General features: G+C 33.7%; 306 protein-coding genes, 1 tRNA gene, 1 other RNA gene and 1 riboswitch (1 of these 309 running past the window's edge). Of the genes, 169 read left to right on the top strand and 139 right to left on the bottom strand.

Going from position 1 to position 326,553, the window contains the following annotated elements:
• Nucleotides 1-411, bottom strand: partial view of a LytTR family DNA-binding domain-containing protein gene (locus tag AAC069_RS08135; RefSeq protein ID WP_339919979.1) — the 5' portion only. 285 nt of this gene lie to the left of the window's left edge; the window shows 411 of its 696 coding nt (coding positions 1-411); the start codon lies at nt 409-411; the stop codon falls past the left edge of the window.
• Nucleotides 412-577: 166 nt separating this feature from the next.
• Between AAC069_RS08135 and rpsF the strand changes: the two genes are divergently transcribed.
• The 7 genes from rpsF to AAC069_RS08170 all read left to right on the top strand — a co-directional run bounded on the left by rpsF (nt 578) and on the right by AAC069_RS08170 (nt 8,357).
• On the top strand, nt 578-919 hold the full coding sequence (gene rpsF / locus AAC069_RS08140) for a 30S ribosomal protein S6 (protein WP_091089796.1): 342 nt from the start codon (nt 578-580) through the stop codon (nt 917-919).
• 2 nt (nt 920-921) lie between these two features.
• Nucleotides 922-1,218, top strand: coding sequence for a 30S ribosomal protein S18 (rpsR, locus tag AAC069_RS08145; protein ID WP_066077030.1), 297 nt, complete (start codon nt 922-924; stop codon nt 1,216-1,218).
• A gap of 65 nt (nt 1,219-1,283) precedes the next feature.
• Nucleotides 1,284-1,721, top strand: coding sequence for a 50S ribosomal protein L9 (rplI, locus tag AAC069_RS08150; protein ID WP_339919980.1), 438 nt, complete (start codon nt 1,284-1,286; stop codon nt 1,719-1,721).
• Between the two features lie 100 nt (nt 1,722-1,821).
• The gene (locus tag AAC069_RS08155; protein ID WP_339919981.1) at nt 1,822-4,974 is read left to right on the top strand and encodes a carboxypeptidase regulatory-like domain-containing protein; all 3,153 of its coding nucleotides are present in this window, start codon (nt 1,822-1,824) and stop codon (nt 4,972-4,974) included.
• A 126-nt stretch (nt 4,975-5,100) separates the two neighbouring features.
• Nucleotides 5,101-5,574 carry a DUF6495 family protein gene (locus tag AAC069_RS08160; RefSeq protein ID WP_339919982.1) on the top strand — a complete coding sequence of 158 codons (474 nt, stop codon included), beginning with the start codon at nt 5,101-5,103 and terminating at the stop codon, nt 5,572-5,574.
• Nucleotides 5,575-5,650: 76 nt separating this feature from the next.
• The gene (gene ligA, locus AAC069_RS08165; RefSeq protein WP_339919983.1) at nt 5,651-7,654 is read left to right on the top strand and encodes an NAD-dependent DNA ligase LigA; all 2,004 of its coding nucleotides are present in this window, start codon (nt 5,651-5,653) and stop codon (nt 7,652-7,654) included.
• A complete protein-coding gene (locus AAC069_RS08170) occupies nt 7,644-8,357 on the top strand; it encodes a hypothetical protein (RefSeq protein WP_339919984.1) in 714 nt (237 codons plus the stop codon). The genes ligA and AAC069_RS08170 overlap by 11 nt, the downstream gene beginning before the upstream one ends.
• On the opposite strand, the gene AAC069_RS08175 is transcribed toward AAC069_RS08170, so the two are convergent.
• Complete coding sequence (locus AAC069_RS08175; protein WP_339919985.1) at nt 8,343-9,254, bottom strand: metallophosphatase; 912 nt, start codon at nt 9,252-9,254, stop codon at nt 8,343-8,345. The genes AAC069_RS08170 and AAC069_RS08175 overlap by 15 nt on opposite strands.
• A 120-nt stretch (nt 9,255-9,374) precedes the next feature.
• On the bottom strand, nt 9,375-10,154 hold the full coding sequence (locus AAC069_RS08180; RefSeq protein WP_339919986.1) for a 5'-nucleotidase: 780 nt from the start codon (nt 10,152-10,154) through the stop codon (nt 9,375-9,377).
• A 47-nt stretch (nt 10,155-10,201) separates the two neighbouring features.
• Here AAC069_RS08180 and AAC069_RS08185 point away from each other — a divergent pair, with 47 nt between their 5' ends.
• The 13 genes from AAC069_RS08185 (at nt 10,202) to AAC069_RS08245 (ending at nt 22,975) form a co-directional block, all read left to right on the top strand.
• Nucleotides 10,202-10,720, top strand: coding sequence for a hypothetical protein (locus AAC069_RS08185; RefSeq protein WP_339919987.1), 519 nt, complete (start codon nt 10,202-10,204; stop codon nt 10,718-10,720).
• A 6-nt stretch (nt 10,721-10,726) separates the two neighbouring features.
• Nucleotides 10,727-11,608, top strand: coding sequence for a 4-hydroxy-tetrahydrodipicolinate synthase (gene dapA, locus AAC069_RS08190; RefSeq protein ID WP_091089829.1), 882 nt, complete (start codon nt 10,727-10,729; stop codon nt 11,606-11,608).
• A gap of 137 nt (nt 11,609-11,745) precedes the next feature.
• Nucleotides 11,746-12,540, top strand: coding sequence for an outer membrane protein assembly factor BamD (gene bamD, locus AAC069_RS08195; protein ID WP_339919988.1), 795 nt, complete (start codon nt 11,746-11,748; stop codon nt 12,538-12,540).
• 8 nt (nt 12,541-12,548) lie between these two features.
• On the top strand, nt 12,549-12,866 hold the full coding sequence (locus AAC069_RS08200; RefSeq protein ID WP_026709525.1) for a DNA-directed RNA polymerase subunit omega: 318 nt from the start codon (nt 12,549-12,551) through the stop codon (nt 12,864-12,866).
• 7 nt (nt 12,867-12,873) lie between these two features.
• On the top strand, nt 12,874-14,085 hold the full coding sequence (coaBC, locus tag AAC069_RS08205; RefSeq protein ID WP_339919989.1) for a bifunctional phosphopantothenoylcysteine decarboxylase/phosphopantothenate--cysteine ligase CoaBC: 1,212 nt from the start codon (nt 12,874-12,876) through the stop codon (nt 14,083-14,085).
• Nucleotides 14,078-14,962, top strand: a complete 885-nt coding sequence (locus AAC069_RS08210; protein WP_339919990.1) for a DUF4835 family protein — start codon at nt 14,078-14,080, stop codon at nt 14,960-14,962. Before coaBC ends, AAC069_RS08210 begins: the two co-directional genes overlap by 8 nt.
• Nucleotides 14,963-15,016: 54 nt before the next feature.
• Entirely contained in the window at nt 15,017-16,669 is a 1,653-nt protein-coding gene (gene recN / locus AAC069_RS08215) for a DNA repair protein RecN (protein WP_339919991.1), read from the top strand.
• A 92-nt stretch (nt 16,670-16,761) separates the two neighbouring features.
• Complete coding sequence (fabV, locus tag AAC069_RS08220) at nt 16,762-17,952, top strand: enoyl-ACP reductase FabV (protein WP_339919992.1); 1,191 nt, start codon at nt 16,762-16,764, stop codon at nt 17,950-17,952.
• A 112-nt stretch (nt 17,953-18,064) separates the two neighbouring features.
• Complete coding sequence (locus AAC069_RS08225; protein ID WP_339919993.1) at nt 18,065-18,871, top strand: SDR family oxidoreductase; 807 nt, start codon at nt 18,065-18,067, stop codon at nt 18,869-18,871.
• Between the two features lie 124 nt (nt 18,872-18,995).
• Nucleotides 18,996-19,994, top strand: a complete 999-nt coding sequence (locus AAC069_RS08230; RefSeq protein WP_339919994.1) for a glycosyltransferase — start codon at nt 18,996-18,998, stop codon at nt 19,992-19,994.
• Nucleotides 19,995-19,996: 2 nt separating this feature from the next.
• The gene (coaE, locus tag AAC069_RS08235; RefSeq protein ID WP_339919995.1) at nt 19,997-20,593 is read left to right on the top strand and encodes a dephospho-CoA kinase; all 597 of its coding nucleotides are present in this window, start codon (nt 19,997-19,999) and stop codon (nt 20,591-20,593) included.
• Nucleotides 20,594-20,652: 59 nt separating this feature from the next.
• Nucleotides 20,653-22,236 carry a HAMP domain-containing sensor histidine kinase gene (locus AAC069_RS08240; RefSeq protein ID WP_339919996.1) on the top strand — a complete coding sequence of 528 codons (1,584 nt, stop codon included), beginning with the start codon at nt 20,653-20,655 and terminating at the stop codon, nt 22,234-22,236.
• 22 nt (nt 22,237-22,258) lie between these two features.
• The gene (locus tag AAC069_RS08245; protein WP_091089862.1) at nt 22,259-22,975 is read left to right on the top strand and encodes a response regulator transcription factor; all 717 of its coding nucleotides are present in this window, start codon (nt 22,259-22,261) and stop codon (nt 22,973-22,975) included.
• A 154-nt stretch (nt 22,976-23,129) separates the two neighbouring features.
• On the opposite strand, the gene AAC069_RS08250 is transcribed toward AAC069_RS08245, so the two are convergent.
• The 8 genes from AAC069_RS08250 to AAC069_RS08285 all read right to left on the bottom strand — a co-directional run bounded on the left by AAC069_RS08250 (nt 23,130) and on the right by AAC069_RS08285 (nt 31,202).
• Complete coding sequence (locus AAC069_RS08250) at nt 23,130-23,870, bottom strand: acyl-ACP thioesterase domain-containing protein (RefSeq protein WP_339919997.1); 741 nt, start codon at nt 23,868-23,870, stop codon at nt 23,130-23,132.
• Nucleotides 23,871-23,938: 68 nt separating this feature from the next.
• Nucleotides 23,939-24,856 carry a tRNA (adenosine(37)-N6)-dimethylallyltransferase MiaA gene (gene miaA, locus AAC069_RS08255; RefSeq protein WP_339919998.1) on the bottom strand — a complete coding sequence of 306 codons (918 nt, stop codon included), beginning with the start codon at nt 24,854-24,856 and terminating at the stop codon, nt 23,939-23,941.
• A gap of 155 nt (nt 24,857-25,011) precedes the next feature.
• Nucleotides 25,012-25,848, bottom strand: a complete 837-nt coding sequence (locus tag AAC069_RS08260; protein ID WP_339919999.1) for an ion transporter — start codon at nt 25,846-25,848, stop codon at nt 25,012-25,014.
• A gap of 28 nt (nt 25,849-25,876) precedes the next feature.
• A complete protein-coding gene (locus AAC069_RS08265; protein WP_339920000.1) occupies nt 25,877-27,238 on the bottom strand; it encodes an exonuclease domain-containing protein in 1,362 nt (453 codons plus the stop codon).
• Between the two features lie 70 nt (nt 27,239-27,308).
• On the bottom strand, nt 27,309-27,971 hold the full coding sequence (locus AAC069_RS08270; protein ID WP_339920001.1) for a YggS family pyridoxal phosphate-dependent enzyme: 663 nt from the start codon (nt 27,969-27,971) through the stop codon (nt 27,309-27,311).
• Nucleotides 27,972-28,007: 36 nt separating this feature from the next.
• Nucleotides 28,008-29,228 carry a DUF1015 domain-containing protein gene (locus tag AAC069_RS08275; RefSeq protein ID WP_339920002.1) on the bottom strand — a complete coding sequence of 407 codons (1,221 nt, stop codon included), beginning with the start codon at nt 29,226-29,228 and terminating at the stop codon, nt 28,008-28,010.
• Nucleotides 29,229-29,290: 62 nt separating this feature from the next.
• Nucleotides 29,291-30,178 (bottom strand): 3-hydroxybutyryl-CoA dehydrogenase, encoded by an 888-nt coding sequence (locus tag AAC069_RS08280; protein WP_339920003.1) that lies wholly within the window; start codon nt 30,176-30,178, stop codon nt 29,291-29,293.
• 58 nt (nt 30,179-30,236) lie between these two features.
• Nucleotides 30,237-31,202 carry a Gfo/Idh/MocA family oxidoreductase gene (locus tag AAC069_RS08285; RefSeq protein WP_339920004.1) on the bottom strand — a complete coding sequence of 322 codons (966 nt, stop codon included), beginning with the start codon at nt 31,200-31,202 and terminating at the stop codon, nt 30,237-30,239.
• Nucleotides 31,203-31,345: 143 nt separating this feature from the next.
• Between AAC069_RS08285 and AAC069_RS08290 the strand changes: the two genes are divergently transcribed.
• Complete coding sequence (locus AAC069_RS08290) at nt 31,346-31,987, top strand: protein-L-isoaspartate(D-aspartate) O-methyltransferase (RefSeq protein ID WP_339920005.1); 642 nt, start codon at nt 31,346-31,348, stop codon at nt 31,985-31,987.
• Nucleotides 31,988-32,175: 188 nt separating this feature from the next.
• On the opposite strand, the gene AAC069_RS08295 is transcribed toward AAC069_RS08290, so the two are convergent.
• Nucleotides 32,176-33,225, bottom strand: coding sequence for a Fic family protein (locus AAC069_RS08295; protein WP_339920006.1), 1,050 nt, complete (start codon nt 33,223-33,225; stop codon nt 32,176-32,178).
• An 84-nt stretch (nt 33,226-33,309) separates the two neighbouring features.
• Nucleotides 33,310-33,762 carry an SsrA-binding protein SmpB gene (gene smpB / locus AAC069_RS08300; RefSeq protein WP_091089906.1) on the bottom strand — a complete coding sequence of 151 codons (453 nt, stop codon included), beginning with the start codon at nt 33,760-33,762 and terminating at the stop codon, nt 33,310-33,312.
• 70 nt (nt 33,763-33,832) lie between these two features.
• Between smpB and AAC069_RS08305 the strand changes: the two genes are divergently transcribed.
• Nucleotides 33,833-34,063 carry a VF530 family protein gene (locus AAC069_RS08305; RefSeq protein ID WP_339920007.1) on the top strand — a complete coding sequence of 77 codons (231 nt, stop codon included), beginning with the start codon at nt 33,833-33,835 and terminating at the stop codon, nt 34,061-34,063.
• Nucleotides 34,064-34,071: 8 nt separating this feature from the next.
• Here the strand turns inward: AAC069_RS08305 and AAC069_RS08310 are convergent, their stop codons facing one another.
• The 3 genes from AAC069_RS08310 to AAC069_RS08320 all read right to left on the bottom strand — a co-directional run bounded on the left by AAC069_RS08310 (nt 34,072) and on the right by AAC069_RS08320 (nt 36,166).
• Nucleotides 34,072-34,623, bottom strand: coding sequence for a DUF3575 domain-containing protein (locus AAC069_RS08310; protein WP_339920008.1), 552 nt, complete (start codon nt 34,621-34,623; stop codon nt 34,072-34,074).
• Between the two features lie 112 nt (nt 34,624-34,735).
• The gene (locus AAC069_RS08315; protein ID WP_339920009.1) at nt 34,736-35,293 is read right to left on the bottom strand and encodes a GNAT family N-acetyltransferase; all 558 of its coding nucleotides are present in this window, start codon (nt 35,291-35,293) and stop codon (nt 34,736-34,738) included.
• Nucleotides 35,294-35,314: 21 nt separating this feature from the next.
• Nucleotides 35,315-36,166, bottom strand: a complete 852-nt coding sequence (locus AAC069_RS08320; RefSeq protein WP_339920010.1) for an aldose 1-epimerase family protein — start codon at nt 36,164-36,166, stop codon at nt 35,315-35,317.
• A 185-nt stretch (nt 36,167-36,351) separates the two neighbouring features.
• Here AAC069_RS08320 and AAC069_RS08325 point away from each other — a divergent pair, with 185 nt between their 5' ends.
• Complete coding sequence (locus AAC069_RS08325; RefSeq protein ID WP_339920011.1) at nt 36,352-38,619, top strand: M1 family metallopeptidase; 2,268 nt, start codon at nt 36,352-36,354, stop codon at nt 38,617-38,619.
• 77 nt (nt 38,620-38,696) lie between these two features.
• Here the strand turns inward: AAC069_RS08325 and AAC069_RS08330 are convergent, their stop codons facing one another.
• The 3 genes from AAC069_RS08330 to AAC069_RS08340 form a co-directional block, all read right to left on the bottom strand.
• Nucleotides 38,697-39,737 (bottom strand): agmatine deiminase family protein, encoded by a 1,041-nt coding sequence (locus tag AAC069_RS08330; protein ID WP_339920012.1) that lies wholly within the window; start codon nt 39,735-39,737, stop codon nt 38,697-38,699.
• Between the two features lie 2 nt (nt 39,738-39,739).
• A complete protein-coding gene (locus AAC069_RS08335) occupies nt 39,740-40,627 on the bottom strand; it encodes a carbon-nitrogen hydrolase (RefSeq protein WP_339920013.1) in 888 nt (295 codons plus the stop codon).
• 151 nt (nt 40,628-40,778) lie between these two features.
• Nucleotides 40,779-41,711 (bottom strand): NAD-dependent epimerase/dehydratase family protein, encoded by a 933-nt coding sequence (locus AAC069_RS08340; RefSeq protein WP_339920014.1) that lies wholly within the window; start codon nt 41,709-41,711, stop codon nt 40,779-40,781.
• Between the two features lie 189 nt (nt 41,712-41,900).
• Between AAC069_RS08340 and AAC069_RS08345 the strand changes: the two genes are divergently transcribed.
• A complete protein-coding gene (locus AAC069_RS08345; protein ID WP_339920015.1) occupies nt 41,901-42,620 on the top strand; it encodes a hypothetical protein in 720 nt (239 codons plus the stop codon).
• 106 nt (nt 42,621-42,726) lie between these two features.
• On the opposite strand, the gene AAC069_RS08350 is transcribed toward AAC069_RS08345, so the two are convergent.
• From AAC069_RS08350 to AAC069_RS08380, 7 genes are all read right to left on the bottom strand, one after another.
• Complete coding sequence (locus AAC069_RS08350; protein ID WP_339920016.1) at nt 42,727-43,128, bottom strand: response regulator; 402 nt, start codon at nt 43,126-43,128, stop codon at nt 42,727-42,729.
• Between the two features lie 7 nt (nt 43,129-43,135).
• Entirely contained in the window at nt 43,136-45,142 is a 2,007-nt protein-coding gene (locus tag AAC069_RS08355; protein WP_339920017.1) for an ATP-binding protein, read from the bottom strand.
• Nucleotides 45,143-45,644: 502 nt separating this feature from the next.
• Nucleotides 45,645-45,980: a DoxX family protein gene (locus AAC069_RS08360; RefSeq protein WP_339920018.1), complete on the bottom strand. Its 336-nt coding sequence runs from the start codon at nt 45,978-45,980 to the stop codon at nt 45,645-45,647.
• Nucleotides 45,980-46,327 (bottom strand): DoxX family protein, encoded by a 348-nt coding sequence (locus tag AAC069_RS08365; protein WP_339920019.1) that lies wholly within the window; start codon nt 46,325-46,327, stop codon nt 45,980-45,982. The genes AAC069_RS08360 and AAC069_RS08365 overlap by 1 nt, the downstream gene beginning before the upstream one ends.
• A 567-nt stretch (nt 46,328-46,894) precedes the next feature.
• Complete coding sequence (locus AAC069_RS08370; RefSeq protein ID WP_339920020.1) at nt 46,895-47,383, bottom strand: Gmad2 immunoglobulin-like domain-containing protein; 489 nt, start codon at nt 47,381-47,383, stop codon at nt 46,895-46,897.
• Nucleotides 47,384-47,392: 9 nt separating this feature from the next.
• Nucleotides 47,393-48,190, bottom strand: a complete 798-nt coding sequence (locus tag AAC069_RS08375; protein ID WP_339920021.1) for a DUF1853 family protein — start codon at nt 48,188-48,190, stop codon at nt 47,393-47,395.
• A 479-nt stretch (nt 48,191-48,669) separates the two neighbouring features.
• The gene (locus tag AAC069_RS08380) at nt 48,670-49,077 is read right to left on the bottom strand and encodes a nuclear transport factor 2 family protein (protein WP_339920022.1); all 408 of its coding nucleotides are present in this window, start codon (nt 49,075-49,077) and stop codon (nt 48,670-48,672) included.
• A gap of 358 nt (nt 49,078-49,435) precedes the next feature.
• Between AAC069_RS08380 and AAC069_RS08385 the strand changes: the two genes are divergently transcribed.
• Nucleotides 49,436-49,738: a hypothetical protein gene (locus AAC069_RS08385; protein WP_339920023.1), complete on the top strand. Its 303-nt coding sequence runs from the start codon at nt 49,436-49,438 to the stop codon at nt 49,736-49,738.
• A gap of 234 nt (nt 49,739-49,972) precedes the next feature.
• On the opposite strand, the gene AAC069_RS08390 is transcribed toward AAC069_RS08385, so the two are convergent.
• The 3 genes from AAC069_RS08390 to clpB all read right to left on the bottom strand — a co-directional run bounded on the left by AAC069_RS08390 (nt 49,973) and on the right by clpB (nt 54,213).
• Entirely contained in the window at nt 49,973-50,482 is a 510-nt protein-coding gene (locus AAC069_RS08390) for a hypothetical protein (protein ID WP_339920024.1), read from the bottom strand.
• Between the two features lie 259 nt (nt 50,483-50,741).
• The gene (locus AAC069_RS08395; protein ID WP_339920025.1) at nt 50,742-51,284 is read right to left on the bottom strand and encodes a hypothetical protein; all 543 of its coding nucleotides are present in this window, start codon (nt 51,282-51,284) and stop codon (nt 50,742-50,744) included.
• A gap of 322 nt (nt 51,285-51,606) precedes the next feature.
• Nucleotides 51,607-54,213, bottom strand: coding sequence for an ATP-dependent chaperone ClpB (gene clpB, locus AAC069_RS08400; protein WP_339920026.1), 2,607 nt, complete (start codon nt 54,211-54,213; stop codon nt 51,607-51,609).
• A 144-nt stretch (nt 54,214-54,357) separates the two neighbouring features.
• On the opposite strand from clpB, the gene ytxJ reads away from it, so the two are divergent.
• Complete coding sequence (gene ytxJ, locus AAC069_RS08405; RefSeq protein WP_339920027.1) at nt 54,358-54,750, top strand: bacillithiol system redox-active protein YtxJ; 393 nt, start codon at nt 54,358-54,360, stop codon at nt 54,748-54,750.
• Nucleotides 54,751-54,819: 69 nt separating this feature from the next.
• Here ytxJ and AAC069_RS08410 read toward each other — a convergent pair whose 3' ends face one another.
• The 17 genes from AAC069_RS08410 to AAC069_RS08490 all read right to left on the bottom strand — a co-directional run bounded on the left by AAC069_RS08410 (nt 54,820) and on the right by AAC069_RS08490 (nt 73,473).
• On the bottom strand, nt 54,820-55,980 hold the full coding sequence (locus AAC069_RS08410; protein WP_339920028.1) for a hypothetical protein: 1,161 nt from the start codon (nt 55,978-55,980) through the stop codon (nt 54,820-54,822).
• Nucleotides 55,964-56,962 carry a DUF2157 domain-containing protein gene (locus AAC069_RS08415; protein WP_339920029.1) on the bottom strand — a complete coding sequence of 333 codons (999 nt, stop codon included), beginning with the start codon at nt 56,960-56,962 and terminating at the stop codon, nt 55,964-55,966. Before AAC069_RS08415 ends, AAC069_RS08410 begins: the two co-directional genes overlap by 17 nt.
• A 144-nt stretch (nt 56,963-57,106) precedes the next feature.
• The gene (gene argH, locus AAC069_RS08420) at nt 57,107-58,387 is read right to left on the bottom strand and encodes an argininosuccinate lyase (protein ID WP_339920030.1); all 1,281 of its coding nucleotides are present in this window, start codon (nt 58,385-58,387) and stop codon (nt 57,107-57,109) included.
• A 163-nt stretch (nt 58,388-58,550) separates the two neighbouring features.
• The gene (locus AAC069_RS08425) at nt 58,551-59,621 is read right to left on the bottom strand and encodes a M20 family metallo-hydrolase (RefSeq protein WP_339920031.1); all 1,071 of its coding nucleotides are present in this window, start codon (nt 59,619-59,621) and stop codon (nt 58,551-58,553) included.
• Nucleotides 59,622-59,700: 79 nt separating this feature from the next.
• On the bottom strand, nt 59,701-60,486 hold the full coding sequence (argB, locus tag AAC069_RS08430; RefSeq protein WP_339920032.1) for an acetylglutamate kinase: 786 nt from the start codon (nt 60,484-60,486) through the stop codon (nt 59,701-59,703).
• Nucleotides 60,476-61,423, bottom strand: coding sequence for an N-acetylornithine carbamoyltransferase (locus tag AAC069_RS08435; protein ID WP_339920033.1), 948 nt, complete (start codon nt 61,421-61,423; stop codon nt 60,476-60,478). Before AAC069_RS08435 ends, argB begins: the two co-directional genes overlap by 11 nt.
• A gap of 112 nt (nt 61,424-61,535) precedes the next feature.
• Entirely contained in the window at nt 61,536-61,919 is a 384-nt protein-coding gene (locus tag AAC069_RS08440; protein WP_339920034.1) for a GxxExxY protein, read from the bottom strand.
• A gap of 65 nt (nt 61,920-61,984) precedes the next feature.
• On the bottom strand, nt 61,985-62,746 hold the full coding sequence (gene proB / locus AAC069_RS08445; RefSeq protein ID WP_339920035.1) for a glutamate 5-kinase: 762 nt from the start codon (nt 62,744-62,746) through the stop codon (nt 61,985-61,987).
• A gap of 209 nt (nt 62,747-62,955) precedes the next feature.
• Complete coding sequence (locus tag AAC069_RS08450; protein ID WP_339920036.1) at nt 62,956-64,152, bottom strand: glutamate-5-semialdehyde dehydrogenase; 1,197 nt, start codon at nt 64,150-64,152, stop codon at nt 62,956-62,958.
• A 5-nt stretch (nt 64,153-64,157) separates the two neighbouring features.
• Nucleotides 64,158-65,294, bottom strand: a complete 1,137-nt coding sequence (locus tag AAC069_RS08455) for an aminotransferase class III-fold pyridoxal phosphate-dependent enzyme (RefSeq protein ID WP_339920037.1) — start codon at nt 65,292-65,294, stop codon at nt 64,158-64,160.
• 77 nt (nt 65,295-65,371) lie between these two features.
• Entirely contained in the window at nt 65,372-66,349 is a 978-nt protein-coding gene (gene argC / locus AAC069_RS08460; RefSeq protein WP_339920038.1) for an N-acetyl-gamma-glutamyl-phosphate reductase, read from the bottom strand.
• Entirely contained in the window at nt 66,342-67,535 is a 1,194-nt protein-coding gene (locus AAC069_RS08465) for an argininosuccinate synthase domain-containing protein (protein WP_339920039.1), read from the bottom strand. The genes argC and AAC069_RS08465 overlap by 8 nt, the downstream gene beginning before the upstream one ends.
• Before the next feature lie 138 nt (nt 67,536-67,673).
• Nucleotides 67,674-68,291 carry a GNAT family N-acetyltransferase gene (locus tag AAC069_RS08470; protein WP_339920040.1) on the bottom strand — a complete coding sequence of 206 codons (618 nt, stop codon included), beginning with the start codon at nt 68,289-68,291 and terminating at the stop codon, nt 67,674-67,676.
• Nucleotides 68,292-68,748: 457 nt separating this feature from the next.
• Nucleotides 68,749-69,933, bottom strand: coding sequence for a hypothetical protein (locus AAC069_RS08475; protein ID WP_339920041.1), 1,185 nt, complete (start codon nt 69,931-69,933; stop codon nt 68,749-68,751).
• Between the two features lie 147 nt (nt 69,934-70,080).
• A complete protein-coding gene (locus tag AAC069_RS08480) occupies nt 70,081-71,550 on the bottom strand; it encodes an MFS transporter (protein WP_339920042.1) in 1,470 nt (489 codons plus the stop codon).
• A gap of 179 nt (nt 71,551-71,729) precedes the next feature.
• Nucleotides 71,730-72,431: a LytTR family DNA-binding domain-containing protein gene (locus AAC069_RS08485; RefSeq protein WP_339920043.1), complete on the bottom strand. Its 702-nt coding sequence runs from the start codon at nt 72,429-72,431 to the stop codon at nt 71,730-71,732.
• Nucleotides 72,421-73,473: a histidine kinase gene (locus tag AAC069_RS08490; protein ID WP_339920044.1), complete on the bottom strand. Its 1,053-nt coding sequence runs from the start codon at nt 73,471-73,473 to the stop codon at nt 72,421-72,423. Before AAC069_RS08490 ends, AAC069_RS08485 begins: the two co-directional genes overlap by 11 nt.
• A 272-nt stretch (nt 73,474-73,745) precedes the next feature.
• Between AAC069_RS08490 and AAC069_RS08495 the strand changes: the two genes are divergently transcribed.
• From AAC069_RS08495 to AAC069_RS08515, 5 genes are all read left to right on the top strand, one after another.
• Nucleotides 73,746-76,775, top strand: a complete 3,030-nt coding sequence (locus AAC069_RS08495) for a SusC/RagA family TonB-linked outer membrane protein (protein WP_339920045.1) — start codon at nt 73,746-73,748, stop codon at nt 76,773-76,775.
• Between the two features lie 10 nt (nt 76,776-76,785).
• Nucleotides 76,786-78,369, top strand: a complete 1,584-nt coding sequence (locus tag AAC069_RS08500) for a RagB/SusD family nutrient uptake outer membrane protein (RefSeq protein ID WP_339920046.1) — start codon at nt 76,786-76,788, stop codon at nt 78,367-78,369.
• Nucleotides 78,370-78,464: 95 nt separating this feature from the next.
• Nucleotides 78,465-80,402 (top strand): glucosamine-6-phosphate deaminase, encoded by a 1,938-nt coding sequence (gene nagB / locus AAC069_RS08505; RefSeq protein ID WP_339920047.1) that lies wholly within the window; start codon nt 78,465-78,467, stop codon nt 80,400-80,402.
• An 18-nt stretch (nt 80,403-80,420) separates the two neighbouring features.
• Entirely contained in the window at nt 80,421-81,548 is a 1,128-nt protein-coding gene (locus AAC069_RS08510) for a heparan-alpha-glucosaminide N-acetyltransferase domain-containing protein (protein ID WP_339920048.1), read from the top strand.
• 116 nt (nt 81,549-81,664) lie between these two features.
• On the top strand, nt 81,665-83,695 hold the full coding sequence (locus tag AAC069_RS08515; RefSeq protein ID WP_339920049.1) for a family 20 glycosylhydrolase: 2,031 nt from the start codon (nt 81,665-81,667) through the stop codon (nt 83,693-83,695).
• A 24-nt stretch (nt 83,696-83,719) separates the two neighbouring features.
• Here AAC069_RS08515 and AAC069_RS08520 read toward each other — a convergent pair whose 3' ends face one another.
• Nucleotides 83,720-84,661, bottom strand: coding sequence for a WG repeat-containing protein (locus tag AAC069_RS08520; RefSeq protein ID WP_339920050.1), 942 nt, complete (start codon nt 84,659-84,661; stop codon nt 83,720-83,722).
• A 266-nt stretch (nt 84,662-84,927) separates the two neighbouring features.
• On the opposite strand from AAC069_RS08520, the gene AAC069_RS08525 reads away from it, so the two are divergent.
• The gene (locus AAC069_RS08525) at nt 84,928-86,547 is read left to right on the top strand and encodes an ATP-binding cassette domain-containing protein (RefSeq protein ID WP_339920051.1); all 1,620 of its coding nucleotides are present in this window, start codon (nt 84,928-84,930) and stop codon (nt 86,545-86,547) included.
• A gap of 69 nt (nt 86,548-86,616) precedes the next feature.
• On the opposite strand, the gene AAC069_RS08530 is transcribed toward AAC069_RS08525, so the two are convergent.
• On the bottom strand, nt 86,617-86,790 hold the full coding sequence (locus tag AAC069_RS08530; RefSeq protein WP_339920052.1) for a hypothetical protein: 174 nt from the start codon (nt 86,788-86,790) through the stop codon (nt 86,617-86,619).
• Nucleotides 86,791-86,998: 208 nt separating this feature from the next.
• On the opposite strand from AAC069_RS08530, the gene pyrR reads away from it, so the two are divergent.
• The 11 genes from pyrR (at nt 86,999) to AAC069_RS08585 (ending at nt 96,187) form a co-directional block, all read left to right on the top strand.
• Nucleotides 86,999-87,538, top strand: a complete 540-nt coding sequence (gene pyrR, locus AAC069_RS08535; protein ID WP_091090040.1) for a bifunctional pyr operon transcriptional regulator/uracil phosphoribosyltransferase PyrR — start codon at nt 86,999-87,001, stop codon at nt 87,536-87,538.
• A gap of 60 nt (nt 87,539-87,598) precedes the next feature.
• Entirely contained in the window at nt 87,599-88,525 is a 927-nt protein-coding gene (locus AAC069_RS08540; RefSeq protein ID WP_339920053.1) for an aspartate carbamoyltransferase catalytic subunit, read from the top strand.
• Between the two features lie 53 nt (nt 88,526-88,578).
• Complete coding sequence (locus AAC069_RS08545; protein ID WP_339920054.1) at nt 88,579-88,911, top strand: ribonuclease Z; 333 nt, start codon at nt 88,579-88,581, stop codon at nt 88,909-88,911.
• Between the two features lie 58 nt (nt 88,912-88,969).
• The gene (locus tag AAC069_RS08550; RefSeq protein ID WP_339920055.1) at nt 88,970-89,875 is read left to right on the top strand and encodes a ribonuclease Z; all 906 of its coding nucleotides are present in this window, start codon (nt 88,970-88,972) and stop codon (nt 89,873-89,875) included.
• A 69-nt stretch (nt 89,876-89,944) separates the two neighbouring features.
• Nucleotides 89,945-90,589 carry a pyridoxamine 5'-phosphate oxidase gene (gene pdxH, locus AAC069_RS08555; RefSeq protein ID WP_339920056.1) on the top strand — a complete coding sequence of 215 codons (645 nt, stop codon included), beginning with the start codon at nt 89,945-89,947 and terminating at the stop codon, nt 90,587-90,589.
• Between the two features lie 171 nt (nt 90,590-90,760).
• Nucleotides 90,761-91,303, top strand: a complete 543-nt coding sequence (locus AAC069_RS08560; RefSeq protein WP_339920057.1) for a CAP domain-containing protein — start codon at nt 90,761-90,763, stop codon at nt 91,301-91,303.
• 497 nt (nt 91,304-91,800) lie between these two features.
• A complete protein-coding gene (locus AAC069_RS08565; RefSeq protein WP_339920058.1) occupies nt 91,801-92,304 on the top strand; it encodes a CAP domain-containing protein in 504 nt (167 codons plus the stop codon).
• A gap of 493 nt (nt 92,305-92,797) precedes the next feature.
• A complete protein-coding gene (locus AAC069_RS08570; RefSeq protein ID WP_339920059.1) occupies nt 92,798-93,346 on the top strand; it encodes a DUF1697 domain-containing protein in 549 nt (182 codons plus the stop codon).
• A 215-nt stretch (nt 93,347-93,561) separates the two neighbouring features.
• Nucleotides 93,562-95,046, top strand: a complete 1,485-nt coding sequence (locus AAC069_RS08575) for an aminopeptidase P N-terminal domain-containing protein (RefSeq protein ID WP_339920060.1) — start codon at nt 93,562-93,564, stop codon at nt 95,044-95,046.
• A 221-nt stretch (nt 95,047-95,267) separates the two neighbouring features.
• The gene (locus tag AAC069_RS08580) at nt 95,268-95,726 is read left to right on the top strand and encodes an SRPBCC domain-containing protein (protein ID WP_339920061.1); all 459 of its coding nucleotides are present in this window, start codon (nt 95,268-95,270) and stop codon (nt 95,724-95,726) included.
• Complete coding sequence (locus AAC069_RS08585) at nt 95,714-96,187, top strand: VOC family protein (RefSeq protein ID WP_339920062.1); 474 nt, start codon at nt 95,714-95,716, stop codon at nt 96,185-96,187. Before AAC069_RS08580 ends, AAC069_RS08585 begins: the two co-directional genes overlap by 13 nt.
• A 79-nt stretch (nt 96,188-96,266) precedes the next feature.
• Here AAC069_RS08585 and AAC069_RS08590 read toward each other — a convergent pair whose 3' ends face one another.
• Nucleotides 96,267-97,001: a diphthine--ammonia ligase gene (locus AAC069_RS08590; protein WP_339920063.1), complete on the bottom strand. Its 735-nt coding sequence runs from the start codon at nt 96,999-97,001 to the stop codon at nt 96,267-96,269.
• 102 nt (nt 97,002-97,103) lie between these two features.
• Here AAC069_RS08590 and AAC069_RS08595 point away from each other — a divergent pair, with 102 nt between their 5' ends.
• On the top strand, nt 97,104-99,176 hold the full coding sequence (locus tag AAC069_RS08595) for a M1 family metallopeptidase (RefSeq protein WP_339920064.1): 2,073 nt from the start codon (nt 97,104-97,106) through the stop codon (nt 99,174-99,176).
• A 72-nt stretch (nt 99,177-99,248) separates the two neighbouring features.
• On the top strand, nt 99,249-100,148 hold the full coding sequence (locus tag AAC069_RS08600) for a patatin-like phospholipase family protein (protein WP_339920065.1): 900 nt from the start codon (nt 99,249-99,251) through the stop codon (nt 100,146-100,148).
• Nucleotides 100,149-100,151: 3 nt separating this feature from the next.
• On the opposite strand, the gene AAC069_RS08605 is transcribed toward AAC069_RS08600, so the two are convergent.
• Nucleotides 100,152-100,673 (bottom strand): hypothetical protein, encoded by a 522-nt coding sequence (locus tag AAC069_RS08605; protein WP_339920066.1) that lies wholly within the window; start codon nt 100,671-100,673, stop codon nt 100,152-100,154.
• Between the two features lie 138 nt (nt 100,674-100,811).
• Between AAC069_RS08605 and AAC069_RS08610 the strand changes: the two genes are divergently transcribed.
• The 3 genes from AAC069_RS08610 (at nt 100,812) to AAC069_RS08620 (ending at nt 104,791) form a co-directional block, all read left to right on the top strand.
• Nucleotides 100,812-101,579 (top strand): TSUP family transporter, encoded by a 768-nt coding sequence (locus tag AAC069_RS08610; RefSeq protein WP_339920067.1) that lies wholly within the window; start codon nt 100,812-100,814, stop codon nt 101,577-101,579.
• 180 nt (nt 101,580-101,759) lie between these two features.
• Complete coding sequence (locus AAC069_RS08615) at nt 101,760-104,093, top strand: UvrD-helicase domain-containing protein (RefSeq protein WP_339920068.1); 2,334 nt, start codon at nt 101,760-101,762, stop codon at nt 104,091-104,093.
• Nucleotides 104,094-104,170: 77 nt separating this feature from the next.
• Nucleotides 104,171-104,791 (top strand): L-threonylcarbamoyladenylate synthase, encoded by a 621-nt coding sequence (locus AAC069_RS08620; protein WP_091088391.1) that lies wholly within the window; start codon nt 104,171-104,173, stop codon nt 104,789-104,791.
• Between the two features lie 251 nt (nt 104,792-105,042).
• On the opposite strand, the gene AAC069_RS08625 is transcribed toward AAC069_RS08620, so the two are convergent.
• The 3 genes from AAC069_RS08625 to AAC069_RS08635 all read right to left on the bottom strand — a co-directional run bounded on the left by AAC069_RS08625 (nt 105,043) and on the right by AAC069_RS08635 (nt 107,390).
• Entirely contained in the window at nt 105,043-105,876 is an 834-nt protein-coding gene (locus AAC069_RS08625; protein WP_339920069.1) for an OmpA family protein, read from the bottom strand.
• A 71-nt stretch (nt 105,877-105,947) separates the two neighbouring features.
• Nucleotides 105,948-106,934: a glycosyltransferase family 2 protein gene (locus AAC069_RS08630; protein WP_339920070.1), complete on the bottom strand. Its 987-nt coding sequence runs from the start codon at nt 106,932-106,934 to the stop codon at nt 105,948-105,950.
• 9 nt (nt 106,935-106,943) lie between these two features.
• Nucleotides 106,944-107,390 (bottom strand): type I restriction enzyme HsdR N-terminal domain-containing protein, encoded by a 447-nt coding sequence (locus AAC069_RS08635; protein ID WP_339920071.1) that lies wholly within the window; start codon nt 107,388-107,390, stop codon nt 106,944-106,946.
• Between the two features lie 95 nt (nt 107,391-107,485).
• Between AAC069_RS08635 and holA the strand changes: the two genes are divergently transcribed.
• Genes holA through ettA form a run of 3 tightly spaced genes read left to right on the top strand, consistent with a single transcriptional unit; the run spans nt 107,486 to nt 110,457 of the window.
• A complete protein-coding gene (gene holA / locus AAC069_RS08640; protein WP_339920072.1) occupies nt 107,486-108,490 on the top strand; it encodes a DNA polymerase III subunit delta in 1,005 nt (334 codons plus the stop codon).
• A gap of 45 nt (nt 108,491-108,535) precedes the next feature.
• Complete coding sequence (locus AAC069_RS08645; protein WP_339920073.1) at nt 108,536-108,718, top strand: CAL67264 family membrane protein; 183 nt, start codon at nt 108,536-108,538, stop codon at nt 108,716-108,718.
• 44 nt (nt 108,719-108,762) lie between these two features.
• Nucleotides 108,763-110,457, top strand: coding sequence for an energy-dependent translational throttle protein EttA (gene ettA, locus AAC069_RS08650; protein ID WP_339920074.1), 1,695 nt, complete (start codon nt 108,763-108,765; stop codon nt 110,455-110,457).
• A gap of 238 nt (nt 110,458-110,695) precedes the next feature.
• On the opposite strand, the gene AAC069_RS08655 is transcribed toward ettA, so the two are convergent.
• The 4 genes from AAC069_RS08655 to AAC069_RS08670 form a co-directional block, all read right to left on the bottom strand.
• Nucleotides 110,696-110,824, bottom strand: a complete 129-nt coding sequence (locus tag AAC069_RS08655; RefSeq protein WP_339920075.1) for a hypothetical protein — start codon at nt 110,822-110,824, stop codon at nt 110,696-110,698.
• A gap of 75 nt (nt 110,825-110,899) precedes the next feature.
• Nucleotides 110,900-111,316 (bottom strand): thiol-disulfide oxidoreductase DCC family protein, encoded by a 417-nt coding sequence (locus tag AAC069_RS08660; RefSeq protein WP_339920076.1) that lies wholly within the window; start codon nt 111,314-111,316, stop codon nt 110,900-110,902.
• A gap of 383 nt (nt 111,317-111,699) precedes the next feature.
• On the bottom strand, nt 111,700-112,005 hold the full coding sequence (locus tag AAC069_RS08665; RefSeq protein WP_339920077.1) for a GIY-YIG nuclease family protein: 306 nt from the start codon (nt 112,003-112,005) through the stop codon (nt 111,700-111,702).
• 219 nt (nt 112,006-112,224) lie between these two features.
• Nucleotides 112,225-114,393 (bottom strand): DNA mismatch repair protein MutS, encoded by a 2,169-nt coding sequence (locus AAC069_RS08670; RefSeq protein ID WP_339920078.1) that lies wholly within the window; start codon nt 114,391-114,393, stop codon nt 112,225-112,227.
• Between the two features lie 218 nt (nt 114,394-114,611).
• Here AAC069_RS08670 and AAC069_RS08675 point away from each other — a divergent pair, with 218 nt between their 5' ends.
• Complete coding sequence (locus AAC069_RS08675) at nt 114,612-115,304, top strand: uracil-DNA glycosylase (protein ID WP_339920079.1); 693 nt, start codon at nt 114,612-114,614, stop codon at nt 115,302-115,304.
• Nucleotides 115,305-115,610: 306 nt separating this feature from the next.
• Here AAC069_RS08675 and AAC069_RS08680 read toward each other — a convergent pair whose 3' ends face one another.
• From AAC069_RS08680 to AAC069_RS08700, 5 genes are all read right to left on the bottom strand, one after another.
• Nucleotides 115,611-115,985 carry a DUF4258 domain-containing protein gene (locus AAC069_RS08680; RefSeq protein WP_339920080.1) on the bottom strand — a complete coding sequence of 125 codons (375 nt, stop codon included), beginning with the start codon at nt 115,983-115,985 and terminating at the stop codon, nt 115,611-115,613.
• Nucleotides 115,986-116,021: 36 nt separating this feature from the next.
• Nucleotides 116,022-117,221 carry an alanine dehydrogenase gene (locus AAC069_RS08685; RefSeq protein ID WP_339920081.1) on the bottom strand — a complete coding sequence of 400 codons (1,200 nt, stop codon included), beginning with the start codon at nt 117,219-117,221 and terminating at the stop codon, nt 116,022-116,024.
• An 87-nt stretch (nt 117,222-117,308) separates the two neighbouring features.
• Nucleotides 117,309-117,788: a GNAT family N-acetyltransferase gene (locus AAC069_RS08690; RefSeq protein WP_339920082.1), complete on the bottom strand. Its 480-nt coding sequence runs from the start codon at nt 117,786-117,788 to the stop codon at nt 117,309-117,311.
• A gap of 13 nt (nt 117,789-117,801) precedes the next feature.
• The gene (gene tsaE / locus AAC069_RS08695; RefSeq protein WP_339920083.1) at nt 117,802-118,209 is read right to left on the bottom strand and encodes a tRNA (adenosine(37)-N6)-threonylcarbamoyltransferase complex ATPase subunit type 1 TsaE; all 408 of its coding nucleotides are present in this window, start codon (nt 118,207-118,209) and stop codon (nt 117,802-117,804) included.
• A 125-nt stretch (nt 118,210-118,334) separates the two neighbouring features.
• Entirely contained in the window at nt 118,335-119,888 is a 1,554-nt protein-coding gene (locus tag AAC069_RS08700; RefSeq protein WP_339920084.1) for a bifunctional response regulator/alkaline phosphatase family protein, read from the bottom strand.
• 797 nt (nt 119,889-120,685) lie between these two features.
• Here AAC069_RS08700 and AAC069_RS08705 point away from each other — a divergent pair.
• Together AAC069_RS08705 and AAC069_RS08710 are read left to right on the top strand one after the other, a co-directional pair.
• Nucleotides 120,686-121,120: a CBS domain-containing protein gene (locus AAC069_RS08705; protein ID WP_339920085.1), complete on the top strand. Its 435-nt coding sequence runs from the start codon at nt 120,686-120,688 to the stop codon at nt 121,118-121,120.
• 36 nt (nt 121,121-121,156) lie between these two features.
• The gene (locus AAC069_RS08710) at nt 121,157-121,342 is read left to right on the top strand and encodes a membrane or secreted protein (protein ID WP_339920086.1); all 186 of its coding nucleotides are present in this window, start codon (nt 121,157-121,159) and stop codon (nt 121,340-121,342) included.
• Here AAC069_RS08710 and AAC069_RS08715 read toward each other — a convergent pair.
• The 7 genes from AAC069_RS08715 to AAC069_RS08745 all read right to left on the bottom strand — a co-directional run bounded on the left by AAC069_RS08715 (nt 121,339) and on the right by AAC069_RS08745 (nt 128,490).
• Nucleotides 121,339-122,346: an FAD:protein FMN transferase gene (locus tag AAC069_RS08715; protein WP_339920087.1), complete on the bottom strand. Its 1,008-nt coding sequence runs from the start codon at nt 122,344-122,346 to the stop codon at nt 121,339-121,341. The genes AAC069_RS08710 and AAC069_RS08715 overlap by 4 nt on opposite strands.
• Before the next feature lie 10 nt (nt 122,347-122,356).
• Nucleotides 122,357-123,622 carry an NADH:ubiquinone reductase (Na(+)-transporting) subunit F gene (gene nqrF, locus AAC069_RS08720; protein ID WP_339920088.1) on the bottom strand — a complete coding sequence of 422 codons (1,266 nt, stop codon included), beginning with the start codon at nt 123,620-123,622 and terminating at the stop codon, nt 122,357-122,359.
• Nucleotides 123,623-123,641: 19 nt separating this feature from the next.
• Nucleotides 123,642-124,256, bottom strand: a complete 615-nt coding sequence (nqrE, locus tag AAC069_RS08725; protein WP_339920089.1) for an NADH:ubiquinone reductase (Na(+)-transporting) subunit E — start codon at nt 124,254-124,256, stop codon at nt 123,642-123,644.
• 32 nt (nt 124,257-124,288) lie between these two features.
• Nucleotides 124,289-124,969 (bottom strand): NADH:ubiquinone reductase (Na(+)-transporting) subunit D, encoded by a 681-nt coding sequence (locus AAC069_RS08730; protein WP_339920090.1) that lies wholly within the window; start codon nt 124,967-124,969, stop codon nt 124,289-124,291.
• Nucleotides 124,970-124,980: 11 nt separating this feature from the next.
• Nucleotides 124,981-125,712 carry an NADH:ubiquinone reductase (Na(+)-transporting) subunit C gene (gene nqrC / locus AAC069_RS08735; protein WP_339920091.1) on the bottom strand — a complete coding sequence of 244 codons (732 nt, stop codon included), beginning with the start codon at nt 125,710-125,712 and terminating at the stop codon, nt 124,981-124,983.
• A complete protein-coding gene (locus tag AAC069_RS08740; protein ID WP_339920092.1) occupies nt 125,705-126,886 on the bottom strand; it encodes an NADH:ubiquinone reductase (Na(+)-transporting) subunit B in 1,182 nt (393 codons plus the stop codon). The genes nqrC and AAC069_RS08740 overlap by 8 nt, the downstream gene beginning before the upstream one ends.
• 248 nt (nt 126,887-127,134) lie before the next feature.
• On the bottom strand, nt 127,135-128,490 hold the full coding sequence (locus tag AAC069_RS08745) for a Na(+)-translocating NADH-quinone reductase subunit A (RefSeq protein ID WP_339920093.1): 1,356 nt from the start codon (nt 128,488-128,490) through the stop codon (nt 127,135-127,137).
• A gap of 751 nt (nt 128,491-129,241) precedes the next feature.
• Here AAC069_RS08745 and AAC069_RS08750 point away from each other — a divergent pair.
• From AAC069_RS08750 to AAC069_RS08805, 12 genes are all read left to right on the top strand, one after another.
• Nucleotides 129,242-131,317 (top strand): hypothetical protein, encoded by a 2,076-nt coding sequence (locus AAC069_RS08750; protein WP_339920094.1) that lies wholly within the window; start codon nt 129,242-129,244, stop codon nt 131,315-131,317.
• 220 nt (nt 131,318-131,537) lie between these two features.
• Nucleotides 131,538-132,602: a serine hydrolase domain-containing protein gene (locus AAC069_RS08755; RefSeq protein WP_339920095.1), complete on the top strand. Its 1,065-nt coding sequence runs from the start codon at nt 131,538-131,540 to the stop codon at nt 132,600-132,602.
• A 150-nt stretch (nt 132,603-132,752) separates the two neighbouring features.
• Nucleotides 132,753-133,385: a hypothetical protein gene (locus AAC069_RS08760; protein ID WP_339920096.1), complete on the top strand. Its 633-nt coding sequence runs from the start codon at nt 132,753-132,755 to the stop codon at nt 133,383-133,385.
• Nucleotides 133,386-133,751: 366 nt separating this feature from the next.
• Complete coding sequence (locus AAC069_RS08765) at nt 133,752-135,269, top strand: serine hydrolase (RefSeq protein WP_339920097.1); 1,518 nt, start codon at nt 133,752-133,754, stop codon at nt 135,267-135,269.
• A gap of 125 nt (nt 135,270-135,394) precedes the next feature.
• Complete coding sequence (locus AAC069_RS08770) at nt 135,395-136,111, top strand: hypothetical protein (protein ID WP_339920098.1); 717 nt, start codon at nt 135,395-135,397, stop codon at nt 136,109-136,111.
• A 218-nt stretch (nt 136,112-136,329) separates the two neighbouring features.
• Nucleotides 136,330-136,503, top strand: a complete 174-nt coding sequence (locus AAC069_RS08775) for a hypothetical protein (RefSeq protein WP_339920099.1) — start codon at nt 136,330-136,332, stop codon at nt 136,501-136,503.
• A 26-nt stretch (nt 136,504-136,529) separates the two neighbouring features.
• A complete protein-coding gene (locus AAC069_RS08780) occupies nt 136,530-136,739 on the top strand; it encodes a hypothetical protein (RefSeq protein WP_339920100.1) in 210 nt (69 codons plus the stop codon).
• A gap of 332 nt (nt 136,740-137,071) precedes the next feature.
• Nucleotides 137,072-137,581, top strand: coding sequence for a GNAT family N-acetyltransferase (locus AAC069_RS08785; protein WP_339920101.1), 510 nt, complete (start codon nt 137,072-137,074; stop codon nt 137,579-137,581).
• A gap of 147 nt (nt 137,582-137,728) precedes the next feature.
• Nucleotides 137,729-138,925: a dipeptidase gene (locus AAC069_RS08790; RefSeq protein ID WP_339920102.1), complete on the top strand. Its 1,197-nt coding sequence runs from the start codon at nt 137,729-137,731 to the stop codon at nt 138,923-138,925.
• Nucleotides 138,926-139,171: 246 nt separating this feature from the next.
• Entirely contained in the window at nt 139,172-139,681 is a 510-nt protein-coding gene (locus tag AAC069_RS08795; RefSeq protein ID WP_339920103.1) for a GyrI-like domain-containing protein, read from the top strand.
• 16 nt (nt 139,682-139,697) lie between these two features.
• On the top strand, nt 139,698-140,849 hold the full coding sequence (gene chrA / locus AAC069_RS08800) for a chromate efflux transporter (RefSeq protein WP_339920104.1): 1,152 nt from the start codon (nt 139,698-139,700) through the stop codon (nt 140,847-140,849).
• 157 nt (nt 140,850-141,006) lie between these two features.
• Nucleotides 141,007-141,363 carry a DUF3088 family protein gene (locus tag AAC069_RS08805; RefSeq protein WP_339920105.1) on the top strand — a complete coding sequence of 119 codons (357 nt, stop codon included), beginning with the start codon at nt 141,007-141,009 and terminating at the stop codon, nt 141,361-141,363.
• A gap of 209 nt (nt 141,364-141,572) precedes the next feature.
• Here AAC069_RS08805 and AAC069_RS08810 read toward each other — a convergent pair whose 3' ends face one another.
• From AAC069_RS08810 to AAC069_RS08825, 4 genes are read right to left on the bottom strand one after another with little or no spacing between them, the layout of a single operon-like run.
• On the bottom strand, nt 141,573-142,973 hold the full coding sequence (locus AAC069_RS08810) for an efflux transporter outer membrane subunit (RefSeq protein ID WP_339920106.1): 1,401 nt from the start codon (nt 142,971-142,973) through the stop codon (nt 141,573-141,575).
• Complete coding sequence (locus tag AAC069_RS08815; protein ID WP_339920107.1) at nt 142,963-146,133, bottom strand: efflux RND transporter permease subunit; 3,171 nt, start codon at nt 146,131-146,133, stop codon at nt 142,963-142,965. The genes AAC069_RS08810 and AAC069_RS08815 overlap by 11 nt, the downstream gene beginning before the upstream one ends.
• Before the next feature lie 8 nt (nt 146,134-146,141).
• A complete protein-coding gene (locus tag AAC069_RS08820) occupies nt 146,142-147,278 on the bottom strand; it encodes an efflux RND transporter periplasmic adaptor subunit (RefSeq protein ID WP_339920108.1) in 1,137 nt (378 codons plus the stop codon).
• Nucleotides 147,279-147,296: 18 nt separating this feature from the next.
• Nucleotides 147,297-147,794 carry a helix-turn-helix domain-containing protein gene (locus tag AAC069_RS08825; protein WP_339920109.1) on the bottom strand — a complete coding sequence of 166 codons (498 nt, stop codon included), beginning with the start codon at nt 147,792-147,794 and terminating at the stop codon, nt 147,297-147,299.
• Nucleotides 147,795-147,995: 201 nt separating this feature from the next.
• Here AAC069_RS08825 and AAC069_RS08830 point away from each other — a divergent pair, with 201 nt between their 5' ends.
• The 14 genes from AAC069_RS08830 (at nt 147,996) to AAC069_RS08895 (ending at nt 162,790) form a co-directional block, all read left to right on the top strand.
• On the top strand, nt 147,996-149,237 hold the full coding sequence (locus AAC069_RS08830) for an HD domain-containing protein (RefSeq protein WP_339920110.1): 1,242 nt from the start codon (nt 147,996-147,998) through the stop codon (nt 149,235-149,237).
• Between the two features lie 27 nt (nt 149,238-149,264).
• Entirely contained in the window at nt 149,265-150,308 is a 1,044-nt protein-coding gene (lpxD, locus tag AAC069_RS08835; RefSeq protein ID WP_339920111.1) for a UDP-3-O-(3-hydroxymyristoyl)glucosamine N-acyltransferase, read from the top strand.
• Nucleotides 150,301-151,689 carry a bifunctional UDP-3-O-[3-hydroxymyristoyl] N-acetylglucosamine deacetylase/3-hydroxyacyl-ACP dehydratase gene (locus AAC069_RS08840; protein WP_339920112.1) on the top strand — a complete coding sequence of 463 codons (1,389 nt, stop codon included), beginning with the start codon at nt 150,301-150,303 and terminating at the stop codon, nt 151,687-151,689. Before lpxD ends, AAC069_RS08840 begins: the two co-directional genes overlap by 8 nt.
• 78 nt (nt 151,690-151,767) lie before the next feature.
• Nucleotides 151,768-152,553, top strand: a complete 786-nt coding sequence (gene lpxA / locus AAC069_RS08845) for an acyl-ACP--UDP-N-acetylglucosamine O-acyltransferase (RefSeq protein WP_091088254.1) — start codon at nt 151,768-151,770, stop codon at nt 152,551-152,553.
• 100 nt (nt 152,554-152,653) lie between these two features.
• Nucleotides 152,654-153,220 (top strand): elongation factor P, encoded by a 567-nt coding sequence (gene efp / locus AAC069_RS08850; RefSeq protein ID WP_074723243.1) that lies wholly within the window; start codon nt 152,654-152,656, stop codon nt 153,218-153,220.
• A 76-nt stretch (nt 153,221-153,296) separates the two neighbouring features.
• Nucleotides 153,297-154,226 (top strand): UDP-3-O-(3-hydroxymyristoyl)glucosamine N-acyltransferase, encoded by a 930-nt coding sequence (locus AAC069_RS08855; protein ID WP_339920113.1) that lies wholly within the window; start codon nt 153,297-153,299, stop codon nt 154,224-154,226.
• 1 nt (nt 154,227) lies between these two features.
• Nucleotides 154,228-154,590: a nuclear transport factor 2 family protein gene (locus AAC069_RS08860; RefSeq protein ID WP_339920114.1), complete on the top strand. Its 363-nt coding sequence runs from the start codon at nt 154,228-154,230 to the stop codon at nt 154,588-154,590.
• Nucleotides 154,591-154,676: 86 nt separating this feature from the next.
• Nucleotides 154,677-155,549, top strand: a complete 873-nt coding sequence (gene sucD / locus AAC069_RS08865; protein WP_091088246.1) for a succinate--CoA ligase subunit alpha — start codon at nt 154,677-154,679, stop codon at nt 155,547-155,549.
• Nucleotides 155,550-155,764: 215 nt separating this feature from the next.
• Nucleotides 155,765-156,187 carry a hypothetical protein gene (locus AAC069_RS08870; protein ID WP_339920115.1) on the top strand — a complete coding sequence of 141 codons (423 nt, stop codon included), beginning with the start codon at nt 155,765-155,767 and terminating at the stop codon, nt 156,185-156,187.
• Between the two features lie 109 nt (nt 156,188-156,296).
• Nucleotides 156,297-156,392, top strand: a riboswitch (SAM-I-IV-variant riboswitch).
• Between the two features lie 57 nt (nt 156,393-156,449).
• A complete protein-coding gene (locus AAC069_RS08875) occupies nt 156,450-157,772 on the top strand; it encodes a Na+/H+ antiporter NhaC family protein (RefSeq protein WP_339920116.1) in 1,323 nt (440 codons plus the stop codon).
• A 186-nt stretch (nt 157,773-157,958) separates the two neighbouring features.
• Nucleotides 157,959-158,705: a 3-oxoacyl-[acyl-carrier-protein] reductase gene (gene fabG / locus AAC069_RS08880; RefSeq protein ID WP_339920117.1), complete on the top strand. Its 747-nt coding sequence runs from the start codon at nt 157,959-157,961 to the stop codon at nt 158,703-158,705.
• A gap of 78 nt (nt 158,706-158,783) precedes the next feature.
• The gene (locus AAC069_RS08885; protein ID WP_339920118.1) at nt 158,784-160,811 is read left to right on the top strand and encodes a hypothetical protein; all 2,028 of its coding nucleotides are present in this window, start codon (nt 158,784-158,786) and stop codon (nt 160,809-160,811) included.
• 32 nt (nt 160,812-160,843) lie between these two features.
• On the top strand, nt 160,844-161,740 hold the full coding sequence (locus AAC069_RS08890; RefSeq protein ID WP_339920119.1) for a LysR family transcriptional regulator: 897 nt from the start codon (nt 160,844-160,846) through the stop codon (nt 161,738-161,740).
• A 75-nt stretch (nt 161,741-161,815) separates the two neighbouring features.
• Nucleotides 161,816-162,790, top strand: coding sequence for a putative sulfate exporter family transporter (locus AAC069_RS08895; protein WP_339920120.1), 975 nt, complete (start codon nt 161,816-161,818; stop codon nt 162,788-162,790).
• Here AAC069_RS08895 and AAC069_RS08900 read toward each other — a convergent pair.
• Entirely contained in the window at nt 162,783-163,523 is a 741-nt protein-coding gene (locus tag AAC069_RS08900) for a YoaK family protein (RefSeq protein WP_339920121.1), read from the bottom strand. The genes AAC069_RS08895 and AAC069_RS08900 overlap by 8 nt on opposite strands.
• Nucleotides 163,524-163,622: 99 nt before the next feature.
• Between AAC069_RS08900 and AAC069_RS08905 the strand changes: the two genes are divergently transcribed.
• Nucleotides 163,623-164,627: a zinc dependent phospholipase C family protein gene (locus AAC069_RS08905; protein WP_339920122.1), complete on the top strand. Its 1,005-nt coding sequence runs from the start codon at nt 163,623-163,625 to the stop codon at nt 164,625-164,627.
• Between the two features lie 192 nt (nt 164,628-164,819).
• Here AAC069_RS08905 and AAC069_RS08910 read toward each other — a convergent pair whose 3' ends face one another.
• The gene (locus AAC069_RS08910; protein WP_339920123.1) at nt 164,820-166,916 is read right to left on the bottom strand and encodes a sulfatase-like hydrolase/transferase; all 2,097 of its coding nucleotides are present in this window, start codon (nt 166,914-166,916) and stop codon (nt 164,820-164,822) included.
• 213 nt (nt 166,917-167,129) lie between these two features.
• Here AAC069_RS08910 and AAC069_RS08915 point away from each other — a divergent pair, with 213 nt between their 5' ends.
• The 24 genes from AAC069_RS08915 to AAC069_RS09030 all read left to right on the top strand — a co-directional run bounded on the left by AAC069_RS08915 (nt 167,130) and on the right by AAC069_RS09030 (nt 194,048).
• On the top strand, nt 167,130-167,573 hold the full coding sequence (locus AAC069_RS08915) for a thioredoxin family protein (protein ID WP_339920124.1): 444 nt from the start codon (nt 167,130-167,132) through the stop codon (nt 167,571-167,573).
• Nucleotides 167,573-168,565 carry an FAD:protein FMN transferase gene (locus AAC069_RS08920; protein ID WP_339920125.1) on the top strand — a complete coding sequence of 331 codons (993 nt, stop codon included), beginning with the start codon at nt 167,573-167,575 and terminating at the stop codon, nt 168,563-168,565. Before AAC069_RS08915 ends, AAC069_RS08920 begins: the two co-directional genes overlap by 1 nt.
• Nucleotides 168,558-168,767 carry a DUF4266 domain-containing protein gene (locus AAC069_RS08925; protein WP_074723254.1) on the top strand — a complete coding sequence of 70 codons (210 nt, stop codon included), beginning with the start codon at nt 168,558-168,560 and terminating at the stop codon, nt 168,765-168,767. The genes AAC069_RS08920 and AAC069_RS08925 overlap by 8 nt, the downstream gene beginning before the upstream one ends.
• A gap of 9 nt (nt 168,768-168,776) precedes the next feature.
• Nucleotides 168,777-170,219, top strand: coding sequence for a DUF3570 domain-containing protein (locus AAC069_RS08930; RefSeq protein WP_339920126.1), 1,443 nt, complete (start codon nt 168,777-168,779; stop codon nt 170,217-170,219).
• Between the two features lie 11 nt (nt 170,220-170,230).
• Nucleotides 170,231-170,893, top strand: a complete 663-nt coding sequence (locus AAC069_RS08935) for a response regulator transcription factor (RefSeq protein WP_339920127.1) — start codon at nt 170,231-170,233, stop codon at nt 170,891-170,893.
• Nucleotides 170,894-170,899: 6 nt separating this feature from the next.
• Complete coding sequence (locus tag AAC069_RS08940) at nt 170,900-172,294, top strand: HAMP domain-containing sensor histidine kinase (protein ID WP_339920128.1); 1,395 nt, start codon at nt 170,900-170,902, stop codon at nt 172,292-172,294.
• A 58-nt stretch (nt 172,295-172,352) separates the two neighbouring features.
• Nucleotides 172,353-176,687, top strand: a complete 4,335-nt coding sequence (locus AAC069_RS08945; protein WP_339920129.1) for a CusA/CzcA family heavy metal efflux RND transporter — start codon at nt 172,353-172,355, stop codon at nt 176,685-176,687.
• A 10-nt stretch (nt 176,688-176,697) separates the two neighbouring features.
• On the top strand, nt 176,698-177,816 hold the full coding sequence (locus AAC069_RS08950; RefSeq protein ID WP_339920130.1) for an efflux RND transporter periplasmic adaptor subunit: 1,119 nt from the start codon (nt 176,698-176,700) through the stop codon (nt 177,814-177,816).
• Between the two features lie 9 nt (nt 177,817-177,825).
• Complete coding sequence (locus tag AAC069_RS08955) at nt 177,826-178,944, top strand: VIT1/CCC1 transporter family protein (RefSeq protein WP_339920131.1); 1,119 nt, start codon at nt 177,826-177,828, stop codon at nt 178,942-178,944.
• A gap of 68 nt (nt 178,945-179,012) precedes the next feature.
• On the top strand, nt 179,013-179,516 hold the full coding sequence (locus AAC069_RS08960) for a hypothetical protein (RefSeq protein WP_339920132.1): 504 nt from the start codon (nt 179,013-179,015) through the stop codon (nt 179,514-179,516).
• Nucleotides 179,517-179,790: 274 nt separating this feature from the next.
• Entirely contained in the window at nt 179,791-180,648 is an 858-nt protein-coding gene (hisG, locus tag AAC069_RS08965) for an ATP phosphoribosyltransferase (RefSeq protein WP_339920133.1), read from the top strand.
• A gap of 85 nt (nt 180,649-180,733) precedes the next feature.
• Nucleotides 180,734-182,026 (top strand): histidinol dehydrogenase, encoded by a 1,293-nt coding sequence (hisD, locus tag AAC069_RS08970; RefSeq protein WP_339920134.1) that lies wholly within the window; start codon nt 180,734-180,736, stop codon nt 182,024-182,026.
• On the top strand, nt 182,016-183,065 hold the full coding sequence (hisC, locus tag AAC069_RS08975) for a histidinol-phosphate transaminase (RefSeq protein ID WP_339920135.1): 1,050 nt from the start codon (nt 182,016-182,018) through the stop codon (nt 183,063-183,065). The genes hisD and hisC overlap by 11 nt, the downstream gene beginning before the upstream one ends.
• 156 nt (nt 183,066-183,221) lie before the next feature.
• The gene (gene hisB / locus AAC069_RS08980; RefSeq protein ID WP_339920136.1) at nt 183,222-184,358 is read left to right on the top strand and encodes a bifunctional histidinol-phosphatase/imidazoleglycerol-phosphate dehydratase HisB; all 1,137 of its coding nucleotides are present in this window, start codon (nt 183,222-183,224) and stop codon (nt 184,356-184,358) included.
• 76 nt (nt 184,359-184,434) lie between these two features.
• Entirely contained in the window at nt 184,435-185,016 is a 582-nt protein-coding gene (gene hisH / locus AAC069_RS08985; protein WP_339920137.1) for an imidazole glycerol phosphate synthase subunit HisH, read from the top strand.
• 14 nt (nt 185,017-185,030) lie between these two features.
• Complete coding sequence (gene hisA, locus AAC069_RS08990; RefSeq protein ID WP_339920138.1) at nt 185,031-185,762, top strand: 1-(5-phosphoribosyl)-5-[(5-phosphoribosylamino)methylideneamino]imidazole-4-carboxamide isomerase; 732 nt, start codon at nt 185,031-185,033, stop codon at nt 185,760-185,762.
• A gap of 50 nt (nt 185,763-185,812) precedes the next feature.
• A complete protein-coding gene (locus tag AAC069_RS08995; protein ID WP_339920139.1) occupies nt 185,813-186,172 on the top strand; it encodes a four helix bundle protein in 360 nt (119 codons plus the stop codon).
• 33 nt (nt 186,173-186,205) lie between these two features.
• Nucleotides 186,206-186,961, top strand: a complete 756-nt coding sequence (gene hisF / locus AAC069_RS09000; RefSeq protein WP_339920140.1) for an imidazole glycerol phosphate synthase subunit HisF — start codon at nt 186,206-186,208, stop codon at nt 186,959-186,961.
• A 103-nt stretch (nt 186,962-187,064) separates the two neighbouring features.
• Nucleotides 187,065-187,664 (top strand): bifunctional phosphoribosyl-AMP cyclohydrolase/phosphoribosyl-ATP diphosphatase HisIE, encoded by a 600-nt coding sequence (gene hisIE / locus AAC069_RS09005; protein ID WP_339920141.1) that lies wholly within the window; start codon nt 187,065-187,067, stop codon nt 187,662-187,664.
• 136 nt (nt 187,665-187,800) lie between these two features.
• Nucleotides 187,801-188,937: an alpha/beta hydrolase-fold protein gene (locus AAC069_RS09010; RefSeq protein WP_339920142.1), complete on the top strand. Its 1,137-nt coding sequence runs from the start codon at nt 187,801-187,803 to the stop codon at nt 188,935-188,937.
• Nucleotides 188,938-190,368 carry a leucyl aminopeptidase family protein gene (locus AAC069_RS09015; protein WP_339920143.1) on the top strand — a complete coding sequence of 477 codons (1,431 nt, stop codon included), beginning with the start codon at nt 188,938-188,940 and terminating at the stop codon, nt 190,366-190,368. It abuts the gene before it with no gap.
• A 4-nt stretch (nt 190,369-190,372) separates the two neighbouring features.
• Nucleotides 190,373-191,587, top strand: a complete 1,215-nt coding sequence (locus AAC069_RS09020; protein ID WP_339920144.1) for an ATP-grasp domain-containing protein — start codon at nt 190,373-190,375, stop codon at nt 191,585-191,587.
• A gap of 51 nt (nt 191,588-191,638) precedes the next feature.
• Nucleotides 191,639-193,294, top strand: a complete 1,656-nt coding sequence (locus tag AAC069_RS09025; RefSeq protein WP_339920145.1) for a M1 family metallopeptidase — start codon at nt 191,639-191,641, stop codon at nt 193,292-193,294.
• Nucleotides 193,295-193,352: 58 nt separating this feature from the next.
• Nucleotides 193,353-194,048: a DUF4240 domain-containing protein gene (locus AAC069_RS09030; protein WP_339920146.1), complete on the top strand. Its 696-nt coding sequence runs from the start codon at nt 193,353-193,355 to the stop codon at nt 194,046-194,048.
• 46 nt (nt 194,049-194,094) lie between these two features.
• On the opposite strand, the gene AAC069_RS09035 is transcribed toward AAC069_RS09030, so the two are convergent.
• The 15 genes from AAC069_RS09035 to AAC069_RS09105 all read right to left on the bottom strand — a co-directional run bounded on the left by AAC069_RS09035 (nt 194,095) and on the right by AAC069_RS09105 (nt 209,066).
• The gene (locus AAC069_RS09035; protein WP_339920147.1) at nt 194,095-194,970 is read right to left on the bottom strand and encodes a sugar phosphate isomerase/epimerase; all 876 of its coding nucleotides are present in this window, start codon (nt 194,968-194,970) and stop codon (nt 194,095-194,097) included.
• Nucleotides 194,971-194,991: 21 nt separating this feature from the next.
• Nucleotides 194,992-195,885, bottom strand: coding sequence for a TIM barrel protein (locus tag AAC069_RS09040; protein ID WP_339920148.1), 894 nt, complete (start codon nt 195,883-195,885; stop codon nt 194,992-194,994).
• 10 nt (nt 195,886-195,895) lie between these two features.
• Entirely contained in the window at nt 195,896-197,131 is a 1,236-nt protein-coding gene (locus tag AAC069_RS09045; RefSeq protein ID WP_339920149.1) for a nucleoside permease, read from the bottom strand.
• Nucleotides 197,132-197,182: 51 nt separating this feature from the next.
• A complete protein-coding gene (locus AAC069_RS09050; protein ID WP_339920150.1) occupies nt 197,183-197,866 on the bottom strand; it encodes a DUF1080 domain-containing protein in 684 nt (227 codons plus the stop codon).
• Nucleotides 197,867-197,929: 63 nt separating this feature from the next.
• Nucleotides 197,930-198,304 carry a c-type cytochrome gene (locus AAC069_RS09055; protein ID WP_339920151.1) on the bottom strand — a complete coding sequence of 125 codons (375 nt, stop codon included), beginning with the start codon at nt 198,302-198,304 and terminating at the stop codon, nt 197,930-197,932.
• 19 nt (nt 198,305-198,323) lie between these two features.
• A complete protein-coding gene (locus AAC069_RS09060; protein ID WP_339920152.1) occupies nt 198,324-199,376 on the bottom strand; it encodes a sugar phosphate isomerase/epimerase in 1,053 nt (350 codons plus the stop codon).
• Between the two features lie 11 nt (nt 199,377-199,387).
• On the bottom strand, nt 199,388-200,542 hold the full coding sequence (locus AAC069_RS09065; protein ID WP_339920153.1) for a Gfo/Idh/MocA family oxidoreductase: 1,155 nt from the start codon (nt 200,540-200,542) through the stop codon (nt 199,388-199,390).
• 14 nt (nt 200,543-200,556) lie between these two features.
• On the bottom strand, nt 200,557-202,260 hold the full coding sequence (locus AAC069_RS09070; RefSeq protein ID WP_339920154.1) for a GMC family oxidoreductase: 1,704 nt from the start codon (nt 202,258-202,260) through the stop codon (nt 200,557-200,559).
• A gap of 54 nt (nt 202,261-202,314) precedes the next feature.
• A complete protein-coding gene (locus AAC069_RS09075) occupies nt 202,315-202,875 on the bottom strand; it encodes a gluconate 2-dehydrogenase subunit 3 family protein (RefSeq protein ID WP_339920155.1) in 561 nt (186 codons plus the stop codon).
• A gap of 501 nt (nt 202,876-203,376) precedes the next feature.
• Nucleotides 203,377-204,567, bottom strand: coding sequence for a hypothetical protein (locus AAC069_RS09080; protein WP_339920156.1), 1,191 nt, complete (start codon nt 204,565-204,567; stop codon nt 203,377-203,379).
• 15 nt (nt 204,568-204,582) lie between these two features.
• A complete protein-coding gene (locus AAC069_RS09085; RefSeq protein ID WP_091088153.1) occupies nt 204,583-205,413 on the bottom strand; it encodes a homoserine O-succinyltransferase in 831 nt (276 codons plus the stop codon).
• Between the two features lie 45 nt (nt 205,414-205,458).
• Complete coding sequence (locus AAC069_RS09090) at nt 205,459-206,565, bottom strand: carboxylate-amine ligase (protein WP_339920157.1); 1,107 nt, start codon at nt 206,563-206,565, stop codon at nt 205,459-205,461.
• Nucleotides 206,566-206,705: 140 nt separating this feature from the next.
• Nucleotides 206,706-207,653: a hypothetical protein gene (locus AAC069_RS09095; protein WP_339920158.1), complete on the bottom strand. Its 948-nt coding sequence runs from the start codon at nt 207,651-207,653 to the stop codon at nt 206,706-206,708.
• A 56-nt stretch (nt 207,654-207,709) separates the two neighbouring features.
• Nucleotides 207,710-208,423, bottom strand: coding sequence for an alpha/beta fold hydrolase (locus AAC069_RS09100; protein WP_339920159.1), 714 nt, complete (start codon nt 208,421-208,423; stop codon nt 207,710-207,712).
• 226 nt (nt 208,424-208,649) lie between these two features.
• Nucleotides 208,650-209,066 carry a glyoxalase gene (locus AAC069_RS09105; protein WP_339920160.1) on the bottom strand — a complete coding sequence of 139 codons (417 nt, stop codon included), beginning with the start codon at nt 209,064-209,066 and terminating at the stop codon, nt 208,650-208,652.
• A 69-nt stretch (nt 209,067-209,135) separates the two neighbouring features.
• Here AAC069_RS09105 and AAC069_RS09110 point away from each other — a divergent pair, with 69 nt between their 5' ends.
• On the top strand, nt 209,136-209,519 hold the full coding sequence (locus AAC069_RS09110; RefSeq protein WP_339920161.1) for a hotdog domain-containing protein: 384 nt from the start codon (nt 209,136-209,138) through the stop codon (nt 209,517-209,519).
• Nucleotides 209,520-209,525: 6 nt separating this feature from the next.
• Here AAC069_RS09110 and AAC069_RS09115 read toward each other — a convergent pair whose 3' ends face one another.
• The 4 genes from AAC069_RS09115 to AAC069_RS09130 form a co-directional block, all read right to left on the bottom strand.
• Nucleotides 209,526-209,918 carry an ACT domain-containing protein gene (locus AAC069_RS09115; protein ID WP_339920162.1) on the bottom strand — a complete coding sequence of 131 codons (393 nt, stop codon included), beginning with the start codon at nt 209,916-209,918 and terminating at the stop codon, nt 209,526-209,528.
• 172 nt (nt 209,919-210,090) lie between these two features.
• Complete coding sequence (locus AAC069_RS09120; protein WP_339920163.1) at nt 210,091-210,642, bottom strand: GNAT family N-acetyltransferase; 552 nt, start codon at nt 210,640-210,642, stop codon at nt 210,091-210,093.
• A 30-nt stretch (nt 210,643-210,672) separates the two neighbouring features.
• Nucleotides 210,673-211,929 (bottom strand): mechanosensitive ion channel domain-containing protein, encoded by a 1,257-nt coding sequence (locus AAC069_RS09125; protein WP_339920164.1) that lies wholly within the window; start codon nt 211,927-211,929, stop codon nt 210,673-210,675.
• On the bottom strand, nt 211,922-212,206 hold the full coding sequence (locus AAC069_RS09130; RefSeq protein ID WP_339920165.1) for a DUF3817 domain-containing protein: 285 nt from the start codon (nt 212,204-212,206) through the stop codon (nt 211,922-211,924). The genes AAC069_RS09125 and AAC069_RS09130 overlap by 8 nt, the downstream gene beginning before the upstream one ends.
• A 102-nt stretch (nt 212,207-212,308) precedes the next feature.
• Here AAC069_RS09130 and AAC069_RS09135 point away from each other — a divergent pair, with 102 nt between their 5' ends.
• The 11 genes from AAC069_RS09135 to AAC069_RS09185 all read left to right on the top strand — a co-directional run bounded on the left by AAC069_RS09135 (nt 212,309) and on the right by AAC069_RS09185 (nt 222,644).
• Nucleotides 212,309-212,839, top strand: a complete 531-nt coding sequence (locus tag AAC069_RS09135; RefSeq protein ID WP_339920166.1) for a DUF6155 family protein — start codon at nt 212,309-212,311, stop codon at nt 212,837-212,839.
• A gap of 108 nt (nt 212,840-212,947) precedes the next feature.
• Entirely contained in the window at nt 212,948-214,492 is a 1,545-nt protein-coding gene (locus AAC069_RS09140) for a DEAD/DEAH box helicase (RefSeq protein ID WP_339920167.1), read from the top strand.
• 134 nt (nt 214,493-214,626) lie between these two features.
• Nucleotides 214,627-215,964 (top strand): DEAD/DEAH box helicase, encoded by a 1,338-nt coding sequence (locus AAC069_RS09145; protein WP_339920168.1) that lies wholly within the window; start codon nt 214,627-214,629, stop codon nt 215,962-215,964.
• Nucleotides 215,965-216,167: 203 nt separating this feature from the next.
• Nucleotides 216,168-217,016 carry a carboxypeptidase-like regulatory domain-containing protein gene (locus AAC069_RS09150; RefSeq protein ID WP_339920169.1) on the top strand — a complete coding sequence of 283 codons (849 nt, stop codon included), beginning with the start codon at nt 216,168-216,170 and terminating at the stop codon, nt 217,014-217,016.
• 247 nt (nt 217,017-217,263) lie between these two features.
• Nucleotides 217,264-217,464: a hypothetical protein gene (locus tag AAC069_RS09155; RefSeq protein ID WP_339920170.1), complete on the top strand. Its 201-nt coding sequence runs from the start codon at nt 217,264-217,266 to the stop codon at nt 217,462-217,464.
• A gap of 26 nt (nt 217,465-217,490) precedes the next feature.
• Nucleotides 217,491-217,694: a hypothetical protein gene (locus tag AAC069_RS09160; protein WP_339920171.1), complete on the top strand. Its 204-nt coding sequence runs from the start codon at nt 217,491-217,493 to the stop codon at nt 217,692-217,694.
• A 138-nt stretch (nt 217,695-217,832) separates the two neighbouring features.
• Nucleotides 217,833-218,405, top strand: a complete 573-nt coding sequence (locus tag AAC069_RS09165; protein WP_339920172.1) for a hypothetical protein — start codon at nt 217,833-217,835, stop codon at nt 218,403-218,405.
• Between the two features lie 210 nt (nt 218,406-218,615).
• Nucleotides 218,616-219,227, top strand: a complete 612-nt coding sequence (locus tag AAC069_RS09170) for a hypothetical protein (protein WP_339920173.1) — start codon at nt 218,616-218,618, stop codon at nt 219,225-219,227.
• A gap of 355 nt (nt 219,228-219,582) precedes the next feature.
• Nucleotides 219,583-220,560: a D-cysteine desulfhydrase family protein gene (locus tag AAC069_RS09175; protein ID WP_339920174.1), complete on the top strand. Its 978-nt coding sequence runs from the start codon at nt 219,583-219,585 to the stop codon at nt 220,558-220,560.
• Nucleotides 220,561-220,691: 131 nt separating this feature from the next.
• Nucleotides 220,692-221,261 (top strand): hypothetical protein, encoded by a 570-nt coding sequence (locus AAC069_RS09180; RefSeq protein WP_339920175.1) that lies wholly within the window; start codon nt 220,692-220,694, stop codon nt 221,259-221,261.
• A 108-nt stretch (nt 221,262-221,369) separates the two neighbouring features.
• Nucleotides 221,370-222,644, top strand: coding sequence for an NAD(P)/FAD-dependent oxidoreductase (locus AAC069_RS09185; RefSeq protein WP_339920176.1), 1,275 nt, complete (start codon nt 221,370-221,372; stop codon nt 222,642-222,644).
• A 362-nt stretch (nt 222,645-223,006) separates the two neighbouring features.
• On the opposite strand, the gene AAC069_RS09190 is transcribed toward AAC069_RS09185, so the two are convergent.
• A complete protein-coding gene (locus AAC069_RS09190) occupies nt 223,007-224,218 on the bottom strand; it encodes a multidrug effflux MFS transporter (protein ID WP_339920177.1) in 1,212 nt (403 codons plus the stop codon).
• 479 nt (nt 224,219-224,697) lie between these two features.
• Here AAC069_RS09190 and AAC069_RS09195 point away from each other — a divergent pair, with 479 nt between their 5' ends.
• The 6 genes from AAC069_RS09195 to AAC069_RS09220 all read left to right on the top strand — a co-directional run bounded on the left by AAC069_RS09195 (nt 224,698) and on the right by AAC069_RS09220 (nt 229,742).
• The gene (locus tag AAC069_RS09195; protein WP_339920178.1) at nt 224,698-225,504 is read left to right on the top strand and encodes a hypothetical protein; all 807 of its coding nucleotides are present in this window, start codon (nt 224,698-224,700) and stop codon (nt 225,502-225,504) included.
• A gap of 154 nt (nt 225,505-225,658) precedes the next feature.
• The gene (locus AAC069_RS09200) at nt 225,659-226,558 is read left to right on the top strand and encodes a hypothetical protein (RefSeq protein WP_339920179.1); all 900 of its coding nucleotides are present in this window, start codon (nt 225,659-225,661) and stop codon (nt 226,556-226,558) included.
• 169 nt (nt 226,559-226,727) lie between these two features.
• Nucleotides 226,728-227,693, top strand: a complete 966-nt coding sequence (locus tag AAC069_RS09205) for a hypothetical protein (RefSeq protein WP_339920180.1) — start codon at nt 226,728-226,730, stop codon at nt 227,691-227,693.
• A 345-nt stretch (nt 227,694-228,038) separates the two neighbouring features.
• Nucleotides 228,039-228,296: a hypothetical protein gene (locus tag AAC069_RS09210; protein ID WP_339920181.1), complete on the top strand. Its 258-nt coding sequence runs from the start codon at nt 228,039-228,041 to the stop codon at nt 228,294-228,296.
• A 181-nt stretch (nt 228,297-228,477) separates the two neighbouring features.
• Nucleotides 228,478-229,011 (top strand): hypothetical protein, encoded by a 534-nt coding sequence (locus AAC069_RS09215; RefSeq protein ID WP_339920182.1) that lies wholly within the window; start codon nt 228,478-228,480, stop codon nt 229,009-229,011.
• Between the two features lie 176 nt (nt 229,012-229,187).
• Nucleotides 229,188-229,742 (top strand): hypothetical protein, encoded by a 555-nt coding sequence (locus AAC069_RS09220; RefSeq protein WP_339920183.1) that lies wholly within the window; start codon nt 229,188-229,190, stop codon nt 229,740-229,742.
• A gap of 212 nt (nt 229,743-229,954) precedes the next feature.
• Here the strand turns inward: AAC069_RS09220 and AAC069_RS09225 are convergent, their stop codons facing one another.
• Entirely contained in the window at nt 229,955-230,674 is a 720-nt protein-coding gene (locus tag AAC069_RS09225; RefSeq protein WP_339920184.1) for a sulfite exporter TauE/SafE family protein, read from the bottom strand.
• Nucleotides 230,675-230,778: 104 nt separating this feature from the next.
• Here AAC069_RS09225 and AAC069_RS09230 point away from each other — a divergent pair, with 104 nt between their 5' ends.
• Nucleotides 230,779-231,201, top strand: a complete 423-nt coding sequence (locus AAC069_RS09230; protein WP_339920185.1) for an Lrp/AsnC family transcriptional regulator — start codon at nt 230,779-230,781, stop codon at nt 231,199-231,201.
• A gap of 146 nt (nt 231,202-231,347) precedes the next feature.
• On the opposite strand, the gene AAC069_RS09235 is transcribed toward AAC069_RS09230, so the two are convergent.
• Nucleotides 231,348-231,779, bottom strand: a complete 432-nt coding sequence (locus AAC069_RS09235) for a peptidylprolyl isomerase (RefSeq protein WP_339920186.1) — start codon at nt 231,777-231,779, stop codon at nt 231,348-231,350.
• A gap of 633 nt (nt 231,780-232,412) precedes the next feature.
• Between AAC069_RS09235 and AAC069_RS09240 the strand changes: the two genes are divergently transcribed.
• The 9 genes from AAC069_RS09240 (at nt 232,413) to AAC069_RS09280 (ending at nt 243,232) form a co-directional block, all read left to right on the top strand.
• Nucleotides 232,413-233,780, top strand: coding sequence for an NAD-dependent succinate-semialdehyde dehydrogenase (locus tag AAC069_RS09240; RefSeq protein WP_339920187.1), 1,368 nt, complete (start codon nt 232,413-232,415; stop codon nt 233,778-233,780).
• A 331-nt stretch (nt 233,781-234,111) separates the two neighbouring features.
• Complete coding sequence (locus tag AAC069_RS09245) at nt 234,112-234,786, top strand: NAD(P)H-dependent oxidoreductase (protein WP_339920188.1); 675 nt, start codon at nt 234,112-234,114, stop codon at nt 234,784-234,786.
• Between the two features lie 354 nt (nt 234,787-235,140).
• Entirely contained in the window at nt 235,141-236,235 is a 1,095-nt protein-coding gene (locus AAC069_RS09250; RefSeq protein ID WP_339920189.1) for an alkene reductase, read from the top strand.
• A 48-nt stretch (nt 236,236-236,283) separates the two neighbouring features.
• Nucleotides 236,284-237,339 (top strand): NAD(P)-dependent alcohol dehydrogenase, encoded by a 1,056-nt coding sequence (locus AAC069_RS09255; protein WP_339920190.1) that lies wholly within the window; start codon nt 236,284-236,286, stop codon nt 237,337-237,339.
• 739 nt (nt 237,340-238,078) lie between these two features.
• The gene (locus AAC069_RS09260; RefSeq protein ID WP_339920191.1) at nt 238,079-239,518 is read left to right on the top strand and encodes a circularly permuted type 2 ATP-grasp protein; all 1,440 of its coding nucleotides are present in this window, start codon (nt 238,079-238,081) and stop codon (nt 239,516-239,518) included.
• Between the two features lie 13 nt (nt 239,519-239,531).
• Nucleotides 239,532-240,497 (top strand): alpha-E domain-containing protein, encoded by a 966-nt coding sequence (locus AAC069_RS09265; RefSeq protein WP_091087950.1) that lies wholly within the window; start codon nt 239,532-239,534, stop codon nt 240,495-240,497.
• Nucleotides 240,498-240,654: 157 nt separating this feature from the next.
• Entirely contained in the window at nt 240,655-241,500 is an 846-nt protein-coding gene (locus AAC069_RS09270; protein WP_339920192.1) for a transglutaminase family protein, read from the top strand.
• 201 nt (nt 241,501-241,701) lie between these two features.
• The gene (locus AAC069_RS09275; protein ID WP_339920193.1) at nt 241,702-242,757 is read left to right on the top strand and encodes a putative zinc-binding peptidase; all 1,056 of its coding nucleotides are present in this window, start codon (nt 241,702-241,704) and stop codon (nt 242,755-242,757) included.
• A gap of 34 nt (nt 242,758-242,791) precedes the next feature.
• On the top strand, nt 242,792-243,232 hold the full coding sequence (locus AAC069_RS09280; RefSeq protein WP_339920194.1) for a redoxin domain-containing protein: 441 nt from the start codon (nt 242,792-242,794) through the stop codon (nt 243,230-243,232).
• Between the two features lie 133 nt (nt 243,233-243,365).
• Here the strand turns inward: AAC069_RS09280 and AAC069_RS09285 are convergent, their stop codons facing one another.
• On the bottom strand, nt 243,366-244,316 hold the full coding sequence (locus AAC069_RS09285) for a sterol desaturase family protein (RefSeq protein WP_339920195.1): 951 nt from the start codon (nt 244,314-244,316) through the stop codon (nt 243,366-243,368).
• 780 nt (nt 244,317-245,096) lie between these two features.
• On the opposite strand from AAC069_RS09285, the gene AAC069_RS09290 reads away from it, so the two are divergent.
• Together AAC069_RS09290 and AAC069_RS09295 are read left to right on the top strand one after the other, a co-directional pair.
• Nucleotides 245,097-246,113, top strand: coding sequence for a homoserine dehydrogenase (locus AAC069_RS09290; protein WP_339920196.1), 1,017 nt, complete (start codon nt 245,097-245,099; stop codon nt 246,111-246,113).
• Between the two features lie 10 nt (nt 246,114-246,123).
• Nucleotides 246,124-247,527: an aldehyde dehydrogenase family protein gene (locus AAC069_RS09295; RefSeq protein ID WP_339920197.1), complete on the top strand. Its 1,404-nt coding sequence runs from the start codon at nt 246,124-246,126 to the stop codon at nt 247,525-247,527.
• 72 nt (nt 247,528-247,599) lie between these two features.
• On the opposite strand, the gene AAC069_RS09300 is transcribed toward AAC069_RS09295, so the two are convergent.
• Nucleotides 247,600-248,124: an Lrp/AsnC family transcriptional regulator gene (locus tag AAC069_RS09300; protein ID WP_339920198.1), complete on the bottom strand. Its 525-nt coding sequence runs from the start codon at nt 248,122-248,124 to the stop codon at nt 247,600-247,602.
• Here AAC069_RS09300 and AAC069_RS09305 point away from each other — a divergent pair.
• Both AAC069_RS09305 and AAC069_RS09310 read left to right on the top strand, forming a co-directional pair.
• Nucleotides 248,116-248,820 (top strand): homoserine dehydrogenase, encoded by a 705-nt coding sequence (locus AAC069_RS09305; protein WP_339920265.1) that lies wholly within the window; start codon nt 248,116-248,118, stop codon nt 248,818-248,820. The genes AAC069_RS09300 and AAC069_RS09305 overlap by 9 nt on opposite strands.
• 10 nt (nt 248,821-248,830) lie before the next feature.
• Nucleotides 248,831-250,234 carry an aldehyde dehydrogenase family protein gene (locus AAC069_RS09310; RefSeq protein ID WP_339920197.1) on the top strand — a complete coding sequence of 468 codons (1,404 nt, stop codon included), beginning with the start codon at nt 248,831-248,833 and terminating at the stop codon, nt 250,232-250,234.
• A 72-nt stretch (nt 250,235-250,306) separates the two neighbouring features.
• On the opposite strand, the gene AAC069_RS09315 is transcribed toward AAC069_RS09310, so the two are convergent.
• Nucleotides 250,307-250,804, bottom strand: coding sequence for an Lrp/AsnC family transcriptional regulator (locus tag AAC069_RS09315; RefSeq protein WP_339920199.1), 498 nt, complete (start codon nt 250,802-250,804; stop codon nt 250,307-250,309).
• Nucleotides 250,805-251,205: 401 nt separating this feature from the next.
• On the opposite strand from AAC069_RS09315, the gene AAC069_RS09320 reads away from it, so the two are divergent.
• Together AAC069_RS09320 and AAC069_RS09325 are read left to right on the top strand one after the other, a co-directional pair.
• Nucleotides 251,206-253,122, top strand: a complete 1,917-nt coding sequence (locus tag AAC069_RS09320; RefSeq protein ID WP_339920200.1) for a DUF294 nucleotidyltransferase-like domain-containing protein — start codon at nt 251,206-251,208, stop codon at nt 253,120-253,122.
• A gap of 2 nt (nt 253,123-253,124) precedes the next feature.
• Nucleotides 253,125-253,721, top strand: a complete 597-nt coding sequence (locus AAC069_RS09325; RefSeq protein ID WP_339920201.1) for a 3'-5' exonuclease — start codon at nt 253,125-253,127, stop codon at nt 253,719-253,721.
• A gap of 88 nt (nt 253,722-253,809) precedes the next feature.
• Here AAC069_RS09325 and AAC069_RS09330 read toward each other — a convergent pair whose 3' ends face one another.
• From AAC069_RS09330 to AAC069_RS09360, 7 genes are all read right to left on the bottom strand, one after another.
• Nucleotides 253,810-254,298 carry a 4'-phosphopantetheinyl transferase superfamily protein gene (locus AAC069_RS09330; protein WP_339920202.1) on the bottom strand — a complete coding sequence of 163 codons (489 nt, stop codon included), beginning with the start codon at nt 254,296-254,298 and terminating at the stop codon, nt 253,810-253,812.
• Nucleotides 254,295-254,552: an acyl carrier protein gene (locus AAC069_RS09335; RefSeq protein ID WP_339920203.1), complete on the bottom strand. Its 258-nt coding sequence runs from the start codon at nt 254,550-254,552 to the stop codon at nt 254,295-254,297. The genes AAC069_RS09330 and AAC069_RS09335 overlap by 4 nt, the downstream gene beginning before the upstream one ends.
• Before the next feature lie 10 nt (nt 254,553-254,562).
• Nucleotides 254,563-255,837: a beta-ketoacyl-[acyl-carrier-protein] synthase family protein gene (locus AAC069_RS09340; protein WP_339920204.1), complete on the bottom strand. Its 1,275-nt coding sequence runs from the start codon at nt 255,835-255,837 to the stop codon at nt 254,563-254,565.
• 135 nt (nt 255,838-255,972) lie between these two features.
• Complete coding sequence (locus tag AAC069_RS09345; protein ID WP_339920266.1) at nt 255,973-256,401, bottom strand: 3-hydroxyacyl-ACP dehydratase FabZ family protein; 429 nt, start codon at nt 256,399-256,401, stop codon at nt 255,973-255,975.
• A gap of 20 nt (nt 256,402-256,421) precedes the next feature.
• Complete coding sequence (locus AAC069_RS09350; protein ID WP_339920205.1) at nt 256,422-257,474, bottom strand: type III polyketide synthase; 1,053 nt, start codon at nt 257,472-257,474, stop codon at nt 256,422-256,424.
• Nucleotides 257,471-258,184 (bottom strand): methyltransferase domain-containing protein, encoded by a 714-nt coding sequence (locus AAC069_RS09355; RefSeq protein ID WP_339920206.1) that lies wholly within the window; start codon nt 258,182-258,184, stop codon nt 257,471-257,473. Before AAC069_RS09355 ends, AAC069_RS09350 begins: the two co-directional genes overlap by 4 nt.
• Nucleotides 258,185-259,297 carry an NAD(P)/FAD-dependent oxidoreductase gene (locus AAC069_RS09360; RefSeq protein ID WP_339920207.1) on the bottom strand — a complete coding sequence of 371 codons (1,113 nt, stop codon included), beginning with the start codon at nt 259,295-259,297 and terminating at the stop codon, nt 258,185-258,187.
• Between the two features lie 104 nt (nt 259,298-259,401).
• Here AAC069_RS09360 and AAC069_RS09365 point away from each other — a divergent pair, with 104 nt between their 5' ends.
• Complete coding sequence (locus AAC069_RS09365) at nt 259,402-260,124, top strand: hypothetical protein (RefSeq protein ID WP_339920208.1); 723 nt, start codon at nt 259,402-259,404, stop codon at nt 260,122-260,124.
• A gap of 5 nt (nt 260,125-260,129) precedes the next feature.
• On the opposite strand, the gene acs is transcribed toward AAC069_RS09365, so the two are convergent.
• The 7 genes from acs to AAC069_RS09400 all read right to left on the bottom strand — a co-directional run bounded on the left by acs (nt 260,130) and on the right by AAC069_RS09400 (nt 270,364).
• Complete coding sequence (gene acs, locus AAC069_RS09370; RefSeq protein ID WP_339920209.1) at nt 260,130-262,037, bottom strand: acetate--CoA ligase; 1,908 nt, start codon at nt 262,035-262,037, stop codon at nt 260,130-260,132.
• Between the two features lie 530 nt (nt 262,038-262,567).
• Nucleotides 262,568-264,037 (bottom strand): ketol-acid reductoisomerase, encoded by a 1,470-nt coding sequence (gene ilvC / locus AAC069_RS09375; RefSeq protein WP_339920210.1) that lies wholly within the window; start codon nt 264,035-264,037, stop codon nt 262,568-262,570.
• A gap of 10 nt (nt 264,038-264,047) precedes the next feature.
• Nucleotides 264,048-264,575, bottom strand: a complete 528-nt coding sequence (ilvN, locus tag AAC069_RS09380) for an acetolactate synthase small subunit (RefSeq protein ID WP_091087892.1) — start codon at nt 264,573-264,575, stop codon at nt 264,048-264,050.
• A 4-nt stretch (nt 264,576-264,579) separates the two neighbouring features.
• Nucleotides 264,580-266,274 carry a biosynthetic-type acetolactate synthase large subunit gene (gene ilvB / locus AAC069_RS09385; protein ID WP_339920211.1) on the bottom strand — a complete coding sequence of 565 codons (1,695 nt, stop codon included), beginning with the start codon at nt 266,272-266,274 and terminating at the stop codon, nt 264,580-264,582.
• A gap of 40 nt (nt 266,275-266,314) precedes the next feature.
• Nucleotides 266,315-267,988 (bottom strand): dihydroxy-acid dehydratase, encoded by a 1,674-nt coding sequence (gene ilvD, locus AAC069_RS09390; protein WP_339920212.1) that lies wholly within the window; start codon nt 267,986-267,988, stop codon nt 266,315-266,317.
• 69 nt (nt 267,989-268,057) lie between these two features.
• Entirely contained in the window at nt 268,058-269,176 is a 1,119-nt protein-coding gene (gene leuB, locus AAC069_RS09395) for a 3-isopropylmalate dehydrogenase (RefSeq protein ID WP_339920213.1), read from the bottom strand.
• A 12-nt stretch (nt 269,177-269,188) separates the two neighbouring features.
• Nucleotides 269,189-270,364, bottom strand: coding sequence for a 2-isopropylmalate synthase (locus AAC069_RS09400; protein WP_339920214.1), 1,176 nt, complete (start codon nt 270,362-270,364; stop codon nt 269,189-269,191).
• A gap of 154 nt (nt 270,365-270,518) precedes the next feature.
• Between AAC069_RS09400 and AAC069_RS09405 the strand changes: the two genes are divergently transcribed.
• Complete coding sequence (locus AAC069_RS09405) at nt 270,519-272,063, top strand: hypothetical protein (protein WP_339920215.1); 1,545 nt, start codon at nt 270,519-270,521, stop codon at nt 272,061-272,063.
• Between the two features lie 86 nt (nt 272,064-272,149).
• Here AAC069_RS09405 and AAC069_RS09410 read toward each other — a convergent pair whose 3' ends face one another.
• From AAC069_RS09410 to AAC069_RS09425, 4 genes are all read right to left on the bottom strand, one after another.
• Nucleotides 272,150-272,374 carry a hypothetical protein gene (locus AAC069_RS09410; protein WP_339920216.1) on the bottom strand — a complete coding sequence of 75 codons (225 nt, stop codon included), beginning with the start codon at nt 272,372-272,374 and terminating at the stop codon, nt 272,150-272,152.
• A 528-nt stretch (nt 272,375-272,902) separates the two neighbouring features.
• Complete coding sequence (locus AAC069_RS09415; RefSeq protein ID WP_339920217.1) at nt 272,903-273,529, bottom strand: hypothetical protein; 627 nt, start codon at nt 273,527-273,529, stop codon at nt 272,903-272,905.
• Between the two features lie 171 nt (nt 273,530-273,700).
• Nucleotides 273,701-275,449 (bottom strand): DUF885 domain-containing protein, encoded by a 1,749-nt coding sequence (locus AAC069_RS09420; RefSeq protein WP_339920218.1) that lies wholly within the window; start codon nt 275,447-275,449, stop codon nt 273,701-273,703.
• A 68-nt stretch (nt 275,450-275,517) separates the two neighbouring features.
• Complete coding sequence (locus AAC069_RS09425) at nt 275,518-277,494, bottom strand: dehydrogenase E1 component subunit alpha/beta (RefSeq protein ID WP_339920219.1); 1,977 nt, start codon at nt 277,492-277,494, stop codon at nt 275,518-275,520.
• 173 nt (nt 277,495-277,667) lie between these two features.
• Here AAC069_RS09425 and AAC069_RS09430 point away from each other — a divergent pair, with 173 nt between their 5' ends.
• The 7 genes from AAC069_RS09430 to AAC069_RS09460 all read left to right on the top strand — a co-directional run bounded on the left by AAC069_RS09430 (nt 277,668) and on the right by AAC069_RS09460 (nt 283,213).
• Nucleotides 277,668-278,618, top strand: a complete 951-nt coding sequence (locus AAC069_RS09430; RefSeq protein ID WP_339920220.1) for a 2-oxoglutarate and iron-dependent oxygenase domain-containing protein — start codon at nt 277,668-277,670, stop codon at nt 278,616-278,618.
• Between the two features lie 194 nt (nt 278,619-278,812).
• Nucleotides 278,813-279,196, top strand: coding sequence for a GxxExxY protein (locus tag AAC069_RS09435; protein ID WP_339920221.1), 384 nt, complete (start codon nt 278,813-278,815; stop codon nt 279,194-279,196).
• 238 nt (nt 279,197-279,434) lie between these two features.
• Nucleotides 279,435-279,764, top strand: coding sequence for a translation initiation factor (locus tag AAC069_RS09440; protein WP_339920222.1), 330 nt, complete (start codon nt 279,435-279,437; stop codon nt 279,762-279,764).
• 122 nt (nt 279,765-279,886) lie between these two features.
• Nucleotides 279,887-280,756, top strand: coding sequence for a nucleoside phosphorylase (locus AAC069_RS09445; protein ID WP_339920223.1), 870 nt, complete (start codon nt 279,887-279,889; stop codon nt 280,754-280,756).
• A 120-nt stretch (nt 280,757-280,876) separates the two neighbouring features.
• The gene (locus AAC069_RS09450) at nt 280,877-281,410 is read left to right on the top strand and encodes a GNAT family N-acetyltransferase (RefSeq protein ID WP_339920224.1); all 534 of its coding nucleotides are present in this window, start codon (nt 280,877-280,879) and stop codon (nt 281,408-281,410) included.
• Nucleotides 281,407-282,258, top strand: coding sequence for a substrate-binding domain-containing protein (locus tag AAC069_RS09455; protein WP_339920225.1), 852 nt, complete (start codon nt 281,407-281,409; stop codon nt 282,256-282,258). The genes AAC069_RS09450 and AAC069_RS09455 overlap by 4 nt, the downstream gene beginning before the upstream one ends.
• A 22-nt stretch (nt 282,259-282,280) precedes the next feature.
• The gene (locus tag AAC069_RS09460; protein WP_339920226.1) at nt 282,281-283,213 is read left to right on the top strand and encodes a transglutaminase; all 933 of its coding nucleotides are present in this window, start codon (nt 282,281-282,283) and stop codon (nt 283,211-283,213) included.
• 7 nt (nt 283,214-283,220) lie between these two features.
• Here the strand turns inward: AAC069_RS09460 and AAC069_RS09465 are convergent, their stop codons facing one another.
• Nucleotides 283,221-284,222: an LLM class flavin-dependent oxidoreductase gene (locus AAC069_RS09465; protein WP_339920227.1), complete on the bottom strand. Its 1,002-nt coding sequence runs from the start codon at nt 284,220-284,222 to the stop codon at nt 283,221-283,223.
• Nucleotides 284,223-284,418: 196 nt separating this feature from the next.
• On the opposite strand from AAC069_RS09465, the gene AAC069_RS09470 reads away from it, so the two are divergent.
• Nucleotides 284,419-286,677, top strand: coding sequence for an acyl-CoA dehydrogenase (locus AAC069_RS09470; protein ID WP_339920267.1), 2,259 nt, complete (start codon nt 284,419-284,421; stop codon nt 286,675-286,677).
• Nucleotides 286,678-286,744: 67 nt separating this feature from the next.
• Here the strand turns inward: AAC069_RS09470 and AAC069_RS09475 are convergent, their stop codons facing one another.
• From AAC069_RS09475 to AAC069_RS09490, 4 genes are all read right to left on the bottom strand, one after another.
• Nucleotides 286,745-287,662 carry a bestrophin family ion channel gene (locus AAC069_RS09475; RefSeq protein ID WP_339920228.1) on the bottom strand — a complete coding sequence of 306 codons (918 nt, stop codon included), beginning with the start codon at nt 287,660-287,662 and terminating at the stop codon, nt 286,745-286,747.
• A gap of 240 nt (nt 287,663-287,902) precedes the next feature.
• The gene (locus AAC069_RS09480) at nt 287,903-288,478 is read right to left on the bottom strand and encodes a Crp/Fnr family transcriptional regulator (protein ID WP_339920229.1); all 576 of its coding nucleotides are present in this window, start codon (nt 288,476-288,478) and stop codon (nt 287,903-287,905) included.
• Nucleotides 288,479-289,141, bottom strand: a complete 663-nt coding sequence (ribB, locus tag AAC069_RS09485) for a 3,4-dihydroxy-2-butanone-4-phosphate synthase (RefSeq protein ID WP_339920268.1) — start codon at nt 289,139-289,141, stop codon at nt 288,479-288,481. It abuts the gene before it with no gap.
• A gap of 187 nt (nt 289,142-289,328) precedes the next feature.
• Nucleotides 289,329-289,403, bottom strand: a tRNA-Val gene (locus AAC069_RS09490).
• Between the two features lie 215 nt (nt 289,404-289,618).
• Here AAC069_RS09490 and AAC069_RS09495 point away from each other — a divergent pair.
• Both AAC069_RS09495 and AAC069_RS09500 read left to right on the top strand, forming a co-directional pair.
• Nucleotides 289,619-291,406, top strand: coding sequence for an ABC transporter transmembrane domain-containing protein (locus tag AAC069_RS09495; RefSeq protein ID WP_339920230.1), 1,788 nt, complete (start codon nt 289,619-289,621; stop codon nt 291,404-291,406).
• Between the two features lie 14 nt (nt 291,407-291,420).
• On the top strand, nt 291,421-292,740 hold the full coding sequence (locus tag AAC069_RS09500) for a hypothetical protein (RefSeq protein ID WP_339920231.1): 1,320 nt from the start codon (nt 291,421-291,423) through the stop codon (nt 292,738-292,740).
• A 79-nt stretch (nt 292,741-292,819) separates the two neighbouring features.
• Here AAC069_RS09500 and AAC069_RS09505 read toward each other — a convergent pair whose 3' ends face one another.
• Complete coding sequence (locus AAC069_RS09505; protein WP_339920232.1) at nt 292,820-293,983, bottom strand: proline dehydrogenase family protein; 1,164 nt, start codon at nt 293,981-293,983, stop codon at nt 292,820-292,822.
• 92 nt (nt 293,984-294,075) lie between these two features.
• Here AAC069_RS09505 and aroB point away from each other — a divergent pair, with 92 nt between their 5' ends.
• The 6 genes from aroB to AAC069_RS09535 all read left to right on the top strand — a co-directional run bounded on the left by aroB (nt 294,076) and on the right by AAC069_RS09535 (nt 301,030).
• Nucleotides 294,076-295,143, top strand: coding sequence for a 3-dehydroquinate synthase (aroB, locus tag AAC069_RS09510; RefSeq protein WP_339920233.1), 1,068 nt, complete (start codon nt 294,076-294,078; stop codon nt 295,141-295,143).
• A gap of 291 nt (nt 295,144-295,434) precedes the next feature.
• Nucleotides 295,435-296,835, top strand: coding sequence for an arginine decarboxylase (locus AAC069_RS09515; protein WP_091087812.1), 1,401 nt, complete (start codon nt 295,435-295,437; stop codon nt 296,833-296,835).
• Between the two features lie 92 nt (nt 296,836-296,927).
• Nucleotides 296,928-297,899: a deoxyhypusine synthase family protein gene (locus AAC069_RS09520; protein WP_339920234.1), complete on the top strand. Its 972-nt coding sequence runs from the start codon at nt 296,928-296,930 to the stop codon at nt 297,897-297,899.
• Between the two features lie 9 nt (nt 297,900-297,908).
• Nucleotides 297,909-298,310 carry a DNA primase gene (locus AAC069_RS09525; protein WP_339920235.1) on the top strand — a complete coding sequence of 134 codons (402 nt, stop codon included), beginning with the start codon at nt 297,909-297,911 and terminating at the stop codon, nt 298,308-298,310.
• A 119-nt stretch (nt 298,311-298,429) separates the two neighbouring features.
• A complete protein-coding gene (gene recQ / locus AAC069_RS09530; RefSeq protein WP_339920236.1) occupies nt 298,430-300,544 on the top strand; it encodes a DNA helicase RecQ in 2,115 nt (704 codons plus the stop codon).
• Nucleotides 300,545-300,553: 9 nt separating this feature from the next.
• Nucleotides 300,554-301,030 (top strand): DNA-deoxyinosine glycosylase, encoded by a 477-nt coding sequence (locus AAC069_RS09535; protein WP_339920237.1) that lies wholly within the window; start codon nt 300,554-300,556, stop codon nt 301,028-301,030.
• Between the two features lies 1 nt (nt 301,031).
• Here AAC069_RS09535 and AAC069_RS09540 read toward each other — a convergent pair whose 3' ends face one another.
• The 4 genes from AAC069_RS09540 to AAC069_RS09555 form a co-directional block, all read right to left on the bottom strand.
• Nucleotides 301,032-301,547, bottom strand: a complete 516-nt coding sequence (locus tag AAC069_RS09540) for a DinB family protein (RefSeq protein ID WP_339920238.1) — start codon at nt 301,545-301,547, stop codon at nt 301,032-301,034.
• A gap of 12 nt (nt 301,548-301,559) precedes the next feature.
• Complete coding sequence (locus tag AAC069_RS09545) at nt 301,560-304,145, bottom strand: phosphoenolpyruvate carboxylase (protein ID WP_339920239.1); 2,586 nt, start codon at nt 304,143-304,145, stop codon at nt 301,560-301,562.
• Between the two features lie 99 nt (nt 304,146-304,244).
• The gene (locus AAC069_RS09550; protein WP_007139244.1) at nt 304,245-304,724 is read right to left on the bottom strand and encodes a winged helix-turn-helix transcriptional regulator; all 480 of its coding nucleotides are present in this window, start codon (nt 304,722-304,724) and stop codon (nt 304,245-304,247) included.
• Nucleotides 304,725-304,802: 78 nt separating this feature from the next.
• On the bottom strand, nt 304,803-305,957 hold the full coding sequence (locus tag AAC069_RS09555) for a M14 metallopeptidase family protein (RefSeq protein ID WP_339920240.1): 1,155 nt from the start codon (nt 305,955-305,957) through the stop codon (nt 304,803-304,805).
• Nucleotides 305,958-306,268: 311 nt separating this feature from the next.
• Between AAC069_RS09555 and AAC069_RS09560 the strand changes: the two genes are divergently transcribed.
• A complete protein-coding gene (locus AAC069_RS09560; protein ID WP_339920241.1) occupies nt 306,269-306,745 on the top strand; it encodes a helix-turn-helix transcriptional regulator in 477 nt (158 codons plus the stop codon).
• Nucleotides 306,746-306,811: 66 nt separating this feature from the next.
• On the opposite strand, the gene AAC069_RS09565 is transcribed toward AAC069_RS09560, so the two are convergent.
• Nucleotides 306,812-307,363 carry a 1-acyl-sn-glycerol-3-phosphate acyltransferase gene (locus tag AAC069_RS09565; protein WP_339920242.1) on the bottom strand — a complete coding sequence of 184 codons (552 nt, stop codon included), beginning with the start codon at nt 307,361-307,363 and terminating at the stop codon, nt 306,812-306,814.
• Nucleotides 307,364-307,425: 62 nt separating this feature from the next.
• On the opposite strand from AAC069_RS09565, the gene AAC069_RS09570 reads away from it, so the two are divergent.
• Nucleotides 307,426-308,091, top strand: a complete 666-nt coding sequence (locus AAC069_RS09570; RefSeq protein WP_339920243.1) for a fused MFS/spermidine synthase — start codon at nt 307,426-307,428, stop codon at nt 308,089-308,091.
• Between the two features lie 85 nt (nt 308,092-308,176).
• On the top strand, nt 308,177-308,887 hold the full coding sequence (locus AAC069_RS09575; protein WP_339920244.1) for a potassium channel family protein: 711 nt from the start codon (nt 308,177-308,179) through the stop codon (nt 308,885-308,887).
• A 1-nt stretch (nt 308,888) separates the two neighbouring features.
• On the opposite strand, the gene kdsB is transcribed toward AAC069_RS09575, so the two are convergent.
• The 3 genes from kdsB to AAC069_RS09590 are packed head-to-tail and all read right to left on the bottom strand — an operon-like array spanning nt 308,889 to nt 312,204.
• Nucleotides 308,889-309,614: a 3-deoxy-manno-octulosonate cytidylyltransferase gene (gene kdsB, locus AAC069_RS09580; protein ID WP_339920245.1), complete on the bottom strand. Its 726-nt coding sequence runs from the start codon at nt 309,612-309,614 to the stop codon at nt 308,889-308,891.
• Between the two features lie 42 nt (nt 309,615-309,656).
• The gene (locus tag AAC069_RS09585; RefSeq protein ID WP_339920246.1) at nt 309,657-310,736 is read right to left on the bottom strand and encodes an acyltransferase; all 1,080 of its coding nucleotides are present in this window, start codon (nt 310,734-310,736) and stop codon (nt 309,657-309,659) included.
• A 46-nt stretch (nt 310,737-310,782) separates the two neighbouring features.
• Nucleotides 310,783-312,204, bottom strand: coding sequence for an AAA family ATPase (locus AAC069_RS09590; protein WP_339920247.1), 1,422 nt, complete (start codon nt 312,202-312,204; stop codon nt 310,783-310,785).
• A gap of 235 nt (nt 312,205-312,439) precedes the next feature.
• On the opposite strand from AAC069_RS09590, the gene AAC069_RS09595 reads away from it, so the two are divergent.
• Nucleotides 312,440-313,261 carry a DUF3822 family protein gene (locus AAC069_RS09595; protein WP_339920269.1) on the top strand — a complete coding sequence of 274 codons (822 nt, stop codon included), beginning with the start codon at nt 312,440-312,442 and terminating at the stop codon, nt 313,259-313,261.
• Nucleotides 313,258-313,851, top strand: coding sequence for an RsmD family RNA methyltransferase (locus AAC069_RS09600; protein ID WP_339920248.1), 594 nt, complete (start codon nt 313,258-313,260; stop codon nt 313,849-313,851). The genes AAC069_RS09595 and AAC069_RS09600 overlap by 4 nt, the downstream gene beginning before the upstream one ends.
• Nucleotides 313,852-313,960: 109 nt before the next feature.
• Here AAC069_RS09600 and AAC069_RS09605 read toward each other — a convergent pair whose 3' ends face one another.
• Together AAC069_RS09605 and rnpB are read right to left on the bottom strand one after the other, a co-directional pair.
• On the bottom strand, nt 313,961-314,893 hold the full coding sequence (locus AAC069_RS09605; protein ID WP_339920249.1) for a 2-dehydropantoate 2-reductase: 933 nt from the start codon (nt 314,891-314,893) through the stop codon (nt 313,961-313,963).
• A gap of 128 nt (nt 314,894-315,021) precedes the next feature.
• Nucleotides 315,022-315,347, bottom strand: an RNA gene (rnpB, locus tag AAC069_RS09610) — RNase P RNA component class A.
• A 115-nt stretch (nt 315,348-315,462) separates the two neighbouring features.
• Here rnpB and AAC069_RS09615 point away from each other — a divergent pair.
• The 6 genes from AAC069_RS09615 (at nt 315,463) to AAC069_RS09640 (ending at nt 319,562) form a co-directional block, all read left to right on the top strand.
• A complete protein-coding gene (locus AAC069_RS09615) occupies nt 315,463-315,774 on the top strand; it encodes a hypothetical protein (RefSeq protein WP_339920250.1) in 312 nt (103 codons plus the stop codon).
• 70 nt (nt 315,775-315,844) lie between these two features.
• Nucleotides 315,845-316,144: a hypothetical protein gene (locus AAC069_RS09620; protein ID WP_339920251.1), complete on the top strand. Its 300-nt coding sequence runs from the start codon at nt 315,845-315,847 to the stop codon at nt 316,142-316,144.
• 80 nt (nt 316,145-316,224) lie between these two features.
• Nucleotides 316,225-316,521 carry a hypothetical protein gene (locus AAC069_RS09625; protein ID WP_339920252.1) on the top strand — a complete coding sequence of 99 codons (297 nt, stop codon included), beginning with the start codon at nt 316,225-316,227 and terminating at the stop codon, nt 316,519-316,521.
• A 98-nt stretch (nt 316,522-316,619) separates the two neighbouring features.
• Nucleotides 316,620-317,705, top strand: coding sequence for an SAM-dependent methyltransferase (locus AAC069_RS09630; RefSeq protein ID WP_339920253.1), 1,086 nt, complete (start codon nt 316,620-316,622; stop codon nt 317,703-317,705).
• Between the two features lie 130 nt (nt 317,706-317,835).
• Nucleotides 317,836-318,921, top strand: a complete 1,086-nt coding sequence (gene dnaX / locus AAC069_RS09635; RefSeq protein WP_339920254.1) for a DNA polymerase III subunit gamma/tau — start codon at nt 317,836-317,838, stop codon at nt 318,919-318,921.
• A gap of 107 nt (nt 318,922-319,028) precedes the next feature.
• On the top strand, nt 319,029-319,562 hold the full coding sequence (locus AAC069_RS09640) for a DNA polymerase III subunit gamma/tau (RefSeq protein ID WP_339920255.1): 534 nt from the start codon (nt 319,029-319,031) through the stop codon (nt 319,560-319,562).
• Nucleotides 319,563-319,591: 29 nt separating this feature from the next.
• On the opposite strand, the gene AAC069_RS09645 is transcribed toward AAC069_RS09640, so the two are convergent.
• The 5 genes from AAC069_RS09645 to AAC069_RS09665 all read right to left on the bottom strand — a co-directional run bounded on the left by AAC069_RS09645 (nt 319,592) and on the right by AAC069_RS09665 (nt 325,113).
• Complete coding sequence (locus AAC069_RS09645; RefSeq protein ID WP_339920256.1) at nt 319,592-320,176, bottom strand: TMEM175 family protein; 585 nt, start codon at nt 320,174-320,176, stop codon at nt 319,592-319,594.
• A gap of 91 nt (nt 320,177-320,267) precedes the next feature.
• On the bottom strand, nt 320,268-321,158 hold the full coding sequence (locus tag AAC069_RS09650; RefSeq protein WP_339920257.1) for an exopolyphosphatase: 891 nt from the start codon (nt 321,156-321,158) through the stop codon (nt 320,268-320,270).
• Between the two features lie 55 nt (nt 321,159-321,213).
• Nucleotides 321,214-323,283 carry a polyphosphate kinase 1 gene (ppk1, locus tag AAC069_RS09655; protein WP_339920258.1) on the bottom strand — a complete coding sequence of 690 codons (2,070 nt, stop codon included), beginning with the start codon at nt 323,281-323,283 and terminating at the stop codon, nt 321,214-321,216.
• Nucleotides 323,284-323,288: 5 nt separating this feature from the next.
• Nucleotides 323,289-323,774 carry a phosphoglycerate mutase family protein gene (locus AAC069_RS09660; RefSeq protein ID WP_339920259.1) on the bottom strand — a complete coding sequence of 162 codons (486 nt, stop codon included), beginning with the start codon at nt 323,772-323,774 and terminating at the stop codon, nt 323,289-323,291.
• Between the two features lie 1,204 nt (nt 323,775-324,978).
• Nucleotides 324,979-325,113, bottom strand: coding sequence for a hypothetical protein (locus tag AAC069_RS09665; RefSeq protein WP_339920260.1), 135 nt, complete (start codon nt 325,111-325,113; stop codon nt 324,979-324,981).
• A gap of 170 nt (nt 325,114-325,283) precedes the next feature.
• Here AAC069_RS09665 and AAC069_RS09670 point away from each other — a divergent pair.
• Nucleotides 325,284-326,553 (top strand): InlB B-repeat-containing protein (locus tag AAC069_RS09670; protein WP_339920261.1); only part of this gene is annotated, 1,270 nt, incomplete at its 3' end.

Consider the following 326,553-nt stretch of genomic DNA (forward strand, 5'->3'; position numbering starts at 1 on the left):
GTTGCTTTTTATGAAGATATGCTCTCCTTCTTCTTCCTTATTATCATTTCTAAGTAAATGTAAATCCATTGCCCTAATAACAGATGCATTAAATCGGTCTAATGCAATCGGTTTTTGAAGGTAATCCGTCGCGTCATAATCAAATGCTTTCATCGCATACTCTGCTTTGGAAGTAATAAAAATAATTTGAGGTTTAGTTTTTAATCCATCCAAAAAATCGAAGCCACTGATTACTGGCATTTCAATATCAAGAAATATTAAGTCCACATTGTGAATAGACATGCAACTTCTTGCTTCAATAGCATTTGAAAAGTCACCTATCAAATGTAGGCTTGGATGATTATTTACTAATTTGGAAATGATCATTCGTTGAATCGAGCTATCATCTACAACAACACAGTTTAATTTCATAATATTTAGTGTTTATGATTTGGAGTAGTAAATATATTCTTTTTTTTAATGTAATTTAGTTCAAGCATCATTTTTTTTGTTGTTCATCGATTAAATTGAAATTAATGTTGAATATTGAAAAATAAAAGCTATTTTTGCACCCAAATTAACAAATAAATAAATATTTATGAATCATTATGAAACTGTTTTCATTTTAAATCCCGTTTTATCTGATGTTCAGGTAAAGGAAACAGTAAGCAAATTTGAAGATTTTCTTACTACTAGAGGAGCCGAAATGGTATCGAAAGAAGACTGGGGCCTTAAAAAAATGGCTTACGAAATTCAAAACAAAAAAAGTGGTTTTTATCACTTATTCGAATTCAAAGTATCAGGAGAAGTTCTAATTGCTTTTGAAACAGAATTTAGACGTGACGAAAGAGTTATGCGTTTCTTAACTGTAAGTTTAGACAAACACGCTATTTCTTGGGCTGAAAGAAGAAGAACAAAATTAAAATCTACAAAAGCTTAATCATGGCAACATTACAACAATCTGCTTCAGGAAAAAAAGACGGGGATATCAGATATCTTACGCCTTTAAACATAGAAACTAACAAACAAAAGAAATACTGTCGTTTCAAAAAATCTGGTATCAAGTATATCGATTATAAAGATGCTGATTTCTTATTGAAATTCGTAAATGAACAAGGGAAAATTCTTCCACGTCGTTTAACTGGAACTTCATTGAAATACCAAAGAAAAGTGTCTGTAGCTGTAAAGCGTGCACGTCATTTAGCTTTAATGCCATATGTGGCTGATTTACTAAAATAATATTTAAACTCAGTTGTTGGTTTTCTGAAACATGAAACCTAACTTCTATAATAAAGGACAACAACATGGAACTTATTTTAAAACAAGATGTTCAAAATGTAGGATTTAAAGATGATGTAGTAACTGTGAAAAATGGTTACGGTCGTAACTTTTTAATTCCACAAGGATTTGCACATTTAGCAACTTCTTCTGCAAAGAAGGTATTAGCTGAAAACCTAAAACAAAGAGCACATAAAGAGGCTAAAGTTGTAAGCGATGCGCAAGCAATTGCTGAAGCTTTAAAAGCTATCGAAATTAAAATTACTGCAAAAGCAGGTGGAGAAAAATTATTCGGTTCAATCACGAATATTGACATCGCTGATGTTTTAGCAAAAGGTGGTCAAGTAATTGATAGAAAATTCATCACTAGCGGTATCGTTAAACGTACTGGTAAATATACGGCAAGCGTTCGTTTACATAGAGATGTAATTATTGAATTACCTTATGAAATTATAGCAGAATAATTCTATTTTGTTAACGTTTTGTTAAAGAAAAGTAAAAATCACTCCTCGGAGTGATTTTTTTTTGTCTATTTTTGCCGAATATAAACACATACTTAACAAGATGAAAAAAATTATTACTTTATTGTTCTTTGTTTTTGGACTACATGCAATGATAGCTCAAAGTACAACTTCCAGTATAAAAGGAACCGTAAAAAGTTCAGACACGGAGCTACTTCCAGGTGCCTCCATTTTAGCAATTCATACCCCAACAGGAACTAAGTATTCTGCATTGTCAAATGCAGAAGGTAGGTTTAGTATGTTAAATATGAGGGTTGGAGGACCATACAAAGTTGTGGTTACTTTTATTGGATTTCAAACTCAGGAAATCAACGATGTATTCCTTGAATTAGGTAAACCTTTTAGTTTAGACGTTATGTTGAAAGACGAAAGTCAACAATTAAACGAAGTTAAAATTACAGGTACTAAAAACAAGGTTTTTGCAGGTGGTAGAACCGGTGCAGAAACTACCATTGGTAGAAAAGAATTAACTTCTTTACCATCTATTTCAAGATCAGCTGAAGACTTTACACGTTTAGAGCCTTCTGCAAGTGGAGGATCTTTTGGAGGTAGAAATGATCAATATAACAATTACTCTTTGAATGGTGCCGTTTTTAATAATCCTTTCGGATTAGATGCTGCTACTCCAGGAGGACAAACCGGTTCTCAACCAATTTCTCTTGATGCAATTGAGCAAATTCAAGTTGCGACTGCACCATATGACGTAACACTATCTGGATTTACAGGAGCTTCTGTAAACGCAGTTACAAAATCAGGTACTAATGAATTTCATGGTACAGCTTATGCTTTTTTCAGAAATCAAGATCTAACGGGTAGTAAGGTTAGAGGAGAGAAAATATTTGTACCAGCATTAGAGCAAACTCAAGCAGGTGTTAGTATTGGAGGTCCAATTGTGAAAAACAAATTATTCTTTTTTGCTAATTATGAAATTGATAAAAGAAGTGACTCAGGTTCAAATTTTGTTGCAAACGACGGGAATGGAACAACAGACGTAAATGAATCTAGAGTTTTAGCTACTGACTTAATGCATGTTTCGACTGAATTAGGTAAGTTAGGTTACAATACAGGTGCTTACCAAGGGTTTACACATAATTCTGATTCTAATAAAGGAATTGTTAAATTCGACTGGAACATAAATGACAATCATAAATTGGCTGTTATTTATAATTTTCTTGATGCCTCTAAAGATAAGCTTGCGCACCCTACAGCAATCCTTCGTAGAGGACCGGATGCCACTACTTTACAATTTGCAAATTCAGGATACCAAATCAACAATAAAATTAGTTCGTTCTTAGTAGAATTGAACTCAAAATTTAGTGAAGTAGTAACTAATAAATTACAAGCTGGTTATACTCATTTTGATGATTATAGAAAACCATTTTCTTCACCAGCTCCGGTAATAAGTATTACAAAAGATGGTTCTCCTTATATTATTGCAGGACATGAGCCGTTCTCTATTAATAATAAACTAGATCAAAAAGTAATTCAAATTACTGATAATTTGAATATTGTAAAAGGTAATCACACATATACAGCAGGTTTTTCATTCGAAAAATTCATGTTTAAAAACTCATTCAATCTTAAAGGTTATGGTTTTGACGTGTTTGGTACTACTGACTTAGCTGGATTTGATACTAATATTGCTAGTGGTTATTATGCTCAAGCAATTGCAGATGCACAAAATACATTCAATACTAAAAATGCTTTAGCTGACGGTGTAAACGGAGGTTGGAACCTGGCAGAATTAAATGTTGGTCAGGTAGCATTATATGTTCAGGATGAATGGAATATAAATGATAACTTTAAATTAATCTATGGATTAAGAGCTGATAAACCATTGTATTTTAATACTTCAGACTTAGCACAAAAGTTTATCGATACTGAAAATTCAGAAGGATATTTGCCAAATATTGATTATTACAATCCTAAAGATGGTAGTGTGGTTCGTTTTGATTCTACAAAAATGCCAAACAACGACATACTTTGGTCACCTAGAGCCGGTTTTAACTGGGATATTACAGGAGACAAAACTAAACAACTTCGTGGAGGAACTGGTATTTTCACAGGAAGACTTCCTTTTGTTTGGATTGGAAATCAAGTAGGTGGTTCAGATCCTTTTTTCTACCAAGTAGTTAATCCGGACTTTAAATTTCCACAGGTTTGGAGAACGAGTTTAGGATACGATCATAAATTCGAGAATAATTATATCGTGACCGTTGATGCGTCATACAATAAAGATATAAATGGAGTTCAAGTTCAAAATTGGGGTTTAAAAAAACCAACAAGCCAATTAGTTGGTGCTGATAATAGAGCAATTTATGGTGCTAATGACCAAGGTACTTGGACTGATTATGGTTTTCCTGTTCCTACAAATGGTTATGTATTGACTAACACAAATAAAGGAAGCGCATTTAATACTTCGATTAAAATACAAAAGAATTTTGATAATGGTTTGTTTGCTAGTTTAGGGTATAACTATTTAAAATCATTAGATGTAAATTCTATTGAAGCTGAAATTGCTGGTGATGCTTTTGCTTTTAATCCTGCTTTAGGAAATGTAAATGATGCTACTTTATCTAATTCTAAATATGGTGATAAAAATCGTTTCATTGGTGTAGCTTCAAAAAAATGGAGATATGGTAATGACAAATGGTCTACTACTATTTCTACTTTCTTCGAGTATGCACAAGGAGGTCGTTTCAACTATACTTATGGTGGAGATATTAATAATGATGGTGCAAGTGGAAATGATTTAATTTACATACCTACCACTGCTGAGATTAGTACTATGATTTTTTCTGGTGCTGGACAAGGGGCGGCATTTGATAAATTCATTAGTCAAGATGATTACATGAGCGGAAGAAGAGGTCAGTATGTAGAACGTTATGGTGCTTTAGCTCCATGGAGAGGAAAATGGGATGTTAAATTTATACAAGATTATAACTTTAAAGTTTCAGGAGATAAGACGAATACAATTCAATTTAGTGTTGATGTATTAAACATAGGAAATCTTCTTAATTCTGATTGGGGATTAGTTCAGAACCCTACAAGTGTACAGCCTATTGGAGTTTCTGTTGATCAAACAACAAAAATACCGACCTATACTTTTAGTGGTACTCAAACTAAAACGTTCAATTACGATGCTAGTTTATTGTCAAGATGGCAAGCACAGTTTGGACTTAGATATATATTCTAAGCTCATTTAATAAATAAATTTAGAAAAGCCTTCTTGAAAAAGAAGGCTTTTCTGTTTTTAAATTTTAAATTTGCCACCGAATTAAAATAGTAAATGCTTTGCGCCTTTATAGCAAAAATAAATTTCATGAAATATACAAGATTAACTAAAGAACAATTTGAAGAATTAAATCAAGAATTCAGCACTTTTTTAGCAACTCAAACAATTGACAAAGCGGAATGGGATACAATCAAAGCGGATAAACCGGAGGTTGCTGAACAGGAACTAGACGTTTTTTCTGACTTAGTTTGGGAAGGAGTTTTGACACGAGCTGAATATTTAGAGCATTTTTCAAAAAACCATATTTTTCTTTTTCAGAGTTTCGACACGCATGTACGGTCTATTGTTTTAAAATCATTAGTTCCTGAAGTAGATTTTTTAACTAAAGAAGGATTGCAATGGCTTAGTGATAATATGTTTACCGAGACAATCGAAATGAAAGTAGGTAAAAAGGAGTTTACTGAAGAGCGTAATACTTCTATTTTTGCATTGATACAGCAGGGTGCTTTTTTAAGTGATGGGCAGTTATATAAGCAAATAAATTCAATTATAGAATCATAATTATTCTTGATATTTCCTTTAAATTGGCTATTTTAGTACACGATTTTCAAATACTAAAATAGCCAATATTTTTTCTATGGATGTTCAAAATACGATTCAAAAATTAAGGGACGAATTAGACCAATACAATTATAATTATTATGTGTTGGACACGCCAACCATTTCTGACTATGATTTTGATATAAAACTAAAACAGCTTCAAGATTTAGAGAATAAACATCCTGAATATTTTGATGAAAATTCACCTAGTCAACGAGTAGGAGGAGCGATCACCAAAAATTTTAAAACGGTCCCTCATGAATACAGAATGTACTCTTTGGATAATTCTTATTCTAAGGAGGATTTAATCGAGTGGGAAAAGCGCGTGCAAAAAGTGTTAGGCGAAGTTCCACTAGAATATACCTGCGAATTAAAATATGACGGAGCATCAATTAGCATCACTTATGAGAACGGAAAGCTTACAAGAGCCGTTACTAGAGGAGATGGGTTTCAAGGGGATGACGTTACTAATAATATCAAAACTATAAAATCAATTCCGCTACAGCTAAAAGGTGATTTTCCCGATAAATTTGATGTACGAGGAGAGATTATATTGCCTTTTGCCGGATTCGAAAAAATGAATCAGGATTTAATAGAAATTGGAGAAACTCCTTATTCTAACCCAAGAAATACTGCCTCTGGAAGTTTAAAGCTACAAGACAGTGCTGAAGTTGCCAAAAGACCATTAGATTGCCTTTTGTATTTTTTAATTGGAAACAACCTTCCTTTTGCGACACAGTATGATGGCTTAGAAGCAGCTAGAAAATGGGGGTTTAAAGTTCCCAAAGAAGCGAAGCTCGCTCTTAGTTTAGAAGAAGTTTTTAAGTACATTGATTTTTGGGATATACATAGACACGAGTTGCCTTATGAGACAGACGGGGTAGTGGTAAAAGTAAATCGCTTTCAATATCAGGATGAACTAGGCTATACTGCTAAATCTCCACGTTGGGCAATGGCTTACAAGTTCAAATCTGAACAGGTTTCAACCAGATTAAATTCCATTTCTTATCAGGTAGGAAGAACGGGTGCGATTACACCTGTTGCAAATTTGGAACCGGTACAGTTAGCTGGTACAATTGTTAAACGTGCTTCCCTTTACAATGCTGACCAAATCGAAAAACTAGATATTCGATTGGGAGATATTGTATTTGTTGAAAAAGGAGGAGAGATTATCCCTAAAATTATAGCGGTCGATTTAAGCAAGCGTTCTGAAAATTCAGAACCAACAAAATACATTACACATTGTCCAGAATGCCACACGGAGTTAATTAAAAATGAAGGAGAAGTAAATCACTACTGCCCTAATTTTTATGGTTGTCCACCGCAAATTATTGGACGCATCCAACATTTTATTTCGAGAAAGGCAATGGATATTGAAGGACTCGGAGGTGAAACTGTAGCATTGTTATTTAATAATGGTTTGGTGCATAATTATGCTGATTTGTATCAATTGACCGTAGAAGAAATTCTTCCATTGGAACGTATGGCACAAAAGTCAGCCGATAATCTGGTTAAGGGAGTGGAGAATTCAAAAAGCATCCCATTTGAACGTGTTTTATATGCGCTAGGAATCCGATATGTCGGCGAGACAGTAGCTAAGAAATTAGCGAAGCATTATAAAAATATTGATGCGTTGAGTCAGGCAACGTTAATGGATTTGGTTTTAGTTGATGAAATTGGTGAGAAAATAGCTAAAAGTGTCCTGGAATTTTTTGAAAATGAAGAAAATAGAATCATCATTGACAGATTGAAGAATTTCGGAATCCAATTTGAAATTATTGAAAACATAAACCCTAATGCAACTGACAAGCTTGGTGGGAAAGTATTTGTGGTATCCGGTGTTTTCCAACAGTTCTCTAGAGACGAATTGAAAAAAGCAATTGAAGAAAATGGAGGGAAAGTAGGTAGTTCTATTTCTGCCAAAACAAATTATGTAGTAGCTGGTGATAATATGGGACCTGCCAAATTGGAAAAAGCCAACAAACTTAATATTCCAATTCTATCTGAAGATGACTTTATGATTCTGATAAATGAAAATTAATATAGGAAAAATAAAGGTCCGAGGTTTCGATAAGGATATTGAAAAAGTGTTAATTATACTCTATTTCTTTACTGGAATAATTGAGATCACTTTCCAGATGTACATGGACATTTATTTTCAATATTTTATAAAACCAGTAGAGTTTTTACTATTATTAGCATTGTATAGTTATACTTCTTCTCTAAAAAACCCGCTCTATTTTATTAATCTTTTATTTCTACTAATTGGAAGAATGTTTTTTATATCAAATGAAATAGGAGTAGTGCGTTATGCTTTAATTTTTGTTTTTTTTCACCGTATCATTGAGATATATTATGTTGCTAAGTTAACCCGTATTAATGATTATATTCCACCCACCTTAGCTTCGATACCTTTCCTGTTTTATTTTTTGTATTTGGTGTCAATTCCTGATAATGTAATGGTACAAAGTTATATTAGTTTAATTATTCAGATTGTCTTAATTGCAGCACTGAGCGGAATTGTACTATCAAACTATTTATCAGCTAATAATAAAAAAGACGTCTGGTTGCTTATTTTTGGAATTATGTCATTAACCCAGACTTTCGTCGTCTTTATTGAAAAATTTTATTTATCAGATTTAAAATTAATAAGTTTAAGACCATTGGCTTTATTTCTAAATAGTATAGTTTGTTTTTCTTTTTATAAGTTTGTTATAAATAATGAGCGGTTAAACAACGATTGATTTTCCTTCAGATGCTTTTCTTTTATTCGAATCGAAATAAAAGTCAATTCGGCCTAGGTTGATTCCATAACAGCCTACTTGATTGACTAAAACGTCATTTCCTGATCTGTTTTTCACAATTGTTGGCTTATCTAGAAAAGTATGTGTGTGTCCACCTATTATCAAATCGATATCTTCTGTAAGGGCAGCAAGTTTCAAATCACAAATTTTATTAGGCTCATTTTTATAATTATAACCAAGATGTGAAAGACAAACAACTAAGTCGCATTTTTGTTCCTTTTTTAAAATCCGAACCATTTCTTGAGCTGTTTCAACAGGATTGTTATAAACAGTTTCTTGATACATTTTTTTGTCAACTAAACCGTCAAGTTCAATCCCAATTCCAAAAACGCCAACCTTAATTCCATTTTTATTGAAAACTTTATACGGTTTAACTAAGCCGTCCATCATGGTGTTTTTGAAATCATAATTCGCAGATAAGAATTCAAATTTAGCATGAGGCATTTGTGCATATAAACCCTCGATACCATTATCAAAATCATGATTTCCTATGGTAGAGGCATCATATTGCATCATACTCATCAGTTTAAATTCTAGTTCACCTCCATAATAATTAAAATAAGGTGTGCCTTGAAAAATATCACCAGCATCGAGCAGTAAAACATTGGTATCCTCTTTTCTAATGTTTTCAATCAGTGACGCCCTTCTGGCCACGCCGCCCATATTCGTATTGCGAGGGTCATCAGCAGGAAAAGGATCAATATGACTGTGCACATCATTAGTATGAAGAATAGTTATTTTTGTTACTTCGACCGTTTTGAAACTACTTAATGATAAACCTAAGCCCAACATTGCTGTACTTGCGGCAGTTTTTTCTATAAAATCTCTTCTTTTCATCTGTTTGATTTTGGAGCTATTTCCCGCTTTCTGTTACAATCTTTTTATTTTTAAAGATAAAATAAAAAGGATTTTCACTTCAATCGGGGCTAAAGTCTATTGGAATTAATAATTTTCAAATTACTCAATCGTAATTCGATTGTCTTGAGTTGATCTAATCGTATCTGTTTCTTTAAAATAATCAATCAAGATGTTTCTCAATTTGTAATTGAGATCATAAGTAGCAGTTCCTTTTTTGAAGAAATTCATGCTATCTCCACCGTTAGCAAGATAATCATTGGTCCCAACATAATATACTTTGTCTTTTTCAACCGTTTTACCTTGTACTAAAATATTTTTTGGAAGTTTGTTTTTATCAATAGTAAAGGTCAATCCAGCAAGAGGATGTGGTTGTTTTTCGGTCAAAAAATAGTCTACCATTTCTAGTATTTGCTCTCCTTTTAAGGCTATTACAACCATTGTGTTTTCAAATGGCATGATTTGAAACGCCGTTCTTGTAGTTACACTACCTAATGGCAGTATCGCTCTAATCCCTCCATTGTTGAGCAAACAAATATCGATTGTTTTGTTTTCACGAGTTTTAAAAACTATATTTCCTCGTTTTAAAGTAACATCTGCCATAAGATTACCAATAGTACTTTGGTAATTAATTGCTTTTTTGTCTAAAGTAATAGGGCAATACGATAAAACGCTATCTAAGTCTTTATTGATATGTTCTCTGAACGGTTTAATAAAGTTTTCTATTTCAGTTACTTGATTTTCTTTTTCGGTAATTGGAATTTGTTTCCCTTCAATTTTGGTCAGATGGACAACTTTGTCGCTGCAAGAAAGAAATAAAAAAAATGTTAAGAATATAACAAAAAGTTTGAAAACATCGTTATACTTTTTTAGATTTACCATTTGTTATGGGACTTAATTAATTAATTTTGTAAAACAGTAAAAATAGAATGTTTTTAAATTATATAAAAGAATTTTCTGTAAAAAAAATATTAAAAAACAGTTTGCAAAATGTTAAAGGCAAGTCGGTTTCTGGAATAATCAAAACAGTTGGCGTAGTTATAGATCAACGTCATTTTTCAGAAACAAAAGCTTTTATAAACGAGTTAATTGCTAATGGTATTTTAGAAGAAAATATAGAGGTTATTGTTTATCGAGAGGCATCAAAAAAAAGCACAAACAATGTACGAGCTACCTTTAGTTCAAAACATTTAAAGTGGAATGCAGAAATAGATAATCCCGCTGTTAATGATTTTATAAACAAGGAATTTGATTTGTTAATTAGTTATTATGATGTTGAAAAGACAATTTTACTAATTGTGACTCATAATTCTAAGGCTCATTTTAAAGTTGGTTTTTCAGCTATTGATAAAAGATTAAACAATTTGATGATCAATACCAATGGTGAGAATTACAAGGTTTTTACTCATGAATTATTTAGGTACTTAAAAATATTAAACAAAATATAATTTAACATGCAAGCATTAATAGGAACTGGTGTTGCTCTTGTGACCCCATTTAAAGCAGATTTCTCAGTTGATACGGAAGCATTGTGCAGAATCGTAAACTTTTCTATAGATGGAGGGATTGAATATCTTGTAATTCTGGGAACAACAGCAGAGAACGCCACACTATCTCAAGACGAAAAGGAGTTGGTTATCAAAACAGTGGTTGACTGTAATAAAGGACGATTGCCTTTAGTGTTAGGAGTAGGAGGAAACGATACTAGAAGGATTGTTGAAGAATTAAAGACCAGAGATTTTTCTGATTTTATTGCTATACTTTCAGTTTCTCCATTTTACAATAAACCAACTCAAGAAGGAATATACCAACATTTTAAAGCTATTTCTGAAGCTTCGCCAATACCTGTGATTATTTATAATGTTCCGGGAAGAACATCAAGTAATATGTTGCCAAAAACTGTATTGCGTTTAGCTAATGATTTTGAAAACATCGTTGCTGTAAAAGAAGCAGCAGGTGATATCGTTCAGGCGATGCAAATATTGAAAGATAAACCGAAAGACTTTTTAGTAATTTCTGGAGATGATATGATCGCTTTACCAATGGTTTTAGCGGGCGGTGCAGGTGTTATTTCTGTAATTGGGCAAGGTTTTCCGAAAGAATTTTCTGAAATGATTCGATTAGGATTGAATCGTAAGGTAGATGACGCATTTAAATTACAGTACATCCTGTCTGATTGTATTGATATGATTTTTGAACAGGGTAATCCTGCTGGAATCAAACAAGTGTTTGAGGCACTGGGAATAGCAGATAGTTTTGTGCGCTTACCGCTAGTTCAGGTTGATGAATCTTTATCGCAAAGAATAGCTCAATTTGTTAAAAATACGGTTAAATAAGTACGAAAAGTGTCGCTTATTTTTAAGCAAAGAAATATTTTGTAGTAGCTAAATTAATAACTAAATTTGCCACCGAAACTTCGGTATGATTTTTTGTGGGTTATGCGTGGCCCATAAGTCAAATAAAATAAATAAAAATGAAAAAAATTATATCTCTATTGCTTCTTGTTGTTCTTTTTACTTCATGTAATGAATATCAAAAAGCATTGAAAAACGATGATGTAGCCGCGAAATTTGAAATGGGTACTAAATTATATGAAGCTGGGAAATACACAAAAGCGATACGCCTTTTTGAACAAATTGCGCCAGCTTACAGAGGAAAACCTCAGGCTGAAAAGTTGTTTTACATGTTTGCACAGTCGTATTATAAAACAAAACAGTATTATTTAGCTGGTTATCAGTTTGAAAGTTTCGTTTCAGGGTATCCTAAGAGTGAAAAAGTACAGGAAGCTGCTTATTTAGGACCAAAAAGCTACTCGATGTTATCACCGGTGTACAGCTTAGATCAAACGGACACTTTTAAAGCGATAGATAAATTACAGAACTTCATCGATACCTATCCTAATTCGGAGTATTTAGGTGAGGCGAATGAAACAGTAAGGGTTTTACGTGAAAAAATAGAGAAAAAGGTATACGAAAATGCCAAAGGATACAATACAATCTCAGATTTTAAATCAGCAATTGTAGCTTTAGATAATTTTATCGTTGATTATCCTGGGACACCATATAAAGAAGATGCATTGTTTTATAAGTTTGATTCTGCGTACCAACTTGGAATTAATAGTGTTGAAACTAAAATGGAAGAACGTTTGAATATTGCGAAAACAGCATATTCAAGTTTGATTAAATTTGATGCAGAAACAAAATATAAAGAAAAAGCGAACTTAATGTTAGCTCGAATTGAACAAGATTTACAAAAATTTACTAAATAAATAAAGTCATGGATTTAAAAAAGACGAATGCTCCAGTAAATACAATAACATACAATAAAACTGTTATTGAAGAACCTACTGGAAACGTGTATGAAGCGATAACCATTATGGCTAAAAGAGCAAATCAAATCAATTCTGAAATTAAAAAAGAATTGACTGAGAAATTGGAAGAGTTTGCTACATATAATGATAGTCTTGAAGAAGTTTTTGAAAACAAAGAACAAATTGAGGTTTCAAAATTCTATGAAAAATTGCCAAAGCCACACGCTTTAGCTGTTCAAGAATGGTTAGACGGTAAAATTTACCACAGAGATTCAAATAAATAAAAGTACAATGTCAGTTTTAAGCGGAAAGAAAGTTTTACTAGGAATTTCTGGTGGAATTGCCGCCTATAAAACAGCGTCTTTAGTACGACTTTTCATAAAAGCAGGTGCACATGTCCAAGTGATAATGACACCTGCTTCTAAGGATTTTGTAACTCCTCTTACATTATCCACCCTGTCTAAAAACCCAGTGCATTCCACTTTCTTCAATCAAGACGATGAGAACGAAAAATGGAATAATCATGTTGAGTTAGGGCTGTGGGCTGATATAATGGTTGTCGCTCCGGCGACTGCAAATACCTTGTCAAAGATGGCAAACGGTACTTGCGACAACCTTCTAATTGCTACTTATCTATCTGCAAAGTGTCCTGTTTTTTTTGCCCCTGCAATGGATTTAGACATGTACAAGCACCCATCTACAATTGCTAGTTTTAAGTCATTACACGAATTTGGAAATACTATAATTCCTGCTGAAAGTGGTGAATTAGCAAGTGGTCTTTCAGGTGAAGGAAGAATGGCAGAACCCGAGAATATTATTCGGTTTCTGGAAGCTGATTTAGAAAGTAAATTACCTCTCAAAGGAAAAAAAATACTTATAACTGCTGGTCCAACATATGAGGCAATAGACCCGGTACGTTTTATAGGGAATCATTCTTCCGGTAAAATGGGATTTGATATTGCTAAAAGTGCGGCTAATTTAGGTGCTTCAGTGATTTTAGTTGCAGGACCTACAAATTTTACAGTAAGTCATTCGCTAATTCAAGTGGTTAACGTCGTTTCTGCTCAGGAGATGTATGAAGCATGTCATCAATATTTTGACGAGGTAGACGTTGCGATTGCTGCCGCTGCAGTAGCGGATTATAAGCCTAAAAATGTGGCTACCCAAAAAATTAAAAAAGCCGCTGATAATTTTGTGATTGAACTCGAAAAAACAAAAGACATATTAGCTTCATTGGGAAATATAAAGAAAAATCAGTTTTTAATTGGGTTTGCTTTAGAAACAGAAAATGAAATTGAAAATGCAAAGGGTAAAATCCAGAAAAAAAACTTAGATTTGATTGTTTTAAATTCTTTACAAGATCAAGGAGCAGGTTTTGGAAAACCAACCAATAAAGTTACCTTTATCGATAAGAATTTTAATATTGAACCGATGGAACTGAAATCGAAAGAAGCCGTTGCCGACGATATATTAAATAAAGTAATAGCAAATTTTTATGAATAAGATATTTACCTTTTTCTTACTACTATCAGTTGGGCTGCTTCAAGCACAGCAGTTAAATTGTACTGTAACGGTAAATTCAGATAAGTTAGGGAATGCTAATCTACAGGTTTTTAAAACCTTGGAAACATCCCTGAATGAATTTGTGAATAAAACAGATTGGACGGGGCAGACATTAAAGCAAAACGAAAAAATTAATTGTTCGATGTTTGTTACTATTTTATCAAACAATTCCGATCAGTTTACCGCAACCTTACAAGTACAATCATCAAGACCAATATTTAATTCTTCTTATTCGTCACCAATTCTAAACTATAATGATAAGGATTTTAGTTTCAGATACACTGAATTTGAGAATTTACTTTTCAATCCTTCAGTATTTGAGTCTAATTTGGTTTCTGTAATTTCTTTTTATAGCTATATTATATTAGGCATGGATCAGGATACTTTTTTGCTCGAATCGGGAAATCCTAATTTTGAAATAGCACAAAATATTGCAAACGTTGCGCAACAAAGTAGTTATAAAGGATGGAGTCAGATTGATGGGAATCAAAACCGATATTTCCTTATCAATGATATGTTATCTGGATCATTTTCAGCAGTACGCAAAACGGCATTGGATTATCATTCCGGTTTAGATCTAATGTCAAAAGATTTGAAAGCGGCAAAAGAGAAGATAAAAGTATCGTTAATCGATTTAGGCAAACTAAACAGCTCTAAACCTAATGCGTTTTTGACACGTGTATTCTTCGATGCAAAATCAGATGAAGTTCTTTCCATTTTTTCAGGAGGGCCCAGTATCAGCATATCGGATTTAATTGAGAGTTTAAATAAAACTTCTCCTTTGAACTCTAGTAAATGGGAAATGATCAACTACTAAATTTATTAGTTATTTTTCATAATAAATTTAAATCTTCAATAAAACACACCGTAAATGATAACCACTCTATCGATAAAAAACTATGCTTTAATAGAAAAATTAAGTATTGATTTTTCAAAAGGATTTTCAATTATTACTGGAGAAACAGGTGCTGGTAAATCAATTATTTTGGGGGCTCTTGGTTTGGTTTTAGGAAAAAGAGCCGATTTGACTTCTTTAAAGAATAAAGAAGAAAAATGTATTATTGAAGCCCATTTTGAAATATCAAAATACAATTTGTCTCCTTTTTTCGAAAGTAATGAATTAGATTATGAAGAGGATACAATTGTAAGACGTGAAATTTTGCCTTCTGGAAAATCTAGAGCTTTTATCAATGATAGTCCAGTAAATTTGCAAGTATTGCAAGAGTTGAGTTTGTTTTTGATAGACATTCATTCGCAACAGCAAACAAGAGAATTGTCTGACGAGAATGTTCAGTTTGATATTATTGATGCTATAGCTGACAATTCAGAAAATATTCAACAATATCAGTCTCTTCTTAAAAGTTATAAAGGAGATAAAACAAAGTTAAATACTCTTATAAAAAAGCAAGGAGAATCGTTAAAAGAGCAGGAGTACCATAGTTTTTTATTAAATGAACTGGTGGAAGCAAATTTAAAATCTGGAGAACAAGAGGTGCTTGAAGATGAGTTTGAAAAGTTAAATAATGTAGAGATTATAAAAGAATCACTTGATAAATCTTTGGCTGTTGCCAATGAAGAGCAAATTGGAGTGTTGTATAATTTAAAAGAGATTAAAGTTTCTTTGCAAAAAATAGCTTCTTTCTCTACAGATTATAATTTACTCTTAGAAAGAATTTCAAGCGTAGCAATTGAGTTTGATGATATTTCAGATGAACTGAGCAGGTGTTCAGATAAATTAGTGAACGATCCAGTGCAGTTGGATTTTATTGGGCAAAAATTACAGCTTATTTATAATTTGCAAAAGAAACATCAGGTTTCTAGTATTGATGAGTTGTTGGAAATTCAAACTGAATTAGAAAATTCAGTTTTTGAGTTGGGGAATTTAGAAGCAGAAATAGAAAAACTTACGCAAACCATTCAAGAAAAAGCAGAATTGTTAGATAGTCAGGCAACAACTATTCATGATAAGCGACTAGAAGCAATTCCTGTTTTATCTCAAAAATTGATTGTTATTCTAGACACTTTAGGAATGCCTAACGTTCGGTTTGATATTCAAGTAAAACAGTCGGTAACGTATTATGCTAATGGTAAAGATGAAATTCAATTTTTATTTTCGGCCAATAAAGGAACTGATTTCGGAATACTGAAAAAAGTGGCTTCTGGTGGTGAAATGTCCAGAATAATGCTTGCCGTAAAAGCGATATTAGCGCAATATTCTAAACTTCCTACATTAATTTTTGATGAAATTGATACCGGTGTTTCTGGAGAAATTGCTATTAAAATGGGTGAGATAATGAAAGAAATGAGTAAGACCATGCAAATTTTTGCCATTACTCATTTACCGCAAATTGCAGCTAAAGGGAATGCCCATTTCAAGGTTTCAAAATCAACGGTAGGAGAGGACACACAGTCTGAATTGAAACTGTTGACTGAGGAAGAACGCATCATTGAAATTGCCCAAATGTTATCTGGAGCAGTTGTTTCAGATTCGGCTCTAAATCATGCGAAAGCCTTGCTGAACTAGTTTTTTGGGTTATATTTGTTCTATTTAGTAAGAAAAATAAAAATTATTAAAAATAAATTGAAATAGTAAATCAACGATTAAACGATATAAAAATGATTATAGAACCAAGAATGAGAGGATTTATTTGTTTGACAGCGCACCCTGATGGATGTGCACAAAACATAAAAAATCAAATTGAATATGTAAAATCAAAAGGAGCTATCAACGGTGCTAAAAAAGTATTAGTAATTGGTGCTTCGACAGGTTTTGGATTAGCTTCAAGAATTTCTAGTGCTTTTGGATCAGATGCAGCAACTATTGGTGTGTTTTTTGAAAAACCACCCACAGCTGGGAGAACAGCTTCTCCAGGTTGGTACAACTCTGCAGCTTTCGAAAAAGAAGCGCATAAAGCAGGTTTGTATGCAAAAAGTATAAACGGAGATGCTTTTTCAAACGAAGTTAAAAAACAAACATTAGACCTAATAAAAGCTGATTTAGGACAAGTAGATTTAATTATCTATAGCTTAGCGTCTCCAGTTCGTATGCATCCTACTACAGGTGTTTTACATCGTTCTGTATTGAAACCGATAGGTGGTACTTTTACCAATAAAACCGTAGATTTTCACTCTGGAAAAGTGTCAGAGATTTCAATTGAACCATCTAGTGGTGATGATATTGAAAATACAGTTGCTGTAATGGGAGGTGAAGACTGGAAAATGTGGATCGATGCCTTAAAAGCAGAAAACTTGTTGGCTCCAGGAGCGACAACTGTTGCTTATTCTTACATAGGGCCATCATTAACTGAAGCAGTTTATAGAAAAGGAACAATTGGTCGTGCTAAGGATGATTTAGAAGCTACTGCATTTACTATCACTGACAGCCTTGCTGACATTGATGGAAAAGCTTATGTTTCTGTAAACAAAGCCTTAGTAACACAAGCAAGTTCAGCTATACCGGTTATTCCTTTGTATATTTCGTTATTGTACAAAATAATGAAAGAAGAAGGTATTCATGAAGGTTGTATTGAACAAATTCAACGTTTGTACGCTGATAGATTGTTCTCAGGAAAAGAAATACCTACGGATGAAAAAGGAAGAATTCGTGTTGACGATTGGGAAATGCGTCCTGATGTTCAAGCAAAAATAGCCAAATTATGGCAAGAAGCTACTACTGAAAATTTAGCTGAACTAGGAGATTTAGAAGGATACAGAAGTGACTTTCATAACCTTTTCGGATTTGGATTTGATGGTGTAGATTATAAAGCAGAAGCAGATGAAATGGTTGGTGTTGAGAGTATTGCATAATACAAATTAACAGCAGTGAATTTTAGAAAACACTTTAATTTCATATTGGTTTATCCTTTTGAAATTAAGGTGTTTTTTCATTTTAAATCAAACACTTTAAATAGTAATCAGCATGTATAATTTATTAAAAGGAAAAAGAGGAATCATTTTCGGTGCTTTGGATGAAAACTCTATAGCTTGGAAAACAGCGGAAAGAGTTCATGAAGAGGGTGGTGTTTTTGTTCTTTCGAATGCTCCACCTTCAATACGTATGGGTTCTATTATCCAACTTGCTCAAAAAACTGGTTCGCAAGTCATAGCAGCAGATGCTACATCGGTGGCTGATTTAGAGAGTTTAGTGGATCAGGCAATTGAAATCCTTGGCGGTAAAATAGATTTTGTTTTACACTCTATCGGAATGTCTGTCAATGTTAGAAAAGGAAATCATTATACGAATCAGAATTACGAGTATACAGAAAAGGGATGGAACGTTTCTGCTGTTTCTTTTCACAAAGTAATGCAGGTATTGTATAAAAAAGACGCTATGAACGAATGGGGAAGTATTGTTGCCTTGTCTTATATGGCAGCGCAACGTGTTTTTCCGGATTACAATGATATGGCCGACAATAAAGCGTACTTGGAATCGATTGCACGTAGTTTTGGGTATTTCTTCGGAAGAGATAAAAAAGTGCGAGTAAATACTATTTCCCAATCACCAACTGCGACGAAGGCAGGTCAAGGTGTGAAGGGATTTGGTGGTTTTATCGCATTTGCTGATAAAATGGCGCCTTTAGGAAATGCAAGTGCTTTAGATTGTGCTAATTATACAGTTTCTATGTTTTCAGATTTAACAAAAATGGTCACGCTTCAAAACCTTTTACACGATGGAGGATTCTCTAATGTGGGAGTGAGTCAGGAAGTAATGGAAATGTTTGAATAACGAGAAATGGCCTACTTAAATTTTATACAAAACCATCAATTAGTAGTTGATGGTTTTTTTATTGAGATAGTATATCTTTGTTAAAAATTAGCACTAATTGTATAATTAATTCCCCTTCAAGAATATGTTTTTTTCTTTAATTATTCCCGTTTACAATAGACCAGAAGAAGTTGATGAACTATTAGAAAGTTTATCAAAATCAAATTATAATGAAGATTTTGAAGTTGTAATTATAGAGGATGGTTCTTCTGTAAAATGCGAAGATATAGTTCGGAAGTATGATAGTAAATTAACTATTTCCTATTATTACAAAGATAATTCGGGTCCTGGAGATTCTAGAAACTATGGAATGAAAAAAGCCAAAGGTGATTATTTTATCATTTTTGATTCTGATTGTATTATTCCTGCGGAATATCTTACTGAGGTGGATAAAGCTTTAAAGCAAAATTACGTGGATTGCTTTGGTGGTCCTGATCGCGCTCTTGATAGTTTTTCAGATATACAAAAGGCAATCAATTTTGCAATGACTTCTTTTCTGACTACGGGAGGAATAAGAGGAGGTTCGGAAAAAATAGATAAATTCCAACCAAGAAGTTTTAATATGGGATTATCCAGAACAGCGTTTGAAGCCTCTAATGGCTTTGGAAACATCCATCCTGGTGAAGATCCGGACTTGTCAATCCGATTATGGAATTTAGGTTTTGAAACCAAACTCTTTCTAAATGCGTATGTATATCATAAGAGGAGGATTGATTGGGATAAGTTTTCTGTTCAAGTAAATAAATTTGGTAAAGCCAGACCAATACTTAACAGTTGGTATCCTAAATACAATAAGCTTACGTTCTTTTTTCCGTCCGTTTTTATTATAGGATTTGTAGTAGCGGTAGTATCGTTGATTTTCAATTTTGACTTATTGCTTAAGTTGTATTTCATTTATTTTTTGGTACTGTTTTTGGTTTCAACGTATCAAAACAAAAGTATTAAAATTGGGTACTTATCGGTAGTAGCTGTATGGAAGCAGTTTTATGGTTACGGAATTGGCTTTATAGAATCATTTATAAAAGTTATTATTCTAAAAAAGAAGCCGCAGAATGTTTTTCCTGAATTATTTTTTAAAGTATAATTATGACCAAAATTATAGGATTAACGGGCGGTATAGGTAGCGGGAAAACTACGATTGCAAATCATTTTCAATCTAGAGGGATTCCCGTTTATATAGCAGATGACGAAGCAAGGAAAATAATGCAAACGGCCGAAGTTATACATGCGATTAAAAAAACATTTGGTGAGACACTTTTTGACGGAATTGTTCTTAAAAGAGATAAGCTAGCTGAAATAGTGTTTAATGATCCAGAAAAACTGCAACAACTCAATGGAATTGTTCATCCTGCGGTTAAGCGACATTTTAAACTATGGCTTTTGGACCATAAAGAGTTTCCAATTGTAATTTACGAAGCAGCTATTTTATTCGAAAGTGGCAATTATAAAGATTTCGATTTAATAATAACGGTCACTGCGCCATTAGAATCGAGAATTCAAAGGGTAATTGAACGAGATAAGACAACACGCGAGCAGGTTTTGGGAAGAATAAATTCACAATGGACTGATGAACAGCGTGTTTCGAAAAGTGATTTTGTCATTGAAAACATCGATGTCGAAATTGCTAGAAGAAAAACAGATGAAATTCTTAAAATTTTGAAGATTAAACAAAACGAGTGTTAGATGTTAATCTTTGGTTAATATATTATCATTCATACTGTTAAAATGTTAATTTTGCTCCGATGAATAAACTATTTTTTAGATTACTGGTTTTGTTGATGAGCTTATCCTTAATAGGAATTATTTTAGTTCAGGTATATTGGTTTAATAGCTCATTTAAAAACAATGACGAACAATTTAAATTTCATGTAAAACAGGTTATCGGTAATGTTGCTGATAAACTTCAAAAACAAGAAGCATATAGTTTTTATGATAAATACAATCGTATAAAAGATAGTACTGGTAAAACGCCAAAAAAAGAAGATTTAACGGAGTTTTATTACGTACAGAGAAATACAAAGACAAATAAAACTATTGTGTATTCTAATAGTATTATTTCTGAAGATTACGATATTTCATCATCATTATTTAATAAGAAATTCAATAATGATAAATTTAAGAATTTCAGCTCAAAACGAGTTACCGAAGTTTATAATAGCAAGGGAGTTGATAAATCAGATTTGCAGCAGAATTTGCTTCCTGATGTTACCATTGAAAAATCGGGTAATCTTGATGTATTAGATAAAGTACAATTTGAAATCTCTTATAAAGATATTGCGGCAGCAATGCCTTTAGAAGAAAGAGTTTCAAAAGAAACACTGAAAAAATTAATAAAAAAGGAATTAGAAGAATATGGCGTAATTACAAAATTTGAATTCGGAATTTACAGCAATGGTATTGCAACAAACGTAAAGTCACCAGATTTTAAATATGATAAAGAACTGACTTATTCTATACCAGTATATACTGATAATGAGGGAAATGAAAAATACAAGTTATTAGTTAGTTTTCCACACAAGAAGAAGTTCTTGTTGTCTGAGTTGATTAGTATAACGGTATTGTCGATTATTTTTACGTTAATTATTATTGTGGCCTATACAAGTGCATTAAACCAATTGATACGCCAACGTCAAATTTCTGAAATCAAAACAGATTTCATAAATAATATGACACATGAGTTTAAAACACCTATCGCTACTATAAATCTGGCTTTGGATGCTATTAAAAACCCAAAAATAATTGATGACAAGGAAAAGGTTTTCAAATACCTGCAGATGATTCGGGATGAGAATAAACGAATGCATGCCCAAGTCGAAAACGTGTTACGAATTTCTAAGCTCGAGAAAAAAGAGCTTGATATCGAGAAAGAATCGAGTAATGTTGAAGAAGTAATTATTGACGCGATCGAACATGTTAACTTAATTCTAGAAGATAGAGAAGGACAGATTACTACTCATTTTGAAGCTTCGAGAACTACAGTTTTGATGAATGATGTACATTTTACAAATGTGATTGTAAATGTTCTTGAAAATGCGATTAAATATTCTCCTGATGTACCAGATATTGATGTGTATACAGAAAATATTAAAGATATGATCCTTATTAAAGTACAGGATAAAGGTTTAGGAATGAGTAAAGTGGCTCAAAAAAGAGTTTTTGAAAAGTTCTATAGAGAACACACTGGAAATATACATAATGTTAAAGGTCATGGTTTAGGTTTAGCCTACGTTAAAAGGATTGTAGAAGATCACAACGGTCAGGTATATGTTGAAAGTGAGAAGGGTAAAGGGAGTACCTTCATAATAAAATTACCCCTAATAAATTAAAATACCTCAAATAATATATAATATGGAAAATATTAATAAAAAAATACTTTTAGTAGAAGACGACCTTAATTTTGGTGCGGTACTTAAAGATTATTTAATGTTAAACGACTTTGATGTCACTCTTGCCAAAAATGGTATGGAAGGATTTGAAAAGTTCAAGAAAGATACTTATGATTTATGTATTCTGGATGTTATGATGCCTTATAAAGATGGGTATACATTAGCGAAAGAAATAAGAGAGAAAAATAGCGAAGTGCCTATTATTTTCCTTACTGCAAAATCGATGAAAGAAGATGTTTTAAAAGGATACAAAGCGGGAGCTGATGATTATTTGAATAAGCCTTTTGATTCAGAAGTGTTATTGATGAAAATCAAAGCGATCATTCAAAGAAAATCTTCTGATACAAAAACAGAACAAGTTCAACATGAATTCAATATTGGAAAATTCCACCTTAATTCTAAATTGAGATTCTTAACGTTTAACAACGAAGAGCCTATTAAATTATCTCCAAAAGAGAATGAACTATTGAAAATGTTGATTCTTCATGAAAATGATTTGATGCCAAGAGAATTGGCCTTGACAAAAATATGGAGAGATGATAACTATTTTACCTCTCGTAGTATGGATGTGTACATCGCTAAATTAAGAAAGTATCTTAAGTTAGATGAAGATGTTGAAATCCTGAACATTCACGGTGAAGGGTTTAGATTAGTTGTTAAAAACAAAGTAGAAAAATAAAATATAGAAGGCTTCGAGAAATCGGAGCCTTTTTTTTTTTTGGAGCTTTTTCCAGCTATCCGCTACAATCTTTTTGCCATCCCGAAGTGTCGGGATTAGCATAAAAGGATTTCCACTTCTATCTGGGCTAGGGCTTTGTATAGATAAGATGTTTTTATTTCCAATTCAATTGTAAAGCAAAGCAGGTTTTATCTTCTTTTGTTATACTAAATGTAGTGGATTCTTCAGAGAGGTTTTCATGAATTACAACGTTGTCATTTAAGGATAGTTCTTTCATGAAATTCATTTCAAAACTATTCAGTTTTTGATTTAGAATCAATTTTTCGTCCACATGGTCTAGGCACCATTCTAGGTATTTTACATTGTTTACGTGATTGACAATATCCAAATCAGACAAGTAGACCACTTTTTCAAAAACAACTTCCTTCTCAGGGTTAACCGTTATTTTTGAAAAACCTTCTTGTGTTGGTTTTCTCTCCGGATATAGTTCGAAATGCTTATAAGGTAGAGCCAATGCTTCGGGACGGCGTTTTTTAGTGTTAAATACAGCCCAAAAAGTTTCTGAGCCAACGATTTTAATGCCGTTTACATGCATTTCTAATGCACGTACTGAACGGGAATTTTCTAGGGTGTTTATCCATGTTTTTACCGTTACGACATCTCTCCATTTAGGTAATGCGCTAATTTCAACACGCATTCTGCTTAACACCCATGCTTGATCAAATTCCTGCATGTCTGAAAAACTGATGCCGCCCATATCTGAATGTGCCGCAGCGGTCAATTGCAATATATTACATAAGTCGGTGTATTTTAAAAAGCCATTAGGCATGCATTGTGTGAAATTGATTTCCCAATCCTTACTTAAAACAGAAGTGAAATTTGGAGCTATTGGCATGAAGATACTATTTTTGATTAGCGATTTTAGAATACTATATGCATTCTACTATTTCTAAAGTGTAAATTTTATTGTACGGAATTGATATAATTAATAACAGTCTCATAAGGGGTTTCAAAATCGAACCATTTTGTGTTTTGATCTCTTTTAAACCAAGTGAGCTGACGCTTAGCAAAACGTCTTGTGTTTTTCTTAATTTCCTCGATTGCAAATTCTAAGCTAAAATCCCCATCAAAGTAGCTGAACAATTCTCTGTATCCTACAGTTTGTAGGGCATTCAACTCTTTGTTTGCATATAGACTTTTGGCTTCTGCCATTAAACCTTCGTTCATCATGATGTTCACGCGCTGGTTTATTCGATTGTACATTACGCTTCTTTCCGCTTCAAGGCCGATGAGAATAGGAGTGAAGCGGCGTTCATTATTTTTCTGGTTTAGAAAGGAGGAATACGGTTGTCCTGCGCCAATACATACTTCTACAAAACGCATCATGCGTTGCGGATTTTGCAGGGTTTGCGGATTCTCTTTTGTAATTGTTTCAAAATATTCGAAATCAAGCGCTTTTAGTTGCTCTTGTAAATAGACAATACCGAGTTTTTCATACTGTGCATTAACGGCTTCACGTACTAAAGGATCTATTTCTGGGAAGCTGTCAAATCCTTTTAAAACAGCATTTACATATAAACCAGAGCCACCTACGAGTATCGCATAATCGTTTGTCAAAAATAATTCATCGATTTTTTTAATCGCGTCTTTCTCAAAATCACCAACGGTATAGTTCTCAAATATGGATTTATTTTGGATAAAATGATGCGGAGCGGCATTTAATTCAGTTGTAGAAGGAACCGCAGTGCCTATCGTCATTTCCTTGAAAAATTGACGGCTGTCACAGGAAACAATTTCGCATTTAAAATGATTAGCCAGAATAATACTTAAGGCTGTTTTTCCTATGGCTGTGGGCCCGACAATGGTGATGAGATGTTTCATATTTATTTTTAGCCCAGATAGCAACGTAAACCCCGGATGACTGCAAGTTAGTATTTCTTGACGTAAAAGAGCGCCTTTAGAAGCTCCTTTTATGTCTTAGAAATACAACTTACTGGAGGAGGAGTTGTAGTGTATAGCTGGAATTGCTTCATAGATTAAATGGTGTCAAAGGAATGTCCGCAATGAGGGCAAAAGTTAGCATTGTCTGGATAATCTTCGGTACCGCATTCCGTACATGGTTTTTTATGGATAGAGACTTTATCATGAGTTCTTTTGGCAATTTCGGCAGTTACAATACCAGTAGGTACTGCAATGATACCGTATCCCAAAATCATAACAAAAGAGGCAATAAATTGTCCTAATGGTGTTTCAGGAGAGATGTCTCCATAGCCAACGGTAGTCAATGTTACAATTGTCCAATAAATACTAGCCGGAATACTAGTGAAACCGCTTTCCTTGCCTTCTACGAGGTACATTATCGACCCAATGATTATGGTACTGATCAGGACAAAGTAAATAAAAACTATTATTTTGCCCTTACTGGCCTTGATGGCTTGGTTTAGCTGTAGTGATTGACTTGTAAACTGAGGATGGTTTAATATTTTGAATAATCTGAGTAGTCTCAGCGACCGCACGACCGCCAGGATACTAGTTCCCATAAAGAAAATGGACAAATACATGGGTAGAATTGCAAGTAAATCAATAATACCGTAGAAACTGGACATGTATTTCCAGGGCTTGTTGATTGAAATGATTCTGAAAATATATTCGATGGTAAACAATACGGTGATAATCCACTCGAGAAGTACGAGGTAGGAATGGTATTTTAAATCAAATTCAGTAACGGTTTCCATCATTACTAAAAGGACGCTCAATAAAATTAGGCCAAGGAGGATTAGGTCAAACAACCGACCCGCTTTTGTTCCTGTCCCGTAGATTATTACATTTGCTTTTTGTCTAAAACGCTGGTGTTTTGACTTTAATTCAGGCATAAGCAGTGCGGCTTTTTAAGGTTTTATCTTAGAAATTTATGATCTTAAATCCTTTGTTTTTTCTAATATGTCCCTGAATGATATTACGGGTATCACGGTTACTTTGCATTGGAATAATGATGTTCTTAAGGATTTCGATCTTCGTGATTTGATAATTCAAATCATAAAAAGTATAGCCTTTGTAAACCCCATTTTCAACTAACACCGCACTACGTTCATTGATCGTTCTTCCTTTTTCAACGATTACCATGCTCTTGTTTTCAAAGGAGCTTTGGGCGATGAAATTAGTTACTCTTTCATTATACTCGACGACAGGAATACTGCCTATGCAAGCTCCGTCACATTCATTAATTGTTTGTTCGTAACAACATGTTTTAGAAGCATATAACCCAGTTAATTTCTGGCATAACTTGAAGTCTGACGTTATTAGAGATAAGGCATGTTTACCTTCTTGTATATTGACATAAGAAAGGATTTCTTTCTTTCTGCCATCGGCTTTTTCAAGCTTCAAGTTTAAGTATCCGTTAGTATCTTTCTCAGAATAGATAGACCACGAATAATTGCTCTTTCTTGACATCCTGTTGTAAATGGGCCTGTTAATTTTTATTTCTTCTGTCTCCTTTAGAAGGGCTATTAATTCACTGCCGGTTTCTTCAAAAGTTACTGTAAACACTTCGGCTTGAATTTTTTTTGCACTTCTCGTTATTCCGGTAAAATGCTGGTTTACTCTTTTTTTAATATTCTTACTTTTTCCAATAAATATAATTTTACCTTCCTTGTTGTGAATGTAATAGACACCTGTTCTTGAAGGTACACTTTCAACGATTTCAAGTAAGTTTGGAGCAATTCCTTTTTGAACTGCCGCTTTAATGAGATCTGTGATAATAGTTTTTTCTAAATCTTTATCAAGTAACATTTTGAATAGTTTGACTGTTGCCAAAGCATCACCACTTGCACGATGTCTGTCGGCCATTGGAATTCCAAGAGCTCGAACTAATTTCCCTAAACTGTGTGAAAGTTGTTCCGGCATTAATTTCTTAGATAACTCCACTGTGCAGAGTGTCTTTGTATTGAAATCGTAGCCAAGACGTCGAAATTCTGTTTGTAGAATTCGGTAGTCAAAATCAGCATTGTGGGCCACAAGTACACAATCATTTGTCATTTCTATAATGCGCTTTGCTACTTCAAAAAACTTTGGAGCCGTTTGTAACATGGCATTATTGATACCAGTTAGTTTTACTACAAAAGGTTGAATTGGAATTTCAGGATTGACTAAACTAATGAATTGATCGACGATTTCATGACCATCAAATTTGTAAATGGCGATCTCGGTAATTCCTTCTTCATTGAATTGTCCTCCAGTGGTTTCTATGTCTAGTATTGCGTACAAAATAAGTATTCAGTGTTCAGTTTTTAGTAATCAGTTTTTTAGTAGATGTTTTGAAATCTGAAATCAAAAATCAATTTCTTCCTCCAAAGATACTACTTCCTATTCGAACCATCGTGCTTCCACATTCGATGGCCAGTTTATAGTCTCCTGACATTCCCATTGACAAGGTAGTCATTTGGCAGTTTTCAGTTTGCTGTGATTGCAATTTATCAAAAATTGATTTCAAATGCATGAATTCTTTTTTGACTTGGTCTTTTTTTTCGGTAAATGTAGCCATTCCCATTAATCCTGTAATTCGTATGTTTTTCATTTCTTTAAACTCGCTTGAAGCTAGGAGGGAATCTAGTTCTTCGTCGTCAAGACCAAATTTCGTTTCCTCCTCAGCAATATGCATTTGTAATAAGCAATCAATAATACGGTTGTTTTTTAAAGCTTGCTTATTAATTTCTTTTAGTAACTTAAAACTGTCCACGCCATGGATCAAGCTGACGAACGGAGCCATAAATTTGACTTTATTTGTCTGAACGTGACCAATCATATGCCACTGAATATCTTTTGGCATTTGCTCCCATTTAGACTCCATTTCCTGGATTTTGTTTTCACCAAAAATGCGTTGACCTGCATCATAGGCTTCCATCAAATCTGGAATAGGTTTAGTCTTGGAAACCGCAACCAAAGTTACTTGTTCTGGTAAAGTATTTTTTATAGAAAGTAAATTTTCAGCTATTGACATTGTAAGATTTTTAATTTATAGATTTTTTGATTGAACTTAAAGTTCATAAATGACTATTCCGCTTCTAAACTTTGGTTCGATGTAGGTGCTTTTTGGAGGCATAATTAAATCAGCATCTGCTAAAGCTTTAATTTCATTAATATTAGACGGAAAAAGAATAAATCCAACTTCAAATTCACCTTCATCTATGATTTTTTTTAATTCTAGAATCGATTGCTTTCCAGAAACATATTCGATACGTTCATCATCGCGTAAATCCTTTATCGCCAAAAGAGGTAAAAGTACTGTTTCATATAATATCTGGGTATCCAGACTTTCTAAAGCTGTTTTAAAAACAATTTTTTCCTTTCTTAATATTAAACTATAGAACTCATTGTCAAGATACATCCCAAATTGGTGCTTCTCAGTAGGTTGAAACGGTTGCTGTTTTAGATTCTCAACGCTGAAATTCTTTGTCAGTTCTTTGATAAAAGTTTCTTTTTCAAAACCATTTAAATCTTTAACTAATCTATTGAATTCGTATACCTTGACATTATTCTCAGAAATTAAATAACTTAGTAAATAATCCTTAGCGATATTCTCTGAATTCTCATTTTCTTCCGACAATAATGCTGCGGCTGCTGAACGGTGGTGCCCATCAGCTATATAAAGCTTGTCTATTTTTTCAAAAATATTTTGAATCCAATTAATCTCTAATGCGTCATCAATTTTCCATAAATAATTAACTTCCTTTTTAGTACTGGAAAATTCAAAATCAGCTAATTTTTGGGTTCTGTTAAAGATCCAATTTTCTAAGGTTTTATTATCGGGATAGGTCATTAAAACGGGTTCTGAATTGAACTCTGAAAATTTCATATAATCTTTAAGTAGCTGCACTCTAAAAACAATAGTTTCCTCGTGCTTTTTTATCTTATTGTTATGATAATCATCTATGCTAGTCCCAACAATAATTCCTGTAAACGAATGTTTATTAGTTATTATTTTATGAATGTAAAGCGCTGACTTTTTGTCTTTGACTAAAATTTTTTCTGTCTTGAAATCTTGGTACTTTTGATTTACTTGGCGGTATCTTTTTTCAAAGGATACTGTTTCCTGATTCGTATATGCAGGTTTTAAAACATGCAAAAATGAAAGGGGATTAAAATCCAATTGTGCGGCTAATTCAGCAGTGACGTATTCTTCGTAAGAACGACAACTTACAAGGCAAACTTTATCGCGAGTAGGGCGTACCGCTTTAAAAGGAATTATTTTAGCCATTATTTATAGTGTTAAGCTACAGTCGCAATATTCAGTAGAAATTGCGACTGCCAACTTTGACTTTATACGAATTGTTTAGAAATTCTCTCTGCTTTTTTGCTCTCTGAGTAATCGTAGAATCCTTCTCCAGATTTCACTCCTAATTTTCCTGCACGAACCATGTTTACTAATAGTGGGCAAGGTGCGTATTTTGGGTTTTTGAAGCCGTCATACATCACGTTTAGAATTGCTAGACAGACATCAAGTCCAATGAAATCCGCTAATTGCAATGGTCCCATAGGGTGACCCATTCCGAGTTTCATAACAGTATCGATCTCATATACCCCAGCTACTTTATTGTACAGCGTTTCGATAGCCTCGTTAATCATAGGCATCAAAATTCTATTAGCGACAAAGCCAGGATAGTCATTTACTTCAACTGGTGTTTTTCCTAATTTTTCTGATAATGTCATTATCGTTTTAGTTACTTCATCACTGGTGTTGTACCCGCGAATGATTTCAACCAATTTCATGATAGGCACCGGATTCATAAAGTGCATTCCGATAACTCGTTCTGGATGTGAAACTACTGCTCCAATTTGAGTAATAGAAATAGAAGATGTATTTGTGGCTAATATGGTATCAGGTGAACAAGCCTCGTTTAATTGCTTGAAAATATTAAGTTTCAAATCTACATTTTCGGTTGCGGCTTCTACCACTAAATCAACACCTACAACTCCATCTTTGATATCAGTATAGGTAATTATATTTGTGATTGTTTTTGCTTTATCTTCAGCGGTAATGACTCCTTTTGAAATCATTCTATCTAAATTGGCTGCAATTGTAGCCATTCCTTTATCTAAAGATTTTTCAGAAACATCTATTAATTTTACTGTAAAACCACTTTGCGCAAAGGTATGGGCTATTCCATTACCCATTGTTCCTGCTCCGATTACTGCTATTATTTTCATTTATTGTATATTTAATTCTAAAGTTTTCTCGTTTAACTTTTAAATTTTTATTGTTGTTCTATTTCTTAAAACAATCGATAATTTGGTAGGCAACTCGTAGTGCTTCCGTTGCTTGTTCTAAAGTCACAACAGGAGTCGAATTGGTATTTATCGCATCTGCAAATGTTTCCAGTTCCTCAAGAATGGCATTGTTTTGTTCCACCTCAGGGTTTGAGAAATAAATTTGCTTTTTTACGCCTTCTGCATTTTGCAAAATCATATCAAAGTCACCAGGAGTTTCCGGTGCATCTTTCATTTTAACGACTTCACATTTTTTCTCCAGAAAATCAACAGATATATAAGCGTCCTTTTGAAAGAAACGGGTTTTTCGCATGTTTTTCATCGAAATTCTACTAGCAGTCAAATTAGCAACACAGCCATTTTCGAATTCGATTCTGGCATTTGCAATATCTGGAGTATCACTAATTACAGAAACACCACTGGCGCTAATATTTTTAACTTTAGATTTTACCACACTTAAAATGACATCAATGTCATGTATCATCAAATCTAAAACTACAGGAACATCTGTACCACGAGGATTGAATTCAGCCAATCGATGAGTTTCTATAAACATGGGCTTATCAATCATGTTTTTAGTTGCGATAAATGCAGGATTAAATCGTTCCACATGTCCCACTTGTCCCTTAACATTATATTCATTGGCCAAAGCAATAATTTCTTCTGCTTCTTCAACGGTATTTGAAATGGGTTTTTCGATAAAAACGTGTTTGCCTGATTTGATAGCAACCTTAGCACATTTATAATGGGAAAGGGTTGGGGTTACAATGTCTATTACATCTACCGCGTGAATAAGAGTAGCAATTGTACTAAAATGTTTGTACCCAAATTCCTTAGAAATTTTCTCTGCATTTTCTTGATTTGGATCATAGAACCCAACTAATTCATATTTTTCAGACTGTTGTAATAAACGTAAATGTATTTTTCCTAGGTGACCTGCGCCTAATACTCCAATTTTCAGCATAATGATGTTGTTTCCACAAAAATAGGAATTAAATGATTAATCCGTTAAGTATAAACGACAATTATTTGTGGATTTAAAAAATATAATTTGATAATTATAATTAGAATTTGTTTTCTATTTTTACCAAAATAAAATAATAAACTTTGAAAGATACAGCCAAACATCAAGGACTTCGAAATCAATTAGTAAGCGTTTTGCAGCAAAAAGGGATCACCGATGTAAATGTATTGGATGCGATAAAAAAGATACCACGACACCTGTTTTTGAATTCTAGCTTTGAAAATTACGCCTATCAAGACAAGGCTTTTCCTATTGGCGCTGGTCAAACTATATCACAACCCTATACTGTAGCTTTTCAGTCTCAATTGTTAGAAATAAAAAAAGAGCATAAAGTTTTAGAGATAGGAACTGGATCAGGATATCAAACTGCGGTTTTATGCCTGATGGGTGCGAAGGTATACAGTGTAGAGCGACAAAATGAATTGTTCAAACAAACCTCCAGTTTGTTACCGAAATTAGGAATACGTCCAAAACATCTCTCTTTTGGAGATGGTTATAAAGGCTTACCAAGTTATGCTCCTTTTGATAGTATTATCGTTACTGCAGGGGCACCATTTATACCACAACCGCTTATGGCACAATTAAAAATAGGAGGTAGGCTTGTAATTCCGTTAGGTGATGAAGTACAAATTATGACTTTGTTGATTCGAGTAAACGAAACACAATTTGAGAAACATGAACTGGGAGAATTTAAATTCGTTCCTTTATTAGAAGATAAAAATTAAATAACTAACGATGGACTTTAAGTCCATCGTTTTGGTTTAACATCCTAAAGTTTAATTCTACTTCGATAAATTCTTAACACGGATTATACAGATTCTCACAGATTAAACCTTGCTAATTATTTTAATCTGGTGCAAGAAGTCTTTTAAAACTTCAAGGATAAAACTAAAAGACACAGTTTAAACTATTTTTATTGCTTAACAGTTCGTGTTAAATTTTCTAAACTTTCCTTTTCAATTTGAGCTATAAACAGTACAAAACTATCTTTATTTTCTTTTGTTATCGCTGCTTTTAGAGTTTGGTAGTATAAATTTCGATTGTCGCTGTCAGCCTTAATATTTGCTATGGGGTAGCCATGTTGCAACAGAATATAGTTCATAATCAGTCGTGATACTTTTCCATTTCCATTTATAAAAGGATGGGTCGCGACCAGGCGCTCTTTTACAGTGGCAGCCAATATTACAGGATGTATGCTATTTTTATTCTGTTCATACCAATTAAAGAGCTCTTCTATTTCTTGCGGAATAGCCGCTGGTTCACAAGGACTAAAACTTTTATCTTTTATTGTAATAGCTACAGAGCGATAGTGGCCAGCTTCCTTCGGTAGAATTCCCCTTAAAATGATAGTATGTAAGGAAGTAACCTCTGGTTCACCAAGAGTCGCATTGTTTTTAATCCTGTTTTGGATAAATTCAATTGCTTCCTGATGATTAATTGCTTCCAGATGTTCTCGCATACTTTTGCCAGAAATTGTTTGACCTTCATTAATAACCAAATCGGTTTCTGCCATCGTAAGTGTATTTCCTTCTATCCAATTGCTGCCAAAGGTATATTCTACCTTTAGAGCTTGTGTTATGGAATTAGCTTCAGTTAGAGAGAAAGTTTTTAGTTTCGCTTTACAAAGATCTATTTCATCTAAAAGTTGCTGAAGGATTGCCGAAACTTTTTTAACGGATGGGCTACTATTCAATTTAATTTCTTCCTCTGCTGCTCGTAACGCTTTTAAAGCAAATTCATTTTGTCCAATTTCATGGATGATCTTCTCTTTCAGCCAAGAAACCATTATAGTTTCGAAATCAATTTCAAGAAGTGTAGCCAATTTTATGACTTGTTCTTTGGTTGGTTTCCTGCTTCCGCTTTCGAATTTACTTATTAAGGCTTGATCGATCCCTAAAAGTTGAGCTACTTCTCTTGTTTTTAAGCTTTTTAATTCGCGGGCGTCTTTGAGTAGTGTTTTCATTTTCACGTCAGGATTTAAGTAGTCTTGACAAATTTAGTCATCGTTTTAGGTAATAAAAAAGGGAAATTGAATTCCCTTTTTTTATTAAAATTCTTTCTTGATTCGGGCTAAATCACGTTTAGTATCTTGTTCTTTTAGAGATTCCCGTTTGTCATAGGTTTTTTTACCTCGACAAAGTCCGATCTCTAATTTGGCTAATCCTTTTTCGTTCGTAAATAACTTTAACGGTACTATGGTTAATCCTTTTGCCTGGACACTTCGTGCTAAACTTTTTAATTCTCTTTTGTTCAACAACAATTTTCGCTCGCTACGTGCTTTGTGATTGAATTGGTTTCCAAAAGTATATTCTTCAATATAGGTGTTTATGGCAAAAAGTTCGGTACCACTAAACTCGCAAAAGCTTTCAGTAATATTAGCCTTTCCTAAGCGGATTGATTTGATTTCAGTTCCCGCCAAAACAATACCCGCAGTAAATTTCTCGATTATTTCATAATCGTATCGGGCTCTTTTATTTAGTATGTTGATTGATTTTAGCATAGAAGTACAAATGTAGGAACAAATCAATGAATCGGCACTATTTTTTATAAAATTGATTTAAATTTGCAATATGGAAAAGCAAAATTCAAAAGATCCGCTTCACGGAATAACACTAAAATCAATATTGGAAAAACTCGTGGATCATTACGGATTTGATACTTTGGGCGAATTGGTAAAAATTAAATGTTTTAATGATAATCCAAGCGTGAAATCTAGTCTTACTTTCTTAAGAAAGACAGATTGGGCAAGAAAACAAGTAGAAGAACTGTATATTAAATCGTTATCTAAATTGGATAAATAGAGTGTAGTTTAATCGATGCGATACGAGACCATAACACCACCTCGATACGGTAACCATTCTCCGCTTTTATTCCAATTCTTAGCGGTTTCATAACGTTCTCCAGTACTTAGATAATATCCATGGTAAAATCCTTGTTGATTTCCTCCACCTAAAAAGCAGTCCAACATAAAACGATCATTTATTTTTTTCTGATAGCCAATTGTTGCCCCTATAACATAGCCAAATCCCTTTTCATATTTATCAGTATTTAAATAGTTCCATTTTTGGAAATTAAATACAGTTCCTCCTATATGAGCTCCTGCATAAAAGCCATTGTATTTTTCTTTAAAATGATAGCGGTATTCTGGAATAACGATATAGAATTGTTGAGGCTTACCATCGATTGATTTCCATGGAGAACCTAGTATATCCAATTGAAAAGTTGATTTTTTGCCAATACTGGTTTCTATCCCTACATTAGGAATGGTTAACAAGGTGGTTAATGCATTTACTTTTACGTAGGTTTGACTATGCAATTGAAATGAAAGCAAAACAACAAATAAAAAAAGAAGTTTTTTCATGATATAAAGTGTACTGATCAACATAGAAGTGAAATTATTGTCAGTTTTAAATGCAAATATAAAATAATATAGCAAAGATTTGTAATCCAAATGTTATATAAAATTTAAATATTTAGTGCTGTAATTTGTTTAATCTTGAATAAATAACAGTATCTAAAAAGCGTCCTTCATAAAATTCATTCTCTTTTAAATGCGCCTCTTTTATAAAGTTATTTTTCTCTAAAACTTTCGCTGAACCATGATTTTCTGGAGCTATAATGGCTTCAATCGAATGTAATTTCATTATCTCAAATCCATATTTGGTAACTTCTTTTATGGCTTCAGTAATAATACCTTTTCCACTGTATTCAGGAAGCAGCATATATCCAATTTCGGCACGAAAATGTTCTGGTTTTATTCTGTAATGACCAATAATTCCTATTAGTTTTGGACCATTTTTATATGTAATCGCCCAATTAATACCTTCGTTACTTTCAATTTTAGCATCAATCATTGCAATGTGTTCCAAAGCATCTTCAGTCGTTTTCAGCAATGGTCTCGGGATGTATTTCATCGTTTCGACGTTAGAGCGTAATTCAAGTATGGACTCGACATCATCTTTATCCACACGCCTTAAAATCAATCGTTCAGTTTCTAAATTTGGAAATGGAGTAAAGTTTATAGACAACATATTTTTGTTCTGTTTAGTGAATTAGAGGATTTCAATACTAAATTCTGCATCAAAAATCTGATCTGCTTCAATTATTTGAATACCTTCTTTTTCCGCAAGATTCCCAATACTTTCAACTGAATCCGAATAACCAAACCAAGGTTCGATACAAAGAAACGGCGCATTCATTTTTGTCCATATTCCCAAATGAGGGAAACTTGGATAACACACTCTGATTAATGGAATATTATTTTTTAAAATTGTTAAATATTTCGATTGTAATGATTTAAAGATTAGAGCATCGTTTTCGAATAATTCATACTTTAAGGGAACCAAATTATTAGGAGAACTAAGCACTTTAGTCTCATTAGAAATTAAATCATTTTGCAATAAGTTATATTCTAAGGGTTCGTCTTTTTCGAATTGTAAACTATATTCCTCAAAATCTCCAGGTAAAGCGAAAGCAGGATGTGCTCCTATAGAAAAGGGCATTTGAGTCTTACTTTTGTTTATGACTTTGTACCCAATAGATAGGCTATTGTCGCTTAATGTATAGTTAATTTGGAGTTCGAAATCAAAAGGATATTTATTTTTGGTATCTTCTGACGCTTGAATCGAAAAAGTGGCACTATTAGCTGCTTTATCAATAAGTTCAAAGACCATATCTCTGGCAAAACCATGTCTTGATAAATGATATGTTGCATCCTTATAATTAAAGGCATTATTTTTTAATGTACCTACTATCGGAAATAAAATAGGGGAGTGCTTACCCCAAAAATCGGGGTTGCCTTCCCAAATATATTCTATGGAGAGTTTGTTTTTCAGTGAACATAATTCTGCGCCTAGGTGATTAATTCGTGCAGTTAAATTGGAGTTTGTTATTGTTGTTATCAAAATGAAAGTCTTATTTCGGATTAAATTTCTAATGGATGTAAATATATTTCTTAATTTTTATTTTAGATAGTGAAAACCGACTTATTACATTTTTTGTAAAATTTTCTTAATTTTTGATTAAAGCGTTGAATTTAATATAGTGGTATGATTATTTTTTATTAATTTGCTTACAAATAGTGAAAAACATGAAAAACATTCGGTTCAAGGTCATTCTCCAAATGGCTCTGTTATTAGGGATTTCATCCCTATCGGCACAAGAGGTTCCTGCAACTACAGCAAATGCCTCAAAATCTAATTACAACTACCATGATGCTTTTGCACCATTTTTTTATACAAAAAACGGTACATCAACACGTTCCGCTAGTGGTCAACCAGGCGCAGAATATTGGCAGAACAGAGCTGATTACGTTCTTACAGCAAAATTAAATGCACAAAATAATGAGATTATTGGTACAGATGTAATTACCTATACGAACAATAGTCCTGATGCGATGTCATTTATATGGATGAATGTAGATCAAAATTTATTTAAAGCAGATTCACGTGGAAATGCAGTTGTCCCTTTAACTGGTAGCCGCAATGGATCGCAAGGTGAAGTTTTTGACGGAGGTCATAAAATCAAATCCGTGAAGATTGTTAGCACTACGAATGGAAAATCTACTGAAGTAGACGCTAAATATGTAATTACCGATACTAGAATGCAAGTTTTCCTTCCGCAAGTGCTAAAAGCGAAAGGCGGTTCTGTAAAAGTTAAAATCGATTTTTCTTATATTTCTCCAATGGAAGGTTCAGACCGAACTGGAGTTTTGGAAACTAAAAACGGGAAAATCTTTACCATTGCACAGTGGTATCCACGTATGTGTGTGTATGATGACGTAAGAGGTTGGAATACGAATCCCTATTTAGGAGCGTCGGAATTTTATTTGGAATATGGAGACTTTGATATAAACATTACTGCTCCTGCTAATCATATTGTTGTTTCTTCAGGGGAGTTAGTAAATCCTACTGCCGTTTATAGTACTGTCGAGCAAAGTAGATTGGCTCAAGCCAAACAAAGCGATAAAACTGTTTTCATTCGTACAGAAGAAGAAGTGGCTGCTTTAGCAAATAGTACCTCTACGGCTACTAAAACATGGCATTATAAACTTAAAAACGCCAGAGATTTATCTTGGGCTTCTTCAGCGGCATTTATTTTAGATGGTGCTAAAATCAATTTACCAAGCGGTAAAAAATCTTTGGCCTTATCAGCTTATCCAGTTGAAAGTGCAGGAAATGATGCTTGGGGACGTTCAACAGAATTTACTAAGGCTTCTATCGAAAATTATTCTAAAAGATGGTTTGAGTATTCTTATCCAGCAGCGACGAATGTTGCGGGTAATGAAGGCGGAATGGAATATCCAGGAATTGTGTTTTGTGGATGGGAATCTAAAGGAGAAGATTTATGGGGAGTTACGGATCATGAGTTTGGTCATAACTGGTTTCCAATGATTGTAGGTTCAAACGAACGTTTATTCGCTTGGATGGATGAAGGATTCAATACTTTCATTAATTCATTAGCTTCAGTAGATTTCAATAATGGAGAATATAAATCAGAACCAATTGATTTACACCGCAGAGCAGAAGTTTTGACAGGTGTTGATTTAGAAACGATTATGAGTTCTCCTGATAATATGAAAGAAGCTAATATCGGTGTTTTAGCTTATTATAAACCAAGTTCAGGATTAGTTATTTTACGTGAACAAGTTTTAGGAGCAGAACGTTTTGATTTGGCTTTTAGGACTTATGTAGAACGCTGGGCTTTCAAACACCCTACGCCAGATGATTTCTTCAGAACAATGGAGAATGTTGCAGGTGAAGACTTGAGTTGGTTCTGGAGAGGTTGGTTTCAATACAACTGGCGTTTTGACCAAGGTATAAATGCAATTAAATATGTAAAAAATGATCCAAAGCAAGGGGTCGTAATTACTGTTGAGAATTTCGAAAAAATGCCAATGCCTATTATTTTGGACATAAAAGCAAAAAGTGGAAAAGTAGAAAGAGTAAAATTGCCAGTTGAAATTTGGCAAAGAAATACAGCGTGGTCATTCAAGCATGATTCTACAGAGGAAATTGAAAGTATCACTTTAGATCCAGATCATGTTTTTCCAGATAGTAATGAAGCCAATAATGTTTGGACCGCTGGAAAAGGGGTTCTCGAAAAAGATGTGATTTTAGATGGATATTTAGGAACTTATTCGAATACAAAATCACCAATGAAAATTACTTTTTCAGAAAAGAACAGTGTTCTTAATGCTGAGATTACGAACTACCCTAAGTTTTCAGTGGAACCAATAGGGAAGGACTTATTTGAATCTAAAAGAGCGGGACTAAAATTCCAATTTAATGAGAGTCAAACTGGTTTTGATATGATTATTGGTGAGACTCAAAAAATACCGTTTACAAAAGAGAAGTAATCTATAATACAAAGTATAGTAAACCAAAACACCAGCAAGATTGCTGGTGTTTTTTTATATATAAATATTTAAATTGTTTAGGCTGGGATTTGCTGACTTAAACAATGTAAAGTTCCAAAACCCCAGATTAAATCAATAGCGCTAATTCCGATAACTTCTCTATCAGGGAAACATTCTGCTAAAATATTTAGTGCTACGCGATCATTGACATCGTTAAAAGTCGGAACCAACACGCATTTATTTAGTATTAGAAAGTTAGCATAACTTGCCGGTAATCTTAAATCTTCAAAGTCAATTCGTTTAGGCATTGGTAAAGCCACAACAATAGGAGCTTTTCCATTCTCTAATGTAGCATTTTGCAAACGTTTCAGGTTGTCTTGTAATGGCGCATAATTAGCGTCGTTTCGGTCTGTTTCAACGATTGTTACAATCGTATCCTCATTGATAAAACGACATAAATCATCTATATGTCCGTGGGTATCGTCGCCTTCGACTCCGTTGCCCAACCAAATCACATTCGTGATTCCGAGGTATTCCTTAAAAACAGCTTCGTAATCTGCTTTAGTAAAACCAGGGTTTCTTACTTGAATATCAGGATGCATTAAGCATTCTTCTGAGGTCAGTAAAGTTCCACGTCCATTGCTATCAATTGCTCCACCTTCTACAATTACCGGTTTTCCTTTATACATCACTTGTGTAAGCGGAATATCCAGAAAATTAGCCACTGTAGCGGGAATATGTTTGTCTAATTGATAGTTTTTATATTTTGCCCAACCATTAAAGTTGAAATTTAATGCTTCTCTAGCGTCTCCATTTTTGATTACAATAGGGCCAGAGTCGCGCATCCAACTTCTGTTTGTTTTTTGGATAATAAATGAGATATTATCGATATTAACCCTTGCCATTTCTAGCATTTCGGTTACTTTTTCTTTCTGTTTGTCGTCAATGACTACTAAAAATACCGTTTCGTATGTCGCTACTTTTTTGATAAATTCAACAAATGCCCATTGAATGGCTTCATATTTTCCAGGCCAGTCTTTTCCGTTATGAGGAAAGCAAAGTAATATACCTTGTTGGTTTTCCCATTCTGCAGGAAATCTTCTATTGTTTGTCGTCATAATTAGTCGATTGCTCTTTTAGTGATATCTCCAAAAGCATCAATTCGTCTGTCTCTAAAGAACGGCCAGTTTTGACGCACATTTTCTTGCAAGTCTAAATCAACTTCGGCAATTAGAATTTCTTCTTTATCGTGTGAGGCTTGCGCCAAAATTTCGCCTTGTGGTCCCGCAATGAACGAAGCGCCCCAAAATTCAATTCCAGCTGTATCTGGTAAATATTGCTCTAAACCTATTCTGTTAGCCGCAGCAACGTAGACACCATTTGCAACTGCATGACCTTTCATGACATTCATCCAAGCGCCATATTGGTTTTCACCGTATTGCTCTTTCTCTCCTGGATGCCATCCTATGGCTGTAGGGTAAAACAAGACCTCTGAGCCACTTAAAGCGGTCAATCGAGCTGCTTCTGGATACCATTGATCCCAACAAATAAGTGTTCCAATTTTTCCTTTTTGTGTAGGAATGGTTTTGAAACCTAAATCGCCAGGAGTGAAATAGAATTTTTCATAAAAATGCGGGTCATCTGGAATGTGCATTTTGCGGTATAAACCTGCTTCTGAACCATCAGTATCAATAATGTAGGCGCTATTGTGGTAGATTCCAGCCATCCTTTTTTCGAAAAACGGAACAATGATTACCACGCCTAATTCTTTTGCCAAAGCACTAAAAGCAATAAACGAGGTGCTGTAAAGCGGTTCTGCCAATGCAAAATTATCAACATCTTCACTCTGACAGAAATAATGACTGCTGTATAATTCTGGTAGTGAGATTACCTCAGCACCTTGATTGGCGGCATCACGAACCCAACTTAAACATTTTTTAAGGTTGTTTTCGGCAACATCGTTAAGGTTTAATTGAATAACCGCTATTTTATATTTTTTATTTGGCATCGTATAAATTTTAGACTGCAAAAATAGTGAATTTTATAAAGAGTAGAAAATGGGGAGAATGGAAAATTTTCGGATAATTTATTCGCGTTTATCTATTACTAAAATTGAAACAAAAAAGTATCCAGAACCTATTGCATCTAACGGTTCCAGTTTACTTTATGCTGTAATCGTTGAGGATTATTTTAATTCCCTCTGAATAAGTGGTTGTTTTAAACTCTGGAAATCTAGTTTTGAATTTTGAGGACTCAAAGATATTATCGATCGCATAACGAGGTAGTAGTTCTTGTGTTTCTTTAAGGTTATGGTTAAATAAGGACCCTATTTTAAGTACAATCCTAGGTAATACTTTGTATTTTACTTCTCGTCCTAATTGGCGCTCGATTTCTGCAATAAATTGCTTGTAGGTTAGTCTATTGTCGTCACAGGGTAAGTGCCAAGTTTGGCCATAAACATCGGCTGTATTACCAATTAACGCCATGGCTTTACTAGCATCTGGGGTGAAGATTAATGTTCGTACCACTGTGTCTTTTAAGAATACCTTAGGTTCTTTGCCTTTTTTAAGATTTTCGAAAATAAGGCTATTAGTAAGACCTTTGGTTTTACCTGGACCATAGAATTCAGGTGCTCTGCAAATCACGGCTTCAATTTCTTTAGTAGCAATGGCTTTTAATAAAAGTTCAGCGGCCATTTTTTTGCCTATTCCTTTTTTTCCGTCAGAACTTAAAGGCGTTTCTTCGGTTTGAATTTTGCTGTCTTGAGGATAGGCGTAGGTATTGTCAAAATAAACGAGTTTACAGCGGTTCTTTTTACAAGCGACAATTACATTTTGCATTACAATTACCCAATCTCTAAGCCATATTTCAGAATCGTAAGGAAGTCCAACTGTCAGGTATGCAATCTCCGTGTTTTCAAGTGCTTTTAAAACACTTTCTGGATCGAGTAGATCTGCTTTAAAAAGAAAATCGTCTGGATGCACTTTTTGAGGATTGCGTCCTACTAATTTAATTTGGTCTGTATAGTTTTTCCGTAATTCACGAGCCAATTCTTCACCTATTATTCCGTTTGCTCCTAATATTGTTTGCATTTTATATTTTTTTCATGTCACTTGTTTGTACGAATGCTAAGGTAAGCATAATAGATGCGGTATATTTCAGTATTTGAAGCAACAATAGGTAATAATAATGAAGATATAAGTTTATATAATCAGTCTTGAATTCAAATGAGAAGGAAAAGCGACTATTTTTGTTACTTAGAATCAATCAAATAAATGATTATGAAAATTATTTTTAAAGCAGGGCTAATTCTTATTACGCTAATTTTCGCTAGCACATCAGTATTGGCGCAGTCCAAGGATAAAAAAGCCGAGGCAATCGTAAAAGAAATGCTGATTGCGATGGGCGGAGCAAATAATTACAATAATACTCATTTTATCCAATGGGATTTTGTGAATAGAAAACTCTCATGGGATAAATGGACGGGTAATGTTCGCGTAGAGAATCCAACAGCAAATCAAGTAATTTTAGTAAATATCAATACTTTAAAAGGAAAGGTTTATGAGAATGGAGTTTTATTAGCAGACGAGACTAAAGCCAACGGTTTACTTGAAAAAGCGAAGAACTGGTGGATAAATGATTCGTATTGGTTAGTAATGCCGTGGAAATTACAAGACCCCGGAGTAACCCTTGCTTATGTCAAAACAGACAAATTGCCAAACGGTAAAACGGCAGATATTTTACAACTCACCTTTAGTGCTGTAGGCGTAACTCCTGAAAATAAATACTGGTTGTATGTCGATAAAGAAAATCACTTAATACAGCAATGGGCGTACTATAAAAACTTTAATGATGCCGAACCAAAGTTCATGAAGCCTTGGAATAACTATCAAAAAGCGGGTAATATCTTGCTTTCTTTTGATAGACCTAATGAAGATGTTGGACCTAAAAATGTAGTAGTAAAAAGTACTTTTGACTCTGCTATTTTTACAGAGCTATAATAGCAAGTAATTAATTTGCTTTTTCTATTGTAAAAAACCAGTCATTAAGACTGGTTTTTTATTGGTAAAGAATATAGTCTTTGACTATTTTTATGACAAGACGGGGTTATTTTATTAGATCCAAAATTTTAGTATATAACAATTTTTCATCCAGCGGTTTTGAAATATAGTCGTTCATACCTACTGATTTACATTTTTCTACATCAACGGTGGTCACATCGGCTGTTAGTGCAATGATTGGGGTTTGCAAATTCATTTTATTACGGATATATTCTGTTGCTTCAAATCCATTCATTATTGGCATTTGCAGGTCCATTAGAATAATATCATAGTCGTTGGTTTCTAGTTTTTCAATAGCTATTTTCCCGTTGTCTGCCATATCCCATGCAAATTTAAAATCATCCAATATTGTTCTTAGCAATAACTGATTTAGTTTTACATCTTCAACCACCAATACTTTTATATCTTTAATTTCATTGTCTAATTCTATCTCTCTTTCTTCTTCCACATAGCTATCAGAATCTGGTTGTTTTTTTTTGAAAACTTAAAGTGAAACTAAAAGTGGAACCTTCATCAACTTTACTTTTTACTGAAATTGCTCCTCCTTGTTTTTCTACTAATTGTTTAACAATAGCTAGTCCTAAACCGGTACCGCCATATAAACTTGAAGTGATCGTGTGCGCTTGTTCAAAGTTTTCAAAAATGGATGCAATTTTAGTTGCAGGAATCCCAATTCCTGAATCGGTCACCTTTATTTCAACTGTTACATTTTCTTCCGCTTCGCTCAGTAAACTAACGCTTACATTGATTGTCCCTTTTGCAGTAAATTTTATTGCATTGCCCAAAAGGTTAATCATAATTTGATGCAAACGAACCGAGTCACCCAGTAGGATTTCTGGAATTCTGGAGTCATATTCCTTAACTAATTCTAAATTTTTTTCCTGGATTTTTGTTTCAAACAAATGAAGAATTGTGGTTATTGACTGTGACATTTTAAAAGGCGCGTTTATAAATATCATTTTCCCAGCATCTACTTTTGCTAAATCGAGGATATCGTCAATAAGAACGATTAACGTATCGCCACTTGATTTTATCGCTTGTAAATAATCTTTTTGCTTTTCATTCAAATCGGTTTTTATCAACACTTTTGTAAAACCGATAATGGCATTCATTGGAGTACGGATTTCATGACTCATGTTTGATAAAAATTGCTGTTTTGCCATAACAGCATGATCAGCTACTTTTTTGTCAGCTTCAGCTTTCCTTTTTGCTTCTATCAATTCTGCATCAATCCTCTTTTGTTCTGAAATATCAATGGTTATACCAGTAAACGTATGAGCAATACCAAATTTATCATAATGATACAACCCGGTTGATTTTATGAAAACGAGAGCTCCATCATTTGCACGAGTAATCCGGTAATCAACCTCATAAATGCCTGGAAAAACCTTTGCTTGCTCTACTTTTTGTAAAGCCATTTCTCTATCTTCTGGCAAAATCACCGCATACCAGTGTTCATAAGTTAAGTCTTCACGATTTTCGTCATATCCCCACATTTTTTTATGCACGTTAGACCATTCCAACTTCGACGAAAGAAGGTCTAACGACCAAATGCCAACTTTGGCAGAATCAGTTGCTAATTTTAAATGGCTTGCAATTTTCTTTATTTCCTCATTGTTTGTCTCAATTTGTTTTTTTGCAAGCACCTGTTCGGTTACTTCGGTTGCGAGCACGGTAATGCCTATAATGGTATCGCCCAGATCGCGGTAGGGCTGATACACAAAATTAAAATAAGCATGTACTGGTACTCCGTTGCGAACAAGAATGGCTTTGGTTTCGTATCCTTCGAAAGCCACTCCGGTAGTGTATACATCTAAAAGCAATTGTGGAAAAGCCTGATTTTTTAATTCCGGTACTCCCTCCAGCAAAGGTTTATCAAGGATATCATTTCCTTTTCCTAGCACATTAAGCATTTGCTCATTGGCAAAAGTGACTAACATGTCAGGTCCTGTAAAGATAGCGACTGCCATAAGGGATTGTGAAAGTATATTGCTGAAACGCTTTTCACTTTCTTCAATTTGTTTTCGGGCAATTACAGTTTCGGTTACTTCAGTTCCGATTAATATGATTCCGTAAATTTTATTATCCAAATCACGCATAGGCTTATATAGCATATTGAAATAAGCCGTATCCGGTTTTCCTGTGCGTTTAACTTCAACGGGGATTTCACTGGCAATAAAAGGTTCACCAGTAGTATAAATATCGTTGAGTATCTTTGTTAAGCTATCTTCTAATTCAGGAGCTACATCAAAAAGAGGCTTGTTGATTACTTCATCGTATGACTTTTTCCAAACACTGAGCGCTATTTTATTAATGGTTTGAATAATAAAAGTAGGACCATAATAGGTAACAATAAGAACAGGCGCCTGCGAAATGAGGTTTTGAAATTTAGCTTCAGCTGAATCCATTAAAATCGGATCGGGGGGAGCTGATTTGCTTTTGTCATTTTTTGAATTTCCCATTATTTTTGACGGTTTATTTTTTTCCTCAATGGTGCAGGTTGGCTGTTTTGTTTTTTTGTGGATTTGAAGCTACAAAGTTCAACGTTCTCACTTTGCTCATAGAATACAAACAACTTGTATCTATGCGCTAAGCCGTAAAGCATATCGCGGTTGTCTGGGGGGACTTGGAGTACGTTATAGGTTTATTTCACAATTCAAATATATACTATTTTTTTATAAGTAATAGATGCTAGGGCTAGATGGGAAATATGTTCCGCAAAGTGGCTAAGAGAAAAGCCAGAGATTCAGTAAGATTAATAAATAATTTCTACAAACCATTTGATTTCATCATTCCGATAGCTATCGCACTAACTTCTAAAATAGCATTGGCATCTAGTCAAGAGATATTTCCTCAGTTTATTTGATATTTACTTTATCATTGACAATAAGCTTTGAGTATGCGGGAATTTAATTTACAAAAGCCAAGTGGACAAGCATAACAGAATCGTTGATCAAATAAACTTTACATTGATATGTAAAAGATATATAGATTTAAACCAAAATAAAATAAGGCAGGTGATGAAGCTAATAGACCGTCTTTAATTTTTAGCCTGACTATTACTCCAAAAAACATTAATAAGGCTAAGCCTCCAGAGGATATTAGTAAAATAGAATTGTATAGTAAGCCAACTAGTAAACCTATAGCTCCCACAATTTCTAAAATTGCCGTAAGTGCACCAAATTTACTCAACCCAAAGCGGATAAATTCACTTTTCATATTTGGAGTTGTAAAGTAAGCTACACCATAACCTAAAAAAGAGAGACTCGAAAAAATTATTAAAACTTCTAGTAAACTCATTAGGCAATTAGATTAAGGGTTGCAGCAGCAATATAAAGACTTAGTAGCAAAAGAAACAATGAGGGTATACGTTTTTGCCAAGGGTTATTTACTTTGAAGTGAAAATACTGTGCACTCAACATCAGGAAAGCCATCAATAGTGACGGAATTAAAACCAGAGAAGGATACCAAATTCCAGCTACAAGCAATGTTGCTAATACTATTTTAGTGGCTCCAACAATCGTACGCGTCAAATCGCTCAGACCATATTGTTTAAATTCTTTCACGATATTTTCGAAACGAAATACCCATACAATAACAACAGAAATAGCAACAATTAGTTGCGTAATCACTGATAAATTCATCATTTTAGTTCCTTTAAATTTCCTTACTAATTTGGCTTTTCAGGTTCTGCCCCGTTATTTTGAGTGATTTCTGGTCTTCACTTTTTAATCTCTAATATGATTAACTTTTATACTCGATTAAGTATTAAATATTCGCTCGTTTATTCCTACCGGCGCGTCGTCTATGAGTTGTGGTCACATTTGATGGTACCGTGGCTACAATTATTCTACTAAGATAAAAATTCTTACGAAAAATGATTATTAATTTTGTAAATTCTTCTTAATTTCACAAAATCTACGTGTTAAATTAGCACAAAATGGTATTGCAAGTAAGTAGAGTACGTAAAACAGATTATTACTATTTTCTATATATAACTTAGTAGAGCGAAGTAGAAAAAATATTTCGAAAAGAAACACAGGGAAAAGGTAGAGATTAGCGCAGATTTTAAATAATTTCTACAAACCAGGTCATTACGAGGAATGAAGTAACCACAGTATCATCGTCTACAGCAACAATATCTAACTGTATCAGTAAATTAGAAGCAATGATAATCGTTTGTGAGTGATGATACTTGCGCCAGTATTGACAAGTTACTTTAGTGGTATTGGTAATTCATAATTTCGGCTACCATCTTTTGCGCTCTCTTCAAACAGAATAAGAGTTAAAGTTGACGACTCCTCTTTTTTCTCAATATCAATTGTGAAATCAAAGTTGCCCCATTCTGGTGCACCAGCATCGGTCGTTGTGAAACCAGTTTTCAATTCATTATGGCCGTCCTCAATCACCCAATTTATGTTTGCTTCCCACACTTGAGCTTGTCCTTTTACGTGGAATTTATTTCCATCTACTTTTTCTACAGTTACTTGGCGAAAATGTTGATTTGACAATGCCGTTACTACTTGTTTTTGGGGTTCGACGGACTTTGTTACTTGAACGGTATCAATAGAAGTCGAGTTCTCATTATTGTTAGTATCGTCACTTTTTTTGTTGTTGCATGCAAATACAAGCACGGCTAATAACAAGATTGTTGATTTTATTTTCATTGTTTTCTTATATAAGATGTTTCTCTTTTTTCTCATCAAATTAATTTACCACCAAACTATAAAAAATTCTAAATACGAATCTTTGTGTTTTTGCCAACATAGTGGAGCTTGTTTTTCTCCAATACAAGTCTTTATGTGCTTTTCTATACCATTAAAGTCTGTCCAAATTTCGTTTTCAGATGGATCCATTCCCCATTCCTTTTTTGAAGGTATATAATAGTTTTTTCCAGGATTATCAAGGCTAACAAATGTTTTAAGATTCAAATAGTACCCTTTTATAGCTTTTTCATAAATAGGGCTAAAACTGCCCTTGTATTCATAAGGAATAAACAAGAAAACTAGTAAACATAGCGCTTGCGAAACTTCGTCGATTGCTATTGTATCAAACGTTGATTTAGTGCAATTATCGTATAGTAAAGGAAATTGTTTTGTTTTTAATTTTTCTAATTTTTCTTTCAAAGAATCATTCCTGTTTGGTCCAATCCAGTTATTTATTGGTTCCGAAGAAATACTTGGGTCGAATAGATAAAATTTATAAGCTAACTCCATGTGGATTAACTGCTTTGTACCTTCATCTTTAATGATAAAATCAATTTCACCTATAGTTTTCGTATCTTCAATGATCTGAGTATTTTCATATAGCACTTTGTAGTTGGTAGAGGACTTAATTAATTCAGAAACAATTTTTTCTACTAAATGACCTAATCTTAAATTAGTTGGCAATTGAAATTCTAGATCCCTTACTAGGTTTAATGCTGATAAATCAAAAGTCTGTAAACCAGTAATAGAAAAGTCTAGACTATTGGCTTTTACTATTGATGCTATCCTTGACTTCGTTTTCATTTTCTAGTAGGTATTAATGTATTTTGTTTACGCAAAGATACAGCACAGCGATTTGGAAAGAATCACAAAGAATTTCTACAGAGTTCATCATTTATTCGAAGGTGAAATCAATTTATAATGGAGGCAGCAATTCTTGTGTAACGAAGAGAAACAAGGGAAATACTGAGATTTTCAAAAGGTTAATCAAGCATTTCAAAAAACCAGATCATTATGAGGAACGAAGCAATCATACTAAGTATGTTTTTACGTAAACTTTTGGAATTATTATTCAAAAGAGTAGTAGAACTAATCTTCGTTAGCACAGAAAGGCTTTTTGCGCTAACGATCGTGTGTGAAAATCCGTTTGGTCGGGTAAATTATTCGACTAATAGTATTAGGAGGCAACATTACTAATTCAGTTACACTTTTCCGATTTTTACCACCGGGGAAGAACCAAAATCATTATCTGTTTTTGGTCGCCAAATAATGTGTTATTAAAATTACTTTTCAGCGTCTGCTAATTTCTTAGTGTCTATATATTGCTGAAAGGACATAATTTTACCGTCGTCATTGAGTATCCATAAATGTGCTGCTTGAGCATCATAGGTCTTTCCTGTAGTTATTACTTTAGCATCATACCGTAAGGTTGCTAAAACCTTATTGTCACTCATGTTGTGAAGTTGTATATCTTTCAAATTAAAATACTCGTGGTTAGCACCAAGACGTACAAAAACACCATTTAAGATAGCATCTGGACCAATATATGGATTGCCATCTGCAAGAGAATTGCTTTCGGCTTCGTTCCATACAATATCAGGATGCATAGACCCGAGAACCGTTGGCATATCTCCCGTTGCGAAAGCTTTGTACACATTGTCAATAACCTGAACGTTCTGTTTGTTTTCCATGATTTTTGATTTTAATTCATTTAGGTATTTTTAATTCATATTTTAAGTCATTCTAAAATCGTTAGTATTTGTTCTAAAGACTCCACAAGTTCAAGTGAAATAATTTTACTTTCCCTCCGTTTTTTAATAAAACACAATATAATTCTGTCAAAAAAATGCTGCTGTATTTTATTCAAATATAACACATATTTTTAAGGTAAAAGCAAGATAATGAGGTGGTTATTAAAGATTTGTTAAATTACTAATAACAAAAGTTAACGAGATGCAAAATGTAATTATATTTGTTAAACTATCGTCAATTAAATGTTGATAGTGTATCAAGGCAATAGGACTATTTAATAACTCAAATTAAATAATTATGACTATAGATTTTGAAATTATCGAGAAAGAAAAGATAGAAACTTTAAAGTTTCCACATTCTGAAGTATTAGAAGACGATAGTGCTATTAAAGAAAGAAAAAACGCATTAGAGAGAGCACTTTCTTTAGGAAATTTAGAACATTCAAAAATTCAAATTTACTTTGAAGATGGAGTGTCAAAAAAAATGGTAGAAACTACAGTTTGGGCAGTAACAGATGAAAGTGTAGTTTTAAAGAAAGGAGTTGGAATCCCAATTAATAGAATTTTAAAGATAGAGCTTCTACAAATCGGTCTCTACTAAGGATTTCTTTTTGGTTTTTCTGTTCTGACGATGGAGAAATCTACCTGTCATCTGCACAATAATTCTTGTTTCGTAAAGAGGCAATGAGGAAGCACAGAGATTCACAAAGGTTTATAAAGAATTCCCGCAAACCTTGTCATTGCGCGGAACAAAGTAATCACACTAAGTATTTTGAACTTAAACTTTTTGAATTAGAATCAAAATAATAGCAGTCTTAATCTTTGTAGGCACGGATTACAAATCCGCGCTATCGGGTTGTGATTTCTTTTCGATTTCGAATTTCAATTCTGCAATTTCACTTTCGCTTTTTTCGCCAAGAATATTTGCTAAATTATCTAACTCTATTTTTTCGTTAAGATAATAGTTTATTAATTCATCTCTTATTTTTTGAATATCATTTGAGTTGTATAGTTCATAATTACACATTTTCAATTCGCCAGAATAAAGTTTTAGCTTTATAAAATTTGCGACTCCGTTTGACCTAGGACTATTAAAGTTACCTCTCACAGAAGCAACTATTTTACCATAATAATCGTCATTTGAAATCTCAATATTTTTAATCTTTTCAATTTCAAATACTTTATTTCCAATTTCAATTGAGTTCATTTCAAAAGTTAGAAATCCATCAATTTTGCCTTTCAAAGGTTCAGTTTTAGGAATTCCGATAACGCCTAAAATTATTCCGCAAATAACAGTGATAAGCATCATTCCAAGAAGAGTATTATTGAGAAAGTTTTTTTCCAAAATTCCACTTCCATTTTTTATTACTAAAATGAGCGTACAAGTGAATATAATTGGATAAATAACTCTATTGTTACTCCAATAAAATTGCGATGACTTCTTAAAAATTGAAAATCGTTTCATTTAATTCGGTTATAGCATTACCGCTAACGTTATGCCACTTTGAGATGGCTGGAAGTTCGTAACCGCTCAATTTTCGGTTAAACGAAAACTTGATGCGAAACGGTAATTCCACTAAATTCCAGCTAGCTCAAAATGGCTGTTAGTGGCTGGCTTGATTAATTCTGTTTAATAAAGTTAAATAATGTTTTTTATTTCTTCCCATAGAAACAACTGAACTTTTCGCATTTGGATTGCAAATACTATTAAAATAAATTCTGTTTTCGGCAAAAATAATAGTTATTAATTCTCCCCAACTACCAGAAAAAAAGCCTGGATAGGTCGTAGCCGTATAATAATTTTCTGTGTTTTTATTTTTTATCCATTTTCTTTGTTCTTCAATTTCGGTTATAATCTTTTTAATTTCAAATACGTTTAAGCTTGTATAAATAACTTTAAATTTTAATCTCCTTTTTTGTGAAAAATAAAAGAGTATAGATATTAAAATTGGAATAATAATAAACCATAATTGATTTTCAGAAAAATCCCTCTTAGTTCCATTAAGTACGTCTTTTACCGATAAAAATATAATTGTTATAGGAATGATAAGGATTCCAATAACAATTCCATAGTGAGTTGTTTTCTGCCAAAAGTTTAATTTTAGTTCCCGTTTTTCTTTAGAAATTTGAATTTCTCTTTTCGTCATTTTAGATTTCTGATTTTCTTTTTTTTTTTTAAGATTGCCACTAACTTGCATATAACATCAAATATATACATCTTTTTTGGTGTTTTTTTTTCTTATAATTACTCTTTTTGGTATTGAAGTGCAATAAATTTAATAGTTAGCCCTGATAGCAAAGGCATCCTTTATATCCTCGTTCTTAAAACGAGGATATAAAGATAAAGTGGATAGCAGGAGGGATGGTGTTTTTAGAATAACTATTTCTGCTCCTGAAAATCAGCATAAAAAAAACACCGGCCTTTCGACTGGTGTTTTAATACTACAAAAAAATATAACAAATAATCAATTATTCTACTAACTCTGTTTGGTTTCTAAAAACCAATTCCCCGTTGAAAGCGTCGAGCAGTATGATACTGTCTGTAGCGATTTTTCCAGCTAGAATTTCTTTAGAGAGGCTGTTTAATACGTCTCTTTGTATCACACGTTTCACTGGTCTGGCACCAAACTGTGGATCATAACCTTTCTCGGCCAGATACGCTATAGCTTCAGGGGTTGCATCCATGGTGATTCCTTGCAGTGCGAGCATTTTGGTCACACTTTTAAGTTGTAAACTAACAATTTTAGTGATGTTAGCACTAGTCAATGGCGTAAACATTACGATTTCATCGATACGATTAATAAATTCTGGACGTACCGTTTGTTTCAATAAACTGAGCACTTCGGTTTTTGCGACCTCTGTGGCTTCTTCCATGCTGCCTTTTAGATTTTCAAATTTCTCCTGAATAATCTGGCTTCCCATATTAGAAGTCATGATGATAATGGTGTTTTTAAAATCGGCGAGACGTCCTTTATTGTCGGTTAATCGACCTTCGTCTAATACTTGTAACAAGATGTTAAACGTATCGGGATGTGCTTTTTCTATCTCATCTAATAATATTACAGAATACGGTTTTCTACGCACCGCCTCCGTTAACTGACCGCCTTCATCATAGCCTACATATCCAGGAGGTGCTCCCACTAAACGGCTCACGCTATGGCGTTCCTGGTATTCACTCATGTCGATACGGGTCATGGCATTTTCATCATCAAAGAGGTATTCTGCCAATGCTTTTGCTAATTCGGTTTTACCAACACCAGTTGTTCCAAGGAATAAAAAGGTTCCCACGGGTTTTTTCATGTCTTGTAATCCGGCGCGGCTTCTACGCACAGCATCACTTACGGCCTCAATCGCTTCTTCCTGACCTACGACACGCTGGTGCAATTCAGCTTCCAGATGCAATAGTTTTTCGCGTTCGCCTTGCAGCATTTTCATAACTGGTATTCCAGTCCATTTAGCTACTACTTCGGCAATATCTTCGCGGGTTACTTCTTCTTTTATCAGGGAGCTTCCGCCAGCTTGGTTTTCAACTAGTTCCTTATGTAAAACATCCAGACGCTCTTGGGCTTCTTTGATTTTACCGTAACGAATTTCGGCTACTTTACCATAATCGCCCTCACGTTCTGCTCTTTCAGCTTCGTATTTATAATCTTCGATTTCTGTTTTTATTCCTTGAATACTATCGACAACATCTTTCTCTGATTTCCATTTCGCATAAATTTCGTTTCGCTCTTCTTTAAGATTGGCTAAATCCATTCCTAAAATTTTGAGTTTACTTTCGTCTTTTTCTCTTTTTATGGCTTCGATTTCAATTTCGAGTTGCATCACTTTTCGATCCAAAACATCGAGTTCTTCGGGTTTTGAATTGATTTCCATACGTATTTTTGAAGCGGCCTCGTCCATTAAATCAATAGCCTTATCCGGAAGAAAACGATTGGTAATATAGCGTTGTGATAATTCGACTGCAGCGATAATCGCCTCATCTTTTATCTGTACTTTGTGGTGTGTTTCATATTTTTCCTTGATACCACGCAGGATTGAAATAGCACTCTCAGTATCTGGTTCTTCGATAATTATTTTCTGAAAACGTCTTTCGAGCGCTTTGTCTTTTTCGAAATATTTTTGATATTCATCCAATGTGGTTGCCCCAATAGCACGCAGTTCTCCACGAGCCAAGGCAGGTTTCAGGATATTTGCTGCATCCATCGCACCTTCACCACCACCAGCGCCTACAAGTGTATGAATTTCATCAATGAATAAAACAATATCGCCTTCGGCAGCGGTTACTTCTTTGACCACTGATTTTAGACGTTCTTCAAATTCTCCTTTGTATTTGGCTCCAGCAATTAAGGCTCCCATATCTAGTGAGAATACGATTTTGTCTTTCAGATTATCTGGAACATCACCGTCAACAATACGGTGTGCTAAACCTTCAGCAATTGCGGTTTTACCTACACCGGGTTCTCCCACAAGCATTGGGTTGTTTTTTGTACGACGCGTTAATATTTGGAGTACTCTTCTAATCTCTTCGTCCCGACCAATTACTGGATCTAATTTCCCTGCTTTGGCTAGTTCGTTTAGGTTTTTAGCGTATTTATTTAAAGAATTATACGTTTCTTCGGCAGAGGCGGAAGTCACTCTTTCTCCTTTTCGCAATTCGTCTATAGCGGCTTTCAGTCCTTTTTCGGTTGCACCTTGATCTTTTAATATTTGAGCAACCTTACTTTTAGAATTAAAAATAGCCAAAATCAAATGTTCGATTGAAACGAATTCGTCGTTCATTTTTTTTGCAATAGCTTCTGCCTCGTTTAAGGTAGAATTTGCCGTTCTAGAAAGCATTACTTCGCCTCCAGTTACTTTGGGGAAACTTTGTATGGTGCTGTCTAAAATTTGGATAAATAGCGGCACATTTACATTTAGTTTTTTTAAAATGAAAGGAGTCACATTTTCGTCCACTTCAAGCATGGATTTGAATAAATGTTCGTTTTCTATTTGTTGTTGGCCAAAACCTTCAGCTAGCTGCTGTGAATGCTGGATGGCTTCCTGTGATTTTATAGTAAATTTATTTATGTTCATGATTTTATAATTTTAGAGTTATTATGGTAACTTTGCAACTTGATAATCAATTTATATTCCATTACAATAGTACAGACAATATGGCGTAAAGAATATGATTTTTATCATATAACCAAGTCAAAATGACTTAATTACAGACAAAATATGAGTTTTTTAAAAAATATCTTTGGTGGCTCTTCGGAGAATGAAAATGAATCGGCACCTAAAATGAACTGGAATGCTTTAACTGATTTGGAGCAGCTAAATGAGATTGTTTCACTTTCTAATGAAAAACCAGTGGTTATTTTCAAACACAGCACTCGATGCAGTATTAGTAGAATGGCTTTGAAACAATTTGAAAATGAGTTTGATCTCACAGATAAAGTTACACCTTATTTTTTAGATTTAATAGCGCATCGCGATATTTCTAACGACATAGCGTCACGATTTGGAGTGATGCATCAATCACCACAATTATTGTTGATTAAGGGAGGGAAATCGATTTATGATGTTTCCCACAGCGATATTGATGCTGAAGCTTTGAAGGGGAAAGTATAGTTTATTTAGCTAGAAAAAAATACCGCAAATTCGCAAATTATTATTTGTTGGGTTTGCGGTTTATTGTTTTTAAAAAGTCCCACTTGAACCGCCACCACTAAAATCACCACCACCAAATTCTATATTTGACTCGGTTGTAGTTTCTGGTTTTAAGCCTAGTTGGGAAGCAATTAGTATTTCGGCATTCAAAAAAGCATTTGTTTTTGTTAAACGATCAGGCTTAAATGTGATTCCAGTTTCTTTGTTTTTGAATTTTTTTATAGCAAAATAAGTAAAAGCAAAGAGGAGTACACCGCCAAGGGTTAATGCAATTTCAATAGGTAAAACAGCATAATAAAATCGGATGGTATAAATAGAAAAACCAAGTGCTAAGAACCCAATCCAAAGCATTATTCTATCTTTTTTTAAAATCGAATAAACTAAATAAAATAGGGGCACTGCAAAGGTAAAACCATAAAAGAATGGTGCGAACGGAATATCACTATTTGGAGCAATGGCTGCACCAAGTAATGCAACTGAAAGTTCTCGTACTACCAGATAATTTCCAGAAAGATAAAAGAGTATTAGGCTGAAACTATTTGCTAAAGAAATTCCTTTGTAATAAAATGGGTTTGTTGTTTTTGGTACGATTGTTTTACTAATAAAATAGATTGCTACAGCAAATAACATCATTACAAAAGGTAAAACGGTTTTTCCGATGCTACCCAATTCAAACATCGCGTATGTTAGCGTGGCTGTTAGTGCTAAACAAAATAATAGCGCCATGGAGAGATGTAAATAACGGAGATAGCTAATTAATGCGGTAAGTGTTATAATAGACGCAATTACTATTTCGTTTCCATCTGTTAAAAGTCCTATGGCTACAGCCAAAGTTAATTGGGATCCTACTATAAAGGCATCATCTAATCCATGACCATAAAATTTTAGACGTGTCATGACTTCTGCTCCCGCAAAACCAACGGCCGCATATAGAAATACAATAACTTTAAAATTTTCACCTATTGCATTTTCGCCAATTAAAGTTAAGAAACCACAAATAGAGGAATATAAAAAACTTCCCAATACGAAAAAAGCCAGTCTGATTAATAGGTTGTTACTACTTTTTGGGATTGTTAGTTGTTTAGAAATCCCTTTATATTGTTCGCTATCTATGAAGCTAGCTTCTTTTAAAGAATGTGCTTCTTCGACTAGAGTTAAATTCTCTAATTCCACTTTATCGTATACTATCATCGCTACTATTTTTATTGAATTTTTTAATAAGGCGAATAAAAGAGATTATAGAAATTATGAAATAAAAGGGTACAAAAAAGAAGAAAGAAATTAAAAACTCATCAATATTTAGAAGCTCAATGCCTTTAAATAAAATAATATTAACCCCAATATATGCATATACGATAGTGAAAACAAAAAGAGAAACAGATTTGACTTTATAACTGGACGTATAAAAATAATACAAGGCAGCAGCTAAAATAACTGCGAATATTAACCAGTATGGTTCAAATAAATTATTGACACAGGAAATACTAATAAGGTGTAATCCAAAAGTTAAATACACTAAAGTAAAATGTTTTTTTAATCCAATCTGATTACTGTAAATCGACCAAAGAACAAGTACAATTCCTAAGGCAATCGCCGAATAGCTTAAAGTATTTGTTTCGTAGAAATCATTATTAAGCAATGCTTGTGGACTAACCGATAAACCAATGTATGCAGCCAACCCAGTGATTGCAATGGATAAGATGCTTTTGTTGTCAAAATAATAGGCGCAAAAGAGTCCGATTACTGTGGGAATTAAAGTAGCTAATCCATAATGAGTACCAAAAGCGGTGTATTGAAATTGCAAATAGCCTATAAAAATACAAGTCAAGAGAATAGCTGCAAGAATGAGGTAATCATATATTGGGTTTTCAAAATTAGTTTCGCCTTTTTGAAATCCAGTGCTATTTTTAAAACTAAAATAATAACAAATGATGGCTACCACTAATAATAATGATAAGACAGCAATATGACCAATAGTATCAATGTTTTGATAAATCAATATTCCAATTCCTGTCGTAAAAGACAAAACAGAAAGGTATAGAAACAGTTTCAACTCGGTATTTAGTGAAAAAATTTCCAAACTTCGATAGGCTTTAACTTGTTTGAATTGGGCATCCGTTATTAATTTTTTCTCAAAAAGGGCTTGAGTTGCTTGTTCTTCAAAGGGATTCATATTTATGATTTAAATTGGCTACTATTCAAATATATGTATTCTTTGTTGATTTTCTATACGACTATTTTTTGTACACTATAATTTCAAAAAAAAATCCATTCAGTTAAGAATGGATTTTTAAAGTAGTCAGGTATGGAGCAGTTTTTAAAAAGCCAATTTCATCTTTTCTTTTATCTCTGCCAAACATAAATTATTTATACTTCCTTCATGAGTATGTTTGGTCTCTTTTGGGGATTCATAAGTTCCATTCTCTAATTGTTCCGCTACGGCTTTGTATGCGTCTCTAAACGGCATTCCTGCAACAACCATTTCGTTTAAAGTATCTACTGTAAACAAGTAGTTGTATTTTTTATCGGCTAGAATATTGTCTTTTACTTTGATGTCCTTTATCGAGAAAATAGCAATATCTAAACAAGCTTGTAAGTTTTGAATGGCCGGAAACAATCCTTCTTTCAATAATTGTAAATCTCTGTGGTATCCACTTGGAAGGTTATTAGTAATTAAAGTGATTTCGTATGGTAAAGCTTGAATCTTATTGCATTTTCCACGAATTAATTCAAAAACATCAGGATTTTTCTTGTGTGGCATAATACTAGAACCTGTTGTCAAGTGCGCAGGTAAACCTATAAAATCAAAATTCTGACTCATATAGACACAGACATCCATGGAGAACTTCGCCAAAGTTGCAGCAACGCTACTCATAGCAAAAGCCAAAGTTTTTTCTGATTTTCCACGACTCATTTGTGCGGCAACCGAATTGTATTTTAAGGTTTCGAACCCCAATTCTTTTGTAGTGAATGTTCGGTTGATAGGGAACGAGCTCCCGTATCCTGCAGCAGAACCTAACGGATTTTGATCTACCACTTTCAAAGCAGCATTCAACATCGTGATATCATCAATTAACGTTTCTGCATAAGCAGAAAACCACATTCCGAATGAAGATGGCATAGCGATTTGTAAATGCGTGTAGCCAGGTAAAAGTACATTTTGATACTTCTCTGCGGATTCCATTAGTAAATCAAAAAGCGATTTGACTTGGTCTTTTAGGTCAATAACAACGTCTTTTAAATACAGGTTGACATCGACTAGAACTTGGTCGTTACGAGATCGCGCAGTGTGTATTTTTTTACCCGCATCTCCCAATTTGACGGTCAGTAAGTATTCAATTTTGGAGTGTACATCTTCAAATGAATCTTCGATTATAAAGTTTCCTTCAGCAACATCAATAATGATTTCGTTTAAAGCAGCTACTAAAAAATCAGTTTCAGTAGTGGTTAATAAGCCTATGCTTGCTAACATTTTAGCGTGAGCAATAGAGCCCAAAGCATCATATTTAGCTAGAACCAAATCCAATTCTCTGTCGTTACCAACGGTGAATTGTTCGATTTGTTTATCAGTAGGTATTCCTTTTTCCCAAAGTTTCATAATTTTTTTGTTTCAGGTTTAAAGTTTCAAGTTGTTGGTTTGAAACTAAAATAGTTTGTTTATTTCATTTCCAGATTTTCTAGCCCCGATAGTAGCGGCATCCTCTTGTGGCGGTTTTTGCCACAAGAGATATAGCGTATAGCGGGAATAGCTCCTAATTATTTTATTGCTTTAAAAAATCTCCCAGTATTTTAATATACAATTGGATCCCTTCTTTAATTTCGTTTACATATAAAAATTCATCTGCTGAGTGCGACCGCAGCGTATCTCCAGGGCCTAATTTTAATGATTTACAGCTCAAAACCGATTGGTCAGAAAGTGTAGGAGAACCATAAGTCGTGCGTCCTAAAGCAATTCCGGCTTGCACTAATCCGTGCGATTCTGGGATAGACGAGGAGCTTAAATTCATAGAGCGTGGTGTAACCTCTGCATTCACATTGTCTTTTACGATTTGTAAAATTTCGTGATTAGTATAGCAGTCGTTGACACGGATATCGATAACCAAATCACATTCTGACGGAACGACGTTGTGTTGTTTTCCGGCATTGATTTGGGTAACGGTCATTTTTACAGGACCTAATTGCTCTGATATTTTATCGAAAGTATAGTTTTTAAACCATTCCATAACTGGAATCGTTTTGTAAATTGCATTATCGTCATTTTGATGTGCGGCGTGACTTGGCGTTCCTTTTACCTTAACATCTAAGACCAATAACCCTTTTTCGGCTATAGCCAATTGCATTAGGGTAGGTTCGCCCACGATAGCACATTCTAATTCTGGTAAATGTTGTAGAACACTATTTAAGCCTTTTTTACCGCTACTTTCTTCTTCGGCAGAGCCAACAATTACAATGTTGTAAGGTAAATTTTCTTTGGCATAAAAATGGACAAAAGTAGCTAACAAAGAAACCAAACAACCACCAGCATCATTACTACCTAAGCCAAATAATTTACCGTCTTTTACAAAAGCATTAAATGGATCGTTTGTGTAGGCTTGGTTGGGTCTTACAGTGTCATGATGCGAATTTAAAAGTAAGGTAGGTTTAGCAGTATCAAAATGCTTATTGTATGCCCAAACATTATTGTTTTCTCTTTTGAAAGGGATATTGTTTGAATTGAACCAGTTTTCAATCAGTACAGCCGTCTTATCTTCTTCGCTTGAAAAAGAAGGAGTCTCAATTAGCGCTTCTAAAAGGGAAATTGCTTCTTGTGTAAGGATTTCGATGTTTTTCATTTATGTTGTTTTTTAAACACGGATTTCACTAATTAGCACTGATTAATTTGTGTTCATTTGTGAAATTTGTGTTTAGCATTTATAGTTGTATTGTTGTGCAAATAGCATCGTTGTTTTGTAACATACGATGGTGGCCAATTCGTATCTTTTGAACTCCTTTGGACAAGCTATTAAAGCAATTATCTAGTTTTGGAATCATCCCAGAATGAATGGCTTTTTCTTCTTTTAATTTCGAATATAACTCGGTATTCATATTTGCAATTACAGAGGAATCATCTTCTGAATCGAATAAAACGCCTGGTTTCTCGAAACAATAGTTCAAAGTTACTTCATAGACTTCTGATAAGGCAATGGCTAGTTCGCTGGCAATAGTATCAGCATTTGTATTTAATAACTGCCCGTTTTTATCGTGGGTAATGGCACAAAATACAGGGACGATTCCGCTAGAAAGCAAAGTTTCTAATAGTGGAGTATTCACCGATTTTACATCGCCTACAAAGCCGTAATCGATTGTGGGATGATTTCTTTTGTCTGACTGGATTAAATTTCCATCCGCTCCAGAAAAGCCCATCGCATTGGTATTTTGTCCTTGTAATTGAGCTACAATATTTTTATTGATATGACCGGCATAAATCATCACAACAACATCAAGCATAGGCGCATCAGTAATACGGCGGCCGTCAATCATTTGCGGAACTAAACCAATACTTTGTGCCATTTTTGTCGCTGACTTTCCACCACCATGAACAAGTACTTTATAGCCTTCAATTTTGGAGAAATCAGTAAGAAACTGTTTTAGCTCTTTCGAATCATCAATGATGTTTCCCCCAATTTTTATTACGGTAACGGATTTTTTATTGTCCATTTTTTAATATTTTTTGCAATACTAATTGTACTGCATAGGTTCTATTGTTAGCCTGTTCGATCACAATTGAATTTTCACTATCAATTACTTCATCTGTGACAATTACATTACGTCTAACGGGTAAACAGTGCATGAACTTGGCATTGTTTGTCAGTTTCATTTTAGCGGATGTTACTGTCCAGTTTGGGTCACTATTAGTGATTTTTCCGTAGTCACTATAACTGCTCCAGTTTTTAGTATAGATAAAATCGGCATTTTCAAATGCTTTATTCTGATCGTATTCAATCTTCGAATCTTTGGTGATTTCTGGATTCAATTCGTAGCCTTCAGGATGGGTAATTACAAAATCGGCGTCTTGCAACTGCATCATTTCCACAAATGAATTGGCTACAGCCTGAGGTAAAGCTTTAGGATGTGGCGCCCAGGATAAAACGACCTTTGGTCTGTGTTCTGTTTTGAACTCTTCCATGGTAATTGCATCAGCAAGGGATTGCAAAGGGTGTCCCGTTGCACCTTCCATATTAACGATAGGTACGGTGGCATATTTTAAAAATCCAGCCATTACAGTTTCGGCATTGTCTTTTTCCTTGTCGACCAATCCAGCAAAAGCTCTAATAGCGATGATATCACAATATTGAGATACTACTTCCGCAGCTTCCTTAATATGTTCTGAAGCACCTTGATTCATGACAGCTCCATCTTCAAATTCCAGTGTCCAACCTTCATTGGTAAAATTCATAACCATGACGTTCATTCCTAAATTTAAAGCCGCCTTTTGAGTACTCAAACGGGTTCTTAAACTTGGATTAAAAAACAACATCCCTAGGGTTTTGTTCTTTCCTAGTTTTTTATTTTTAAGAGGTTTGCTCTTAATTTTAATTGCCGATTTCACCCATTTAGAGAGAGAGTCGATATCTTTTATTGAAGTGTAATTCATAATAGGTTTTATTAGACACTGATTAAACGGATTCGCTATCGCGAAGACACGGATAAGAGCGGATTTTTTTAAATGCTTTATGTTTTTCTTTTGCGCTGCTCAAGGCGCGGATTTATTTTTTTCTATTGTTTTCAAATATTTTTCTTTTAAACTCTGGTTTTTTGCCAAAATTGAGAAGCAAACCTACTTCGCAATCTGTGCTTCTTAAGTAATTCAAAATTTGGTTTTCAAAGTCTTTAACAATATAATCGACTGCTTTTAATTCAAGAATAATTAAGTTCTCTACTATTAAATCAGCATAATATTCGCCAACTTCAGCTCCTTTGTAGTAAACTTTGATTTTCTTTTGAACTTCAACTTGATATCCTTTATTTTTCAATTCTAAATACATCGAATTTTGATACACTTTTTCCAAAAATCCATATCCTAATTCGTTATAAACTTCGTAGAAAGTTTTAATAATAGCATCTGTTAATCTTTGATGTAGTAATTCCATATTTTAAAATCTGTTTTTATCAGCGTTTTCGCTTCAGCGAATCGGTATTATCTGCGTCCCAACTTTTAAATTATTTTAGTAAAAGGTATTTTGTTTTGTAAAGCATTCAAAATGAAATTGTCATTTAAACCATTTACAACCCAAGTCTCGATATTGGCTGCTTTAGCAATTGCTGCCGCTTCGATTTTAGATTGCATACCACCAGTCCCTTGAGATGATTTATCGTCACCAACCTCTTTGTTAAGAACTTGTAGGTCTGTAACTAAAGTAATGGTTTTAGGTGAGGTATCATGGATAGACGATTTTGTGTATATTCCATTTGTATTGGTAGCGATGATTAATATATCTACTTTTAGTAAAACAGCCGCTAAGGCTGCTAATTTATCATTGTCACCAAATCGAATTTCATCAGTTGCAACGGTATCATTTTCATTGATAATTGGAATATAATTGTTCTCGACTAATACATTGATTGTATTTACGATATTGACTTTTGATTGGTCTTTTTCAAAGTCGGAATAGGAGAGTAGACACTGCGAAGTAAGCAATCCTAAATCACTAAAGTTTTCGTGAAAAATCCGCATTAAATGTGGTTGCCCAATGGAGGCCAACGCTTGTTTAACCACTATTTCTTTGCCTTTACTTTCCAATTTTACAAACTGTTTAGCAGCAGCGATAGCACCTGAACTTACAATAATAAACTCGTATTCCTCGTTTAGAGCGGCTATTTGCATTCCGATATCCTCAATCTTTCCTCTCGAAATATGATTGGTTTCTCTGGTAAGTGTATTTGTACCTATTTTTAGTAATATTCTCTTTTTAGCCATTGTATTTAACCACAGAGGGTTTTTTATGTGTTTACTTTTAACCGCAAAGGGCACAAAGTTTTTTTATTTTTAATCTTTATAAACGCGAAGGGCTTAAATTTAATTTCTCAACGAAACTTTGATAAACGCAAGATTCGCTATGCGTTGTGTGACTATTTTATAATCTTTATTTTCTGTATTTAATTTTAAAGATCTTCAATCAAAAATCATTACCTAATTTGTCCGTCTCCGTAAATATACCATTTATTAGTAACCAGGTGTTGCAGTCCTATTGGACCTCTTTGGTGTAATTTGTCTGTACTGATAGCAAGTTCACCACCAAGACCCAATTGACCACCATCAGTAAACCGAGTGGATGCATTATGATATACCGCTGCCGTATCCACGTTTTCCATGAATTCTTGTGCAACAGCATCGTTCTGAGTGATGATGGAAGCCGAATGGCCTCCACAGTATTTGTTTATTTTTTCGATTGCTTCTTGATCAGAATTGGTACTTCCAATCACGATCTTGTAATCTAAGAACTCCTCATACCAAATCAAATCAGATTCAATTTGTTTTACACCAGTTGCTTTTGCAACAGCATCATCTCCTAGTACTATAACATTAAATAGTTGAAGCTCTCTAATAATTTGCTTGGCAAAAATTTCCCAATTTGGTAAATTTGTATCAATAAGTACTTTGTCCAAAGCATTACAAACAGATATATTAGATGTTTTTCCGTTGACGATAATGGCTATAGCTTTCTCAATATTCGCTTCGGCATTTACATATACAAAATTATTTCCTCTACCGCTTACAATTACTGGGCAAGTAGCGTGTTTCTTAACAAAGTTAATTAGGTTTTCACCACCACGAGGGACGATTAAATCGACTTTTTGTGTTGGTTTTTCTAGAAAAGCTTGCGTTTCTATTCGGTCATAATTCAGATATTCAACCCAAGAAGTAGCTACATCATTATCTTTTAAGGCTTGATGCCAAAGGCTCACAATTTTTAAATTCGACAGTAAAGACTCTTTTCCGCCTTTTAGTAAAATTTTATTTCCTGATTTGAATGCAATTCCGCCCGCTTCAACAGTAACATCCGGTCTTGATTCATAAATGATTAAAATAGTTCCAAAAGTAGCCGTTTTATTGCTGATTTTCAAACCGTTTTCATGCGTAAAATTGAAACGAACTCGCCCCACAGGATCTTCTTGACTGGCCAATTGTTGTAGGGAAAGAATCATTCCGTCAATCTTAGTATCATCAACTAGCAAACGTTTCTCCATAGCCAAATCATCACCGGAATAGTTGGCAAGATCTTGCTGGTTTGTGGCTTTTATAACTGTTCTTTCTTGTTCGAGAAGCGCAGCCATTCGACTTAAAACGGCATTTCTTTTATCTATTGGTAAAATTTGGCTCATGATTATTATTTTAGTTCCACTAATGATTCTTGCAAAGCCACAATAAAAGTATCAATTGCAGCTGTCGTAATTGTTAAAGGAGGAAGGATTCTTAATAAGTTCTTATTATTAGCTCCACCGGTGAAAATGTGTTTTTCAATAATCATTTTCTTTCTCAAAGCGCTTACGTCAAAATCAAATTCGACGCCTAACATCAATCCTCTTCCTTTTACTTTGATGATTTCGGGAATCACTTTTATGGCTTGCATGAAATATGCTTCTACTTTTTTTGCGTTTTCCATCAAACTCTGACTTTCCATTACCTCTAAAACAGCAATACTTGCGGCACAAGCCAAATGACTTCCACCAAAAGTAGTTCCTAGTAAACCATAGCTCGCTTCAAAATGAGGAGCAATTAGAATTCCACCGATTGGAAAGCCGTTACCCATTCCTTTTGCCATGCATATAATATCAGGTTTGATGTCATGAAATTGATGTGCAAAGAACTTCCCGCTTCTTCCAAAACCTGATTGTACTTCATCCAAAATTAAAACAACATCATTCGCCTTGCATACTTTTTCTAAGGCTTGAAAAAACTCGGTCGTTCCTTGGTCTAATCCACCTACACCTTGAATAGGTTCAATGATTACACAAGCGACATCGCCTTTTATCAATTCGGCTTCCACTAAATCTATTTCGTTCAATGGCAGGAAAGTAACTATTTGTTGTGCGTTAATAGGTGCTACAATTTTTTTATTATCAGTTGTTGCTACAGCTGCAGAAGTACGCCCATGAAAAGCATTGTGAAAAGAGACAACTCTGGATTTATTGGTATGAAAAGAAGCCATTTTTAAAGCATTTTCATTGGCCTCAGCCCCAGAACTGCATAAAAACAAGCTGTAATCTGTATAACCTGAAAGTTTTCCTAGTTTATCTGCCAGCTCCACTTGCAACGGATTTTGAATTGCATTCGAATAGAAACTCAAATTATCCAGTTGGGCTTTTACTTTGGCTACATAATATGGTTGTGTGTGACCTATAGAAATCACTCCGTGACCAGAGTATAAATCTAAATATTCGATTCCTTTATCATCTGTAATGATACAATCTAATGCTTTTACTGGAGTGATAGGATATAATGGGTAAACGTCAAATAAGTTCATTGTGTGTATGTTTAAAAGTTTAAGGTTTAAAGTTTCAAGTTCGTATTAACCTGAAACTTTAAACTTGAAACAAATTTTTAGAATCCGCTCGGCTTCAGGTGCAATCCTGTAGATTCCTCTAATCCAAACATTAAATTCATGTTTTGGACGGCTTGACCTGATGCGCCTTTTACTAAATTATCAATTATTGAAGTAATTAGTACCCGGTTTCCTTTTTTCATTAAGCTAATGATGCACTTATTTGTTTGCACTACTTGTTTCATGTTGATGTTCGTAGTGGTAACGGTTACGAAAGGTTGGTCTTTATAAAAAGCTTCGTATTTAGCAACCAAATCTTCTAAACTTTCTTCTACAGTAGTATACAGAGTTGCAAAAATTCCTCTTGCAAAATCTCCTCTGTTCGGTACAAAAATCAATTCGTTTGTATAATCAGCTTGTAATTGGTTCACACTTTGGTTAATCTCACCTAAATGCTGATGATCAAATGCTTTGTAATGCGACATATTATTTGATCTCCAACTAAAATGTGTAGTTTCTGACGGGCTAACGCCTGCGCCGGTACTTCCTGTTGTAGCATTGATATGTACATCGTTATTTAATAGCCCGTCAGCTGCAAGCGGTAGTAAAGCCAACTGGATTGCAGTAGCAAAACAACCTGGATTTGCGATATAGTTGGCGTTTTTAATATTGGCTTTATTCAGTTCAGGTAAACCGTAAACAAATGATTTTCTTTCAAATTGGTTGTCTTTCGTCAATCTGAAATCATTTCCTAAATCGATGATTTTAGTATGGCTGGCAAATTGATTTTGTTCTAAAAACTGAATCGATTTTCCATGACCTAAACACAAGAAAACGACGTTGACGTTCGGGTTTACAGTATCAGTAAAATTCATTTCAATATCTCCCATTAAATCATGGTGCGCCACTGATAAAGGTTTACCGGCATTTGTAGTGCTGTAAACAAAATCAAGCTTTGCGTTAGGGTGAAACATCAAAATTCTGATTAATTCTCCTGCGGTATATCCTGAGCCTCCTATAATTCCAACATTAATCATAATTCAAGTCGTTTACAGATGAAAATATGTTTTGGGCATTTCCTAGTATCTTGATAAACCCTTTCGCATCATCAGATGTCCAAGCATTGTTCATTTCGCCGTATTGTCCAAAACCGGTGTTCATCAAATCATTATCTGATTCAATTCCGTCAAGCGTAAAGTGATATGGTTTTAAAGAAACGATAACTTTCCCGTTTACTGTTTTCTGAGTGTCTTCAAGGAAAGCCTCGATGTTTCTCATTACAGGATCAAGAAATTGTCCTTCATGAAATAACATTCCGTACCAGTTTCCTAGTTGTTCTTTCCAGTATTGTTGCCATTTACCAAGAGTATGTTTCTCTAATAGATGATGTGCTTTTATAATAATTAATGGAGCAGCAGCTTCAAAACCAACTCTTCCTTTAATTCCGATAATCGTATCACCTACGTGCGTATCTCTACCAATAGCAAAGGCATTTGCTAATTTTTCAAGAATAACAATATTATCAATAGGTGATTTTTTTATATTGTTAATCTCCACCAATTCTCCTTTTTCAAAGGTTAAAGTCACTTTCTCTTCGCCTTCTTTTTGTAACTGTGAAGGGTAAGCATCATTAGGAAGTGGCTGATCTGACGTTAATGTTTCTTTCCCTCCAACACTTGTTCCCCAAAGTCCTTTGTTGATAGAATATTGTGCTTTTTCCCAAGAATAATGCACTCCGTTTTTTGATAAATAATCCACTTCCTCTTGTCTTGATAATTTCAAGTCTCTGATAGGGGTAATGATTTCAATTTCGGGCGCGATTGTTTGAAAAATTAAATCAAAACGGATTTGGTCATTCCCAGCGCCAGTACTTCCGTGAGCAATTGCAGTTGCACCAACTGATTTTGCATATTTTATAGCTTCAATAGCTTGAAAAACACGTTCGGCACTTACGGATAAAGGGTAGGTGTTATTTTTTAAAACATTACCAAAAATTAAGTACTTAATGGCTTTGTCATAATATCTGTCTACAATGGTTAGGTTAGCGTGTTTTGCACTTCCTAATTCGTAGGCTCTTTCTTCAATTGCTTTTAATTCGGCGTCATCAAAACCTCCAGTATTGATTAATACGGTGTGAACTTCATATCCTTTTTCGTTTTTTAAATACTTAAGGCAATATGAGGTATCTAAACCTCCACTATATGCTAATACAACTTTTTTCATTTCGATTTTATTTTTTTCCAACTCCCTCTCCATAGGAATGGGAGTTGGGGTAGGTGAAAAGTATTATTAATTATTTTATTCTTCTCGTTACTTTTTCTCTTTTGGCTCTCTCCCTTTCGGGGAGGGCTGGGGAGGGGATTAGTCTTCTAAAAAAAGGGCTTGTTTAATTTTTTTCAATCGGTTCCAAATCCGGACATTAAAAGGGTGTTTTGGTGGAACTTTAGCTTTTTCCTTAGGGTCATAAAGCATTCCAGTACACAAACACATTTTGTTCTCCTTACTTTTTAGGATTTCATAATTAGTACAAGTTTGACATCCTTTCCAAAAACTTGGGTCAGTCGTCAATTCAGAAAAAGGAACAGGCTTGTATCCTAGTTCAGAATTGATTTTCATTACGGCAAGACCCGTTGTGATTCCGAATACTTTAGCATTTGGATATTTTTCCAAAGAGTAATCAAATACCTTTGACTTAATTTTCTTTGCTAAACCTAAATTTCTGTAATCTGGATGTACGATTAACCCTGAATGTGCGACATAGTTGCTATCTTGCCAACTTTCGATATAACAAAAGCCAGCAAAAGTACCATTGTCTAAAGCGATGACTGCATCCTTATTTTCCATTTTTTTCAGGATATATTCAGGAGTTCTTTTTGCAATTCCGGTTCCTCTTAATAAGGCAGATGATTCTATAGTATCACAGATAATTTGTGCGTACTTGAAATGCTCTTCTTGGGCTATAACAATAGAAATATTCATTACAAGAGTTGAATTTTTGAGTTAAAAAATGATATGTACGTAGGTTTTAAAATACATTTTTTGTTTCCATGAATAAAAAAACAAAAATACGAAATTATAGTCCAATAAGTTGAATAACAATAGAGTACTGTAAAAGGTATACTGATTTTGGAAAATACTATTCCAATGGAAAATAAATGTGATTTCAAAACGGCAAAATAATAAATGAATAAAAATATTTACAAAACAACTTTGGAAACTATACTAATAGCGTCCGTACTTCGGGTGAAGCAGTAGGTTTGATTGTCCGTGAGATTGGATTAATATTTAAATTTGTATTATTCATTACTGCAAAAGTACACTATTTTCTATTACTTGATACTAACTTTATGCTTTCTAACAAAATTTCAATGCTTTGTTGTATTTCAAAAAAACCTCCTTGAGAAATAAGGTTCTCAAGGAGGTTTTTTTCAATCGTTTAATTTCTAAATGGATTTCTGCTGATTATATCTTTTATTTTTAATTTTAAATCTTCGGCGGTATCATAAACCATTTGCTCATTAGTTGGAAAAAGCAACCTACTGTTATCAAAATAAGGATAGTAATTATCGTCTGATGCTCGCCTGTCCCCTTTGTATTTGGAGTAAATATTTTCAAAAACATTTTCAGCAGTCAAAGGAAATGATTGTAAAAGACGGTTATTTTGGTAATTTACATAATCTACAATAGCTGTAATTTGGCAAGATTTGAATTGTCTGAATTCATAAATCCGAACCGTGACATCTCTAAAATTATCCACCATGATTACTTTACCATCTTTATCTAAGACCTCTTTTCCATTATCGTCTAAAAGTTTTCTGGAGCCATCCTTGATTTTACGTTCTTTTACGAATTCCGTCTGATTGATTTGCTCTGGTGAAATATATATTTGATTGAAACGAATAAGCATACCGTAATCATAATTAATGCCTTTTTGTTTGTAGGTGTGGTACACTGTCCATTTGTCGTTCAGACCATACGTACTGAAGTCTAATAGTTCGTTTTGTAAACGAGCAGGGATAATCATATTGGTTTGGTTTATTGTTTCTACCATTACGTAATCAGAGCCCTTGAATAATGCGTTGTCCATAAGACTCAAAACATCTTTATAATTAGGGTTTATCTGATTCAAATATTGTAAATCATCATACGCTTTACGGTAATTCATTTTATTGTCTGTTAATAACAACCTTTTGGAATTAGCATATAAATAGGAGGAAAGGGCATTTTTGCTGTCTATGATTTGGTCGTTATATTTGTCAAAGGGGAATATAGCATTTCGGCCTTCTCTAATTAATCGTAAAGGGAGTATTGGTTTTATTTTTTCCTGACGCTCGTTGAGTTGGAGATAGGTATTATACATTTTTTCTAATTGGGCAGGATTAGCGTCTTTGGCCAATAAATTTATAGCATTCAAATCGCGCTCTTTCGCTTTAGCAAAAGCTTCTTCTAGTAAATAGATGTAATCCTGTTTTCCTTTTTTGTCTTTATTGGTACGTAAGTTAGAAACTGCTTTATTTATAGCCGCGTCATAGTTACCGGAGCTTAATAAGTTCTGCGTGCTCTTCACACCACAGGAAGCAAGAACGATTGTGAGAGAAAGTAGGAGTAAAGCTTTTTTCATATTTAATAATTTTAAACAAATATATTTTATATAAGTTATGATTTCAAAATTGATGCCATAAAAAAACCATCAAAGTTGATTTGATGGTTTAATTAATTTGAATTAAAAGCCTTTTATATTAAGGTAATTTGTGGGTAAAAAATGAGATTAATGTCCTCCTCCTTCGCTTTCAATGTGAGTGATACCTTGTCTTTTTAAGATTTTAGGACAGTAGTAACCATAAAATCCTAAATAAGCAAAACCAAGTAGTGGTACAATGTAAGAGAAGTGCGTCCATGAAATACCAAATATTCCATTAGGACTAGTAAGATCTATATCGCAAATACTTCCTTGAACCAAAGGGATAACCCCTCCTCCAAGAATCATCATGATTAAGAAAGAAGATGCTTTTCCAGTGTTTTTACCCAATCCAGCTATAGCTAAATCAAAAATAGATGGCCACATGATCGATAAGAATAAACCTCCTGAGATAAAGAAAAATTTAGCAATTTCAGTATCTGTACAAACTAATCCTGCAAGCATCATTAGTAAACCCGATATTCCAAAAAGCATTAGTGTTTTTCCAGCATTTTTACCACCTACAAAACTTACTGCAATAAATAGTAAGATCCAGATTGGGTAAATGTAAAATGAAGAAACGTCATGTTGAGCAAAAACATTAGCGCCAATAATAACTCCAAAGGCTAATGCGGGTACGATGAACTTAAGAGCTGTATTTACAAGGTTTGAAGTGTTAAAAACATTTACACCACCGTTCCAGCGACCAATCATTAAACTTCCCCAATACAAGGCGATAAACGGAGATATAGCATCCTCTAAGATTCGGCCAAATTCTACTGTATGTAATAAAGCGGGCAAGTTACTGATTATAGTTACCTCTGTTCCAACGTAAATAAAAATGGCTAACATTCCTAAATATAACTGTGGGTAGTCTAGAATTCTAAATGAATCAGTACTGTCTGTAATAACAGCTTTTTCAACTTTGGCTGGGTTTTCAATTTTAGAAAAATTCATAAAAATGGCAACCACAATAAAAGCAACTCCTAAAATTATAAATGGAAGCTTTATGTCTTCTAAAGAAAGTGATGTTTTTTTATCTTGTCCCATACCGAATAATGCAATACCTAGTAAAATTGCACCAATTGTAGTTCCAAAAGAATTTACTCCACCGGCTAATGTCAAACGATGCGCACCAGTTGCCGGGCTTCCCATTTTAATAGCTAAAGGATTAGCTACAATTTGCTGAATTGAAAAACCTAGTCCTACTGTAAACAAAGCGGTAAGAAAGAAAGGAAAGCTTTCCATTGTTGCTGCAGGAACGAATAAAAATGAGCCAAATGCGGAGAGTAGTAAACCCGCAGAAAGTGTTTTTTTGTATCCAAATTTCTGTAAAACATCAACTTTTAGTGATATTAAGAAGAAAATAATTGATCCCACAAAGTACGCTACATAGAAGGCCCAAGCTACTAGTTGAGATTGAACTTGTGATAAGGTAAACACTTTTTTAAATACGGGAATCAATATATCATTGGCAGACCCAACAAAACCCCAAAAGAAGAAGACGATTACTAATGAAATAAATTGGCCCCATTTAGTTTGTAAATTTTCTGAACTCATAATTTTAAGGTTGGTTTTTTAAGATTAGATTTTATAGAACGGCAGTAAATGTATTTGTTAAGTAAATTAAAAAAAAATATATTCGAATAAAAATTATTAGAATTACAGAATAATCAATAATTGTTAAAGAAAGTGTTTTTTTTAAGATGTTTTTATTGAAATATTCTATTTTGGTTGTATTATTCTAAAATTTTATTTTTCACATCTTTACTGTAATTACGGCCTATAGGTAAGGTATAGGAATGTATTTGGATTCTATTGCCTTCTATAGATTTAACTTTTGTTAATGCAATCGTATATGACTTGTGTATTCTAACAAATTGCTCGGCAGGTAACTCTTCTGATAATGAGGTCAAAGACTTATGAGTAATATAGGTTTTATCTTGGGTAACTACTTTTATATATTCTTTCATTCCTTCGATAAATAATATTTCATCAATAATGATTTTAACCATTTTTTTATCGACTTTAATAAAAATGTGAGATTCAATTTTGTTAGTGTCGATCTTAACATTGTTTCGAATGTTAAAATCGGCTTCGATTTTATGGATACTTTTTATAAAGCGTGGCAATGGGATGGGCTTTACTAAATAATCTAAAACATCTAAGTCGTAGCTTTCGGCCGCAAATTCTCTAAAGGCAGTTGTGATTACTATTTTAGTTTTATTCTCAAGTAATCGTATAAGTTCAAACCCAGTCATCATGGGCATATTAATATCTAGGAAAACAGCATCGACGTTATTGTTATTAATAAATTCAAGTGCTTCAAGCGCATTATTAAAGGTACCTGTGACTTCAAAATTCACAAAATTGCTAAAGTAATTTTGTAAAATCTTTATCGCTAATGGCTCGTCATCTATCAAAACACATTTAATTTTCATTATCAATTGGTATTTGTAGTTGAATGATATAGTAATTCAGCTTTATTTTCTGCTCTAGGATATAGTCGCTTTCGAAAAGTAGATTAAGTCGCTTTCTAATATTTGCTAATCCAATTCCTTTTTTTTCTTTTACTTTTTGCGAAAGTACAAAGTTATTTAGTATTTCGAAATCTAATTTAGAACCATTAATCGTTTTACAATTAATCTGTATTTTTAGGTTATCATTATTAATCCCTCCATGTTTAAAAGCATTTTCTATCAGCGAAATAAAAAGCAATGGAGGCACTTTAACGTCCTCGATATTTGACTCTATATTTATTCTTACTTCTACATTATTAAAACGGAGTTTTTCTATTTCTATATAATTTTGTATATAATCAAACTCTTTTATTAAAGGAACTAATGTAGTTTCTTCAATATCATATAATACATATTCCATCAATTTTGAAAGCTTAATTATCACATCAGGAACCTTGTCTGATGACTCTAATGATAAAGCATATAAATTGTTTAGGGTATTAAAGAAAAAATGAGGCTGAATTTGATTTTTTAAATATTTCAACTTCAATTTAGATTGATCTTCCATTATAGCCCGATTTCGTTCTCTCTCCTTTAACCATATTAATGTTAGGTATAATGATGAAGCTATTGCCAGTACATATAATTCTCCTATACATACAGCTACAATGTGATTGATATCAAAAGGTTTGTATTCTCTATTGGCTTCTGGCCATATATCTTTAGAAATAAGATAAAAAGTCAATTCCGTTTTCAATAAATAAACAATCATCAAACTGATCAATAATCCGATGACATACTTAAAATATTTAGAGGTCAAGACATAACGAGGAATAAGAAAGAATAAATTAAAATAAACCAAAGGGATGTGTAGTGAAAACTCTAAAATATTAGACTTAAATGAATAGTTGTAATCATTAAAATAGGCTCCCCAACGAAGAAAATTCATCAAAAAAAACAAACCCCAAAACCAAAGATGATTTTCAAGCTTAATGTCAAATTTTAATTCCTCAATTTTTTTCAATTTTTCACAAGATATAGTTTTTAAATACTACTATTACAATACTAATGTTTTACAATTCTAAGTATTATTCTCAATAAAAACAATATTATTTTGAATAAAATTCTATTTTCGAGAAAAAAACATAAACATACTGAAATATCTGAAAATTTAAAAAACACATTGTAGTTGAAATAATGTCGTTCGTTGAAGAAATGATACTGTTGGTTTATTTTATTTTTTTTTGAAAACTCTTGCTTCTAAATTTACGTCATAACTAATTAAAACCAATAAAAATGAAACAAATTATTCCAATCTTTATGATTCTTTTCACTGTTCAAGTTTCGCTTGCGCAAATGAAAACGATCAAAGGTTCAGTAACAGATGCAATTGGCTCTCCTATACCTGGAGTCAATATTAATGTTAATGGAGAAAACACCTCAACAAGTACTGACTTTGACGGTAACTTCTCTCTTCAAGTTGCAAAAAGCAAAACATTAACTTTTTCTTATTTAGGTTTAGAGACAAAACTTGTGGTGGTTGGAGAATCAAGTATAATTAATGTACAGATGAAAGAGGAGGCCAGCAATTCATTAAATGAAGTAGTCGTTACTTCATTAGGTATTAAGAAAACAAGAAAATCACTTACGTATTCGGCACAGGAATTAAAAGGTGAAGAACTAGTAAGAGTGAAAGACGCTAACATTATCAACACTATTGCAGGTAAAATTGCAGGTGTTGCAGTAACAAAAAGTGCTGGTGGGGCAGGAGGATCGACAAAAGTTGTGATTAGAGGTAATTCATCAGTTAGTAATAACCAACCATTATATGTAATCGATGGTATTCCTTTATTTAACGGTTCATCAGGTCAGCCAAATGATTCTTTTGGTAGTAAAGATGGTGGGAATCGTGATGGTGGTGATGTAGTTTCATTGATTAATCCAGATGATTATGAAGGGATGACTGTTCTAAAAGGTGCCGCAGCTTCAGTATTGTATGGTAGTCAAGGTGCTAACGGAGTGATTTTACTTTCCTCTAAAAAAGTTAAAGAAGGAAGTTCTTCATTAAAAGTATCCTCTGTGACAACATTTGAATCTGCGGCTTTCTTGCCAAAATTTCAAAATGAATATATCGCTGTTCCAGGTGGAGAAGAAACTTGGGGAGCAAAACAAAGTTCTAATGATCATGTAAAAGATTTTTTTAATACAGGAAATACTCAAATTACATCATTGGCATTTTCTACGGCATCGGCAGGATCGTCAACAGCAGTATCGTATGCAAATACGAGTGGATCAGGAATTATACCAGAAAATAGTATCAAGAAAAATAATTTTGGAATTCGTCAAACGGGTACGTTTTTCAAAGAAAAATTAAATGTTTCTGCAAATGCAAATTATACCACTCAAACGATAATTAACAAACCAGTAAGCGGATTGTATTTTAATCCTTTGACAGGAGTTTACTTGATGCCTAGAGGAAATGATTTTAATGATCTGAAAAACAATTTCGAAGTTTTTGACCCATCAAGAAATTTAATGGCGCAAAATTGGGTAACTAATAGAGATATATTACAAAATCCGTATTGGGCAATTAACAGAAATAAATCAGTAGATTCGAATACTTTTTTTAATGGCTCTCTTGCTTTAGATTATAAAATAAATAACTGGTTAAGTGTTGCTTCAAGATACAGTTTCAATCGTATTGATAGTAAATACGATAAAAAGGTCTACGCAACTACCCAAGGAACTCTTTCACATACAAATGGTAGATACATTAACATTAATTCTGTAAGTACACAGCGTTATGGTGATTTGATTGCTACAATCAATACGCAAATTAATGAAGATTTTAGTTTTAATGCTATCGTTGGTACAAGTATTAATAATACCATCGGTAATGATGCTACAACATTAGACTCGGGAATTGGTGGTGGCTTAAAAATTGCTAACTGGTTTACTTTAGGAAATTTTGTAAATAACGTTGGGAACATTCAAACATTAGGTTCGTCAAGAGAAGTACAATCTGTTTTTGCAGCAACAACTTTTGGATATAAAGACATGTTATTTTTAGATCTAGCAGCTAGAAATGACTGGTCTTCAACATTGGTTAATACTGATAAATCAGGATTTTTCTACCCATCTGTCGGGGTAACAGCATTAATCAGTGAAATGACAACTTTACCAGATTTTATTAATTATGGAAAAGTGAGAGCGACTTATGCTCAAGTAGGAAGTGATGTATTTGCCTTTGCAACTTCTCCTACTAATTCGTACGATGCTGATGGTTTTCATAAGCCACTGGTAGGACCTAGACCAGGTGCTTCATTAAAGCCTGAATTAAAATCAGAATTTGAAATTGGTACGGAATGGAAGATGTTTAATAACAAGCTTGGATTTGAAATTTCGTATTACAACTCGGAAACTAAAAACCAATACTTAGTGGTGCCAGCTCCTCCTACAAATCCTTATGGTTATTTAAACTACGGTTTTAACGCAGGAAGTATTGCTAATAAAGGAATCGAAATTGTTTTATCTGGAAAAGTAATTGAAGGAGATAAATTTTCATGGAATACTGCTGTAAATTATTCGAAAAACACCAACATAGTTAAGGAGATTCCAAGTGAATTAGGTGGTAAGGTTATTTTGACTCAAGCTGGAGTTAACAATTACAGATATATTTTGCAAGAAGGACAGCCTTTTGGAGTTATTGAAGGAGTAAACATAAAGAAAGATGCCCAAGGAAGAGTACTTCTGAATGCAGATGGAACGATTCAAAAAACTGGTTTTGAGATTGTTGGAAATTCAAATCCAGACTTTATGTTAGGTTTCTCAAACACATTCAAGCTGGGTGCTTTTACTGCAAATGTACTTATTGATGGAAGATTTGGTGGTGATGTAATGAGCTTAACTGAAGCTATTAATGATGAATTTGGGGTTTCAAAATCTACTGGTGATGCTAGAAATGCTGGCGGTGTAGCAATCAACGCGGTATATCCTGATGGTTCAGCTTATGTAGGTAAATATCCTGCGGAGAGTTATTATAAACAAACAGGAGGAAGAGCAGGCGCGACGGGTGAATATGTATATAACTCTACTAATGTGACGGTTAGAGAAGTTTCAGTAGGATATGCTTTTGATGTAAAAAAACTATCTTTTTTACAATCGGCTTCAGTATCATTAATAGCTAGAAACTTAGGATTCCTTTATAAAGTTGCGCCATTTGACCCAAATATTGCATTAAGTACAGGTGAAGGACTACAAGGACTTGATGTATATGGAATGCCGTCTACAAGAAGCATTGGTTTGAATTTAAACATAACTTTCTAATAAAAAAATCATGATAATAAATAATATAAAAAGAACCGCAATCTGTTTTTCTTTTCTAGCTGTCGTCGGTTGTACTGATAATTTTGAAGAAATAAATAATAACCCTTACGGAATTAGCCAGCAGTTATTAGAACAAGATTTTAATAATATTAAAGGATTATTTGGACCAATGTTTAATAATATTTTAGTGCTTACACCAGAATGGAAATACCAAGTTCAACAAGGGTTACAAGCGGATATTTGGTCAGGGTACATGGCAACACCTACTCCGTTTAGAGGAGGAACTAACAATACAACTTATGATTTAGTTGATGGCTGGAATGGATTTGCTTGGGGAGCGGCTTATGGAGATGTAATGTCTAATGCCTACTCAATTGAGCAACAAGCAAAAGGAAAATACGATCAGTTTTATGCCTTATCACTTATTTTAAAAGTGGAAGGAATGCATAGAGTAACTGATACCTACGGGCCTATAGTATATTCTAAATTTGGAACACTAGATCCGGTTATCGGCTATGATTCACAAGAGGAAGTTTATGATTTAATGTTTAAGGAGTTAGATTTTGCAGTGGCAGAGTTAACAAAAAGAGTGGATGCAAATGAAGTGTCAACATTTGCAACCACAGACATCACTTCTTATAAAGGGGATTACAAGCAGTGGGTAAAATTTGCCAACTCGTTACGCCTCAGACTAGCAATGCGTATTGTTAAAAAAAATCCTGGATTAGCTAAAACAGAAGCTGAAAAAGCAATCGCTCAAAAATTTGGCGTATTGACTACTAATGCTGATGTTTTTAAAGTGGTTTCACCTACATTCAATAATCCTATCGCAACGATAAGTAATGCTTGGGGAGATATTCGCATGTCAGCAGATATGGAATCAATTATGGGTGGATATGCTGATCCAAGACTAGCAGTGTTTTTTAGTACTTCCTCGCAGTTTACAGGTCAATTTAAAGGAGTTCGTACAGGAATCGAAATTGCCGCAAAAGCAGATCATGTTGATTTTTCAGCAGTAGGACCAATCGTGAATTCAAAAAATATTGTTTTAATGACTACTGCCGAGGTGTATTTGCTAAGAGCAGAAGGCGTATTAAGAGGTTGGAATATGGGTGGTGGAACTGCTCAAAGTTTCTATGAAGCAGGAATTACCTCTTCTTTTGAACAACATGCTGTATCAGGAGCTGCAACTTATATTGCTGATAATGTAAAAACAGCGAAAGCATATGTAGATCCAAATTTTCCAGTTAATAATGCAGCTGCTTTAAATATAGTTACTGTTGCGTGGAATGCTATTGCAACAAACGAAGTGAAATTACAAAAAATAATTACTCAAAAATGGATTGCTGGATTTCCAGAAGGACAAGAAGCTTGGTCTGACTATAGAAGAACAGGATATCCAAAATTATTACCTGTCCTTAAAAACACAAGTGGAGGTGTGATTTCATCACAATTGGGGGTACGAAGAGTAAATTTTGTACAATCTGAAAAAGATGGAAACCCCGGTGGAGTAGCCACTGGCGTTACTAAATTAGGTGGAGCCGATAATGGAGGAACTAGAATTTGGTGGGATACTACTGCTTCTAATTTCTAATACTTACAACTATATCACTATGGTACGAGTATAAAATTTTACTCGTACCATTTTAAAAAATTATATCTTTATAACAACGTCCTAAAATATATAAAATGAAAAGTGCTCTAGAAATTAAACCTGATATTAGCTATAAAAGTGCAGGTAAATTTGAAGAAACAAGATTTGAAAAAATTCATAACGAAATTTTCAAAAATTCAGCTGAAGCTTCTATTATCGTCGCGCAAGAAATAGCGCAATTAATTAGAATGAAACAGAAAGAAAATAAACCTTGTGTTCTTGGGTTAGCTACTGGTTCATCTCCGATTAAGGTATATGAGGAATTAGTCAGGATGCATAAAGAAGAAGGACTTAGCTTTAGCAACGTTATTTCCTTTAATTTGGATGAATATTATCCAATGACTAAGGAAAATAACCAAAGTTATCACTATTTCATGCATCAGCATCTGTTTAATCATATTGATATCAAACCGGAAAATATAAACGTTCCAGATGGTACCGTTGCGATAAATGAGCTTAATCAATACTGCATTGATTATGAAATGAACATAAAAAAAGCAGGCGGACTTGATTTTCAATTATTAGGAATAGGACGTACGGGTCATGTTGGTTTTAATGAGCCAGGATCTCATATTAATTCTGGAACTAGGATTATCACCTTAGATCATATCACTAAAGTGGATGCTTCCTCTGATTTTAACGGACTTGATAATGTTCCAAAACGTGCAATAACGATGGGAGTATCAACAATTCTGAGATCCAAAAGAATTGTATTAATGGCTTGGGGCCAAAATAAAGCGGACATCATCAAAAGAACTATTCAAGGAGATATTAGTTCAGAGGTTCCTGCTACTTTTTTACAAAATCACACTAATACCACTTTCGTTTTAGACCAATCTGCTGCTTCCGAATTAACTAGGTTTAAAACACCATGGTTAGTAGGAGAATGTATTTGGACCCAAGAATTGAAGAGTAAAGCAATTGTTTGGCTTTGCCAAAAAACAAAGCAAGCTATTCTAAAATTAACCGACAGAGATTATAATAATAATGGAATGTCAGACCTTTTAGCGCAGGAAGGTTCCGCCTATGATTTGAATATCAATATGTTTAATGTGTTACAGCATACCATTACGGGATGGCCTGGTGGAAAACCTAATACAGATGATTCTCATAGACCTGAAAGAGCAAATCCTGCTAAAAAGCGAGTCATTCTTTTTAGCCCTCATCCAGATGATGATGTGATTTCGATGGGAGGTACTTTTTCGAAATTAATTAAACAAGGACACGACGTACATGTTGTCTATCAAACATCAGGTAATATTGCTGTTACTGATGACGAAGCGTTAAAATTTGCCGAGGTTTGTAATGACTTTGTAGGAGATGATGCTACTAAAATTAATTTTAGTGCCGTTATCGATTTCTTGAATAATAAATCAGAAAATCAAAGTGACTCTTTAGAAGTTCGAAAATTAAAAGGCTTAATACGTCGACGTGAATCCTATGCAGCAACAAGATATATAGGTCTTAAGGACGAGAATAGCCACTTTCTAGATATGCCATTTTATGAAACTGGTCAGGTAAAGAAAAAACCTATAAGTGCTGAAGATATAGCTATTGTAGCTGATATAATAGCAAAAATAAAGCCCCATCAAGTTTTTGCTGCAGGTGATTTGGCTGATCCTCATGGAACACACGAGGTTTGCCTAAACGCAATTTTCGCAGCTATGAAACAGTTAAAACCAAAACCGTATATGAATGATTGTTGGTTGTGGCTATACCGTGGCGCTTGGCATGAGTGGGATTTACACGAGATTGATATGGCTGTACCATTGAGTCCAGATGAAGTTTTATTAAAAAAACACGCGATTTTGTATCATCAATCCCAAAAAGACAGAGTCATGTTTCAAGGAAATGATTCCAGAGAGTTTTGGGTACGAGCTGAAGATCGTAATAAAAATACGGCTAAATTATATGACGATTTAGGGTTGCCAGAATATGAAGCTATAGAAGCGTTTAAAAGATTTGATTATTAAAAAATAAATAGTTTTAAAATGATAATAACCCCAAATCGGTTTACTGCTTTAGACGTATTTCGAGGAATAACTGTTTGTTTGATGATAATAGTGAATTCGCCAGGAGATTATAATACAACTTTTGCTCCGTTACTTCATGCACAGTGGAATGGTTTTACGCCAACCGATTTGGTTTTTCCCTCCTTTTTATTTGCAGTAGGAAACTCAATTAGTTTTGTTTTACCCAAATGGAGAAATTTAAGCCAACTTAGTGTACTAGCAAAAATCTTAAAGAGAACAACTATTATTTTTTTGCTAGGCTTTCTCATGTACTGGTTTCCGTTTGTAAAATTTAACCAGTCAAATGAATTACTATTAGCACCATTTGATGAAACCAGGATTTTTGGAGTTTTACAGCGCATTGCGCTCTGTTATGGTATTGCTTCACTATTGATATATTATTGTAAAACAAAAACAGTTTTTATAATTTCTATAATTCTATTGTTGTTGTATTGGTTTCTTTTACTCAATTTTGGAGATGTAAACGATCCTTTTGGTATGCAAACTAATTTTGGGTTTATAGTTGATAAATGGTTGGTAGGAGAAAATCACCTTTATAATGGTGAGGGCGTAGCATTCGATCCAGAAGGACTTTTAGGGACAATACCCGCAGTAAGCAATGTAATTGGAGGTTATTTAGCAGGTAAGTTTATTCAAGAAAAAGGAAAAACTCATGAGATGTTATTAAAATTAATGCTTGTTGGTAGTTGCTTACTTGTAATCTCTTATTTCTGGAATTTAACTTTTCCCGTAAATAAAAAACTGTGGACAAGTTCATTTGTTACTTTAACAGTAGGTATTGACTTAATTATTTTAGCTTTCATCATTTATGTAATTGATTTTTTGAATAAAACAAAATGGACAAATTTTTTCATAGTCTTTGGAAGAAACCCCTTAGTGATTTATATCTTGTCTGAATTAATCCTAATAACTTTGATGGTTCTTAAAGTAAATGACAGAACTACTGCGTTTAAATGGATTTATTATAATTTCTTTGCTGGTGTTGGAGATTATATTGGTTCTTTTCTATTCGCAATAACGGTTATGTTATTTTGTTGGGTTACGGGTTATATCTTAGATAAGAAAAAGATTTATATAAAGGTCTAATCGTATGTTTCCCAATAAGTAATGATAAAAAAATCAAACAAATAAATTTTAGAAGTGTTGAGTCATTAAATCTAATTCTAAAAAAAACATTTATTTTTATTAAATAATAATATAATATGAAACAAAAAATCACATTATTTCTATTGCTAGTTGTTTTGACAGCTAATGCTCAAATAAAAACGGAGCAACTAAACCTTATGCCATGGCCTCAAAATATAAATTTGAGTGACGGTGCTTTTACTTTAACCAAGAAGTTCAAAGTCAATATTACAGGAAACCCAAACGATAGAGTTTTTAAAGGAGTATCAAAGTTTTTACGCCGATTAGATGGCAGAACTGGATTGTTTTTAGAACAAGATTTTGTAACGAAAACTAATGAATATTCGGAAGCTGAATTACAAATAAATTGTTTACGCCCTGGAAAAGTAGGTTTAAATGAGGATGAGAGTTATCAGCTTTCTATTCTGTCTAACAAAGTTATAATTAATGCAACAACTGATTTGGGAGCGTTGCATGGTCTAGAGACCTTGTTACAATTAATGCAGAATAATGGTACTTCATTTTATTTTCCGGCAGCAGTGATTACAGATTCACCAAGGTTTACTTGGAGAGGATTAATGATTGATGCTGCAAGACATTTTCAACCAATTGATGTTATCAAGAGAAATCTTGACGCGATGGCTTCGATGAAAATGAATGTCTTTCATTGGCATTTAGTTGATGATCAAGGTTGGAGAATTGAAATTAAAAAACATCCAAAGTTGACCGAGTTGGCTTCAGATGGAGATTATTATACACAAGAAGAAATAAAAGGCATCGTTAAATATGCTGATGAACGTGGTATTATGGTGGTACCTGAAATAGATATTCCTGGCCATGCTTCCGCTTTACTTTCAGTCTATCCTGAAATAGGAAGTAAAAAAAGTGAAAGTATGCCTTATTCTGTTGGGCGTAGATCCGGAATTTATGATTCGGCACTTGACCCTACAAATCCGAAAACATATCAACTACTAAGTGAAATTTTTGATGAAGTGTGTCCTTTGTTTCCAAGTGATTACTTTCACATTGGCGGAGATGAAAACAACGGTAAAGAATGGAATGCAAATCCTGTAATCCAGGAATTTAAGAGTAAAAATAAAATAGGAAGCAATCATGATTTGCAGACTTATTTCAATATGAAATTAGTGCCAATGCTAAAAAAGCACAACAAACAATTGATGGGCTGGGAGGAAATATTGACAAATGATATGTCCAAAGAAGCTATAATCCATGCTTGGCGAGGAGTAAACGAAGGACTTTCGCCGGGAGGAGCTCTTGTAAAAGCGGCAAAAGGTGGCTATAAAACCGTATTGTCTAATGGGTATTATATCGATCTAATGCTTAGTGTAGACGGTCATTATTTGAATGATCCGATGCCAAAAAACATTGTTTTATCTAAGGAAGAAAAAGATAGAATATTGGGAGGCGAAGCAGCTATGTGGAGCGAACTTGTAACTCCTTTAAATATCGACTCTAGAATCTGGCCACGAACAGCTGCAATAGCGGAGAGATTATGGTCAAATGATACTATTACAGACTTAAATAGCATGCATAGAAGGTTAAAAGTCATTTCTTCCAGACTTGAAGAAGTAGGAGTAACGCATATTAGAAATAAAGAAGTGATTTTGAGAAATATTACTAATTATCAAGATACGAAGGCGTTAAATGATTTTACTAATATTTGTGAACCATTAAAAAATTACAAACGAAATGGTGGTGGAAAAAAGTATTTTATGTATTCTCCACTAACTCTGTTTGCTGATGCATGTACAGCCGATGCTTCTGACGCTTATGATTTTAATACGGCAGTAAATAAATATTTAGAAAATAAAAGTCCTGAAAATCAAATTGTGGTAACGAGTTTTTTTAGAAAATGGATAGCCATGAATAATGATTTAACTGCATTAAGTGCTAACGCTCCATTAATTCAGCCTGTTTTACCTATGTCTAATAATTTAAGTGCGATTTCAAAGCAGCTTTTGTTAATGATTGAAGAAAAACAAAATGTTGATAAAAAAGGATTGAATGAGTTAGTAGAACAATTAACTATTCGGAATTCTGCCGATGTAGAGTTAGCCATTTATTCGAGTTTAAAAAAGCTACTTTAATTTGTATTTTTTATTCTTTATTCTTTATTTCAAATTATTAAGGTTCTGTTTAATCCAAGTGTCAACGGATATTTTTCGTTCTACATATTCAGAATAGTCCTTATAATTTACTAGATCAATGTATAAAACGTAATAATTTTTTCCGTCGGCAGATACTTTAAAATTTTTAAAATCATCATAATTTTCATCTGCACCATTTAGATCAGAATTACACAATTCAAATGTTTTGATTCTGTAGAAGTTATCATATTCTGTTGGCTTATGAAAAATTTCAAAATATAGAGTTTTCTCATTACAATTCAATCCATTAATTTGTGTGATTTGGTCTTTTCTTTTTTCGAAGAAATCAAGAATCTGTTTTTCCTTATCATTATACTGAAATTGATAAGGAATAAATTGATGGTCTTTTGTTTCAAAATCTTTAGGATGATTTCTTTTATCAGTTGGTATTATTTCAAGTCCATTTTTACTCACAAATCCCCATGTTCCACCTACTAATGGTGCATGTTCTTCGTCTTTAGAGGTGTCAAAATAGCAACCATTACAAAATAACGCAAAGCCGAAGTTTATAGGAGATATCCAATCGTATTTAGCTAGTGTTACCTTATTACCTTTATCACTATATAATCCACTTTTATCGTTTTCACGATAACGTATATAACCTTCTTGAAAACCATCAGGACCTTCAGAAGTTATAAATGTTTGAAATAAAAATTCACCTTTCCTATCATAGTATCCGAATAGGTTGTCTTTAAAATCTATATTAAAGATTTCCGATTTTATTTCGCGATTATCCCAGTAGATTCCTGAATTCCATGACGGCTTTGGACTAATTATTATTTTTCCGTTTTCATTTTTAACTCCTAGTAAACTATCTTTCTCCATATAGAAAAATAATTTTTCTGTTTGCGCAGAGGCCAGCTGCCAGCTTAAAATTAATAAGAAAACAAAATATTTATTCATCATAAATCGATTTAAGAATTTAGTTTGATACGTTTTTCTTTTTACTATTTGCTACTAATATGATAATTCATTGTATCCAAAGCTAATGATTTCATTTTAAGATTTTAAAATTAAATTTTCTAGTTTCGAATAAGAAATAACAAATCAAAATTAACTTTTTAAAAGTTTAAGTAGAATATAAAATAAACCAAGTATCAACTACATTGGTATTTAGCATATATCTTAGTATTTTTTTGTACTTTTGCACAAAATTTTATAAAAAAATATACATGCTAACAATTAATAATTTATCAGTTCAGTTTGGCAAACGAATTTTGTTTGACGAAGTAAATACCACCTTTACACATGGTAATATTTATGGAGTTATCGGAGCTAATGGAGCTGGGAAATCTACATTTCTTAAAATAATTTCAGGTGAAATGGACCCTACATCAGGACATGTCCATTTAGAGCCAGGGAAACGTATGTCGGTTTTAAGTCAAAACCACAATATGTTTGATGAACATACCGTATTGGAAACCGTAATTATGGGGAACAAGACATTATATGCCATCAAAAAAGAAATGGACGAGCTCTATTTAGATTATAATGATAAAAATGCAGATAGAATAGGAGAATTGCAAGTGCAGTTTGAAGAAATGAGTGGTTGGAATGCAGATTCTGATGCCGCTTCAATGCTGTCAAATCTAGGTATTGGCGAAGAGCATCATTTTACATTGATGGGAGATCTGGAGGGAAAAATTAAAGTTCGTGTCCTTTTGTCACAAGCTCTTTTTGGAAACCCGGATTTACTGATCATGGATGAACCTACCAATGATCTGGATTTTGAAACAATTGCCTGGTTAGAAAATTTCTTGGCAAACTACGAGAATACAGTAATTGTTGTGTCGCATGACCGTCACTTTTTAGACTCCGTTTGTACACATATTTCTGATATTGATTATAGTAAAATAAATCATTATTCAGGGAATTATACTTTTTGGTATGAATCAAGCCAATTAGCTGCAAAACAACGTGCACAACAAAACAAAAAGGCTGAGGAAAAGAAACAAGAATTAGAAGAATTTATTCGTCGTTTTTCTGCGAATGTAGCCAAGTCGAAACAAGCTACTTCCCGTAAAAAAATGATCAGTAAATTAAATATTTCTGAGATAAAACCTTCAAGTCGTCGTTATCCAGCGATCATTTTTGACCAAGAGCGTGAAGCAGGAGATCAAATTTTAAATATTCAAGGTTTAAGCGCTTCAATTGATGGTGAGGTATTGTTTAAAAATGTTGATTTGAACATGGCTAAAGGAGATAAAATTGTTTTATTCTCTAAAGATTCTCGCGCAACAACGGCTTTCTACGAAATATTAAACGGAAACCAAAAAGCTGATTCAGGTACTTTTGATTGGGGTGTTACCACTAACCAAGCGTATTTACCAGTAGAAAATCATTCTTTTTTTGAAAATGATTTGTCACTTGTAGATTGGTTGCGTCAATGGGTAAAAACAGAAGAAGAACGTGACGAGGTAAATATTCGTAGTTTCCTTGGTAAAATGATTTTCTCAGGAGAAGAGGCATTGAAAACCTGCAGAGTATTATCAGGAGGAGAAAAAGTACGTTGTATGATGTCCAGAATGATGATGGAAAGAGCCAATATATTGATGATAGATGAGCCAACAAATCACTTGGATTTAGAGTCAATTCAAGCATTTAATAATTCATTGAAAAACTTTAAAGGATCTGTAATTTTTACTACTCATGATCATGAGTTTGCTCAAACTGTGGGTAACAGAGTAGTGGAATTAACTCCAAATGGAGCTATAGACAGCTATATGACTTTTGATGACTATTTAGATGATGAAAAAGTTCAGGAATTGAGAACTAAGATGTACACTAAATAAGAGATATAAAATTATTTTAAAAAACTCCTGTAGCAAATGTTACAGGAGTTTTTTTATACTATAATTTGGTTATTTTTTACCAAATAATTTACTTACGATAAAGAGGATTACTGCTAGGATTGCGATTACTATAAAAATACCCACACCCATTCCTGCTTTAAAAATTCCTTCGACTACTGAACATCCTGTTAGGGACAATACTACCGTCAACAACAGCAATACTCTAATTATTTTATTTTGCATAATTTCTACTATTTAGTTCTGAACTTGATTTATTAGGTTTGATAAAATTAAGGAGATAAGTCAAAACAACTTTTATATAATTCTATATATTTGTTATACTATTTTTATAAAAATTCATTTGTGTAAATGAATTTTTAATCTCGAATTATAAATATTAAATCCTAAATTGGAATTCGTATATTTGCGGAACCAAACACAACACTTTACTATGACTCAAAAAGTATTGCTCAATTCCAAAGAAGTCAATATCATCCTGCACCGTTTGGCTTGTCAGCTAATTGAAAAACACCTCGACTTTAAAGATACTATTCTGATAGGGATTCAGCCTAGAGGAACCTTTCTTGCTGAGCGACTTAAAAATATTTTGGAAAATGAATATAATACGCCCGAAATAAAATTAGGGCTCTTAGATATTACGTTCTTTAGAGATGATTTTCGAAGAACGGATAAACCATTGGAGGCAAATGAAACTAAAATTAATTTTATTGTCGAAAACAAGAAAGTAATCTTTATTGATGATGTTTTGTTTACAGGCCGAAGTATTCGATCTGCCCTGACTGCTATTCAATCTTTTGGAAGGCCTTCAGAAATAGAACTACTTGTTTTAATTGATAGACGTTTCAGTCGTAATTTACCAATACAGCCTGATTATAGAGGCCGACAGGTAGATGCCATTAACAATGAAAAAGTGAAGGTAGAATGGAGTGAAAATAACGGTGAAGACGCAGTGTATTTAGTGACTAATTAGAGGATTTAGTTGAAATAGTAAGGAATCTAATTTTATAAAAACAATAATAATCGTAAAAGAATGAAAGAATTAAGCGTAGATCATTTATTAGGTATTAAATATATTAACAAGAGTGATATTGACCTTATTTTTGAAACAGCCGATCATTTTAAAGAAGTCATTAATCGTCCTATTAAGAAAGTACCTTCTTTACGAGATATTACCATTGCCAATATATTTTTTGAAAATAGTACCCGAACAAAACTCTCCTTTGAACTCGCACAAAAAAGGCTATCTGCTGATGTTATTAGTTTTTCAGCAGCTCAATCTTCTGTGAAAAAGGGAGAAACTCTAATCGATACCGTAAATAATATTCTTTCGATGAAAGTAGATATGGTTGTGATGCGTCATGCTAACCCTGGAGCAGCTTACTTTCTGTCTAAAAATGTAAAAGCAAGTATTATAAATGCCGGTGACGGTGCACATGAACATCCTACACAAGGATTACTAGATAGTTATTCAATTAGAGAAAAACTGGGTGAAGTGGGAGGTAAGAAAGTTGTTATAGTGGGCGATGTGTTGCACTCGAGAGTAGCATTATCCAATATATACGCTTTGCAAATGCAAGGAGCCGAAGTTAAGGTTTGCGGACCCAAAACGCTAATTCCAAAATATATTGAATCACTTGGGGTAACTGTAGAACCTAATTTGCGTAAAGCGCTAGAATGGTGTGATGTTGCTAATATGTTGCGGGTGCAAAATGAACGTATGGATGTGAATTATTTTCCATCAACAAGAGAGTATGCACAACAATATGGAGTTGATAAAACATTATTAGATTCTTTAAATAAGGAAATTGTAATTATGCATCCGGGACCTATAAACAGAGGAGTAGAGATTACTTCTGAAGTTGCAGATTCCAATCAATCCGTTATTTTGAATCAAGTTGAAAATGGTGTAGCAATAAGGATGGCGGTAATCTATCTTTTGGCTTCAAAAATTCAGTAATATTAAAAAAAGATAGTAACTTAGCTATATAGTAATTCTGAAAACCCAGCACAATGAAAGTAGATCAAAAAGGCCACACAATTACAATTAAAGACACTCAAGATGATTTCACTTCATTTTTAATGAAAGTTACTCATCAATATAAAACCTACGAAAAACATAATATTATAATAGATCTTTTACATGATAAAGACTTAACTGTAAATGATATTAAATTATTTTTGCCGTTGTCGAAGCAACATAAAAAAGCAAAAAAATCTTTTATAGTTGTTGTTTCTGATTTGGATTATAATGCTGTTCCGGATAAATTAACTGTAGTTCCATCTTTGCTGGAAGCACATGATATTATCGAAATGGAAGAGATTGAAAGAGATTTGGGTTTTTAAAAATATTTATTTCTTAATGGATAACTTATCCTAATGTCTCTAATCGAAACGCATAATTTTGAAACTAACAATTCTAGGCTGTTATGCAGCAACTCCCCGTACGTTTACCAATCCTACTTCGCAAATTTTAGAAATTAAGAACAGACTATTTCTAATCGATTGTGGAGAAGGTACACAAGTGCAATTGCGTAAAAATAAAATCCGATTTTCTAAAATCAACCATATTTTTATATCGCATTTGCACGGTGATCACTTTTTTGGATTGATAGGTTTGGTGTCTACGTTTACATTACTAAATAGAAATACAGATTTACATATCTATGGTCCAAAGGGAATTAAAGAAATTATAAAATTACAACTTCGATTAGCCAATTCTTGGACTAATTATGGGTTATATTTTCATGAATTAGAATCAAATGAAAGTGAAATTATTTTCGAAGATGATAAAGTGATTGTGAAAACAATACCGCTACAACATCGTATTTATACCAATGGTTTTTTATTCGAAGAAAAAATGGATACAAGAAAACTCAATACGGATGCTGTTCAGAATTATGAAATTGACAAATGCTATTATCAAAATATTAAAAATGGCAAAGACATCACCTTCGATGATGGAAGGGTAATCGAAAATGAGAAACTGACATTCGATCCAACACCGCCAAAGAGTTATGCTTTTTGTTCAGATACAGCTTATAACGAGGCTATTATTCCAATAATAAATGGGGTGGATGTATTGTATCACGAATCAACATTTTTAGAATCAGAAGAAACACTGGCAGGAAAAACAATGCATTCCACGGCAAAAGAAGCGGCTACAATCGCGTTGAAAGCAAATGTGAAGCAATTAGTTTTAGGACACTATTCTACACGTTATGAGAATATTAGTCTTTTTAAAGAAGAAGCTGAGACCATTTTTCCTGAAGTGCTATTAGCTGACGATGGACGAAGTTTTGATTTTTAAATAAAGTTTTTGCTTTTAGTTTTTAGAAATGGGCAATGTAATAATAGAATAATCTTAAAATAATACGAAATGCAAGATTTAAGTAATTATAGGAAGTCATATGAAAAGAGCGAGTTATTAGAATCATCCATTCCGGAAGATCCAATTAACCTTTTCAATCGATGGTTTTACGAAACAGAGGATTTTGGAGGAAACGAAGAAGTAAATGCAATGACAGTAGCTACAATTGGTTTGGATGGATTTCCCAAATCGAGAGTTGTGCTATTAAAGAAATTTACAGAAGAAGGATTTATATTTTATACCAATTATAATTCAGAGAAAGGCAAGGCTATTGAGGCGAATCCTCAAATATGTCTTTCTTTTTTTTGGCATAGTATGGAGCGTCAGGTAATTATAAAAGGGATAGCCCAAAGGACATCAGAAGTTATTTCGGATAATTATTTTGATTCAAGACCAGAAGGAAGTAAGTTAGGTGCCATAGTTTCTAATCAAAGCGAGGTTGTTCCTTCTCGTACTTATCTTGAGGAAAATTTAAAACAATTAGAAGTAGATTTTGAGAGCATGGTAATTCCAAGACCAAAGCATTGGGGTGGTTTTTTAGTTGTTCCAGTTGAAGTTGAATTCTGGCAAGGCAGACCAAATCGCCTACACGACCGAATTCGATACACTAGTCAAGAAGATTTATCTTGGAAAATAGAGCGTCTCTCTCCTTAGTGTAAGAAAAAGAGTTGGTTAATTGTTAATTTAGTGTAGATTGTCGATTTTATTTGGTGGTTTGTCGGTAAAAAAAGTAGTTTTGGAACCTAATAAAAAACAAAAAATTAACAAATCTATACATCAGTTCGTCTTAGTAACTGATTTGTAATTAACCTACTACAAAGATTAATGAAATTAAAATCCCTGTTCGCATTATTACTAGTATTAGTAATATGTACTATGAATTCGTGCTCTGCTGATCCTTATGAAACTCTTACAAAATCAGATGCTTCCACGGCATTAGAAAAAAAAGCAGTTAAAGAAAACCCCACAACTGATTTATATAACTATTCTTATACTAGTTCCGAAATCCAACTTATGGATTTAGTAAATGCTTATAGAGTGAGTATTGGCTTAAGTTCATTAACAAAAAGTAATTACGTTTCCTTAAAGGCAGAAGAACACAATAATTATATGATAAGTACTAACACGCTTAGTCATGATAATTTTAATGCGCGATTTGATGATATCATGAAAACTGTTGGAGCTATAGCAGTGGGCGAGAATGTAGCTGATGTATATAGTACACCGCAAGCGGCTCTAAATGCCTGGTTGAATAGCCCTGCTCACAAAAAAAATATAATTGGCAGTTTCACCCACTTTGGAATTTCAATAAGAGAAAACTCTGTGACTGGCAAAAAATACTATACTAACATATTTGCAAAAATATAATATGGTTATATTTTTAAAAAAGAGGCTGCAATTTACCAAATTGCAGCCTCTTTTTTTGTTTAAGCTAATTATTGATTATACTTTTTGAATCAAATTCGATATTTCATTCAGGTGTTGCTTTAAGTTAAAAGGCATTCACATAAATAGGAATCGTTCCTATATTCTACTAATTATTTTGGAAATTTTGTTGGTTTAAATACGATACGATAGAAGCTATCTTATCATATTTAATTTATTAATGAATAATTTGCATTTTATTTTAATATTAAATGAAAGTTTAATGCGGTTTAATGTCTTTTATGGTTCTATACTTTTAACTTTTAATTGCCATAAAAGTAAGTTAAATATGATGTTTTAAATTAAAATATGTATTTCATCGATTATTTTAGTCTGTTTAACGGAATTGTATGTATGTTTGAGAAGAATTAGAACACATACTAAATACAACATTAAAGAAGTTTGCCCCACAATCTACTTTAAACTTAAACTACTGAATTATGAAAAGAAATTTACTTAAAGCAATACTTTTAACAGCAGTTATTTTTACTTTAAATTCATGTTCTTCAGATGCTTCTGAAGCATCTACAGTAGAAGCAAAATCACAAGTTGTTGTAAACTATACGTATACTGCTAGCGAATTAGAAACAATGAAACTGATCAATGACTATAGAGTAAGTGTTGGTCTTAGCGCATTAGAACCAATTAATTTTATCTCTGTTAAATCAGAAGGACACGATAATTATATGATCTCTAATAATGTGGTAAATCACGATGGTTTTGTAGATCGTTCTGAAAATATAATAAAAGCACTAGGAGCTAAAACAGTAGGAGAGAATATAGCTTATAATTATAATACTCCTCAAGCAGCCATCAATGCTTGGTTGAATAGCCCAGGTCACAAAGAAAATATAGTTGGTAATTTTACTCACTTTGGAATTTCAATAAGAGAAAATCCTGTAACTGGTAAAAAATATTACACTAACATTTTCGCAAAAATATAATTGGATTATTTTTTTTAAATTAGAGGTTGTCTTCCCCAAGTCGCAGCCTCTTTTTTTATTTTAGGAAACTTAAGTGTTGTGTTTTTTTCTCTTTAAAGATTCAGTTAAGCTATTATTATCTTCTATGTATCTTCGTTATATCTTTTTAATGAAGTACCTTCAATACCTTATCTACTATATTTTAAATAGCGTTACTCTAAAATGAATCAAAAAGTATGACTGTATAGTATCTCAATATATTATGTAGTTCCAGTCTTTTTCTTGACCTTTAAAGAAAAAGTAAAGTATAATCCCTTTTTGTATTCTAGTTTGAAAGCGGAAATATGGTTTTAGACCGTACATAATTACTTGATGTCTCAAAACTAAATCACGTTACTACACTTCTTTACTTGGATTTACTCATTTGCAGGACTTTCCTCATTATTTATAAAATAAGAAATTGTGTAAATTGGGATAAACACAATACCTTTGGAACATTCAAAATAAATATAAAATGACAACCCATCTCGCACTGCTCCGTGGAATTAATGTTTCTGGTCACAACATGATAAAAATGGACGCACTAAAAACAACATTGGAAAACATTGGTTTTACAAAAGTGGAAACTTATATCCAATCAGGGAATGTTTTTATAACCACAGAAGAAGAAAATGCAGCTAAAGTTGGTTTTATCATCAAGCAGGAAATTTTTAAAGTTTTTGGTGGTGACGTGCCAGTAATCATTCTTAATGCGGCAGATCTTAAAGCTTGTTTCTCCAATAATCCTTTTTTGAAAGAGAAAGAAGTAGATACGAAGAAATTATACGTTGCTTTTGTGTCTAAAGAGCTTCGTTCTGAAAATATCAATGATTTGAAAATTAGCCAATTTAAACCTGATGAAGCGCATCTAGACGGCAATCGGATTTTTATTAAATATGCTGTCGGGGCTGGGAAAACAAGATTAGATCAGAAATACATTGAGAAAAAACTAAACCTAACGGCAACAATTAGAAACTGGAACACAGTCACACAATTGTTGAAGATGTATGAAGAAATGACTTAGATTAAGAGGTGCCTTTTGAATATATACTAACTGCTGATTCGCAAAATACTATTCTTGTATCCTGCGAATTAGCATTTTTTTTAAACTAAATTTAAAATAGTTTGTTTGTATCTACTTATGAATTAGTAAATCGTATGGTTTAGATGCAAAAACGATTTATATTTACTACTACGTAATTAATTCTATTGATTATTAGAAACCTTAATTTATAAGAGATGAATTTCAAACTTTCCGTTATCATCAGTATCTTTTTTGTTTGTTTTGCCACCGGGCAAACGGGTACTCCCAATGATTACTTAACTTCCCAGTTCCACAAAGAAAGAAGAGCTGCCTTACGCAATAAAATGCCTAATAATAGTGTAGCTGTATTTTTTGGCAATGCGGTTCGTAACAGAGCCAATGATGTAGATTATGTGTATCACCAAGATCCTGATTTTTTCTATTTAACAGGATACAAAGAACCCAATTCGGTTTTAGTTATTTTCTCGAATGAACAAACAAATAAATCCGGGAAAACCTATAATGAAGTTCTTTATGTTCAAGAAAAAAATACTCGAGCAGAGCAATGGACCGGAATTCGTTTAGGCACTGAAGGCGCTAAGAATAATTTAGGTTTTGACGTCGCTTATAACGGCAAAGAGTTTTTGAATTCAGGGATTAATTATGCCGACTTCAGTTCGGTTCTTTTTAAGGAATTTAAAGATGATTACCGGGATTCGAAACGTGATGAAGCTGATTTGTATAAATTGGCAGAAGCATTTAAGAATCAAGTGGGATACAACGTAAAAGCAGAACCAAAAATAGATCGTAATCTCCAGAATGAGTTTCGAAATAAAAAAAGCATAACTCAAAAAAAAGTAACTATCGATACCCAGTCGATTCAAACGTATATGGCGAGTTTACGTGAGATTAAATCCAAAGAAGAATTAGTATTACTGACTAAGGCAGTTCGGATTTCAGCCATGGGACAGCGTGAAATAATGAAAGCGATGCATCCTGGAATGTCCGAAACTGAGATACAAGGAATTCATGAATTTGTTTATAAAAAGTATGGTTGTGAGTTTGAAGGCTACCCTTCAATTGTAGGTGCAGGAAATAATGGCTGTGTTTTACATTACATAGAGAATAGTAAAATGAAGGTCGAAAATGATTTAGTCTTAATGGATTTAGGTGCGGAGTACCACGGCTACACCGCCGATGTAACCCGAACAATTCCTGCAAATGGGAAATTCTCGACAGAGCAGAAACTAATTTATGATTTAGTTTATCAAGCACAAGAAGCTGGAATCGCCACTGTAAAACCGGGAAATAGCTTTAATTCGCCTGATATTGCAGCACGGAAAGTGATCACAGCAGGTTTAATGAAACTGGGGATTATAGCGAAAGAAGAGGAGTCAAGAGTCTATTTTCCGCATGGAACCTCACATCATATAGGTTTAGATGTTCATGATCCGGGACTATACGACACATTTGATATTGATATGGTTCTTACGGTAGAACCAGGGATTTATATTCCTAAGGGAAGTGATTGTGATAAAAAATGGTGGGGAATTGCCGTGCGAATCGAAGACGATATATTGGTTACGGCAAATGAGCCAGTAAACTTATCTGGGGAAGCCCCGAGAAAGTCGGAGGAAATTGAAGCGCTGATGAAAGAAAAAAGTGTGCTCGACGGTTTTACTTTGCCTAGTTTAGACTAATATATTTATTTTCATAAATAGTGATTTTATGATTCACTTGTACAATTAAAACTCCGATATCAGTTGATTTCGGAGTTTTTTTATGCTAATTACTCTTAAAATAAATATAGTGTACTTCTGTTTCTTATGATAATATTCGGAATAGTTTCGGAGATTTTGTTTTAAATTTATACTTAAATTAGTAAAAGTTTGTATGGTAACGTGTTTAAAAACAAAACATTATGGAATCAAATACGAAAACAATTATTACGGTAGAAGCTATAATTGATGCGCCAATAGAAACGGTTTGGAAAAATTGGACTTCGCCTCAAAATATTGTTATGTGGAATGCTGCTTCTGAGGATTGGCATACGACTTGGGCTGAGAATGATTTGCGAATTGATGGAGAATTCTGTTTCAGGATGGAAGCCAAAGACGGAAGTGCCGGTTTTGATTTTAGAGGAAAATATGAGGAAGTTCAAGCAAATGAACAAATTACATATACCGCGGATGACGGAAGAAAAGTAAAAATTATTTTCACAAAGATGGAGTGTAAAACCAGAGTGGTACAGCTATTTGAAGCAGAAACTGAAAATCCAATTGAATTACAAAAAGAAGGTTGGCAGGCCATTTTAAATAATTTTAAAAATTATGTGGAACAGCATCTTCAAGAAATAAGTTTTTCAAAATGGAAAGTTTAAAAATTACACCTTGTTTATGGTTTGATAACCAAGCGGAAGAAGCCGCCCGTTTTTATGTTTCCATTTTTAAAGATTCAAAAATGGGAAACATAAGCTATTATACGAAAGAAGGTTTTGAAATACATGGAAGGGAAGCAGGATCAGTATTAACGGTCGAATTTCAAATAAATGGACAAGAATTCACGGCTATGAATGGAGGGCCTATTTTTAAATTTAGCGAAGCAATTTCCTTTCAGATTTTTTGTGAAACGCAGGCAGATATAGACGAGTATTGGGGAAAACTCACTAAAAATGGGGAAGAAGGGCAGTGTGGCTGGCTAAAAGACAAGTACGGCCTTTCGTGGCAAGTGGTACCGACGGTTCTTTCAAAATTAATGCTAGACCCGATAAGAGCAGAAAGGGTTATGAAAGCCTTTCTGAAAATGACAAAATTTGACATTGAGAAAATACTGCAAGCATAGAAGAGAATAAATAGGACTCATAAAAAACAAATACTCCATAGTTTCTTTCACTTCGGAGCACTTTTTTTTATGAGAACCGTTAATTTTCTATTAAATCACAATACCAAAATCCGAAATCGAAAGCATCACTTGTATCAGTATCACAAGTAATGTTAGAGGAACTTTCTTTTGGTTTTTCATATTTGCGATACACGATTTCTCCAACCTCAAAATCAATGGGCTTTGAGAAAATAGGTCCGTCAAAAGTGAAGGTATGAAACTCACCGTTTTCCCCACAAACATCTACATTTTCAGGTAAATCGTTGATAAAATCCTGATCAATTATCCTTCCTACAAAACTTTTGTCGAGGAAACGCTCGTTGACACAAACTACAATGGTTTTAAAGCCCAATCCAATGAATTCCCGTATTAAGTCATCCGTTGGTACTTTCCAAAGTGGAAAAACGCCTTCAAATCCCATAGTGGCTAATTTGTCTTCCCTGTATTTACGAAGGTCTTCCAAGAATATATCACCAAAAATTGAGTGGGTTACACCTTGATTTTTCAATTTTTCCAATGTTGTCTGCATCACGCTTTCATACACTTCCATCGTCGGCATTTCGGGAATTTGCATGATTTCAAGCGGTAAGCCGATGCTTTTGGCTTGTTTTTCCAATAATTCTACACGAACCCCGTGCATGGAAATACGCTGAAATTGTTGATTGACGCTGGTGAGCAAACAACTAATTTCAAATTCCGGATTTAGCAAGGTTTTATAAAGAGCTAAAGCAGAGTCTTTTCCACTACTCCAGTTAAAAATGGCTTTCTTTTTCAAGGTTTTTATATTGTAAATTTCTATTGGTAAACTTACAAAATTACTTCTGTTTGTTCCTGATTCCTTTGTAACTTTGGCTTTTACTTAATTAAATTTTCTTGAATGAAATACCTGTTTATTTTAATCTCTTCGCTAGCTTTCGCCCAACAGACAAGATTTGTTGATTTTAAATTGGTTTCTGGTCAATTGACTTTAGATGCAAAAGAGAAATCTGTTGCGGGTTCGTTACATTATTGGTTGGAGGTATTAAAACCTATTGATACTATAAAAATAGACGCACAAAACATGAGTTTTACAGAAGTAAAGCTCAATGATAAGCCGGTGCCGTTTATAAATACAGAGAAGCAATTACAAATTATATATCCGTTTAAAAAAGGTAGAAATGAAATTAGTTTTGGATATGCAGCCATACCTAAGCAGGCTTTATATTTCGTAGGTTCTGAAAGGGACGATGATTTGCAAATCTGGACTCAAGGTCAAGGGAAGTATACCAGTAATTGGTTTCCGAGTTTTGATGATGTAAATGAAAAAGTGATTTTTAATATAGAACTGGCTTTTAGTCAAGAGTATCAGGCGATTTCTAATGGAATATTGACTAAGAAAACGACGAACAACAACATGACTCTCTGGGAATATAGAATGGAAAAACCCATGAGTTCTTATCTGTTGATGCTTGCCATCGGTAAATTTGATCAGCGTACTGAGAAAACAAAATGCGGAACTGAATTAGAATTATATCTGGAAACTAAGGATACGGATAGGTACGAACCTACTTACCGTTATTCTGTTCGAATGTTTGATTTTTTGGAGAAAGAAATAGGAGTGAAGTATCCTTGGAAAGTATATAAGCAAATTCCGGTTCGTGATTTTCTATATGCCGGAATGGAAAATACGTCCGCAACCTTATTTTCCAGTCGTTATGTAGTTGATACCACTGGTTTTGAAGATCGTAATTATACTAATGTCAATGCACACGAGCTGGCGCATCAGTGGTTTGGAGATTTAATCACAGCCGAAAGCGGAAAACACCATTGGCTACAAGAAGGCTTTGCGACTTACTATGCTTTACTTGCAGAACGAGAAATTTATGGAGATGATTATTTCTACTCGAAATTATACGAAACAGCACAGCAAATTAAATATGCATCCAGAACGGATACAATTCCGGTTTTGAATGAAAAAGCAAGTTCTTTAAGTTTTTATCAAAAAGGTGCTTGGACCCTGTTTGCTCTCCATGAAGCAATAGGAGATAAAGCATTTAAAAAAGCGGTACGTAGTTACTTGGATAAATATTCTTTTCAAAGTGTTAAAACGCAGAATTTCTTTGACGAAGTGAATAAAGTGTCTGATTTTGATACCGCTAAATTTAGTAAAGTATGGCTTGAGTCTACTGTGTTTGATACAAAGACAGTCAATGAGTTACTTAGTAAAAATAAAACTACTCAGTTATTACTTGAATTGGATAAAATTAAGAAAAAACCACTTTCAGAGAAAGCTGGATTTATGGAAGAGATTCTTCAATCAGATGCTTATTACGCTCCAAAAGAAGCAGTTGTTAATCAGCTAAAAAATGAAAAATTTGAAGCTAAAAAGAAGCTCTTGGAGTTGGCTTTAGCTACTAATAATGTCCAAGTTCGTCAGGCTGTTGCCAATACAAATTCAAAAATCCCCGAGGATTTCAGGATTCAATATGAAAGTTTATTAAGCGATAAATCGTATCAGACGCAGGAAATAGCTTTGTTTTATTTATGGAATAATTTTCCAGAACAACGTTCTGTTTACTTGGAACTATCTAAAAACTGGATTGGTTTTAGCGACTATAATGTAAGAACATTATGGTTGTCACAGGCGCTATCTACTCCAGAATATGAAGCGGACAAAACAGCTCTGATAACAGAGCTGATCAATTATTCATCACCCAATTATGAGGCTATAACACGTCAAAAAGCATTAGAAAAACTTATCGCTTTTCAACTTATCAATGATGCTGTTTTAAAGAATTTGGTAAATGCTACGACACATCACATGTGGCAGTTTTCAAAATTTGGAAGAGACACCATCAGAAAATTATTGAAAGATAAGGAGATGGTGCTTTCGTTTGAACGAATTTTACCTCAATTAGATGAAAAAGAGCAGTTTCAGTTAAATCGACTGTTAAAAGAATTGTACATTTAGGTGGTAAATTGGATAGGATTACGGTATGAAGTAAGTTTTTCAATTGTTATTTTGTATTAAAAAATTGATTCTATGAGAGCATTAGTGATTTCTGGAGGAGGCAGTAAAGGGGCATTTGCTGGAGGTGTTGCCCAATATCTATTAGAAAAACAAAATAACAAATATGATCTTTTCATTGGGACTTCAACTGGAAGTTTACTGATTCCACATTTAGCATTGGGGAAGATTGACAAAATTTACAGTGTTTTTACAGAAGTTAGCATGAGTAAAATTTTTGACGTCAATCCATTTGTTGTCAAAAATAGAAATGGTATTCATGTTGTCTCAATCAATCATTTCAATGTAATAAAACAATTTTTGAGGAGAAGAAGGACATTCGGCGAAAGTAAAAAATTGTTAAAATATATCAAAGAAAGTTTTGCTATTGAAGAGTTTGAGCAACTAAAGACATTAAAAGCTGACATTGTAATTACCGTTACGAATCTTTCCAAAAACCAAGCGGAATATAAATCAATTCATGATTGCACTTATGATGAATTTTGCGATTGGATTTGGATTTCAAGCAATTATATTCCCTTTATGAGCTTGGCTCTTAGAAATGGTTTTGAATATGGCGATGGAGGCTTTTCTAGTTTAGTTCCAATTCAAGAAGCCATTCTTCGTGGTGCGACCGAGATTGATGTCGTCGTCTTGGAAACAGAAAAAACAATTGGTAAAATTGTTATTGGTAAAAACCCGTTTTCACTGCTGATTGATTTGTTTAGAATTGCCTTAGACCAAATTGAAAAACACGATCTATTGTTAGGAATCCTCTCAGCTTCTGACAATAACGTAAAACTAAATATATACTATACCCCAGTAGAATTAACCCATAATGCTTTAATATTTAATAAAACTAAAATGAAAGAGTGGTGGAAAAAGGGATTTAATTTTGCGCAAAATAAAAGTAAAGGTATCAACGATAGAATTTGATTTTTACCACAATTCTCCCACTTCATTTTTGATAAAGGCTAATGCGGCACTACTTGGTGATGGTTTATCCAATAAATCACTGATAACGGCTTCGCGCAAACCATCAGCATTGATCACTTTTTCGTTTTTAGCAGCCAAACGGATTATTTGGATGGTTGCATTTTTGGCAGTAACGATAATTGACCAGCATTTTTCTGAAATATAGATTTGTTGAGCTAAATTATGTTCAAACTCTTGTTCGATCTGCGCAATTACAAAATTGCGGTATTCATCTTTGTCTTGTGAAAGAGGGTTAATTCTCACTATCAATTGAGAAGGATTAATGCGCTCCATCAACAAGGTCATGCGTTCATAAGCTTGTAAACGTAATGGAAGCATTGCAGACTGATTGTCTTTTTGCAACAACCAACGTCTGTTGTTTTGTTGATCTTTAAAATGAGCATCAAATAAATAGTAGGCAACAGCGCCAGTAATTAATGATGGAATAGTGTAAGCTAATATTTCGATGATATTTATAGAACTCATGTTGATTTAAATTTTGTCAAGCAAAAATATACTTTTTGATTTAATTACTCCTTATTTATAGTGCAATTTACAATGGCTAGTACTATTTTTGTAAAAAATATATAGCTGCATTTTTCGCTGGCTGAATTGGGAATATAAATGGAAACATACATTATTGTTTTGCTTTGCGTAGCTGCTTTTGCTGCGGGGTTTATCGATGCAGTTGTTGGAGGAGGCGGTTTGATTCAGACTCCGGCAGGTTTAATATTACTACCTAATTTACCAGTTGCAACTGTTATTGGAACCTTAAAAATACCAGCTTTCAGTGGGACTTCATTTGCAGCGTACCAATACCTGAAAAAGGTCACGATGAATTGGCGGTTGTTGATAATTATGGTAGCTGTAGCAATTCCTTCAGCCTTTTTGGGTTCTAATTTACTCACCTATATGAGTAATGATTTTATGAAGCCATTGTTACTGTTTATTCTTTCGTTATTAGCCATTTATACTTATGCAAAGAAAAATTTCGGGCAACATATTGCTAAAAACCTTTCTAATCGAACGCAAATATTTAATGCTATAATGATTAGCTTTATTGTTGGTTTTTATGATGGATTTATTGGTCCAGGCGCAGGTAGTTTTTTTGTAGTGGCCTTTATTGCTTTAATGGGATTTGATTTTCTTCACGCTTCCGCAAATGCTAAAATGGTGAATCTTGCGACTAATTTTGGTTCTATATGTCTGTTTATGATAAAGGGAAAAATCATTTGGGCAATTGCTTTGCCAATGGCGGCTAGTAATGCCGCTGGTGGATGGCTAGGAGCAAAAGTGGCAATTACGAAAGGAAACGGATTCATCCGAATATTCTTTTTAGTAGTTGTGGTAGCGACATTAATTCGGTTTGCTTACGATGTGTTTTTTATATAAAATAAACCGTTTTTCAACACAAACACTTTCTAACTTAACATTATATATTTCTTGTTTCAAATTTTTTAGATAGGGATTGGATAGTCACGTCTGAATTTTGATTTTTCTAGTTCAATCATAAGAAATGAAATCTGTTTTTTAATTCTTAAATTCTTATTTTTGCATAAATAGATAATTTCCATGCAAAAATACATTTCCCAACTTAACGAAGCACAACGCGAACCCGTATTACAAAAAGACGGTCCAATGATTATTATCGCTGGTGCCGGTTCAGGAAAAACACGTGTTTTGACGATACGTATTGCCTATTTGATGAATCAGGGAGTGGACGCATTTAGTATTTTGTCGCTGACTTTTACCAATAAGGCAGCACGTGAAATGAAAAAGCGTATTTCTGATATTGTAGGGTCTAGTGAAGCTAAGAATCTTTGGATGGGAACGTTTCACTCTGTGTTTGCCAGAATTTTGCGATCGGAAGCACATTTGTTAGGATATCCTTCTAATTTTACGATTTACGATTCTCAGGATTCGCTCCGTGCTATTTCTGGAATTATCAAAGAAATGCAGTTAGATAGAGATGTTTATAAACCCAAACAGGTTTTAGGTAGGATTTCCAACTTTAAAAATAGTTTGATTACCGTAAAGGCGTATTTCAATGATCGTGATTTGCAGGAAGCGGATGCAATGTCCAAAAAACCTCGTATGGGGGAATTATACCAAAATTATGTAGATAAATGTTTCAAGTCCGGAGCGATGGATTTTGATGATTTATTATTAAAAACCAATGAACTATTAACTCGTTTTCCGGAAGTTCTAGCGAAATACCAAAACCGTTTCCGTTATATTTTAGTGGATGAGTACCAAGATACGAATCATTCTCAGTATTTAATTGTTAGAGCATTATCGGATAAGTTCCAAAATATTTGCGTGGTTGGTGATGATGCGCAAAGTATTTATGCGTTTCGTGGAGCTAATATCAATAACATCTTGAACTTCCAGAAGGATTATGAAGGGGTTAAGACCTTTCGTCTGGAACAGAATTACCGTTCGACAAAGAATATTGTGGAAGCGGCGAATACGATTATCGATAAGAATAAAACTAAACTGGATAAAATCGTTTGGACGGCCAATGATTTTGGTCCGAAAATAAAAGTACACCGCAGTATGACGGATGCTGAAGAAGGTCGTTTTGTTGCTGGAACGATTTTCGAACAAAAGATGCAAAACCAAATGAACAATGGTGATTTTGCAATCTTATACCGTACCAATGCACAATCCCGTGCGATGGAAGATGCACTGAGAAAAAGAGATATTCCGTACCGAATTTATGGAGGTTTATCTTTTTACCAAAGAAAAGAAATAAAAGATGTGTTGTGTTATTTGCGTTTGGTAATTAATCCAAAAGACGAAGAAGCATTGATGCGCGTGATTAATTATCCGGCACGAGGTATAGGAAATACCACGGTCGAAAAATTAATGGTAGCTGCTAATCACTATAAAAGATCGATTTTTGAAGTAATGCAGAATATCGATAAAATTGACTTAAAACTGAACTCGGGAACCAAACAAAAACTACTAGATTTTGTTACCATGATTCAAAGTTTTCAGGTGATAAATGAAAATCAAGATGCTTTCTATTTAACGGATCATGTATCTAAAAAAACAGGATTAGTTCAGGAATTAAAGAAAGATGCCACACCGGAAGGGATGGCTAAAATACAGAATATAGAAGAGTTATTAAACGGAATCAAGGACTTTACCGAAGGGCAAAAAGAAATTGATGGCGCTCGTGGTGCCTTATCTGAATTCATGGAAGATGTGGCTCTAGCGACAGATTTAGACAAAGATACTAGTGACGAAGACCGTGTCGCATTGATGACGATACATTTAGCCAAAGGACTAGAGTTTCCTCATGTTTTTGTTGTGGGAATGGAAGAAGACCTGTTTCCAAGTGCGATGAGTATGAGTACCAGAAGTGAGCTTGAGGAAGAACGTCGTTTGTTCTATGTGGCGTTAACACGTGCAGAGCATCAAGCCTATTTAACCTATGCACAATCACGCTACCGTTGGGGTAAATTGACAGATAGTGAGCCTTCTCGTTTTATTGAAGAAATTGACGGACAATATTTAGAATATCTAACTCCTGCAGAAAATAATTATCGATACAAACCGATGATTGATAGTGATATTTTTGGAGATGTGGATAAATCAAAATTGCGTTTGGCTAAACCGGCTAATGGAACGCCTCCACCACAAATCAAAGGAAACGTAGTGAATCCTGAAATAAATATTCGTAAATTGAAGCCTGTAGCCGGAAAATCGGTGTCAGGAGGTGCTAATTTGTTTGACAATAAATTGGTTGCCGGAAATATTGTGATGCACGAGCGTTTTGGAAAAGGGGAAGTATTAAACATAGATGGAGTTGGAGCTGATAAAAAAGCAGAGATCAAATTTGATGTTGGCGGTATAAAAAAATTATTATTACGATTTGCGAAATTGGATATAATCGGATAAAATTTGTTTAATTTTAAAGTTGCCGATATGACGAACTTTAAACTTTACATTTTTAAAACTTTAAACAAAAAATAAAAATGGCTCAATTTATAAAAATATACCCTGATAAACCCAACGAAGCGGCAATAGCCAAAGTAGTTAAGGTTTTAAAAGACGGTGGTTTAGTTATTTATCCAACGGATACAGTGTATGGGTTGGGTTGCGATATTACAAATACGAAGGCTTTGGAACGTATTGCTAAGATAAAAGGGATCAAGCTGGATAAAGCTAATTTTTCATTCATTTGCTACGATTTAAGCAATATATCTGATTACGTACGACAAATAGACACAGCGACTTTTAAACTCTTAAAAAGAGCTTTACCTGGACCGTATACTTTTATCTTACCGGGGAATAATAATTTACCTAAAGAATTCAAAAAGAAAACTACAGTTGGAATACGTGTTCCCGATAATTCCATCGCTTTGGAAATCGTTCGTCAATTAGGGAATCCTATTGTTTCTACATCCATTCGAGATGATGATGATGTGATTGAATATACCACCGATCCAGAACTTATTTTTGAAAAATGGCAGAATCTGGTTGATATGGTGATTGATGGTGGGTATGGTGATAATGTGGGCTCTACGATAATTGATTTATCGGGAGATGAACCGGAGGTGATTCGTGAAGGAAAAGGAAGTTTAGATATTCTATAAATAGCATCTTAGTCAGATAATAAGCCAGTGATTGTATTTGTTTAATTTATATATTTGCATAAAAATAACGATATGTTATTCTTAATTAATATTTAATTGGTTATTAAAAAAATTTTAAGGATACATGGGAGCAGGCCAATTGGCCTGCTTTTTCTTTTTAAAAAAGCAGCATAAAAAAAAACGTTCCGAAATTCGGAACGTTTTTATGTTTCTGTACTTTGAATTCACAAACTACATTATGAAATTTAAAACTATTGTTTTTGGTTTTTCATTTCTTTTTCAATCATTTCGTAGAATTGATCAATTTTTGGCAATACAACGATACGAGTTCTTCTGTTACGAGCTCTGTTATCAGCAGAATCATTTGCTACTAACGGAATGTAAGAACTTCTACCTGCAGCGATTAATTGTGCTGGGTTAACACCTAATTCATTCGTTAATACACGAATAATTGATGTAGAACGTTTCACACTTAAATCCCAGTTGTCAAGTAATATGTTGTTACCAATGTAAGGTACGCTATCAGTATGACCTTCAACCATACATTCGAAATCTGGTTTGTCATTTACTACTTTTGCAACTTTAGCTAAAACTCCTTTTGCTTTATCAGTTACATTATAGCTACCGCTTTTGAATAACAATTTATCAGCAATTGAGATAAATACAACTCCTTTTTCAACATTAATTTCGATATCTGGATCGTTAAATCCAACTGATCTTTTTAGACTTGTAACTAAAGCAAGTGTAACACTGTCTTTTTTAGTTAACGCATCTTGCATTCTTGTAATTTTCAAATCTTTTTCTTTAATAGACTCTAATGCTTTTTCAATATTTTCTGCACCTTTAGTAGTTAATACAGTCATATCTTTTGAAGTGCTGATCAACGTTTGGTTGTGGTCTTTTAAACCAGCAACTGTAGCTGTTAGACCCGCTTTCTCTTCTAAGCAAGAATTTAATTTCACAGTACAACTGTTTAGTAAATCTTGAGTTTCCTTGTTTCTCGCCTCTAGATCAGTGTATTTCTTTTTAGAAACACAAGACGTTAAAAGGGCTAATACGGATAAGGCAATTACAATTTTTTTCATAAATTTAATGTTTAGTGAATTACAAAAATAGTTTTAAAATAGTTAATAAAATATACAATTTAATGTTAAAATCAGTTCGCAAATACCTTGCCACAAATTACATAATATTGGTAAACGATGCTTTTGATATTGTAGTACTTTTTTGTCTGAAAACCACCTCTTTTCTTGTAAGTTATTGAAAATAAAGTATAAAAAGAATAATGGGCTTTTAGAATGGCTGAAAAATGCGAAAATTTTCCTTGAAAAATAAATTGTAATCCCGCAATTCCATCTAAAATCATTCGACTAAATAGAACTGCATACAAACTTTCCTTGGGAACGTTTTTGGTTAACATTAGTAATGAATTTCTGAAGTTTAAATAGGTTTTCTTTGGATTACCCTGTTTTAAGGTAGCTCCACCCACATGATACACCACTGATTTATAATTATACTTTATAGTATATCCCTTATTTATAGCACGCCAGCAGAGATCAATTTCCTCCTGATGTGCAAAAAAATCATCGTCAAACCCATGAAGTTCTTTATAAACATAGCTTCTGATGAAAAAACAAGCTCCTGAAGCCCAGAAAATTTCTCTTTCATTGTCATATTGGCCTTTGTCTTCCTCAACGGTTTCAAAAAGACGGCCTCGACAATAGGGATAGCCAAATTTATCGATGTAACCACCTGCTGCGCCAGCATATTCAAAGTACTTTTTATTTTTAAAATCTAATATTTTAGGTTGTACAATAGCAGTTTGCGGTTCGTTCTTAAAAGTATCTATAATAGGAGATAGCCAGTTTGCTGTAACTTCTATGTCAGAATTTACCAAAGCATATATTTCGGCGTCAATATGTTTCAGTGCTTCATTATACCCCTGTGCAAAACCAAAATTATCGGTGTTTTTTACGATTTTTATTGTTGGGTAGTGCTTTTCTACAAAAGAGATGGACTCATCTGTAGAGGCATTATCTGCTACATAAATAGTGGCTTCTGGAGAAAATGCTATTATCGAAGGTAAAAATTGCTCTAATAATTGTACACCATTCCAATTTAGGATAACGACTGCTATATTCATTTTGATTATTTAGATACTGTATTCAGGGAGTTCGGATAGAAATTGGTATTTCTCATTTTCAAAATCCATTTGGCAAAAGTAATGATTCATTCCATTGGTTACCATCAAATACTCCGCATTCATCGTCATATTGTAACGGGCAACTTGGTCAAACGTAGCTTGGCCTATTTTTATTTCGGGAGCTTTACATTCGATTAAGACGCATATTGAGCCATCCGAGTTAAAGACTACTACGTCATATCTTTTTCGTAATCCGTTGACTTTTAGAACTTTTTCTACGTTAATTAGGGATTTTGGGTATTTTTTTTCTTCCAATAAAAACCGGACGACATGCTGACGAACCCATTCCTCTGGTGTGAGAATGATAAATTTTTTCCTGATTTCGTCAAAAATAGACACTTTATTTTCGCTATTTTTGAATCGAAAAGGATAAGTAGAGAAATTGAGCTTTTGCATAAAGCAAAAATAGTTATTTAGTTTAAAGTTTAAGGTTTAAAGTTGTGCAAGATGCAGCAAACCTTAAACCTTAAACCGTTAAACCAACAAAATAAATGGACGAGGTTATAAAAATTCTGAATGATATAAAAAGCGGGAACATCAAACCGATTTATTTTTTGATGGGTGAAGAGCCGTACTATATTGATATCGTATCAGACTATATTGAAAAAAATGTCTTGTCTGAAGAGGAAAAAGGATTCAATCAAACCGTTTTGTACGGTAGGGATGTTTCTGTTGAAGATATTATTTCTACAGCTAAACGTTATCCAATGATGGCGGAACGTCAGGTAGTGATTGTAAAAGAAGCACAAGATTTGAGCCGTACTATTGATAAGTTGGAAAGCTATGCCGAAAACCCAATGCCTTCTACCGTATTAGTGATTTGTTACAAATACAAGACATTAGATAAACGTAAAAAAGTAACTAAGGTACTGGGGAAAAATGGTTTGGTTTATGAAAGCAAAAAATTATATGAGAACCAGGTTGGCGATTGGATAAAACGCATATTAGCTAGTAAAAAATATACCATTGAACCCAAAGCTAACGCAATGCTTGTGGAATTTCTTGGGACTAACTTGGGTAAAATTAATAATGAACTAGAGAAGCTACAAATTATACTACCCAAAGGAAGTATAATTACTCCTAAAGACATTGAAGAAAATATTGGATTCAGTAAAGACTTTAATGTGTTTGAGCTTCGCAAAGCAATAGGAGAAAGGAACCAACTTAAAGCATACACAATTGCTGAAAATTTCGCAAACAATCCAAAAGAGAACCCAATGGTGGTTACCACAAGTCTGGTTTTTGGTTTTTTTATCCAATTATTAAAATACCACGGACTCAAAGACCAAAATCCAAAAAATGTCGCAGCAGTAATTGGGGTAAATCCTTTTTTCCTAAAAGAATATGATGTGGCGCTTAAAAATTACCCTATGAAAAAGGTAAGTCAAATTGTAGCTTCCTTGCGTGATATCGACGTAAAAAGCAAAGGAGTAGGGGCGAGTTCGATGTCAAATTCCGACTTGTTACGAGAAATGCTATATAATATATTCAATTAGCAGTTAAATTCACGATATTTGCACTTTAAAAAACAGGCTTTAATTATGGGAATGAATAAAAATACCGTCTTAGGATGGGCTACTTTTATAATGATAGTAATGGGTTTACTCTTAATAGGTCTTGGCGCTTTTAGATACAGCGATGTTTCCGGATGGGGATTTGCTGCTGTTGGCGTTGGGTTCTTAGCAAATGCGTGGGTTTTTAGCTCACTCAAAGGGAGACTTTAAAAAAATGTTTTAAATATTGAATTTTAAATTAAAAATAATAAAAAATGGCAGACGATAAGAAAGTAATATTCTCAATGTCAAAATTGAGTAAAACCTATCAAGGAGCAGATAAACCCGTTCTTAAAAATATCTATTTGAGTTTCTTTTATGGAGCAAAAATTGGTATTTTAGGTCTTAATGGATCTGGAAAATCTTCTTTATTAAAAATTATTGCTGGTACGGATAAAAACTATCAGGGAGATGTTGTTTTTGCACCAGGTTATACTGTGGGTTATTTAGAGCAAGAACCAATCCTTGATGACAGTAAAACCGTTATCGAAATTGTTCGTGAAGGTGTTGCTGAAACAATGGCTGTACTAGAGGAATTTAACCAAATCAATGATAGTTTTGGTCTTCCAGAAGTGTATGAAGATGCAGATAAAATGGAGAAACTAATGGACCGTCAAGCTTTGTTACAAGACAAAATTGATGCATTAGGTGCTTGGGAAATTGATACAAAATTAGAAATTGCAATGGATGCTTTACGTACTCCAGATGCAGATACTCCTATAAAGAACCTTTCTGGAGGGGAACGTCGTCGTGTTGCTTTATGTCGTTTGTTATTGCAACAACCGGATGTATTGCTTCTTGATGAACCTACCAATCACTTGGATGCAGAAAGTGTATTATGGTTAGAGCAACATTTAGCTCAATATGCAGGAACAGTTATCGCAGTAACGCACGATAGATACTTCTTGGATAATGTAGCGGGTTGGATTTTAGAGTTAGATAGAGGAGAAGGTATTCCATGGAAAGGAAACTATTCTTCTTGGTTAGATCAAAAATCAAGCAGAATGGCACTTGAAGAAAAAGTAGCTTCTAAACGTAGAAAAAACTTAGAACGTGAGTTGGACTGGGTTCGTCAAGGTGCTAAAGGACGTCAAACGAAACAAAAAGCACGTTTACAGAACTATGATAAAATGCTTAATGAAGATCAAAAAGCATTAGACGAAAAATTAGAAATTTACATTCCTAATGGACCGCGTTTAGGTACTAATGTTATCGAGGCGAAAGGGGTTTCTAAAGCTTATGGAGATAAATTATTATATGATAATTTAAATTTCACTTTACCACAAGCTGGAATCGTTGGAATTATCGGACCTAATGGTGCTGGTAAATCTACTATTTTCAGAATGATAATGGGAGAAGAAAAACCAGATGCAGGTGAATTTGAGATTGGTGACACTGTTAAGATTGCCTATGTCGATCAAGCGCACTCTAATATAAACCCTGACAAATCTATTTGGGAAAACTTCTGTGATGGTCAAGAATTAATTATGATGGGTGGCCGTCAAGTAAATTCTCGTGCTTATTTAAGTCGTTTCAACTTTGGAGGAAGTGATCAAAATAAAAAAGTTTCAACGTTATCAGGTGGTGAGCGTAACCGTTTACACCTTGCTATGACTTTGAAAGAAGAAGGTAACGTTTTATTACTGGATGAGCCTACCAATGACTTGGATATTAATACGCTACGTGCTTTAGAAGAAGGTCTGGATAACTTTGCCGGTTGTGCAGTAGTAATTTCTCACGACAGATGGTTCTTAGATAGAATTTGTACACACATTCTTGCCTTTGAAGGAAATTCTGATGTGTATTATTTTGAAGGTGGTTTCTCTGAATACGAAGAAAATAAGAAAAAGCGTTTAGGTGGAGATTTAACTCCAAAACGTTTGAAATACAGAAAACTAATCAGAGGTTAATTTTAGTTTTTGATACAATAACAAAAAGGATGTCGATTTACGTCATCCTTTTTTGCGTTAAAGTAATTGTAGTTAAGTATTGCTGTTGAAGCAACGTTATCTGTAATATAATGTTCTATTTTGGAATTGCTACTGCTAATTCAAGACAAGATAACCCAGCAGTAATGAGTACAAGAAAAGTAGACATTAAATAATGACTACTTATGTATTCTGAAAGGATTAAGAAATGGGTCTGATTTTATTTCTTTTTCTTGTCGCCGTTCATTAACAGTAAGACTGTAGCCACCAAAGCCAGGCATACGAAACCAAAGACGAAAACAATAATTATAGAACCGCTATCCCAAGTAATAAGTGCTGTATTTTTCATGTATATTTTATTTTAAAATTCAAAAATATAAATTTTGTCAGTGAAACAATATGATAAAAATCAGTAAATGGAGTTTTAGGGTAAGAATTTTGATTTTAATTCTGGTGTAGGAATCATGCAGCTTTCTTTTTTACCAAACCATTTGTATCTGTTTCTGGCAATCCAATCGTATATAAAGTTACTGAATTTGGCTGGTAAAATTTTAAAAATGGCTAACAAACTATAAAATGAACCAAGTTGGGAGGCAATTTCTAAAGCAGCTTCTGATTTGTAGTAATAGGCAATTCCAGGCTCGTAGAGTATTATGCTGTCCATACTTTTTTGATCTACGCCAATATGTTTGCAAATTTCCAGACCTAAATCGGATTGCAGTGCAACAAATCTAAATGCGTCCTTTTTATCGTGTTTTATGATAAATTGTACCGCCGAATTGCACAAATTACAGACGCCGTCAAAGAGGATTATTTTTTTGTCTTTAGGTAGCTTCTCCATTTTTTTATGAGATGAATAGGATTAAAATTACTATTTGGGATGTTTGGGTCATGGCAAGGAACGAAGCTATCTCATCCAGTATAGCTGTTTCAATATGCTTTATTCAGTTTGCCGACCTATTTTAGCGTGATCAAAATCCATTGCCTAAGTCATTGCGAAGAACGAAGCTATCTCATCCAGTATGGCCGTTTCAATATTCTTTATTCAGTTTGTCGAAGTATTATAGCGTGATCAAAATCCATTGCCTAAGTCATATCGAGGAACGAAGCTATCTCATCCTGTATAGCCGTTTCAATAGGTTTACACACTTTGTTGATGTGTTTTAGCGTTATTGCTACGTTCCTTGCGATGACATTCTTTGTCGTTTATATTTTTTTATATTTTCATTCGGTCATGATATCTTTAATTTCTTCAAATAAATCATTCCAAGTTGGGTTTGTAGAACGGATTAAATTATTTTTAGATTTTCTAGAACCAGCTTTAATTTGTTTTTCTCGAGCTATTGCATCACCAATCCATTGAAATTGTTCGTAATAAACTAAAATATTTAAATTGTAACGCGCAGAAAATGATTTTGGATCTCTTTTGTTTTTATGATCAATTATCCTCTGTGGAAGATTTGAGGTAACACCAATATAAACAACTGTCTGGTTAATATTTGTAATAATATATATAAACCCTGGTTTCATTTATTTTTTTTTACCACTAATATAATTATTTATTTACAAATTCGTTCTGAGGAATGAGTACCTTCATCTAATTAACACTAAGTCATTGCGAGGAACGCGAAGCTATCTAATCCAGTATTCAGTCTCAATATGCTTGATTCTCTTTCCCAGCTTATTTTAGTGTGATTGCTTCGTTCCTCGCAAAGACACTGCTAACCTGATCTTAATACTGCAAACTGATTACTTCTTCTTCATCGCTTCCACCAGTTCCAGTTCATCTAAACTAACTTTCGATGTAAACATACCGTAATTTACTGTTGCTTTATTCTTTTCGATAGTATCAATACTTCCTACTGCTTTTCCGTCGAGCATACGCACGCGATCACCTACTCTTAAAATAGCCTTGACTTTCTCGATAACGGGTTTCAATTTCTTTTCCTTCTTTTCTTTTCTTATTTCTTCTACATGTACCGTAACTTCAGCAATAACTTCTTTCTTCTTGGCTACAATAGCCTTGGCTTCTTTCGGTGTTGCTTTCTTGCGTTTTGAATTTTCAATTTCGATGATTTTCAAAAATTCACCAATAAGGTCTTTTTTACTCTTATTATTGAAATACTTCTCCGCAATGTCCTCAATTTTCTGACCAATGTAGATGGTCTTTTGGTTACTATCATATAATTCTTGATAGCTTTCTAACTTTTGCTTGATTTTGACATTGATCGTTTCCATTTTCTTTCCTTCCTCGCGCGCTTTGGTTTCTTCTTCCTTTAGCGTTTGTGAAGTCTTTTCCATTTTCGAACGTTCTTTTTGTAAAGTCGCAATGGTTTTGTCAAAGCGTACTTTTCCAACTTCAATTTTCTTCTTAGCACGATTGATCAGACTGAACGGAATTCCGTTTTTTAATGCCACTTCAAAAGTAAAGGAACTTCCTGCTTGGCCCAAAGCCAATTTATACATAGGTTCTAATGACTTTTCATCAAACATCATATTAGCATTGGTTGCAAAAGGCAACTCATTAGCTAAAATTTTTAAATTCGAATAGTGGGTAGTTATGATTCCAAAAGCTTCTCTATGGTAGAATTCTTCAAGGAAAATTTCAGCCAAAGCACCCCCCAGTTCTGGGTCGGAACCAGTACCAAATTCATCAATTAAAAACATGGTTTTCTTGTTGCACTTCTTCAAGAAGTAGTTCATGTTCTTTAGTCGGTAACTGTATGTACTAAGATGATTTTCAATAGATTGGTTGTCTCCAATATCTGTAAGTATTCTATCGAATAAAAAGGTTTCTGAACGTTCATGAACCGGAATCAACATTCCTGACTGCAACATCAATTGTAATAATCCAACTGTTTTTAAAGAGATTGTTTTACCACCGGCATTCGGTCCAGAAATTACAATAATTCTGTTTTCCTGTTGCAGTTCAATGGTTTGCGGATGCGTAATTTCCTTTTTCTGTTTGTTGTTCAAATACAAAATAGGGTGGTAGGCATCTCTAAAATAAAGTCGGCGATTATCCGTAATTTGTGGCATGATACCGTTTATTCGGTTGGCATATTTTGCTTTAGCCGCAATAACATCAACGTCACTAAGGAAGTCCTGGTATTGAATTAATAACGGTAAAAACGGACGTATGTCATTCGATAATTGTTTTAATATCCGTGTGATTTCTTCGCTTTCTTCGTATTCTAAATTACTTAATTCACGAGAATATTTTAAGGTAGCTTCTGGTTCGATATAAGCGATGCTTCCTGTTTTTGAACTTCCTAAGATCGATCCTTTTACTTTACGACGGTACATCGCTAAAACGGCCAAAACCCTGCGGTTTTGAACAAAACTTTCTTTAATATCATCAAGATAGCCTAAGCTGTTGTATTGCGTAAGTGCTACACCGAAACTTTGGTTCACTTTACCGCGTATCGAGTTAATATCTCTACGAATATTCAATAGTTCAGGAGACGCATTGTCTTTTATTTCACCGTATTTATCGACTATCGCATCAACGGAAGTGATAATTTCTTTTGTGAGCTCCACTTGAGAGGCTCTGGTATTTAAATGAGGGTAATAGTCATCGAATTTTTTAAAATAATTCAATAAAAAATTAACCGTTGAAGACAAGGTTGCAATTTTTCTAAAACTTCCCACTTCTAAAAAACTATCCTCAATCGCCAGAAATTTAATTTCATGGCTTATGGCATCAAAACCATGATTTGGAATCGCATTGTTATTTTGGAAGGAAGAGACATATTCAGATGTTTGCATTAAAGCTTGCATCAAAGTTTCTTTGTCTCTAAACGGGGTGATTTCTAAGGCTTTTTGTTTCCCAATGTCTGTATTACAGATGGTCGAAATGGTTTCGAGTACAGTTGGGAATTGTAAATCTTGTAATGTCTTTTCGGTAATGGATATCATTCTTTTTTCTAAATTGCAATGAAGCAAAGTTACAAAGATTCCGTGTTAAAATAGACTATCACATACTGTACTTTATGATATATGTATAGTTGAATTCTATTTTACTCTTATTGGTATATAAAAAGCTAGAATATTCGGAAAGGAATTGCTGTTTGTTTATCCTAATTAGATAAATGACTTAGTATTCTTACTGTATATTTGCGCTACAATTCTATATTATGAAAATTAATCTTGACCCCAAATGGCAGGCTATTTTAGCAGACGAAATTCAGAAACCTTATTTTCCGGAATTAATAAACAGTGTGGATGAAGAATATAAGCTTCATACTTGTTATCCGCCAAAGGAGTTGATTTTTTCTGCTTTTAATTATTGCAGTTTCAATGAGGTGAAAGTGGTGATTATAGGTCAGGATCCCTATCATGGAAAAGGGGAGGCTAACGGCTTGGCTTTTTCTGTAAACGACGGTGTTCGGATTCCGCCTTCATTGCGAAATATCTTTAGGGAAATGAGTGATGATTTAGGGACTCTTTTTTTACCCTCGTCAGGCAATTTAGAATCCTGGGCAAAGCAAGGTGTTTTACTTTTAAACGCCTCGCTAACGGTACGTGAAGATACGCCCAACAGCCATAAACATTTAAAGTGGAACCTTTTTACCGATGCCGCAATTCAAAATATCTCTGATGGTAAGGAAAAAGTTGTTTTTTTACTTTGGGGAAATTTTGCACATAAAAAAGGACTCAAAATAGACCGAAGCAAACATCTGGTTTTAGAATCGGGACATCCATCGCCTATGAGTGCGAACCAGGGAAAATGGTTTGGGAACAAGCATTTCAGTAAAACAAATTCTTATTTGAAAGCAAATGGTGAAAAGGAGATTGATTGGATTTTTAATAACGGTAGTCTTTTTTAATAGCGTGGGTTATTTTTTAAGACATAGGAGAACAGATTTTTTGTTTCTTAAAAAAGAAAAATCCGCTTTTAAAAAGAATATCAATAGGCGTTAGGCTTTATGATCTTTCCTAGGTTGATATGACAAAAAAACAGAAATTCATTGACAACTCTCGTATAAAACGAGGATTCAGCGTGAGGGATAGAAGCTAGCTACCAAAGTAGCGCGTAAAGCCCGACAGCAGATAAAAAAAGGGCTTATTACCGCAAAGTAATAAGCCCTTATTTTATATGGTGGCACGCCCAAATAATGAAAGTGCCTTTTGTTTTATTTCTTTATGATTTCTTCCAGTATCGCCTTGTTCTCTCGGTTGCTTACTTTCAATATGATTTCTTGATTTTCAGTAGTCTTACCTTCAATTACGTAAAGTTTTGCTTTGTTGAATTCAGTATTACTATTGTCAAAATCCACATCTCCATACTCTAACGTATTCTTGATATCGATGGTGTCAATCCATTTTTCGGCTAATACCTTGGATGCTTTTTCAGAATATTCAAAAGGTTTATTTCTTAAATCATTTAGAACTCTGGCATTTGGAAAATAATTACAGCGTGTATCTTTTCCGCTAAATATAATGGAAACAAAAAATAGACCTATAACTAATCCCACTAAATAGTAGGCAAAACGATGGAAAAACTTCATGAATTATTTTTTTTGCAAAGGTAGCGGAAAGTTTACTTAAAAAACAATTAAATTGATATCGTTATTAGGTAAATCAAACCAATCTCCCATTACTTTATTGGTCAGGATTCCGTGGTAAAAATAGACTCCGTGCTTTAGTCCGACATCACAGCGAATAGCACTTTCAAGTCCACCATCCTCAGCAATTTGCATTAAAAAAGGAGAAATGATGTTACTGATGGCAAGTGAAGCTGTTTTTGAATAACGTGAAGGAATATTAGGAACACAATAGTGAACTACATTGCTTTTAATAAAGGTTGGTTTCTCATGCGATGTTACTTCTGAAGTTTCAAAGCAACCTCCTGTATCAATGCTTACATCCACGATTACGGCACCACCTTTCATGTGTTCTACCATAGTTTCAGTAACGACTACTGGACAACGTTCTACGCCGCTTAGTGCTCCAATGGCAACGTCGCAACGTCTTAGTGCTTTCAGTAAAGATTTAGATTGTATGGTGGAAGTGAAAATCCGTTGGTTCAGGTTGTTTTGTAGGCGACGCAATTTAGTAATTGAATTATCGAAAACTTTTACGCTGGCTCCTAATCCAATAGCCGTTTTAGCTGCAAATTCTCCGACTGTTCCAGCGCCTAAAATGACCACATCTGTAGGAGGAACTCCGGTTATATTTCCAAATAGCAGACCTTTTCCAAATTCATTGGTTATCATCAACTCGGCTGCAATTAATATCGAGGCGGTTCCGGCTATTTCACTAGATGATCGTACTGCGGGGTAGCTGCCGTCTTCATCTTTTATATATTCAAATGCTAAAGCGGTAATCTTTTTTTTGCTTAAAGCTTCAAAGTAACTCTTCTGCATCGTTTTTAATTGAATCGATGAGATAAGAATAGTCTGGTTATTCATCATGGCAATCTCGGCAAGAGTAGGTGGGCCTACTTTCAAAATCATCGGACAGCCAAATACTTTTGCAGTGTCTTTCGTTACTTCGGCACCGGCATCGCTATATTCTTTGTCAGAATAACTTGAACTTTCCCCAGCTCCTGATTCTATCATTACTCGATGTCCATTAAAAGACAGGGAGTTAACGGCGTCTGGAGTAAGACAGATACGTCGTTCTTGATAACAGGTTTCTTTGGGAATACCAATAAAAAGTTCGCTTTTTCTTCGGCTTACTTCGAGTTTTTCTTCCTGTGGTAATAACTGTTGTTTAGTGAAAGGAGTTATTGCTATTGACATTGATAAAGTGATTATTAAAGGTAAAAATACGCAAAAAGATTAAAAAAAAAAGCTTTCAAAGGGGATAAATATTCGAAAAAGAACAATTTACAGTCTCTCAATTAGTTTTTCCATTTTAATATCGGCTCTTTCGTATACGCCATCTTCTAAAGGTATTTCCTTAAACCCATATTTTTCATACAGACCAATTGCAGGTCCTAGTCTTCTGTTAGAATATATAATAATCTTTTCAAGATGGTTGTCTTCGGCAGCTTTGATACAGTGTTCCATTAATTTCTTTCCTATTCCGAGCCCTTGAACACCATCGGTAACGGCCATTTTACTTAATTCAAATTCCGTATCGTTCATCTTTATTAAAGAAACTGTACCTACAATACTGTCATTGTATTTAGCATAAAAGATCATTCCACCTTTATCTATTATTTCCTCTTGCGGATTGGACAACACACGTTCGTCTTTGGGTTCGATTTTAAAATATCTGCTAAGCCATTCTTCGTTCAATGTTTTTATCGGTTCCTTTAAATCGGAAGAAAAAGGGATAATTACAACGGTATTCTCTACATTCATGATAAGTACTGATTTAGCTTAATTCTAATAAACGTTTACCGCCTGCTAGTTCCTTGATAGTGATAACAGAATGGGAATCAGGGATAAGGTTTGGGATATTTTCTGCCCATTCGATAAAGCACCAGTTCCCAGAATATAGATATTCATCTGCTCCCATATCTAATGCTTCAGTTTCGTTTTTTAATCTATAGAAATCAAAATGGTAAACAACTTGATTGTCCACGGTATGATATTCATTAACTAAAGAAAAGGTTGGACTACTTGTTGCTTCCGTTACACCGAGCTCCTTTGCTAATTGTTTTATAAAAGTGGTTTTTCCAGCCCCCATATCTCCGTGAAAAAGAATCACTTTATTTGGTTTTTCAGCAACAATTTTACGTGCTGTATTTTCGATTTCATCTAATGAAAAAATAAATTCCATACTTTTAATAATTATGAATTATAAGTTATGAGTGCTAGATAATGATATCGGCATTTCATTAAACTTTAAACATTTTTAAACTTTAAACTTTTCAAACCTGAAACTTTAAACGTTAAACCCTTTTTTTACTTTGGATTAAAAATCAAAAACGGAATAATCATTTCTTCCAATGAAATCCCACCGTGCTGATAGGTGTTTCTGTAATAACTCACATAATGATTGAAGTTATTTACGTACGCCAGAAACAAATCATTTTTTGCAAAAATATAAGAACTACTCATATTAATTGCAGGTAAACCTATTTTTTTTGGTTCCTTGACCGCATAAACATCTTTGTACTCATACGTTAGGCTGCGCCCCGTTTTGTAACGTAAATTAAGGCTGGTATTTTTATCACCCACCACTTTTGATGGGTTTTTGACATTAATTGTTCCATGATCGGTCGTTAATATCAATTTGAAGCCCAGTTTTTGTGCTTGTTGAATAATTTCTAATAACGGCGAGTTCTTAAACCAGCTCAAGGTCAACGAGCGATACGCTTTATCATCGGAAGCAAGTTCTTTAACCACGTCCATTTCTGTTTTAGCATGCGATAGCATGTCGACAAAATTATATACTACGGTAACCAGATCGTTGTCTTTTAGACCTTTAAAATTCTCTACCAGCTTTTTACCTGCAGCCAAATTGGTAATTTTGAAATAATCTTCTTTAATGTTTAGTCCTAATCGTTTCAACTGCGCTGATAAAAACTCTGCTTCATACAAGTTTTTACCACCTTCTTCGGGATCATTTTTCCAATATTGCGGAAACTGTTTTTCCATTTCTAATGGTGTCAAACCAGAGAAAATAGCGTTTCTGGCATATTGGGTAGCCGTGGGAAGAATAGAAAAATAAGGAACTTCCTTTTCCAGTTTATAATAGTTAGACACTTCGCTTTCAAAGGTTTTCCATTGGTCGTAGCGCAAATTATCAATCACCACAAACAAAATAGGTTTGTCTTTTTTTACAATTTCGGGAACGACTAATTCTCTAAATAAAGTATGAGATTGAATGGGTTTGTCTGCTTTTGGTAAAAACCAGTCCTCATAATTGCGTTCGATGAATTTTCCAAACTGCGAATTGGCTTCTGCTTTTTGGGATTCCAAAATTTCAATCATCCCATGATCGTTGATATTCTCCAGATTAAGCTCCCAGAAAATCAATTTTTTGTACAATTCTACCCAGTCTTCATAGGAATTTACCATCGCCATTTCCATGGATATTTTTCTAAACTCTTTTTGGTAGTCTAAGGTAGTTTTTTGCGAAATCAAACGGGAATGATCTAGGTTCTTTTTCAAACTCAATAAAATCTGATTCGGATTCACCGGTTTAATCAGGTAATCGGCAATTTTAGAACCTATCGCTTCCTCCATTATGTATTCTTCCTCACTTTTGGTGATCATAATCATCGGAACGGAGGATTTTTTCTCTTTCATTTCAGAGAGTGTTTCTAGTCCGCTCATGCCGGGCATATTTTCATCTAAGAAAACAATGTCAAAATTCTCGTTTTCATATATATCAATCGCATCTCGACCGTTGTTACAAGTAGTGACACTGTAGTTTTTCTTTTCCAGGAACAGTATGTGTGGTTTCAAATAATCGATTTCATCGTCTACCCAAAGTATTTTTATCTTATCCATATATTTTATAAATAGTATTCAAAAGTTCTAATTTATTGTGCCAATTTACAGCTTTTTGAGGCGCTTATTTCCTAATATTATGATAAAATTTCTTGATAAAATTAGAGACTCGTACAAGCAATAAAATAGAATCAAGAATGAAAATAAAGAAAAAAGAATATAGAATAAAGTAAAATGAAAAAAGACGAGAGAGGAGTCACAAGATTAAAAACCATTACCTACTAATCTCTAACATCTACATTGTAACCTCTAATTTGTATTCTCTGATCTTTTTTAATTTAACTATCTATTAATAAGTAAGTTAATTACACGAAAACATTTTATGGCTAATTTCACTTAACTTTCCTTAATATTTAAACTCTCCTTTTGTCACACCTACAAATCGTCACGAATAGTAAAGTTCGATTTTATTGTCAAAACTATAGCGTGACCTGCTAAAAAAAGACCAACACCTTTAACTTAAGAACGCCTAAATAGGAGGTATTGTTGTCTATTCTAAATTGGGATGTAGCAATAAACAGCACATTAATAAATTATTGTAACATAGCACAATAAGATTGAAGCAAAAATTATGATAACAGTAGGTGTCATTTTTTAATCTTTGAATCTGTGGCAATAAATTGAAACAGTCCTTCGAGCTTTTACACTTCGCTATCTGGGCATAAAAAAATATAATTGTAGAATTTTAGGTTGTTACTTATATTAAATTATTGGTATTAACACAAAAAATTAATGTAGTTTCATAGCATTTCACTTATTTTTTACTTAAATTTATGCATAACATAAAACCATCTATTATGACTGTAAACGAAATATTAAAGAAAAAAGGAAATGAAGTTCACTCCATACCTTCTACTATTACGGTTTATGAAGCCTTAAGGATAATGGGAGAAAGAAATGTTGGGGCTGTTCTAGTAATTGAAGATGATAATTTGAAAGGAATATTGTCTGAAAGAGATTATGCCCGAAAAATTGTTTTGAAGAATAAAGCTTCAAAGGATACCTTTGTTCATGAAATCATGGATAAAGAAATCGTTAGTGTAAAACCAACCGATGATTTAGATTATTGTATGGATTTAATTACCAATAAAAGAGTTAGACATCTACCTGTTTTGTTAGAGGAGAAAGTAGTTGGAATTATTTCTATTGGTGATGTGGTAAAATCAATCATTGAATTACAAAAAAACACGATCGATCATTTAGACTCCTATATCCACGGCACTAAAGCTTAATAGGTACCAAATCATTCTAACTTAGAGAAATGCTTTATGGCAACTATTTTTCTTTCTATTCTACTTCTAGCACTTGGAATGGCAGGTATTGCCATCAAAATCTTAGTGAAAAAAAACGGACGATTTTCAGGTACTTGTAGTAGTAATAATCCATTAGTACAAGGCGATGGGGAGGCATGTGGTATATGTGGTGCTAAACCACAGGAAAAATGTAAATCTTAATGCAATTCTTTTATCCGTTTCTTTAAACTTTCAGAAGTATAGGTTTTCCATTTTCCGTTTTCGTCATAAATAAAATAAACCTCCAATTTTAAGTTTTCGTTTTTTTCCAAAAAGCCAATCGATTTTTTTAAACCCATCACCATGAAAGCGGTAGCATAAGCGTCAGCTGTAATTCCATCATCGGCGATTACTGTGGTACTTAGTAAATTATGTTTGGCAGGGTAACCCGTTTTAGGATCAATGATGTGAGACAATTTTTGATTTTCCTCAATATAAAATTTTCGGTAATTTCCAGAAGTGGCTAGCGCTCTATTGTTTAAGTTTACGACTGCTTCTAATTTTCTTTCTGTAGATTTTTCTTCACTAGGTTGATCGATTCCTACTTTCCATTCTTCATTTTCTTTTTTTCCTTTGGCCTTTATTTCGCCTCCTAATTCGACTAAGTAGTTGTCTATTCCTTTACTTTCAAGAAAATCTGCTATCACGTCTACTGAATAACCTTGCGCAATAGCATTGAAGTCAATCTTAATGGCTGGTTTTTCTTTTATAATTTTGTTATCCTTTAAGGTCACCATTTTATAATTCACTAATTGTAGTAAGCTATCTACTTTGGCTTTGTTTAAGGTGTTTTTTGTCGTTGGTCCAAAGCCCCAGGAATTAACCAATGGCCCCACGGTAATATCAAAATTCCCTTCTGTTTTTTTAGAAACTTCAGCAGATTTATTAAAAACCACTTTGAAATAATCATCTACGATAACATTCTCTTCGTTGTTGTTTATTCTAGAAATAATCGAAGTCGGAATCCATGTAGACATTGAACCATCAATCTCGGCTAGTAACGAATCAACAGCTTTTTTGTAAAGAATACCATCGTTAGATAAATAAGTGATGTGGTAGGTTGTTCCTTGCGAATTTCCTTCGAGCTTAATTATTTCTTTTTTGTCAGAAGTACAACTCGCTAGGATTAATAGCGTGCTGAGAAGAGGAAGTAGTACATTTTTCATACATTTATTTTTAACCTCCAAAATCATCAAATGCTATATTCTCTGGCGGAACTCCCAGTTCGTCGAGCATTTTAAATACGGCTGCATTCATCATTGGTGGACCGCAAATGTAATATTCTATATCTTCTGGCGCTTCATGGTTTTTTAAGTAATTATCAAATAGGACATTATGAATAAACCCGGTGTATCCCGTCCAATTGTCTTCGGGTAAAGGTTCAGAAAGTGCGACGTTGTAATTGAAATTGGGAAATTCTTCTTCAATTTTCTTAAATTCATCGGTATAAAAAACCTCTCTCGAAGATCTTCCTCCGTACCAAAAACTCACTTTTCTGTTTTTTTCTTTTACGGTATGAAAAAGATGGAATAAATGAGAACGTAATGGCGCCATTCCTGCTCCTCCGCCTATATAAATCATTTCTCTTTGTGTAGGCTTAATATGGAAATCCCCGAAAGGACCTGCAATATTGACTTTGTCACCTGGTTTCAACGAAAAAACATAAGAGGAGGACACGCCTGGATTCAACTTCATAAAACCGCCATTTTTTCGGTCAAATGGGGGAGTAGCAAGTCGGATGTTGAGAATAATTATGTTGCCTTCTGCTGGATGATTTGCCATAGAGTAGGCTCTAAATATAGATTCTGGATTTTTCATTTTCAAATCCCAAATTCCAAATTTGTCATAATCTTCTTTGAAACGGTCGTCAATTTTGTAAAGATCATTTTTAAAATCAACTTCGCACTCCGGAATATCTATTTGAATATAAGATCCCGACTCAAAGTCTAAAAAATCACCTTCGGGTAATTTAACCACTAATTCTTTGATATAGGTAGCTACATTGTCATTCGAAACGACTTCACATTCCCATTTTTTTATACCCATAACGCTAGCAGGAATTACTATTTTCATATCCTGCTTTACTTTTACTTGGCATCCTAATCTCCAGTTGTCTTGCTGTTCTTTTCTTGAAAAATAAGGTGTTTCAGTTGGTAATATTTCACCTCCACCAGATAGTATTTGGCATTTACACATTCCGCAAGTGCCACCGCCACCGCAGGCTGAGGGTAGGAATATTTTCTTATTGGACAACGTGGAAAGCAGGGTTGAACCCGCTTCAGTTTCAAGCATATCCTCTTCGTTTATGAGTATCTTGACTAATCCTGAAGGAGTAAGCTTTGATTTGGCAAACAGAATTATATAGACAAGTAGCGAATTGAAGAGTAAAAAAACAATTACGCTACTGATTATTGTTGTGCTATTAATACCTAATATTATCATTTTCAATTTGATTATAGATTTATAACGAAATCCCCATAAAGCTCATAAATGCAATTGCCATTAATCCAGTTAAAATAAACGTAATCCCTAAACCTCTCAAAGGGCCAGGAACATTAGAATATCGTAATTTTTCTCGAATAGCAGATAAAGCAACTATGGCTAGAAACCATCCCACACCAGAACCAAAAGCGAAAATAGTGGCTTCACCTAAGCTCGCGTATTCTCTTTCTTGCATAAATAACGCCCCTCCTAGAATCGAGCAGTTTACCGCAATTAACGGCAAGAATATCCCCAAGGAACTGTACAATGCGGGTGCATATTTTTCAACAATCATCTCTACTAATTGTACAATAGAGGCAATTGTTGCAATAAACATTATAAAACTTAAAAAACTAAGGTCAACGGTTTCAAAGTCGGGAGATAACCACCGTAAGGCTCCCGCTTTTAAGACATATTTCTCTAATAGATAACACACAGGAACCGAAATAGATAATACAAAAGTCACTGCAAGTCCTAGCCCCACAGCACTTTTCACGGTTTTAGAAATGGCCAAATAGGAACACATGCCTAGAAAATAGGCAAATATCATGTTCTCAATAAAAACCGCTTTTATAAATATATTGATGTGTTCCATGATGAAATGTTTAAATCGTGTTTATTAAAGTATTATTTCGATTCAATTAGTTTTTGATTTCGGCTTCTTTGAATCCAGATAAGAATCCCTACAATGATTAGCGCCATAGGCGGCATGATGACCAGGCTATTGTTAAAATAACCTAATTTGTAAATGGACTCTGGAATGATACGATACCCCATCAGTTCTCCAGAACCAAATAGTTCCCGAATCATAGAAACGATTACCAAAATCAACCCATAGCCAAAACCGTTTCCAATTCCATCTAAAAAAGAAGGCCAAGGTTTGTTAGACATAGCAAAGGCTTCTAGACGTCCCATGATGATGCAATTCGTGATAATTAATCCAACAAAAACGGATAACTGCTTACTTACGTCAAATACAAAAGCTTTTAAAAATTGATCAACTAAGATTACCATCGCGGCAACCACCGTTAATTGAACGATAATCCGAATGCGATTTGGAATAATATTTCGAATAAATGAAATAATAACATTCGAAAAGGCACAAACTACGATTACCGCGAGAGCCATAACAATCGATGGTTTCATTTTTACCGTAACGGCCAATGCGGAACAGATCCCCAATACCTGAACGGTGATGGGATTATTATCATTTAATGGATCGTATAAAAGTCTTTTATTTTTTGGCGAAAATAAAGGCTCTTTTGTCTTCTTTGGTTTTGCAGGAACTGCGATTGTTTCTTTGCTCATATCCTGTTATTTTAGTTTGTAAATGCTATTGCTTCCTGTTTTTTAAAATAGGGGATGTAATTGTTTAATGTTCTTTCAAACATTTCTGTTACCCCTTTACTCGTAATTGTTGCACCCGAAATAGCATCAACACCATGCATATCATTTGGTTTTGCGCCTCCTTTAATTACGGTAACCGAAACAAATTTGCCCGATTCATCAAATATTTGCTTCCCAATAAACTGCTGTTGGAATTTTTGCGTTTCAATCTCGGCACCAAGTCCAGGAGTTTCACTTTTGTGACCAAAACTGACTCCGTAAACAGTATTCATATCACTTTCAAGTGAAATAAATCCCCATATAGGTCCCCACAATCCTTTTCCTCTTATCGGAATAATGTAAAATGATTTCCCCTCTTTATTGCAAATGAATAGCGGAAACAACTGTTCATTTTCTTTTCCTGTTTTAACTTTATCTAATTCCTTTTTAAGGTCAATGTCAAAAGCAGTAACACTTCCTGTTACTTGTTCGCCTTTATTGTTCAATACAATTTGTTGAGTAATGTATTTATTAAAGGCAGCTTCGGTGGCGGCAGTTTCAGTAGGAATCGAAACACTGGTTAGTATATTTTTCATTTTTTCAACCCTAACATTCTTCTCCTGATAGGGAGCAAGACTTATGGCAGTCACTGATAGCAGTACGGCAATGACTACCACCATAACAGAGGAAAAAATAAACGTGGCTTTGTTACTGTCTTTATCCATTTTGATTACGTATTGGATTAACTCTTTTTAATCTTCTTTTGATATTTGCTTCTACAACATAATGGTCTATTAAAGGCGCCATGACATTCATAAATAAAATCGCTAACATCATTCCTTCGGGGTAAGCGGGGTTAAAAACTCGAAAGAGAATTGCTAGTAGTCCTATTAAAAAACCATATATGTATTTTCCGGTATTTGTTTGTGTTGCACTCACAGGATCGGTCGCCATAAAAATTGCGCCAAAGGCAAATCCTCCTAATACTAAATGATGTAGCGGACTAATTTGCATTAAAGTATTCAATCCAAAGAAATTAAAGATCACTGCCATCAAAAATCCACCGGTGAATACCGAGGCCATTATGCGCCAACTACCAATTCCTGTATATAATAAAATACCAGCGCCAATCAAGCAAGCAAGCGTAGATGTTTCCCCTACAGAACCAGGAATAATACCTATAAAGGATTCCATCATGCTCGGAATTTTATCAGCAAAACCAGCTGCAGCATCGCCTAATGGAGTTGCGCCACTATATGCATCAACAACGGCTTGTCCTTTGTCAGTACTCGTGTTTATCCAAACTTCGTTTCCAGACATTTTGCTTGGATACGCAAAAAATAGAAACGCTCTAGCGGTAAGCGCAGGGTTTAAAATATTCATTCCTGTTCCACCAAAAACTTCTTTACCTATAATAACTGCAAATATCGTCGCTACCGCCAGCATCCACAAGGGGACATCAATGGGCATTATGAGCGGAATCAACATGCCTGAAACTAAAAAGCCTTCATTAATAGTATGTTTTCTAATAATGGCAAAAATAAACTCCGTCGTCAATCCTGCTCCGTAAGAAACTATAATTAGGGGTAGTGCTTTGATGGCTCCGAAAATAAAATTATCCATTAGAGAAACATTCGTAATTCCTAAAGCGTGGTGGTGTTGGTAACCAATATTCCACATCCCAAATAATAAACAGGGAACTAAAGAGAGCACCACTAATATCATCGTACGTTTTAAATCGATAGCATCGCGCACATGTGTTCCTTTACTTTTTGTAGTATGATTAGGTACAAATAGGAAGGTTTCAAACGCGTCAAATGCGGGATAGAATTTTTCTAGTTTCCCCCCTTTTTCAAAATTAGGTTTGAGATTGTTCAGTAAGTTTCTAAGTGGCTTCAAATTCAGATTTTTTTAATGATTAAATTTGGTAACTATTAGATTGTATGGGTATTATGTATTGTTAATTAATTCATTAGATCGAACGATTAAAATGTCAGTTCGAGTATTTTTTGCGTAATGAAATGAAGCGAAAAATGTATCGAGAACCGTTTTTTAATGAAATTTTCCTTGTTCTCGATACAATCCCGACGAATCGGAATCACTCGAACTGACGAAAAATCAGCATCAAAAAACAACAACCTTAACTACTAACTAAACTCCTTCCTTACCATATCAAGACCATGACGTATGATTTCTTGCGATTTGATCTTGGATGTACAGACTAATTCGCAGAGTGCAAAATCTTCTTCTACTACTTCATATATTCCTAATTTTTCCATCATGTCGATGTCTTCAATTAAGATTGATTTTAAAAGTTGAACGGGGTAAATATCCATAGGAAAAACTTTTTCATATTGTCCTGTCATTACAAAAGGACGTTCTTCGCCATGTAAATTGGTATTTAAATCATGTTTTTTATTTGGTGTCAACCAAGAGAAAAAAGTACGTGACACACTAAATTTATCTAAGCCGGGCGCTAGCCATCCCATAAACTCATATTCATTGCCTTCAGGGATTACAGTAATTTGGGAATCATAGAAACCCAAATAACCGTCAGCTGGAATTTGGCTACCAGACAAAATAGAACCACTGATGATTCTGTTGTCGCCTTTTTTTAGCCCTGCTTCTGTAAGAATATTTTTTATAGACGAACCCACAATCGTTTTATAATATTTGGGGTTGTTAATCTGAGAACCTGTAACTGCAAGGATTCGAGTAGCGTCAAAAATTCCTTCATCAAATAATTTCCCCATAATGACTACATCTTGTGGATTGATGTACCATACTACTTCTCCTTTGTTAATAGGATCAATGTGGTGAATTTGAATGCCAACATTTCCCGCTGGATGAGGACCAGAGATCGTATTGATTTGTACATTTTGAGCCTGACTAAAAGCAGGAGCAGGGGCGGTATTCGCTTGAACGTTTAAATGTATTTTTCCAGTCGTTAATTGCTTCAAAGCATTAATTCCCGTTTGAAAATAAGACTCTTTCCCTGACATGATAAAATCAGTATCAGGAGCTAATGGATTCGTGTCAAAGGCAGATATGAAGATGGCTTTTGGGCTCTCGCTTGGATTCGCGATAGTTCCATAAGGACGTTGGCGGATAAACGGCCAAACACCACTATTCAATAGTAGGTCAATGATTTCTTGTCGAGAAAGTTGGTTGGGATTTGATTTGGTAAATCCAAGTTGTTTTATTTCCCTGTCAGCAAGGATTTTTATTTCTAAAATGACTCTTTTCTGGCCACGAAGAATTTCAATTACTTCACCACTCACGGGAGAGCAAAACTGAATTTTTTTATTGTTTTTATCGTAAAATAGCGGAGTTCCAGCTTCTACATTGGCACCAGCTTTCACTAATAATTTGGGTGTTAGCCCCACAAAATCTTTTGGTTTTATAGCAAATATTTCCGCCACAGGCAGGTCTAATACTGTCTTAGCAGCTTCACCGATCAATTTGAGATTCAATCCCCGTTTAATTTTAATATATTCACTCATACATTAATTTATTTTTAGTGGGTATTACTTATGATTTTCTGGTATAGGAATATAATTCTAGTATGCTATAAGATTAAGTTTATTATTTATTTGTTAAAAAAATGGAAGTATAAAGTACTAATTTAATGAATTTGTGTCAAAACACCAACAATAAAAACATTTTAGTTAAGGAATAATGTATAATTGGACAGAAAGTTCATTTTTATAAAGAAATGATTTTCAAAAGAATAGCCTTAAAATAAATTTTAGGAGCAGAGGGATTGTGGCTTCAAGCCCGACAGCTCCTGCTGTCCGCTATATCTCTTTATCCCGATAAGCGGGGATAAAGAGGATGCCGCTTCCATCAGGGCTAGAAATCACGAATGTGTTTTATAAGAATAAAAAAATCACTGTTGATTAAAAGTGATTTTTTCAGTAATAGAAAAGTTAAAAAGAAACTCAATTACGAACCTAAATGAGGAAAACCGTAACAATAGGAACTTAGTTCTCAATATATTTGTCAGTGAAAAATTTAAAAAATTGATTTAACAAAATAAATCCTATATTTGAACACCACGAAAAACAAAATTAATCCACAACAAGAAGATGCAGCGCATTTGTTTTTGTTGTGGATTTTTGTTTCGAGTAAAGAGAGAGAATTTTATTAAAAGAGGTATAAACTTTATGTTATATACTAGTTAGGTGCAAGCGTAACTTACGAAACTACATATTTGAAACAATAATAATATAAAACAAGAGTATATAAAACAAAATGACTTTAGAACATAAAAATCAATTATTTCGCTTGGCGACTGTATTATATGCTGACAATAATTACGAAGTTGCACCAAAAACAATACACAGAAAAATTATAGAATCGTCGTTATTAGATAACGAAAATAGACAAATGAGTATTCACGATATAATAGATTATATTGATGAAAATTATCATTTCACGTTTGATGAGGAGGAAATTAAATCCATTGTAAATAACCCTAAAGAGAAAGGGTTTAATGTTGGTAAAGATAAGGGAAATGAATATTTAGTAAGTCTTACCGAGCAAAGAAAACAAACTCTCTTATCCAAAGTTAACAAACAAAATATTGATTATTTTATTCAAGAATTCATTGAAAAAGATGAAAAAACTAATGAAGTAATCGACTCAAAAAGTTTATTATATAAATTTTTATACGAGCTTATAAATTCAAATATAAGTGGATTTTCAAAGCTATTAAATAGTAAAAAGCAACTCACTGAACTAATAAATGTTGAACAATCTCAATTTAATGAATTAGAAAGAGAAATTATAAACTCGTTTTTAAGTTGGGATAATGATGGAAAAAACAAAGCTATATTCGATATTGCAAGTTATGGAATTGAATACTGTTTAATAACAAATAATTCAGAAAACTCAATACATCTAGACAATTTAAAAAACAAAACTTTTTATCTCGATACAAATGTAATATTTAGAGCATTAGGTATTAATGGTGAAAACAGACAAAAAAGAACGTTGTCCTTTTTGTCAAAATTTAATGAGGCTGGTGAAACGCTTGTCATATCGCGCTTCTCTGAAATGGAATTTAAGGCATCTATAAAATATTATATTGCTCAAATTGCTAAACATAATTCACCTCGGATCAATCCAAAAATCTTCACAACACATATTGCGCAAAGTGATTTTTTTGACTTTTACCATAAATGGCGAATGAATAGAATCAATACAAGTTTAGAATACTTTGAATCACATATTAATGTGTTATTTGATGAATTTATAAGAAAGTTCAAAGCATCTATCGATTATGCAATCCCATTTGATGAAAAAGATGAAAAAGAAATTAAAATATTAAATGAAATTGCAAACAATATTCATAGTTTTAAATCAGCAGAAGGTTCAATGAATGGTTTTGAAACTTCAATATGGGATGCAAAAAACATACATTTAATAGAAAAAAGAAGAGGTGGAAAAAATGCTAATTTGGTTGAAACTAAATACTTTTTTTTATCAACAGACCAAGGTTTAAGAAGATGGGATTTTCAAAAAGGTATTGGGACTCCAATTATTTTATTACCGAGCCAATGGATGAGTATTTTACTTCGGTACGTTAATCGTACAAGTGATGATTTTAAAAGCTTCGTTAGTTTTCTTAATATGCCACAAAGTGAAAAAGAAATCTCATATGAAAAACTTCAATTAATATTAACAGGGATTAGTGAGATTACAGAGGATGCAGAAAAACAATCCTCATTAATAAAAGTTCTTGTTGAGAAAAAATTTAAAGATGTTATTCAAAATGGATATAGTGACGATGAAATTATAGAACAATCTAAATCATTTGCTAAAACAGAACTTGAAAAAGATTTAGGAGAACTTTCAGAAAAACATTCCGTTTTGGAAGATAAGTTTGAATCACATAAAGAAGTTTCACAAGTTAAAATTGACAGTCTTGAAACTAAAACTGACGATCAGATTACAAAACTTACCCTTAAAGAATTAGAAGTTAAAAGCCTAAAAGCTGAATTAAAGCAAAAAACAGTAAAAGAAAACTTGACTAAATGGCAAAACCCCGCATATTTGATGATTCTATTAGGTTTAATTATAGTTCTATTCATTGCATTACAGTTTTGTTTTATAACATCAGATTACAACTATTCATATAAACTTATTTGTAATATTGACCAATTAGAAAGTGAAACACTAAAAACAACATTTAGAACATTAATGTATTCGCCTTTTATTGGACTTTGGTTAATTGGAACATTTTGCTGGAATAGATTGGGAAAATCTACTCATAAACAAAATAAGATTATTGAATTTGAAAATGAATTCGAAAAAAATCACTTATAAAGCGAGGAAAAGTATTGATAAACAAGAACGTCAGCACCTAACAGCTGTTTTGATATAGCTGGAGTTTAGTGGAATTATCGTTTCGCATCAACTTTTCGTTAAGCCGAAAATTGAGCGGTTACGAACTTCCAGCCATCTCAAAGTGGCGAAACGTTGGCAGTAACTGTACCCGAAAAAAACATAAGAATCAACCAAATAGAATAAAGAAAATATGAAAAAAATGATGTTCTTACTTGCCTTTTTTACTGCTAGTAATTTTACTTATTCACAAGTCGACAAAGTTGATGATGCAATAAAAAATCTAATGAAAAAAAATAGGATTGTTGGTTTGCAATTAGCAGTAATTAAAAATAATAAGATTGTGAAAACAAGTCATTACGGTCTGGCAAATATTGAGGATTCGATTGCCGTTGATAGTGAAACAGTTTTTAGCATTAATTCTATGACTAAATCCTTTACGGGAGTTGCCATTATGCAATTAGTGGAAAATGGTAAATTAAATCTTGGCGAACCTATTTCAAAATATTTGGATAAGCTACCTAAAACTTGGCAAAATATTACAGTAAAACAAATAGTGACTCATAAATCGGGACTTCCTGAAATTTGGGATTCACAAGGAAATTTGTTATCTGAAAATAGTGAAACTTTATTCCAAAAAATAAAAGAATTGCCTCTTATTTTTACACCTGGTAAAAAGTTTAGAGACAGTCAAGCGAATTACCTACTGCTTGGAATGCTTATTGAAAAAATAAGTGGACAGTCATTTGAAAAATTCATTACAGAAAACCAATATAAAAAAGCGGGAATGAAGAATTCCATCAAAGCTGAGATAGGCGATTTTTACAACATAAATAAACACTCCGCAAAGCCCTATTCTTATTTTAGAAATAATATTCTAACCAATGTGTATCAACCGATACCTTCAAATTTGTATCCAGCCGGTGGAATCTATTCAACGGCAACTGAAATGGCACAATGGTTAATCGTATTACAAAGTAATCAATTAATTAATGCCGAAAATCTAAATACGCTTTGGACTCCCATCCGATTAGATAATGGAGAATTATATCAAGAAAACGGTTTTCTGAATCAAAGTTTGATTGGTTTTTATTCCTCTTCAAGAGTTGAAAATCCTGTAATTGCCTCGGTCGGTGGTAATAGAAATGCTTTATACATTTATCCAAAAGATAATATTTCAGTAGTAATTTTGACAAATTTAGTGGGTTCTCGTCCTGAAAATTTTATAGAAGAAATTGCGAATTTATATTTAGCGGAGAAAAAATAACAACTACTGAAAACAGCCGTTTTGATATAGTTTGTGATTTAGTAGAATTACCGTTTTGCATCAAGTTTTCGTTTAGCCGAAAATTGAGCAGTTACGAATTTCCAGCCATCTCAAAGTGGCGAAACGTAAACAATTTTAATATAACAACGAATGAAAACAAAGATTACTTTATTACTTTTAATCAACATGATAGCAATGGCTAGCTATGGTCAATATGATTGGACACAAGGTCAGTTAATCCTAAAAAATGCGGATACACTCGTCGGTGAAATTCGTCTACCTATGATTTCGAAAAATCTTGTCGCGATAAACGGGGAAGAAAAAATAAGTTTCAGAAAAGATCGCAAATCTGAAAAAATAACATATGGCGAAAGTCAAGTAGACAGAGTCATATTTAAAAATTCGGATTCTGAAGTTGCCTATTTTGAATATATAAATTTATCTGACACTAAAAAAGGGCTATTTAAAAGAATAACCAAAGGAAAAGCAAATCTGTATGCAAGAAATGTCAGTATATCATCTGGCGGCTATATGACCTCTGGCGGAGTCAGTGGAGGAATGTGGAATTATTCTACAACTGATTTCAATGAATTTTATATTTTGCGAGAAAATGAATCAGCGGTAAGCCCTCTAGTTACAGCTGGAATCTCACGTTCGTTCAATAAAAGAGCTATCGAATATTTTAGCGATTGCCCTAGTTTGGTTTCCAAATTAGAAGCCAACATTTACGGAAAGAATGATATCCTAAAAGTTGTAGAAGAATACAACAAAAACTGTTTATAACAGCCGTTTGAGCTAGTTGGAATTTAGTGGAATTACCGTTTCGCATCGGGTTTTCGTTAAGCCTGAAAATCAGTGCTTACGAAGCGCAAACCATCTCAAAGCGGCAAGACGTTAGAAAAAAAAGATATCTCTATGAAACAGAATTATACAATCAAAAATGGCGGATTCATTTTTGATGCAAAGAAAATGGTCATTGATGACGTTTCAAAAGAACAAATTTGGAACCACCAAAGCTAGCTTAGATTTGCAATTTGTGCACGCAAAGAATGTCAACTATATAATGAACATGTAAACAATAGGAATAGCCACAATAGAAGGATTATTAAAATAAACATTAGGGCCTAATTATAACTAACAATTTTTTTTATGAAATTATCTAAAACCTTATATTTAGTAGTAGCAATACTGTTTTTATCAGTAAGCACTTTTGGACAAAAAGTAAATGATAAGATATATTTAATTGAAAATGATTTAAACCATTGGGATAAATCTAAAAACAAAAAATGGACATTAAAAGAAAGAATGGCATTTTACAACGTAAATGCGGTAAGTATCGCTGTTATTAAAGATTACAAAATAGAATGGTTAAAGGCATACGGTTATGCAGATAGTAGTGAAAAAAAACTAGCAACAACACAAACTCTTTTTCAAGCGGCTTCAATAAGTAAATCTTTCAATAGTTTAGCGATATTAAAACTAGTGGAAGAAGGGAAATTAGGATTAGATGAGGATATCAATACTTATTTAAAAGAATGGAAATTCCCGTACGATTCTATTTCTAAGGGTAAGAAAATAACAATAGCACATTTATTAAACCATACGGCAGGTTTATCAGTTGGCGGTTTCCAAGGCTATGCAAAGGGAGAAAAATTGCCAACGACAATAGAAACTCTTGATGGATTAAAACCTTCCAATTCAAATGCTGTTCGGTCTCTATTTGAACCGGGTTTAAAATTCCAATATTCAGGAGGTGGAACTACAATTACTCAATTAATTCTGGAGAATACAACGGGAGAGAAATACGAAGATTATTTGCTAAAAAATGTTTTAACTCCATTAGGAATGAGCAACAGTTCTTTTAATCAACCTCCCGCTAAAGGGAAAGAAAATATACTTGCAACAGGATATAATGTAGATAAAGAAGTGGTAGGAAAGTACCATATATATCCCGAAAAGGCTGCAGCTGGTTTATGGACAAATCCAACAGATTTATCAAAATATATCATTGAAACGCAATTATCATTATTGGGAAAATCAAATAAAATACTATCTAAAGAAATGTCGGTAAAAAGATTAGATACTAATTTCGGAGTATTCTTAAATGATTTTAATGGGGTGAAGTATTTTGGGCATAGTGGCGGTAATGAAGGCTTTGTATGCTATTATGTAGGTAGTTTTGAAGATGGAAACGGGGTAATAGTTATGACAAATGGTAGAGTATCAACGATTATAAAAGAAATAGTTAACAGTATTGCAAGTGTAAATAATTGGAAAAACTACCCATTGGAATCCCAAAAAGAATCTATTTCTTTAACGATAAGAAAAGAAAGCCAAAACAACATTGATAAAGGTATTGAACTCTACAAAAATCTTAAAAAAAATAAGAATAATGAATACAATTTCTCTAATGAAAGCGAACTCAATCAATTGGGCTACGAATTTTTAAGAGATGCAAAATTAGAATCAGCCATTAAAATTTTTAGTCTAAATATCAATGAATTTCCAAATTCGTCAAATGTTTATGATAGTCGTGGGGAAGCTTATTTTAATAAAAAGGAATATTTGTTGTCAAAAAGCGATTATTTAAAAGTGTTAGAATTAGAGCCAACAAACCAAAACGCAAAAGAAATGCTTTTTAAAATTGAAGAATTATTGAAAAAGTGACAAGAAGATTCTCTATAAATTGCAAAAAGCATGTCTCTACACGCTAGTTTGCCGCTTGTGCCGCCAGAGAATATCAATTATTAATTAACTAAAATTGTTGTCAATACCATATCGTAAGATCAAAAATGAAGAAAATATTTAATTTAAAATTGAGTCTAGTGCTAGCTTTAGTAGTCTTCCAATTGGCACAGGCCCAATCTAAAAAAGCGGCAGTGTTATCAACTGAGTATTTAAAAGCAGCAAACTGGACCGTAAATAATTACCAATTCCCTTTGATGAAATGGGAAAATAAGGATACTTTAAAATATCAAATAGTAGGAGAGTTTACATACATGTCAAAAAAGAAGTGGGATAGTTTTCTGTCTGATTTAGAACTTCTTACTGGAATGAAAATAATTGAAGCAACAGATGGATCGGATGTTCAAATAACGGTGTTTTTTGGAGAGTTAAAAGATTATTTTGTAGAGACAAAAAACAAACTTCCTTTAACCGTAGATTTTAATATGAGTAACTGGAGCAATAGAACTTACAATAAACAATATCAATTAATGAAAACAAGTTTTTGTATTGTTCCGTCTAAGATTCAGAAATACAACCATGGAACTTTTTACCTTAAAAATTTGTTTTTAAAATCATTAGGTTTGTTAGGTGTTAATGATGATTCCTTTAGTTTGTTTTACAAATATTCTACAGATAATAACGACAGTTTTTCAAAAAGTGATAAACAAATTATCAAATTACATTATAATACAAACATAAAAGCGGGAATGAACTTAGAACAAGAGAAAAATACAGTCAACAATTCTATTGACTTGGAAGCACTTGTAAATGAAAAAATATAAGTATTTATGGATGATTAAATGTCACACATGTCTGTACTATGTTAGCGCAGATTTGCAATTTATACTATAAATAATTTCCTCACTTAAACAATAGAACCCAATTATACAAAGCTACGGCAAGCGTCCAGCTTGGGTCCGTAAAGAGTGCTACTATTTCAATAATAACGATAAGCAAAATAAAAAGTTTAATAAAATATTTAAAAACAAAGCAATCACAAATGAAAAATATAATCTACCTACTTAGCCTTATTGTATTGGCAACAGCAATCTTCTTAATTATCGAATATCCGGAATCTGGAAGAATACAAGTAATCGCTGGGGCTGTACTTATCATTGGATTTACTTTAAATATTTTTGGTTTTTTATTTAAAGCAAGCGCTAACAAAAACTAGAAACTAACAAGAGCAAATAATTTTTTATGAGAATGCACAAAAACGTTTACTTAGCATTGGCTATTTTATTTTTAATTTCGTTCATCTACTCCTTATTTGATACCGGAGCGACACACAAACTATTCTTTTGGGAGGTCAATATTTGGTTGTATCGAGTCTTTCGATTGGCAATAGCAGTACTGTTTATGAAATCGTATTGGGACATCAAAAAAGCTGAAAAAAGTACAGACCAATAAATACTGAGAACAGCCACTGAAGCCCAGAAAGGATGTAAATTGAAATCTTGAATATCGCAATACACAAGCCATTACAATAGATCCAAAATGAAAAAAATCCTTGTCTTTTTAATAGTACTTGTTTCGGTACCTACTTTCAGTTGAAGGAGTATTAATTTCAACAGTTTTAAAAGAAAATACCGTGGGTTTAAAGTAAAGGTAGCTAGTAAAAGCAGGTAAAAATACCTGTATTTTTGTAGGATAAATGGAGTACATTTACGTTTTTAAATTTCGGTAAAGAGGTTCGAAATTTTTAGGTAAAAACACAAAATGTGAATTTAAAACTAAACGAATTGAAAACATTTGAAACGGAGCGACTAGTTCTGACACCCACGACTACAGCTGATGCCGAATTTATTTTGGCGCTGTTCAATACCCCAAAATGGATTGAATTTATTGGGGATAGAAACTTGCAAAATGTTCAAGATGCTGAAGAATATATCTCGAATAAGATGATACCTCAAATCCAAAAAATTGGATTTGGAAATTATACGGTAACTAGAAAATTTGACCGTGTAAAAATTGGATCCTGCGGGCTTTACGATAGAGAGGGCGTAGAGGGTATCGATATTGGATTTGCTTTTCTTCCAGAGTATGAAAAGAAAGGATACGGTTTTGAAAGTGCTAATAAGCTAAAAGAACTTGCTTTTAGTGAATTCAATCTAACCGAAATTAATGGAATTACTTCAGAAAAAAACATCGGTTCTCAGAAACTATTGATGAAACTGGGGCTTCAGTTTCAAAAAAACATCAAACTAACAGACGATACCGAAGAGGTATTGCTATATAAATTAGCGTTTTAGAATAAAAAGTATCAATTTAGCAATGATAGAAATCGTGCCTACAAGAAAAGGGATATGCGGTAATTATAAAGCAATAGTAAAGGAATTACTGTATAGCCTGAGGAATGACAAGTTTAGCTAAAAAAGAATATTTTAAAACAAAAAGATATGAAAAAAGTGATGAGTTTAGCTGTGGTATTGTTGACTGGATTGACATGTCTAGCTCAAGGGAAAGTCGAGAAAACGAGTCCAACTTATAAGAAGATTCATAGTAAAGCGATTCTTGTAGATACACACAATGATTTCTTATCACAAGCAATGGACTACGGCGTCGCTTTTGATCAGGACTTGCGCGGGAAAACACATAGTGACTTAAAACGATGGAAAGAAGGGGGCATGGATGTGCAATTTTTTTCTGTTTTTAGTGACGGTGAGCAACCCAATCCCTATGATTTTGCAATGCGTCAAATGGATAGTTTAGATGCTGCTGTCAAACGTAATCTAGATAAAATTGTAAAAGTAGCCAACACTACAGAACTATATAAAGTAGTGAAGCAACACAAAATTGCCGCATTGATAGGCGTTGAAGGTGGCCATCAAATCGAAGATGACCTGAATAAACTAGATACGTTCTATAAAAGAGGCGCCCGCTATCTGACTCTTACCTGGAACAATTCTACATCTTGGGCAACAAGTGCTGCTGACGAAACACACAACAAAGATTTAAAACACAAAGGCCTGACTGATTTTGGAAAGCAGCTGGTACAACATATGAATGCATTGGGAATGATGGTTGATATTTCTCATGTAGGAGAACAGACTTTTTGGGATGTTATCGCTACTACCACCAAACCTATAATCGCTTCTCACAGTTCAGTTTATGCGCTTTGTCCGCACCAACGTAATCTCAAAGACGAGCAAATAAAAGCCATTGCTAAAAACGGAGGAGTCATCCAAGTAAATTTTAATTCTGGATTTCTTGATCCTACTATAGAAAAGAGAGAAGATACTTTTATTAAAAAGCACATGGCCGAGGAAGATTCTATCATGCTGGCAGTTCAAAATCGCCACGTTGCTTCTTCGACAATTTACAAAAAATACGATACAGAGGCACAGGACCTTCGAGCCTCTTTTGATCTTGTAATCAAGCACATTGAATATATCATCAACTTAGTTGGCGTTGATTATGTAGGAATTGGTTCTGATTTTGATGGTATTGAATTGCCACCACAACAATTAGATGACGCCACGACGTATCCACTAATTACAAAAGCACTGCTAGAAAAAGGATATAGTGAAAAGGACATCAGCAAAATATTAGGCGGAAACTTATTGCGTGTTTTGATTGCCAATGAAAAGCACTAAGCACAGCTTTTTTTCGAAACAAATTCTAAATAAATAGTGGGAGTGTCTGCATGGTAAATAACTAAACTCAGATTATGACAGGTTTAATCTCATTAATCCATACATCGGTTGCAAAAGATTTTTTAAAGCTAAAGCAAAATATACCAAAGTACATTCGTTTAACTATTTTTTAATCGACAGCTTCCGTTCATCAATTTAATTTTTGGTATTTTGCATTCCGAAATACTAATTTAAAATTGCCAGATTATGATTCCAAGAATAGCGATATTTCCCGAAACCAAAGTTATAGGAATGCGAATGACGATGTCTTATAGCGACTATAAAGCGAGGGAACTTTGGAAGCGTTTTATGCCGAGAAGAAAAGAAGTTTTAAATACAATTGGCACGGATTATTACTCGATGCAATTGTTCAGTCCTACTTTTTACGATAATTTTAATCCTACTGCGGCTTTTGAATATTGGACAGCTGTAGTAACAACTGATTTCGAAAAAATTCCTGAAGGGATGGCTTCTTTTACAATCAGCAGTGGCCTTTATGCTGTTTTTACTTATAAAGGTGATGCGAATGGAGCGCCTGCTGCTTTTGAATATATTTTTGCTACTTGGTTACCGAGCTCCGAGTATGTTTTAGATCATCGGCCTCATTTTGAAATTTTAGGTGATAAATATATAAATGACCATCCTGATTCTGAAGAGGAAATTTGGATTCCAGTTAAACTGAAAAAAAAAGTAAATTTGCCGCCTGAAATAAAATAATAAACGAGCTATCGTAATGAATGAAAATCAAAAAATAAAGGAGGTAGCAGCACTTTTTTTAAAATTAGGAATTATAGGTTTTGGAGGTCCTGCCGCGCACATTTCTATGATGCGCGAGGAAGTAGTGGTGAAAAAAAAATGGCTTGAAGAGCAACACTTTTTAGATTTAATAGGCGCCACAAATTTAATTCCGGGTCCCAATAGTACCGAAATGGCAATCCACATTGGTCATGAAAGGGCAGGATGGAAGGGGCTTATTGTTGCAGGATTGTGCTTTATCGTCCCAGCCGTTATGCTTACAGGAATCTTTGCTTGGCTTTATAAAGATTATGGACAATTACCGGAGATTCAACCTTTTTTATATGGCATTAAACCTGCTATCATCGCCATTATTCTAGGTGCTATTTTTCCTTTGGCAAAAAAATCCTTGAAAACAGTTCGATTAGGAATTATAGGGGTTGTGGTTTTGCTGCTTTCACTGTTGCAGTTCAATGAAATAGCACTTCTTTTTGGCGCTGGATTCTTGGCTTTATTTTGGAACTCTTTGACCAACAAAGACTTGAATAGTAAATGGAATAGTTTTATTCCGTTAACGTTGCTTCCGGTTTCTAAAACCGCTTTATTGGCACCAACGAACTTAAATTTATTTCTAATTTTCTTGAAAATTGGTGCAATCTTATACGGTAGTGGCTATGTGCTTTTTGCTTTTTTAGATGCCGAATTGGTAGCCAAAGGATTGCTAACACGAACCCAATTAATAGATGCTATTGCGGTAGGCCAATTCACGCCGGGGCCTGTTTTTTCCTCGGTTACTTTTGTAGGCTATCAAATCAATGGAATATCAGGCGCACTCATTTCAACGCTGGCGATATTTTTACCTTCATTTGTGTTTGTAGCATTATTGAATCCTTTGGTAAAGAAAATGAGAAATTCTAAGCCTTTTGCTGTATTTCTAGATGCTGTAAATGTGGCTTCTATAGCGATAATTGTATCCATCTGTTATGAATTAGGTAAGGAAACGATCACGGATTGGCGCACGATTTTAATAGCCATATTAAGCGTTGGGATTGTTTTTAAGTACAAGAAGGTAAATAGTGCCTTTGTTGTTTTGGGCGGAGCAGTATTGGGATACTTACTAACACTTGGAATATTTGATTACCTCGTTTAAACTCATTATTTTTTTAAAAAAAATATAATTTTGGAGCTAATACATGCGTTTTATTAGGAGGGCAGCATAGCAAAAAAGTCTTTAATTTGAATTGGGAATATGGCAAGAAATAGCGACTTCCGCTGATTTAAAAAATATAACAAATAAAAAAAACAGTATGATTCAATTATTTCTTTTAAACCCTGATTTTACTGATCAAAAGGCAGATAACAAGGGAAAACTCTATTATTGTCCAGACTGTGCTATTATTGAAGGTATTCTAAGCTACTATCCAGAGCTTAGGAAAGAATTAGACATCGTTTATGTAGACTTTGAAACCCCAAGAACGGCTATTGTAGCATTAATAGGAGAAGAGAATCAGGGTAGTCCTGTAGTTATCATTTCAAAAGAGGAAACTCATAATGTAGATGTTAGCTATTTTACAGCTTACGGGGACGTTCTGTTCATAAATTCTACTACTTTGATTGCAAAATTTTTATCTGAAAAATATAATGTTGGTCTTATGCATCTGTAGATAGAGCTAGATGTGGGAATTAACTGCCTTTGAAAGTAATTTAAATTAATGAATTTCAATATTTTACAAATATCTTATTTTGTTATTTTCATAATTTATGAATAGAAATCAGTCAAAAGCTTTTACCAAAACACAAAAAAAGCCACTAAGAACAATACTCAGTGGCTTTTTTTGAATTAACAACTTATTATATTTTTATTTGGAATCCTTTATTGCCATCCACCACCAAGGGCTTTGTACAATTGAATTACCGCTTTGTATTGTTGGAACTTGTTGTCTACTAAACTCAATTCAGCATTTAAAGCATCATTTTTAGATGTTAATACTTCGAGATAATTTGCTAAACCATAGGTCAACAATTCATCGGAGTAATTAGATGCTTTTTTAAGTGCATCTGTCTGTTTTGTACGAATTGTAATTTTATAGGTCTCATTATTGTACTGCGCCAGTGCATCCGAAACTTCTTTACCAGCAGTAAGTAGCGATTGTTCAAACTGTAAGTACGCTTTCTCTTGATTTGCTTTCGCTATTTCAAACTTCGTTTTTACTTGTCTTTGATTGAAAATAGGTTGTGTTAAACCAGTAATTACATTGGCAAAAATAGAATTAGCACTAAACCATTCTTTCAAATCAATACTTTGAAGTCCTCCTGAAGCGGTAACCTTTAAGGTTGGATAAAATCCACTTTTGGCTACATTTGTCATTTCAAAATTAGTAATCAAATTATATTCTGCTGCAATCACGTCTGGTCTGTTTCTCAACAAACTGGCAGGAACCCCTAAAGTAATTGCTGGTTGCATTGATTGAGATTCAAAGGTATTACGTTCAATCTTACCCGATGATTCTCCCAGAAGTATACTCATAGTATTCTCTAGGATAATGATGCTATTCTTTAAATCAGCAATGATGATTTGAGTAGCATATTTTTGCGCTTCTGTTTGTTTGACCCCAACTTCAGTAACATTCCCCGCTTTTTTAAGCGCAATAATAGTTTCGACACTTTTATCCCTGTTGATTAAAGTTTCCTCAGCTACTTTTATTTGTGCATCTACTGAAAGCAATTGATAGTAAACAGTAGCAATATTTGCAATTAATTGTGTTTTTATCGCTTGATTTACTGCTGTTGTTTTCAGGTAAGCAGCGTTAGTAGCGCGTTTATTACTTCTTATTTTTCCCCAAATGTCTGCTTCCCAAGAAAGATTTCCTGACAATTGATATTGATTCGTACTACGGTCTGCCAAAAAAGCTCCAAACTGACTGTTTTTAGACAGTTCTTGATGGGTCCAGTCTGTTCCCACAGATAGGCTAGGGAAGTAGCCCGCTTTTCCTTGCTTCATCGTTGCCTGTGCAGCCACGATGTTTTGCATAGCAATGCGGATATCTAAATTATTCTGTAAGCCTTTTGAAATATAGCCTTGCAAAAGAGGGTCAGTAAAAATTTTATCCCAGGATACATTTGCTAATGAATTAGTGTCAGTCGACACCACTTCATTTCGATACAAATCAGCTGTTTTTAATTCTGGTCGTTTATAGTCTTTAGCAACAAAACACGATTGCATTACAGTTGCTGTTAGTCCTAAAAGCGCGACTCTATATATTTTATTTTTCATTTTCTTCTTCTAAAAGTGCAACATCATTTTCTTTAGTATTTACTGGCTTTCCAGAGATACGTTCTTGTAATCCTTGAAAGATCACAAACAAAATTGGAATAACAAACACTCCAAAAATAGTTCCGATAAGCATTCCTCCAACGGCACCCATACCAATAGAACGGTTTCCTACAGCACCAACTCCAGAGGCTAGAGCCAATGGCATCAATCCGAAGATAAATGCTAATGAAGTCATCAGGATAGGACGTAAACGTGCTTTTGCTCCTTCAATAGCGGCTTGTGTCAAGTCCATTCCGTTTCGTCGCCTTTGTATAGCAAATTCCACAATCAAAATCGCATTTTTGGCGAGTAGTCCAATCAACATGATTAGAGCCACTTGGAAATAGATATTATTTTCTAATCCTGCGAGTTTTACAAAACCAATGGCTCCAGCAATACCTACTGGAAGTGAAAGCAATACCGATAATGGTACTAAATAACTTTCGTACTGCGCACTTAATAAGAAGTAAACAAAGATTAAACTTAATAAGAATACGCCAAGAGCTTGATTACCTGCGAGAATCTCTTCACGTGTCATACCTGAGAATTCATAGGTATATGATTTTGGCAAATGTTGTGCTGCTACTTCTTGAACCGCTTTAATAGCATCACCAGAACTAAACCCAGCGTTTGCTTTACCGTTAATATTAACGGCTTTTAGCATGTTAAAACGAGCAACTGCCTCAGGACCGTATATTCTTTTGAAATCTACAAACTGACTGATTGCCACTTTTTGACCGGCTCCATTTTTCACATAAATATTGTTAATAGATTCAAGGTTTGCCCTGTCTTCCGGTTTTGCCTGAATCATTACTCGGTATTGTTTTCCAAACTTGTTGAAATCCGTTGTATACAATCCACCATAATAGCCTTGCATGGTATTAAATATGTCAGAAATAGCTACTCCAGCATCCTTGGCTCTTTCTATATTAATATCCATTTGATATTGTGGGAAAGTAGGATTGAAATTAGTAATGGCATATTGAATTTCAGGACGTTTCATTAACTCTCCTAAGAATTCATTTGTTACTTTACTAACGGTTGCCCAATCATCATCTCCTTTGTCTTGTACTTTTAATTCAAAACCATCGGCACTACCAAAACCTTGTACACTAGGTGGTGTAAAGAATAAGGCACGACCTTCTTTTAAACCGGCTGTTTTAGCAAACAATTGGCCAACAACAGCATCTACAGATTGATTGGCTTCGGTACGTTCGCTCCAGTCTTTCAATTTAATTACTGAAAACGCATATGAACCTCCATTTACACCGTTTAGCAAACTGAAACCTACAATATTCATTCGGGCTTCAACGATATCCATCGAAGCAATTATGGAATCCAATTCTTGTACGGTCTTTTTAGTCTTCTCCAAAGTAGTTCCAGGAGGAAGTGTTAAATCGGCCATGATAATTCCTCTATCTTCATTTGGAATAAATCCAGAAGGCGTAGTTTGGAACAACAAAATCGTAATACCGGTAAAAACTAATAAACCAACAACAGTAATCCATTTTCTTGCAGCTAAGAAACCAAGAGATTTCACATATTTAGCATTCATTCGATCAAAACTAGAGTTGAAAGCAATGAAAAAACGGTCTTTAAAATTAGCATCATGATGGTCAGAATCCGGATGCGGTTTTAATAGCAACGCACATAAAGCAGGACTTAAAGTCAAGGCATTTACCGCCGAAATTAAAATAGCAATCGCTAAAGTAATAGCAAATTGTTGGTAGAATACTCCCGATGGTCCGCTTAAGAACGATACCGGAATAAATACTGCCGCCATTACTAAGGTAATAGAAACAATGGCTCCTGTAATTTCATTCATCGCAGAAATCGTAGCTTCTTTCCCTGATTTTGCGCCTTCATCTAGCTTAGCATGTACTGCCTCGACGACGACAATGGCATCATCAACAACAATACCAATGGCCAAAATCATTGCAAACAACGTTAGCATATTGATGGAGAAGCCAAATATTTGCAGGAAGAAAAAAGTACCTACAATAGCTACTGGTACAGCAATAGCGGGAATTAAAGTGGATCTAAAATCTTGTAAGAATAAATAAACAACCAGAAAAACCAATAGAAAAGCCTCGATTAAGGTAGAAATCACTTTATCGATAGAAGCATCCAGAAATGTTTTAGTGTTAAAAGGAATAATATAATCCACTCCAGACGGGAAATCTACTTTTGATTCCTCTAAGATACTCATGATCTCTGTGGTAATATCTTGGGCGTTAGATCCAGAAGTTTGAAAAACTCCTACAACAACTCCTTCTTTACCCATGGCGATATTCTTAGTTCCATAATTGAAACCGCCTAATTCAACAGTGGCTACATCTTTAATTCTTAAGAAATTTCCGTTTCCAGTAGATTTGATTATGATATTCTCATAATCTTTTATTTCTGAAAGTCTTCCTTTGTATTTAATAACATATTCAAAAACACCGTCTGCATTTTCTCCAAATTTTCCTGGAGCTGCTTCTACGTTTTGTTCTTGCAAAGCGGCTTGAATATCTTTTGGAGCAATACCATAAGTAGCCATTTTTTCAGGGTTAATCCAAATTCGCATCGAATAATCTTTGGCTCCAAAAACATTTACCTGGCCAACTCCTTTAACACGTTGTAATTTGGGTACCAAGTTAATTTTCGCATAATTCTGAATATAAACTTCGTCGTATGCTTTATTTTTAGAATATAAGGCAAAGAACATCAAAGCACTAGTTTGGCTTTTTACTGTGGTAACCCCAGTTTGTACTACTGCAGTAGGCAACTTACTAGTAGCTCGAGCTACTCTATTTTGCACGTTTACTGCCGCAATATCAGGGTTAGTCCCTAATGCAAAATAAACAGAAATTTTAGCTGAACCATCATTAGCTGCAGAAGACGTCATATACGTCATACCTTCTACACCATTAATTTCTTCTTCCAGCGGAATTACTACACTATTCAGTACCGTTTCAGCGTTGGCTCCCGTGTAATTGGCGGTTACCTGTACTGTTGGCGGCGCTATTTCGGGATATTGTTCTACGGGTAAGGACATCAATCCCAATACACCTAAAATGGTAATTAGAATTGAGATTACGGTCGAGAGTACAGGTCTCTCTATGAAAGTTTTTAACATCTTTGCAATTATTTTTTAGTAGTCGTTTTTGTAGCAGCAGCCGCTGTTGTGGCAGTATTTGCTAGTACTTCATTTTTAGTAGGCTGTGGTACAATTTCCATATCGTCTTTTAGTTTTGAAGCACCTTCAATTACTACAACGTCCCCTGCGGCAAGACCATTCGTTACAATGTAATCCAAACCAGAAGTTCCATTGGTTTCTATGATTCTTGATTTAACCTTGTTTCCTTGTTCGACAGCATATATAATTTGTTTTCCTTGTACTTCAAAAACAGCCACTTGGGGTACCAAAATAACATTGCTTTGTACGATTGGTAACCGAATGATTCCGCTACTTCCGCTTCTTAAAAGCCCTTCTGGATTCGTAAATTCAGCTCTAAACTCTGTAGTTCCCGTAGTAGAATTCACTAAACCGTTCATTGTAGCAATCTTCCCTTTCTGGTTGTATTCCGAATTGTCTACTAAAATTAGGCTAACCGGAGGAGCAGCTTTTAGCTTTTCGGCAGTTGTAGATCCTTTAAAAGTTCTATTAAAATACAATACTTGTTTTTCATTCATTGAAAAGTAGGCACGAACAATTTTCGTATCAGATACTGTTGTCATCGGTATTTCGGCAGTAGGGCTTACTAAACTACCTTCTTTAAAGGGCAAACTTCCAATAACTCCATTTACAGGAGAATAGATAGTTCCATACCCAATATTAGCAGCAATACTTCCATACGCACTTTTTGCTTGTGCTAACTTGGCTTTGGCTGTCGCCAATTGTACATTACTGATGATATTTCTATCTACAAGGGGTTTTAAACGATCCACTTCAACTTGCGCTGCTGAAACCATTGCTTTTGCAGCCGAAGCATCTTGGTTTAACATTTGAGTTTCTAATTTGAATAAAAGTTGCCCTTTTTTAACCACTTGACCTTCATCAACGTATACTTTTTGAATAAATCCGCTTACTTTAGGTCTGATTTCAACATTTTGTTGTCCTTCAAGGTTAGCCGTAAACTCTTGGTATACGGTTGCATCCTGCAGTACTATTTCTTGTACAGCGAAAGGAGCAGGACCTTGTACTGGGGCTTGTTCTTCTTTCTTTCCACATGAAGAAAGGATGAGCAAAGAAGCTATTATTGGTAATGAAATTTTTTTCATTTTTTTAAATTTGATTAATTATTGATTACTATTATTGTTGATTTCTATTTTCTTAAATTCAGCTATCGTTTTGTGAAATGTTTTTTCTATTTCTTGAATGTGATTTTTGTACGAAATAATATTTTCTAGATTGCATTTTTCTTCGGCACAAGACGCAGTTTTATTTCGGTAATCATGCATTCTATTAATAATATAACTTTCGGCTTCTATCATTTTTAAATAATTGTTTAATCGGTCACTTAGTGGGGCGGACTTAAAGTATTTTTTTCGATCACCTATCAAAGTGAAATAGTAAATTTTCTCCATGTTAAGGAGTAACTTTAAATTCGTAGAAATAGAACTTTTACTGGCTCCTAATTTTTCTACTAGTGCTTCAAAGGTCAATCCTGATTTACATCCATCGATAATTAAAACTCCAATAATTCTTGCTGCTAAAGGAGGAACTTGATATAAAGACTCAAAATGAATACCGAATATCTCAATGATTTCCTCTCTTTCTTTTTGTATATTGTCCATACTTTTTTTTGCAAAGATATGATTGGTTCGTAAAACACCGAACTAATCGAACTTAATGTTATGTTAATTTTATCAAAATTGAATTATTGGTTAGAAATAAACTTGAAAATATAATTTCTGACGGAAATTAGGGAGAGAAAAAACACTTTAATAAGTAAAATCTATTTTACCTATATTTGTTGTCCTAAAAACAAACTTATAGTGAGTCAAATCAATAAGCTTAAAATATTCAATGATCCCATTTATGGGTTTATTACCATCCCTAATGCTTTAATTTACGATTTAATACAGCATCCTTATTTTCAACGTCTAAGACGTATTTCGCAGATGGGATTGTCATATCTGGTTTATCCAGGAGCTAATCACACGCGGTTTCATCATGCTTTGGGTTGCATGCATTTGATGCAAAAGGCAGTTGATGTATTGCGTTTTAAAGGCATTGAAATTTCTAAAGAAGAAGAAAATGCGCTGTATATCGCCATTTTATTGCATGATATTGGCCACGGACCTTTTTCACATGCTATGGAGCGAAGCATTGTTGAGGATGTTCATCATGAGGAAATCTCTTTGTTGTTCATGCATCAATTAAACGATGCATTTGACGGACAGTTAGATTTAGCAATAAAGGTTTTTAAAGGAGAGTATCATCGATTGTTTATGTTGCAGCTTATTTCCAGTCAACTGGATATGGATCGCATGGATTATCTGAAACGCGATAGCTTTTATTCGGGTGTGGCAGAAGGAAATGTAAACTCAGAACGATTGATCCAAATGATGAATGTCGTGGATGATGTTTTGGTTATTGAAGAAAAAGGAATTTACTCTGTCGAGAAATTTTTGATGTCGAGACGATTAATGTATTGGCAGGCGTATTTGCATAAAACCAGTTTAGTGGCCGAATTAATTTTGACCCGCATCCTGAAACGTGCTAAAGAATTAACGTTGAAAGGAGTGGTTTTACCTTGTAGTGAACCTTTGCAGTATTTTCTTCAACATAAGGTTACAATGGATACATTTGATGCCGAGACCTTAGATTTATTTGCTCAGCTGGATGATTTTGATATTATCAGTGCGCTAAAAGGATGGCAGCGTCAAGATGATTTTATTTTGTCATCTTTGAGTAAAATGATTATCAACAGGGATTTATTAAAAATTAAATTAACCAGTGAGAAAGTACCTATTGAAGATTTACAGCCTTTAAAAGAACGCTTTGCATTGGAAAACAATATCAGCTTACTGGAAACTAATTATTTTATTTTCAAAGGAAAAATAAAAAACCAAGCTTACAGTAAGGAAGCGGAACCGATACGAATATTGAAAAAAGACAAGACGGTTGAGGATGTTATTGAATCTTCTGATCAGTTGAATTTAAAATCATTATCCAAATCTGTGACCAAATATTACATCTGTTTCCCAAAACAACTTGTGGAAATGAACATTTAAAATCTATTTTTTTATATTTTTGTGGCAATGAAATTTACAGCAGAACAAATAGCGGGGATATTAGATGGTGAAGTTGTTGGGAATCCCAATGCTGAAGTACATGTGTTATCTAAGATTGAAGAAGGGAAGGAAGGTTCGCTGACTTTTTTATCAAACCCCAAATACAATAACTATATTTATACCACCGAAGCTACAATCACGATTGTAAATAAAAGCTTTACCCCTGAATCAGAATTAAAGACAACCTTGATAAAAGTTGATGATGCTTATATTGCATTTTCTAAATTATTAGAGTTTTATGATAAGGCAAAAGGTAATAAAAGCGGAATAGAGCAACCCTCAGTTATAGCAGAGAATGCTAAATATGGTATCAACTTATATCTAGGTAGTTTCAGTTATATCGGGTCAAATGTGGTTTTAGGAGATGATGTCAAAATTTATCCCAATTGTTTTATAGGTGATAATGTTGTCATTGGAGATAATGTCACTATTTTTGCTGGGACTAAGATTTATGAGCAAACGATAATAGGAAATAATTGCGCCATACATTCCGGTTCAATTATAGGGGCTGATGGTTTTGGCTTTGCGCCAAGTCCTGACGGAACCTTCAAAAAGATTCCTCAAATAGGGAATGTTATTATAGAAGACAATGTAGATATCGGTGCTTGTACCACTATAGACCGTGCTACTATGGGTTCTACAATTATAAGAAAAGGAGTTAAACTAGACAATCAAATTCAGATTGCCCATAATGTGGAAATAGGAGAGAACACCGTAATTGCGGCTCAAACTGGCGTTGCTGGCTCGACTAAGATTGGTAAAAACGCAATGATTGGTGGTCAGGTTGGAATTGCGGGACATTTAACTATCGGGAATAATGTTCGCATTCAGGCACAATCTGGTGTGGGAAGAAACATCAAGGATGATGAAGTCCTACAGGGAAGTCCAACATTTGGGTACAATGATTACAGTAAATCATACGTACACTTTAAAAATCTACCGAAGATTGTTGCAGAATTAGAAGAATTAAAAAAACATATATTAAACCAAAAAAACGGGAATAATGGTTAAACAGAAGACTATAAAGACAGAAATCTCGCTAACAGGAGTTGGATTACACACAGGAAAAGAAGTTACAATGACTTTCAAGCCTGCTCCGGTAAATAATGGTTTCACTTTTGTCAGAGTAGATTTAGAAGGACATCCTGTTGTTGAAGCAGATGCAAATTATGTGGTAAATACACAACGAGGAACCAATTTAGAAAAACTTGGTGTAAAAATACAAACTCCAGAACATGTGTTAGCAGCTTTAGTGGGTTGTGATTTAGACAATGTTATTATAGAATTGAATGCTTCAGAGCTGCCTATAATGGACGGTTCGTCTAAGTATTTTGTTGAGGCACTTGAAAAAGCAGGAGTTGAAGAACAAAATACAAAACGTAATGTTTATGTAGTAAAAGAAGTAATTTCATTTACAGACGAGGAAAGCGGGAGTGAAATTTTAATCATGCCAAGTGATCATTATTGTGTTACTACGATGGTAGATTTTGGGACTAAAATTTTAGGTACACAAAATGCTACTATGAAAGGCATTTCTGAATTTAAAAAAGAAATCTCTGAGTCTAGAACATTTAGTTTCCTGCATGAATTGGAATCATTATTAGAAAATGGTTTGATTAAAGGAGGCGATTTAAATAATGCTATTGTTTATGTAGATAAAGAGATATCTGCAGCTACAATGGAAAATTTGAAAATTGCTTTTGGAAAAGAAGATATAAATGTGAAGTCAAACGGGATATTAGACAATCTTACTTTGCATTACCCTAATGAAGCAGCAAGACATAAACTGCTCGACGTAGTGGGTGACTTAGCTTTAATTGGTACAAAAATACAAGGTAAAGTTATCGCTAACAAACCAGGGCATTTTGTAAATACTCAGTTTGCTAAAAAGATGGCTAAAATCATAAAAATCGAACAAAGAAATTATGTTCCTGTTTATGATTTAAACCTAGAGCCATTGATGGATATTCATAAAATCATGGCTGTTCTTCCTCATAGACCTCCATTTTTATTGATTGATAGAATTATAGAAATGTCTGAAAGTCATGTGGTAGGAATGAAAAATGTTACAATGAATGAAAATTTCTTTGTTGGACATTTCCCAGAAGCACCAGTAATGCCAGGGGTATTAATTGTGGAAGCAATGGCACAAACAGGAGGAATCCTTGTATTAAGTACAGTGCCAGATCCTGAAAACTATTTAACTTACTTCATGAAAATTGATAACGTTAAGTTCAAGCAAAAGGTTTTACCTGGTGATACCCTTATTTTTAAGTGTGATTTGATTACACCGATACGAAGAGGAATTTGTCATATGCAAGCAAACGCTTATGCTAATGGTAAGTTAGTTGCAGAAGCGGAGCTAATGGCTCAGATTGCTAAAAAACAGTAAATTAAAAGTATGTAAAAACCCTGAGATATACGATTTCAAGGTTTTTATTGTATATATATAAATTATAAAAAAAAGTAGATGAATCAACCCTTAGCATATGTTCATCCTGGCGCGAAAATCGCCAAAAATGTTGTCATTGAGCCTTTTACAACAATTCATAATAACGTAGTTATTGGTGATGGTACTTGGATAGGATCTAATGTTACCATTATGGAAGGCGCAAGAATCGGAAAGAATTGTAATATCTTTCCTGGTGCAGTTATATCTGCTGTTCCACAGGATTTAAAATTTGGTGGAGAAGAATCTTTAGCTATAATTGGCGACAATTGTACGATTAGGGAATGTGTTACTATCAATAGGGGTACAATTGCATCAGGTCAAACTACTCTTGGAAACAATTGTCTGATCATGGCTACAGCTCATATTGCGCACGATTGCCATATTGGTGATAATGCTATAATTGTGAACGGTGTTGCATTGGCAGGACATGTCACTGTTGGTAAATATGCTGTAATAGGTGGTTTGGCAGCAATTCATCAATTCATTCATATTGGTGATCATGCGATGATATCTGGTGGTTCATTAGTTCGTAAAGATGTTCCTCCTTTTACAAAAGCAGCAAAAGAACCTTTGTCTTACGTGGGAATTAATTCTGTCGGACTGAGAAGAAGAGGTTTTACGACAGAGAAAATCAAGGAAATTCAAGATATTTATAGAATTTTATATCAAAAAAACTATAACACAACACAGGCTATAGGAATTATTGAAGCAGAGATGGAAGCAACTCCAGAACGCGACGAGATCCTGGATTTTATCAGAAACTCATCACGTGGAGTTATGAAAGGATATACAGGAAATTATTAAATAAAAGCTCTTGGCTCTTGGCATTAAGCTCTTAGCCTAAAAATAAATAATTAAATATAAATTGCTAATAGCCAAAAGCTAGTAGCCAAAAGCAAACAAAATGGCATCTACATCAGACATCAAGAACGGATTATGCATTAAGTACAATAATGACATATACAAAATCATTGAATTCCTTCACGTTAAGCCAGGTAAAGGACCTGCTTTTGTTAGAACAAAATTAAGAAGTTTAAGTAATGGTAAAGTATTAGATAATACGTTTTCTGCAGGGCATAAAATTGAAGAAGTTCGAGTAGAAAACCATAAATTTCAATATTTATATCCAGAAGGAGATGATTTTCACTTTATGAATACTGAGACTTTCGAACAAATATCTTTGAACAAAAATATTTTAGACTCTCCTGATTTATTAAAAGAAGGTGAAAGTGTAATGGTAAGTATCAATACAGAAACTGATTTACCTCTTTCTGTAGATATGCCTTCATCTGTAATTCTTGAAGTTACTTATGCTGAGCCAGGAATTAAAGGAAATACAGCTACTAATGCTACTAAATCAGCGACAGTTGAAACAGGAGCAAGTGTAAATGTACCTTTATTTATAAATGAAGGAGATAAAATCAAAATTGATACGGCATCAGGTTCTTATATGGAGCGCGTAAAAGAGTAAATAATTTGATGATTAGAAAATGTGATAATGGTATATTTATCACATTTTCTAATTGATACATTTTCTAATTAAATTTATGAAATTTCCAAAAGTTTACGCTCTACACGAAATTGCCACTTTAATCAATTGTGAATATGTTGGGGATGCTAATTATTTAGTATCTGGAATGAATGAAATTCATGTTGTAGAAAAGGGTGATATTGTTTTTGTAGATCATCCGAAATATTATGACAAAGCTTTAAATTCAGCGGCAACGATTATTTTGATTAACAAAAAAGTAGATTGCCCAGAAGGAAAAGCACTATTGATATCAGAAGATCCGTTCAATGATTTCAATAAATTAACAAAATACTTTAAGCCTTTTGCGGCTTCAAGTGCTTCTATTTCTTCTTCAGCTACTATAGGGCAAGGAACTGTAATTCAACCGAATGCCTTTATAGGTAATCATGTTGTGATAGGGGAGAATTGTTTGATTCATGCTAATGTTGTCATTTATGATAATACCGTAATTGGAAATAATGTAATCATCCACGCGGGAACAGTTCTTGGAGCCGATGCGTTTTACTATAAAAAGAGAGAAGACGGGTTTGACCAATTGCTTTCGGGCGGTAGGGTAGTAATAAAGGACAATGTGGGTATTGGAGCACTTTGTACAATTGACAAAGGAGTTACAGGAGATACGATCATTGGTGAAGGAACAAAACTTGACAACCAGGTTCATGTAGGGCATGACACTGTAATTGGAAAAATGTGTCTGATTGCGTCTCAAACTGGAATTGCAGGTTGCGTTATTATTGAAGATGAAGTGACTATCTGGGGACAAGTAGGTACTACCAGCGGAATTACAATAGGTAAAAAAGCTGTGATTATGGGCCAGACAGGGGTTACTAAATCTGTCGAAGGCGGAAAATCCTATTTTGGCACACCCATAGAAGAATCTAGGGAAAAATTAAAACAACTGGCTAATATTAAAAAAATACCAGAGATTTTAAATAAATTAAAATAATATGACAGCAAAGGAACTCGTTCAAAGTTTTTACAAATCAGATGCTCTTATTGACAGCGCTACTCTGAAAGAATATTTGCACGCTGATGTTACAGTGGATTGGAATAGTAGTAAAGGTTTGGTCAAACTGGACTATGATTCTTTACTAGATCTTTCTGAAGAATTGGGTAGAGCTTATGTTCGCTCCAAGATCAGAATTAGTCATATCGTTTCCGAAAATGATACGATTAGTGTACGTTATTCGCATTTTGTAAAAACAATTGAAAATCCAAGAGAGGAGATGTTATTGGCGCATTTTATAGCAATTTGGGAAATAAAAGACAATAAATTATACAGAGGTTATCAAATGAGTCAATTATCATAATTTATTTTGATAAGAAAAGGCCGCAAAATAATTTCAAAACCTTACTTTTGCAAGACAATTTTTAAAAATCACATAAAATATATATCATGAGTGTTTTAGTTAATAAAGATTCCAAAATAATTGTTCAAGGATTTACTGGAAGCGAAGGAACTTTCCATGCTTCTCAAATGATTGAGTACGGAACAAATGTTGTAGGTGGTGTAACTCCAGGAAAAGGAGGAACAACTCATTTAGACAGACCAGTTTTTAATACTGTAAAAGATGCAGTTGAACAAGCTGGAGCTGATACTTCAATTCTTTTTGTACCGCCTGCTTTTGCTGCTGATGCAATTATGGAAGCTGCAGATGCTGGAATAAAAGTGATTATCGCTATTACAGAAGGAATTCCTGTAGCTGATATGATCAAAGCAAATGCTTATGTTAAAGAAAGAAACGCTAGGTTAATAGGACCTAACTGTCCAGGAGTTATTACTCCGGGTGAAGCTAAAGTTGGTATTATGCCAGGTTTTGTTTTCAAAAAAGGGACTGTAGGTATTGTTTCTAAATCAGGAACATTAACGTATGAAGCAGCTGACCAAGTAGTAAAACAAGGTTTAGGAATCACTACTGCAATTGGTATTGGAGGAGATCCTATCATTGGAACAACTACAAAAGAAGCAGTTGAGTTGTTGATGAATGACCCAGAAACAGAATGTATCGTAATGATAGGTGAAATAGGTGGACAACTAGAAGCAGATGCTGCTCACTGGATAAAAGCTGATGGTAACCGTAAACCAGTAGTAGGATTTATTGCAGGAGTTACCGCTCCAGCAGGTCGTACAATGGGTCATGCAGGTGCTATCGTAGGTGGAACTGATGATACAGCAGAAGCTAAGAAACAAATCATGAGAGAATGTGGAATACACGTAGTGGATTCTCCAGCTGAAATTGGTAAAAAAGTAAAAGAAGTTTTAGGATAGTCCGCTATTTTAAACTAAAATATAAAAAGCCTCACATTTGTGGGGCTTTTTTATTATAAAATAGAATTAAAGAAATACCTTTGCACTTTATTAAAAACAGCTACTTTACTGCTTTAACTTTAATAATAATAAATAGAAACGAATGGTTTAGATAATCCTCACGATTTTGTGGGGTATTTTTTTGAGGAAGCCAATTCAAATAAAAATAAAACAATATGTATAAGGAATTAAAAAAATTTAAAGTTAGCGACAAATTTTCATTTGCTGCAGATGACAGTTTAGAACAAGTTTGTAATGCTTCAGAAGGAAGCGGCGTGTTTTTAGTGTATGCAGTAGCAGAAGAAAAAGAGTTGATCATGGTGGGTTCTACTGGAACTGTACAAAATGACGGAGCTTTGAAAATAAAAAATGGTGGTTTAAAAGAAAAGATTGTTGAAGGACATCAATTCGCAAAAACAGGAAGAAAATATTCTTGGCCAGCACAAATGAAAAAAGAAGATATCAGTTTGTTAGAAGTAGTTTGGTACGAAACATTCAATGACAAAACTAAAGGTATTCCAACCGCTGTAGAAGGACAAGTTTTACAAAATTTCTTAGATGAAAACGGTAGATTACCAAAATGGAATGTAGCTTTCTAGGACATTTCAATCTATATAATTATAAATGAGCTTTACTTCGGTAAGGCTTTTTTTATGCTAAAAAAGTAAAGTATTTATCGTTTTTCATTAAAGGATGTATTACTTTTGCAGCCGTTATCACGAATCTCATTATGAGATAGCAACCTGCAAAACGAGCAAGGTGCTAAAACGATAAGCCAAATCCTTTGGAAAAAATGTTGTTTCATTCCCATTTTTTAGCTTTTGTTTTTCGTCATATTTAATTCATTTTTAAATTAACTTTATGACTATTTTTTCGAAAAAAACTGGAAATCCATATGCTTTGATTCCACTGTTTGTTTTTATTTTTACTTTTTTAGGTGCCGGAATTGTATTACATGATTTTTATGCGTTTCCTTCTCCTATCGCTGTTTTAGTGGGGATTATAGCAGCCTTTTTATTATTCAAGTCTTCCACAGATGAAAAGGTAGTAACCTTAATTGCAGGTTGTGGAGAAAGTAAAATTATGACGATGTGTTTGATTTATTTGCTTGCGGGTGCATTTGCAGTGGTAAGTAAAGCAATGGGTGGTGTTGATGCGGTTGTTAATCTAGGAATCAGTACTATTGATGTGGCTTATTTTCCGTTAGGAATCTTCTTGATTGCAGGTTTCTTATCAACTGCGACTGGAACTTCTGTGGGGGCAATTGTTGCCTTAGGACCTATAGCGGTAACACTAGCAGATAAAAGTGGAGCCTCTTTACCGCTGATCTCTGGTGCTTTATTGGGCGGCTCTATGTTTGGGGACAACCTTTCCATGATTTCAGACACTACTATTGCGGCAACACAATCCTTGGGTTGCGAATTAAAAGACAAGTTCAAAATCAATTTATTTATTGCGCTTCCTGCCGCGGTGATTACCATCGTTTTATTCTTTTACTTAGGTTTAAATTCAGAGATTGTCACAGTTGAACTACCAAGAGCAAGTTTTGAATTGATTCCTATCATACCTTATATATTAGTAATTGTTTTAGCCTTGTTTGGTATAAATGTTTTTTCTACTTTAATTATCGGGACGCTACTAGCGGGAATCATAGGTTATATTGGCGGTTCTTTTACCTTTATGGAGTTTATCCAAAAGATATATGAAGGTTTTACGGGTATGACTGATATCTTTTTATTATCGATGCTTACAGGTGGTTTAGCGGCTATGGTAGAAAAAGCGGGCGGAATAAATTATTTATTACACCAAATTAAAAGACGCATTAAGAGCAAAAAATCAGCACAAGCGGGAATAGGAGCATTGGTTGGTTTTGCTAATTTAGCTATTGCCAATAACACTGTGTCAATTGTTATTGCAGGGCCTATTGCAAAGGAGATTAATGACGAATATCATTTGAATCCTAAAAAGACAGCTGCTATTTTAGATATATTCTCTTGTATTGTTCAAGGAATTTTGCCTTACGGAGCACAGGTTTTGTTGATTTTGAGTTTTGCCAACGGTAAATTGGACTTTTTTGACTTGATTAGTAGTGCTTGGTACCATTTGTTCTTATTCACCTTTACTTTAGTGGCAATTTATAGCACACATTGGGATAAATGGGTGAATAAGTTTTTGAAAATATAAAGTTTAGTTTTAATGGACGTTTATTGAAACTGAAATTTTTTTTAAGAAGGGAATTATTATATATTTGACAAGTCGTTTTTAGCCCTGATAGCAACGGAAATCCTTTTATGTTTTTTCTTAAAAACATAAAAGATTGCAGTGAATAGCAGGAATAGCTTCAAATAAATATTAAACTAATTTTAGAACATGAAATTACTGGAAGGAAAAGTAGCCATTATAACAGGCGCAAGTCGCGGAATAGGAAAAGGAATTGCAGAAGTTTTTGCAAAACACGGAGCAAATGTTGCTTTTACATATAGCTCATCTGTTGAGTCTGCTTTAGCGTTAGAAAATGAATTGAATGCCCTTGGAATTAAAGCCAAAGGATACCAATCTAATGCTGCCGATTTTAATGAAGCACAAACTATGGTTGATGCTGTATTAGCTGATTTTGGAACTGTTGATATTTTGATCAATAATGCTGGAATCACTAAGGACAATCTTTTAATGCGTATGTCTGAAGAAGACTTTGATAAAGTTATTGATGTCAATTTGAAATCTGTTTTCAATATGACTAAAGCAATTCAGAGAACATTCTTGAAGAAACGTGCTGGATCAATCATCAATATGAGTAGTGTAGTAGGAGTGAAGGGTAATGCAGGTCAAACGAATTATGCGGCTTCAAAAGCAGGTGTTATTGGATTTACAAAATCGGTTGCACTTGAATTAGGTTCTCGTAATATTCGTTGTAATGCTATTGCACCAGGGTTTATAGAAACGGAAATGACTGCAAAACTGAATGATGATGTGGTTCAAGGATGGAGAGAAGGAATTCCGTTGAAAAGAGGTGGTACTACTGAAGATGTTGCTAATGCATGTCTTTTCTTGGCTTCGGATATGAGTGCTTACATTTCAGGACAAGTTCTAAATGTATGTGGCGGAATGTTAACATAAGAAATTATAAATTTTAAATGATGAATTTTAAATTATTGAATTCTTTCCATTTAAAATTCATCATTTAAAATAAATAGAATGACAACAAACACAGTCCTACTAATTCTACTATCAATTGTAATTGCAGGAGGTTTGTCATTTTTTCAATATTTTTATAAAGCCAAAAACAAATCAAAATTGAATTTGTTTTTGGCTTTATTGCGTTTTCTATCGTTGTTTGGGATTCTGTTATTGTTGATTAATCCAATAATTACCAGAAATACACTAGAAATTATCAAACCAACTTTGGCAATTGTTGTAGATAATTCAAGTTCGATAAAGGCATTAGACGCGAATAAAGAAGCTTTAGTAGTATATGGTGCAATAACAGCTAACTCAGCCTTAAAAGAGAAGTTTGATTTGCAGTCGTATCGATTTGACGCGGAGTTTGAACCGGCTGAAGAATTTGATTTTAAAGGTACACAGACAAATCTAGGCGGAATTTCAAAAGAGTTAAGAAGTACTAACAGAAACAGTACATTTCCTACGATTCTCTTAACAGACGGAAACCAGACTTCAGGGAATGATTATGTTTATAGTTTTGATGCTACCAATAAAGTTTTTCCAATAGTTTTGGGAGATACCACCAAGGTAGTTGACTTAAAAATTAGCCAGATTAACGTCAACAAATATGCTTTTTACAAGAATAAATTTCCTGTAGAAGTTTTCTTAAATTATTCTGGAGACAAAAATGTGTCTGCTAATTTTACTATAGCACAAGGGAATTCGGTTCTAACGAAACAGAGTATTTCTTTTTCTTCTTCAAAAAGAACAGCGATCTTAAATGTTCTTTTACCGGCCAATAAAATAGGTTCTCAAATATTTAAAGCAACGATCTCTGGTGCTGAAAAAGAGAAAAACACCTATAACAACACAAAGAATTTTGCCGTAGAAGTAATTGATCAAAAAACAAATATCGCTCTAGTAACAGCGATAAATCATCCTGACATAGGTGCTTTAAAACGCAGTATTGAATCTAATGCACAACGTAAAGTAACTATTGTTAAACCTAATGCTATCAATTCATTAAAAGATTATAATGTTTTGATTTTGTATCAACCTACCGCAGTCTTTAAAGCTGTTTTTGACGAGAACAAATCGGCGGGAATAAGTACTTTTATTATTACTGGAACCGCCACTGATTTCTCATTTTTAAGTCAGCAGCAAAGTAGCTTAGCGTTTAAAATGAGTAATCAAAAAGAGAATTATTTAGCAAGTTTTAATCCTCAATTTAATTTGTTCGCCATCGATAATATTGGTTTCGAAACTTTTCCTCCATTGGAAAATGCCTTCGGAAATATAACTGTCAAGGATAATGCTTCGGTTTTACTTTCTTCTAAAATTAGAACTATGGAAACTAATTCTCCATTATTAGTCTATGCTGAAAATCAAGGAAACCGTAGTGCATTTCTATTGGGTGAAAATATTTGGAAATGGCGATTGCAAAGTCATCTTGACACACAGTCGTTTGCTAAATTTGACGTTTTTATGGATAAAACAATTCAGTATTTAGCATCCAGTAGTTCTAAAAAAGCATTGGTTGTAAATCATGAAAGTTTTTATAATTCAGGCGACGCTATCGAAATAACAGCACAATATTTTAATAAGAACTACGAATTTGACGATAAAGCACGTTTGACAATTATTGTAACAAATACGGCCACGAAGCAAACCAAAAACTACGATTTATTAAAAGGAAATGCATTCTATAAAGTGAATTTGGATGGCCTCGCAGCGGGAACTTATAATTTTTCTGCAAAAGAATTAAATTCAAAAACTAGTTATTCCAGTCACTTTGAAATTTTGGATTTTGACAGAGAAAAACAATTTGTCAATCCCGACTTAGAAAAATTAAAACAGTTGGCCACACAAACGCAAGGAGCAGTTTACTTTCCTGACCAAGTGAACACACTGATCAAATCACTTTTAGAAGATGATAGCTATAAAGCAATAGAAAAAAATACAGTAACGCGCTCTCCATTGATTGATTGGATGTTGCTGTTAATTTTAATTGTCTCATTGCTTTCCACCGAATGGTTTGTTAGGAAATACAATGGATTGTTGTAAACTCCATTTGGTTTAACCAAAACAATACAATTATGGATTTCAGATTAAAAGTGTTTTTCACCGTTGCTAACAGATTGAGCTTCACTAAAGCAGCAACAGAATTATTTATCACACAACCCGCTGTATCTAAGCACATACAAGAACTGGAAGAAGAATATAAAGTCAAGCTCTTTGACCGGACGGGGTCTAAAATTTCCCTGACGAAGGCTGGTGAGCAATTAGTAAAACATGCCCAAAGTATTTTTGAAATCTACCGTGAAATTGATTTTGAAATGAGCACACTCATAAAAGAGCAGTATGGCACGTTACGCCTAGGAGCCAGTACAACTATTTCACAATATATAATTCCGCCATTACTAGCCCGTTTTCATCAGGAAATGCAAGGTGTAAAAGTCATTTTGCGCAATGGAAACACAGAACAGATTGAAAATGCCTTATTGAATAAAGAAATCGAAACCGGTATTGTAGAAGGTCAGTCAAAAAATAAAGCAATTAAATACACTCCGTTTTTAAAAGACGAATTGGTACTGGTTTGTAATAGCGCTAACCCATTGGTAAACAGAGGAGAAATCAACAAAGAAGAGCTCGTGCAATTACGGTTTTTAATGCGGGAGCAAGGGTCGGGAACATTAGAAGTAATCGAGCATGCTCTAAAACCTTTAAAAATTAAAATGTCTGAGTTGATTGTGGAAATGCAATTAGGAAGTACTGAAAGTATCAAATCTTATCTAATGAACTCAAATTGCGTTGCTTTTATCTCGATTCATGCTATTGAAAAAGAATTAAAAAACAAGGAGTTAGTAATTATTGATGTTGATAACCTTATAATCGAACGTCATTTTTACATCATTAGTTTACAAGGAAAAACAAATGCTCTTTCGGACTTATTTATTAAGAATATTTCAAAACAATATAACTTAAAGTTATAATAGATTATTTTTTATGATTGGTTAAAGTCGCTTATACTGATGATCTTTGTGTGGTAATAATAATATAAATTTATTGTGAAAACTCAAACGGTCATAAAGAATAATAATACTACTTTTCTGAAGATAGATCCTACACTACAGAAAATTATTTTTGGAGTATTAATTGTTCTCTGTCTTTCAGGTTCAATTTCTCCTCCAATTGCTTTAGTATTGGGTTTAGTGGTGGCTAATCTATCAGGACACCCTTTTATAGAATTAAATCACAAAGCAACCAATATCTTGCTACAAGTTTCCGTTGTTGGGCTTGGCTTTGGAATGAATGTAAATAGTGAAATCTCGGCGGGAAAAGAAGGTTTTATATTCACAGTTACGTCAATATTTTGCACTTTAATTTTAGGCCTGTTTATTGGAAAATGGTTGAAAATTGATAAAAAAACATCTCATTTAATTTCATGTGGAACTGCGATTTGTGGAGGAAGTGCCATTGCGGCAATAGCTCCAGTAATAAAATCAGATGAGAAACAAACCTCTGTGGCTTTAGCAGTGATTTTTATATTGAATTCTATTGCGCTATTTTTATTTCCCGCAATTGGGCACTGGTTGCATTTAAGCCAGCAAGAGTTTGGGTTATGGTGTGCGATTGCGATTCATGATACTAGTTCAGTAGTTGGTGCCGCTAATAAATATGGTCCTGAAGCATTACAGATTGCAACGACAGTAAAATTGGCAAGAGCGCTATGGATTATTCCAGTTGCTTTGATTACCGCTATGGTTTTTAAAAATAACTCGAGTAAAATTAAAATCCCCTATTTTATAGGATTGTTTATAGTAGCAATGCTACTGAATACCTATATTCCTGAAACAATGATCGTAGCTCCTAGTTTAGTTTCAATTGCAAAAATTGGATTAACACTAACCTTATTTCTAATTGGAGCAGGTTTAAACTTCAATGTACTCAAATCAGTTGGCTTGAAACCGTTGTTGCAGGGTATTTTGCTTTGGGCTTTTATTGCTACTGCTGCCTTACTTTCTATTATGTATTTTAATTAGGAATTCGTGTAAATCTTTTTCTTTTTAATACAAAGAATTGTAGTCGGACATAATCATACATAAGCGCTATTAAAAGAAAAAAAGCAGCGACAAAAAGAGTCTTAATTTCTAACAAAGTATAGAGGAAACCTCCAGAAATACAGCCGATAAAAAAGAAGATAATAATTGATAATCTTAAGTAGATACTAGCATTCAATCTTTTTCTTTCATTTACTTTTTTGTAAAAAAACAATTGCGACAATTCTATTCCTAAATCGGTAAAAAGGCCTGTTAAATGGGTAGTTCGTACAACCGATTTTGATATTTGAGTTACCATAGAATTTTGTACTCCCATGGAAAATAGCATAGAAAAAGCAATCCATTTACCAGAATAGCTCGACAAATCACCTTGTACACCAAAAAAACCAACCAAAAGCAAAATAGTTATTTCCAGCGAAATTGGAATAACATGTGATAGATCAGGACGTTTTACGGCAACTGATTCGGCTATAAAATTAGATGTAAAAGCACCTGCTAAAAAGAAAAGAGTGAAAATAAAAAATGTAATTGCTGCAGTATAATTCTGTTTCATAACTTCCTCCGCAAAGAAAGCAAAATGTCCTGTAACATTAGTTGTCAAAGTCTTTACTGCCAACACACCTGTAATATTTACAATTCCGGCTACGAAAGACAATAAAGTGGCTAAACGTAAATTATGAATAAAAGTTCTGTTTTTTCCTTGGTGGCGAAACATAATTATGAATAAGTTATTTCTTAATTTACGTAATCTTAAACTAGATATTTTTTAATTGAGTAAAAAAAAATACATTTGTACTTCAAAAAAATAAATATAATGATAAATATCAAATTTAAGCCTACAATGTTGTTGCTAACTGCAATAATCATTGGATTTCTAACATTATCGTGGGGAATCGTCGGGCATGAAAGAATTAATAAAGCAGCTGTGATGGCTTTGCCAAAACCGCTACAGGTTTTCTTTTACAACCATATTGATTTTATAACGCAAGAATCTACTGTTCCAGATTTAAGAAAGTATGTTTTGCAAGATAAGGCAGAGAACCCAAGACATTATTTTGACATGGAGAATTTTGGAAGCGTCGATAGCTTTCCACAGTCTATGACAGAAGCCAAAAAGAAATATGATGATAAATTTTTGTCTAAAAATGGAACCTTGCCTTGGCACATCCAAGATATGATGGCAAAATTAACGCAAGCATTCAAAGACAAACGAAAATCAGAAATCTTATTTATTGCTGCTGATCTAGGACATTATATTGCTGATGCACATATGCCTTTACATACTTCTGATAATCACGACGGACAATTGACAGACCAAAAGGGAATTCACTCTTTGTGGGAAAGTAGATTACCAGAATTATTCGTCAAAGACTATAAATTTACAGTTGCTCCTGCACACTATTATGAGGACGTAAACAAAGCGACTTGGGATATGATTATGGATACCCATAGCTTAGTAGAACCGTTATTAGCGGCAGATAAAGGTTTGAGAACAGCTTTAGCTGTAAATCAAATATTTGTAACTGATGCAGATGGGAATGTGGTAAAAAACAAATATAACGGCGTGAAATATTCAAATGAATATGCTGCTAAATTCCACGCAGCTTTAAACGGGATGGTAGAAAGCCAAATGAAAAAAGCGGTAACTGCAACAGCAAGTTTCTGGTATACGGCGTGGGTAAACGCAGGAAAACCGGATCTAAGCAAGTTAGATGCTGAAGTACTTACAAAACGCAACAGCAAAGCACTAAAGAAGGATACTAGACTGTTTAAAAAAGGAGATCTTTTTGGTATGGAAAGTGATAAAGATGTGGAATAAAAGTAATCGCATTAGATAATAAATAAGCCTGTGAAACTAAATTCACAGGCTTTTTTATTGTTCTCAAATGATAGTTAAAAGTATGTACTTTATTGTATTTTGCTTTACTTTAACTGTTTTCTAACACGAATTTAAAATTACACTATGTAGACCTAATCTATTAATTTTTAATTATTAGCGGACTATTAGGTCTTAATTTTTTTGGTATTTCTTTTTCTTCAACATATCCGAAGCAGTTTGATAGAAAGCGATGGTTTCATTCACTAAATCTGTTCTTTCTTTTTTCAACGGCTTTTGATCGTAGTAAATTTGGAAATCATCTTCAACTCCAGCTTTAGGCAATAAAGTCATTTTAAATTGTTTGACTTCTTGTTTTGGTGAGATGATGGTTAAAACATTGTCCTTTATCATTCCTAAATCCTGATAAGTCGCAATCAAAGCTCGGGGCTTGTAATCTGCTTTCAGTACATCCTGACCATAAAATTTACTTTCGTAACTAAAATTCAATAACCCAAAAACAGTTGGCATAATATCGATTTGCGACATTAGGTTAGTATAATGTTGTGGTTGAACAAATCCTGGGCTATAAATCATTGCAGGAATCCTATATTTATCTACCGGAAGTTCCGTTTTACCAGCGCTAGAAGCACAATGATCGGCTAATATAACAAAGACAGTATTGGCGAACCAAGGCTGTTTTTCTGCCATTTCGAAGAATTTCTTCATCGCAAAATCAGTGTACTTAACACCACCTTCACGTGATTTAGCATCACCGCGGATATCTATTTTATCATTAGGAAACGTAAATGGCCTATGATTACTCACCGTCATGATATGATTGAAGAAAGGTTTGTTTTCCTTGGCTTCTTTATTCATTACTTTGATAGCCTTGTTGTACATATCTTCATCACAAACACCCCAAATGTTATCAAAAGTAATTTCGTTGGGTTCGAATGTTTTTTTGTCAACGATATCATATCCATTTCCTGAAAAGAAATCTTCCATATTATCAAAGAAAGCATCACCTCCGTAAAGGTATTTTACATTATATCCTTTCTCTTTAAATACACTTCCTGTTGAGAATTTGTCTTTATTGTCTTTTCTTTTTACTACACTTTCTCCAGCTGTAGGCGGGAAGCACAAGGTTACAGCTTCTAATCCACGTACTGTTCTATTCCCAGAAGCATAGAAATTAGTAAAAAGTAAACTCTGTGTCGCTAAGCTATCTAAGAATGGTGTGATATTTTGATCGTTCCCGTAGGCTTTCATAAAGTCAGCACTATAACTTTCGATAGTAATTAAAACTACATTTTTATGATTTTCGGCAGCGGCATTTTTAATTTGTCTTAAGGTAGATTCTCCAGTAATGCCAGGAATTTGTTGTCCTAATATCGCATAAACTTCCTTCTCCGGCAGAGTTTTATAAAATTTAAAATAGTCTAACTCACTATTCATAAAAGCTAAATAGAATTTATAAACACCATTGGATTGTAACTCATTTGAAAAAATATTCTGCGAATTCTCCTCGGTAGCCAAAAACGGAATCGCCAATAACGACAGACCAAACAAGACAAAGTAAATCCCTGATATTTTAATTTTTTCAACAAATGTAGGGATGCTGTCAATGTAACTTCGGGATCCTTTTAAAATAAAATAAGTAACGGTACCTGCTATTATAAATAATCCTGAAAATAGAGGAACTACTGGATAAGACTCCATTATATTTCCAATAACTTCATTAGTATAAACCAAATAATTAACCGCTATAAAGTTGTATTTCACTCCAAATTCATTCCAGAAGAAGTATTCACTGATGGCATTTTGTAAGATCAAAACAACAAATAAAAACATTACAAAGGCAAAAAGCCAATATCTAATTTTGTCTCTGTGCTTTGGTAAAAAAAGTAAAAGGCCAAATAATAATGTTTTGATTCCGACGAAAATCATCCCAATCTTCGGTAATGCACCACCATATTCATTTAGGATTGATTTTCCAGAATATATGTATGCTAAAAGCGCAACTAATAAACCGAAGATAATGTAACCGTAGGGTTTCAGGTATTTCCCATTCGATATAAAAATAAGATACAGCCATAAGAAACCAGTGGCGAGTATAAAAACAAAAACATCAGAAACGAAACCAAATGTAAAAATCTTGATGGAGTCTGTCCAAATAAATGAGGTGTCTGTGATGGGATGGAATAGTAGTACAATTCTTAGAATGAAACTAACAGCGACGTAGAAAAAAATAAGATTATAAAAAGGAGATAATTTTTTATAGAACGACATAGGTACTTGTTTTTAGGCAAAATTAAGGTATTTAGATTGATAAATGGCTTATGTTTAGCTGCTAATCATTCTTAATTTTCACTTAAGATGAGAACCAATCAACAATATTGATTTTAATTAAGAGTTACATTTGATGACGATTATATAGTGTTGAGAAAAGACCGTCTACAAAGTGGTTTTTAAGTAGTTAATAACAATCGATTTTAAATTAAAATGATGATGAAAAAAGTGATGGTATTAGTATTCCTTTTTGTGGTAAGTCTTGGATATTCTCAAGATTGGAAAACAAATTTTGACCTCGTAAAAAAAGAGGCTGTTAGTCAAAATAAGCCAATCTTATTAGTGTTTTCGGGATCAGACTGGTGTGCACCTTGCATAAAATTAGATAAGAGCATATGGCAATCTGCAGATTTTAAAGCATATGCTGCAACTAATTTAGTATTAGAGCGCGCTGATTTTCCTAAGAAAAAACAAAATCAACTGGATGCTGATATTAAAAAGCAAAATGAAGGTCTTGCTGAAATGTATAATAAAGACGGTATTTTCCCCCTAGTTGTAGTTTTAGATTCTAACGGTAAAGTATTGGGTAAAACAAGTTATAAAAATGTTAGCCCAAAAGAATATATCGAACTACTTAACTCATTTATAAAAGGATAATGATACGTAATCTATCTTTAATTTGGTTCATATTTACAGCTGTCGTGGTCACTGGACAAGTCACCCAGAAAAGAACGTTATCCATGCTGGGCAGTCCGTTTGAAATGATTGTTGAAGCAAAAGACATTCCCGAAGCAGATGCATATATAGATATGGCTGTAGCCGAAGTGTCTCGTATTGAGAACTTAATTTCAGACTGGATTCCTACGACGCCAATCTCTGAAGTCAATAGAAATGCTGGTATAAAGCCAGTTAAAGTTCCTCAAGAAGTATTTGATTTAGTTCAACGTTCTATAAAAATATCCGAATTAACCTCAGGGGCTTTTGACATCAGTTATGCCTCCATGGATAAAATCTGGAAATTTGACGGTAGTATGACTACAATGCCTACACCGGAAGAAATTAAAAAATCAGTGGAGAAAGTGGGCTATAAAAATATAATTCTAGAGGCTGAGAACAATACAATTTTCCTTAAAAAAGAAGGAATGAAATTAGGACTTGGAGGAATTGGTCAGGGATTCATTGCCGATAAAATAAAAGCCTTACTTATTTCTAAAGGTGTAATCGCCGGAATAGTAAACATATCTGGGGATATCAATACATGGGGAAAACAGCTCAATGGAGAAAAATGGAAGGTTGGAATTAAAAACCCTTTAAATAAGGATAAAATTTTTGCCACTTTCCCGCTGGAAGATAGCGCAGTGGAGACCTCAGGAAGCTATGAAAAATACGTGACGTTTAACGGCATTAGATATTCTCATATCATTGATACCAGAACCGGTTATCCCGCTTCAGGAGTAATTAGTGTCTCTGTTTTTGCTAAATCAACTGAGTTTGCTGATGCATTAGCAACTGGCGTTTTTGTAATGGGAGTAGATGTAGGATTGGATTTAGTCAATCAACTACCAGGAATCGGATGTATATATGTCGATGATAAGGGGAAAATATTTGCTTCAAAAAATATAGATTTAAAAAAATTCAACAATGAATAAATTAGCTCTTTTTATAATCGTTTTGGTTACCCTGCAATCTTGTGTTGCGGTAAAAGAATATGATAAATTATATATTAACGATCCTGACATGAAGTTAGCGGCAAAACCGTCTGAGAAATACGAAACCACTTTTCAGGTGTATCGTGAGGCTGCAGCAGGAGCAAATGGTGGAAAAACAGGTGGTGGATGTGGTTGTAATTAATATAGTAAGATGAAAAAATTAATATTTGTGCTGGCTTTGTTAATAAACATGGCTGTTGTTGCTCAAGTTAAAGATTCAACTACTACTTTTAAAAAGAGAGTTTTAGAGAATACTGAAGTAGACTTTTTACTGAGTTATTACAATCAGGATGGTACGCATTCTGCCGTGAGCGGTGGAATAGGGTCAGAAAAATTGTCTGACATAGCTTCGAATATCGTGGTGGCTGTTCCTCTGAATGATGATGATGTCTTGACTTTTGATGTGGGAATTTCGGCTTATACCTCTGCATCGTCGAGTAATATTAATCCGTTTAATGCAACGGGGGCTTCTGGAGCAGGATATGATGATAAAACGACAATTGGAAAAAATGCCGCTGCAAGTAGTCCGTATGGTACTCCTTGGCAAGCATCATCGGGAGCGTCAAAGAGTGATCAGCTCGCTTCTGTTACTGCAAATTATAGCCATAATTCGGACAATAGAAATAACATTTGGAATGCTGATGTTTCTTTTTCGAATGAGTATGATTATACTTCAGTTGGATTTGGAGGAGGGTTTACCAAATTATTTAATGAAAAGAACACCGAAATAAGCATAAAAGCCAATGCATATTTGGATCAATGGAGACCTATTTATCCAACTGAATTGCATGAATACGCAAAGTATGGAGCTAATTTTCAAAGTAACGGATTCTTTTCTGGTGTTCCTGTATTAGATCAAAATGGTACTACATCAAATGGCTATTTACCATCGGCATTTAAGCCTTATGACAAGTCAAACAGAAATTCGTATTCTGCTTCTTTTTCATTCTCTCAAATATTGACAAAAAAGATTCAAATGTCTATTTTTATGGATGTTTTACAGCAGGAAGGCTTATTAGGAACTCCATATCAACGAGTGTATTTTGCTGATAAAGCAAATTATTATATCGGACAATCTCAATATATTCCAGTATATACTACTTCAGAGAATAAAGGGGTTTATCAATTAGCCGATGACAAAGAGCGTCTACCAAGTACCCATTTTAAAATTCCGATAGGAGCACGACTAAATTTTTATATCAATGAATACGTAGTCGCCAGAACCTATTATAGATATTATCAAGATAATTGGGGTATTCAGGCACATACCGCCTCGATTGAGTTACCCATTAAAATCAGTTCCAGTTTTACTGCTTATCCTATGTTCCGTTATTATACGCAAACAGCTTCAGATTATTTTGCTCCCTATGAAAAACATCTTTCAACAGAGAAGTATTATACTTCTGATTATGATTTATCAAAATTCGACAGCAGTCAATATGGCTTAGGCTTTACTTATACTGATATTTTTACTCGCGCTAAAATCTTTGTTTTAGGATTAAAATCAATAGATTTACGATTGAATCATTACACAAGAAGTGATGGCCTTTCGGCAAATATTGGTTCTTTAGGTTTTAAATTTGTTGTGGAATAAAAAACAAGGATATGCATATTTTAATAGTGGAAGATGAAGCGGGTATTGTACAATTTCTCCAACAAGGTTTAGAAGAGGAAGGCTACCAGATCACTAGTGCTTCTGATGGATTGCAAGGATTTGAACTTATTCAGAAACAGCAATTTGATTTGATTCTTTTGGATTGGATGTTACCCAAAATGAGTGGATTGGATTTGTGTAAGGCTATTCGAAAAAAAGACACTAGCACACCGATACTGTTTTTAACGGCTAAGGACACTGTTCAAGAAACAATTGAAGGTATTAAGGCTGGAGCCAATGATTATATAAAGAAACCATTTAGTTTTGAAGAATTAGTGGAAAGGATCAAAATTCATTTTCGAAATCAAAATGAACAAGATATTCTAACTCTTGGCACAATACAGATTGATATTGCAAAACACGTTGTTTTATCTCATGGAACGGAAGTACAGCTAACCAATAGAGAGTTTAATCTGTTGTGTTACCTTGTCAAAAACAAAGGAAAAGTGTGTACCCGAAATCAAATAATTGAAGACGTTTGGGACATTCATTTTGATTATGACACCGGTGTAATTGATGTATTCATCAATGCTATCCGTAAAAAGTTAAATTTAAAAATCGAAGAGGACTACATAAAAACAGTTCGCGGTGTAGGTTATATTGCTAATGACTAAGTACTAATGCAACAATTTTCATTCAAAAACAGAATTGCCTTCAATTACATTATCACCACAGCTTTATTGATTTTTGTGGTGTTTTGTACTATATATTCAATTGTAAAATTTAGTGTTTACAACCATCTTAATAATGATATTGGGAAAGAGGTAAAGAACCACTTGAACGAAATTGAAATAAGAAATAACTCTATTTTTCTGATTCATTTGGAGGAGTGGAAAGAAAGAGAACACAACACTGTTGATGTAAATCCTGTTTTTATTCAATTCTTAGATAAGAATGGAGATTTAATTGAAAAATCCCCCAACTTAAAGAAACAAACCTTAACGCTTCATAAGAGTATTGAAGATGACGAGTTATTTGATACCAAATTATTGAATAACAAAATTCGGCAAATACAGATTCCAATATACAAACAAACCGAAAAAATTGGCTATTTATTAATCGCAATGTCGCTAGAAGACGCTTCGATGGTGCTTCAAAACTTGTCTGAAGTATTGATTATTGCTTATCCATTAATTCTACTTGTTCTTTTTTTGATTGCACGATTTATTGCTGGAAGAAGCATAAAACCGATTAGTTCTATTATTGAGACTTCTAATATTATTACCAAAGATAACTTGACTTCCAGGATTCCGTTACCTCAAAATCGGGATGAGCTTTATGTTTTATCTAAAACAATAAATAATTTATTAGACAGAATTGAAAATACCATTGAAAGAGAAAAAGAATTCACCTCTGATGCTTCGCATGAATTAAGAACTCCATTGACGGTTATAAAGGGAACGCTGGAGGTTTTAGTAAGAAAACCAAGGAACCCTAGCGAGTACGAAGAAAAAATTAATTTTTGCATTTCTGAAGTGGATAGATTAAATAATCTGGTAGATCAATTGCTGCTGTTAGCGAGATTTGAAAATCAAAAACAAAGCTTAAAAAAGGAAAAAAATTGTTTGAATGCAGTTATTCTAGATTCAATTTCAAGATATTCGAATACAATTCAAACCAAAAATATTCAAGTTACAACCGTATTTATAAAGGACTATTATATTGAAACGGATATTTATTTATTCTCAATAGTAATTAATAACCTAGTTTCCAATGCCTTAAAATATTCAGATAAAAACGCTAAATTAGCTATTACTATAACCGAAGATAATAATACAATTGAATGCAGTATAATTGATTCAGGTATTGGGATAGCTTCTCAGGACGTTGGAAAAGTGTTTAATCAATTTTTCAGATCCAATTCAACAGAGCATCCTGAAATTAAAGGAACAGGACTGGGACTATCAATCGTGAAAAAGTTATGTCTACTACTGACTATTGGTATTCAAATTTCAAGCCAGGAAAATGTGGGAACGGCAGTAATGTTAAGCTTTCATGAAGAAGACCTTAAGTAGTTCTTAAGACAATCCTTATCTATTTACTGTATTTTTGAAATATAAAATAAAGTAAAAAATGCTTGAAAAAATTATTGCTTTTAGCCTTAAAAACAAACTTATTGTTTTATTATTTACCTTAGGAATATTTGGTTTTGGTATCTATTCTATTTTCCAAATTTCTATAGGTGCCGTACCTGATGTAACTAACAATCAAGTACAAGTGATTACTACTTCACGAAATCTCTCTACCCAAGATATTGAACAATACATTACGTATCCCGTAGAGATAGAAATGGCAAACTTGCCTGGAGTGCAAGAAATTCGTTCTATTTCAAAATTTGGTTTATCTGTAGTAACCATTGTTTTTGATGATGATTTAGGAACCTATTTACCACGCCAATTAATTGCTGAAAAAATTAAATCGGCATCAGAGAAAATTCCAGCAGGTTTTGGAACTCCAGAAATGGGGCCCATTACTACCGGTCTTGGCGAAATTTACCAATATACTTTAGAAGTAAAACCCGAGTTTAAAAACCAATATTCAGTAACGGATTTAAGAACTATTCAAGACTGGGTGGTAAAGCGTCAATTATCAGGAATAAAAGGAGTGGTTGAAATAAATACTTGGGGCGGTTATTTGAAGCAATATGAAATTGCGATTACACCTTCTAAATTAAAAGCCATGAACATCAGTACTACAGATGTTTTTACGGCCCTTGAAAACAATAATAGTATTGCCGGTGGTGCTTATATCGAAAAAGTAAATCAGAGTTATTTCATTCGAGCCGAAGGAAAAGTAAAGGCGCTAGCCGATATTGAAAATATAGTGGTTAAGAATATAAACGGAATGCCCGTTTATGTGAAAAATGTAGCTGATGTCCGTTTTGGTCATGCAAATCGTTTTGGTGCTATCACTGGTAACGGAGAAGGCGAGAAGGTACTGGGACAGGTGATGATGCTAAAGGGAGCCAACTCTAAACAGGTAATCAATGATGTAAAAGCCAGAATTTCCGAAATCCAAAAATCACTACCAGACGGAGTTTATATTAATGGATTCCTAGAGCGTAGTGAGTTAGTTGCTAAAACTACTTTTACAGTTGCTGAGAACCTTATTTTAGGTTGCTTAATCGTGATTTTTGTAGTGGTATTATTACTGGGAAACTGGCGTTCTGGATTAGTGGTTGCCTCCGTGATTCCGTTATGTCTATTATTTGCGATCTCGTTGATGAATATTTTTGGAATAGATGCAAACTTGATGAGCTTAGGTGCTATCGATTTTGGAATTATTATTGACGGAGCCGTAATTATCGTTGAGTTTATTGCCTTTCAAATAGCCAGTAAAGCGGCCCAATTAGGTCCTATGTCTAAGGAAGACCGTCAACTAGAAATTGACCAGATTACTTATAAGAGTGCTTCTAAAATGATGAATTCGGCTATTTTTGGACAATTGATTATCTTGATTGTTTTTATTCCAATTCTTTCTCTTTCAGGTATCGAAGGTAAAATGTTCAAACCTATGGCAATGACTTTTAGCTTTGCTTTAGTGGGAGCGATGATTTTTTGTTTTACCTATGTTCCAGTTGTTTCGTCGTTATTTTTGAAACCAAAAGAGGAGAATCCAAACTCGTTTTCCAGTAAATTAATACGGAAATTTAATTCATGGTATATTCCCATTATAACTTGGGGGTTAGCCAATACTAAAAAAGTATTATATGGTGCCTTAGGTTTGTTAGTGATGGCAGTTGCTTTGTTTACCACTATGGGAGGGGAATTTATACCCACTTTAGACGAAGGAGATTTTGTAATTCAGCCCGTTTTAAAAACAGGAACGTCCTTGACAAAAACAATTGCCACGACTACTAAAATCGAACAAATTATTCTGAAAAACTTTCCAGAAGTAGAGCAAGTAGTAAGCAGAATAGGTGCTGCCGAAGTTCCTACAGATCCCATGAGCATGGAGGAAAGTGATGTTATAGTTAAGCTAAAGCCAAAATCAGAATGGGTGTCAGCAAGCAGTAAGGATGAACTAGCAGATAAGATTAAAGCGGCGATTGAGAAACAGATTCCAAATATGGAAATTGAATTTACCCAACCGATCGAAATGAGATTCAACGAATTAATTTCTGGAACGCGTTCAGATGTTGCTGTTAAAGTATTTGGTGAGGATTTGAATGTATTAGCTAAGAAAGCACATGAAATTAAAAAAGCCATTGAAAAAGTAGAAGGAGCCTCTGATATTATTATTGAAAAAACGGAAGGCTTACCTCAAATGACCGTGCATTATGATCGATCTAAAATTGCCCGCTATGGTTTGAATATTTCAGAACTAAATGATATGATTGCGCTGGCATTTGCTGGAAAAACAGTGGGTAATGTATTTGAAGGAGAAAAACGATTTGATATGGTGATTCGTTTGGATCAAACCAATAGACAAGATATTAATGACTTGAAAAATTTATATGTATCAGCTCCTAATGGGGAACAGATTCCGTTACAGGAATTAGCTAACATTGAATACACGGAAGGCCCCGCAAAGATTTCTAGAGACAACACAAATAGAAGAATTGTGGTAGGAATTAATGTTCGAAATAGAGATTTACAAAGTGTTGTTACCGATATTCAACATATTGTAAATACAAAAATCAAACTACCTCCAGGTTATTATGTTCAATATGGCGGACAATTTGAAAACCTTCAAAGTGCCAAAGCAAGATTAATGGTGGCGGTACCTATAGCATTAATCTTGATTTTTATCTTACTCTATTTTGCGTTCGGTTCTATTAAAGAAGCCTTAATGGTGTATTCAGCAATTCCGCTTTCAGCAGTGGGTGGAGTATTGTTTTTATGGATGAGAGGATTGCCATTCAGTATATCAGCTGGTGTTGGTTTTATTGCGCTCTTTGGTATTGCCGTTTTAAACGGAATCGTATTAATTGAACATTTTAAAGAATTAAAACATCAAGGAATGAAAAATATTGATGAACTTATATTGAAAGGAACAACAGATAGATTGCGTCCTGTTTTGCTAACGGCAGCCGCCGCAGCCTTAGGATTTTTACCAATGGCAATATCTTCATCTGCAGGAGCAGAGGTGCAAAGACCCTTGGCGACAGTCGTAATTGGAGGATTGTTTACAGCGACCATATTGACTATGGTAGTGCTACCCATATTATTTAAAGTTTTTGACGGGAAAGAGCTAAAAAAGGTAAAATTTAAAAAACATCATAGTAATGCCTTTTTAATTCTATTATTGTTAAGTACTTCGTTTGCTTTTTCTCAAAACTCAAATTCGGAACTAGATAGTTTGATAGGTAAAGGCATCACTAATAACAAAGGTTTAAAAGCCTATCAATTGCAGGTTGATAAATACCAGGCTAATATAAAAACTGCCTATACCTTTGATAAAACCAATATTTACTATAATTACGATCAAAATAATTTGGCTTCTAATAATGAACCTTTGAAGATTTTTGGAGCGCAACAACGCTTTTCTTTTCCAACAGTTTATGGAGCACAGAAAAAGGTAAATGAAACAGAATATGAAAAAGAAAAAGCCAACTTTGAAATTCAAAAAAACAAACTATCGTTAGAAATTTCTAAGGTGTATTATCACATTGTTTACTTACAAAATCGGGAAAAATTGTATTTCTATTTAGATAGTTTGTATCAAAATTTTTCAAAAGCAAGTGACAGACGTTTTGAATTAGGTGAAACCAATTATCTCGAAAAAATAACGGCACAAGCCAAGTTCCGGCAAATAGAAACAATCCTTTCTCAAATTGAAAATGATAAAAAAGCAAAGTATGACTTGTTGTATTCTTTGATTCAAATGGATGAAAAAACAACTATAAAAAGCAATTCTGTATCTCCCATATTTTATACAACTGAAGAATTAAGTACAGATATTCATAATGCCTATTTAGAACGTGTTACGGATAATTATAAAAGTCAAATTATACTTGAAAAACAACATTGGCTACCTGATTTGCATTTGGAATATTTTAGAGGCTCGAATAAAGGATTATCACAATCATTAAGTGGTTTTCAGATAGGAATTGGGGTGCCACTTTTATTCTCCGGAAATGTTTCAAAATCAAAAGTTGCGCAGCTAGAATTACAAAGTTGGGAGCAACAAAAGCTTAATGAAGAACAAAAAAGAGAACAGTTTATTCAACAAAAAAAGAACGAATTAGCAAAGTACCAAGAAGCTATAAATTATTACAACCAATATGGAAAAAAGTTATCGGATGAAATTATTAAGGTGGCGAATTTAAGTTATAAACACGGAGAAATTGACTTCTTCCAGTACATTCAAAGTTTAGAGAATGCAACTACTATTCAAGTAGAATATCTAGACAACGTACTTCAATTCAATGCAACCCAACTCGATTCACAATACCTTAATTTCTAATACATAAAAAATGAAAAAAACATTATATATACTCGCCTTGTCAATCGTTCTGTTTTCATGCAAGGAAACTAAAACAGAAGAACCAATTGCTACTGATCATACAATGGTTACGGTTACATTACCGCAATTTAAATCTTCGGAAATGGAAATAGGAAGTCCTACGAAACAAGATTTTGAAGTAACTGTAAAAACCGCTGGAAAGATAGATGTCCCGCCACAAAACAGAGCCAAAGTAACGACTTTCGTTGGAGGAAATATAAAAGCAACTACGTTATTAGTAGGTGATAAAGTGAGAAAAGGACAAGCATTATTGACATTAGAAAATACGGAATTTTTAGATATTCAGAAAGAATATTTGGAAGTAGCAGAACAAATTAAATATTTAAAATCAGAATACGAACGTCAAAAAACATTGTATGACGAAAAAATTACTTCTCAAAAAAATTACCTAAAAGCGGAAAGTGAGTACCGCAGAGCAAAAGCTATGTATCAAAGTTTAAGAGCCAAATTGCAGCTGTTAAACATTAATCCTATAAACGTCGAAAACGGTAAATTGACCTCAGTAATTACTATTTATGCTCCTATTGCTGGTGATATAGTGATAATGAATGCTAATGTTGGGATGTATGTTGCGCCTTCAGATGTGATGCTTGAAATTATTGAAACGGATCATTTGCATTTAGAATTGAATGTATTCGAAAAAGACATCCTAAAAGTAAAAGTGGATCAGGATATCAATTTTACGGTGCCAGAAGCTACAAAAGAAGTGTTCCACGCTAAAGTACATTTGGTAGGAAAATCGATTGAAGGAAATGACAGGACAATTAACGTTCACGGACATTTAGATGACAATATGAAACAACGATTAATCACTGGAATGTTTGTGGAAGCAGCTATTGTTGTAGATTCTAAAAAAGGGCTTTCTATCCCAGCAGATGCTTTAATTACTGAGAACAACAAAAATTTTGTACTTTTATTGAAGGAAGAAAAAAATGAAAGTTATTTCTTTAAAAAGACAGCAGTCAAAATAGGAGAAAAATCAGAGAAATACGTTGAAATTCTTCCTGATAATCAAATTAATTCTTCTTCTAAAATTTTAACAAAAGGCGTTTTTGACGTAGTTAATTAATCGTAAAGTATGGATTTAAACAAATTGAAAGGTCAATTGCAAACTGAAGTTGATACCGCTTTTCTTTATGATAGTATAGCAGAAATTCAAGCCGACGAAAATCTAAATAGGGTCTTACGCGGTTTGTCAGATATCGAGAAGGGACATGCGCAACACATGTTGGATAAAGTGAGGACTATTCAAAGCGAATACAAAATGCCTGCTCCATCTTCTAGAGCTAAATTCCAACTAAAATTAGGCAAACTGTTTGGTTACGGATCTATAATCAGCAATTTGTCAAGTATCGAAAAACAATTTGCTGTCAATTCGATAAAGAATAAAATTGAAAAAGGAGAAAAACCTACTGGTTTTGAACACAATCATTTAAATATTATTGAAGCGGTGAACAATAATGCTGCTTTAAATGTCTCTGGAGGTTTTCTTTCTAAATTTGAAAGTCGCCATAAATCAGTAGGCGGAAATGCATTGAGAGCTGCTGTTTTAGGTTCGAATGACGGACTGGTTTCTAATATGAGTTTGGTCATGGGCGTAGCCGGTGCTGCAGTCTCTAACAATACTATTTTATTGACGGGAATTGCAGGACTAATGGCTGGAGCCATTTCGATGGCATTAGGAGAATGGCTTTCGGTTCAAAGTTCAAGAGAATTGAATCAACGCCAAATTGACCTAGAAAACGAAGAATTAGAAGCATCTCCCGAGGAAGAAAAAAAAGAATTGGTTTTATTGTATCAAGCCAAAGGCATGAACGTTGTTGAAGCACAAAAATTGGCTGACAAGGCATTTGAAAGCCATAAAACAGCAATTGATGCCATAATAACAGAAGAACTAGGCATAGATAAAGAGGAATTGGGAGGTTCGGCCTGGGAGGCAGCAATCGCTTCTTTCGTTTTATTTTCAATTGGAGCCATTATACCTTTATACCCTTTTATGTTTTTAGATGGGAAAAATGCTATACTTTTGAGCGTTGGTAGCAGTGTAATTGGGCTTTTTGGAATAGGTGCTGCCATTACATTGTTGACGGGAAAAGGCATTCTGTTTTCGGGATTCAGACAAGTTTTCTTCGGCTTAGCAGCAGCAGCAATAACTTATGGAATTGGATCCTTAATTGGAGTTTCCTTGGCGGGCTAAATATTACAATATATCAAGTCACATGAATTTAGTCAAAAACAGATTATTAACTATTTAAATATAATACTATGAATGATGCGCATTTACACCTGGTGGTAAACCATTTCCCTATTATCGGAACAATCTTTGGTTTGGGAATACTAATAGCTGGTTTGTTTTTAAAAAATAATACTGTAAAAAATACGGCTTACGTATTATTCGTTGTTGCCGCTATTTTTGCATTTATAAGCATGTCTACTGGAGAAGGAGCGGAAGAAATGGTGGAAGATATGCCAAATATTGGCAAACAAATCATTCATGAACATGAAGAACTAGCTGAAAAACTAGCCTTATTATTATATGCTACCGGTATTTTTAGTTTAGTAGCACTATACACAAGTTTAAAAAACCATAAATTTTCTAAAATGGCATCCTATATTACGCTGGTTTTAGCTTTAGGTGCTGCGGCTTTAGGTTCTAGTGTGGGTACTTCAGGAGGAGAAATACGTCATACTGAAATTCGTGATAATAACGTGAATACAGCTGTTGAAAACGTAAATTCGAACACAGAAAGTGCTACGGATGAAAACTAAGAATATTTTTTTTAACAAAAAAACAACATTAAGTTAAACTAAAAATAGCTTTCCAATCAAAAAAGCCTTTATATTTGCACAAGAAATAAAACAAAATTATGTTCACAATACAATTACATCATCATCATTTCCATTATTGCTCTCAAGCGATGTGTTAATGATATGGTTGTAAGTCATCATATTTTAAAACCCGTTTGAGTACATCAAACGGGTTTTTTATTTAATATCCTTTGTACTCAAACATAATATTATAAACAAACTAAAAAACATTACAATGAGTACATTAAAAATTGCAATTCAAAAATCAGGACGTTTAAACGAAGAAAGTATTCAGATCTTGAAAGATTGCGGAATTTCTATTAACAACGGTATCGATCAACTAAAAGCCGAAGCATCAAATTTCCCATTAGAAGTTTTATATTTAAGAAATTCAGATATTCCTCAATATTTGATTGACGGTGTGGTAGATATTGCTATTGTTGGAGACAATTTATTAGTCGAAAAAGGAAAGGGAATTCAAGTGGTTCAAAAACTAGGTTTTTCTAAGTGTAAAGTATCTGTTGCTGTTCCTAAAACATTCGAATACAACTCAATTCAAGATTTAAACGGATTACGTATCGCCACATCTTATCCTAATACAGTAATTGAATATTTCAATTCCTTTGGAGTAACTGTTGATATTCACCAAATTTCAGGTTCTGTGGAAATTGCTCCAAATATTGGTCTTGCAGATGCCATTGTTGATATTGTTTCTAGCGGAAGTACCTTATTCAAAAACAACTTGAAAGAAGTAGAGATTATCTACAAAAGTGAAGCAGTTTTAGCGGTTTCTCCAAAAGTGACTCCGGATGTTCAAAAACTAATCGACACCTTAAAATTCAGAATAGAATCAGTTCTAAGAGCGCGTAGATCAAAATATATTTTGATGAATGTACCAAATGATAAAATTGAGGAAGTTGGAAAAATCCTTCCTGTTTTACGTAGTTTAACCGTATTGCCATTAGCGCAAGAAGGCTGGAGTAGTGTACACTCGGTAATAGATAAAGATACTTTTTGGGATGTAATTGACCAGTTGAAAGACGCTGGTGCCGAAGGGATTTTGATTTGCCCAATTGAAAAAATGGTGCTTTAATAAAGTTTTAAGTAGTAATTCATAAGTATTAAGTTCGTTAAAGTTTTCTATGCTATGACTAACCTTAAACTTCAAACTATAAATTATGAATAAAATATACAACCCAAAACCGGAAACTTGGTCTGCAATACTAGAAAGACCAACAAAAACGGTAGATGACATTGAGCTTACAGTAAAAGAAATTTTTAAGGAAGTTCAGAAAAAAGGAGGTGAGGCTGTAGCCAAATATACTTCTCTATTTGACGGTGTTGCCATCGATAAATTAGAAGTCACCAAAGCCGAAATTGAAACAGCTGTCGCTTCTGTTTCTACAGAACTGAAAGAAGCCATTCAATTAGCTAAAAATAATATCGAAAAATTTCATGCCGCTCAAAAGACAGCAAGAGTAGCCGTTGAAACGGTTGAAGGAGTTCAATGCTGGCAAGAAAAAAGACCGATTCAAAAGATTGGTTTGTATATTCCTGGTGGAACAGCACCTTTGTTTTCAACAGTTTTAATGTTGGCCGTTCCTGCAAATATTGCAGGTTGCAAAGAAATCGTTTTATGTTCACCACCAGATAAAAAAGGAAATATAAATCCAGCTATTTTATACGCTGCTAATTTATGTGGAGTTACCAAAATTTTAAAAGTAGGAGGAATACAAGCTATTGCAGGACTTACTTTTGGTACGGAGTCGATTCCAAAAGTATATAAGATTTTTGGCCCAGGAAATCAATTTGTGACCGTAGCCAAACAATTAGCAACGCAGTTTGGAGTTGCAATTGACATGCCTGCTGGACCTTCGGAATTATTAGTTGTGGCTGATGATAGTTCAGTTCCTTCATTTGTAGCCTCAGACTTATTGTCTCAGGCAGAACATGGTTCGGATAGCCAAGTGATTTTGGTTTCAACCTCAAAAAAATTAATAGATGCTGTTGAAGAAGAAATTCAAATTCAATTAGAAGCGCTACCTCGAAAAGAAATTGCCGAGAAAGCAATTGCTAATTCAAAGTTGATTTTTGTCGAAAATGACCAAATCGCTTTGGATTTAATCAATGAATACGGACCAGAACACTTTATAGTTTGCACATCATCTGATGATTTTTACATTGATGGAATCGAAAATGCAGGCTCTATTTTTATAGGGAATTACACGCCTGAAAGTGCTGGAGATTATGCTTCTGGCACCAATCATACTTTACCAACAAATGGTTATGCTAAAAATTATAGCGGCGTAAACTTGGATAGTTTTACAAAATCGATGACTTTTCAGAAGATTTCTGAAGTAGGAATTAAAAATATTGGGAAAGCGATTGAAGTTATGGCCGAAGCGGAAGGCTTGCAAGCACACAAAAATGCAGTGACATTACGATTAAAAGCGATTAAAGATGGAAAATAGTTTCGATATAAATAATTTAGTTCGTGAGAACGTTAAAACAATGAAACCGTATTCATCTGCTCGTGATGAATTCAAAGATTTTGATGTTGCTCAAATGATTTTTTTGGACGCCAATGAAAATCCATACCAAAATGGAGTGAATCGCTATCCTGATCCACAGCAAAGTAGCGTAAAAGCGGTTTTGGCCAAACAAAGAAACCTGAAAGTAGACCAAGTTTTATTAGGTAATGGAAGCGACGAAGTATTGGATTTATTGTTCAGAGCTTTTTGCGAACCTAAAACGGATAACGTAATTACTTTGCCGCCTACATACGGAATGTATAGTGTATTGGCTAATATAAACGCTGTTGAAAACAGAGAGATTTTATTATCTACAGATTTCCAACCAGAGATTGATGCCATTTTAGAAGCAGTGGATGCAAATACAAAAATGATCTTTTTATGTTCGCCTAATAACCCAACAGGAAATTCGTTTTCTGATGAAAGTGTGGTTACTATACTTCAAAATTTCAAGGGATTAGTAGTAATCGACGAAGCGTATATTGATTTCTCAAAAAAGCAAAGTTGGTTGAATGAATTAGATGAATACCCTAATTTGATTATTACACAAACGTTATCAAAAGCGTATGGTTTAGCTGGAATTCGTTTAGGGATTTGCTATGCATCTGCAGCTATCATTTCAGTTTTAAACAAAATAAAGCCACCTTATAATGTGAATGAGTTAACACAACAAAGAGCATTAGAAAGATTAGCTGATAAAGAAAAAATACAGTTAGAAATAGACTCAATTGTAATACAAAGAGATGATTTACTTAAAGTATTACATGAAGTTATTTTTGTGTCTAAAATTTATCCGACAGAAGCTAATTTTGTTTTAATAAAAGTTGATAATGCTAATAAAAGATACGATCAGTTAATAGCTAAAGGAATCGTTATTAGAAATAGAACAACGCAACCTTTATGTGAAAACACCTTGCGTTTGACTATTGGTACAGCAGAAGAAAACAAGAAGTTAATGGAGGCATTGAAGACAATTTAAACACAAATTTCACAGTGTTATTTTGAAATTGTAGTTATTAAAAATAAAATAGTTTTAGACAAAAAACAAGAAAATAGAACTCAAAATAAACAGAACTTAAGCGATCGCTAATTGGTGAAGATCTGTGAAATTTGTGTTCGTTTTAAATCATAACAAATGAAAAAAGTACTTTTTATAGATCGTGACGGAACTATGGTTTTAGAACCGGAAGGATATCAATTAGATAGTTTAGATAAATTAGAATTTTATCCAAAAGCATTTCAATACTTAGCAAAAATTGCTAAAGAATTGGAATATGAATTAGTAATGGTAACAAATCAAGACGGTTTAGGAACGGACAGTTTTCCTGAAGATACTTTCTGGCCTACTCAAAATTTCATTTTAAGAGCTTTCGAAAATGAAGGCGTTCTTTTTGATGATATTTTCGTAGACCGTTCTTTTCCGGAGGATAATGCGCCGACACGCAAACCAAGAACTGGAATGTTACTGAAATATATCGACAATCCAGCTTACGATTTGGCTAACTCATTTGTATTAGGTGATCGTTTAACTGATGTAGAATTAGCTAAAAACCTAGGTGCAAAAGCTATTTTTATGAACGTGAGTGAAGGTGCAGGAAGTACTGAAATCGCTTCTAAACGGGAAGAGTTAGATGATGTTATTACATTACAATCAACAGATTGGAAAGAAATTTATGAGTATTTGAAATTAGAGGCACGTTCAGCTACAATTTCGAGAAAAACGAATGAAACAGATATTTACATTAATCTAAATCTGGATGGAACAGGGAAAAGCAAAATTGAAACGGGAATTGCATTTTTTGATCATATGCTAGACCAAATTGCGCGTCACGGACAAATGGACCTAGAAATCCTTGTGAAAGGCGATTTAGAAGTGGACGAGCATCATACAATTGAAGATACAGCGATTGCTTTAGGGGAAGTTTTTGCGAAAGCATTAGGAAATAAACTAGGGATTGAGCGTTACGGTTTTTGTTTGCCAATGGATGACTGCTTAGCGCAAGTAGCTATTGACTTTGGAGGTAGAAACTGGTTGGTTTGGGAAACCGAATTCAAACGTGAAATGGTAGGAAAGATGCCTACAGAGATGTTTTTACATTTCTTTAAATCATTTTCTGATGGAGCCAAAGCAAACATCAACATCAAAGCTGAAGGACAAAATGAACATCACAAAATTGAGGCTATTTTTAAGGCTTTTGCCAAAGCGATAAAAGTGGCAGTAAAACGCGATACCGAGAAAATGATTTTGCCATCAACTAAGGGGATGTTGTAAAAATTTGTTTAAAGTTTAATATTTGAGATTCTGTGAGGGATTTTAAATTTTAAACCTGAAACCTGAAACAAAAAAAATGAAAATAGTAATCATAAATTACGGAGCGGGGAATATTCAGAGCATTATGTTTGCAATTGAAAGATTGGGATTCAAAGCGGTTTTGAGTAACAAGCCTGAGGAAATTAAGGCAGCAGACAAAGTGATTTTTCCAGGAGTGGGGGAAGCAAGTTCAGCGATGAAAATGCTTTTAGAAAGCGGATTGGACAGTTTAATTCCAACACTAAAACAACCTGTTTTAGGGATTTGTTTGGGAATGCAGTTAATGTGCAACAAATCAGAAGAAGGGAATACCAAAGGTTTGGCGATTTTTGATGTGGATGTGATTAAATTCACTCCAAAAGTGAAAGTGCCTCAAATGGGTTGGAACCAAATTTATAACTTGAAGTCGGCTTTATTCCAAGGAATCGCTGAAAACGAATACATGTATTTAGTACATAGTTTTTATGCACCACTTTGTTCTGAAGCTATTGCGACTACAAATTATGAAGTGGAATATGCATCGGCATTGCAAAAAGATAATTTCTATGGAACCCAATTTCACCCCGAGAAAAGTGGTGATGTAGGTGAAAAAATTCTTGAAAATTTTTTAAAACTTTAAACCTGAAACAAATTATGCGTATAATACCAGCAATAGACATCATCGACGGAAAATGTGTTCGCTTGTCAAAAGGGGATTACAACACCAAGATAATTTATAATGAAAACCCATTAGAAGTTGCCAAAGAATTTGAAGCTCACGGAATTGAATATTTACATTTAGTGGATCTTGACGGTGCAAAATCAAGTCAGATTATTAACTATAAAATATTGGAGCAAATTGCTTCTAAAACAAAATTAAAAATTGATTTTGGTGGTGGATTGAAGTCGGATGCCGACCTGAAAATTGCTTTTGAAAGTGGTGCTAACCAAATTACGGGTGGAAGTATTGCAGTAAAAAATAGAGCGATTTTCGAAAAATGGATTGCCGAATATGGTGCTGATAAAGTCATTCTTGGAGCAGATGCAAATAACGAAAAAGTAGCCGTTTCAGGATGGTTGGAAGAATCTGATGAAGATTTAATTCCATTTATTCAAGGATATCAAGCTAAAGGAATTCAATATGTTATTTGTACTGATATTGCAAAAGACGGAATGCTTGAAGGACCTAGTTTTGATTTATACTCTAAAATTTTGGCGGAAGCCAAAGGAATAAAATTAATCGCTTCAGGTGGAATTTCTACTTTTGATGAGCTACCCAAATTAGCCGAATTAGGCTGTGAAGGAACGATCATTGGAAAAGCGATTTATGAAGGACGGATTTCGTTGAAACAATTGGAAAATTACATTTTAAGTAGTAATTCATAATTTGTAAGCAGTAAGTTACAAATTGAATAATAATTTTTTAAGTTATAAATATGGGTGAAGATGTAATTAAAACTAAAAGCTTTTTATTTGCTATTAGGATTGTAAACTTATATAAAATACTTATTTCTAGAAACGAGTATGTTATGAGTAAACAAATTTTACGTTCAGGAACTTCAGTTGGGGCAAATATTCGTGAATCAAAGAATGCAGAAAGCAAGGCTGACTTTATTCATAAACTAGGGATTTCTCAAAAAGAAGCAGATGAAACTTTATACTGGTTAGAACTTTTGCAAGCTACAAACTATATATCAAATGAAGAGTTTTTAAGCTTAAATAACGATGGTATAGAAGTTTTAAAATTGATAAAAAGTATAATTATTACTTCAAAAAATAATCTCAAAAAAACTTAATAATTACGACTTAATAATTCATAATTAAAAGATATGTTAACAAAAAGAATAATACCTTGTCTCGATATTAAAAACGGAAGAACGGTAAAAGGCATAAATTTCGTAGATTTACGTGATGCGGGTGATCCAGTAGAATTAGCTAAGATATACTCGGATGAAGGAGCTGATGAATTGGTTTTTTTGGACATATCTGCAACTGAAGAACAACGAAAAACTTTAATTGATTTAGTTCGAAAAGTAGCCTCAACTATTAATATTCCTTTTACTGTAGGTGGCGGAATCTCATCTGTAGCCGATGTTGAGATTTTATTGCAGAATGGAGCTGATAAGGTTTCAATTAATTCTTCGGCAGTAAAAAACCCGCAGTTGATTAATGATTTGGCACAGAAGTTTGGAAGTCAATGTGTAGTTGTAGCAATTGATGCTAAGCAAATTAATGGACAATGGGTGGTACATTTAGTAGGTGGAAAAGTGCCGACAGAATTGAATTTATTTGATTGGGCAAAAGAAGTAGAACAACGCGGAGCAGGGGAAATCCTGTTTACTTCGATGGATAATGACGGAACGAAAAATGGCTTTGCAAATGAAGCTTTAGCCAAACTTTCAAGTTTAGTAAATATTCCGATAATTGCCTCTGGTGGTGCTGGGAACATTCAGCATTTTGTAGATACTTTTAAAGATGGAAAAGCGGATGCAGCATTAGCAGCTAGCGTATTTCATTTTAAAGAAATCGAAATTAAAACATTAAAAACAGCACTTAAAAATAATAATATAGAAGTCAGAATATAGACGATAGAATAAAGAAAATAGACTGAGAATTAAGGATTAATTTAGAACTACCTTTTTTTGTCGATATTCTTTTTATCCTTTTTTCTTCCTAAAAAAAATAAAAATGAACATAGATTTTTCAAAAAGCACAGACGGATTAATTCCGGCAATCATACAAGATAGCGAAACCAATGTTGTTTTAATGTTGGGTTACATGAATGCAGAAGCATATCAAAAGACAATAGATACTAAAAAGGTCACTTTTTACAGCAGATCTAAACAAAGACTTTGGACAAAAGGCGAGGAAAGTGGTAACTTTTTGAATTTGGTTGATATCAAAAATGACTGTGATAACGACACCTTATTAATTCAAGTAAAACCTGAAGGACCTACATGTCACAAAGGAACTGATACCTGCTGGGGAAAAGAAAACAAAACGAATTACGGTTTCATTTCTTCTCTTGAAGATACGATTCAAGTACGAAGAGTAAATGCAGATTCTGAAAAGAGTTATGTGGCTTCTTTATTTAAATTGGGGATCAATAAGATTGCACAGAAAGTTGGTGAAGAAGCAATCGAAGTGGTTATTGAGGCAAAAGATGATAATGATGACTTGTTTTTAAGTGAAAGTGCCGATTTGCTTTTTCACTACCTAATTTTGCTTCAGGCGAAAGGATTCAAAATCAATGATGTAGTTGACGTATTAAAAACTCGCCAGAAATAGAGATTTTTTTCTTGTTAATTATACGATATAAAACCCAACAGTAATTTGATTTGCTGTTGGGTTTTCTTTTTTCTTTTATTTCAAGTTGCAATCCCCTATATTTACTATTATTTTATAAAATACCACAATACACGTTATGAATTTTGACAATACAAGCAACATATTAGAACTTAACAATACTATCATAAAAACAGGACTCCACATAATATTAACCACTGATGAAGATGATTTACGTCCAGTATATATGTCGGGAAATTTTAATAACTGGTTGACGCAGGATAAGCTGTTCATGATGGAAAAAATTGGAAACGGTTTATATCATTTTAAATTTACACATGATTTTGACTATCCAGAAACGTTGTTGTATAAGTTTACAAAAGGAGATTGGAGTGAAGTTGAAATTAACAGCAGCGGCAATCGTACTGAAAATAGGTCGACAAAAAAGCATACGGGAACACAAAAGGAACATGTTGCAAGATGGAGGAAGAATTGGTTGCCATATAAGCAAAATTATTTACCACAAGTTTTACTTATTTCTGATGAATTTGAGATTCCGCAGTTGAATAGAACCCGGAAAATATGGGCGTTACTCCCTCATGATTATGATACTTCAAAAGAAAGTTATCCCGTTATGTATTTACAAGATGCTCAAAATTTATTCAATGAGGATGCTGAATACGGTAATTGGGAAATTGACAAGAAACTGGCTGTAATGTCAGAGTATAAAATTGGGAAGATCATTATAATCGCTATTGAGCACGCTGAAGAAGACAGAATAAGAGAATATAGTGTAGGGAAAACAATATTAGGAAAAGGACAGGGGAAAAAATACATTCGTTTTGTAACCAAAACGTTGAAGCCCTTTGTAGATAATAATTTCCGTACCAAAAAAGACCGTGCTAATACCGGAATAGGTGGTAGTTCAATGGGTGCTTTAATTAGTATTTTTAGTGGGTTAAGATACCCAAAAGTATTTGGTAAATTGATGATTTTTTCTCCTTCGCTTTGGGTTAAACCTGATATGAAAATTCAAGTGGATGAAGAAGTTACAGAGGATACCAAAATATATTTATATGCAGGTGGTGACGAAAGTGATACCATGATTGAACATGTGAAAAGCTTCAAGGATCGCGCCATTGCAAACGAATTCGTAAAAGATAAAATGAAAATTAATTTGAGCATCAATAAAGAAGGAAAACACAACGAGACCTATTGGAGTGATGAATTTCCTAAAGCTATTGAGTGGCTTTTTTTTAACACAAAAGATAATTAAATGAAAACTAACCAAATAGATAAATTAGATGATTTTTCAGGAACCGTTTTAATACCGGTTTTCGAAACCAATGTAAAAAGTATAGTTCCAATCCAATTTGAAGGTTTAGAAATTTCGTCCAAAGTTTTCTATGGCAAGAAAGACACCTCTTATTTAGCCGAGAAAAACAACATCACCTACCTTTTTATTGGGCTAGGTAAAGCAATCGAGTATAAGGCATTAAAAACAATAGCGAGGAGAATTGCTGCTAAGGAAAAAGAAGCTTTTGGAAAAAATGTTGCTTTATTTGTACCGCAAGAATTCAGTAATGACCAATTAGAAGCCACCATATCTGGTTTATTGTTAGGTACTTATAATTTAGGTCATTTCAAAAAAGTGGACGAGCATCCTTTTTTAAATCCTGATTTTGAACTGGAAATTTTATCTTCTAAAGATTATTCGCCAACAATTAATAAAGCGATAAAAATTGCTCGCGCCCAACTTCAAACTTTAGCATTGGTTGATTTACCTCCAAATAAGGTAACACCGAAGTATCTTGCAAATTGGGCTCAAGATAAAGGAGATAAATACGGATTTGAAGTAAAGGTTCTTGGTCTCGAAGCATGTCAAATTGAAGGACTCGGTGCTTTTTTAGCTGTCGGAAAAGGAAGTGAAAATGAGCCACAGTTTGTGGTTATGACTTATACCCCAAAAGAAGATGTTCTTAATTTAAAGCATGTTGGTTTAGTTGGAAAAGGAATCACTTTTGACACTGGAGGTTTGAACATAAAAACAGCAGGAATGGTTCATATGAAGTGTGACATGGCTGGTGGAGCAGCAGTTTTTGGCGCCATGCAATTGATTGCTGATTTGCAATTACCTGTAAAAGTAACTGCTATCGTCCCTTGTGCAGAAAATTCTGTCGATGCAAAAGCATTTTTACCAAGTGATGTGATTCATAGTTACAACGGAACTTCAATCGAAATTATTGATACTGATGCTGAAGGCCGTTTAGTCCTAGCAGATGGTATTTCTTATCTTATAAAAAATTACAAGCCAGAATATATTGTTGATATCGCTACACTTACTGGAAGCAGTGTTGGAACATTAGGATACGAATGTGGTGCTTTGTTTACTAATAACGAAGCTATTTCTAAAAAACTGCAGGAAGCGGGAGATTCAGTAGGGGAGCGTCTATGGCCGCTACCGCTTTGGGATGTCTACAAACAAGACATTGAAAGTGATATTGCAGATGTAAAAAATTATAGCGGAAAACCAGTAGCTGGCGCTATTAGTGCGGCTAAATTTTTAGAATATTTCACAAACGAGCATGCTGCTTGGGCACATTTGGATGTCGCTGGTGTAGCATTTGGCGACGATGAATTTGCAAAAAGCAAACATGCTACGGCATACGGAGTACATTTATTAACCAAATTCATTGAAAATTTATAAGCTTATGCAAAATCCTAAAACCTTCATTTGTATTTCGAATTATTTCAAAGGAGCCGATTTTTTAATTCATTTAAAAAGTCTTGGCAACAAAGTCTATCTCATAACTAGTGCAAAACTGAGAGACAAACCATGGCCGCATGATTCTATAGACGAAACCTTTTATATGCAAGGTCAGGATATCGATTGGAACTTAGAGCATTTATTACTGGGTGTTGGGAACTTAATGAAGTCGAATCAAATTGATGCCATTGTAGCATTAGATGATTATGATGTAGAGAAAGCTACCTATCTGAGAGAAAACCTGCGCATTGATGGAATGGGACAAACTACGGGACGTTATTTTAGAGATAAACTAGCGATGCGTATGAGAGCGAAGAGTTGTGCCATTTCTATTCCTGCTTTCTGTTCTTTATTTAATGATCATGACATTAATACTTTTGCTGATACCGTTTCTCCTCCATGGGTTTTAAAACCACGTTCAGAAGCCTCAGCCACTGGTATTATAAAAGTACACGATAAAGAAACCTTATGGATTCATATTAACGAAATGGGAAACAACCGTTTCAAATACTTATTAGAACAGTTTAAACCAGGTGCCGTATATCATTGTGATAGTTTGATTTCTGAACGAAAAGTTATTTTTAGCTTGACTTCAAAATATTTGGCTACACCAATGGAAATATCACAAGGTGGTGGCGTTTTTCGTAGTTCCAATATTCCTTATAATTCGGAAGACGATAAAGCCATAAAAAAGGTAAATGAGCAAGTCATGAAAGATTTTGGATTAAAACATGGCGCCGCACATACTGAATTTATAAAAAGCGATGAAGACGGAAAGATTTACTTTTTAGAAACATCGTCTCGCGTCGGCGGAGCTCATTTAGCAGAAATGGTCGAAGCTGCTTCAAATATAAATCTTTGGAAAGAATGGGCCGCCATTGAAGATGCATTGGTAAGAGATCAAAAATATAAGTTACCAAAAGTAAAAAAAGGCTATGCAGGAATTGTATTGACTTTGTCTAAATATCAAAATCCTGATCTATCTTCTTTTTCTGATCCTGAGGTTTGCTTTAGAATTCCTCTAGATTATCATGCCGGATTAGTGGTTCAGTCTGATAAAAGTGAGAGAGTTTTAGAGTTACTAAATGATTATGTAGATCGCTTAGTGGCTGATTTTACTGTGGTGGTACCTCAAGAAACAGTCTCAAAACTGCATTAATAGTAATAGTTCCGATTCAAAAATAGAATTGTATTAAAAGATTCCGCATTCATGAAAAATTTTTTTGTTATTATTTGTTCCATAGTATTTATTTCGAATGGTAGTACTGCCCAAGGTCTTTTAGGCAAGTCAGAAATGGTGTTTACCAAACAAGACAGCCTCAGAGGAAGTATTACTAAAGAAAGGGAGTGGTGGGACCTGAAGTATTATCATTTGGACATTAAAGTGAATCCTAAAGACAGCACTATAGTAGGTTCGAATACTATTAAATATCAAGTAATACAAGAATACAACCGCATACAAATCGACCTGCAAAATCCTTTAGAGATTTATAAAGTAATTCAGGATGGTGTAGAATTAAAATATAACAGAGAAGGGAATGCCTTTTTTATTGACTTGATTGCGCTTCAAAAACCGGGTACAATTAAAGAACTTACCGTTTTCTATGGCGGTAAACCAAAAGTGGCCGTAAATCCGCCATGGGACGGAGGTATTACCTGGAAAAAAGACAGCAATGGTAACCCATTTATAGCATCTTCTTGTCAGGGATTGGGCGCTAGTGTTTGGTGGCCCAATAAGGATCATATGTACGATGAAGTAGAAAGTATGCTCATCAGTGTAAATGTTCCCGGAAACCTTACAAATGTCTCTAATGGACGTTTGCTTAGCGTTAAAAAACTAAAAGACGGAACAAAAACATTTAACTGGTATGTATCGAATCCAATTAATAATTATGGTGTAAACATAAATATTGGGGATTACGTTTCTTTCTCGGAAAAATACAAAGGCGAAAAAGGTGATTTAGATTGCAGCTATTATGTTTTGAGAGACAATTTGGCAAAAGCCAAAGAACAATTTAAAGATGTTCCTCGAATGCTAAAAGCTTTTGAACATTGGTTTGGACCTTATCCGTTTTATGAAGACAGTTATAAGCTGGTAGAAGCTCCTTACCTGGGAATGGAACATCAGAGTTCAGTTACCTACGGAAATGGGTTTCAAAATGGATACCGAGGACGGGATTTGAGTGGAACAGGTTGGGGCCTTAAATTTGATTTCATAATTATCCATGAATCTGGGCATGAATGGTTTGCTAATAACATCACAGATAAAGATATCGCAGACATGTGGATTCACGAGAGTTTTACAAACTATTCTGAGAGTCTATTTCTAGAATATTATTACGGAAAAGAGGCCGGTTATGAGTACGTTAGGGGCATCCGAAAAAATATTGAAAATGATAAACCAATAATCGGTCACTATGGTGTAAACAGTGAGGGTTCCAGTGATATGTACTATAAAGGGGCTAATATGCTGCATACTTTGCGCCAAATTGTGAATGATGATGAAAAATGGAGAGCCACCTTAAGAGGTTTAAATAGTACTTTTTATCATCAGACGGTCACCACAAAACAGATTGAAGATTACTTAAGTGAGGCGGTTGGTATGGATTTAACCCCTTTCTTCAATCAATACTTAAGGGACACTAGAATACCTACATTAGAGTATTTCTTCAAAGATAACACCCTCGGTTTTCGTTGGACTAACTGTGTTGCAGGCTTCAATATGCCAGTAAAAGCTACCCTTAATGACAAAGAAAAATGGCTCAAACCAACTACTGACTGGGTAACTGATTCCATTACAGTAGAAAATCCAAATCTTAAAATTGACGTAAATTTTTATGTGGCGGAATTTGATATTACAGAATAAAATTGGTTAATTTTACACAGGCATATTAAGAGCCAAATTGTCAAATTTCTTTTATTTTATGAAAAATTCAATTACATTACTATCGTTATTTCTATTCTTCAGTATAAATGTTTGTGGACAAAATAGTACGCAAAATCAAGAAGAGTCATTAGGTAGTATTGAAAATCCTGAAATGTCAGTTCGAATTAATCTTGATTCTATTACGCTCCTAAAATCAAGTGAAATGCTAAGTGAGGACAGCTTTTGGGCATTAATAGAAAATTCACTGAAGGAAACGACAAACCAAGAAGACCAGGAAATTTTTCTAGTTTCGGCAATTGAGAAGTTGACTCCGCAAGAAATGATAGGCTTTCGTTTACGAACAGATAAGCTACTTTATGACAGTTACAATCCAGAATTGTGGTGCGCAGCTTATATTGTAAGCGGTGGATGTTCTGATGGAGGATTTGAGTATTTTAGATGTTGGTTGATTTCTCAGGGTAAAGAAGTGTTTTATAAAGTAAAATCTAACCCTGACGCTTTAATTAATGAAGTGGTTGAAGGCAAGGAGTCCTACGAATTTGAAGGTTTTTGGTACGTAGCAATGAATGCGTTCAAAAACAGCACGGGTGAAGATTTGTATTCCTATATTGACTACGATACTTTCGTGACAAATGACGAAAACTATCCCTTACTAAAATTTAATTGGAACCCAGATGAGCCTGCAACTATGGGGAAAGTTTGTCCCGTTCTATTTCAAAAACTTTGGAAATAAAATGATTAATAAAAAAAGCGATACTAAATAAGTATCGCTTTTTTTATTAAATTAAGTTGTTCTTAATGTAATTATAACTTGCAGCTGATGATTCTATTGGATTGGGAATGTAGTTGCTTTCATGTTCTAAAAAGAAGCGTTTCATTCCAGAAAGTTCAGCTTGCGCAAAGATCGATTTAAAGTCTAGTTTTCCAGTACCAATTTCAGCGTTAAAATCAGGATTTACTTTATCCATATCTTTAACATGCCACATTTTAAAACGACCAGGGTGTTCTTTGAATAATTCCAACGGATCTTGTCCAGCACGAACTACCCAGTATAAATCCATTTCAAAATCAACTAGGTTCTTATCAGTTTCATTTAATAAAATCTCATATCCATTTGTTGATCCAAATTTTGTAAATTCAAAATCATGATTATGATAAGCTAATTTTATTCCAGCAGCTTTACAAATTTCAGCGGCTTTATTGACTTTTAGAGCTAATTTTTTATAATCATCAGCACTTTTTCCCCTTAAATTTTCAATGATGTAAGGTACTGTAATATATTCACTACCTAGAATATTAGCAGCTTCGGTATAAGACTTTAGTGGATCAGTATTACCATTCTCGATATAGCCATTGAAATCAAAATGATTACTTGTAGCTTTTAGACCATTATTAGTTAACATCGACTTAAAGTCTTTCAAAGAAGTCCCAAAAAATCCATCTTTAATTGAATAGCCAAATGTTTCCACTTCATTAAAGCCTATTTTTCCAACTTGCGATAATACACCTTTGACATCTTTTGGCAAAGTATCTCTCAATGTCCATAATTGAATGCCTATTGCTTTCTTTTTTGCAGCAAAAGCAAAGGAAGGAGCAATCGCTAATGCTCCAAGAGCCAATCCGGTACTTATTAAAAAGTCTCTTCTTTTTATCATGAGTTCTATTTTTTATAATCGTTAAATATCACATATTGCGATGGCCTTTTTCAAGGATTCCAGCTTGTTCTGGTTTTTAGGAATAAACTCCTGCGCTACATATCCTTTAAACCCAGTTTCATGAATAGCTTTCATTATAGCACCGTAATTTAATTCTTGTGTATCATCAATTTCATTTCTCCCAGGAACTCCTGCTGTATGATAATGCGCTATATAATTATGGTTGTCTCTAATTGTTCTAATCACATCGCCTTCATCAATTTGCATATGGTAAATATCATATAATAGTTTGAAATGTTCTGAATTCAAACGTTTGGCTAATTCCACTCCCCAAGGAGTAGTGTCACATTGATAATCAGGATGATTTATTTTACTATTCAATAGTTCCATAACTAAAACCACACCGTGCTTTTCTGCAATAGGAATCAGTTTTTGTAAGCCAATAACACAATTGTTTAATCCTTCTTCGTCTGTTTTACTTCTTTTATTTCCGCTAAAGCAAATAAGATTTTTAAAACCTGCAGTAGCAACTAGAGGAATCATTTCAGTATAATTCTTAACAAGTATCTCATGAAATTCAATATCATTGAAACCGTCAACCAAATTAATTTCAGCTCCATTACACATAGCGGAGTCTAGACCATACTTTTTTAGAATAGGCCATTCTTTAGGGCCAACTAAATCAATTGCTTTGATTCCAATTTTTTTTGCTTCATTGCAAAGAGTATCCAAGTCAATATCGTTAAAACACCAACGGGCAACAGAATGATTAATATTCCCTTTTAAGAGATCTAAAGTTGATTCATCTTCATTGGTACTCAATCCAAAATCAGAAAAACGGGCAGGAATCCCCATTGCTACTGTTCCTGCTAGTATCCCTTTTAAAACGGATCTTCTGCTTAAATTTGAGCTCATAATTTTAATATTAAATAGCTTGAATTTCCTTTTCTTTTTTCGAATCAAATAAAAGTGCAAATAACAAAAATACTGCAAATGCTATCCCTGCAGGAATAATCCAAACCATTTGCCAATTGATCGTACCATCAAGCATTTTATAATTGTCAGTAATCCAGCCGGCAATGGCAAAACCAACTAACATTCCAACACCATAAGTAGCTAATGTTATAAGACCTTGGGCTGCACTTTTATATTTCTCACCCGCTTTTGAGTTGGTATAAATTTGTCCTGAAACAAAAAAGAAATCATAACAAATTCCGTGTAATGCGATACCAATTATAAGCATAAAACTCAAATTACCACCATTTCCATAGGCAAACAAAGCATAACGAATAGCCCATGCCAGCATACCTACTAAAATTGTTTTCTTAAATCCGTAACGAACAAAGAATACAGGAATTAATAGCAAAAATAAAGCTTCAGAAATTTGGCCAATAGCCATTTTACCTGTTGGATTTTCAATACCAGCGCTTGTTAGAAATGGATGTGCATTTTGATAATAGAAGGCTAGGGGAATACAAATAAGAATTGATGAGATGAAAAATATGGCAAAGTTTTTATCCTTTAATAATTTCAATGCATCTAAGCCTAGTAGATCACTAACTCTAATTTTTTCATTTGAAACTACTTTCGGAGGTGTTTTAGGTAAAACAAAACTAAACATTCCTAATATAAAAGCAGCAATTCCTGATAGAAGAAAAGTGTTCTTCAATAGTCCTTGTGTAACTCCTTCTGAAGAGTCCCAATGAAAAATGTAACTAATGGATAGTCCAGCTAAAATCCAACCTATAGTTCCCCAAACTCTGATATTTGGAAATTCTTTTTCAGGATCTTTCATTTGATTAAAAGCCACTGAATTCACAAGTGCCAATGTAGGCATGTATAAGATCATATAACCCAAAACATAGGTGTAAAACATACCTACTTCCTGTGATTGATACATTTGATACATCAATAGTGCTCCTGCTATATGAAGAATACCTAATATTTTTTCAGCATTAAAATAACGGTCGGCAATAAGTCCAATTATAAATGGAGCGATTATAGCACCCCAAGACTGCGTTGAGAAAACAGAGGCCGTCTCTGAACCTGACGCTTGTAGATTTATTGCTAAATAAGTTCCTAAAGTGACAAACCATGCTCCCCAGATAAAGAATTCAAGAAACATCATTACAGATAATTTAATGCGGACGGTACTATTCATTGGTTTTTTGGTTGGTTGGTTAATTTTTTTGTAAGGTTAATTCTAATTAGGTTATAATTTTTTAATTAATATATTTCTATACCAAACATTATCTCCATGATCTTGCAAGGCAATTTTCCCCTTCTTAAAGGTTCCAAAATCTTTCCAAGCCGCAAATTTACTTCCTGCTACTAATTCCTTCCATTCATTATCCCAAAGTGTAGTTTTTACAACTTCAACTCCATTTAATATAAATGTAAGTTGACCATTGTTAGATATGATTTCAGCAGTATTCCATTCTCCCACAGCTTTAACCGGTTCAACATCTCCTTTAACTAAATCATATAAATTACCGGCTCTATGCTTATCAATTTTTCCATCAGGATGTCCATCATTATCTAGAACTTGCATTTCTAAACCTGTTTCATAAGTGTTTTTATACTTGATAGGATCTTCATTAATGTAAAATATTATTCCGCTATTTGATTTTGGAGCCACTTTCCAATCTAATTTTAAATGAAAATTGGAATATTCTTTATCTGTAACTAGATCTCCTCCTTGATTGTTTTCTTTTGCTGATGGATCAAAATGTAATGTGCCATTTTCTACTTTCCAGGCATTTCCTACTGTTGATTTTCCATACGTATGCCAACCATTAGTGGTTTTACCATCAAAAAGACTCTTGAATTCATTTTGTGCATTGGCAATTGGCATCATAAGTACAAGAAGAATTACGGTGATATTTATTTTTTTCATTTTTAGTAGTTTAAAAATTTCATTTTTTTTTAAATTGATATCCATTATAAAAATTGGCTATTTCTATTTTTTCAATGATAAAATGTATTTCACCATTGATTTAGCATCATCTTTCGTTAAAGAAGCATGAGCGCCCATTGGTAAAGTTCCCCATACACCTGAACCTCCTTTTATGATTTTTCCAGATAAATAATTGATGTTCTTATCATTTGCTGCATATTTATTAGCGATATCTACATAGGAAGGACCTACCACTTTTTTATCTTTGTTATGACAACCAATGCAGTCCGATTTAGCTATTAATTTTTCTCCATCTGAAATTTGAATTTTAGAACTCTTTATTTTTGAAGAGTTAATATAAGTTTCATCCAAATTGGCATTAGAGAAAGCGGTTAGACCAATCATGGCAACAGCTAGTAATAAATATTTTATTTTCATTTTGTTTCTATTTTAAATTCTACAATCCTAAAATTTTTCTATTAAATGCTTGACTGCTATCTACTGATGCAAAATCGTCAAAAGCTTTATCGGTAACTTTTATAATGTGGTTTTTGATAAATTCAGCACCTTCACGAGCACCGTCTTCTTGATTTTTGATGCAGCATTCCCATTCCATGACGGCCCATCCTTTAAAATCATATTGGGACAATTTGCTAAAGATCGTTTTAAAGTCCACTTGTCCATCACCGGGCGAACGATAGCGTCCGGCTCTGTTTGCCCAACTTTGGTATCCGCCAAAAGTTCCTTGCTTTCCAGTAGGATTGAATTCGGCATCCTTAACATGAAATGCTTTGATGCGTTCATGATAAAAATCAATGTATTGAATGTAATCTAATTGCTGTAGTACAAAATGGGAGGGATCATATAAAATACAAGCACGAGAATGATTATTAACGGCTTTTAAAAACATTTCATAAGTTTCTCCATCAAATAAATCCTCACCTGGATGAATTTCATAACAGAGATCGACTCCATTGTTATCAAATTCATTAAGAATAGGTAGCCAACGTTTAGCTAATTCAACAAATCCTTCTTCAACTAAACCTGCTGGTCGTTGTGGCCAAGGATGGAAATATTGCCAAAGTAAAGACCCACTAAAAGTAGCATGTGCATTTAATCCTAAATTATTAGAGGCTTTAGCAGCATATTTTAATTGTTGTACAGCCCATTCTTGTCTTGCTTTTGGTTTTCCATGTACGTTTGCAGGAGCAAAAGCATCAAATAAGTCGTCATAAGCAGGATGAACAGCAACTAATTGTCCTTGTAAATGTGTCGATAATTCGGTTATTTCTAGACCATAAGAAGCTATTTTACCTTTTAATTCATCAGCATAAGTCTTGCTTTCTGCCGCCTTTTGTAAATCAATAAAACGAGCATCTAGGGTTGGCATTTGAATTCCTTTAAACCCCAAATCAGCTGCCCATTTACAAATTCCGTCTAAAGAGTTAAAAGGAGCTTCATCGCTAATGAACTGTGCTAAAAATACCGCTGGTCCTTGAATTGTTGTCATTATCTTATGTTTTAAATTTTAAAATCAAACCATTTTTGATCTGATTTACCTGAGGCGATTACATTTTCAATAAAAGCCATTCCTCGAACACCATCTTCTACAGTAGGGAAATCTAGCATTTCTTCTGTTGGTTCTTTTCCATCTAATTTTGCTGATAATGTCAAAGCAAAATTCTTATATAAATTGGCAAATGCTTCTAAATATCCTTCGGGATGTCCGCTAGGAGTACGAGAATTGAACTGTGCATTATCTGATAAATAGCCATTTCCAGCTCTATAGATTTGAGCAGGAGCATCGGGCCATTTTACCAATAAAGTATTAGGTTCCATCTGATGCCATTCTAAGCCCCCTTTTTCACCGTAAACCTTAATTTTTAAACTGTTTTCTTCTCCACTAGCAATTTGTGAGGCTACCAAAATACCATTGGCACCATTGTCAAATTTCAATAATACATTTCCATCGTCATCGAGTTTTCTACCTTCAACAACGATATTAATATCAGCGCATAGTTGAGTAATTTGTAAACCTGAAATATATTCAGCTAGTTGAGCTGCATGCGTTCCAATATCTCCCATACAACCACTAATTCCACTTTTTTCGGGATCAGTTCTCCAAGCTGCTTGTTTGTTTCCGTCTTTTTCAGTCAAAGTACTTAGCCATCCTTGTGGGTACTCGACCATCACTTTACGGATTTTTCCAAACTGATTATCAGCAACCATTTTTCTAGCTTGTTTCACCATTGGATATCCTGAATAGGTATGGCTGAGACACAAACTAAGTCCGGTTTCTTTTACTCTTTGCTTTATTTTCTTGGCTTCATCAAGACTTAAAGTCATGGGTTTGTCAATCAAAACATGAAATCCATATTCTAAAGCCATCATAGCAGGAGCGAAGTGGGCAAAATTTGGTGTAACAATAGACACAAAATCCATTCTTTCTCCTAACGGAAGCTTACTTTCGGTAACTAACATTTCTTGGTAAGAGCCATAACATTTTGATTCAGGAAGAAATAAATCCCTTCCCGATTCTTTAGATGTTTCTGGATTAGAACTAAATGCCCCACAATGGAGTTCAATTAATCCGTCCATGTTAGCAGCAATACGGTGAATAGCGCCTATAAATGCATTTTTTCCACCGCCAATCATTCCCATTTTTAGTTTTCTCATAGCTATTCAATTCCCTATATATTTCCTTTTTTTAATTCTTTTACTGCATAGTCTGCTGCGCGAGCAGTCAAAGCCATAAAAGTCAAAGAAGGATTTTGACAAGCAATTGAAGGCATGCATGAACCATCAGTAACAAATACGTTACTAACTTCATGCATCTGATTCCATTTGTTTAGAACAGAATCTTTAGGATCATTCCCCATTCTGGCAGTTCCCATTTCATGAATGGCCATACCTGGATAACATTCATTATCAAAGGTTTTCACATTTTTGATTCCAGATGCTTCCAGCATTTCTGCGGCATCATTCATCATATCAATTCGCATTTTTTTCTCGTTTTCTTTGTATTCGCAATCAATTGCCAACACAGACTGACCCCATTTGTCTTTTCTAGTATGATCGATGTAAACTTTATTTTCATAATAAGGTAACATTTCACCAAAACCTCCAAGCCCCATACTCCAAGTGTCAGCAGGAAAACTTAGTTTGTCTTTAAAATCACCGCCAAATTCTAGTTCAGCTACTTCTTCATGCCATGAACCTCTGCTGGCTCCACCTTGGTAACCAAATCCTCTTAAATAGTCTCTTTTATCATTCCCAACATTTTGGTACCTTGGAACATAAATTCCGTTGGCTCTACGCCCATAAGTATATTTATCTTCAAAACCTACAGCACTTCCTGAAGCACCACAACGAAAATGATGATCCATTAAATTATGACCTAATTGACCACTGGTATTTCCTAATCCATTGGGGTGTGCCTCAGAAGTTGAATTTAATAAAATGAAGGTTGATCCTAAAGTAGATCCATTTACAAAAACAATTTTGGCATAAAACTCGATACTTTCGTTAGTCTCAGCATCAATAACCATAACTCCTTTTGCTTTTTTAGTGTCTTTATCATAAATGATGTGATTAACAATTGAGTAAGGTCTAACAGTTAATCGTTTAGTTACCATTGCAGCTGGCAATGTAGAAGACTGTGTACTAAAATAAGCGCCAAAAGGACATCCACGACTACATAGATTACGGTACTGACAACTACCTCTACCTTTATGAGGGACAGTCAGATTAGCAGTACGTCCAATGGTTAGAATCCGACTTTTATTATAGTGCTTTTCAATTCGATCTTTTACTGATTTTTCAACACAATTCAAATCCATGGGAGGTAAAAATTTACCATCTGGAAGTAACGGCCAGTTTTCAGCTTGACCACTTATACCTGCAAATTGTTCTACGTAATCATACCATTTCGTCAGGTCTTTATAGCGTATTGGCCAGTCATTTCCATGACCATCTTTTTTATTATCTTCAAAATTATGGTCGCTGAAACGGTAGCTTTGTCTTCCCCAAGTTAATGACTTACCACCTACGTGAAAACCTCTATACCAGTCAAAACGCTTGTCCTCAGTGTAAGGGCATTCTAAATCATTTACCCACCATTTTTCATTGGCTTCCTGATATGGATAATCTCTAGTTTGGACAGGATGGGTTCTTTTTTGTTCTTCTGTCAATTTTCCTGCATGTTCAAACTCCCAAGGAGCTTTCATTGCTGAGTCATAATCTTTTATATGTTCTACATTCATGCCTCGCTCGAGCATCAATACATTTAAACCTTTTTCAGTTAGTTCTTTTGCAGCCCAGCCGCCGCTAATACCAGATCCAATTACAATTGCGTCGTAGGTATTTTGTTCTTTTAAATTGGTATTTATATTCACTTTCCTTATTTTTTTTAAATTGATATCAAAATCTTCTATTTATCGAAATAGTAATTATGTCGCCCAAGCTTTTTGCCCAGGCTTATACTCCGCATTACCGTCATATTTACCGGGGATTGGTAGATATTCACGAGCTTGAGTACAACCAATTTCAGAAGAGAAATACCCCAAAAGAGTTAAATCTCTAGCTATAGTAAAGAAAGAATAAGGTAGTTTTTTGTCAATCGTGTCTTTTCTTAAATCTCCAACCAATTTTTGTCTTTGATCGTCGGCAAGAGATAAGAAATTTTTATTGTAGCCTTGCATTGCTTTTGACTCCATTTCTTTTAAGCCTGAAGCAAATGCATGCTGCATAGAAGCAGGATAACAATCCCTTATTATCATTGGAATAAAAGTTCCAACACCTGCTGCCTTAGCTCCTGGAGAGAGTTTTGTAGTTGGAATAATAATATCAGCAAATTCGGCTAAAATCTCTTCATCTGTTCCTGAAAAAGATACTTGATTTTTTTCATCCTCGGGAAGTGTAAAACTTTCAAATAAAACTCCAATTGTTGAGGAGGAGAGGGCAGTTCCGAGTAAAAATGCCACGTTTTTAAGTGCTTTTCTTCTATCCATTTGCTAAATTATTAAGTATGTCTTATTATTTTGCGAAATATGTAATTATTACATTATCTCAATATTACTAAAATTATTTCTATAATCGCAGTCAATAAGATTGATAACTATAATAAATATCAAATTATTAATGATTATTGAGATTTGATTGTATATGCGTATTTTTTACGATTTCAAATGGTTTTAAATTGTCATTTATTCAACGATAAATTTTTAAAAGCTTGTGTAACTGTCAGAAAAAAGACTGTAACATCTATCTTAAATAGGTAATTACTTGTTAAAAAAATATAAAAAGTTACAAAATGAAAGTTCATTGCTTGAAAATGAAACAATAAAGAAAAAGAATTGTAAAAAAAGAGTTGTAAATAAAAAGGTTACAAAATTACTCTGTAAATTACGATTATAGTAGAAATGAAATCCTTAAAAATCACTAATCTTTAAATATAAAAAAAAGTAAAATTGGAAATAATAAGGATAATAACGACAAAATGTAATTAAAGTCTATCGCTCGAATAGTCCGATAGTTCCACCCACCCAGTCTTTGTCTTTATTGAATTTAACTCCAATCATTTCACCACGACTCAAGCGAACCAAGTTGCACAATAGAGTAGGTGCGGCATCGTCTTTTTTCCAAACACAAAGTACGCGAACTTCTGCTTTTACCTTACCATCTGGAGATTGTACTATAGGGATATAGTTGACCTTTTTTTGAAGAATATAAAGCTCTTTTTCTACAACCGCTTCAATATCTTCTTTTTTGACATGAAAAATAACTCCAGTTCCTGAAAAAGAAAATAAAGGTTTTAAAACATAATTTTCTAAATCTTCGGGGATTTCAGTTAACTCACTCAGCAAAGTCGTTTCGATGAAATATTTTCCTTTTAAGAAAGGTAATATAAATTTACTGATTCTGAAGAACCAATTAGGATGTCCCGCCCATTCCACATCAAGATCATCCGAGAAACTGAAATCTAGTTTCAAATCAGTTCGTAAATCAAGTTCGTCAAAGATTACTCTGTTGTAAATTCGTTTTACAAGTACGTCCTCATTATTTTCATTTTTATAAAACAGCTGTCTTCCTCTTTTGATTAGCTCCGTTACACAAATAACTGGTATTCCAATATCTCTTTTACAATAATAAAAATCAATTTTTGTGTTTTGCTTTTCCGGCTCTATTTCGAGTAAAATAACATTCTCCTTGGGATGATGGTTGCAGATTACTTCCTCTATAATCTTCAAGTATTCTTGTGAATTGATACCATTAAAGAACGGAGTCAACTCGTTAAGAAAGGGATACTGATTTATAAACTTATCGTATAAATTAGTCTGATAATTATACAAAGAAGGAAAACCTTGGACTTCAATTAGCTTCGGGACTACAGCTCCGTTCTCCTCACAAATTCCAAAGTCGATGGCTAAAAAAGTGGTATGCTCATCTTCATTGGGCACTTTATTGTTTAATTCTAATACTTTATTTGTTAATGACTTAAAGCTATCTTCTTGAATTAAAGTTACAACTTCATTACAGCCTTCTATTAATTGTTCTTTTAGCTCGTTAGATATAAAAAAAGGAGTTTCCCCAATTCGAAAAGTAGGTTCATAATCAAAATCAGAAGCGATATCATCTTTTAGGTGTTGATACTTTTCTTCTGTGAATTGCTCATTAAATAGTTTTCGATATTTTGAAATCATAGCGATTAGGTGGGATTAATTAGACATCATCTTTTTTGTTTTCATCAGGTCGTTTATGGCAGTTCTAAGAAAATTTGGAATCAAAGTTTCATTTGTTCTGTAGATTTTGTCATCATCCATTAAATCTTCCAGCATATTTCTGAACTTTCTCTTCCCTTTCATCTCTTTTATTTTTTCTTTGGCCTCCTTATTTCTAAGATGGGAAACAAAGCTTATAGGATCCGCTTCAGGATGAAATTGTGTTCCCACAAAATAATCGGTAAAACGTACTGCCATAATTGCACGTTCATATTGGACATGGTCTCTTATTTTTTCCAAAGAGATAATTTTGGCTCCCTTTTTCTTAAAAACACTTAGCTTAGGCTGCACCACTTGGTAATCTCTGGAGTCGATGGCATAGAAAGGATCACTTAACCCTTCAAAAAGCGGATCATTTTCCCCTTCTTTAGTTTTATGAATCGTCATAACTCCGAAAGAAGTGTCATTCCTTTTGGTTATTTCTGCCAGACCAAAGTGCTTACAAGCCATTTGAAAGGAATGACAAATGAATAAGACATGTTTTTTAACTGGGTTTTCTAAGTTCCATTTTGTTAATGCATCAATAAAAGCATAGTATTTTGTATCCCAAGCGCCGTCACCAATTAATGGATTTCCTGGACCTCCTGTAGAAATATAAATGTCGTACTGGTCGATTTCGGGTAATTCACATTTGCCCCTCACATCATATATTTTGAAGGTTACAAAAGGACTAAATCTATTAATGATGTCAATTATACAGCGCATTCCCTGATTAGGTACTCCGTCGTACATGTCTAAAAGGGCAATTGTAATTTTTTTCTTATTCATGGGGCAATCTTTAATTATAGTAGCCTGCAAAGGTAATCTAATAACTTACAACCCCTTAGTGAATTCATCAGTTATAAAATCAACCACCTTAGTAATGTCATTCGTTTTCTCAAATACCGCCAGTTGTTTTGCGGCTCCAGTTCCATTTTTCAAAATCTGATGCACATAATTAATTTGTTCACGGCTTCCTAATTCATCCACAACATCATCGACAAAATCAAGTAATTCAAGAATCAGCACTCTTGTTTCTACTTCTTTCTGAAGTCCGAAATCAATCATATGACCCTCGATTCCGTAACGTGAAGCACGGAATTTATTTTCTTTTATCAATGCTAGTCTGTAAATATTGAAGCTCATGTTTTGCATGTTTAGCTTATATAATTTAGCTACAACAGCCTGTATTACAGCAACAATACACATGGTCTCTTCAACCGTTAAACTCATATCACAAATACGAAATTCAATGGTGTCGTAAAAAGGATGCAAACGCAAATCCCACCAAATTTTCTTTGGATTATCAATACAATTGGTATTTACTAAGGTGTCTAAGAAATTATCATAAGATGCTACCGAATCAAAATATTCAGGCAATCCGGTTCTTGGGAATTTATCAAATACTTTTGTTCTAAAGGATTTATAACCCGTTTGTCTCCCTTCCCAAAAAGGAGAATTAGTTGAAAGCGCAAAGATATGAGGTAAGAAGTAGCAGGCTTGATTCATTAATTTCAACCCAATTTCCCGATTTTCTATTCCCACATGGCAATGCATCCCAAAAATTAAGTTGGAACGTGCCGCATCCTGTAGCTCATTCACAATGGTATGATACCTTGGATCGTCAGTAATGGGTTGGTCTTGCCATTTCGAAAAAGGATGTGTTCCAGCTCCACCCACAATTAATCCTTGCTTATCTGCCAATTCAACAATTTTCGTACGCAGGAATTTAATTTCTTTTTCGGCCTCGTCTACATTCATACAAATATTAGTTCCAACTTCCACTACAGACTGGTGCATTTCTGCCTTTACTTGTTCGTTTAATATAATCTTGGCTCCATCAACAATTTTCGACAAATGCGAACGCAGGTCTCTTGTTTCAGGGTCTATAATTTGGTATTCTTCTTCAACACCAAGGGTGAAAGCAGGTAATTTTTTCATTTTTCAATTTTTTTTAGGAGCAATTTACTTCGTCAGTTCGCTTCGCTCGTGTCCAGCTATTCGATACAATCCATCTCGTTTTTTAAACGAGATGGGATTTTCTCTTCTATCTGGGCTAGGCATTCCGGTTCCTCAGAAATTTACTTGGCCGCAACCGCGTCTTTCATAAATGTTCCCCAAGTCAGATTCATTTTTCCGGGCTTTTGTTTTTTTGCCGCAGCAATAGCCATTTTAGCCGATTCTTCGACTACCCATTCAAAATTTTCTGCACCTACAGAGGTCAATTCAGCATCCGGTGCTGGATTACCAAAATCGATAGCATAAGGAATTCCATCACGTACCGCAAATTCAACAGTATTGAAGTCATATCCTAAGCCTTTACAAAGCTTCAATGTGTAATCTTTTACCGTTGCTAATAATTTTTTATCCACTGGCGGTCCATCAATTACATAACGTAAGTGAGGAGCATTTCTTGGTTCGTATTGCATGATTCTAACCGCTTTACCGCCTAAGCAATACACTCTAAAATATTCAGTAAAAACAATTTCTTCTTGAAGCATCATTACCAGCTGCCCAGTCTCCTGATGTTTCTCCCAGAATTCCTCTTTGTTTTCTAAACGATATACATTTTTCCATCCACCACCGGCGTATGGCTTCATGTAAGCTGGAAACTTTATATAATCAAATATTCCTTCCCAGTCCATTGGAAATTTTAAGTTTCTGAATGACTTTCCTGTTGTATCTGTTGGATGTTCTGCAGAAGGTAGTAGAACCGTATTGGGTAATGGTACTCCAAGCGTATCGGCTAATGAGTTATTAAAAAATTTATCATCGGCACTCCACCAGAAAGGGTTGTTAATAACATTTGTACCCGTTAAAGCGGCATTTTTCAGATACGCGCGATAGAAGGGAACATCTTGCGAAATACGGTCAATAATGACTGCATATTCTCCATCTTTATTTTGAACTACTTTGTCAATAGAAACTGCTTCTGCAATAATTCCTTTTTCGTTTTTTGAATTAACACGGTCTATAAATGCTTGAGGATAGGTGTCTTCCATTCCAAATAAAATTCCAATTTTTTTCATTTTTATCTATTTTACCTTATTAATATAATTGTATTTTTTGTATTCAATTTCTCAGTCTAAAAAAACTTGATTCGGGATAAGTAGTGCGGAAACATTTCCTTCCATATAGGCCAATCATGATTTTTGTCCTGACGAATATCAAGCCAGTGGTGTATGTTTCTTTGGCTTAATACCTTACTTAATTTAAGATTAGCATCAAAACAAATGTCCCAATTTGAAGTACCTAGAACGATATCCATTTTCCATAATTCAGGGTCTTCTAATCCGTATAAGTAATCCTCAGGACTGTTATAAAAAACATCATCGTTATGAAACCCATCCAGAAAGCTTTTTATATCAAAAGCTCCACTCATGGAAAACATATGGCTAACATAACCGGGGTGTCTAAAAGCAAAATTAGCGGCATGATATCCTCCAAAACTGCAACCGGCAACTGCAACCTTCCCAGATGAAGTATTGTTTTTGACTTTTTCTACAATTTCGTGGCAGATCATTTTGTCGTATCGCACATGGTTTTCAATCCGATGAATAGGGTGAATGTGTTTGTTATAAAAACTGTCTTTATCAATACTATCTGGACAGAATATTTGTATTAATCCTTGCTCTACATACCATTTAGCCGATTCAATCAGGCCCATGTCCTTGTTTTCATGGTAACTTCCCATTGAAGTAGGAAATAGGATTACCGGATATCCAGCATGCCCAAAAACTAACATCTCAATCTCCTTGTTTAGGTTAGGAGAATACCACTTGAAATATTCTTCTTTCATATATTTTGATTTTAACAATAATAACGAAAATATTCCTTTAAAGCGGAGAAAACACCTATATAATCTTCTTTTTTACATTAAAAATAGTATGATTCCTCAAAGTATTAGATATTTTGAATATTCTCGAGTGAAAGCCTGATTTTATTGAGAATCTGCAAATAAAACTAAACAGACGCTGATATAGCTTTCGATTAAAATGAAAGCTAATTTATATAAAATCAATATTTTACAGCCTTGATTTCTCACTGGAATCAGCTTCAAACAACTGAACCTGACTTTTTAATCTTTCGATTAGCATGTTCATCATTCTTTTATTGAGATTTGATGAATTCTTGATATAAAATGAATATTCCTCCATTGTGAATAATCCTATTACCATTCCTTTTAAGGCGTTTCGGTATTTTATGTCTTTTTGAATTGCATTTTCAATGGTAGCCATCTTCTTTTCGGTGGTTTGAGCGTAGAAATCACCCTTGTATTTCGCCGAATAATTTCTGAAAGAAGCAATAAACAAATCATTTTGTAGCTTTAATATAGGACGAAGCACCTCGTTCTGGAACATTTCCTCGGATGAGGATTGTGTACTAACACTTCCAATTGTTTCTCCGCGGAATTCTTTTAAAAAAACATCTCTTGAGTCCATCTTTTTTTCTTTAAAATTATAAAAAAATCAACGGAGATAGGTTACTTTCGCGTTATTAAATAAAAAAATATGCGATTTCACACTAGAAAATGGATAAAACCAGAAGACTTGAATCCAAATGGAACTTTATTTGGGGGTCAGTTGTTAGCTTGGATAGATGAAGAATTAGCTTTGTATTCTATAATTCAACTTGAGAACCAAAGAGTAGTGACCAAATACATGTCGGAAATTAATTTTAGAAGCTCCGCAAAACAAGGAGATATTATAGAAATTGGTATTGATGTGGTGAAGTTTGGGACTACATCGCTTTCTCTAAAATGCGAGGTTCGAAATATGATGACTCGCGAAACGATTATTTCCATAGCCAATACCACTATGGTCAACTTAGGAGATGACGGAAAGCCAAAACCACACGGTAAAACAGAGATTGAATTTGTGAAAAATCGTCTTTAGAATAAATTACTTAGAAAAACGATTTAGTATTTCCATTGCTTTACTACTATCTTTTTGGTCAACAAATATATGGTCATGATAGTAGGCAGCTACTACATTGCAACTGATGTCTTCTTGAGAAAGAGCATTCGAAAATGCGGCTGTTAAACCCACAGCCTCAAGGGAGGAATGAATCGTTAGCGTGATCCACGCCATAACAGAAGTATATTCGAGGTTTAAGGATTCAGCCAATTCTTTTTTAAGAATAATAGTAGTTGCTTCTTCTTCCTTGAAAAGCATAACAATGGCATTCAAATCGATACCTTCAATTGAATTAATAACACAAAAAACATAATCCCCTGGAATATGCTTGGGTTTCATTGTTTTGAGTAGTGTTTCCAAATCTTTTTCTCCAGCCATAGTTTTTTTTATAAAGTTGGTTTTCAATTCATAAGCTAGTCTAAAATCCCACATAATTCCGATAATCTAAGCTGAACAAACGACTAAAACAAAGGTAATGCTATTATTCCAACGTCTTACTTAATTAAAATCTGCAAAATAAAACCCACATTTCTGAACTTAGTTTTATGCTTTAATTTGAAGTTCTGTTTCTGTCATCCGTTTCCAAAATGGCATATTCAAAATTATCAGACCAGCCCGATTTCAAGGGTAGTAGTTGCCTTCCTCGTCCTTCTCGGAACATTCCTGCCTTTTCAAGTACTTTAATAGAACCAAAGTTGCCTACGGCACAACCCGCTTGTATTCGATGTAAATTTAAATCATCAAACCCAAAATCGAGAACCCTATTCAATGCTTCCGTTCCATATCCTTTTCCCCAATAATCTAAATGTAATTTGTACCAAACTTCTCCTCTTCGATACTTCTTAGGTCCCAATTTAAGTCCAAATAAACCAATGAATTGATTAGTGATACTTTCTTCTATTGCAAAAGTATAACTTTGAACTTCTTCTTCCTGATTTGCTGAAATCCAAGGGGCGATTATGCTGCTAGTTTCGCCAATATTTTTAGGAATTCCCAACGCATTAAATTCATCGGTTTCTGCTAAAGAATGCAAAATATGAATCGCATTTAAATCGGCGTTGTCAATCAACCTTAGTTTTAATCGTGAGCTAAAGAGTTTCATCTTTTTTGTAAAAGGATTAAATAATATTATCTATTGAAGAAACTCATTGCTAGAAGGCAGTTCATATAACTCCAGTCCAAAGAAAGGGACAGATGCAATTATATGATCAAAAATATCAGACATGATATACTCATAATTTTGCCACTGTTTGTCACTTGTAAAAGCATAGACCTCTAAAGGAACACCCTGTGCTGTCGATTGCAATTGACGACAGAGTAGGAGTAGGTCTTTGTTTATCGCTGGATGATTGTTTAGGTATTGGGTGATGTATTTTCTAAACAACCCTAAATTAGTGACATTTCGACCATTTATAGCTAGTGATTTATCAATCTCGTTGTCTTGATTGTATTTATCAACCTCGGCCATACGGGTATCAATATAGTCACTAATAAGCGTGATATTCTTTAACTTTACTAACTCCTCATTATTCAAAAAATGAATACTGCTGGTTTTAATGAGTATGTGTCTTTTTATACGTCGCCCATCAGAATGAAGCATTCCGCGCCAGTTTTGAAAAGAATCAGAACTCAAGCTATACGTTGGAATCGTTGTGGTGGTATTGTCAAAATTCTGAACTTTTACCGTAGTCAAATTGATTTCGATTACATCCCCGTCAGCACCAAATTTAGCCATCGTGATCCAGTCGCCTATTCGGATCATATCATTTACAGATACTTGGACACTGGCAACAAAACCCAAAATAATATCCCTGAAAATTAATATAATCAAAGCAGACACTGCTCCAAAGGTCGTTAGAAGCTCAGCATGACCAATATCAAATAATCTCGATATGATTATAGTAATCCCTACAATCCATAAAACAATCATGATAACCTGAATAAAGCTATCGATAGGTTTATCGCTGTATCGTGGTTTCAGTTTTAGATAATCACGTAAAGCGTTAAAAACGGTACGGATAATCCATAGCACTAGAATAACAATATAGATTCCTACTAACTTTCCAAAAACGCCTTCCCAATATTCATAACGCTCCAGAATCACAGGAACTGATTTATAAATAAACAACAACGGAATTAAATGCGCGATGTATTTAGCGGTTTTATTGGTCACCAATAAATCATCAAATTTCGTTCTGGTTTTTCGCGCTATAAAGATCATTATAGTCACTAACACTAATCGGAATACAATGTAAATACTGTAGGCCACAATGCAAAGCACAGCTATATTAAGAATCAGACTTAAATAGGACGCAAAGCTATATCCCATTCCCCATTTACGGAATATAGGATAAAAAAAAGTGAATGTTTTTTCTATGAATTTAAGCATTTACACAGTATTTCTTCTCTACATAAAAAGTACCAAATGGAATTAAAGAGGCTAATTGGATAATAGAAAAAGTTTTAAAATCCCAATTTTGAGGCTTCCTTAATATAAAGGCTAAGATAACATAACCAATAAATAATACACCATGACTCATTCCTATAGGATAAAGTAAGGTTTTATAAAGATCAAAATTATTAGGTTTGATAAACAACATATTCGAAAACAAAACCAAATAAGAGATTCCTTCTAGAATCGCTACCACCTTAAAAAACTTGAGCATGTACTTTATTTTTAGTAATTATGAGCAAAATTAAGTAATATGATTGATTTTATAGGTATTCCATCTTAAACTCTTTTACTTTTGTAATCTGAACCTTTTAAAATGAGCAAACGCGATTTAAAAAAATACTTGAACCAACTGACAAAAGAGCAGCTTGAAGAGCAGATTCTCGAATTGTACGAGAAATTCAGCCCTGTAAAAGTGTATTATAATTTTGTGTTTAATCCAAAGGAAGAAACGCTGCTGCAGGAATGCAAGCTTAAAATTTCGAACGAATACTTTCCTCTACAAACGGCCACCAAGAAACGCAAAAAGCCAAAAATGCGTCGATCTGTTGCCCAGAAGTATATCAAGCACTTTATCACTTTGGGCGTAGACCCATTTGTAATAGCAGATGTAATGCTGTATAATATAGAAATCGCGCAAGCTTTCTCCTCTGAAAATACCATCAAACAAGAACTCTTTTTTAAAAGTATGTTCAATTCCTTTGAACAAGCAGTCGTATTTATGATTGCAAATGGGGTTCTTAACGAATTCAAATCTAGAATCAACGCCATTCATAAGGAAACTATTACGCAAAAATGGAAAAACGAGCCCGAATTTGACGCAATCATCGAGAGATTCGAGTATTAGTCGGATCCCCATAACAGAAATTTCTTCAATCCCTCCCTATATTTTAAATTAAATATAACATAATAACTGTTTTTTAGGTGTATTTTTGCAAAAACCCAACAAAAAACAATGTTTGAAAATACTATAGAAATAGAAAAAGAAGACAGAAAAGAACTCTATGGATACCAAAAAGGAGATATTGATTCCATTTTTGAACGGATAGACAATGCACCAAAGCAACATCACCTTTTGTATCAACTGCCTACTGGTGGTGGTAAAACGGTTGTGTTCTCTGAAATCGTTCGTCGCTATTTATCTAAAAGTGACAATAAAGTAGTTGTTTTAACACACAGAATTGAGTTGTGTAAACAAACTTCTAAGATGTTGAAAGGTTTTGGCGTAAAAAACAAAATTATCAACAGTAAGGTTAAAGACCTTCCAGACCAAAACGAATATTCTTGTTTTGTGGCGATGGTAGAAACGTTAAAAAACCGTATCAATGATGAGAAGCTACATTTAGATAATGTAGGATTGGTAATCATCGATGAGGCGCATTATAACTCATTTAGAAAATTATTGAGTTCGTTTACAAATGCTTTTATTCTAGGAGTTACAGCAACGCCTTTGAGTTCTAATATAAAACTGCCAATGCACGAAAGCTACGATGAATTAATCGTAGGGGATACCATCAATTCATTGATTGAAAATGGTTTTTTGGCAAAAGCAATTACATATAGTTATGATGTAGGTCTAACGTCGTTGAAAGTCGGAATTAACGGAGATTACACCGTGAAATCATCTGATGATTTGTATACTAATATGGCGATGCAAGAGAAATTATTGCATGCTTACACAGAGAAATCATTAGGTAAAAAGACGCTAATTTTCAATAACGGAATTAATACGTCCTTATACGTTTATGAAACGTTTAGAGAAGCAGGTTATCCTATCCGCCATCTAGACAATACCAGTAGCGCTGAGGAACGTAAAGACATTCTACAGTGGTTCAAGAAAACACCAGATGCGATTTTGACTTCGGTGGGAATCCTTACCACTGGTTTTGATGAACCTACCGTAGAAACTATCATTCTGAATAGAGCAACAAAATCGTTGACATTATATTACCAAATGATTGGTCGTGGATCCAGAAAACTACCTAACAAGGATATGTTTACCGTGATTGATTTAGGAAATAATGCAGCCCGTTTCGGTTTGTGGAGTGAGCCTGTAAACTGGCAACACATCTTTAAATCACCGGAGTTTTATCTAGAAAATTTACGAGATGATACGGAAATAGAATTGTATTTCAAATATTCTATGCCTCCAGATTTGCGTGCTAAATTTAGTAAAACTGAAGAAGTAGGATTTGATGTCGATGAAGAGCACAAACTCATCATTGCGCAAAACCTGCGTTCAAAAGTAGTTTTAGACAAGTCATTAGAGCAACATTCTTCGATGTGTGTAGATAATACGGAAACATTGCAGGAAGCAAAATCATTGTCACGAGAGCTGGACGACGATATTGAATGCCGTATCAAACGCTATTCTAAATGTCTGAGCCAGTGTAGTAAAAACTATCGCGAATGGCTGGTTGATGATTACAAATTAAAAATGACATTAATGATCGGGAAGAAGTATCGTGAGAAAATCATGAACGAACCTGATGATGAATAATATAAGGAGCTAATCCTGCTATTCGTTTCAATCTCTTGTGCCGAACACCGGCACAAGAGGATTTTTACTTCTATCAGGGCTAGAAATCTAGCATACAAAATAACTATTTTTTATAAAATAATAAATCCAAAAAAATGCCAAAACAATTCTCTGATTTAGGGATTTCAGCACCAATTCTAAAAGCAATTTCTGAATTGAAAATTGTTGAACCCACAGAAATTCAACTTAAAGCAATTCCGCTACTTTTAGCAAACACCACTGATCTAGTTGGACTTGCAAAAACAGGTACTGGAAAAACGGCTGCTTTTGGATTGCCTCTTTTACAATTAATAGATACAACTTCACCTACGGTACAAGCGCTTATTCTGGTCCCTACAAGAGAGTTAGGACATCAGATTTTTAGAAACCTAGAGGATTTTGCAAAATACCTTCCTGAAGTTTCTATTGCAGCAACCTGCGGTGGAATCCCAATAAAACCACAAATCGAACGCCTAGCTGCACCCACACATATTGTGGTAGCCACACCGGGTCGTTTAATTGACTTAATACAGCGTAAAGCAATCAATCTGAAAGAAACCAAATTTCTTGTCTTAGATGAGGCTGATGAAATGGTGACTATCTTGAAAGAAAGCCTGGATGAAATTATTGCCGAATTACCTAAGGAACACAAAACATTATTGTTTTCGGCTACTATGCCGGGAACCATAAAACAGTTGATTCAGAACTACTTGAATAAAAATGTAGTTCAGGTAAGCGCTAATATGGAAACAGTAGGAAATCAAGGGATTGATCACGAGTATATTGTGGTAGATCCTATTGAAAAACTAGATGTTTTAATGCATTTCCTGAATTCAAAAGAAGGAGAACGCGGAATCATATTTTGCAAGACTAAAGCAGCGGTAAATAAACTGGCTAAAAACTTAGCCATCAACCGTTTCTCTTCGGGAGCTTTGCACGGTAGTTTGTCACAAGGAATTAGAGACCGAATCATGGAACAATTCCGTGAGGGACACATCAATATATTAGTTGCGACAGATTTGGCTGCCAGAGGAATTGACGTAAAGGAAATTTCGTATGTAGTTAACTACCATTTACCTGATGTGTATGAAGCTTACGTACACCGTAGCGGAAGAACGGCCAGAGCAGGAGCAAAGGGACTTTCATTAACGGTACTACAAGAAGAAGAGGTGAAAGAAATCGCCGACTTTGAAAAAGAATTGGGAATTAAATTCACTGAATTCAAAAAACCAAGCGCTCTAAGCATCGAAGAAAACAATACTCTTTTATGGGCTAAACAAATATTCAAAACCAAACCCAACCATGAAGTGGATGCGGAATTAAAAACTAAAATAAAAACCGTTTTTCATCATTTGACTAAGGACGAATTGATCGAAAAATTATTGGCTAATTATTTGTTACAAAACAAAAACGAGCCAGTAGAAAAACCGGTAAAAAGACAAAAAATGAAATAGTACTTTTTCTATTTTATAAATGAAAAACCATTGCAATGCTTGAAGAAGCGGGGCAATGGTTTTTTTTATGTTCTCTATATAGTTAAAATAGTAGAACAGTTATACCTCTTCGATGATTTTATTAATTGCTAGTAATCGTGAAATAAGTGTGAAAACTGTAACAAAAAATAAGTTAATTCGTCATAATAGAAACATATAAAGAAATGAAATCATATTCTATACTATTATTTATTGCTTGTTTATTTTTAGTTCATCCTTCTTATTCCCAGATTAAAGGAAAATGTATCGACGAAAATGGCAGAGGAATTCCATACGTGAATATATCTATTAAAGGAAAACCTATTGGAACAGTAAGTAATATGGAAGGCAATTTTTCTATTGAAAATTCATCTTTAGAAGAGCATGATTTTTTAATTTTTTCACACTTAAATTTTGATAAAAAGACAATCGGAATTCCTTTAAAATCTGAGCAAATTAAACTCAACGCTAAAGTTGAGAATTTAAAAGAGGTTATCGTTTCGAATAAAAAGAAAAAAGTAAAAGAAAAAATTGTTGGAACTAAAACAGAAACTGAAGGCATTTTAATGTATTTTACTTCAAATAGTTTAGGTACTGAAATTGGTAAAATAATTACAGTAAAAAAGAATAAAATTTATGACTTAAAAAATGTTCAATTCAACCTCCCGAAACTTGGATATAAATCTGCCACTTTCAGAATCAATTTTTATACTATTGTAGATGGAACTATTGATGTATTAAAGACCAATACGGTAGACAATATTATTAAAGTAACAAAAAGTGGCATGGTTAAACTAGACTTGTCAAATCAGGATCTATCATTTGAAAATGATTTTTTAGTAGCTGTAGAGTGGATTGATTTTGAAAACAAAGAAAACGTCACGAATCAAGATAATGCAATTAAATTTTCATCAGCTGTTTTCAGTGGTCCGTATATTTCAAGAGATAATATTAATCTTAAATGGAATAGTGAAAAAGTAACGTTAAACGTAGGACCTGGAATTCATTTAAAAGTGAAAGAATACTCTAAATAAAAAAGACTGGTAAAGCTTTGCAATTAATCGAAACACTATTGGTTGATTATTTGTTGCAAAACAAAAATGAGCTAGTAGAAATAGCGGTAAAAAGACAAAAAATTAAATAGTGCTTTTTCGATTTTATAAATGAAAAACCATTGCAATGCTTGAAGAAGCTGGGCAATGGTTTTTTTTGTTTTATTATTTAATTTTAATATAAGAAAAGTTGTATATATTTGATATGGTATCTAAGTTGGTAAACATTATGAAAAAGACACTAATTATTTTAACTGCTTTACTTTTATTCACGAATTGTTTTTCTCAAGAATTTAAAAATTACGAATTGAAAAGACTGAAGTCATTTGGATTAAATACGAAACCAAATGAGCTAAGTAATTCGATTAACTATTTGAATTTGGATACCATTTTAGAAAAAGATAAAGAAAGAAGAAAAAAAAAACTTTAGGAATAGTTTTTACTTCGCTTTCTGCCTTGACCACAGCATTTGGGGTTATGGTTATTTCTGGTTCAAAAAATGACCAAGAAGGTGTTGGAGAATCGATAGGAAGCATGTTTGTAGCCATGGGGGTTATCGAATTAGGAGTGTCAATTCCTCTATTTATAGCTTCAAACAAAAGAAAAAATGAGCGAGATAGATTAATTGAAATCTATAAGTCCACAGATAAATTAAATTAATCAATTTCAGAAATCCCAGATAAAGTACTTTGGAAAAGCTGTTGAGAATCTAGTAGAATACATCATTAATCAAAACAAGTACATTCTCAAGAACTCTTAATACTAGATTATACAACATAGAATTTAAAAAAGTAAATTATGGCCAAAACAAAAACATTATGTCTAATGGGGTTACTATTTTTTGTAACCAGTTACGTCTTCTTTTCTCAAGGTTCATTAAGTGCACAAAAGCATATTGATTTAGCACATTGGTTTAACTTGACAGGAGCAGTATTACTGTTTTCTTTTAATTTTGTATTTCCTAAAAACAAGCTTAACTCCGTCGCCTCTGTCTTGACTGCTTTAGGAGTGATAGCTCACATCGGCCTCTGCACCATTGACTTTATCATGTGGAGTTTTGGAGATGATGCTATAAGTAGTGATAAACTAAGTCAGCATATCAGTAATACACCACTAATTTTATACCCTTTTGTTATAGTAGGACCTTCTTTACTATTTCTCGGTTTAGCGGCACATGCTTTGAATTTTATCAAAACAAATCCAATACCTGCGCTTATGGTAGTAATAGGAGGGCCGTTTGTTGGAATTTCTTATTTTATCTGGAATAATGGAATTTTAATGTTGTTAAGCTGCATCGTATTTACTTCAGGCTTAGGGCTACTTTTGTACAGAAAAGAAGGAAAAGAATTAACACCAAAAGTTATGACTTAAAAGCAAATGAAGGCTGATCTCTCAGATATATCGACGTGATAATAGGGCCGAATTGTATTGCAATATTCTTTATTGGATAAAAACGCCCTCCAACTTTAGTTAAATGTGCTGGAAATCTATTTTAGTGGCAATAACTAGTTTTATGGGTCGTTACATTATCTAACAATAACTAGTTTTATAATTAGTTATGAAATATAAAGATTTTAACTCATGAAGAAAATGACAATGGCGGCAGTTGCCGTATTACTTATTACATCAAATATTTTTAGTCAAAACACAAATAAAATTACTGATTCAGGCACTGTAAAAAATCAGTTTGAGAATCTTATTGATAAATCAAATAATTTTCAGGGCTATAAAGTTATTAAAGCGACTTCGCTGCTGAAATTACAATCGAATGTTCTAGACTCTCTTTCTGTTTCAAAAAGCAAGCTTTTAGCAAATACAGACTTTCTGAATTCACAAAAACAAGTTATTGACAACTTACAAGCCAAATCAACTGCCTCAGAAACTGTTGTTTCTAGTCTAAGATCACAAAAGGATAGTATTTCTCTTTTTGGAATTCAATTAGAAAAAACGTTTTTTAAAACATTGTTTTTCCTAATTGTTATTGGCTTGATCGCTACACTTGTGTTTTTTATTTTTAAATTTAAACAAAGTAATAGTATAACTGTAGAGAGTAAGCTGGCGTTACAACAGTCTGAAAAAGAATTTGAAATCTATAAAGAAAAAGCCTTAGAACGTGAACAGAAAGCAATGCGTAAACTGCAGGATGAATTAAATAAAAAGAAAAAAGAATTATCTGTAGCTCTTCCTCGATGATAAAAGAGGACATTTTGAAAGCCAAGGTGTTCATCAAACAATAATAGAGAATTTAGAAAAGGACTGTTGAAAACGTTTCAACAGTCCTTTTTTTTTGCGGGTACACTATATAATATTCTGTCTTCCTAAAAAAATAGTATTACCAAGCGAACCCTAAAGGCCATAAACATTTACATTTACTTTGGGAATAGCTACTAATCAACTTGGCTTAAAACAATTCATTTAACAGATAAGATAAACTTAAAAAATGAAATGCTTAAATTAGCTTAATAAAAAATAAACTTCTGAAAAGAGTGGTTTTAAAACTGTACTTTCATTAAAATTCTATTTTTAGAATACTAAACAAAACGACAATATGATTGACAATAAATATAATTTAGGTTTTTTTCCTACTCCACTACAAGAACTTAGTAGATTATCAAAAAAATATCCTGATTACAATATCTTCATTAAAAGAGACGATAATACTGGACTAGCCTCTGGTGGTAATAAAACTAGAAAACTAGAGTATTTAATCAAACAAGCTCTGGATGAAAATTGTGATACCATAATCACCGCTGGAGCACAGCAATCAAATCACTGTAGACAAACTGCCGCCGCATGCGCTATCGCCGGACTTAAATGTCATTTGCTTTTGGGAGGTACAAAGCCAGAGGTATATGATGGAAATTTATTGCTTTCGTCAATCCTAGGAGCCGAAATCCATTTTACAGCGGAGAATAGAAAAGGAGAAGACGGAGAGAAATTGAAAAATAAACTGGAGAACACAGGAAGTAAATGTTTCGTAATTCCGTACGGAGGATCTAATTTTACTGGGGCTATGGGATTCGTTAGTGCTGCTAAGGAATTAAAAGAGCAATTAATTGAACAAAAACTAAAAATCGATTATATCTTTTTCGCCTCAAGTTCAGGAGGAATGCAAGCCGGATTAACTCTTGGAAAAGAAATCTATCAATTAGATTCAGAGTTAATTCCAATAAGCATAGATAAAGAGGAATTAAATGGGCTTTCACTCGAAGAAGTGGTTTTAAACTTAGTAGAAGAGGGAACCCAAAAGTTGAACGTAAATAAGAAATTCCAACTTTCGGATATAAAGTTAATTAGGGATTACGACGAGGACGGTTATGGTGTAGTCACTGCTAATGAAATTAATGCCATCAGTGAATTAGCTAGAAATGAAGGTGTTTTATTAGATCCTGTTTATACGGCCAGAGCATTTTATGGCATGCTTAATTACTTAAATGAAAAAAGAATTCCTGCCAACTCTAATATCCTATTTTGGCATACCGGTGGATTGCCTGCCATTTTCAAATACGCGAAAGAATTAAAATAATACATACTCTGTCAAAATGAATAACACTAACGAAAATAAGTCTGTAGTGATGCTTGGAGCAAGTGGAGCGGTGGGCACACAAGCTTTAAGCCGCCTTTTAAAGTCAAAACAGCTTACAAGCTTGAATTCTGTTGGGAAGACGATCTATTGACGCTATACAGGCTGATTTTGTGCAGCAACACGAAATCAATATTTTTGATCCAGCCACTTATGATACTTTAGTAAAAAACGCATCCGTTGGTATTTGCACATTAGGTGTTGGCGAACCTTCTAAAATGAGTAAAGAAGAGTTTCTAAAGATAGACAAACAAGCCGTTTTAGATTTTGCTCGAATATGCAAAAAAAACGGAGTTCAACATTTTGAGCTTTTGTCTTCAGTGGGAATTAGCGCCACTTCGTCCAACTTTTTTTTGAGAACCAAAGGAGAATTGGTAGCTGAATTAGAAAAACTTCACTTTGATCGCCTGAGTATTTTTCAGCCTTCCATGATTCTAACACCCATCAACAGATATGGTTTTTCGCAGGCTATTGTACTAAAGGTATGGCCTAAACTAAATTTTGTTTTGCAGGGGAAATGGCGGAAATACAGAGGAATACCAGTAGAAAAATTAGGGACAGCGATAGCAAACAACTTTTTTACAAATGGAAATGGATTAGAGTTTTTACAATACGATGACTTTATTAAAATAAGTAAGCAATAGTATAGCAATCGTATCATAGTTTTTTACTATTTCGAAATTTAATAGACTCTCATAAATATCGTATATTTATAAGAGATTTTTTATATCAAAACTATTAAATAACAGCATATGAATATTGTCATAATAGGCGGAGGATTTGCAGGGATTAACCTGGCCAAAGAACTTTTAAACCAAAAGGGGATTCAGGTAACTCTTGTTGACAAAAACAATTATAATTTCTTCCCACCGCTGATTTATCAGGTGGCTACTGCCTTTCTGGAACCATCCAGTATCAGTTATCCCTTCCGTAAATTTTTTGCAGGAAAGAAAAACCTACAGTTTCGTCTTGGAAAACTCCTAAAAGTAGTACCATCCGAAAATAAAATTATATTGCATAACGGTGAGTTGAGTTACGACCATCTGGTTTTTGCTACTGGTGCTGAAACGAGTTATTTCGGAATGGAAAATGTAAAGAAAAATGCCATTCCAATGAAAACGCTCAATGATGCCATTGAAATGCGCAACACTATCTTAAAAAATTTAGAAAAAGCTGCCATTTGTAAGGACATCCGCGAACGTCGTAAACTATTAACCATAGTTGTAGCTGGTGGAGGACCTACCGGAGTGGAAGTTTCTGGTATGTACGCCGAAATGAGAAAAAGTATTTTCCAAAAAGAATACCCAGAACTAGGAACTACAGCCAGTAATATCTATTTAATTGATGGTGGTCCAGCTTTGCTAGCACCTATGAGCAAAGCCTCGCAGGAAGATACGCTTGAAGCACTTACTAATTTAGGTGTGGTCGTACAATTGAATACGCAGGTAACTGATTATGTAGATGATACCGTGTTTTTATCTACTGGAAAAACGATTCAAACTAAGAATTTGATTTGGGCTGCCGGTGTTTCAGCCATGGTATTCGAAGGCATACCAGCCGAAAGTTACGGCCGCGGAAGAAGAATGGCTACCGATGATTTTAATAAAGTAAACGGAACGGAGAATATCTACGCGATAGGCGATACTTGTATCCAACTAACCGATACCGATTTTCCTGGCGGACATCCACAGGTGGCGCAAGTAGCCATTCAGCAAGGAATAAATTTAGCAGAAAACTTCAAGTTAATGGGGCGCAACAAACCTTTAATCCCTTTTAAATATAACGATAAGGGATCGATGGCCATTATAGGTAGAAATAAGGCTGTAGTAGATTTACCAAAACCCAAAATGCATTTCAACGGATTTTTTGCTTGGCTAATATGGTTATTCATCCATCTTATCTCATTGATAACGTACCGTAACAGAGTACAAACCTTCTTTAACTGGATGATTTCCTATTTCTCCCAAGATCAATCATTGCGAATGATAATCAGACCAGATAAGACAAAAAAGAAAAGTAATAATTAATTTTTAAACAGATAAGTCATATAAGTTTTCTTGTATGGCTTATCATTTATATTTTTTAAACCATATAAGACATATAAGTTTCCTTGCTTGATGTACAATGAATAATCAATTTCCGTAACCCCGCTCAACTCTATCTCAAAGCTTAGCTTCTTTTTAAAGACAAAAAGTCTATGTCTCTATATTTTTTTTAACTAAATGCTTATTGACCTGATAATAAATAAAATAAGAACAATCATATTAACTATACGTTTAAGAATGCATAAACCTAAAAAGTATGCCCGACGTAATTAAAATAAACAATATCCTCATCTATTTAAAAATCTTTTCCTTAAATGACTTATATGTTTAAATAACGTAGCAACTTAATATTTTACAGTAATCTTACGTCTTCCAAAAATTAAAACCACCAAAGCAGCTATCGTACTAACCATCATAATCACAACCATAGGTACCATAGAGTCTTTTACAAAAACACCTACCGCAAAAGAAGCAAATGCACCTAATCCCAATTGAATCGCGCCCATTAACGCAGAGGCGCTTCCCGCATTTTTTGAGAATGGAGCCAAAGTCAGCGCAGCGGTATTAGGGTTTGAAATCCCCAAACAAGCTAGGAATATAAACAACATCCCAATCGTTTCGTACAATCCTAAAAGGCCGTTCATCGCAGCGATTAAAAAAGTAATACTAATAACCGATTGTGTAATCAATGCTCCGAAGATCATTTGCTCACTGCTAAATTTTCTCAATAACAAGGAATTTAACTGACTGGCACTGATGAAACTCAACGACATGAAAGCAAAAATCCAACCGTAGGTTTTGGCATCCACTTTAAAAATATCCATAAATAAAATAGGGGAGGCGGCAACATAGGTAAACAAGCCCGAGAAAGCGATCGCTCCTGTAAAAGCGTAGGTATAAAACTGAGGCTCTCTTGTCACACTCCAAAAATTAAGAATAATTGGTTTTGGTTTCAAAGATATAGAAGTATCCGGTTCAAATGTATGCGGTAAGCCAAACTGAGCCGCCAAAAGAATTACAATCCCAATCCCCATTAAAATTAAAAACACAACGTGCCATCCGTAAGCTGCAGTTACATAACCTCCAATTGTTGGGGCTAGCATTGGCGAAAGCCCAACCACTAACATCAATAGAGAAAGTACTTTTGGAATTTCTTTAACAGGAAATAAATCCCGAACCATGGCTATTGAAGCTACTGTAGCAGCACAACTTCCCACGGCTTGTATGAATCGTAAACCAATAAACGTATCAATATCAGTAACAAATGCGCAACCTAATGAAGCTAAGATGTAAACTAACAGCCCTATAAACAATGGTTTTTTTCTACCATAACGGTCTAATAACGGACCGTACAGCAATTGCCCCGCTGAAATCCCTATGAAATAACTCGATAAGGTCATGGCAACTTTGGCCACAGTAGTGTTTAGGTCTGCTGCAATTCCAGAAAAACCAGGCAAATACATATCAATTGAAAACGGGCCAAGTGCGGTAAGAAAACCTAAAATTAAAACGAGCTGGAAATATTTTAATTTAGATCTATGTGTAATGGTACTCAAAATTGCTTTTTTATTTTTTTGCAAAGGTAAAAAATTAAATTCCTAAAAAACCACCGCAACGTCTTATATAATTCAGCTTTATATATTTTTTTAGGAGCTAATCACGCTATCCGTTTCAAGCTTTCCGGCTTCAACGCTTTTTCTAGGTTGGGGCAGGCGCTTCCTTTGGTCGCACTGCCACAACAAGAAAAAAGTAGTTTCAGTCCATAAAGGCTTTTCACTGCTATCGAGGCTAGTATATTTAGTGCAATTCAATCCCGTTTACGGTTTCCCGTAAAGCAACTATATATTTAGAACTTATATTTGAAAAAGTATTAAGAGCGAGAATATTTTAATAAGAAGATTCGTAAAAAAAACTATATATTTGAATATTGAGATAAACGCCAGGGAATTGCGGGTATCCACCCTAAATAAGGGGTATAGTCGCTATAGAGTGGCGAGTATACAGAAGTTAGGCAACATTTTAAAAATAAAAAAAGATGACCGAATTTATCTTAATCATAGTAATTATAATCGCAATTGTTTATTTCATTGGAAAAAGCAAATCGGAAAAGACTGTCAGAACAGCAAGAACAATTATCCATCCAAAGAAATCAATTGAAAAGCCAATTGAAATCGATTTAACAGAGGAAAAATTACTTTACAAAAGTAAAGGAATTAAAACCTTTGATATAAAAGGAATGTTTTATCAAAACTTAAACCTCCAAATTCATAATTGTGAATTTATAGGTTATGCAAAAACAGGCAGTAATTCGCACGATATGTATGCTGTTGAAATTTATAACAATGAAAATAAATTACTTGGCTATACACCAAAAGGAAACAAAAGACTTAACATCTCATTGGATGAATGGCATAATGGAAAAATAATTGTTTGGGGAGGACTTTCCCACGACGATTATGATGACAAATGGTATGGTAACGTTAATATTCCTGTTGGCTTTTCTGAAAGTCAGTTAGAAAAAGTCGAACGGGTTTTAAATCTCAAATCTGAAAACCAGAATCAGATAAACAAAAAAGAGAAAACAACTGAAAAATATTTTGAAATTCTAAATAGACATAGAGAAATAAGCAACTTATTGTCTGAATTAAAAAATCCAAAGGAATTTTATTACTCATTTCCTAAAAATATTATTCCATCAATTTCAAGTCATTTAGAAAAAGAGAAGAATTGGGAGAAACTTTTGGAATTGGAAAAGCATCAAGATTTAATTTCTGAATTGAGTGAAAAATTTAAAGAAACGACTCTAAAAAGAATAGAAACAGCAAAAAAAAACGTTGCCTAACAGCCACTACAAGGGATTTGGGGATTTGGCTTAATGGAAAATCGCTTTTGTATTTGGAAGTTTTGGCATAACCGAAAGATTACGCATTTTTAATCCCAAACCCGCTGTATTACCAGAACGTTACCACTCATTATAAATCAACAATAATCATAATATGAAGAGAATAATTTTTACATTTTTAGCCACTAGCTTGACTCTTTTGACATTTGGACAAGTTACAGAAAGCCAAAAAATGATAGAGCTCGGTAGAACTTACAAAGATTTTATGTTTCGAAACGAGCCGACAAAAGACGTTTTGAAAGAAATAAAATCAGACATACCGCAAAATTTAAAATTAGCGGCTGAATTCATTACTCAAAGCATTACGAATAAAAACAAACTTTTAACTCAACCATTTTTATCAAGACCTGAATCAAGTGTTTTGAAACAGCTTTTTATTATCAGAGCTATTAATCTTAACTTGAGAAATGAAAACCGAGTTGACAATAATAAGTTAATAGACAGTTTGTCAAACAAAGACATCCCAAACTATGAATTGATTGACAATTATTACGACATGTTATTTACATCAATAGGAAATAAAAATCAACCCTTCAACCTTTCAAATACAGACTTAAAAATCAAGGATTATAATTTAAAAGACGAAACAGAGAAAGGAATTTTCGTTCTAAAAGCAATTAGTTTTTGTGGAACTACAATCTGGGGTTATATGAATGTTGTCAAACCTGCAAACACAAAAACAGCATATGACTTTATCGAAAATTTTCCAAAGATTAATGGAAGACCATATTATCAATATACAGACTTTTATTTTGCAGACTTTGAAATGAATATCGTCGAGGATAAGGGAATTCAGAGTTATAAAAGTTATTACCTTGACAAATACTACGAGACACTTTTATATCATTTAATTTGCCTAAATAAGGAAGGTGGCTCTGAAAAAGAAAAAAATGATCTATTGCTTGGTTCAATTTTAAAAGAACGAAATCTATATAAATATACTAAGTACAAAGAAACCTTAGAAGATATTTTCAAGGAGCAGAAAAGGGAATAACCAGCGGTAACAGTTCTGGGCTAGCTGAATCTTAGTGGAATTACCGTTATGCATCAAGTTTTCGTTAAGCCGAAAACTGAGACGTTACGAATTTACGGCCATCTCAAAGTGGCAAAACGTTGTGCATCATTTTTGTGTGACAGAAACACGAAAGAACAATTTATAATAAATGAAAATATTTGACAAATTAATACAAGTAAATGAAACCAAGCGAAAATGGGTTTCGGTAACAATTACAGCTTGTATTGCTGGGGTTTTATCACTTTGGGGAATTTATGGAATTGGAGAATACGGAATTGCACTTTTTATGCTAACTCCGTTTTTAATTGGATTATGTTCAACATTCCTTTATGGTTACAAAAATAGAATAACTAAAAGTGAAGCGATTTGGATTGGTTTTACAACTCTTGCAATTTGCACTTTGGCTTTAATTGTTTTTGCAATCGAAGGCTTGATTTGTATCGTAATGGCAGCACCAATCGGAATTTTATTCACTTGGCTTGGTAGTTTAATTGGATATAGTTTATTACAATATTCAAAAAATACTACTCCATCTGCTTTAGTAATTCTTATCGCAATAATTCCTTTAACTTCTTTCGTAGAAAATAAAATCGAACCCGAATTGACTTCGGTAACAACTTCAATTATTATAAACGCTAAACCTATGGAAGTTTGGAAAAACGTAATTGAATTTCCAGAACTAGATAAACCAACTGAATTTATATTTAAAATAGGAATTGCATATCCGATTAACGCAAAAATTATTGGAAGCGGTATAGGTTCTGTAAGACATTGTAATTTTACAACAGGAAGTTTCGTAGAACCTGTAACAGTTTGGAACGAGGGTAAATTATTGAAATTTGATGTTCTTGAACAACCTGCACCAATGAAAGAATTGAGTTTTTGGAATATTGACGCACCACATTTACACGATTATTTTGTTTCAAAAAAAGGACAATTTAAATTAACAGAACTAGAAAACGGAAAAACATTACTTGAAGGAACAACTTGGTATTATCACAATATAAAACCCGCTTTTTATTGGCAAATATGGAGTGATTTAATAATACACAAAATTCACGATAGAGTATTGATACACATAAAAAAGAATTCGGAAAAAACTAACGGAAAATAAACCGATATGCCAACAAAGGTTTTGAGCTAGTTGGAATTTAGTGGAATTACTGTCTCGCATCAAATTTTCGTTAAGCCGAAAACTGAAAGTTATTATTTGCATAAGGTAAAAGCGAATGAAATACATAAATATAATTGGAATGCTAGTAGTAAAAATGTAGTTGAAATTAGGGCAAAAAAAAGGAGACGCATATTTTATTCGTGGTTCATTTGGCGCCGAATATTAACCTTTAAATCCTATTTCAATATTTGCAAATGGTATGAATATATCAATTGACAATCCAAAGATTGCAAGATATATGGTTTTAACAATGAAAAAATAAAGTCCAACATATTAAACATAAAAATGAAAAATAAAATTATCCTATTGCTTCTAATAAGTTCAGTAATCTTGAGCTGTGAAAAACAAAATCTTTGTGACGAAGGGTATAAACCACACGAACAAAATGGACAAACAATTTGTATTCCAAATTATTTAACTGGAAAAATACTTGATCCTAAACTTGGAAACACATATTATCACGATAAATACGGTGTGATAACTATCCAAAATGGAATATGGAAAGATAGAAACAATGTAACAATTGAAAATATTGATAAATAGAAAACCGAACAACTAGTCGTTTTGCCACATTTGGATATTCGGCTTGACTTGAAGTTGGTTTTGTAATTGAATTTAAAGTATTGAACCGAAAGATAAATCTTAATTTAGTCCCTAAAGCCAATGGTAGTTAGCAAACATTTTACCGAAACTAACTGTAAATTGAAATTATAATATAATTAATATGAAGAAAATTTTTATACTCATCTCTATTTTGGCACTAAGCTGTAACAAGGATGAAACTGATATTCTAACTGATAAGACTGCCTTAAATTTAGTGACTGGAATTAATTGTAGACAAACACTAGATCAAAACGAAATAATATTACAACTTGGAAACCCGAATGTTTTAGTAAATAACAAGTTTAAAATTTACCCTAATCCAGCTAACGAATCAGTTTATATTTTAGCACAAGAAAATGTTACTGATGTTTGGTTAGTATCAGCAAAACCCGAAAAAATTCATCAAGATGTAAACTTCAGCAGTATTTTGAACACAGATTTGTACAGCGAACAATCAATTATCACGAATTCAATTGTTTCTCTTAGCGGACAAACATCAAACAGTTTTACAATGAACATAGGGAATCTTGCAAAAGGATATTATAAAGTATTCGTTAAAATCAACGGAAAAACATATTGGGATAATTTATATAAATATGAAAATCAAGGTAATAATGAAGAGCAATTTAACAAATTAAATAGTTTTTGGAATTAAATTATAAAAACGTTTACTAACAGCCATTCAGCTTGCTTGAATTTAGTGGAATTATCGTTTCGCATCAAGTTTTCGTTAAGCCGAAAAATGAGCGGTTACGAACTTCCAGCCATCTCAAAGCAGCGAAATGTTATAAGCCATTGTAAAACGAAACGGACAAATATCAAGATTAATTTATGAAAAAAATTATTATCGTAATTATTACGACTTTATTACTTGTTTCTTGTAAACTGACAAAAGAATCTTATGACAGTGGTGAGTTAAAAAAGATAGGGAGAACATCCAGTGATTTACAAAATGGAAAATGGAAATTTTATCATAAAAACGGAAAGATATTTCAAAAAGGAAAATATGTTAATGGAGAAGAAATTGGTGTTTGGAAAATTTTTCACGAAAATGGCAAATTGCACCAGATCGGTAAATTTAATAATGGAAAACAAGACGGAGAATGGAAGTTTTTCCACGAAAACGGAAATAGACAAGGAATTGGCACATTAGATAATGGAAAATTAATTGGTCAATGGAATTGGTATCATACTAATGGAAAAATTTATACAGAAAGATTGTACACAGATGGAAAACTAATAAATATAATTAATTGTTTAGATGGAAATGGAAAGCAATTAGATAAAGGCACTTTAAAAGACGGAACTGGAACACTAAATTTATTTGATGTAGATGGAAATTTACTAGAAGTTCAAAACTTTAAAGATGGAAAATATATAAAATAACGATTTGCCAACAACTGTTTTAAGCTAGCTGAAACTTAGTGGAATTACCGTTTCGCATCAAGTCTTCTGCAAAGCAGAAAGTTAAAATATTATGAATTTCCCACCATCCCAAAGCAGCACAAACGTTAATCCCAATTATAAAAAAAACCGAAATAGACATACAGATCTATTTCGGTTTTTTGTTTTTCAAATCAAATTAGAATAGCCTTTAGTTACTTACTTACCACTAACATGATTCCAGATAAAAAGAGTAGCCCTAATATTATTTTTTTAATCAGCACATCATCAAGTTTTAAATAGACTTTTTTGCCTAGAAATAAGGCGAGTATAAAAAAGGGCAAAACATAAATGGCATTATACACCTGGTGCATCGTCATTAAACCAGTTACTACCAAAACGGGTATTCGCATTAGCGTTACTAATCCCAAAGCACCAAACATAGTCGCTCTAAAAGTCTTTACATCAGTAGTTTCGTTTTGTACAATCATGACATACAACGGGCCTCCGGTCGAAAACAATCCAGAGAAAAAGCCTCCTAAAAACCCAAAAACTCCCTTAACTTTTCCCAGATTCATGCTCGGTTTTTTTGTTCTTAAACTATTCAAAACAAATAGAATCACAAATACACCCAAAGCTTTTTTTAGAAAAAGTGGTTTCCCATAAATCAAAACAATCACACCCACAAGAACGCCAAAAAATGAAGAGATAGCCAGTTTTTTGAGTAAGGTTTTATCGATATCCTTCCATTCTTTATAAACATAAATAGGAGTGGAGATCAAATAAAACATCGAGATATAAGAAACCGCCTCAGATAAGGGCATCACACACAATAAAAAAGGCAAAGCAATTAAGGCCCCAGCAAAGCCAATAATAGTTTGAATAAAAAACCCTGTAAATATCCCAATAGTAAGTAATAATAACGTTGCATCCATGGTACAAAATTACTATTCGACGTAGTATTCTTAAAATTTATTCCATCGATAAAATAGCTTTTATCCATAATAAAACGGTATTTTTAGGCTCAAAAACTTTTTTAATGGTTGATACAATAGATTTAAAGATAATAGCGCAATTAGAGATAAACGCAAGAGCTTCCTATGTCGATATTGGCAAACAAATAGGACTTTCGCCATCTTCGGTACGGGAGCGTATCCAAAAACTGGAAGACAACGAAATCATTACCGGCTATAAATTATCGCTCAACAATCAAAAACTGGGTTATGGTCTAGAGGTTTTTATAATGTTTAAGTTGTTTAGCGGAAAACTAAATACCTTTTGCAAGCAGCTGAATGAATTTCCAGAAATAAGCGAAGTCAATAGGATTACTGGCACGCATAATATATTTATGAAAGTGGTTTTAGTAGATCAACTGCATTTACAGAAATTTATTGATCGTTTATTGGTTTATGGCGAACCCACGACCCACTTAATATTATCAGATTTAAAAAGTGCTAAATAAGAGAAGTGATTCTTATTTACAGGATGCAAACGTTCTTAGCAGCAGCAGTACATTGTCCTTTGTTTAAAGAATGCGCAAAAAAACATAAAAAAAATCCTGACAGATAAAGAGTTATCTGTCAGGATTTAATCAATATATTGTTTTTCTTATCCTTGAATATCAACTACTTCAAGATCAAAAATCAACTCTTTTCCTGCCAATGGATGATTACCGTCAATGACGATAGTCGCTTCTTTCACTTCAACGATTAGCAAATTCATTTCGTTTCCATCAGAAGATTTAGAAACTAATCCCATTCCAACCTCAGGTGTAATATCCTCAGGAAGTTGGCTTTTATCTACTTCTTGAATTAGATCTTGGCGCGCTTCACCATAAGCATCCTCTTGTGAAATAGTTATTGTTTTTTTCTCGTTTAATTTCATATCGATTAGCCCTTTTTCAAATCCGGGAATCAATTTTCCTTGTCCTAAAGTAAACTCTAAAGGTTCTTTTCCTTCTGAAGTATCAAATACTTGACCATCTGATAATTTTCCAACGTAATGTACCTTAACTGTGTTGTTCTCTCTAACTTGAATCATAAAATTGTTTTTTTAATTTTAAAAATACGATTTGTGTAATTTTTACCCATTGCGTATTTAAATTTAAACTTACGTTTTCTTATGCGCCAAAACCACGCCAAAGAGCCCGTAAATAGAAATAGTTTGGAGAAATGACCGATTTGGCAACTTATTCTTCTAAAACTAATGAATTTACCAACGATTTAAGAATTATATTGCCATTTTTAAAGTCTGATACTGTCTCGTCAATGCCATAAAAAGCATGACAGTCCTGTCAGTCTAGCTATCTTTTGCCACTAATCACAACGTTTACTCCTCATTTGATCTCGAGCCTCTAATTTATAATTTGTACCAAACAATACTAAAATTTAAAATTATCTAGCTAGTATGTCATGAGCATTTTTTTGCTTAGCACTTATTCAGAAAAACTTGTTTTTAAAAATCTATAAATTAGTGGCTATAATTTCTCAATAGATCATGGGACTTTATTCTCCTCCTCGTTACCACAGCTAAAAAGAAGTAGGTAATCTGTTGCAAAAAAGCAAAGCAGTGCAATCCTAAATTAAACCAAATGCGAATAAATTACGGCTACCTTTTTAGTACATTTATACTTTACGCTAACAAAACGGCGCTACAGACTTAAAAATAAAAATAATGGCAAAGACTATAAGTATCAATCCGGCAACGGGAGAAAAAATAAGTGAATACGACCGAATTACAAGTAGTGAAGCACTCGATATAATCGCAGCTTCAAAAAAGGAATTCCATCTTTGGAAACAAAAAACATTTGAAGAAAGAGCCAAACTAATCTACGCATTAGCCGATGTTCTAGACGCAAACAAGGAAGAATACGCGCAACTGGCGACCCAAGAAATGGGTAAAGTTATTGGCCAGGCGCGCAAAGAGATTGAAAAATGTGCTTGGGTATGCAGGTATTATGCAGAACATGCAAGCACTTTGCTAGCCAATGAAACCGTAAAAACGGAGGCAACAAAAAGTTATGTGACCTTTCAGCCCATTGGAGTAATTCTCGCGGTAATGCCGTGGAATTTTCCATTCTATCAGGCGATTCGGTTTGCTATTCCGGCATTAATGGCAGGTAACACCGGAGTTTTAAAACATGCTTCTAATGTTCAGGGCTGTGCTTTTGCTATCGAAGACGCTTTCATTAAAGCAGGTTTTCCAAAAGGCGTATTTATGAATTTGAATGTGGATTCTAAAGACGTGAAAAAACTTATCGAAGATAAGAATATTGCCGCCATTACACTTACGGGAAGCGACGCTGCTGGTCGTTCCATAGCTTCAATTGCCGGGCAAAACTTAAAGAAAACGGTAATGGAATTAGGCGGTAGTGATGCCTACATAATCCTGGACGACGTAGATTTAGAAAAAGCAACTGACTTGGCTACTTTGGGCCGACTACAAAACAACGGACAAACTTGTATTGCAGCCAAACGATTTATTGTTCATGATGCAATCTATGACGACTTTCTAGCTCTATTCACTAAGAAAATGAAAGCGGCAAAAATGGGTGGGCCAACCGATGAAGATTCCTACTACGGGCCAATGGCAAGACTAGATTTAAGAGATGAATTGCACGAACAAGTACAAAAAACAATACAACAAGGAGGACGTTTGGTTCTTGGAGGAACAATCCCCGAAGGGAAAGGCGCTTATTATCCTGCAAGTATATTGGTTGATTTAGAACCAGGAATGGAAGCATTTGACAACGAATTATTTGGCCCTGTAGCCTCAGTGATACGAGCAAAAGATGATGCCCATGCTGTGGAATTAGCTAACAATTCTCAATTTGGTTTGGGTTCTGGAGTATTTACTAAAGATATAGAGCGCGGAGAAAAATTAGCGTTACAACTGGAAGCAGGAAGTAGTTTTGTAAATAAACTGGTGGTTTCTGATCCAAGATTACCTTTTGGTGGAATCAAAAATAGCGGTTACGGAAGAGAACTAGCTGCTTATGGAATTCGTGAATTTGTAAATACAAAAACGATTTGGATTGATTAAGAGGTAAATAAATTTCTCTTCTATATTGTGACAGAGCACTTTTTCTAACAATGTAGAAGGAAGGTTTAATGAGTTTATAATACACCTATTATACTATAATCCAGTCAATTGTAACATTGAAATTATACATTGTAACTTGTAGATTTCGACGAAAAGAAAATCCGCTTTTTTATAAGCCCGAGCCTAATGGCGCCATTTAAAAACATAAGAGTCAAACCAGAAAAGAGACGTAGTTATGAAAATGTTAAATCTATCTTACTTGATATAAGTCAAGAAGGTTTCTGTCATAGTCCTGTAATTTTGTAAGCTTTAATAAAATATATAATAGAATATGACAACACCAAACATAGCAAACGAAGACATAGTCAACGCCTTTCAATTCAGACATGCAACTAAAGAATTTGATGCTACAAAAATTATTTCTGATGATGACATGAAATTCATCTTAGAAACAGCACATCTATCTCCTAGCTCTTTTGGATTTGAACCTTGGCATTTTATTGTAGTTCAAGACAAAGAATTACGCGAATTATTGAAGCCAGTAGCTTGGGGAGCACCGTTAAAATTAGATACTGCAAGTCATTTTGTTTTGGGTTTATCAATGAAAGCACCCATGGTAAAGCACGATTCAGCATATGTTATGTCTATGATGAAAGATGTCAAAAAAATGCCTGCTGATGTAATCGAAATGTATTCTAAATTCTACAGAGAGTTTCAAGAGCGTGATTTTGATTTGGACACAGACAAAAAACTATTCGACTGGTCGTCTAAACAAACGTACCTTGCTTTAGGAAACATGATGACTGCTGCTGCTTTAACAGGTATTGATAGTTGTCCTATTGAAGGTTTTCACCAAGAAAAAGCAGAAGCTTTACTAAGAGAAAAATTTGGCGTAGATACTGACAAATACGGTTTATCTTTTATGGTTGCTTTTGGATACAGAAAAGCAGATCCAGTAAATCCTAAATCAAGAAGAAACATAGAAGACATTGTTACTTGGATGTAAATTATGAATGTTCTTCTTTTTTTCAAAACATCTAATAATAGGTTCCAAAGTGTAAAAGCTTTGGAACTTTTTAATTTTAATTACAAAAAAGTCATGCAGCTCTAAATTTAGGATTCAATTGGATGAATTGGAACGATACTTAGAGCGATTTGATTAAAAGTTTTTTGCCGAATACCATTCAAAATAGAAAATAAACTTATTTTAGGTTAAGGTTTAAACTACAGCCAATTCAAATTAAAGCCCATATTGTGGCTGTTGAAAATAAAGTTAAATTAATCCTAATTGATCTAGGTCAATGATATTCGTGTTGCGGTAATGTAAATTTGTAGGAATTAATAATTTATAAAAAATAACATGAGCAAACAACATTTATTAACACCATATAACAAAAATATTAACCTTAATAACAGAGTTGTCATGGCACCTATGACACGTGGTAGAGCAGACAATGAAGGTAACGTTCCAACAGATGAGCTACATGGCTTGTATTACGAGCAACGTGCATCAGCAGGTTTAATTATTACAGAAGGCTCGCAAGTGTCTCGTGATGCTGTGGGTTATATCAATACAGCTGGTATTTACACAGATGAGCAAGTAGAAGGTTGGAAAAAAGTAACCAAACGTGTACATGATAAAGGTGGGAAAATCTTTATTCAATTGTGGCATGTAGGACGTATGTCTCATCCTGATTTTCATAATGGAGCATTACCATTATCCGCTTCAGCTATAAATCCAAACGATAAATCATTTACTCCAGAAGGGTTTAAAGATACTGTTACACCTAAGGAAATGACCATTGAAGATATTAAAACGACGGTAAAAGATTTTCAACATTCAGCTGCAAATGCAGTAAAAGCAGGTTTTGATGGAGTAGAAATACATTCCTCTAATGGCTATTTGTTTCAGCAGTTCTTTAACGGAACATCTAATAAAAGAACGGACGAGTATGGTGGAAGTATTGAAAACAAAGCGCGTATATTTTTTGAAGTTTTAGACGCTATTAAAGAAGTCATTCCGCAGGAAAAAATTGGAGCACGTTTTAATCCATCATTAAATGGTCCATTCGGAACGACTATGGATGAAGACACAATCCCAACGTTTGAATACATTATTAAAAAATTAAATGATTATAACTTAGCATACGTTCATCTTTCTGAACCATTTACAGATGTTTCAGAAATACCATATGCTGTGACAGAAATCGCTAAATATTTCCGACCTTTATACAACGGAACATTAATGATTAATTCAGCATTTGATCAAGAAAAAGGAAATAAAGTAATTGAAGAAGGTCATGCAGATTTAGTAGCTTACGGTAAGCCATACGTTTCTAATCCGGATTTAGTAGAGCGTTTTGAAAACAACTTGGATATAGCAGAGTGGGATCAAAGTACGTTTTACGCAGGAGGGGCAGAAGGGTACACAGATTATCCAAAAGCTTCGAATTAAATAGCAATACGGAAATCGAATTAAAAGTAACTTAAAAATCACATAATAATGGCAACGACAACAGTAAAAGCATATGGTGCAACAGCATCAACAGAAGATTTAAAACCTTTAAACATTGAAAGAAGAGCTGTAGGAACAGACGATGTAAAAATTGATATCACTTATAGCGGTGTTTGTCATAGTGACATACATACAGCTAGAAATGAATGGAATGGATCAACCTACCCTGTAGTGCCTGGACATGAGATCATTGGTCGAGTAGTGGAAGTAGGAAATAGTGTTACTAGCCACAAAGTAGGTGATTTAGTAGGAGTAGGTTGTATGGTAGACTCTTGCCAAACATGTTCTTCTTGCAAGCAAGATTTAGAACAATTTTGCGAAAATGGAGCAACATTTACTTACAACAGTCCAGACAAACATCTTGAAGGTAAACAAACTTACGGAGGTTATTCAACGTCAGTAGTTGTTGATGAAAAATTTGTACTACGCATTCCAGAAAATTTAGACGAAGCAGCAACTGCACCACTATTATGCGCAGGAGTTACTACATGGTCACCACTACGCCATTGGAACGTAAAAAAAGGAGATAAAGTAGGTGTAGTAGGTTTAGGAGGATTAGGTCATATGGGCGTTAAATTTGCCAATGCATTAGGTGCTCATGTGGTTATGATTACAACATCGCCAGAAAAAGGAAAAGATGCTACCCGTTTAGGTGCTCATGAAGTTTTAGTATCGAAAGATCAAGAAGACATGAAGAAACACCAAGGTAGTTTCGATTTTATTTTAAACACAATTCCTGTAGGTCATGAGATGGATCCATATTTAGGATTGCTGAAAATTGATGCAACAATGGTTTTAGTTGGTGCAGTAGAACCTTTAAAACCATTTCATGGAGGAAATATCATTATGGGACGTAAGCGTATTGCTGGTTCTTTAATTGGAGGTATTAAGGAAACACAAGAGATGTTAGATTTCTGTGGCGAACATAATATTACTAGCGATATTGAACTTATCAATATGCAAGATATTAATACAGCGTATGAACGTGTTACAAGCAATGACGTTAAATATAGATTTGTAATTGATATGAAATCGCTTAAATAAGAACAATATATTTATATCGCATTAAAAAAACAGCATCTAAATTGACTTTAGATGCTGTTTTTTTCGAATATGCGACAGAACTAAGCGTCTGATAAAAATTTTAGAGACATAAGATTTCATCAAAATCTTAATTTATTAGTTCCAAAGTGTAAAAGCTTTGGGACTTTTTTAGTTTAAACAACAAAAAGGGAAAGTAACCGTCAGCCACTTTTTATACCTAAAAATAGTGGTTTGTAGAAAGGCTAAAAAAACAGCAATCGAATGATCTTATTTCTGGATTTAATATATAAGGTCCAAAATGCATTTTTAAACAAAATTTGCTACCGAACTCGTCTTAAAAATTGGTTCTAATATTAGAGTCGGAGCGTTGCAATAAAAAAAAATATTAGTACTTATTTGGAACGCTAGATAATTATTTACTTACATAATGCACAATAATGGGTATCTGTTCTAACTACACAAAACAAAGTAAATAACCATTTGATTTAAAGCATTTTACATATAAAAAGTATATAGAATATTTAATTTTATAACAACTAAAATTACATTTAACTTCATATTTGTAGGATTTTATAGTATATTATTCGTATATTGAGAAATATAAATCTAGTACTTTTCTAGTTTGTTATAATTTTTTTAAAAAAAACCAATCCTCTTTTTAATTCAAAATTAAACTTTATTTGCGCTTAAAAAAGCAAGTAAAAGATGTTTTAAAAAAGGAATAAATTCACTATTTTTCATGTTAAAGTTAAATTTATCAGAATACGATACCAAGGGGTATTATGACGAAATGTTTGATGAAAATAATAACGTTCGGCCCAATTATAAGTTATTTTTAGAACGGCTCCAAAAAGTGAGTCATAAGAAGCTACAAAGCCTTCAACACGCTACTGATAGAGCCCAACTATCATTAGGAATGACCTTCAATGTGTATGACGACAATCAAGGTGTAGAGCGAATTCTTCATTTAGATATTATTCCTAGAATAATTGATAATACAGAATGGACGCACTTAGAAAAAGGCTTACAGCAACGTATTAGAGCACTAAACTTGTTTATACAGGATATTTATAATGACCAAAAAGTCATCAAAGATAAAATTATCCCAAAAGAATTAATTTTATCTAGTGCTTCTTACTTAAAGCAATTACAAGGATTTACACCACCAAAAGACATTTGGTGTCACATTACTGGTTCTGACTTAATCAAAGGTGGTGATGGACAATATTATGTACTTGAGGACAATCTAAGATGTCCTTCGGGAGTTTCTTACATGCTTGAAAACAGAGAAATTCTGAAAAGAACATTTCCTGAACTATTCAAAAAGCTAGGAGTAAAGCCTGTATACAATTACACACACATTTTAAGAGATACTTTAGAATCACTTACTGATGTTGAAAAACCTAACGTTGTTGTATTAACACCAGGTATTTTTAATTCGGCTTATTTTGAGCATTCTTATTTAGCACAACAAATGGGCGCGGAGTTAGTAGAAGGTAAAGATTTAATTGTAAAAGACGATGTCGTATTTATGATAACCACCGCTGGTTTGCAACGTGTAGATGTTATTTATCGTCGTGTGGATGATGAATTTATTGACCCACTAGCATTTAATAAAAATTCTGTGTTAGGAACTCCTGGATTATTTAAAGCCTATCTAAAAGGAAACGTAGTACTAGTTAATGCACCTGGAACAGGCGTTGTAGATGATAAAGCAGTTTATGCTTATATTCCTCGAATCATCAAATACTACTTAGGTGAAGAGATGATTATACCAAATGTGCAAACCTATATTTGTGATGAAGAAGCCGATCGTAAATATGTTATTGAAAATATTCATAATTTAGTGGTGAAACAAACGGATGCTTCAGGTGGTTATGGAATGCTTATAGGTCCAAAATCTACTAAAAAAGAGCAACAAGAATTTATTGCAAAAATAAAACACAATCCAAGAAATTATATTGCACAACCGATGATTAACCTTTCCAGAGTACCTACTTTGACTGAGGACACGATTGAAGGACGTCATGTAGATTTAAGGCCTTATGCGTTATATGGAGAAGATAGTATAAAAATTATTCCAGGAGCATTAACACGTGTGGCGCTAAAAAAAGGCTCAATCGTCGTCAATTCGTCCCAAGGTGGAGGAAGTAAAGATACTTGGATATTAAACAATTAAAATTAAAAAAATTATGCTTGGAAGAGTAGCAAACACAATATATTGGATGAATAGGTATTTAGAACGTGCAGAGAATTATGCCCGTTTTATGGATGTTAACTTTAATTTATCATTGGAATTACCACCTAATGAAATACAGCAATGGCAACCACTTGTAGTTATTACAGGAGATTGGGAATTGTATCAATCGCTTAATTCGAAAGTAGAAAAAACGAAAGTCATCTATTTTCTAGCTTTTGAGGAAAGAAATCCAAACTCAATTTACAATTGTATTTTAAATGCAAGAGAAAATGCACGTGCCGTAAGAACCGAAATCACAAAAGAAGTGTGGGAGCAAATCAATGCCCTTTATTTTTTAGTGAAAGACGGTCAAGAAAAAAAACAATGTTTAGATGTAAATATTAGAGACTTTTTTACCCAAATAAAAAACGGATGTCAATTAGTTTACGGGATGTATGATTCTACTATATCTAGGAATGAAGGTTGGAATTTTGGTAAATTGGGACAAGTTTTAGAACGTGCAGATAAAACATCAAGAGTACTAGACGCTAAATACCATCTTTTATTAGACTCTCCTAAGGAAGTTGGATCGTCGTTAGATTTAATACAATGGGCAGCCCTTTTAAAATCAGTAAGTGCTTACGATATGTATAGAAAAAAATACGGAAAGCTATCGCCTTCCTGTATTGCAGAGTTTTTGATTCTAGATAGAGAATTTCCTAGATCTATACTTGCTTGTCTACTAATTGCTGAGCAATCTCTTATTACGTTGTCTGGTAGTTCTGTTGGCTTTAGTAATGATGCACAAAAACAATTAGGCGCCTTAAGATCGCAATTAGAATATATTGACATTAATGACATTATAGATAAAGGTATGCATGAGTATCTGGATGAGATCCAAGGAAAGTTAAATAAAATATCTTCAGCTATTTACAACTCTTTCTTTGTGATACAAACTGATTACTCAGAAGTAAAATAGAATAACTAGCTGTTTAGTTTTCAAAATCGTCAGTTCGAGTGTATTTTGTAGAATGAAACGAAAAAAAAATACCTGTCTGCCACGGGCAGGTATCGAGAACTAATCCTTAAAATTAATTGTACCAAGGTGTTAGAATACTAAAAATTAGAATCAACCAATGAAATTTAAGATTACTCATAACACCGTCTATTTATTTAATTCAGAAGTATTTCTAGAGCCTCATTATTTAAGATTCCGACCAAGACAAACAGCTTATGTCGATGTAACGGATTATTCGATAACGATTCTGTCAGAACCAGTAGGGCATAAGGTAATACAAGATGAAGAAAATAATATGGTAGATTTCTGCTGGTTTGAAGGGATGACGAAGCAATTAACTATTACGTCAACGAGTATTCTAGAAACAAAAGCCTTTAATCCTTTTGATTTTCTAATTTATCCACTACACTTTAATCAACTACCCTTACAATACGATGAATTGCAGAAAAAATTACTTTTTTCTACGTTAGAGGGCCAACTCATCTCACAAGAATTAATTGAGTATGGAACAGCCATTCTAAAAGCTTCAGAGTTTAATACGATTGCATTTTTAACAAATCTGACTAAACAATTACATGACGATTTTAGTGTTGAATATAGAGAAGTAGGATCACCATTACAACCAGACGAAACCTTTACAATAAAAAGAGGATCTTGCCGAGATTTGTCATGGATGCAAATAAACTTGTTAAGACAGTTTGGAATCGCTGCTCGTTTTGTAAGTGGTTACTATTATTTTGACATGATCCACCCCGCTTATGAACTGCATGCTTGGGTAGAGGTCTTTTTACCAGGAATTGGTTGGCTAGGTTTAGATCCAAGTCACGGTATTTTTACAGGGAATACTCATTTTCCGATTGCATCCAGTGCGCACTTCGAAAATACAATGCCAGTCTCTGGAGGTATTCGAGGCAGCGCTACTTCTAAGTTAATAACCCAACTTTCAATAGAAAAATATAAGTAAACCATTATAGGCTGAAAGTACATACATTTGCAGTTCCGGACTAAAGGTCTACAAGATTAAAAATTAACCTCGAATTTCACAAATTAGCACAAATTAATTAGTGCAAATCTGTGAAATTCGTCGTGAAAAATGGTCGCAGAAGCTAAAGCGAGCTGCACTAAAGTGCAAAGTTTTAGCTATAAATACATCAAGATTAAATTTATGAAAATATTTCAATGTGGGCATTGTGCCCAGTCCTTATTTTTTGAAAGTTACAAATGTGACAATTGTGGTCATTTATCCGGTTTTAGAGATGAAGATCGCAAAATGCTTACTTTCGATCCTATTGGTGACACCTTGATTTCTGATCGAGAAAAAATCGAATACAAATATTGCAAAAACAAAGAATATGACGTTTGTAATTGGCTAATAGAGAAGGATTCTCCAGAAGAATTTTGTCAAGCTTGTCAGCTAAACCGAACGATACCTAATCTTTCTGACGAAGAAAATTTTGAAAAATGGCAACATCTTGAAGTTGCAAAACACCGTTTGATTTATCAGCTTCAGAAAATTGGTCTAGATTTGGAAAGTAAATTGGGCAATGAAGAAGGGTTTTGTTTTGACTTTGTGGTTCAAAAACATGATCCAAAGCTTATGACAGGCCATGCAAATGGGGTTATTACTATTCTTTTAAAGGAAGCCGATTCTGTGCTTAGAGAGAAAATGCGAAAGCAAATGTTAGAGCCTTATCGTACATTGATTGGGCATCTTAGACATGAAGTAGGACACTATTTCTGGGATCGATTGATATATACCAACAAGAAGGCGTTGAAAGAGTACCGAGCAATTTTTGGAAATGAAAGATTAAACTATGGTGATTCGTTACAAGAATACTATAAGAAAGGAGCTCCTGAAAATTGGCAAGAGTCATTTATTAGTAGGTATGCTACATCACATTCTTGGGAAGATTGGGCGGAAACCTGGGCACATTATTTGCATATTATGGATATGCTAGAGACAGCCTACTTTTTTGGTTTGAATGTAAAACCAATCGATAAAGCGAATACGCTGCAGGCTAGCGTTTCTTTCGATCCTTATACTGAAAAAGATTTTGATGTTATCATCGAAACTTGTGTTCCTTTATCATTTGCAGTCAATAGTATGAATAGAGCGATGGGAGTTCCTGACGTTTATCCATTTATTATCACACCAAATATGGTAAAAAAAATGAAATTCATTCACAAATTACTTTTACCAAAAAGAGCTAAAAAGAGCTAAAAAAAGAAGGTCACATAACGGTTACTCTTACTAAATGAATAAAGAAAATGAAGCTGTTGAATCCATTATAGTTCAAGATTTTAACTGCAATCCAATCGATCTACTTAAAATCTACGAAGGGAAAGCTATTTTGGCAATAATCTATAATAATCAATGTTTAGGATGCACTGGACGTGCAATTCCTTTAGCACATCAATTACAAAAGGAAAATGAAGCTGTACAAGTAGTAGGTATTCATACCAACTTTACTAATGCAAAAGTTACCGAAAGCGAAATCAAGAGTATTTTTACAATTGACGAACTTCCTTTTCCTATTTTTCTGGATGAAGACCATTCGGTTTATGACCAATTTGAATCAGATGGAACGCCACAATGGATTTTAATTACAAAAGATGGAATTTTATCTCGCTCGATATTTGGCTCACAAGAAAATGCACAAAACCGATTGTTTTATGCACTGCAGCAGTTAGATTAGAAATAAATCTCAAGAAATAGTTCAGTTTCCGCTGAAATAAAGATTTTTTAAAAAATATGAGATAATGAATCTACTGCTGAGAGTCTGCAGAGGTTTTTAGCATAGGTTGATAGGAGGTAAGCATAACATCCGTTTATAATTTAGCAGTATTCACAAGGTTGCTTTCAGATACTTTTGCCATTTCGTACCTAAATTGCTTTATGGTAAGAGTACTGCCGTCATGACTCCAACCAGGTGCGCCAAAAACATACATAAACTTGTGATACCAATTGTTTGACTTTTTCATGTCATCCCAAATATTTTTGTATTCGTGAGTTAAAATAACAAACAAATTATAAGAATCTGGAGGTATAGAAACCCCGTATTCTATAGCGATGGAATCGTCTAGTTCTTTCCAAGTTCCAAAAATTCTATCAAAAATATTGAGGAAGCCACCATGGTTTTTGTCCATGTATTCAATATTACGTGCGTGGTGCACTTGATGCATGGTGTGCGTATTGATGAACTTTTCTATAAACCCCATCTTTTTTATATATTGTGTATGTAGTTGAAATTGCCATAAAGCTTCAATACCCATGCAAACAACAAGCATTTCTGGTGGGAAACCAATGATTACAATCCAAACATAAAAAAATGGTTTGTAAAAAATAGTAAACCAACCATTGCGGACGGCCGTCCCTAAATTAAAATTATCTGAAGAATGATGTACGATATGTGCTGCCCATAAAATGCGGACCATATGATTTTGTCGATGGAACCAGTAATAAGAAAAATCATCTAAAAGCATACAAAAAAGCCAAATGTACCAAGCATATCCAAAAGATTCCCAGCCCATAATATTAGTGCGAACACCATCTACTATAGGATTGAAGAGGTCATAGGCAAAATTAAAAACAAATATTACAGCTACTGTTTTTATAAGTGCGCCAACCACTGCAGATCCAATTCCAAGTGATAAACTTGATAATAAGTCTTTCCATTTATATAATTGTTTGTCATCAAAAGCTTTGCTGTAGGTAAGCTCTATCGCGATAAAGCCTAAAAAACAAGGAACTCCATAAACTAAGGGGTTCGTAAAATCCATTAAGTAGTAGTTTTAAATAAGAATTTGTGTAACGTTAATTACGTTCTAAGTTTTATTTTGGGCAATATACTTTATTTTACGGCAAATCAGGCATTGTGGTAAAACCTTTAACCTTTAGAATACTCTATAATTTTTAACGAGTTGCTCGTAAAGCCACTATGAGAAAATTTTAACTGACAGTTATAAATTATTAAATATGAACTTTCTTTAGAATCGCGTATTTGAAATTTTATTTACCAAATACAGGAATATAGCATAGAAATTAAAAGCCTCATTGAAATAGAGCTATTAAAGAATACTTTAATTATAATTATAGATAAAATCTTAAATACTATAAATGCAATTATATGTAAATAGCCTGAATTACTGGTTGCAGGAACAATTATGTATTTGCTCTATAATGTACCGCGTTATGTAACTTGAGGTTTGCTTAAAAGTGAAAGTTGTTCCTAAAGCTTCTTCAAAAAAATTTATTCTAAAAGTTTCTACTACAATGTTAATGGAGCACTTTTTATGCGACGACTTAGAAGGGAAGCATAATGTGTGTGGAATGGAAAGATTAAACTAAAAAGTTAGATTTCAGAATTATCCACTAAAAATTTTATGAAAATTTGCTAAATAAATTATTACTCAACGATTTTAATTTTGTTTACAATATTTATTTAATAATCACAGATAATTCAGTATAAAAATTATATTCCGAATACAATTCATTTATAAATATTTTAATCGAATATATACATAGTTTTGCCCTGTAAACATGAATTTAAATAATTACAAATGGTAAAAATAGTATATGTAGGGTTTGGAATTGTATCACAAGGATTAGCTGAAATTATTTTAAGAAATAATTCTGTATTACCTGTAGCTAAAAATCTAGAAATACAAACAGTAGGAATACTGGATATAATGAAAGGTAGTAAGATAGATGCTAATGGTATTAATATGCATGATGTGCTTTTAAATGCTAAAAAAGGTAATTATAGCTTGCTAACAGATACTATAATTGATATTCCTAAAGCAATACAAGAAATTAATGCAGATATCATTATTGAGGCTAGTTTTACAGATATTAAAACAGGACAACCAGCAATATCTCACATGGAATCTGCACTAAAAACTGATAAGCATATTGTCACTACTAACAAAGGACCATTCGCTGTAGCTTATAAACAAATTTTCAATTTAGCCTCATTAATGAAAAAAACTGTAGCAATTGAAGGAACTGTAATGAGTGGTACACCTATTATTAATGTTTTAAACAATGGTCTTTTAGGCTCAGATATTACTGCTGTAAGTGGTATTATGAACGGAACATCTAATTATATTCTGTCTAAAATGGAATTAGGAATGTCTTATAATGACGCACTTTCACAGGCACAAAAACTAGGATATGCAGAGGCAGATCCTACAAGTGATGTTGAAGGTTTAGACACTTTGGCTAAAGTAATGATTTTGGCAAATGTTGTTTTTGATGTGCAATTAATTCAAGAAAATATTGAAATAAAGGGAATATCTAAAATTACACTTTCAGATGTAAAAGAAGCATCAGCAAATAATAAGAGATGGAAACTAATTGGAAGCGTTTGGAAGGATGATAAAGGTATTGTTCATGGTTCAGTCTGCCCTAAATTGATACCAATGAATGATTCATTATATGGTATTTCAGATGCCACTAATGCCTTAAAAATCACCTCTAGTATTTTAGGAGATACTACGATAGTTGGCGCTGGAGCAGGGAAAATTGAAACTGGTTTTGCTTTGTACAATGATATCATATCAATAGTTAACGGTTAAAAATTAAAACATGGTAATAGATAAAAAAAACATAAGTACCGTAACTGTTTATAATAGTTATACAGGAAAAGTAATAGGAACAGTTCCTCAGTCAACTAAGCAAGATGTAATGAATGCACTTGATCTAGCAAAAAAAGGAGAGGCTATTGGTAGAAAAATGTCCGCTTCAGAAAGAATAGCAATTCTTAGAAAAGCCGTAACCATAATGGAGCAAGAATTTGATGCATTATCGAATCTCATTGCAACTGAAGGAATAAAGACAATAGTTCAGGCAAGAAAAGAAGTCACTAGAGCTTTAAATACGATGCAACTTTCTGCAGAAGAAGCAGGAAGAATAATTGGAGAAACAATTCCGTTTAACGCTGTTCCAGGCTCAGAGGATAGAGTTGGGTACGAAACCAAAGTCCCTATTGGTATTGTTGTTGCCATTACACCTTTTAATGATCCTTTAAACTTGATTTGTCACAAATTGGGTCCAGCAATTGCTGCAGGAAATCCTGTGATATTAAAACCTAGTGATTATACACCTTTAGTAGCCATTAAGTTTGGAGAAATTCTTTTTGAGGCTGGTTTACCAAAAGAGATGTTAAGTATTATTACGGGTTCACCAGAATACTTTGGTGACGCTCTCATTAGCGATGATAGAATAAGATTGATAAGTTTTACGGGGGGAGTGGAAGCAGCAAAGGTAATCCAGAGAAAAGCAGGTTTAAAAAAAATAGTGATGGAACTTGGTTCAAATTCACCTGTTATAGTTCTATCTGATGCAGATTTAGAAGAAGCAGTTCAGTCTTGTGTTTCAGGAGCATTTTTTGCAAGTGGCCAAAATTGTGTCGGTGTTAAACGAATTTTTGTAGAAGAGACTGTTTACGATTCATTTTTAAATAATTTTTCTCAATTAACTTCTACTTTAAAGATTGGTTCACCTTTATCAGAAGATATAGATATTGGACCAATTATAAGTAAAGAATCGATTAATCAAATTGATAAATTTATTAACGAAAGTATAGCCCATGGAGCTAAGATAATTAGTGGTGGAAAAACAATTGGTAATTGCTATACACCAACCATATTAGAGGCTGACTGCAATAATGATATTGCCAATTGCAAAGAAGTTTTTGGGCCTGTGGTAACTATTTCTAAAGTAAAAAACTTAGATCAAGCTATAGAGAACTGTAATAAGTCTCCTTTTGGATTACATACGGCAATTTTTACGAATGATATTAATAATGCACATAAAGCAATTAATGAACTAGAGTGTGCTAGTGTAATGATTAACGATTCCACTGATTATAGAATAGATGCAATGCCTTTTGGTGGCGTTAAAAGCAGCGGAATAGGCAGAGAAGGAGTAAAGTCCGCTATTGAAGCGATGTCTGAAACCAAAGTTGTTTGTTTCAAATTAAAAATATAAGGAAATTTATTTTTTCGATTAGTAATTTATAGAGTAGAAGATCTAATCATTAATTTAATTAGATTTTCTCCTCTATTCATGATCTAAATAAATTGGAAACAATGGGTTTTGTGAAAAATCATAAATCAAAGAGGTTTCTAAACTTTTTACATAATCTTTTGTAAGATTATCCATTACAAAATCTCTTAAATGATTTTTATCTCTTACTGCAATGTAAAGCAGAAAATCTATTTGCCCCGCTAAATGGTAAATATTCACAACTTCAGGTAACAAAGACATTGCGTTTTTAAAATGATCAACTTGATCTTTTGTGTTTTTAGTTAATTTTATAGCAACCATTGCTTCTATATTCGTACCAAGTTTAGAAGAATCAACAATAGCATGAAACCCGAAGAATATTTTTTTTCTATGCAATTTTCTCATCCTTTCAGAGCAAGTAGATTCTGCAATTCCAACTTCTACAGCAATTTGCTTATTAGATAATCTAGCATTCTTCTGTAAGAGCCTAATTATTTGTTCATCAGTTTTATCTAATTCGTTATCATTATTGAGGCTAGTTTTACAGATATTAAAACAGGACAACCAGCAATATCTCACATGGAATCTGCACTAAAAACTGATAAGCATATTGTCACTACTAACAAAGGACCATTCGCTGTAGCTTATAAACAAATTTTCAATTTAGCCTCATTAATGAAAAAAACTGTAGCAATTGAAGGAACTGTAATGAGTGGTACACCTATTATTAATGTTTTAAACAATGGTCTTTTAGGCTCAGATATTACTGCTGTAAGTGGTATTATGAACGGAACATCTAATTATATTCTGTCTAAAATGGAATTAGGAATGTCTTATAATGACGCACTTTCACAGGCACAAAAACTAGGATATGCAGAGGCAGATCCTACAAGTGATGTTGAAGGTTTAGACACTTTGGCTAAAGTAATGATTTTGGCAAATGTTGTTTTTGATGTGCAATTAATTCAAGAAAATATTGAAATAAAGGGAATATCTAAAATTACACTTTCAGATGTAAAAGAAGCATCAGCAAATAATAAGAGATGGAAACTAATTGGAAGCGTTTGGAAGGATGATAAAGGTATTGTTCATGGTTCAGTCTGCCCTAAATTGATACCAATGAATGATTCATTATATGGTATTTCAGATGCCACTAATGCCTTAAAAATCACCTCTAGTATTTTAGGAGATACTACGATAGTTGGCGCTGGAGCAGGGAAAATTGAAACTGGTTTTGCTTTGTACAATGATATCATATCAATAGTTAACGGTTAAAAATTAAAACATGGTAATAGATAAAAAAAACATAAGTACCGTAACTGTTTATAATAGTTATACAGGAAAAGTAATAGGAACAGTTCCTCAGTCAACTAAGCAAGATGTAATGAATGCACTTGATCTAGCAAAAAAAGGAGAGGCTATTGGTAGAAAAATGTCCGCTTCAGAAAGAATAGCAATTCTTAGAAAAGCCGTAACCATAATGGAGCAAGAATTTGATGCATTATCGAATCTCATTGCAACTGAAGGAATAAAGACAATAGTTCAGGCAAGAAAAGAAGTCACTAGAGCTTTAAATACGATGCAACTTTCTGCAGAAGAAGCAGGAAGAATAATTGGAGAAACAATTCCGTTTAACGCTGTTCCAGGCTCAGAGGATAGAGTTGGGTACGAAACCAAAGTCCCTATTGGTATTGTTGTTGCCATTACACCTTTTAATGATCCTTTAAACTTGATTTGTCACAAATTGGGTCCAGCAATTGCTGCAGGAAATCCTGTGATATTAAAACCTAGTGATTATACACCTTTAGTAGCCATTAAGTTTGGAGAAATTCTTTTTGAGGCTGGTTTACCAAAAGAGATGTTAAGTATTATTACGGGTTCACCAGAATACTTTGGTGACGCTCTCATTAGCGATGATAGAATAAGATTGATAAGTTTTACGGGGGGAGTGGAAGCAGCAAAGGTAATCCAGAGAAAAGCAGGTTTAAAAAAAATAGTGATGGAACTTGGTTCAAATTCACCTGTTATAGTTCTATCTGATGCAGATTTAGAAGAAGCAGTTCAGTCTTGTGTTTCAGGAGCATTTTTTGCAAGTGGCCAAAATTGTGTCGGTGTTAAACGAATTTTTGTAGAAGAGACTGTTTACGATTCATTTTTAAATAATTTTTCTCAATTAACTTCTACTTTAAAGATTGGTTCACCTTTATCAGAAGATATAGATATTGGACCAATTATAAGTAAAGAATCGATTAATCAAATTGATAAATTTATTAACGAAAGTATAGCCCATGGAGCTAAGATAATTAGTGGTGGAAAAACAATTGGTAATTGCTATACACCAACCATATTAGAGGCTGACTGCAATAATGATATTGCCAATTGCAAAGAAGTTTTTGGGCCTGTGGTAACTATTTCTAAAGTAAAAAACTTAGATCAAGCTATAGAGAACTGTAATAAGTCTCCTTTTGGATTACATACGGCAATTTTTACGAATGATATTAATAATGCACATAAAGCAATTAATGAACTAGAGTGTGCTAGTGTAATGATTAACGATTCCACTGATTATAGAATAGATGCAATGCCTTTTGGTGGCGTTAAAAGCAGCGGAATAGGCAGAGAAGGAGTAAAGTCCGCTATTGAAGCGATGTCTGAAACCAAAGTTGTTTGTTTCAAATTAAAAATATAAGGAAATTTATTTTTTCGATTAGTAATTTATAGAGTAGAAGATCTAATCATTAATTTAATTAGATTTTCTCCTCTATTCATGATCTAAATAAATTGGAAACAATGGGTTTTGTGAAAAATCATAAATCAAAGAGGTTTCTAAACTTTTTACATAATCTTTTGTAAGATTATCCATTACAAAATCTCTTAAATGATTTTTATCTCTTACTGCAATGTAAAGCAGAAAATCTATTTGCCCCGCTAAATGGTAAATATTCACAACTTCAGGTAACAAAGACATTGCGTTTTTAAAATGATCAACTTGATCTTTTGTGTTTTTAGTTAATTTTATAGCAACCATTGCTTCTATATTCGTACCAAGTTTAGAAGAATCAACAATAGCATGAAACCCGAAGAATATTTTTTTTCTATGCAATTTTCTCATCCTTTCAGAGCAAGTAGATTCTGCAATTCCAACTTCTACAGCAATTTGCTTATTAGATAATCTAGCATTCTTCTGTAAGAGCCTAATTATTTGTTCATCAGTTTTATCTAATTCGTTATTAGTAGTGTTTTTTCGAATACTATTCATATTTTTATTGTTATGTTGTTCATTTAAATGTTAATAGGCAATAATACAAAATTATATTTGAGCAAAGTAAAAATGGTTGATAAACTAAGTAATTTTATAAAACAATCGAGCGCTTGGTAGCAGCTATTTTACATAGCACCTAATTATAGCTATCAAATGGATAAACCGTCATATATGCTGAATAATACATTTGAACTATAATTTATATTATGTAAAATAGAAATTATAAACAATCTCTGACTCTATTTGAAATATCATCAGTAATACTACTTTCTAACGGTACTATCACTATTCTAAAACAAGAATATTAGCTTATTAATAAATCCAAGATTTAACATTAGATATGCGAGTATATAAATAAATATTTCATTAATTTTACCCAAAGAAACTATCACAAAATTATGAACACGATTGTAGAACGGATTGCTGATTTTTTAAAAGAATACTCGCCATTTGATCATTTGACATTTCAAGAGTTATCTGAAATTGCGGCTAATATTCGTGTAGTAAATTTGCAGAAAAACAAAACATTGTTTCAGTATAACGATGTATTACACGATAGTTTTTACGTCGTGGCTTCTGGAGTAATTCACTTATCTGTTATAGCGGATGCTGAAGAAACGATTTTAAATAAATGTCACGCCGGTGCAATTTTTGGATTACGTCCTTTTTTTGCAAAAAATAATTATAGAATGACAGCAAAAGCACGTGAAGAAAGTGTAGTTTATGCCATTCCTATTGCAGTTTTTAGACCATTTGTAGCAAATAACACCGAAGTTTTAAATTACTTATTGGAGAATTTTGCAACGAATACACCAAGTTCCACAGACAACGAAAATTCACGAGGTAGTCAGATTTCAGACACCTTATTTTATACAGACAAACAGTCTGAAATGCAATATTTCCAAACTTTATCGTACAATAACACACCGCTAATAACTACTGCTAATAGCACTGTCAGCGAAGTGGCTCAGCTTATGGCTGAAATGCGAATAAATAGCGCCGTAGTTTGTGAAGCTACTCTTCCTATCGGAATTGTTACTGATATGGATATGTCGTCTAAAATTGCTACGGGCCGATTTCCAATCACTGTTTCAGTAGATAAAATTATGTCATCCCCAGTAATAACAGTACTCGAAAATGTTTCGCTAGCTGAAGCACAATTACTGATGTTGAAAAATAATGTGACTCATTTGTGCGTAACCGCAGATGGTACGAATAAATCGAATGTTAAAGGAGTTATTTCAGAACACGATTTAATTGTGGCACAAGCCAGTAATCCTGGTGTTTTGATTAAGGAAATTAAACGTGCCCAAACTTCGAACGAATTAAAACAAATTCGAGTACGACTAACCGATCTTATTCAAACTTCAATTTATAAAAACATTCCTCTTACTCATATTTCGAATATTACCTCTGAGATCAATTTTGCTCTTTTAAAACGTGCCATCGAACTCTCTATTCTTGAAATGGGCTCCCCTCCTGCTCGTTTTGCCTGGTTAAGTATTGGTAGTCAAGGAAGGAAAGAACAGCTGTTACTTACAGATCAAGATAGTATTTTAGTCTTTGAAGATGTAGCTACAGAAAAGTATAGAGAGGTGAAAGATTATTTTCTTAATTTAGGAAAGAAAACGACTTTGACACTTGAACAAATAGGCTACGAATTATGCCCTAACGGACATATGGCAAGTAATATGCTATGGTGTAAATCATTGACAGACTGGATAAAGCAGTATGACAATTGGATGAATACTCCAGGTGAAAACAGTAATAATTTGAGCAGTATATTCTTTGATTACGAACTTGTTTTTGGAGAACAGAAAATAGAAGATGCAATAAGTAACGTGGTTTTTAAAAATGCCAATAACAATATTTTATTCTTTGACTTTTTAGGAAATGATACTTTAAGAAAAAATTCGCCTTTAAGTTTTTTCAAAAAACTCATTCTGGAAGAAACAGGTCCCAATAAAGATAAATTTGATATTAAGACTCGTGCTTTAATGCCTCTTATAGATGGCGCCCGCTTATTTACGCTAAGTCATGGTATTAAAGGCATAAATAATACCTATACTCGCTTTAAACAATTGGCGATTAACGATCCAAAATATTCCGAAATATATCTCAATTGTGCTGAAGCTTTCTTAACTTTATCAAAACTAAGAACAGTGGAAGGCTTAAAAAATGAAGATTCCGGTCAATTTATAAATTTGGAGGAATTATCTAAAATAGATAAAGAAAAGCTGAAAAATGCGCTTGCTCCAATGAGAGAATTGGAAGAATTAATTAAAAATAAGTTTCAACTGACTCAATTTTCCTAGTTATGTTAGAATGGATAAAAAATATCAATAAAGAACTTCCAGAATTCTGGAAAACATACCTTGCTAAATTCGATAAAAAATCGAATCGATATGTTGTGATTTCTACTGAAACTACAGGTATGAATCCAGAGAAAGATGTAATCTTGTCTATCGGTGCATTTGCTGTTGTAGATGACAGTATATTTATAGGAGACAGTTTCGAAGTTATTTTATTACAATATAAATACCTACATGATAATAGACTTTCAAATGAGTTTATTATCGAAAGTAAGATGAATAAACTCGCTGAACCGGAAGCAATAAAAGCCTTTATTGAGTTTATCGGCAGTTCTATTTTAGTGGGACATCATGTTGATTTTGACGTTGAAATGATCAATGCAGCTTTAGAAAAATTAGAGTGCGGCCGATTGAAAAATGAAGCCTTGGACATTGATATGATGCATCGCAAATTAAACGATATTACTGATAAGCAATTCTCATTGAACGAATTATCAGAAATTTATAAAGTCCCAAATACCGAGAGAAATTCGTCAACTGAAGACGCTTACAAAACGGCTTTGCTATTTCTAAAATTAAAGTCGAGGCTAGGTATTAAATAAGCATTATCGGTTAAAATTCACAATGTAGTTTGGCAGATGAAAATTCATTCAGCTATAAACTCGCGAAGATAAAACCTTGTACATTTTATTATTTTAATCCAACCAAGACGCTGTAACGACCGTGATGGCTCAACGATACAGGTTTTAGGGAATTTGTTTTCTCCTCAACCAAAAATGGAATTCCTTTCTTTTTCACCATTTTTATTTCAGTATCTAGCTCCAACACCATCTCAAAATCCATTTTATCAGTTACTGCAACAGTGTGAATTTTATCCTTTACTATTTCAGTTTTGGTATAATAGGTATAGCCATTACATAACACTGAGCCGCTATTTGTATTTTCATAAACACATACTAAATTCAACGGAAAGTAGCCACGCACTCCCGTTGCTCTATTGTAGATTTTGTATGCTGCTTCCTTCCTGCTCCAGAGATTCCAAACCATGATATCTGGATGTTCAGCAGTTGCAATCAGTAGCTGCTCGTTTTGAGTAAATATTTTATCCAAATATCCCGGTCGTTTCCAATTGCTTTCTTTTCGCGCTAAAGCCAAATCTACAATGTCGTTTCCAATCACCTTTTTTTCGCTAATTTAGTTTCTATTATTTCCAATGTTGATTTTACATCAATCATTTTTTCCATCGACTCATTATCGATATGGATTTTAAAATAGTCTTCGACATCTAAAATGATATCTACCAAATTAGCCGAATTGATATTCAAATCCGTGATGAAATCGGTGTCTTCCGTGAAATTTTCAAAAGCTTCTTCATTATTAATGTAGGGCTTTACGATATTTCTTAATTGTAATAAAGTCTCTTCTTTGTTCATGTTTAATTTTTTAAACGGTATATTTTTTTAAAATGAGGCAGCCGTTAACATCGCCAAAACCAAAACTGGCTTTTGCTATTATATTTATTTCTTTTTCAATCAATTTTTGAGGAATTCTTGATACATCAATTATACTTTCAATTTCAGGGTTCAAGTCTTCGCAATTAATATTGGGGAAAATAAATCCCTGATGCAATTGCAATACTGCAGCAACACTTTCTACACTCCCAGCCGCTGACAGACAATGACCCACCATTGATTTCAGTGAGTTAATATAGGGGAAATCAATGCCACTTCTCCCTAAGGCTTCACTCCAATTCTCTATTTCTAAACTATCTTTAGTCGTCGCAGTCAGATGACCGTTGATGGTATCAATATCATTCGCATGAATACCGGCATGAGCAATCGCATCTTTGATACACTTTTGAACAGCAATCGGATTAGGAGCTGTCATTGTTCCCAGACCGCGCTGTCCACCTGAATTTACATTTCCACCTAACACTTCAGCATAAATTCGTACACCACGTGAAAGTGCCGTTTCGAGATCTTCCAGCACGAAAGCTCCCGCTCCGCTTCCAGGTACAAATCCCGACGCACTCGTACTCATAGGTCTTGAACCTTGCTCTGGGCTTTCATTGTGTTTAAAAGTACAAACACGCAAAGCATCAAAGCCTCCCCAAATATAAGGGCCGCTGTCACTCGTACTTCCAGCCAGCATTCGATTAGCTTGTCCAGACTTGATTCGTTCATAAGCCATCAAAATACTTTCGGCTCCAGTGGTACAGGCAGAAGAATTAGTACTTACCTGATTTCCTAAACCTAATTTTCCGCCTAGATAAGCACTAACACCACTATTCATTGTTTGCGCTACCGCTGTACTACCCAGTCTACGGGTTTGTAATTCATCAATCTTATAAATGCTTTCGCGAAATTTATCGATACCTGAGGTTCCTGTTCCAAAAATAGTTCCACTATCCCAATCCGGCTCCTCACTGTTTAAAATGGGTAAATCAGCATCCTTCCAAGCATCCATTCCTGCTATTACACCATATAGAATACCAGTGGAGTTAAAATTTCGAAGTTCTAATTCCGTGAAATAATTCAATGATAGTTCCTCCGAAATTTCCGGTTTCCCTGAAATCTGACACGAGAATTGTAGGCGTTCCAAATCTGGGTCTTTCCGAATACCGGAAATCCCGTTTTTAATTGCATGGGTAAAAGCATCAAGCCCTACTCCATTTGGAGCCACTACACCAAGTCCTGTTATTACTACTCTCCTACTCATTGTATTCTTTTTTAGATCATTAAAATTGTATCAAACCATCACGATACATTTTGGCCCCGTTATTATTTTTTTAATTCAAAATTAGAAAAAGCTAAAATCCCTCGCAGAGCTCCAACTGAAAAATTAAAAGAAAAACTAGACTATCATACCTGCAATTTCTCCAGTACATACAACAACGCCGTTCTCATTTTTCATACTCACTTTGCATTTTAACTTACCAAATCTAAAGTATATTTTTTCTGAAAAAACTGTCACTTTTTCATTAGGAAATACAGGTTTAATAAATTCAATATTAGCTGATGTTAAGGCTATTGAAGTATCTTTATTAAAGTCATTATCTAATAAAAATATACCTAGGCAAACCAATCCAATTTGGGCCATAGTCTCTGTTAAGATCACGCCGGGTGTCACCGGGTTATTTTCAAAATGACCTTTATAAAATTCTAAATTTTCATCGAGAGTAAAACTCCCTTCCACTCCATTCTCATCAATCTGAATGATTTCATCAACAAATAGGAATGGTTTAGAATACGGTAATTTTGATATAATTTCTTGACTTTTCATCATTCTTGTATCTTCTTTGACTAAAACTGCAACAATACTCTTTGTGCCGAAAATCCAGGGCCAAAACTCAACATTAATCCTTTATCTCCCTTTGGCGGCATATTATCCATAAATCGCTCCAAAACATACAAAACGGTTGCGCTCGACATATTACCGTACAAACGCAAAACTTCTTTTGTGTCATCTATATTTTTTCCCAAATCTGAAAATAGAGCTTCGACTGTTTGAACTATTTTTTTTCCACCCGGATGAAATATTAAATGATCCATATCATCAATTTTTAAATTGTTTTTTTCCAAAAAAGGATGGATAATTGCCGGAAAATGGGACGCAATCGTATTTGGCACTTCAATGTCCAAAATCATTTGCAAACCAGTATTAGTAAGCTTAAACCCCATCATGTGTTCATTTTCATAAAAATGATACATCTCTTCTGCAAGAATTTCAGGTCCCTCATCGTCCTCATGAGACGAAAGTAAAACGCAGGCAGCTCCATCGCCAAAAATGGCAGCACTTACAATATTTGCCATCGAAAAATCATTCAGCTGAAATGTCGCCGTTGGACTTTCTACTGCAATTACTGCTGCGCGTTTGCCAGGATTAGACTGCAGGAAATTTTTAGCATAAATAATACCTGAAATTCCCGCGGCACATCCCATCTCCGTTACGGGAAGACGTACAATATCCTGACGTAATTTCAGCTTATTAATTAAATAGGCATCTAATGAAGGAATCATAATACCCGTACAACTCACTGTGATGATATAATCTAAATCTTCTGGCTTCCAACCTGATTTCAACAAAGCTTTTTCCAATACTTTTTCTCCTAAATCAATGACTTCACGAACATAAATATCATTTCTCTCTTCAAATGATGTTTTTGTAAAAACTTCGATAGGATCCATGATGGAATAGCGTTTATCCACTGCCGCACCCTCAAATATCTTTTTCACCTTTCTGATGAAGCGCTCATCTTGTCCCGTGAGCCATGCATCCAAAAACGGAATAATCTCTTCGGTAGTTCTGGAATATTTTGGTAGCTGCTTTGTAACTGTATTTATTTTTACACTCATATCTTTGAAATTATCCATTGGTACCTAAAAGCCCACTTCCATTGGATTTTATATTTTTTAATACTTAACTTCTTTGAAAAACGAAGCAAATCTTCTTTTTTAAATCCTCTTAATATCGAAACCAAACCATCTTCCCTCGACATATCATTCAATCGAAAAACAAAACACAAGGATTGAAATAATCGGTAAGCGACAGCACTTCGATGCAAATCATTAATAACAACTCCAAGTCTGGAATTTTCATAAAACGATGTCATTATTTCGATAATTTCATCCTCCTTGAAATGATGTAAAGTCAATGTACATAACACGATATCGTATTTCAGTTCTTTAAAAGGTTTATCAAATATATCTTCACAGCGGTACGCTATATTTGGATATTTTTTTGATAGATTAATAGCATGATTTACAGTAAAACTATTTGCATCAACCCCTATGAGATTGAACTTTAAATTATGTTGTAAACCGTACTCGGCAAGCGTTCTCAACATATCTCCATTTCCACAACCTACATCAACAATAGTGATTCCAGTTGTTTTGGGATTGTTGGCAATCAACTCTTTCACACCAAGTAAAGTTAACTTGTTTCCGCCCAATAGCTGATTTATTTTAGCGATTTTATCTAATGCATCTCTTAATTCATCACCTTCGAGCTGAAAGTCATCCATTATTTCGGATGCATTGGTTCTATAGGTTGTATTTATAGCCATTTATATTGGTTTACCATGTGTTTTCTTTATTATTACAGATAACATAAAAGGAAAAAGAATTAAAATTTTTAAGACCACTTGTGCTGTTTTTTCATGTTCTAATAGCTTTCCTAATAGACGACCTGCTTGCAATCTTTTTTTGAAATTTTTATTCCAATCGTTTAAATAATTATTTTCTAAAGTAGCTCTATTTACTCTGTTTTCTAGAAAATCTATTACATTTTCCGATGCTAGTTTAGCACTGTGAATAGCCATCGCCATTCCGTTCCCACACAAAGGATGAATTAAACCAGCGGTATCACCAATCATAATTATATGATTTTCTACACATTTCTTTTCTTCGAAAGAAACTTGGCTAATCGTTAAAGGCTTTTCGAATTGAATTACCGCATTTTTTAAAATTTTTTCTAAATTGGGATTCTGACGTACTACATTTAATTGATAATCTTCGACAGACTTGTGCTTTTTAAACGTTTCATAATTAGCTAGATAACATATGTTCACTAAATTGTTTTCTATTTTAGAAACACCACAATAACCTCCTTTAAAATGATGTAGTCCAACACAATCCTCTGGGAAATCTACTTTGTAATGCGCCTTAACACCAAGCCAATGTGACTGCCTCTGAATAAAGTTACGTTTTAATTTAATATCTAGATTTGATCTTTTTCCAAAAGCTCCAAGGACAATTGAAGCATAATAGGTATTTAAACTTGTAGTGACTGTAAACTTACCATCTAAAAATTCAACATCCGAAACAGTCTCTTGAACAATTGTACAACCAATATTTCTTGCTTCATTGTATAAATAATTATCTAATTCATATCTACTTATTCCAAATCCGCCCAAAGGCAAAACTGTGTTTATAGATTTTCCAGAAACTAATGAAAAGGAAAGTTTATCAATGTGTTTAGGATGCAGTGAATTAATGTCTAGGCCTAGGGATTTTAAGTAAGGTAAAACTTCGTTGGAAATATATTCTCCACAAACTTTGTGTTTAGGAAATTCATTTTTTTCAATTACCAAAACATTGTAATTATTATTTTTAAGATGGATAGCAGCAATAAGTCCTGCCAAACCACCACCAACAATAACTATAGAATTTTGTATCATATGTTGTAAATTTAACAATTTAGTTCAACATGTTCTTTCAAAATTCTCTAAAATTTTACTTAATTTTTGTAATAAAAATTTAAAGCGCTAGATTTGTTTTGTCTATGGATACAATCAACATTAAGAGATCATTATTATTTATACCTTTAACTCTATTAGTAGTTTATTTTTGTGCTGGAGTTTTCTTTAGTCCTGCTCTTGTTATTTATATTAAGCCTTTTGTTATTCCTACTTTTATAATCTATGTGTTAAATAATAATTTCAAGAAACTTACTTTAAATTATTACTTATATGCTATATTATTTTATATAAATGAGCTTTTACTTTTGTTTTGGGAAGATTCAGTACAGCTATATAGAATTGCATTAATAGCATCTTTTTTTTGTTATTTAGCATTAGTGAATTTAGGATATAATTCAATTAAAACTAAAAAACTTTACACTGTACCAAAAGGAATTTCACTTTTTATATTTGCTATAAATTGTCTGCTTTTAGCAGCAATCTTATATGTTTTAATATCTGCTGTTGGCGATAGTTACCTTAATATAATTATGATTTTTAATGGAATAGCAGCTTTATTTCTTGGTGCTACAGCCGTTCTATATTTGGCCAAATTTACCGATAGAAAAGCGTACTATTACTTTTTTGGTGCTTTTGCGCTAATTTTCAACGATGTTTTTGCCGCTATTACCACTTATTATATTGACGATGTAGTTTTGAACACCTTTGATAGAGTATTGCATTTTGCTTCATTTTATCTAATTTATCTGTTTGCTATAACTGATAAAAAAAAGGTTGAAAATCTTTCGACAGATTCTCAACCTTAGCTTACTTATAATTTATTATCTTTTATTTCGTCCACAATCTCCGGATTCAGTAAAGTAGAAGTATCTCCAAAATTAGAAAAATCTCCTTCAGCAATTTTTCTCAGGATTCTACGCATAATTTTACCCGAACGAGTTTTAGGCAAACCGGAAACAAACTGTATCTTGTCCAGCTTAGCTATAGGCCCTACGTGATCAGAAATATATTGATTAATTTCTTTAAACAGGTTTTCTTTGTTTCTGATTTCCCCCGTTTCTTTTAAAATCACATAACCGTAAAGTGCGTTCCCTTTTATGTCATGAGGAAAACCAACAATTGCACTTTCAGCAACTGCAGGATGTTCATTTATAGCATCCTCAATTGGAGCGGTACCAAGATTATGTCCCGAAACAATAACAATATCGTCAACACGCCCTGTTATTCTATAGTAACCTACTTCATCGCGTAATGCACCATCACCAGTAAAATAAGTACCTGGAAAGGCCGAAAAATAAGTGTCTTTATACCTTTGATGATTACCCCAAATTGTCCTTGCAATCCCGGGCCATGGGAATTTAATACATAAATTTCCTACTACCTGGTTCCCTTCAATTTCATTACCAGTATCATCCATCAATACTGCCTGAACTCCCGGTAGCGGTAACGTCGCATAAGTTGGTTTCGTTGGCGTAACAAATGCAACTGGAGCAATCATAATTCCACCAGTTTCAGTTTGCCACCAAGTATCCACTACAGGGCATTTTTTCTGTCCCACATGGTCATTATACCAGTGCCATGCTTCTTCATTAATAGGTTCTCCAACAGATCCTATTACTTTTAAAGTATTTAAATGATGTTTTTGAACATAATCAACATTCTCTTTGGCCAAGGCACGAATAGCCGTTGGTGCAGTATAGAATTGGGTAATTTTATGTTTTTCGATAATTTCCCAAAAACGACTAAAATCGGGATAAGAAGGAACTCCTTCAAAAATCACTGTTGTCGCTCCATTCAATAATGGACCGTATAAAGAATAAGAATGACCAGTAATCCAACCGATATCTGCCGTACACCAAAAGATGTCGTTTTCTTCGTAATTGAAGACATTTTTAAATGTATAAGCGGTATAAACCATATACCCTGCGGTAGTATGTACCATTCCTTTTGGTTTTCCTGTCGAACCAGAGGTATACAAAATAAACAAAGGATCTTCAGAATCCATTATTTCAGCGACACTATTGTCTGAAGCTTCGTCTAATAAAGGTTGCAACCAGATATCTCTACCTTCCTTCATTATAACTGGAGTGTTAGTTCTTTTAACAACTAATACCTTTTCTACCGATGGGCATTTTTCTAATGCTTCGTCAATTATTTCTTTTAACTCGATTGTTTTATTACCACGGTAGCCACCATCTGAGGTAATTACCATTTTACATTCACTATCTAATATTCTGGTAGCGACTGCAGAAGCTGAAAACCCAGCGAAAACTACGGAATGAATAGCGCCAATTCTAGCACAGGCTAAAATTGAAACCGCTAATTCCGGAATCATTGGTAAATAAATACAAACGCGATCGCCTTTAGTAATCCCTTTTTCACGTAATACATTTGCCATTTTGCAAACGCGTTGATGTAATTCGTTATAGGAAATATGTAACGCATCCTCACTTGGCTCATTTGGCTCAAAAATGATTGCTGTTTTATCTCCTCTTTTATTAAGATGTCTGTCTATACAGTTTTTTGCTATGTTTACTTTTGCTTCTGTGAACCATTTTATTTCAGCTTCAGCCATATCAAATTCAACAACTTTATCCCACTGTTGATACCAAGTAAAATTCTCTTCGGCTATTTTACCCCAAAATTTTCGGGGTTCACGGACAGATTTGTTATAATGTTTGAAGTATTGTTCGAAGTTTTGAATCTTATAGTAGCTCATGCTTATTTATTTTTTATAAAAGTATTAAAATTCTATGTATTCCTAAAACAATTAAATTTATAAATTCCCTCCAGAAATTAGAAACTCGATAATAATACAATAGCTTAAGTAAGTATTCCTTAAAAACTAGGTGTTTTTGCACAATATGACAGAACGCAAAAAAGACGAAGTAGAAATTCTACCCCGTCATTTTTTAATTAACAATATTCATAACAATTAATTTAGCATCCAAAAAAAACGAATAAAACGTTTTGTTACTAACAAAATACGCCTCAACCATAATACTGATACCCTAACCTTATTTGTGATAGATCTTCGAATTGAAAATCCATACAAGTTTTAATCTTTAAATTATAAGGAACCACTTCACTTAACTTTAAAACTCAATCGAAGTTAAGTGAATGTAATAAGCTTCCATATCTCTACCATTGTTTAAATACCTTGTAACTAACTCAAAATATAAATCGACATATGATATAGTGCAAATTCCAGCACACCCTCATGTGTGGCAATTCCTCTTTTTTTTTTAATTACCCTATTTTTTTCATAGCTGTCATAGATTCTCTCAGCCACTCCCCTGTCTCTTCAATTGGGTGTTGACGAATACTTTTATTAACAGCAATCAACACAGCATTATCAATAGCATTTGTTGTAGAAAAAGATTTCCCTATAACATTAGTATCAATAGTTTTCATAAAGTCCGTCAATAACGGTTTACAAGCGTGATCAAATAAATAACAACCATATTCTGCAGTATCAGAAATAATTCTATTCATTTCATATAATTTTTTTCTAGCTACTGTATTAGCAATTAAAGGTAATTCGTGAAGCGACTCATAGTAAGCTGACTCTTCAATAATTCCGGTTTCAGTCATCGTTTCAAAAGCCAATTCAACACCTGCTTTTACCATAGCAATCATTAATACTCCGTTATCAAAGTATTCTCGCTCAGAAATAGCTGCTGTAGTAGGAGCTGTTTTCTCAAAATTAGTTTCAGCAGTTGCTGCTCTCCAAGTCAATAAGTTAACATCATCATTTTCCCAGTCAATCATCATGTTTTTTGAAAATTCACCTGAAATGATATCGTCCATATGTTTTTGAAATAAAGGACGCATAATGTCTTTTAACTCATCAGCCAATCTATAAGCTTCTACTTTTGAAGGATTATTCAAACGATCCATCATATTAGTAATCCCACCGTGTTTCAAAGCTTCTGTTACTGTTTCCCAACCGTATTGAATTAATTTTGAAGCATAAGCTGGTTCAATTCCTTTTTCGACCATTTTATCAAAACATAAAATAGATCCAGTTTGTAGCATTCCACAAAGAATAGTTTGCTCTCCCATTAAATCCGATTTTACTTCGGCAACAAAAGAAGAATTTAAAACTCCTGCTTTATGACCTCCTGTAGCAACAGCATACGCTTTTGCTTGAGCAAAACCAACATTCTCAGGATCATTTTCAGGATGTACCGCAATTAACGTAGGTACACCAAAACCTCTTTTATACTCTTCACGAACTTCTGATCCAGGACATTTTGGAGCACACATAATAACAGTAATGTCTTTACGAATTTGCATTCCTTCTTCTACAATATTAAAACCGTGAGAATAAGCTAATGTTGAACCTTTCTTCATCAAAGGCATAATTGCAGTAACTACCGCAGTATGTTGTTTGTCTGGAGTAAGGTTACAAACCAAATCAGCCGTAGGGATTAAGTCTTCATAGGTTCCCACTGTAAAACCATTATCAGCAGCATTCATAAAAGAAGCTCTCTTTTGTGCAATTGCCTCAGCTCTTAGCGCATAAGAAATATCTAAACCTGAATCTCTCATGTTTAGACCTTGGTTTAATCCTTGTGCTCCACAACCTACAATAACTACTTTTTTTCCTTTTAAAGCTGTTATACCATCAGTAAATTCTGATTGGTCCATGAATTCGCAAACGCCTAATTGTTCTAATTGTAATCTAAGTGGTAATGAATTGAAATAATTTGCCATTGTCTAATTTTTATTTATTTTTTAGTTCTTCTAATAGTGTTGATATTTCCATTTTTTCTTTGGAAACGGATATTCTTCCTGAACGCACAAACTGCATGATTCCGAAAGGTTTTAATTTATTGTATAGCTCCTCAATGTCTGAACGTCTTCCTGATTTTGAAATCACAAAAAAGTCTCTGGACACGGTAACTATTTCTGAGTTACTTTCTTTTATTATATTTTGAATTTGCTTTTCGTCGAACAGTAATCCCGATTCTATTTTGAACAAGGCATTTTCTAAGAAAATAGTTTCTTCATCAATATGATAAAAAGCTTTTATAACCTCAATTTGCTTTTCTATTTGACCTACAATATTTTGCACCCATTTTTCTGTAGTATGCACCACGATCACAAATCTAGAAACATTTTCTATCTCTGATTCTGAGACATTTAAACTTAGTATATTGATGTGACGCTTTAAGAATATACCTGATATTCTATTTAATAGACCAACGTTATTTTCTGAATAAACAGAAATGGTGAATGTTTGATTTTCCATAATATTAACTTAATCTGATATCAGAAACAGAAGCTCCTGTTGGAATCATAGGGAATACATTATTTTCTTTTTCTACCATAACTTCAAGGAAATACGATTCTTTTGAAGCCATCATTTCAGCTACAGCAGCATCTAAATCTTCTCTTTTGGTTACTTTTTTTGCTTTAATATAGTAGCCTTCTGCAATAGCGACAAAATTAGGGTTAGTCATCTCAGTCGAAGCATAACGCTTGTCAAAAAACAATTGCTGCCATTGACGAACCATTCCTAAAAATTCATTGTTTAGAATTACAATTTTTACTGGGACTTTCGTCTGAAAAATAGTTCCTAACTCCTGAATAGTCATCTGGAATCCTCCATCACCTATAATAGCAACTACTTCCCTGTCTGGCATCCCCATCTTAGCACCAATAGCTGCTGGTAATGCGAAGCCCATTGTTCCTAATCCTCCCGAAGTAACATTACTTTTAGTAGAGTTGAATTTAGAATAACGACAAGTAAACATTTGGTGTTGCCCTACATCCGAAACCATAATTGCATCACCTTTAGAATGTTTGTTAATCATTTCGATTGTTTCACCCATAGAAATTCCTTCCTTCTTAGGTTTCAACTCCTCATTTATTACTGCTTCTAATTCAATTTCATATAATTCTTTGAATTTATTGTGCCAAGATTCATGTGTGTTTGTTTTAATTAAAGGCAATAAAGCCGCCAATCCTTCTTTTACATCACCTAAAACAGCCACTTCCGTTTTTACATTTTTATCAATTTCAGCAGGGTCAATATCAAAGTGAATTACTTTGGCTTGTTTTGCATACGTTTCTAAATTTCCTGTTACACGGTCATCAAAACGCATTCCCAATGCAATTAAAACATCGCATTCATTTGTTAAAATATTAGGTGCATAATTTCCATGCATTCCTAACATTCCTACGTTTAAAGGATGCTCTGTAGGCAACGCAGAAAGTCCTAAAATTGTCCAAGCAGCAGGAATTCCTGATTTTTCAACAAATGCTTTCAATAACTCTTCAGCTTGACCAAGAATAATCCCTTGACCAAAAACAATAAATGGTTTCTTAGCCTTGTTGATTAATTCTGCAGCTTCTTTTACCTTTTCTATGTTCAATTTTGGAACAGCCACATAACTTCTAATTCCGGTACACTTTTTATAGCTGAATTCGAACTTATCAAATTGTGCATTTTTAGTAATATCTACTAAAACTGGCCCTGGACGTCCTGATCTGGCGATATAGAAAGCCTTTGCCATGATTTCTGGAATCTCAGAAGCTTCGGTAATTTGGTAATTCCATTTGGTTACTGGGGTTGAAATCCCAATAATATCTGTTTCCTGAAAGGCATCAGAACCCAGTAAATGTTTTCCAACCTGACCTGTGATACAAACCATAGGTGTTGAATCAATTTGCGCATCTGCAATTCCTGTGACCAAGTTTGTAGCTCCTGGACCTGAAGTCGCAATCGCTACTCCCACTTTTCCAGTAGCTCTTGCAAATCCTTGCGCAGCATGTGTAGCGCCTTGCTCATGGCGCACTAAAACATGGTGCAATTGATCTTTAAATTTATATAACTCGTCGTAAACTGGCATGATTGCTCCACCTGGATAACCGTAAACCAAATCTACTCCTTCTTCTAATAAGCATCTAATAACGGCTTCAGCGCCTGATATTTTGTTTGTTCCCATCGGTATTTATTTATTCGCTTAAGCGCAAAGGCTATTGGCTTTATTTGTCAGTAACACAACCTGTAGAGGCACTAGAAACTGATCTTATATATTTTAGTAATACTCCTTTTTTGATACTTGTTTCGGGTTGTACCCAATTGGCGCGTCTTGCTGCAAACTCTTCGTCAGAAATTTTCAGATTAATAGTGTTTTTGACTGCATCAATAGTGATAATATCTCCATTTTTGACTAATGCAATTCCACCACCATCAAAAGCCTCCGGCGTAACGTGACCAACAACAAAGCCATGTGAACCACCAGAAAATCTACCGTCAGTAATTAAAGCTACACTTTTTCCTAGTCCCGCACCCATAATGGCTGATGTAGGTTTAAGCATTTCCGGCATTCCTGGCCCACCTTTAGGTCCACAGTATCGAATGACGACTACATTACCTGGTTTTACTTCACCACCACGGACTCCAGTTATCACATCATGTTCATTTTCATAAACAATTGCGTCTCCTTCGAAATATTCTCCTTCGTTACCACTAATTTTTGCAACACAACCTTCTTCAGCGAGATTTCCGTATAAGATTTGAATATTTCCTGTTGCTTTTAATGCTTTCTGAATTTCGTGTATTACTTCTTGACCGTCATTCAAATCTGGAACAACAGCTAAGTTCTCAGCTAATGTTTTTCCGGTTACCGTTAAACAGTCTCCGTGTAACAATCCTTGTTTTAATAAATATTTCATTACTGCAGGAACTCCACCAGCTTCATGCAGGTCTTCCATAAGGTATTTACCACTTGGTTTCAAATCAGCAAGCAATGGTGTTTTATCACTGATGTCTTGAAAATCTTTAAGAGTAATTTCGATATCAACAGCATGTGCCATTGCAATTAAATGCATTACCGCATTGGTAGAACCACCTAAAACGGCTACCATCGTAATTGCATTTTCAAAGGCTTTACGGGTCATGATATCTCTAGGTTTGATATCTTTTTCTAACAAGATTCTGATTGCTTTTCCAGCATCGATACATTCTTGTTTTTTCTCTTCGCTTAAAGCTGGATTAGAAGAACTATAAGGCAAACTCATTCCAAGTGCTTCAATAGCTGAAGACATGGTATTTGCAGTATACATTCCGCCACAAGCTCCTGCTCCAGGACAAGCATTTTGAATCACTCCCTTGAAATCCTCAGGAGCAATCGTGTTGTTGAATTTTTTTCCTAATGCTTCAAATGCAGAAACAATATTTAAAGATTCTCCTTTCCATTTACCAGAATGAATTGAACCTCCATAAACCATAATCGAGGGGCGATTCACTCTTCCCATAGCAATTACAGATCCTGGCATGTTTTTATCACAACCGGGAACAGCTATTAAACCGTCATACCATTGTGCTCCCATAACTGTTTCGATAGAATCTGCAATAACATCTCTAGAGACTAATGAAAAACGCATTCCGTCAGTTCCATTAGAAATACCGTCACTAACACCGATTGTATTAAAAATCAAACCAACTAAGTCTTCTTTCCAAACCCCTTTTTTAATTTCTTTAGCTAAGCCATTAAGGTGCATATTACAAGTATTACCTTCGTAACCCATGCTCACAATTCCTACTTGTGCTTTCTTTAAATCTTCTTCAGTTAAACCAATTCCGTACAACATGGCTTGTGCTGCAGGTTGCGTTTCATCTTGAGTTATGGTCTTGCTATATTTATTTAATTCCATTTATAGTGTTGTATCTGTATTTTTTTTATTTAATTCGAAAAATTAAAAAGTATAATATATTTCCTTTTTTTAAACAATAGTTGACTGTCCGATAGTGACATTACTACTGTTAAAGTACATCAAGTCATCTTTGCTCAAAATAAAATTAGAGATAAACTCTCCAATTTCATTTGTTCCATATTTAGAATCCGGATTCAAATCAGTAGTTACCACTCCGTATCCAATTGCAATTTCAACCCCGTCATATATTTTTTTAGCTTCTTCATGAAGTCCAAAATGTTCTAATAACATTGCTGCAGATAATATACAAGCAACTGGGTTTGCAATATTTTTTCCTTTAGCTTGCGGATAAGATCCGTGTATTGGTTCAAATAAAGCATTTGTAGTTCCTAATGATGCTGATGCCAATAATCCGATAGAACCTGTTATAACGCTAGCTTCATCTGACAAAATATCTCCAAATAAATTTTCAGTTAAAATAACATCAAACTGTCTTGGGTTAAGAATAATTTGCATGGCTGCATTATCTACAAACAAGAAGTCTAAAGCTACATCCGGGTAACTTTCGCTAACCGTTTTTACCACTCTTCTCCATAAACGAGACGTTTCAAGCACATTAGCTTTATCAACCATTGTTACTTTTTTTCTTCTATTTTGTGCCGATTTAAAAGCCAAATGTGCGATTCTTGCAATTTCTTCTTCTGAATATTCACATAAATCAGAAGCTACGGTTCCCGCATCGTTTAGTTTTTTTTCTCCAAAATATGAACCTCCTGTCAATTCTCTAAAAATAGTAAAGTCAGCACCTTCAATTATTTCCTTTTTCAAAGGAGAAGCGTCTAGTAACGCTGGATATGGTTTTATTGGTCGAATGTTTGCAAAAAGACCTAATTCCTTTCTTAATCTTAACAATCCTTGCTCTGGACGAACTTTTGCATCTGGATTGTTGTCGTATTTTGGATCCCCGATAGCACCAAACAACACTGCATCAGTATTAAGACAAAGGTTTATTGTTTGTTCAGGAAGCGCGCTTCCCGTTTTATCTATAGCAACAGCACCAATAAGTGCGTCTTCAAAAACAAATTCATGGTCGTATATAACTCCAATAGCATATAATGCTTTTTTTGCTTGTAAGATCACCTCAGGACCTATACCATCTCCTGATAATACTGCTATTTTTAAATTCATGGCTTTCGGTTATTAATTTCTTATTAAATCACTTTCTATTTTACAAGCTTCGATAATCTGATGTATATCATCATCAACGACTTCTTTTTTAACATCTGCAAATCTCAAAAACTCAATATATACTCTATCTAATTGCACTTTTGTAAGTTCGTATCCTACTTTTTTAGCTCTGTAAGCTAATGCAGCTCTACCACTTCTAGCTGTAAGAACAATTGAAGACTCATTAACACCTACATCTAAAGGGTCCATAATCTCATACGTAGCTCTATTTTTAATGACACCATCCTGATGAATTCCTGAACTGTGTGCAAAAGCATTGGCTCCTACTATAGCTTTGTTAGGTTGTACTATCATTCCCATACTTTCAGAAACCAAACGACTCATTTCATTCAATTGTTTGGTATCAATATCAGTATATAAATTTAAATAAGGATGTTGTTTGAAAATCATTACCACTTCTTCAAGTGCTGTATTTCCTGCTCTTTCCCCTATTCCATTAATAGTACATTCAATTTGTCTGGCTCCGTTTACGGCACCTGAAATAGAATTGGCTGTTGCCATTCCTAAATCATTATGACAATGGCACGAAAGAATAACGTTTTCAATACCTTTTACGTTTTCACGTAAATATTTAATTTTTGCACCGTATTCCTCTGGTAGACAATATCCTGTTGTATCCGGTATGTTTAGTACCGTTGCTCCTGACTTTATAGCTTCTTCACAGACTCGTGCTAAAAAATCATTATCAGTTCTTCCGGCATCTTCAGCATAAAACTCCACATCCTCCACATAAGATTTAGCATGAGCAACTGCAAACTTTGCTCTAACAATAATATCTTCTCTTGTCGTATTTAATTTATGAACGATATGTGATTCAGAAGTACCTATTCCTGTATGAATACGTGGTCTTTTAGCATATTTTAAAGCTGCTGCCGCAACATCTATATCATTTTTTACTGCTCTGGTTAACCCACAAACAGTAGCATTTTTCACAATTTTACTAATTTCAGAAACGGACAAAAAATCTCCGGGACTAGAAACAGGAAATCCAGCTTCAATTATATCAACACCCATTTCATCCAATCGATTTGCTATAACGAGTTTTTGTTTGGTATCTAATTTGCATCCGGGAACTTGTTCTCCATCTCTTAAAGTAGTATCAAATATTTGGACTTTCTCTCTATTCATTTTCATTTATTTAATGTAATTTCACATCTCGATAACAAAGTTAGATTTCATTACAGTAAAATAAAATTCAATTTAATGAAATATACTGTTTATAAAGACAGTAAAAACTTTGTAAACTATTGATTTACATACAATTAAGCTCCTATATTATACAATGGCTAACCATCAAAAAGATTTTTTATTCGTATTAATAAAATCCTTATCTAAATCAGAAAAAAGACAATTTAAGATTTTTGCAAGCCGACTTGAGACCAGTTCGAATACAAAATTTATCGAACTGTTTAATATTTTAGATAAATCGGAAGTCTATGATGAAAAACTTATATTGAAAAGTGGTGTCATAAAAAAAGTACAATTATCCAACCTGAAATCGTATTTATACAAACAGATTCTAGTGAGTATTCGATTGAATATTCCAAGTCAAAACATTCGATATCAGCTAAGAGAACAAATTGATTTTGCCAGTATTTTATATAACAAAGGATTGTACAAGCAAAGTTTGAAGCTATTAGATAAGACGAAAATCCAAGCATTAGAAAACGATGAAAAGTACATGGCTTTTGAAATTGTAGAATTTGAAAAATTAATCGAGTCCCAATACATCACACGAAGTATTCAAGGACGAGCAGACGAATTAGTAATTCAAGCCAAAGAATTAAACTATAAAAACACTATTTCCAGTAAGTTATCAAACTTATCGCTGCAGCTTTATGGCATTATGCTAAAAACTGGTTACGTAAAAAGCGATGAAGACCAACAGTACATTGATTCCTATTTCCACAAGCATATCGCTAAATTTGATGAAAGTAAATTTGGGTTTCGTGAAAAGTATTGGTTTTACAATGCTAATCTATGGCATAGTTTTTTGGTTCAGGATTTTTTAGGGAGTTATAAATACGCGTACAAATGGGTGACTTTATTTTATGACAACCCCAATATGATCTATTTGAATCCAGTATTCTTCCTCAAAGGAAATCACTATTTACTAGAATCCTTATTCATGTTGAAGTACAAATCTAAATTTAAAAAATACCTTTTAAAACTAGAAGAAACGATACAAGACCCTCGTTTTCCGGTGAATGACAATATTGCTTCCTTGTCTTTTCTTTATTTATATAACAATAAATTAAATTACCACATTCTGGAAGGTACTTTTGAAGAAAGTGAATACCTGATTCCTGAAGTACTAGACAAGATTAAGTTGCATAGTGAGCATCTTGATGAACATCACGAAATGATGTTTTACTATAAAATAGCTTGTATTTATTTTGGTACCGAAAAGTATGCCGAATCCATATATTATTTAGAGAAAATCATCAACAACAAGAACTTGACGATGCGCGAGGATCTGATGTGTTTTGCTAGACTTCTTTACTTAATAGAGCATTACGAAATGGGAAAAGATTTTAATTTAGAATCTCAACTAAAAAGCACATACAAGTTCCTATTGAAAATGAATGATATGCATGAAGTGCAAAAAGAAATCATTCGATTCATGAAAAACTTGAATTCATTTTATCCAAGTGACATCAAGAAGGAGTTCATAAAAATGAGAGAGCGATTTATTGAATTGGAAAAAAACACTTATGAAAAAAGAGCTTTCCTTTATTTAGACATCATCTCGTGGCTAGAAAGTAAAATAGAAAATAGAAAAATTGCCGATATAATTAGAGAAAAAGCAAAACTTAATAACCGCTAGTAAATTAAATGGACTCGAATCCGTTTGTCTTATAAAAAGAGTCCGCCTAAAATTAGATTTTAAGCGGACTCTTTATTTTTTTTGTGTTACTTAAATTCTTTTCTCGCTCTAATTATGTCATCAAAAGAACAACATTTTACAAACTCTTCTTCTCCATCTATTGTGATGGGTAAAAAGATGAATTCTACTTCTGATAAATCTTCTTTTAAATAAAATGCAATATCGTCCAATTTATAAAACCATTCTTTATCAAATTGCACTTTATTTATTGTGGCATCTTTCAGTATTAATTTTTCATTTAACGGCTTCATTTTTGAAATCAATTTTTAGATTCTAATTTTTTTCAAAATTACACTATCAAGATATAGTTCACAAATAATAATAAAACGAGATTTCTACTCATTCGTAATAACGCAACAATCTACTTTCAAAATTCACACTTCTACTTTTTACTATTCATTAAATCACTATTTTTATAGAAACAATAAAACTAAAAAAGATGAACGGATTTTTCAAGACAATAATTGCCGGTTACGGAGCAAAAAAAATGGGTTGTGGTTGCGTAGGAACAGTCATTATGTTTATAATCATATACTGGATTCTAGGCTCTTTCTAGAATTCCAAAAATAACAGAATGCTGAATTTGATTTACTTTTTTCTCTCTTTCAGTATTAATTTCTTAATGTATTTTAATGGAGCGCTACCGTAGCTCAAGAATTACTCGTGGAATTGTTTTAAGTATAAATCGGTAAACTTATTTTAGGACGACACAACTCTATTCTCACAATCGGGGTCCTCGCGCCAAAGGAAAGAAATTCTTAAAATTTTATTTTAAGCTATCACCAAATAACTAACCAATAGATAACAGAATTATTCTCTAAATTGATTGCATATCCTCTACTAACTCCATCTTTCCAGTCATCAGGCATATGCCAAGCACCACGGTGAAATTTTTCAGAACAACATTGTTTATGCTCAGCTTCAATTAAATATATTGTATATGAATTATTTAACAAGTTATAGCTGTTTTCATCAAAATCACTTATTGTATAAAAATTAGGTATTGGAACCGCAGCTTTATAGTCTGTTTGTGTTTTAAATTGCTCATAATTTTTAGTGATGCTCAAAATATTTGAATCTCTGAGGTATTTATTTACAATATAGCATGACGTATCTGAGTATATTATTTTTCTAGAAACGGAAATCAATGAGTCTATAATTAATTTGGATTCTTTCTGTTTAAGAATTAATTGCGAAGGTGAAAATTTTGACAAATAAGTATAATGAATCTCATAATCAGATTTTATTTCCTTTATTTTTGGAAAATGGGTTGTCAGCCTTTTTGGGTATTCGTCTAATGATTGATAATAATCTACTGCTCCTACATGCACTTGTGCGGAATTATCTTGGCAGGATATAACAAAAATTAGAGCGAAAAACAGTAAATATAACCTCAATTTATTCATAACCTATTTTTTAAAAGCTAATGTAATATCATAAATAATTTTCACATTATATCTGATGAATTAAGCCCCTGCTCGTCTTACAGTTCTTTTCCGTTGTACATATACTTTAATCCGCAACTGGACTCTAGGTTCTTTCTAGAATTCCAAAAACAACAGAATGCTGAGTTTGATTTACTTTTTTCTCTCTTTCAGCATTAATTCCTTAATGTATTTTACTGGAGCGCTACCGTAGCTCAAGAATTTCTCGTGGAATTGTTTTAGGTTAAACTTAGCACCTTCTTCTTTCTTAAGCATTTCTCTAAAATCATAAATTTCAGTATAGCCTGTAAAATAAGAACACAGTTGAACCTGAGATAAATTAACGCGGTTCCACTTCCCTTCTGCTTCTGCTTGTTGCTGAAAAGCTTCTGTAACTAACAAATTCATAGCTTCTTCCTTTGTCATGTTCTTCGTATGCACGCTATAATCTAAAATAGCATTACAAGTAGTTCTTAGATTCCACTTATAATACATCAACCACATTTCATCTGAGTTTTTGTACCCGCTTTCCAGCATCATTCTTTCGGTATATACCGCCCAACCTTCCACCATCGCTCCATTCCCGAAAATTGCTTTAATCAAACTTGGTGATTGATTGCTATATACTAATTGAGTATAATGTCCTGGTATTGCCTCATGTATATTTAGTATTTGTAAAATATAATCATTGTACTCCCTTAAGTAGCTCTCTGATTTTTCTGCACTCCAACCTGACATGCTACCTACATTATAGTAGGTGTTAGCATTTTTATCATACGGCCCAGGTGCAGAAATAGATGCTCCAGCAACTCCAGCCATGTAATCCGGCTCTTTACGTACAACCAACGGTTTTGAAGGATCGATATAAAGTAAATCTTTGGCTTTTACATACGCCACAAGTTCAGGTATTTGTTTCTCTATCTCTGATTGAAATTTAGCAGGTGTGGTATGTTGCAGAGAAATCTTATCTATCACCATTTTGATCAGTTGCAACTTATCAGCTGGCTTAGGCGTTGATTTCATATACTTTGGCCACAAAGAATCGGCCAATGCAAACATCTTTCCATGCAATTCCTTTTTATGATTAACTGCCTTTTTATAAATAGTGTCGGCAGTAAAACTAGACTGAATATCCAAATCAAATTTTTCAGAGTACAGTTTTGCTCCTAATCTAAAAGAACGAGGCGTTTTATTGTCTAAATCCTTTAACCAATTAGTGTAAACAACAATGGCATGTACCGCTGTTTTTGCTTTTTCCCTAATCTCTTTTTTCTCAGTATTAGACAATTTACTTTTGCCTAAAGCGAAAATCAAATCTTTCTCAAAAACAGATATGCCTCCTAAATTCTGAGAAATAGCAAGGGCGGTATGCTCTAGCGTTGGGTTTTTTATATTTGCTTTCGCTGCTTCATAATAAGCCGGAATCGCATCCATTTTAATATTAAAACTATGCAGACGGACTTCTAAATCATCATATTTTCCATTTAATATTTCTGCAAAAGCACCACTTACATTATATTCTGCAGGATTCCATTCGTACGATTTTAATTTATCAATAGAAAAAATGGAACTTTTTAATTGATTTTGTATCATGTAAAAATCAATGATATTATTGTCCGAAAGATTTTTCAACGGGTAATTTTGAAGAGAATCTAGTTGGGCATGTGCAAAATCCAATTGTCTTTTAATATAAGTCGAGTTCGAAACCACCAAAACACTATCCAACATATGATATCCTTGATTAGCAGCCCAATCTGGATACAATTCCCAAAGAGAAGTAACAAAACTTTCTTTATATTTCTCGAAGTTCTTATTGGAATCTATTGGAGCTGCCGTTTCCTCTTTTTTCTGACATGAAAATAGTAAAACTAGAAACAGAATGGAGACAATATTTTTTTTCATTGGTTGTTTTTGAGATTTTAAAGATAAAAAAAAATGCTGTTCAATGAACAGCATTTTAAAATCTATATCTAATAGGCTAAAAGAGTCAATAAATCCTTTTCAAATCGGCCTTTCGGCAAATATTGATCTTCTAGTGCTTTTGTAAATGGGATGGGTGTATCTAAACTGGCTACTCTTTTTACAGGAGCATCCAGATATCTAAAGCATTCCTCCATAATCATTGCCGATATATCGCTGGCAATACCTCCAAACATAGAGTCCTCTTGATAGATAATTACTCTTCCTGTTTTCTTAACGGAAGCAAAAATAGCTTCAGTATCTAAAGGTTGTAGCGTTCTTAAATCTAATAAATCTGCTGAAATTTCGGGATTACTTGCTAATGTATCCAAAGCCCAGTGCACTGCTGCTCCAAAAGCAATTATCGTAACCTCGTTTCCTTCCTTCAACAGAGCAGCCTTTCCTAATGGTAGAGTGTAATACTCTTTTGGCACTTCTTGGTAGACACTGCGGTACAATTGTTTGTGCTCAAAAAACAGCACAGGATTCGGATCATTAATAGAAGCGTTTAGTAAACCTTTCGCATCATAAGGAAAAGCAGGATACACTACCTTTAAACCAGGTGTTTTAGTAAACCATGCTTCATTGGTCTGTGAATGAAATGGCCCCGCTTGAGTTCCTCCGCCACAAGGCATACGAACCACAACATCAGCATTTTCCAACCAACGGTAATGTGACTTCGCCAATAAATTAACAATCGGATTGAATCCTGTCGAAACAAAATCAGCAAACTGCATTTCGACAATCGCTTTGTATCCGTTTATAGACAATCCCATTCCCGCAGATACTACGGCACTTTCACATATAGGTGTATTGATTACGCGTTCTTTCCCAAATTGTGCTACAAATCCATCAGTGATTTTAAAAGCACCACCATATTCAGCAACATCCTGACCCATAATAACCAAGTTGTCATGACGTTCCATTGATTGTCTTAAACTGCTCGAAATGGCATCTATATATCTTATTTTTTCTTTATCTTCTGACGGATTAATTACCTCAGGATTAAATGGTTTGAAAACATCATTTAATTCTTCACTTAATGTTGCTTCAATTTCTGGTTCTGCATTGGCAACAGCCAGACTCTCATCGATTTCTTTTTTTATTTCACTTCGTAACGTGGTATCAAACTCTTCTGTAAGGATTCCGCTTTCTTTTAAAAAGCTACGGTAATTTTCTACTGGATCTTTCACTGCCCATAAATCCATTAATTCTTGAGGAACATATTTTGTGCCACTCGCCTCTTCATGCCCGCGCATTCTGAAGGTTTTAAACTCTAATAAAACGGGACGTGGCTTTTCAACCATTGAATCTTTCAACTCTGATAGTAAATTATATACCTCCAGAATGTTATTTCCATCAATAATATGACTTTCCATGCCATATCCTTTTCCTTTATCTGCAAGGTTTTCGCAACGATATTGCTCATTTGTGGGCGTCGAAAGGCCGTAGCCATTATTCTCAATTACGAACATAACCGGCAGCTCCCAAACCGAAGCAATATTTAAAGCTTCATGAAAATCCCCTTCACTGGTAGCACCTTCTCCGGTGAAAACTGCGGTAATCTTTCCGTTTTTCTTTAGTTTATTGGCCAATGCGATTCCGTCAGCCACGCCTAATTGCGGACCAAGATGCGAAATCATTCCAATAATCTTATATTGTTGGGTTCCAAAATGAAAACTTCTGTCCCGTCCTTTAGTAAAACCATTAGCTTTTCCTTGCCATTGGGAGAATAAACGGTATAATGGAATATCACGACCAGTAAATACACCTAAGTTTCGGTGCATCGGTAAGATGTATTCATCCTTGTCTAAAACTGCCGTCACTCCTACCGAAATGGCTTCCTGACCGATTCCTGAAAACCATTTTGATACTTTTCCTTGACGAATAAGGATTAGCATTTTTTCTTCGATAAGTCTCGGCTTAAGGATTCTTTTATATAAATCTAATAAGGTTTCGTCAGTAAGTTTTTTTCTGTCAAAGTTCATTTTTTTGGCTTTAGTACGCGATTCAAAGATAAAAAAATATAACAGTTTTAGTTAAATTTGTTATATTATTTTATCTACTTATTGTCATTTAAAATTCTAATATAAAATTATTATATATATTTGTATCAGCAAGGCATTTTACGTCTTGTAAGTTATTAAAAAATAAGTAATATATGCAAAACATTCCTAGTGTTGACTTGCGTGATTTCCTTTCGGACGACCCGAAACGTAAACAAAAATTTGTAAATGAAATCGGAAGTGCATTTGAAGATATTGGCTTCGTAGCACTTAAAGGTCACTTTTTAGATGATCAATTGGTAGAAGAATTGTACGGTGAAATAAGAAATTTTTTCGCTTTACCATTAGAAACTAAGCATAGCTATGAAATCCCAGGAATTGGAGGGCAAAGAGGCTATGTTTCTTTTGGAACAGAACATGCCAAAGGAAGAAAAGAGGGAGATTTGAAAGAGTTTTGGCATTTCGGTCAGTATGTGAGCGAAGATTCAAAATATGCTTCAGAATACCCAGAAAATGTGGAAGTCAAAGAATTACCTCGTTTTAATGCTGTAGGTAAAGAAGCGTACCAAATGCTGGAAAAAACCGGTGTTTACGTACTGAGAGCTTTAGCATTACGTTTAGGTTTAGACGAATTTTACTTTGACAATTATGCTAAAGATGGAAATTCGATTTTAAGACCTATTCATTACCCACCTATTACCTCAGAGCCAGCAAATGCACTTCGTGCCGCTGCTCATGGTGATATCAACTTGATAACTCTTTTAATGGGTGCTCAAGGAAAAGGATTGCAGGTTCAGAATCATAAAGGCGAATGGATTGATGCCATTGCTCAACCGGATGAATTAGTAATTAATGTAGGCGATATGTTGTCGCGTCATACTAACAATAAATTGAAATCTACAATTCACCAAGTGGTTAACCCACCGAGAGAATTATGGGGAACTTCAAGATATTCAGTGCCGTTTTTTATGCACCCTGTTAGTGATATGCCGTTAAATTGTTTAGAAAACTGTATTGATGCAGAACATCCAAAACAATTTGAAGATATTACCGCTGGTGACTATTTATACGAACGCTTAGTAGATTTAGGATTAATCAAAAAATAATTCCTAATTTTACTTCTAGTAATAAAAGACATTGAGTTTACTTAATGTCTTTTTTCTTTTTGTTTAACATTGCAATATTGAGAATGCTAATTTGATTGTAATTAAATTGAACGCGGATAACGCCGATTTAAACGGATTTTAGCTGATTAATTTTAAAAGGACATTTTTATATTAATTGATTTCAATAATTATTTATGAGTAGTATTTTACATCGAGATTTAACTCAATCTATTATAAAACATTTTTATGACGTTTATAACGAACTAGGATATGGGTTTCTAGAGAGTATATATCAAAATGCAATTTATCATGAACTTAAAGAAAATGGTTTTAAGGTTGAAGCTCAGAAAAAAATTAAAGTGTACTATAAAGCCATTGAAGTTGGAGAATACTTTGCAGATATTATAGTAAATGATTTAATAATTTTAGAGTTGAAAGCTCAGGATTATCTGATTGAAGCAAATGAGTTTCAGTTAATAAATTATTTAAAATCTACTGATTGTGAGGTTGGTTTGCTTTTAAATTTTGGTAAAAAACCTGAATTTATTAGAAAAATTTATCAAAATAACCAAAAATAGTGCTTTCAGTATAAATAAATTATCCGCGATTATTCATTTTAAATCTGCCTCATCCGCGTTCTATTATTCATATCATATTCATTTTAAAAACAAAGCAATAACAGAGAGTAAGATTACAAGTAAATAAAAAAATCCGTGACCATCCGTTTTAAATCCGCGTTATCTGTGTTCAATTTAAACGCAATCTGAAAACACAAAATAAAACACACGTCATCCTCGTTTAATAAAAACATAAAATATGGACTTACAAGACCAATTAAAAAACCTATTCCCAGACCACGAGCCCGGTCCCGAAGAGAAAGTGGAAGAAGTTGCTCATGAATTATACGTTCAAAAAGAACCTATGATTTGCAAATTCGAAAAAAGAAAAGGAAAAGCTACTACTATAATTGAAGGCTATGAAGGATCTGACGAGGATTTTAAAATCCTAGCCAAAGAAATTAAAACCAAGTTGAGCGTTGGTGGTACTTTTAAAGACGATTCCATAATCATTCAAGGTGATTACCGTGATAAAATTATGGAAATATTGAAGGTTAAAGGCTTTAAAGTAAAACGTGTGGGAGGTTAATCCCCTCCTAGGCTCCCCGAAGGGGAGGAACCAAAACGGTATAAATAAAATCGCAATCTAAATCCGGCACTGACTCCCTCTCCTTTGGAGAGGGCTGGGGTGAGGAAAAAACAAAAAATCAAATGATACAATCATCAGAATTAATATTAAACCCAGACGGAAGTGTATACCACTTGAATTTAAAACCGGAACATATTGCTCACGACATCATCTTTGTGGGAGATCAAAATCGTGTTGAAAAAATCACACAATTCTTTGACAGCATCGAATTTTCAACTCAAAAAAGAGAATTCAAAACCCAAACGGGAATGTTCAAAGGCAAAAGAATAACAGTAATGTCGACAGGAATTGGTCCTGACAATATTGATATCGTGATCAATGAATTAGACGCTTTGGTAAACATTGATTTAGAAACTCGTAAACCTAAAGAAAAACTAACTTCTCTAAACATTATCCGTATTGGAACTTCAGGGTCATTACATGCTGATATTCCTGTAGATAGTTTTGTGATGTCTAAATTTGGTTTGGGACTCGATAACATGCTACGCTCCTACCTTATTGACGAAGTGTCTAACTTAGCAATGGAAGATGCTTTTGTGAAACATACTAATTGGGATATTCGCAAAGGAAAACCATACGTAATTGCCTGTTCTGAGGAATTAGAAAAAGTAATTGAAAGCGACAAGATGCACAAAGGAATCACAGCCACTGCTGGAGGTTTTTACGGACCACAGGGTCGTGTATTGCGTTTGAATATTCAAGACGAAAGTTTAAATTCTAAAATGGATAATTTTAAATTTGAAGAAAATAGAATCACTAATCTCGAAATGGAAACGGCTGCAATCTATGGCCTTTCGGCACTTTTAGGTCATAACGCACTATCGCTAAATGCTATTATCGCTAATCGCGCTACAGGAACTTTTAGTGCAGATCCGTACAAAGCCGTTGATGAATTAATTGCATATACTTTAGACAAATTAGCTAATAATTAATTGATTCAGGAGCTATTCCCGATATTCGTTACAATCTTTTTTTCGGTAAAAACCTCAAAAAAGGATTTCCACTGCTATCGGGGCTAAAACATATAGTACAAACTAGGAACTCACTGCAATATGAACATAATTATTGAAACCGAACGTTTAATCTTAAGAGCGATTGTTCCTTCCGATGCCGAAGGCATGTTTCTTTTGGATTCTAATCCTAATGTACATTTATATTTGGGTAATAACCCTGTACAATCTATCGAACAGTCAATGAATTATATAGAAAGCCTTCGGATTCAATATATTCAAAACGCTATTGGTAGGTATGCTGTTATACTCAAGGAAACGAATGAGTTTATCGGTTGGGCAGGTTTAAAGTTCATTACAGAACCGGAAAACGATCATCTTAATTTTTACGAAATTGGATATCGACTGAGGGAAGAGTTTTGGGGAAAAGGATATGGTTATGAAGCAGCAAAAGCTTGGCTCCATCACGGTTTTATTAAAATGAAAATCCAAACTATTTATGCTTCTGCAAATATTAAAAATACTAGTTCGCGCAAAATTCTAGAAAAAATAGGAATGCAACAAAAAAACGAATTTGAATGGAACTCAATTCCTTGTCTTTGGTATGAACTAGAAAAAAAAGACTATTTAAAATGAAAACAATAAAAATTGTCGGAGTACCGGAACATTTCAATTTACCTTGGCACTTATCCATAGAAAAAGGCGATTTTAAAGCCCATAATATTGATTTACAATGGACTGATATTCCTGAAGGGACTGGGAAAATGTGTCAAATGCTACGTGATGGAGAGACAGATATTGCAGTAATACTAACGGAAGGTATTGTAAAAGATATCGTTGCCGGAAATAACAGCAAAATTGTACAGGTTTATGTTCAATCCCCTTTAATTTGGGGAATTCACGTAGCAGTAGGATCCAAATACAAAACACTTTCTGATTTAGAAAACACAAAAGTGGCTATTTCCCGTTTAGGTTCTGGTTCCCAATTGATGGCGTACGTAAATGCTGGAAATCAAGGTTGGAACACAGACAACCTTAAATTTGAAATCATCAATACCATTGATGGCGCTGTCGAAGCTTTGACCGCGGGAACTGCTGATTACTTTATGTGGGAACGTTTTATGACTAAACCATTAGTCGACAAAGGAATTTTCAGACGAATTGCAGATTGCCCAACACCTTGGCCTTGTTTTGTGATTGCTGTACGTAATGAAGTATTGGAAAATAATCCTGAGGTGATTAAAGACATCTTAAGTTGTATCAATGAAACGACCAAAAAATTCAAAGACATTCCCAATATAGACAAAACTTTAGCCGCTAATTACAACCAAAAAACAGAAGATATTCAAGAATGGTTATCATTAACTCAATGGTCAGAAAAACCATTAACTACAAAAATGTTAAACAATGTTCAAAATCAACTATTTCAACTGAAAATCATTGATAAAATAGGTACTTTTGATGAAATTGTAAAACTACTCTAGTTTTTTGATTGTTGGTGGCACTATGATAAACATTAAAAATATTTCATTTAAAAATTTTATACAAAAACTTCGGGTTAAAAAACCCTGGGATGACGTTATCATTTTTGTTATGAATATTTTAATTGCGATTCCTCTTTTCATAATTGCCCATCAGAATTTAATTGAACTAAACTGGTTTTTTAATCTTGACCGAATCCTTTTGTTTTTGCTGATAATTGTATCGATACAATTGATTTTAAGACTTTTAAGAACCATTATTATAATATGTATCTTCTTATATATTTTAGTTTTGTTTTATGGCACCGCATCTGGAAATTATGGTTTTAACAGTGTTTATGAAGATTATGACTCTATGTTGTATACCATGTCTGATAATCCAAACCCGCAAGATATCATTATTGCAAAACTGCTTCCATTTCCCAATAAATCTAAAATTATAAGTGCTATTGAGTATGAAAATCCCCGAGTGAGGAATTTTGCAATTATGGCTACTTCAAAGCACTTCAAAAACATAAAAGGCTATTCTGACTATAGAACTATAATTCAATGTTTTGCCGTTTTTAAAGAAATAAACAGCCGTTGGAATTATGTAAGTGACCCAAAAGACGGAGACTATATTGCAACAGCAAGTGAATCTTTGGGGTATTTTTCGGGAGATTGTGACGACCATTCTATTTTGATGGCCGCTGCTGTACGAGCCATAGGAGGAACTCCACGACTCATTCATACAAAAGGACACATTTACCCCGAAATTCTAATCGGTACTCTAAATGATTTGGAAACCGTGAATTACTTGATTAAAAACGTGCTGTTTGAGAAGGAAAGCTATCAAAAGCAGCTTCACTATCATATTGACGAACGCGGCCAAGTATGGCTTAACCTTGATTATACCGCTAAATATCCTGGAGGGCCTTTCCTTTCCGAAGAAATACTAGGTGCCCTCACACTATACTAAGTTTAATTTAGATTTTTAATTGTCCCAAGATCTCATAGGAATGAAGTCTAGCTTGATGATCATATATAGCAGAAGCTACCATTAATTCATCGACTTTGGTTTTTTCAAGAAAATAGTCTAATTCTTTTTTTACTTTTTCTCGACCGCCTATGAAAGTATACGCAATCATTTGTTGCAATGCCGCTTCTTCCATTGGATCCATAAAACCTTCGCCAGGATCAACCGCTTCTTTAAGCTGCTGTCTGTTTCCAGTTATAATTCCGAGGAACAATCTCTTAAAAGAAGTCGCTAATCGCGCTGCCTCTTGATCAGAATCGGCTGCAATTACATTGATACAAGCAATAACATAAGGTTCTTTTAATTGTTCCGAAGGTTGAAAATTATTGCGATATATCGCTATGGCTGTTAGTAATTGTGCAGGGGCAAAATGACTTGCAAAAGCATACGGCAATCCTTTGGCGGCGGCTAAATAAGCGCTGTCAGTACTCGAACCTAAAATCCAGATTGGGATATCTAATCCTTCACCTGGAATAGCGCGAACACGTCCTTTTTTATTCCCCTCAGAAAAATACAGTTGTAGTTCTTCCACATTAGCAGGGAATTCCTGCGCTGCATGTTCATCTCTTTTCAAGGCTGCTGCCGTAAATTGATCTGTTCCGGGAGCACGTCCTAATCCTAAATCAATTCGATTAGGAAAAAGTGTGGCTAGTGTTCCAAATTGTTCGGCTACGATTAGAGGTGCGTGATTTGGCAGCATAATACCGCCCGAACCCACTCTTAAAGTAGCCGTTCCTGATGCAATATGTCCAATTAAAATAGAAGTTGCGCTACTCGCGATTCCTGGCATATTGTGATGTTCTGCTAACCAAAATCGATCATAGCCCCATTTTTCAACACGCTGAGCTAGATCTAAACTGTTTTTAAAAGTATCCGCTACATTTCCTCCATCTCTAACTATTGCGAGGTCTAGAACTGATATTTTTGTTTGGGAGAGATTATTTTTATTCATGAATTACATTTCTTATTGTAACAACAAAAGTAAGGATTGTATTATTTGTTTTGGCACAATGAAATACTAATAGCAAGTTAAAAACGATGTCTTGAAATTAGCCTTTAAGAAGATCATCTACTTTCTATTTGGTTTTCAGTTTCAATCGTTAATTTTCGCTATCTTGAAGAAGTTTAAAAACGTAATTCAATTCATTATGGGAAATTCAAAACTGAAAGCTTTTATACCTCTTTTTTATCTCGTTTGGTCTGATGATCTATTGAGCCAGAAAGAATTCTTGACTTTACAAAAATTTATCGTTTCCCAGAGCTGGCTTTCTAAAGAGGAACAAGAATCACTTCTTTCCAATATTGCTATTGCATCCCCTCCATCTAGAGAAGTGGTGGCTAATTGGAAATCTGAAATTGAAATTATTCTTCAGAAAAACCCTTTAATAAAATCCATTTTTGATATTTCAGTCTTACTTTCTGAAAACGATAAAATCATCGCAGCTCTTAGATCTGTTTTCATCCAGTTAGAAAATGATTTAGGGATTTCTGGCGAAGAAGCTTTAGCAGATTTCAAAACAATTGCAAATACCTTTACCGTAAATTATCAGGCAAATGAGAGATTTGAAATACAAAAGTTAACTCAAATTCTAGATGGAAATCAGGCGAAAATTATTAAAAAAGTAAAGTCTATTATCAGCCAACCTGAGTTTGCTTATGAAACTTCGACTGACACTGCTGTATATCGTGAGAAAGTCTACGACTGGTGTAAAATCCTGGCGAAAGAGAACCTAGGGAATATGGCATATCCAAAAGAATATGGCGGTGGCGAAAGCATTGAAGATTATTTTGCCATTATGGAAACATTGAGCTACCATGATTTAAGTTTGGTAATTAAATTTGGCGTACAGTTTGGACTTTGGGGAATGAGCATACAATCTCTTGGTACCGAAAAACATTACAGTAAGTACTTAAAAGATATTGGTACACTTGAACTTCCGGGATGTTTTGCAATGACAGAAACGAATCACGGTTCGAATGTGAAAGGATTAGAAACCACGGCGACTTATAATCACGAAAACCAAACTTTCACTATCCACACTCCGCATGAAAAGGCACAAAAAGAATATATTGGAAACGCCGCAATACACGGTCACATGGCTACGGTATTTGCTAAATTAATCATAGGAGAAACTGATTATGGAGTTAATGCCTTTATCGTTCCGCTTCGTGATGCCAATAATACAATATTAAAAGGAGTCACTATAGGTGATTGCGGACTCAAAATGGGATTAAACGGCGTTGATAATGGGACAATAAGTTTTGATAATGTGGTTATTCCAAAAGAAAACATGCTAGATCGTTTTGCTTCTGTTAATGATAAGGGAGAATTTGAAAGTCCGATTCCTAGTGATAATAGACGTTTTTTTACCATGCTAGGAACTTTGGTTGGTGGCCGAATTGGGATTCCAAGGTCTGCTTTGGCTGCAGCCAAATCCGGATTAACAATTACAATTAGATATAGCGATCAGCGCAGACAATTTGGACCTGAAGGCGGCTCGGAAGTTCCAATCTTAAATTATCGTATTCATCAACGAAGACTTTTGCCGCTATTGGCAAAAACGTATGCAACCCATTTTGCGTTACAATACGTTACGAATCGTTTTATCAATAAGAGTGAATCTGAAATGCCCGAAATTGAAGCCCTTGCTGCGGGGATGAAGGCCTATTCAACTTGGAGCACAACTGATATTCTGCAAGAATGTCGCGAGGCTTGTGGCGGAAAAGGGTATTTATCAGAAAATCGTATTGATGCGTTAAAAAATGATACTGAAATCTACACCACTTTTGAAGGTGACAATACTGTTTTGATGCAACTAGTTGCTAAAAACCGTTTATCAGAATTCCGAAAATCATTTGGTAAAATGGATGCTATGGGAATGATAAACTATGTTTATGAGAGCGCAAAAACCGCTTTTTCTGAAAAAAATCCAATTATAACGAGAAAAACGGATGAGTCACATTTAATTGATGAGGAGTTTCATTTGGAGGCTTTTCAATACAGAGAAAAAACAACATTGGCATCTGCAGCAAAGCGATTAAAAAAACTTATCGATAGCGGACTAGATCCTTACGATGCATATAATGTAGCTCAGCATCAAATGATTGATGTAGCGCAAGCCTATCTCGAACGAATTGTACTAGAGCAATTTCAAGAAGTCATTCAAACCATCGAAGACGAAAATTGCAAGGAAGTCATGATGCGATTATATCAATTGTATGCCCTTTCGCAGATTGAAAAAAACAAAGGATGGTATCTAGAAGATGGTTATATGGAAGCTGTTAAAACAAAAGCCATACGTAAAATGGTCAATCAGCTTTGCTGGGAGATTAGACCAGATGCGGTTTCGTTAGTAAATGCATTTGACATACCTGACAGTTGTCTTGCTGCGCCTATTGCATTCTAAAAGGCAGGACGTTAAGTTAGTCTTATTTATAGATTAATCCAGTACTTCTCTTCTTATCAACTAAACACTAAGTGATATAATACCCTTTAGTTTTTTTAATAGGTTCAATATGCTTATTATCAAGCTCCAACAACGTATTTTCAATCATTACAGACATCGCATCTAAGGCTAAATCATTGGGTTCAACACCAAATGGATCTTCTAATTCATCTGCAATTGCTTCCAGAGCCACAAAGGTGTAAGCGATAAAAACGATTACAAACGGCAAGGTCCACAACATACTTTCCCCAAAACCCAAAGGAAGTAAAAAGCAATAGATATATACTGTACGATGTAATAAGACACTATAGGTATACGGTATTGGAGTACTAGCTATTCTTTCACACCCTCCTATAATATCTGATAACTTATTAAGATTTTCATCAAAAGCAACCTGAGTTATACTGTCTAATTTCCCATCTCTTTTTGCTATATTTACCCAAACTCCCAATTCTTTCAAAATAACAATGGGCTTAAAAACAGCGGTTTGTAGTTTTTGACTATACGAATTTGATAGCAGCCGTTCCATATCAGCATCAGGATTTGTTTCTCTTAATTGGTGCTTTAAAGCATGAACCATGGCAGTAAGCATTAGTATAAATTGAGTTCGCTGTTTCTCATAATCCACTCCGTCTACCAGCGTATGTGATTGACGAGCGAGTGAGCGTGTATCATTTAAGAGTGCACCCCAAAGCTTTCTACCTTCCCAAAATCGATCGTAACTAACCGTATTTCTAAATCCCAAAAAAATAGCTAAAGCAATTCCAAAAAGAGTAAATATTGCTGGATTTACATAAAGATGGTATTCGAGTAAAGTATCTCTAAAATAGACAGTAGCAGTCGTATACAAGAAAAGTATAAATAAGCGTGGTAATAACTGAGGAAGCACTGAACCATTCCATTCAAATAGCATTCCGAACCAGTTTGTTTTTTTCTTTGTAATCATGTCGTAAATTTAATGATTTATGCCTACTTCACTGCTAAGTTTATCTTTGATTTATTTAAAAGCTCCTTCAGTTAGAAAAATTAAGGGCAAAAAAAAACTCTTCAATTTCTTGAGAAGTTTTGTGCATTTTTCCAACAGAGAATCCTCCCGATATTTTAGAATTAACACTATAATAAGAGATCGTAAAAATTATTTTCCAAGTATACATAGTTGTAAGTGCTATTTACATCTAATATATTCTTAAATTTTAGATTTTATTCTGCTCAGTGTTTCATTAGATACATTAATATAAGAAGCTACGATTTTATTTGGAAGCCGTTTAACAATATTTGGGTTTATTTTAAATAACTGATCATATCTTTCTGCAGCACCCAAAGTCGTAAACGACATTAATCTTTTTGAATTATTAACATATGCTTTTTCTAAATAAATAGTATAAAAGTCCTTCCATTTGGGAATAATTTTCATAAGATGTCTAAAATCGTCGTGACTAATGCAGAAAAGTTCTGAATTTTCAATCACCTGAATAATTTCCTCCGCTGGCTCCTTTGTTATAAAACTGACTAGAGCTGTGGCAAATTGATTTTCGAAGGCAATATATCTAGTGCTATCTTTTTCTTCATCATTTATAAAATAAATTCTAAGGCATCCTTTCTTTACAAAATAACTAAACTCACTAACTTTTCCATGTGCAAGTAAAATTTCATTCTTGTTCTTTTTTAAAATTTTAAAATAAGACATAATGATTTTTAAATCTTCCTCTCCAAAATCAATGTTTTTTTTTAAGTAAGCTGCAAGCTCGTCGAATTCGTTCATTTAATTATAGTCTCTAACAAATTTACGATAATGAATAATATCTTCTATAGATAAGACAACTAAATCATGTTTATCCGCAAATTTTACGATAGTATCAATGTCTGCCATTGTTCCATCAGCGTTCATTAATTCACAAAGCACTGATTCTGGCTCTAATCCCGCTAATTTCATCAAATCCATACTCCCTTCTGTATGCCCTTTCCTTTCTAATACTCCATTATTTCTTCCTCGTAATGGAAAAATGTGACCAGGCTTAGCTAAATCAGAACTACTTGCATTTTCAGTACAAGCAACCTGAATAGTTTTTAATCTATCTGCTGCTGAAACACCGGTAGTAACACCTACTTTGGCCTCTATAGAAATTGTAAATGGAGTTTGAAAACTACTCGTGTTTTCCTTTACCATATAGGGTAAGTCCAGTTTGTCCGCTTTTTCATTAGATAAACAAAGACATACGATACCACTGCATTCTCTAATCATTAATGCCATGTTCTCAGTAGATAAATTATGGGCCGAAAAAATTAAATCTCCCTCATTTTCTCTGTCTTTATCATCCGTTAAAATTATTCCTTTTCCGTTTTGAAGATGTTTGAATGCATTATCTAAACGTTCTTGACTTGTACTTCCAAATTTTTCTAACGGATTTGATTCTATAGCTACCATCATGATTTACGTGATTTAAATTTTACTTGATGCAAATCTAAAGTTGTTTTTTATCAAAAAATTTGACTTAAGTCAATTAATGAAAGTTTCAAAAATATTTTTAAATCAAGATAAAAGTGGATCAAGACTAAAAGTTGTGGGAAAATATAAAGCAAAAAAAAACTCCTCAATTTCTTGAGAAGTTTTGTGGGCGATGAGGGGTTCGAACCCCCGACCCCCTCGGTGTAAACGAGGTGCTCTGAACCAGCTGAGCTAATCGCCCTATTTCACAATTCGAATAATTTCTTGTTCCTTATTGCGAGTGCAAATATAAGCCTAGATTTTATATTTACAAGCAAAAAACGAAAATAAATTAATAATATTTTCGTCTAAATCCCTTTCGTACTCACTGACAGCGCATTAATACAAATAGCTATAACTACTATTTTTTTGTAATGAATCACTATAGTATTACATTTGCATCATAAACAGCAAATAATGGCAAGGTTCAAAGAAAATGATTTACCAAAATCAAAAATTACCGCAAGTTCTCTCAACAAAGCAACTCTTATATTTAAATATGCCGACAATCACCGCTGGAAATTTTATGTAGGATTAGTTTTTTTATTACTTACTGGAGCGACTGCATTGGCTTTCCCTAAATTGATGGGAATGTTAATTGACAGTGTGAAGAATAAAAGTTACACTGATGCCAATAACATTGCTTTATTACTGATCGGGATTCTTTTTATGCAATCCATTTTTTCTTTTTTTAGATTATCCCTCTTCATCAATTTTACGGAACACACTTTGTCCAACCTAAGACTGTCTTTATACAGCAACTTAGTAAAACTGCCGATGTCTTTCTTTTCGCAAAAGCGTGTTGGTGAATTAAACAGTAGAATCAGTTCAGATATTACACAAATTCAGGATACTTTAACTTCTACCATTGCTGAATTTCTTAGACAGCTAATTTTAATTGTGGGTGGAGTGGCACTATTAGCCACCGAAAGTATTAAACTAACTTTATTAATGTTGTCAGTCGTTCCATTAGTTGCTGTGGCAGCAGTTGTTTTTGGTCGGTTTATTCGAAAGTTTTCAAAAAGCGTACAAGATCAAGTAGCAGAAAGCCAGGTTATCGTCGAGGAAACGATGCAAGGAATTAGTATTGTTAAGGCTTTCGCCAATGAATGGTACGAAATTGCCCGTTATGACGGAAAAATAAAAGAAGTAGTGAAGTTAGCGATCAAAGGCGGAAAATACAGAGGCTACTTTGCATCCTTTATCATATTCTGTCTTTTTGGAGCTATCGTTGCCGTAGTTTGGTTTGGTGTTCGATTAAGCATCAGTGGGGAAATGAGCGTGGGTCAATTGATTTCATTTGTACTATATTCTACATTTGTAGGAGCTTCTTTTGGAGGAATTGCCGAATTGTATGCGCAAATCCAAAAAGCGATTGGAGCTACAGAGCGTGTTTTTGAATTATTGGAGGAAACTCCAGAAAAAATCAACTCGACACATAATACTTCTTCGATTGAAAAAATAAAAGGAAATGTTACTTTCAAGAATGTAGCCTTCAGTTACCCTTCAAGAAAAGAAATAAAAGTATTAAAGAACGTCAATTTTACAGCAAATTTTGGTCAAAAGATTGCGATCGTTGGACCTAGTGGAACTGGAAAATCAACTATTGCCTCCTTACTACTGCGTTTCTATGATATTGATTCAGGTGAAATACTAATTGATGGGAAAAATATTTATGATCTCGAATTAGAAAACCTTCGTGGTAATATGAGTATTGTCCCCCAGGACGTGATCCTATTTGGTGGAACCATAAAAGAAAATATTGCATACGGAAAACCAGATGCTACAGAGGAAGAAATTCTTGTAGCAGCCAAACAGGCGAACGCCTTTAATTTTATCGAAGGTTTTCCTGAAAAATTTGAAACCATTGTAGGAGAACGAGGAATTAAACTTTCAGGAGGTCAAAGACAACGTATTGCAATTGCGAGAGCCTTACTTAAAAACCCAAGTATTTTGATTCTCGACGAAGCTACGTCTTCACTTGACAGTGAAAGCGAAAAATTAGTACAGGAAGCTTTAGAGATTTTAATGCAAGGAAGAACGAGCATCATTATTGCGCATCGCCTTTCTACTATACGTACTGCTGATCAAATATTAGTACTTGACAATGGCGAAATAACAGAACAAGGTACACATCAAGAGTTAATTGCTTTAGAAAATGGTAAATATAAAAATTTAAGCAACTTACAATTTACAGACTTTTAATCTAAATACAACCAATGAAACCAAAATTAACTAAAACAGCTGTTCTAATCTTCTTGCTGTTTTTAAAATCTGTTGCCTTCCAAGCGCAAGAAACCAAAAATCCATTTAAAGTAAACCTATCTGAAGACGGAAAAAAATATATTAAATTTGGTGCTAATTTTCAACTATGGGCGCGCTACACAGAGCTAAACCCAAATAGTAAAATTGGAGATAATGTGGTCGCACAATCTACTGATATTGTTATTAGAAGATTGCGATTACAAGCTATGGGAATGCTTACTGATAATGTGTTTTTTCACCTTCAGCTAGGACAAAACAATATTAATTTCACTCAAAATACTGGCCCTTCAAATACACCATTATCTGTTTTAGATGCTATAGGAGAATACCATTTTAATGATAAATTTCATCTTGGTGGTGGATTAACAGCTTGGGGAGCTGGAACTACACGATATTCAGCTAATAGTTCCTCTTCTCAACTAACACTTGATGCCCCTATATATCAGCAGAATATTAATGTTTCGTCCACTTTTGGAAATCGGAACTTAAGTATTTATGCCAAAGGGATGTTTGACAAATTGAGTTACCGTGTTGCCATAACAAATCCTTACCGAAATGCAACGAGTACTTTAAATCTAAACTCAACGATAAGCACGCATACACCTAAGGCTCAATATGCTGGAATGTTAACTTATGCTTTTGCAGAAAAAGAATCAAATACTGAACCGTATAATAAAGGAACTTATTTAGGTACAAAAAAGATCTTCAATGTTGGTTTAGGATATTTAACGCAGGCAAAAGCAATGTGGAGAGTAGACCCTAATGATGCCACCGCAGTTTTATATGATGATATGAATGTACTAGGTTTAGATCTTTTTTATGATAAACCAATTAGTGCTAAAGGAGATGCTTTAACCGTTTATGCCGCTTATAACAACTGTAATTTTGGAAAAAATTACACAAGGAGTATCGCTACTCCAGATCCAGCCATTGCAGATGGCTCACTTGTAAACGGTTCTGGAAACGGATTTATTGGGGTTGGAACTGGAAATATCTATTATGGTCAAGTAGGATATTTGATTGCAAAACCTACAAACCCTAGTACAAAAGGAAGACTACAAGTTTATGCAGCGGGACAAATTGCCGACTTAGAAGCTTTAGACAATCCAATGAGTTTGTATGAATTAGGAGCAAATTATTACTTAACCGGAACTTTAGGACCTAAAGTAAGTTTAGGATATCAAAATAGATCTATTTTTGAAAAAACAGGCGCTCAATATCCTCAAAGTGATCGTAAAAGCATGATTGTTTTACAGTTTCAAGTTTCTTTCTAAATAAAACTAAACGCATTTAAAAACAAAAAAGGTTTCGCTATTACGGCGAAACCTTTTTAATTTTAATCAAAAACTAAGATTACTTTCTTCTTTTGCGTTCTGCTTTTATCATTTCTAACTCACGACTAGTTTGCCCAGCTACTGAAGTGTTTTCTTCTGCACGACGAATCAAGTACGGCATAACATCTTTTACGGGGCCAAAAGGCAAATATTTAGCGACATTGTAATCATGATCAGCTAGGTTATAACTGATATTGTCACTCATACCATACAACTGACCAAACCAAATTCTGTCATCCTTAGTAGATACTCCTTTTGATTGCATTAGCTCCATTAAATTATAAGTACTTTCTTCATTATGAGTACCTGCAAAAATAGACATGATCTCTAAATGATCAATCATATAACGGACTGCTGCATCGTAATTAGCATCTGTAGCCTCCTTTGATGAACAAATTGGTGTAGGATATCCTTTTTCTTCCGCTCTGTTATTTTCTTTTTCCATGTAGGCACCACGAACCAACTTCATACCGATAAAAAAACCTTCGTTCTTTGCCTGATCATGTAATTTTTTCAAGTAATCCAATCGATCCCAACGATACATTTGTAACGTATTGAAAACAATTGCTTTTTCTTTATTGTATTTGCGCATCATCTCAGTAACTAAATCATCAGCGGCATCTTGCATCCAACTCTCTTCTCCGTCAATAAGTAATGCGACATTTTTTTTATGTGCTTCGCTGCAGACCAAATCAAAACGAGCTACTACTCGATCCCATTCCTCTTGTTCTTTTGACGTTAAAGCCTTTTTTTCTCCAAGTTTATCATACAATTCAAAACGACCAAGACCTGTTGGTTTAAAAACAGCAAACGGTATTGCTAGACGTTCTTTGGCAAATTCCACTGTTTTTAGAGTCATTGCTAATGCAGCATCAAACTGATCTTCCTCCTCTTTGCCTTCTACAGAATAATCCAATACAGAAGAAACTCCTTTAGTATACATTCTATCAACAACAGAAAGACAGTCATTTTCATTTACTCCTCCACAAAAATGATCAAAAACGGTAGCACGTATTAAACCTTCGACCGGTAGATGCGCATTCAATGCGAAATTAGTAACCGCAGCTCCTATTCGAACCAATGGTTGATTGGAAATCATTTTAAAAAGAAAGTACGCTCTATCAAGTTCTGTATCACTTTTTAATGCGAAGGCTACTTGTGTATTATTGAATATTTTTTCCATCTAATGTGATATTTTTGCACAAATATAGAGAGACTTTTCAATATTATTTAGCAAAAAATACCTTATTTTGCACTTTCAATTAATCCAATAAGATGCAAACGATCCAAGCAAGTAATTATCCAATTTATTTTAATGAAAAAGGATATGAAGCGCTAAACCTTCATTTAAAAGAAAACAAGTACTCTAACTTGTTCATTATAGTAGACAGCAATACAAACGAAGTGTGTTTACCACTATTCCTACCTTATTTAGAAACGGAACTGACTATCGAAATTATCGAATTTGAAGCAGGTGAAGAAAATAAGAACATTGAGACATGCGTCCAAATATGGAATGTTTTAACCGAGCTTGGTGCCGACAGGAAAAGTCTTGTCATAAATCTTGGCGGTGGCGTAGTTACAGATTTAGGTGGGTTTGTTGCTTCAACATTTAAACGAGGTGTCGATTTTATTAATATCCCTACTACCCTACTTTCAATGGTAGATGCTTCCGTAGGCGGAAAAAACGGAGTTGATCTAGGTAATTTAAAAAATCAAATTGGTGTTTTTAACCTACCGACAATGGTAATAGTAGATACCAATTATTTAGAAACGATTCCGCAAAATGAAATGCGTTCTGGTCTTGCCGAAATGCTAAAACATGGTTTAATCTTTGACAAAGCATATTGGGAACAATTTCTAGACTTAAAAGCGATTGACTTTGCTGACTTTGACGAACTGATTTACCGTTCCGTTGCAATTAAAAACGAAATAGTAACATTAGACCCCACTGAAAAAAATATTAGGAAATCACTAAACTTCGGACATACACTGGGTCATGCGATTGAAAGTTATTTTCTTGAGAATGAAAATAAAACTACCTTATTACATGGTGAAGCCATTGCTGTAGGGATGGTTTTAGAAAGCTATATCTCTTTCGACAAGGAATTAATAAGTGAAAGCGAGTATATTCAAATTAAAACTACAATAAAGTCTATCTTTGATGATATCGTGTTTCTTGAAAATGACATAGACCCCATACTAGAATTGCTCATTCATGACAAGAAAAATGAATATGGCACCATACAATTTGCCCTAATAGAAGGCATTGGTAAAATAAAAATAAATCAATCTGTTGAAAATGAATTAATTCTTAAAGCATTTAACGATTATAAATCTTAAATATTTTTTAGTCAAAAGGATTGGATTACGTATATATTATTTTTTACATTTGCCACAATGAAAAACAATCAAAAACAAGGAAATTACAGTTCAAGTGAGAACCGAAACAATAAATCTTTTTTAAGGATATTGAGGCGTTTTTATTCGATCAAAGAATATTTTTGTTTTGATCTGTCTAACCATTTAAAAGTAGATCACGAAAAACTTCAGATTATTTATGCAAACATTAGGGTTTGAAAATTAGTTTAATTCTTAAAACCAATTTAATTAATCTACAATACTAAAAGCTACATGAATACAAAATATTCCGATCTAATAAATCAAACATATTACTTTCCACAAGAAGAATTTACTTTAAACAAAGACAATCTAAAGTTTCACAATATTGATTTGATGAAACTCGTTGAAGAATACGGTACTCCATTAAAGTTTACTTATTTACCTCAAATTTCAAATAACATCAACAAAGCCAAAAACTGGTTTCGTAAATCGATGGAGAAAAATAAATACGAGGCAAAATACTATTACTGTTATTGTACAAAAAGCTCCCATTTTGAATTCATTATGAATGAAGCTTTTAAAAACAATATTCACGTTGAAACTTCTTCAGCTTTCGACATTAATATTGTTGAAAATTTAATGGCAAATGGAAAAATAAACAAAAGCACTTACGTTATATGTAACGGTTTTAAAAGAGACCAGTACATTGAAAATATTGCAAGATTAATTAATAACGGGCATAAAAACACTATTCCTATTATTGATAATTATGAAGAGCTAGATCTACTTCAGGCAGAAATTAACGGGAAATTCAAAATTGGAATCCGTATTGCTGCTGAAGAAGAGCCAAAGTTTGAGTTCTATACTTCCCGTCTTGGAATAGGTTATAAAAACATTGTTAGCTTTTATAAAAAACAAATTCAGGATAATGATAAATTGGAACTTAAAATGTTACACTTTTTCATCAATACAGGGATTAACGATACAGCCTACTACTGGAATGAGTTGGTAAAATGTATCAAAGTATACATAGCATTAAAAAAAGAATGTCCTACATTGGATGGTTTGAATATTGGGGGTGGATTTCCTATAAAAAATTCATTGGCGTTTGAGTACGATTATCAATACATGATTGATGAAATCATCAATCAGATTAAAATTGCCTGCGATGAGGCTGAAGTAGACGTTCCAAACATCTTTACTGAATTTGGTTCTTTTACCGTAGGAGAAAGCGGAGGTGCCATTTATCAAATTTTGTATCAAAAGCAACAAAATGATAGAGAAAAATGGAACATGATTGATTCTTCTTTTATCACTACTTTACCTGATACCTGGGCAATCAATAAACGTTTTATTATGTTGGCAATCAACCGTTGGAATGAAACTTACGAACGGGTTTTACTAGGTGGTTTAACTTGCGATAGTGACGATTACTATAATTCTGAGCAAAATATGAATGCCATTTATTTGCCAAAATACAATAAAGAAAAACCATTATACATTGGATTTTTTAATACCGGTGCTTATCAAGAAACCATTGGTGGATATGGTGGGTTACATCACTGCTTGATTCCACAACCAAAACACATCTTAATCAACAGAGATGAAAATGGAATTATAGCAACCGAAGTATTCTCAGAACAACAAACAGCCGACGATGTATTAAAAATTTTAGGCTACGACAAAAAATAAACAATTAAATACACAATTAGTCAATTTAAAAATTATTATATTTGAATATAACCATTCAATGTATTGATTTTTAAATATTTAAACCAAACAAAATGAGTAAAGGACCTATAAGTCAGTTTATAGAAAAGCATTATCTGCATTTCAATTCTGCGGCTTTAGTAGATGCAGCAAAAGGCTATGAAGAGCAGCTTGCAAATGGAGCTAAAATGATGGTAACTCTTGCTGGAGCAATGAGTACTGCCGAAATCGGAAAGATTTTTGCAGAAATGATTCGTCAAGACAAAGTTCAAATTATATCTTGTACCGGTGCAAATTTAGAAGAAGATATCATGAACTTGGTAGCTCATTCACATTACGAAAGAGTACCAAATTATCGTGATTTGACTCCAGAACAAGAATGGGACTTACTTGAAAGAGGGTTAAATCGAGTAACAGATACTTGTATTCCTGAACATGAAGCATTCCGTCGTTTGCAAAAACACATTTACAAAATTTGGAAAGATGCAGACGACAAAGCAGACCGTTATTTACCGCATGAATTTATGTACAAAATGCTTTTATCAGGCGTTTTAGAAGAATATTACGAAATCGATCTGAAAGATAGCTGGATGTATGCTGCAGCAGAAAAAAACTTACCAATTATCTGTCCAGGATGGGAAGATAGTACTATGGGAAATATTTTTGCTTCCTATGTCATTAAAGGAGATTTAAAAGTCTCTACGATGAAATCAGGTATTGAATACATGACATTTTTAGCAGATTGGTATCCTAAAAATTCCGCTAATGGAGTTGGGTTTTTCCAAATTGGTGGTGGTATAGCTGGAGATTTCCCAATTTGCGTGGTTCCAATGTTGTACCAAGATATGGAAATGCCAGAAACACCTTTTTGGAGCTATTTCTGCCAAATTTCAGATTCAACTACCAGTTACGGTTCGTATTCTGGAGCTGTTCCGAATGAAAAAATTACTTGGGGTAAATTAGATATAAAAACGCCTAAGTTTATTATTGAATCAGATGCAACAATTGTAGCACCTCTTATTTTTGCTTATATATTAGACTTATAGAATATCATTATGAAAAGAGTAATTGTTGATTACGCAAAACTTACAAACGAAATCTTAAATCTTTTAGTAGAAAGATTTCCTGACGGCTATGATGACTCAGATATTGTCCGTTTTAGAAATGCTAAAAACGAATTAATTGAAGCTGTTGAAGTACGAACTGAAGACACTATTTACTTAGTAAAAGTAAGTATGAAACTGGCAGACCGTATCGAAAACCACGATGAAGATGATGAAATCGATGACGAAATCGAACCAATCATTCCAATAAAAGGACTTGATTTAGATGACGACGACGATGATGATGATGACGACGACGACAATAATCGTGACAAACCAGACACTGATGACGACGATGAAGATTCAGACAAGTCTGATTATTCTGACGACGACGATGATGATGATGAAGATTAACTTCACTTAAAAAAACACCAAAGGAACTCTTAATCGAGTTCCTTTTTTTTAGCAGATTAATAAAATATATCTTTATTGTAATTTGCATCGAATTAATACTAAAAGGCACTACTCCCTAAATGATCACATCCCAAATATTACATGACTCTTTAAAGGAAAATTTTGGATTTGAAAAATTCAGAACCAATCAAGAGCAAATTATAAATACTATTTTGTCCGGTCAAGATACCCTGGCAATTATGCCAACCGGTGGTGGAAAATCGATCTGCTTTCAATTACCTGCACTATTATTTCCCGGAATCACAATAGTGATATCACCGTTAATCGCATTGATGAAAGATCAGGTAGATAGTTTAAAAGCAAACGGGATTCAGGCTTGCTTTATAAACAGTAGTCAATCTAATGAAGAACAGCAATTACACATTCAAAACCTAAAAGACAATAAAGTCAAAATGGTTTATGTAGCTCCAGAAAGTTTGTCTTACTTAGAAAATGCATTTAGCCAAATCACCATAAGTCTTATCGCAATTGATGAAGCACATTGTATTTCTTCTTGGGGACATGACTTTAGACCTGCTTATACCAATCTAGGATATTTAAAAAATCGCTTCCCTTCTACTCCAATTCTAGCTTTAACTGCTACTGCGGATAAAGCTACACGTAAGGATATTAGCCAGCAATTAAACTTAATAAACCCGAAGTCGTTTATCTCTTCTTTTGATCGAAAAAACCTAAGTTTAGAAGTTCGTCCAGCACTCGACAGAGTCAAACAAATAATTGATTTTATAAGTGATAAACCAACCGAATCTGGAATTATTTATTGCTTAAGCAGAAAGACAACAGAAGAACTCGCTTCAAAACTTAAAAAAGCAGGCGTAAACGCAAAAGCATATCATGCTGGATTAGACAGCGCGGTACGATCACAAACTCAAGATGATTTCATCAATGATGATTGCCAAGTTGTTTGTGCTACTATTGCATTTGGTATGGGAATCGATAAATCAAATGTTCGATGGGTCATTCATTATAATTTACCTAAAAATATTGAAGGTTATTATCAGGAAATTGGAAGAGCCGGTCGCGACGGCCTACCTTCTGAAACTATTTTATTCGAAAGTTATGGAGATGTAATCCAACTGCAAAAATTTGCTTCCCAAGGATTAAATGCAGAAGTGCAACTGGCGAAGCTCGAAAGAATGAAACAATATGCCGATGCTTTGAGTTGTCGCAGGAAAATATTACTGTCTTATTTTGGCGAACTAGTCACTGAAAATTGTGGAAATTGTGATATTTGCAAAAATCCACCTGAATTTTTTGACGGAACGATTATCGCACAAAAAGCTTTATCTGCCATTATTCGTTTGAAAGAATCGGAGCCATTACCCGTTATTATTGATTTTTTAAGAGGCTCCAAGAATGCCTATATATTCGAAAATGAATATCAAAATCTAAAAACCTATGCTATTGGTAGTGATATATCTTGGTACGACTGGAATCAGTACATCATTCAATTAATCAATCAAGGGCTTTGCGAAATTGCTTTTCACCGACAAAATAAAATTCGATTAACTGCATTAGCACGTGAAGTTTTATTTGAAGGGGACAAAGTACAACTGACCACAGTTCAAAAAATAAACACCGAAAAAACCGAACTTAAAGAAACCAAAAGCAAATCAGCAGCCAACTCTCTTTTTGAGACACTCCGCAAATTGCGTTATGAAATTTCTAAAGAGGAAAGTGTTCCTGCATATGTCATTTTTAGTGATGCTGCTTTACGCCAAATGGAAACAATACGGCCAATGAGTGATGACGAATTCATTACCATTGACGGAGTAGGAAAAGCAAAACTCGAAAAATATGGGGAAGCATTCATAAAAGCGATAATCGAATTTCAAAAAAACAAAGTAGTAAAACCTAAAAAAGAGGCCGGTACATATAAAGAAACACTCCTAATGTTTCAAAGTGGGTTAACTACTCAGGAAATTGCGTTGAAACGCAAATTGGGTATTGGCACGATTATGTCTCATTTAGCAAAATTGTATTTAGACGGCGAAACGATTAACTTATACCAATTTGTTTCTGAAGAAGAAGTAAGTTTGATCGCTAAAGCCAAAATACAATTAGAAAGTCCGACAACTTTAAAACCGTATTACGATCATCTTGAAGAAAAAATAGCGTACGACAAAATAAGATTGGCTTTGGCTATTATCGAAAAAGAAAGACGTAACAAATAATCTATTCATATGATTACTTCATTTCCACATTTTGTAAATCATCAGACAGAAATCCTAATCTTAGGAACGATGCCCGGTATAGCCTCGCTTGAAAAGCAAGAATACTATGCGCACAAGAGAAATCACTTTTGGAAAATTATCTATACCCTTTTTAGCACTTTGGCTATTTCAGAAATTTTCGAAGAAAAAATAAAATTGTTACAGTCAAATAAATTGGGATTGTGGGATGTTTTAGAAAATTGTGAGCGAAAAGGAAGTTTAGATGTCCATATAAAAAATCAAAAAGAAAATGATTTTGAAACATTGTTCAATGAATTCCCCGGTATTCATAATATAATTTTTAACGGAAAAGAAAGTCACCGTTATTTTGTTAAAAAGTTTGGACAAATAGAAGGCATCACTTATTATGTGATGCCTTCAACTAGTCCTGCAAATACAATGTCTTTCGAAAATAAATTAAAAATTTGGTCGACTTGCTTCCACTAATTTATAAATATCTTTCCTGAAAAACCTTTTGATGATGCTTTTGATGCCCAATAATTATAAATCCAATCGCACGTACTGAAACGGGACTGTTTGACGCAACTCCCATTCTAGTTAACTGTTCTTCAGAAAAACTTTTAAAAAGAGCTAAAGTAGATTGTCTTACCACCGCCAATTCTGTCAATAATCCTTGCAAATTTCTTTCGTTAGCCTTGGTATTATCAACATAATCATTTTCTTCAAAACCTGGTAAAGGTGTTTTATCATTTCTAGAAATACGCATGGCACGGTAACTAAAAACACGCTCAGTATCAATAAGGTGCTGAATGATGTCTTTTATAGTCCACTTTCCTTCCGCATAACGGTAATCGAATTTATCCATAGGGATGTTCTGCACAAATTTGATAAAATCATGAAGACATATTTCTAATTCTTCAATCATATTAACATCGTCTAATACATGAACATAACCCGCATAATAGGGAGCATACTCCGTATTTGGTAATTGGTTTGATTTCATTTTTTTTCTTGTTTATGCTGAGTTTCTACTTGCGTTTGTGTTTCCAAAAAGCGAACGCATTACAATTTTTTCATACACCTTTATTAAATTCTCATCAGGTATACTTTCTTTGTTAAGTTCATTTATTCTTAATAAAGCATATTGTTGTATTGTCAACAATGGCAAAACAATACGCTCTCTTATTTGAATAGATGCTTTACCATCAGGGTAATTCTCCATCAACTCTGTATGACCAGCAATTTTCAGTAATAACCGTTTAGACTCTAAAAATTCTTCATAAATAATTTGCCAGAATTCTCCAAACTCAGGATCATTTTTCATGTAAGCCGTTAATGGAAAAAAGGATTTAGCAATTGACATCATACTGTTTTCTAAGAGTGTTTTAAAGAATAAAGAATTATCATATAAGTCTTGAACTTTATCCCATTGGTCCGTATCTTCAAAATGTTTCAATGCTGTACCTACTCCAAAAAATCCAGGAACATTTTGTTTCAACTGACTCCAAGAACCCACAAATGGGATCGCTCTTAGATCATTAAAATCTAACTGTTCCGATTTCCCTCTTTTTGAAGGTCGGCTTCCTATATTAGTTCTAGCATAATATTTCAAAGTACTCATCTGTTCCAAATAAGGAATAAACTTTGGGTGATTCTTAAAACTCAGGTATTTTTTATAGCCCAAATTAGCTAATTGCCCCATGACACTCTTTTCATCTAGAGATAATTCATTCTTATTTTTACTAAACACCTGATTTGTAACCCCAGCACTTAATAAATTTTCCAAATTATATCTACAAGAATCTAAAGTCCCAAAATTTGAACTTATTGTTTGTCCCTGAACGGTAATTTGAATTTCTTTGTTTTCTATATTCGGACCTAAAGAAGCATAAAATTTATGTGTTTTACCCCCACCACGTGCTGGTGGTCCACCACGTCCGTCAAAGAAAATTACTTTTACACCATATTTCCTTGAAATCTTGGTAAGCGCTTCTTTCGCTTGATAAATACTCCAATTTGCCATTAAATACCCACCATCTTTTGTACCATCAGAGAAACCAACCATTATCGTTTGCTTCATCCCTCTATTTTTCAAATGATTCGCATACATAGGATTAGTATACAATTGCTCCATGCTGTTGTGTGCATTCAATAAATCTTCAACTGACTCAAAAAGCGGCACAACATCAACTGTAGGCTCTTCCCAATCACATAAACGGATCATTGCAAAAGTTTCGAGTACATTAAGTGCGTTCTCGTTATTACTTATAATATATCGGTTAGCACCAAGCTCCCCATTGTTTTTCTGAATTACCTTTATCGCTTGAATTGACTCAATCGTCGACTTAGTTATTTCATTGTCAAAATCATTCGAGTTTATATCTCCTTTAACATTTGCTAATACCTCAAATTTCTCACCTTCCGATAAATCATAATAATTTTCAGGAAAAATAGCTGAATTTGATTTCACATAAAAATCATGAATATCTTTAAAAACAGCATCATGTATTCTACTATTTTGACGGATATCTAAAGTAGCAAAATGAAAACCAAATAAGTTCACTTTAATAAGAAGTGCTTCTAATTGATCTAAATACAACGACTGATGTTGCTCAATAACAATTCTCTTTATCTTATTTAATTGCACTTTGAACTCCTCTAAAGTGATATAAATTTCCCCTTTCGAATAAAAAACAGAACGGTAAAGCTTATGTTCAAGTTCAGCAACCAAAACATCTACATTAAAGAAAGTTAACTTTCTTTTTAAATTTCTAATTTCAATATAATAACACTTCAATATTGAAGTTCGCAATCGTTCAGCTACGTTCAATGTAATCTCAGTTGTCACAAACGGATTCCCATCACGATCTCCACCAGGCCAAAAGCCTAATTTTATCAAAGCATTTTGAATTGATTCTCCCTTGAATACATTTTTCTGCAAGTAATGAACCATGTCTCCTGAAGTACTGTAAAACACATTCTCAAGATACCATATCAAACTAACCGCTTCATCAAATGGATTTGGTTTTTCGTTTTTTATAAAAGGTGTTTTACCTAATTGAGCTAAAAGTTCTTTTATATTCAGTAAATTATTTCCACGTATCGCATCTGTTAAATCATTAATGATACCAAGGACAGAACCAGGATAAAACTGAGTAGGATGCGCCGTTAGCACTGTTCTTACATTAAAGTTTTCTAGAAAATCAATTAACTCTTCCTTCTTTCCTTTTGCATCTGCTTTTTCTTTAATGTCACGCAACGAACCCCTTCCTTCCATGTTATTTACAATCGGGAAAGCAGCGTCTTCGACTGCATCAAACAGAACAATTTGGCGTTCAATATATTGAATAAAACGAAACATGATATCGATTTTATCAGCTTCATCATTACTATGTGAATATTTATTCGTGAAAAAATCCACAATTTCTTTTGGAGTCGCCATTTTCTTAAAGCCACTCTCACAAACATCTGTAAACAAAGGAAGTAAAGCACCTGTATTATCTATGGAGTCGAATGGTAAAGTGATAAATACACTATTGTAAATATTGTATTTAGAAAGGACATTTTGGTTAAAACGTTCAATTTTTGGTAGCGTGTACATAATTTTGTTATAGTTGGTTTGGTTTAGCAGAAAATAGTTATAAAAAAATAACCCCAAGAACTAACTTGAGGTTATATTAAAATATAGCAATCAAGTGTATTACATGTTTTTAAATATAGTATGCATCAAGCGCTTCTTATCATTGATACTTTCTTCCAATGAGATCATAGTTTCTGTTCTATAAACACCATCAATATCATCAATCATAAAAATAACATCCTTAGCATGCTTTGTATCTTTAGCTCTAATTTTACAGAAAATATTGAATTTTCCAGTAGTTACAGAAGCTACAGTCACAAAAGGAATCTCGTTAATACGTTGCAAAACGAATTTCGTTTGAGAAGTATTATTAAGAAACACTCCTACATAAGCAATAAAAGAATACCCTAATTTATCATAATCAAGTACTAATGACGAACCCATGATGATTCCAGCATCTTCCATTTTCTTAACTCTAACGTGCACAGTACCAGCAGAAATTAATAATTTTTTTGCGATATCTGTGAACGGAACTCTTGTGTTATCGATCAACATATCTAAAATCTGGTGATCTACTTCATCTAAACGGAACTTACTCATATTTCTATAATTAATATTTATAATTGACTAATACAAAGTTTAAAAATATACATAAAAACATTAAATCGACTCAAAATTTTATTTTTTTATCAATCCGTTAACAAATTTAGTGCTATTTCCTAAATAAAAATCGGCTTTTTGATTTAATTTCGGAAAACCACCGTACTCATCTTTATACTCTGCTTCTTTTGCATCATACTCGAAATGACCGTAATACCCCTCCAAATCTCCAATTTCTACAAAATAAGCATTAAAAAACAGTTCGTTTTCTATTAATTCCTCTTTGTATTGTGCAGCAAAATTCGTAATTTTTTCATTACCATCATAATTTAATTTGACATTTTTATACAAAAAATCATAAAAAACGACTTTATTTTGAGGAATACTCAAATATTTATCAATTCTATTGTCAACTATATCGTTTTCGCTAAGTATCACAAAACTAGAAACTAATGCCATGAAAATGTATTTTCTTGTTTCTTCTCTTAGATAATCATCTGGAAAGTGTCCCGCCTCAAACAACAAAGTAGGAGCTCCAAGTGCCTGAAAAGTGTCTCCAATACAATTTAGATTAAAAGAATCATCAAATCGTCCCACCTGACCCGGTATATACTGCTGTAACGTGCTGTCAATGCCTGCAATAAGATTAATAGCCTTTAATCGAGATTCGTTTATCTCACGTTCTTCGTTATAAGAAGGAGCTAGAAAAGATACTGTAGCCGGCTCACCAGTGTTATCTACTCCAAAAATAGTACGCTGATCATGGAGATTAAAGCAAAAATCAGGTTGAAACGAATCAAAAACAGTCCGCAAGACTCTGCTTTCCGGTTGAGTTAAGTTTTGCGAGTCTCTGTTTAAATCAACTTCATTTGCGTTTACACGTGTATAAGACTTCGCACCATCCGGATTCAGCATTGGAATACAATAAAAAGCAAATGTATCTAGCAATTTCGCAGCAAATGCTGAACCGTTATGTAACACATTTAAAAAGTCAAACAATGCTTTTGTAGTTGTGCTTTCATTTCCGTGCATTTGCGACCAAAGTAATATCTTAGTTTTTCCTTGACCTATTTGATAGCTATAAATTGGTTTTTTAAGTACTGATTCACCAATAACCGAAAGCTGATTATTTGTGTTTAGTTTATTTAATAAAGGTTCAATTGATTCTAAAGTAAGATATCTACCTTCAATAGATTGCTCTTTATTATCATTGAATAATTGTTCTAAATCCATAGTGTATTATTTGATTTACAAAAGTAAACATCTTTATTTTTACAATTGTAAACGAATTGAAATTGACTAATTTCAGAAATGTAAACAGTTTTACTGGATTCTTTAGACTGTTTCTACTGCTATTAGTTAACAAATGTTACTCGATTTAATTTTTAATAGTACATTACTACATATCATTATGTTATGAAATATTACTTAATCTAATAATAACAGTTAAATACTGTTTTAAATACAATTCACACTTGTAATTTTGCTATTCTTCTTCGTTTTAGTTACATTTGTAACTATATGAATTTTATTAGTTATTTACAATGGTAAACACGGAGGATTTTATTAAACGGCTGGAAATTATATTGGACTACTATAGTTTAAATGCCTCTGGATTTGCAGATAAAATTGGTGTACAGCGCTCTAGTTTATCTCACCTTCTATCGGGCAGAAATAAACCTAGCTTGGATTTTATTCTTAAGATTCTTGATGTTTTTCCTGATGTAGATTTGTATTGGATTTTGAATGGGAAAGGCAGTTTTCCAAAAAATAACGAACCGATGCAAAATCAGGAAAAGAAATTGGATGAAGTAATCAAACCAAATACGCCTACTCCAATTCCAGAATCTAGTGCGCCTCAAAATTTATTTTCAGATGAGAAAAACGATGGTAATAAAAATGGAGCCGTTGCTAAAAAAGAAGAAATTCAAAATGTAGTCAACGAATCCATTTCAGGTGAAGTAGAAAAAATTGTGTTCTTTTATAAAGATGGCACCTTCAAAGTTTTTTCGCCAAACTAAAAAAGCCAACCCTTTTTTTAATAAAAGGATTGGCTTTTTTAAATGCAACTAATTTTTAAGCTGGAATTATTCTTTAAATCCTTTTTCGGGAATCTTACCTTCTACTCCTTCAAAATGCTTTTTTAAAATAGTAAGGTCTTCTTCAATATTTCCTAATGGTATTAGTGGAGCTCCAAGATTAACTTCTTTTTTCCCAAAATCAAACGCAACAGGAATTATAGGTACATTTGCTTTTAAAGCGATGTAATAAAATCCTGTTTTAATTTCACTCACTTTTTTTCGCGTTCCCTCTGGAAGAACTGCCAAACGAAAAATTTTTCTTCGATTAAAAATTTCTGCAATAACGTCTACTTTGTTCATTCCACCAGATCGATCTAGCGGCTCTCCTCCCATGTATTTGAAGTACCAACCCAAAGGAAAAGCAAACAATTCCTTTTTAGCTACAAAATTCATTTCTAAACCTGTGATGCCTCGCGTAAAAATTCCCAGGTAAAAATCATGGGCACTCGTATGCGGCATAACCATCATTACGCATTTTTTAATGTCTGCATCAATCGTACCTACAATTTTCCAACCCATAAGGCGGAAAAAGATCCATTTATAAATTTGTTTCTTCATTACTCTCTAATTTGTTGCAAAATATATAATTTAAAACTTATTTTTGATAAAAACCGTCTTTGATGTTTAAAAAAGTACTTAGTTACCTTATTCCTATTAATATTCACACTGTAAAATCGGATTTAAGTAAATCTATAGAAATTACTTGGGCAAATGGTGAATTAGTATTGGATTCAGAAAATACTAATTATTCGTACGGAAGTTTACAGCGTATTTTGAGATTGGGATTAAAAACCATTGGCTTTCATAAAATAATTAAAATGGATCACATTTTAGTGCTCGGTGTCGCTGGTGGTAGTGTTGTAAAAACTTTAATTGATGAAATTAAATTTGAAGGCCAAATTACTGGAGTTGAAATTGATCCTGAAATAATCAAATTGGCCAATCGTTATTTTAAGCTTGATGAAATTCAACAATTGGAAATTGTAATTGATGATGCATTTGAATTTGTTTTAAAAACCAAAGAGCAATACGATTTGATTATCATTGATATCTTCCAAGATACTACGATGCCAAATTTTTTATATGAAAGTTATTTCATCAATCGGATTTGCTTCTTGCTCAAAAGTAAAGGGTTTGTACTTTTCAACACCATGCTTTTAAATGAAGAGCACAACCTTAGAAATAAAAAATACATCTCAGATTTCTGTACTACTAATTACAGCATAAAATCGATACCTAGAATTGAAATTCATAATGAGTTAATTGTTATTGAAAAAACAATTTAAAATAAATTAATGTACTCCATTTTTTCCTTTTAATAACTAAAAATTAAATATCGTACTTTCGATTAGAATAGCAAAACTAAATTTAATGAAACAAGTCATTCGCAAACTGCTCTTGGGCAATGTTACCAAAATGGCAAAGCCAAAGTTTAATCCTGTACAAAAGAGAATTCAGAACATAAAAGCAATTTGGAATAACGACCATCAGGATGATAACGGAATAGAAAAAATAGTTCGTTTGTTTCTTTCTTCGTCGCAGTTATTTTTCCCTGGGATTTATATTAAATATTTTGTTTCAAAAAAAGGAGCAGAATATGAAGACCTAGCAGTAGATTTCTATGTTTTGCTAAAAGTATGTTTGCCACTATTAATTCTTATGAATCATTGGCAAAACAATCCTTTCGTTCTTACAATGATGGCCTATGTCATGCTAGAAACAATTTTATACATTCCTACATTAATTTTTGCCTCTGATTTATTTTCGAAGCCACGTTCCTATAAAAGATCGATGCTTCTGCTGTTCTTTAATTATATAGAAATGGTATTCGGTTTTGCAGTTTTGTATTCTTTCACTAATAATTTCAACAAACCCTTTACGCATTGGTTTGATGCTATTTATTTTAGTACGGTAACTTCATCCACCATTGGATATGGTGATTTTTATCCCGTTGACCCTTTTGGAAAATTTTTAGTAAGTGTACAATCTATGATTGTGTTGATGTTTGTGGTTTTATTCCTGAATTTTTTCTCTACCAAAATAAAATCTAAAGGTTATTTCGACCAAGACAACAAGGACTAAATTACAACATCAGTCTTGCTTTTTCTAAATCTTCTGGAGTATCGATTCCAATACCTACATGTGTAGTTTCAACCATTTTGATGCGTTTTCCAAATTCTAAATAACGTAGTTGCTCTAGTTTTTCGGATGCTTCTAATGATTTCATAGGCAAACAATAGAAATCTAACAGAGCTTGTTTCCTGAAGGCATAGATTCCGATGTGCTGCATGTAGCGAACGCCCACATCTTTTTCTCTAGGATAGGGAATTACCGAACGCGAAAAATACAAAGCAAAACCGTTTTGATCTGTTACTACTTTCACGTTATTAGGATTATTGATGACTTCCTCATCTTTAATTTCACGCATCAGCGAAGCCAAATCAACTTCTCCTGTTGTATCTTTTCTGAAAATTTCAATCAATTTCATTAAAGGTTCCGTATCAATAAAAGGTTCGTCCCCCTGTACGTTAACCACAATTTCTACATCTAGGTTGGCAACTGCTTCTGCAATACGATCACTCCCCGACTCGTGCTGTCTGATGCTCATAATGGCTTTACCTCCGTTAGAAATAATCTCATCAAAAATTAAATCAGAATCCGTCACTACGAAAACATCATCAAACAATTGTGTGTTTACTGCTGCTTCATAGGTTCTTAAAATCACAGTTTTGCCTCCAAGGTCTTGCATCAATTTAGCTGGAAATCGTGTGGAAGCGTAACGGGCAGGGATGACGGCTATTATTTTCATGATATTCTGTTTATTAATTTATTAGATATTTATATTAAAACCCTAATCCTTCGTTTTCTTAATCAAAACTCTTTTTAAATATTTATTTACTGGATTTTCAAACCAGATTAAACTGATATAACTTATTATGAGCGAAACGATTAAAATAATGGAAATAATTAAATATTCATTTGTAATATGAAGAAGCGATTTATTTACCATTATAAAATATTTCAAAACTAGTTGATGAAACATATAAAAACCAAAACTTATTTCGCCTAGTAAAATCAAGGTGTTATTAGATAATAATCTTGAAAGCACTCCTTTTTGGAATGCAAAAACTAGTATTAAGAAGCTCATTGGTAACCAATAATAAATGGAATATCTAACCACTAATGGAAGCTGGCTATGAAAAATAAAAAAAACAACTAATAATATTATGGAACCAAATTCCAAGGCATTATAATTAATGACCTTCTCTGTGTTTTTTATTTTTAAATATAATTCGAAAAGAAGTATTCCAACGATGAAATCAAAAACCCTAAAAAATGGATTAACATAGAATAGGTTTTTATAATAGATTGGAGGGATTACTAACATCAATATTGGCAGTAGAAGTAAAAACGGAATCAATAATCCTTTACTGTATTTAAGAACTTTAAGTTTCGAAATTAAAAGGATTAAAAAGGGGAAAAGTAAATAAAAAAAAAGCTCATTAGAAATACTCCATGACGGAGAGTTAAAAGAAAAGTATATTTTCTTTATTGGTACGAAACTTTGGGTCAATGTCGAATTAAAAAATAACTGTTTGAACCAAAGTGAGAGTTCAAAATTAACATTTTGAATCGTTATTGGTACAGCAATCAGTAAAGTCAATAAATGAAGCGGGTAGATTCTGGCAATTCTGGCGATATAAAAATTAGATTTTGATATTTTTTGATTTAGCATCGAATCACGGTAATTATAAGCAAGAATAAAACCACTTAAAATAAAAAAGAAACTAACTCCGATATATCCTTCCTTTAATATTGACTCATGAATCCATCTCAAAGTCGATGACTTACTTTTTGCCAAAAAAGTCATATGATGCACGAATATCATAAATGCAAAAAGGAAGCGCAATGAAGTAAGCGGTTTAATCATTTATTCTTTAAAATTAGATTCGGTTATAACAGCCAAAAAAACGAAATTATTCCACAAAACTCTCATCTTTAAAACCGATCAAATATAATTTATTTTTTGCTCTCGTCATAGCGGTATACAACCATCGGATATAATCTCTGTCAATTCCGTTTGGCAAATATGGTTGTTCTATAAAAACGGTATTCCACTGCCCTCCTTGTGATTTATGGCAGGTAATCGCATAAGAGAATTTTACTTGCAAGCCATTAAAATATTCGTTGGCTTTTACTTTTTGAAATTGCTTGTACTTGGTTTCCCCTTCATAATCTTTCAAAACTTCCTGATACAATCTATTTGACTCTTCATAAGTCAAGGACGGTGATTCACTTTTTATGGTATCCAATAATAAAACGGTTTCAAACGGCTTTTGATCTGGATAATCGACCATTCTAATTTTCACATTGGCAAACTTAAAACCGTACAATTCCTTGATATTGAAAATTTCCAATACTTCAATGATATCACCATTGGCAATAAAACCGGCATGATCAGAATCTTTCAACCAAAAATAATTGTTCTTCACTACCATAAGGAAATCGCCTGAGGACAATTCGCTTTCTTTATCGAGAATTTTTGTTCTAATTTGTTCATTATATTGATTCGCTCTTTTATTCGAACGAACAATAAAAGCGGTGTCTTCTATACTATAATTACTGTAGGCTGAATTAATCGCATCCTGAATATCATACCCATCAGTCAGACGAACGATATCTTTAAACTTCCTGACATTGAATTGGAATTCAGTGATGAATGAATCTTTCAATAACTCCCGAAGCTCCGTTGCATTATACAAAATTCCAGAATCCTCTTCTTGACGCATCACTTCGTCAAGTTCGATATATTCGACTTCCTTATTATAATTCAAACTTAAAGTATGGGTGTCCAATGCCGGACTAATATCTAAATTCACCGGAGGCAATTGGGCTGTGTCTCCCAATAGAATCATCTTACAGTTCGTTCCTGAATATACATATGAGATCAAATCATCAAGTAAAGAACCGTTTTCGTACAATTTAGAATCCGAGTTAGTATCCGAAATCATCGAGGCTTCATCGACTATAAATATGGTGTTTTTATGTTTGTTTTGTTGCAAAGTGAAAGAAACGCCACCACCGGAAGACTTCTTTGGGAAATAGATTTTTTTATGAATGGTAAAAGCCGGTTTGTTCGAATAACTGGCAATCACTTTTGCGGCACGACCTGTTGGCGCTAGCAAAACATATTTCTTATTTATGTCCAAAAGGTTATTTACAATCGTCGAAATCACGGTCGTTTTTCCCGTTCCTGCATACCCTTTAAGGACAAAAATCGTGTCGTTATCAGTTTCAGTTAAAAAAATAGCGATTTTTTGAAAAAAAATATCCTGCTTGTACGTGGGAACAAAAGGGAATTTATTTCGTAAAAGACTATAAAACAAGGAGGAGTTCATCTGGCATATTTTAACTGCAAAGTAAGGGTTTCAATATCAAAAACCAATGAAAATTTCAATTTCAATTTGGATATTAGTTTCATTTATGTCTTTTTATAATTTCTATAGTCTTTTGATATTCTCATCGCTTTTTGTCACTGCCATTGGCATTGCTATTGTTATTTTAATTTGTAAGTTTGTCATCGCATTTAACCCATTCCGTTTTCTACAAACAGAATGGATTATAAATCAGATTATGTCTACACAAAACACAAATATTACCGAAAAGAAATATAAAAAACTCTCGATCCAAGTTTCCTTGGCCGGATTGTCTTTTTGCTGTTTTGACACACTCAATAATACAATTACTTCCTTTAATGAAGTCCATTTTGATTCATTTCACAAAGGAATTAAAATTGAGGATTTATTTTCGAATGCTTTCCGGGATTACCCAGAATTGAGCGAAACCTATGATGATGTCTTGATTATACACAATAACAATCTGTCCACATTTGTACCAGCTCCACTATTTGACGAAAATTTCCTAGGGAGTTATTTGCAATACAATACTAAGGTTTTTGACACTGATTTTTTTGCATACGACGAAATCAGTAATTACCAAATCAATTCTGTTTACATTCCTTATGTAAATATGAACAACTTTTTTATAGATCAATTTGGCACTTTCGATTATAAGCATGCAAATAGTATTTTAGTATCAAAGCTTTTGGATGCATCCAAAAATATTGACGATAAGAAAATGACAGTCCATTTCAGTGAAGGGCATTTTGAGATTATTGTAATCCAAAATCAAAAGTTGTTATTATTCAATTCTTTTGATTATCAAACTCCCGAAGATTTCATTTATTATGTTTTGTTTACTGCAGAACAATTGAGCTTGAATCCTGAAAATTTTCCGTTAGAACTGATAGGAAATATAGACACCGAAAGTGATTTTTTTAAAATAGCATACAAATACATCCGTAACGTTTCACTTATTGATGTCAACGATTTACGATGGAACAATTATTTTTCTGAGGCCGAAAACAGAAATCATTTTATACTTTTCAACTCATGAGAATCATTTCAGGAAAATACAAGGGAAGACGTATCTCTCCGCCAAAAGGCTTACCCGTTCGTCCTACTACCGATATGTCTAAAGAAGCATTATTCAATGTGATCAACAACCATTTCAGTTTTGAAGGATTGAAAATATTGGACTTGTTCGCAGGAACAGGAAACATAAGTTATGAATTTGCCTCTAGAGGAAGTACACCTATCACATCAGTAGATGGCGACTTTGGTTGTGTAAAATTCATCAAACAAGTGGCAACCGAATATGATTTTAATATTGCGGCAACTAAAAGTGATGTTTTTAAATTTTTGGAAAGAAACAATGCTAGTTTCGACATTATTTTTGCCGATCCACCTTATGCTCTCGATCAAAAGATTTTTGAGAAAATTGTCTTATTGATTTTCGAAAAAAATACGCTTAATGATGACGGAATGATGATAATTGAGCATTCTAAATACACGAAGTTAGACCATATGGATAATTTTTCTTTCAAGAAAAGTTACGGTGGATCTATTTTTAGTTTTTTCGAATTGAGTTCTGGTGAGGAAGAATCAGATGCTGATCTTTTTGAAGACGGCGGCGAAGAAGAGTAATCTATATCCATATATAATTAGAAATGCCTTTGTGAAAACAAGGGCATTTCTAATTTGGATTTAACTCTAAATACTACAGTATGACAAATAAGATAATAAATAGTATTAATTAGCTATTGGAAACTTCTGCTAATTTATCCAATACCATTTTATAAGTTGGTAATTCCATTTCATATTTCAGTCCTTCATTCACAACAAATTCAGTCAAAGAAGCCAATTCAAATTTTCGACCGGCCAATACATCTCGATGCATCGATGAAGTTGCTTCTTTTGGTGTTTTCTCTAATTTTTGAATTGTTTGCATAACAATATCATTGGGTAAATTCAACCCTTTTACCGCGGCTAGCATCGTAATCTCATCTAAGAGTTCAACATATACTGCTCTACTGGCATTACTATTTATAATTTCGCCTATATTTTGATTTAAATACGATGTGGCTGAAGCCAAAGCAGAAATGAAAATGAATTTCTCCCACACAGTTTCCTCTATAGTATCAACGAGGTAACTTTCTATTGACGCGTTTTTAAAAATAGTTTGTAATGCTTTTAACCTTCCTATTGGAGCAGTATCAGATCCAAAATATAATTTCTCATAAGGCCCCATTTTTTTAATGACTCCTGGAGATTCAATCATGGAAACGATATACACGCAACCTTGTAAAACTTCATTATCAGGATAGAGGGTACTTATTCTTTCTGGTGCATCGACACCATTGTATAAAGGAAGAATAATTGTGTTTTTAGTAATGCATTTTTCTAATGAAAGAAGACTTTCTTCTATATCATACGTTTTTGTCGCACAAATTAGATAATCTAGTTTTCCTATTAGCAGTGGATCATTAGAAACAACGCTTGGAAAGGCAATAATTTCCTGATCGTCAGTGATGATCTTTATTCCTGAAGCTGCAATTGTTTTTTGGGTTTCACCGCGAGCGATAAATACAATTTCGAATTGATCTGATTGAGCGCAGGCTCTCGCCAAAAGTCCGCCAAAATAACCACCTACTCCACCCATTCCTAAAATTCCAATTCTTGTTAGCATAACTACAGTTTACAGTAAAAATAAAACCATCAAGAAATTTAGAAAATTAAGCCTACTTACTTAATGACACTTAATTTCTTAATGGTTCCCTTTTAGATTTCACAATCTCTTTTATTAATTGTTAGAGTAAAAAAAACAGACCTATAAGCCGGATTCTGTATCCCGATAAATCGGGACCCTTATCATTTATCTAGATCATACATTACTGTATAACTCAAGCTATCTACCCTTCAGCAACGGACGAGAAGCCCTTAAATGCTGATATACTTGATATTTCACCGCATAGAGTTTACCTGGTTTCACTACAGCATTACCTGTACATACTTTCTGTTGCACTTGTCCTAATCTCGCCTTTACAGACAAAACCGACGGGGGTTACCCGCTATGCTTCTCTAAGGTGTCCGGACTTTCCTCCCTTTTGATTGCTCAAAACGGCGATAAGGCGGTCTGTGCCGCGAAATTACAACAATTTTAACTCGAAGTCAAACATTAAATTTTACTTTAACAGCTATTTTACAAAGTCTTAATTTTAAATTAGTTATCTTTAAATGTAATTTAAAACGCTATCTATGAAACCTATATATCACTATTCAACCGTCTCTGAAGCCCTTGATGAATTAAAAGAACTAGGATTTTCTTACGATTATAACATCAATCAGGAAGACATTATTAAGAAACCTGCTGAACATCAAGTGAAACATGTTTACAGATACGAAGGGGATTCTGATCCAGGCGATTCAGCTATCGTGTATGGCATTACATCTTCCTCTGGCAAAAAAGGAGTTTTTGTTGCTGGCTTTTCGGCAAAAACAAATAATGAAGCGGTGATTGTATTAGCGAAGTTATGTATTGAAAATAGTGACAATCAATGTAGAACATAGTTTAAGTTCTTTAATTCAATAAAAATAGCTTCTAAAAAAAATATACAAACCCTATCTAAAAATAATAATCATGACTCAAACCTATCACTATGCCACTGTTTCTAAAGCCTTAGACGAGTTAAATGAAAATGGGTTCACCTATGACTTTAACCTTCATGAAGAAGATATTGCAAAAAACCCACAAAAATATGAAATTAAACACATCTACCGTTATGAAGGCGATACTGATCCTGGGGATGAAGCTGTAGTGTATGGTATCCAATCAACATCTGGAAAAAAAGGAGTTTTTGTCGCCGGTTTTTCTGCGAATTCAATTACTGATGCGGCGCAGGCACTGATTAATATTAGTATAAAAAATAGAACAAAATAAAAATTAGACTCTCTAATTTGACAATACAGTTATTTTATATTTTTTACAATTATAAATTTAAAAATGAATTGAAAAATACCATGGAAAATATTTATCATTATGCCACTGTTTCAAAAGCCTTAGAAGAATTAAAGGAAAAAGGATTTACTTATGATTTTAATCTTCATGAAGAGGATATTGTAAAAAATCCCAACCATTATCAAATTGTGCACATCTACCGTTATGAAGGAAATTCAAATCCAGATGACGAAGCGATAGTTTACGGAATAAGAACAAAATCAGGTGAAAATGGTGTTTTTGTCACTGGTTTCGCAGCAAATTCAGCTAGTGATGCAGCACAAGTACTAATTAAACTTAGCATTGAAGGTCGGAAATAACAGTAAACACCATTTCGACCTACCAAGTTTTCAAGCCATAGTCCCTTTAAATCGTTGACAAGTGAAACAAAAATTAAAATAGGCCAAATTACTATTTGATGGTACTTTCTGAAATAATACGAGAACGAATTGCAAGAGAGGGGCCAATATCATTTCATGATTTTATGGAAATGGCATTGTATCATCCGCAGCTTGGTTACTATAATTCCACGGAAAATAAAATTGGGGCAGATGGTGACTTTTACACCAGCGCTAATCTATCCGCTTCTTTTGGAGCAATGATAGGACGCCAAATCGAGGAAATGTGGCAGATATTAGGTAGAAAACCGTTCACAATTGTTGAGTATGGTGCTGGCACAGGTCTTCTCTGTCACGACATTATGTTTTATCTAAAGGACAACCCCTCTTTATATGATTGTTTGCGCTATTGCATCATAGAGAAAAGCACCTCAATGCAAGAAATTGAAAAGAAACACTTGCACGAAAAAATCAGTTGGTATGATTCTATAAAAGACATCCAAGATATTAACGGTTGTGTCCTCTCGAATGAATTAGTAGATAATTTTGCCATCCATCAAGTAGTTATGCAAGATATTCTTAAAGAAGTTTATGTAGATTATCGCGATGGTTTTAAAGAAGTATTAGTTCCCGCAAAAAAAGAACTTGTAGACTATTTCAAAACCTTGCTTATTCAATTACCAGACGGTTTTCGAACAGAAATAAATTTAGAGATAAAAGAATGGGTAATAGAAGTATCTCAATATTTAAAAAACGGCTACGTAATTACGATTGATTATGGAGGATGTTCTTCTGATTTATATGCAATTCATAGAAGCTCTGGAACACTCTTATGCTACAATAAACATCAAAAAAATGACAATCCTTTTCAGTTAATTGGAAACCAAGATATCACTTCACATGTGAATTTTACAGCATTAACAAATTGGGGAAATGAAAATGGTTTAGAAACCTGTGGAATAACCAATCAAACTCATTTTTTAACTGCAATGGGGATTAAAGAATACCATAATGGAATTATAAATAATAATGAAAATAACTCCCAGGCTAAAATTCATGAATCCTATATTAACTATGGTCTCTTAATGAGTATGGGGTTAAAATTCAAGGTTTTAATTCAACGAAAGGGAGCAGTACAAAAACTCCTCAAAGGCCTAAATCTCTAACTTAATTAGGTCTATTTATTTTTCAAACGTAAAAGGTTCATTTTCTTATTCGAATAATTTTTGAATTAAACAAATTATCATTTTCATAATATAATGGCAATGACTATATTTGCTTTCGAATAAAAATTCTATGGAACAATTTATTGTATCGGCTCGCAAGTATCGTCCTCAAACATTTAATGATGTAGTGGGACAAAAAGCCATTACCAATACTTTGCTGAATGCCATAGAAAGCAATCACCTTGCCTCTGCCCTATTATTTACGGGACCTAGAGGAGTTGGAAAAACGACTTGTGCTCGTATTCTAGCTAGAAAAATCAATCAACCGGGTTACGATGACCCTACTGAAGACTTTGCCTTTAATGTATTCGAATTAGATGCTGCGTCTAACAATTCAGTTGATGATATTAGGAACTTGATTGATCAAGTACGTATTCCGCCACAAACTGGAAAATATAAAGTCTACATTATTGATGAGGTTCATATGTTATCTTCAGCGGCATTTAATGCTTTTCTGAAAACATTAGAAGAACCGCCAAAGCACGTCATTTTTATATTGGCAACGACCGAAAAGCATAAGATTATCCCAACCATATTATCACGTTGTCAGATCTTTGATTTTAAAAGAATTACAGTAAAAGATGCGAAAGAACATCTTGCTGAAGTTGCAACTAGTCAAGGAATCGTTTTTGAAGATGATGCCTTACACATTATTGCACAAAAAGCAGATGGTGCTATGCGTGATGCTTTGTCTATTTTTGACAGAGTGGTTTCTTATTGCGGAGCAAACTTAACACGTCAGGCAGTTACCGAAAACTTAAATGTTTTAGATTACGAGACCTATATCACGGTTACAGATTTAATTCTAGAGAATAAGATTCCTGAATTATTGATGGCTTTTAACGACATTCTATCTAAAGGGTTTGATGCACATCATTTTGTATCTGGATTAGCCTCGCATTTTAGAGACTTATTGGTTAGCAAAACGCCTTCAACTTTAACGTTATTAGAAGTTGGTGAGCAAGCTCAAAAAATGTATGGATTACAAGCTCAGAAATGCAGCCAAGATTTTCTGTTGAAAGGAATCGCTATTGCAAATGATTGTGATTTAAAATATAAACTGAGTCAAAATCAGCGATTGCTGGTTGAACTTTGCCTGATGCAACTTGCCTCTATCACTTATGATGGAGAAAAAAAAAAGTTGAGTCCTTTATAATTCCACCTACCTATTTTAGAAAAAGAGATTACTCTATAGCCGATCAGACAAAAGCTACGGAGACCAAGTCTATTCCATTACAAGCAGTTGTAAAGCCACAAGAAATTGTGGTAGAAAAGACACCTGAAATAAATACTCCCCTTCCTTCCGTTAAAACGGAGACCACATCAAATGAGCCTAAAGTTTCGGCTTTTTCATTATCTAGTATTCGCGCTAAAAGAGCGTTAGAAGAAAGTAATAAGGCATATGTAAAAGAAGTGGTTGATTTGCCTAGCGAAGCTTTTACAGAAACGGAAATGTTAGTGCAATGGACTAAATATGCAAAACGTTTAGGTGATAAAGGATTTAAGATTATGGAATCCTTGTTACTAATCAACGACCCTGTTTTGAACGGATTTGCCATTACACTCGAATTACCTAATGAAGGTTCAAAATTAGATTTTGAAAAAGAAATAAACGGCCTCCTAGGACATTTAAAGGGACATTTATACAATCATGATATTACTATCGAAGTTATCGTGAATGAAAGTTTCGAAAATAAAAAGAATTTCAATGATCAAGACAGGTACAATAGGTTACATGAAATAAACCCTAGTATTGAACTCTTAAGAACTACTTTTGGACTGGACTTAAACGCGTAAAAAGGAATCGATGCTAATCGTAACGATTTTTAACATTTATCGGAATTTATTTTTTTCTCTATTTTTTTATCTCGAATCAACCAAATCATTAGTGCAGAAATATAAATAAAGACAGAAATCAATTCGCTATAAAAAGAACAAAAAATTGCGACAAAATATAGTATAAAGCTAAGTTTCCCTTTAGCGTCTTTCCCCACAGCAATTGCTATGCGCGACTCTTTACCTTCATTTGCAATAATAGAATTTTGCAGCATCCAAAAAGATATTGAACATAAAAATAATATTATTCCATAAAAAGTAAGTGTTGTTTTTGCAAAATAATGAACTCCCATCCATTTTGTAGAAATAGGAATTAAGGAAAGCCAAAATAAGAAGTGTAAATTAGCCCAAAGTATTTGCGCATTAATTTTAGAAATACTTTGCATTAAATGGCAATGATTTTTCCAATAAATTCCGACATAGGTAAAGCTTAAAACGTAGCTAAAAAAAGCTGGAAAAAGGGATGTCAAATCATTAAACGCATTTCCGACTTGACCATCAATTTCCAATACCATAATGGTAATTATGATTGCGAGTACACCGTCGCTAAACATCTCCAATCGATATTTTTCCATTGGATATTTTTATACAAAGATAACCCCAATAAAAATATCAAATAACTAACAACCAGTTATTTAACTTTTAATTCATATAACTAACATAAGTTTATATTTTACCAAAATACATTGCCTTTACAATTCCATCAGACAATCCTATTTTAGGAACATAGATTTGTCTTGCTCCACTCCATTTCATAGCGTTGAGATATATTCTAGTAGCAGGAATAATAACATCTGCGCGATCGGGATTTAACCCCAACTCGGAAATCCTTTGTTCGTAAGTCAATGAATTTAAGAAAGAATATTGTGAAGTCAGATAAATATAGGATAGAGGCTTTTCTTGCGTTTTACCCGACATTTTAAACAGTTTATTAATGTTACCTCCTGAACCAATAAGGGTAACTTCTTCATAATCGATCGTATTTGTCTTAATCCATTTTTCAATTTCGTCCCAAACCACATCACAAACCATATTATTTAGTAAACGAACAGTTCCGGCTTTAAACGATTTGGAGGCTACGATTTTACCATTCGAAAAAAGTGTAAATTCAGTACTACCACCACCTACATCGACAAAAAGATAGGTTTGATCTGTTTTTAACAAGTGGTGCAAGTCCGTTGAAGCAATAATTGCCGCTTCCATTTTTCCATCAATGATTTCTATATTAATATCTGCTTTCTCCCTTATCAGATCAGCAACTTCTTTTCCGTTGTACGCTTCCCTCATTGCAGAGGTAGCAAATGCTTTATACGACTGTACTTTATGCACTTTCATCAACAGATTAAAAGCTTTCATGGCATCGCACATTCTATCGATATTTTCTTCGGATATTTCGCCCACAGTAAAGGCGTCCTGTCCTAAACGGATGGGCACACGAACTAATGAACTTTTATTAAATTGAGGCTCTTTGCCCTCTTGTTCTACAATATTCACAATTAATAAACGCATGGCATTTGATCCAATATCGATTGCAGCGTATTTCTTTATGTTAATCATTCTTTATTATGATTTTGATTTTACTTTTATATAAGTTAAAATGAAATTGAAATTTCTAAGAATTTTCACCTAATAATTCGACTTTTCTTTGATAGTATTTATAGGTCTCAATTTGGGCTCTAAATACTGGATCGCTATTTCTTTCACGATACTTATTATCTAATTTAGCCGAATGGTACCGTGCTTTTACATTTCCTTTCCAACCTAAATCAAAATTGTCAATCAATTCTTTTTTAATTCCCTGATCATAGATTGGACAAGTTACTTCAACTCTTCCGTCAAGATTACGAGTCATAAAATCTGCCGAAGAAATATAAACCTCCGTTTGGCCAGCATTTCCAAATATATAAATCCTAGAATGCTCTAAATAATTATCAACAATACTGATGGCCTCAATATTAGCACTCATTCCTTTAATACCAGGAATCAAGGAACAAATTCCTCTTACTTCTAATTGTATTTTTACTCCAGCATTACTAGCTTCATACAGTTTATCGATCATTCCAAAATCAGACAAACTATTCATTTTTAGCTTTATGTATGTTTTTCGTCCCGCTAAGGCATGTAGAATTTCTCTGTCTATTAATTTATAGAATCGAATTCTCGTATAATGTGGAGAAACAATAAGATGTTTATAGCGGTATAACCTATAGTTAATATTAAAGAAGTCAAATATCTTATTTATGTCTTTCAGGATCTGTTGATGACTTGTAAATAGTGTAACATCGGTGTAAACCTTTGCCGTCGCCTCATTAAAGTTTCCTGTCGAGATAAAGCCGTATCTTTTTACTTTACCATTTTCAATTCTTTCAATAACACATATTTTGCTGTGCACCTTTAGTCCCTTTACTCCGAAAATAAGTTCAATACCCTCAGTTTGCATTTGCTCTGCATAAGAGATATTACTTGCTTCATCAAAACGTGCCTGTAATTCAATCTGCACCGTTACTTTTTTACCATTTTTCGCTGCATTTATAAGAGAACTTATAATTTGGGAGTTCTTAGCTAAGCGGTACAGCGTTATTTTAATTGTTGTTACTTTAGGATCGAGAGCCGCTTCACGAAGAAATTTAGTGAGATACGAAAAAGTTTGATAAGGTGCATTCAACAAATAATCCTTTTCACTTATTTTTTGTAATATACTTCCTTCTAGACTCAAGCTTGGAATAGGCAATGGATCATTTTTCTCATATAATAGGTCGAATCGCCCTAAATTTGGAAAATCCATATAATCTCTTCTGTTATGATATCTACCACCTGGTATGATACTGTCTGTAGAAACAATATGCATCTTATCTAGAAAGAATTCTAATGTGTCTTTTTCGATTAACTGATCGTAGATAAAACGAACTGGCTCCCCTATTCTTCTGTCTTTTACACTAGTCGAAATTTTCTCCAGCATACTTTTACTCAAATCACTATCGATATCTAATTGAGCATCACGACTAATCTTGATCATATGCGCTGAAACACTTTCGTAATCAAAAATATTAAAAATACTTTTTAGATTATGTCTAATTACATCATCAATTAGAATTATATAATGCTTTTCATCATCTGAAGGCAAAACAACAAATCGATTCATCGTCTTTGGAATTTCGATAATTGCATATCGAACTTCCGAGTTCTTTTTCATTACTAATTTGATTGCTAAATAACCCATATTATCTCTCAATAATGGGAATTCAGATAAGTCATTCAAGATAATAGTAACTAATTCAGGACTTAATTTTTGTATGAAGAAATCTTTTAGATATATCTCTTGCTCTACTGAAATTTCATTCTCATTTATAATGAAAATATTTTCACTTTCAAGTTCTGCTTCAATTTTTTTTAGAATTAGAAGACTTTCTGTTTGGTCTTCAATTACTATCTCCGTAATGTCTTTTACTAATTGTTGAGCTGAAATTCCACCTAGAATTTTCTCTCCGGATTTTCCCGACAAACTTAATCTTCTTATTGCAGCAAAACGGACTCTGAAAAATTCGTCTAAATTATTTGAAAAAATTCCTAAGAATCGTAATCTATCTAAAAGTGGTACTGATTCATCTGCTGCTTCTTGAAGTACTCGGGCATTAAATGCTAACCAACTTTTTTCTCTATCTATATACTTTTTTTGTGGCACTATATTTATTTTAAATCTTTTGGAACTATTATTTTTTTTGTCTTCCCTTTGTTTATTTCTTCCCAATATTCTGTATCAAATTCTAAAGCTACAAATCCGCTGGTAGGGACGTTACTAATAGAAACGTCACCAAATTTATTAACAAAATTTGTAATTGCCGCATTATGCCCAAAAAGAATAACACTATCAAACGAATTTTCACATGATTTTATGATCTTTTCCAGCTGCTTTTCATCAAAAGTATAAAGCCCTTCTTTAAAATCAATACATTCAATGGGATGTAAAATATTTTGAGCAAAAATAAGTGCGGTATCTGAAGCCCTTTTCGCGACGCTACTCCATATTACATAGGTCTTAGGAATAAAATCCAAGATACTTAAAGATACCAAATGAGCATCTTTCACTCCTCGTTGATCTAATGGTCTATCAATATCTCGTAGAGGTGCATCCCAATTTGATTTTGCATGTCTTATTAATATTAGATTTTTCATATTTAGGCGTTTTCGTATGATCTACAATAAATACTAATTGAAGTAGAAAGATACAATATATATTATCATGACTTGTTTATTTTTACATAAATTCAACTAAAAACCTTGAATTACTTCATTAAAACCCAGGCCTTCAATATCATTATAAAACTAGATTTTATATAACATAAACCTGTTACTTGTATAAATAAATTAGCGGTCAATAATTAACACTATTTATCAGTATATATTATTACGACGAATTCTCTAAAGCTCACAAGTAAAGAGCAATTAATTACAATTTAAAACTGTAATTCAACTAAGCAAACATTACTAATTCCAATATGAAGCGTATCAAAAATAGTTGCAATTTACACTGATTAGAATGCTAGAATAGATTATTTAAATTAAAGAAAATTGAGGTAACTGAACGTAACTAAAATGCAGTAATTCTAACAAAAATATTGAAATAATTTGATTTTAAAACACTTGCGATAAAAACCGATTTTTATTTATGAAATTATCAGTAAATGTTATAAAACAACTATAAAAATCCTTGAAGTAATTATTAATTGTAAAAAATAAATTAGGAGTTTTAATAAATCATTATCTAAACGCTTAAAAAAATCAATTTAGAAGGGTGTGCCAAATCATACTCGTAAAAACCGTAAGCGTTCTTGCCGCAGTAATAATTAGTTTCGGGAATTTAATATACAATAGTATTCCCGTAATATACTTTTAAGTCAAAATATTGACTAACAATAACCTTTACGTTTCTATTTCATTTATGAGTTTTAATTAACCCAAAATCGGTTCTCGAGAGTATCTCTAAAAGTAATTTCAAAATAGAAAAGAATAGGCCAAAATTACTTCTAGTTCTAATACTATTAATCACTTCTAATATATAGATTTCATTGGATGGAATAATGATTTTATTAACCTTTTCCAGTGGAAAAAAATGGTGTATCTGTTAAAATCACACCTATACATTATACTACGATATTGTTAAATTTTAACATAAAATTCGGATTACAAACCCTATTACTTCCTGAAAAAATACCTTTTTTCTTATATGAAATTACAAAAAAAGGGTACTTAAACGAGTATTTAGGTTGTTCAAAGAAAAAATAATAAAGTTTTAGTATTTGTTATTAAGTTTGTTAAAGTATTACAAAAATTACATTACAATAGTTTCTTGCCCGAAATCTACTGTTATTTTAAAAACTTAAAACCCTACTGTTATGATAGTAACAATTACTTTATTTATACTGGCTCTTTCAATAGTTACTAGTATAAAATATTTAGATATCCAATCTCCAAAATATTGGATTAGAATGCTTTCTCTTAAAGCATTATTCATAGCATCATTTTTTGATTCCCAAAAAACAAACGTTATAGCAATATATCTGATTCCTATAGAATCAGAATTACTCAATATGCCCTTTTATCAATCAGTGCGCAAGAATTACTAAAAAAAAGGAATTACTCCTACTAACAACCCCATTTCTAACGATTTAAAACAAATCAATTATGAAACCAAACTTTACTCATACAAAATCTAAAATCACCTTCCTTTTACTGGCTTTCTTTGTGTTTTCTACAACGGTTGGTTATGCGCAGACTTATACTTTATTGCCTGGCTCTTCTGTATTGGAAGCATCGGGAACATCAAGCAATGGAAAAGTAAATGGAGAATATGCCTGGCTTGACTCATCTGGAAATTTACAGGTTGCATTTTCTTTAGTGGTTCCTGCTAATGATAAAACCCCCAGTGGAGCAACTTATAATGGATTGGGGAGTTTAAATATTGATGGTCCTTTTACAGCGAATTTAAAGATTGGAACCACCATTAATCGGGCCACACCTACTACGAAAGGGGCATGGATAGTGGCTAACTTTGGAAGAGTATCTCTATCAGATCCTTTTATTATTGGAATCAACTATACAGCAAATGGGTACGATGTTGTAGGTCTGAGTGTTGCTTTAGTGGATTACACGGTCACTTATAATGCTAATGGAGGATCAGGAGTAATGAACGATTCTTCAAACCCATATTTAGAAAACGCAACTGTAACTATCCTTTCTAATGTATTTACTAGAGTAGGACACACCTTTACAGGTTACAACACTAAAGCAGATGGTACTGGAACACCATATCAGAGTGGTGCTACTTTCACAATGCCGGCAGCAGATGTTGTTTTATTTGCACAATGGACACTAAGCTGTACTAATCCAACAGCAGGTGGTACTACTGCAGCAGCCCAAACCATTTGTTCAGGTGGCGATCCTGCTGCTTTTACAAGTTCGATAGCAGCTTCAGGACAAACTGGTGGTACTTTGGATTATAAATGGCAGTCATCTACAACAAGCAGTAGTTTAGGTTTCAGTGATATAATTGGTGCCACAAGTTTAATATATGATGTTCCTGCTGGTTTAACACAAACAACTTGGTACAAACGTTTAGCAAAAGTTAGTTGTAAAACTGATTGGAGTGGAGCAGCTGAAAGTAATGTTGTTGAGGTTACAGTGAAACCTATTCCAACACTAGAAGTAACAAACGCATCGGTTTGTAATGGAACTGCCGCAACAATAACTGCAACAGGAACAGCAACTGGTGGAACTTATTTATGGAGTACTGGAGCAACAACTGCTTCTATAACTGTATCTCCATCAACCACAACTGAATATACTGTAGTGTACACTTTAAACGGCTGTCCTTCTCTTGAAGCAAAAGGAACAGTAACGGTGAAACCTATTCCAACACTAGAAGTAACAAACGCATCGGTTTGTAATGGAACTG

This window comes from uncultured Flavobacterium sp. (assembly GCF_963974175.1).
Classification (GTDB): domain Bacteria; phylum Bacteroidota; class Bacteroidia; order Flavobacteriales; family Flavobacteriaceae; genus Flavobacterium.

Excerpts from the sequence above, each read along its gene's own strand:
- rpsF (WP_091089796.1), top strand. The coding sequence starts at position 578 with ATGAATCATTATGAAACTGTTTTCATTTTAAATCCCGTTTTATCTGAT.
- rpsR (WP_066077030.1), top strand. The coding sequence starts at position 922 with ATGGCAACATTACAACAATCTGCTTCAGGAAAAAAAGACGGGGATATC.
- rplI (WP_339919980.1), top strand. The coding sequence starts at position 1,284 with ATGGAACTTATTTTAAAACAAGATGTTCAAAATGTAGGATTTAAAGAT.
- AAC069_RS08155 (WP_339919981.1), top strand. The coding sequence starts at position 1,822 with ATGAAAAAAATTATTACTTTATTGTTCTTTGTTTTTGGACTACATGCA.
- AAC069_RS08160 (WP_339919982.1), top strand. The coding sequence starts at position 5,101 with ATGAAATATACAAGATTAACTAAAGAACAATTTGAAGAATTAAATCAA.
- ligA (WP_339919983.1), top strand. The coding sequence starts at position 5,651 with ATGGATGTTCAAAATACGATTCAAAAATTAAGGGACGAATTAGACCAA.
- AAC069_RS08170 (WP_339919984.1), top strand. The coding sequence starts at position 7,644 with ATGAAAATTAATATAGGAAAAATAAAGGTCCGAGGTTTCGATAAGGAT.
- AAC069_RS08175 (WP_339919985.1), bottom strand. The coding sequence starts at position 9,254 with ATGAAAAGAAGAGATTTTATAGAAAAAACTGCCGCAAGTACAGCAATG.
- AAC069_RS08180 (WP_339919986.1), bottom strand. The coding sequence starts at position 10,154 with ATGGTAAATCTAAAAAAGTATAACGATGTTTTCAAACTTTTTGTTATA.
- AAC069_RS08185 (WP_339919987.1), top strand. The coding sequence starts at position 10,202 with ATGTTTTTAAATTATATAAAAGAATTTTCTGTAAAAAAAATATTAAAA.
- dapA (WP_091089829.1), top strand. The coding sequence starts at position 10,727 with ATGCAAGCATTAATAGGAACTGGTGTTGCTCTTGTGACCCCATTTAAA.
- bamD (WP_339919988.1), top strand. The coding sequence starts at position 11,746 with ATGAAAAAAATTATATCTCTATTGCTTCTTGTTGTTCTTTTTACTTCA.
- AAC069_RS08200 (WP_026709525.1), top strand. The coding sequence starts at position 12,549 with ATGGATTTAAAAAAGACGAATGCTCCAGTAAATACAATAACATACAAT.
- coaBC (WP_339919989.1), top strand. The coding sequence starts at position 12,874 with ATGTCAGTTTTAAGCGGAAAGAAAGTTTTACTAGGAATTTCTGGTGGA.
- AAC069_RS08210 (WP_339919990.1), top strand. The coding sequence starts at position 14,078 with ATGAATAAGATATTTACCTTTTTCTTACTACTATCAGTTGGGCTGCTT.
- recN (WP_339919991.1), top strand. The coding sequence starts at position 15,017 with ATGATAACCACTCTATCGATAAAAAACTATGCTTTAATAGAAAAATTA.
- fabV (WP_339919992.1), top strand. The coding sequence starts at position 16,762 with ATGATTATAGAACCAAGAATGAGAGGATTTATTTGTTTGACAGCGCAC.
- AAC069_RS08225 (WP_339919993.1), top strand. The coding sequence starts at position 18,065 with ATGTATAATTTATTAAAAGGAAAAAGAGGAATCATTTTCGGTGCTTTG.
- AAC069_RS08230 (WP_339919994.1), top strand. The coding sequence starts at position 18,996 with ATGTTTTTTTCTTTAATTATTCCCGTTTACAATAGACCAGAAGAAGTT.
- coaE (WP_339919995.1), top strand. The coding sequence starts at position 19,997 with ATGACCAAAATTATAGGATTAACGGGCGGTATAGGTAGCGGGAAAACT.
- AAC069_RS08240 (WP_339919996.1), top strand. The coding sequence starts at position 20,653 with ATGAATAAACTATTTTTTAGATTACTGGTTTTGTTGATGAGCTTATCC.
- AAC069_RS08245 (WP_091089862.1), top strand. The coding sequence starts at position 22,259 with ATGGAAAATATTAATAAAAAAATACTTTTAGTAGAAGACGACCTTAAT.
- AAC069_RS08250 (WP_339919997.1), bottom strand. The coding sequence starts at position 23,870 with ATGCCAATAGCTCCAAATTTCACTTCTGTTTTAAGTAAGGATTGGGAA.
- miaA (WP_339919998.1), bottom strand. The coding sequence starts at position 24,856 with ATGAAACATCTCATCACCATTGTCGGGCCCACAGCCATAGGAAAAACA.
- AAC069_RS08260 (WP_339919999.1), bottom strand. The coding sequence starts at position 25,848 with ATGCCTGAATTAAAGTCAAAACACCAGCGTTTTAGACAAAAAGCAAAT.
- AAC069_RS08270 (WP_339920001.1), bottom strand. The coding sequence starts at position 27,971 with ATGTCAATAGCTGAAAATTTACTTTCTATAAAAAATACTTTACCAGAA.
- AAC069_RS08275 (WP_339920002.1), bottom strand. The coding sequence starts at position 29,228 with ATGGCTAAAATAATTCCTTTTAAAGCGGTACGCCCTACTCGCGATAAA.
- AAC069_RS08280 (WP_339920003.1), bottom strand. The coding sequence starts at position 30,178 with ATGAAAATAATAGCAGTAATCGGAGCAGGAACAATGGGTAATGGAATA.
- AAC069_RS08285 (WP_339920004.1), bottom strand. The coding sequence starts at position 31,202 with ATGCTGAAAATTGGAGTATTAGGCGCAGGTCACCTAGGAAAAATACAT.
- AAC069_RS08295 (WP_339920006.1), bottom strand. The coding sequence starts at position 33,225 with ATGAAAACACTACTCAAAGACGCCCGCGAATTAAAAAGCTTAAAAACA.
- smpB (WP_091089906.1), bottom strand. The coding sequence starts at position 33,762 with ATGCTAAAATCAATCAACATACTAAATAAAAGAGCCCGATACGATTAT.
- AAC069_RS08305 (WP_339920007.1), top strand. The coding sequence starts at position 33,833 with ATGGAAAAGCAAAATTCAAAAGATCCGCTTCACGGAATAACACTAAAA.
- AAC069_RS08310 (WP_339920008.1), bottom strand. The coding sequence starts at position 34,623 with ATGAAAAAACTTCTTTTTTTATTTGTTGTTTTGCTTTCATTTCAATTG.
- AAC069_RS08315 (WP_339920009.1), bottom strand. The coding sequence starts at position 35,293 with ATGTTGTCTATAAACTTTACTCCATTTCCAAATTTAGAAACTGAACGA.
- AAC069_RS08325 (WP_339920011.1), top strand. The coding sequence starts at position 36,352 with ATGAAAAACATTCGGTTCAAGGTCATTCTCCAAATGGCTCTGTTATTA.
- AAC069_RS08330 (WP_339920012.1), bottom strand. The coding sequence starts at position 39,737 with ATGACGACAAACAATAGAAGATTTCCTGCAGAATGGGAAAACCAACAA.
- AAC069_RS08335 (WP_339920013.1), bottom strand. The coding sequence starts at position 40,627 with ATGCCAAATAAAAAATATAAAATAGCGGTTATTCAATTAAACCTTAAC.
- AAC069_RS08340 (WP_339920014.1), bottom strand. The coding sequence starts at position 41,711 with ATGCAAACAATATTAGGAGCAAACGGAATAATAGGTGAAGAATTGGCT.
- AAC069_RS08345 (WP_339920015.1), top strand. The coding sequence starts at position 41,901 with ATGAAAATTATTTTTAAAGCAGGGCTAATTCTTATTACGCTAATTTTC.
- AAC069_RS08355 (WP_339920017.1), bottom strand. The coding sequence starts at position 45,142 with ATGGGAAATTCAAAAAATGACAAAAGCAAATCAGCTCCCCCCGATCCG.
- AAC069_RS08360 (WP_339920018.1), bottom strand. The coding sequence starts at position 45,980 with ATGAGTTTACTAGAAGTTTTAATAATTTTTTCGAGTCTCTCTTTTTTA.
- AAC069_RS08365 (WP_339920019.1), bottom strand. The coding sequence starts at position 46,327 with ATGATGAATTTATCAGTGATTACGCAACTAATTGTTGCTATTTCTGTT.
- AAC069_RS08370 (WP_339920020.1), bottom strand. The coding sequence starts at position 47,383 with ATGAGAAAAAAGAGAAACATCTTATATAAGAAAACAATGAAAATAAAA.
- AAC069_RS08375 (WP_339920021.1), bottom strand. The coding sequence starts at position 48,190 with ATGAAAACGAAGTCAAGGATAGCATCAATAGTAAAAGCCAATAGTCTA.
- AAC069_RS08380 (WP_339920022.1), bottom strand. The coding sequence starts at position 49,077 with ATGGAAAACAAACAGAACGTTCAGGTTATTGACAATGTGTACAAAGCT.
- AAC069_RS08385 (WP_339920023.1), top strand. The coding sequence starts at position 49,436 with ATGACTATAGATTTTGAAATTATCGAGAAAGAAAAGATAGAAACTTTA.
- AAC069_RS08395 (WP_339920025.1), bottom strand. The coding sequence starts at position 51,284 with ATGACGAAAAGAGAAATTCAAATTTCTAAAGAAAAACGGGAACTAAAA.
- clpB (WP_339920026.1), bottom strand. The coding sequence starts at position 54,213 with ATGAACATAAATAAATTTACTATAAAATCACAGGAAGCCATCCAGCAT.
- ytxJ (WP_339920027.1), top strand. The coding sequence starts at position 54,358 with ATGAGTTTTTTAAAAAATATCTTTGGTGGCTCTTCGGAGAATGAAAAT.
- AAC069_RS08410 (WP_339920028.1), bottom strand. The coding sequence starts at position 55,980 with ATGATAGTATACGATAAAGTGGAATTAGAGAATTTAACTCTAGTCGAA.
- AAC069_RS08415 (WP_339920029.1), bottom strand. The coding sequence starts at position 56,962 with ATGAATCCCTTTGAAGAACAAGCAACTCAAGCCCTTTTTGAGAAAAAA.
- argH (WP_339920030.1), bottom strand. The coding sequence starts at position 58,387 with ATGAAACTTTGGGAAAAAGGAATACCTACTGATAAACAAATCGAACAA.
- AAC069_RS08425 (WP_339920031.1), bottom strand. The coding sequence starts at position 59,621 with ATGAAAAACATCGAAATCCTTACACAAGAAGCAATTTCCCTTTTAGAA.
- argB (WP_339920032.1), bottom strand. The coding sequence starts at position 60,486 with ATGGACAATAAAAAATCCGTTACCGTAATAAAAATTGGGGGAAACATC.
- AAC069_RS08435 (WP_339920033.1), bottom strand. The coding sequence starts at position 61,423 with ATGAATTACACTTCAATAAAAGATATCGACTCTCTCTCTAAATGGGTG.
- AAC069_RS08440 (WP_339920034.1), bottom strand. The coding sequence starts at position 61,919 with ATGGAATTACTACATCAAAGATTAACAGATGCTATTATTAAAACTTTC.
- proB (WP_339920035.1), bottom strand. The coding sequence starts at position 62,746 with ATGGCTAAAAAGAGAATATTACTAAAAATAGGTACAAATACACTTACC.
- AAC069_RS08450 (WP_339920036.1), bottom strand. The coding sequence starts at position 64,152 with ATGAGCCAAATTTTACCAATAGATAAAAGAAATGCCGTTTTAAGTCGA.
- AAC069_RS08455 (WP_339920037.1), bottom strand. The coding sequence starts at position 65,294 with ATGAACTTATTTGACGTTTACCCATTATATCCTATCACTCCAGTAAAA.
- argC (WP_339920038.1), bottom strand. The coding sequence starts at position 66,349 with ATGATTAATGTTGGAATTATAGGAGGCTCAGGATATACCGCAGGAGAA.
- AAC069_RS08465 (WP_339920039.1), bottom strand. The coding sequence starts at position 67,535 with ATGAAAAAAGTTGTATTAGCATATAGTGGAGGTTTAGATACCTCATAT.
- AAC069_RS08470 (WP_339920040.1), bottom strand. The coding sequence starts at position 68,291 with ATGAATATTTCTATTGTTATAGCCCAAGAAGAGCATTTCAAGTACGCA.
- AAC069_RS08475 (WP_339920041.1), bottom strand. The coding sequence starts at position 69,933 with ATGAAAAAAGCTTTACTCCTACTTTCTCTCACAATCGTTCTTGCTTCC.
- AAC069_RS08480 (WP_339920042.1), bottom strand. The coding sequence starts at position 71,550 with ATGAGTTCAGAAAATTTACAAACTAAATGGGGCCAATTTATTTCATTA.
- AAC069_RS08485 (WP_339920043.1), bottom strand. The coding sequence starts at position 72,431 with ATGAAAATTAAATGTGTTTTGATAGATGACGAGCCATTAGCGATAAAG.
- AAC069_RS08495 (WP_339920045.1), top strand. The coding sequence starts at position 73,746 with ATGAAACAAATTATTCCAATCTTTATGATTCTTTTCACTGTTCAAGTT.
- AAC069_RS08500 (WP_339920046.1), top strand. The coding sequence starts at position 76,786 with ATGATAATAAATAATATAAAAAGAACCGCAATCTGTTTTTCTTTTCTA.
- nagB (WP_339920047.1), top strand. The coding sequence starts at position 78,465 with ATGAAAAGTGCTCTAGAAATTAAACCTGATATTAGCTATAAAAGTGCA.
- AAC069_RS08510 (WP_339920048.1), top strand. The coding sequence starts at position 80,421 with ATGATAATAACCCCAAATCGGTTTACTGCTTTAGACGTATTTCGAGGA.
- AAC069_RS08515 (WP_339920049.1), top strand. The coding sequence starts at position 81,665 with ATGAAACAAAAAATCACATTATTTCTATTGCTAGTTGTTTTGACAGCT.
- AAC069_RS08520 (WP_339920050.1), bottom strand. The coding sequence starts at position 84,661 with ATGATGAATAAATATTTTGTTTTCTTATTAATTTTAAGCTGGCAGCTG.
- AAC069_RS08525 (WP_339920051.1), top strand. The coding sequence starts at position 84,928 with ATGCTAACAATTAATAATTTATCAGTTCAGTTTGGCAAACGAATTTTG.
- AAC069_RS08530 (WP_339920052.1), bottom strand. The coding sequence starts at position 86,790 with ATGCAAAATAAAATAATTAGAGTATTGCTGTTGTTGACGGTAGTATTG.
- pyrR (WP_091090040.1), top strand. The coding sequence starts at position 86,999 with ATGACTCAAAAAGTATTGCTCAATTCCAAAGAAGTCAATATCATCCTG.
- AAC069_RS08540 (WP_339920053.1), top strand. The coding sequence starts at position 87,599 with ATGAAAGAATTAAGCGTAGATCATTTATTAGGTATTAAATATATTAAC.
- AAC069_RS08545 (WP_339920054.1), top strand. The coding sequence starts at position 88,579 with ATGAAAGTAGATCAAAAAGGCCACACAATTACAATTAAAGACACTCAA.
- pdxH (WP_339920056.1), top strand. The coding sequence starts at position 89,945 with ATGCAAGATTTAAGTAATTATAGGAAGTCATATGAAAAGAGCGAGTTA.
- AAC069_RS08560 (WP_339920057.1), top strand. The coding sequence starts at position 90,761 with ATGAAATTAAAATCCCTGTTCGCATTATTACTAGTATTAGTAATATGT.
- AAC069_RS08565 (WP_339920058.1), top strand. The coding sequence starts at position 91,801 with ATGAAAAGAAATTTACTTAAAGCAATACTTTTAACAGCAGTTATTTTT.
- AAC069_RS08570 (WP_339920059.1), top strand. The coding sequence starts at position 92,798 with ATGACAACCCATCTCGCACTGCTCCGTGGAATTAATGTTTCTGGTCAC.
- AAC069_RS08575 (WP_339920060.1), top strand. The coding sequence starts at position 93,562 with ATGAATTTCAAACTTTCCGTTATCATCAGTATCTTTTTTGTTTGTTTT.
- AAC069_RS08580 (WP_339920061.1), top strand. The coding sequence starts at position 95,268 with ATGGAATCAAATACGAAAACAATTATTACGGTAGAAGCTATAATTGAT.
- AAC069_RS08585 (WP_339920062.1), top strand. The coding sequence starts at position 95,714 with ATGGAAAGTTTAAAAATTACACCTTGTTTATGGTTTGATAACCAAGCG.
- AAC069_RS08595 (WP_339920064.1), top strand. The coding sequence starts at position 97,104 with ATGAAATACCTGTTTATTTTAATCTCTTCGCTAGCTTTCGCCCAACAG.
- AAC069_RS08600 (WP_339920065.1), top strand. The coding sequence starts at position 99,249 with ATGAGAGCATTAGTGATTTCTGGAGGAGGCAGTAAAGGGGCATTTGCT.
- AAC069_RS08605 (WP_339920066.1), bottom strand. The coding sequence starts at position 100,673 with ATGAGTTCTATAAATATCATCGAAATATTAGCTTACACTATTCCATCA.
- AAC069_RS08610 (WP_339920067.1), top strand. The coding sequence starts at position 100,812 with ATGGAAACATACATTATTGTTTTGCTTTGCGTAGCTGCTTTTGCTGCG.
- AAC069_RS08615 (WP_339920068.1), top strand. The coding sequence starts at position 101,760 with ATGCAAAAATACATTTCCCAACTTAACGAAGCACAACGCGAACCCGTA.
- AAC069_RS08620 (WP_091088391.1), top strand. The coding sequence starts at position 104,171 with ATGGCTCAATTTATAAAAATATACCCTGATAAACCCAACGAAGCGGCA.
- AAC069_RS08625 (WP_339920069.1), bottom strand. The coding sequence starts at position 105,876 with ATGAAAAAAATTGTAATTGCCTTATCCGTATTAGCCCTTTTAACGTCT.
- AAC069_RS08630 (WP_339920070.1), bottom strand. The coding sequence starts at position 106,934 with ATGAATATAGCAGTCGTTATCCTAAATTGGAATGGTGTACAATTATTA.
- AAC069_RS08635 (WP_339920071.1), bottom strand. The coding sequence starts at position 107,390 with ATGCAAAAGCTCAATTTCTCTACTTATCCTTTTCGATTCAAAAATAGC.
- holA (WP_339920072.1), top strand. The coding sequence starts at position 107,486 with ATGGACGAGGTTATAAAAATTCTGAATGATATAAAAAGCGGGAACATC.
- AAC069_RS08645 (WP_339920073.1), top strand. The coding sequence starts at position 108,536 with ATGGGAATGAATAAAAATACCGTCTTAGGATGGGCTACTTTTATAATG.
- ettA (WP_339920074.1), top strand. The coding sequence starts at position 108,763 with ATGGCAGACGATAAGAAAGTAATATTCTCAATGTCAAAATTGAGTAAA.
- AAC069_RS08655 (WP_339920075.1), bottom strand. The coding sequence starts at position 110,824 with ATGAAAAATACAGCACTTATTACTTGGGATAGCGGTTCTATAATTATT.
- AAC069_RS08660 (WP_339920076.1), bottom strand. The coding sequence starts at position 111,316 with ATGGAGAAGCTACCTAAAGACAAAAAAATAATCCTCTTTGACGGCGTC.
- AAC069_RS08665 (WP_339920077.1), bottom strand. The coding sequence starts at position 112,005 with ATGAAACCAGGGTTTATATATATTATTACAAATATTAACCAGACAGTT.
- AAC069_RS08670 (WP_339920078.1), bottom strand. The coding sequence starts at position 114,393 with ATGATATCCATTACCGAAAAGACATTACAAGATTTACAATTCCCAACT.
- AAC069_RS08675 (WP_339920079.1), top strand. The coding sequence starts at position 114,612 with ATGAAAATTAATCTTGACCCCAAATGGCAGGCTATTTTAGCAGACGAA.
- AAC069_RS08680 (WP_339920080.1), bottom strand. The coding sequence starts at position 115,985 with ATGAAGTTTTTCCATCGTTTTGCCTACTATTTAGTGGGATTAGTTATA.
- AAC069_RS08685 (WP_339920081.1), bottom strand. The coding sequence starts at position 117,221 with ATGTCAATAGCAATAACTCCTTTCACTAAACAACAGTTATTACCACAG.
- AAC069_RS08690 (WP_339920082.1), bottom strand. The coding sequence starts at position 117,788 with ATGAATGTAGAGAATACCGTTGTAATTATCCCTTTTTCTTCCGATTTA.
- tsaE (WP_339920083.1), bottom strand. The coding sequence starts at position 118,209 with ATGGAATTTATTTTTTCATTAGATGAAATCGAAAATACAGCACGTAAA.
- AAC069_RS08700 (WP_339920084.1), bottom strand. The coding sequence starts at position 119,888 with ATGGATAAGATAAAAATACTTTGGGTAGACGATGAAATCGATTATTTG.
- AAC069_RS08705 (WP_339920085.1), top strand. The coding sequence starts at position 120,686 with ATGACTGTAAACGAAATATTAAAGAAAAAAGGAAATGAAGTTCACTCC.
- AAC069_RS08710 (WP_339920086.1), top strand. The coding sequence starts at position 121,157 with ATGGCAACTATTTTTCTTTCTATTCTACTTCTAGCACTTGGAATGGCA.
- AAC069_RS08715 (WP_339920087.1), bottom strand. The coding sequence starts at position 122,346 with ATGAAAAATGTACTACTTCCTCTTCTCAGCACGCTATTAATCCTAGCG.
- nqrF (WP_339920088.1), bottom strand. The coding sequence starts at position 123,622 with ATGATAATATTAGGTATTAATAGCACAACAATAATCAGTAGCGTAATT.
- nqrE (WP_339920089.1), bottom strand. The coding sequence starts at position 124,256 with ATGGAACACATCAATATATTTATAAAAGCGGTTTTTATTGAGAACATG.
- AAC069_RS08730 (WP_339920090.1), bottom strand. The coding sequence starts at position 124,969 with ATGAGCAAAGAAACAATCGCAGTTCCTGCAAAACCAAAGAAGACAAAA.
- nqrC (WP_339920091.1), bottom strand. The coding sequence starts at position 125,712 with ATGGATAAAGACAGTAACAAAGCCACGTTTATTTTTTCCTCTGTTATG.
- AAC069_RS08745 (WP_339920093.1), bottom strand. The coding sequence starts at position 128,490 with ATGAGTGAATATATTAAAATTAAACGGGGATTGAATCTCAAATTGATC.
- AAC069_RS08750 (WP_339920094.1), top strand. The coding sequence starts at position 129,242 with ATGACTTTAGAACATAAAAATCAATTATTTCGCTTGGCGACTGTATTA.
- AAC069_RS08755 (WP_339920095.1), top strand. The coding sequence starts at position 131,538 with ATGATGTTCTTACTTGCCTTTTTTACTGCTAGTAATTTTACTTATTCA.
- AAC069_RS08760 (WP_339920096.1), top strand. The coding sequence starts at position 132,753 with ATGAAAACAAAGATTACTTTATTACTTTTAATCAACATGATAGCAATG.
- AAC069_RS08765 (WP_339920097.1), top strand. The coding sequence starts at position 133,752 with ATGAAATTATCTAAAACCTTATATTTAGTAGTAGCAATACTGTTTTTA.
- AAC069_RS08770 (WP_339920098.1), top strand. The coding sequence starts at position 135,395 with ATGAAGAAAATATTTAATTTAAAATTGAGTCTAGTGCTAGCTTTAGTA.
- AAC069_RS08775 (WP_339920099.1), top strand. The coding sequence starts at position 136,330 with ATGAAAAATATAATCTACCTACTTAGCCTTATTGTATTGGCAACAGCA.
- AAC069_RS08780 (WP_339920100.1), top strand. The coding sequence starts at position 136,530 with ATGAGAATGCACAAAAACGTTTACTTAGCATTGGCTATTTTATTTTTA.
- AAC069_RS08790 (WP_339920102.1), top strand. The coding sequence starts at position 137,729 with ATGAAAAAAGTGATGAGTTTAGCTGTGGTATTGTTGACTGGATTGACA.
- AAC069_RS08795 (WP_339920103.1), top strand. The coding sequence starts at position 139,172 with ATGATTCCAAGAATAGCGATATTTCCCGAAACCAAAGTTATAGGAATG.
- chrA (WP_339920104.1), top strand. The coding sequence starts at position 139,698 with ATGAATGAAAATCAAAAAATAAAGGAGGTAGCAGCACTTTTTTTAAAA.
- AAC069_RS08805 (WP_339920105.1), top strand. The coding sequence starts at position 141,007 with ATGATTCAATTATTTCTTTTAAACCCTGATTTTACTGATCAAAAGGCA.
- AAC069_RS08810 (WP_339920106.1), bottom strand. The coding sequence starts at position 142,973 with ATGAAAAATAAAATATATAGAGTCGCGCTTTTAGGACTAACAGCAACT.
- AAC069_RS08815 (WP_339920107.1), bottom strand. The coding sequence starts at position 146,133 with ATGTTAAAAACTTTCATAGAGAGACCTGTACTCTCGACCGTAATCTCA.
- AAC069_RS08820 (WP_339920108.1), bottom strand. The coding sequence starts at position 147,278 with ATGAAAAAAATTTCATTACCAATAATAGCTTCTTTGCTCATCCTTTCT.
- AAC069_RS08825 (WP_339920109.1), bottom strand. The coding sequence starts at position 147,794 with ATGGACAATATACAAAAAGAAAGAGAGGAAATCATTGAGATATTCGGT.
- lpxD (WP_339920111.1), top strand. The coding sequence starts at position 149,265 with ATGAAATTTACAGCAGAACAAATAGCGGGGATATTAGATGGTGAAGTT.
- AAC069_RS08840 (WP_339920112.1), top strand. The coding sequence starts at position 150,301 with ATGGTTAAACAGAAGACTATAAAGACAGAAATCTCGCTAACAGGAGTT.
- lpxA (WP_091088254.1), top strand. The coding sequence starts at position 151,768 with ATGAATCAACCCTTAGCATATGTTCATCCTGGCGCGAAAATCGCCAAA.
- efp (WP_074723243.1), top strand. The coding sequence starts at position 152,654 with ATGGCATCTACATCAGACATCAAGAACGGATTATGCATTAAGTACAAT.
- AAC069_RS08855 (WP_339920113.1), top strand. The coding sequence starts at position 153,297 with ATGAAATTTCCAAAAGTTTACGCTCTACACGAAATTGCCACTTTAATC.
- AAC069_RS08860 (WP_339920114.1), top strand. The coding sequence starts at position 154,228 with ATGACAGCAAAGGAACTCGTTCAAAGTTTTTACAAATCAGATGCTCTT.
- sucD (WP_091088246.1), top strand. The coding sequence starts at position 154,677 with ATGAGTGTTTTAGTTAATAAAGATTCCAAAATAATTGTTCAAGGATTT.
- AAC069_RS08870 (WP_339920115.1), top strand. The coding sequence starts at position 155,765 with ATGTATAAGGAATTAAAAAAATTTAAAGTTAGCGACAAATTTTCATTT.
- AAC069_RS08875 (WP_339920116.1), top strand. The coding sequence starts at position 156,450 with ATGACTATTTTTTCGAAAAAAACTGGAAATCCATATGCTTTGATTCCA.
- fabG (WP_339920117.1), top strand. The coding sequence starts at position 157,959 with ATGAAATTACTGGAAGGAAAAGTAGCCATTATAACAGGCGCAAGTCGC.
- AAC069_RS08885 (WP_339920118.1), top strand. The coding sequence starts at position 158,784 with ATGACAACAAACACAGTCCTACTAATTCTACTATCAATTGTAATTGCA.
- AAC069_RS08890 (WP_339920119.1), top strand. The coding sequence starts at position 160,844 with ATGGATTTCAGATTAAAAGTGTTTTTCACCGTTGCTAACAGATTGAGC.
- AAC069_RS08900 (WP_339920121.1), bottom strand. The coding sequence starts at position 163,523 with ATGTTTCGCCACCAAGGAAAAAACAGAACTTTTATTCATAATTTACGT.
- AAC069_RS08905 (WP_339920122.1), top strand. The coding sequence starts at position 163,623 with ATGATAAATATCAAATTTAAGCCTACAATGTTGTTGCTAACTGCAATA.
- AAC069_RS08910 (WP_339920123.1), bottom strand. The coding sequence starts at position 166,916 with ATGTCGTTCTATAAAAAATTATCTCCTTTTTATAATCTTATTTTTTTC.
- AAC069_RS08915 (WP_339920124.1), top strand. The coding sequence starts at position 167,130 with ATGATGATGAAAAAAGTGATGGTATTAGTATTCCTTTTTGTGGTAAGT.
- AAC069_RS08920 (WP_339920125.1), top strand. The coding sequence starts at position 167,573 with ATGATACGTAATCTATCTTTAATTTGGTTCATATTTACAGCTGTCGTG.
- AAC069_RS08925 (WP_074723254.1), top strand. The coding sequence starts at position 168,558 with ATGAATAAATTAGCTCTTTTTATAATCGTTTTGGTTACCCTGCAATCT.
- AAC069_RS08930 (WP_339920126.1), top strand. The coding sequence starts at position 168,777 with ATGAAAAAATTAATATTTGTGCTGGCTTTGTTAATAAACATGGCTGTT.
- AAC069_RS08935 (WP_339920127.1), top strand. The coding sequence starts at position 170,231 with ATGCATATTTTAATAGTGGAAGATGAAGCGGGTATTGTACAATTTCTC.
- AAC069_RS08940 (WP_339920128.1), top strand. The coding sequence starts at position 170,900 with ATGCAACAATTTTCATTCAAAAACAGAATTGCCTTCAATTACATTATC.
- AAC069_RS08945 (WP_339920129.1), top strand. The coding sequence starts at position 172,353 with ATGCTTGAAAAAATTATTGCTTTTAGCCTTAAAAACAAACTTATTGTT.
- AAC069_RS08950 (WP_339920130.1), top strand. The coding sequence starts at position 176,698 with ATGAAAAAAACATTATATATACTCGCCTTGTCAATCGTTCTGTTTTCA.
- AAC069_RS08955 (WP_339920131.1), top strand. The coding sequence starts at position 177,826 with ATGGATTTAAACAAATTGAAAGGTCAATTGCAAACTGAAGTTGATACC.
- AAC069_RS08960 (WP_339920132.1), top strand. The coding sequence starts at position 179,013 with ATGAATGATGCGCATTTACACCTGGTGGTAAACCATTTCCCTATTATC.
- hisG (WP_339920133.1), top strand. The coding sequence starts at position 179,791 with ATGAGTACATTAAAAATTGCAATTCAAAAATCAGGACGTTTAAACGAA.
- hisD (WP_339920134.1), top strand. The coding sequence starts at position 180,734 with ATGAATAAAATATACAACCCAAAACCGGAAACTTGGTCTGCAATACTA.
- hisC (WP_339920135.1), top strand. The coding sequence starts at position 182,016 with ATGGAAAATAGTTTCGATATAAATAATTTAGTTCGTGAGAACGTTAAA.
- hisB (WP_339920136.1), top strand. The coding sequence starts at position 183,222 with ATGAAAAAAGTACTTTTTATAGATCGTGACGGAACTATGGTTTTAGAA.
- hisH (WP_339920137.1), top strand. The coding sequence starts at position 184,435 with ATGAAAATAGTAATCATAAATTACGGAGCGGGGAATATTCAGAGCATT.
- hisA (WP_339920138.1), top strand. The coding sequence starts at position 185,031 with ATGCGTATAATACCAGCAATAGACATCATCGACGGAAAATGTGTTCGC.
- AAC069_RS08995 (WP_339920139.1), top strand. The coding sequence starts at position 185,813 with ATGGGTGAAGATGTAATTAAAACTAAAAGCTTTTTATTTGCTATTAGG.
- hisF (WP_339920140.1), top strand. The coding sequence starts at position 186,206 with ATGTTAACAAAAAGAATAATACCTTGTCTCGATATTAAAAACGGAAGA.
- hisIE (WP_339920141.1), top strand. The coding sequence starts at position 187,065 with ATGAACATAGATTTTTCAAAAAGCACAGACGGATTAATTCCGGCAATC.
- AAC069_RS09010 (WP_339920142.1), top strand. The coding sequence starts at position 187,801 with ATGAATTTTGACAATACAAGCAACATATTAGAACTTAACAATACTATC.
- AAC069_RS09015 (WP_339920143.1), top strand. The coding sequence starts at position 188,938 with ATGAAAACTAACCAAATAGATAAATTAGATGATTTTTCAGGAACCGTT.
- AAC069_RS09020 (WP_339920144.1), top strand. The coding sequence starts at position 190,373 with ATGCAAAATCCTAAAACCTTCATTTGTATTTCGAATTATTTCAAAGGA.
- AAC069_RS09025 (WP_339920145.1), top strand. The coding sequence starts at position 191,639 with ATGAAAAATTTTTTTGTTATTATTTGTTCCATAGTATTTATTTCGAAT.
- AAC069_RS09030 (WP_339920146.1), top strand. The coding sequence starts at position 193,353 with ATGAAAAATTCAATTACATTACTATCGTTATTTCTATTCTTCAGTATA.
- AAC069_RS09035 (WP_339920147.1), bottom strand. The coding sequence starts at position 194,970 with ATGATAAAAAGAAGAGACTTTTTAATAAGTACCGGATTGGCTCTTGGA.
- AAC069_RS09040 (WP_339920148.1), bottom strand. The coding sequence starts at position 195,885 with ATGAGCTCAAATTTAAGCAGAAGATCCGTTTTAAAAGGGATACTAGCA.
- AAC069_RS09045 (WP_339920149.1), bottom strand. The coding sequence starts at position 197,131 with ATGAATAGTACCGTCCGCATTAAATTATCTGTAATGATGTTTCTTGAA.
- AAC069_RS09050 (WP_339920150.1), bottom strand. The coding sequence starts at position 197,866 with ATGAAAAAAATAAATATCACCGTAATTCTTCTTGTACTTATGATGCCA.
- AAC069_RS09055 (WP_339920151.1), bottom strand. The coding sequence starts at position 198,304 with ATGAAAATAAAATATTTATTACTAGCTGTTGCCATGATTGGTCTAACC.
- AAC069_RS09060 (WP_339920152.1), bottom strand. The coding sequence starts at position 199,376 with ATGACAACAATTCAAGGACCAGCGGTATTTTTAGCACAGTTCATTAGC.
- AAC069_RS09065 (WP_339920153.1), bottom strand. The coding sequence starts at position 200,542 with ATGAGAAAACTAAAAATGGGAATGATTGGCGGTGGAAAAAATGCATTT.
- AAC069_RS09075 (WP_339920155.1), bottom strand. The coding sequence starts at position 202,875 with ATGGATAGAAGAAAAGCACTTAAAAACGTGGCATTTTTACTCGGAACT.
- AAC069_RS09080 (WP_339920156.1), bottom strand. The coding sequence starts at position 204,567 with ATGATTTCAAAATATCGAAAACTATTTAATGAGCAATTCACAGAAGAA.
- AAC069_RS09085 (WP_091088153.1), bottom strand. The coding sequence starts at position 205,413 with ATGAATAAGAAAAAAATTACAATTGCCCTTTTAGACATGTACGACGGA.
- AAC069_RS09090 (WP_339920157.1), bottom strand. The coding sequence starts at position 206,565 with ATGAAAAAATTACCTGCTTTCACCCTTGGTGTTGAAGAAGAATACCAA.
- AAC069_RS09095 (WP_339920158.1), bottom strand. The coding sequence starts at position 207,653 with ATGAAAAAAATTGGAATTTTATTTGGAATGGAAGACACCTATCCTCAA.
- AAC069_RS09100 (WP_339920159.1), bottom strand. The coding sequence starts at position 208,423 with ATGAAAGAAGAATATTTCAAGTGGTATTCTCCTAACCTAAACAAGGAG.
- AAC069_RS09105 (WP_339920160.1), bottom strand. The coding sequence starts at position 209,066 with ATGGACTCAAGAGATGTTTTTTTAAAAGAATTCCGCGGAGAAACAATT.
- AAC069_RS09110 (WP_339920161.1), top strand. The coding sequence starts at position 209,136 with ATGCGATTTCACACTAGAAAATGGATAAAACCAGAAGACTTGAATCCA.
- AAC069_RS09115 (WP_339920162.1), bottom strand. The coding sequence starts at position 209,918 with ATGGCTGGAGAAAAAGATTTGGAAACACTACTCAAAACAATGAAACCC.
- AAC069_RS09120 (WP_339920163.1), bottom strand. The coding sequence starts at position 210,642 with ATGAAACTCTTTAGCTCACGATTAAAACTAAGGTTGATTGACAACGCC.
- AAC069_RS09125 (WP_339920164.1), bottom strand. The coding sequence starts at position 211,929 with ATGCTTAAATTCATAGAAAAAACATTCACTTTTTTTTATCCTATATTC.
- AAC069_RS09130 (WP_339920165.1), bottom strand. The coding sequence starts at position 212,206 with ATGCTCAAGTTTTTTAAGGTGGTAGCGATTCTAGAAGGAATCTCTTAT.
- AAC069_RS09135 (WP_339920166.1), top strand. The coding sequence starts at position 212,309 with ATGAGCAAACGCGATTTAAAAAAATACTTGAACCAACTGACAAAAGAG.
- AAC069_RS09140 (WP_339920167.1), top strand. The coding sequence starts at position 212,948 with ATGTTTGAAAATACTATAGAAATAGAAAAAGAAGACAGAAAAGAACTC.
- AAC069_RS09145 (WP_339920168.1), top strand. The coding sequence starts at position 214,627 with ATGCCAAAACAATTCTCTGATTTAGGGATTTCAGCACCAATTCTAAAA.
- AAC069_RS09150 (WP_339920169.1), top strand. The coding sequence starts at position 216,168 with ATGAAATCATATTCTATACTATTATTTATTGCTTGTTTATTTTTAGTT.
- AAC069_RS09155 (WP_339920170.1), top strand. The coding sequence starts at position 217,264 with ATGAAAAAGACACTAATTATTTTAACTGCTTTACTTTTATTCACGAAT.
- AAC069_RS09165 (WP_339920172.1), top strand. The coding sequence starts at position 217,833 with ATGGCCAAAACAAAAACATTATGTCTAATGGGGTTACTATTTTTTGTA.
- AAC069_RS09170 (WP_339920173.1), top strand. The coding sequence starts at position 218,616 with ATGAAGAAAATGACAATGGCGGCAGTTGCCGTATTACTTATTACATCA.
- AAC069_RS09175 (WP_339920174.1), top strand. The coding sequence starts at position 219,583 with ATGATTGACAATAAATATAATTTAGGTTTTTTTCCTACTCCACTACAA.
- AAC069_RS09185 (WP_339920176.1), top strand. The coding sequence starts at position 221,370 with ATGAATATTGTCATAATAGGCGGAGGATTTGCAGGGATTAACCTGGCC.
- AAC069_RS09195 (WP_339920178.1), top strand. The coding sequence starts at position 224,698 with ATGACCGAATTTATCTTAATCATAGTAATTATAATCGCAATTGTTTAT.
- AAC069_RS09200 (WP_339920179.1), top strand. The coding sequence starts at position 225,659 with ATGAAGAGAATAATTTTTACATTTTTAGCCACTAGCTTGACTCTTTTG.
- AAC069_RS09205 (WP_339920180.1), top strand. The coding sequence starts at position 226,728 with ATGAAAATATTTGACAAATTAATACAAGTAAATGAAACCAAGCGAAAA.
- AAC069_RS09210 (WP_339920181.1), top strand. The coding sequence starts at position 228,039 with ATGAAAAATAAAATTATCCTATTGCTTCTAATAAGTTCAGTAATCTTG.
- AAC069_RS09215 (WP_339920182.1), top strand. The coding sequence starts at position 228,478 with ATGAAGAAAATTTTTATACTCATCTCTATTTTGGCACTAAGCTGTAAC.
- AAC069_RS09220 (WP_339920183.1), top strand. The coding sequence starts at position 229,188 with ATGAAAAAAATTATTATCGTAATTATTACGACTTTATTACTTGTTTCT.
- AAC069_RS09225 (WP_339920184.1), bottom strand. The coding sequence starts at position 230,674 with ATGGATGCAACGTTATTATTACTTACTATTGGGATATTTACAGGGTTT.
- AAC069_RS09230 (WP_339920185.1), top strand. The coding sequence starts at position 230,779 with ATGGTTGATACAATAGATTTAAAGATAATAGCGCAATTAGAGATAAAC.
- AAC069_RS09235 (WP_339920186.1), bottom strand. The coding sequence starts at position 231,779 with ATGATTCAAGTTAGAGAGAACAACACAGTTAAGGTACATTACGTTGGA.
- AAC069_RS09240 (WP_339920187.1), top strand. The coding sequence starts at position 232,413 with ATGGCAAAGACTATAAGTATCAATCCGGCAACGGGAGAAAAAATAAGT.
- AAC069_RS09245 (WP_339920188.1), top strand. The coding sequence starts at position 234,112 with ATGACAACACCAAACATAGCAAACGAAGACATAGTCAACGCCTTTCAA.
- AAC069_RS09250 (WP_339920189.1), top strand. The coding sequence starts at position 235,141 with ATGAGCAAACAACATTTATTAACACCATATAACAAAAATATTAACCTT.
- AAC069_RS09255 (WP_339920190.1), top strand. The coding sequence starts at position 236,284 with ATGGCAACGACAACAGTAAAAGCATATGGTGCAACAGCATCAACAGAA.
- AAC069_RS09260 (WP_339920191.1), top strand. The coding sequence starts at position 238,079 with ATGTTAAAGTTAAATTTATCAGAATACGATACCAAGGGGTATTATGAC.
- AAC069_RS09265 (WP_091087950.1), top strand. The coding sequence starts at position 239,532 with ATGCTTGGAAGAGTAGCAAACACAATATATTGGATGAATAGGTATTTA.
- AAC069_RS09270 (WP_339920192.1), top strand. The coding sequence starts at position 240,655 with ATGAAATTTAAGATTACTCATAACACCGTCTATTTATTTAATTCAGAA.
- AAC069_RS09275 (WP_339920193.1), top strand. The coding sequence starts at position 241,702 with ATGAAAATATTTCAATGTGGGCATTGTGCCCAGTCCTTATTTTTTGAA.
- AAC069_RS09280 (WP_339920194.1), top strand. The coding sequence starts at position 242,792 with ATGAATAAAGAAAATGAAGCTGTTGAATCCATTATAGTTCAAGATTTT.
- AAC069_RS09285 (WP_339920195.1), bottom strand. The coding sequence starts at position 244,316 with ATGGATTTTACGAACCCCTTAGTTTATGGAGTTCCTTGTTTTTTAGGC.
- AAC069_RS09290 (WP_339920196.1), top strand. The coding sequence starts at position 245,097 with ATGGTAAAAATAGTATATGTAGGGTTTGGAATTGTATCACAAGGATTA.
- AAC069_RS09295 (WP_339920197.1), top strand. The coding sequence starts at position 246,124 with ATGGTAATAGATAAAAAAAACATAAGTACCGTAACTGTTTATAATAGT.
- AAC069_RS09310 (WP_339920197.1), top strand. The coding sequence starts at position 248,831 with ATGGTAATAGATAAAAAAAACATAAGTACCGTAACTGTTTATAATAGT.
- AAC069_RS09315 (WP_339920199.1), bottom strand. The coding sequence starts at position 250,804 with ATGAATAGTATTCGAAAAAACACTACTAATAACGAATTAGATAAAACT.
- AAC069_RS09320 (WP_339920200.1), top strand. The coding sequence starts at position 251,206 with ATGAACACGATTGTAGAACGGATTGCTGATTTTTTAAAAGAATACTCG.
- AAC069_RS09325 (WP_339920201.1), top strand. The coding sequence starts at position 253,125 with ATGTTAGAATGGATAAAAAATATCAATAAAGAACTTCCAGAATTCTGG.
- AAC069_RS09335 (WP_339920203.1), bottom strand. The coding sequence starts at position 254,552 with ATGAACAAAGAAGAGACTTTATTACAATTAAGAAATATCGTAAAGCCC.
- AAC069_RS09340 (WP_339920204.1), bottom strand. The coding sequence starts at position 255,837 with ATGAGTAGGAGAGTAGTAATAACAGGACTTGGTGTAGTGGCTCCAAAT.
- AAC069_RS09345 (WP_339920266.1), bottom strand. The coding sequence starts at position 256,401 with ATGAAAAGTCAAGAAATTATATCAAAATTACCGTATTCTAAACCATTC.
- AAC069_RS09350 (WP_339920205.1), bottom strand. The coding sequence starts at position 257,474 with ATGAGTGTAAAAATAAATACAGTTACAAAGCAGCTACCAAAATATTCC.
- AAC069_RS09355 (WP_339920206.1), bottom strand. The coding sequence starts at position 258,184 with ATGGCTATAAATACAACCTATAGAACCAATGCATCCGAAATAATGGAT.
- AAC069_RS09360 (WP_339920207.1), bottom strand. The coding sequence starts at position 259,297 with ATGATACAAAATTCTATAGTTATTGTTGGTGGTGGTTTGGCAGGACTT.
- AAC069_RS09365 (WP_339920208.1), top strand. The coding sequence starts at position 259,402 with ATGGATACAATCAACATTAAGAGATCATTATTATTTATACCTTTAACT.
- acs (WP_339920209.1), bottom strand. The coding sequence starts at position 262,037 with ATGAGCTACTATAAGATTCAAAACTTCGAACAATACTTCAAACATTAT.
- ilvC (WP_339920210.1), bottom strand. The coding sequence starts at position 264,037 with ATGGCAAATTATTTCAATTCATTACCACTTAGATTACAATTAGAACAA.
- ilvN (WP_091087892.1), bottom strand. The coding sequence starts at position 264,575 with ATGGAAAATCAAACATTCACCATTTCTGTTTATTCAGAAAATAACGTT.
- ilvB (WP_339920211.1), bottom strand. The coding sequence starts at position 266,274 with ATGGGAACAAACAAAATATCAGGCGCTGAAGCCGTTATTAGATGCTTA.
- ilvD (WP_339920212.1), bottom strand. The coding sequence starts at position 267,988 with ATGGAATTAAATAAATATAGCAAGACCATAACTCAAGATGAAACGCAA.
- leuB (WP_339920213.1), bottom strand. The coding sequence starts at position 269,176 with ATGAATTTAAAAATAGCAGTATTATCAGGAGATGGTATAGGTCCTGAG.
- AAC069_RS09400 (WP_339920214.1), bottom strand. The coding sequence starts at position 270,364 with ATGAATAGAGAGAAAGTCCAAATATTTGATACTACTTTAAGAGATGGA.
- AAC069_RS09405 (WP_339920215.1), top strand. The coding sequence starts at position 270,519 with ATGGCTAACCATCAAAAAGATTTTTTATTCGTATTAATAAAATCCTTA.
- AAC069_RS09410 (WP_339920216.1), bottom strand. The coding sequence starts at position 272,374 with ATGAAGCCGTTAAATGAAAAATTAATACTGAAAGATGCCACAATAAAT.
- AAC069_RS09415 (WP_339920217.1), bottom strand. The coding sequence starts at position 273,529 with ATGAATAAATTGAGGTTATATTTACTGTTTTTCGCTCTAATTTTTGTT.
- AAC069_RS09420 (WP_339920218.1), bottom strand. The coding sequence starts at position 275,449 with ATGAAAAAAAATATTGTCTCCATTCTGTTTCTAGTTTTACTATTTTCA.
- AAC069_RS09425 (WP_339920219.1), bottom strand. The coding sequence starts at position 277,494 with ATGAACTTTGACAGAAAAAAACTTACTGACGAAACCTTATTAGATTTA.
- AAC069_RS09430 (WP_339920220.1), top strand. The coding sequence starts at position 277,668 with ATGCAAAACATTCCTAGTGTTGACTTGCGTGATTTCCTTTCGGACGAC.
- AAC069_RS09435 (WP_339920221.1), top strand. The coding sequence starts at position 278,813 with ATGAGTAGTATTTTACATCGAGATTTAACTCAATCTATTATAAAACAT.
- AAC069_RS09440 (WP_339920222.1), top strand. The coding sequence starts at position 279,435 with ATGGACTTACAAGACCAATTAAAAAACCTATTCCCAGACCACGAGCCC.
- AAC069_RS09445 (WP_339920223.1), top strand. The coding sequence starts at position 279,887 with ATGATACAATCATCAGAATTAATATTAAACCCAGACGGAAGTGTATAC.
- AAC069_RS09450 (WP_339920224.1), top strand. The coding sequence starts at position 280,877 with ATGAACATAATTATTGAAACCGAACGTTTAATCTTAAGAGCGATTGTT.
- AAC069_RS09455 (WP_339920225.1), top strand. The coding sequence starts at position 281,407 with ATGAAAACAATAAAAATTGTCGGAGTACCGGAACATTTCAATTTACCT.
- AAC069_RS09460 (WP_339920226.1), top strand. The coding sequence starts at position 282,281 with ATGATAAACATTAAAAATATTTCATTTAAAAATTTTATACAAAAACTT.
- AAC069_RS09465 (WP_339920227.1), bottom strand. The coding sequence starts at position 284,222 with ATGAATAAAAATAATCTCTCCCAAACAAAAATATCAGTTCTAGACCTC.
- AAC069_RS09470 (WP_339920267.1), top strand. The coding sequence starts at position 284,419 with ATGGGAAATTCAAAACTGAAAGCTTTTATACCTCTTTTTTATCTCGTT.
- AAC069_RS09475 (WP_339920228.1), bottom strand. The coding sequence starts at position 287,662 with ATGATTACAAAGAAAAAAACAAACTGGTTCGGAATGCTATTTGAATGG.
- AAC069_RS09480 (WP_339920229.1), bottom strand. The coding sequence starts at position 288,478 with ATGAACGAATTCGACGAGCTTGCAGCTTACTTAAAAAAAAACATTGAT.
- ribB (WP_339920268.1), bottom strand. The coding sequence starts at position 289,141 with ATGGTAGCTATAGAATCAAATCCGTTAGAAAAATTTGGAAGTACAAGT.
- AAC069_RS09495 (WP_339920230.1), top strand. The coding sequence starts at position 289,619 with ATGGCAAGGTTCAAAGAAAATGATTTACCAAAATCAAAAATTACCGCA.
- AAC069_RS09500 (WP_339920231.1), top strand. The coding sequence starts at position 291,421 with ATGAAACCAAAATTAACTAAAACAGCTGTTCTAATCTTCTTGCTGTTT.
- AAC069_RS09505 (WP_339920232.1), bottom strand. The coding sequence starts at position 293,983 with ATGGAAAAAATATTCAATAATACACAAGTAGCCTTCGCATTAAAAAGT.
- aroB (WP_339920233.1), top strand. The coding sequence starts at position 294,076 with ATGCAAACGATCCAAGCAAGTAATTATCCAATTTATTTTAATGAAAAA.
- AAC069_RS09515 (WP_091087812.1), top strand. The coding sequence starts at position 295,435 with ATGAATACAAAATATTCCGATCTAATAAATCAAACATATTACTTTCCA.
- AAC069_RS09520 (WP_339920234.1), top strand. The coding sequence starts at position 296,928 with ATGAGTAAAGGACCTATAAGTCAGTTTATAGAAAAGCATTATCTGCAT.
- AAC069_RS09525 (WP_339920235.1), top strand. The coding sequence starts at position 297,909 with ATGAAAAGAGTAATTGTTGATTACGCAAAACTTACAAACGAAATCTTA.
- recQ (WP_339920236.1), top strand. The coding sequence starts at position 298,430 with ATGATCACATCCCAAATATTACATGACTCTTTAAAGGAAAATTTTGGA.
- AAC069_RS09535 (WP_339920237.1), top strand. The coding sequence starts at position 300,554 with ATGATTACTTCATTTCCACATTTTGTAAATCATCAGACAGAAATCCTA.
- AAC069_RS09540 (WP_339920238.1), bottom strand. The coding sequence starts at position 301,547 with ATGAAATCAAACCAATTACCAAATACGGAGTATGCTCCCTATTATGCG.
- AAC069_RS09545 (WP_339920239.1), bottom strand. The coding sequence starts at position 304,145 with ATGTACACGCTACCAAAAATTGAACGTTTTAACCAAAATGTCCTTTCT.
- AAC069_RS09550 (WP_007139244.1), bottom strand. The coding sequence starts at position 304,724 with ATGAGTAAGTTCCGTTTAGATGAAGTAGATCACCAGATTTTAGATATG.
- AAC069_RS09555 (WP_339920240.1), bottom strand. The coding sequence starts at position 305,957 with ATGGATTTAGAACAATTATTCAATGATAATAAAGAGCAATCTATTGAA.
- AAC069_RS09560 (WP_339920241.1), top strand. The coding sequence starts at position 306,269 with ATGGTAAACACGGAGGATTTTATTAAACGGCTGGAAATTATATTGGAC.
- AAC069_RS09565 (WP_339920242.1), bottom strand. The coding sequence starts at position 307,363 with ATGAAGAAACAAATTTATAAATGGATCTTTTTCCGCCTTATGGGTTGG.
- AAC069_RS09570 (WP_339920243.1), top strand. The coding sequence starts at position 307,426 with ATGTTTAAAAAAGTACTTAGTTACCTTATTCCTATTAATATTCACACT.
- AAC069_RS09575 (WP_339920244.1), top strand. The coding sequence starts at position 308,177 with ATGAAACAAGTCATTCGCAAACTGCTCTTGGGCAATGTTACCAAAATG.
- kdsB (WP_339920245.1), bottom strand. The coding sequence starts at position 309,614 with ATGAAAATAATAGCCGTCATCCCTGCCCGTTACGCTTCCACACGATTT.
- AAC069_RS09585 (WP_339920246.1), bottom strand. The coding sequence starts at position 310,736 with ATGATTAAACCGCTTACTTCATTGCGCTTCCTTTTTGCATTTATGATA.
- AAC069_RS09590 (WP_339920247.1), bottom strand. The coding sequence starts at position 312,204 with ATGAACTCCTCCTTGTTTTATAGTCTTTTACGAAATAAATTCCCTTTT.
- AAC069_RS09595 (WP_339920269.1), top strand. The coding sequence starts at position 312,440 with ATGTCTACACAAAACACAAATATTACCGAAAAGAAATATAAAAAACTC.
- AAC069_RS09600 (WP_339920248.1), top strand. The coding sequence starts at position 313,258 with ATGAGAATCATTTCAGGAAAATACAAGGGAAGACGTATCTCTCCGCCA.
- AAC069_RS09605 (WP_339920249.1), bottom strand. The coding sequence starts at position 314,893 with ATGCTAACAAGAATTGGAATTTTAGGAATGGGTGGAGTAGGTGGTTAT.
- AAC069_RS09615 (WP_339920250.1), top strand. The coding sequence starts at position 315,463 with ATGAAACCTATATATCACTATTCAACCGTCTCTGAAGCCCTTGATGAA.
- AAC069_RS09620 (WP_339920251.1), top strand. The coding sequence starts at position 315,845 with ATGACTCAAACCTATCACTATGCCACTGTTTCTAAAGCCTTAGACGAG.
- AAC069_RS09625 (WP_339920252.1), top strand. The coding sequence starts at position 316,225 with ATGGAAAATATTTATCATTATGCCACTGTTTCAAAAGCCTTAGAAGAA.
- AAC069_RS09630 (WP_339920253.1), top strand. The coding sequence starts at position 316,620 with ATGGTACTTTCTGAAATAATACGAGAACGAATTGCAAGAGAGGGGCCA.
- dnaX (WP_339920254.1), top strand. The coding sequence starts at position 317,836 with ATGGAACAATTTATTGTATCGGCTCGCAAGTATCGTCCTCAAACATTT.
- AAC069_RS09645 (WP_339920256.1), bottom strand. The coding sequence starts at position 320,176 with ATGGAAAAATATCGATTGGAGATGTTTAGCGACGGTGTACTCGCAATC.
- AAC069_RS09650 (WP_339920257.1), bottom strand. The coding sequence starts at position 321,158 with ATGATTAACATAAAGAAATACGCTGCAATCGATATTGGATCAAATGCC.
- AAC069_RS09660 (WP_339920259.1), bottom strand. The coding sequence starts at position 323,774 with ATGAAAAATCTAATATTAATAAGACATGCAAAATCAAATTGGGATGCA.
- AAC069_RS09665 (WP_339920260.1), bottom strand. The coding sequence starts at position 325,113 with ATGAATAATGCTTTAAGAGAAAGCATTCTAATCCAATATTTTGGAGAT.